The sequence below is a fragment of the Micromonospora sp. WMMD712 genome, assembly GCF_029581295.1.
Taxonomy (GTDB): Bacteria; Actinomycetota; Actinomycetes; order Mycobacteriales; family Micromonosporaceae; genus Micromonospora; species Micromonospora carbonacea.
Genome location: NZ_CP120743.1, coordinates 5,033,449 through 5,494,821, shown reverse-complemented (window position 1 = coordinate 5,494,821; position 461,373 = coordinate 5,033,449). Strand labels below are relative to the sequence as shown.

Annotated in this window: 396 protein-coding genes, 1 tRNA gene, 10 pseudogenes and 5 riboswitches (1 of these 412 only partly in view); of the genes and pseudogenes, 179 read left to right on the top strand and 228 right to left on the bottom strand. The window is 71.6% G+C overall.

Annotation, left to right across the window (positions count from 1 at the left end; genetic code table 11):
- A protein-coding gene (locus O7633_RS23965) for a 2-oxoacid:acceptor oxidoreductase subunit alpha (protein WP_282324002.1) crosses the window boundary here: on the top strand, nt 1-1,668 show its 3' portion. The gene continues 177 nt to the left of window position 1, outside the view; only the last 1,668 of its 1,845 coding nucleotides appear in the window; its start codon lies beyond the left edge, outside the window; the stop codon is at nt 1,666-1,668.
- A complete protein-coding gene (locus O7633_RS23960; protein ID WP_074477034.1) occupies nt 1,661-2,695 on the top strand; it encodes a 2-oxoacid:ferredoxin oxidoreductase subunit beta in 1,035 nt (344 codons plus the stop codon). Before O7633_RS23965 ends, O7633_RS23960 begins: the two co-directional genes overlap by 8 nt.
- A 90-nt stretch (nt 2,696-2,785) precedes the next feature.
- Here the strand turns inward: O7633_RS23960 and O7633_RS23955 are convergent, their stop codons facing one another.
- Nucleotides 2,786-3,802, bottom strand: coding sequence for a potassium channel family protein (locus tag O7633_RS23955; protein ID WP_074477033.1), 1,017 nt, complete (start codon nt 3,800-3,802; stop codon nt 2,786-2,788).
- A 50-nt stretch (nt 3,803-3,852) separates the two neighbouring features.
- Between O7633_RS23955 and O7633_RS23950 the strand changes: the two genes are divergently transcribed.
- The 4 genes from O7633_RS23950 to O7633_RS23935 all read left to right on the top strand — a co-directional run bounded on the left by O7633_RS23950 (nt 3,853) and on the right by O7633_RS23935 (nt 6,410).
- Nucleotides 3,853-3,981 carry a hypothetical protein gene (locus tag O7633_RS23950; protein ID WP_282324001.1) on the top strand — a complete coding sequence of 43 codons (129 nt, stop codon included), beginning with the start codon at nt 3,853-3,855 and terminating at the stop codon, nt 3,979-3,981.
- A gap of 34 nt (nt 3,982-4,015) precedes the next feature.
- Nucleotides 4,016-4,660 carry a helix-turn-helix transcriptional regulator gene (locus O7633_RS23945; protein ID WP_282324000.1) on the top strand — a complete coding sequence of 215 codons (645 nt, stop codon included), beginning with the start codon at nt 4,016-4,018 and terminating at the stop codon, nt 4,658-4,660.
- Between the two features lie 100 nt (nt 4,661-4,760).
- The gene (locus O7633_RS23940) at nt 4,761-5,675 is read left to right on the top strand and encodes an IS5 family transposase (protein ID WP_282323999.1); all 915 of its coding nucleotides are present in this window, start codon (nt 4,761-4,763) and stop codon (nt 5,673-5,675) included.
- A gap of 138 nt (nt 5,676-5,813) precedes the next feature.
- The gene (locus tag O7633_RS23935) at nt 5,814-6,410 is read left to right on the top strand and encodes an ATP-dependent Clp protease proteolytic subunit (protein ID WP_282323998.1); all 597 of its coding nucleotides are present in this window, start codon (nt 5,814-5,816) and stop codon (nt 6,408-6,410) included.
- A gap of 315 nt (nt 6,411-6,725) precedes the next feature.
- On the opposite strand, the gene O7633_RS23930 is transcribed toward O7633_RS23935, so the two are convergent.
- A complete protein-coding gene (locus O7633_RS23930) occupies nt 6,726-7,082 on the bottom strand; it encodes a helix-turn-helix domain-containing protein (protein ID WP_074477030.1) in 357 nt (118 codons plus the stop codon).
- Between the two features lie 157 nt (nt 7,083-7,239).
- Between O7633_RS23930 and O7633_RS23925 the strand changes: the two genes are divergently transcribed.
- The 7 genes from O7633_RS23925 (at nt 7,240) to O7633_RS23895 (ending at nt 14,490) form a co-directional block, all read left to right on the top strand.
- Complete coding sequence (locus O7633_RS23925; RefSeq protein ID WP_278136324.1) at nt 7,240-8,088, top strand: SDR family oxidoreductase; 849 nt, start codon at nt 7,240-7,242, stop codon at nt 8,086-8,088.
- A gap of 113 nt (nt 8,089-8,201) precedes the next feature.
- A complete protein-coding gene (locus tag O7633_RS23920) occupies nt 8,202-8,420 on the top strand; it encodes a hypothetical protein (RefSeq protein ID WP_074477028.1) in 219 nt (72 codons plus the stop codon).
- 122 nt (nt 8,421-8,542) lie between these two features.
- Nucleotides 8,543-9,814 (top strand): ROK family transcriptional regulator, encoded by a 1,272-nt coding sequence (locus tag O7633_RS23915; RefSeq protein WP_278131761.1) that lies wholly within the window; start codon nt 8,543-8,545, stop codon nt 9,812-9,814.
- 18 nt (nt 9,815-9,832) lie between these two features.
- Nucleotides 9,833-10,693, top strand: coding sequence for a substrate-binding domain-containing protein (locus O7633_RS23910; protein WP_282323997.1), 861 nt, complete (start codon nt 9,833-9,835; stop codon nt 10,691-10,693).
- Between the two features lie 74 nt (nt 10,694-10,767).
- Nucleotides 10,768-12,291 (top strand): cellulase family glycosylhydrolase, encoded by a 1,524-nt coding sequence (locus tag O7633_RS23905; RefSeq protein ID WP_282323996.1) that lies wholly within the window; start codon nt 10,768-10,770, stop codon nt 12,289-12,291.
- Nucleotides 12,292-12,463: 172 nt separating this feature from the next.
- On the top strand, nt 12,464-13,384 hold the full coding sequence (locus O7633_RS23900) for a putative sugar O-methyltransferase (RefSeq protein ID WP_282323995.1): 921 nt from the start codon (nt 12,464-12,466) through the stop codon (nt 13,382-13,384).
- On the top strand, nt 13,381-14,490 hold the full coding sequence (locus O7633_RS23895; protein WP_348776300.1) for an NAD-dependent epimerase/dehydratase family protein: 1,110 nt from the start codon (nt 13,381-13,383) through the stop codon (nt 14,488-14,490). The genes O7633_RS23900 and O7633_RS23895 overlap by 4 nt, the downstream gene beginning before the upstream one ends.
- Here the strand turns inward: O7633_RS23895 and O7633_RS23890 are convergent.
- From O7633_RS23890 to O7633_RS23875, 4 genes and pseudogenes are all read right to left on the bottom strand, one after another.
- Nucleotides 14,461-14,934: pseudogene (locus tag O7633_RS23890) on the bottom strand (dTDP-4-dehydrorhamnose 3,5-epimerase family protein); the annotation flags it as partial. The gene O7633_RS23895 and the pseudogene O7633_RS23890 sit on opposite strands and share 30 nt — an antisense overlap.
- A gap of 8 nt (nt 14,935-14,942) precedes the next feature.
- On the bottom strand, nt 14,943-16,193 hold the full coding sequence (locus O7633_RS23885; protein ID WP_282323993.1) for a class I SAM-dependent methyltransferase: 1,251 nt from the start codon (nt 16,191-16,193) through the stop codon (nt 14,943-14,945).
- 29 nt (nt 16,194-16,222) lie between these two features.
- A complete protein-coding gene (locus tag O7633_RS23880; RefSeq protein ID WP_282323992.1) occupies nt 16,223-17,344 on the bottom strand; it encodes a DegT/DnrJ/EryC1/StrS family aminotransferase in 1,122 nt (373 codons plus the stop codon).
- 2 nt (nt 17,345-17,346) lie between these two features.
- Nucleotides 17,347-18,618, bottom strand: coding sequence for an acyl-CoA dehydrogenase family protein (locus O7633_RS23875; RefSeq protein WP_278131749.1), 1,272 nt, complete (start codon nt 18,616-18,618; stop codon nt 17,347-17,349).
- Nucleotides 18,619-18,939: 321 nt separating this feature from the next.
- On the opposite strand from O7633_RS23875, the gene O7633_RS23870 reads away from it, so the two are divergent.
- The 7 genes from O7633_RS23870 to O7633_RS23840 all read left to right on the top strand — a co-directional run bounded on the left by O7633_RS23870 (nt 18,940) and on the right by O7633_RS23840 (nt 26,436).
- Nucleotides 18,940-19,878 carry an NAD-dependent epimerase/dehydratase family protein gene (locus O7633_RS23870; RefSeq protein ID WP_282323991.1) on the top strand — a complete coding sequence of 313 codons (939 nt, stop codon included), beginning with the start codon at nt 18,940-18,942 and terminating at the stop codon, nt 19,876-19,878.
- 77 nt (nt 19,879-19,955) lie between these two features.
- A complete protein-coding gene (locus tag O7633_RS23865) occupies nt 19,956-20,741 on the top strand; it encodes an rRNA methyltransferase (protein WP_348776299.1) in 786 nt (261 codons plus the stop codon).
- Nucleotides 20,742-20,893: 152 nt separating this feature from the next.
- Nucleotides 20,894-21,985 carry a GDP-mannose 4,6-dehydratase gene (locus O7633_RS23860; RefSeq protein ID WP_348776343.1) on the top strand — a complete coding sequence of 364 codons (1,092 nt, stop codon included), beginning with the start codon at nt 20,894-20,896 and terminating at the stop codon, nt 21,983-21,985.
- Nucleotides 21,982-23,394: an NDP-hexose 2,3-dehydratase family protein gene (locus tag O7633_RS23855; protein ID WP_282323990.1), complete on the top strand. Its 1,413-nt coding sequence runs from the start codon at nt 21,982-21,984 to the stop codon at nt 23,392-23,394. The genes O7633_RS23860 and O7633_RS23855 overlap by 4 nt, the downstream gene beginning before the upstream one ends.
- A gap of 23 nt (nt 23,395-23,417) precedes the next feature.
- Entirely contained in the window at nt 23,418-24,416 is a 999-nt protein-coding gene (locus tag O7633_RS23850; RefSeq protein ID WP_282323989.1) for a Gfo/Idh/MocA family oxidoreductase, read from the top strand.
- Between the two features lie 546 nt (nt 24,417-24,962).
- Complete coding sequence (locus O7633_RS23845) at nt 24,963-25,487, top strand: LuxR C-terminal-related transcriptional regulator (RefSeq protein ID WP_282323988.1); 525 nt, start codon at nt 24,963-24,965, stop codon at nt 25,485-25,487.
- A gap of 133 nt (nt 25,488-25,620) precedes the next feature.
- The gene (locus O7633_RS23840; protein ID WP_282323987.1) at nt 25,621-26,436 is read left to right on the top strand and encodes a glycosyl hydrolase; all 816 of its coding nucleotides are present in this window, start codon (nt 25,621-25,623) and stop codon (nt 26,434-26,436) included.
- Here the strand turns inward: O7633_RS23840 and O7633_RS23835 are convergent.
- Both O7633_RS23835 and O7633_RS23830 read right to left on the bottom strand, forming a co-directional pair.
- On the bottom strand, nt 26,415-27,323 hold the full coding sequence (locus O7633_RS23835) for an NAD-dependent epimerase/dehydratase family protein (RefSeq protein WP_282328625.1): 909 nt from the start codon (nt 27,321-27,323) through the stop codon (nt 26,415-26,417). The genes O7633_RS23840 and O7633_RS23835 overlap by 22 nt on opposite strands.
- 11 nt (nt 27,324-27,334) lie before the next feature.
- Entirely contained in the window at nt 27,335-28,114 is a 780-nt protein-coding gene (locus tag O7633_RS23830) for an HAD family hydrolase (RefSeq protein ID WP_278131736.1), read from the bottom strand.
- Between the two features lie 455 nt (nt 28,115-28,569).
- Between O7633_RS23830 and O7633_RS23825 the strand changes: the two genes are divergently transcribed.
- Nucleotides 28,570-32,367, top strand: coding sequence for an acyltransferase domain-containing protein (locus O7633_RS23825; protein WP_282323986.1), 3,798 nt, complete (start codon nt 28,570-28,572; stop codon nt 32,365-32,367).
- Between the two features lie 154 nt (nt 32,368-32,521).
- Here the strand turns inward: O7633_RS23825 and O7633_RS23820 are convergent, their stop codons facing one another.
- The 5 genes from O7633_RS23820 to O7633_RS23800 all read right to left on the bottom strand — a co-directional run bounded on the left by O7633_RS23820 (nt 32,522) and on the right by O7633_RS23800 (nt 38,195).
- Nucleotides 32,522-33,874 (bottom strand): phytanoyl-CoA dioxygenase family protein, encoded by a 1,353-nt coding sequence (locus O7633_RS23820; protein ID WP_282323985.1) that lies wholly within the window; start codon nt 33,872-33,874, stop codon nt 32,522-32,524.
- A 54-nt stretch (nt 33,875-33,928) separates the two neighbouring features.
- Nucleotides 33,929-34,957: an NAD-dependent epimerase/dehydratase family protein gene (locus O7633_RS23815; protein WP_282323984.1), complete on the bottom strand. Its 1,029-nt coding sequence runs from the start codon at nt 34,955-34,957 to the stop codon at nt 33,929-33,931.
- A gap of 54 nt (nt 34,958-35,011) precedes the next feature.
- Nucleotides 35,012-35,986 (bottom strand): dTDP-glucose 4,6-dehydratase, encoded by a 975-nt coding sequence (gene rfbB, locus O7633_RS23810; RefSeq protein ID WP_278131728.1) that lies wholly within the window; start codon nt 35,984-35,986, stop codon nt 35,012-35,014.
- Nucleotides 35,987-36,000: 14 nt separating this feature from the next.
- Nucleotides 36,001-37,068: a glucose-1-phosphate thymidylyltransferase gene (locus O7633_RS23805; RefSeq protein ID WP_278131726.1), complete on the bottom strand. Its 1,068-nt coding sequence runs from the start codon at nt 37,066-37,068 to the stop codon at nt 36,001-36,003.
- A gap of 197 nt (nt 37,069-37,265) precedes the next feature.
- On the bottom strand, nt 37,266-38,195 hold the full coding sequence (locus O7633_RS23800; RefSeq protein ID WP_282323983.1) for a GDP-mannose 4,6-dehydratase: 930 nt from the start codon (nt 38,193-38,195) through the stop codon (nt 37,266-37,268).
- A 354-nt stretch (nt 38,196-38,549) separates the two neighbouring features.
- Here O7633_RS23800 and O7633_RS23795 point away from each other — a divergent pair, with 354 nt between their 5' ends.
- The gene (locus O7633_RS23795) at nt 38,550-39,308 is read left to right on the top strand and encodes a phytanoyl-CoA dioxygenase family protein (RefSeq protein WP_282323982.1); all 759 of its coding nucleotides are present in this window, start codon (nt 38,550-38,552) and stop codon (nt 39,306-39,308) included.
- Between the two features lie 24 nt (nt 39,309-39,332).
- Here the strand turns inward: O7633_RS23795 and O7633_RS23790 are convergent, their stop codons facing one another.
- The 5 genes from O7633_RS23790 to O7633_RS23770 all read right to left on the bottom strand — a co-directional run bounded on the left by O7633_RS23790 (nt 39,333) and on the right by O7633_RS23770 (nt 44,607).
- Complete coding sequence (locus O7633_RS23790) at nt 39,333-40,385, bottom strand: hypothetical protein (RefSeq protein ID WP_282323981.1); 1,053 nt, start codon at nt 40,383-40,385, stop codon at nt 39,333-39,335.
- Nucleotides 40,382-41,395 carry a glycosyltransferase family 2 protein gene (locus O7633_RS23785; RefSeq protein ID WP_178063235.1) on the bottom strand — a complete coding sequence of 338 codons (1,014 nt, stop codon included), beginning with the start codon at nt 41,393-41,395 and terminating at the stop codon, nt 40,382-40,384. Before O7633_RS23785 ends, O7633_RS23790 begins: the two co-directional genes overlap by 4 nt.
- Nucleotides 41,396-41,442: 47 nt before the next feature.
- Nucleotides 41,443-42,405 carry a transketolase C-terminal domain-containing protein gene (locus tag O7633_RS23780; protein WP_282323980.1) on the bottom strand — a complete coding sequence of 321 codons (963 nt, stop codon included), beginning with the start codon at nt 42,403-42,405 and terminating at the stop codon, nt 41,443-41,445.
- Nucleotides 42,406-42,409: 4 nt separating this feature from the next.
- On the bottom strand, nt 42,410-43,345 hold the full coding sequence (locus O7633_RS23775; protein WP_278131716.1) for a thiamine pyrophosphate-dependent dehydrogenase E1 component subunit alpha: 936 nt from the start codon (nt 43,343-43,345) through the stop codon (nt 42,410-42,412).
- Between the two features lie 119 nt (nt 43,346-43,464).
- The gene (locus O7633_RS23770) at nt 43,465-44,607 is read right to left on the bottom strand and encodes a nucleotide disphospho-sugar-binding domain-containing protein (protein WP_282323979.1); all 1,143 of its coding nucleotides are present in this window, start codon (nt 44,605-44,607) and stop codon (nt 43,465-43,467) included.
- Nucleotides 44,608-44,922: 315 nt separating this feature from the next.
- Here O7633_RS23770 and O7633_RS23765 point away from each other — a divergent pair, with 315 nt between their 5' ends.
- From O7633_RS23765 to O7633_RS23740, 6 genes are all read left to right on the top strand, one after another.
- Nucleotides 44,923-46,368 carry an NAD(P)/FAD-dependent oxidoreductase gene (locus O7633_RS23765; protein WP_278131713.1) on the top strand — a complete coding sequence of 482 codons (1,446 nt, stop codon included), beginning with the start codon at nt 44,923-44,925 and terminating at the stop codon, nt 46,366-46,368.
- A complete protein-coding gene (locus tag O7633_RS23760) occupies nt 46,365-47,096 on the top strand; it encodes an FkbM family methyltransferase (RefSeq protein WP_278131711.1) in 732 nt (243 codons plus the stop codon). Before O7633_RS23765 ends, O7633_RS23760 begins: the two co-directional genes overlap by 4 nt.
- Nucleotides 47,096-48,037, top strand: a complete 942-nt coding sequence (locus O7633_RS23755) for a phytanoyl-CoA dioxygenase family protein (RefSeq protein WP_278131709.1) — start codon at nt 47,096-47,098, stop codon at nt 48,035-48,037. Before O7633_RS23760 ends, O7633_RS23755 begins: the two co-directional genes overlap by 1 nt.
- A 16-nt stretch (nt 48,038-48,053) precedes the next feature.
- The gene (locus O7633_RS23750; protein ID WP_178063231.1) at nt 48,054-49,271 is read left to right on the top strand and encodes a twitch domain-containing radical SAM protein; all 1,218 of its coding nucleotides are present in this window, start codon (nt 48,054-48,056) and stop codon (nt 49,269-49,271) included.
- A 315-nt stretch (nt 49,272-49,586) separates the two neighbouring features.
- Complete coding sequence (locus O7633_RS23745) at nt 49,587-50,855, top strand: nucleotide disphospho-sugar-binding domain-containing protein (protein WP_282323978.1); 1,269 nt, start codon at nt 49,587-49,589, stop codon at nt 50,853-50,855.
- The gene (locus tag O7633_RS23740) at nt 50,855-51,577 is read left to right on the top strand and encodes a class I SAM-dependent methyltransferase (RefSeq protein ID WP_282323977.1); all 723 of its coding nucleotides are present in this window, start codon (nt 50,855-50,857) and stop codon (nt 51,575-51,577) included. Before O7633_RS23745 ends, O7633_RS23740 begins: the two co-directional genes overlap by 1 nt.
- Before the next feature lie 79 nt (nt 51,578-51,656).
- On the opposite strand, the gene O7633_RS23735 is transcribed toward O7633_RS23740, so the two are convergent.
- Nucleotides 51,657-52,691, bottom strand: coding sequence for a ketoacyl-ACP synthase III family protein (locus O7633_RS23735; RefSeq protein WP_282323976.1), 1,035 nt, complete (start codon nt 52,689-52,691; stop codon nt 51,657-51,659).
- A gap of 328 nt (nt 52,692-53,019) precedes the next feature.
- On the opposite strand from O7633_RS23735, the gene O7633_RS23730 reads away from it, so the two are divergent.
- The 4 genes from O7633_RS23730 (at nt 53,020) to O7633_RS23715 (ending at nt 56,795) form a co-directional block, all read left to right on the top strand.
- Nucleotides 53,020-53,853, top strand: a complete 834-nt coding sequence (locus O7633_RS23730; RefSeq protein ID WP_282323975.1) for a TrmH family RNA methyltransferase — start codon at nt 53,020-53,022, stop codon at nt 53,851-53,853.
- Between the two features lie 102 nt (nt 53,854-53,955).
- On the top strand, nt 53,956-54,786 hold the full coding sequence (locus O7633_RS23725) for a phytanoyl-CoA dioxygenase (RefSeq protein WP_282323974.1): 831 nt from the start codon (nt 53,956-53,958) through the stop codon (nt 54,784-54,786).
- Entirely contained in the window at nt 54,779-55,807 is a 1,029-nt protein-coding gene (locus O7633_RS23720; RefSeq protein WP_282323973.1) for a methyltransferase, read from the top strand. The genes O7633_RS23725 and O7633_RS23720 overlap by 8 nt, the downstream gene beginning before the upstream one ends.
- Before the next feature lie 40 nt (nt 55,808-55,847).
- Nucleotides 55,848-56,795 (top strand): NAD(P)-dependent oxidoreductase, encoded by a 948-nt coding sequence (locus O7633_RS23715; RefSeq protein ID WP_282323972.1) that lies wholly within the window; start codon nt 55,848-55,850, stop codon nt 56,793-56,795.
- A gap of 55 nt (nt 56,796-56,850) precedes the next feature.
- Here O7633_RS23715 and O7633_RS23710 read toward each other — a convergent pair whose 3' ends face one another.
- Genes O7633_RS23710 through O7633_RS23690 form a run of 5 tightly spaced genes read right to left on the bottom strand, consistent with a single transcriptional unit; the run spans nt 56,851 to nt 61,613 of the window.
- Nucleotides 56,851-57,264: a hypothetical protein gene (locus O7633_RS23710; protein ID WP_282323971.1), complete on the bottom strand. Its 414-nt coding sequence runs from the start codon at nt 57,262-57,264 to the stop codon at nt 56,851-56,853.
- Between the two features lie 31 nt (nt 57,265-57,295).
- A complete protein-coding gene (locus tag O7633_RS23705) occupies nt 57,296-58,315 on the bottom strand; it encodes a glycosyltransferase (RefSeq protein ID WP_074476991.1) in 1,020 nt (339 codons plus the stop codon).
- A 6-nt stretch (nt 58,316-58,321) separates the two neighbouring features.
- Nucleotides 58,322-59,506, bottom strand: a complete 1,185-nt coding sequence (locus tag O7633_RS23700) for a class I SAM-dependent methyltransferase (RefSeq protein WP_282323970.1) — start codon at nt 59,504-59,506, stop codon at nt 58,322-58,324.
- Nucleotides 59,503-60,747, bottom strand: a complete 1,245-nt coding sequence (locus O7633_RS23695) for a class I SAM-dependent methyltransferase (protein ID WP_282323969.1) — start codon at nt 60,745-60,747, stop codon at nt 59,503-59,505. Before O7633_RS23695 ends, O7633_RS23700 begins: the two co-directional genes overlap by 4 nt.
- 41 nt (nt 60,748-60,788) lie before the next feature.
- Entirely contained in the window at nt 60,789-61,613 is an 825-nt protein-coding gene (locus O7633_RS23690; protein WP_178063222.1) for a class I SAM-dependent methyltransferase, read from the bottom strand.
- A gap of 643 nt (nt 61,614-62,256) precedes the next feature.
- On the opposite strand from O7633_RS23690, the gene O7633_RS23685 reads away from it, so the two are divergent.
- Nucleotides 62,257-63,726, top strand: coding sequence for a multicopper oxidase domain-containing protein (locus O7633_RS23685; protein ID WP_282323968.1), 1,470 nt, complete (start codon nt 62,257-62,259; stop codon nt 63,724-63,726).
- 4 nt (nt 63,727-63,730) lie between these two features.
- On the opposite strand, the gene O7633_RS23680 is transcribed toward O7633_RS23685, so the two are convergent.
- Together O7633_RS23680 and O7633_RS23675 are read right to left on the bottom strand one after the other, a co-directional pair.
- Entirely contained in the window at nt 63,731-64,822 is a 1,092-nt protein-coding gene (locus O7633_RS23680) for a methyltransferase domain-containing protein (RefSeq protein WP_282323967.1), read from the bottom strand.
- A 102-nt stretch (nt 64,823-64,924) separates the two neighbouring features.
- Entirely contained in the window at nt 64,925-66,202 is a 1,278-nt protein-coding gene (locus O7633_RS23675; protein WP_282323966.1) for a cation:proton antiporter, read from the bottom strand.
- Between the two features lie 831 nt (nt 66,203-67,033).
- Between O7633_RS23675 and O7633_RS23670 the strand changes: the two genes are divergently transcribed.
- Nucleotides 67,034-67,786 carry a TylF/MycF family methyltransferase gene (locus tag O7633_RS23670; protein WP_282323965.1) on the top strand — a complete coding sequence of 251 codons (753 nt, stop codon included), beginning with the start codon at nt 67,034-67,036 and terminating at the stop codon, nt 67,784-67,786.
- A 146-nt stretch (nt 67,787-67,932) separates the two neighbouring features.
- Here the strand turns inward: O7633_RS23670 and O7633_RS23665 are convergent, their stop codons facing one another.
- Together O7633_RS23665 and O7633_RS23660 are read right to left on the bottom strand one after the other, a co-directional pair.
- Entirely contained in the window at nt 67,933-68,193 is a 261-nt protein-coding gene (locus O7633_RS23665) for a hypothetical protein (RefSeq protein WP_282323964.1), read from the bottom strand.
- Nucleotides 68,194-68,204: 11 nt separating this feature from the next.
- Nucleotides 68,205-68,357 carry a hypothetical protein gene (locus O7633_RS23660; RefSeq protein WP_282323963.1) on the bottom strand — a complete coding sequence of 51 codons (153 nt, stop codon included), beginning with the start codon at nt 68,355-68,357 and terminating at the stop codon, nt 68,205-68,207.
- A gap of 502 nt (nt 68,358-68,859) precedes the next feature.
- On the opposite strand from O7633_RS23660, the gene O7633_RS23655 reads away from it, so the two are divergent.
- The 3 genes from O7633_RS23655 to O7633_RS23645 all read left to right on the top strand — a co-directional run bounded on the left by O7633_RS23655 (nt 68,860) and on the right by O7633_RS23645 (nt 73,088).
- Complete coding sequence (locus O7633_RS23655; RefSeq protein WP_278131673.1) at nt 68,860-69,414, top strand: hypothetical protein; 555 nt, start codon at nt 68,860-68,862, stop codon at nt 69,412-69,414.
- Between the two features lie 1,245 nt (nt 69,415-70,659).
- A complete protein-coding gene (locus O7633_RS23650) occupies nt 70,660-72,210 on the top strand; it encodes a hypothetical protein (RefSeq protein WP_282323961.1) in 1,551 nt (516 codons plus the stop codon).
- Nucleotides 72,207-73,088, top strand: a complete 882-nt coding sequence (locus tag O7633_RS23645; RefSeq protein WP_282323960.1) for a DNA adenine methylase — start codon at nt 72,207-72,209, stop codon at nt 73,086-73,088. Before O7633_RS23650 ends, O7633_RS23645 begins: the two co-directional genes overlap by 4 nt.
- A 429-nt stretch (nt 73,089-73,517) precedes the next feature.
- On the opposite strand, the gene O7633_RS23640 is transcribed toward O7633_RS23645, so the two are convergent.
- From O7633_RS23640 to O7633_RS23625, 4 genes are all read right to left on the bottom strand, one after another.
- Entirely contained in the window at nt 73,518-74,009 is a 492-nt protein-coding gene (locus O7633_RS23640; protein ID WP_282323959.1) for a hypothetical protein, read from the bottom strand.
- A gap of 434 nt (nt 74,010-74,443) precedes the next feature.
- A complete protein-coding gene (locus tag O7633_RS23635) occupies nt 74,444-74,812 on the bottom strand; it encodes a hypothetical protein (RefSeq protein ID WP_282323958.1) in 369 nt (122 codons plus the stop codon).
- 52 nt (nt 74,813-74,864) lie between these two features.
- Nucleotides 74,865-75,410 (bottom strand): GNAT family protein, encoded by a 546-nt coding sequence (locus O7633_RS23630; RefSeq protein WP_282323957.1) that lies wholly within the window; start codon nt 75,408-75,410, stop codon nt 74,865-74,867.
- Nucleotides 75,411-75,425: 15 nt separating this feature from the next.
- Complete coding sequence (locus tag O7633_RS23625) at nt 75,426-76,706, bottom strand: hypothetical protein (protein ID WP_282323956.1); 1,281 nt, start codon at nt 76,704-76,706, stop codon at nt 75,426-75,428.
- Between the two features lie 406 nt (nt 76,707-77,112).
- Here O7633_RS23625 and O7633_RS23620 point away from each other — a divergent pair, with 406 nt between their 5' ends.
- The 11 genes from O7633_RS23620 to O7633_RS23570 all read left to right on the top strand — a co-directional run bounded on the left by O7633_RS23620 (nt 77,113) and on the right by O7633_RS23570 (nt 85,135).
- Nucleotides 77,113-77,238 (top strand): hypothetical protein, encoded by a 126-nt coding sequence (locus O7633_RS23620; protein WP_255700280.1) that lies wholly within the window; start codon nt 77,113-77,115, stop codon nt 77,236-77,238.
- Nucleotides 77,239-77,393: 155 nt separating this feature from the next.
- Complete coding sequence (locus O7633_RS23615; RefSeq protein WP_282323955.1) at nt 77,394-77,687, top strand: hypothetical protein; 294 nt, start codon at nt 77,394-77,396, stop codon at nt 77,685-77,687.
- 30 nt (nt 77,688-77,717) lie between these two features.
- Entirely contained in the window at nt 77,718-78,014 is a 297-nt protein-coding gene (locus O7633_RS23610) for a DivIVA domain-containing protein (RefSeq protein WP_282323954.1), read from the top strand.
- A 37-nt stretch (nt 78,015-78,051) separates the two neighbouring features.
- Entirely contained in the window at nt 78,052-78,783 is a 732-nt protein-coding gene (locus O7633_RS23605; protein ID WP_282323953.1) for a GntR family transcriptional regulator, read from the top strand.
- Between the two features lie 114 nt (nt 78,784-78,897).
- Nucleotides 78,898-79,326, top strand: coding sequence for a hypothetical protein (locus O7633_RS23600; RefSeq protein WP_282323951.1), 429 nt, complete (start codon nt 78,898-78,900; stop codon nt 79,324-79,326).
- A 97-nt stretch (nt 79,327-79,423) separates the two neighbouring features.
- Nucleotides 79,424-79,723, top strand: coding sequence for a hypothetical protein (locus tag O7633_RS23595; RefSeq protein ID WP_282323950.1), 300 nt, complete (start codon nt 79,424-79,426; stop codon nt 79,721-79,723).
- The gene (locus O7633_RS23590; protein WP_282323948.1) at nt 79,714-81,144 is read left to right on the top strand and encodes an FtsK/SpoIIIE domain-containing protein; all 1,431 of its coding nucleotides are present in this window, start codon (nt 79,714-79,716) and stop codon (nt 81,142-81,144) included. Before O7633_RS23595 ends, O7633_RS23590 begins: the two co-directional genes overlap by 10 nt.
- Nucleotides 81,141-81,761, top strand: coding sequence for a DUF2637 domain-containing protein (locus tag O7633_RS23585; protein WP_282323947.1), 621 nt, complete (start codon nt 81,141-81,143; stop codon nt 81,759-81,761). Before O7633_RS23590 ends, O7633_RS23585 begins: the two co-directional genes overlap by 4 nt.
- Nucleotides 81,758-83,551, top strand: a complete 1,794-nt coding sequence (locus tag O7633_RS23580; protein WP_282323946.1) for a replication initiator — start codon at nt 81,758-81,760, stop codon at nt 83,549-83,551. Before O7633_RS23585 ends, O7633_RS23580 begins: the two co-directional genes overlap by 4 nt.
- A 22-nt stretch (nt 83,552-83,573) precedes the next feature.
- Nucleotides 83,574-83,759 carry a helix-turn-helix domain-containing protein gene (locus tag O7633_RS23575; RefSeq protein WP_282323944.1) on the top strand — a complete coding sequence of 62 codons (186 nt, stop codon included), beginning with the start codon at nt 83,574-83,576 and terminating at the stop codon, nt 83,757-83,759.
- Nucleotides 83,756-85,135 (top strand): site-specific integrase, encoded by a 1,380-nt coding sequence (locus O7633_RS23570; RefSeq protein WP_282323943.1) that lies wholly within the window; start codon nt 83,756-83,758, stop codon nt 85,133-85,135. The genes O7633_RS23575 and O7633_RS23570 overlap by 4 nt, the downstream gene beginning before the upstream one ends.
- A gap of 225 nt (nt 85,136-85,360) precedes the next feature.
- Here O7633_RS23570 and O7633_RS23565 read toward each other — a convergent pair.
- Nucleotides 85,361-85,433: transfer RNA gene (locus O7633_RS23565), tRNA-Arg, on the bottom strand.
- 481 nt (nt 85,434-85,914) lie between these two features.
- On the opposite strand from O7633_RS23565, the gene O7633_RS23560 reads away from it, so the two are divergent.
- On the top strand, nt 85,915-86,586 hold the full coding sequence (locus O7633_RS23560; RefSeq protein WP_229406952.1) for a hypothetical protein: 672 nt from the start codon (nt 85,915-85,917) through the stop codon (nt 86,584-86,586).
- 750 nt (nt 86,587-87,336) lie between these two features.
- On the opposite strand, the gene O7633_RS23555 is transcribed toward O7633_RS23560, so the two are convergent.
- The 5 genes and pseudogenes from O7633_RS23555 to O7633_RS23535 form a co-directional block, all read right to left on the bottom strand.
- Nucleotides 87,337-87,657, bottom strand: a complete 321-nt coding sequence (locus tag O7633_RS23555; RefSeq protein ID WP_229406953.1) for a hypothetical protein — start codon at nt 87,655-87,657, stop codon at nt 87,337-87,339.
- 60 nt (nt 87,658-87,717) lie between these two features.
- Nucleotides 87,718-87,837 (bottom strand): annotated as a pseudogene (locus O7633_RS23550) (hypothetical protein); the annotation flags it as partial.
- Nucleotides 87,838-87,849: 12 nt separating this feature from the next.
- Nucleotides 87,850-88,044, bottom strand: coding sequence for a hypothetical protein (locus O7633_RS23545; RefSeq protein ID WP_229406954.1), 195 nt, complete (start codon nt 88,042-88,044; stop codon nt 87,850-87,852).
- A 430-nt stretch (nt 88,045-88,474) separates the two neighbouring features.
- On the bottom strand, nt 88,475-88,741 hold the full coding sequence (locus tag O7633_RS23540) for a superoxide dismutase (RefSeq protein ID WP_229406955.1): 267 nt from the start codon (nt 88,739-88,741) through the stop codon (nt 88,475-88,477).
- Between the two features lie 4 nt (nt 88,742-88,745).
- Nucleotides 88,746-89,360 carry a superoxide dismutase gene (locus O7633_RS23535; protein ID WP_229406956.1) on the bottom strand — a complete coding sequence of 205 codons (615 nt, stop codon included), beginning with the start codon at nt 89,358-89,360 and terminating at the stop codon, nt 88,746-88,748.
- Nucleotides 89,361-89,447: 87 nt separating this feature from the next.
- Here O7633_RS23535 and O7633_RS23530 point away from each other — a divergent pair, with 87 nt between their 5' ends.
- Both O7633_RS23530 and O7633_RS23525 read left to right on the top strand, forming a co-directional pair.
- Nucleotides 89,448-89,900 (top strand): transcriptional repressor, encoded by a 453-nt coding sequence (locus O7633_RS23530; RefSeq protein ID WP_229406957.1) that lies wholly within the window; start codon nt 89,448-89,450, stop codon nt 89,898-89,900.
- Entirely contained in the window at nt 89,879-90,517 is a 639-nt protein-coding gene (locus tag O7633_RS23525) for a CGNR zinc finger domain-containing protein (RefSeq protein WP_229406958.1), read from the top strand. The genes O7633_RS23530 and O7633_RS23525 overlap by 22 nt, the downstream gene beginning before the upstream one ends.
- Here O7633_RS23525 and alaS read toward each other — a convergent pair whose 3' ends face one another.
- Nucleotides 90,518-93,184: an alanine--tRNA ligase gene (alaS, locus tag O7633_RS23520; RefSeq protein ID WP_229406959.1), complete on the bottom strand. Its 2,667-nt coding sequence runs from the start codon at nt 93,182-93,184 to the stop codon at nt 90,518-90,520.
- Between the two features lie 82 nt (nt 93,185-93,266).
- On the opposite strand from alaS, the gene def reads away from it, so the two are divergent.
- Together def and tsaD are read left to right on the top strand one after the other, a co-directional pair.
- Entirely contained in the window at nt 93,267-93,782 is a 516-nt protein-coding gene (gene def, locus O7633_RS23515; protein ID WP_308102620.1) for a peptide deformylase, read from the top strand.
- A gap of 3 nt (nt 93,783-93,785) precedes the next feature.
- A complete protein-coding gene (tsaD, locus tag O7633_RS23510) occupies nt 93,786-94,823 on the top strand; it encodes a tRNA (adenosine(37)-N6)-threonylcarbamoyltransferase complex transferase subunit TsaD (RefSeq protein ID WP_229406961.1) in 1,038 nt (345 codons plus the stop codon).
- A 182-nt stretch (nt 94,824-95,005) separates the two neighbouring features.
- On the opposite strand, the gene O7633_RS23505 is transcribed toward tsaD, so the two are convergent.
- From O7633_RS23505 to metE, 9 genes are all read right to left on the bottom strand, one after another.
- Nucleotides 95,006-95,518 carry an acyl-CoA thioesterase gene (locus O7633_RS23505; RefSeq protein WP_229406616.1) on the bottom strand — a complete coding sequence of 171 codons (513 nt, stop codon included), beginning with the start codon at nt 95,516-95,518 and terminating at the stop codon, nt 95,006-95,008.
- Between the two features lie 114 nt (nt 95,519-95,632).
- Nucleotides 95,633-95,853: riboswitch (cobalamin riboswitch) on the bottom strand.
- Entirely contained in the window at nt 95,852-96,838 is a 987-nt protein-coding gene (locus O7633_RS23500; RefSeq protein WP_229406615.1) for an ECF transporter S component, read from the bottom strand. It overlaps the preceding riboswitch by 2 nt.
- The gene (locus O7633_RS23495) at nt 96,835-98,466 is read right to left on the bottom strand and encodes an ATP-binding cassette domain-containing protein (RefSeq protein ID WP_229406614.1); all 1,632 of its coding nucleotides are present in this window, start codon (nt 98,464-98,466) and stop codon (nt 96,835-96,837) included. The genes O7633_RS23500 and O7633_RS23495 overlap by 4 nt, the downstream gene beginning before the upstream one ends.
- Complete coding sequence (locus O7633_RS23490) at nt 98,463-99,710, bottom strand: CbiQ family ECF transporter T component (RefSeq protein WP_229406613.1); 1,248 nt, start codon at nt 99,708-99,710, stop codon at nt 98,463-98,465. The genes O7633_RS23495 and O7633_RS23490 overlap by 4 nt, the downstream gene beginning before the upstream one ends.
- Nucleotides 99,703-100,506, bottom strand: a complete 804-nt coding sequence (locus tag O7633_RS23485) for a hypothetical protein (RefSeq protein WP_229406634.1) — start codon at nt 100,504-100,506, stop codon at nt 99,703-99,705. The genes O7633_RS23490 and O7633_RS23485 overlap by 8 nt, the downstream gene beginning before the upstream one ends.
- Before the next feature lie 77 nt (nt 100,507-100,583).
- Nucleotides 100,584-102,032 carry a cell wall anchor protein gene (locus O7633_RS23480; protein WP_229406612.1) on the bottom strand — a complete coding sequence of 483 codons (1,449 nt, stop codon included), beginning with the start codon at nt 102,030-102,032 and terminating at the stop codon, nt 100,584-100,586.
- A 134-nt stretch (nt 102,033-102,166) separates the two neighbouring features.
- Nucleotides 102,167-102,306, bottom strand: a riboswitch (cobalamin riboswitch).
- A gap of 69 nt (nt 102,307-102,375) precedes the next feature.
- Nucleotides 102,376-102,855: a hypothetical protein gene (locus tag O7633_RS23475; protein WP_278131627.1), complete on the bottom strand. Its 480-nt coding sequence runs from the start codon at nt 102,853-102,855 to the stop codon at nt 102,376-102,378.
- Nucleotides 102,856-102,906: 51 nt separating this feature from the next.
- Nucleotides 102,907-103,950 (bottom strand): peptidase, encoded by a 1,044-nt coding sequence (locus O7633_RS23470; protein ID WP_229406610.1) that lies wholly within the window; start codon nt 103,948-103,950, stop codon nt 102,907-102,909.
- Between the two features lie 98 nt (nt 103,951-104,048).
- A riboswitch (cobalamin riboswitch) is annotated at nt 104,049-104,183 on the bottom strand.
- 127 nt (nt 104,184-104,310) lie between these two features.
- Nucleotides 104,311-106,560, bottom strand: coding sequence for a 5-methyltetrahydropteroyltriglutamate--homocysteine S-methyltransferase (gene metE / locus O7633_RS23465; RefSeq protein WP_278131625.1), 2,250 nt, complete (start codon nt 106,558-106,560; stop codon nt 104,311-104,313).
- Nucleotides 106,561-106,673: 113 nt separating this feature from the next.
- Nucleotides 106,674-106,888: riboswitch (cobalamin riboswitch) on the bottom strand.
- Between the two features lie 115 nt (nt 106,889-107,003).
- Between metE and O7633_RS23460 the strand changes: the two genes are divergently transcribed.
- Nucleotides 107,004-107,270, top strand: coding sequence for a hypothetical protein (locus O7633_RS23460; RefSeq protein ID WP_178063172.1), 267 nt, complete (start codon nt 107,004-107,006; stop codon nt 107,268-107,270).
- 154 nt (nt 107,271-107,424) lie between these two features.
- Here O7633_RS23460 and O7633_RS23455 read toward each other — a convergent pair whose 3' ends face one another.
- From O7633_RS23455 to O7633_RS23440, 4 genes are all read right to left on the bottom strand, one after another.
- On the bottom strand, nt 107,425-108,582 hold the full coding sequence (locus tag O7633_RS23455; protein ID WP_278131622.1) for an acyl-CoA dehydrogenase family protein: 1,158 nt from the start codon (nt 108,580-108,582) through the stop codon (nt 107,425-107,427).
- Entirely contained in the window at nt 108,579-109,760 is a 1,182-nt protein-coding gene (locus O7633_RS23450) for an MFS transporter (RefSeq protein ID WP_229406608.1), read from the bottom strand. The genes O7633_RS23455 and O7633_RS23450 overlap by 4 nt, the downstream gene beginning before the upstream one ends.
- On the bottom strand, nt 109,757-110,494 hold the full coding sequence (locus O7633_RS23445) for a class I SAM-dependent methyltransferase (RefSeq protein ID WP_043961694.1): 738 nt from the start codon (nt 110,492-110,494) through the stop codon (nt 109,757-109,759). The genes O7633_RS23450 and O7633_RS23445 overlap by 4 nt, the downstream gene beginning before the upstream one ends.
- 67 nt (nt 110,495-110,561) lie before the next feature.
- Entirely contained in the window at nt 110,562-111,572 is a 1,011-nt protein-coding gene (locus O7633_RS23440) for an enolase C-terminal domain-like protein (protein WP_052503625.1), read from the bottom strand.
- 98 nt (nt 111,573-111,670) lie between these two features.
- On the opposite strand from O7633_RS23440, the gene O7633_RS23435 reads away from it, so the two are divergent.
- Entirely contained in the window at nt 111,671-112,408 is a 738-nt protein-coding gene (locus O7633_RS23435; protein ID WP_043963881.1) for a class I SAM-dependent methyltransferase, read from the top strand.
- Here O7633_RS23435 and O7633_RS23430 read toward each other — a convergent pair.
- The 5 genes from O7633_RS23430 to O7633_RS23410 are packed head-to-tail and all read right to left on the bottom strand — an operon-like array spanning nt 112,405 to nt 118,745.
- Nucleotides 112,405-113,628 (bottom strand): ATP-grasp domain-containing protein, encoded by a 1,224-nt coding sequence (locus O7633_RS23430; RefSeq protein ID WP_278131616.1) that lies wholly within the window; start codon nt 113,626-113,628, stop codon nt 112,405-112,407. The two genes, O7633_RS23435 and O7633_RS23430, sit on opposite strands and share 4 nt — an antisense overlap.
- Nucleotides 113,625-114,422, bottom strand: a complete 798-nt coding sequence (locus tag O7633_RS23425) for an ATP-binding cassette domain-containing protein (RefSeq protein ID WP_229406606.1) — start codon at nt 114,420-114,422, stop codon at nt 113,625-113,627. Before O7633_RS23425 ends, O7633_RS23430 begins: the two co-directional genes overlap by 4 nt.
- Complete coding sequence (locus O7633_RS23420) at nt 114,416-116,272, bottom strand: dipeptide/oligopeptide/nickel ABC transporter permease/ATP-binding protein (RefSeq protein ID WP_052503624.1); 1,857 nt, start codon at nt 116,270-116,272, stop codon at nt 114,416-114,418. Before O7633_RS23420 ends, O7633_RS23425 begins: the two co-directional genes overlap by 7 nt.
- A complete protein-coding gene (locus O7633_RS23415) occupies nt 116,269-117,234 on the bottom strand; it encodes an ABC transporter permease (RefSeq protein WP_052503623.1) in 966 nt (321 codons plus the stop codon). The genes O7633_RS23420 and O7633_RS23415 overlap by 4 nt, the downstream gene beginning before the upstream one ends.
- Nucleotides 117,231-118,745, bottom strand: a complete 1,515-nt coding sequence (locus O7633_RS23410; protein WP_043961692.1) for an ABC transporter substrate-binding protein — start codon at nt 118,743-118,745, stop codon at nt 117,231-117,233. The genes O7633_RS23415 and O7633_RS23410 overlap by 4 nt, the downstream gene beginning before the upstream one ends.
- A gap of 298 nt (nt 118,746-119,043) precedes the next feature.
- On the opposite strand from O7633_RS23410, the gene O7633_RS23405 reads away from it, so the two are divergent.
- On the top strand, nt 119,044-120,153 hold the full coding sequence (locus O7633_RS23405; protein WP_229406605.1) for a pyridoxal-phosphate dependent enzyme: 1,110 nt from the start codon (nt 119,044-119,046) through the stop codon (nt 120,151-120,153).
- Nucleotides 120,154-120,699: 546 nt separating this feature from the next.
- On the opposite strand, the gene O7633_RS23400 is transcribed toward O7633_RS23405, so the two are convergent.
- Together O7633_RS23400 and O7633_RS23395 are read right to left on the bottom strand one after the other, a co-directional pair.
- The gene (locus O7633_RS23400; protein ID WP_278131609.1) at nt 120,700-122,160 is read right to left on the bottom strand and encodes a site-specific integrase; all 1,461 of its coding nucleotides are present in this window, start codon (nt 122,158-122,160) and stop codon (nt 120,700-120,702) included.
- A 191-nt stretch (nt 122,161-122,351) separates the two neighbouring features.
- The gene (locus tag O7633_RS23395; protein ID WP_278131607.1) at nt 122,352-122,675 is read right to left on the bottom strand and encodes a helix-turn-helix domain-containing protein; all 324 of its coding nucleotides are present in this window, start codon (nt 122,673-122,675) and stop codon (nt 122,352-122,354) included.
- Between the two features lie 151 nt (nt 122,676-122,826).
- Between O7633_RS23395 and O7633_RS23390 the strand changes: the two genes are divergently transcribed.
- Complete coding sequence (locus O7633_RS23390; RefSeq protein ID WP_278131604.1) at nt 122,827-123,384, top strand: hypothetical protein; 558 nt, start codon at nt 122,827-122,829, stop codon at nt 123,382-123,384.
- Nucleotides 123,385-123,853: 469 nt separating this feature from the next.
- Here the strand turns inward: O7633_RS23390 and O7633_RS23385 are convergent, their stop codons facing one another.
- Nucleotides 123,854-124,261, bottom strand: coding sequence for an Imm1 family immunity protein (locus O7633_RS23385; RefSeq protein ID WP_278131602.1), 408 nt, complete (start codon nt 124,259-124,261; stop codon nt 123,854-123,856).
- Nucleotides 124,258-125,364, bottom strand: a complete 1,107-nt coding sequence (locus O7633_RS23380) for a DUF6244 family protein (protein WP_278131601.1) — start codon at nt 125,362-125,364, stop codon at nt 124,258-124,260. The genes O7633_RS23385 and O7633_RS23380 overlap by 4 nt, the downstream gene beginning before the upstream one ends.
- 471 nt (nt 125,365-125,835) lie before the next feature.
- On the opposite strand from O7633_RS23380, the gene O7633_RS23375 reads away from it, so the two are divergent.
- Nucleotides 125,836-126,351, top strand: coding sequence for a sigma-70 family RNA polymerase sigma factor (locus O7633_RS23375; protein ID WP_278131600.1), 516 nt, complete (start codon nt 125,836-125,838; stop codon nt 126,349-126,351).
- Nucleotides 126,348-127,322 carry a hypothetical protein gene (locus O7633_RS23370; protein WP_278131599.1) on the top strand — a complete coding sequence of 325 codons (975 nt, stop codon included), beginning with the start codon at nt 126,348-126,350 and terminating at the stop codon, nt 127,320-127,322. Before O7633_RS23375 ends, O7633_RS23370 begins: the two co-directional genes overlap by 4 nt.
- Before the next feature lie 287 nt (nt 127,323-127,609).
- Here the strand turns inward: O7633_RS23370 and O7633_RS23365 are convergent, their stop codons facing one another.
- From O7633_RS23365 to O7633_RS23355, 3 genes are all read right to left on the bottom strand, one after another.
- Nucleotides 127,610-128,287, bottom strand: a complete 678-nt coding sequence (locus tag O7633_RS23365; RefSeq protein WP_278131597.1) for a DUF1524 domain-containing protein — start codon at nt 128,285-128,287, stop codon at nt 127,610-127,612.
- Between the two features lie 195 nt (nt 128,288-128,482).
- The gene (locus tag O7633_RS23360) at nt 128,483-128,920 is read right to left on the bottom strand and encodes a hypothetical protein (protein ID WP_278131596.1); all 438 of its coding nucleotides are present in this window, start codon (nt 128,918-128,920) and stop codon (nt 128,483-128,485) included.
- 296 nt (nt 128,921-129,216) lie between these two features.
- Nucleotides 129,217-129,903 (bottom strand): AAA family ATPase, encoded by a 687-nt coding sequence (locus tag O7633_RS23355; RefSeq protein ID WP_278131594.1) that lies wholly within the window; start codon nt 129,901-129,903, stop codon nt 129,217-129,219.
- A gap of 487 nt (nt 129,904-130,390) precedes the next feature.
- Here O7633_RS23355 and O7633_RS23350 point away from each other — a divergent pair, with 487 nt between their 5' ends.
- The 9 genes from O7633_RS23350 to O7633_RS23310 all read left to right on the top strand — a co-directional run bounded on the left by O7633_RS23350 (nt 130,391) and on the right by O7633_RS23310 (nt 140,241).
- Nucleotides 130,391-130,591 (top strand): hypothetical protein, encoded by a 201-nt coding sequence (locus O7633_RS23350; protein ID WP_278131592.1) that lies wholly within the window; start codon nt 130,391-130,393, stop codon nt 130,589-130,591.
- A gap of 23 nt (nt 130,592-130,614) precedes the next feature.
- Complete coding sequence (gene fxlM / locus O7633_RS23345) at nt 130,615-131,850, top strand: methyltransferase, FxLD system (protein ID WP_278131589.1); 1,236 nt, start codon at nt 130,615-130,617, stop codon at nt 131,848-131,850.
- 12 nt (nt 131,851-131,862) lie between these two features.
- Nucleotides 131,863-132,006 carry an FxLD family lanthipeptide gene (locus O7633_RS23340; protein ID WP_074475007.1) on the top strand — a complete coding sequence of 48 codons (144 nt, stop codon included), beginning with the start codon at nt 131,863-131,865 and terminating at the stop codon, nt 132,004-132,006.
- A 63-nt stretch (nt 132,007-132,069) separates the two neighbouring features.
- Entirely contained in the window at nt 132,070-134,811 is a 2,742-nt protein-coding gene (locus tag O7633_RS23335) for a lantibiotic dehydratase (protein WP_278131585.1), read from the top strand.
- Nucleotides 134,808-135,884 carry a lanthionine synthetase C family protein gene (locus tag O7633_RS23330; protein ID WP_278131584.1) on the top strand — a complete coding sequence of 359 codons (1,077 nt, stop codon included), beginning with the start codon at nt 134,808-134,810 and terminating at the stop codon, nt 135,882-135,884. The genes O7633_RS23335 and O7633_RS23330 overlap by 4 nt, the downstream gene beginning before the upstream one ends.
- A 13-nt stretch (nt 135,885-135,897) precedes the next feature.
- Complete coding sequence (locus O7633_RS23325) at nt 135,898-136,668, top strand: thiopeptide-type bacteriocin biosynthesis protein (protein WP_278131582.1); 771 nt, start codon at nt 135,898-135,900, stop codon at nt 136,666-136,668.
- A 147-nt stretch (nt 136,669-136,815) separates the two neighbouring features.
- On the top strand, nt 136,816-138,270 hold the full coding sequence (locus O7633_RS23320; protein WP_278131580.1) for a helix-turn-helix transcriptional regulator: 1,455 nt from the start codon (nt 136,816-136,818) through the stop codon (nt 138,268-138,270).
- The gene (locus tag O7633_RS23315; RefSeq protein WP_278131578.1) at nt 138,270-138,842 is read left to right on the top strand and encodes a flavoprotein; all 573 of its coding nucleotides are present in this window, start codon (nt 138,270-138,272) and stop codon (nt 138,840-138,842) included. Before O7633_RS23320 ends, O7633_RS23315 begins: the two co-directional genes overlap by 1 nt.
- Before the next feature lie 193 nt (nt 138,843-139,035).
- Entirely contained in the window at nt 139,036-140,241 is a 1,206-nt protein-coding gene (locus O7633_RS23310; protein ID WP_278136322.1) for an IS256 family transposase, read from the top strand.
- Between the two features lie 69 nt (nt 140,242-140,310).
- On the opposite strand, the pseudogene O7633_RS23305 reads toward O7633_RS23310, so the two are convergent.
- The 8 genes and pseudogenes from O7633_RS23305 to O7633_RS23270 form a co-directional block, all read right to left on the bottom strand.
- Nucleotides 140,311-141,240, bottom strand: a pseudogene (locus O7633_RS23305) (ISL3 family transposase); the annotation flags it as partial.
- A gap of 33 nt (nt 141,241-141,273) precedes the next feature.
- Nucleotides 141,274-142,469, bottom strand: a protein-coding gene (locus tag O7633_RS23300) for an IS3 family transposase (protein WP_282323940.1) whose coding sequence is annotated in 2 segments (ribosomal slippage) — nt 141,274-142,184 and nt 142,184-142,469 — 1,197 coding nt in all. Because the reading frame shifts where the segments join, the coding sequence is not laid out codon by codon here.
- 81 nt (nt 142,470-142,550) lie between these two features.
- Nucleotides 142,551-143,120, bottom strand: a pseudogene (locus tag O7633_RS23295) (transposase family protein); the annotation flags it as partial.
- A gap of 114 nt (nt 143,121-143,234) precedes the next feature.
- A complete protein-coding gene (locus O7633_RS23290; RefSeq protein ID WP_278131576.1) occupies nt 143,235-143,696 on the bottom strand; it encodes a hypothetical protein in 462 nt (153 codons plus the stop codon).
- Nucleotides 143,697-144,261: 565 nt separating this feature from the next.
- Nucleotides 144,262-144,681: a hypothetical protein gene (locus O7633_RS23285; RefSeq protein ID WP_043960814.1), complete on the bottom strand. Its 420-nt coding sequence runs from the start codon at nt 144,679-144,681 to the stop codon at nt 144,262-144,264.
- Complete coding sequence (locus O7633_RS23280; protein ID WP_229406985.1) at nt 144,678-145,511, bottom strand: IS5 family transposase; 834 nt, start codon at nt 145,509-145,511, stop codon at nt 144,678-144,680. Before O7633_RS23280 ends, O7633_RS23285 begins: the two co-directional genes overlap by 4 nt.
- Nucleotides 145,512-145,561: 50 nt before the next feature.
- Nucleotides 145,562-147,445, bottom strand: coding sequence for a BTAD domain-containing putative transcriptional regulator (locus O7633_RS23275; RefSeq protein ID WP_282323939.1), 1,884 nt, complete (start codon nt 147,443-147,445; stop codon nt 145,562-145,564).
- Between the two features lie 70 nt (nt 147,446-147,515).
- Nucleotides 147,516-149,351 (bottom strand): Hsp70 family protein, encoded by a 1,836-nt coding sequence (locus O7633_RS23270; protein WP_278131573.1) that lies wholly within the window; start codon nt 149,349-149,351, stop codon nt 147,516-147,518.
- A 403-nt stretch (nt 149,352-149,754) separates the two neighbouring features.
- On the opposite strand from O7633_RS23270, the gene O7633_RS23265 reads away from it, so the two are divergent.
- The 3 genes from O7633_RS23265 (at nt 149,755) to O7633_RS23255 (ending at nt 155,181) form a co-directional block, all read left to right on the top strand.
- A complete protein-coding gene (locus O7633_RS23265; protein ID WP_278131570.1) occupies nt 149,755-152,598 on the top strand; it encodes a BTAD domain-containing putative transcriptional regulator in 2,844 nt (947 codons plus the stop codon).
- Nucleotides 152,599-152,786: 188 nt separating this feature from the next.
- Nucleotides 152,787-154,043, top strand: a complete 1,257-nt coding sequence (locus O7633_RS23260; protein WP_278131568.1) for a hypothetical protein — start codon at nt 152,787-152,789, stop codon at nt 154,041-154,043.
- Between the two features lie 316 nt (nt 154,044-154,359).
- Nucleotides 154,360-155,181 carry an SAM-dependent methyltransferase gene (locus O7633_RS23255; protein ID WP_278131566.1) on the top strand — a complete coding sequence of 274 codons (822 nt, stop codon included), beginning with the start codon at nt 154,360-154,362 and terminating at the stop codon, nt 155,179-155,181.
- Nucleotides 155,182-155,531: 350 nt separating this feature from the next.
- On the opposite strand, the gene O7633_RS23250 is transcribed toward O7633_RS23255, so the two are convergent.
- From O7633_RS23250 to O7633_RS23085, 34 genes are all read right to left on the bottom strand, one after another.
- Nucleotides 155,532-156,176: a TIGR02466 family protein gene (locus O7633_RS23250; RefSeq protein ID WP_278131563.1), complete on the bottom strand. Its 645-nt coding sequence runs from the start codon at nt 156,174-156,176 to the stop codon at nt 155,532-155,534.
- A 15-nt stretch (nt 156,177-156,191) separates the two neighbouring features.
- The gene (locus tag O7633_RS23245; RefSeq protein WP_278131561.1) at nt 156,192-157,427 is read right to left on the bottom strand and encodes an MFS transporter; all 1,236 of its coding nucleotides are present in this window, start codon (nt 157,425-157,427) and stop codon (nt 156,192-156,194) included.
- Nucleotides 157,424-158,530, bottom strand: a complete 1,107-nt coding sequence (locus tag O7633_RS23240; protein ID WP_278131558.1) for a crosslink repair DNA glycosylase YcaQ family protein — start codon at nt 158,528-158,530, stop codon at nt 157,424-157,426. Before O7633_RS23240 ends, O7633_RS23245 begins: the two co-directional genes overlap by 4 nt.
- Nucleotides 158,523-159,200 (bottom strand): hypothetical protein, encoded by a 678-nt coding sequence (locus O7633_RS23235; protein WP_278131556.1) that lies wholly within the window; start codon nt 159,198-159,200, stop codon nt 158,523-158,525. Before O7633_RS23235 ends, O7633_RS23240 begins: the two co-directional genes overlap by 8 nt.
- A 73-nt stretch (nt 159,201-159,273) precedes the next feature.
- Entirely contained in the window at nt 159,274-160,317 is a 1,044-nt protein-coding gene (locus tag O7633_RS23230) for a YncE family protein (RefSeq protein WP_278131554.1), read from the bottom strand.
- A gap of 325 nt (nt 160,318-160,642) precedes the next feature.
- Nucleotides 160,643-161,587 carry an HAD domain-containing protein gene (locus O7633_RS23225; protein ID WP_278131552.1) on the bottom strand — a complete coding sequence of 315 codons (945 nt, stop codon included), beginning with the start codon at nt 161,585-161,587 and terminating at the stop codon, nt 160,643-160,645.
- Nucleotides 161,584-161,757 (bottom strand): hypothetical protein, encoded by a 174-nt coding sequence (locus O7633_RS23220; RefSeq protein WP_278131551.1) that lies wholly within the window; start codon nt 161,755-161,757, stop codon nt 161,584-161,586. Before O7633_RS23220 ends, O7633_RS23225 begins: the two co-directional genes overlap by 4 nt.
- Before the next feature lie 103 nt (nt 161,758-161,860).
- On the bottom strand, nt 161,861-163,498 hold the full coding sequence (locus tag O7633_RS23215) for a VWA domain-containing protein (protein WP_282323938.1): 1,638 nt from the start codon (nt 163,496-163,498) through the stop codon (nt 161,861-161,863).
- Nucleotides 163,499-163,508: 10 nt separating this feature from the next.
- On the bottom strand, nt 163,509-164,615 hold the full coding sequence (locus O7633_RS23210) for an AAA family ATPase (protein WP_278136321.1): 1,107 nt from the start codon (nt 164,613-164,615) through the stop codon (nt 163,509-163,511).
- 458 nt (nt 164,616-165,073) lie between these two features.
- Entirely contained in the window at nt 165,074-166,165 is a 1,092-nt protein-coding gene (locus tag O7633_RS23205; RefSeq protein WP_278131548.1) for a DUF4314 domain-containing protein, read from the bottom strand.
- A gap of 68 nt (nt 166,166-166,233) precedes the next feature.
- Nucleotides 166,234-166,905, bottom strand: coding sequence for a hypothetical protein (locus O7633_RS23200; RefSeq protein ID WP_278131546.1), 672 nt, complete (start codon nt 166,903-166,905; stop codon nt 166,234-166,236).
- 101 nt (nt 166,906-167,006) lie between these two features.
- A complete protein-coding gene (locus O7633_RS23195) occupies nt 167,007-168,095 on the bottom strand; it encodes a M23 family metallopeptidase (protein WP_278131544.1) in 1,089 nt (362 codons plus the stop codon).
- Nucleotides 168,092-168,643 carry a hypothetical protein gene (locus tag O7633_RS23190; RefSeq protein ID WP_278131543.1) on the bottom strand — a complete coding sequence of 184 codons (552 nt, stop codon included), beginning with the start codon at nt 168,641-168,643 and terminating at the stop codon, nt 168,092-168,094. The genes O7633_RS23195 and O7633_RS23190 overlap by 4 nt, the downstream gene beginning before the upstream one ends.
- 99 nt (nt 168,644-168,742) lie before the next feature.
- Nucleotides 168,743-169,783, bottom strand: coding sequence for a hypothetical protein (locus tag O7633_RS23185; protein WP_282323937.1), 1,041 nt, complete (start codon nt 169,781-169,783; stop codon nt 168,743-168,745).
- Between the two features lie 45 nt (nt 169,784-169,828).
- Nucleotides 169,829-170,743: an IS5 family transposase gene (locus O7633_RS23180; RefSeq protein WP_282323936.1), complete on the bottom strand. Its 915-nt coding sequence runs from the start codon at nt 170,741-170,743 to the stop codon at nt 169,829-169,831.
- 102 nt (nt 170,744-170,845) lie between these two features.
- Nucleotides 170,846-171,247 carry a hypothetical protein gene (locus tag O7633_RS23175; RefSeq protein ID WP_282323935.1) on the bottom strand — a complete coding sequence of 134 codons (402 nt, stop codon included), beginning with the start codon at nt 171,245-171,247 and terminating at the stop codon, nt 170,846-170,848.
- Between the two features lie 215 nt (nt 171,248-171,462).
- Nucleotides 171,463-172,080: a hypothetical protein gene (locus O7633_RS23170; RefSeq protein ID WP_282323934.1), complete on the bottom strand. Its 618-nt coding sequence runs from the start codon at nt 172,078-172,080 to the stop codon at nt 171,463-171,465.
- 67 nt (nt 172,081-172,147) lie between these two features.
- Nucleotides 172,148-172,825, bottom strand: a complete 678-nt coding sequence (locus O7633_RS23165; protein WP_282323933.1) for a GGDEF domain-containing protein — start codon at nt 172,823-172,825, stop codon at nt 172,148-172,150.
- 94 nt (nt 172,826-172,919) lie between these two features.
- Complete coding sequence (locus tag O7633_RS23160) at nt 172,920-173,837, bottom strand: hypothetical protein (protein ID WP_282323932.1); 918 nt, start codon at nt 173,835-173,837, stop codon at nt 172,920-172,922.
- Nucleotides 173,838-173,979: 142 nt separating this feature from the next.
- Nucleotides 173,980-174,372 (bottom strand): hypothetical protein, encoded by a 393-nt coding sequence (locus O7633_RS23155; RefSeq protein WP_282323931.1) that lies wholly within the window; start codon nt 174,370-174,372, stop codon nt 173,980-173,982.
- Nucleotides 174,359-174,538, bottom strand: a complete 180-nt coding sequence (locus O7633_RS23150) for a hypothetical protein (RefSeq protein WP_282323930.1) — start codon at nt 174,536-174,538, stop codon at nt 174,359-174,361. Before O7633_RS23150 ends, O7633_RS23155 begins: the two co-directional genes overlap by 14 nt.
- A complete protein-coding gene (locus O7633_RS23145; RefSeq protein WP_282323929.1) occupies nt 174,538-174,939 on the bottom strand; it encodes a hypothetical protein in 402 nt (133 codons plus the stop codon). Before O7633_RS23145 ends, O7633_RS23150 begins: the two co-directional genes overlap by 1 nt.
- Before the next feature lie 35 nt (nt 174,940-174,974).
- On the bottom strand, nt 174,975-175,319 hold the full coding sequence (locus O7633_RS23140) for an Lsr2 family protein (RefSeq protein WP_282323928.1): 345 nt from the start codon (nt 175,317-175,319) through the stop codon (nt 174,975-174,977).
- 172 nt (nt 175,320-175,491) lie between these two features.
- A complete protein-coding gene (locus tag O7633_RS23135) occupies nt 175,492-175,959 on the bottom strand; it encodes a hypothetical protein (RefSeq protein ID WP_282323927.1) in 468 nt (155 codons plus the stop codon).
- A gap of 152 nt (nt 175,960-176,111) precedes the next feature.
- Nucleotides 176,112-176,456, bottom strand: a complete 345-nt coding sequence (locus O7633_RS23130) for a hypothetical protein (protein ID WP_282323926.1) — start codon at nt 176,454-176,456, stop codon at nt 176,112-176,114.
- Nucleotides 176,453-177,574, bottom strand: a complete 1,122-nt coding sequence (locus O7633_RS23125; protein WP_282323925.1) for a hypothetical protein — start codon at nt 177,572-177,574, stop codon at nt 176,453-176,455. The genes O7633_RS23130 and O7633_RS23125 overlap by 4 nt, the downstream gene beginning before the upstream one ends.
- A 335-nt stretch (nt 177,575-177,909) precedes the next feature.
- Nucleotides 177,910-178,335 (bottom strand): hypothetical protein, encoded by a 426-nt coding sequence (locus O7633_RS23120; RefSeq protein ID WP_282323924.1) that lies wholly within the window; start codon nt 178,333-178,335, stop codon nt 177,910-177,912.
- A gap of 29 nt (nt 178,336-178,364) precedes the next feature.
- Nucleotides 178,365-179,081, bottom strand: coding sequence for a hypothetical protein (locus O7633_RS23115; protein WP_282323923.1), 717 nt, complete (start codon nt 179,079-179,081; stop codon nt 178,365-178,367).
- 417 nt (nt 179,082-179,498) lie between these two features.
- Nucleotides 179,499-180,374, bottom strand: a complete 876-nt coding sequence (locus O7633_RS23110) for a replication-relaxation family protein (protein ID WP_282323922.1) — start codon at nt 180,372-180,374, stop codon at nt 179,499-179,501.
- A gap of 213 nt (nt 180,375-180,587) precedes the next feature.
- Complete coding sequence (locus O7633_RS23105) at nt 180,588-183,062, bottom strand: ATP-binding protein (protein WP_282328624.1); 2,475 nt, start codon at nt 183,060-183,062, stop codon at nt 180,588-180,590.
- Nucleotides 183,063-183,097: 35 nt separating this feature from the next.
- The gene (locus O7633_RS23100; protein WP_282323921.1) at nt 183,098-184,888 is read right to left on the bottom strand and encodes a DUF87 domain-containing protein; all 1,791 of its coding nucleotides are present in this window, start codon (nt 184,886-184,888) and stop codon (nt 183,098-183,100) included.
- Nucleotides 184,885-185,814: a PrgI family protein gene (locus O7633_RS23095; protein ID WP_282328623.1), complete on the bottom strand. Its 930-nt coding sequence runs from the start codon at nt 185,812-185,814 to the stop codon at nt 184,885-184,887. The genes O7633_RS23100 and O7633_RS23095 overlap by 4 nt, the downstream gene beginning before the upstream one ends.
- A 38-nt stretch (nt 185,815-185,852) precedes the next feature.
- Nucleotides 185,853-186,764 (bottom strand): type IV secretion system protein, encoded by a 912-nt coding sequence (locus O7633_RS23090; protein WP_282323920.1) that lies wholly within the window; start codon nt 186,762-186,764, stop codon nt 185,853-185,855.
- A 6-nt stretch (nt 186,765-186,770) separates the two neighbouring features.
- A complete protein-coding gene (locus O7633_RS23085) occupies nt 186,771-187,151 on the bottom strand; it encodes a pilin (RefSeq protein WP_282323919.1) in 381 nt (126 codons plus the stop codon).
- A 498-nt stretch (nt 187,152-187,649) separates the two neighbouring features.
- Here O7633_RS23085 and O7633_RS23080 point away from each other — a divergent pair, with 498 nt between their 5' ends.
- Nucleotides 187,650-191,951 carry an AAA family ATPase gene (locus O7633_RS23080; RefSeq protein WP_282323918.1) on the top strand — a complete coding sequence of 1,434 codons (4,302 nt, stop codon included), beginning with the start codon at nt 187,650-187,652 and terminating at the stop codon, nt 191,949-191,951.
- A gap of 447 nt (nt 191,952-192,398) precedes the next feature.
- Here the strand turns inward: O7633_RS23080 and O7633_RS23075 are convergent, their stop codons facing one another.
- Complete coding sequence (locus O7633_RS23075; protein WP_282323917.1) at nt 192,399-193,298, bottom strand: hypothetical protein; 900 nt, start codon at nt 193,296-193,298, stop codon at nt 192,399-192,401.
- Nucleotides 193,299-194,129: 831 nt separating this feature from the next.
- On the opposite strand from O7633_RS23075, the gene O7633_RS23070 reads away from it, so the two are divergent.
- From O7633_RS23070 to cyaB, 8 genes are all read left to right on the top strand, one after another.
- Nucleotides 194,130-195,053 (top strand): hypothetical protein, encoded by a 924-nt coding sequence (locus O7633_RS23070; RefSeq protein ID WP_282323916.1) that lies wholly within the window; start codon nt 194,130-194,132, stop codon nt 195,051-195,053.
- Complete coding sequence (locus tag O7633_RS23065; RefSeq protein WP_282323915.1) at nt 195,037-196,008, top strand: DNA methyltransferase; 972 nt, start codon at nt 195,037-195,039, stop codon at nt 196,006-196,008. The genes O7633_RS23070 and O7633_RS23065 overlap by 17 nt, the downstream gene beginning before the upstream one ends.
- Nucleotides 196,005-196,871 carry a hypothetical protein gene (locus tag O7633_RS23060; RefSeq protein WP_282323914.1) on the top strand — a complete coding sequence of 289 codons (867 nt, stop codon included), beginning with the start codon at nt 196,005-196,007 and terminating at the stop codon, nt 196,869-196,871. The genes O7633_RS23065 and O7633_RS23060 overlap by 4 nt, the downstream gene beginning before the upstream one ends.
- Entirely contained in the window at nt 196,868-197,419 is a 552-nt protein-coding gene (locus tag O7633_RS23055; protein WP_282323913.1) for a DNA cytosine methyltransferase, read from the top strand. Before O7633_RS23060 ends, O7633_RS23055 begins: the two co-directional genes overlap by 4 nt.
- Nucleotides 197,397-198,296 carry a hypothetical protein gene (locus O7633_RS23050; protein WP_282323912.1) on the top strand — a complete coding sequence of 300 codons (900 nt, stop codon included), beginning with the start codon at nt 197,397-197,399 and terminating at the stop codon, nt 198,294-198,296. Before O7633_RS23055 ends, O7633_RS23050 begins: the two co-directional genes overlap by 23 nt.
- Nucleotides 198,293-198,433, top strand: a complete 141-nt coding sequence (locus tag O7633_RS23045) for a hypothetical protein (protein ID WP_282323911.1) — start codon at nt 198,293-198,295, stop codon at nt 198,431-198,433. Before O7633_RS23050 ends, O7633_RS23045 begins: the two co-directional genes overlap by 4 nt.
- A 1,604-nt stretch (nt 198,434-200,037) precedes the next feature.
- Nucleotides 200,038-200,844 carry a helix-turn-helix transcriptional regulator gene (locus O7633_RS23040; protein ID WP_282323910.1) on the top strand — a complete coding sequence of 269 codons (807 nt, stop codon included), beginning with the start codon at nt 200,038-200,040 and terminating at the stop codon, nt 200,842-200,844.
- Between the two features lie 1,170 nt (nt 200,845-202,014).
- Nucleotides 202,015-202,605 carry a class IV adenylate cyclase gene (cyaB, locus tag O7633_RS23035; protein ID WP_282323909.1) on the top strand — a complete coding sequence of 197 codons (591 nt, stop codon included), beginning with the start codon at nt 202,015-202,017 and terminating at the stop codon, nt 202,603-202,605.
- Here cyaB and O7633_RS23030 read toward each other — a convergent pair.
- The 3 genes from O7633_RS23030 to O7633_RS23020 are packed head-to-tail and all read right to left on the bottom strand — an operon-like array spanning nt 202,602 to nt 205,136.
- Nucleotides 202,602-203,405, bottom strand: a complete 804-nt coding sequence (locus tag O7633_RS23030; protein WP_282323908.1) for an endonuclease/exonuclease/phosphatase family protein — start codon at nt 203,403-203,405, stop codon at nt 202,602-202,604. The genes cyaB and O7633_RS23030 overlap by 4 nt on opposite strands.
- Before the next feature lie 12 nt (nt 203,406-203,417).
- The gene (tmk, locus tag O7633_RS23025) at nt 203,418-204,026 is read right to left on the bottom strand and encodes a dTMP kinase (RefSeq protein ID WP_282323907.1); all 609 of its coding nucleotides are present in this window, start codon (nt 204,024-204,026) and stop codon (nt 203,418-203,420) included.
- 6 nt (nt 204,027-204,032) lie between these two features.
- Nucleotides 204,033-205,136, bottom strand: a complete 1,104-nt coding sequence (locus tag O7633_RS23020) for a radical SAM protein (RefSeq protein WP_282323906.1) — start codon at nt 205,134-205,136, stop codon at nt 204,033-204,035.
- An 84-nt stretch (nt 205,137-205,220) separates the two neighbouring features.
- Here O7633_RS23020 and O7633_RS23015 point away from each other — a divergent pair, with 84 nt between their 5' ends.
- The 10 genes from O7633_RS23015 (at nt 205,221) to O7633_RS22970 (ending at nt 215,497) form a co-directional block, all read left to right on the top strand.
- Nucleotides 205,221-205,448 carry a hypothetical protein gene (locus tag O7633_RS23015; RefSeq protein WP_282323905.1) on the top strand — a complete coding sequence of 76 codons (228 nt, stop codon included), beginning with the start codon at nt 205,221-205,223 and terminating at the stop codon, nt 205,446-205,448.
- A gap of 134 nt (nt 205,449-205,582) precedes the next feature.
- A complete protein-coding gene (locus O7633_RS23010; RefSeq protein WP_282323904.1) occupies nt 205,583-206,947 on the top strand; it encodes an ATP-binding protein in 1,365 nt (454 codons plus the stop codon).
- 14 nt (nt 206,948-206,961) lie between these two features.
- Nucleotides 206,962-207,384 (top strand): roadblock/LC7 domain-containing protein, encoded by a 423-nt coding sequence (locus O7633_RS23005; RefSeq protein WP_282323903.1) that lies wholly within the window; start codon nt 206,962-206,964, stop codon nt 207,382-207,384.
- Nucleotides 207,384-207,755, top strand: a complete 372-nt coding sequence (locus tag O7633_RS23000; protein ID WP_282323902.1) for a DUF742 domain-containing protein — start codon at nt 207,384-207,386, stop codon at nt 207,753-207,755. The genes O7633_RS23005 and O7633_RS23000 overlap by 1 nt, the downstream gene beginning before the upstream one ends.
- Entirely contained in the window at nt 207,730-208,347 is a 618-nt protein-coding gene (locus tag O7633_RS22995) for an ATP/GTP-binding protein (RefSeq protein ID WP_282323901.1), read from the top strand. The genes O7633_RS23000 and O7633_RS22995 overlap by 26 nt, the downstream gene beginning before the upstream one ends.
- The gene (locus tag O7633_RS22990) at nt 208,344-208,901 is read left to right on the top strand and encodes a GAF domain-containing protein (RefSeq protein ID WP_282323900.1); all 558 of its coding nucleotides are present in this window, start codon (nt 208,344-208,346) and stop codon (nt 208,899-208,901) included. The genes O7633_RS22995 and O7633_RS22990 overlap by 4 nt, the downstream gene beginning before the upstream one ends.
- A 133-nt stretch (nt 208,902-209,034) precedes the next feature.
- Entirely contained in the window at nt 209,035-210,297 is a 1,263-nt protein-coding gene (locus tag O7633_RS22985) for an acyl-CoA dehydrogenase family protein (protein WP_282323899.1), read from the top strand.
- Nucleotides 210,298-210,586: 289 nt separating this feature from the next.
- Nucleotides 210,587-213,085, top strand: coding sequence for a DEAD/DEAH box helicase (locus O7633_RS22980; protein WP_282323898.1), 2,499 nt, complete (start codon nt 210,587-210,589; stop codon nt 213,083-213,085).
- Nucleotides 213,085-213,999, top strand: coding sequence for an endonuclease/exonuclease/phosphatase family protein (locus tag O7633_RS22975; RefSeq protein WP_282323897.1), 915 nt, complete (start codon nt 213,085-213,087; stop codon nt 213,997-213,999). The genes O7633_RS22980 and O7633_RS22975 overlap by 1 nt, the downstream gene beginning before the upstream one ends.
- Nucleotides 214,000-214,339: 340 nt before the next feature.
- Entirely contained in the window at nt 214,340-215,497 is a 1,158-nt protein-coding gene (locus tag O7633_RS22970) for a hypothetical protein (RefSeq protein WP_282323896.1), read from the top strand.
- Between the two features lie 242 nt (nt 215,498-215,739).
- On the opposite strand, the gene O7633_RS22965 is transcribed toward O7633_RS22970, so the two are convergent.
- The gene (locus O7633_RS22965; protein ID WP_282323895.1) at nt 215,740-217,170 is read right to left on the bottom strand and encodes a Mur ligase domain-containing protein; all 1,431 of its coding nucleotides are present in this window, start codon (nt 217,168-217,170) and stop codon (nt 215,740-215,742) included.
- Nucleotides 217,171-217,875: 705 nt separating this feature from the next.
- Between O7633_RS22965 and O7633_RS22960 the strand changes: the two genes are divergently transcribed.
- Together O7633_RS22960 and O7633_RS22955 are read left to right on the top strand one after the other, a co-directional pair.
- Entirely contained in the window at nt 217,876-218,121 is a 246-nt protein-coding gene (locus tag O7633_RS22960; protein ID WP_282323894.1) for a transposase, read from the top strand.
- A 243-nt stretch (nt 218,122-218,364) separates the two neighbouring features.
- Nucleotides 218,365-218,523, top strand: a pseudogene (locus O7633_RS22955) (transposase); the annotation flags it as partial.
- A gap of 82 nt (nt 218,524-218,605) precedes the next feature.
- On the opposite strand, the gene O7633_RS22950 reads toward O7633_RS22955, so the two are convergent.
- The gene (locus O7633_RS22950; protein ID WP_282323893.1) at nt 218,606-220,165 is read right to left on the bottom strand and encodes an NUDIX domain-containing protein; all 1,560 of its coding nucleotides are present in this window, start codon (nt 220,163-220,165) and stop codon (nt 218,606-218,608) included.
- 594 nt (nt 220,166-220,759) lie between these two features.
- Between O7633_RS22950 and O7633_RS22945 the strand changes: the two genes are divergently transcribed.
- The 4 genes from O7633_RS22945 to O7633_RS22930 all read left to right on the top strand — a co-directional run bounded on the left by O7633_RS22945 (nt 220,760) and on the right by O7633_RS22930 (nt 228,388).
- The gene (locus O7633_RS22945; protein ID WP_282328622.1) at nt 220,760-222,346 is read left to right on the top strand and encodes an NERD domain-containing protein/DEAD/DEAH box helicase; all 1,587 of its coding nucleotides are present in this window, start codon (nt 220,760-220,762) and stop codon (nt 222,344-222,346) included.
- An 89-nt stretch (nt 222,347-222,435) separates the two neighbouring features.
- Nucleotides 222,436-225,498: a helicase-related protein gene (locus tag O7633_RS22940; protein WP_282323892.1), complete on the top strand. Its 3,063-nt coding sequence runs from the start codon at nt 222,436-222,438 to the stop codon at nt 225,496-225,498.
- 20 nt (nt 225,499-225,518) lie between these two features.
- Nucleotides 225,519-227,285, top strand: a complete 1,767-nt coding sequence (locus O7633_RS22935) for a DUF1998 domain-containing protein (RefSeq protein WP_282323891.1) — start codon at nt 225,519-225,521, stop codon at nt 227,283-227,285.
- Complete coding sequence (locus O7633_RS22930; RefSeq protein ID WP_282323890.1) at nt 227,282-228,388, top strand: AAA family ATPase; 1,107 nt, start codon at nt 227,282-227,284, stop codon at nt 228,386-228,388. Before O7633_RS22935 ends, O7633_RS22930 begins: the two co-directional genes overlap by 4 nt.
- Before the next feature lie 327 nt (nt 228,389-228,715).
- Here the strand turns inward: O7633_RS22930 and O7633_RS22925 are convergent, their stop codons facing one another.
- The 4 genes from O7633_RS22925 to O7633_RS22910 all read right to left on the bottom strand — a co-directional run bounded on the left by O7633_RS22925 (nt 228,716) and on the right by O7633_RS22910 (nt 236,124).
- Entirely contained in the window at nt 228,716-231,613 is a 2,898-nt protein-coding gene (locus O7633_RS22925; RefSeq protein ID WP_282323889.1) for a Z1 domain-containing protein, read from the bottom strand.
- Nucleotides 231,610-232,527, bottom strand: a complete 918-nt coding sequence (locus O7633_RS22920; protein ID WP_282323888.1) for a PD-(D/E)XK motif protein — start codon at nt 232,525-232,527, stop codon at nt 231,610-231,612. The genes O7633_RS22925 and O7633_RS22920 overlap by 4 nt, the downstream gene beginning before the upstream one ends.
- A gap of 65 nt (nt 232,528-232,592) precedes the next feature.
- Nucleotides 232,593-234,107, bottom strand: coding sequence for an ATP-binding protein (locus O7633_RS22915; RefSeq protein WP_282323887.1), 1,515 nt, complete (start codon nt 234,105-234,107; stop codon nt 232,593-232,595).
- Nucleotides 234,108-234,138: 31 nt separating this feature from the next.
- A complete protein-coding gene (locus O7633_RS22910; RefSeq protein ID WP_282323886.1) occupies nt 234,139-236,124 on the bottom strand; it encodes an AIPR family protein in 1,986 nt (661 codons plus the stop codon).
- Nucleotides 236,125-236,594: 470 nt separating this feature from the next.
- Between O7633_RS22910 and O7633_RS22905 the strand changes: the two genes are divergently transcribed.
- Entirely contained in the window at nt 236,595-237,053 is a 459-nt protein-coding gene (locus O7633_RS22905) for a very short patch repair endonuclease (protein ID WP_282323885.1), read from the top strand.
- Between the two features lie 44 nt (nt 237,054-237,097).
- Complete coding sequence (locus O7633_RS22900; RefSeq protein ID WP_282323884.1) at nt 237,098-238,408, top strand: ATP-binding protein; 1,311 nt, start codon at nt 237,098-237,100, stop codon at nt 238,406-238,408.
- A gap of 33 nt (nt 238,409-238,441) precedes the next feature.
- On the opposite strand, the gene dcm is transcribed toward O7633_RS22900, so the two are convergent.
- Nucleotides 238,442-240,397, bottom strand: coding sequence for a DNA cytosine methyltransferase (gene dcm / locus O7633_RS22895; protein WP_282323883.1), 1,956 nt, complete (start codon nt 240,395-240,397; stop codon nt 238,442-238,444).
- A gap of 1,143 nt (nt 240,398-241,540) precedes the next feature.
- Between dcm and O7633_RS22890 the strand changes: the two genes are divergently transcribed.
- Nucleotides 241,541-244,831, top strand: a complete 3,291-nt coding sequence (locus O7633_RS22890; protein ID WP_282323882.1) for a helicase-related protein — start codon at nt 241,541-241,543, stop codon at nt 244,829-244,831.
- On the top strand, nt 244,832-247,873 hold the full coding sequence (locus O7633_RS22885) for an AAA family ATPase (protein ID WP_282323881.1): 3,042 nt from the start codon (nt 244,832-244,834) through the stop codon (nt 247,871-247,873).
- Nucleotides 247,874-248,081: 208 nt separating this feature from the next.
- Here the strand turns inward: O7633_RS22885 and O7633_RS22880 are convergent, their stop codons facing one another.
- The 3 genes from O7633_RS22880 to O7633_RS22870 all read right to left on the bottom strand — a co-directional run bounded on the left by O7633_RS22880 (nt 248,082) and on the right by O7633_RS22870 (nt 250,707).
- Entirely contained in the window at nt 248,082-248,537 is a 456-nt protein-coding gene (locus O7633_RS22880) for a hypothetical protein (protein ID WP_282323880.1), read from the bottom strand.
- Nucleotides 248,494-249,156, bottom strand: a complete 663-nt coding sequence (locus tag O7633_RS22875; protein WP_348776297.1) for a DUF433 domain-containing protein — start codon at nt 249,154-249,156, stop codon at nt 248,494-248,496. Before O7633_RS22875 ends, O7633_RS22880 begins: the two co-directional genes overlap by 44 nt.
- A gap of 360 nt (nt 249,157-249,516) precedes the next feature.
- Nucleotides 249,517-250,707, bottom strand: coding sequence for an IS110 family transposase (locus O7633_RS22870; protein WP_282323878.1), 1,191 nt, complete (start codon nt 250,705-250,707; stop codon nt 249,517-249,519).
- 710 nt (nt 250,708-251,417) lie between these two features.
- Here O7633_RS22870 and O7633_RS22865 point away from each other — a divergent pair.
- On the top strand, nt 251,418-251,825 hold the full coding sequence (locus O7633_RS22865; RefSeq protein ID WP_282323877.1) for a hypothetical protein: 408 nt from the start codon (nt 251,418-251,420) through the stop codon (nt 251,823-251,825).
- Nucleotides 251,826-251,860: 35 nt separating this feature from the next.
- Here O7633_RS22865 and O7633_RS22860 read toward each other — a convergent pair whose 3' ends face one another.
- On the bottom strand, nt 251,861-252,190 hold the full coding sequence (locus O7633_RS22860) for a hypothetical protein (protein WP_282323876.1): 330 nt from the start codon (nt 252,188-252,190) through the stop codon (nt 251,861-251,863).
- A gap of 134 nt (nt 252,191-252,324) precedes the next feature.
- Here O7633_RS22860 and O7633_RS22855 point away from each other — a divergent pair, with 134 nt between their 5' ends.
- The gene (locus O7633_RS22855; protein WP_282323875.1) at nt 252,325-252,636 is read left to right on the top strand and encodes a hypothetical protein; all 312 of its coding nucleotides are present in this window, start codon (nt 252,325-252,327) and stop codon (nt 252,634-252,636) included.
- Nucleotides 252,637-252,938: 302 nt separating this feature from the next.
- Here the strand turns inward: O7633_RS22855 and aroF are convergent, their stop codons facing one another.
- The 16 genes from aroF to O7633_RS22775 all read right to left on the bottom strand — a co-directional run bounded on the left by aroF (nt 252,939) and on the right by O7633_RS22775 (nt 272,679).
- Nucleotides 252,939-253,955, bottom strand: a complete 1,017-nt coding sequence (gene aroF / locus O7633_RS22850) for a 3-deoxy-7-phosphoheptulonate synthase (protein WP_282323874.1) — start codon at nt 253,953-253,955, stop codon at nt 252,939-252,941.
- Nucleotides 253,952-255,118 (bottom strand): GNAT family N-acetyltransferase, encoded by a 1,167-nt coding sequence (locus O7633_RS22845; protein ID WP_282323873.1) that lies wholly within the window; start codon nt 255,116-255,118, stop codon nt 253,952-253,954. Before O7633_RS22845 ends, aroF begins: the two co-directional genes overlap by 4 nt.
- Nucleotides 255,108-256,559 carry an ATP-grasp domain-containing protein gene (locus tag O7633_RS22840; RefSeq protein WP_282323872.1) on the bottom strand — a complete coding sequence of 484 codons (1,452 nt, stop codon included), beginning with the start codon at nt 256,557-256,559 and terminating at the stop codon, nt 255,108-255,110. Before O7633_RS22840 ends, O7633_RS22845 begins: the two co-directional genes overlap by 11 nt.
- Nucleotides 256,517-257,845 carry a hypothetical protein gene (locus O7633_RS22835; RefSeq protein WP_282323871.1) on the bottom strand — a complete coding sequence of 443 codons (1,329 nt, stop codon included), beginning with the start codon at nt 257,843-257,845 and terminating at the stop codon, nt 256,517-256,519. The genes O7633_RS22840 and O7633_RS22835 overlap by 43 nt, the downstream gene beginning before the upstream one ends.
- The gene (locus O7633_RS22830; protein WP_282328621.1) at nt 257,842-259,212 is read right to left on the bottom strand and encodes an amidase; all 1,371 of its coding nucleotides are present in this window, start codon (nt 259,210-259,212) and stop codon (nt 257,842-257,844) included. Before O7633_RS22830 ends, O7633_RS22835 begins: the two co-directional genes overlap by 4 nt.
- A 39-nt stretch (nt 259,213-259,251) precedes the next feature.
- Nucleotides 259,252-260,019 carry an SDR family oxidoreductase gene (locus tag O7633_RS22825; protein WP_282323870.1) on the bottom strand — a complete coding sequence of 256 codons (768 nt, stop codon included), beginning with the start codon at nt 260,017-260,019 and terminating at the stop codon, nt 259,252-259,254.
- Between the two features lie 46 nt (nt 260,020-260,065).
- Entirely contained in the window at nt 260,066-261,280 is a 1,215-nt protein-coding gene (locus O7633_RS22820; protein ID WP_282323869.1) for an AMP-binding protein, read from the bottom strand.
- Nucleotides 261,281-261,320: 40 nt separating this feature from the next.
- Complete coding sequence (locus O7633_RS22815) at nt 261,321-262,844, bottom strand: aromatic amino acid ammonia-lyase (protein WP_282323868.1); 1,524 nt, start codon at nt 262,842-262,844, stop codon at nt 261,321-261,323.
- Nucleotides 262,838-263,776 (bottom strand): hypothetical protein, encoded by a 939-nt coding sequence (locus O7633_RS22810; RefSeq protein ID WP_282323867.1) that lies wholly within the window; start codon nt 263,774-263,776, stop codon nt 262,838-262,840. The genes O7633_RS22815 and O7633_RS22810 overlap by 7 nt, the downstream gene beginning before the upstream one ends.
- Nucleotides 263,776-264,078 carry a phosphopantetheine-binding protein gene (locus O7633_RS22805; RefSeq protein ID WP_282323866.1) on the bottom strand — a complete coding sequence of 101 codons (303 nt, stop codon included), beginning with the start codon at nt 264,076-264,078 and terminating at the stop codon, nt 263,776-263,778. The genes O7633_RS22810 and O7633_RS22805 overlap by 1 nt, the downstream gene beginning before the upstream one ends.
- Nucleotides 264,075-264,443 carry a hypothetical protein gene (locus tag O7633_RS22800; protein WP_282323865.1) on the bottom strand — a complete coding sequence of 123 codons (369 nt, stop codon included), beginning with the start codon at nt 264,441-264,443 and terminating at the stop codon, nt 264,075-264,077. The genes O7633_RS22805 and O7633_RS22800 overlap by 4 nt, the downstream gene beginning before the upstream one ends.
- An 8-nt stretch (nt 264,444-264,451) precedes the next feature.
- Nucleotides 264,452-266,155 carry a prenyltransferase/squalene oxidase repeat-containing protein gene (locus O7633_RS22795; protein WP_282323864.1) on the bottom strand — a complete coding sequence of 568 codons (1,704 nt, stop codon included), beginning with the start codon at nt 266,153-266,155 and terminating at the stop codon, nt 264,452-264,454.
- A complete protein-coding gene (locus tag O7633_RS22790; RefSeq protein WP_282323863.1) occupies nt 266,155-267,474 on the bottom strand; it encodes an AMP-binding protein in 1,320 nt (439 codons plus the stop codon). The genes O7633_RS22795 and O7633_RS22790 overlap by 1 nt, the downstream gene beginning before the upstream one ends.
- Before the next feature lie 15 nt (nt 267,475-267,489).
- The gene (gene sbnA / locus O7633_RS22785; protein WP_282323862.1) at nt 267,490-268,443 is read right to left on the bottom strand and encodes a 2,3-diaminopropionate biosynthesis protein SbnA; all 954 of its coding nucleotides are present in this window, start codon (nt 268,441-268,443) and stop codon (nt 267,490-267,492) included.
- Nucleotides 268,444-268,521: 78 nt separating this feature from the next.
- Nucleotides 268,522-269,574 carry a 2,3-diaminopropionate biosynthesis protein SbnB gene (sbnB, locus tag O7633_RS22780; protein WP_282323861.1) on the bottom strand — a complete coding sequence of 351 codons (1,053 nt, stop codon included), beginning with the start codon at nt 269,572-269,574 and terminating at the stop codon, nt 268,522-268,524.
- Nucleotides 269,575-269,865: 291 nt separating this feature from the next.
- Nucleotides 269,866-272,679 (bottom strand): BTAD domain-containing putative transcriptional regulator, encoded by a 2,814-nt coding sequence (locus O7633_RS22775; protein ID WP_282323860.1) that lies wholly within the window; start codon nt 272,677-272,679, stop codon nt 269,866-269,868.
- A 245-nt stretch (nt 272,680-272,924) separates the two neighbouring features.
- Here O7633_RS22775 and O7633_RS22770 point away from each other — a divergent pair, with 245 nt between their 5' ends.
- The 7 genes from O7633_RS22770 (at nt 272,925) to O7633_RS22740 (ending at nt 279,163) form a co-directional block, all read left to right on the top strand.
- A complete protein-coding gene (locus O7633_RS22770) occupies nt 272,925-273,056 on the top strand; it encodes a hypothetical protein (RefSeq protein ID WP_282323859.1) in 132 nt (43 codons plus the stop codon).
- Between the two features lie 61 nt (nt 273,057-273,117).
- Nucleotides 273,118-273,903 (top strand): hypothetical protein, encoded by a 786-nt coding sequence (locus tag O7633_RS22765; protein WP_282323858.1) that lies wholly within the window; start codon nt 273,118-273,120, stop codon nt 273,901-273,903.
- Nucleotides 273,900-274,631, top strand: coding sequence for a hypothetical protein (locus O7633_RS22760; protein WP_282323857.1), 732 nt, complete (start codon nt 273,900-273,902; stop codon nt 274,629-274,631). The genes O7633_RS22765 and O7633_RS22760 overlap by 4 nt, the downstream gene beginning before the upstream one ends.
- Complete coding sequence (locus O7633_RS22755; RefSeq protein ID WP_282323856.1) at nt 274,621-275,877, top strand: MFS transporter; 1,257 nt, start codon at nt 274,621-274,623, stop codon at nt 275,875-275,877. Before O7633_RS22760 ends, O7633_RS22755 begins: the two co-directional genes overlap by 11 nt.
- Nucleotides 275,871-277,013 (top strand): hypothetical protein, encoded by a 1,143-nt coding sequence (locus tag O7633_RS22750; protein WP_282323855.1) that lies wholly within the window; start codon nt 275,871-275,873, stop codon nt 277,011-277,013. Before O7633_RS22755 ends, O7633_RS22750 begins: the two co-directional genes overlap by 7 nt.
- Nucleotides 277,004-278,221, top strand: coding sequence for a hypothetical protein (locus O7633_RS22745; protein ID WP_278131533.1), 1,218 nt, complete (start codon nt 277,004-277,006; stop codon nt 278,219-278,221). The genes O7633_RS22750 and O7633_RS22745 overlap by 10 nt, the downstream gene beginning before the upstream one ends.
- On the top strand, nt 278,222-279,163 hold the full coding sequence (locus tag O7633_RS22740; RefSeq protein ID WP_278131531.1) for a hypothetical protein: 942 nt from the start codon (nt 278,222-278,224) through the stop codon (nt 279,161-279,163).
- Nucleotides 279,164-279,179: 16 nt separating this feature from the next.
- On the opposite strand, the gene O7633_RS22735 is transcribed toward O7633_RS22740, so the two are convergent.
- Nucleotides 279,180-279,824: an MBL fold metallo-hydrolase gene (locus O7633_RS22735; protein WP_278131530.1), complete on the bottom strand. Its 645-nt coding sequence runs from the start codon at nt 279,822-279,824 to the stop codon at nt 279,180-279,182.
- A 1,324-nt stretch (nt 279,825-281,148) separates the two neighbouring features.
- Here O7633_RS22735 and O7633_RS22730 point away from each other — a divergent pair.
- Nucleotides 281,149-281,991, top strand: a complete 843-nt coding sequence (locus tag O7633_RS22730; RefSeq protein WP_282323854.1) for a hypothetical protein — start codon at nt 281,149-281,151, stop codon at nt 281,989-281,991.
- A gap of 71 nt (nt 281,992-282,062) precedes the next feature.
- Here O7633_RS22730 and O7633_RS22725 read toward each other — a convergent pair whose 3' ends face one another.
- On the bottom strand, nt 282,063-282,983 hold the full coding sequence (locus O7633_RS22725) for an RNA polymerase subunit sigma-70 (protein ID WP_282323853.1): 921 nt from the start codon (nt 282,981-282,983) through the stop codon (nt 282,063-282,065).
- A gap of 137 nt (nt 282,984-283,120) precedes the next feature.
- On the opposite strand from O7633_RS22725, the gene O7633_RS22720 reads away from it, so the two are divergent.
- On the top strand, nt 283,121-283,828 hold the full coding sequence (locus O7633_RS22720) for a DUF899 family protein (protein WP_282323852.1): 708 nt from the start codon (nt 283,121-283,123) through the stop codon (nt 283,826-283,828).
- Nucleotides 283,829-284,498: 670 nt separating this feature from the next.
- On the opposite strand, the pseudogene O7633_RS22715 reads toward O7633_RS22720, so the two are convergent.
- Together O7633_RS22715 and O7633_RS22710 are read right to left on the bottom strand one after the other, a co-directional pair.
- A pseudogene (locus O7633_RS22715) lies at nt 284,499-285,032 on the bottom strand (hypothetical protein); the annotation flags it as partial.
- A 6-nt stretch (nt 285,033-285,038) separates the two neighbouring features.
- Nucleotides 285,039-285,350: a hypothetical protein gene (locus O7633_RS22710; RefSeq protein ID WP_282323850.1), complete on the bottom strand. Its 312-nt coding sequence runs from the start codon at nt 285,348-285,350 to the stop codon at nt 285,039-285,041.
- A 52-nt stretch (nt 285,351-285,402) separates the two neighbouring features.
- Between O7633_RS22710 and O7633_RS22705 the strand changes: the two genes are divergently transcribed.
- From O7633_RS22705 to O7633_RS33170, 3 genes and pseudogenes are all read left to right on the top strand, one after another.
- Complete coding sequence (locus tag O7633_RS22705; protein ID WP_282323849.1) at nt 285,403-285,708, top strand: hypothetical protein; 306 nt, start codon at nt 285,403-285,405, stop codon at nt 285,706-285,708.
- 95 nt (nt 285,709-285,803) lie between these two features.
- Nucleotides 285,804-286,370: a hypothetical protein gene (locus O7633_RS22700; RefSeq protein ID WP_282323848.1), complete on the top strand. Its 567-nt coding sequence runs from the start codon at nt 285,804-285,806 to the stop codon at nt 286,368-286,370.
- A gap of 2 nt (nt 286,371-286,372) precedes the next feature.
- Nucleotides 286,373-286,681 (top strand): annotated as a pseudogene (locus tag O7633_RS33170) (nucleotidyl transferase AbiEii/AbiGii toxin family protein); the annotation flags it as partial.
- A gap of 35 nt (nt 286,682-286,716) precedes the next feature.
- On the opposite strand, the gene O7633_RS22690 reads toward O7633_RS33170, so the two are convergent.
- Together O7633_RS22690 and O7633_RS22685 are read right to left on the bottom strand one after the other, a co-directional pair.
- Nucleotides 286,717-287,100: a VOC family protein gene (locus tag O7633_RS22690; RefSeq protein ID WP_282323847.1), complete on the bottom strand. Its 384-nt coding sequence runs from the start codon at nt 287,098-287,100 to the stop codon at nt 286,717-286,719.
- 449 nt (nt 287,101-287,549) lie between these two features.
- Entirely contained in the window at nt 287,550-288,932 is a 1,383-nt protein-coding gene (locus O7633_RS22685; protein ID WP_282323846.1) for a hypothetical protein, read from the bottom strand.
- Nucleotides 288,933-289,036: 104 nt separating this feature from the next.
- On the opposite strand from O7633_RS22685, the gene O7633_RS22680 reads away from it, so the two are divergent.
- From O7633_RS22680 to O7633_RS22660, 5 genes and pseudogenes are all read left to right on the top strand, one after another.
- Nucleotides 289,037-289,726 (top strand): response regulator transcription factor, encoded by a 690-nt coding sequence (locus O7633_RS22680; protein WP_282323845.1) that lies wholly within the window; start codon nt 289,037-289,039, stop codon nt 289,724-289,726.
- On the top strand, nt 289,719-291,599 hold the full coding sequence (locus tag O7633_RS22675) for an ATP-binding protein (protein WP_282323844.1): 1,881 nt from the start codon (nt 289,719-289,721) through the stop codon (nt 291,597-291,599). The genes O7633_RS22680 and O7633_RS22675 overlap by 8 nt, the downstream gene beginning before the upstream one ends.
- 96 nt (nt 291,600-291,695) lie before the next feature.
- Nucleotides 291,696-291,895, top strand: a pseudogene (locus O7633_RS22670) (IS701 family transposase); the annotation flags it as partial.
- A 59-nt stretch (nt 291,896-291,954) separates the two neighbouring features.
- A pseudogene (locus O7633_RS22665) lies at nt 291,955-292,047 on the top strand (transposase); the annotation flags it as partial.
- Nucleotides 292,048-292,456: 409 nt separating this feature from the next.
- Nucleotides 292,457-295,327: an AAA family ATPase gene (locus tag O7633_RS22660; RefSeq protein ID WP_282323843.1), complete on the top strand. Its 2,871-nt coding sequence runs from the start codon at nt 292,457-292,459 to the stop codon at nt 295,325-295,327.
- Nucleotides 295,328-295,436: 109 nt separating this feature from the next.
- Here O7633_RS22660 and O7633_RS22655 read toward each other — a convergent pair whose 3' ends face one another.
- A complete protein-coding gene (locus O7633_RS22655) occupies nt 295,437-296,042 on the bottom strand; it encodes a TetR/AcrR family transcriptional regulator (RefSeq protein ID WP_282323842.1) in 606 nt (201 codons plus the stop codon).
- Between the two features lie 158 nt (nt 296,043-296,200).
- On the bottom strand, nt 296,201-297,229 hold the full coding sequence (locus tag O7633_RS22650) for an NAD(P)-dependent oxidoreductase (protein WP_282323841.1): 1,029 nt from the start codon (nt 297,227-297,229) through the stop codon (nt 296,201-296,203).
- 408 nt (nt 297,230-297,637) lie between these two features.
- On the opposite strand from O7633_RS22650, the gene O7633_RS22645 reads away from it, so the two are divergent.
- Together O7633_RS22645 and O7633_RS22640 are read left to right on the top strand one after the other, a co-directional pair.
- Nucleotides 297,638-298,099, top strand: a complete 462-nt coding sequence (locus tag O7633_RS22645; RefSeq protein ID WP_282323840.1) for a hypothetical protein — start codon at nt 297,638-297,640, stop codon at nt 298,097-298,099.
- On the top strand, nt 298,096-300,876 hold the full coding sequence (locus O7633_RS22640) for a M48 family metalloprotease (protein ID WP_282323839.1): 2,781 nt from the start codon (nt 298,096-298,098) through the stop codon (nt 300,874-300,876). Before O7633_RS22645 ends, O7633_RS22640 begins: the two co-directional genes overlap by 4 nt.
- A 7-nt stretch (nt 300,877-300,883) precedes the next feature.
- Here the strand turns inward: O7633_RS22640 and O7633_RS22635 are convergent, their stop codons facing one another.
- From O7633_RS22635 to O7633_RS22625, 3 genes are all read right to left on the bottom strand, one after another.
- Nucleotides 300,884-301,309 (bottom strand): hypothetical protein, encoded by a 426-nt coding sequence (locus O7633_RS22635; RefSeq protein WP_282323838.1) that lies wholly within the window; start codon nt 301,307-301,309, stop codon nt 300,884-300,886.
- Nucleotides 301,310-301,531: 222 nt separating this feature from the next.
- Nucleotides 301,532-302,737: a glycosyltransferase gene (locus O7633_RS22630; protein WP_282323837.1), complete on the bottom strand. Its 1,206-nt coding sequence runs from the start codon at nt 302,735-302,737 to the stop codon at nt 301,532-301,534.
- 154 nt (nt 302,738-302,891) lie between these two features.
- Entirely contained in the window at nt 302,892-303,671 is a 780-nt protein-coding gene (locus O7633_RS22625; protein ID WP_278131497.1) for an NAD(P)H-dependent oxidoreductase, read from the bottom strand.
- 144 nt (nt 303,672-303,815) lie between these two features.
- On the opposite strand from O7633_RS22625, the gene O7633_RS22620 reads away from it, so the two are divergent.
- Nucleotides 303,816-304,664: a helix-turn-helix transcriptional regulator gene (locus O7633_RS22620; RefSeq protein WP_278131495.1), complete on the top strand. Its 849-nt coding sequence runs from the start codon at nt 303,816-303,818 to the stop codon at nt 304,662-304,664.
- Between the two features lie 158 nt (nt 304,665-304,822).
- Here the strand turns inward: O7633_RS22620 and O7633_RS22615 are convergent, their stop codons facing one another.
- A complete protein-coding gene (locus tag O7633_RS22615) occupies nt 304,823-305,731 on the bottom strand; it encodes a trypsin-like serine protease (RefSeq protein ID WP_282323836.1) in 909 nt (302 codons plus the stop codon).
- 183 nt (nt 305,732-305,914) lie between these two features.
- On the opposite strand from O7633_RS22615, the gene O7633_RS22610 reads away from it, so the two are divergent.
- Together O7633_RS22610 and O7633_RS22605 are read left to right on the top strand one after the other, a co-directional pair.
- Nucleotides 305,915-306,574: a response regulator transcription factor gene (locus tag O7633_RS22610; protein WP_278131491.1), complete on the top strand. Its 660-nt coding sequence runs from the start codon at nt 305,915-305,917 to the stop codon at nt 306,572-306,574.
- Nucleotides 306,571-307,683 (top strand): ATP-binding protein, encoded by a 1,113-nt coding sequence (locus O7633_RS22605; RefSeq protein ID WP_282323835.1) that lies wholly within the window; start codon nt 306,571-306,573, stop codon nt 307,681-307,683. Before O7633_RS22610 ends, O7633_RS22605 begins: the two co-directional genes overlap by 4 nt.
- Before the next feature lie 38 nt (nt 307,684-307,721).
- On the opposite strand, the gene O7633_RS22600 is transcribed toward O7633_RS22605, so the two are convergent.
- The 3 genes from O7633_RS22600 to O7633_RS22590 all read right to left on the bottom strand — a co-directional run bounded on the left by O7633_RS22600 (nt 307,722) and on the right by O7633_RS22590 (nt 312,302).
- Nucleotides 307,722-308,897, bottom strand: coding sequence for a metallophosphoesterase (locus O7633_RS22600; RefSeq protein ID WP_278131488.1), 1,176 nt, complete (start codon nt 308,895-308,897; stop codon nt 307,722-307,724).
- Between the two features lie 186 nt (nt 308,898-309,083).
- Nucleotides 309,084-310,679, bottom strand: coding sequence for a cellulase family glycosylhydrolase (locus tag O7633_RS22595; protein WP_282323834.1), 1,596 nt, complete (start codon nt 310,677-310,679; stop codon nt 309,084-309,086).
- 273 nt (nt 310,680-310,952) lie between these two features.
- Complete coding sequence (locus O7633_RS22590) at nt 310,953-312,302, bottom strand: hypothetical protein (protein ID WP_074475133.1); 1,350 nt, start codon at nt 312,300-312,302, stop codon at nt 310,953-310,955.
- Nucleotides 312,303-312,640: 338 nt separating this feature from the next.
- Here O7633_RS22590 and O7633_RS22585 point away from each other — a divergent pair, with 338 nt between their 5' ends.
- From O7633_RS22585 to O7633_RS22545, 9 genes are all read left to right on the top strand, one after another.
- Nucleotides 312,641-314,113, top strand: coding sequence for an amidase family protein (locus O7633_RS22585; RefSeq protein WP_282323833.1), 1,473 nt, complete (start codon nt 312,641-312,643; stop codon nt 314,111-314,113).
- A gap of 295 nt (nt 314,114-314,408) precedes the next feature.
- The gene (locus O7633_RS22580; RefSeq protein WP_282323832.1) at nt 314,409-315,149 is read left to right on the top strand and encodes a nucleotidyltransferase family protein; all 741 of its coding nucleotides are present in this window, start codon (nt 314,409-314,411) and stop codon (nt 315,147-315,149) included.
- Entirely contained in the window at nt 315,139-316,689 is a 1,551-nt protein-coding gene (locus tag O7633_RS22575) for a fatty acid--CoA ligase family protein (RefSeq protein ID WP_282323831.1), read from the top strand. The genes O7633_RS22580 and O7633_RS22575 overlap by 11 nt, the downstream gene beginning before the upstream one ends.
- Nucleotides 316,686-317,996, top strand: a complete 1,311-nt coding sequence (locus O7633_RS22570) for a nucleotide sugar dehydrogenase (RefSeq protein WP_282323830.1) — start codon at nt 316,686-316,688, stop codon at nt 317,994-317,996. Before O7633_RS22575 ends, O7633_RS22570 begins: the two co-directional genes overlap by 4 nt.
- Nucleotides 317,989-318,948 carry an NAD-dependent epimerase/dehydratase family protein gene (locus O7633_RS22565; RefSeq protein ID WP_282323829.1) on the top strand — a complete coding sequence of 320 codons (960 nt, stop codon included), beginning with the start codon at nt 317,989-317,991 and terminating at the stop codon, nt 318,946-318,948. Before O7633_RS22570 ends, O7633_RS22565 begins: the two co-directional genes overlap by 8 nt.
- Nucleotides 318,945-319,988 carry a glycosyltransferase family 4 protein gene (locus tag O7633_RS22560; protein WP_282323828.1) on the top strand — a complete coding sequence of 348 codons (1,044 nt, stop codon included), beginning with the start codon at nt 318,945-318,947 and terminating at the stop codon, nt 319,986-319,988. The genes O7633_RS22565 and O7633_RS22560 overlap by 4 nt, the downstream gene beginning before the upstream one ends.
- Nucleotides 319,985-321,151: a DegT/DnrJ/EryC1/StrS family aminotransferase gene (locus O7633_RS22555; RefSeq protein WP_282323827.1), complete on the top strand. Its 1,167-nt coding sequence runs from the start codon at nt 319,985-319,987 to the stop codon at nt 321,149-321,151. The genes O7633_RS22560 and O7633_RS22555 overlap by 4 nt, the downstream gene beginning before the upstream one ends.
- Nucleotides 321,152-321,155: 4 nt before the next feature.
- Complete coding sequence (locus O7633_RS22550; protein WP_282323826.1) at nt 321,156-323,012, top strand: cellulase family glycosylhydrolase; 1,857 nt, start codon at nt 321,156-321,158, stop codon at nt 323,010-323,012.
- On the top strand, nt 323,009-324,058 hold the full coding sequence (locus tag O7633_RS22545) for an alcohol dehydrogenase catalytic domain-containing protein (RefSeq protein WP_278131466.1): 1,050 nt from the start codon (nt 323,009-323,011) through the stop codon (nt 324,056-324,058). The genes O7633_RS22550 and O7633_RS22545 overlap by 4 nt, the downstream gene beginning before the upstream one ends.
- On the opposite strand, the gene O7633_RS22540 is transcribed toward O7633_RS22545, so the two are convergent.
- The 3 genes from O7633_RS22540 to O7633_RS22530 all read right to left on the bottom strand — a co-directional run bounded on the left by O7633_RS22540 (nt 324,059) and on the right by O7633_RS22530 (nt 327,206).
- Entirely contained in the window at nt 324,059-324,733 is a 675-nt protein-coding gene (locus tag O7633_RS22540) for a LuxR C-terminal-related transcriptional regulator (RefSeq protein WP_278131465.1), read from the bottom strand. It abuts the gene before it with no gap.
- A 142-nt stretch (nt 324,734-324,875) separates the two neighbouring features.
- Nucleotides 324,876-325,736 carry a transglutaminase domain-containing protein gene (locus O7633_RS22535; protein ID WP_282323825.1) on the bottom strand — a complete coding sequence of 287 codons (861 nt, stop codon included), beginning with the start codon at nt 325,734-325,736 and terminating at the stop codon, nt 324,876-324,878.
- Nucleotides 325,737-325,838: 102 nt separating this feature from the next.
- Entirely contained in the window at nt 325,839-327,206 is a 1,368-nt protein-coding gene (locus O7633_RS22530) for an aldehyde dehydrogenase family protein (protein WP_282323824.1), read from the bottom strand.
- 671 nt (nt 327,207-327,877) lie between these two features.
- On the opposite strand from O7633_RS22530, the gene O7633_RS22525 reads away from it, so the two are divergent.
- Nucleotides 327,878-330,583 (top strand): excinuclease ABC subunit UvrA, encoded by a 2,706-nt coding sequence (locus O7633_RS22525; RefSeq protein ID WP_282323823.1) that lies wholly within the window; start codon nt 327,878-327,880, stop codon nt 330,581-330,583.
- On the opposite strand, the gene O7633_RS22520 is transcribed toward O7633_RS22525, so the two are convergent.
- Genes O7633_RS22520 through O7633_RS22475 form a run of 10 tightly spaced genes read right to left on the bottom strand, consistent with a single transcriptional unit; the run spans nt 330,580 to nt 339,923 of the window.
- On the bottom strand, nt 330,580-331,545 hold the full coding sequence (locus tag O7633_RS22520) for a transglutaminase domain-containing protein (RefSeq protein ID WP_278131457.1): 966 nt from the start codon (nt 331,543-331,545) through the stop codon (nt 330,580-330,582). The two genes, O7633_RS22525 and O7633_RS22520, sit on opposite strands and share 4 nt — an antisense overlap.
- Nucleotides 331,542-331,826, bottom strand: a complete 285-nt coding sequence (locus O7633_RS22515) for a phosphopantetheine-binding protein (protein WP_074475146.1) — start codon at nt 331,824-331,826, stop codon at nt 331,542-331,544. The genes O7633_RS22520 and O7633_RS22515 overlap by 4 nt, the downstream gene beginning before the upstream one ends.
- A 37-nt stretch (nt 331,827-331,863) precedes the next feature.
- A complete protein-coding gene (locus O7633_RS22510; protein WP_282323822.1) occupies nt 331,864-333,054 on the bottom strand; it encodes an acyl-CoA dehydrogenase family protein in 1,191 nt (396 codons plus the stop codon).
- Nucleotides 333,051-333,740 (bottom strand): hypothetical protein, encoded by a 690-nt coding sequence (locus O7633_RS22505; protein ID WP_278131453.1) that lies wholly within the window; start codon nt 333,738-333,740, stop codon nt 333,051-333,053. The genes O7633_RS22510 and O7633_RS22505 overlap by 4 nt, the downstream gene beginning before the upstream one ends.
- A complete protein-coding gene (locus tag O7633_RS22500; RefSeq protein WP_278131452.1) occupies nt 333,737-334,654 on the bottom strand; it encodes a hypothetical protein in 918 nt (305 codons plus the stop codon). The genes O7633_RS22505 and O7633_RS22500 overlap by 4 nt, the downstream gene beginning before the upstream one ends.
- Before the next feature lie 52 nt (nt 334,655-334,706).
- Complete coding sequence (locus tag O7633_RS22495; RefSeq protein WP_074475150.1) at nt 334,707-335,642, bottom strand: 3-oxoacyl-[acyl-carrier-protein] synthase III C-terminal domain-containing protein; 936 nt, start codon at nt 335,640-335,642, stop codon at nt 334,707-334,709.
- Entirely contained in the window at nt 335,639-337,006 is a 1,368-nt protein-coding gene (locus O7633_RS22490; protein ID WP_278131450.1) for an MATE family efflux transporter, read from the bottom strand. Before O7633_RS22490 ends, O7633_RS22495 begins: the two co-directional genes overlap by 4 nt.
- 1 nt (nt 337,007) lies before the next feature.
- Nucleotides 337,008-337,280 (bottom strand): acyl carrier protein, encoded by a 273-nt coding sequence (locus O7633_RS22485; protein WP_074475152.1) that lies wholly within the window; start codon nt 337,278-337,280, stop codon nt 337,008-337,010.
- A 25-nt stretch (nt 337,281-337,305) separates the two neighbouring features.
- Nucleotides 337,306-338,595, bottom strand: a complete 1,290-nt coding sequence (locus O7633_RS22480) for a type III PLP-dependent enzyme (RefSeq protein WP_282323821.1) — start codon at nt 338,593-338,595, stop codon at nt 337,306-337,308.
- Nucleotides 338,592-339,923 (bottom strand): ATP-grasp domain-containing protein, encoded by a 1,332-nt coding sequence (locus O7633_RS22475; RefSeq protein ID WP_282323820.1) that lies wholly within the window; start codon nt 339,921-339,923, stop codon nt 338,592-338,594. The genes O7633_RS22480 and O7633_RS22475 overlap by 4 nt, the downstream gene beginning before the upstream one ends.
- A 561-nt stretch (nt 339,924-340,484) precedes the next feature.
- Between O7633_RS22475 and O7633_RS22470 the strand changes: the two genes are divergently transcribed.
- The 4 genes from O7633_RS22470 (at nt 340,485) to O7633_RS22455 (ending at nt 345,181) form a co-directional block, all read left to right on the top strand.
- Complete coding sequence (locus tag O7633_RS22470; protein WP_282323819.1) at nt 340,485-341,492, top strand: hypothetical protein; 1,008 nt, start codon at nt 340,485-340,487, stop codon at nt 341,490-341,492.
- A 706-nt stretch (nt 341,493-342,198) separates the two neighbouring features.
- On the top strand, nt 342,199-342,870 hold the full coding sequence (locus tag O7633_RS22465) for a response regulator transcription factor (RefSeq protein WP_278131441.1): 672 nt from the start codon (nt 342,199-342,201) through the stop codon (nt 342,868-342,870).
- A 522-nt stretch (nt 342,871-343,392) separates the two neighbouring features.
- Entirely contained in the window at nt 343,393-344,469 is a 1,077-nt protein-coding gene (locus O7633_RS22460) for a hypothetical protein (protein ID WP_282323818.1), read from the top strand.
- Between the two features lie 34 nt (nt 344,470-344,503).
- Entirely contained in the window at nt 344,504-345,181 is a 678-nt protein-coding gene (locus O7633_RS22455) for an NPCBM/NEW2 domain-containing protein (protein ID WP_282323817.1), read from the top strand.
- Between the two features lie 8 nt (nt 345,182-345,189).
- On the opposite strand, the gene O7633_RS22450 is transcribed toward O7633_RS22455, so the two are convergent.
- Genes O7633_RS22450 through O7633_RS22430 form a run of 5 tightly spaced genes read right to left on the bottom strand, consistent with a single transcriptional unit; the run spans nt 345,190 to nt 350,380 of the window.
- Nucleotides 345,190-345,885 (bottom strand): dipeptide/oligopeptide/nickel ABC transporter ATP-binding protein, encoded by a 696-nt coding sequence (locus O7633_RS22450; RefSeq protein ID WP_278131435.1) that lies wholly within the window; start codon nt 345,883-345,885, stop codon nt 345,190-345,192.
- Entirely contained in the window at nt 345,882-346,877 is a 996-nt protein-coding gene (locus O7633_RS22445) for an ABC transporter ATP-binding protein (protein ID WP_278131433.1), read from the bottom strand. The genes O7633_RS22450 and O7633_RS22445 overlap by 4 nt, the downstream gene beginning before the upstream one ends.
- On the bottom strand, nt 346,874-347,773 hold the full coding sequence (locus tag O7633_RS22440; RefSeq protein WP_278131431.1) for an ABC transporter permease: 900 nt from the start codon (nt 347,771-347,773) through the stop codon (nt 346,874-346,876). The genes O7633_RS22445 and O7633_RS22440 overlap by 4 nt, the downstream gene beginning before the upstream one ends.
- A gap of 10 nt (nt 347,774-347,783) precedes the next feature.
- Nucleotides 347,784-348,788 carry an ABC transporter permease gene (locus tag O7633_RS22435; RefSeq protein WP_278131429.1) on the bottom strand — a complete coding sequence of 335 codons (1,005 nt, stop codon included), beginning with the start codon at nt 348,786-348,788 and terminating at the stop codon, nt 347,784-347,786.
- Nucleotides 348,785-350,380, bottom strand: coding sequence for an ABC transporter substrate-binding protein (locus O7633_RS22430; RefSeq protein WP_282323816.1), 1,596 nt, complete (start codon nt 350,378-350,380; stop codon nt 348,785-348,787). Before O7633_RS22430 ends, O7633_RS22435 begins: the two co-directional genes overlap by 4 nt.
- A 270-nt stretch (nt 350,381-350,650) precedes the next feature.
- Between O7633_RS22430 and O7633_RS22425 the strand changes: the two genes are divergently transcribed.
- On the top strand, nt 350,651-351,880 hold the full coding sequence (locus tag O7633_RS22425) for a hypothetical protein (protein WP_282323815.1): 1,230 nt from the start codon (nt 350,651-350,653) through the stop codon (nt 351,878-351,880).
- Between the two features lie 136 nt (nt 351,881-352,016).
- On the opposite strand, the gene O7633_RS22420 is transcribed toward O7633_RS22425, so the two are convergent.
- From O7633_RS22420 to O7633_RS22410, 3 genes are all read right to left on the bottom strand, one after another.
- Nucleotides 352,017-353,357 (bottom strand): ricin-type beta-trefoil lectin domain protein, encoded by a 1,341-nt coding sequence (locus O7633_RS22420; protein WP_278131424.1) that lies wholly within the window; start codon nt 353,355-353,357, stop codon nt 352,017-352,019.
- A 370-nt stretch (nt 353,358-353,727) separates the two neighbouring features.
- On the bottom strand, nt 353,728-354,945 hold the full coding sequence (locus tag O7633_RS22415; RefSeq protein ID WP_282323814.1) for a hypothetical protein: 1,218 nt from the start codon (nt 354,943-354,945) through the stop codon (nt 353,728-353,730).
- Complete coding sequence (locus tag O7633_RS22410; RefSeq protein WP_278131420.1) at nt 354,932-355,465, bottom strand: SigE family RNA polymerase sigma factor; 534 nt, start codon at nt 355,463-355,465, stop codon at nt 354,932-354,934. The genes O7633_RS22415 and O7633_RS22410 overlap by 14 nt, the downstream gene beginning before the upstream one ends.
- Before the next feature lie 386 nt (nt 355,466-355,851).
- Between O7633_RS22410 and O7633_RS22405 the strand changes: the two genes are divergently transcribed.
- Nucleotides 355,852-357,162 carry a cellulose binding domain-containing protein gene (locus O7633_RS22405; RefSeq protein ID WP_278131418.1) on the top strand — a complete coding sequence of 437 codons (1,311 nt, stop codon included), beginning with the start codon at nt 355,852-355,854 and terminating at the stop codon, nt 357,160-357,162.
- A 50-nt stretch (nt 357,163-357,212) separates the two neighbouring features.
- Here the strand turns inward: O7633_RS22405 and O7633_RS22400 are convergent, their stop codons facing one another.
- Nucleotides 357,213-358,793, bottom strand: coding sequence for a glycoside hydrolase family 43 protein (locus tag O7633_RS22400; RefSeq protein WP_282323813.1), 1,581 nt, complete (start codon nt 358,791-358,793; stop codon nt 357,213-357,215).
- 486 nt (nt 358,794-359,279) lie between these two features.
- On the opposite strand from O7633_RS22400, the gene O7633_RS22395 reads away from it, so the two are divergent.
- The 6 genes from O7633_RS22395 (at nt 359,280) to O7633_RS22370 (ending at nt 368,068) form a co-directional block, all read left to right on the top strand.
- The gene (locus O7633_RS22395; protein ID WP_282323812.1) at nt 359,280-362,204 is read left to right on the top strand and encodes a family 43 glycosylhydrolase; all 2,925 of its coding nucleotides are present in this window, start codon (nt 359,280-359,282) and stop codon (nt 362,202-362,204) included.
- Nucleotides 362,205-362,271: 67 nt separating this feature from the next.
- Nucleotides 362,272-364,698 (top strand): family 43 glycosylhydrolase, encoded by a 2,427-nt coding sequence (locus O7633_RS22390; RefSeq protein WP_282323811.1) that lies wholly within the window; start codon nt 362,272-362,274, stop codon nt 364,696-364,698.
- A gap of 40 nt (nt 364,699-364,738) precedes the next feature.
- A complete protein-coding gene (locus O7633_RS22385) occupies nt 364,739-365,365 on the top strand; it encodes a hypothetical protein (protein ID WP_074475170.1) in 627 nt (208 codons plus the stop codon).
- A gap of 59 nt (nt 365,366-365,424) precedes the next feature.
- The gene (locus O7633_RS22380) at nt 365,425-366,468 is read left to right on the top strand and encodes a hypothetical protein (RefSeq protein ID WP_282323810.1); all 1,044 of its coding nucleotides are present in this window, start codon (nt 365,425-365,427) and stop codon (nt 366,466-366,468) included.
- 188 nt (nt 366,469-366,656) lie between these two features.
- Complete coding sequence (locus O7633_RS22375) at nt 366,657-366,851, top strand: hypothetical protein (RefSeq protein ID WP_282323809.1); 195 nt, start codon at nt 366,657-366,659, stop codon at nt 366,849-366,851.
- A gap of 89 nt (nt 366,852-366,940) precedes the next feature.
- Entirely contained in the window at nt 366,941-368,068 is a 1,128-nt protein-coding gene (locus tag O7633_RS22370; RefSeq protein ID WP_282323808.1) for a glycosyl hydrolase 53 family protein, read from the top strand.
- 36 nt (nt 368,069-368,104) lie between these two features.
- Here the strand turns inward: O7633_RS22370 and O7633_RS22365 are convergent, their stop codons facing one another.
- Together O7633_RS22365 and O7633_RS22360 are read right to left on the bottom strand one after the other, a co-directional pair.
- Nucleotides 368,105-369,475, bottom strand: coding sequence for a permease prefix domain 1-containing protein (locus O7633_RS22365; RefSeq protein ID WP_282323807.1), 1,371 nt, complete (start codon nt 369,473-369,475; stop codon nt 368,105-368,107).
- On the bottom strand, nt 369,472-369,846 hold the full coding sequence (locus O7633_RS22360; protein ID WP_282323806.1) for a PadR family transcriptional regulator: 375 nt from the start codon (nt 369,844-369,846) through the stop codon (nt 369,472-369,474). Before O7633_RS22360 ends, O7633_RS22365 begins: the two co-directional genes overlap by 4 nt.
- A 173-nt stretch (nt 369,847-370,019) precedes the next feature.
- On the opposite strand from O7633_RS22360, the gene O7633_RS22355 reads away from it, so the two are divergent.
- Nucleotides 370,020-371,600, top strand: coding sequence for a bifunctional NAD(P)/FAD-dependent oxidoreductase/class I SAM-dependent methyltransferase (locus O7633_RS22355; protein WP_282323805.1), 1,581 nt, complete (start codon nt 370,020-370,022; stop codon nt 371,598-371,600).
- Nucleotides 371,601-371,669: 69 nt separating this feature from the next.
- Here O7633_RS22355 and O7633_RS22350 read toward each other — a convergent pair whose 3' ends face one another.
- On the bottom strand, nt 371,670-373,316 hold the full coding sequence (locus O7633_RS22350; protein ID WP_282323804.1) for a cellulose binding domain-containing protein: 1,647 nt from the start codon (nt 373,314-373,316) through the stop codon (nt 371,670-371,672).
- Nucleotides 373,317-373,573: 257 nt separating this feature from the next.
- Here O7633_RS22350 and O7633_RS22345 point away from each other — a divergent pair, with 257 nt between their 5' ends.
- The 5 genes from O7633_RS22345 (at nt 373,574) to O7633_RS22325 (ending at nt 377,802) form a co-directional block, all read left to right on the top strand.
- Complete coding sequence (locus O7633_RS22345; protein WP_278131395.1) at nt 373,574-374,125, top strand: RNA polymerase sigma factor; 552 nt, start codon at nt 373,574-373,576, stop codon at nt 374,123-374,125.
- Nucleotides 374,122-374,916 carry a zf-HC2 domain-containing protein gene (locus tag O7633_RS22340; protein WP_282323803.1) on the top strand — a complete coding sequence of 265 codons (795 nt, stop codon included), beginning with the start codon at nt 374,122-374,124 and terminating at the stop codon, nt 374,914-374,916. The genes O7633_RS22345 and O7633_RS22340 overlap by 4 nt, the downstream gene beginning before the upstream one ends.
- A 95-nt stretch (nt 374,917-375,011) precedes the next feature.
- Nucleotides 375,012-375,815: an ABC transporter ATP-binding protein gene (locus O7633_RS22335; protein ID WP_282328620.1), complete on the top strand. Its 804-nt coding sequence runs from the start codon at nt 375,012-375,014 to the stop codon at nt 375,813-375,815.
- On the top strand, nt 375,812-377,191 hold the full coding sequence (locus O7633_RS22330) for a hypothetical protein (protein ID WP_282323802.1): 1,380 nt from the start codon (nt 375,812-375,814) through the stop codon (nt 377,189-377,191). Before O7633_RS22335 ends, O7633_RS22330 begins: the two co-directional genes overlap by 4 nt.
- Nucleotides 377,188-377,802 carry a hypothetical protein gene (locus tag O7633_RS22325; protein ID WP_282323801.1) on the top strand — a complete coding sequence of 205 codons (615 nt, stop codon included), beginning with the start codon at nt 377,188-377,190 and terminating at the stop codon, nt 377,800-377,802. The genes O7633_RS22330 and O7633_RS22325 overlap by 4 nt, the downstream gene beginning before the upstream one ends.
- A 93-nt stretch (nt 377,803-377,895) precedes the next feature.
- On the opposite strand, the gene O7633_RS22320 is transcribed toward O7633_RS22325, so the two are convergent.
- From O7633_RS22320 to O7633_RS22310, 3 genes are all read right to left on the bottom strand, one after another.
- The gene (locus tag O7633_RS22320) at nt 377,896-381,054 is read right to left on the bottom strand and encodes an Ig-like domain-containing protein (RefSeq protein WP_282323800.1); all 3,159 of its coding nucleotides are present in this window, start codon (nt 381,052-381,054) and stop codon (nt 377,896-377,898) included.
- Nucleotides 381,055-381,302: 248 nt separating this feature from the next.
- The gene (locus O7633_RS22315; RefSeq protein WP_282323799.1) at nt 381,303-382,088 is read right to left on the bottom strand and encodes an FkbM family methyltransferase; all 786 of its coding nucleotides are present in this window, start codon (nt 382,086-382,088) and stop codon (nt 381,303-381,305) included.
- Between the two features lie 210 nt (nt 382,089-382,298).
- Complete coding sequence (locus tag O7633_RS22310; RefSeq protein ID WP_282323798.1) at nt 382,299-383,840, bottom strand: glycosyltransferase family 2 protein; 1,542 nt, start codon at nt 383,838-383,840, stop codon at nt 382,299-382,301.
- Between the two features lie 315 nt (nt 383,841-384,155).
- Here O7633_RS22310 and O7633_RS22305 point away from each other — a divergent pair, with 315 nt between their 5' ends.
- On the top strand, nt 384,156-385,055 hold the full coding sequence (locus tag O7633_RS22305; RefSeq protein ID WP_282323797.1) for an SDR family oxidoreductase: 900 nt from the start codon (nt 384,156-384,158) through the stop codon (nt 385,053-385,055).
- Between the two features lie 52 nt (nt 385,056-385,107).
- Here O7633_RS22305 and O7633_RS22300 read toward each other — a convergent pair whose 3' ends face one another.
- Genes O7633_RS22300 through O7633_RS22265 form a run of 8 tightly spaced genes read right to left on the bottom strand, consistent with a single transcriptional unit; the run spans nt 385,108 to nt 395,341 of the window.
- Nucleotides 385,108-387,438: an ATP-binding cassette domain-containing protein gene (locus O7633_RS22300; RefSeq protein ID WP_282323796.1), complete on the bottom strand. Its 2,331-nt coding sequence runs from the start codon at nt 387,436-387,438 to the stop codon at nt 385,108-385,110.
- Between the two features lies 1 nt (nt 387,439).
- Entirely contained in the window at nt 387,440-388,549 is a 1,110-nt protein-coding gene (locus tag O7633_RS22295) for a hypothetical protein (RefSeq protein ID WP_282323795.1), read from the bottom strand.
- Nucleotides 388,539-389,771, bottom strand: coding sequence for a protein phosphatase 2C domain-containing protein (locus O7633_RS22290; RefSeq protein ID WP_282323794.1), 1,233 nt, complete (start codon nt 389,769-389,771; stop codon nt 388,539-388,541). Before O7633_RS22290 ends, O7633_RS22295 begins: the two co-directional genes overlap by 11 nt.
- On the bottom strand, nt 389,764-390,486 hold the full coding sequence (locus tag O7633_RS22285; RefSeq protein WP_282323793.1) for a VWA domain-containing protein: 723 nt from the start codon (nt 390,484-390,486) through the stop codon (nt 389,764-389,766). The genes O7633_RS22290 and O7633_RS22285 overlap by 8 nt, the downstream gene beginning before the upstream one ends.
- Complete coding sequence (locus O7633_RS22280; RefSeq protein WP_282323792.1) at nt 390,483-391,832, bottom strand: DUF4407 domain-containing protein; 1,350 nt, start codon at nt 391,830-391,832, stop codon at nt 390,483-390,485. Before O7633_RS22280 ends, O7633_RS22285 begins: the two co-directional genes overlap by 4 nt.
- Nucleotides 391,829-392,584, bottom strand: a complete 756-nt coding sequence (locus O7633_RS22275; protein ID WP_282323791.1) for a hypothetical protein — start codon at nt 392,582-392,584, stop codon at nt 391,829-391,831. The genes O7633_RS22280 and O7633_RS22275 overlap by 4 nt, the downstream gene beginning before the upstream one ends.
- Before the next feature lie 58 nt (nt 392,585-392,642).
- Nucleotides 392,643-394,658 carry a hypothetical protein gene (locus O7633_RS22270; RefSeq protein ID WP_282323790.1) on the bottom strand — a complete coding sequence of 672 codons (2,016 nt, stop codon included), beginning with the start codon at nt 394,656-394,658 and terminating at the stop codon, nt 392,643-392,645.
- Nucleotides 394,646-395,341, bottom strand: coding sequence for a PASTA domain-containing protein (locus O7633_RS22265; RefSeq protein WP_282323789.1), 696 nt, complete (start codon nt 395,339-395,341; stop codon nt 394,646-394,648). Before O7633_RS22265 ends, O7633_RS22270 begins: the two co-directional genes overlap by 13 nt.
- 404 nt (nt 395,342-395,745) lie before the next feature.
- Here O7633_RS22265 and O7633_RS22260 point away from each other — a divergent pair, with 404 nt between their 5' ends.
- From O7633_RS22260 to O7633_RS22250, 3 genes are all read left to right on the top strand, one after another.
- Nucleotides 395,746-396,495 (top strand): NUDIX domain-containing protein, encoded by a 750-nt coding sequence (locus tag O7633_RS22260; RefSeq protein WP_282323788.1) that lies wholly within the window; start codon nt 395,746-395,748, stop codon nt 396,493-396,495.
- A gap of 29 nt (nt 396,496-396,524) precedes the next feature.
- Nucleotides 396,525-396,980, top strand: coding sequence for an ATP-binding protein (locus tag O7633_RS22255; RefSeq protein ID WP_278131378.1), 456 nt, complete (start codon nt 396,525-396,527; stop codon nt 396,978-396,980).
- A gap of 108 nt (nt 396,981-397,088) precedes the next feature.
- Nucleotides 397,089-397,856 carry a GAF and ANTAR domain-containing protein gene (locus O7633_RS22250; protein ID WP_282323787.1) on the top strand — a complete coding sequence of 256 codons (768 nt, stop codon included), beginning with the start codon at nt 397,089-397,091 and terminating at the stop codon, nt 397,854-397,856.
- A 15-nt stretch (nt 397,857-397,871) separates the two neighbouring features.
- On the opposite strand, the gene O7633_RS22245 is transcribed toward O7633_RS22250, so the two are convergent.
- On the bottom strand, nt 397,872-398,243 hold the full coding sequence (locus tag O7633_RS22245; RefSeq protein ID WP_282323786.1) for an STAS domain-containing protein: 372 nt from the start codon (nt 398,241-398,243) through the stop codon (nt 397,872-397,874).
- Between the two features lie 250 nt (nt 398,244-398,493).
- Nucleotides 398,494-399,405 (bottom strand): DUF3152 domain-containing protein, encoded by a 912-nt coding sequence (locus O7633_RS22240; protein ID WP_278131373.1) that lies wholly within the window; start codon nt 399,403-399,405, stop codon nt 398,494-398,496.
- A 199-nt stretch (nt 399,406-399,604) separates the two neighbouring features.
- Here O7633_RS22240 and O7633_RS22235 point away from each other — a divergent pair, with 199 nt between their 5' ends.
- Complete coding sequence (locus tag O7633_RS22235; RefSeq protein ID WP_282323785.1) at nt 399,605-400,909, top strand: DUF2786 domain-containing protein; 1,305 nt, start codon at nt 399,605-399,607, stop codon at nt 400,907-400,909.
- A 66-nt stretch (nt 400,910-400,975) separates the two neighbouring features.
- On the opposite strand, the gene O7633_RS22230 is transcribed toward O7633_RS22235, so the two are convergent.
- The 7 genes from O7633_RS22230 to O7633_RS22200 form a co-directional block, all read right to left on the bottom strand.
- Nucleotides 400,976-401,395: a hypothetical protein gene (locus O7633_RS22230; RefSeq protein WP_278131369.1), complete on the bottom strand. Its 420-nt coding sequence runs from the start codon at nt 401,393-401,395 to the stop codon at nt 400,976-400,978.
- A 23-nt stretch (nt 401,396-401,418) separates the two neighbouring features.
- On the bottom strand, nt 401,419-401,748 hold the full coding sequence (locus O7633_RS22225; RefSeq protein ID WP_278131367.1) for a helix-turn-helix transcriptional regulator: 330 nt from the start codon (nt 401,746-401,748) through the stop codon (nt 401,419-401,421).
- Nucleotides 401,749-401,829: 81 nt separating this feature from the next.
- Nucleotides 401,830-402,345: a hypothetical protein gene (locus O7633_RS22220; protein WP_282323784.1), complete on the bottom strand. Its 516-nt coding sequence runs from the start codon at nt 402,343-402,345 to the stop codon at nt 401,830-401,832.
- 152 nt (nt 402,346-402,497) lie between these two features.
- On the bottom strand, nt 402,498-402,671 hold the full coding sequence (locus O7633_RS22215; RefSeq protein WP_043961622.1) for a CsbD family protein: 174 nt from the start codon (nt 402,669-402,671) through the stop codon (nt 402,498-402,500).
- A gap of 74 nt (nt 402,672-402,745) precedes the next feature.
- Nucleotides 402,746-405,004 carry a heavy metal translocating P-type ATPase gene (locus O7633_RS22210; RefSeq protein WP_278131363.1) on the bottom strand — a complete coding sequence of 753 codons (2,259 nt, stop codon included), beginning with the start codon at nt 405,002-405,004 and terminating at the stop codon, nt 402,746-402,748.
- Between the two features lie 12 nt (nt 405,005-405,016).
- Nucleotides 405,017-406,090: a hypothetical protein gene (locus O7633_RS22205; RefSeq protein ID WP_278131361.1), complete on the bottom strand. Its 1,074-nt coding sequence runs from the start codon at nt 406,088-406,090 to the stop codon at nt 405,017-405,019.
- Between the two features lie 31 nt (nt 406,091-406,121).
- Nucleotides 406,122-406,331 carry a heavy-metal-associated domain-containing protein gene (locus O7633_RS22200; RefSeq protein ID WP_178063103.1) on the bottom strand — a complete coding sequence of 70 codons (210 nt, stop codon included), beginning with the start codon at nt 406,329-406,331 and terminating at the stop codon, nt 406,122-406,124.
- Nucleotides 406,332-406,480: 149 nt separating this feature from the next.
- Here O7633_RS22200 and O7633_RS22195 point away from each other — a divergent pair, with 149 nt between their 5' ends.
- Entirely contained in the window at nt 406,481-406,783 is a 303-nt protein-coding gene (locus O7633_RS22195; RefSeq protein ID WP_278131358.1) for a metal-sensitive transcriptional regulator, read from the top strand.
- A gap of 227 nt (nt 406,784-407,010) precedes the next feature.
- On the opposite strand, the gene O7633_RS22190 is transcribed toward O7633_RS22195, so the two are convergent.
- From O7633_RS22190 to O7633_RS22180, 3 genes are all read right to left on the bottom strand, one after another.
- Nucleotides 407,011-407,700 (bottom strand): DUF305 domain-containing protein, encoded by a 690-nt coding sequence (locus O7633_RS22190; protein WP_278131356.1) that lies wholly within the window; start codon nt 407,698-407,700, stop codon nt 407,011-407,013.
- Between the two features lie 84 nt (nt 407,701-407,784).
- Nucleotides 407,785-408,393, bottom strand: coding sequence for a hypothetical protein (locus O7633_RS22185; RefSeq protein WP_282323783.1), 609 nt, complete (start codon nt 408,391-408,393; stop codon nt 407,785-407,787).
- 143 nt (nt 408,394-408,536) lie between these two features.
- Nucleotides 408,537-410,495 (bottom strand): heavy metal translocating P-type ATPase, encoded by a 1,959-nt coding sequence (locus O7633_RS22180; RefSeq protein WP_348776342.1) that lies wholly within the window; start codon nt 410,493-410,495, stop codon nt 408,537-408,539.
- Nucleotides 410,496-410,988: 493 nt separating this feature from the next.
- Between O7633_RS22180 and O7633_RS22175 the strand changes: the two genes are divergently transcribed.
- Both O7633_RS22175 and O7633_RS22170 read left to right on the top strand, forming a co-directional pair.
- Nucleotides 410,989-412,425 (top strand): YibE/F family protein, encoded by a 1,437-nt coding sequence (locus tag O7633_RS22175; RefSeq protein WP_278131349.1) that lies wholly within the window; start codon nt 410,989-410,991, stop codon nt 412,423-412,425.
- 166 nt (nt 412,426-412,591) lie between these two features.
- A riboswitch (cyclic di-AMP (ydaO/yuaA leader) is annotated at nt 412,592-412,722 on the top strand.
- 4 nt (nt 412,723-412,726) lie between these two features.
- Nucleotides 412,727-413,752, top strand: coding sequence for a hypothetical protein (locus O7633_RS22170; RefSeq protein ID WP_178063098.1), 1,026 nt, complete (start codon nt 412,727-412,729; stop codon nt 413,750-413,752).
- A 60-nt stretch (nt 413,753-413,812) separates the two neighbouring features.
- Here the strand turns inward: O7633_RS22170 and O7633_RS22165 are convergent, their stop codons facing one another.
- Nucleotides 413,813-414,553, bottom strand: a complete 741-nt coding sequence (locus O7633_RS22165) for a carbonic anhydrase (protein ID WP_282323781.1) — start codon at nt 414,551-414,553, stop codon at nt 413,813-413,815.
- A gap of 172 nt (nt 414,554-414,725) precedes the next feature.
- On the opposite strand from O7633_RS22165, the pseudogene O7633_RS22160 reads away from it, so the two are divergent.
- Nucleotides 414,726-415,034: pseudogene (locus tag O7633_RS22160) on the top strand (helix-turn-helix domain-containing protein); the annotation flags it as partial.
- 134 nt (nt 415,035-415,168) lie between these two features.
- Nucleotides 415,169-416,365 (top strand): type VII secretion-associated serine protease mycosin, encoded by a 1,197-nt coding sequence (gene mycP / locus O7633_RS22155; RefSeq protein WP_282323780.1) that lies wholly within the window; start codon nt 415,169-415,171, stop codon nt 416,363-416,365.
- A 19-nt stretch (nt 416,366-416,384) separates the two neighbouring features.
- Here the strand turns inward: mycP and O7633_RS22150 are convergent, their stop codons facing one another.
- The 10 genes from O7633_RS22150 to eccCa form a co-directional block, all read right to left on the bottom strand.
- Nucleotides 416,385-417,698: a hypothetical protein gene (locus O7633_RS22150; protein WP_282323779.1), complete on the bottom strand. Its 1,314-nt coding sequence runs from the start codon at nt 417,696-417,698 to the stop codon at nt 416,385-416,387.
- Nucleotides 417,699-417,715: 17 nt separating this feature from the next.
- On the bottom strand, nt 417,716-418,255 hold the full coding sequence (locus O7633_RS22145) for a hypothetical protein (RefSeq protein WP_282323778.1): 540 nt from the start codon (nt 418,253-418,255) through the stop codon (nt 417,716-417,718).
- 37 nt (nt 418,256-418,292) lie between these two features.
- A complete protein-coding gene (locus tag O7633_RS22140; protein WP_278131339.1) occupies nt 418,293-419,642 on the bottom strand; it encodes a S8 family serine peptidase in 1,350 nt (449 codons plus the stop codon).
- A gap of 81 nt (nt 419,643-419,723) precedes the next feature.
- Complete coding sequence (locus tag O7633_RS22135) at nt 419,724-420,005, bottom strand: WXG100 family type VII secretion target (RefSeq protein WP_074475200.1); 282 nt, start codon at nt 420,003-420,005, stop codon at nt 419,724-419,726.
- Nucleotides 420,006-420,033: 28 nt separating this feature from the next.
- Complete coding sequence (locus O7633_RS22130) at nt 420,034-420,342, bottom strand: WXG100 family type VII secretion target (protein WP_043961610.1); 309 nt, start codon at nt 420,340-420,342, stop codon at nt 420,034-420,036.
- Nucleotides 420,343-420,563: 221 nt separating this feature from the next.
- Nucleotides 420,564-420,821: a hypothetical protein gene (locus tag O7633_RS22125; protein ID WP_282323777.1), complete on the bottom strand. Its 258-nt coding sequence runs from the start codon at nt 420,819-420,821 to the stop codon at nt 420,564-420,566.
- Nucleotides 420,822-420,833: 12 nt separating this feature from the next.
- Nucleotides 420,834-421,559, bottom strand: a complete 726-nt coding sequence (locus O7633_RS22120; protein ID WP_074475202.1) for a hypothetical protein — start codon at nt 421,557-421,559, stop codon at nt 420,834-420,836.
- Between the two features lie 31 nt (nt 421,560-421,590).
- Nucleotides 421,591-421,884 (bottom strand): hypothetical protein, encoded by a 294-nt coding sequence (locus tag O7633_RS22115; protein ID WP_074475203.1) that lies wholly within the window; start codon nt 421,882-421,884, stop codon nt 421,591-421,593.
- A gap of 18 nt (nt 421,885-421,902) precedes the next feature.
- Complete coding sequence (locus O7633_RS22110) at nt 421,903-422,325, bottom strand: YbaB/EbfC family nucleoid-associated protein (RefSeq protein ID WP_282323776.1); 423 nt, start codon at nt 422,323-422,325, stop codon at nt 421,903-421,905.
- Between the two features lie 85 nt (nt 422,326-422,410).
- Entirely contained in the window at nt 422,411-426,373 is a 3,963-nt protein-coding gene (gene eccCa / locus O7633_RS22105; protein WP_282323775.1) for a type VII secretion protein EccCa, read from the bottom strand.
- Between the two features lie 202 nt (nt 426,374-426,575).
- On the opposite strand from eccCa, the gene eccD reads away from it, so the two are divergent.
- Nucleotides 426,576-427,973 carry a type VII secretion integral membrane protein EccD gene (gene eccD, locus O7633_RS22100; RefSeq protein WP_282323774.1) on the top strand — a complete coding sequence of 466 codons (1,398 nt, stop codon included), beginning with the start codon at nt 426,576-426,578 and terminating at the stop codon, nt 427,971-427,973.
- Between the two features lie 12 nt (nt 427,974-427,985).
- Here the strand turns inward: eccD and O7633_RS22095 are convergent, their stop codons facing one another.
- Nucleotides 427,986-429,179 (bottom strand): type VII secretion protein EccE, encoded by a 1,194-nt coding sequence (locus O7633_RS22095; RefSeq protein ID WP_282323773.1) that lies wholly within the window; start codon nt 429,177-429,179, stop codon nt 427,986-427,988.
- A 221-nt stretch (nt 429,180-429,400) separates the two neighbouring features.
- On the opposite strand from O7633_RS22095, the gene eccB reads away from it, so the two are divergent.
- From eccB to O7633_RS22065, 6 genes are all read left to right on the top strand, one after another.
- Complete coding sequence (eccB, locus tag O7633_RS22090) at nt 429,401-430,813, top strand: type VII secretion protein EccB (protein WP_282323772.1); 1,413 nt, start codon at nt 429,401-429,403, stop codon at nt 430,811-430,813.
- Nucleotides 430,814-430,973: 160 nt separating this feature from the next.
- Nucleotides 430,974-431,342: a hypothetical protein gene (locus O7633_RS22085; RefSeq protein WP_278131325.1), complete on the top strand. Its 369-nt coding sequence runs from the start codon at nt 430,974-430,976 to the stop codon at nt 431,340-431,342.
- Nucleotides 431,335-432,546, top strand: coding sequence for a WXG100 family type VII secretion target (locus O7633_RS22080; RefSeq protein WP_282323771.1), 1,212 nt, complete (start codon nt 431,335-431,337; stop codon nt 432,544-432,546). The genes O7633_RS22085 and O7633_RS22080 overlap by 8 nt, the downstream gene beginning before the upstream one ends.
- Before the next feature lie 115 nt (nt 432,547-432,661).
- Nucleotides 432,662-433,186: a PadR family transcriptional regulator gene (locus tag O7633_RS22075; RefSeq protein ID WP_074475210.1), complete on the top strand. Its 525-nt coding sequence runs from the start codon at nt 432,662-432,664 to the stop codon at nt 433,184-433,186.
- Nucleotides 433,183-433,977, top strand: coding sequence for an ABC transporter ATP-binding protein (locus O7633_RS22070; protein ID WP_282323770.1), 795 nt, complete (start codon nt 433,183-433,185; stop codon nt 433,975-433,977). The genes O7633_RS22075 and O7633_RS22070 overlap by 4 nt, the downstream gene beginning before the upstream one ends.
- A complete protein-coding gene (locus tag O7633_RS22065) occupies nt 433,974-436,280 on the top strand; it encodes an ABC transporter permease (protein WP_282323769.1) in 2,307 nt (768 codons plus the stop codon). Before O7633_RS22070 ends, O7633_RS22065 begins: the two co-directional genes overlap by 4 nt.
- Nucleotides 436,281-436,410: 130 nt before the next feature.
- On the opposite strand, the gene O7633_RS22060 is transcribed toward O7633_RS22065, so the two are convergent.
- Entirely contained in the window at nt 436,411-437,022 is a 612-nt protein-coding gene (locus O7633_RS22060) for a lipocalin family protein (RefSeq protein ID WP_282323768.1), read from the bottom strand.
- A gap of 259 nt (nt 437,023-437,281) precedes the next feature.
- On the opposite strand from O7633_RS22060, the gene O7633_RS22055 reads away from it, so the two are divergent.
- The 5 genes from O7633_RS22055 (at nt 437,282) to O7633_RS22035 (ending at nt 440,445) form a co-directional block, all read left to right on the top strand.
- Complete coding sequence (locus tag O7633_RS22055; protein WP_282323767.1) at nt 437,282-437,695, top strand: hypothetical protein; 414 nt, start codon at nt 437,282-437,284, stop codon at nt 437,693-437,695.
- 238 nt (nt 437,696-437,933) lie between these two features.
- Nucleotides 437,934-438,752 (top strand): hypothetical protein, encoded by an 819-nt coding sequence (locus O7633_RS22050; RefSeq protein WP_282323766.1) that lies wholly within the window; start codon nt 437,934-437,936, stop codon nt 438,750-438,752.
- A gap of 170 nt (nt 438,753-438,922) precedes the next feature.
- A complete protein-coding gene (locus O7633_RS22045) occupies nt 438,923-439,255 on the top strand; it encodes a YkvA family protein (protein ID WP_282323765.1) in 333 nt (110 codons plus the stop codon).
- Nucleotides 439,256-439,341: 86 nt separating this feature from the next.
- Nucleotides 439,342-439,749 (top strand): TIGR03618 family F420-dependent PPOX class oxidoreductase, encoded by a 408-nt coding sequence (locus O7633_RS22040; protein WP_074475215.1) that lies wholly within the window; start codon nt 439,342-439,344, stop codon nt 439,747-439,749.
- Nucleotides 439,750-439,821: 72 nt separating this feature from the next.
- The gene (locus O7633_RS22035) at nt 439,822-440,445 is read left to right on the top strand and encodes a hemerythrin domain-containing protein (protein WP_282323764.1); all 624 of its coding nucleotides are present in this window, start codon (nt 439,822-439,824) and stop codon (nt 440,443-440,445) included.
- Nucleotides 440,446-440,540: 95 nt separating this feature from the next.
- Here the strand turns inward: O7633_RS22035 and O7633_RS22030 are convergent, their stop codons facing one another.
- The 3 genes from O7633_RS22030 to O7633_RS22020 all read right to left on the bottom strand — a co-directional run bounded on the left by O7633_RS22030 (nt 440,541) and on the right by O7633_RS22020 (nt 442,398).
- Entirely contained in the window at nt 440,541-440,789 is a 249-nt protein-coding gene (locus O7633_RS22030) for a ferredoxin (protein ID WP_278131312.1), read from the bottom strand.
- A gap of 13 nt (nt 440,790-440,802) precedes the next feature.
- A complete protein-coding gene (locus tag O7633_RS22025; protein ID WP_282323763.1) occupies nt 440,803-442,005 on the bottom strand; it encodes a cytochrome P450 in 1,203 nt (400 codons plus the stop codon).
- Between the two features lie 207 nt (nt 442,006-442,212).
- Nucleotides 442,213-442,398 carry an antitoxin gene (locus O7633_RS22020; RefSeq protein ID WP_282323762.1) on the bottom strand — a complete coding sequence of 62 codons (186 nt, stop codon included), beginning with the start codon at nt 442,396-442,398 and terminating at the stop codon, nt 442,213-442,215.
- A gap of 234 nt (nt 442,399-442,632) precedes the next feature.
- On the opposite strand from O7633_RS22020, the gene O7633_RS22015 reads away from it, so the two are divergent.
- Nucleotides 442,633-443,859 carry an AI-2E family transporter gene (locus O7633_RS22015; RefSeq protein ID WP_282323761.1) on the top strand — a complete coding sequence of 409 codons (1,227 nt, stop codon included), beginning with the start codon at nt 442,633-442,635 and terminating at the stop codon, nt 443,857-443,859.
- Nucleotides 443,860-443,927: 68 nt separating this feature from the next.
- On the opposite strand, the gene O7633_RS22010 is transcribed toward O7633_RS22015, so the two are convergent.
- Nucleotides 443,928-444,611 (bottom strand): dienelactone hydrolase family protein, encoded by a 684-nt coding sequence (locus tag O7633_RS22010; protein WP_282323760.1) that lies wholly within the window; start codon nt 444,609-444,611, stop codon nt 443,928-443,930.
- Nucleotides 444,612-444,739: 128 nt separating this feature from the next.
- Here O7633_RS22010 and O7633_RS22005 point away from each other — a divergent pair, with 128 nt between their 5' ends.
- From O7633_RS22005 to O7633_RS21995, 3 genes are all read left to right on the top strand, one after another.
- Nucleotides 444,740-445,132: a MerR family transcriptional regulator gene (locus O7633_RS22005; RefSeq protein WP_282323759.1), complete on the top strand. Its 393-nt coding sequence runs from the start codon at nt 444,740-444,742 to the stop codon at nt 445,130-445,132.
- On the top strand, nt 445,102-445,458 hold the full coding sequence (locus O7633_RS22000; protein ID WP_282323758.1) for a thioredoxin domain-containing protein: 357 nt from the start codon (nt 445,102-445,104) through the stop codon (nt 445,456-445,458). Before O7633_RS22005 ends, O7633_RS22000 begins: the two co-directional genes overlap by 31 nt.
- A gap of 119 nt (nt 445,459-445,577) precedes the next feature.
- Entirely contained in the window at nt 445,578-445,760 is a 183-nt protein-coding gene (locus O7633_RS21995; protein ID WP_074475223.1) for a hypothetical protein, read from the top strand.
- Between the two features lie 63 nt (nt 445,761-445,823).
- On the opposite strand, the gene O7633_RS21990 is transcribed toward O7633_RS21995, so the two are convergent.
- The 10 genes from O7633_RS21990 to O7633_RS21945 form a co-directional block, all read right to left on the bottom strand.
- The gene (locus O7633_RS21990) at nt 445,824-448,196 is read right to left on the bottom strand and encodes a glycoside hydrolase family 65 protein (protein ID WP_282323757.1); all 2,373 of its coding nucleotides are present in this window, start codon (nt 448,194-448,196) and stop codon (nt 445,824-445,826) included.
- Nucleotides 448,193-448,945: a beta-phosphoglucomutase family hydrolase gene (locus O7633_RS21985; RefSeq protein WP_282323756.1), complete on the bottom strand. Its 753-nt coding sequence runs from the start codon at nt 448,943-448,945 to the stop codon at nt 448,193-448,195. The genes O7633_RS21990 and O7633_RS21985 overlap by 4 nt, the downstream gene beginning before the upstream one ends.
- A 151-nt stretch (nt 448,946-449,096) precedes the next feature.
- Entirely contained in the window at nt 449,097-449,564 is a 468-nt protein-coding gene (locus O7633_RS21980) for a DUF4442 domain-containing protein (RefSeq protein WP_282323755.1), read from the bottom strand.
- Nucleotides 449,565-449,837: 273 nt separating this feature from the next.
- Nucleotides 449,838-451,019: a hypothetical protein gene (locus O7633_RS21975; protein ID WP_282323754.1), complete on the bottom strand. Its 1,182-nt coding sequence runs from the start codon at nt 451,017-451,019 to the stop codon at nt 449,838-449,840.
- Between the two features lie 107 nt (nt 451,020-451,126).
- Nucleotides 451,127-452,440 (bottom strand): ABC transporter ATP-binding protein, encoded by a 1,314-nt coding sequence (locus O7633_RS21970; RefSeq protein ID WP_282323753.1) that lies wholly within the window; start codon nt 452,438-452,440, stop codon nt 451,127-451,129.
- 121 nt (nt 452,441-452,561) lie between these two features.
- On the bottom strand, nt 452,562-454,751 hold the full coding sequence (locus O7633_RS21965) for a bifunctional glycosyltransferase family 2 protein/CDP-glycerol:glycerophosphate glycerophosphotransferase (protein WP_278131293.1): 2,190 nt from the start codon (nt 454,749-454,751) through the stop codon (nt 452,562-452,564).
- Between the two features lie 16 nt (nt 454,752-454,767).
- On the bottom strand, nt 454,768-456,699 hold the full coding sequence (locus tag O7633_RS21960) for a DUF5941 domain-containing protein (RefSeq protein ID WP_282328619.1): 1,932 nt from the start codon (nt 456,697-456,699) through the stop codon (nt 454,768-454,770).
- Between the two features lie 134 nt (nt 456,700-456,833).
- Nucleotides 456,834-457,631 (bottom strand): ABC transporter ATP-binding protein, encoded by a 798-nt coding sequence (locus O7633_RS21955; protein WP_282323752.1) that lies wholly within the window; start codon nt 457,629-457,631, stop codon nt 456,834-456,836.
- On the bottom strand, nt 457,631-458,437 hold the full coding sequence (locus O7633_RS21950) for an ABC transporter permease (RefSeq protein ID WP_282328618.1): 807 nt from the start codon (nt 458,435-458,437) through the stop codon (nt 457,631-457,633). Before O7633_RS21950 ends, O7633_RS21955 begins: the two co-directional genes overlap by 1 nt.
- Nucleotides 458,438-458,504: 67 nt before the next feature.
- Nucleotides 458,505-459,875, bottom strand: a complete 1,371-nt coding sequence (locus O7633_RS21945) for an L-serine ammonia-lyase (RefSeq protein WP_282323751.1) — start codon at nt 459,873-459,875, stop codon at nt 458,505-458,507.
- 215 nt (nt 459,876-460,090) lie between these two features.
- On the opposite strand from O7633_RS21945, the gene O7633_RS21940 reads away from it, so the two are divergent.
- The gene (locus tag O7633_RS21940; RefSeq protein ID WP_074475233.1) at nt 460,091-460,297 is read left to right on the top strand and encodes a PspC domain-containing protein; all 207 of its coding nucleotides are present in this window, start codon (nt 460,091-460,093) and stop codon (nt 460,295-460,297) included.
- A gap of 67 nt (nt 460,298-460,364) precedes the next feature.
- On the opposite strand, the gene O7633_RS21935 is transcribed toward O7633_RS21940, so the two are convergent.
- The gene (locus O7633_RS21935) at nt 460,365-461,051 is read right to left on the bottom strand and encodes a DUF4230 domain-containing protein (protein WP_278131287.1); all 687 of its coding nucleotides are present in this window, start codon (nt 461,049-461,051) and stop codon (nt 460,365-460,367) included.
- Between the last annotated feature and the right edge of the window lie 322 nt (nt 461,052-461,373).

Genomic DNA, 461,373 nt, shown 5'->3' with positions numbered 1-461,373 from the left:
GGCGTGTCGAGCTTCCAGGTGCACTTCGCCGACTACGACATCCTCACCCCGGGCGACGCGCCGAACGTGCTGGTCGCGATGAACCCGGCCGCGCTCAAGGCCAACCTGGCCGACCTGCCGCGCGGCGCGGACATCATCGTGAACACCGACGAGTTCACCAAGCGCAACCTCGCCAAGGTGGGCTACCAGGCCAGCCCGCTCGACGACGACTCCCTCGACGGCTACGTGGTGCACCCCGTCGCGCTCACCTCGATGACCGTCCGGGCGCTCGCCGACCAGCAGGTGTCCAAGAAGGACGCCGAGCGGGCCAAGAACATGTTCGCTCTGGGCCTGCTCTCCTGGATGTACTCCCGCCCGTACGAGTCGACCCTGCGCTTCCTGGAGCGCAAGTTCGCCAAGCGCCCCGAGCTGGTCGCGGCGAACGTCGCGGCGTTCCGGGCCGGCTGGAACTTCGGCGAGACCACCGACTCCTTCTCGGTGCGATACGAGGTGAAGCCGGCGAAGATGGTGCCGGGCACCTACCGCAACATCACCGGCAACGCGGCGCTCTCCCTCGGCCTGGTGGCCGCGGGCGTCCGCTCCGGCCTGCCGGTGTTCCTCGGTGCCTACCCGATCACCCCGGCGTCGGACATCCTGCACGAGCTGAGCAAGCACAAGCGGTTCGGCGTGATCACGATGCAGGCCGAGGACGAGATCGCCGCGGTCGGGGCGGCGCTCGGCGCGTCGTACGGCGGGATGCTCGGCATCACCACCACCAGCGGCCCCGGCGTGGCGCTCAAGAGCGAGACGATCTCCCTCGCGGTGGCGCTGGAGCTGCCGCTGGTCATCGTGGACGTGCAGCGGGCCGGCCCGTCGACGGGCATGCCCACCAAGACCGAGCAGGCCGACCTCAACATGGCCCTGTATGGCCGGCACGGCGAGGCCCCCGTCGCGGTGATCGCCCCGAAGTCCCCGTCGGACTGCTTCCACGCGGCCATCGAGGCGGCCCGGATCGCGCTGACCTACCGCACCCCGGTGCTCCTGCTCTCCGACAACTACGTCGCCAACGGCTCCGAGCCGTGGCTGCTGCCCGACGTGGAGTCCCTGCCCGACCTGCGGGTCGAGTTCGCCACCGCGCCCAACGGCGACGACGGCACGTTCCTGCCCTACCTGCGCGACCCGCAGACCCTGGCCCGCCCGTGGGCCATCCCGGGCACGCCGGGGCTGGAGCACCGCATCGGCGGCCTGGAGAAGGCCGACAAGACCGGCGACATCTCCTACGACCCGGCGAACCACGACTTCATGGTGCGCACCCGGGCGGCCCGGATCGAGGCGATCCCGGTGCCGGACGTCGAGGTGGAGGACCCGGACGGCAACGCCCGGCTGCTGGTGCTGGGCTGGGGCTCGACCTACGGCCCGATCGGCGCCGCCTGCCGGCGGCTGCGCCAGCGCGGCCTGCCCGTCGCGCAGGCCCACCTGCGGCACCTGGCCCCGATGCCGGCCAACCTCGGCGAGGTGCTGCGCTCCTACGACCGGGTGGTCATCCCCGAGATGAACCTCGGCCAGCTCGCCCAGGTGATCCGGGGCAAGTACCTGGTCGACGCCATCGGCTACAACCAGGTCCGCGGCCTGCCGTTCACGGCCACCGAGCTGGAGACGATGCTGGAAGAGGTCCTGAAGAATGTCTGAGCCCGTCGCCCTCAAGCTCACCGCGAAGGACTTCAAGTCCGACCAGGAGGTGCGCTGGTGCCCCGGTTGCGGTGACTACGCGATCCTCGCCGCCGTGCAGCAGTTCATGCCGGAGCTGAACATTCCCCGGGAGCGGATCGTCTTCGTCTCCGGCATCGGGTGCTCGTCCCGGTTCCCGTACTACATGAACACCTACGGGCTGCACTCGATCCACGGCCGCGCCCCGGCGATCGCCACGGGCCTGTCGGTGTCCCGCCCGGACCTGTCCGTGTGGGTCGTCACCGGCGACGGCGACGCGCTGTCGATCGGCGGCAACCACCTCATCCACGCGCTGCGCCGCAACGTCAACCTGAAGATCCTGCTGTTCAACAACCGGATCTACGGCCTGACCAAGGGGCAGTATTCTCCGACGTCCGAGGTCGGCAAGGTCACCAAGTCGACGCCGGCCGGTTCGGCCGACGCCCCGTTCAACCCGATCTCGCTGGCCCTGGGCGCGGAGGCGAGCTTCGTCGGCCGCACCATCGACTCCGACCGCAAGCACCTCCAGTCGGTGCTGCGGGCCGCCGCCGAGCACCAGGGCTCGGCGTTCGTGGAGATCTACCAGAACTGCAACATCTTCAACGACGGGGCGTTCGACCAGCTCAAGGAGCCGGCCACCCGCGACGACTTCCTGATCCGGCTGGAGCACGGGCAGCCGATCACGTTCGGCGCCGACGGCCGGTTCTGCGTCGTCCACCCGCCGGGCGGCTTCGGCCTGGAGGTGCGGGAGACGGCGTCGGTCCGCCCGGAGGAGATCGTCGTGCACGACGCGACGGTCGCCGACCCGGCGTACGCGTTCGCGCTGTCCCGGTTGCCCGGGCTCGACCTGAGCAACACCCCGATCGGCGTGTTCCGCTCGGTCGACCGCCCGTCCTACGACAGCGTGGTCCAGGCCCAGGTCGAGGAGGCGAAGGCGAAGGTCACCGAGACCCCGGAGCAGCAGCTCGCCGGCCTGCTGGGCAGCGGCGACACCTGGACGATCCTCTGATCCGTCCCCGTGCGGGGGCGACCCGTCAGGCGAGCGAAGGGCCCGTCACCGAATGGTGGCGGGCCCTTCGTCGTGAAGCGCGGCGGGCGGTCAGCCCGGCGTGCCGGCGGGCTGGGGCCGGTCGTCGCGGACGTGCACGAGCATGTCGCCGGTCTCGATGACCGCGCCGGCCCGGTCGGAGAGCGTGACCACCTTGCCCCGGCGGACCAGCGCGATGACCAGGGCGTCCAGCTCGCGCGGGGAGCGGCCGACCTCGTCGCGCTCCGCCGAACGCATGGCCAGCGCCATGCCCTGACCCGGGGTCAGCAGGTCCTCCACCACGTCGATCAGCGGCGGCGCGGAGGTGGACAGGCCGAGCAGCCGGCCCGCCGTGGCGGAGGAGACGATCACATGGTGGGCGCCGCTCTGCTTGAGCAGCGGCGCGTTCTCGGCCTCGCGGGCCGCCGCGATGATCCGCACCTGCCCGGCGGTGAGCTGCCGGACGGTGAGCGCGACCAGCACCGACGCGTCGTCGCTGTCGGTCGCGATGATCACCGCCTTGGCGTTGCGCACGTGCGCCTCGTTGAGCACCGAGGAACGGGTGGCCGACCCCTCGATCGCGACGAGCCCCGCCGAGGTGGCCTGCCGCAGCGACGCCGGGCTGCGCTCGACCACCACGATCCGGGACTTGTCGAGGCCGTTCTCCAGCAGCGCCGAGACCGCGCTGCGGCCCTTGGTGCCGTAGCCGCAGATGATGACGTGGTCCTTCACGCTCTTCCTCCACCGCGTCAGACGACGGCCGGTCCGGTACTGCTCGGTCAGGACTTCCAGGGTGGTGCCGACCAGGATGATCAGGAAGAGCACCCGGGCCGGGGTGACGAACAGGACGTTGACCAGCCGGGCGGACGGTGCCGCCGGCGTGATGTCGCCGTACCCGGTGGTGGAGAGGGAGACCACCGCGTAGTAGAAGCAGTCGAGGAGGGTCAGGCCGTCCTCGTTGACGTCGCGGTAGCCGTCGCGGTCGAGGTAGACCGCGGTGACGACGGCGAAGACCAGGCCCAGGGCGGCGGCCAGGCGCAGGCTCAGCGCGCTCAGCGGGCCCCGCCGCTGCGCGGGAAAGTGGATCACCGCGGGACCTGCTCCGCCTCCGTCGCCTGCACGTGCACAACATAGCGGGTGTGCGCCCGACCGGCCCGGCAGCCCGGGACAACGCCGGTGGTCGGGAGCCGGTCGCCGCGCCGGTCGGCGTCAACACCGCCGCCGTCGGCGCGGGCGGGGTGGGTGTGCCGCCGGCCGAACCGGCATGATGGGGACAGGAGCGCCCACCCAGAGGAGGCCCGGATGTCGTTGCTGCGACGGGTGATCGGCGGCGTGCTGCGCCGGGTGCGGCAGCGTCAGGGCCGCACCCTGCGCGAGGTGGCCGAGGCGGCGGGGGTGTCCCTGCCCTACCTCTCCGAGGTCGAGCGCGGGCGCAAGGAGGCCAGCTCCGAGGTGCTGGCGGCGATCTGCCGCGCCCTCGGCATCGACCTGTCGGACCTGCTGGAGGAGGCCCGCGACGACCTGCGCCGGGTCGAACGGCGGGTGCCCGCCGCGCCCCGGGTGGCCCTGGCCCGGCTCGACGAGGTGGTCCCGGTGGGCGGCGAGCCCGGCCCGTGCCTGCGCGTCGGCTTCCACGCCGACCCGACCGCGCCCCCGCAGGGCGGGCCACGGGTGGAGTGCCGGGAGCCGGTGGCCGCCGGCCGGCTGCTCCGGCTCGGCGGGGTCACCCCGAGCGCGGGCGGCCGGCTGCTGCACGTCGGCGGGGCCCGCTTCGGCACGCCCGTGGCGTCCGTGGGCGGTGCGGTGGCGCACCTCGGCCCGGCCGTGCACGTTTCGCCGATCCGGCTGTTCGCGTCCGCGCCGACCGGGCGCCCCGCCGCGCGTACCGTGCGGGCGCTGGCCCGGCGGCGGGCCCGGGCGGGCCGGCGGCGGCTGACCGCCCGCTAGGCCGTCTTTCGTAGCGGTTGACGGCGTGGCGGTGGTCGCTAATCGAGGAGGTCTCCGAGTTGGTTCAGCGACCAAGCTAGAACTTCACACCGGAGACCTCGTGCCGAGCGTAGCGGCAGCGAGGCGACATGACCTGACCGACGTGCAGTGGGCGGTACTCGAGCCGTTGCTGCCTGCGGGAACGGGTCATGCTCGGCCGCGCAGATGGACCATGAGACTGATCATCGACGGGATCCGGTGGCGGGTCCGGACCGGGTCACCGTGGCGGGACGTCCCCTTGCCCTACCCGCCGTGGCAGACCCTGTACCGGTGGTTTCGGCGCTGGCAGCGTGACGGCGTCTGGGCCCGGATTCTCACCTTGTTGCAGGCCAGCGCGGACGCGGCGGGGTTGATCGGCTGGACGGTGAGCGTGGACTCGACCATCAGCCGCGCCCATCACCACGCCGCTGGGGCCCGCCGCGACGGTCAGGCGCAGAAAGAGCCCCCCGGTGGTGTGCAGGCCGAGCCGTCCGATCACGGGCTCGGCCGGTCGAGGGGCGGCTGGACCACCAAGACCCATCTGGCCTGTGAACAAGGCCGCAAACTGATGGCCGTGGTGGTGACCGCCGGACAACGCGGCGACAGCCCACAGTTCATCCCCGTGCTGGCCAGGCTCCGCGTCCCCCGCGCCGGTGGCGGCCGGCCACGGACCCGCCCCGACATGGTGCTGGCCGACAAGGCATACACGTCCAAGGCCAACCGCTCCCACCTGCGATCCCGCAGCATCCGGGCGTGCATCCCGAGCAAGACCGACCAGGACGCGCACCGCAAGGCCAAAGGCTCCAAAGGCGGACGTCCGCCCGCGTTCGACCCCGACCTCTACCGCCTGCGTCACGCCGTGGAGTGCGGCATCAACCAGCTCAAACAACACCGCGCCATGGCCACCAGGTACGACAAACTCGCCGTGCGCTACGAAGCCACCCTCACCATCGCCGCCATCAACCAATGGCTCCGCGCCCTACGAAACACGGCCTAGGCCCGGCCGGGTTCTGCCGTCGGCGGATCTGCCTCCGGCAGAAGCGCTGGGAACCGCGCGCCGGCAGGGCGGACGCTGGGGGGACCGGTTCCCCTGGGCGGAGTCCGTCGCCCGCCGGCAGCGTGGAGGTCGATCACGATGACCAGGTACGGCGTGTGGATGCGGGACGGCGGCCAGCCGTCCTTCGGCGACCAGGTGTTCCAGCGGTTGCTGCGGGAACGGATCATCTTCCTCGGCACGGAGGTCACCGACGAGTCGGCCAACCAGATCTGCGCGCAGCTCCTGCTGCTGGCGGCCGAGGACAGCGACCGGGACATCTACCTCTACATCAACTCGCCGGGCGGCTCGGTCAGCGCCGGGATGGCCGTCTACGACACGATGCGGTACATCCGCAACGACGTGGCCACCCTGGCGCTCGGCATGGCCGGCTCGATGGGCCAGTTCCTGCTCTGCGCGGGCACCGCGGGCAAGCGGTACGCCCTGCCCCACTCGCGGATCATGATGCACCAGCCGTCGGGCGGCTTCGGCGGCACGGTCGCCGACATCACCATCCAGGCGGAGAACATGCTGCACGTCAAGCGCACGATGCAGGAGCTGATCGCCCGGCACAGCGGGCGCTCCCTGGAGCAGATCCAGCGGGACTCGGACCGGGACCGCTGGTTCACCGCCGAGGAGGCCCGGGAGTACGGCCTGATCGACCGGGTGCTCAGCCGGGTCGACCAGCTGGCGGCCTGACCGCGCCGGGCGGACCCGCGGGACCGGTGCCGGGTGCGGCGGCGGCCCGGTGCCGGTGCCGGTGGGGCACGGCCTGGTGGTGCCGGTGGGGCACGGCCTGGTGGTGCCGGTGGGGCACGGCCTGGTGGTGCCGGTGGGGCGGCGGCGGCCGGACACGCCCCCTCGACCCCGTGTCCGACCTCCGACCCGGTGCAGCCTATGTCCGGAGTACGACCGGACGGGCGCTTCCGGAACGCAGCGCTTTGCAGCCGATTCCCGTTACATCGGATTCCCACTGGGCGCGCCGCCCAGCACCGGGCCGGCCCGGGTGGGCGCTCAGCCGGCGGCGTCGTAGCGGGCGCGGGCGGCCTCGACCTCGCCGAGGTGTGTCGTCGCCCACGCCTCCAGCCCGCCCACCAGGTCGAGCAGGCTGCGCCCGAGGCCGGTCAGCGCGTAGTCGACCCGGGGCGGGACGGTCGCGTACGCGGTGCGGGTGATCAGGCCGTCGCGTTCCAGGCCGCGCAGGGTCTGGGTGAGCATCTTCTGGCTCACCCCCTCGATGCGCCGGGCCAGCTCGCTGAAGCGCCTCCCGCCGTCGGCGAGGGTGAGGACGACGAGCACGCTCCACCGGTCGCCGATCCGGTCGAGGACCTGCCGGCTGCCGCAGTCGCGGGCGAAGGGAGTGGCTTCCATCCCAACACTCTCCATCAGTTAGTCCCTTACTTCAAGGTGCCTACTCTCCAACGGGAAGTGAAGGCGGTTGCTTCCCGTTGCACCGGACGACGGATCGTCCGACCCGGAGGACACCCCCGACCAGGGGATCGTCTCCGGCATCGAGAGGGAGCACACCATGTCCATCGTCGTCACCGGAGCCACCGGCCACCTCGGCGAGCTGATCGTCGCCGCGCTGCTGCGGCGGGGCGTGCCCGCCGGGGAGATCGTGGCGCTCGGCCGGGACGCCGGCAAGCTCGCCGACCTCGCCGGGCACGGGGTGGCCACCCGGCAGGTCGACTACACGGACCCCGGGTCGCTGCGCGCCGCGTTCGCCGGGGCCGACAAGCTGATGTTCGTCTCCGGCAGCGAGGTCGGGCAGCGCGTCGCCCAGCACCGCAACGTCGTCGCCGCCGCCCGCGAGGCCGGCGTCGGGCTGGTCGTCTACACCAGCATCGCCAACGCCGACCGCTCCGGCATGGTCCTCGCCGGGGAGCACCTCGCCACCGAGCGGGAGATCACCGCGTCGGGCCTGCCGTACGTGATCCTGCGCAACGGGTGGTACCTGGAGAACTACACCGACCAGCTCACGACGTACCTCCAGTTCGGGGTGACCGGCGCGGCGGGCGACGGGCGGGTCAGCGCCGCGACCCGCGCGGACTACGCCGAGGCCGCCGCCGCGGCGCTCACCGGCGCCGCCGAGGCCAACCGGGTGTACGAGCTGGGCGGCCCGGCGTTCACCCTGACCGAGCTGGCCGAGGAGGTGTCCCGGCAGACCGGCCAGGCCGTCGGCTACACCGACCTGCCGGCGGAGAAGCTCACCGAGGTGCTGGTCTCCGCCGGCCTGCCCGAGGGCTTCGCCGCCGTCCTGGCCGACAGCGACCTGGGCCTGGCCCGGGGCGAGCTGTACGTCGACGGCGACGACCTGGCGAAGCTGATCGGCCGCGAGCCGACCACCCTCGCCGAGGCGCTGCGCGCCGCGCGCTGAGCCGCCGCACGTGAGTCGCGCGCGCCGGCCGGTCCCGGGCCCGGCCGGCCCGTGCGAGATTCCCTCGCCGTCGCGGCTGCCGCCGCACCCGCGCCTGCTGGTACCGTCGCGAGGTGATCGTCGAGGAACACTGGTGGAACGGGGACGCGACCAAACGAGGGCGTCGCGACGTCTACATCCGCACCGATGGTCAGCGCTGGGAGGTCCAGGCGCAGATCGGTGGTGAGCACGGCCGCTCGAAGGTGCTGGAATGCTCCAGCCACAGCTCCGCGAGCATCCTCGCGGGGGCGTGGCGCGGAGGCAGCTCGGGCTGGCGCGAACTGCGACGCTGAGCGTCGCCCCCCGACGGGGGACGGGCGGCCGGCCCCGCGCGCCGGCCGCCGGTAGGCGTGCGCGGCGGCAGCGGCGAACGCCTATGCTCTGCTGGGGATTCGGACGGCGTGACCGGGGAGCAGTGAGCGGACCGAGGGCGGACAAGCTGCCGCACGCAAGCAGCAAGGCCGCGGTGCTGGACGCCATCCGGGCAGCCGGCACGATCAGCCGGGTGGGCCTGATCAGCGTGACCGGCTTCACCGCGCCCACCATCTCCAACCTCGTCCGCAAGCTCATCGACGAGGGCCTGGTCGTCGAGACCGGCCACGCCGAGTCGACCGGCGGGAAACGGCGGGTCCTGCTCCGGCTCAACCACACCTCCCGGTACGCGGTGGGCGTGTGCCTCGGCCAGGGCGTCATGACGTACGTCCTGACCGATCTGACCGGGATCGTGGTGGCCCGGATCTCCCGGCCCGGCGTCGGCGTCGAGGCGCCCGCGACGGTCGTCTCCCGGATCGCGGCCGAGATACCGACCCTCGTCGACAGCGTCGGCGTGGACCGGGCCCGGTTGGTCGGGGTGGGGCTGGTCTTCCCCGGCCCGCTCACCGGCCGGGGGGTCGCCGGCCTCAACCCCGAGCTGCGGCACTGGCGGGAGTTCCCGCTCGGCGCGGCGCTGGAGCAGGCGACCGACCTGCCGGTGGTGCTGGACAACGACGCCACAGCCGCCGCCCTGGGCGAACACTGGGCGGGCGGGTTCGGCACGGCGAGCGCCGCCGCCGCCCTCTACATGGGCAGCGGCCTCGGCGCAGGGCTGGTCATCGACGGGATCACCTATCGCGGACCGAGCGGCAACGCCGGCGAGCTGGGGCACGTCTGCGTGGCCGCGGACGGCCCGCCCTGCTGGTGCGGCGCGCGGGGGTGCGTGGAGGCCGTCGCCGGGCCCGCCGCCGTGGTCGCGGCGGGGCGGGCGGACGCCGGCCTGGCCCGGGCGCTCGGCCTCACGACCGGCGCCGGCCCGGCGGCGGTGGCCCGCGACTTCGCCGCGATCGGCCGCGCCGCCCGGCGCGGGGAGCAGCGGGCCCTGGCGCTGTGCGAGAGGTCCGCGCGGTACGTCGCGGCGGCCGCCCGCACCCTGGCCAACCTGATGGACCTGGAGGTCATCGTGCTGACCGGGCCGGGCTTCGCCGTCGCCGGCTCGGTCTACCTGCCCGTGCTCCGCCAGGAGCTGCACACGGTATTCTCCCGCTCCGCGCACCCCGTCGACGTACGGCTGTCCCGGTCCGCCGCCACCGCGTCCGCCGTCGGGGCCGCCGCCCTGGTCCTGGAGTCCGAGCTGGTCCCGTTCCACCGCGGGCTCCGGGTGTCGGAGAGCCTCGACGGGGAGTTCGCGCCGCTGCCCGGATCGGCCCGCTGACCTGTGATGGGGGGCGGAATGAGCACGACGAGCGCGGTCGGCCTGGTGCTCGCCCGGGCGCCCCGCCTGCTCGGCGCCGAGCCGTTCTTCATGGAGTTCATCTCCGGCATCGAGGAACGTCTCGCCGAACACGGCCGGTCGGTGCTGCTGCACATCGTCGCCGACCACGCCGCCGAGATCGCCGCCTACCGCCGGTGGGCACAGCTCCGGCTGGCCGAGGCCGTGGTGCTGGTGAACCCGACCGCCGCGGACCCCCGGCCGGCGGTCCTGCGCGACCTGGGCCTCCCCGTGGTCGTGGCCGGCGAGCCAGCCGGCGACACCCCGGCCGTGCGGCGCGACGACGTCGGCTCGGTACGGGCGGCGGTCGCGCACCTGGCCGGCCTCGGGCACCGCCGGATCGCGCGGATCAGCGGGCCGGACAGTCTGCGGCACACCCGCACCCGCACGGCCGCGTTGCTGGCCGCCGCCGCCCCGGCCGGCATCGACGCCGTGGTCCTGACCGGCGACTACTCGGAGGAGTCGGGCGCGGCGGCGACCGTCCGGCTGTTGCGCGACGGCGACCCGCCCAGCGCGATCATCTACGACAACGACCTGATGGCGGTCGGCGGCTTGGAGGTGGCCAGGGAGCTGGGCCTGGCGGTCCCCCGCGACCTGAGCATGCTCGCCTGGGACGACTCCAGCCTGTGCCGCCTGTCCTCCCCGCAGCTCACCACGATGAGCCTCGACGTGCACGAGTTCGGCGCGCTGGTGGCCGCCTCCGTGCTCGCCCTGCTCGACGGCGAGCCGGTCCGGGAACGGTGGTGCCCCACCGAGACGGTGATCGCCCGGCAGACCACCGGCCCCGCGCCGACCGGAAAGCAGGGCCGGACGTCAGCTTGACTTAGTGAGGTAAATAAACAAAGCTCTTCGATGCGCTCCCATCGACGATCCCCTCTCGACCACGAGGAGATCAGATGAGACATCGTCATGCCCTGCTGGCCGTCGGCACCACCGCGACCCTGGTCGCCGCCGGCCTGGCCGGGCTCACCTTCCCCGCCTCGGCCGCGGCCACCGGCTGCTCCGTGGCATACACCGTGCAGAGCCAGTGGACAGGCGGGTTCAGCGGGAACGTCGCCATCACCAACCTCGGCTCCGCCCTCACCGGCTGGACGCTGACCTTCGACTTCCCGACCAGCGGCCAGCAGGTCACCCAGGGCTGGAGCGCCGCCTGGTCGCAGTCCGGCACGAGCGTCTCGGCCGCCAGCCTGAGCTGGAACGGATCGCTGGGCACGGGCGGATCGACCACGATCGGCTTCAACGGCTCGTGGAGCGGCAGCAACCCCGTGCCGAAGTCGTTCGCGCTCAACGGCACGACCTGCACCGGCTCGGTGACCTCGCCGACCCCGGAGCCGACCACCACCCCGCCGCCGACGACCCCGCCGCCCACCACCCCGCCGCCCACGACCCCGCCGCCGACCGGGGCCGCGCCCGCGCTGAAGGTCTCCGGCAACCGGCTGGTGACGGCGAGCGGGGCGACCTACCGGCTGCTCGGAGTCAACCGGGCCAGCGGGGAGTTCGCCTGCGTGCAGGGCAAGGGCATGTGGGACAGCGGCCCCGTCGACCAGGCCTCGGTCAACGCCATGAAGGCGTGGAACATCCGCGCCGTGCGGATCCCGCTCAACGAGGACTGCTGGCTCGGCCTCTCCGGCTCGCCCAGCGGCGCGACGTACCAGCAGGCCGTCAAGGACTACGTGAACCTGCTCGTGGCCAACGGGATCAACCCGATCCTCGACCTGCACTGGACACACGGGCAGTACACCGGCAACATCTCCGCCTGCGCCGACGTCAACGCCACCTGCCAGAAGCCGATGCCCAGCATGCAGCACACTCCGCAGTTCTGGACCGGCGTCGCCAACGCCTTCAAGGGCAACGACGCCGTGGTGTTCGACCTGTTCAACGAGCCCTACCCGGACGCCGCCAACAACTGGTCGGACATGGCTGCCGCGTGGCGCTGCCTGCGCGACGGCGGCACCTGCACCGGCATCACCTACGAGGTCGCCGGCATGCAGGACCTAGTCGACGCCGTCCGGGCCACCGGTGCCGGCAACGTCCTGCTGGTCGCCGGCCTGACCTGGACCAACGACCTGAGCCAGTGGCTCACCTACAAGCCGAACGACCCGCTCGGCAACATCGTGGCGTCGTGGCACTCGTACAACTTCAACGCCTGCGTCACCGCCTCCTGCTGGGACAGCCAGATCGGTGCCGTCGCCGCGCAGGTGCCGGTGCACGCCGGCGAGATCGGCCAGGACACCTGCGCCCACGACTACATCGACCAGGTGATGACCTGGCTCGACGCCAAGCGGATCGGCTACACGGCGTGGACCTGGAACCCGTGGGGATGCAGCGGCGGCAACGTCCTCATCCAGGACTACAACGGCACCCCGACCAGCACCTACGGTGAGGGCTACAAGGCCCACCTGCTCTCCGTGACCCCGTAACGACGACAGCGTCGCCGGCCGGTGCGCCCCGCGAGCGGGGGCGTACGGCCGGCGACGCGCGGGGTGGGCGAGCCCCCCACCATCGTGATCTTGAACGATGGATCTAGGCGAACCGCTAGTAAATAGCCGGTACGGTCACCATCGAGTGATTCTTATCGGCGCGGGGGGGCACATGAGCCAGACGTACGGCCGCAGCCCGCTCTGGGAGCTCTACAACAACACCCAGGTCACCAGGGAGGCCGTCGGCGACCTGAGCAACTTCAAGTCCAGCGAGGTCAACTACAAGCTGGCGCTCTGGGACCCGCGGGTCAACGGTGTGCGCTATCTGAAAACGCTCGTCTTCACCCTCGCGGCGGGCCTGAGCCCGGGCAACTGGGCCCGGCTGCGCCGCATCGCCAACCGCGAGGTCGGCGATCCGTTCTCGATCACCTACGACGGCGAAGCGGTCTGCATGGACTACCTGCAGGCGGTGCTCGAGGTGGAGTTCATCGAGAGCCGGATGGCCCTCGACGGCGCGCGCATCCTGGAGATCGGCGCCGGCTACGGGCGGACCTGCCACGCGCTGCTGTCCAACCACGAGATCGCCGCGTACCACATCGTCGATCTGGAGAACTCGCTTGACCTGGCCAGCCGCTACCTCGGCGCGGTGCTGACCGACGAGCAGCTCGCCAAGGTGCACTTTCACGGCGTCGACCAGGCGGAGGCCGGCGGCGCCCTGCGGGAGCTCCGGTTCGACCTGGCCATCAACATCGACTCGTTCGCGGAGATGACCCCGGACACCGTCGGCGCCTACCTGGACCTCATCGCCACCCATGCCGACCACCTCTACGTCAACAACCCGGTCGGCAAGTACCTCGACAAGAGCCTGGACGGGCACTCGCAGGGCGACGCGGTCGTCCAGCTCGCGTTGCGGACCGGCCTGCTGAGGGACATCGTGGACATCTTCGACGACCGCGCCGTCGCGGCGCAGTCCCGCCGGTTCATCGACGCCTACCGGCCGGGCCGCGACTGGGCGCTGCTCGCAGATGCGAGAGCCGTCCCCTGGAGCTTCTACTGGCAGGCGCTGTACCGGTCCGGAGCTGCCGGGCGATGACGGACCGCCCGCTGATCGCGGTGCTCGGCGCCTCCGGTTTCGTGGGCTCGGCCGTCCTGACCGCGCTGGCCGACCGCCCGGTCACCGTCCGGGCGGTGTCCCGCCGATCCGCCGTGGCACCGGAGCCGGCCGCCGCGGATTTCGAGGTGGTCACCGCCGACCTCACCGAGACGGGCGCGGTCGCGGCGGCGGTCGAGGGCGCGGATGCCGTGATCAACCTGGTGCTCAACACCGCCGGGTGGCGCAGCGCCGACGGCGACGGCACCGCGGCTCGGGTGAACCTCGGCGTCGTCCATGACCTGGTCGAGGTCGCGCGGGCCGGGACCGGGCCACGGGTGGTCGTCTTCGCCGGCTCGGCGTCACAGGTGGGCCGGGCGCAGCGGATGCCCGTCGACGGGACCGAACCCGACCACCCGGAGACCGGATACGACCGGCAGAAGGCAGCCGCCGAAGCGCTGCTCGACCGGGCCTCCGCCGATGGCGTCCTCCGCGGGGTCACGCTGCGTCTGCCCACCGTCTTCGGGCCGGCCCGCCCGGGTGGCGGCGACGACCGCGGGGTCGTGTCGACGATGATCCGCCGCGCGCTCGCCGGCGAACCCCTGACCATGTGGCACGACGGCACCGTCCAGCGGGAGCTGCTCTACGTGGACGACGCGGCGAGCGCCTTCGTCGCCGCCCTCGACCATGCCGATGCGCTCGTCTGCCGGCACTGGCCGCTCGGCAGCCGCCGCGGCGAACCGGTCGGTGACCTCTTCCGGACGATCGCCGCGCTGGTCGCGGAGGAGACGGGGCGTCCGCCGGTGCCGGTCGTCTCCGTCGCGCCGCCCGCCAGTGCCCGGCAGACCGACTTCCACAGTCTGGTGGTCGACGCATCCGCTTTCACCGCCGTGACCGGATGGCGCGCCCGGGTGGATCTTCTGCACGGCCTACGCCGTACGGTGCGGTCCCTGAGCGAAACGCGCCTCGATCTCGGCGCAGGTCTCGTACCGGGGGAGCACCCCGGCCGCGTGGGCCTGGGCGAAGGTGATCGCGGTCCGGTCCCGATCCGACAGGATCGGCTCGATGTCGGCGGGAACGGGCAGGCCGAGCGCGTCGTCGAGCGGTGACAACGCCCGTTCGTTCTCGAAGACGTACTCCGTGGAGAGCAGGTACGACATCACCGTGTCGTCCATCAGGGCGACGAACATGTGCGCCACCCCCGTCGGCAGGTACAGCGACCTGAAGTCCTGGGAGTCGAGGACCACGCTGTCCCAGCGCCCGAAGGTCGGCGATCCGACCCGGACGTCGAGCACCACGTCGAGGACCCGGCCGTACGGGCACGAGACGAACTTGGCCGAGCCGGGCGGCGTCGTGGTGTAGTGCAGCCCGCGGACGACGCCGCGGCGGGAGACGCTGTAGCTGGTCTGCGCCACGGGGAACAACGGATGTCCGAGCGTCTCGGTGAAGACCGAGTCCAGGTACGGGGACACGAAGACCCCCCGCGGGTCGGGAAAGACCCGCGGGGTGAAGACGTACGCGCCCTCGACGGCGAGTTCGGTTGCTACCTGCACGGCCCCACTCAATCCCGCACGTGAACGTGCGGCACGTACAGGATCCAGGCCCCGCCGGCCTGCCGGAACGCCTGTTCCTTCGCCATGATCTCGTCGGCGTGGTTCCACGCGAAGAGCAGCGCGTAGTCCGGCGGGTCGGTCGGGAACTCGCTCGCCGGATGAACCGGGATGTGCGTGCCCGGGGTCAGGCGGCCCTGTTTGGCGGGCGTCGTGTCGTACACCCGCGACACCAGGTCCGGCCCGATGCCGCAGAAGTTCGCCACGGTCGCGCTCTTGGCGGTCGCCCCGTAGGCCACCACCCGTTTGCCCTCCGCCGTCAGCCGTTCGAGCAACGCCCGCAGGTCGTCGCGGATCCGGCCGACCTGGGCAGCGAACTGGTCCAGCCGGGCCAGCGTCGCGACGCCGCCCGCGTCCTCCTCGGCGATCAGCGCGGCCACCCGGTCCGCCGGGCGGCGTGCACCCGCACGGGCCAGCGTGTAGCGGACCTCGCCGCCGTGCACGGCCAGCCGGTCCACGTCGACCAGCTCGAACCCGAACGACGCGGCCAACGCCTGCACGGAGCGCGCCGAGAACAGGAAGAAGTGCTCGTCGTAGATCTGGTCGAACGACGTCTTCGCCAGGATGTCGCCCAGGTAAGGGTCCTCGAAGACGAAGACGCCGTCCGGCCCGAGCAGCGCGTCGACACCCCGCAGGATCGAGTCGAGGTACGGGATGTGGCAGATGGTGTTCGCCGCGAAGATCACATCTGCGGGGCCGTCGCTCGCGCGTACCTCACGGGCGGTGGACTCCTCGAAGAAGTCCCCGCGTACCCGAAGGCCCTTGGCCCTTGCCGCTTCGGCGACCTTGCCCGACGGCTCGAAGCCCAGGTGCCGGACGCCGGCCTCGTGCACGGTCCGCAGCATCACCCCGTCGTTGCAGCCGATCTCGACCACGAACGGGTCCGGGCCGCCTGCCTCCGTCTCCAACAGGTGCCGGGCGGTGTCGGCGAAGTGCTTCTGCATGACGGCGGAACCGGACGAGTAGTACGGGTAGTCCTCGTGGAACATCCGCTCCCGGGGGACCTCCTGCATGAGCTGCACCATCGTGCACGTCTCGCAGAGGCCGACGGCGAGTTGGAAGAAGTACTCCTGCGGGATCTCCGGTTCGGTCAGGAAGCGGTCGGACAGTGGCTGGCGGCCGAGGTCGAGGAACTGCACGACGGTTCCACCGCAGGCGCGGCAGGTGGCCTGTGGCCGTGCCCGGTCGGCTGGGCTGATCATGGGTGGCGTCCTCCAGTGCTACCGGCGGCTCAGAGCGTCGTGAGTACGTCGCGCAATGCACCTATCACCGTGTCCTGCACGTCGACCGGCAGGGACGGGTACATGGGCAGGGAGAAGATCTCGTCGGCGATCCGCTCGGTGACCGGCAGCGATCCGGCGGCATAGCCGAGCTTCGAGAAGCCGGTCATGGTGTGCACCGGCCACGGGTAACTGATGTTCAGCGTGATTCCACGCCGCTTCAGTTGCTCCAGGATCGCGTCCCGCTGCGGATGACGGACGACGTAGAGGTAGAAGACGTGTTCGTTGGCGTCGGCGAGGGCGGGCAGGACGAGCCCGGTCGCCTCGGCGATGTCGCCCAGCCCGGCGGCGTAGCGCTCGGCCACCGCGCGGCGGCCGGCGATGTACTCGTCGAGCCGGCGCAGCTTGCGCCGGAGAATCTCCGCCTGCACCTCGTCCAGCCGGCTGTTGTGGCCGGGCGTCTGCACGACGTAGTACACGCTCTCCATGCCGTAGTAGCGCAGTTGGCGCAGGTCACGGTCCACGGTCTCACTGCCGGTGAGCACGGCGCCGCCGTCACCGTAGGCGCCCAGCACCTTGGTCGGATAGAAGGAGAAGGCCGCCGCGTCGCCCATGGTCCCGGCGAGCTGCCCTGCGTGCCGTGCGCCGTGCGACTGCGCGCAGTCCTCCAGCACCAGCAGCCCGTGCTCGCGGGCCAGCCGCTGCAGCGGCGCCATCTCCACGCACTGGCCGTAGAGGTGGACGGGCAGCAGAGCCTTGGTCGCCGGGGTGATCACGTCGGCCACCTGGGTCGTGTCCATCAGGTAGTCGTCCGGCCGGATGTCCACGAAGACCGGGATCGCGCCGACGGCGTCGATCGCCAGCACGGTCGGCGCCGCCGTGTTGGCCACGGTGACCACCTCGTCGCCGGGCCCCACGCCCAACGCCTGCAGGGCCAGCTTGATCGCGTTGGTGCCGTTGTCCACCGTGACGCAGTGCGCCACGTCGTGGTACGCGGCGAACTCGCTCTCGAAGCCGAGCACGCTGCGGCCGAGCACGAGGTTGCCCGACTCGAAGACCGTCTCCACCGCGTCGAGCAGGTCGGCCCGTTCCTTCTCGTATTCCGGCAGGTAGTCCCACACTCGGATGGTCATGTTCACCTTTCTCCCGCCGGATCCGGGGAGCGGAGCGCCCGAACGCTCATGTAGTCGTTGTCCCGGTCCGCGCCCAGCGCCTGGCCGCTCAGGTAGTCGACGCCATCCACATAGCTGTAGGGCTGCATGAACCCACCGGCCCGGACGTCGCGGTAGAGCCGTGCCAACGGGTGCTGCCCGTCGTACGCCTGGCCGCCGAGCAGCGAGAGGCAGTCGTCGACGACCGCCGGGGCCAGTTCGTTGACGGTCATCTTCGCGTACTGGAACGGGGTCATCATCCCGCGCCCGCGCTCGTCGAGATCGCCGGTCAGGTCCGCGGATAGGAGGTCCGCGTTGAGCAGCGCGGCGCCGGCGACGGCCCGGAGCGTGTACAGCCGCGTGTCGATGCCGGCCACCAGGGCGAGGGCGGCCGCCGGCCGCGATCGACGGCGCGCGTACGTCTCGACGGCGAGGTCCCGCGCGGCCTGCGCGACACCGGCGTAGATCCCGAGCATGGTGATCGAGCTGACCGTCTGCCCGGCCAGGACGGCGTCCCGGCGCGCGCCGGCCGGCCCGCGGTCGAGAACGTGGTCGGCGGCGACCGGACAGTCGTGGAAGCTGACGTCGAGGGTGCCGGAGGCCCGCATGCCGAGGCCGTCCCAGTGCGTGCCGACGGTCAGCCCGGGCGCGTCGCGCCGCACCACCGGAACGGCCAGCACCACGTTGCCGTCGGCGTCCCGGCGCTGGGCGTGCACGAAGAAGTGGGTACCGATCGGCGCCATGCTGACCAGGATCTTGCGGCCGTTGAGCAGCCAGCCGCCGGAACCGTCGGCGGTCAGTTCGGTGAGGACGCCCGGCGCGTCCTTCAGGGCCCCGCAGACGGCGGCCTCCCCCGTCGCCATCGCCCGCAGCAGCCGCTCGGCCAGCGCCCGCACCGGCGGGGAGCCGTGCATCCATTCGTAGGTCAGGGTGAGCCCGCGGCTGAGCTGGACGTGCAGTGCCAGGGCGGTGGAGGCGTCCGCTTCGGCCAGGCGCATCAGGGCGACGGCGACGTCGTACAGGCGGTGGACGCCGAGCCCGCCGAGCGCGGTGGGCACGGTCGCGCCCATCAGGCCGAGCTTGGCCAACTGCCCGAACACCTCGACCGGGAACGTGCCGTCCCGGTCGTTGTCACCGGCCTCCGACCGGATCTGCGGGAGCACGCCGGTCAGCAGGTCGACCATGGTGCGGCCTTCCGGTGTGCTCGGTGCCCGCAGGTCTCCCACCACCGGCGAATTCGCCGTGTCTGTAGCCATCGCCCGCTTCCTTTTGCACTATTCCGACCCTGGTCGCCTACCCGCGACCGAAACCACCATTGCATGGCTGACGGCCGGGAACGACGCCAACGCACATGCGGCCCGCGAATGTGTGGACACCGGTTAGCGTAGGCCCTCCAGTAGCCGGTGGCGGTGAAGTCTAGGCGTATCACTCGAGCTTCAATGCGGGGCCGTTTCCGGCCTGTGCCGACGAGCCGTTCCCATATACATTCGGCGGACACACACGGAGGGCCTCGTGAAGATACTGTTTATCGCAGGGCCGACGAAGTCAATTCCTTCTTCCGCCACGGATCCCCGTCCATGCGCGTCCTCGTGACAGGTGGCGCCGGCTTCATCGGCTCACACCTGGTCGACGCCCTGCTGGAGCGCGGCGACACCGTCACCGTGGTCGACGACCTCTCCACCGGCCGGCGCGGCCGGTTGGCCGTCCGTGTCACCTTCCATCAGGAGTCCATCACCGACGGGAGGGCTCTCACCGCGATCGTGGCGGACGCCCGTCCGGACCTGATCTACCATCTCGCCGCGCAGGCCGACGTCCGCACCTCGGTCGCGGATGCCAGCGGCGACACCGGGGTCAACGTGCTCGGCACCGTCAACGTCCTGGAGGCGGCCCGAACCGTCGGGGCCCGGGTGGTGTTCGCCTCCACCGGCGGAGCCCTGTACGGGGCGATCAGCGCGATCCCGTCACCCGAGGACGCCCGCCCGGAGCCTGCGGCGCCGTACGGCGCCGCCAAGTACTGCGCGGAGCAGTACGTGGCCCTCTACAACCGGCTGTACGGCACCGCCCACGCGGTCCTGCGACTGGGCAACGTCTACGGCCCGCGCCAGGATCCCGCCGGCGAGGCGGGCGTGGTGTCCATATTCTGCGGGAACCTGCTCTCCGGCCGCCGGCCCACGATCTTCGGCGACGGCAAGCAGACCCGCGACTACGTCTACGTGGCCGACGTGGTCGAAGCGTTCCTGGCCGCGGCCGAGCACGGCGGCGCGGGCGTGTGGAACATCGGCACCGGCACCTCCACCAGCATCCTCGAGTTGCTGGAGGTGATCGCCGCGACGGCCGACCGGGCGGTCCAGCCGGTGTTCGCGGCCGCCCGTCTCGGCGAGCTCCAGCATTCCGCCCTCGATGTGACCCGGGCCGGCCGGGAGTTGAACTGGACCGCACGGACAGCGCTCGCCGAGGGAATCGCCAGGGCCTACCAGTGGATCAGGGACCAGGACGGTTGCGACGTCGAGGCATGAGCGGCCCGGCCCCAAGCTCGTTCCCGGCGGGTGCGTAGCGGCGCTGCGGCGCCCGCCACACCCATTGCTACCCTGGCGTGCGGAGAGATCGGAGCAGGGTGGGCTATCGGTACGAGACGACACGGGACGACTACGGCGATCTCGCGAGCGGGGCGGTTCTCCGGTCCGCCCCGGGCTTTCCCGCCTTCCCCGTGCGGCTCGCGTCCGAGGTGTTCCAGCACGCGCTCGACGTGCGCGGCGGCACCGACCCGGTGGTCCTGTGGGATCCGTGCTGCGGCAGCGGTTACCTGCTGACCGTGCTCGGGATTCTGCACCGGCGGTCGATCGCGAGACTGCTGGCCTCGGACATCGACGCCGACGCGGCCCTGACATTGGCGGCAGCCAATGTCGGTCTGCTCGCCGAGGGTGGCCTGGCGGCACGGGCTGCGGAGTTGACCGAGCGGGCTCGACGCTTCGACAAGCCCGGCTACGCCGAGGCCGCGGCGGCGGCCGGACGGCTGAGCCGCCGGCTCGAGGCTGCCGGCGGCCCCCTGCCGTACGCCGTCCGACAGGCCGACGTCTTCGACCCGACGGCGCTGGCCTCGGCGGTCGGGGGCAGCGAACCGGATCTCGTCGTGACGGACGTCCCGTACGGCGAACAGACGGAGTGGACCGGCGGTCATGCCGGTCGGGGCCTGCACGGAATGCTCACCGCCGTTGCTTCGGTGCTTCGACCGGCCGCGGTGATCGCGGTGATCGTGCGGGGCCGCCGGGTTCCGCCGATCGGGGCGGCACGCCCCCGGCGAAAACTGAGGGTGGGCACACGAGCGGCGGCCCTGTTCGTGGCGGCCGACCTCAACGACGCCGGGCCGGCCCACCCGTAAGCGTGACGGATTGCCGGTTCTTCGCGCACGGCTGCACCCTCTAGTGAGCTCCCTATATTGCATTCGAGAAGGGTGATCCCTGCTCCATTTTCCAGTACCGTGAGTCACGGCAACGGGACATGCCTTTCCTCGGGGCAACCCGGTAGTTCGCCATCCCTCGACGCGATCACATCGAGGGTTGGTCACAGGGGCTGGAGATTATCCTGACTAGGCGAGCGCTGATCACAGGGATTACCGGTCAGGACGGTACTTATCTTTCGCGGCACCTCCTGGCCGCTGGATATGACGTCTATGGAATGGTGCGCGGCCAGAATTCGCCGAGCGCCCGCTGCGGCCGGCAGGTGCACCCCGACGTCCGGCTTGTCAACGGCGACCTGATGGACCAGTCGAGCCTGATCTCGGCGGTGGACAGGGTTCGGCCGGACGAGATCTACAATCTCGGCGCACTGTCCTACGTCCCCACCTCGTGGCGGCAGCCCAACACCACGGCGGAGATCACCGGGACGGGCGTGGTGCGCATGCTCGAAGCCGTCCGGATCGTCGCAGGCATCACCAGCTCGCGTACCCCCGGCCCGGGTCGGCCACGCTTCTATCAGGCCTCGTCGTCCGAGATGTTCGGCAAGGTACGGGAGACCCCCCAGAATGAGCTGACGCCCTTCCACCCACGCAGTCCGTACGGCGTCGCCAAGGTGTTCGGCCACTACACCGTGCAGAACTACCGCGAGTCGTACGGCATGTACGCGGTATCCGGCATGCTCTTCAACCATGAATCACCCATCCGCGGACCGGAGTTCGTGACGCGAAAGGTGTCGCTGGGCGCGGCGGCGGTGAAACTGGGGCTCCGGGACTCGTTGCGACTGGGCAATCTGATGGCCGAGCGGGACTGGGGTTTCGCCGGCGACTACGTCCGCGGCATGTCGATGATGCTCGCCCAGGACGAGCCTGACGACTACGTCCTGGGCACCGGGATCGCGCACAGCGTGCGGGAGCTGGTCGAGCTGGCCTTCGCCCACGTCGACCTGGACTGGCGTGACCACGTCGTCCTCGACGAGGCGCTCCAGCGTCCGGCCGAGGTCGACCTGCTCTGCGCCGACGCGACGAAGGCCCAGCAGCGCCTCGGCTGGAAGCCGACGGTCTACTTCGAGGAGCTGGTCGGGATGATGGTCGACAGCGATCTCCGGCTGCTGTCGGGTCCGCAGTGCAGTGAGGGCGGCGTCATTCGCGAGCTGGCCGATCTGTGGTGAGCGAGCTTCCCGCGTTGTCCGAGGGCAAGCTCATGACGTCCGGGGACGACCCGATGGAGTGGTGGGAGCCGGCGGCGGGCGGGGTGAGCCCCGCCTTCCGGTCCTGGCTCGCCGAACGGTCGACGATGACCTCCTGCGAGGTCGAGCGGATCCGGCTGGACGAGCTGCGTGGTTGGGCGTTCGACGAGACCACCGGCAACCTGGCGCACGAGAGCGGCCGCTTCTTCGTGGTCGAGGGCGTGCACGTGCGAACGACGTACGGTGCGGTGGCGGAGTGGTACCAGCCGATCATCAACCAGCCGGAGATCGGGATTCTCGGCATGTTGATGAAGCTCGTCGACGGCGTCCCGCACTGCCTGTTGCAGGCGAAGGTCGAGCCGGGCAACATCAACATGATGCAGCTGTCGCCCACCGTGCAGGCGACCCGCAGCAACTACACGCGGGTCCACGGGGGCGGCGGCACGAGGTACCTCGAATACTTCACCCGGCCGGGCGCCGGACGGGTCCTGGTCGACGTGTTGCAGTCCGAGCAGGGCTCCTGGTTCCTGCACAAGCGGAACCGCAACATGGTCGTGCTGGTCGACGACGTGCCGCCCTCCGACTACCACTACTGGCTGCCGCTGCACGAGGTTCGGCGGCTCCTGCGCATCGACGTACTGGTCAACATGGACACCCGTTCCGTGCTGTCCTGCCTGCCGTCGACCTTCTTCGCCGGCTCGGGAGCGGTCCCCGCGAACTCCGCCATGGCCGCCGCGCTGGCCCGGTCCGCCAGCGGCGAGGGTCCGTCGCACCGCTCCACGGAGGCGGTGCTGAGCTGGTTCACCGAGGCCAAGAGCCGGCACGAGCTGGCGGTGAGCCGGATCTCGCTCCGCGACCTGCGCGGCTGGCGGCGCACGCCGTATGAGATCTCCCGCGAGGACGGTCGACACTTCAGCATCGTCGGGGTCACGGTACGCATCGACAACCGTGAGGTCACCGAGTGGAGTCAACCGTTGCTGCATCCGCGGCAGCGGGGGATCATCGCATTCGCGCTCAGGATCATCAATGGGGTGGCGCACGTGCTGGTGCACGCTCGGTTCCAGGTGGGGCTGCTGGATGCCATGGAGATGGGACCCACGGTCCAGTGCACGCCGAGTGCGGATGCCGAACAGCGGCCTCCCTTCCTCGACCTGATACTCAACGCCCCGAGCGAGCGGATCCTGTTCGACACCGTCCTCGCGGAGGAGGGCGGCCGGTTCTACCGCGCCGAGAACCGCTACATGCTGGTGGAGGTCGGCGACGACCTTCCGGTGGTGCCGGACACCTTCTGCTGGGTCGCCGTCCATCAGCTCGCCACGCTGTTGCGGCACGGCTACTACCTCAACGTCGAAGCACGCAGTCTGCTTGCCTGCCTGCACAGCCTGTGGTGAGTGAGGTGCCCCAGCGAGCGGTGGTGAACGATCCGATCCGGTTCGGCGTACTGGGATGTGCCGACATCGCACGGCGGCGGACCCTGCCGGCGATCCTGCGTGAGCCGACGACCGAACTCGTCGCCGTCGCGGCCCGGGAACAGGCGAAGGCCCGTGCGTTCGCCGGTCAGTTCGGCTGCGCGGCTGCCGCCGATTACCGCTCGCTGCTGAGCCGGCCGGACGTGGACGCGGTGTATATTCCCCTGCCCGCCGGGTTGCACCACGAATGGGTCGGCCGGGCGCTTGAGGCCGGTAAGCACGTCCTGGTGGAGAAGCCGTTGACCACACGCTACGCCCACACCGTGGCGATGGTGGAGAGCGCCCGGTCCCTCGGCCTCGCCCTGATGGAGAATCTGACCTTTCTCCGGCACGGTCTGCACAGCGCGGTCCTGGATCTGCTGGAGGGCGGCGAGATCGGCGAACTGCGCGAGGTCAACGCCGCGTTCGGATTCCCTCCCCTCGGCCCGGACGACATCCGCTACCGGCCGGATCTGGGCGGTGGGGCGTTGCTCGACACAAGCATGTATCCGCTGAGCGCCGCCCGCCTCTTCCTCGGTCCCGAGCTGGAGGTCGTCGGCGCGACGCTGAAACTGGACCCCGAACGCGGCGTCGACGTGTCCGGCAGCGCCCTGCTGTCCACTCCGGACGGCCGGACCGCCCAGTTGACCTTCGGCTTCGAGCACGCGTACCGGTCGGACTATGTGCTGTGGGGCAGCGAGGGGCGGATCGTCGTCGAACGCGCCTACACGCCCCCTGCCACGCGACGGCCCGTCATCAGGCTGGAACACGAGGAGGTCAGGCGGGAACTGACCCTTCCGTCGGAGGATCAGTTCGCCAACACGCTGCGTGCCTTCGTCGGAGCCGTCGCAGTCGCGGGTCAGCGTGCCGCCGAGACGGTGGAGATCTGCGCCCGGGCTCGCCTGATCGATGAAATTCGGGTCAAAGCAGGGCAACCGCGCGTGCGGCTGCCCCACGAGGTCTGAGGCACGGCGAGACCACGGCCGCACCGGAGAGGCGCGCGCCGGCCCCCTTGCGGGCCCCGCAGAACGGGCGAAGCGTTCGGACGACTCGAAAGCCGCCTTAGCCCCCTAGAGGTCATCGATGGCGAAAACGCCCAGCTCAACGGCCGATCCAGGCCCCGGAGACTAGGTGTTCCACTAAGCCTCGGCATGAGCCGAGAGTGCCCATTCCGCGACTCAGCGTAGCGTTCGATCCATTGGTGGCCCCTACGGCCAAGCCGCTGGACCACCCCGCACGCGGCCCGGAGCAGGGCGTACCCCGGAACGCAGGCATCGATGGACCCGCATGGGTTAATTCCGATCAGAGAGCGACAACGGTCGATCATCTACACGATCAGGACGGGCAATACGTGCAACTTTCGGTTACACTACTGCCACGTTAGGTCAGTTCTGGGAGTGGCCACACGGGTGACCTACGTATCGATCGCAGGCAAAGCGGGGGTGCGACTGCTACGGGATGTTTACTGTCAGCTAGGTTTTCCGACACCTTCAGCTCAACTCCGATGGCGGGTGAACCGGCTGCGCCAGCTTGCCGCACCCGGCAACCAATCGTCTCGGAATCCGCTGGTCGCGCGACGCTTTCTGCCGAATGTCCGGACCCAGCACCGCGTTACGTCGGCCGGCCGCCGGTTCGGTGGCCTCCATCGGGTTGAGCACGCCTGCGTCCGGCTGATTCACGGCCGGTTCGGCCTGGCCCAAGCGTTGGAAGACGACACCGTGACGCAGTGCGCCGTTCCATCGACCCGTCTTGCGAATCAAGCCATGGTAGGGATTGGAGATGAAACTGTGGGTCTGAAGCTTCCCCTCTCCGAGTTGGATGCCCGCATCATCGAAAGCATCGCAGCGGGTGAGCGCACCGTGCATATCGCGAACAAGGTCTACCTGAGCCGCCAGGGCGTCGAATACCACGTCAGCAAGTTGTTGCAGCGGCTACGTGTGCCCAATCGGCCCGCACTCATCGCCAAGGTGTATTCGATGGGCATCCTTTCGGTGGGGACCTGGCCCCCGGAGGTTTGCCGGGAAAGGCTCGACTGAGCGGAACGGAAACCAGCCCGTGCAACCCCATGACCCATCGGCAGGGACGATTCGAGGTCTCATGGAAACGAAGAAAAAAGGGCCCTCCGATTATCCGATGGTAGTGGCTATATGCGCATTCAGTGTCGAGAATGTGCGTAAGCACCTACACCACAACCTGGCCCAACTGTCCGGTGACGAGTACTTCGTGCAGTTGGACCGGCCGAGCACTCCGGAGGCGGAGTCGGTCGCGGCCGAGGTGGATGCCGCCGGCGGAACGATGCGCGTTCTCGGCGCCACCGGCGGCCTGTCCGCCTCGCGGAATCTCATGTTGGCCCGGTGGCCGAATCACCACGTGATGTTCGTCGACGACGACGTCCGGCTGGACGCCAAGGCCGTCACGGCGGTCCGCGAGAGCCTGCGCGCGGGCACCCACGTCGTCGGCACTCGGCTCGCCCGCCCACCACGCCCCCTGCCCTGGTACGTGACGTCCGGTCAGTTCCACCTGCTCGGCTGGCACCGGGACGACCGCGAGATCAAGATCTGGGGTGCCTGTATGGCGGTGGACACCGCCTTCGCCCATGCCAACGGCCTCGACTTCGATCTCGCGTTGAGCCGGACGGGTGGCAACCTCCAGTCCGGCGAGGACACCACGTTCGTCAAGCTCATGAAGGAGGCGGGGGCCCGGGAGCAGCTCCTGCCGGACTGCTCCGTGACGCACGACGTGGATCCCGCCCGGCTGACCCTGCGCTACCTGCTGCGGCGGGCGTACTGGCAGGGTCGGTGCGAGTCACGGCGTGGCCAGGCGTGGGCGGGGTTCCGGAAGGAGTGGGACCGGCATCGCAGCGCGCCGGAGTCCCGCCTGCGCCTGCCGCTGGCGTGTCTCTACGGTGCCGTGACCGCGTGGGGCGTCCTTCATGATCAGCTCCTGCTGAGGTGGGGGCGTGATCATCGCTCGGCGGCGGTCTGATGCGCGAGCACGTGTTCCCAGCATCCACGTACGCCGTCCGTCAGACCGATCCTGGCCCGCCAGCCGAGGGTCTCGTGTGCCAGCGAGGAGTCCAGCCAGTTGCCACCTCTGTCGAACTGGCGACCGCCTTCCCAGATCACCTCGATCCGCTGGTCGACCACGGTCGACACCACCGCGAGCAGATCGGCCAGGGAGGTGGGCGCCCCTGAGCCGACGTTCAACACGGTCGGGATTCCCTCCGGACCGGTGGTGGCCGTACGGCGGTGCACGGCCTTGAGGATCTCGGCGACGTCGTCCACGTGCACGTAGTCGCGGACCACCTCCGGATCACCGAAGACCCGGATCGGCTGCCGCCTGGCCGCGGCGTCCAGCCAGTGCGACAGCACGCCGTAGCCGTGCGCCGGGCGCTGACCGGGCCCATAGACGTTGCTGAGCCGCAGGATCACGGGACGGACATGGTCGGCGTGACCCAACAGCTCGCGTTCCAGCCCGAGCTTGGCGCGCCCGTACGCCGACGTGGGCCTGGTCAACGCCGATTCGTCGTACGGCGGGCACGCGTCCGGCGAATACACCGTGCCGCCTGAGCTGGCCAGTACGAACACCGGGAAGGGGGCGGAGTGCCGCAGGGCCGTCAGGACGTCGACGAGCAGCCTGCGCTCGGCGACGATCAGTTCCGGATGGCGCTCGGCGAGCGCCGGGCTCAACCGTGCGGCGAGGAACAGTACGATCTCGGCGTCGCACAGGCCGGCAGCCGGGCGCCCGTCGACCACCGGCGGGTGCGCCTGGTTGAAGCGGGCGACCGGGTGCCCCGCGCGGGTCAGTTGGGCCACGAGCCGGGACCCGATGAACCCGGTGGCGCCGATGACGGCCGTCGGGCATCTCCTCACCTGGGCTGCCGTCACGACGACTCGGCGCGAGTGACCGGGCGCAGGCCCGTGGCCGAGAAACGAGCCAGGGCCGCCAGCGTGGCGACGACGGACACCCGTTCGTCGTCACCGGCCGGCGGCGCGGTCCGGACGGCGCGGAGCGACGTGTACGCCCGGATCAGGTCGGGGTGGACGCCGGACGGCGGCCGGTAGCCGGGGTCCGCGCGGACGAAGGCGACCGGGCAGCCGAGCGCCCGCGCCGGTAGGACGTCGTGGTCGTGCCGGTTGCCGACGACCAGCAGGTCGGCGGGGGCGACACCGAGGTGCTCCAGGGCGATTCCCAGCAGCGCCGGATCGGGCTTGGCGACGCCCACGAGCGAATCGAGGAAGACCCCCGCGCAGGCCGCTGTCAGTCCCCAGGCATCCAGCACCCGCGCGCACTCCGGGGGCTGGTTGGCGACGATCACCGTCGGGACCTCGCGGGCCAGCGTCACCGCCGCCCGGACCGCGCCCGGCATCTCCTGGGCGAGTTCGTGCCAGGCCCGGCGAATCTGCGCCCAGGCTCGGGCGGCGGCCGGCGAATGCAGCAGCGTCCGGCCTGCGGCTCCGTCGTCCGGGGATTGGTAGAAACGCTCGACATGCTCGATGAAAACGGACCGGGTGATCGCCGGGTCGTCAGATCGGAGCAGATCGTACGTCGCTTGCAGCCACGCCAGCTCGAACGGCTCATCGTAATAGATGACCCCACCGACATCCAGCGCGATGGCACCGTATTCGGTCATCGTCAATGACTCCCGTGCCTTCGACAACATCCGCGTGATCCTCGCACGGTCCATCGTGACCGATCGAGCCCTCGGCTGCCGATCCGACATCTCGCCGGCGGATTCTAGGTCTTTCCCTATTCGCCGATGGTCGTCGGATCGGCGGCCACGCCCGCCGCCCATGCCCGGTGCGCGTCCACACCAACCACCGCAAGCCGGGCACCCGCACGACCGGGCGGGGGTCCGGTTCCGGATCGCCTCGCGGGAGGCCCTGCCGGGGGCGCGTCAGAAAATGTCTAGGAGAAGTTCTATATCACTGTCATATAGACCGTTTGTAGAGTTCGTTGGATCGCCGTATGGGATATGGAGTCTGACGCGCGGTACGCCGCCCGGAGTCGCGGCGACCGGCCCGGTCGCGGCAGTCCTCGATCCGCCGCGGGGCGCAACCCGCCCGAGGCGATGCCCACCCGACCGTCCGTTCAGGCAATCGACAACAGGGGATATTCGTGGAACCGAAAGCAATCAAGCCGCTCGCGGGTGCCTCTCCATCGGTCGCGGTCATCGGCATCGGTTGCCGGTTCCCCGGCGACGTCAATTCCCCGGACGGCTTCTGGGACCTGCTCGCCGGCGGGCACAACACCACCGGCGAAGTGCCGGCCAGCCGATGGGAGCCGTACCGGGACCTGGGGCCCGAGTTCGAGAACGCCGTACGCCGGGCTAACCGTTCGGGCAGCTTCCTGAACGAGATCGACGGCTTCGACGCCGACTTCTTCGGCATCTCGCCACGCGAGGCCGAGCTGATGGATCCCCAGCAGCGACTGCTGCTGGAGGTGGCCTGGCAGGCCCTGGAACACGCGGGCATCGCACCGCGCGAGCTGGCCGGCACGGACACCGGTGTCTTCGCCGGTGCCTGCACCTACGACTACGGTGCCCACCAGCTCGAGAACCTCCCGTACATCGACGCCTGGACCGGGATCGGCGCCGCCGCCTGCGCGCTCTCCAACCGCGTCTCCCACGTGCTGGACCTACGGGGGCCGAGTCTCACCGTGGACACCGCGTGTTCGGCCTCGCTGGTGGCCCTGCACCTCGCCGCGCAGAGCCTGCGGCTGGGCGAGAGCACGGTGGCTCTGGTCGGCGGCGTCAATCTCATCGTCTCCCCGGGCCAGTCCATCACTCTCGGCGCCGCGGGTGCGCTGGCCCCGGACGGGCGGAGCAAGTCCTTCGACGCCACCGCCGACGGGTACGGCCGCGGCGAGGGCTGCGGCGTCGTCGTGCTGAAGCTTCTCGCCGATGCCGAGCGCGACGGAGACCGGGTGTTGGCGGTGCTGCACGGCAGCGCCGTGAACCAGGACGGTCGCACCAACGGGATCATGGCCCCGTGCGGGCAGGCCCAGGAGCACGTGATGGAACGGGCCCTGCGCAGCGGCGGGATAGCGCCCGGCTCGGTCGACTACGTCGAGGCGCACGGCACGGGCACTCCGCTCGGCGACCCGATGGAGGCCGCCGCGATCGGTGCCGTGTACGGGCACGCTCGCGCCGACGGCGAGCCCTGCCTGATCGGTTCGGTCAAGGCCAACATCGGCCATCTGGAAGGCGCTGCGGGCATCGCCGGAGTGATCAAGGCGGTGCTCGCCCTGGACCGCGCCGAGATACCGGCCACCCCGGTCGTCACCGACGTCGATCCGGCCATCGCCTGGGACGCGCTGAACGTCCGCGTGGTGACCCGTCACCGGTCCTGGCCCGATCGCGGGAGACCGCGCCGGGCCGGCGTGTCCGGCTTCGGGTACGGCGGGACGGTGGCCCACGTCGTGCTCGGGCAGGCCCCACCGCGCACGCGACGGGAGCGCAGCCCGCTGACCGGTGAGTCCCTGTTCCCGATCTCCGCGTCCTCGGCGGCGTCGTTGGCCGAGCAGGCGTCGGCGCTCGCCGGCTGGCTCTCCCGGGACGCCGACCTGGCCTCCGTGGGACACACCCTGGCGATGCGGCGTTCGCATCTCGCGTACCGGGCGGTCGCCGTGGCCGCCGACGCGGACGGTCTCGGTGCCGCGCTACACGGCCTGGCCGCGGGCGAACCGGTCGACGGCGTGGTCACGGGATCGCCGCTCGGGGACCCTCCGAAGCTGCTCTGGGTCTTTTCCGGCCACGGTTCCCAGTGGGCGGGGATGGGCCGGGAACTACTCGTCACCGAACCGGCGTTCGCAGGGGTGGTCGACTCCCTGGAGGCCGTCTTCCTGGAGGAGATCGGCTTCTCGCCGCGGCAGGCGTTGCTGGAGGGTGAGTTCGACGCGGTCGACCGGATCCAGACGATGATCTTCGTCATGCAGCTGGGACTGGCCGCGATGTGGCGGTCGCGGGGCGTGACCCCGGACGCCGTCATCGGCCACTCCGTCGGCGAGATCGCCGCCGCGGTCACCGCCGGCCTGCTGACGGTGGAGGACGGCGGCCGGTTGATCTGCCGGCGATCGGCGCTCCTGCGACGCGTCGCGGGCCAGGGCGCGATGGCCATGGTGTCGTTGCCGTTCGAGGAGGTCGCCGAGCGGTTGGCCGGTCGCAGCGACGTGGTGGCGGCCATCGCGTCGTCGCCGTCGTCGACGGTGGTCTCCGGCGACCCCTCGGCCCTGGATGCGCTGATCGCCCAGTGGGATGCCGAGCGGCTGGTGACCCGCAGGGTGGCCTCCGACGTGGCGTTCCACAGCCCGCACATGGATCCGCTGCTCGACGAGCTGACCGCCGCCGTCGACTTCACGCCGCACAGCCCGCGGATCCGGGTCTACTCCACCGCCCTGGACGACCCGCGTGCGGCGATGACGGCCGACGGGGCCTACTGGGCCGGGAACCTGCGCCAGCCCGTGCGGCTCGCCGCCGCGGTCACCGCGGCGTTCGCCGATGGCTTCCGCGCCTTCGTGGAGGTTTCGCCGCATCCGGTGGTCACCCACTCGATCCACGAGACGTTGGCCGGTTCCGACGACGAGGCGTACGTCGGCGTCACGCTGCGCCGCGATCAGTCCGAGGTACGCGGCTTCCTGACCGCACTCGCCGGGATGCACTGCATCGGGGTGCCCGTCGACTGGACGGCCCTGCACCCGTCGGGGGAACTGGTCACCCTGCCGGTCTACCGGTGGCGGCACCGCAGCCACTGGCACTATCCCGCCCCGGTCTCCCGGAGCGGGGGGCGCGGCCACGACCCTGATTCGCACACCCTGCTCGGTGCGCGGCGCAGCCTGGCGGGGAGCGCGGTGCGGGTGTGGGAGACCAGCCTGGACGACGCCAACCGGCCCTACCCGGGCAGCCACAGCCTCAACGGCGTCGAGATCGTGCCCGCCGCCGTGCTGGTGGTGACGTTCCTGGCGGCGGCCGAGCGGGACGGCGTGCCACCGGTCCTGGCCGACGTGGCGATGCGGCACCCGCTGATGACGGCGGACCTGCGGGAGATCCAGGTCATCCAGGAGGCCGACGCCGTCCGGCTCGCCTCCCGGGCCACCGGCGGGGATGCCGGCGAGGATCCGCCGTGGCTGGTCCACGCCGACGCGACCGTGGCCGACGGTGCTGCGGCGGCGCTCACGGGACGGACCCTCGTGGACCCCGAGCAGTACCGACTGGAGCCGGCCGACCCCGGGTCGATCCATCGCCGGCTCGCCGAGGTGGGCGTCCCGTCGACCGGTTTCGGTTGGTCGGTGGATCAGCTGCTCTCCGGGTACGGCGTCCTCCGGGCCCACGTCCACACCGCCGAGACGTCCACCTGGGCGTCGGTGCTGGACGCGGTGATGTCGATCGCGCCGGCGGCGTTTCCCGGCATCCCGCAGTTGCGGATGGTGGTGCAGATCGACGAGGTGGCCACGAGTGGCCCGCCGCCCGAGACCGTCCTCGTCGAGGTGCGGCTCGACGAGGACCGCCCCGACACGGTGGACGCCCTCGTGGCCACCGCGGACGGCCGGGTCCTGGCCGCGCTGCCCGGCCTGCGCTACCCGGTGATCGACGAGCCGCCCGCCCCGGCCGGCACCGAGGAGGCGAGCCCCGCGGAGCCGGCGATGTCCTTTGCCGACCTGCCGCCGGCCGAGCTGCGGGAACGGGTGCTGGAGGAGGTTCGTCTCCAGATCGCGACCGAGATGCGGCTCGCGGTGGACGACCTGCATCCGAGGCGCCCGCTCGCGGATCAGGGCCTGGACTCCGTGATGACGGTGGTGATCCGGCGTCGGCTGGAGAAACGACTCGGGCTGGGCCTACCCACCACCGTCTTCTGGCAGCAACCCACCGTGACGGCCATCGCCGACCACGTGACCGGGCTGCTCTCGTCGAAGAGCTAGCCGACGAGCCGGGGCACCGGACGGATCGGCCGGGACATCGGCCGCGGCAGAGCCGATCTGCCGCGGCCGATGTGGGCACGTGCGCGGCGCGGGCCGCACAGGTTCGCGGAGGCACCCGGTGGGGTCGCCGCAGGCGGCATCCGCGTCCGGCCGGTCAGGACGGGAGGCTCGGCAGTGAGATCGCGGGATTCGCGAACTCGATGACGATGGTTCGGCGCCACTGGTCGCTGGGGTTGGGGCCCGAGCCGTGCACGAGCCGGACATCGTGCACGATCACGTCGCCCGCCTTCGACGGGACGGGCACTCGGGGCCCGCCGTCGCGGATCTCCGGGACGTCGATGTCGTCGGGCAGCAGGTGGGAGCCCGGAACACCTTCCAGACAGCCGTTCTCCGGGCCTGCGGTGTCCAGGCAGATGCTCAGGTTGCACACGGTGTGCGGCGCGACGTTGGCCCGGTCGCGGTGCCACGGGACGCCGGCCGCCCGCTTCGGCTCCTTCAGGACCAGGGCGAAGGCGGTGGGCACGACCGGTGACCCGACGAACGCGGCGGCCAGCTCCGCCAGTTCCGGGCGGAACAGCAGCTCGCGTTCGGCCCAGTCCTGCTTCTCCAGGTTGTGGATCCGGTAGAGCACCGGAGCCTCGTTCTCGACGTCGTAGTTCCAGTAGTCGTCCGAGACGTGGCCGTGCTCGGTGAAGCGGGAGATCAGGTCGATGGCACCGGCCTTGAGCCGCGCGATCGTGTCGTCGGCGAAGACCGGACCGGCGTTGACGAAGCCGTCCTCCCGGAATCGACGGATCTGCGCACCCAGCCGGGTACGGCCGACCACGACGATGTCGCAGACCTCCGCCGACGTGCGCTCGTGCAGCACCTCGATCTCGACGAAGCCGGCATTCTCCAGGGCCGCGAACAGCGAGGCCCGGTCCAACCAGCGCACGTCCACGCTCAGCCCGCGGGCCTGGGGCTCCGGGTGCTCCTCACGGACGTGCTTGACGGAATACCCGTCCAGCGTCTCCAGCCCGTCGGAACTGCCCCAGTAGTGGGTCGACAGGTAGATCCCGTTGGAAACCCGGGCGGCGTCCTTGAGCAGCGCCCAGGGCTCCCGGACGTGATACAGCAGGCCGGCGCAGAGGACGGCGTCGAACCGCCCCAGGGTGGCGAAGTCGAGCGTCTCCACGTCGGCGATCCGCAGTTCCACATTGGTGGCGCCGTGCACCTCCATCACGAACTCGGCGCGGCGCAGATTCTCCTCGCGGCCCTCGAGCCCGAGAATGCTGGTGCCGGGCTGTCGGGCCAGTGCGAGGGTGTCCGCACCCTCGAGCGCACCGAGCTCCAGGATCCGGGTCGCACCGGGAAACGCCTCGTAGAACGCCCGGGCCCGATCGGCTGGATCCTGGCTGAGGAGATATCCGTGGTCGGAGCCCTCCACATAACGAATTCCCTCGAACTCGAATCCGTTCACCCACGGCTCGAGTTCCTTCGCGCGACGCTGAATCTCCCTACGGTCCATGGATTCCAAGCCTAGTGTTCGGGTGCGCGCGGGAAACTGGTGTTTTCACCACTGTCAGCGAGGCGCCGATCCCAGGCGCTTTTCGACAAGCCGCGCCCACTCCGGAACCTGATGGCCGCCGATCTCGATGTCGAACGACGATCGCAGTTCCGTCGGTCCCACACCGGCCGCCCACGTGGCGGTCCGGGCCAGTCCGTCCGCCAGCCGGGTGTCCGCCCAGTCGCCGAAGACCTTCCGGGCGCTGTCGGTCGCGGTGTACGCCACCCGGACCTCGTCGCGCGCGGGCAGGTGCACGATCGGATGATCCGGAACGCCGGCCGCCACCCGGACCGCCTCCGCGAGCTCCAGCACGGTGTTGGTGCTGGCCGCGCCCACGTTGAAGCTCCGGCCCCAGGCCTCCTCGACGTCGGGCGCCTGGCACACCACGTCCACGACGTCGCCCACGTACGTGAACGCCCGCACCTGACCGCCGTCGCCGTAGACCGTGATCGGCTCGCCACGCAGGATCTGGTTGAAGAAGATCGCGACCGCGTTCCGGTACGGGTCGCGCATGTTCTGCCACTCGCCGTAGACGTTGTGCATGCGGAAGGCGGTGAACGGAAGGCCCTGCGTCCGCGCCGTCACCTCGAGTTCGCGCTCGATGACGAGCTTGGCGTTGCCGTAGCTGTCCGCCGGCACCGGGATGGAGGTTTCCCGCATCGGCGTTTCACCGTGACCGTAGACGGCGACCGAGGAGGCGAAGCAGAAGAACGACACCCCGGTCTGCAACGACGCGTTGATGAGGTTGATGCTGCCCATCACGTTGGTGCCGTAGTTGAGCTTCTTGACCGAGTGGCTGATCGCTTCGGCTGCGAAGGCCGCGAAGTGGAAGACCCGGTCGAAGCGGTGCTCGGCGAAGGCCTGTTCCACCAGGTCGGCGTCGGTCACCGAGCCGACGATCAGATCGGCGCCCGCGGGCACGCGGGAGGCGCTGCCGCCGCTGAGATCGTCGAGCACGGTGACCCGGTGCCCGTCACTGGTCAACCGTCCCGCCAGGTGCGAACCGATGAAACCGGCGCCACCCGTGACCAGGCAGTGAGCCATACCGGGCTCCTTCGAAGGTTGGCTGAGAACATGGACAATCGCGGTGCCGCACCGTCAGTCGTGCGGGACGGCGTCGAGTTGCTTCCGCAGCGGCTCCCACCAGTGCCGGTTCGCGCGGTACCACGCGACCGTCTCGGCCAGGCCGTCGGCGAAGGGGACGCGCGGGGCGTAGCCCAGGGCCCGGAGCTTCGCGTCGGAAAGCGAGTAGCGGCGGTCGTGGCCCTTACGGTCGGGCACCCGCTCGACGGCGTCCCAGCTTCCGCCGACCGCGTCCAGCAGGTGCTGGGTGAGTTCCAGGTTGGTCAGCTCGGCCGTCCCGGCGATGTGGTAGACCTCGCCGGGCGCACCGCGTTCGACCACCGTCTGGATGCCACGGCAGTGGTCGGCCACGTGGATCCAGTCGCGGACGTTGCGCCCGTCGCCGTAGAGCGGGACCGACCGACCGTCCATCAGACGGGTGAGGAAGAGGGGGATCACCTTCTCCGGGAACTGGTACGGACCGTAGTTGTTGCCGCACCTGGTGATGCGGACCGGCAGTCCGTACGTCCGCGCGTACGCCAGGGCGATCAGGTCACCGCCCGCCTTGGCCGCGGCGTACGGCGAGTTCGGCGCCAGCGGCGCGTCCTCGCTCCACGATCCGGCCTCGATGCTGCCGTACACCTCGTCGGTGGAGACCTGGACGATGGTCGGCACTCCGGCGGTCAGGCACGCCTGCATGAGCGACTGGACGCCCTGGACGTTGGTCCGCAGGAACTCGGCCGAGTCGGCGATCGACCGGTCGACGTGGGTCTCGGCCGCGAAGTTCAGCACCACGTCGTGCCCGGGCAGAACCTCGGCGAGCAGTCGACCGTCGCAGATGTCACCGCGGACGAAGGTGACGGCGTCCCGCACCCCGGCGAGATTCGCGAGGTTTCCCGCATAGGTGAGGCTGTCGAGCACCGTGACCTCGCAGCCCTGCCACCCGGCGTACGCCCCGGCGACGAGCTCCCGCACGTAGTGCGAGCCGATGAAGCCGGCGCCACCGGCCACGAAGACCCTCGGCACTACACGCCTACCCGTACTTCACTGTGGTCGCCGAGGACGAAGCGGTACGTCTTCGGCGCGCGCGGGCCCGGGGTCAGGCGCGCCTCACGGCCGATCATCGACCACTCGATCCGGCCGATGCCGTCGATGAAGGCGCCGCGGAGCACGATGGACTGCTCGATCTCGCTGTCGATGACGGTGCAGTCGCAGTCGATCGACGTGAACGGGCCGAGCTGCGAGTTGCGGATGATCGAGCCGGCCCCGACCACGACGGGCCCGACGATCCGCGACCCGGTGATGACCGCCCCGGGCCCGATCACGACCCGACCGGTGATCTCGGTGTCCGCACTGACCTCGCCACTCACCTCGGAGTCGAGGCTTTCCAGGATGAACCGGTTCATCTCCAGCATGTCCGCGAGGCTGCCGGTGTCCTTCCAGAATCCGGTGATGATGGTGGATTCGATACGCCTGTCGTGGTCGATCAGCCATTGGATGGCGTCGGTGATCTCCAGTTCGTTGCGCCACGAGGGCTTCAGTTCGGCTATCGCCTCGTGCACGACAGGGCTGAAGACGTACACGCCCACCAGAGCGAGGTCGCTCTTGGGATACCGGGGCTTCTCCTCGACATCGACGACCCGGCCGTCCGGGCCCATCGTCGCGATGCCGAAGGCGTGCGGATCCTTGACCTTGGTCAGCATCAGCTGGGCGTGCGGGCGTTCCCGGCGGAACCGCTCGACCGCGTCGTTGATGCCACCGAGGACGAAGTTGTCGCCCAGGTACATCACGAAGTCGTCGTCGCCGAGGAAGTCCCGGGCGATCAGGACCGCATGCCCCAGACCGCGCGGGGCGTCCTGCGGCAGGTAGGTCACCTTCAAGCCGAACTGCGAGCCGTCACCGACTGCCCGCTCGATCTCCGGCGCGGTGCTGCCGACGATGATGCCGACTTCCCGGATCCCGGCGTCGCGAATTGCTTCCAGGCCGTAGAAGAGGACCGGTTTGTTCGCGACCGGAATGAGCTGCTTCGCTGACGTGTGGGTGATCGGGCGCATTCGCGAGCCGATTCCACCCGCCAATACCAGCGCTTTCACGAGTCGATCCTGGATGTTCGGACCGCGACAGGAACGTGGTTCACGATGGACTCCGGCAGTGGAGGCGACTGGTTCTTCGACCGTACCGAAGTCTGTCCCGTGATTTCCCTACTAAAGGGTCCGTTATCGATCGACGGCGACGCAGGGAGTCGGACCAGCCGACCAGGCCCGACAAGCAGCGCGCACGGACCGGTCGGCTATCCGTCCTGGCCCGTCCCGACCAGGTCGGCGCCCGCCGCCCGCAGCAGGGCCCGCACCATGCCGGTGAAGTCGACGCTCGGGCGCCAGCCGGTCGCGGCCCGCAACCGGCTCGCGTCCCCGACCAGCGGCACGCTCGGCCGGGTGAGCACCGCGGCGTTCTCCTCGACGTGGTCGCGCCAGTCCAGCCCGGCCGCGGCGAAGGCGGTCTCCGCGAACTCGCGGACGGTGCGCCGCACCCCCGAGGCGACCACGTAGTCGTCCGCTGTCGCCAGGCCGAGGATCCGCCTCATCGCATCCACGTAGTCCGGCGCGTAGCCCCAGTCCGCCTCGGCCGCCAGGCCGCCGAGCACCAGCCGGTACGCCTCGCCGCGCTGGATGCGGACCACGGCGTCCACGATCTTGCGGGACACGAAGCCGGGGCGGCGGAGCGGGGACTCGTGGCTGTAGAGGATGCCGACCGAGGCGAACACCCCCCGTGACCGGTAGGAACGACAATGCAGCAGACCGGCCGCCTTGCTGATGCCGTAGACGGAGGTCGGTCGAAGCGGCGTGGTCTCGTCCTGTACCGGCGTGTCCGGCCTGCCGAAGACGTGTGAGGAGGCGGCGTAGAACACCCTGGTCGCCGGGCTGTGCCGCTCGACGGCCTCCAGGAAGTGCACCACGGCCAACGTGTTGACGGCGTACGACCGGTGGGCCAGCTCCACCGGATCGGCGACCGGGTCCTGCGCGGAGTTCTGCACCGCTGCCAGCAGGTAGATCTCGTCCGGTCGCAGCTCGGCCACCAGTTCGGCCACGTCGTCGGGCCGGACGATGTCGACCGGGCCGTGCCGGCCCACCGGCACCACCCGGTAGTCGTGGGCCCGCAACAGCCGGCTCAACAACACCCCGTCCTGGCCCTCGGCACCCACCACGATCGCCGTCGGCACGGTCAGCCCTGGCGCTCGGCCGGCAGCGGGAACACCACTCGAACGCCGGTGACAGCACGTCGACCGCGTGACGTCACGTGCCGGAGCGCGCCGCCGCCGGGGGCCGTCCGCGCGGTGGGCCGCGCCCACGCGGGAAGGGCGCGCGAGGTGCCGCCGCCCGGGAGGACGGCGTGGTGTCGGGTCATGAATGGCTGCTTCCGCTCGAAAAGGGACACGGCGAGTCTGACACAACGGGTGGCGACATTCGACTTGTCCGCAGACTCTAGGCCGTTCCCTAATCCTGACCTGGGGTGATGACTGTCGGGTGCCGCACCCATATCGTGACTGTCGAGGTCATCCCTTGAAGGAGACGGCATGGACGCGATGGAAGTGGTGGGCACCATAGACCACCGTGACCGGGAGGAGTTCCGCAGTCGTGGGTTCGCGATACTCCCGCAGGTCGCGAGCGAGTCGGAGGTGGCGTGGCTGCGCCAGGCCTACGACCGGCTTTTCGTCCGACGCGCGACCCCGGGCGCGGAGGACTTCTACGATATCGCCGGCCAACGCGACCGCGAAGGGCCGCCACTGCTGCCGCAGATCATCAAGCCGGAGAAATACGTACCGGAGTTGCTGGACAGCCCGCACTTCGCGCGGTGCCGGTCAATTGCCGCAGCCTTTCTCGATATGGCCGAGGAAGAGCTCGAGTTCTACGGGCACGCCATCCTGAAGCCGCCGCGATACGGCGCTCCGACGCCGTGGCACCAGGACGAGGCCTACATGGATCCCCGGTGGAGGCGGCGCGGGTTGAGCATCTGGACGACCCTGGACGAGGCCACCGTCGAGAGCGGCTGCCTGCACTACCTGCCGGGGGGCCACCGCGGTCCGGTGCTCCCGCACCACCACATCGACAACGACGACCGCATCCGTGGCCTGATGACCGACGACGTCGACCCGGCCAGCGCGGTCGCCTGCCCGCTGGCGCCCGGGGGCGCGGTGGTGCACGACTTCCGAACCCCGCACTACGCCGGCCCGAACCTGACCGACCAGCCTCGGCGTGCGTACGTGCTGGTGTTCATGAGCGCGCCGGCCGAGGTCGCCGACCCCGAGCCCCGCCCGTGGATGGACTGGGGATAGCCGGCCGACCACGCCCCAAACCCCCTACCCGAAGAAGGCCAGCAGGTTCCGCAGGACGCGGGGGTAGCCGTACACCTCCCGCACCCGGTCCTGGATCCGACCGACGATCCGGGCATGCCGCTCGAAGTCCGTGGTGAGGCGGGCGAGCGTCGTGGCCGGATCGTCGCCGAGCAGCAGGGGCGCGCACTCGTCGCCGTAGACCTCGGCGAGGAACTCCGCGTCGGCGGAGAGAGCCGGCAGGGCGCCCGACGCCAGGGTCTCGAACATGCGCGGCGTCAGCAGGCCCGTGCCCGCCACCAGGGGACGGACCAGCACTGGTGAGATCAGCGACCGGCCCATCTCCGGGATCACCTGCCCGAAGGCCACCGGCGGGCAGAGCTCGACGCCGCGTTCCGCCAGCCAGCCCGGGACGCTCGTGGTCGCGTCCTCGAACCCGGGAGAGGTGGCGCCGTCCCAGAATCGGCCGCAGACCCGCATGCGCGGCACGGGACGCAGCGTCACTGCCGCCTCCACCAGGGCCGTCAGCGGCTCCCAACGCCACCAGTTGCTGCCGATGTACTGCAGGTCGTAGTCCCGCTGCCGGCCGAGGGTCAACGGGTGGCACACGGTCTCGGGCATGCCGATGCACGAGAAGAACTCCGCTCCCGGGGCCATCTTCCCGGTGAGCTTCGGCTGTAGCATCACGTCGCTCAGCTCGCTGTAGAGCGAGCGCCAGCTCTCGGCGGTGTACTTGCCCGCCGTGCCGTCCACGCCCAGCTCCGGATGCTCGTCGGCCCAGTGCAGGTCGAAGTCCACGACCAGGCGGCGCGACCGGGGGAACGTGCGGGTCGCCAGTTCGATCTGCTCGGGAGTCAGGAACTGCCGGGCCTCGAACATCACCACCAGGTGGGTGCCCCAGCCGAGGTCCGGCTCGACGGGCAGGAGCCCGGGCACCTGGTCGTCCATCCGCGACAGCGGGCCGCTGACCCGGACTTCGCAGCCCGCCGCGCCGGCGGCCCGGACGTAGCCCTCCACGGTGTGACTGAACCCGGCCTGCCAGTGGAAGTTGCCGGAGATGAGGATGCGGGGCCCGGTCACGACGCCACCTCACGCCGTGCCGGCGTACGGCCCGCGCGCAACGCCCGGTGACTGCGTCGACGTTCCGCTATGGTCGGCGCGTGGCCCGCCAGCCAGCGCACCGCCGCCAGGGTTTCCCGGGCCCCGGTCATCGGGTCCACCCTGCCGACCACGGTCCGGCCGACCAGGTCCGCCACCAGCCACCGGGCGGCCAGCCGGGTCGCCTTGGTCGGGTGCCAGTCCACGTCCGTGAGCAGGTAGTAGTAGCGGTTGCGCCGCATGTGCACCCGGGTGTACGCGCTGCGCGTGGCCGCACCGCCGCCGCCGTGGTGTTGCAGGCCCTCGTCGAGCAGGAGGGCCACCCGCCAGCCCGCCCATCTGGCCCGCCGGCACAGGTCCACCTCCTCGTAGTACGTGTGGAACACCTCGTCGAACACGCCCACCTCGCGCAGCATCGCCACCCGCGCGAACAGCGCCGCGCCCTGGACGTACGCGTGCTCCAAGGTCCTCGGCGCGCGGCCTTGCGGACTGCCGGCCGGGGACGGATGAGCCATCCCGTCGCCCGCGAACGCGTGCTGCTCGCCCAGCCAGAGCGCCGTGTTGGTCCAGTCGTTGAACTCGACGAGCTCGGTCGACTCGGCGTCGTAGCGGTATTGCAGCGGGCCGACGATGCCGTACTCCGGCCAGCGCTCGGCGAACTCGACCATCGCCCGGACGAGCCGTGGCGGGGTCCAGGTGTCCGGGTTGACCAGGAACACGTAGTCGGCGCCGGCGGCGAGCGCGGCCCGGATGCCGACGTTGTTGGCGCCGGCGAACCCGAGGTTGGTGGGATTTCGGGTGATCTTCACGCTCGGGAACTCCCGCGCGACCAGCTCCGCGCTGCCGTCGGTGGAGGCGTTGTCGATCAGGTGCACGTCAAGATCGAATCCTTCGGTGTCACTGTCGACAAGCGCCCCCAGGCAGCGACGCAGCCACTTGCTCTCGTTGGTGGTCACCGTGACGGTCGCCACCCGCGGGCGTCCCGATGTCATGTGCCGACCTCTCTCCTTCAACACCGCGTCCGATACCCTTACAGCAGCTACCGACGCAGCACGGCCCGGATGGCCTTGGTGAGTTCGAGGGCGTCGGGCAGCAGCGCGTGGTCCAGGTTCAGGGCGTACGGGATCACTGCGCCGTCGGGCCGGGACACCCGCTTCGGCGGTACCGCCAGGCCGAACTCCTCCGCCGCGGTCGCCGCGATCTCGGCGCCGAAACCACACATCCGGTTCGAGTCGTCGATCACCACCAACCGACCGGTCCGGCTGATCGACTTGCCCAGGGTCTCCCAGTCGACCGGGTAGACCGTGCGCGGGTCGATGACCTCGACCGACGCCTCGCCGGCCAGGTCGGCGGCCACCTGGAGGGCGACCGGGACCAGATGGCCCACGGCGACCACCGTGACATCCGTGCCCTCCCGGTGCGTACGGGCACTGCCCAGCGGCACGGCGTCGAGGTCACCGTCGATCTCCTCGGACGTGCCCATCAGCAGGGTCGGCGCGAACACGGCGACCGGATCCGGCTCCCGGATCGCCGACAGCAGCAGGCCGTACGCGTCGCTGGGCGTCGCCGGCACCGCGGTCTTGACCCCCACGTGCGCGAGCAGGCTGTACGGGTGGTCGGAGTGCTGCCCGGCCATGCCCGACCGGGACCCGGAGCCGGGCACCAGATAGGTGACCGGGACGCTGGCCTGGCCGCCGGTCATCAGCGAGAACTTGTGCGCCTGGTTGGCGATCTGCTCGAACACCAGGTACAGCAGGGACGGGATCTGGAACTCGACGACGGGACGCTGGCCGGCGATGGCGGCCCCGGTGGCCAGGCTGGTGAACGCCTGCTCGGACAGCGGCGTGTCCACCACCCGGCCCTCGTGCGCCTCGGCCAGCCCCTTGGTGATGCCGGTGAGGCCCAGGCAGACGTCCTCGCCGAAGATGCACACCCGTTCGTCACGGGCCATCTCGTCGCGCAGGGCCTGGTTCAGCGCTGCGATGTAGGACAGAGTCGGCATCGGATCACGCTCCCGGCCGCGTCGGCGCCGTGCCGGCGTACAGGTAGTCCAGAGCGTCGCGCGGGTCGGACCCGGGACTCGATCCGGCGAACGCGACGGCTTCGGCGATCAGCGCGGCGATCTCCGCGTCGACCTCGTCGGCGACCGCCGGCGCGAGCCGCGCCCGCTGGCGCGCCAGCGGGTCACGTTCCGTCCAGCTGGCCACCTCGGCCTCGTCGCGGTAGTTGATGCCCATCAGGTGTTCCACCGTGTGGTGACCACGGAACCGGTAGGTGGCGCACTCGAGGAAGTGCGGTCCCCCACCGGCCCGGCAGGCGGCCACCGCCCGCCCCGCGGCCTCGGTGACCGCCTCCACGTCCATCCCGTCCACCGCTTCGGCGGTCAGGCCGAACCCGGCCGCCCGGCGCACCGGGTCGCCCGCCAGGCCCCGGTCGACCGGCAGGCTGATGGCGTACCCGTTGTTCTCGCAGACGAACAGCACCGGCAGCGACCACAGCGCCGCCAGGTTGAAGGCCTCGAGCACCACGCCCTGGCTGAGTGCGCCATCGCCGAAGTACGCCACGGCCACCTGCTGGTCACGGCCCTGACGCCGGGCTGCCCAGGCCGCGCCCACCGCGATGGGTGCGCCCGCGCCCACGATCCCGTTCGCGCCGTAGACGCCCAGCCCCACGTCGGCGGCGTGCATCGACCCGCCACGCCCCCGGTTGAGGCCCGTGCTCGCGCCGTACAGCTCGGCCAGGGTCCGCTTCGGATCGGCGCCCTTCGCGAGCACGTGGCCGTGCCCACGGTGGGTGCTGGTGATGACGTCGTCCTCTCGCAGGTGGGCGCTCACGCCCACCGCGACGGCCTCCTGACCGATGTAGGGGTGGATACCACCGACGATCGTCCCGGCGACGGCCATTTCGAGGCAGTGCTCCTCGAACTCCCGGATGAGACGCATCTGTCGGTAGAGGTATCGAGATCGATCCGGCTCGGTCGTCACATGAACTCCCCTTTCGCCAGAGCGGACGGGATTCGGCACCGACTGTAGGGCGGGACGGTCCAAGAAATCCCCAGAGATCACCGCGCCTTCCCGGCCAGGTCCCGCAGCACGTCGAGGACGGTGACCGGCAGGGGCAGCTCGGCGATCTCGTCGGCCAGGGCACGCGCGGCCGTGGCGTAGGCCGGCTCGGTCAGCAGCCTGCGGGCCGCGTCCGCGAGGGCGTCCTCGGTGTCCGCACCGGGCGGCAGGCTGATCGCGATGCCCTTGGTCGCCAGCATCCCGGCCCAGTCCACGAACCGGCGCTCCTGCGGGATGATCAGCTGCGGGACACCGGCCTGCATGGCGGTGAGCGCGGTCATCGTGCCGGAGTGATGCACGATCAGGGCGCAGGTGGGCAGGACCATGTCCAGCGGAACCCAGCCCGCGTGCGCCACCCCGGGCATCTTCCGGACCAGCGCGCCGACCTCCTCCGGGGCGGCGACGACCAGTTCGACGTCCAGGTCCGCGAGCGCGGTCACGAGGTTCCACAACAGGTCCATGCCGTGCGTCGGCGTGACCAGGCTGCCCGCGGTCAGCAGCACCCGGCGCCGGTCCCCCGGCGTGACCATCCACGGTTCCACGGGCCGCTGCTCGCTGGTGGGCGTCCACCGCATCGGCTGCACCGGTCCGCCCGCGGGCCGGATGCTGGCCGGGAAGATGTCGATCGCCAGGTCGAAGTCGGGCACCCGGTCGAGGCCGAGCGCGCTCAGCTCGGGCTTGAGCTCGTCCTCGACACCGGGGTGCGTGCCGTCGCGGTCGATCGGGGTCCCGGTGAGCAGGTGCCGCGCGCACGGCAGGCCGAACTCGGCGGCCAGCAGCGGGCCGGCGTAGGCGTGCGGCCCGCTCACCAGGACGTCCGGCCGCCAGCCGGTGACGAGGTCGCGCGTCGGGCCGAGGTTGACGGCGGCCAGGCGGCCGAACATGTGGCCGACGAAGGTCGGCAACTCGGCGGGGTCGGTGGGAAACTCCAGCGCGTTGCCGGCGCGGTCGGTGGTCAGCAGCTGGGTCAGCGTCAGCTCACTCGTCGTCACGGCGGGCAGGCCGATGCCCGTCGCCGCGGCGGCGCCCTCCACGGTGGACGCGACGATGACCTCGTGGCCGCACACCCGTGCGGCGACGGCCAGGGCGCCCACCCCGAATACGTTCGATTTCACCGGCCCCGGCAGAAAGAGTATCTTCACGAACCCTCCATGCGCATTAATGTCTGGAAGACAGTGCCCGGCGCGGCGCACACCAAGCCCCCCGACAGCCGACAGCCGACCAATTCGAGGGTTTCGCCCAGCAATTCGGCGAGCACCCTATTCCGGGCCGAGCAGGCTGGGATCGGGTTGACGCCAGACGGTCAACCAGCCCCATCGTAGATCACTTCGGGCGCATCACACTAGCGCTCCCACTAGACCTTCCCGGTGATCGTAGAACGCCAATCTGGACACGTCGTACGGTGATGTTCTCAATAGAAGGATCACGTCCCGTCCTCCTCATCGATTGGGAGCCTCATGGTCAGCACGGTCTTGGTTATCGGTGGCGGTCCGGCCGGATCGACCGCCGCGGCACTGCTCGCGCGCGCGGGACTGTCGGTGACCCTGCTGGAGAAGGAGACCTTCCCGCGCTACCACATCGGCGAGTCGATCGCGTCCTCGTGCCGGACCATCGTCGACTTCGTCGGCGCGCTGAGCGACGTCGACGCCCGCGGCTACACCCAGAAGAACGGTGTGCTGCTGCGGTGGGGCAAGGAGGACTGGGCCATCGACTGGACCGAGATCTTCGGTCCCGGAGTCAGGTCCTGGCAGGTGGACCGCGACGACTTCGACCACGTGCTGCTGAACAACGCCGCCAAACAGGGCGCCACGGTCATCCAGAACGCCGAGGTCAAGCGGGTGATCTTCGACGGCGACCGCGCGGTGGCCGCGGAGTGGACCGAGCCGGACAGCGGCGAGCGGCGCACCACCGAGTTCGACTTCGTCGTGGACGCCTCCGGCCGGGCCGGCATGATCCCCGCCCGCCACTTCAAGCACCGACGGGCGAACGACACGTTCAAGAACGTCGCCATCTGGGGCTACTGGGACGGCGGATCACTGCTGCCCAACTCGCCGCAGGGCGGCATCAACGTGGTCGGCGCGCCGGACGGCTGGTACTGGGTCATCCCGCTGCGGGGCAACCGCTACAGCGTCGGGTTCGTGTGTCACCAGAAGCGCTTCCTCGAACGACGCAGCGAACACGACTCACTCGAGGACATGCTCGCCGCGCTCGTCGAGGAGTCGCCGACGGTGCGCAGCCTGGTGGCGACCGGGACGTACCAGCCGGGTGTCCGGGTCGAGCAGGACTTCTCGTACGTGTCCGACAGCTTCTGCGGCCCCGGCTACTTCGCCGCGGGCGACAGCGCCTGCTTCCTGGACCCGCTGCTGTCGACCGGCGTGCACCTCGCGCTCTACAGCGGCATGCTCGCGTCGGCGTCGATCCTGGGCATCGTCAACGGCGACGTCGAGGAGGAGCAGGCCTACGGGTTCTACGAGACGCTCTACCGCAACGCCTTCGAGCGCCTGTTCACCCTGGTCGCGGCCGTCTACCAGCAGCAGGCCGGCAAGGCGAACTACTTCGCCCTCGCCGACCGGCTGATCGGCGAGCACGACGAGGACGAGTTCGAACGGGTCGACGGCGCCAAGGCGTTCGCCCAGCTGATCGCCGGGCTCGCCGACGTGAGCGACGCCATGGCCGGTCGCTCGGTTCCGCCGCAGCTACCGGCGGCCGACGCCGGCAACTCGGTCGGCCAGCTCTTCCTCGCCGCCGAGCAGGCCCGCCGGATGGCGGAGGCCGGTGTTCCCAAGGCGCCGGTCAGCGAGGGGCTGAACAAGATCGACGGGCTCGAGCTGTTCGACCCGGAGACCGGCCTGTACCTGATGACGAGCCCGCGACTGGGCATCGGACGGACCCGGCCGGCGTGAGCGGCTCCCTGGCGGCCGACCCCGCCCAACGCAACGAGGACTACGACCGACTCACCGTCGAGATCATCGAGCGGGTCTGCGGCCGGACGGCCGTGTCGGTGGACCTCGGTGCCGGCGTCGGCGAGATCACCCAGCACCTGGTCCGGGTGGCGCCGGAGGGCAACCACTTCGCCGTCGAACCGTTGCCCGCACTCGCCGACGAGTTGGCAGACCGGCTGCCGTCGGTCACGGTCGTCAGGGCGGCAGCCGCCGACGCCGCGGGCCGGCACAGCTTCGTGCACGTGGTGTCCAACCCCGGCTACAGCGGCCTGCGCCGGCGTCCCTACGACCGGCCGGCGGAGACGCTGCACGAGATCACCGTGGACACGGTGCGCCTGGACGACGTCATTCCCGCGGACGTACGTGTCGACCTGATCAAGATCGACATCGAGGGGGGCGAGGTGCTGGCCCTGCGGGGGGCGCGCGACACGTTGCGGCGTGGTCGGCCGGTGATCGTCTTCGAGCACGGCGGCGACGCCGTCATGCGGGAGTACGGCACGACGACGGACGACCTGTGGTCACTGCTGGTGGAGGAGCTGGGTTACCAGGTGTTCACCCTGCCGGCGTGGCTCGCGGGCGGGCGGGCGCTGAGCCGCGCCGCGCTCACCACGGCCCTGGAGCAGGACTGGTACTTCGTCGCGGACCGCGCCGCCGGGCCCGCGACCGCTGATCAGAAGGGTGTGGACTGATGGATTCCGTCGGAGACCTGCGTGTCGTCAACCGGATCGCGGAATGCGACATCCGGCGGACGGGGCTGCTGCCCGAGCACGTCACGGCCTTTCGCCGGCAGGGTGTCCTGGTCGTCCGCGGGTTGCTCACGCCGCAGGAGCTGGCCGACGTCCAGGAGGCCGGCCGGGCCCTGATCGACCGGGCGTGGTCGACCCGGTCCATGGAGGACACCGTCTGGACGTTGGAGCCCGACCAGCCGGGCGCCGCGCCGGTGCGGATCGAGTACGTCGTCGACAAGGCCCGACCCATCGCCATGCTGGCCGGTCATCCGTTGCTGCTGCGGATCATGGAGCAGTTGGTCGGACCGAATCTGATCCCGACCTGGGACAGCATGGTCTTCAAGACACCCGCCGGAGCGCCCAGGCTGGCCTGGCACCGCGACGCCGGGCTCTACGACAACGCGGTCGGCGTCACCGGTGCGGGCCGGGTCATCGACGCCGGGATCTACCTCGACCCCGCCCCCGAGGACAACTGCGTCTGGTGCATCCCGGAGTCGAACTACTGGGGCGACGACCGGTTGACCGCCACCGCGGACCAGCTCAACGCGAGCGAATGGGACACCACGGGGGCGGTGCCAGCCGTGATGCAGCCGGGGGACCTCCTGCTGCACAACATTCTCACGCTGCACGGGGCGCCCGCGGTGGTCGGGAAGCAGCGCCGGGTCATCTACTTCGAGTACCGGCCGGCCGAGGTGGAATGGCAGTTGGGCCCGCACAGCGCGGAGTACATCGGGCTCAAACAGCAGGTCCTGCGCTCCTGCATCCAGATGCGGGCGAACGAGCCGCAGTTCGGCGACGAGGAGCCGTTCGACTATCAGCCGGCCGAGTCGCTCCGGCACTGGGTGGACCGGCCGGAGATCGACACGCTGCGCTTCGCGCACGAGGAGCACTGGCGATGGTGAGCTCGGGGGGCATCCGATGAGCGTTCCTGGCGACAGCCACGCCACCCCGTCCCCGACGGCCGATCAGACCGCGTGCGTGCTGCCGTGGATCCACCTCTGCGCCTCCATCGACGGCGTCTACGGCCGGTGCTGCGTCGACGACTCGATGTACCACACGGAGCTGTACGACGAGCAGGAGGAGCCGGCGTTCGCGCTGAACGACGACGCGATCGGTTGCTCCCCGGGTTCGCGATACGCCAAGGACAACCCGGACCGCGTGATGGGCATCCGGGAGGCCTTCAACAGCCCCAACATGAAGCGGACCCGGCTGGCGATGCTCGGTGGCGAGCGCGTGGAGGCGTGCAAGTACTGCTACTTCCGGGAGGACCACGGCGCCCAGTCCTACCGGCAGAACGTCAACCGCCGGTTCCACCAGGAGTACGACCTCGATGCGCTCGCCGCCCGTACCGCCGCGGACGGCACGGTCGAGGAGTTCCCGTTCTTTCTCGACATCAGGTTCGGCAACCTCTGCAACCTGCGGTGCGTCATGTGCACCTACCCGGTGAGTTCCTCCTGGGGCGCCAAGCAACGCCCGTCGTGGTCGTCCGCGGTCATCGACCCGTACCGCGACGACGACGAGTTGTGGGCGACGCTGCGGGAGAATGCGCACCTGATCCGCAAGCTGTACTTCGCGGGCGGCGAACCCTTCCTGCAACCGGGTCATTTCGCCATGCTCGAGCTGCTCGTGGAAACCGGGAACGCGCACAACGTCGACATCCAGTACAACTCGAACCTGACCGTCTCCCCGGACAACGCGATAAAGCTCCTACGGCACTTCAAGAGCGTGGGCATCGGGGCTTCCTGCGACGGCGTCGGCGAGGTGTTCGAATACATCCGGGCCGGCGGGAAGTGGGCGGACTTCGTGGCCAACCTGCGCCTGCTCCGGTCCGACTTCGACGTCTGGCTCCAGGTGTCCCCGCAGCGGCACAACCTGTGGGACCTGCGCAACGTGCTCGAGTTCGCGCGTACCGAGGGGCTGGAGGTGGACCTGGCCAACGTCGTGCAGTGGCCGCAGGATCTCTCGGTCGCCAGCCTGTCGGCCGAGGAGAAGGCGCGCGCCACCCAGGAGCTGACGGACCTGATCGCCTGGTGCGCCGAGCTCGGCTGGGACAAGCCCGCGACCCACCTCGACGCCCTGCGTTCGTTCATGAACTCGCTCGATCCGACCCGCCTGGTGGACGACGGGGTGTCCTGAACGACGGCCTCCGCAACGATTTCGTACGGTGCCGCGACAGTTCCTGACCCAGAGCGAAGAATGGTTGATGCATATGCGAGGCGTTTCCTTGCCGCCGAAGATCAGGTGTGGGGAAAACGCTAGTCCAGGTCCGCTACTCTCGGTCGGGCAGCCGCCGACCGCAGCGGAGCCTGTCGCGCCGGGCCGGTCGATTCGCGCTCGTGTGGTGATCGGGCTCGGCACGTGAACAAGCGACCCGTGCAGGTACGGCGCTAGGGAAAGGTTCCGATGCGGATTCTGTTTACCGTGTCCAACTGGGCTGGACACTACATGTGCATGGTTCCGCTCGCATGGGCGTTCCGGGCGGCCGGGCACGAGGTCCGGGTCGCCTGCCCGCCCCAGCAGGTCTCGGGGGTCCAGGCGACCGGCCTGATGCCGGTGTCGATGCTCGACTCCGCCGACATGATGGAAAGCGCCCGGCTGGCCTACTGGTCGTTGGCGATCAACACCCCGCCGCAGAGCGGGGAGATGCCGCTGCCGCTGCATCCCTTCACCGGTGAGGCGCTCGGCTCCGTGCGCGATTTCGACACCGGCATGCTGAGCGACTTCTGGAAGAGGTCCATCGCCGCGGTCCAGCGCAGCTTCGACAACGCCGTGGACTACGCCGCGTCCTGGCGTCCCGACCTGGTGGTGTACGACATCATGGCGGTCGAGGGGGCGCTGGTCGGCATATTGAACGACGTACCCAGCGTCTTCTTCGGGCCGGGCTTCATCGGCACCGTGGAGACCGAGCCGGGGCTCAACATGATGGCGGGGGATCCCCTGTCCTGCTTCGAGAAGTACGGCGTGCAGTGGACCCGGCGCGACATCAAGTACGCCGTCGACCCGTCGCCGGACGTGACCATTCCGCCCATGGGCGACGCGCTGCGGATACCCATCCGATACCACCCCTTCAACGGATCCCAGGACGTCGACCCCTGGCTGTTGGGCCCGGTCAAGGGCAAGCGGGTGTGCGTGGTGTGGGGAAACTCCGCGACGGGGGTGTTCGGCGAGCGGCTGCCGGCCCTTCGGCAGGCGGTCGAGACCGCGGCGCAACTGGCCAGCGAGGTGGTGCTCACGGCGGCGCTGTCCGAGGTGGACGCGATGGGCACGCTGCCACCGAACGTCCGGGTCCTGCGCAACTGCCCACTCGAACTGATCCTGCCCGACTGCGACCTGCTCATCCACCACGGCAGCGCGAACTGCCTGATGAACGGCATCGCCATGGGGGTGCCGCAGCTGTCACTCGCGCTGAACTTCGACGGGCAGATCTACGGTCGGCGGCTGGACCCGCAGGGGGCGACCAAGACGTTGCCCGGGCTGCTGATCGACCGCGACGCGATCGACAAGGCCATCGGTGAGGTGCTGTTCGACCACCGGTACCGGCGTCGGGCGATCGAGCTCAGCGAGTCCGTCGGCGCCGCGCCGACCGCCGTGCAGGTCGCCGACCTGCTCGTCACCCTGGCCCGCGAGGGTGAGCTGACCGCCTCCGACGTCGCCGGGTTGGTGGCCGGCCGAGGGCCGCAACGTAAGGAAATCACCCAGGACACCGTGAGCGAGGTCTGATGAGCAACGCGCAAGGAACACCCGCCACCGGCCCCAAGCCGCCGCTGCGGAGCATGGGCGACCTCAACATGGTCTGGGAGTGGCAGACGCCGGACGAGATGCAGATCCAGCTCGCCGGCACCCAGCCCCGCGACGAGTACCTGCAGGACCGCGTCGACCGGGCGAAGTGGATCGCCGAGCGCCTCGGGATCACCCCGGAGTCGTCGATCTTCGAGATCGGCAGCGGCGAGGGGATCATGGCCAACGTCCTCGCGCCTTCGGTGCGACGGATGCTGTGCACCGACGTCAGCCGATCCTTCCTGGACAAGGCACGGATCACCTGCCAGGACCATGCCAACGTCGACTACCACCACATCGACAACGACTACCTGGCGGCGTTGCCGTCGGCGGAGTTCGACGCGGGCTTCTCGCTGAACGTGTTCATCCACCTCAACGTCTTCGAGTTCTTCCACTACTTCCGTCAGATCGCCCGGATCCTGCGGCCCGGCGGCAGGTTCGGGGTCAACTTCCTCGACATCGGCGCCTCGACGCGCAGCTTCTTCCACTTCTACGCGGAGCGGTACCTGACGGCGAACCCGGTCGAGTTCAAGGGTTTCCTCTCCTTCCACGGCGTCGACGTGATCTCCTCGTTGGCCGTCGAGGCCGGCCTGACGCCGCTGCTGGACGAGTTCGTCAACGAGGACGGGGTCTGCTACCTGATCCTGCGCCGCGACCAGAAGTAGGCGACGTGCACCACCCGCCCTCGGGGTGAGCGTCCAGGTGCCGGCGGGCACCTGGACGCTCCGGCCCGGCTTCCCGGCGTCACTTCGTCCAGGCTGGCGATTCGAGGACCTGGACGATGACACAGGACAGCACGACGCCGGGTGCGGTGCCCAGCATCAACATGTGGTCGCCGGGCCGGAGCTCCCCCGTGCGCACCAGATGATCGAAGGACAGGATGGTGTCGCTGGCGCCGCAGTGCCCGATCCCGCGACCGTACTCCCAGGTCGAGCGCGACATCGGCAGGTCCCACATCGTCATCACCCGCTGCTCGACCACCTCGCGGGAGTAGTTCATGAACCCGACCCGGGCGATGTCGCCGATCCCGATCTCGGCCTCCGCCAGCGCCTGGTCGACCAATTCGACGACCCGCTGCGGTACGTCGGCCATGGCTGCGGCCGCCGGGCTGCGGCTGGCGAACTGCTGGCCGATCCGGGCGCTGAAGTCCGTGGTGCGGCCGACCGTGATGCTGGGCGGGAACAGCGGCTCGTCGCCGCGGTGCAGGGCTTCGGCGGTCGTCATCGTCCGCGTGCACACCGAACGCAGCCGGGCGAACCCCGGTTGTCTGGTCAGCACGATGGCCGAGGCGGCGTCGCCACCGATGAAGCCGGGTCCCATCGACCAGCGGTCGATCAGCGGCGTGCCGTAGTTGTCCGCCGCGACGAGCAGGGCGCTCGTGCGTTCCGGTACGGCGGTGAGGTAGCTGGCGGCGAGCTCCATCGCGCTGAACAGACCGTTGCAGCCCTGCCGGATCTCCAGGGCGAGCAGGTCGCCGCCCACCAGATGCCGTTGCAGGTACGACTGCGGCGGCCAGCCGTCCGGTCCCTGGTGCCAGGTGCTGGCGTACAGCAGCAGGTCGAACTCCTTCGGCGACCCGCCCCACCGCTTGACCGCCTGCTGTGCGGCCCGGAGCGCCATCTCGGGGGGAGGCATGTCGCCCGCGACCGCGACGCCGACGAGTTCGTGCGCCTCGGCGTCCTCGGCCGAATAGAGGCCCCGGGCGACCGCCCAGTCGACGCTCACCCGCGGCGGAATGAACGTCCCGACACCGCCGATGAACATGTCCGGTGTCCGCATGAATTCTCCTCCTCGCAATTCATGTTGATCATCACCGCAGCTCGGAGCCGCCCCGGCCTTCGTCCACCGGACCACGACTCTATGATGGCCGGATCGCAACTAGTCTGGAATTCCACCTAGATGTGGAACGGATCTTCGTGTGGTATTTCCCGCCGACGGGGCACGATGCGTTCGCCGGCATCGGGCTCGGGGCCGCCGCCGAGGAGACGGCGGGTGCCACCCCGGCCGACGCCGACACTTGTCCCCGGCCCGCCGGCCCGTGCGGACGACCGGCATGATTGTCCCGCCGCAGGGCACGCAAGCCGGGTTCGTGGGAAGGGTCTCAGCCATGTCCAAGATCGGAGAAGGGCCGCAGAGGCGTGGCGGGGAGGCCCGGCTGGAGCGGCGCAACGCCAGATTCCAGCAGTGGGAGGCGCTGCTGACCAACCGGAACACGCGGCACCGGCTGGGTGAGTTCCTGGTGCAGGGCGTACGCCCGATCAACGAGGCGATCGCGCACCACTGGCGGATCCGGGCGCTGCTGCACGCGGGGAACCTGAGATCGCAGTGGGCGCGTGACCTGGTCAGGGGGCAGGTCGCCGACGAGGTGATCCGGCTGTCCCCGGAGCTGCTGCACGAGCTCGCGGGAAAGGACGAGGACACCACCGAGCTGATCGCCGTCGTCGCGATCCCTCCGGACGACCTCACCCGGATCCGCGTACGCCCGAACGGCGTTCTGGTGGTGCTCGACCGCCCGATCAGTCCGGGCAACGTGGGCTCGCTCCTGCGCTCGGCCGACGCGCTGGGCATCGACGGGGTGATCGTCGCGGGCCGGGCGGCCGACCTCTACGACCCGAAGACGGTTCGGGGCAGCCGCGGCTCGCTGTTCGCCGTTCCGGCGGTGCGGGCCGAGACGCCGACCGCCGTGCTGGAATGGCTGCGCACGATCGACGCGATGACGATCGTCGGCACGAGTGAGGACGCGGTCACCGACATCTGGAATCACGACTTCACCGGGCCGACCGCGGTCGTCGTCGGCAACGAGACAAGCGGAATGAGCAGTTTCTGGGCCAACAACTGCGACGTGGTGCTCCGGATCCCCATGGTCGGGTCGGCGAGTTCGCTGAACGCGACGGTCGCCGCCTCGATCACGCTGTACGAGATCACCCGACAACGGGCCTGACCGCACCTCTGGTGGAATCGCTAGTCTTCCGCGGGAACTGCCTACCGTCGGCGCCGTCAGGATATAACCGGTCCGGCAGGGGAGTTTCATGAGGAGGGGCGCATGCTGACAGCCGAGCAGATCGAGAGCTTCGTCGCCGACGGCTTCGTCCGGGTGCCGAACGCTTTCCCCGCCGCGCTCGCCGCCGAGTGCCGCAATCTGCTCTGGAAGCAACTCGACGTGGATCCCGACGACAGCTCGACCTGGACCAGGGAGGTCGTCCGGCTCGGTCTGCGGGGTGACGACGCGTTCGTGCGGAGCGCCAACACCCCGGCGTTGGTCGAGGCGTACGACCAGCTCGTCGGTGCGGGCCGGTGGCGACCGCTGGACATGGTCGGGACGTTCCCGATCCGTTTCCCGGTGGACCGCGATCCGGAACAGGCCGAGGACTACGGCTGGCACATCGACGCCAGCTTCCTCAGTCCCGAGGGCGTGGCCGCCATGAGCAGCGGTCAGGACTGGGAGGGCGAGCTCCCGCTCGTGCCGCCGGACTACGACCGGATCTTCCGTAGCAACCTGGTGTCGCGCGGCCGGGCCCTGCTGGTGCTGCTCCTCTACTCCGACACCGGCGAGCGTGACGCGCCCACGCTGATCCGGGTCGGTTCTCACCTGGACGTGCCGCCCCTGCTGGCGCCCTACGGCGCCGAGGGGACCTACCTCGCCTGCCGCGACGTGGGCGCGGACCGCCCCCTCGCGATGGCCACCGGGCGGGCGGGCGACGCCTACCTCTGCCACCCGTTCCTGGTGCACACGCCGATCACCAACACCGGCACCAGCCCCCGGTTCATGGCCCAGCCCTCGCTGCAACCGACCGGCGAGTTCGACCTGGACCGCGCCGACGGGCAGTACGTCCCGGTCGAGCGGGCGATCCGGGCGGGACTCGGCCGTGGATAGCGCTGCGAGCCCCCCGTGGCCGGCCGTGCTGCGGCTGGTCTTCGGCGGGATGGCGACGCACGTGGTCGCGCTCGCGGTCCGGCTGCGGCTGCCCGACGCGATCGGCGACGGGGAACGGGACGCGGCCGGTGTCGCCGCGGAGTACGGCTTCCAGGAGGGTCCGATGCTGCGGCTGCTGCGTGCGCTCGCCGCGCTCGACCTGCTCGCCGAACCCCGCCCCGGCCGGTTCACCGTCACCCCCGTGGGCGCGCTGTTCCGCAGCGACCGGCCGGGATCGATGTACCCGCTGGCCCGGATGCTGACCGACCCGACGATGACGAGCGCGTGGCAGAACCTCGAGTTCAGCCTGCGCACCGGCGGCCCGGCCTTCGACGAGGCGTTCGGGATCGACTTCTTCGGCTACCTGTCGTCCCATCCGGAGCTGTCCGAGCTGTACAACGCCGCGATGAGTCAGGGCACCCGGGGAGTCGCCAGGGTGCTGGCCGGCGCGTACGACTTCGGCCGGTTCCGGACGGTCGTCGACGTCGGCGGTGGCGACGGGACGTCGCTCGTCGAGATCCTGGCCGGGCACCCCCGGCTGGGCGGGGTGCTCTTCGACAGCCCGTCCGGTGTCGACGCGGCCGAGCAGAACCTGGAAGCGGCAGGTCTGACGGCCCGCTGCCGGATCGAGACGGGTGACTTCTTCTCGGAGGTGCCGCGCGGTGGCGACCTGTACCTGCTCAAGAGCGTGATCCACGGCTGGGACGACGAGCATGCCGCGGTGATCCTGCGCAACTGCGCCCGCGCCGCCACGGAACAGGGACGCATCCTGCTCGTCGACCACCTGATGCCGGACACCGTGCAGCCCGGGCAGAGCCCCACCACCTACCTCACCGACCTGGGCCTGCTCGTCAACGGTCAGGGGATGGAGCGGACGAGGGACGACTTCGCCGGCCTCGGCGCCAAGGCGGGTCTGCGGATCGCCGAGGTCGGGTCGCTGCCGGCCACGGGCTTCCACTGGATCGAGCTCTGTCCCGATTGACCGTCCGCCGACCGGTCGGGTCGTCGTCCAGGAGGTACGAGTGAGCGACAACAGCGTCATCGTGTTCGGAGGCACCGGCTTCCTGGGGCGCCAGGTCGCGAAGAACCTCGTGGCCGCGGGGCACGACGTGCTCGTCGTGGCGAGAAACCCGCCCAGGGCCACGACCGGGTACCGGTTCCGGGCGATCGACGTCTCGGGGGTACGGCCCGGGGAGCTGGCCGCGATGCTGGCCGCCGAGCGCCCGGCGACGATCGTCAACGCCACGGGCGGCAAGTGGGGTCTGACCGGACGGGGCCTCGAGGCGAGTTGCGTCGGGGCGACCGAGGCCATCCTGACGGCGCTGGCGATGACCTCGTTGGTGCCACGGTTCGTCCACCTCGGATCGGTGCTCGAGTATGGCCTCGCCGCGCCGGACGCGCCCGGGGCCGCCGCCCAGCGGTCGGCCCGACCCGCCAGCGAGTACGACCGGTTCAAGCTCGCCGCGACCGAGGCCGTGCTGGAGGCCGCGGCGCAGGGGACCGTGGACCCGGTGGTGCTGCGCCTGGCCAACGTCACCGGCCCCGGTGTGCCGCCGGCCAGCCTGCTCGGCCTGGTGGCCGGCAGCCTGGTCGAGGCGGCACGTCGTGGCGGCCACGCGAACATCGAGCTGACCGCGCTGGACGCCCGCCGCGACTACGTGGACGTGCGCGACGTCGCCGAGGCGATCCGGGCCGCGATCCGGGTGCCCGGCACGACCGTGCCCATCGCCATCGGCCGGGGCGAGTCGGTGTCCGTGCGCACGCTGGTCGCCATGCTCGTCGACGTCAGCCAGGTGCCGGCCACCGTGGTCGAACTGCCGGCCCCGGCCGCAGGCGCCGAGGACTGGACCCGGGTCGACCTGCGGCCGGCGCGTGAGCTGCTCGGCTGGACGCCGCGGCGGACGCTGTCCGAGGCGATCGGGGCGCTCTGGCGCCACGCGCTGGAAGGCGACCCGGTGGAAACCCGGTGACCTGCGCCTCCGGCCATCGTCAACGGTTCACCAGCGGGTCGCCCCGCCCGGTCGCTCAGCCGTTCGCCGCGAGGGTGTGCGGCAGCGGCTGCACCTGGACGATGGGCGGATCACACTCGTCCCACGGTCGGGTCAACATGGCCACGAAGGACAGCGACGTGATCGAGTAGACCGCGTGCATCACCCCGGAGGGCGTGCGCGTACACGTCCCCCGGGCGACGTGGATGAACTCCTCCGGGCAGTCGGGGTCGTCCGGATCGTCCTTGGTCACCAGCACCCCCTCCCCGTCGACGAAGAGCAGGTATTCGACGAAGTGCGGGTGGTAGTGCAGCCCGCGGACCTTGCCGGGGTGCATGGTGATGAGGTTGAACTCCAGGATCGGCTCTGGTGGCACCCAGGTGAAGATGCCGCCCCGGCCGTCCCGGACGGTGTCCAGGTTGCAGCTCGGGTGCAGGACCTCGATCTTCACGAAGAACTCCATTCGTCAGTGGGCCCGGATGTCACGTCCAGGTACGACCGGCGAGCACGTCGTGGTAGATGGCCTCGAACTCCTTGGCCACCACGACGTGGTCCCACCGCTCCAGCGCCGCCGCCCGGACCGCGTCCGGCCCGGGCAGCGCCGCCACGACGCTCCGGGCCTGTTCGACGGTGAAGTCCGCGCCCTCGGGCACGACCGTGCCGACCGCGGGCACGATCTCGGCCAGGCATCCGTTCGGCGTGCCGATGACGGGCGTCCCGCACGCCGCAGCCTCCGACACCACGGTCGATCCTGGCTCACACCACACCACGCCCCACGGCCCCATGGTGCTCTGCGACAGGACCATCATCGCGGTCGCGCGGGAGATCAGGTCGAGCCGCCGGTCGCCACCCACCTCGCCGACGAGGTCGACGCTGTCCCCGAAGTCGCGCATGATCCTGGCCAGGTAGTCCTCTTCCCAGGACGGGCCCGCAACGACGAGGCGACGCCCGGCGGCGCTGGCGAAGGCGGCCGCCTCGTAGGTGCCCTTCCATTCCGAGATCCGACCGAGGTAGAGCAGGTAGTCGTCCTTGTCGGCCCGGAACGGGTAGCGCGCCTGGTTCACCGAGATGCGGACCACCGGCGCGACATCGTTCTCCGCCTGGGCCCGTTGGGCATACGACGCGTACACGCAGTTGCGCGGATACTTCGGCTTGCCGGTCAGGTGGTGGGTGGACAGGTACGCCATGCCCCGGGGCAGCCGGTCGGGATCGATCTGCCCGCAGGAGAAGTCGTGGACGACGTCGATCGTGGCCGCCTCAGGGCTGTTCAGCCAGGCGTGCATGTCCTCGATCTCGCCCGCGTCCACCACGGTGACCGCCGGTGCGACCGGCGTCGTGCCCGGCGCGCCGAGCAGGAACACCTCGTGGCCGAGTTCGAGCAGGCCGTCCATGTGGTTCGCCACGATCCAGTGGATGCCGGCATAGCCCTGCGGCGGGACCGTGATCCAGTGGCTCGGATCCGTCGGCACCCGCAGTGCCATCGTCACCAACACGACACGCATGAGTCCTCACTCCCCCGCTGACCGCTGCGGTTTCGGCAGATCGCGCATCGGGTCGTTCCGCGGCCGCCACGTGGCGTTGGCCTGTTCGGTGTTGCGGCCCTTCTCGACGAACGCGAGATTGTGGTAGAGATGCAGCCCGGTCACGGTCAGGTCCGGGTACGTCGGCTGGTACGGACCGTCGTGGAGGCGATCGCGGTGGTGCAGACCGTCGACGAGTGTCTTGAGGAAGCCGACCGACGTGGCGGGGTCGGACAGGTCGCTGCCGTTTCCACCCCACTCCGGCCAGTACGAGGTGTGCAGGTCCTCGATCACGTACACGCCGCCGGGACGCACGTGGGGGAAGAGCGCCTGGAACGCGGTGATGACGTGGCTGCTGACGTGGCTGCCGTCGTCGATCACGATGTCGAAGGGGCCGTGCCGCCGCGCGAGGTCGGCGAGCATCGCCGGGTCGGCCTGGTCACCACGGAGCGTGGTGAGCCGTGGCTCGTCCAGCAGCGACTTGTCGTACACGTCGAGCCCGTACACGCTGCCGCGGTGGAAGTAGTGCTTCCACATCCGCAACGAGGCCCCGCCGGCGTCCGGCTCGTGGTAGCCGCCGATGCCGATCTCCAGCAGGTTCAGCCGGTGGTCCCGGAACCCGCCGAGGTGCCGCTCGTAGTGGGAGGTGTACCAGTGCCCGCCCCACTTGTCCGAGCCGAACCGCAGTGCCAGCGCGGCCAGGTCGCCACGGTACGGCTCGCACGCGCGGAGAGTCTGGTAGGCCGCGCGGGTCGCCTCCTCCCGCCGTACCAGCCACGGGTCGTCGGGCTTGTATTCCACCGGGCCGGGCTCGTCCTTCATCACCACGTCCCGGCCGGTACCGGTCCACGGGCCGGCCGGCCCGAACACGTCGCGCACCAGCGCCGCCAGGTCGTACCGGACACGCACCCACGGGTCGTCGGTCCGGCCCGGCCGCGCCTGGCCCCCGTCCGGACCGGCCGCCAGGAGGTAGGAGATCTGCCGCGCGTCAGCGACGTCCACGTCGATCTGCACGGTCAGCGGCGTCGCCGGGCCCGGGTAGAGGACGGTCCGGCCGGCCACCTCCGCCATGGCCACGGCCACCACTGCTTCCGGATCCTCGGCCGCGAGGTGCACGCCCGGGTCGGGAGCGTCCGCCGCCGCGAGCAGCCGCTGGACGAGCGAGCCGGTCACGACCCCACCCGCGAGTCGGTCCTCGACGCCTGCACGACCCGCAGGCTGGGCAGCGGGAAGATCAGCTTGGTTCCGGCCGCCACGGTGGCCGCCTCGCGCGCCACGATCTCGTCGTGGAAGTGCCACGGCAGCACCAGGTAGTGGTCCGGGCGGCGGGCCCGCGAGTCGGCCTCGCTGATGATCTCGATGTCCGTACCGAGGGTCCGCGCGCCGACCTTGTCCGGGTTGCGCTCGGCGGCGTACGGGATCAGCGTGCGGTCGATCCCGCAGTACTGCAGGAGGGTGTTGCCCTTGGTGGAGGCGCCGTAGACGTGCACGGTGCTTCCGCTGTCGCGCAGACCATGCAGCATCTTGACGAGTTCGTCGCGGTGCGCCCGCACGTTGTCGGCGAACCGCTCGTACGGCCCGCTCTGGTCCAGTCCCAGCTCGCGCTCCTGCGCGGCGAGTTCCGCCACCGACCCGTCGGCGTGGTCGGCGCCCTCGGTGGACCGGGTGACGACGCAGCAGATCGAGCCGCCGTTCATCCCGTTGACGCTTGCCCGCCTGATCTCGAGCCCGGCCTGACGCAGGATGAAGGTCAGGGTGGAGAGCGAGTAGTACGACAGGTGTTCGTGGCAGATGCTGTCGTACCCGGTGGTCGCCAGCATCTCGCGCAGATAGGCGACCTCGACCACCCAGACGCCACCGGGAGCGAGCATCCGCTCCACCGCGCGGGCGAACGCCACCGGGTCCTCGACGTCGTAGAACATCGCGATCGACGTGACGACGTCGAACGTCCCGGCGTGCTCGTCCAGCGCCGGGCTGGGGAAGAAGTCCCGGACCAGGGTGATTCCCTCGGGCGCGTCGTCCGTCGCGTTCGACGGGTCGATCCCCCACAGCTCGGCCCCGCGCAGGTTCTGCAGCAGGGTGCCGTCGTTGCAGCCGATGTCCAGGGCCCGCCGGAGCGGCCGGCCGAGTGCCGCCACCCCGGATTCGGCGATCTCCCTGAGGTGCGTCCGCATGGTGTCGTTGATGCGCGAGCGGTACCAGTAGGTGTCGTACAGCAGACCGGCGGGCAGGGTGTGCCGCAGCTGCACGAGGCCGCAGTCGCCGACGCAGCGGGTGAGTTCGAGCGGGAACTTGACCGCCGGCGGCTCGGGTGTCCCGGGCTTGACGAAGGACCCCTGCAGATACTGGTCGCCGAGGTCGAGGATCGTACGGAGCGTGCCGCCGCAGACCCGGCAGTCCGTCCGCGCGTTCACCTGTCGTACCACGCTCTCGTCATACGCTGATGCGGTCCGACTCACGTAGCGGTCTCCTTCGTGTGGGGTTTCCGGGCGACGAGCAGAAGGTCCAGATAGAACGGCGCGTCCGGGCCCTCGCGTCTCCCGAGATCGCCGAATGCGCGATCCAGATACGTGTCCAGGGAACTGGGCAGCAGGTGGTCCACCAACCACAGGGAGCGCAGCACCAACCCGACCGGGCCGATCGCGGGCCAGCCGTTCTCGCGTCCGTACCAGCGCAGCAGGAGCAGCAGTCCTCGCGGCCCGCAGGTCAGCTTCAGCACCCGGTCGACGGCGAACCCGGCCAGCTCGGCCTGCCGGGCCAGGCCGTCCGCCGTCCACCGCCAGAGGTCCTGGCCGCCGTGCTCCTCCCACACGCCGTGGGTGGACAGCACCAGCCGGCCCCCGGGCCGCAACAGCCGCAGCGCCTCACGCAGGTAGGCGTCCGCGTCGGTCACGTGTTCGAGGACCTGGGTGGACAGCACGCCGTCGAACGTCGCGTCGGGTGCCGGACAGCGTCCGTCGTGGTCGAGCGCGTAGTCGGCCGGGTAGGACTCGCCGCCGGGGATGTCGGCCGTCTTCAGATCGGCCGCGGTGAACAGGTTCCGGTACGGCGACGTGCCCGCACCGTAGTCGAGCCAGTTGCCGGAAGCGTCGCCCAGCACCTCGGCGAGCGCGTCGCGCAGATCGATGAAGTGCGCGTAGGCCCAGTCGCCCCGGCGCGGATCCGTCCGTTCGCGGAAACGTTCGGCCATCACCTCGTCGAGGGTCGGCTCGGCCTGCTGCTTCGAGACGGCCCCGAGCACGGCGTTCACCCCCGGGAGCCGGCCCAGCAGGCCGATCACCGCCGGGGCTCCTGCCCACGGTGGACCGGCGGTGTCCGGTCGGACCGCAGACGCGCAGCGCTCGGGGCGAGCGGGACCGGCGTCACGCCAGCGGCGTCGCGCCGGGGGGCGATCGGGCTGCACTCGACCCGCTCGGCCGGGTGCCGTACCACCATGGTCATGGCTGAGCCTGCCCCTTCGGGTTGCGGCGAAATCGCGGACTTCCGCGCTGTCAGCGTCGGCAGGTTCGCCTTTCGGCCGAGAATGTCAAGCCTCGCCACGTCTGCGGCGCACGACCTGACCCCGGGCCCGCCGAAGGCACGGACATTGACCTTGGGCTCGCCTGATCAGACCCTATCGAGCCGTGCCTGACAACTGACTAGGGATTCCCCCACAACCTCGGTTGCGCCAGGAAACCGTCCCGAGGATCGCGGATGTCGACGCCGCCGCAGCCCACGAAGAGTACGAAATCGACTAGAGTTTGGCGGACCCGGTACGACTTCCCGCTGACGGTTCGATCAGCGGGATGTTTCGTGCCAGACTCACCCCGCCGCCTCGAAAGGCCGCCATGGCAGGTGGGCCGCGTGCATAGACCGCGTGCGGTGCGCCTTTCCAGATCCGGCACGCGTCCCCTGCCCCGTCACATTGACTAAGGTGCCCAGCCATGTTCAATCGACGACAGCTACTCGCCCTCGGAACCGCCACCGCCACCGGCGTGGCGGCCCGCCTGGTGTTCAAGGGTTCACCGACCGCTGAGGCAGCGCCGGCGAGCCCGCACGCGAATCACCTGCTGCCGGCAGTCAGCGAGGTCGGCGCGACCACGGTGACGGTCACCCCGTTCACCGAGCCGATGCCGGTGCCACCGCAGCTGAGCCCGGTCTCCCAGGCCGGCGGCGTCGACGTCTACGAGATCCCGATCGAACCGGCCCAGGTCCAGATCCTGCCGGGACTGTCCACCCCGGCCTACACCTACGGCGGCTCGTTCGTCGGCCCGACGATCCGGGCGCGGACCAACCGCCCCGTCCGGATCACCTACACCAACGGGCTGGACAGCCACACGAACGTGCACCTGCACGGCGGCCGCGTGCCGGCCAGCAGTGACGGGCACCCGATGGACATGATCGAGCCGGGCGGCTCGCGGGTCTACGACTACCCGAACGTCCAACGCGGGGCCACGCTGTGGTACCACGACCACACCCACGACTACGAGGCCGACCACGTCTACCGCGGCCTGCACGGCTTCTACCTGATCGAGGACCCCGCCGAGCGGCACCTGCACCTGCCCAAGGGGCGCTACGACGTCCCGATCCTGCTGCGCAACGCGCAGTTCGACGAATCCGGCGCGTTCGTCTTCGGCAACCCCGACGACCGCACGACGATCCTGGCCAACGGCAAGGTTCAGCCGTACTTCCAGGTGGCTCCCCGCCGCTACCGGTTCCGGCTGCTCAATGCGGCCCTCAAGCACGTCTTCCGGCTCAACCTCGGCGGCCAGCCGATGGTCCGGATCGCCTCGGACAGCGGCCTGCTTCCCGCTCCCACCACCCACACCGAGCTGGCGGTCTCCTCCGGTGAACGGGTCGAGATCGTGATCGACTTCGCCGAACACCGCGGGCGCGGCCCCGTCTACCTGTTCGACGGCGACAACCCGATCCTGCGCTTCGACGTGGGGTCCACCCGGGTCGTCGACACCAGTCGCGTGCCGGACCGCCTGCGCGAACTGCCGCCGCTGGGCACGCCGACGGTAGAGCGGACCGTGGAAATGAAGTTCGACATGTCCGGCCGGCCGCCGACGGCCTTCATCGACGGCAAGGTGTTCGACCCCAACCGGGTCGACATCCAGGTCAAGCGGGGCACCACGGAGATCTGGAACATCGTCAACGGCGACACCGATCCGTACCCCTTCGACCATCCCTTCCACCTGCACCTGGTGCATTTCCAGGTGCTCGGGCGCAACGGCGGGCCGCCGGCTCCGGAGGACACCGGTCTCAAGGACACGGTGTACGTGTCGCCCAAGGGCTCCGTCCGCTTCCAGGTCACCTTCGACGCGCCCTTCGTCGGCCGGTACATGTACCACTGCCACTACCCCGAGCACTCGTACCTCGGGATGATGGCCCAGCTGGAGGTCGTGCCCTGACGCCTCAGCCGGACAGGGTCACCATCGCCGGATGGGTGCCGAACAGGCTGACCACCCGCACGTCGTCGACGCCCAGCCCGGCGGCGGCGACCGCCCCGGTCAGTTCCTCGAACTCGTGCAGCAGCAACACGGCCAGGCCGTCGGCAGCGAGCACCCGGCGGATCTCCCGGAAGAGCCGCGCCGGATCGTCCGCGAGGGCGCCGCGGGCCAGCACCTGACGGTCCCACGGTGGATTGCTGACCACGCGGTCCACCGTCCCGGCGCCCAGTGGCAGGCGCCCGGCGTCACCGACCGCCCAGGTGACGCCGGGCGTCCCACTTGCCGAACCATGGCCGACCCCGTCGAGTGCCGCCGCGTTGGCCACCGCCGCGCCTACCGCGGCCGGATCGTGATCCAGACCGAGCAGGACGGCTCCCGGACTCAGCCCGCCGGACTCGAGCAGGATCGTGCCCGTGCCGCAGCACGGGTCGACCACCCGCATCCCGGCGCGGATCCCGGCCTGCCACGCCAGCGCGGCGGCCAACGGCGGGTGCAGCGTGCCCGGCGTGGAGGATGTCTTGTAGGAGCGCCGGTGCAGCGGCCGGTCGGCGATCCGCACCGCCAGGGCCGCCTGGGTGCCCTCGACGGTGACCCGCAGCGAGAGGCTGCCCTCGGGCGGCGCCTCGCCGTTGCGGCGGGAGTGGAAGCGCAGGCCCAACCGGGCCGCCGCGGTGCGGCCGACGGCCTCCTCGACGTCGTACCGGTTGTAGTTGCGGCGGCCGAGGAACGATGCCGCCACATCGAGTGTCCCGGCCCGGGCGGAGTAGCCGTAGGTCTTCCGCACCTCGAGCAGTTGCCGCAGCGGAGCGTCGCGCGCCAGGCGGGTGAAGGCAGCCAGGGCCGCCTTCGTGTGGTCCGCGTCCTCGGTCACCCCCGCGAGCAGGAACAGGTCGTCCACGGTACGCAGGTCGAGCAGGCTCGGCTCCGGACGGCTCGCGCGGAACCACACCTCACGGTGCCGCTGGTGCTCGACCCGGCAGCCGCGCCCGGCCACCTCGCGGGCCGCGACCTCCTCCAGGCCGCGCAGGGTCCGCGCCAAGAACCGCACCGTCACCATTCTCTCCCTCGGGCCCGCGTCGTCGCGTGCCCGAACGTACCAGCGCGGTCCCTCCGGGCGATGCACGCTGCACGGGGCAGCATGGCGTCCCGGGCAGCGGCCTCACCGCACCACCGGGCGGGTGATCAACTGCGCCTGGTTCTCCTCCCGCAGCGCCTCCTCGGCGTTGTGCTCGATCCGGCGCATCGCCCGCAGGAGCATCGGCGGCGCCATGACGGAGGTGAGGACGGCGACGAGCACCACGATCGTGTAGGTGGCGGTGTTGAGGATGCCCAGGCGCAGCCCGACCATCGCGATGACGATCTCCACGACGCCCCGTGAGTTGAGTCCCGCCCCGAGGGCGACCGCCTCCCAGTGGCTCTGGCGCGTCAGCCGGCCTGCCAGGTACGCGCCGCAGAACTTGCCCAGGACGGCGAGCACCAGGATCACCAGACCGGCCACGAGCACCACCGGGTCGGCGAGGGCGCGCAGGTCGACCCGGAGCCCGGCGGTGGCCAGGAAGAGCGGCGCCAGCACGGAGAGCACCACGGTACGCAACGGCGCCATCCGGGCCGGCTCGACGCCTCCGGGCAGCCCGAGCAGGACTCCCGCCACCAATGCGCCAAAGATCGCCTCAAGGCCGAGCGCGTGCCCGGCCGCCGAGAACAGCAGGACGGTGACGACCGCGATGGCGACGGCTGGCCCCACGTCGCTCTGGGCGTTCGCCCACCGCATCGCACGCCTGACCACCGGGCGGCCGATCAGCGCCGCCGCGACGATGAACAGGACGAGGTTGAGCAGCGAGGCCAGCACGTTCCCCACGGTGAGGGCGCTGACCGCCATGGATGAGATCAGCGACAGCATGAACCAGGCCATCGCGTCGTCCAGGGACGCTGCGGCGAGGATGAGCTGACCGACGTCACGGTGCATCAGCCGCATGTCGGTGAGCGTCTTGGCGATCACCGGCACGGCGCTGACGGCCATCGCCACCCCGAGGAAGAAGGCGAACATCACGCGCTGGTCCGTCGCCGCCAACAGCGCCGCCGGCACCAGCAGGCCGGTGGCCACGCCCAACCCGAGGGGAAGCAGGAGGCCACCCATGGTCACCGTGGCGACCGTGCCGGCCCGGCGTCGGATCAGTCGCAGGTCGACGTGCAGCCCGGCCACGCCGACCAGCAGCACGACGCTGAACTGCCCGAGCGCGTCCAGCAGGTGCATCTGCGACGGCTCACCGGGCAGCAGCCAATGCCCGACGGAAGGCGCCAGCTGGCCCAGCAACGACGGCCCGAGCAGGATCCCGGTCAGCAACTCGCCGACGACCGCCGGCAGGCCGAAACGCTGCGCCAACCGGCCCAGAATGACGGCCAGCAGCAACAGGACCCCGACTTCGAGAAGAAACAACAACAATTGATGTGAAGCCAGGGGAGCCACGGGTGCGGCGCTCGCGATCATCAATCCTCCATCGCGCATGATCGGTGAACGGGCCCATCGTCGTGCGGCGTCCGCCAGACCGGTCAGTTCGTTCGGCGCGGCTCGGGCATCCGGCGACGGGTCCCGGTCGGCACTGGCGGAATCCTAGCCTCTTTTACTTAGATGAACCTCGATTGGTCGAGGGCAGGAAAACAAGGGGGCAGCGGATTCGCCAGGCGGCGGGCGTCGAGACCGTGCCCCACAGCAGAACAGGGTGCACCTTCCTGGCGGGTAAGGGCAGCGGGCGGCGGTCCGACCGACGGATCGACCGAGGTCCTGCCGCGCGGCGAGGGCCCTGGCCGGCGGGTTCGGGGCGGGGCTCCGGTGTCCCTGGCCGCCGCGACCGCGCTCGACGCCACGCCGGCCCACCCGGCGTCGGGAATCACTTGTCTAGTGTTTTCCATGACATCGGCGAGCCCGCAACCGCGCCGAACACTAGGGAATTCCCTGACGAAGGGCGTGCGATCATATGCCAGATGAGTACAGACGTTCACTCGATCTGCGGCCGGGACCACCGCCCCGCACATCGATTCGTCTGGCGGTGCACGATTCCGGCCCCGAGTCGTGCGCCCGCGTCACTCCGGTCCGGGGATCCGAGCGAGAACGAAGGTCCGGAACCGGATCCGCGCAAGCGGGTGGTTCCGTGAACTCCTCGGTGGACCGAGAATGCGGGGAAATGCCGACGGCCCCCCGCAGGCCGCCCGCCTCCCCGCTGAGCCCTCCGCCGTGGCCGCAGCCAATCCCAATGCGCGAAGGACCGTCATGGAGCATCCCCGAAGTCTCTATCTTGATCTCCTCGAAAAGGTCGTCACGAACCTGATCTACGAGGACCCGCCGGTGCCCAACCAGTGGCTGCACGAGCGGGAGTTCAAGGCGACCAACCGGGAGAACGGCAAGGACTGGCCGAGCATGGCGCACACCATGGTCGGGTTGAAGCGCATCAGGAACATCCGCGCCCTGTTGGAGCAGGTCATCGCGGACGGCGTCCCCGGCGACTTCATCGAGACGGGCGTGTGGCGCGGCGGCGTGTGCATCATGGCCCGCGGGGTGTTCGAGGCCTACGGGATCCGGGACCGGACGGTGTGGGTGGCGGATTCGTTCGAAGGGATCCCCGACACCGGGGCCGACGGTCACCCGATGGACCAGGCCCTGGGGCTGCACCACTGCAATGACGTGCTGGGCATCCCGGTGGAGGTCGTGCAAGCCAACTTCGCCCGCTACGGGCTTCTGGACGACCAGGTGCGGTTCCTGCCGGGGTGGTTCTCGGACACGCTGCCACACGCGCCCATCAGCCAACTCGCCGTGCTGCGACTCGACGGCGACCTCTACGAGTCGACCAGGGACGCCCTGACCAACCTGTATGCGAAGGTCAGCCCGGGCGGATACGTCGTGATCGACGACTACGTCATTCCGGCCTGTCGCAAGGCGGTCCAGGAGTTCCGCGCGGCCCAGGGCGTCACCGAACCACTCCAGGTGATCGACGAGTACAGCGTCTACTGGCGGCGGGCGGCCTGAGCCTCGATCCACCGACGGGATCCGGACCGGCGGCACCTGGAGTCGCAGCCGGCGACGTCCATCGCCGTTCCCGGAGGCGCTGCGGGTGCAGGCCAGACGGCGGTCGAGGACCGCCACCCGGTCACCCACCAGCTCGCAGTCCACGATCATCGCCAGCGGCACGGCCCTGACGCCTCGTCGTCGACGCCCCCGCTGGCGGGCGGCGACCAGGTCGGGCACGCGTCCTCGATGACCTCCAGCCCGACGAAGCGGGCCCAGCCGCTGACGTCACCGACGTGGTCCTCGGCACATACCCGCAGGTCGCCGTTGCCGGTCGTGGTGGCCGGCCGCCCCGAGACGCTCGGCACCAGCGACGGGGCGGCGGCCCCACCGGTGTCGGTGGCGCTGGCGAGACTGAGCACCGACATCGAGGGGCCGATCACCTGGGGGTGGCGGTGAGGGCGGCGGCCGCGGTCCACGGACAGTCACCGGCGTTGGCACGGGTCACCGTCCGGGTCGACGAGGGCACGCCGAGAGGGGCCTCCCCGAGGTCGAGGTCGAGCGCGGCGGCGTCGGAGCGCAGCACGGGCACGTCCGGAGCCGGCGGCCGCCGCCTCCCTGGCCCGGGCCCGCCGCCGGCGCTCCCCCGGCGACGGCATGGTGCACGGCGTGCGCCGCCCCGCTGACGGCCACGATCAGCAGCTCCGGCCCGCCCAGGGCGATGCCGTCCACGGAGACTCCGAGCCGGCAGACCTACCCGCCGTCGCAGGCTGCCGGTAGTTGTGCGGCTGAACCTCCTGAACGAGGTCGAGGCGACGTCCGGACGCCGGTGGAACCTGGTCCGCCAAGGCACCCTGCGGGACAACCGCCACGCCGACCACCCGGACGCGCCGGCGACCTCGGTCGCCGTCCACCGTGCGGCCCCTGGCGCCACACCTCGCAGTGCCGGGGAGGTCCCGGTAATGGAGCGCCCGTCCCCGACGCTGCGGTTATGGATCTCGGCCGCGACAGCGGGAAAGGCTTGACGCGCCCGCATCCATCGCGCATGGTCGATAATAATAGATGGGCTTAAATATTTCCTCATGGGAGGACCGATGAAGGCCTTCATCACCACCGCCTGGGCTGCGGCCCTGCTGCTCGCCACCACGGGCGGCGCGTCCCACGACCGGACGGCGGCCGACGCGCCCTGCACCGGGCAGATCCACGCGAACCCGGGGTTCGAGCTGGGCTCCACCGGCTGGACCGTCGGTCCCCGCATGGTCGTACTCGGCGACACGGCCCGGCCCGCACACGCCGGCCTCGCGTACGCCGCCTTCGCCGGGCTGGACGTGACACACACCGACCTGCTGCGCACCACCGTCACGGTGCCGGCCGGCTGCGACCTGACGGTCCGCTTCTGGGTCCGGACCACCACCACGGAGACCAGCCGCAGCGACTACCTGAACGTCGGCCTCGCAGTCACCGGGATACCCCCGAAGACGAGGTTCTCGCTGGCCTTCGACGGCGGGTCGCAGTGGCGGCAGTACAGCATGTCGACCGGAACTGCGACGACCGACCGCACCGCGACCGCCAGCTTCCTCGCCAGCGAAACCGCCGGCAACGGCGTCACGGCCTTCGATGTCGACGACGTGACCTTCACCTTGAGCTAAGGGACTGCAAGGGCCGCCATCACGGCCGCAGGGACGCCCTCGGACAACGCGGACCACCGCAGCGCCGCGCACGGCGCCGAACGCGGCGGTGGCCGCCGCGCCGAGGGCCCGGTCGGCCCGGTCGGACTCCACCGGCGACCGCGCCTGCTGCACGCCACCACCACCCTGGCATTGTCCTGGTGACGCCACCCCCATGACCAGACCCGCCAGGCTCACCGCCACAGGCACCAGCAAAGCCCACCGCCCACCACGGCTGGCGTGCGCATCCGACGGCATCGAGGACTGGCACTCCAGAGCAGGACGCACTTAGAAGTCCTTAACCGGATGGAGCACCCAGACGAGTGCAACCTGCACCGAACCGCTCGTTCGCGCTGCCAAGATCGTTGCAGACGCTCTGCGGGGTCGGCTGCGAACAGGAATTCCGGGTGATGTCCGACCGCGCAGGACGATCAATCGATGTGAGGGCACATCCGCTGCTCAGGTGGCGTTTCTGCTGATCTTCGAGGTGCCCCCGGCAGGATTCGAACCTGCGACACACGGTTTAGGAAGGCGACAGTGGCAGATCGCTACTGACTGTGTGAGCTGGGCATACAAGGCACCCACTGGCACTGCCAGTCAAGATCATTGCACGCCCTCTGCACGAGGACCCAGTGGCCCACGAAACTCGATATGAGGCATGTGTTGCAAGCTCTGCTTGACATCTCACTTACAGGCTCTCTACGTACTTCGTCCGGCAGGGGCCAGCCGCACCCGCGACCTTGGACCCACTGCCTGGGCCGATCCGTCAACGGATGTTCTCCTTCCGGCCCGGTGACTGTCAGCACCGCTGTCGACAGCGACCTCGCGCCTCGCACGGGGAACATCGCTTCATTCGCCTCCCCCAACAACGCCCCGGGCCCAGGAGCGGAACGCGACTAGGGGAACCGCCGCCCGCAGCGTTCGGCTATCGCAGGGCCCGGCCCCACTCTGTCCGGTCGACGCCGACGCATAGGGGTTGACCTGCCGTTCCATCGGCTACTGCTGGTCCTCGACGATCATGGCTGGTTGGCGTTCAACGGCCGGGGGCGGCCCGAATGCGGGCCAGCCTTCAGGCCGTCCAATCCCCTGGCAGGTAGCACCTTTGGCCGACTTGCCCCGGGAACTACCACAACGACGGTTGTCCAACCCTGTCCAGATCTACTACGGTGTCGATCAAGTCACATCTAGTATGCACTGGTACCAGTCGACACCGCCCGAGGAGACCTCATGATCGACATGTCCGCCTGGGAGGTGCTGAAGGTCGACGTGCTGGAGCTCAAGTTGGATCCTCGCAACGTTCGGCTTGAGCTGGCCCAAGACGCCCCCGAGTCGGATATCATCAACGATCTATTCGTGAACGAAAAGGCCTTCACTCTCGTCGACAGCATCGTGAAGATTGGCCTGCTTACGCACGAAGTGCCGATCGTTTTGAAGCGCGGCGACGACCTATTCGTAGTCGAGGGCAATCGCCGAATCGCTGCTCTCAAGGCAATCCAGAACCCGTTTCTCGCACCGAGCCATCAGGCTCGAATAAACAAGGCGCTTGAGGGGTTTACGCTCAGAGATTCGCTCCGCCATGTCGAGGCAAAGAGGGCCCCTTCTCAGGCCGATGCGGATCAGTTAATCGCAGCCCTGCATACGGGGAGCCAGCGGGTCGCTTGGTCGCCAGCACGACAAGCTGCATTCTTTCAGGCTCAGATCGATAACGGCAAGTCGGCCGAGGATCTCTTCAGACTGTACCCGACAGTCGATGTCAAGAAGTTCATCTCGCGAAGCCAGATCCTCAATCTCTTCAGGGCGACTAACTATGAAAGCCCCACCCTGAAAGATTTCGTTCGTTCTCGCCGCTTCCCTGTTTCGACCCTCGCCCGCCTCTATGACAATGACAAGTTCTTGGACCTGGTTGGCATTAGGGTCAACAGCGCCGATGGAACGGTTAAGCTTGAAACGGGGCGGAAGCGATTCGCTCTGGTCGCGGAAAGGGTTGTGGGCGGGATCCACAGCAAGGAACTCGACACTCGGTCCCTCAACTCGAAGACAAGTGACACATATAAGCGGCTCATGGATGAAATCAGGGACATCATGAATGATGATGTCGTTGAAGACGAGGAATTGAGACCTGAGCCTGCCGCTGACACGAAGCCCTCCCACTCAGGAAGAGGCGGGAAGTCGGCGAATGAGGGGTCGAGCTCCTCGGATAATCCGGCGACCGGTGCGGGTCAGAGAAACCAGCAGAACGCCGGGCCCGTGCCTGACGAGGATGATCAGCCAGCCACAGATAAGACGGCAAAGAAGCAGCGGCCCTATCTGGACACGGATGATTTCACCGTTCCAGCGAGCTACCCTCTCGCCATTCATCAGATCATGAAGGAGCTATCAAACCTTCGGATTGACAAGTTTCCGAATGCTGTTCTCGACCTTATCCGCACGTTCCTTGAGAAATCTATCAAGGCATACGCAGAATCAAAGGGAGAGGATATTAGGGCAAGCCTTAATGCCGCCGCAGTCAAGGCAAACCCTAACGCAAAGCCTTCTGTGAAGTTCGTGCAGCTGGGGGAATGCTTAATCTGGCTCGAAAAGCACTTTCAGGAAAATGGCCCAACCTCTTTACGGCAGGTGGTGGCCAAGATCAGGGCAGGTAAGGTGGCAACGGACTATATCGCCTCCGCTGATCACATGAATGCAATTAACCACAATCATCAGGTCTTCGCCACGACGACTGATGTGCGCGAGTGCTGGGATACGATGCGGGGCCTACTGAAGGCGATCCTGACATGACCGTCGACGCGTTCAAGACGAAACCGAGCCGCTTGAAACGGCCTGCCATCTCGCCACTGCGCTATCCAGGCGGCAAAGCATCTCTTTACACTCGTCTGCGAGCGCTCCTCCGATACAACGGGCTCACTTCGGGGACGTATGTCGAACCCTATGCGGGTGGCGCCGGCGCAGCCTTGGGGTTGCTGGTGACTGGTCAGGTTAAGGACATCGTCATTAATGACCTCGACCCGGCAATCTTCGCCTTCTGGAAATTCCTCATCGATTCGCCCTCGGATTTCTCCCAGATGATTCGCGAAGCTCGACTCAGCGTAGCCGAATGGGAAAAGCAGCGTGACGCATATCTTCACACCCCTCACGACGACTACCATCGCCTAGGGTTCGCAACGTTCTACCTGAACAGAACGAACCGTTCAGGCGTATTGAACGGCGGACCAATTGGTGGCATGGATCAAACGGGTAACTACAAGATCGACGCCCGCTTTAACAAGAACGGGTTAATCGAGCGCGTACGACTAATCGGAATGTATAGCAAACGTATTGCTGTCCACAACATGGATGGCATTGCTTTGATAAAGCAGTATATCGATAATCCTAGCACTTTGGTGTACGCCGACCCGCCTTATTTCGAGAAGGCCGGATCACTGTACCTTAATTCCTTCACGAGCGATGACCACCAAGCACTCGCCGCCTGTTTGAACGGGCTGAAAGATCGGCGCTGGCTGCTAACTTACGACAACGTTCCTCAAGTGTCGCACCTCTACGGCGAGCGTCGGTCAGAAGAGTTCTCGCTGAACTATTCAGCACATCGAGTCATGAAAGCCAAAGAAATTATGGTCTACTCCGACGCGCTGGTGATTGGCGAAGAACGTCTACTGTAGGTATGCCATACCGATGTTTCCCGGACCGCGCAGATAGGCGGGCCCCAGCCCTCCAACCCGGGTGGACCTAGAGGATCGTGCCCATGCCCGGCCCGGGACTTACCTTCCTCGCTGGCATGCTGCGATCGTTGCAGGTGCGAGTGCCGCTGCGCCCCGATGCTGCCCTAGAACGGACATCGCGGCCGACGCGTGCTGAGTCAAGACAGTCCGCCGGCGTTCGCCCAGATCCCCTCCCAAGCAGTCACCCCACTTCACGAGAGCCAGAGTTGCGTTCGTCCTCTTGGCCGGCCTTACCCAGCACTACATGACGGGCCACATCCCGGAAATCTTTCCTAGCAAGTTGGGCCGAACGCGCTGCCCTGCGAGCCGCAAGAGCTGAAGCCAGACCAGAGACGAGCGCCGAAACAGAGCCCGCCATGCTGGCAATCGCTATCCAATCCATCGGGCCACCTCCTTAGCTACGTCTCGGCCGACACCGATCATGATATTAGCGACTGTAGCCATTGCAGTTATGACCGTCGCAACTACAGCACATAACCATTCCTCGAAGAACTTGCTTCCGGCAGGATCAACTGCCGTCATCACCCATGCCAGCACCAGGAAAATTATGGCAGCTAGATTTGCACCAATTGACACATGCATCTTTCGATGGTGGCCGTCACCTGAGGCCAACGCCTCGCCAATTCCGGACAGAAGTATGCCGACATTCAGAACGTAGAGGTTCTGCACCTTGATGGCTTCGACACCAAAGAGGCCACCAAGCACGAGGAGGACAACAGGAAGCCCCAGTGTCCAGATTGAGAATACGGTGAGCTTGTCCCCCAACTTGTCTTTGTATATGTCTTTTTGGACACCCGCTTCAGGTTGTGCCGTAGCTCCAAGGCTGGGCTTAGGCCCTACAGCGCCGCCAGCAGAACTCATGCCGGTCATTCTAGTTGCGGTTCCAGCGACTTCATCGCTTCACCCGATCAGGCGATTGTCGCCATCCCGTCTAAATCGATCCTGTCTCCCAGGTAGCGGGCCGCTGCCCGGCCCGCTATGTCAAGAGAGCCTTGACGCCCGCACGGACGTTGGCGGGTCGTTCCCAGCTGCTCCGTTCAATGAGCTGGGCCATTCAGTGGCAAGCCGCGAAGCGGCGCGGCAGCGATCGCCCTGCCCTCGGCGGCGGCCACGTCCCTCGCGATCGTCACGGCCTCGCTGTCCTTCAACGGATCGAAGTAACCGCCCGGCGCGCCGGCCGATGCCGGCCGGAGGCCGCCAGCAGGCCGAGTGCGCCGGGCTGGCCGTGCCTGCGCGGCCCTTGATCCCTACTGAGATTGTTTCGGCAACGTGCTGCCCAGCAGGGCGACCCGCTCCTACGTGCTGGCGTCAATCGCCTGGCGGAGGCGTTCCACTGCTGCGTAGATCGCCTGCTCGGGACCTGGCCGGCTGGGGCGCCATTCCACGATGACCGGGCGGACGGCATCCGCCAGGCTGGCTGCGGCTTCCTCGGTGTCCGGGTCGGGTAGCTGGCCGAGGGCGTCGATCGCGCCGATGGTCGTTTCGTAGCGGTGGCTGTTGGCCGGGGTGTTGCGCCAGTTCGGGTTGTCGCGCCACGTCTGCACGCGGTCGCGCACCTCGGCGGCTGCTGCGCGGATCAGGTCGGCGCGTCGCTGAGGTGTGAGTGCTGCGGGGTGCGGTCGGTCGTTGGTGGGTTCTTGCGGCGGCGTGTCGGCGTCGCGCATGGCGGCGATCGTACCGGCGCTCGTCGGACAACTCCGCGCCCCGGACCTCACGTCAGCCGGCGGCTGGAGTCCATTCCTGGGCGAGGATGGAGTAGAGCAGGGAGTCGCGCCATGCGCCGTTGGTGAAGACGTGATCGCGTAGCCGGCCCTCGTACTGCATGCCGAGCCTTTCGGCAACGGTGATGGAGGCGGCGTTGTCGGGGCCGATGGCGGCGGTGATGCGGTGGAGCTTCAGCGTCTGGAAGCCGTAGTCGACGATGGTCCGGGCGGCGTCGGTGGCGTAGCCGTGGCTCCAGTGATCGGCGCTGATGGCGTACCCGAGCTTGGCGGCCTGGTGGCCGGTGAGGCCGAGTCGTGCGAAGCCGATCATGCGGTCTGTGGTGTCGGTGACGGCTAGGTAGTACTCGGTGCGGGGGGTGTGCTGGGCGCGTTGGATGGTGCCTTCGACCATGGCGACGGCGGCGGCCTGGTCCCGGCTGTCGAAGGACAGCCACTGGGTGACGCGGTCGTCTCCGACGATTGCCCACGCGTCGGCCGCGTCATCGGAGCGCATATCGCGCAGGGTGATGACGCGGCCGGGGATGGTGATCGGGTCCATGCTCCCGATCGTGCCCTATCGAGGCAGGGCGTTGGCCGGGGTGTGGGTGAAGTGCTCGATGCCGTCGATGAGGTCGCGGGCGTCGGCTGCGTGGCCGGCGCGGGTGATGGCCTGATGGACGCGGCGCACGGAGTGGATGATGCCGTTGATGCGCTGGTCGGCGGGCAGGTCGAGCACGGGAGCCAGGGCGTCGGCGGCGGCGTCCAGGTCGCCGCTGGCCACGCGGGCTATGGCCAGGTTGGCGTGTGATCCGGCCTGGTCGCCGAACGCCCATGCGGGGTCGTTGGGGTCGGCGTACGCCTGGGTGGCGCGCAGGGCGTATCGCTCGGTGGCGGTGGCTTCGCCGGGGAGCCAGGCGAGCGCGTCGCTGGCGTAGTAGAGGGTGCGGGGCTGGTTGAAGGTGCAGATGCCGCCCATCTCGTCCATCTCGTCGGGGCGTACGCGGGACCAGGCGTCCTCGGCCTCGGTGATAGCGGCCTTGGCCTGCTCGGCGTTGCCGAGGGCGGCGTAGGCGCGGGCGGCGCTGGCGGGCAGCCACACGGCGGAGGTGCCGCCGGCCTGGGTGGCGTGCTCGCGGCCGGCTTCGGCGTAGCGGACCGCCTCGGCGTAGCGGCCGGCCCAGTAGGCCACGAGGGATTGCAGGCCGCGCAGCCACGCCTGTAGCCCGGGGTGGCCGGACTGCTCGGCGCAGAGCACGGCGGTGCGGGCCTGGAGCATGGCCGAGTGGGGGTCGGCCATGTCGTGGGAGACCTTGGCGAGCAGGCCGCTGGTGATGCCGGCGAGGAAGTGCAGGTCTCTGGACTGGTTCGGGGCCTGGCGGCGCTCCAGGAGGGTGAACAGGGTGTCCTGTGTCTCGACCAGGTCGGGCAGCACGTGGCTGACGGGTCGTTGCGGGTAGGCCAGGGCGAGGCGCTGCACGTCCTCGGCGAGCTGTTCGATGGCGGCGGGGCTGGTGGACTCGGCGGCGAGCATGGCGTATTGGCGGGCGCGTTGTGCGGCCATGGCGAGGAGGTTCCTTTCCGGGCCGGCGCCGGTGGGGTCGACAACGAGGTGTCGCTCCGGCGCAGGGGTCATCTGGTGGGGAGCCCAGGGGCGCTGTAGTTCGTCGATGGACTTGTTGAACATGGCCTGTAGTGCCCGCCGGGTGGCGGGGGTCGATGAGGCCAGGTCGCGTTCGCCGCGTGCCAGTCGCCCGAGGTGCCGGGCGCTGATCGCCGCCCGGGGGTCCATCCGGGAGAACTCGTCGGCCAGTTCCTCGTACGTGCGGTCGCTCTGCTGGATCAGGTGCTCCAGCATCGTGCGAGGTTCGCGGCGTTCTCGTGCCATCCGTCTACGCCTTCCTGATGGGCTGTCTCCACGCTCGCCCGGGTGAGGTCCTTGCGGCAATGCAGGTCCTCGTGGTGTCCGCTCGATGTCCGCCAGAGGTGTACGTACGGGTCCTCGATCGGTCCCGTAGGTCCCGGGCACTCTCTCCTACATGGACGGCTCACCCACCGCAATTGTGCATGTGCATCCCGCTGATGCCCATGGGCAGCCGCGTCGGCGCGCACACCGGGAGGTGAGCTCAGCGAGGAGGGGCGCTGAGCAAACCGGGGTTCGCGTCGTGCGGTGCGTGGAGGGGTCGCGCCCACAGCGGGGAACGCATCGGTCCTCGCCGTCCGCGCCGGCTGCGTGTCCCGCGTGCGAGGGGCGGGGCTGGAAGATGGCCAGCCCTCGGCGCTCGCTGCGGGCTCCGGGTGACCCGAACCGGTTGCAGCGGCGCGACTGCCTCGACTGCGCAGGCACCGGCGCACAGGGGCAGTGGGCGGGGCTGGCGGTCGTCGCCTGACCGGTGACGGCCGCCGGCCCTCCGATGATCACGCGGCGTTGCGCCGTGTCCTGAGTTGGCCCGGGGCGGGTGCTGGTGGAGGCGCGGTGTCGGCCGTAGCGGAAGCCCGCCCGCCTCGGTGCCCCGACCAATCCGAGACGGGAAGGCGGGCGGTCGTGGTTCCGAAGCCGGGAGACGTGCTGTACGTCAACCGGCAGGCGTCGGTGCAGTTCGGCGGCGACCGGGCGTTAATCTTCCGGGTCATCAAGGTTCCCGACCAGCCCACCTACTACGGCTGGATCTGGCTGACCGGGTACATCCTCGATCCCAAGGGCAACGCCCTGGACCGCCGGGAGATCTACGTCCAGAAGGCGGGCCTCCAACGGGCCACCCCGCCGGCCGCTGCGGTCCGCCAACCCGACCGAAAACCAGCGGCACGTACGACGGCCAGGAACGCCGTGCGGAAGTGAGCACGGGCGGCGGCCCGATGGGAGGGTTCGATGGCGGTGGGAGTCTTTCGAGCAGCCTCGCGGCTGGCTCCGATGGTCCCCGAGCAGGTGCGCCGGCTGCGGTTCCGGCGTACCGGGTTCGGGCGGCGCGGCCTGGCCGAGGAACACGTCTACGCTTTCCTGCGGCGCGTCGTCGACGAGTTGATCGCCAGGGACGCCGCCGAGGCCAGCCTTCGGGAGGAGAACGTCCGACTGAAGAACGCGCTTCGAGACTGGCAAAGCCAGTTCACGCCGAGGCCGGGTCGGGACGGCGACAGCGCATGGACAGGAGATCAGCAGCGCAGATAGCCTGTTGACAAGCCAAGTTGCCGTCTGGGGTGAAACGGTGCCGATCGAGGTTGCGCCGCCGAAGTACGTGGTGATCGTCAACGCGGTGCAACAGCGCATCGAGGACGGCACCTACCCGCTAGGTGCCATGCTGCCCAGCGAAACCGAACTCATCCGCGAGTTCCGCGCGTCCCGGCCCGTCGTGGTCCGGGCGCTGGACCTGCTGCGGCAGGGCGGCTGGATCGAGAGTCGCCAGGGCAAGGGCCGCTTCGTCCTCGGCCCCCCGGGCGGGACCGAGCAACGCTCACAAGGACGCCGGTACGGCCTGCTCGACGACGACGAACGGGCCGGATCAACGCTGCTGGCGGCCGGCACCGTACCCGCCCCGCCGCGAGCGGCCGTCGCCCTGGGCGTGGAACCGGGGACCCCGGTCGTGGCGCGTCGACGGCTCATCACGGTTGACGGAGTCGGCCCGGTGGAGCTGGGCACGGCCTTCCTGTCCGTCGAGCTGGCCGAAGGAACTGGCGTGGGCGTCCAGGACACGATGCCGGAAGGGCTGCTTCGGCATGTGGCCTCCCGCAAACGGCTCAAGTTCGACCACGTGACCGAACGCATCTCAGCGCGGTTGCCCAGCGCGGAAGAGGCCAAGCTGTTGCAGGTCCGCCAAAGCGATCCGGTGCTGACGGTGCTCCTGGCCATCTGCGACCGCAGCGCCACGCCCCTGCTCGCGGTGGACGCGCTCCTTCCCGCCTCGCGGCACGACCTGGAAGACGTCTACCCGCTCGACTGACCAAAGTGGATTAGCCACTTGACAAGTCAAGTTGGCAGTCTCTACCTTCGATGTAACTTAACAAGTCAACTAGTCGAGTTGCCTTGTGGAACTGGAGGTCTCGTCGTGGTTCCGATGACGTTGAAGGTGCCGGTCCCGTCCGAGTACGTGTTCCCCGCCGGGGCGCTCTGCCTGGGTGTGTCGCCGCAGATCGACTTCGACCGGCGGGGTGAGGCGGACAACCAGGCGCGGGACAAGGACACCGGTGAGCGGGTCTGGGTGGTGCGGGTGATGGACCTGGACCCGGAGGCGGGCAAATTCGGCCGGTCGACCGAGGTGAAGGTCAAGGTGGTCGCCGGACAGCAGCCGGTGCCGCCGCCGTCGATGGTGCCGGGGTATCCGCCGGCGGTGGAGTTCGAGGGTCTGACCCTCACTCCCTACGTGGATTCGCAGCGGTGCAAGCCGGGCCGCTCGTCGGGTGACTGCCGCTCCCGGATGGCGTATTCGCTGCGGGCGACCGCGATCCGTCCGGCGTCGGCGGTTCCCGGCGCGGTGGCGGCCTGACCGCACCTGATCGTGCGCGCGGGGCGGGTCGTTTCCCCGCCAAGAGTCCCGACCCGTCCCGCGCTCTCCCATCCCTCATCTGGTGAAGGAGGGCGTGATGCCCACCGTAGTTCCCCCTGCCCTGATCATCGCCGTGCCCCTGCTGGTTGGCGCGGCCCTCATCCTGATCCGCGCCGGCTTCGGGCTGGCGGGTCTGCGGCACGCCTACCGGGAGACGGAAGCCGTGCTGCGGTCGGTGTTGCGGTTGCCGCCGGCTTGCGGGCGGGTGTGCGCGATCCGCTGCCCGTATTGCTGCCGGTGGGTGAAGCCGCGCCGGTTCGACCTGCCCCGCATGTCGTGCCGCTCGTGCATCTCGACGCTGGCGCGTCCGGGTCGGGGTGGTGACCTGTGCCTCTGATCAACGTCATCCCCGGGGACAAGATCCCCATGGCGCCGATGAACGTGCGCCTTCCGGCGTGGCGGGTTCCGGGCTGGCTGCTGGTGTTCTGGTGGCTCGCCCGGGGCCTGTTCCGCCTCACCGTCCTCGCCGTCCGGTACTGGTGGCTCACTGGCCCGGCCGCGCTCGCGCTGTGGGTGCGGGCGGAGTTCGGGGGCCTGGTCCTGGCCGGCGTCGCCCTGGCGGTTGCCGCCGGCTGTGTGGGTTGGTGGCGGTGGCATCCGTCGTCGTGGCTGCGGTTCGGCTGGTATCCGCTGGTCGCCCGGGTTCGGGCGCTGGTGGTCTACCGGCGGCGGTGGGCGTCGGTGATGGCCACCTGTGGGCTGGCGACCGCGTTCGCCGGTGACCGGTACGTGCCGCAGCTCCTGCGGGTGCGCTGTGACCGGTACGGCGACGAACTGACGGTCCGGTTGTTGCCGGGGCAGATCCCGGATGACTGGGGCCAGGCCGCGGAACGCCTCGCCTACGCCTTCCGCCTGCGCACCGGCCAAGCCCGCTCCACCGATCGGCCGGATCGGGTGGTGCTGCGGCTCGTGCGCCGTGACCCCCTCGCCGAGGTCGTGGGGCCGTTGCCGGTGGCTGAGGTGCCGGACTTCGACGGGCTCGCCCTCGGCGTCGACGAGAACGGCCGCACCTATCGGCTGCGCCTGTCCGGGTCGCATGTGTTGATCGCGGGGGCGACGGGGTCGGGCAAGGGGTCGGTGTTGTGGTCGCTGATCCGCTCCGTGGCCGCCGGTATCCGGTCGGGCCTCGTCGAGGTGTGGGCGTTCGACCCGAAGGGCGGCATGGAGCTGGCGACCGGGGTGCCGCTGTTCGCCCGGTTCGCCTACGACGACCCCGACAGCATGGCCGGCGTCCTGGAAGAAGCCGTGAAACGCATGCGGGTGCGGGCGGCCCGGCTGCGCGGGGTGACCCGCCAGCACGTGCCGACGCCGGAGGACCCGTTGCTCGTGCTGGTCGTCGACGAGCTGGCGGCGTTGACGGCGTACATCACTGACCGGAAGGTCCGCGACCGGATCAAGGAAGCCCTCGGCCTCCTCCTCTCCCAAGGCCGGGCAGTCGGCGTGCATGTCGTCGCCGCGTTGCAGGACCCGCGTAAGGACGTGCTGCCGTTCCGGGACCTGTTCCCCACCCGCATCGGCCTGCGGCTGACCGAACCCGAGCAGGTGGACATGGTCCTCGGCGACAGCGCCCGCGACCGGGGCGCCCTGTGCGACCGCATCCCCGAATCGTCGCCCGGGGTGGGGTTCGTGGTCCTCGACGGCGTCCGCGAACCGGTCCGGGTCCGCTTCGCCTACCTCACCGATGACGACATCCGGCAACTCGGCCGCGACTACCGCCGCTCCAGCGACACCGACAACAGCGAGGGGGTGACCTCGTGAAGACCACCGCAGACCGGGTGGAGGGCGTGGTCCTGGTGCTCATCGTCCTCACCGTGGGTGGGCTGGCCGGCGCGGCGTCGTTCACCCACGTCCACGACTGGACCATGGCCAACTCCCCCACCGGTACCGGCGACTGGTTCGGCTGGGCGAATGCCGCCATCTCCGAACTCCTGCCCCTGGCGGCGCTGTTGACCATTCGGCGGCGACGCCGCACCGGCGGGCCGGTCGGGTACCCGCTGTTCCTGCTCGTCTGCGCCGTCGCGCTGTCCCTCGCGGCGCAGCTCGCGGTGGCGAAGCCGAGTCTGTCGGGCTGGCTGCTGTCGGCCGTTCCCGCGCTGGCGTTCCTCGGCCTGTCCAAGCTCGTCTTCTCGGTAGCTCCGGCGGTGCCCCTCGTCGATCAGCCGACCGACGTCCCCGACTGGGGCCAGTGGTCACCCGATGACGCCGGAACTCAGGACCGGCCGTCCCTGCGCCTCGTCGACGGCGACCAGGCGGCGGCCGTCGAACCGGTCCCACCGCCGCCGGTGGCGGTGCAGCGGCCGGGGCTGGTGCCCGTTCCTGCGGCGGCGTTCGCGCCTCGTAATGGCATGCCGTACGGCTCGGAGCGTGACCAGTGAGCCAACAGGAACTCCTGCCCACCGCGACGCCGGCCGAGGTGCAGCAGCCTCGGCCGGGGTCACGGGCCGACCGGATGCGCAAGCCCCTCGCGAAGGACGCGCTCAAGCAGCTCGCCGAGCAACACGGCGTCTGCGTCCGCCCCCTCGCCCTACGCCGCACCGACACCACCACCGGACTCACCGAAATCGTCGAAGTCCCCTGCGGAGCCACCCTCGCCGCGAAGTGCAAGCCATGCGCCGAGAAGGGGCGACGGCTGCGGATCCAACAGATCCGGGAGGGCTGGCACCTCGCCGACGAACCCACCATCCGCCCCGACAAGCCCGGTGAGGACGTGCTCGCCCTCGTCCGGGTCCGGGCGCATCTGGAGTTCGAACGCGAAGCACTCCAGTACCAGCCGATGACCCCCGACGAGCGGGCCGCCCAGGTGGCCGAGATCGATGCCGCCATCGCGGAACTGGACGAAGCGCTCGGCGAAACCAGCCTGCGCGGCCACCTAACCCCGAAGGAACGCGACGAGCGGCCCCGCCGCAAGCGGTCCACCCGGCGGCGGCAGGACACCCCCGACCTGCCCCGGCTGCCCGTCGACCCGCGCACCGTCGGCCGCGCCTACCCGGGCAAGGCGGGCAAGACCTACCGGCCGTCGATGCTGATCACGCTGACCCTCGGCTCGCACGGCCCCGTCCACTCCCACCTGCGCCGGGGCGCCTACGTCGCGCCGTGTGAGTGCGGGCAGCGACACGGCCCCCATGACGACGTCCTCGGCACCCCCGTCGACCCCACCGGCTACGACTACCGGCGGGCCGCCCTGGACGCGATCCACTTCGCCCGGGTCCTCGACCGGTGGTGGCAGAACGTCCGCCGCGCCGCCGGCTGGAACGTCCAATACGCAGGCGCGGTCGAGCTGCAACGACGGCTCGCCCCACACGCGCACTTCGCCATCCGGGGCACCCTCCCGCGCCGGCTGCTCAAGCAGATCGCCGCCGCCACCTACCACCAAGTGTGGTGGCCACCCTTCGACGAGCTGGCCTACCCGGTCGACAAGCCGCCGGTGTGGGACGTCCACCGACAGGCGTACGTCGACCCCAAGACGCGCGAACCGCTACCCACCTGGGGCGAAGCCCTCGACGCCCTCGAAGAACCCGACAGCCGACCCGCGTACGTGGCGCGGCTGGGGCGCATCGACGCTCGGGGCATCGAGCAGGGCACTCGCGACGCGGAACGCTCCATCCGCTACGTGACGAAGTACGTCACCAAAGACCTGACCGACCAGGCCAAGCCCCGATCCGACGCGCAGAAGGCACACTTCGACCGGCTCCACGCCGAACTGTCGATCCTGCCGTGCTCACCAACCTGTGCCAACTGGCTGCTCTACGGGGTTCAGCCCGACGGCGTCAAGGCCGGCTTGACCCCCGGCCGGTGTACCGGGAAGGTCCACCAACGCTCCACCCTCGGCTTCACCGGCCGCCGCGTCCTCGTCTCCCGCCAATGGTCCGGCAAAACCCTCGCCGACCACCGCGCAGACAACCGCGCCTGGGTCCGCGCCATCCTCGCCGGAGGCATGGCCGACACCGAGGAACACGACCAGGCCGCCGCCGACGACGCGGACGGATCGAAGCGCTACCGATTCGAACTCGCCCGACCAGAAGACCCCGACGTGCCACCGCTGGAACACCGGCTCCTACGGGCGATATCAGCACGCATCCGCTGGCGCGCAGACCTCGACACCGCGCGCCTGCGAACAGGCTCCGTCGCGCCGGCAACGGCAGTCCCCCTCCCCCTTGCTGCTTGATCATCTGGAGGAGAAACCCCTCGTGGAAAGCGAGTTGTTGACCGTTCCTGAAGTCCTCGCCTTGCTCAACGGCGTGTCGCGGCGGACCTTCTACCGCTGGCGTGAACTGGGCATTGCTCCGGAGTGCATCAAGCTCCCCAACGGGGAACTGCGGATCGAGCGGCGGGACCTACGGGCCTGGCTGGAACAGCACCGGGAGGCGGCGTGAAGTCGCGTGAGGTGCGGATCCGAGGCATTCAGGTCAACGCGCTGGCGGGTCGCAAGAAGTCGTACACCGTTCGGTGGGTGGTGGGGACGGGGCCGAAGTCGCGGACGTTCGCCACCCGGGCGCTGGCGGACAACTTCCGGTCTGACCTGATGCAGGCGGCGAACCGGGGCGAGGCATTCGACGGCGACTCCGGTTTGCCAGAGTCGATGATGGCGCCGAAGGAATCGGTGAGCTGGCTCGGGTTCGTCCGCCGCTACGTCGACATGAAGTGGCCGGGCGCGGCGGCCAAGTCCCGGGAGAGCACGACGGACGCGCTGGCGACCGTGACGGCCGCGCTGGTCGGCGAGGTGGCCGGGCGTCCTGATCAGCGAGTGCTGCGGCGGGCGTTGCGGGAGTGGGAGTTCCCGCCCGCCTCTCGGCAACTCGACCGGCCGGCGGATGTCGCTGCGGCGCTGCGGTGGTTGGACCGGGCCTCGCTGCCGCTGTCAGCGTTGGTGGAAGCTGCGATCGTGCGCCCCGCGTTGGACGCGCTCGGGCTGACGTTGGACGGGCGGCCGGCGGCGGCGTCGACGACCAGGCGGCGGCGCTCGGTCTTCTACAACGTCCTTCAGTACGCGGTAGAGCTGGAGCTGTTGGAGTTCAACCCGGTCGACAAGCTGCGGGTGCGGTCGAGCCGGCGGAAGGTGGCCGGCGAGGTGGACCGGCGCGTCGTGGTAAACATCCGCCAGGCGCGGGAGCTGCTGATCGGGGTGACGTACGTCGGCCAGCGGGGGAAGAACGGCCGGCGTGGTGAGCGCCTGGTCGCCTTCTACGCCTGCCTGTACTTCGCGGCGCTGCGGCCGAGTGAGGCGCTGGGCCTACGGGAGCGGGACTGCCATCTTCCGGCAACGGGCTGGGGGCTGCTGACGGTGGAGAAGTCTCGTCCGGCGGCGGGGAAGCGGTACACCGACAGCGGCGAGGTCCACGACGACCGGGGGTTGAAGCACCGGGGCGAGACGGAGGCGCGGGAGGTGCCGATCCCGCCGGAACTGGTGGCGATCCTGCGGGCGCACGTCGACCGGTTCGGGGTGGGCGTCGACGGGCGGCTGTTCCGCAGTGACCGGGGCAACGTGGTGGCGTCCTCGACGTACTCGCGGGTCTGGGAGGAAGCGCGGCGGTTGAGCCTGCCGCCGGAACGGGTGGCTTCTCCCCTGGCCGGTCGCCCGTACGACCTGCGGCACGCAGGGGTGTCGCTCTGGCTCAACGCCGGGCTGCCTGCACCCGAGGTGGCGCAGCGGGCCGGTCACTCGGTGGACGTGCTGCTCAAGGTGTACGCCAAGTGCCTCGACGGGGACCGTAGCCGGATGAACGAGCGGATCGAAGCGGCGTTGCGCTGATGATCACCGGTAGCGTGGGAGAGGCCGTGGCGGACGCTGCGGCCTCTCTGCCGTTCACGGCTGTGACCTGCGGAAACTGGCACTTCCCGGCCGTCAAGACCATTGCACGTATTCTGCACGGACGGCTGCAAACGGCGGCTCCGGGTGACATCCGGCTGCACAGGCCAACCGATCGATGCGGGAACGTATCCGCTGCTCAGGTGGCGTTTTGGCTGATCTTCGAGGTGCCCCCGGCAGGATTCGAACCTGCGACACACGGTTTAGGAAACCGATGCTCTATCCCCTGAGCTACGGGGGCGCGAGGGCCTAGTCTAGCGACCTGCGGGTTCACCTGGGGTGGCAGGGAGTGGCCCACGTTCACCCACAGCACCCGGACCCCCGTTTGCCCAGCCCAGGACCACAGCTCGAGCACACGACCCCCCGTTTGCGACCACGATCGGCTGCGGTGACCCGTGTTGGCACCGGTTGACCCTGGCTGGCATCCGCTGGCGAGCACACGTCGCGCACATCATCGAAGATCATCTAGAGGGCTCCCGCTGCAGCGGGCCGGCCGGAGGTGGTCGGATCTCGCTCGACGCTCTGCCCATCGGTCGGGAGACTGGCGGTCGTGACAGCCCGCAATGGTGTTCCCAAACGGTGCGTGGCAGGAGGTCAGGTTCAGCCTGTTCGTGCCGACCCTCGATTACGGCGGCAGCGCGTGGGGCCAGGATGTCCTCGATCCGTGGGTTGCTTCCCACTCGTCGGTCTTGGCCGCGTTGCGGCAGGTCGGGGAGGCGAGGATGTCCGCCGTCGCGTTGGCTCGTGAGGATCTGTGGGCGTTGTACGCGTTGAGCAGGGTGATGGAGTTGCTGATCCTGCCCGGCCAGCCGCCGGCTACCGATCCCGGCGAGCCTGCGGACTGGCTTGCGTCCTCGGCGTACGGGCGGTTCGTCGCGGCGATCGGCGGCACGTTCCCGGAGGGGGAAGGGTTCCATCCGTTCCTGCACGAGATCGTCGAGGTCGAGCCGGCGGACGATCCGCAGGCGCCGCCGGTGCTGGTCGGGCAGTGGTGGCCGGGCTGTCTGGTCGGGTCGCTGCTACTCATGCGCGGCGGCGTGAGCGTCCGCGCCGGTGCCCGCCACCTGGATCCCGCGCTGGCCTCGACCTCGACGTTGTACTGGGCGTGGCGGCGGCGCTACCGGCAGGTGGTCGACCTGTCGCACGGCTGGGGCGGCAACTCGCAGTGGCGCACCGCCTTCCGCCGTGACTACCGGCTGGCCGACCGGCTCGTCTACAACGCAGACGCCGCCATGGACCCGACGCCTCCGCATCCCGGCGGTCCGGACCCGTGCACGGACGTGGACCTGCTGCGTTACCGGTGCAGCACCCTGGCCGACCACGGCGACGACCAGTGGGTGTGGGACAGCCACCACGTCGAACCGATGGCACCCACCGCTGTACCACCTGAGTAAGCGATGGCCCGCCAGCCCGGCGACTTGTTCGCGTCGCAGAGTCGAGCGTCGTTCGTTGCGGTTGCCATCAGGCGGACCGAACGACGGTAGGACGGCTCCCAGGGCCGAGCCGCTCGGCACGCTCGGTGGCGACCACCGACTCCGCTCCGTGAGAGGCCCCACTGTGATGCTGCCTTCTACTCCCGCCGACGTGCCTGAGTACATCACCGACACGCTCCAGCCCTCAGGTGCTTGAAGAAGACCGGGGCGCCCCGGAAGGAGAACACGATGTGCGGGACCTGCGCAGCATCAGGGCATCACCGAGCGCAGGGCGGGCGTACGGCATGGTGCCCAGGCCGGCTGGTCGCCGGCCGCCGTTTCGCGACCGGGCCTGATTCCACGCGTACCGGGCTCGCGGCGACCGATCAGTACGGCTTCGCGTGGTATCACCGGGGCCGGCAAGGCGACCACGATATGGGGCTCTGGTCTGGGGCGGTGGCCGCGCGTGTCAGGTGCACCGTCACTCTGTGGCCGTGGGGGCCAGGTTGGCCGACCAGCGTTCCCCGATCCGGGCGCGCGCCAGACCGCGATGGCGACGAGCCAGGCGACGACGAACAGGCCCGTGATGCCGTAGCCGGCGTAGTCGAGGGGATGTCGGCGATCGCCGCCGGCGGACCGGAGGTGATGTTGGCCTGGCCGGCGAGGACGCCGATCAGTTCGATGGTGCCGATGATCAGGGCGACGGCGATCGAGGGAGGCGAGGGCGCCGGCTCAGGGCTGTCGGTCAGCGGCCTGCTTGAGCGTCTGTCGCAGCCCGGCGAGCGGTGGCACGCCGGAGGTCGCCGCGGCGTCGCGGTACAGCCGGCACGCCAGCGCCGGGCGCTGGCCGGGCTGCGCAAACGAATCGCGCCCGTCGGTGAAGACGCTGGACGAGCCGGTGAAGCCGAGCTGCTCGGCCTCGGCCTGGTCGCTGACGATGCGGGTGGTGAACCGCACCGTGGACAAGCCGACGTCGTCGAGCGCCCGGCGTAGCAGCACGGCGGCGGGCCCTTCGTTCGGACAGTCGGCGACTACCAGCAGTTGCACGTCCACGTACCATCATGCGCCGCCGCGAGGCTTCGGGTACGCGGCGGCCCCGCCGGAGGATCGGCGTCAGCCGGTCGGGCGGGGCGCGTACATGATGACCGCGACGCCGGCCAGGCAGATCAGCGCACCGATGACGTCCCACCGGTCCGGACGGAACTTGTCTACGACCATGCCAGCAGCACACGCCCTCCCGCCCGGTCAGGTCCGTGCGGTGGCCTCGGCTGCCGGGGGCGAGCTGCACCGCAGCCGCGTCGGCGCCGGCCGCTGCTGCCCGACAAGCGCGGTGGCGAACAGGTCATCGAACTCGGCCAGCCGCGGCGGCCGCTGCGCGGTGGGCAGGGTGCATGCCTCGGGCACCCATGACGGACCGGTTACATCGTCGTTCGTGGTCATGCCACGACGGTAAGCCTGTACCCAGGTACAGGATGCAAGCCCTTCAGGCCGACTTCGACGCCGCGCCTTCCCACCGCCCGGTGAACCGTGGCCCGGGCCACCCAAACAGCTCGGCCAGGTCCGGCACCCATCCGGGGCGAGCCAAGCAGACCGCCTCTGGGCCGCCAGCGTTGGTCGTGGCGGCCCCAGCGCGGGTCAGTTCCCCGTTGGGCGGGTCGGACAGGGCGTGGCGTCGAACACCTCGACTGGTACGCCGACCGACGCGCCGGAGGCATGTGGGCGGTGGTCACCCCCGGCGGTGTTACGGATCATCGCGTGCCGGGGGGACCGCCTGCGAGGTACGCCCACTCGCGGGCACTACCTGTGACCATACTTCGGCAATTGCCAAGTGTTTGCAACAAGGCTGTCTCGGTGGGGTGCGGGGGTACGGTCACGGGGTGACCGGGGGACTCCCCGCCGTCGTGGCCACGAGCAGGGACAGCTCACGGACCAGTTCGTCCATGCTCTGGCCGCTCTGGGCCCGGACCAGGCCCAGCGCGAGGTCGGCGAGCAGGTAGAAGCCAAGGGTGCGGGCCTGCTCGCTGGGGAACGCGGCGAGCAGTTCCTCGGCGCCGGCGGGGTCACCGCGGTGTTTGGCGGCGATGACCCCGGCGGCGCGTTGGAGCAGCTCCGCAGCGGCGGGAGTGGCTGCGCTCACCCGGTCAGATCTTCGGGCTCGTGGCGCGGGCGGCGTCGAAGCGGGCGATCACGTCGGACCAGTTGACGAGGTTCCACAGCCGGTCGACGTAGTCGGGGCGGACGTTCTTGTACTGCAGGTAGTAGGCGTGCTCCCAGGCGTCAAAGACCAGCAGCGGGGTGGTGCCCTGGCCGACGTTGCCATGGTGGTCGTAGACCTGTTCCACGATCAGCCGCTTCGACAGCGGCTCCCACGCCAGCACGCCCCAGCCGGAGCCCTGCACGCTCTTGGTGGCGGCGGACAGCTGGCCGGCGAAGGCGTCGAAGGAGCCGAAGTGCTCGTCGATGGCGGCGGCCAGTTCGCCGTCCGGTCGGTCGCCGCCGTCCGGGGACAGGTTGTTCCAGAAGATGGTGTGCAGGACGTGCCCGGACAGGTTGAACGCGTACGTCTTCTCCAGGCCGACGAGCTTGCTGAAGTCGCCCTTGTCGCGGGCCTCGGCAAGCTGCTCCAGGCCGTCGTTGGCGCCCTTGACGTACGCGGCGTGGTGCTTGTCGTGGTGCAGCTCGAGGATCTGCCCCGACATCGCCGGCTCCAGCGCGCCGTAGTCGTAGGTCAGGTCGGGCAGGGTGTAGACCGCCATCAGGATCCCTCTTTCGGTGATGCTGCCGCAGTTTCGTTGTTGCCAGTATCTTGCAACAAGACGGCGGGTGGTGGGAGGAGCCAGAGATTGATCACATCGCGGGCCGATCGGGTGGACGCGGCGCTGGAGCGGCTGCGCCGCGCCGGCCTGCGCACGACCCTGGCCCGGCGTGCGGTGCTGGACGCGCTCGGCGACGCCGCGGTCGAGCGGCGACACCTCAACGCCGGCGAGGTGCACCGGCGGCTCACCGGCCGAGGGCTGGCGGTGGAGCTGTCGACGGTGCACCGCGTCCTGGGGCAGTTGGTCGACCTCGGCGTGGCGCATGCCGTGCCGGTGGGTGGGGCGGCCACGTTCGGGTTGGCCGACCACCCGCACCATCACGCGGTGTGCGAGGGCTGCGGCGGCATGCGTCAGCTGCCGGTGCCGGCGGTGGCGGCCAGTGTCGCGGCGGCCCGGGAGGTCGGCGTCGAGATGGACGGCGGCAGCGGCGGGGTCGTCGTGTACGGGCGGTGCCCGGCGTGCCGCGCCACGACCACCTGAGCGCGCCGGCCGCGCGTACCCGACCGGCGGCCGATCCGAACGCGGAGCCGGAGCCGGTCCCCCGTGCGGCGGCGCGGCGCCCGCAGGCCTTCACCGACAGCCCCGAGTTGGTGGCGCTGGCGGTGCAGCTGGCCAACGCGCCGCCGGGGAACACCCCCGCGAAGGCAGCCGTCACGGTCGGGTGGCCGCGCCCGCGCGAGGTCGCGACGCCGGCTGATCTGCCGCTGCTGCACCAGGCGGGCCGGCAGCTCCGCGAGGTCTTCGCCCACGCCGGCGCACGCCGTGACCGCGAGGCGGTGCACGTGCTCAACCGGCTCCTGGCCCGGCACCGGCTACGGCCCGTCATCGCCGGCACCGGCCCGGCGGACCGCCACCTGCACGTCGCCGCGCCCGGCGCCACACCGGCGGCCGAGCACGTGGCCGCAGCGGTGTGGGCACTCGCGGTGTTCCTGTGCGAACAGGGCATCGACCGGTTCAAGACCTGCGCGGAACCCGGTTGCGGCACCGTGTTCCTGGACGGGACCACCAACCGCCGCCGCCGGTTCTGCTCCCCGCGCTGCGCCACCCGCGCCCACGTGCGGGCACACCGCAGCCGGCGACGGACGGTCACCCGCTGATCAGCCGGCCCGGACCAGGCCGGCGACGGTGGCCAGCGCGGCATCGGCGGTAAGACCCGGGGCGCCGCCCTGCGCGAGGCGGGCGGTGCCGCCGCCACGTCCGCCGAGCGCGGACCTCACCAGGTGTACGGCGCCGAACGCGTCCGACGTCGTCGCCGTGGTGGCGACGACCAGGCGGGTGCCGCGCTCGGCCGGTGCGGCGACGGCGACCACGCCCGGCCGGTCCTGCGGTAGCGCGGCCCGCACCAGTTCGGCGAGTTGCCGGGGGTCCTCCTCGCCGTCGGCGACGACCCCGACATAGCGGGTGACACCGACGGCCGGCGCCTCGGCGGCGAGGCGGCGGGCCCGCTGCGCGGTGAGCTCCCGGGCGAGTTGGTCGGCGCGGCGCTCGGCGGCCTTGGCGCGGCCGAGGAGCGCGACGATGCGTTCGGGTAGGTCCTCGCGCGGGGCCTGCAGCCGCGCGGCGAGTTGGGTGACGAGGTCGCGTTCCCGGGCGAGGTAGCGCAGCCCGTCGAGGCCGACAACGGCCTCGACGCGGCGGTGACCGGCGCCGACGGACGACTCGCCGGTCAGCGCGAGCAGGCCGATCTGGCTGGAGTGGGTTACGTGGGTGCCGCCGCACAGTTCCCGGGACCAGGCCCCGCCGATCTCGACGACCCGGACCTGCTCGTCGTAGGTCTCCCCGAACAGGGCCAGGGCGCCGAGTTCCCGGGCCCGGGTCAGCGGCATGACCTGCGCGGTGACCGGGAGGTCGTCACGCAGCGCCTGGTTGGCGACGTCTTCGATCTCGCTGCGGGTGGCCGGGGATAGGCCGCCGGGCCAGGCGAAGTCCAGCCGCAGGTAGCCGGGCCGGTTGTAGGAGCCGGACTGCAACGCGGTCGGGCCGAGGACCTGCCGCAGCGCGGCGTGCAGCACGTGGGTGCCGGAGTGGGCCTGTCGGGCGCCGAGGCGCCAGCTCGCGTCGACGTTCGCGGTGAGGCGGGCGCCGACCGTCAGGTGTCCGGCGGTGACGCGGACCTGGTGGGCGACGAGGCCCTTGACGGGGCGCTGCACGTCGATCACCTCGCCCGCGCCGTCGGTGCCGGTGAGGTGCCCGGCGTCGGCGGCCTGCCCGCCGGACTCGGCGTAGAACGGGGTGACGTCGAGGACCACGGTGACGATCTGCCCCTCGGTCGCGGCGGGCACCGGTTCGCCGTCGGTCAGGATCGCCACGATCGTCGATTCGGTCGTCAGGTCGGTGTAGGCACGCCAGTCCGTCAGGCCCGTCGTGTCGACGATCCGTCGGTACGCCGACACGTCGGTGTGCCCGGTCTTGCGGGCTTGCGCGTCGGCCTTGGCCCGGCTGCGCTGGTCGGCCATCAGCCGGCGGAAGCCGTCCGCGTCGACCTGCAGGCCCTGCTCGGCGGCGATCTCCAGGGTCAGGTCGATCGGGAAGCCGTACGTGTCGTGCAGCTGGAACGCCTTGTCACCGGGCAGCGCCGCCTTGCCGGCCGACTTCGTCTCGGCGATGGCGGTGTCCAGGATCGTGGTGCCGGCGCGCAGCGTGGCCAGGAACGCGTCCTCCTCGGCGTACGCGTACTGCGAGATGCGGCCGAAGTCCTCGGCCAGCTCCGGGTACGACGGCGCCATGCAGTCGCGGGCCACCGGCAGCAGCTCCGGCAGCGCCCGGTCGGCGTAGCCGAGCAGCCGCACCGCCCGGATCGCCCGGCGCATGATCCGCCGCAGGACGTAGCCGCGGCCCTCGTTCGACGGGGTCACGCCGTCGCCGATGAGCATCAGCGCAGTGCGCACGTGGTCGGCGACGACCCGCAGCCGCACGTCGTCCGGGTGCGACTCGTTGGCCGCGTGACCGGAGTGCACGCCGTAGCGCTTGCCGGTCAGCTCGGCGGCCCTGTCGAGGATCGGCTTGACCTCGTCGATCTCGTAGAGGTTGTCCACGCCCTGCAGCAGCGAGGCCATCCGCTCCAGGCCCATGCCGGTGTCGATGTTCTTCGCCGGCAGGTCACCGAGGATCGGGAAGTCCTCCTTACCGGTGCCCGGGCCGCGCTCGGACTGCATGAAGACGAGGTTCCAGAACTCCAGGTAGCGGTCCTCGTCGACCTCCGGGCCGCCCTCGCGGCCGTAGGCCGGGCCGCGGTCGTAGTACAGCTCCGAGCAGGGGCCGCACGGGCCGGGGATGCCCATCGACCAGAAGTTGTCGGCCTTGCCCCGACGCACGATCCGCTCGGCCGGCACGCCGGTGGCCCGCCAGATGTCGTACGCCTCGTCGTCGTCCAGGTAGACGGTGGCCCAGATCCGCTCCGGGTCCAGCCCGAAGCCGCCCGCCTCCACCGACTTGGTGGCCAGGTCCCAGGCCAGCGGGATCGCCCCGGACTTGAGGTAGTCACCGAAGGAGAAGTTTCCGTTCATCTGGAAGAACGTGCCGTGCCGGCTGGTCTTGCCGACCTCGTCGATGTCCGGCGTACGGATGCACTTCTGCACACTCGTCGCCCGCGCGTACGGCGGGGTCTGCTGCCCCAGGAAGTAGGGCACGAACTGCACCATGCCCGCGTTGACGAACAGCAGGTTCGGGTCGCTGATGGCGGGCAGCGGAGCCGACGGCACCACGACGTGACCGTTCGCCTCGAAGTGGGCGAGGAACCGCCACTTGATCTCCGCCGTCCGCATACCGCCCCACCCCTTACTGCAAGTCTTTGGCAATTGCATAGTATGGGCGACTGTGCAGACACCGACCGGCAGCCCACGACCCATCACCCGCTACGGCACCCCGGTGCTGCACCACCGCTGCGCCGAGGTGACCGTCTTCGACGACGCTCTCGCCCACCTCGTGGCGGACATGTTCGCCAGCATGTACACGGCGCACGGCGTCGGCCTCGCCGCCAACCAGATCGGCGTCGACGCCCGGATCTTCGTCCTCGACTGCCCCGACGCCACCGGCGCCCACACGATCGCCCACGTGATCAACCCGGTCCTGCAGCTACCCGACCAGCGGAATCTCGTCACCGACAGCGAGGGCTGCCTGTCCGTGCCCGGCCAGTACGCCGAGGTCACCCGCCCGGCCACCGCCACCGTCACCGGCGTCGACCTGCACGGCCGGCCCGTGCGCATCGACGGCACCGGCACCCTCGCCCGCTGCCTGCAACACGAGGTCGACCACCTCGACGGCCTCGCCTACGTCGACCGGCTACCCGCCAAGCTCCGCAAACAACTGCTCGCCGCCGCCGCCGAACACCCCGGCGTCGGCGTCGGCACCGGACAGAACTGAAACATGCCGGTCGTCCTCGGCATCGAAACGTCCTGCGACGAGACCGGCGTCGGCATCGTCGCCGACGGCGTCCTGCTCGGCGACGCCCTCGCCACCAGCATGGACGAACACGCCCGCTTCGGCGGCGTCGTCCCCGAGATCGCCGCCCGCGCCCACCTGCACGCCATCACCCCCATGGTCGAACACGCCCTGCAGCAGGCCGGAATCGGCTTCGCCGACATCGACGCCGTCGCCGCCACCGCCGGCCCCGGCCTCGCCACCGCCGTTCAGGTGGGCCTCGCCGCCGGCAAGGCCTACGCCCTCACCCTCGGCGTCCCCCTCTACGGCGTGCACCACCTCGCCGGCCACGCCGCCGTCGACATCCTCGACCACGGCCCCCTCCCCCAGCGCAGCATCGCCCTCATCGTCTCCGGCGGGCACACCTCGCTCCTGATCCTCGGTGACCTCGCCCGCGACCCCGTCATCCACCTCGGCGACACCGCCGACGACGCCGCCGGCGAAGCCTTCGACAAGGTCGCCCGCCTGCTCGGCCTGCCCTACCCCGGTGGCCCCGCCATCGACCGGGCCGCCCGCGAAGGTGACCCCACGGCAATCGCCTTTCCGCGCCCGATGACCGGACCGCAGGACCCGCCGTACCGATTCTCGTTCTCCGGCCTGAAGACCGCCGTCGCCCGCTGGACCGAACGCCACTGCGGGCCGCTACCTGTGGCCGACATCGCCGCGTCGTTCCAGGAAGCCGTCGCCGACATACTTACCCGCAAGGCCGTCGCCGCGTGCCGCGACCACCACGTCGACACGCTTCTGCTCGTCGGCGGCGTCGCCGCCAACAGTCGCGTACGCGCCCTCGCCGAACAGCGCTGCGCTGCCGTCGGTATCACCCTGCGCGTCCCCGCGCCGCGACTCTGCACCGACAACGGCGCCATGATCGCCGCCATCGGCGGTCTTCTCGTGCGCGCCGGCATCCCCCCGTCACCGCTGACCCTGGGCGCCGACCCCAGCGCCCGGCTGACTCATGCCACCATCGGCAAGGACCTGCGCTGACTGTCCACACGGGCCCTCCGGACACGCGAGACACCGCTCACCAGGCTACAGAACGAACGAAGACTCCTTCAGAGGAGCAGTCGCACAACCGCAATCCACGCCGATGACGACCAACGCAACAACGATCCTGAGCGGTGGTGGCGAGGTGATCGGCGGGCGTCGCGGCGACAATGCGACAGGTCTCAGCCGTCCTCGGCACCGTCGAGTAGCGCCCGACGCAAGGCGAGACGGTGCTCGCGGCGGATCTGCGCCTCACGGTAGCGTCGCCGGTCGCCGTCGGTCTCGGCCAGCAGCGGCGGCACCGGCCGTGGTTGCCCGTCGTCGTCGACGGCGACCATGACCAGATGCGCGGTGGCCACGTCGACCGGCGGCACCGCCCGATCCCACCGATCCGCGCTGACCTTGACGGCGACCTCCATCGAGCTGCGGCCGGCCCAGGTGATCCGGGCGTCGACGTGGACGACGTCGCCGACCCGCACGGCGCGCAGGAAGGCGGTCTCGTCGATGGCGGCGGTGACTGCGGGCCCGTCGGAATGCCGAGCGGCCACCACTCCGGCGACGGAGTCGATGAGGTTGAGAATCCGGCCGCCGTGGACGGTGCCCATCAGGTTGGTGTGATGCTGGTCCATGATCTGTGACAGGGTCAGATGCGACGCCGACGGGGGCCGGCCGGCGAGAATGGCGCTCTCGTGCATGGTTCATCCGTCCTCGGGAAGCATGCCGTCGACCAGCCGGCACGCACGTCGAGGACCCGCCGCAGCGCGTCACCCGCCCGACCCGCCCGCGAGGTCGACGGCTGCGCACACACCTCTTGTGTGCGCAGCGCGGGCAGGTCTTCGGACTCGCGGGCATGACCGGGTACGCCGGTGTCTCCTACTGGCCGTCGCTTCCCGGGCCCTACGGGCCCAGTGCCGGTGACGGCGGTCGTTCCCACTCACCGCTGCGGGGCAGTCCCGGATTCCCACCGGGTTCCCTCTTACGACGCCCGAGCGTGACAACGCCTGGGCGAACCAGCGCCGGTAACCAGCCTAGCGTTCTTGGTCAGCTGACGGCCGGCTCGGACCTGGATGTGACCTACCTCCCCCATCGCCCTTGCCGATGGATCCGGGTGGCCTGGCGGGTGACGCAGAGGCCGGCCCGGCGGCGGGATCGGTCACGTCGGTGCCGGCCGGGCCTGCGACCTCGGCGCTGTCGGCGACCGGGTCCGGCGGCTGCGGTTCGGCTGCGACGAAGGTGACCGGAGCGTCGAACGCGGCTCGGCGCGCGGCGCGGCGCAGCGCGGCGAGCACCGCCGGGCCGGCCAGGACGATCGCCACCGCGGTGGTGATCGCGCGGCCGGTGTCCCAGCCGAAGGTGGAGGTGACTGCGGTGAACAGGGCGAGGCGGTGCAGGTTCTCCAGCACCGGCGCGCCCGCGACGTAGGACAGTTGGGTGTCCGCTCCGACGCTGAACGGCCAGAACCACAGGTTCATCAGCAGGCCGTAGCCGTAGGCGGCGAGCGCGCCGTAGGCCGCCAGGACGGCGGTCTCGGCCCGTCCGCGCAGCCTCGCCGGAAGCAGGCCGGCGCCCAGGCCGATCCAGGACGCGCACAGCATCTGGAACGGCAGCCACGGTCCGACACCGGCGGTGAGCAGGGCGGAGGCGAACAGGGACGTCGAACCGAGCAGGAAACCGAATCCGGGGCCGAAGACCCGGCCGGCTAGGACGAGGAGGAAGAACACGGTCTCGATGCCGGCGGTGCCCGCGCCCAGGGGGCGCAGCGCGGCGTTGACGGCGGCGAGCACACCGAGCATCGCCAGGGCTTTGCTGTCCATGCCACCGGAGGTGAGTTCGGCCAGCACGAGCGCCACGAGCACCGGCAGCATCAGGAAGAAGACCACCGGTGCCTCGCCGGTGCGGGCGGTGGATTCCGGCTGCGCGGGGACGAAGAACGGCCAGGTGAAGGTCGCCAGGGCGGCGGCCGAGGCCAGGGCCAGCACCACGGCGGTACGCGGGGCGACCCGCAACACGGTCACGCCGGTGCCTGGGTCTGGGTCAACGCGGTGGCGACCTGTTCCACAGTGAGCCACGGCGCGGGGGCGAGGACCTTGGCCACCTGCGGGGCGAACGCCGGTGACGCGAGCATGACCTCCGCCGTGCTGCCGTCGGAGACGATGTCCCCCTCGGCCATGACGATCACCCGATCGGCGAGGGCCGCGACGAGTTCGACATCGTGGGTGGCGACCACCACGGCGCGGCCGGCGGCGGCCAACGCGCGGACGACCTCGGTGAACTGCCGCTTGGCGTGGTAGTCCAGGCCACGGGTCGGCTCGTCGAGCAGCACCACCGGCGGAGCGGCGGTGAGCTGGACGGCGAGCGCGAGGGCCAGCCGCTGCCCCTCGGACAGGTCACGGGGATGCCGGTCGGCGGGCAGGCCGGGGGTGAGCTGGTCCAGCAGCGCCCGGCAGGTGCCGGTCGGCGCCGCGGTCTCCCGGTCGGCCTGGGCGCATTCGGCGTCCACGGTCTCCAGGTAGAGCAGATCGCCGGAGTTCTGCGGGACAAGGCCGACGTGCCGGCGGGCCCGGCCCGCCGGCAGCCTCTTCGGGTCGACGGTCCCCTGCGGTCCGGCCACGTCGACGGTGCCGCCGTGGCGGGGGCCGCTACCCTGCACCGCCCACAGCAGACTCGACTTGCCGGACCCATTGCGGCCCATCAACGCGACGACCTCGCCGGAACGCAGGTCGACGTCGACGCCGGCCACCGCGACCGTGCCCGGATACCGTACGACGATCTTCCGCGCGGTCAGCGCCGCCGCCCTCTCCGTCATCGTCTCGGGCGGCGGCGGGTCCACGTCAGCGAGCCGACGCCGCAGGCCGGACGCCTGCCGACGAGCGTCGCGCACCGACAGCGGCAGGGGTGTCCAGCCGGCGAGGCGACCCAGCTCGATCAGCGGCGGCGCGATGTCGATGTGCGCCAGCACCGTTGCCGGTGTCCCGTCGATCACGCTCCCGTCGCCGGGCAGGTAGAGCAGCCGGTCGGCGTACTGCACCACCCGCTCCAGCCGGTGCTCGGCCAACACCACGGTCACGCCGAGGTCGTGTACCAGCCGGGTGACGGTGGCGAGCACGTCCTCCGCGGCGGTGGGGTCCAACGCGGAGGTGGGCTCGTCGAGCACCAGCACCCGGGGATGGGCCGTGAGCACCGCGCCGATGGCGACCCGCTGCTGCTGGCCGCCGGAAAGCGTCCGCAGCGGCCGGTCGCGCAGGTCCGCGATGCCGAGCAGGTCGAGGGTCTCCTCCACCCGCTTGCGCATGACCGTCGGTGGCAGGGCCAACTGCTCCATCCCGTACGCCAGTTCCTCCTCGACGGTGTCGGTGACGAACCCGGCCATGGGGTCCTGACCGACCACGCCGACGACGTCGGCGAGGTCGCGTGGCGGGTGCCGGCGGGTGTCCCGGCCGTCCACGGTGACGGTGCCGTGCAGGGTGCCGCCGGTGAAGTGCGGCACCAGTCCGTTGATCGCCCGCAACAGGGTCGACTTGCCGGCGCCGGTCCGGCCGGCGACCAGGCAGAGCTCGCCCTCCTCGACCCGGAGCGTCACGTCCCGCAGCGGCGGCGACCCGCCCTCGACGTAGCGGACGGTGACCCGGTCAAAAATGATCATAAGGGGCCTTCCGTCACCGGCGACGACGTGGTGGCGGGGCGTGCCGTGTCCACCCGCGGGCCTGGGGCGGGGAGCGCCGGGACCGCCGCCGGTGGGCGGGCGACCCGCGCCGCGGGCGGTGGCGGCGCCAGCCAGGCGGGGGCCGCCGCGACCGCGACGGCGAGCAGCATCAACGGCGTCAGCTGGGGCCAGGTGAGCGGGCTGACCGGAGGGTAGAGCAGCTCCGGGGCGACCGCGCCGGCCAGCGTGGTCAGCGCGGCGGCGGCCACGCCGCAGCCGGCGACGAGCAGCTCGGCCGGGTGCCAGCGATCCGGCCGGTAGCGGCTGCGGCGGACCCTGCGGCCGGCCAGCAGCATCCCGGCCACGGCGGTGGCCAGGCCACCGAGGAGCAGTGGCAGGCCGAGGTAGCCGGCCCCGGTGTCGAGCAGCCCGTACGTGCCGGCACACACGCCGATCAGCCCGCCGAGCACCAGCGCGCCGGTGGTGGCGCGCTGGCCCGGGGGCACGGCCGCGGTCCGGCCGTAGCCCCGGGAGTCCATCGCCGCCGCGAGGGCCAGGGACCGGTCCAGCGCGTCGGCCAGCACCGGCAGGGCGATGCCCTGCAACGCCCGCATCCCGCGCCCGGACGCGCCACGCAACCGTCGTGCCCGGCGGACCCGTAGCACGCTCTCCACCAGCTGCGGGGCGACCGACAACGCGACCACGACGGCCGTGCCGACCGCGTACAACGCGCCGGGCACCGCCTTGAGTAGCCGTTTCGGGTTGGCCAGCGCGTTCGCCGCGCCGAGGCAGATCAGCATCGCGGCCAGCCGCAGCCCGTCGTAGAACCCGCCGAGGACCTGCTCGACGGCGACGGGCCCGAACAACCGGATGCCGGCCGCCCAGGCTGGCAGCGGGACCTCCGGCAACCGGATCAGCACGTGGTCGCCCTGCCCGCCGCCGAACACGATGCGAAACACCACCCGCATCACCACGATCACCGCGCCGAGCACCAGGTACATCCGGAACGCCAGCGCCCAGGGCGCGTCGCCGCGCCGCCGGACGACCACCAGCGCGGCGACGGCGATCAGCAGTGCCAGCGGCAACGGATTGGTGGTGTGACTGGCCGCCGTGGCCAAGCCCAGCGCCCAGAGCCACCACGCGCCCGGGTGCAGCCCTCGGGGCAGCGGCGCCGACGGCCACCACGACGCCGCCCGGCCGGTCCGGGCGGTCGCGCCCGGGTGGCGTCTGGCCCGGTCAGTCATCCTGGTCGGCGGTCCGCCGCCGCCTGGCGGCGATCACGCCACCGGCGGCGAGTGCCGCCAGCAGCAACACCCCCGCCGCCGTGCCCAGCGGGACGCCACCGTCGCCACGGGGTGCGGCGACACCGGTCAGCACCGGTTCCTCGGAGTCGCTCGGCGATGGGCCGCCGGACCCGCCGGTCGGCGGCGCGGTGGCCGGCGCGCCAGGTGTCTCCGGCGATCCACTGACCGGTGTCCTAGCGGAGGGCGCCGCAGACCCGGACGCGCGTGTCGTCGGCGCTGCCGAACCGGGGCCACCGCCGGCCGCCGACGAAGGCGCGACCGGCCCGCCGCCTGCCGGTGGCGTGACCGGTGCGCCACCGGTGGTGGGCGGTGGTGGTGGCGACGGTCGTTTCGGTGCGATGCCGGGACGGGGCGCGTCGTTGGCGGTGCGGTTGAGGGAGAACGACCAGCCCTCGAAGGTGCCGGCCGGCGGCTTGCGGTTGAGCACACCCTTGTCGCTGTACGTCCAACTGCCACCGTCGGCCGCGTGCCAGTACGACCAGTAGGCGCTGGCCGGAGGCGTGTCGACGCACTTCTCGGCCGCCGCCGACGGTTTGCCCTCGATCCGGCAGACGAACCCCTCGCCCCAGCGCAGCGTGCCGGTGACCTGGAAACCGGCGCTCTTCAGCGCCGTCAGGCCGGTCGGCTGCTCGCCCCGGGCGCACCGCACCACCGTTCCGCCGCCGAGTTCGTTGAAGTCGACCACCACGGTGACGCCGGAGGCGTCCGGGCAGTAGCCGGCCGCACCGGCGGCCATCGCCGGGCTGCCCGGTTCGCCCACCACGCCGACGGCGGCCAGGACGACGGCCAGCCCGGCGCGGACGATCCGGACGATCACGTCGCCCTCCGTCGGCTGAGGAGCAGCAGCAGCGACCCACCACCGACCATCAGGAGCGCGATCAGCACGTACGTGGTGATCGCCGCGCCGGTCGTCGGTAGGCCACCCGCACCCCCCGGGGCGGTCGGCGCGGCAGTCGGGGCGGCGGTCGCCGACACGGTGGGTGACGGGGCCGGTGCCGTGGTGCTGGCGGACGCACTCGGGGTCGGGCTGGCCGGTGCGGTCGGCGTCGGCGACCCGGTGGGTGTGGGGGACGCCGTTCCGGTCGGTGAGGCCGTGCCCGTTGGAGTCGGCCCGGGCGACGACGGCGGAAGGTCGAGGCCGATGCGGCCGAGCGGCACCTGGGCGAGACCGAGCAGTGCCTGCGCGGTGGCCCGACGCCACTGGTCCCGGGAGACGTCGTCGATCCCGGACCCGACAGCGGCGGCCAGGCCTTCGGCGTTGTAGGCGATGGCTCCCGCGTCGGCGGCTGCGCCGCCGTGCGACGTGGTCAGCTGGAGCACGCGGAGCGCGCCCGCTGCGCGGGCGGCCTCGGCATGGCGTCCGGAGGCGGCGAGCGCCTGCCCGGCCAGGCCGGTGCTGTTGGAGTTCGCGCCGGTCGTCGGCCCCGAGCCGCCGAACGACCCGTCGGAATGCTGCTGGGCGACCAACCAGTCCACGCCCCGATCCGCCGCGGCCGCGGCACCCGTGGCCCCTTCGTCTGCGGCGGCCAGCAGCGCCTGCACGGCCATCGCGGTCGAGTCGACGTCGAGGGTGGCGCCGGCCTGCTCGTCGCACGACGGCGACGGGCCGTCCCCCGTGTCGGGGTAGAGCCGGAAGCCACCGGCCGCGCACTGCTGCCGGACGAGGAAGTCGACGGTGTCCTGCGGGACGTCGCCGCTGCGGGCCAGGCCCAGCACCGTGAAGGACTGGTCGAAGGTGTTGCTGGCGTCCGGACCGCTGTCGGCGGTGGTGCGGCTGGTGATCCGCCCCCGCTGATGCCCGGCGTCCGCCCCGGCGACCAGCGACAGGGCCTCGGCCCGCAGGTCGAAACCGCCGAAGTCGGTGGGATCAGCTCCGGCGGCGGCGGCCGCGTAGAGCAGCTTCGCGGTGGCCCCGCCGTCGGTGAAGCCCTCGATGCCCCAGTCGTCGTAGCTGTTGTAGGAGCGCACGTGCGCCGCGACCTGCGCGGTCGCCGCCTGCCGGGTCGGCACGGCCACCCCGGTCGCGGACAACGCGATGATTCCGTCGATGGTCAGGCCCCAGTCAGGGCTCCCGAACGGCCCGGGAAGTGCCCCGTCGGCGACCTCACCGGCCAACCAGGACGCTGCCTCGCGTGCCGCGGCGGCGTCGGCCGGTGCCGGTGCGGCAACCACGGTCAGGGGCAGGGCGGCGATCGCGGCGAGGGTCGCCGCTGTGCTGGCGGCGAGACCGGTGCCGATCCGCCGGTGCCGGGACAGGGACATGGGGTGCCTTTCGCAGAGCGGTCGGTGAAGGCGCCGGAACGCAGCCGAGGAGTCGGCACCCGCTCGCATGACGACGCGTTGCGCGGGGTGGACGGACCTCGGCGGCCCGGACTTCACCCTGTAGACCTCGACAGTGGAAGCCGCTCGTCCCGGGCGAGGCATTCCGGCTCGCGGGGTCGATGCCTCGCTCACGGTTGCGGGTCAGCGCCGGCTTCAACCGACTTTCCCCCACACGGGACGTATGCAGTTGTGTGCCCGGCGTGAACCGGGTGCCGACACGGTACCGCCCGCACGTCGAGTGACGCCAGAGCGGTGGCCGGCACCCGGCACGTCGGTCGACGGGTCAGGGAGCGGCGATGCTCGGTGGGGCGCCCGCGCCGAAGGACCAGCCCTCGACGCTGCCCGGCGCGGGGTTGTAGCTGGTCGCGCCGGACGTGCTGTAGGACCAGGCGCCGCCGCTCGGCGCGTGCCAGTACGACCAGTACGCGGTGACGGGTGGAGTGTTGACGCACGGCTCGGTCGCGGCGGTGGGCTTGCCGTTGATCCGGCACACGAACGCCAGTCCCCAGCGCGAGGTTCCGGTCACGGTGAAGCCCGCGCCCTGGAGGGCGGCCAGCCCAGTCGCCGGGTCGCCGAGGGCGCAGGCCACCTGGACCCCGCCGCCGAGGGCGGCGAAGTCGACCACCACGGTGACCCCCGACGTGCCGGTACACGCGGCGGCGTGCGCGGCCTGCGGCGCAGGCTCGACGGCGGTCAGCGCGACGGCGGCGACGGCGGCGGCCAACAGTCCGGCAAGCCGCCTACGAATGACGATTCGAAACATGGGTCCTCCCCGAGAGCAGACGAATGAGAATCAGGCGAGCGACGGAACGGCTCACGGGCAGTCGGGGGTCGGTGCGCCGGTCGTCGCGCCGGCGGCGGACAGGTGGGCGTACCCAGCGCCGGTCAGACCGAGGACGGCCTGCGCGGTGGCGCGGGCGGCGGTGGCCGGGTCGAAGGCGCCGCCGTCGAAGTCGACCGCCCCCCGGTCGGCTGACGCGCCGGCGCAGTCGACCTGGAGTCCGGCGAGGAACGTGCGGGCCCGCGCCCAGGCCAGCGGCCGGTGACCATCGCGCAGCGCCTGCGCGGCGAGCCCGGTGCTGTTCGCGTTCGGTGTTCCCCCTACGTTGGCGAACCCGCCGTTCGCGCCCTGCACCGAGAGCAGCCAGCGCAGCCCCGGGGCGGCGTCGGCCCTGCGGCCGGCCGCCCGCAACGCCTGCACCGCGAGCGCGGTGGCGTCCACGTCGGAGGTGCAGACCGGCTGGGCGGGCAGCAGCGGGTAGCCACCGTCGGCGCAGCGGGTGCCGGCCAGCCAGGACGCGGCCGCTGCCGGCACGCCCTGTGCGGTCCGGTCCAGCGCGAGGATCGCGAAGGACTGACTGAAGGCGTTGCTGTAGTCGCCGAACGCCGACCGGTCGGTGAACCGGCCGGTCGGCGACTGGAGCGAGCGCAGGCGGGCGACCAGGTCCACCCCGCCCACATCCGTCGGGTCACCGCCGCGCACCGCGACGGCGAGGGCGAGTTTGGCGGTGGCGCCGACGTACGCCTCGGTCGTGCCGTCGCCCACGTAGGCGTCGCGGACGTCCGGCCGGCTGACCCAGGCCAGCGCCCGCGTGCCGGAGTCGTCGGCGACGCCGGCAGCGGCGAAGGCGAACACCGCGTCGAGGGTGAGCCCCTGGTCCGGGTAGGCGACCCCGTCGTAGACCACCTCGAAGCGTTCCCCGTCGATTAGTTGCCGGGCCAGCCACCCGGCGGCGGCCTCCGCCCGGGTCGGGCCGGCGGGCGCGGGAGCGGCGAGCGCGGGCGTGGTGACTGTGAGGGCGGCGAGCACACCGCAGAACAGCGCGAGCAGGCGGTGCCGGCTCAGGCGAACGACCATCGGAAGCGCCTTTCCGGCCCGGCGGTCGTCAGAACCCGAACGACCACCGTGGCACGGGGTCGACCGGGACTCCGACCCGTGGGCCACGACGGGTGGGGGAGCGAAATCGCGGGCACGTCGGGTATTCGGGCTTGTCATCGGAGCACACCCCGATGGCCTACCGTTGCGGGCCAGCGCCGGACTTCGACCGGACTTCCCCCTACGCGCACGCTGATGAAGTTGTCGCGTCAGTCTGGCCGGGCGGGGCAGCACGTGTCAATGCGTTGCCCGACATCAACACACGGTGACCATCGCGACAGGGTGACACGGTCGCTCGGCCGTGCCGGGCGGGACGGTGTCGGCGTCCCGCCCGGCCTGCGCTCACCTGCCGCGAAGCTCGACGGCGGCGGCGGCGAGGTGCGCCAGAGACGCCTCGACCTCGGGATAGCTGCGGGTCTTCAGGCCGCAGTCGGGGTTGACCCACAGCCGCTCGGCCGGCACCACCGCCAAGGCCCGGCGAAGCGCCTCGACGACCTCGTCACGTGGCGGGACCCGGGGCGAGTGAATGTCCCACACGCCTGGCCCGACTCCGCGGTGGTAGCCGGCCGCGGCTAGGTCGCCGAGGACCTCCATCCTCGAGCGGGACGCCTCGATGCTGGTGACGTCGGCGTCGAGGGCGTCGATGGCGGCGATGATCTCACCGAACTCGGAGTAGCACAGATGGGTGTGGATCTGGATGTCGTCGGCGACACCGCTGGTGGCCAGGCGGAACGCGCCTACCGCCCAGTCCAGGTAGGCATCCTGGTCCGCCGCGCGCAGGGGCAGGGTTTCCCGCAGGGCCGGCTCGTCGACCTGAATCACCCGGATGCCGGCCGCCTGAAGGTCGCGGCACTCGTCACGCAGGGCGAGGGCGATCTGGTCGGCGGTGACGTTGATCGGCTGGTCGTCGCGCACGAACGACCAGGCGAGGATCGTCACCGGTCCGGTGAGCATGCCCTTGACCGGCCGGTCGGTCAGCGATTGCGCGTAGGAGGACCAGGCGACCGTCATGGGAGCCCTGCGGGCCACATCGCCGTAGATGACCGGCGGGCGGACGCAGCGGGAGCCGTACGACTGCACCCAGCCGTGCTCGGTCGTGGCGAAACCGGTCAACTGCTCACCGAAGTATTGGACCATGTCGTTGCGCTCCGGCTCGCCGTGCACGAGTACGTCGAGGCCCAGCCGCTCCTGGAGCCGGATGACATGCTCGACCTCGGCGCGCATCCGCTGGACGTAGCCGGAGTCGTCGAGCCGGCCGGACCGGTGTGCGGCGCGGGCCGCACGCAGCTCGGCGGTCTGCGGGAACGAGCCGATGGTCGTGGTGGGCAGCGGCGGCAGGTGCAACCGGGCCTGCTGGACCGCCGCCCGCCGCCGGTGGTCGCCCCGTTGCCTGTCGCCTGGGCGCAGCGCGGCGAGCCTGCCCCGCACGGTGTCGTCGCGCCACGCTTTCGGGGCGGGTGGTAGCGGTTCAGGCAGCGGCGTCGTGCCGTCGCGCAGGGCGCGGCCGAGCAGGACGACCTCGTCGACCTTCTGCCGGGCGAAGGCCAACCGCCGTCGCAGCTGCGGATCGAGCGTGGTCTCGGCGGCGAGGTCCACCGGCGTGTGCAGCAGGGAGCAGGAGGTGGACACGGCGACGTGGTCGGCGAGCCCGGTGACCGCGGCACCGGTCGTTATCGCCGCCCGAAGGTCGGTGCGCCAGACGTTGCGACCGTCGACGAGCCCGGCGACGATCGTCTTGCCGTGCAGTGGGCCGGCTCCGGCGAGACGTCGCAGGTTGCCGGGCCCGGCAACGAGGTCCAGGCCGAGCGCCTCGACCGGCGTGTCCAGCAGCGCGGGCAGCGCGTCACCGAGTTCCCCGAAGTAGGTGGCGACGAAGATCCTCGGCCGCTGCCGCACGGAGCACAACCGCATGTAGGCATCGTGTAGCGCCTCGATCTCGGCCGTGGTGCGGTCGGCCACGTAGGCGGGTTCGTCCAGCTGAACCCACGTGACACCGGCGGCGGCGAGGGCACGGAGAACGTCGGCGTACACGTCGACGAGTTCGGCCATCCGATCGAATGACTCGACGCCTGGTGTGGAGGTCTTGGCCAGCAGCAGGAACGTGGCGGGCCCGACCAGCACCGGTCGGCTCTCGATACCCAGTGCGCGGGCTTCTCCGTACTCACGCAACGCCTTGTCGGGGTTCGCGGCGAAGACGGTGTCGGGTCCGATCTCCGGGACCAGGTAGTGATAGTTCGTGTCGAACCACTTCGTCAGTTCCAGCGCCGGTTCGGCGTCGACGCCGCGGGCCATGGCGAAGTAGGTGTCGAGCCCTGACAGGCCGAGTCGGGCGAAGCGTCGTGGGACCGCGCCGACGGCCACCGCCGTGTCGAGGACGTGATCGTAGTAGGAGAACGTGTTCGACGGGATCGCGTCCAGGCGGGCGTCGCGCAGCGTCCGCCAGACCCCGGCGCGCAGCGCGACCGAGGTGCTCTCCAACTCCGCGGCGTCGATGCGGCCCGCCCAGTAGGCCTCCACGGCCTTCTTCAGTTCACGGTTACCACCGATACGTGGATAACCGAGCACGGTGCTCTGACCGAATGTGGTGCTCATGGGTCCTTCCCTCGAAGCGTCCGAGGACTCACGCGAGGGCGGGAGGGAAGAGGCGCAGGGGCGCACCGGCTTCCGCCCCGGCCTTCCCGAGAGACCGTCAGCGGCGCACGCCGGCCGGCGTACGCGGTGCGGGCAGGTCTTCGGACTCGTGGGCATGACCTGTCCGGTCGCCTAATGGCCGTCGCTTCCCAGACCTCGCGGTCCAGTGCTTGATGACGGCGGTCGTTCCCACTCACCGCTGCGGGGCAGTCCCGGTCTCGCACCGGGTTCCCTCTTACGACGCCGCGACGCTTGAGCGTCACAGCGAACCAGCACTGCTGTCTATCCTAGGTGTCCAGAAGCGATCGGCGTTGGCGCGTCCCCCTTCGAGACACAGAGACATCGCGGCAGCAGCCTCGAGCTGTCCGACGGGAAGGTGACGAATGGGCAGTAGGATCGACAGGGTGGCCGTGCTCGTGGACGGCAGCGAATGGGTGGCGATTCGCCCGGAGGACTTCGAACGCCTCGACGCCTGCCGACGGCAGGTAGGCGCGACGGCTGCCCGCGCCACCCGGCTGGAGCACGAGGTGCGTCAGGCCCGGGCCCGGCTGGCGCGGATCGAGGCGATCGTCGCCGAAGGCGACTCCACCGACAGCATGTGTGAGCGTCTCACCCGGGTACTGGCCGGCTCGGATACGGCCCGGCCAGCTGTCAGGGGTCGAGAGGCGTGACGGAGTCACCCCTCAGCCGCTCGCGGTCGTGGTCGACTCCCCTGCCTTGAGTGCCCACGCGGACCACACCGGTGACCGGATCTGAACGACCCGCGTCGACAGGCTCCTCACCGCGGTCTTCTCTGTCGGACCACCGCCGGATGCCGGGGGTCGGTCAGCTGTGTGCCGTCATGCGTGGATACCGCCCGGTGAGAAGGTGGTCGCCGAGTTCCCGGGCCTTGTATGCGACAGGATCGTGCAGGGTGAGCGTGCGGGCGTCGCGCCAGAACCGGTCGAGGCCGGTGGCGCGGGCGGTCGCGCGCGCGCCGGTGAACTCGAAGATCCTGCTCGTCGCCTCCGTGGCCAGTCGGCTGGACGCGACCTTCGCGGCGGAGACGGTCAGTGCCGTCCGGCCGCGTTCGGTCGGGGTCAGGGCGGGGCCGCGGGCGTCGGCCTCGGTGAGGGCGCGGGTCGCGTGGTCGGCCAGGAGGTGCGCCGCGTCCAGGGCTGCGGTGAGCTCCCCGTAGCCCGTCAGCACGTGGGGATCGTCGACGGCTTGCCCGAGTCCGCTCGCGGGCCAGGGGCGCGAACGCTCGCGGGTGTATCTGGCGGCCTCGTTGATCGCGCCGGCAGTGATGCCGACGAGGACCTGCGTGAGGACTGCCTGGAAGGCCAGCGACACCAGGGACAGGCGTAGGTGGCGGGGGCTGGACTCGTCTTCGTCGGCCGGGAAGGTGCCCAGCACGTCGCCCTGGCTGACCCGGACGTCGTCGAAGGCGACGCTTCCACTCGCCGTCAGGCGTTGGCCCAGATTGTCCCAGTCCGGAGGGTGCGAGACTCCACTGCAGCTGCCGTGCATGACGACGACGAGACGTGCCGTGTGATCGTCGCGGATCGCGCTGACGAGCAGGCGGTCGGCGACGGCGCAGCCGGTGGCGAACGCGCCGCGGCCCGAGACGCGGAGTCCGTCGCTGGTCGTGGTGGCCGTGATGGTGTCGCGTGGGTTGCTGACCGCGGCTACGAACACCCGGCCGGTGGCGGCCTCCTGGCGTAGCGAGGTCGCCAGCTCGGCGTTGTCGTAGAGCGTGGCCCGCCACAGGTGCAGGTAGTGGTAACCGAGGAGGTGACCGATCGACGGGTCGGTGGCCGCCACGATCCGGGTCACGGCGTGTGTGGTGGGGTGGTCGTCGGGGTCGAGGGCGAGCAGGCCGCTGTCACGCAGCAGTTCGATCTCGGCGTGCGGGGGTTGGTTGGCGTGGTCCCGCTCGACGGCGTCCGCGCGGAGCCGCTCGGCGACGGTGTGGGCGGTGGTGATCGCTTCTGCCGGGTTCATGACACCCCTGTCGGTTCGGGTGTGGGGCGGCGGAGCATCCGGTCCGCGAGGATCACGACCGGTGGCAGCAGCAGGCACTGGGCGGCGATGGCCAGCCAGAAGCCGGCGAGGTTCCCGGCGGACTCGAACAGCTGGTAGAGGCCCCCGCCCGCGACGCCGCTGAGGAACGCGCCGGCGCCTTCGGCGAGCCGCTGCTGGCCGAAGACGACCGTGGGGGATCTGTCGGTGCGGGCGAGCGCTTCGAGGGTGTTCTTGAGGAAGATCACAGAGTTGCCCGCGCCGATGGCGAGGACGCCGGCGGCGACCGCGATCTCGTTGCCTCCGGTGAAGGCGAGCATGCCGACGGCCAGGCCGCCGAAGCCGAGGGCCATCGCGTGCGGGTACCGCATCCGCTCGACCCGCTGGGAGATCAGCGGCTGGATCACGGCCAGGAGCAGCGAGTACGCCATCATGGCCGACCCGTAGAACACGGCCGGCACCCGGCCCTCGGCGTACGACGACAGATACTGGTAGAAGTGCATGTGCAGGTAGAGGGTCAGGGCGGTCACGGCGAACGGCAGCACCGCGATCCCGTGCAGGGCGCGGCGCAGCGGCTCGACCACCTCGTGGTCGGCTCGTCGTTCCCGGGGCAGGAATGCGTGCCCGATCGTCATCGCCAGGTGCAGCACGGTGGCGACGGCGAACATCACGGTCGGGTCGTGGATGAACAGCGCGCCCGCCACCGGCCCGAGCGCGATGCCGACGTTGCCCGTGGCGTAGCTCGCGGAGACCAGCCGTGGCCGCTCGTCCGGGGTCGCGCCGAGCACCGTGTAGCCCCGCACGCTGGGCGAGTAGACCGCCGAGGCCGCCGAGCGCAGGAACAGCGCGGCGATCGTCAGCGCCGGCCAGGCGCCGCCGGCGAGGAAGCCCAGCGAGCCGAGCGTCTGCAGCACCATCGCGGCGAGCAGGCACCGTTGGAGGCCGAGCCGCTCGGCGAGGGCCGCGCCCGGCAGCCCGCCGGCGAACTGCACGAACGTGGCTAGCCCGAGGATGACACCCACCTGGTCCATGCCCAGGTTCATCCGGTCGCGGAGCAGGACCGCCAGGTACGGGTACACCGAGAAGTTGATCAGGTTGACGAGGAAGCCGCTGCCGAGCAGCGCGAGTTGCACCCGGGTGAACCGGCGGATGCCGGTCACGCCTTGGTTCCCCGGACGATCAGCCGGGTGGCCCCGCCGTCGTACGGCCCGCCATCGAAGTCGCCGAAGCACTCGACCTTTTCGAACCCGGCCTGCGCGACCATGTCCGTCAGCTCCGCGGCGCTGTAGACCCAGCAGGTGAGCGAGGTGTGCTCGGCGCGGTCGCCGCGGACCAGCGTCCAGTCGGTGCGGTACCGGGTCCAGTCGTCGAGGATCGTGTCGCGCATGACCACCATGCCGCCGGGCACGTCGACGATCTTCGGGGGCCCCACCCAGGAGGCGTAGACCTCCTTGCTCAACAGGTCGACGATCAGCGTTCCCCCGGGCACCAGGCAGCGGTACGCGTTGCGCAGGACTTGGAGGTTGTCGTCGTGCTCGTCGAAGTACCCGAAGGACGTGTACATGTTCACCACGACGTCGAACGCGTCCGGCGACACGTACTCGCGTACGTCCGCGCGGACGAACGACGCCCCGGGCCCGGTCCCGGCCGCCTCGGCTTCGGCCCGGTCGAGCAGCTCGCGGTGGAGGTCCACGCCGGTCACCCGGTGGCCCTGACGCGCCAGCGGCACCGCGAAGAAGCCGACGCCACAGCCCTGATCGAGCACGCGGCTTTCCGGCGGGAACGCCAACAGCGGCGAGGTGGTCACCAGGTCGGCGGCGTGCCGGGCCCGCTCGGCGGAGAAGAGCACGTCCGAGAAGCCGGACCACAGGGACAGATCCTCGTACCAGCTCACCGTGGCCTCCCATCGCGCGGCGCCCCGCGTCCTGTCGACATGTCGTATCGATGACCGGGAAAGTTCCTCACGACGGCACGACGCCCAGTCCGGGTGCGTCGCCCAGGACGATCCGACCGTTCTCCAGACCGAGGCCCCGGAAGGGTGGCTCCCGCAGGTACAGGTGGCCGTCTAGGTCGATGTGGTCGGCCAGCGGTGCGAGCTGCGCGGCCTGGCTGATGGCCAGCTCCGACTCGCACATGCAGCTGATCATGGTGCCGAGCCCGGCCCGCCGGCCGGCCTGCATCACCCGCCGGGCGCCGCGGATCCCGCCGGCCTTGCACAGCTTCACGACGAAACCGTCGGCGTACGACCGGGCGGCATGGACGCTCGCCTCGTCGGTGCATCCCTCGTCGAGGAAGACCGGCAGCCGGTCGGGCACCTCCCGGTAGCGGTGGTAGTCGTCGATCGCGGTCACCGGGAACGGCTGCTCGATCAACTGGATGCCGAGCCGCCGCAGGTGGGGGGTGAGCGCGCGGGCGGTGTCGAGGTCCCACGCCTCGTTGGCGTCGATGCGGACCGGCAGCGGGGTGACCGCCCGGATAGCTTCGAGGGCTGCGATGTCGCCGGGGCCGCCGACCTTCACCTTGAAGGCGCCCACCGCCGGAGCGTTGCGGACCGCGTTCGCCGCCTCCTCGGGTCCCGCCATGGAGATCGTGTAGACGGTCGGTCCGAGCGTTCGGGCCGCGCCGGACAGCTTCCAGGTCGGCTGCCCGGCGGCTTTGCCGATCCAGTCGTGCACGGCGCCGTCGAGTGCCATCCGGGCACCTGCGGGCGCGTCCCACCGACCGATCCGGTCGAGGACGTCCTCCGGGTCCCGCAGGTCCCGTCCGAGCACCGCCGCCGCGTCGGCGTCGATGGCCGCTACGACGTCGTCGGCGGTGACGCCGTCGTAGCCGGCCGGTGTGCCTTCGCCGAAGGCGGTGATCCCGTCGTGCGTCAGGGTGACCATGCAGGTCCCGACGGAGTCGATCTCGCCCCGGGAGCTGCGCACCACCTCGATGAGCCGCAGTGTCTCGCGGCGGACGGACAGTTCCATGGGCGAGTCCTCCCGATTGTGCGGCTTGCCGGAACCAGAGCAGGCCCGGCGACGACTATCAGACGCGGCGGACATCAACGGTGGCGGATGGAGTGGTGATGGAGTGGTTCGAGGACGAGACGTTGTGGACCGGGTTCGGGGAGGTGATGTTCTCCGCCGAGCGTGCCGCCGAGGCCGAGGCGCGGGTGTCGATGTCTCCGCTGCTGCGCGTGCCGGCCGGGGCCGCCGTGCTGGATCTGGGGTGCGGGCCGGGGACGTACACGATTCCGCTGGCCCGCCGGGGCGCGGCGGTCACCGGCGTGGACCTCAGCGCGGCGCTGCTCGACCGGGCCGTGACGGCCGCGTCCGCCGCGGGTGTCGGCATCCGGCTCGTCCGGGCCGACATGCGTGAGTTCGTCGAGCCGGACCGGTACGACCTCGCGATCAGCATGTACACGTCGTTCGGGTTGTTCGCCGACCACGACCAGAACATGCGGGTGCTGCGCAACGTCCTGGCCAGCCTCAAGCCCGGCGGTCGGGCGCTCATCGACCTGTACGGCAAGGAGATCGCGGCCCGCGACGGCCTCGCCCCGAAGATCGTCGACGTCGATGGTGGCACGCTCGTCGTGCGCGGCACGGTCCTCGCCGGCTGGACCCGGTTCCGGGACGACTTCCTCCTGGTCCGGGACGGTCAGGCGCGCACGGCCGTCGTCGAGCACGCGCTCTACAGCGCCGCCGAGCTCAAGGGGATGCTCCGCGAGGCGGGCTTCACCGACGTCGACTGCTTCGGCGGCTTCGACGGGGAGCCGTTCGACAACCACGCCCGGCGGCTGATCGTCCGCGGCCGACGCGGCTAGCACGACTGGCGGGTGCGGACGTGGACCGCGCCCGCCGCGGCGACGGCACGGTGGGTGGCGATCTCCGCCGTCGGTCCTTCGGCGAGCACGATGCCGGCGTAGCCACGCCCGTCGGCGACGTGCGCGATGCGGGTGCCGATGGCCTTGGTCGGATACCAGCGCGGCCGACCCGGATAGCGGTGCAGGTCATCGATCCCCTGCACGGCGACGAGCTCACCGGCCCGCTGCGGGTAGGCCAGGACGAACGCCACCGCCGGACCGCCGGGCAGGGCCGCGTCGAGCAGGCGGGGGCGACGGCCGAGCGCGAGGTCGACGAGGCCGGCGTAGACGTTGACCCCGAGCGCGCGGCACATCGCCTCGCCGACCAGCGCGCCGCCGATGCGGGGGTTCACCTCGATCAGCTGCGGACCGTCGGTGGTCATGGCGATCTCGATGTGCGCGAACCGGTCGGTGTAGCCGAGGGCCGCCAGCACCGCGCCGGCCCACGCCTCGATCTCGCGGAGCTCGTCGGGTGGCAGCGCCACGGGGAACGCCGTCACGTCCTCCCGGAACCACGGCTGGGCCGACATGAGCCGGCTCGACAGTCCCAGCAGCCTGGTCTGCCCGGCCCAGGTCACGGTCTCGGCGCTGTAGACGGGCCCGGGTAGGAACGGCTCGGCGAACAGGCTCCCGAACAGCGCCGCGTCCGTGGCCTCGCCGCGGAGGCGGGCGAGGTCGTCGGCGTCGCGGACGAGCCACACGTTCGCGCTGCTGGTGCCGGCGGTGTCCTTGACCACGGCGGGCAGCCCGACCGCCGACGCGAGCCGGTCGAGGCTCACCGTGGCCGCGTCGTCCACCGGGAAGGGCACGACCCGGCTCAGGTTCCTGCGGTGCAGCAGGTCGCGGACGCGGGCCTTGTCGCGGACCAGCCGGATCGTCGCCGGGTCGATGCCGGGCAGGCCGAGCTCGGCGGCGAGTTCGGCGCCGGTCACTCCCCAGGTGTCCGTCGAGCTGATCAGCCCCCGCAGGTCGCCGATCGCGCGCAGGGCCTTGCCGACCGCTTGGCGGTCGTGCGTGTCGACCGGGATGACGTCGATGGTGCCGGGCGGCAGCGTGGCCAGCTCGTGGAGGTAGAGCGGCTCGACGCCGGTCAGCAGCGCCAGCCGCTCACCGCAGGAGTGGGCGGCCCTGGCGAGGTGGGCGAGGCCGAAGGAGAGCATCTCGATGCACGCGATGGTCACGATGGATAGGTCGGGCGGGTGGGGCGAAGGGTTCCCATGGATCGACATCCATCGTTGATGCCGAGGGCGAGCAGGGTCTGCGTGTAGGGGTGGGCGGGCTGGTCGGTGACCTGGTCGGTCGGGCCATGCTCGACGATCCGACCGCCCCTCATGACCGCGATCCGGTCGGCGAGCTGCGCGACGACCGCGAGGTCGTGGGTGATGAACAGGCAACCGAACTCAAGCTGGTCCCGCAGGTCGCAGAGCAGGTTGAGAACCTTCGCCTGCACCGACACGTCGAGCGCGGTGACCGGCTCGTCGCAGATCAGCAGCCGCGGTCGCAACGCCAACGCGCGGGCGATCGCCACCCGCTGCTGCTGCCCTCCGGAGAGTCGCGCGGGGCGGCGGTCGCCCAGCGCGGGGTCGAGCCCGACGAGGTCCAGCAGCTCGTCAACCCGCGCGGACCGGGACCGGGTGTCACCGATCCGGTGGATCTGCAGCGGCTCGGCGATCGCCTGCCGGATCGTGTGCCGCGGGCTGAGCGTCAGGAAGGGATCCTGGAACACCATCTGGATCTGACGACGGTGTGCCCGCAACGCCCGGCCCCGCAACGCGTGCACGTCGACGCCCGCGAGGTGCACCGTCCCAGTGCGGGGGCGGTGCAGGCCGGTGACGACCCGCGCCAGTGTCGTCTTGCCGCAGCCGGACTCGCCGACCAGCCCGACGATCTCACCGGCCGCCACCCGCAACGTGACGTCCTCGACGACCGTCCGGGTGGCACCGTAGCCGGCGGTCACCCGATCGACTGCTAGCACGAGTCCTCCCTGGTCGGCGGGTGCAGGCACGCCGACCGGTGCGCGGTCGCCGGAAGCAGCGGTTGCAGGGCCGGGGGCTCGTGCTCGCAGCTGTCCTGGCGTGATGAGCACCGGGGCGCGAAGCCGCAGCCGGCGAGGTCGTCCGGGCCGCCTCCGGCGAGGCCCGGCATGGTGCGGAACCGGGTGCCCGGCGCCGTCCTGGGACGCGGCACGGCGTCCAGCAGCCCGCGCGTGTAGGGATGGTCCGGCTTGTCGATCACGTTGGCGGCCGGGCCCGATTCCACGATCCGGCCGCCGTACACGACGGCCACGGTGTCGGCGACCCGCGACACCACCACCAGGTCGTGACTGACGATGATCATCGCCATGCCCAGCTCGTCGCGCAGCCGCGCCAGCAGGTCGAGCAGCTGCGCCTGCACCGTCGCGTCGAGGGCGGACGTCGGCTCGTCGGCGACCAGCAGCTCCGGCTCACCGGCGAGCGCGATGGCGATCTGCGCCCGCTGACGCATGCCGCCGGACAGCTGGTGCGGGAACTGACGGGCGACCGCCACCGGATCCGGCAGGCCGGCCAGCCGCAGCAGCTCCCCGCTGACCCGGCGGGTCGCGGCCCGCCGTCCGCCCCGGCCGGCGTTGCGGACGGCCTCGTCGACGTGCGCACCGATGGTCCGCAACGGGTTGAGGAACGCGCCGCTGTCCTGGAAGACCACGCCGACCCTGCGGCCGTTGATCCGGCGCCGCTCGCCCGGGGGGAGACCGATCAGCTCGTGGGTACCCAGCAGTGCGGAGCCGGTCACCGTCGCGCTCGGGTCGAGCAGCCCGAACGGCGCGAGCGCGGCCGTGGTCTTGCCGCTGCCGGTCTCGCCGACGAACGCGAGCACCTGCCCGCGCCGCACCTCGTAGGACATGCCGGCGACGATGCGCCGGGAAGCGCTGCCGTCGGGGTACGTGACGGACAGGTCCCGCACCCGCAGCACGGTGCCCGGATCGGGGGACGCGGCCGACCGGGTGGCGCGGCGGATCCGTCCCGGGCGGACCAGACGGATGATCGACGGTCGTTCCGCACCGGCCGCGAGCCGTTCGCCGAGCAGGTTGCTGGCGAACACCACGGCCGTGATCGCGACACCGGGCGGGTAGGCCAGCCACCACGCGGAGGCCAGGAACGGCCGCCCCTCGATGAGCATCTGGCCCCACTCCGCGTACGGCGGGGCGACCCCGAGGCCGAGAAAGCTCAGCGTGGCGACGGCGAGCACGACGGTGCCGACGTCCGTACTGGCGTAGACCAGGCAGGGCCCCAGCGCCAACGGCAGCAGGTGCCGGCCGATGATCCGGCCGTGACCGGCGCCGAGCAGGCGCAGGGCGTCCAGGTGCGGGCTGCCGCGCATGCCGGCGACGCGAGCCCGCGCGATCCGGGCGTACGGCGCCCACGACCACAGCGCGAGCGCGAGGATCAGGTTGTCCACGCCCGGGCCGCGCACCCCGATCACCGCGAGCGCCACCAGCATCCCCGGCAGTGACACGACCACGTCGATCACCCGGGAGACCACGCGGTCGACCCAACCGCCCGCGTAGCCGGCCACGGTGCCGACGACCGCACCGGCGGTCAGGGAGATAGCCAGCACCGCCGCCGTGATCGCCAGGGAGATCTGCGCGCCGTAGAGCAGCCGGCTGAGCTGGTCGCGGCCGAGCTGGTCGGTGCCGAGAAGGTGCTCGGCAGACGGCGACGCCAGACCGGCCGCGAGGTCGTTGGCGGTGGGGTCCGCCGGGGCGATCAGCGGCGCCAGCAGTCCCGCCACCGCGAACACGACCAGCGGCACCGCGACCAGCGTCGTCCGCACCCTGCCGCGGTTCACGACGAGCTCCGGCGGGCGCGCGGGTCGATGAGGCCGTGCAGGACGTCGGCGCACCGGTTGGCCAGGATGAACCCCCCGCCCATGACGAGCACGGCGGCCTGCAGCGCCGGTACGTCCCGCGCCCCGGCCGCCTGCACGAAGTAGGCCCCGAGGCCGGGCCAGCCGAAGATCTTCTCCACCACGACGGTGGCCACCAGGAGGCTGCCGATGCCGAACCCCGCCACCGACAGGATCGGCCCCGCCGCGTTGGGCAGGCCGTCCCGGAGCACGATCGACAGCGGGCTGCTCCCCCGCGCCTGCGCCGCGCGCACGTACGGCCGGTCCAACGCCTCGCGCAGCGTGACCGCGACGACCCGGCTGAGCACTCCGGCCGCCGGCAGGCCGAGCACCGCCATCGGCATGATCCACGTCCGCGGGCCCGCCATCCCCGACGTCGGCACCAGGTGCAGACGCAGCGCCAGGAACAACACCAACAGGTAGCTCAGCCAGAACGCCGGCACCGACGTGACCAACAGCGCGCCGACCCGCAGGCCACCGCGCAGCGCGCCACGCCCCAGCACCGCCCCGGCGACGCCGACCGCCACCCCGACCACGAGCGCCACCGTCGCGGAGCCGGCGACCAGCCCGAACGTGACCCCCAGCCGGTCGGCGACCTCGGGTCCCACGGGCGTGTTCGTCCTCAGCGACAGCCCGAAGTCGCCGGTGCTGGCATGGGCGAGCCACCTCAGGTACCGCACCGGGGCGGGATCGTCGAGGCCGAGCTCGACGCGGACCGCCTCGATCTGCTCGGGCGTGGCCGGTCGTCCGGCCCGGGTCGCCGCGAGCACCGCCGCCGGGTCGCCACGGGCGAGCAGCACCAGGGCGAACGTGCCGACCGACATGGCCAGCAGCACCCCGACGGTGTCGGCGGCCCAGCGTGTGACGTATCCACCGGCGGCGACCAGGCGATCGGGGACCCTCACTCGACGGTGACTCCGGTCAGCTCCAGGTCGACGTCGGTGGGCGGCACCGCGAAGCCCTTGACGGCGTCCCGGGCGGCCCACAGGCGCGGCCGGTAGACCAGCGGCACGAAGCCCGCGTCGGCGGCCACCGCATCGTAGAGCGCCTGGTATGCCGCGCTGCGGGTGGCCGGGGCGGTGGCGTAGAGCGCCTTGTCGACCAGGTCCTCGGTGGCCGGGGTCGCCCACAGCGGGGCCCGGGCACCGGAGGTGAACAGCGAGACGATCGACCCGGACGGGTCGTACGGCGCGCCGAGCCCCTCGAAGAACGTGATGTCGTACGCGCCCTCGGCCCGCTCGTCGTAGTAGGTGGCGGAGTCGACCGGGGCGATCTCGACCGTGATACCGACCTCATTGAGGGACGCGGCGATCGCGGCGGCCATGGCGCGCGGGTCGAGCTGCCCCTCGGCCGGGGCGGCGGGGATGAGCATCTTGAGAGAGAGCTTCTTGCCGTCCTTGACGCGGGCGTCGCCGCTGGGCGTGTAGCCGGCCGCGTCGAGCGTGCGGCGGGCGGCGTCCTGGTCGACGACGACCGGCAGGTCGGTGCCGGAGTCGGGGACGCCCGGCGGGAACACCCGCCGGGCCGGCTCGCCGTAGCCCAGCAGCAGCGCCTTCGCCAGGGCGGCGGTGTCGACCGCCTGCCGGACCGCCTCGCGGACGGCACGGTCACCGGCCGGGCCCTTCGCGTTGAACCCGAGGATGATCGAAACGTCCGGCGCGCCGGTGAGCAGTGCGACGTCGGCGCGGTCGGCCAGCGACCGGGCCTCCACCGGCGTGATCGGGGCCAGGTACGAGCCGCCGATGAGATCGAGCTCGCCGTTGCCGAGCGCGTCGATGCGGGCCTGCGAGTCGGGGATGACCTTGAACTCGAGCTTCTCCAGCTTCGGCTTCGCCCCCCAGTAGGCGTCGTTGCGGGCCAGTGTGACACCGGTGGCTGACTGAGATTCCACCTTCCAGGGCCCGGTGCCGACCGGGTTGTGGAACTCGCCGCTCGCGGTCGCGGACTTCGGGCTGAGCAGCCGCACCGGCCGCACGATCGACATCTCCTGCAGCAGCGGCTCGTACGGCTCGGACAGCGTCAGCCGCACGGTGTCCGCGTCCGGGGTGTCCACGGCCGAGATGATCTGCGAGGCGCGGAAGAACGTGAACTTCTTGTTGCCGATCCACCGGTCGAAGTTCCACTTCACGGCGGCGGAGTCCAGTGGCGTCCCGTCGCTGAAGGCGACCCCGTCGCGCAGGTCGAACGTGACCTGCTTGCCGCCCTCGGCGACGGTCCACGACTGCGCGAGCCCCGGCTCCAGCTTGCCGCCCTCCGCGTAGGTGACCAGCGGCTCGTAGATCGCGTCGAGCAGCAGGAAGTTGCCGGTAAACGCGTGCGGATCCAGCGCGCCGGACTCCCCGCTCAGGCCGATGCGCAGCACCGTGGAGCTGGCGTCGTCGGCACCGGCGTCGACGGTGCACGCACTGACCAACATGATCGACGCTACGAGGGGGGCGAGCAGGCGTAGTCGTGACACGGGCTCTCCTGGGCGGACGCTGACCAGACGGCTCGGCGGCGATTCGTCGGCCACCGCTGAAGTAGTCGGCGGCACAATGCCCCTGGTTCCCCCGAGATCGGTCAATTCGTCATTCGCGAAGATTCCCTGTGCACCGGAACCGGCACGGCCGTGGACGCGACCTGAACGAAGCGCTAGACATCGACCTAGATGACTGGCCTTGGATGCCCGCGCTCCGCCGCCCCCACCAGCGGCACAACACGAGGGACGACCACCCATGCCATTCACGGTCCCGCCCGAAGCCGTCACGACCGTCCACAGCCATGTCACCGACGCCCTCAGGACGCCACGCCTCATCCGCCTGTCGGACAACACCATGCTCGTCCGGTTCGAGACGCTGAAGATCTACGCCGCCCTCGGCGCCGTCCGGGCCCTGCTCGCCGACGGCACCGTGCGGCCGGGAGACACCGTCGTCGACAGTTCGAGCGGCATCTACGCCCTGGCCCTGGCGATGGTCTGCCACCGCTACGACCTCCGCTGCCACATCGTCGCCTCGACCACCGTGACACCGACGATCCGGTCGCAGTTGGAAATCCTCGGCGCGACAGTGGACCAGATGCCAGCCGAATCCGATCTGCGCCTCGATCAGGACCGCAGGGTCGCGCGGGTACGCCAACTGCTGCACGACCACCCCGAGATGCACTGGATGCGCCAGTACCACGACCCCAACCACTACCTGGGATACGCAGAACTGGCCGGCCTCGTACGCATCGCGCTTGCCGGAAGGCCCCTGACGGTAGTGGCCAGCGTCGGCACCGGCGCGTCGAGCGCCGGCCTGATCCAGCCGCTACGCCAGCACGACCCGTCGACCAAACTCGTCGGAGTCCAGCCGTTCGGCAGCGTCAGCTTCGGCAGCGAGCGCTTCCAGGACCCCGAGGCCATCATCGCCGGCATCGGCAGCGCCATCCCCTTCGACAACGTCCGCCCCGACCTCTACGACCGGTTGCACTGGCTGACGTTCCACTACGCCATGGCCGGCACGGTCGACCTGATGCGGACACACGCCGTCTTCGCTGGCCTGTCCACCGGAGCGGCCTTCCTGGCAGCAGCGTGGGAGGCACAGCGTCACCCCGAACGCGAGCACCTCGTCATCGGCGCCGACACCGGGCACCGATACGTGGACCGGGTATTCGCCCGGCACGAGGAGGCCCTAGACCCGGCCCCGCTCAAACCCACCGAGATCGACGCCCTCACAGACCTGGCATTCCCATGGTCAACCATGGACTGGGACCGGCGCGCCCACCCGGACCATGCACTACCCACCCGCACCGTTTCACGTCCCTACCCGGAGATGTACCGAGCACCCGATCATGAACAGGGATGCTGAGGAGTCATCAGCCCGGTTGGCACGGACAGGTCGCCGTCGTGCAGGACCTCGACAGTGGAGATCTGACGGATCCCTGGAACCCGTGGCCTGGAAGGTGAGAGCGGTGATGGGAGGACGCTGCAGCAGCTTGCCGTCGGCGGTGCCGGCCCGTCGACGCGACCCGCCGCAAGGACTTCCTGCCGACGCCGTCCGGGCGGGTCTGCAGCGGTAGGAGCGGTGCTCTCACCGGGCCATCTCTTGCCATAGACAGCTCGCGGCGACGATGAGGATCACCAACAGCACCTCGATCCAGGCGAGAGGGCCGTTGGCAACGATCAGCCGAGCAGGCGCACCACCAGCCCCTCCACGGCGAGGATGATGGACCACAGGATCAACGCCCTGTCCAACGGACCACACCCAGGCCAACACGGAGAACTACGCAGTCCTAGGGCACGGAAAGAACTGTCGCCCAGACGCAGTCGCTCGAAGGTCGCCTCGCCGCCGAGGGTCAGATTCCCACGGCCAGTCCGGCGACGCCGGCAGTTTGTCGGCTCCGATAACGGACGGCTACGCGGTTCTGGGCCGGTTCTGTTGGATCTTCTCGGCGACGGCGTCGGCGGCGTCGTGGCGCATCTTCCTGGTGACGCTCTGGTAGGTGTCGCGGGTGAGGGTGGTGGTGGAGTGGCCGAGTTGTTCGGAGACGACCTTGATGTCCACTCCGGCGTCGAGGGCGATGGTGGCCGCGCTGTGCCTCAGGTCGTGCAGGCGGATCGGTGGGAACCCGGCCTGGCGGACGAGCCTGCGGAAGCGTTGGGTGACCCCGCTGGGATGCCACGGCCGGCCGTCGGGGCGGACGAAGAACAGGCCGGTGTCGGGCCACGCCTCGCCGGCGGCGAGGCGCCACTGGGCGCGGCGGGCCCGGTAGGCGGCGAGGACCCTGACCGTTTCGGCGTCGAGGGCGAGGTCGCGGTTGCCCGCCCTGCTCTTGGGCTTCTTGCGTACCGGCGTGTAGCCGTGGCTGGCGATCTGGTGGTTGATCGTCATCTCGCGCCTGTCGAGGCGGACCTCGGCGTCGAGCAGCCCACACGCCTCCCCACGGCGGGGGCCCCGGTAGGCCATGAGGTGCCACATCGGGTACAGGTCGGGCATGTGCTCGCGGGCGTGGTCGAGGAACGCGACGACCTGTTCGTCGGTCCACACCATGACCGGTCCGGGAACCTTCCCGGTGTCCTTCCACCGGTGTACGCGTTCGGCCTCCCACACGATCGGCACAGGCCGGTCGGCGGGGACCTTGACCAGCGCGGCGGGGTTGGAACCGACGATCACCTCCTCGGCGAGGGCGTCGTTGATGGCCTTGCGCAGGCAGGCGCGGATACGCTGCCGGGTCGACGCGCCGGTGGGCCGCACACCCACGACCGAGGCGCGCACGTCAGGGTCCGCGCTGGACTTCGCCGCAAGGATCTCCTGGTTGCGGCGTTCGATCGCGGCGAACATGGCCCTGATGTGGCCGGTGCGCAGCCGGTCCAGCGGGATCTCCCCGAGGTGCGGGATCAGGTGCACCCGGGTGAGCGACTCGTAGCCGACCGCGGTGTTGTCATCGACGGTGAGGTGGGTGAGCCACTCGGTGAGGTACTCGCCGACGGTGACCATGTCGGCCAGCGAACCGTCACCGCGCAGCCGTTGCCGGATCCGGTCCACCTCGGGCAGCGGCCGGCCCGCGCGCACGCAGGTCTGCAGCAGGTCGGCGATCTCGGTGCGGCGGCGCCGGTCCCCGACGGCGAGGGCGAGCAGCGCCCGCGCGTGGTCCAGCTCGGCGGCGGCGTCGCGGCGGGTCGACAGCCCGGACCGGCGCAACTGCCGACGGCGGCCGTCGCTGGTGGCCGGCAGTTCCAGCTGGTAGGCCCAGTGGCCGTGCTCGAAGCTCCAGGCCTTGTTGGGACGACGCAGCTTCGGGCAGTCGTTGCCCAGCGGCCTGCCGGTATCGGGATGGCGGCAGCCGCAGCGCTTGAAGATGCTCCCGTCTGGCATAGCGTGTGGTGCTCCTCGGGTTGGGGGTGCGGCATCGGTTTGTCGATCGACATCCACGCGTGACACGCCGCGACGATCAAGTCATCGACGGACCGGCCGCCGACAGGGTCGACGCTGCGGCCGGCGGGGCCGCCCTCCGGCCCCGGCGAGGCCGAAGGGCACCGTGGGACGTGGCTGACACGGTGAGGCGGTCAGGGCGGGTCACCGCAGTCGTCAGCGGCCCGTTCGCCGGGCCCGGTGTCGGTCGGATGCGGTAGGTGCAGCATGGCCAGGATCGGCGCGGTCGGTACCCGGTAGTGGGCACCGACCCGGTACAGCGGCGTGGGGAACGCGTCGCGGCGCGCCAGCTTGTAGGCGGCCGACCGGGACATGCCCAGGATCGCGGCGGCCGTCGCGAGGTCGGTGCTCGGACCCAGCGCGCGGATCCGCTCGACGGTCCAGGGTTGCCGCTCCTCACAGCGGGACGCCTCACCGGCGGCGGGCGTAGCGGTTCGGGTTCGTCGTGGCGATCGCATGATCGATCTCCCTGCTGAAGAAACTCGCGGTGACGTGGTGACAGCACCCGGCGGCGCGGCACGCCGGGTGCGAGCGGTGCGAGGCGTGTCCTGGCGTACGGGCCGTGACACGGCGGTAGCGTGGTCGGCCAGCGGCAGCGGGAGGTCAACGGTGGCCAGGACGTGGTTGTCGATCCGGGTCGAACTCGTCTCCGGGCGGGGCGAGGACTACTGGCCCCGGCCGGGCCGGATCCTCGCCGCCGCCAGATCGCACACGTTCGAGCAACTGGGCGCCGCCATCGACCTGGCCTTCGCCCGCTGGGACCTCGCGCACCTACGTCTGTTCACCCTCGCCGACCAGACCCCCGTCTGCTCCTTCCGCACCTGGGAAGACATGCCGGACGGCGCGATGGACAGCGACAGGACCACACTGAGCCGACTCGCACCGGGCGACCAGTTCGCCTACGTGTTCGACATGGGCGACGACTGGACCCACCTCTGCAGCGTCGCCGACCACCGCATCGACCCACTCGACGAACTCGGCCTCGTGGCCACCCAGCCCACCCCGTACCAGGGCTGGGGCGACCTACCGGACCAGTACGGCCGCCGCTGGGACGGCGACAACGGATCCCCCGCGCCAAGACGACCCAGCAACCCCCTGGCCGACCTGCCACCCATCCTGCCCGGGTGGGGACCCGACCGTGGTAGCCACAGCCGGCAACCGTCATGACCGAACACCACACATCCGCCCAGCGCCACAGCTAGAGGTGATGTCGACAAACACGGCGACCGGGTCGGACACTTTCTGCCCGCGACCGCAGAGCCATGAGACCCCGGCGCGGGGGCGAGGACACTCGCTGCGGCAACTGACCAGGCAAGCTGAGGTGATCCACATCGGCCCGCCAACTGCCGGCCAGCTCGCCGACCACGATGCGCTCACACCCCCAAACCGGGCTCTGTCAGCTCCGGCGAACACTTCCCAGCCTCACAGCCCACTCACAAAGCCTGACAAGGCCATCACTGACAGCGCAGAACATGCGGGGTAGCGGCTGCGGCGGTCAAGTCCCGTGACGTGCGGATCCGTCAGATCAACGAAGCGCTCTTAGGTGCCCCGCCCTTGACCCATACTGTGCTCGTCGGGGACGTGCAGGCACAGCATCGATACAGACGTCAGCGAAGCTCAACGCTGGGACCACGCGCTACGTGGCGGGCAGCTCTTCGTGGACCCAGGTCACGCTGGTGGGTCGTTGGCCTGAGGTGACGTACTCGATGACGGCGTTGCGGGCGGTTGCGGTGTTTACCCGGGCCAGCTCGGCGGGGATGTCGCGTAGGCCGGTGTCGGGCGACTCGTACACGGTGATCGGCCTGTCGGCATCGAGGCCGGTGGCGTGGCTGCCGTCGGGGAGCCACCGCAGTGCGGCCCGGTCGGCGTCCACGTCGATGTCGATGCGCAACACCGGCCCGTTGGCGGTGCCGATGGTGAGTGTCTGCCCGCATTCTCCGTGGGGCATGATCGCCGTGACCTGTTCGTCGAAGCGGCGTCCCGCCTCGTCCGGGCTGGTCAGGTCGTAGGGGTGCCCGTGGTAGTCGCGTAGCAGCGGGGTCATCGGCTGATCCTTTCTCCGGTGCCGGTGTAGACACGGTGCCACCAGGTGGTGCCGCCGTCGCGGGTGACCCACACCCGTAGGCGGCTTCCTGCGGGCAGGATGGCCGGCAGGATCTTGTCACACGTCCAGGGGTAGGCCTGGTCTCGGTCGTTGGTGCCGCAGACGGTGTTGTCGATGGCAAGGTCCGCCTCGCCGCCGCCAACGCGGCGCAGGTGCGCGGCGGCCTTTGACTCGACGTGGTCGTAGAAGGTGACCGGGGGTCCACGTAGCGGGTCGTGGACGAGGTCAGCGGCCAAGGACCGGTCGCCTCCTCCGGACGTGACCGGCATTCCGTCGAGGAATCCTTGGGTGGGACGGGTGCTGCCCGCCGGCCGAGGAGGCAGAGAGCCAGCGGTGGCACGGACGGTGTCGGGTAGTGCGCCAGGATCGACCTGCCGCCAGGCGGGGTCGACTGGTGCCGGGAAGGTGTTCTGCCCACCATCAGATGCCGATCCCTGACCAGGGGGCGGACCCGTGGGGTGGACGGGTGACACGGGCGCGGGCTGGACGGCGGACGCGTTATCGCCGCCTGTAGCCGAGGCGGCGAGCACACCGACGTGGTGGGCTTGCGTCAGTGCGGCGTTGACGGCGTGACGCGCGGCCTCCCCACGGGTTCGAAGGACGTGGAGAAGGTCGTTCACTCTCTGCAGGCCCGCCAGCGTCGGGCCGGGCTGACCTCCCCGCAAGGCGCCCACAACGTGCTGCTGCGCTTGCCCGATCTGCGCCGCCGACGCGGCGATGCCGTTGTCGACAACCGTGAGGGCCGCAGCCACCGACGCCAGCACGGCGGTGACCTCTTGCGGGGAGGACTGCTGCGGAACCGCCGCGACCACACGCGCCGTCTCGCCGAGGACACCACCTATCGAGGTCAGCTGCGCCTGCACCTGCCCGAGAACGCCCCGCACCGGTGTAAGCCCTGCCGCGACCGCCGTGAAGCCGGCGGCCGCGGCCCGGACGGCGATCTGCTCCACTGCGTCGTTCATCGCCCGCACGTGCTGCTCAGTACTGGCGACACCGGCGGCCATCGCCTTCAGGTCACCGATGATGTCGTCGATCAGCGACATCACCCGTCCTCACCCGCCGGCCCTCATGCCCCACTGCTTCGAGGCTATAGATCAGCATGGAGACAAGACAACGCCAGGCCAAGCGGACGACCCTGGCATCGTGTCGCCACGACCAGGGCGCGGAGCCTTTGCAGGCTCCGGTCAGGAGCCCTCCGGATTCTGCCAGTGGGCACCAGTGGCTCTGGATCGCAGCCCATGATCATCGCGCTCTGTCACAGCGAGATCACGATTTGTCGGGCGGTGTAGACCTTGCCACTGATTGTGAGCCTCTTCTGGGTAGCGACGATTCACGTCGTTCACGTCCCCGAGGAGGATGTCCGTGCGTGGTACACCGTGGTGCGGCGGCATGCACAGTTCGAAGCAGTGCGCCCGTCTCGTTGCCCGCCACGACTGGCGCAGGTCATGCCAAGGGCTTCGGCGTCCGGATCAGATCCGTCTGGCTGCTGGGGGCGCGGGCGTGGGATGCGGACGGTGACCAGCGATGAAGCGAACGAGCAGTTCATCTCCTTCTACACAGCGTGGCGAGGAAAGCTGTTCAAGGCGGTAGCGGCCTGGACCGGCGACCGGCATGCCGCGGAAGACGTCGTGCAGGAAGTCATGATCTTGGTGCGCCACTACTGGGGCCGCTACACCCGACCGGAGATCCTCATGTACCGGCTGGCCCGCCAACAACTTGCCCGCCGAGTCGCTATACCAGTACAGATGGACTCGCTGGAACAGCGCCAGGAGGCAGACGACCTGCCCGCTGGCCCCGCTCGCGACCTGGACCAGCAGCTGGATCTCCTCGCCGCGCTACGTCGGCTGCCCACGCGACAACGGGAGGTCGTGGTGCTGACCGAACTATGTGATCTCGACCAGTCCGCCGCTGCGGAGATCCTCGGCATCAGCGTGTCGGCACTCAAGACCCACAAGGCCCGCGGGCTACGCACCCTGCAGGAGCGGCTGGCTGGCGCCAGGGCCGACACCGAAGGAGGGAAAAGCGCGTGAGCATCGCAGACGACCTGAAACATGCGGTAGACACCTGCCTCGGCCCCCGATCGACCCGCAACACCTCGGTGGAGGCCCGTCGGGTCCTGCACCTGCACGCGCAGCGCGCGGCCGACCCGCTTCAGCGCCGACAGATGGACGACACCATCGCGGACGCCGAACTCGGCACCGCGGCCTACCTACTCGGCGTGCACTACCAGATTCACGGACGGCGGGACCAAGCCGAGCACTGGCTACACATCGCCGCCGTCCACGACGTCGCAGACGCCGCGGTACGCCTGGCGATGCTGCTCGAGTACCGCTCCGTCGTCACTGCCAATACCAGCATCGACACCCCGTCGACACCCGACGACGACCTGGCGCGGGCACGACGGTGGTACCAGGCCGGCGCGAAGGCCGGCTATCGCACCCACGACGCCGGTGACCCGGCGCCTCTTACCCCGCTGGCATTCGACTGCTGCCCAGCCGTGGCGCAGGCCGCCGGCACAGAGGAAGCCGACGAGATCATCAGCGGCGCCCGCCGTCAGGCAGCCGCTTTGCTGCGCCAGGCCCGCGCCGATGTGAAGGTGATCATCGACGCCGCCCGCCACGAGGTCAACGACCTCGCGCGACAACGCGCCGAGGTCGAGAAGCAGATGCGGCTCCTGCAACACGTCGTCACGGACATCGCCGCCACCGAGACCCAACCCCGACGACGCTGGCGACGACTCCTGGCCAGAGGAAGAACCCTCGCCCCCCGCAGCGTGGAACCCGACGCGTGGCAACAGATGCGCGATCACCTACGCGCACACGACAGCACCCCGCAACGACGCGCCGTACGCCGGTCGGTGATCACCCGGATCATGACCCTCCTGAAACTCGGAGACGCCGCAGAGCTGGACATCCTCGACCTCGACGTCGAGACCAAGGAAGCGATCTCACGCCACAACTGGGCACGACCAGACGTGCCGATACGAGCCCGCGCGGGGTGAAGGCGCACAAGCCGGCGGCGCTGGCCGGCGGGGCAGCATCGAGCAAGGCTAGGTGATCCACTCGACGATCACCGGGCCGAGCGTGCGGGGCCACCGCGTCAGCAGCGTTGCCGTTCCGTCCCGCCGTGCCCTCTCCGCCTCGATCGGCGGGCACACCCCTCCGGGTCTGGTCCGAGTTCCCTTTACGAGCTCGAACGCTCTACAGCCGTGACTGGGCGCGGGGCCGTGCGCATTCTGGCGTCGGCAGCCCCGCTCCCGGGGCTGCCGACGCCGAGATGTAGGGCGGTTCAGGACGAGCAGGTGTTGAGCATGCTTTGCAGGGCAGACTTCTCCGACGATTGCAGCCGCAGGCCCCAGGCGTACTTCACGGTGATCCACATCTTGCTGTAGGTGCAGCGGTACGACGACAGCGATGGTTGCCATGTCGACGGGTCCTGATCGCCTTTGGACTGGTTGACGTTGTCGGTCACCGCGATCAGTTGCGGGTGTGACAGGTCATTGGCGAAGCTCTGCCGGCGGCTGGTCGTCCAGGAGTTCGCGCCGGAGCGCCACGCCTCGGCAAGGGGGACCACATGGTCGATGTCGACGTCCGACGCGGCAGTCCAAGTCACCCCGTCATAAGGGCTGTACCAGCGGCCTGATGTGGCCTGACATGAGGTGTTGACGACGACTGAGGTGCCGTCGCGCTTGAGAACCTGCTCGCGCGTGTCACAGCTGCCGCTGATGGTGATCCAGTGGGGAAACAGGTCGCGGGAGTAGCCACTGGTGGAACCCTCGTTGGCGACGGCGAGGGCATTGAGCTGCGACTGCGCGGTCGCCTTGGAGGGGATCCCCGGTGGCGTCGCCTCCGCTGTGCCCACGCTGGTGGTCGAGAGGAACGCACCGACGAGCGTGGCGAGTGTCAGCGTCACGGCGCGCACACGGGGTCGTGTGAGCCCGGGCGTCTTCGTAGTCGGTCGTGTCATCTCATGCCTCCAGATCAACGACAACAGGCGGACTGATCATCATCGATCTACGTGGCGGTGGGATGGCGTTGCTGTGAAGAATCGGGAAGGCCGACCGCGCCGCGTGAGCCCGACGGCCATACCGAGGCGTCGCCCAGCATCCACCCAGCGCGGTGACAACCCGGGCCTTGGAGTGCCGGGTCTCCCCGGCCACGGTCAGGTCGGGGCCGATGGCCAGGACGTCGGGGCGGCGGCGCGCTCGCGGCCGTCACACCTCGACCTCGACGGTGCCGCCGACGGACTCCCAGGTGCGGGCCTTGCGTTCCTTGAGCGCTTGTGGGTATCGGTTTCGGGTTCGTGCTCCGGGCACGGTGAGCGGCCGTCCTCGTGCCGGAACATCGGGCCGTGGCGTCCTTCGACGAAGGTCAGCCAGACCGGGATGCGGGGGAGGTTGTTCTGGATCCGGTGGCGCACGCAGAGCAGACGGAGCAACTTCTTGCCGCCGATGCCATGGGGCCTGTCGTTGGCGAGCCGTTCGCGCAGGTCGGGCTGCTCAGGATGGCCCCAGAGGTTGAGCCGTGGCTGCATCTCGATCTCGACGGATACGCAGAACACTCCGTCGCTGAGGGCGAGCGAGTCGAGCTGCTCCCACACTGGTCGGGACACGAATCCCCCTGCCGAAGATCGGCAAAGCCGTTGCCATCGTTGAGTTACGCATCACCCACTCACCGCATCGGACGTCGACAGCCTTCGAAGTGGTCAGGTTTCACGAAGGCCCGTTCTTGGCTTGCGCTGCGCGTGGCCTCTGTGTGACTTGAGCTCTGCAACGGGCTGGGCCAGGCGGCGAACGCTGTCACTTCCCGTGGAGTCGTAGCTGCGTGGATCGTCGACGCGTCGCTGCAGGTAGATCCCGCTATCGCGAGCGGTCGGGTGCCAGAACTGGGCGGAGTTCAAGGAAGCGTGACCCGTGCCGGGTCGGTTGCTGGTGGTCGAGCCTCCGTAGGCGGGGGTGCGCCCGTGGGGCTACGGAGGGGGCGGTGGCTGTTGTCGGCTTCGCGGGAGCAGTGTTGGCAGCGTTGTGGGCAGGGTGTGCGGGGTACGGCGGTGGTGAGGCCGCTGTCGCGCAGGATGGTGGCGACGGTCTGGTCGAGGGTGCTGGTTTCGGGGATGACGGTTTCGGTGGGGGTGTGGAGTAGGTCGCGGTGGGTGTACCAGTGGCGCATCTCGTCGGGGGTGACGGGGATGGGTTCGGCGCGGGTGAGGTGGCGGCGGACGGTTTCGTCGTAGGACACGTCGAGGTAGAACACGGCGGTTGGTCCGGGGTGGTGGTCGATGAGGTGGTGCAGGGCGTCGGCGTAGCGTTCGGTGTGCAGGATGCCTTCAAGGATGACGTGGTAGCCCAGGTCGAGGGCGGTGCGGGCGGTCGCGGTGATGAACGCCGGCGCGACCGGGTTGATGTGCGCGGTGTCGTGCTCGCGTAGCAGGGTTCGGCGTAGGTAGTCCTGTTCCAAGAGCGCGGCACCGCGGCCGTAGCGGCGCCGCGCCTCCCGCGCCGCCGACGTCTTCCCGCTGCCGGAGTTGCCGCGGATGATCACGAGCGTGGGTGGGACAAGGTCCCCGGGGCGAGACGTGGGCATCAGGTACCCCTTCATGCGACGGTGCTACGGCGTCGGCGTGCGCATATTCGATCAGGCCGGTGTGACAGGGTTGGGTGCCTTACTGGCTGGTTCCGGCGGTGATGCAGGTCCCAGCCAGAGAGGTTCTCCTCGTGGTTGGGGACGAGGTTGGTGTTGAACCATGCGGCGTCGGGCCGTCGCGACTGTTCCCATTGGCGCAGCCCAGGTCCGTGGCGTGGTCAGGGACAGGGAGTGGGCGCTGTCGGTGAGGTTCGCGGCAGCGGTGGTCGCGGTGGTGTGTCCGACGCCGTGCTTGCCGTCACCCAGGACGGTGAAGGCGCGTTGTGGTCTGCCGGAGATGACGGAGTAGGCCGTCCATGACAGCCAGCCCAGGGGCGCGGTGGTAGGTCGCGATTCTGTGGCATTTCGCAGCGTGGCCAGACGCCTCACGTTCGCGGGAGACGGGTGTACCGGCACCTGGACGCGGTGTCGAAGTTCCATGTCGAGGATGGTCGACATCGTTGAGTTGGCGTTGAGTGATGGACATGACCCGGGCCTCAACCGTCGGCACCACTTCTCGATGAAGGGGCGCTTCGGCGCGGTGGCCTGGTTCCGCGAGGGCCGTGCGCCTTCGGGCTGGTGTAGGTGTCCCGAGGTCGTGTTCATCCTCGGGTGGATGAGCAAGAGCGTCCCGGCGGTGTGGTTGTGAGTGATGGGGAGAGTGGCGCGTACATGAGTGTCGACACGGTGAGCGGTAAGGGCCTTCGTGCCGCGATGGTTGATCAGCTGATCGCTGATCACGCGGCGAAGGGGCTGACGATGCGGCCGGAGGTGGAGGCGGCGCTGAGGGCGGTTCCCCGCGAGCTGTTCACGCCGGGGGTGGCGGTGGAGGAGGCGTACCGCGGCGACACCGCAGTGATCACCAAGCGGCGCGGCGACGAGACCGTCAGTTCCGTGTCGGCTCCGTGGCTGATCGCGGAGATGCTCGGTCAGGCCGCTGACGCCCTCGGCGGGTTGCAGGGGCGGCATGTGCTGGAGGTCGGATCGGGTGGCTACAACGCGTCGCTGTTGCGGGAGTTGGTAGGCCCGTCGGGTTCGGTGCGGACCGTGGACATCGACCCAGACGTGACCGCGCGGGCCGTGGCGTGCCTCGCGGCAGCGGGCTACGGCGATGTCACGGTTGTGTGCGCGGACGCGGAGCAGCCGATCGGGCCGGTCCGCCGCTACGACCTGATCATCGTGACGGCCGGTGCGTGGGACATTCCTCCGGCGTGGATGGCGCAGCTGGCGGAGGATGGTGTGCTCGTCGCGCCGCTGCGGACGTTCGGGATGACCCGGTCGTGGGCGCTGCGACGGGTTGGTGACCGGCTGGTCAGCCACAGCCAGCGGCTGTGTGGGTTCGTGGCGATGCAGGGCGCCGGCGCCCACGAGATGCGGTACGTCGACATCGCCGACGGCGTCCATCTGCGGCTGGACGAGGGTCAGCGGGTCGATCCGGAATCCGTCGGCGGCCTGCTGACGCAGCGGCGGGAGCAGGCGTGGGCCGGGGTGAGCCTGCCGCCTCGCACCGTTCTGGCCGACCTGGACCTGTGGCTGGCGGCCCGGCTCGCCGACGAGGCGGGTCAGTTCGTGGTGCTCTCCGCGCAGCAGGAGGCGGTCGATGCCGGAGTCGTCGCTCCCGCGTGGCGTTTCGGTACGCCCGCCGTCCTGCGTGAGGGCACGTTCACCTACCGGTCGGCGTTGCGCTGGACCGAGGACATGTTCGACTTGGGCGCATGCGCGCACGGGCCCGACGCTCCTGCTGAGGCGGGGTGCCTCGTCGGGCACATGCGCGCGTGGGTGGATGCTGGCCAGCCCTCGCCGGTGCTGCACGTCCTGGCCGCAGGTACTCCCGACGGCGACCTGCCGGCCGGGACGGTGCTGGACAAGCGGCACAGCCGTGTCGTCCTCACCTTCACCCCCGCATAGGAAGGACAGCGAGTGGACACCAAGGAACTCGAGGAGTACGACCTAGACGTCACCCTGGTGGACGCCGGACCCGCCGCGAGCGGGTACGCCACCAACACCGACGACAACTGCGGCTCGGGCAACACGGGCTCCAACGCCTGCTCCGGCGGCAGGTAACAGGCTTTCACCTTCCGGGCCCGGCGTTGGTCAACGCCGGGCCCCCGGTTTCGAGGGTGCGTCATGTTCTCCATGGCTGGTGCGGCGCTGATCAGAGCCGCCGCCTACCCGAGCGGTATGGCCCTTCCCGCATGGCCCGACCTGACGTCCGACCAGCCCGAGCGGTGGCGCGAGTGGCTGACGACGGCATGGGCGCTACCCGGGTTCGCCGTCGCCGTCGCTGGGGCCACACCGCAGCTGGCCGAGCAGATCACCCAGGCCGTGGCCGGCGAACCGGTCTCCCTGTGCCGACTGCGACGGGTGGTCGAGTCGGCTGTTCGGTACCTGCTGAGATGGACCACCCGCGCGACCCCGTTCGGAACCTTCGCCGGCGTCGCTCCGGTCGAGTGCGGTGCCCGCGCGTCGGTCCGCTGGGGCGAGGCGCATCACGAAGTTCCTCGACCTGACGGGCAGTTCGTCGCCGGCCACACCGCGCGGGCCGAGCAGGACCTGGCCCTGCTGCGCGACGTCGCGGTGGTGACGAACTCGTTGGGCTACCGCCGCGGCGACAGGTGGGTGCTGCCCTGCGCCCGCGCCGACGGCGACCGCCGGTGGGATGTGGAGATTCGCCTGACCGGGCCAATCCAGGCGGCGCTCGAAGCGGCGACGTCCCCGCTGCGGTTCGCCGAGCTCGCCACCCGGATCGCCGGGGCGACTCTCACCGAGGTCGGCGTGACCGAACGCCTGCTGGCCTCGCTGGTACGGGCGGGTGTCCTTCTGTCCGCGCTGCGGCCGGCGATGACCGTCACCGACCCGGCCACGTACCTGGCCCGCCACCTCGCGCTACCCGACCCCGGCGATCGCGTCGCGGTCGATCTGCGGATCGACGCCTCGGTGACGCTGCCCCCGGCGGTGCTGCGTGAGGCGGGCCGGGCCGCGTCGACGCTAGCGGCGATGGCACCACCCCATGCCGGATGGGCGGAGTACCACGCAGCGTTCATCGAACGGTGGGGTCCGGGCGCGGCCGTTCCGGTACGCGACGTGCTGAACGTCCTGGGCTTTCCCGCCGGATACCGGGGTTCGACCCGACGCGTACCCGCGGTGTTCACCACCCGAGACCGCCTGCTCACGCAGCTCGCCCAGCAGTCCGCGCTGAACGACTGCGCGGAGATCGTCCTCGACGACGAGCTGATCGGCCGCCTTCGCAGCGACGACCGACCGCTGATGCCGCACACCGAGCTACGGTTCACCCTCGCCGCCGATACCCCACGCGACTTGGACCGAGGCGCGTTCACCTTGACCGTGGTCAGCGGATCCCGCCACGCCGGTGCCGCCTCCGGCCGTTTCCTCCACCTGCTCACCAACGCCGAGCTGGCATCGTGGCAGCAGGTCTACCAGCGCCTACCGACCGTCCTGCCCGGCGCGCACGTGACACAGCTGTCCGGCCCGCCACTGGACGCTCGCCTGACCCCGCTAGCCCGGACCCCGAAACTGCTGCCGGTCCTGCCGGTCGGGGACTTCCACCCCGATCCGCCCTACATCGTCGCGGACCTCGCCGTGACCGGCGACGGCCAACGACTCTGGTTGGTGTCGCGCACGACCGGCCGACCGATCGAGCCGTTGCTGCTCAACAGCGTGCTGTTACCCGGTCTCCAACAGCCCTTGCTGCGGTTCCTGACCGAGATCTGGACGGCGTGGTCGGCTCCGTGCAGCAGATTCGACTGGGGCCACGCCCACGGCCTGCCGTTCCTGCCACGCGTTCGCCACGGACGCAGCGTCCTGCACCCCGCCCGCTGGGCCATCGACCGATCAGCTCTTGCCCGTACTGCGCCGTGGCCGGAGTGGCGCGACACATGGCTGCGACACCGTGACCGGCACCGCATCCCCGGCGAGGTCCTAGTGGGAGACGACGACGTGCGGCTGCGTCTAGACCTGGACGACGACGCCCACCTGGCAGTACTACGCACGCACCTCGCCCGACATGCCCGCACCATCCTCACCGAGGCCCCGGGCCCGGCGGGCTGGATCGGTGGCAGGCCCGCCGAACTCCTACTCACCCTCACCGCCGCGCCGCCGGCCGCCCCGCCGCCCCGGCCGGTCCGTGCCGTATCGGCCCTGCGGCACCGACCCGGCCAGTCACCGTGGCTGGAAGCCAGGGTGTACGGGCAGCCAGACGACATCCTCGCCGATCTCGCCCGCCAGCCCACCAACATCCTGCCAGCCGGCTGGTGGTTTCTGCGGTACCCCGACCCCGAACCCCACCTGCGGCTGCGCATCCCCCAACACCGGGTGGGGCGGTTCGCCGACACCGCCAGAGACCTCGCCCGGTGGGCACAGCGCCTGGAACACGACGGCGTCCTGCACGACTACACCCTGCACACATACCGGCCGGAAACCCGCCACGGCACCGGCCCAGCCCTCGCCGCCGCCGAAGCGGTGTTCGCCGCTGACTCCCGCGCGGCCCTACGACGGCTAACCGGCGACCGGCAAGCCGCCACCGCCGCCACGATGATCACCATCGCCGACGGATTCACCGGCGGCGACGGACCCCGCTGGCTCACCGAGCACGTCCCCCACCGCAGCGGCCCCCGCCTGAACCCCGCCCAACTCGACCGCGCCCGCATCCCCCACCGAGACAACGACCTCACCACGGCGTTGGCTACCTACCGGAGGCTGGCCCACACCGACGGCCTCGATCTCGACCACGTGCTGGCCGACCTGCTGCACCTGCACCACGCCCGGATGATCGGCGTCGACACCGCCTCCGAGCGGCACTGCCTGCGCCTGGCCCGCGCCGTCGCCCGCACCCACCGGGAAACGACATGACAACCGGCCAGTCACTCGCCGACGGCGCAGCCGGCGTCGCCCTCCTGCACCTGGAAACCGGCAACTGGCCAGCCGCGCACGCAGCCCTGCGAGACGCCACCGCCAACGGCGTCAGCATCGCCGACGGCGCCAGCCTCTACTACGGTGCCCCCGCGCTCGCCTTCGTTCTCGCCTCGACCAGCCACCCAGGCCTTGCCCGCGCACGAGCGGTCGCAGCGTCCGGGACCGCCACGGTGACCCGACGGCGGCTGCACGCAGCCCACCGCCGCCTAGACTCCCGCCTGCGGCCGCACTACGCCGAGTACGACCTCATCCGCGGCCTGACCGGACTCGGTGTCGCCCTGCGCCGCCTCGGCGACCACGACCTGCTCCGCCAGGTGTTGGACTACCTGGTCCGACTCACCGAACCCCTCAAGGGACTTCCCGGCTGGTGGTGCGCCAACAGCCCCGACCGCGACCAGCCGCCACCACCCGGAGGCCACGCTAACCACGGTATGGCCCACGGCATCACCGGCCCGCTCGCGCTCCTCGCCCTGACCCTGAGCGACCGCGTCACCGTAACCGGCCATACTGACGCGATTCACCGCATCTGCCGATGGCTCGACAGTTGGCAGCAACACAGCACCGACGCCGCCTGGTGGCCGCAAACACTCACCCTCGCCGACCTACACCACGGCACACCAGCACAGCGGCAACCGCTGCGCCCCTCCTGGTGCTACGGCACCCCCGGCATCGCCCGAGCACAGCAACTGGCCGCCCTCGCCCTGCGCGACACCATCCGCCAACGCCGCGCCGAAGCCGCCTTCACCGCCTGCGTCAACGACCCCGTCCAGACCCGCCGGCTCCACGACCGCAGTCTCTGTCACGGCACGGCCGGGCTGCTCGCCACCGGCCGTCGCATCACCGCAGACGCCCTCATACCGACATCCCTCACCCCACTGGCACGTCTGCACCAGAACGCCGATCCCACCAAGGAAGAAGGCACCGGGCTCCTCGACGGGACCACCGGCTCCGCCCTCGCCACAGCCGCAGCCACCTCCACCTCCTGGGACGCCTGCCTCCTACTCACCTGACGAAAGGCCAACCGTGGAAGAAGGCACCTGGAAGCAGGTCACCATCACCTATCCCGGACAGGACCGCCAGGAACGCGAGCGACACGCCGTGCCGCACCTACGCCACATCCTGCCCGCCGCCGAAACATCCGGGCTCATCACCTCCTGGTGGTTCATACGCAAAGGCGCCTGGCGCATCCGCTACCTGCCAACCCCACCGCATGACGGCCACGATCCAGTACACCGCCTACTCACCGACGCGGTCACCTGGACCACCGACATCTACGAACCTGAGATCCACGCCTTCGGCGGCCCCGACGCGATGAACGCCGCCCACACACTGTTCCACCACGACAGCCACCACCTCCTCACCTACCTCCACACCCCGCCGGTCGACCGTCGGGAACGCTCACTGACCCTGTGCACCGCGCTCATGCGCGCCGCAGGACTGGACCTCAACGAACAAGGCGACGTCTGGGCCCACGTCGCCCAGCACCGCGCCGAACACCTCAACCGGCCAACCACCCCCCACACCTGGGAGGCCTTCACCGGCAAGGTCCGCCACCTCCTACTCGGCTCAACCCGCGACACCCACGACTGGCAGGCCGGGTTCGACAACGCCGGAACCGCCCTCCAACACCTACGCGAGACAGGCAGGCTCACCCGCGGCCTACGCGCAGTCATCGCAGAACACGTGATCTTCCACTGGAACCGACTCGGCCTCCCCGCCACCACCCAAGCCACACTCGCCCAAGCGGCCACGGAGGCCATCTTCGGCAGCGCTCCCTCGTTGCCCAGGAGATAGAAGTGGAGTCCTACCCGCCACGCCAGCGAGCCATACGATTCAGCTCCACGCCCAGCTCGCCCGCCTTCCGATAGTGTCGAATCGCTGTGTACCAAGCACCGCAACAATCGGCTCGACGCGGGCCGATGCAAGCGGAAGGCCGAGCCCATGATCGATCGTCAGGACCTCCAGCACGCAAGAAACGATCTCGGTCGCAGACTCGCCGCCCTGCGTACGTCGCGAGGCCTCATCCAGCAAGCCCTCGCACGCCAGGTACACACGACACGCAGCACCCTGGCCATGGTCGAACGCGGCAGGCAAGTCGTCGACCGGATCTTCTGGCTCCGCTGCGATGCGCTGCTGGAAGCAGACGGCCAGCTACTGGCCGCCTACGACGCCTACCGACATCTCCACACCGAGTTCAACACGCAAAGAGCCGAGGCCGCCCAGCGAGCACGGTGGGGAGCAATACCCGAGGCGGTCATGACAGCCAACGACGCCACAGCCCGCGAACACCGCGAACTCGGCAACAAGCAACACCACAACGAGCGGCCAGAGACCGACCTCACGACCACACGACACCGGCAGCCGTCAGCCGTTGACACGGAGGCTGGCCGCCGCGAGGAAGGCGACAATGGCACTGCCGCCCGCCTGCTGGCCCACCTTCGCCACCACCTGCTCGCACCCCACCAACCGAAACAGGCGATCGACCCGACCATGCTCCCGGAGGTCCGTCAACGGGTCGCGCACATCCACAGCCTCTACCAACGTGGCAACTACGCCGAGACGATCCGGGAGCTACCCGACACGATCGAGCAGGCGAACGTCCTGACCCGCGTCTGCGCCGACAACCATCGCATCCGAGCCGCTGCCGTCCTCTCGGCGGCGAACCTCGCCGCCTCCAAGGTCGCCGTCAAACTCGGCGACCCCAGCCTCGCCTGGATAGCTGCCGACCGAGCCGCTCGCATCGCCACCGACCAAGCCGAGGACACCGCCCTCGTCGCCGCAGCGGCATTCTCCGTGGGAACCGCACTGCTGGCCATGCCAAACCGCACCGACAGCGCAGAGGCAGTGGTGCTGTCGGCCCTTGACCGCGTCGCAGCGACCCCACATCCACACGGGCCCCGGACGCTATCGACTCAGGGAGCACTGACCCTGCTCGCAGCCTTGGTCGCCGCCCGCCAAGCCCAGCCCGCCACCGCCGAACGGCATCTCAACGACGCGTACGCCCTAGCCCAATGGATCGGCACTGACCGCAACGACCTCTGGACCGGCTTCGGACCAACGAACGTCATGATCCACCGCATCAACATCGCCGCCCGAACAGACCGACCACAGCTCGCTATCCATCTCGGCGAACAACTCGACACCTCATCGCTGCCGAAAGCGCTGATGAGCCGCCGCGCCCAGGTCCACCTCGACCTCGCAGCGGCCAACGCCACCTCACCCGACAACGATCCCGCAGCCGTGCTGCACCTGCTCGAAGCCGAACGCATCGCCCCCCAGACGGTGCATGTGCACGCCAGAACACGCCACCTGATCGGTGACCTACTCGCCCGTGAACGCCGCGCCGTCACCCCCGGCCTGCGAGCACTCGCCGAACGAGCGGAGATCACCGCGTAATGCCCGAACCTACGAACACGCGGCTGCTCTACCTGGTGACCTGCGCCGCTCCGCCAGCCCGGCACATCACCGAACTTGTGGAAGCGGCACAACGCGACGGCTGGGACGTGCACATCATCGCGACCGAAACCGCCTACACCTGGCTCCCCACCGAACAGTTGGCCGCCACAACAGGGCATCCCGTCAGATACCGACAGCGCCACCCCGACGAACCCAGCACCCTGCCACGCGCCGACGCCATCGCCGTCGTCCCGGCAACCTTCAACACCATCAACAAGTGGGCCACCGGCATCAACGACAGCCTGGCCCTCGGCATCCTCAACGAATCCCTCGGCACGGGCCTACCGATCATCGCCTCTCCCTACGTCAAACCCACCCTGGCCCGCCACCCCGCGTTTGACGCCCACCTGCGACTACTCGCCGACCACGGCGTACGACTCACCCCCACCCAAGTCCTACGCCCACCCCAGGACGATGAGCCCTTCCGCTGGCAAGTCATCCTCGACGTACTTCACGGACTACCTGCCTCCGGCAGAGCCGTCGGGACTGCAGCGAACGCCTGCGATTTCTGACCAAGCGGCACCCGGGCGATCGTCACGTCCCGCTGGTCACGGCCTTGATCGTGAAATTGCGCCCGAAGGGGGACTGTACAAATAGCGGCTGATCGACCGATCAAGGGAGAGACGCCAGATGGCGACCGAGACCACCGTGGGAGAGCCGGCCGCAGGGCCGGTGGGTGCGGTCACGGATGAGCAGTTGATTGCGATGCTGGTCGATCGGGCTCGTGGTGACGGGTTGAAGCTGACCGGTGAGGGCGGGCTGTTGCAGCAGTTGACCAAGCGGGTCCTCGAGTCCGCCGTCGATGGAGAGATCACCGACCATGTCGGCTACGACAGGCACGACCCGGCCGGTCGGGGCAGTGGGAACACCCGTAACGGCAGCCGGTCCAAGACGGTGCTCACCGACGTCGGCCCGGTCGAGGTCCGGGTTCCACGCGATGCGGCCGGGACGTTCGAGCCGCAGATCGTGCGCAAGCGCCAGCGGCGCCTGACCGGGGTCGACGACATGGTGCTGTCGCTGTCGGCCAAGGGCCTCACTCATGGGGAGATCGCCGCGCATCTGGCCGAGGTGTACGGCGCCGAGGTGTCGAAGCAGACCATCTCCACCATCACCGACAAGGTCATGGACGGGATGGCGGAGTGGCAGAACCGGCCCCTCGACAGGGTGTATCCGGTCGTGTTCATCGACGCCATCAACGTGAAGATCCGCGATGGTCAGGTCGCTAACCGGCCGATCTACGTCGTTATGGCGGTCACGGTCGACGGGCATCGCGACATCCTCGGGATCTGGGCTGGTGACGGCGGTGAGGGCGCGAAGCACTGGCTGCATGTGCTCACCGAGCTGAAGAACCGCGGCGTCGCCGACGTGTTGATGCTGGTCTGTGACGGGCTCAAGGGCCTGCCGGACGCTGTCGCGACGGTGTGGCCGCGCACGATCGTGCAGACGTGTGTGGTGCATCTGCTGCGCAACTCGTTCCGTTACGCGGCTCGCCAGGACTGGGACAAGATCGCGAAAGCGCTCAAGCCGGTCTACACCGCGGCGACCGAGGACGCCGCGACCGAACGGTTCCTCGAGTTCGCCGAGACCTGGGGACGCAAGTACCCGGCGATCGTGAAGCTGTGGGAGAACGCCTGGGCCGAGTTCGTGCCCTTCCTCGCCTTCGACGTGGAGATCCGCAAGGTCATCTGCTCCACCAACGCGATCGAGAGCGTGAACGCTCGCATCCGCAAGGCCGTCCGCGCCCGCGGCCACTTTCCGAACGAGCAGGCCGCGCTCAAGTGCGTCTACATGGCGTTGATGAGCCTCGACCCCACCGGCACCGGACGCCGGCGGTGGACCATGCGCTGGAAGGCACCCTTGAACGCCTTCCAGATCGCCTTCGAAGGCCGGCTCACCCCAGCCAACAACTGACCACCTCAACAACCAAGATCAGCCGTTAACTTGGCCCTGTCTCACATTCGGTGGTGACGGAGGGTGCTGTTATCCGAGGAGGATGCGGTGGCGGAGCAGGGTGAAGCTTGCTCGTCCGTGCATCTGGCGTGCGATCCGTTTGGTCTTGGTGTTGACGCCTTCGGTGGGGCCGTTGCTGTAGGGGAGCGTGAGTGCGGCGTTCACGGCGTCGCGGTCACGTTCCATTCCTCTGGTGAAGGCGTGCAGGTGAGGTAGATCGACGGCGCGGGCCTGGGTGATCCAGAGCGTGAGCTGGTCGGCGTTTCCCGGCTGAGGCGTCAGGAGTTCGGCGAAGCCCCCAACGGCGGCGGCCAGTTGGGTCATCTCGGGGCAGGCTGCGGTGAGCCGTGCCAGTAGATCCTGGTGCTCGGGTTTGAGGTTGGCGGGCCTGGTGAGGATCATCCGGGCGAGGCGGCGCGGGGAGATGTGGCTGCGGTCGGCGTCCGCGCGGCCTTGGTTGATGTACTTGTGCAGGAGGTTGAGGCAGCCGGTGAAGCCGAGGGCCTTGATCTCCTCGAAGAGGTGCTTGACGCCGACGGCGGGGTCCTCGGATCGACGTTTGCGTAGGTGTTCGCGGTAAGGGTCCACGAGGCCGGCCCGGTATTTGGGGACGCGGAGCATCCGCTCGGGCTGGTCGGCTCGTGCGTAGCGTTTGACGGTGTTCAGAGCCAGCTGCAGACGGCGGGCGCACTCCAGCAGGCCGACGCCCTGGTCGAGCAGGTCATGGACCTGATGCCAGCGTTCCAGGGTCGTCTGTGCGCGGGGCCCGTTGTAGATGGGTGCGTCCAGTACGGGGGCCCAGCAGGTGCTGTGTGCCTTTACTTCGCTGAGAGCTGCTTCGCACAAGTTGTGCCATAGGTGCCACCTGTCCGCGACCTGCACCGCGTCGGGCAGGGCACGGCGGATGGCCTCGGCGTAGGTGGCGGAGCCGTCGCGGCACACGACCTCGACGCCTGGATGCGGGGGCTTGACCCCTGATCCTGGACACGGGGTTTATGCGGCTGGGGCGAGCGTAGCTGGCGTCGGCCGGGTGTTCTTCTCGTAGGTGATCGGTGGTTGTTGTCCGAGGCGGGAGTGGCGTCGGACGGTGTTGTAGCGGTGCATCCAGCGGAACGTGGTCAGGCGTGCTTCGCGTTCGTCGGTGAAGGCGCGGCGGCCTTGCAGGGTCTCGCGTTTGAAGGTGGCGTTGAACGACTCCGCGGCGGCGTTGTCGGCGGAGCTGCCGACAGCGCTCATCGACTGTCGGACCCCTGCCGCCGTGCAGGCTGCGGCAAAGGCCCGGGAGGTGTACTGGGCTCCGTGGTCGGTGTGCATGATCGCCCCGTGCAGGCTGCCCCGGGTGCGCCGGGCGGCGTGCAGGGCGTTGATGACCAGGTCGGTGCGCATGTGATCGGCGATGGCCCAGCCCGCGAGGCGCCGGGAGTGCAGGTCCAGGACGGTGGCCAGGTAGAGGAAGCCACGGTCACCGACTGGTAGGTAGGTGATGTCGCCGACGTAGCGCTGGTTCGGTTGCCCGGCGGTGAAGTCCCGGCCGATCAGGTCCGGCGCCTTCGCCGCGGCCGGGTCCGGCACCGTCGTACGAGTTCGTCGGCGCAGTCGCAGTCCCTGCACGCCGAAGCGGCGCATCACCCGGGCGACCCGTTTACGGTTGATCGCCAGACCGGCGTCGCGGAGTTCGGCGGTGACCCGTGGTGCTCCGTAGGTGCCGTCGTGTTCGGCGTGCACCGCCCGGATCCGGCCCACGAGAGCGACGTCCGCGGCATGGCGGGCGGCCCGCGCTTCGGCGGTCGAGCGCCAGTAGTAGAAGCTCGAACGGGACACCCCGATAGCCGTGCACAACCGCTTCACGCCGTAGCGCGCCTGGTGGTCGGCGACGAACTGGAAGCGGTTCACCAGCGCGTCTCCCCGGCGAAATACCGGGCCGCCTTCCGCAGGATGTCCCGTTCCTCCTCCAACTCCCGGACCCTGCGTCGCAACGCCGCGTTCTCGTCCTCCACCGACCCGGCCGCCGGTGCCGCCGGCCCCGCCGTCACGCCCCGACGCTGATCGTCGGCGCGGACCCAACTGCGCAACGTCTCCCGATTGACCCCGAGATCATCAGCGACCTGCGCGATCGTCGCCCCCGGCCGAGACCGGTACAACGCGACCGCGTCGGCCTTGAACTCGGCGGGGTAGTGCTTCATCACCATCTGTCAGGGACTCCTGATCTCCCCGGACCACCACGATCCAAGGCTCAAGTGTCCAGGACCAGGGGGAAACTCCCGCGCGCGCAGCCACGCTTCGAGGGTGTCGGCGGTGCGATCGGGTAGTACGTCGATCCGCTCATGGGTCTCGGCGTCGATCACCAAAGTGGCGTAGCGGTGCCGCCGGCGCAGAGCGAAATCGTCCACGCCGATAACCCGGGGCGTCCGCCCGGTGGGCAACGGGATGCGCAGCAGGGCGCGCAGGGCCGTGTGACGGGACAGGCCCATGGTCAGTATCGCCAGCAAACGTGCCCCTGCCCGGCCCGCTAACTCCTTGACCACGGCTTTGATCTGCCTGCTCAGACGGGCCGTGCGGCGTTGGTAACGCTCTAGCACCCCGGGAACCTGTTCGCGGAAGGTGTGGCGGCAGCCGCGCGTGGGGCACACCAGACGCCGTACCCGCACGCGGACCACCACCCGCCGCCCGTCGACCGGAACGTCGGCTACCGTCCGCCAGTGATAGCCGTGGACCCGTCCCGACGAGGCCCCGCACAGCGGGCAGACCGCGGTGTCCTGCGGCGTCCGGGCCCGAACCACGATCCGCTCACCCTCATCAGCCACATCCTCGATGACCAGCGGAGACAGCCCCGAGAACACCGTCTGCACAAGTATGTTGAGCTCATCCACGGAGGAGCAACGACACCTGCCACCCTCCGTTACCACCGAATGTGAGACAGGGCCGTTAACTTGACAGACCCGGCGTGACCGTCGTCAGTCGTCGTGTACGGCGGGCGGCAGCATAGACGATCCGCCGTCTTCCAGGTTGGTATTGGTCGTTGCGGGTAGGCGGTCGCGTAGGTCGGCGAGGGATGTTCCGTCTGTGGTGTGCCACAGTGGCCAGGCTTGGGTGGGGTAGCCGGCGATGACTCGGGCGGCTACGTTCGGCGTCTCGCATTCGACGCCGTCGTCGGTCACCAGGTGGCCCTGCTCGTTGACGGTCACGGTGAAGACCTCGCGGCGGCGGGGTCGGTCCCAGGTCAGTTTCTGTCCTGGTTCCAGCAGTCCTGCCTGAATCAGGGGTAGCAGAGGCGGCCACGAGGGAGGTGGCGGGGCTGGCCGTGGGAGCGGGGGTAGCCCGAGTTCGTCGCGGATGACGTCGTTGTACGTGTGGTCGGGGTCGCGTCTTTGCTCTAGCCAGACCAGTAGCTGAACGTCGACTTTGATTTTGGGCATGGGTGGGCTCCAACGGGTGAGGTACGTGGCGTCGTGCCACGCTCGGCGACAGTGAGGGCAGCCTTCGCTCTCTCGTATGGCGTGGGGTTAGACGACCGGCTCCAACCGGTCAGCCAGGCACAACTGGGCAACCGGGTATAGGGCCGCGTGCTGGGCACGGTGGAAGTCGCGGGCTGCCAGTGGGCGACGTTGGTGGCGAGCGGTCACTGCAGGGCGTCGTGGACGCTGCCGGGTGTCGTGCGGCGGTGCGGCATCCTCATCTCCCTTCGGGTCGGGAAGGCTCACGGCCGGGCTGACGATGGCGTGGATGTGCCGCTGCCGGGTTCGCTGGCCGCCGGCCGGGGATGTCAGTGACGCTCGGCGGCACGGATCGGTCAAGTCGCCGCTACGCCCGCGACTTGAGTGGGGCGCACCGTAGGTGCTCTCGCCGGGGCGGTCACGGCGTGCGCCAAAGGGGTTCGCGAGTTCAGTCAGGGCCGCGTGAGGCCGGTGTCCGTGAGAGGGTGGTTTGGGAGCCTTTGTCTGGTGTGGGCTTGGCGGTTCGTTGGAGGCCCTGCTGGTGGGGTTACGCCGAGGTCGTCGGCGGGGCCAGGGTGAACAGTCCGGCCTCGGGTTCGGTGAGGATCTGGCGGGCGACGAGGCGTTTGAGCTTGGCGCGGAGATTCTCGGTGTCCTTGGCGGTGGCGCCGGTGCCGAGGGCCTGGCAGATGTCCTTGGCGCGCATCGGCGCGGTCCCGGCGTGGAATACGGCAAGGATCTGTTGGTAGGCGGGGCTGGCGACGGTCGGATCAGCAGGTGCCGTCGTGTCGAGTGGGCCGCCCAGGCTCAGGAGCGTCTTGCGGGTGATGGCGAGTTCGGCGACCTCGGTCTCGGCTGCGGTGAGTTGCTCGTCGAGGGAGGCGATCTGGGTGCGGAGCCGCTCAACGGCAAGGACGGCGGCGGTTTCGCGTTCGGTGAGCAGGGTCAGCAGCGTCGGCTGGGTCACCGTTGGTAACGCCAAGACGTGGTGGCGGTGCCGGTCAACCGACGCACCAGGTTCGCCGTCGAGGCCCACCAGGTGCGGGACACCGCCGAGGCCGGTCGGCTTTCGTACTCGCGGACCAGGCGGCGGTGCAGCATCAGCGTGCCGTGGGTCTGCTCGACCACCCACCGGCGCTTCACCGGCACGAACCCGGCGGTCGTGTCGGACCGAAGGACCTGCTCGACGTCGATACCGTTAATCGCGCCGTGGATCTGCACGTCGTCCTTGAACCCGGCGTCGACCCACGCCTTGGTCACCGTCGGGGTGTGCGCGAGGACGTTGTCCAGCAGCCGGATGCCGATCGCGTTGTCGGTGACCGACGCCGCCGTGACCACCACGGCGATGATCAACCCGAGGGCGTCGACCGCGAGGCCCCGCTTCCGGCCTGGGACCTTCTTCGCGGCGTCCTTGCCGGTCGTCGCGGCCGGGACGTGGTTCGCCGCCCGGATCGACTGGGTATCCAACACCACCGCGGTCGGATCCTCCCGACGGCCGGCCTTCTCCCGCGCCTGACACCGCAGCAGATCATGAATCACCTGGTCGGTGCCGTCATCACGCCACAGGGCAAAGTAGTAGTAGGTGGCCGACTTCGGCGGCAGGTCGTGCGGCAGGTACGCCCACTGACACCCGGTCCGGTTCTGGTAGAAGATCGCGTTCACGATCTCCCGCAACTCGTACCGACCCTGATGCCCCGACACCGACGGGTGCCGGTCCTTCCACGCCTGCAGGAACGGCCCGACCACCGCCCACTGATCATCGTTCAGGTCGCTCGGATACGCCGCACGCTCACCCATGATCGGCCCAACGCGGCCGGAGCCCTACCGGTTACGACCACGCCTCACATTCACATGCCGGCCCAAACCCACAATGGACGGAAGCTACCGAACCACCCTCTGAGCCTTTGGTGGTAGCGGGAGAGGAGGGCGTGGGCGTCCTGGGCTCGGCCGAGTCTGGTGAGGGTATCGGCGGCTTGGTGGTGGAGGTGTTCGTTGTACGGGTCGAGGCGGAGGGCGTCTTGAAGCTGGTGTAGACGAGTGTTCGGGTCGGGTGTGTGGTCGGCGAGGACGGTGTGGGCGTCGATGACGTGTCGTCGGGTCTTCTCGCGGATGGGGTCGAGCCATGGCCAGGTGTGGTGGGCGGCGATGTCGCCGGTGTAGTGGTCGATGATCGTTTGGTAGGCGCGGGTGGGGTCGGTGAGGGCGGTGGCGGCTTGGTCGATGGCGGCGTTCAGCTGCCAGAGGTCGACGTCGATGTGCTGCTGGTTGAGGTGGTATCGGTCGTTGGTGTGTTCGACGGGGCTCGGGTGGCCAATGGCGGTGATGTCTTTGCGGAGGTCGCTGAGGGTGGTGTAGAGGCGGCGGGTGACGGTGTGGGGGGCCAGGCCGGGCCAGATGGTGGTGGCGAGTTCGCGGGTGGTGCGGCCGTCGGGGTGGGCGGCGAGGGCGACGAGGATCTGCAGGGCAGCGCTGCGGCGGATGGGCACTGGCGTGCCGTCTGCTCGCAGGGTGGGGTTGCCGAGGACTTGCAGGTTGAGGGGTTTCGGCGGGGACGACGCGGGTGGCGGGGCGGGTGTGGGTGGTCGTGGTCGGGGCACGGCTGTCGCGGGCGGGGTGGTCGAAGCGGGGGCGAGGACGGTGAGCAGGTCGCGGGCGGCGGTGTCCGTGAGTACGCACAGTCGGGTCGGGTCGCTGCTGGTGTCGGGGCGGGTATGTCCGTCGGCGTTGACGTGCCAGGTAGGCCCGTGGGTCCAGGTGCCGATGACAACGCCGACGGTGTGGGTCAGGGCAGTGGCGAGCCGGGCGGCGATGGTGGGGTCGGTGGGTGTGTGGGTGAGCAGCGTCGGCAATGTGCCGGACGGGTTGTTCGGCTGGGTGAGGGTGGTGATGGCCTCTTCGAGGGTGTCGGCAACCGTCAGGCCTGGTAGGGGGTGCAGGGTCGGGGTGTGGGGGCCGAGGAGCCTGTGGAGGTCATCTCTGCTGGTGACGAGGGTGGTGGGGTGGCCGGTGGGGCGTAGGGCTTGGAGCAGGGTGGTGAGGAGGATGCCGCGTGCGGCATCGGCGGCTCCGGGGCCGGTCAGGCCGATGCCTCCAGCAGGAAACACCAGCGTGGTCGTGGGTGGTGTGGTGGGTGGTGTGGCGGCTTGGACGACGGTGACGGTGGACGGTAGTGGGGTCAGGTCGCTGTCGTCGCGGGGTTGTCCGGGGGGTTGGGGTTGGTAGGCGCGGCGGCGGCGTAGCCAGACCAGCGCGCTGGCGGTGGCGATCTGTTGGGCGGTGTCGGCGGGGAGCCATCCGCCGGGGATGTCCACGCCCGGAACGGCTGCCTGCTCGTGGTTGGTGGTGGTCGGGGTGGGGGTGGGTGCGTCGATGGTCGCGGTGGAGGTGGTGGTGGGTGTCCAGAGGGCGGCGGCGCCGGCCATGCCGGTGGCGGTGGCCTGCATGGGGGTGGGCAGCGGTACCCGCCGCAGCCGCTGGACCGTCTTGATCAGTCGTGTCGCGGTGGCGCGGAGGGTGATGCCGGCGAGGAGGGCCCAGAGCATCCAGGCGAGCAAAACCAGGCCGGCGATCAGGGTGTTCTCGGTCAGTGGGTCGCTGATCCACTGGTGGAGCTGCTCCTGTGTGGGGCGGGTGGGTAGGGGCCATCCGACGGTGTGGGCGAGCACGATCGGTGGGCAGGTCAGGACGGTGGTGAGTGCTGCCGCGGTGGCGACCTGTCGGGGCCACCTCACCCTGCCCGCCCTCTCCTGCCGGGCCGCCTAGGCGAGCGGGGTCGGCTTGTGGCGGTGGGGTGATCACCGGTCATGGGTGGGCTGCCGGGGTGCGGACGAGGCGGGTCCACAGCCGGTACACCCACCACATGGCCACGGCGGTGGCGTAGATGCCGGCGAGGACGCCGAGCATGCGGTACGACGTGATGGCGGCGGTGATGACGGCCAGCGGCGCGCCGATGACCAGCCGCAGCAGCCAGGGGCGGATCAGGGCTATGACCGCGCCGACGCCGATCAGTAGGCCGCCGACGCGGCCGGCGACTTCGATGAAGAGCACCATGTCGGGCCACCGGTCGGCGGTCATGGAGTACTGGACGAGGCCCATCCCGATCGCGGCGGCGAGGACGGAGCCGGTGGGGAACGACAGCAGGGCCGACCATCCGCCGGGTGGGGTGCGCCATTGGAGGGCGGCCATGACCGCGGCGACGAGGGCGAGGCCGACGATCGGGGTGACGGGCAGCAGCGCCCACCGTAGGAACGGGCCGGCCGGCATGCCGAGGTACTGGGCGGCGACCACGGCGTAGAGGCTGGCCAGGCCCATTCCCAGCGAGACCGCCGACAGGATGCCGAGGCTGACCGTTCCTGCGGGTGACCGGTTGGTGTGTTCTGGGCTGTGGGCGGCGGCCAGTGCGCCGAGGAGCGTGCCGGCGGACAGGCAGGCGATGACCGCGAACACCGACGCCATGGCCAGCTGTCCCCAGGAGGGGGTCGCCCACTCGTTCGGGTAGACCCCGCGCCAGTCGATGGTGAGCAGCATCTGGCTGATCATCGCCAGTGACGCGAACCCGGCCACCGCGACGGGCAGCACCCGCCGTGCCGGCGGTACCTGCGGCTCCGGCCCTCCCCCGCTGCCTGCGGTAGGCGCGTTGGTGTTCGCGTCGGCCGCCCCACGGGCCGCGGCGAGCATCGGATCCTCGACGGCCTGCGGGGTGAGGCCGGTGCGCTCGGCGATCACGGCGGCGGTCGCGGGTAGGCGTGCGGTGCCGCCGACCAGGTAGATCCCGGCCAGGTCCGCCGGGGTGAGCTCGGCGGCGGTGATCGCGTCGACGGTGAGCTGCCCGACCCGCTGCAGGATCGGCCGCGCCGCCTGCTCCAGCATCACGCTGGTCGCGACCACCGCCGTTCCGGCGGGTTGGGGAACGGTGATGGCGGCGTGCTGGGCGAGGGCTTCCTTCGCGGTCCGCACGCTCGCCGCCCACGCCCACCCGCCGCCGTCGCCCTGCCCGGCCAGGGCTGCGGCGAGGGCGTGGTCGATGGCGTCGCCGCCGGCCGCGGGGTCGGCCAGGGTGGAGAGGACCTCGAACCCGGCGGGGCCGCGACGCAGGACCGTGACCTCCGCCCCGCCGCCGACATCGACGACCACCAGGTACGCGCCGACCGGCATCTGGATGCCGGTGGCGACCAGGTGTTCGGCTACCGCGACCGGCGCCTCGACCAGGCGGGGCTGTCCCAGGCCGGCGCGGTGCGCCGCCTGCCGCATCCACGTCCGCCGCCTCGGCCCCCAACCGGCCGGCACCACGAGCCGCACGTCCTCGATCGGCCCGCCGACCAGCTGCCCGGCGTGCTCGGCGATCCGCCGCAGGGTGGCCGCCACCAGGTCGGTCGCCTCGACCTGCCGGCCGTCGATGTCGATGCTCTGTTCGGCGAGGCGTTGCGGGGCCGGGACGAACCGGTGTGGCTGGTGCGCGGCGGCCTGCCACGCCTGCTGTCCGGTCCACACGCTGGTGTCCTCGGCGACCCACACGGCGCTGGGCATCGCTGGTACGCCGTCGACGGTCACCGGGGTCCACCGGCCGTCAGGCCCCGCCAGCACCGCCACCGTGTTGGCGGAGCCGTAGTCGATCGCGAGCCGCGCCTGCACCGACATGCGAGTCAGTCAAACATGAAGAAGATCCTCACGTCACCCGTGAAAAGCACTTTCACGTGCCTGACGCGGGCGTAACGACGTCGATGGGCGGGGCGGCCCTCGAGTAAGAGGACCCCGCGCGTCGATCCTGTCGGTTGCCGTTGCGGCACCAGCCTTACGTGGCGATGCCAGGGCGAAGCAGCCGACAGCACGACGGCGGAAGAGGCTCTGTCCGCGTTCGGCCCGCCTTCCCGTGCACGGGCAGTCGGCAGAGGCCCACGGGCGCGCCGGGGTCGTGACCTGCGGCTGTGAGGTCGTGTAAGGCGCTGTGAGCTTGTGTGATCCGCCGGAGGCGTCCCTACCGGCCTGTCCGGACCTAGCGTTGCGTTGCCGCACATCCCACCGGTCGGCAGGAAGGGACGTCATGAGCATCCGGACTATCGCTCGCATCGGCAGGACCCTGACCGCCGGTGTCGTCATCGGCGCTCCCGCACTGGTTCTGTATGGCCTCGGCCGTCCCTATCTGCGGTGGCCGGACGGCGACGAGGTCCAGGTGTGGCTCGGGCAGCCGTTGACCCCGGGATTCCTCACCGTCCTGACGCTCGCCGCCGGGTGGGCACTCTGGGCGCTGCTGGCCACCACCGTGCTCACCCACTTGCACCACCGGGCGGGTCACCGCCTGCGCCGGCTCGGCCAGCTGCGCCTCCCCGGACCGATGCAGGGCCTGACCGCGGCGCTGCTCGGCGCCACCGCCGTGACGGCCGGCGCCAGCGGCACCACCCCCGCCCTCGCCGTCACGGCCACGGATCTCGCGGACAACCCCATACCGTCGGCGGCCAACGCCGACAGCAGCCCCCGCACCATCGGGGCTTCGGCCGACCGAGACGACACCGGGACGACAGCGAAGCAGCACACCGTCACGGTGCGCCGGGGCGACACCCTGTCCGGGATCGCCGCCCGCCGCCTCGATGACGCCGACCGGTGGCGGGACATCTACTCCCTCAACCGCGGCACCCGCTTCGCCACCGGCAGCCTGACCGACCCCGACCTGATCCGGCCCGGCTGGAGGCTGCGCCTGCCCGCCGACGCGGACACGCCCGCCTCACCCGCGCCCTCCACAACCCCACCGGCCGCCCCCGACACCACCCCTGCCAGCACGCCATCACGGCCACCGGACAGGGACACCAGCCCGCCGACCTCACCTGATACCACCCGCGTCACGCCTGCCACCCCCGGGCCCGACAGGTCGGACTGCGACCAGCCCGGCGTGTCCCTCGACGACCGGGGCTGGATCGAGGCGACGCTCGCCGCCGCGCTGCTGGCCGCCGCCGCTCTCGCGTGGAGCCGCCGGAGACACCACTACACCCCGCCTCGTAACGCGTCCCCGAACGCCCAGGAGCACGGTCGGCAGCCACCGCGCCTGCCCGCCGTTCTAACCCTCATCCGCCGCGCGCTGCCCGACCTTTTGCCTGCTTATGGCCCTCCCACCAGCAGCGATTCTGGCAACGCCTCACATGCGGGCGAGACTGCGGCCGCCCTGGCGGTGGACCCAGCTACGACCACCGCAGCCCTCTCCCCCGACGATCCCGATCTAACCCTGACCACACCGTCGCAGAGCGGACCGATCGACCTGCCCGAAACAGGCCCGGCCACCGTCGCGCTGACTGGCCAACCGGCCGCGGCCTGGCCGGCGTCGGGCCTCGGACTGACCGGACCGGCCGCGCCGGCAGCGGCGCGCGGGCTCCTGGTATCCGCACTCGCCGCCACACCGGAGCAGCCGCACCGCAGCCAGGTAATCGTTCCGGCCAGGGTCCTGGCCAGCCTGTTGGATGACAAAGCCGGCCTCGTCGCGGACACGCCCGGCCTGGTCGTCACCGACACCCTCGCCAACGCCCTCACCGCGGTGGAGGAGCAGATCCTGCACCGCACCCGGGTCTGCGTCACGCACGAGGCCGACACCGTCACCGCGCTGCGCGACGCCCACCCGTCGGCCGAAGCTCTGCCGCCCCTGCTGCTCATCGCCGACGCCGCCGCGGCACACGAACACGCTCGCACCGCCGCAGTGCTCTCCCAAGGGCAACGACTCGACATCCACGGCGTCCTGCTCGGCACCTGGCCCTACGGAGACACCATCAGCGTCGCTGACAACGGGTTCACCGCCGACGACAACGGGCAGCGGAGCACCCGCCCGGCAGGTACCGGCCGATTGACCGTCCTGACCGCCACCGACACGCTCGACCTGCTCTCCACGCTCACCGCCACACAACCCCACCCACACCAACGCCCGACCGCGAACGGCGAAAGCACAGACAGCGCCCAAGACACGCAGCCTCGCCCGACCGCAAGCGACCCCGCCGCAGCCGACGCTGACCTCGCGCCCGATGTCGACGCCGCACCGATGTTCACCGCCTACCACCGCGCGACGATGACCACCGAGACCTCCCACCGCCCGAGCACCCCATCAACCGCCCTCGACGGTCAGCCCGGTGATCGCGGTGGGCGGGTGCAGGTGCAGGTTCTCGGTGGGGCACACATCCTGGGCAGAGACACCAGCCTGCCGCTGCGGGCGAAGGCCCTCGAACTGCTGGTCTACCTCACCGTCCACGACGGCGAAGCGACCCAGGACGCCATCCTCGACGACCTGCTACCCGACGCCCCCGCGTCGAAGGCACCCCACCGGCTGCACACCTACGTGTCCGCGCTCCGCAAGGCCCTCGCCCACACTGGCGGCCCCGCCACCTACCTCACCCACACCACCCACCGATACGCCCTCAACCGGCAAACCGTCGACACGGACCTGTGGCAGATGCGCGCCGCGCTGCGCGCCGCCGACCGAGCCACCGACACCGACCGGCTCACCGCGCTACGCCGCGCCGTCGACGCCTACCGCGGCAACCTCGCCGACGGCTTCGACTACGAATGGATCGAAGCCCACCGCGAAGGCATCCGCCGCCAAGCCCTCGACGCCCACCTCACCCTGGCCACCACCACACCAGACCCGAACGAAGCCCTCACCGTCATCCAGGCCGCCATCAGCCACGACCCCTACGCCGAACCGCTGTACCAGCAGGCGATGCGCATCCACGCCGCACTCGGACACGCCGACGACATCCACGCCCTCCGCCAGGACCTCACCCGCCGCCTCGCCGACATCGACGCCCAACCGAGCGAGGCCACCCTCGCCCTCGCCGACCAGCTCGTCGCCGCCCCGCGACCCCACCGACCCGCCGGACACCCGCGCCGCCGCGACCACGGACCCCGATCATGACGGCGCACTCCGTTCCTTCGCCCGTGACGGCACCAACCGGTCAGGCCATCGACACCACCTCGACCGAGACCGCCGCGCCCGTCACCAGCGACAGCGCCGCCTCACGACCCACCTCGTCCCTCGGCCAGCCTCCGTCGCGGGATACGAATCACCGGCCGGAGCGCGTACGAACACCCACCGGCGTCCCGGTGACCCGCGACGACCTCGACGCCGACGTCCTCAAAGCGGTCAGGCGCGCCGCCTGGACCCGGCAGGCCTTCTACGCCCTCGTCCTAGCCGTAGCCCTCATCGGGCAGGTCACCGGCGCCGCCCAAACCCTCGACGTCCCGCTGATCATCGCGATCCCCGCCGTCGCCACCCTGGAACTCGGCGGCGTCGTGGTCATGGCCGACGCCAACGTCAGACGCCGCCTCGGCGAACGGGCCCTCGCCTCCCGCCTACTCTCCGCCGCGATCGCCGCCAGCGCGGTGACCTTCAACTGGGCCGCCCACCCCGACCACCTCCTCGGCGGCTTCTACGCCGCCATGTCCGCCCTCGGATACCTCGTCTGGCTCCTCCACGCCGGCAACCAACGCCGCGACCGACTCCGCGCCACCGGCAACCTCCCACCCACACCACCCGCATACGAAGTGATCGGGCACTGGCTCCGCCACCCCGCCATCACCCTCCGAGCCCGCACGATCGCCAAAGCAGACGGCCTCGACCTCTACGACTCCCTACGCCACGCCCGCGCCACCATCGAACGGGAACACCGCAACGCCGCGATCGCCAAGGTGCTACACCGCAAGATCCGCGCCGCGCTGGACACCACCACGGCCGACATCGCCGTCCGGGTGTACGACCTCGACGAAGTCGCCGACCGCCTCACCGCCACCGCCGACTACAACGAAATCACCAACCTCCTCGCCGCAGACCTCACCCCGAAACGGATCATCACAGCCGACAACGCCAGAGGCCGTCGCTGGTTGAGCCGAGAAGGTCACGTCCCAGCGCCTCGGGCACCTGAGCCCCGCTCGTTTCCGCCGTCACCGTCCAGCTGGCTCACGGCGGCAACGTCAGCTGATGAGCAGCAGGTCTCGGAACCAGAGCCGGACCGAAGCCCAGTCCCCGATCCCAAGGACGAGCAGCCCCTGCAAGCCGAGAGTCGCAGCAGCGTCCCACCGCAGGCCGTGCCCGCAGCGGACGAAGCGATTGGCGCGGACGGCAGAGATGTTGCTGGCGACGATGAGGTCCCGGACGTCCCCAGGGAGACTAGGGAAGCGGTGGCCTACTGGCTGCGCCGAGAACCGGACATCGAGCCTGAACGAATCGCCGAGAGAATCGGAAAGTCTCTACGATCGGTCTACCGCTACCTGCCACCGGACTACCCCAGACGGCCGGGAATCGCCAGGCAACGGACACGGCGACACCTCGGCCCCGCGCGACAGAACAGCCAGCGCGAGTGACCTCAACGGCTGCCCGCGACCGACCCGACAAACGCGAAAGGGACCGGTCTCTTACTCAAGGCCCGCAGGTGAGCTGAGCGCCCACTCGCTCAGCCCACCTTGGTCGCCGCCGAATTGCCTCGAAAGGCCGGGCGTCTCCGCGCGAGCGTGGAGGCGGGGCGCGGATCGCGGCAGATCCGGGCACCAGGCGATTCCGCCGCGCGGTGACGCGTCGACCGAACTCACTGTGGGACCGATCCATAGAGGATCTGGCTGTGGCGCATGGCCGGTGTAGGGTCGCCTGCACGAGTGGCGGCATCGTTGTACGGAGGCAGTGGTGGAACGTCGTGGCGACGATGCCCGCAGGATCGATCTGCGAACGGACCGGGCGCACGGCGCACGAATCTACGACTACATCCTGGGTGGCAAGGACAACTTCGCCGCCGACCGCGAGGCCGGCGAGAGTTCGTTGCGGATCTGGCCCGCGTTGCGGGTCCACATGCAGGCGAACCGGTCCTTCATGCACCGGGTGGCGCGTTTCCTGGCCGCCGAGTGCGGGATCCGGCAGTTCCTCGACATCGGCACCGGGCTGCCGACATCACCGAACCTCCACGAGATCGTGCAGGCGGTCGATCCGGCCGCACGGGTGGTCTATACCGACAACGACCCGCTCGTGCTCGCGCACGCCCGTGCGCTGATGGTCGGGACGGCGCAGGGACGCACGGCATACGTGGCGGCGGACATGCGCGATCCCCAGACGATCATCTCCGCGCCGGAGTTCCTGCGGACCCTCGACCCGAGCCAGCCGGTGGGGCTGCTGCTGATCGCGATCGTGCACTTCATCGAGGACGACGCGGAAGCACTACAGGTCGTACGGCAGGTCTTGGACGTGCTGCCGGCGGGCAGCTACCTGGCGATGTCCATCGCGACCGACGAGTTCGACCCGATCCCGCTGGCCGAGGTCCAACGGCAGTACAACAGGCTCGGTGAGACCCTCGTCTTCCGCGACCGTGCCACGGCGCTGCGGTTCTTCGACGGCTTGGACATCGTCGAGCCGGGGCTGGTCCAGGTCCACAAGTGGCGTCCGGACGGATCCGAGGCCCCAGGGATTGCGGACAAGGACATCGCCATGTACGGGGCGGTCGCGCGCAAGGCATAGGCCTGCCTACCCGGCCTTTAGTCCGCCTGCGGGCGGACTGAAGGCCCGATCATGAGGAGGGGAGAGTCAGGCCGCCACAGTCTCCTGCGTGTGTTCACCGCGAGCTGAGCGCGACGGAGGTCAAGGCCTTCCGAGGGCGACAGTTCCCTGGCTACTGGCCTGCGTGCGATCGTGGAGTTCGGGCGAGCTTGATGGCAATCCATGCGCAGGGCCGGGGTCCTTCTTGACGGCGCTACCGCCGTCCGGACCGCCTGCGATCGAGGACGAGTAGATGCGAGGACTTGACTGGCTGCCCAACTCACTACTGGCTCCGCCGGTATGTTCACTGTCCGTGATACACGAAGGTCGAGCTACTTTATCTTGTAGCCGAGGTTCCAGGAGATCGAGATGCGCAGGCCGTCTCCGGTGAATTCGGGTACCGCGTGCTTGACCCAGCCGGGAAACAGCAGTAGCTCGCCGGGCCTGCACCGTAGCCGGACACGGCTGCCTTCGCCGGCGATGGTGATGCCGGGGTCATAGTAGTCGACGTGTGCGCGTGGGTCGATCAGGTCCAGCTCGCACGCGTCGGGTGCTTGGACGTAGTAGATGGCGGTGAGTGCGGTGTTGGGGTGGAAGTGGGCCTCGTGCTGGTCGCCCGTGCGGTAGATGCTGGCCCAACTGCTGCCCACGACGACTTCGAAGTCGGGCAGGTCGGGTCGTTGCTGGCGGCCGAGCGTCTGAACGAACTGTTTGGCTATCTGCAGCACCCAGGCGCTGAGGGCTTCAACGGTTGGGTTGTCCCACTGCATGAGGTCGGACAGGGTCTCGGTCTTGTAGGTGTACTGGTTGCCGGTGGTGTCGGCCTTGGCCAGTACCAGTTCGGCGAGTTGTCCGTTGATGATCTCTGCGTAGGGGCGGGGGATCCGAGCTACTGGGGTGGCGAAGGTCTGGGCGATCACCGCCGGTGAAGTCGGGATGGCGTCGGCGAGGTCGTCGTGCTGGTGGGTTGCCGTCACGGGTGTCCTCCTGGTTCATGCGGCGGGTTGTGCCGTTGCTGGTTGCGGTGAGGAGGTGTGGGGTGGGGTGGGCTGTCGGGTGATGCGGAGGGTGCCGAGGGTGCCGAGGGCAGCGATGAGGGCGAAGACGGCGGCGACGGCGGTCGGGGTGAGAGTGGTGACGAGCAGGCCGCACAGGGCGGCACCGGCGGCGGATCCGATGTTGTAGCCGGAGCCGAGCCAGGCGTTGGCTTCGGTGAGTTGACCGGGGTGGATGCGTTCGTCGACTAGGAGATAGCCCACGACGAACATGGGTGTCATGGCCGCGCCGGCAAGGAAGATGGCGGGCAGGGTCAGCACCGTCGAGGCAGTGGGAATGAGTAGTGCTACTCCGAGTGTGTAGCAGGCGGTGATGACGCCGTACTTGCGGCGCAGCGGCAGGTTCCATCGCAGCCGCCCGTAGACGAGGCCCGCGATGACGCCGCCGAGGGAGTAGGCGGCGAATCCGTATCCGGAGGTGGCTATGTCGCCGGAGGCCTTGGCGAGTGCGGGAAGGAGCACGCCGAGACCGCCGCCGACGGCGCCGAGGGCGAGGATGGGAATGACGATGCCCTGTCCGTCGGCCAGACGCATCACCGACCGGCGGGACCTGGCGCGGCCGTCGCTGGCTTCGGCGGCTGCGGTCGGGGTTGTGCTAGTGCCGGCGAACAGGGCAATGCCGAGTGTGGCGGGAATCAGCAGAAGAGCACCGAGTGGCAGCACCCACCGTGGTGAGATCGCGCCGAGCGCGAGCGCGGTAACCAGGGGCGCCACGACGAAGGTCATCTCCTCGACGATGGAGTCGAGCGCGTGGATCTGCTGAAGTTGGTCCTTGTCCTTGACCAGTCGGGACCAGCAGGTGCGTACCGTGGCGCCGATCGGTGGGGCGGTGGCACCGGCGAGGGTGATCGTTGCGATCGCAGCGGGCCACGCAGCGGTGTCGATCATCAGCACTGTCGTGACCACTAGGAGCACGTGCACGGCAGCCATGAGGGGCAGGACGCGCGGACCGTGGCGGTCGGTGAGTCTGCCGCGCAGGGGGGCTAGGAACGCGATGGCGGACATCAGCCCGGCTGAGGCGATGCCTGCGGCGAGGAATCCGTGGGCGGTGGAGAACGCTACGACGGTGGAGAACGGCACGATGCCGTAGGCGAGCCGGCCGAGGGTGCCTGCGGCCAGGACGGGAGGAATGCCGGGCAGCCGTAGCGTGGCGAGGTATCCGGGGCGGGTCATCGGCTGCTGCCTGCGGTCGCTGGTTCGCTGAGGCGGGCGCTGGCCCATGCGGCGGCGGTGTGGGCGGCGTGCCGCAGCCGGTCGGGATCGTGGCCGTCTATGAGCTGCTGCCCTTCCAAGTGGGCGGTGCCTTTGCTGGCGCGTAGGGCGATCCGGCCGATGATGTCGGTGCCGGCAAGTACGGGCATGCCGAAGTAGCCGCACTCTCGCTGTGCTGCGGGCTTGTATGCCTCGAGGACGTAGTCCACGCCGAAGAGGCGACGGGCTCGGGGTCGGTGCCAGATCAGGGAGTCGAACGGCGACAGCGGCGTGCACGCGTCGTCGTCCAGCGGTATCTGCTGCCGGGCTGCGGAGGTGATCCACGCCGGTTCGGTCCAACCCTGCACAGCTACCGGCTCGGCGTCGGGTATGTCGCGCAGGGCGGCGGTGACGGCGGATTTGGGCAGCCGGAAGTAATCGGCGATGTCGTCGGCGGTGCCGATGCCGAGGGCCCGTAGCGCGAGACCGGTGAGGTAGTGGAGGCAGGTGGCGTCGTCGGGGTCGTGCTGTAGTGACGCGGGCAGCACATCGGCGACGGGTTGGTAGAGGCGGCTGAATCGGCGTCGGGCGACGCACACGAATTCGCCGGTGGCCAGCAGCCATTCGGCGGCCCACTTGGCCGGGGCGCTGCGGTACCAGCCGCTTCCCTTCGCGCCGCCGAGATCGGTGACGGTCATGCCGCCGCTGGCGGTGACGGCGGCGCGGACGGCGTCGCAGGCGGCCGGGTCAACGGCAGGTCCGCTCCATCCGCCGGCCTGGAATCGGCGACGGCGTAGGGCGAAGTACGGCCACAGTTCCAACGGCAGCACACTGGCGGCGTGCCCCCAGTACTCGAACTGCGTTGGTGTGGCCCGCTCGTCGAGGAAGCTTTGTGCAGCTTGGTCGGCGACGCCGCGGGCGAGCAGCACCAGTTCATGGGAGCGCCGGACCACCTGGATGGTGTCCAGTTGGATCGTCGCACGGGCCCTCAACACCGCCGTAGCGTCAGTGTGCGGATGCGCGAGGTGCAGCCCTTGCGCCGCGACGGCGACGACGCGGGCCTCGGCCTGGCTGATCTCAAGCATCCGATGCCTCCGGTGCGGCGACGGCCGCTTGTAGTGAGTCGGGGTGCAGCAGCACCAGCCGGGCGATCGGATCGCCGCGGCGGATGCTGACCGGGTGCCGCGGGGCAACGGCGATGGAGAACCCGCCCTGGCTGGTCATGGCGTTGACAGTCTTCGCCGGTATCACCCCGACCGGCACCTCCAGTTCCGCTATCGGCCCGCCGATGACCAGTACGAAGTAGCGGTCCGGCACGCGCACGCTCCAGCCCAGCCGCCATTCGACTGTGCCGTACCCGTTGGGTAGAAACATGCTCTCCCAGCCGGCGGACGTTTGGAAATCATGGAAGCGCAGCCAATCCGTGTCGCGGGTGGCGATCCAGTCGGTGCCGCGTCGCCACAACTCGCTGCGGCCGATCTTGGAGGCGACGGGGCGAAGGTCCTCTTCCTCGGGCATGCTGAAGTCGATGTCTTCTACCGGCGTCATCCGCATGGTGACCGGCGAGCGGATCATCCAGCCGAGTTCCTGGCCGAGAACCCACGGGGGGCACTCCACTGGCAGCCGGGTGATTCGTTTGTAGCGGAAGTGGTCCTGGTAGAGGTCACGCTCGTCGCGGGCGGCTTTGCGGTCCACCCGGTGCGGCTGCGGAACCAGCGCCCATGGTTGGACCTGTGTGAACGCGACTTCGACCATGTTCTCTTCCTCTTGTGCGGGCAGCGTCGCGCCCGCCCCGATGCAGGTGGCATCGAAGCGGGCGCGGGGTGGATCAGGCTTCGACGTAGTCCAGCCGTCGCTGCCGTTCCTGCTCGGAGATCGTGTCGAGGTCGAACATCGTGACGCTGCACGGCCCGTACCCGACGTGGATCTCCTCGTAGGCGAACTCGCCCTCCTGCCGGTCCAGCGGGGCGGTCTTGAGGTCCACCATCGTCAGCGTGTTCGGCCCGTAGTCCGGCCCCTCGGGGTCGCGGTGGTACGCCCTCGCGAAGTTGCTGCAGTAGACGGTGAAGTCCTGGTGGTCCACGACCACGCCACGAGGGCCGGGGCCGACGGGGATGTGGCGGGTCACCTGCAGCGTCTCCACGTCGATGACGTAGATGCGGCTCACCGTCTCCACGGTGACCAGCGCGTACTTGCCGTCGGTGCTGAACGCCACCGCCCGGCCGCCGATGTGCCCGAGGTCGACGCGGTGCACTTCGTCGGTGGTTACGTCGATCACGGTGCAGTAGGTCGCCTGCGTGTTCGCCACGAACACCCGCGAGCCGCTTGGGTCGATGTTGAGGCTGTAGGGGTGCGCCTCCACGTCCACCGGAATCTGCTCGACCTCGCGCACCGACTCGACGGCTCCCTGGGACAGACCGCTGATGTCGATCTTGCTGACGTAGCCGTCGCCCCAGACGCACACGTACGCGTAGGCGCCATCCTTGGTGATCATCATGTGGCGCGGGTCGCGACCCATCGGAATCTGGGTTAGCTCGACGTTGAGCTCCAGGTCCACGATCGACAGGCTGTTCGATCCGGAGTTGCTCACCAGCGCGTACTTTTCACCAGGCACGATGCCCAGGCCCCGCGGCGCGAAGCCGACCTCGATGCGACGCACCTCGCGCAGCGCGACCGCGTCAATCTCGGAAATGGTGTTCTGGCTGGTGTTGCAGACGAAGCCACGCCCGCTAGCCGTGAACTTCACGCCCCCACGCGGCGCGTTGCCGACCCGGATCTGCTTGACCGTCCGGTGCTCGCCCGGTCCGGTCTTCGCGACGACCGAGACGACACCGTCGTCGGTGTCGGTCGAGAAGAACTGCACATTTCGCACCACTAAACCTCCAAGTGTCTAGCGTCGACATGTTGAACCGACCCTAGGAGAGGCCACGAGAGTAATCAAGGGGTCACGAAGAGTTCTCAGGTCGCGTATCCTGGGTGTCTGCTCATGCCACGGTGAGACCCCGGCCGACACGAACGGGGGTCTGTCGTTGTCGGTCAAGACCGACCGCTTCTGCTCTGTCTCAAGCTTTCGATAAACCCGTCTCCTACTCGAAGCGCCGTGCATGGCCTGAGCGTCTCTCCGCTCAGCCCATGCACGGACGCCGCCGGTATACCTTGCCGATCGGATCAGCGCTCGGTGACGCAGTCCGGTGTTCTCAGCCGTTCGTCGGGTCCTCGCCGGGCGGGTCGACCTCGATGAATCCGAAGAGCCGTTCGATTACCTGGAGGGCCTGGGTGGAATAGCGGTCGGCGAATCCCCGGCAGATAGCGGGCTTGACATCTGCATCCCGGTGGTAGGGCAGGGTGTCGTGGCAGACGACGAACGACTCGTTCTGCCGCGCCTCGGCCACCAGATCGCGCAGGCGCCCTTCGGTCAGGTGCATCGGGTTGCCGGGGCGGAAGATGCACGTAGCGCACTGGCGGGACAGCAGTCGGGACTTGCGCAGCACCGGGTCGCCGACGCTGAGGTTCCAGCCCTCGTCTGGTGAGGCATCGTCTTCATCAGGTGCTGTCGGGCAGGGCAGGGCGCCGCCTGGAACCTGGGGCAGTCCACCGTCGGTGGTCGTCTGGTCGAGCCAGCGGGTGATCTGGTCGATGTGCTCGCGTTGCAGGCCGGTGATGCTGTTGACGGGGACCAGCAGCGTGTTGGTGCCTCGGGCGGTGCGGTCGTCGGCCTCGGCGTGGTCCCGGCCGCCGAATTCGTCGTCGAGCACGGCCACGGGGCGTTCGCCGATGGCGTGGTACAGGGCGGCGAGTTTGAGTTGGCGGCCGAAGCGTATGCCGCCCGGTCCGGTGTCGATGACGGGCAGGTCGGTGGGGAGGCCGAGGCGGGGTGCGATCCAGGTGGCGGCGATCGTGCCCCAACTGGTGCACCAGACGAGGTCTGTGCGGCGGGCGAGTTCGGTGAGCCAGGTGCCGTGGTCGGGGTGCAGCCACACCTCGCCGCAGACGTGCCGGCCGGTGGGGTCGGGGCCGTCGTAGTGGTGCCGGTGGTAGCCGAGGTGGCGTGCGGTGGGCGGGTGGTCGGGGTTGAGGACGCCGTCGACGTCGATGGCGACCACCGGCCGCGCCTGGTCGGCTGCGGTGCGCGTCGGGTTCATCGGGCCTCGATTCCGCCAGCTCGGTCCATCGGCAGGACCGCCCGCCGGGTGTGGTGTCCCGACGGGGATAGGCGCCACATCGCAGCGGCCTGTCGGTCGGTGAAGAAGCCGACGAGGTTGTCGCGGTTGCGAGGATCCACATCGGGAAGGGTCGTCGTGCTGTCGGGCATGCTGCTCTCCGTTTCGAAGCGTGCGGGGGGATCCAGCGGCGGACCTTGTGGGCCGGCGGGGATCGGCTCCCGGCGCGTGGGCGGGAGCCGATTCCCGCCGGATTCAGGCCCCGTTCAGGGCGTCGATGGCGGCGTGGCCAATGAGGTTGACGCAGGTGGTGGGGTCGTCGACGGTGATGGTGGTGGTGTGGTCGTACACCCGGGGTGGCCAGCTTTCGTTGGCTGGTGCGAGCCACAGGACGGCGCAGCCGGTGTGGTGGAGTCGGGTGATGGTGGCCTGGGCTTCGTCGGGGTTGACGTAGTGGCCGTCGGAGACGACGACGAGTAGCCGTGCGGTGCCGGGGGCGGACAGGTGTAGGAGCCGGTCGGCTTCGGCGCAGGCTTCGACGAACCGTTCGGTGCCGGCGTCGGCTCGCATGTCGCGGACCTTCACGGGACGGCGGCCGGGTGGGATGAGCACGGTGATCCGGTCGCCGTAGGCGAGGGTGGCGGTGGTGGCTCCGGCGCGGGTGGCGGCTTGGGCGACGATCCACGCCGCCGAGGACATGGGTTTCGCGAAGTCGGTCATCGACCCGGACGCGTCGATGAGGATGCCGACGGTCAGTTCGGGGTCGGGGACCGGGCGGCGGACGGTGCGTTGCCAGGGCTGGGCGGTGGGGATGGCGCCGGCTGCGCGTTGGGCGGCGAGGGTGACCGCGGCGCGGGTGCGCAGTCGTCCGGGCGGTGCGGTGCTGGGTTCGCGGGTGCGGGCGGGTTCGCGGTGGCGGGCGCGGCGTAGCAGGGTGGTGAGTCGGTTGGCGGCGTGGCGTTCGGCGTCTGCGGGGTCGCGTTCGGTCCAGGTGATCGGCACGTCGGTGTCGACGTGGATGCCGGGCACGTCGGTCCGGGGCCCGCCGCGCCGGGGGTCGGGCGTGTCGGCGGGGTTGTGCAGGATGGCGTCGAGGGCGGCGGCGATGGCCGCCGCGATCGTGCTGGTGGCCGCGTCGTCGGCGGGTAGGCCAGGGCTGGTGGTGGGGTCGATGCCGAGTAGGCGGCACCATCGTTCGCCGAGGTCGATCATCCGTGTGGTGTCGGTGTCGACGACGGTCTGGGCTTCCCGCCAGATGTCGCGTAACCCCTTGAGGAGCTTGCGGCCGAGAACCTTGGTGATCAGGCGTCGCGGTGTGCGGACGTCGGCGGGGTAGAGGATCTTCGCGTCGACGCGGGCGAGGAGCAGTCCGGCGGCGTAGGCGGCGCTCCACGTGGTGTCGGTGGGGGTGTCGGTGGGGTCGATGATGCTGGTGATGGCGCGGCGTAGCCACCGTCGGTCGCGGGGTCGGGTGTCGCGATAGCGCCGTTCGACGCGGGATTCCTCCAGTAGGAGCGCGGCCTCCCGAACGACGGGGGGCACGCCGGGCGGCGGATTCCACGTGGAGTGGATGACGTGGGCGCACTCGTGCAGCAGAACCCCGTAGGCGACAGGGGCCTTCGACCGGTGGGCGGGTCGGCGGGGGTCGGCGATCGTCGGGTCAGCGACAAGGTCGGCGTCAATGTGGATCTGCGCGGTGGCGGGGTAGCTGAAGCCGGGTGGGCCGCCGGCGGCCGGGGTGACGGTGACGTGGGCGTCGGCCCGTCCGGTGATCCGGGCGGCCTGCTTCGTCCAAGCTGCCGACCACGGATCCCAGGGTGACGCCGCCGGGGGTGGAGTCGTAGTGGCTGGACTGGGCCCGGAGGTGCTCAGGTGCGCGGAGACGCTGGTCATGACGGTTTCCTCACTTCTGCTTGCCGAGGGTGAGGGGCGTGATGGTGGTGCCGCGATAGGCCCGTTGGAGGGCTTCGACGACGGCTGGGCGATCGGGTTCGGGTGCGACCGCCGCGAGGTTGGCCACGGCGGCGGGCAGCCCGAGGCTCGCGGCGACGCGCTTGAACGCGAGCAGTTCACGCAGCTGCGGTGCCCAGTCGATCTCGTGCTTGCGCATCCGCTGGTTGAGGGCGATCGCCGCGTCGATGGCGCCGTTCGGGACGCCGAGGGACCGGGCGAGGTCGAAGTCGGTGGTGACCTCGATGTGCACGGCGAAGCGGGAAGCGAGGGCCTCGGTGAGGATCGCGCCGTGGACGCCGGGGTTGTGGCCGGCGCAGACGAAGAACCCGGCGGCGGCGGTCACGATCTCGTTGTGGTGCGCGGCGATGGTGACCGTCCCCCGGCCGTCCATGGCCGGGTAGAGGGCGGCCAGGACGCGGGGTGGGATGAGGGTGGCGTCGTCGATGAACAGGGCGCGTCCTTGACGCATGGCGGTGATGAGGGGGCCGTAGGTGAACTCGAAGCCGCCGTCGGGTAGTGGCACGTAGTTGCCGACGAGGTCTTCGACGGTGGTGTCGCCGTGGCCGGCGACGGTGATCGCGTCGGTGTAGGCGGCCTCGATGAGGCTGGTCTTCCCGGTGCCGGGCGGTCCGTAGAGCAGGACCGGGATGTTGTCGCGTCGCAGCCGGCGCAGCACCCGTACGTCGGTGTCTTCGCCGAGTTGCCGGGGCAGGTACCAGACCCCGTTGGGCCGTAGGACGGCGCCGGGACGCGGCGGGACCGGGCCGGTCGGGGCAGGCACCGGGGTGGCAGGTGCCGGAGGCGTGCCGGTGGTGGCGGTGGTCGAGGGGGCGCGGCTGGCACCGGCTCCGGCGGCGAACGCGTCGATGCCCTCGGCGGTAATGGTGTAGCGGCGTGGCGACCCGCCGGACATCGTCGCCCAGCCACGGTCGACGAGGCGGTTCAGCACGGAGCCGATCGCCCCCGAGGACCGGCCGGGCAGGTGCCTGCCGAGGTCGCTGATGGAGAAGGCGCGGTGTGGTTCGGCCGCGAGCAGGGCCAAGACCGGCCCGAACATGGGGCGGGGCTTGGCCTTGGGCTTGGCGGGTCGAGCGGGCGAGGTCACCGGGCACCTCCGACGATGGCTACGGTCGGGGTGCAACCGATACCCGCGGTCCGGCAGGTGATCAAGTCGTCTGCGGGTAGTTGCGGTGCCGGCTGGTGGCCGGTCAGCGACCGGCGGGCGGGCGTGCTCGGGTGTGGCATGAGGTGCTCCTTGGCGATTGACGCCGCCGCGCGCCCCTTCCCGGGGTGCGCGGCGGCGTTGGTGGGCCACTGCGGGCGGGAAGAGCGCGCGTAGCCGTGCTCGGCTACGCGGAGCGGTGTTCAGGTCAAGCACCTACCGGGCGGGAAGGCGCGTCCGGAATCGGAACTCGCAAGCCGGCGTCCGACCCGAGCGAGGTGGCTCGGTTCCTTGCCGGTGGCCTGTCTGCGGTGGTCGTGCCGGTGTCGGTGCGGCGTGGTCGGGTCCGCGTCCTACGCCTGGTCGGGGCAGGGCAGGTCGCCGACGACCTGGTCGCATGCGTACGGGTCGACGGCCTCCCAGCACCAGATGTAGCCCATCATCACGTACCGGCCGTCGTCGTCCGGGGTGATGCGGTCGATGGCTTGCGGGTCGTTGGACAGGACACGCTGGTCGGCGACGATGACGTCGCCGTCGAAGGCCAGGTCGGCCAGGGCCTCGTCGACCCGCCGGTCCAGGTCGTTCTCCGGTACGCCTTGCTCGCGCAGGCTGTGGCGGTGCTGGTCGCGGTGCCGCCGCTGGTCGGCGACGATCGCCTCGGCCACCGGGCGGGTGCAGGAGAACACGGCCCACCCGTTCCAGTGGTCGATCAGGGTGCCCACGAACCCCACCGCGATACGGTCGTCGCCGTCCGGGCCGACGGTGCGCGCCCACTCGCCGGAGAACACGCCGACGCCGCCGATACGGACCCGGTCGGGGTGCAGGTGCGAGAGGTCGCGGCCGGTGGGGCTGGCCGCGAGACGGCACAGTTCGGCGACGCGGTCGGTAGCGGCGGTGTCGAACCCGTCGCGGTAGACGCCCATCGCCTCGTCACGCTCCTGGACGCGCAGCCCGAACCAGCCGGAGACGTCGCCGGTGGCGTCGGCGAACAGCTCCCATCCGCTGGTGTCGACCGACTCCCCCGCCCAGGTGACGTGGGGTAGGGCGTCGAGGACGGCGGGATCGCCGTCGCCGATGCCGGCCAGGATCCGACGGGCGGCCAGGCGGGTGTCGCCGCCGGCCCGGGGGCCGATGGTGTGCTGGGCCCACCGGTCGGCGGCGGTGCGGCCGGCCTCGGCACCGGCGGCGCGCATCCGCCGCAGCGCGGTGGCCCATCCGGTGGCCTCGCCGACCAGCCCGCCGGTCGGCTCCGGGGTGGTGGTGTGCTCGATGCGGTCGCCGGTGTCGAGGCACATCGACAGGGTCGAGCCGCTGTCCCAGATGACCTCGACGGTGTTGTGCCGCTGGTCGTGGCGGCGGACGGTGCCGGTGTCGCCGGGCCGCAACAGGGTGTGCGGGTCGCTGGTGTGCACCAGGGTGACGCGCTGGCCGGGCTGGTAGATCATGGTGTTCTCCGATCGGTGCAGGGACGGGCCGTAGCCGGGTCGGTGTGGGCCGCGTCGGGCGAGTGGGTTTATCGGGTGCGGTCCGTCGCGTCGCCCGTCGTGGGGGTGTGGGGTGGCCAGGGCTTGCGGACGAGGTGGTCGCCGAACATCGGGTCGGTGGCGAGCGAGGAGCCGCAGCGGGTGCAGCTGGTGGAGGTGTCGTGGCCGTAGCCGGCCATGGACGGCACTTCGACGTGGTCGATCTCGTCGACCGCGCCGCACACGGTGCACACCGTCATCTCCGGTCCGCCGTCGTCGAGGGCGGGTGTAGTGACGAACAGGTCCTCGACCGGGTCGAGGTGGTGGGCGCTGTGCCGCAGCCAGCGGCCGTGGACCGTCGCCTCGTACACCACCAGCCGCCGTTGGTCGAGGTGCAGCAGGTACAGCCACTCGCAGTCCCCGTCGAGGTCCTCCCGCAGCGAGCCCCGGCGAGTCCTGCCGTCCTCGGTGACGGCCGGGTAGCCCAGTCCCGGTACGGGCGGATGCCGGTCCCATCGCCGCGGCTTGGGGTTGACGGCGAGGCTCCACCAGTCGTGGGCCAGCAGCGCGGCGGCCATGGCGTCGGTGCTGCGGCCGAACGTGTCGGTCCAGATCCGTCGCAGCAGCGGCACCAGGACCTGCGGCTCCTCGCCGAACTGGATGCGGCGGGCGGTGTACCTGCCGCGGAACGCGGCAACGCCGATCAGTACGGGTGTACTCACGTGCCTTTCCTCCTCAGGGGTGTGTGGATAGGGGGTTGTGGCGGTCGCCCCTGCCGGGGATGGCCGCCGAGCTGGGTGGCCATGGGCCGGTGGGCGTCGCGTCAGGGCCTGGTGCGGAGCGGGGCGTTCTGCGCGGCCATGAAGGGCACCGGGTCGATCGCGCCGTTCGGGCCGGCATCGGCGTGGTGGTGCACCTCGTAGTGCAGGTGCGGGCCGGAGCTGTGGCCGGTGGAGCCGACCAGGCCGATGGGCTGGCCGGCGGCGACCGGCTGCCCGAGCGTCACCATCGGGGGTTGGTCCATGTGGCAGTAGCGGGTGAGCAGGCCGCCTGGGTGGTCGATGTCGACGTACCAGCCGCAGCCGCGCGTGAGGACGGGGTCGCCGTCGCGGTCGCAGCCCCATTCGGCGCCGGTGTCGGCGTGGACGGCGTCGCAGCGCACGGTGCGGACGGTCCCGGCGGACGCGGCGCGGATGAGGGTGCCGCGCGGGGCGCTGAGGTCGACGCCGTCATGGCCGGGCCGGTCTGCGCTGCGGAACCCCGACCCGACAGGGGCGAGGACCGGCTGCGTCCACGGGCCTGCGGCCCCGCACCCGGCCAGGCCGTCGGTGGGTAGGCCGGTGGTGTCGGCGATCGCGGTGACCAGCCGGGTGGCCGGTCCCTCCCATTTCGCGTAGGCGTCGGGGTAGGCGCTGACCTGCACGGCCTGGGCGGCCTCGGTGAGCGGCATCGCCTGCCAGCCGCCGACCGCGACCAGCTTGCGGTAAAACTTGTCCGACGCGTAGACGGGGTCCTGCAGCTGTGCGGGGGTGCCCCAGCCTTGGCTGGGGCGCTGCTGGAACAGGCCCACCGAGTCGCGGTCGCCGCCGGACAGGTTCCGCAGGGTGCTCTCCTGCATCGCGGTCGCCACCGCGACCACCCACCCGCGAGCCGGTAGGGCGAGGCGGGCGCCGGTGGTGACGATCGTGGCGGCGTTGCCGACCTGGTCGCTGTCCCAGTCGCCGCTCGCCGGCCACGCCGTCGGCGGCGCCGACGCAGGCGGCAAGGTAGACGGCGCGGCGGCGGGTGAGACAGACACGGGGATGCAGCCGGCGGCGCTGCCGCCGCCGAGGACTCCGCCGAGACCACCGGCGCAGAGGATGACCACCGCGACCACCGCCACGGCGAGCGACACCAGGGCTCGAAGCGTCATCCCGTCCTCCGGCAGCCCATGCCGAGCCGATGCCTGGGGCGGACCCGCGTGGCGGTGTGGCCGCCAGACGCGGCGTGCCACGAGAAGAGGCAAGCCGCGTGCGGGCGTCGGGCGGGTCTCTCCTCCCGCTCTGCCGGGTCCTGGAGGCGGTGGATGCCGACCGGGTCGCCGTCCCCGCTGTGCACGGTGACGGTGCCGTCGGCGGGGTTGATCAGGTAGATCCACGAGGCGCCGAGGTCGACGGCGCGATGGAGGGGGAAGACGGTGGCCGGCTCCGGATCGGTGTCGTCGAGCGTCATCCCGACGCCCGCGACGGAGTGCTGGCCAGGCAACGATTGCGTGTCCGGGGTGATGTCGGAGCGGAGGTAGGCCCAGTCGTGGGCGAGGACCGCCTCGATGAGGGCGTTGGTGTCGCGGCGTGTGGCGGTGGCCCAGATGCCGCGCAGCTGCGGGATGAGCGACGAGGGACAGCCGTCGTGGACGTAGCGGGCGCGGACGATGGCCGGGCCGGCGGGGGCGCTGACTCCGACGTAGCAGGGTGTTCCCACGGTCTTCTCCTCGTGTCGGTAAGGGTGCGGATACGGCGACGACCGCGCTGGCCGTCGAGGGCCGCGCGGTCGTCGGGTCGGTGAGATGCGGGTGTTGGGCTACCGGGCGAGGACGGCGACCTTCTCGCCGTGCAGCAGCGGCGCGTCGTCGGGGCCCTTGAGGTGGGCGTGTATCCAGATCCGGTAGGCCCGCCCGTGCTTGTCGATCAGGCGGCGCCAGTGGCCGCGCACGACGAACCGGACCCGGTAGTGCCATCGGGTGTGGCCGTCGGCGGGTTCGGTCAGGGTGGAGGTGCGGCGCAGCATCACGACGCGGGTGTCGTGCACGACGTGTGCACGGGCGGCGCGGCGGCGCGCGGGCCGGTCGAGCGGCGCTGGGGCGGCGACGCTGATGGGTTGGGCCTGGATGCGCCAGAACGCGTAGGCGATCGCCGCGCAGACACTGGTGCGGGCGGTGGCGTCGGCGATGACGTATCGCCCGTCGGGGGCGGACTCCCAGTCGCGGTCGGGCTCGTCGATGTCCGGTTGCGCGACGGCGGGCACGGGTCTCGCGATCGGCAGCAGGTCGAGGTTCGTCAGCACGTACGGGCCGAGTCGTGACAGCAGGGTGGGGTCCTGGCGGGCGTAGTCCTGGATGCGGGCGGCGTGGGGGTCGTCGGGGTCGTCGCGGTGGGCCCAGCCGCAGATCAGCCAGGACCGTCCACGGGGGGAGGTGATGGTGGCCCAGGTGATCGCGGCGATGCCGCTGACCTGGCCGGTCAGGGCGCGGTGGTAGATCGGTTCGGGCAGGTAGAGCACACCCGTGTCGGTGGGGGCCGCGTCGGCGGTGAGCAGGTCGCCGGTGAGGTCGAGGGCTTCGGCCGCCGCGGCGACGATGGCGGTCATGGCGGGGGCGAGCACGTAGGCCTCGCCCTGCGCCCATACCGTGCTGCTGGCGCGGTTGATCACGTCGGTGAGCCTGTGGTGGGCGGCGGCCTCGTCGTCGCCGTGGGTTGGCGCGAGGCCCGCCCAGTTGGTCTCGACAAAGGCTCGGGTGTACTCGCTGCCGTCGATGCTGGCGCAGTACTCGTGCATACGGGTCTTCATGTCGACGGCGGCCCCCGCGTAGCCGGCGAGGGTGGTCTCGGCGCGGAAGGTCACGGAGTCCTCCTGATGGGGTTGGGTGGTGTTCGGCGGCTGCCGGGGCTAGGCCGTGTTTCGTAGGGCGCGAAGCCATTGGTTGATGGCGGCGATGGTGAGGGTGGCTTCGTAGCGCACGGCGAGTTTGTCGTATCTGGTGGCCATGGCGCGGTGTTGTTTGAGCTGGTTGATGCCGCACTCCACGGCGTGACGCAGGCGGTAGACCTCGGGGTCGAAGGCGGGCGGGCGTCCGCCTTTGGACCCCTTGGCCTTGCGGTGTGCATCCTGGTCGGTCTTGCTCGGGATGCATGCTCGGATGCCGCGGGATCGGAGGTGGGCTCGGTTGGCTTTGGACGTGTACGCCTTGTCGGCCAGCACGGTGTCCGGGCGGGTCCGGGGCCGGCCGCCACCGGCACGCATTACGCGGATCTTGGCCAGCACGGGGATGAACTGTGGGCTGTCGCCGCGCTGTCCGGCGGTCACCACCATGGCCATCAGTTTGCGGCCTTGCTCGCAGGCCAGATGGGTCTTCGTGGTCCAGCCGCCCCTCGATCGACCGAGCCCGTGATCGGACGGTTCGGCCTGCACACCACCGGGCGGCTCCTTCTGCGCCTGCCCGTCACGGCGGGCCCCAGCGGCGTGCTGATGGACGCGGCTGATGGTCGAGTCCACGCTCACCGTCCAGCCGATCAACCCCGCCGCGTCCGCCAGGGCCTGCAACGAAGTGAGGATCTGCGCCCAGACGCCGTCGCGCTGCCAGCGCCGAAACCACCGGTACAGGGTCTGCCACGGCGGGTAGTACGCGGGCACGTCCCGCCATGGTGATCCGGTCCGGACCCGCCACCGGATCCCGTCGATGATCAGTCTCATGGTCCATCTGCGCGGCCGAGCATGACCCGTTCCCGCAGGCAGCAGCGGCTCGAGTACCGCCCACTGCACGTCGGTCAGGTCATGTCGCCTCGCTGCCGCTACGCTCGGCACGAGGTCTCCGGTGTGAAGTTCTAGCTTGGTCGCTGAACCAACTACCGGAGACCTCTCCCATTAGCGACCACCGCCACGCCATCAACCGCTACGAAACACGGCCTAGGCGACGGCCAGGGTCGCGCCGGGGACCCGGCGTGGTAGTCGCTGTGGGATCCGCGCGCGCAGGTGGGTGGTCGTGGCGGCGAGGCCGGTGGTGAACCAGCCGACGAACCCGCCGCGGTCGCGCGCGGGCCGCTGCGGGCCTGGTGCGTGGGCGATGGCCGGCTGCGGCAGGGGCGGCTTCGTCATCCGGGTTCGCGCGGCGCGCATCGCCTGTTGTGCCTGCCTGGCGGCCGGGCACGGGCCGACCTGGTTGGCGCACTGCAGGTTGGCGCAGCGGTTGTCGGGTCCGGGTTGGTGGGCGGTGAGGACGTCGACGGCCAGCCGCCACAGCAGGGGGTCGGTGACGTCGCTGGGCACGAGGGCCCGCTGGGAGGGGCGGGACCGGCTCCGGTCGAACATGCGGGTGACCTTCCGTCGGGTTCTCGGGCAGGGGGGCATCGCCGGGTCGGGTCGGTGGTGTTGTGCCTGATGACCGGCTCGGCGATGACCACGACGATCGACGCTTATCTCTCGGGCAAGGTCAAGTCGCCTGCCTGTGGTGATGCGGTCTGCACGGTGGGAGCAGGGCCTACCGGGGTGCTCTTCCGGGTGGGCGTCGTGTCGGCGCTCCGTGCTCAGGCCATTCCTTGCGGCGGCGAGGGCGGGTCGGGACGGCTGGTGGCTTCGACGAGGCGTGCCAGCCCGGACTGGGCGGCTGCCGCGTTGTCGAGGCGTTCGTCGATGAACACGATCGGGTGCTGTTCGCCGCGCAGCCGGGTGACCTGGTAGCCGCGGTGGTCGGCGTCGACCGCGTCGACACGCCGGATCTCGTGGGGTTCGGCGGACTCGACGAGCACGTCCTCGTAGCAGACGGCCCAGGCCAGGAGCCGGAGTCCAAGGGTGGGTTCCGCGAGCAACTCCGTGATCAGGTCGATGTCGACGCAGGCGGCCAGGGTGGGCCGCCTGATGTGTGTGCCGGCGGCGAGTGTGGCGGCGAGGTCCGGGAGGAAGTCGGTGAGGCCGGCGCGGTAACGGCTCATGCGGACGTCGTTGAGCGGGAGGTGCGCGGCGCGTAGCTCGCGTCGGGTGCCGCTGGTGGCGGAGGGTGCGGGTCGGTCCTGGATGAGCAGCAGCAGCGGTGGGCGGCCCCAGCCGAGCTGGTCGGCGCGTGCCTCGACGTCCAGGAGGCATCCGGTCAGGGTGTGCACGGCGTTGAAGGACAGCACGGTGATGAGCTCCTTGAGCGACGGCAAGCCCCGCAGGCCGGGCGGCCTGCGGGGCTTGAGGAGGGAACGCTTGCGTTAAGAGCGGCGCTGGGTGCTACCGCAGGTCGCGGTAGCGGGTGATGAGGCCCGGGGGTGTGTCGTGGTTCGGGTCGTGGCCGTGGGTGCCGCTGCGGGTGCGTTTGGCCAGGTACATGGCCTGGTCCGCGGCCTGCATAAGGTCGCGGGGCAGCATGTCCGGCTCGGCGAGGGCGTGGCCGACGCTGGCGGTGACCGTCACCTGTTGACCCGCGATGTCGAACGGGGCGCCGCTGATGCGGTGGTGGGCCGCGTGGGCGGCGGCCTCGACGTCCGCCCGGTCCCCGTCGACGAGGAGGGCGAACTCGTCGCCGGACAGGTGCGCGGCCAGGACCACCGGCGGCCCGAGAGTTTCGAGGCGGCGACCGACCTCGTACAGCAGGTCGTTGCCGTACTCGTGGCCGTAGGTGTCGTTGACCTCCTTGAACCGGTCGAGGTCGATCAGCACGAACCCGAGCGGTTCCCCGAGGGAGAAGATGGCTTCGAGGTGGGCGAGCAGGGCGCGCCGGTTCGGCAGGTCGGTGGTCTCGTGGTGCGTAGCCAGGTGGCGCCAGTGGGACCGGTCGCGTTCGACGGCGGCCAGCATGTACCGCTGCCGGTGGAGGATCCGCCGCTGCCAGGCGAGTAGGGCCGCCGCGGCGGCGAGACCGGCGAGGACTCCGCCGGCCGCGGTGAGGTAGGAGTGCAGGTGAGACAATTGACATCGCTCCTTGTCACTGAAGGAGCACCGGGGTGGGCGTGAGCCGCCAAGTTCGACGCCCACCCCGGGCTACCAGGGATGTGGGCGCCGGCTAGTCGCTGGTGGGCGCGAGTTGGAAGGTCGCCGGCCGGTCGGCGACCTGAACTGCGATGCCGGCGGCGACGAGCTTGTGCACGGCGTTGACGACCGCGCCCGCGCTGGCCTTGGCCGAGCCGCTGCCCTCGTTGGCGGCGTCGATGGCCTTGCACAGCTGGCTGGTCTTGAACGTCTGGTCGGGGTGAGCTTCGAGGACGTCGCGGATGGCCCCGCGCAGGCTCCCCTTCGACCGGCGCGCCTGTGCCCCCGCCGTCGGGTCCGGGTCCTCGGCCTGACCACCCGCCGGTAAGTGGTCACGGGCGCTCGCCGGGTCGAGGTCGCGTCCGGGCTTCACCTCACCTGCCTCGACAGCGGCCGAGTGCTCGACGCTGACCGTCGTCACAGACTCGCCGCCCTCGCCGGCAAGGTCGGGCGCGCGCGCCTCGCTCAGGCCGCCGCCCGGCGGAGGGGACATGTCCTGCGGGGCCGGTGGATCCGCGGCGACCTCCGGCGCCGGCCGGCGTACCTCGTCTGGCGGGTTGCCGGTTGACTCGTCCCCCGGTTCCGCCGCGACCATGGTGTCCGTGTCCGTGTCCGCTGCCGGTGCGGGGGTACCGCCCGACTGCTCGGGGTTCCCGTGCGGGGCGCGGTCTGGTTCGAGGGTGTGGGGCGGGTCGTCGGTCGCGGTGGCCGGCGTGTCGACGCTGCCGGCCGTGCTCGCCGGCTGCCGCCAGAGGGTGCGGCCGTCGTCGGCGCGGAACGTTTCGGCTTGGCCGGCTTCCTCCAGCACGCGCAGCCGCTTGGTGGCCGTCGAGTACCCCACGCCGGCTCGCTGCGCGATCGCGGCGGCCGTGTCCTGTCCGAGTGCCGCCAGAGCGGCGGTCACCTTGTCGAGCGCGGTCGGGTTCGTGTTCTGCTCCGGTTCGTTGTCCATCCGTCCTCCTAGTGGTCGACCTGGTTGGGGTGGCGTGCGTTGATGCACGCTTCGACGGCGCCTCGTGATCAAGTGCGGTGACCGGATCTCGGGACGCCGTCGACGCATGGCGGGCCACGGACCCGCGCGGGCGGGCGGCGGTCTATGGCTGGCCGAAGATCCGGTCGCAGCGGCTGGGGTCGACGGGCCGCCACGGCAGGCCCCAGCCGATCCGGTAGCGGCCATCGACGGGACGCGCGAGATGGACGCCGCCGCCGAGGGACACCGGCCGGGCGATGGTGAGGACGTGCCCGTCGAAGTCGACGGTGCGCCAGTCACCGCCCACGTAGTTGGCCATCGCGGCGAACGTCTGGACGAGCGCGGTCACGGCCTCGTGGTCGAGGGTGAACTCGCAGGTTCCGTTCCACCAGCCGACAACGGTGCCGCGATAACCCTCGTAGTAGCGGTGAAAGCCGGGGACCGGCTCGTAGCGCAGCCACCGGCCGGAGAACACGGCCGTGCTGCCCCGTGGCGGCTCGTAGTCAACAGCGGGCATCAATCGCCGCCCCTGACCCGTTCGCCAGCTTGGCCACCGAGTGGCAGTCGGATTCGCCGGTCACCTGCCGGCCGAGGCGGTAGCCGGCGATGGTGGCGCGCGGCAGGGGCCGTGCCAGGCGGGTTCCGGCGCAAGCGCGGACGAGGATCGCGTCCCGGCGGCCCATCAGCGCCTCCCCGGATCGCCGTTGGCGAGGATGGCCTGCCAGGCGGCGTGGGCGATGACGGCTGCGGGCCGGGCCGTGCTCGTCGCATCCAGGGGCACCGGCTGGCCGTCGACGGCAAGGCCGAATCCGGGCTCGCGCCACAGGTCGTCCCACAACACCCAGACGGCCAACGTATGGCCGGCGACGAGGAAGGAGCAGTACAGCGAGTGGGGTGCGTAGCCGTGCGGGTGTAGCCGCAGCAGGTACTCGGCGCTGTCGACGGTGGCACCGACGGAGGCGGCGATGTCGGTGGCGATCTCCCGGCACCAGGTGACGACCACCGACTCGCCGGCGGTGCTCTCGGCTACGGGGATGGTGAGGAACTCGCCGGCCGGTCGCGGCGACGCAGTGATGACTCGCATGTGCTTTGGGTCTCCCGTGCGGTAGAAGGGGTGGGTCAGTGGTTGTCGCGGTGGGCGTCGCGGACCGTTTGGGGAATCGGGCCGTGCCTGCGGTACGGAGGCAGCCCCAGCCGCTGCTGGTGGGCGGCCCAGAACTCGCGGACCTCCGCGTCGGCGCTACGTCCGTCGCGGGCTCCGGGGTTGCGGCGGGCCGCGGGGCGCTTCGGCAGCCGGCGTCCGGCCGCCACGTACGGGGCGAGTGCCTCCCGCAGGCGCGCCAGGTTGTGCGCGGCGAGGTCGATCTCGTACTCCACGCCGTCGAGGGCGAAGCGGTAGGTGCCGACGTTGTCGGTGCTGTGGTCCAAGTCGTCGGTGACGACGACGGTCGTCCTGGTTGCCATCTCAGGGTTCTCCTTGCGGTGGGTATGGCGATGGCCCCGACGCCGGGCACGGCGTCGGGGCAGCGGTCATCAGGTAGGTAGGGCGTCTCAGGCGACGGCGCTGGCGGGTGTCGGTGCTGTCCCCGCACCGTCGATGAGGACGTGGTGAGTTCGCCGCGTTGTCAGAGCGGGATCAGTGCGCTGCGGGCAGGTAGGGGAAGAGGCGTCCGGTGACGCGGCAGGCCCACCCGTCGGGGCTGACCCACATCGGGGACCCGCAGCAGAACGGCGGCCGCCGGGCAGGTGAGGCGGTCAGTGTCGTCACCGGGTGGTGGTAGTGCCACCACGGGGTGAGGCCGAGGTTCTCGGCGGCGGTCACGGTGCTGTAGAGCTGGGTGGCGCGCATGTCACCATCGGCCATGCGGCGGCGCAGCTCCCGCCACCACCGGGCGGGGTCGTCACGTAGCAGCTGCGGCCGGTCGTCGCGGTAGCGCTGCCCGGACAGGGTCTCGTAGATCCAGTCGTTGATCCTCGGGCCCATCCGGGCCGCCCGGAGTTCCTCGCCGCAGTCGCAGGCGTACCGCTGCTCTGGCCAGGCGGTGAGGTCACCATCCGGATGGCATGCCGGCTGCGGCGATGACCGGGAACGGGCTTCGGACATCGGTGCGGGGTCCTCTCTTCGGAGACGTCCCCGGGCACGGCCGTGCGGCCGTGCCCGGGCGCGGATCGCGCGTGTTCGGCCGGGCGTCGGCCGTTGCATTGGTGCGGACAGGGCCCCCAGCGGCGGCTGTGGGCGATGCACCCTGTGAGCTGTTACTGGGCGCGGAGGATCGCGTCGGCCCGCGCGAAGAGCCGGTCGGCGAGGCTTTCCAACGGCACCGGGCCGCTGCTGCGGTACGGCGTCGCGGCGTGCCACCCCGATGCCGGTTCGCTCGTCAGCGCGGTCCAGCTCATCGCGGGGGTGAAGACCTCGACGAGCGCGTAGCTCTGGTGTTGGTAGGCGTCGCGGTGGATCCGGACCCGCAGGAGGGCGCCGGCACTGCTTCGGCGGATCTCGGTGAGGTCGTAGCCCTGCCGGTGCTCGCCGAAGGTGCGCTCGATCCGCCGTCCGTTGGGCGGGGGCGTGGTGGCGTTGTCTTCCCCGCGCTGGTCGGTCACGGCTGGTCCTGCGGCAGGTCGAGGCCGACGGCGTGGTACGAGGCCTTGCCGAGGTTCTGCGCGGCGTGGCGCAGCGCGTCGCTGGCCTGGGTCAGCGCCGCGTGCAGCGCCGCGAGGTGTGTGGTGTCGCCTCCCGTGGTGTCGTGGGGTGCGGCGTGCTCGGCGGCCTGTCGCAGGCTGGTGTGGAAGCTGTGGGTCAGGTGGGTCAGTGAGGTGGTCAGGTCGGCGAGGTCCTGGGGCGTCGCGATGGCGGCGGGCCGGGCGGGGCCGAGGCAGTTCGACAGGTAGATGGTGAGGGTGCCGAGGATCCTGGTCGCGGTGCGGGTCAGCTCCGGGCCGAAGCTGGCCTCGTCTCCGAAGGCCGCACCGATCAGCGCGGCCAGGTGCGCGGGCGAGGCCTCCGTGTCAGACGGCTCGGGTGCGACGTGCGCGGTCGTCGGCTCGTGATCGGTGTCCGTGGCGGGGACGTCGTGGTCCGCCTGCCCGCCGGGGGTAGCCGTGGTCAGGGCGGTGAGCTTGCGGGTGCCGGACCAGGCGACACCGGCCGTGCGCGCCGCCTGGGCGCAGGCGTCGGCGGCGTCCTGGAGCCACGCGTGGATGTCGTCGGCCGTGTCGATGACCTCGCCGTGAAGGTCGCTGTCATCGGTGAGGCCGGTGAACTGCGGCTCGCGGACCTGACCGAGGATGTAGGAGCCGACCTGCGCGTGGATTCGGGCGAGCAGCCGGTTGGTGCGGTGCAGGTGCCCGACCAGGAACGCGACGGCGGAGGGCGCGGGCAGGGCCATCAGGGCGCTGAACGGTCCGGTGGCGGTGTGCAGCCAGCGGTACAGGTACTCGGCGGCGGTGACGGCGCTGCCCAGGCGGGCGGGGTCGTAGGGGCCGCCGATCGTGAACAACTCGCTCGTCGCCTCGAGCCAGACACTGGCCTGGCTGTCGGCAGGGAAGCCGTCCTCGACGAACACCGCCTGCGAGCGCCTGCCGTCGGTGCCGTGGCAGATGGGGGTGTTGTCGGTGAGGTGCCACCACCAGTTGCGGCTGCGGTAGGCGCTGGTCCAGCCCTGGGCGGGCTGGTCTGCCACCGGCTCGGCGCAGACGGGGCAGATCGGAATTCGGATCATGGCGTTTCGTCCTTTCGGACACGATGATGACGGCGAACCGGGATGGCTCGCCGTGGGCTCTGTGGGCGCGATCGAGGTACTGGTGGCCTGCCGGGCGATGTCGTCGCGGTCGTGGAAGAGGGATAAGCGGCCGTGTCGCCAGCCGGTGGCGCGGCCGGTGCCCCTGCCGTGGGCGGCCGGCGGGTTTAATCAGGTGGTGCCTCAGGTGTGGGCATCGGGAGTGCCAACGGGCTGGCCTTGCCGTCGAGGTGGTGATGGGGCCAGGGTGATGCGGCCGCTTGACCGACGGCGTGTGTGCGGGATGGCGGCTGCTTGACCGCTGGTTCCAGGAAGTGTCAGTGAGGGGTGTGGAAGCGGCCTCGGCCGACACCGGGGATGACGGTGTCGTCGACGTAGTCGATGACGAAGGTGTGCCAGCCGGCGTCGACGCCGCACTGGATGAGGTGGAGCAGGTCGCGGTCCGGCTGGTGCAGGGGGATGTCCCCGAGGCGGCCCGGGCGCGGCCGCCGGTGGTGCTCGCCGGTGAGTTCGCCGGCCAGCACAGGGGTGTCCTGCCAGCCCAGCAGGCTGTAGGTGACGGGGCGTAGGCGGTGCTGCTCTTCGGTGTGGATGCTGTTGCCGGTCAGGTAGATCCGGCTGAACTCGTCGTGGGACAGCCGCAGCGCCGGTGGCGCCGCAGGGGGTGCCTCGCGGCGCTGGGCGCGGACGCATGCGTCGGCGAGTTGCTCGACCTCGTCGAGCAGTAACATGACGCGACCCATCAGGAGGGCTCCTTCCTGTCGGTTTCGGGTCAGAGCGCGACTGCGAGCAGTCGCTGGTCGGGGTCGATGGTGGTGAGCAGGCGGTTGGCCTGTTCGAGGTAGGTCACCCGGTCGGCCATGGCGTCGCTGGCCGGGGCCACCTTCGCGCCGTCGGCGGTGATGAACGCGTCGCCGGTGACTGCGGTCAGGGCGCTGTGGTGCTGGTAGGCCACGCAGCTGGCCTGGTACATCTCCAGCTCGTCGAGGGCGATCCGTCCGGCGCCGTGGGTGGCGGCGTTGTGCATGCGGATCGCGTTGACCCGGGGCTGGTGGTGGAAGTCCGCCACGGCCGTCTTCCACGGGTACGCGTGCGGGTCGGCCAGGTGGCGGGCCTCGTAGACGTGCCAGGGGGTGGCGTTGCGGGTGCCGTGCACGGCCTGGCTGAACACCTGGTGGCGGATGGCCGCGCCGATGCCGGCGGCCTGGCGCATGCCGTCGAGGTCGAGCAGCCGCACCGGCCCGCCGGCGCAGCAGGTCGGGCGGCCCTTGCGGAGGCTGATGATCTGCCGGTGGTGCCACAGTCGCAGGTCGGGGTTGGCCCAGAACCGGGGCGACAGGGTGCCCCGGACGCCGAAGTTGCGGTCGAGCTGGTGCGCGGTCAGCGCCTCGCGGGGCAGCTCGTCCGGGATGCAGAGGATCATGGTGCGGATCGTGGCTGTCGGCGTGACAGCCGGCGTGGGGGTGCCCTTGCGGGGGGTCTTACCCATGGATGTCCTCCTTGGAGTGGGCGCGTCAGGGCGCGCGGAGATGACCGGCCCGCTGGGTACGCGGGTCGGCGGGGAAAGTGGTGTGGTGCGGGGTGGTGGGTGCGACCTGGGGGTCGCCGCGCGGCGCGGCGCCGACCGGCCCGGACAGGGCGGGTGAGCGGAGCGCACCGGTGGGTGCGGCGGTGGTTCCGAGGTGGGACCGAACCGGGGTGGAGATGTAGGGGTGCTGTTGTGCCGTGAACGGTAGCGGGCTGTTCTGTCAGGCCGGTCCGGCTAGGTGATCAGCCGGTAGCGGGGCTGACCTGCGCTGTGATCGGTTCCGGCCCGTTGCGGGCCCTCGTCGGCATGCCCGGTGTGAGTCTCCGTGCCCCTCACAGATGATCTTGTTCTCGGGCAGGGTCTGACAGCCGGATGGGGTCAGTGGTCGTCGAAGCGCTGGGGGTTGGTGGCGGTGTCGGGGCCGTGGTCGCAGGGCAGTTCGTGCAGGTATCTGCGGTGGGTGGGGTTCGAGGCGAGGGTCCAGACACGGCCGGCGGGGTCGGGGCCGTGGACGGCGGTGGCGATCGGGCTGGTGGTGTGCAGTCCGGCGAGCACGTTGAGGAGGCTGGTTTCGCGGCGTCGGCTGGGTACCCAGAACAGGACGGGGTAGCGGGGGCCGAAGGTGGTGAGGCGTTCGTAGCCGCGCAGCTTGGCCACGACCCGGGCGAGGTTCTCGGTGTCGTTGTCATGTTCGAGGAAGAAGCCGGTGGAGGTGTCGCCGACGGTCCAGACGCCGTGGCCGTCGGGGCGGATGCCGGCTTGGGCGTAGACGGTGGTGGCGTGCTGTTCGGACCACCACCGCGACAGCCGGACGTTGTCGGTGTGGCGGGCGGTGGCGATCAGGTCGGTGAAGAACTGGTTGACGCCGAGGAGGTGGTTGACCTGGCCGCTGGCGGCGATGCGCTTGGCGCGTTCCAGGGAGCTGCGTGGTGCCTTGCCGCCGTGGCCGTTCGGGTCGTGGTAGCTGGTCGGGTGTAGTTGCAGGCCGACGGGTCCGAGGGTGTAGAGCAGGGATCCGTAGCGGCCGTGGGTGCCGCTGCGGGCGAAGCGGTGCAGCACGTCGAGGCGGTGCAGGATCGTGAGTCGGCGTTGGGCGGTGCGGCGGTTGTCGAAGAAGGCGTGGGTGATCTGGTCGGTGGACAGCAGGTAGTGCTCGGCGAGCAGCGCGAGGAGGGCGTGGTCGCGGGGGACGATGCGGCCGAAGACCGCGAGGGGGTCGGGTTTGCTGGAGGCGGAGGGAACGCGGGAGTACATGATGTTTGCTCCTGGGCAGGATGGGGTGCCCCTCCCGATCGGGAGGGGTGTCTGGCGGGAGGCAGGCGGGTGCGCGGGGTCTGTCAGGGGCCGTGTGCGGCACTGACAGCGCAGGTCAGCACTGTGCTGTCAGTGTCGGGCGGTCACCGGCCGCGAGCCGGATGGCGAGCCGCCCGGCGAGCCGGGTGCCGCCACCTGCGTGGCGGGGGCGGGTCAGGGGTGTTCGCTTCTCGGGCGGGTCCGTCGCTTGTCGTCGGGTTTGCGGCTGAGTCGTTCGACGAGGTCGTCGATGGCGCTGGTGTCCTGGGCCGGTACCGCCGCGGCGGCGGCCTGCCGGATGGCGGTGGCCTCGCCGACGATCGGTTTCGGCGCTCGGGTGCGCATGGTGAACGCGGGGGTCTGTCGTCCATCAACGATTAGGCGTGCGGCGGCGGTGTAGGCGTCGAGGTGGGTGAGGTCGTGTTCGCCGAGTTCGGGCAGGGTGTGCCGGGACAGGACCTTCGCGTCCTCGGGCGCGCACGTGAAGTAGACCTTGTTGCGGGCGTTGGCGGAGGCGGCGGCGAGCAGGTCGCGGGGGAACTGGGCCAGATCTTGGTGGGCGAGGACGAGTGACAGCCGGTACTTGCGGGCTTCGGCGAGCATCGTGTCGAGGCTGTTGGCCAGGGTGAGGAAGTTCTGCGCCTCGTCGATGATGAGGGTGGTGTCGCGGCGGCGTTCGGGTGCGGTGGCGGCGCGGGCGGTGGCGGCCTGCCACACCTGGGCGAGGATCAGGGAGCCGAGCAGCCGGCTGGTGTCCTCGCCGAGGATGCCTTTGGGGATCCGGACGAGCAGCACGCCGCCGTCGAGGACCTTGCCCATGTCGAAGCTGGATTTCGGGTACCGCATGGTGCGTTTGACGAAGTCGCGCAGCAGGAAGGACCGCAGCCGGGCGAGGACGGGGCCGATGACCTGGGAGCGGAGGCTGTCGTTGAGGCTGTCGTACCACTGCCAGAAGCCGCTGAGCCCGGCCGGGTCGTCGAGGTCCACGGTCATCGCGGAGCGGAACTGGGGGCTGTTGAGCAGCGGGGGGATGTGCTGCAGGGTCACGTTGTTGTGGCGTAGCAGGGTCAGGCAGGCGACCCGCATGACGTCGTCCATCCGCGGGCCCCACGCCTTGGCGAAGATGGTGCCGAAGATCGACACGAGGTTGTCGACGACGAGGTCGGGGTCGTCGCCTTCGAGGGGGTTCAGCGTCGGCGGGTTGTCCTGGTCGGGGTCGAACAGGACGACGCGGTCGGCGATGGTGGCGGGGAGCCGGTCGAGGATGTCCAGGACGAGGTCGCCGTGCGGGTCGATGACGACGGTGCCCCGGCCGGCTTTGATGTCATCGAGGGCCAGGTTGACCAGCAGGGTGGTCTTCCCGGAGCCCGTCGAACCGATCACATGCATGTGATACCTCGCGTCCGGCACCGACAGGCCGACGCTGTGGCCGCCGATCTCGGCGTCGCCGAGCATCTTCACCCCCCGCCCACCTGCGGGGACCGCGACCGGCGCCGGCATGGACGCGGCCCGCGCCCGGTCGAGGCCGGGCACGGCGAGATCCTGCGGCAGGGCGGCGAGGGCGGCGAGTTCCGGGGTGGAGGTGAGGAATCCGGGTCCGAGGCGGCGGCCGGCGAGGACAGCCGCCGGAGCGCGCATCCGAGTCCGGTGGGTGAGCCGGTTGCGGCCGGTGTGGATGGCGAACGCGGAGGCGAGGGTGTCGGCGATGCCCCGCAGCCGACCACGCGGGTCGGCTGCGGGCCGCTTGTTGGTGGTGGCGACGGCGTAGCGGATGCCGGTCTGCCACAGCGGGTGCGCTGTCTTGTCCAGGATCGCGCGGACGTCCCGTTCGACGGCGGGGTCCCGCCGGGCGGCGGGCACCGTGGTTCGGCCGGTGCCGCCGGCGGGTAGGAACGCGTCGAGCAGCCACAGCAGCGGCGCGACCGGGTTGATCGCCGGGACGGCGGTCTTGCCGGACCGTAGCCGCCCGACCGCGCGGCGGGCCCGTGCCGCCCGGCGTGGGGTGGCCGGTCGGGCGAGAACCTGCACGCACGCGTGCTCGCCGGGTTTCAGTTGGGAGCCGGCGGACATCAGCGGGCGCAGCGGGTCGGTGTCGTGGTCGGTGGACAGCGGCAGCCACTCCGCGTAGACCGGCAGCACGTGCCCGCCGACCGTCGGGTGCGCGTTCAGGGGGATCGGCGGTGGCGGGTTGGTGTCGGTGGTGGTGGCCGAGCCGGGCCACGCGGCCCGCACCGCCGCCTCGACCGCCCCGGGTGGGACGGTGCCGGGCACCCAGATCGAGATGAGCAGCTGCCGGCCGGACCAGGTGTACTGCCACACGACGTGCGGGGCGCCGTAGAGCAGGCGCCGCCGCCGTGATGGGGTGAGCACGCCGGCGAGGTTCGCCCACCACGCGCCCGCGCCGCGGGGGTCCACGTCGGGCGGCGGCGCGATCGTCACCAGACGCGCCCCGTGGGTGTGGTGGCGGTGCCGCCAGGCATCGACCAGGTTACGGGCGGCGATCCAGGCGGCCAGCACGGCGGCGGCGACAGCGGCCAGCCAGGGCCGCTGTGTGGCCCACACGACGGCGTCGACCAGGGCGGCCCCGGGTTCGGTAGGGGGCGCGATGACGTCGGCGCCCGGCCCGAACGTCGGGCCGGGCGCCGACATCGACACGATGGCTGCCGGGTGAGCGCCGGTCGGTGTCACAGGTCCTCCTCATCGGCGTCGGCCAGATCGCTCGGGTCAGTGGTGCACAGCGCGTGTTCGGTGTCGGAGGAGACCGACTCGAAGCTCGTCCTGGTCACCCCGCAGATGAGCAGGCCCTGGCCGCGGCGGGCCGACAGCAGCAGCCGCCGTTCGCCGCCGGTGAGTCCGAACGCCTCGCCGACGGCGTCGATGGCCTGCGGCGCCTGCCGTAGCAGGATCTGGGTGGCGGCGTTGGACACCACGGCCTGGCCGAGGTCGGTGCCGAGAACGTCGGCGGCGTCCTGGGTGATGACGGTCAGCCCGGCGTTGCGCTTGCGTGCCGCCTTTGACATGCGGAACAGGAACCGGGCGCCTTCGCCGTCGCGCATCAGCAGCCACGCCTCGTCGACGACCACGAGCCGCCGCCGCGACCGGTGCTGTGGGGCGTCGACGGTGCGCCAGATCGAGTCGAGGGCGAGCAGGGTGCCGACGGTGCGCAGCTCGTCGGGCAGGTGCCGCAGCGACCACACGACCAGGTGCCCGTCCGGGGTGTGGGTGGTGGGGGCGTCGAACAGGTCGGCGAAGCTGCCCCGCACCCACGGCGCGAGCCGCGCGGCCAGCGTCGCGGCGGCCGGGTCGTCGTCGGCGTGCAGCGTCTGGGCGAGGTCGCGCAGCAGCGGTGCGGGCCGGTGGTGGGTGGCCGGGTCGGCGGTGATCCCGGCGGACCGGTAGACGGCGAGGATGGCCCGGTCCAGCGCGGCCCGCTCCGCCGGTGGCGGCTGCTGGCCGAGCAGGACGCTGATCAGGGTGTGCAGGAACAGCGCGCGGCGGGTCAGCGTGTCGGGGCGGCGGTCGCCGACGGGCAGGTCGAGGGGGTTGATCTTCACGCCGGGCAGACCGAGGCGGACGATGGTGCCGCCGACCGCGTCGGCCAGCCGCAGGTACTCGTCCTCGGGGTCCACGACCGCGACCCGCACGCCCTGGTAGAGGCTGCGCAGGATCTCCAGCTTCACGAAGTACGACTTCCCCGCCCCGCTTCTGGCGAGGACGATGGAGTTGTGGTTCTCCTGCGCCCAGCGGTCCCACCAGACGATGCCGGCGCTGGCCGGGTTGACCCCGTAGAGGACCCCACCCGTGGTGGGTGGGTCTCCGGGGAGCGGGGCGGGCAGGTCCGGGCTGGCCAGCGGGAACGCGGCGGCCAGCGCTTGGGTGTCCATGGTGCGTGGCATGCGTAGCCCGTCGGTGGCCAGGGGCAGGGTGGTGCTCCAGCCGGCGAGTTGCCGCCACGTGGCCGGTTGCACGTCGAGGAGGGTGGACGCGGCGGCGGCCCGCACCTGCGCGCACGCCTGCGTCAGCTCGGCCTCGGAGCGGGCGTGGACTGTCAGGTAGAGGCCGACGCGGAACAGCTTCGCCGCGCCGCGGGCGAGCCTTTCGGCCAGGTCACCGGCGTCCTCGGCGGCGGCGTCGACGTAGGGGTCGGCCAGTCTGCCGCGCTCGGAGTCGGCCCGCCTCGATGACTCCAGGCGGGCCCGCTGCTGACGCAGCCGGGACGCGGCGACCGGCGCCGGCAGGGGTTCGATGTGCACCGCGAGGTCGAGGCGGCCCGGCCAGGACAGCAGCGGCTCCAGCCACGCCGGACCGACCTCGGCCGGGTAGCCGGTCACGACCAGCGTCGCCGCGTACCCGTCGCCGACGCGCAGCCACCGGGGCGTGACCTCGACGGTGGCGGGCGCGACGGTCGACTCCACCGCACCCGTCCGACCCGGCCCGCCCGCGTCGCCTTCCCCGCGTCGTCTTCTACTAGTCATGATCGTGTCCTCTGCTTCCGGGTGGTGGGTACGGGTGCGGCGGTGATGACGGCGTCGGGGGCGGCCAGGCCGCCGGGGCGCGGCGGCCGGTAGGGGTCGGCCGCGCTGGTGAGGGCGGCGGTGACCGCCGGGCCGTCCAGGACACGGGGTGTGACGCCAAGACCGGACAACGCGCGGACGGTGTCGTCGGCGCGTCGCCGCGCCGCGTGCGGGCCGCGTTCGCCTGCGGCGGTGCGGGTGACGATGAGGACCTGCCGGCGCAGCGGGTCGCGGCCGTCGGCGAGGTCGGCGAGGAAACCGGCGTGGTCGGCGCACGCCGCCCGCAGCCGCGGGTGCGGCTGGGTGTCCGCGGCGGCGGCGAGGGCCCGGCTGTGGGAGGCGAGGTCGACCGGCTGCGCGGACACGACGATCTGGACCGGGGCCGAGAGGCTGTTGAGCCACCGTCCCCAGCCGTCGACCAACGCCGCCTGCTCCGCCGGGGTGCGCAGCGCCAGGTTCACGGTGGTGGCGCCGACAACCGCCGCCCGGACGTCGCCGAGGCTGACCTGCCCGTCGTCGTCGATGGCGTCGGCGGGCAGCCGCAACGGCGCCGGCATCGACTGCCGGCCGGCCGCGGGGGCCTCGACCCAGTCCGGCACGCCGCCGCCGACCGTGGGGGCGGTGGACAGGCAGCGGGGGGCGCGGGTGTGGCGCACGGCGTGCAGCAGCCACACGTCCAGCGACAGGCCGTCGCGGCGGCCGAGCGCCACCCCGATGGCCAGCCCGCCGATCACCACACCGGCGCCGGCCAGCACCGGCGCCGCCACGAGGGTGTGCAGCGCCTGCCAGAGTCCGTAGACGACGAGCGCGCCCGCGGCGACGATCGCCAGCTGGTGGAACGTCAGGCCGTAGGCGACCTTGTCGGGGGCGTCGACGTCGGCGGGCATCCGCGCCGTGGTCGGCGCCTCGTCGGATTCGGGTCTGGTCATCTGAGGGTCCTCCGGAGGGTGTTCAGGCCGGGAACGGCGCGGGTGAGTTGCTGGACCACGACGACGCGCACGGCCGCGCCGAGCACGTTGGCGCCTCGTGCGGGCTGGCCCGCCCAGCGGGCCATCAGCCCGGGGATCTTGACGGTGGTCCACAGCAGGACCACGACTACCAGGAGGTTCAGTGTGCCGCCGGGGTCGACGGGCAGACCGAACACGGGCAGCATGACCGCCGGGTCGAGCAGCATCCGCTCGCCCGCGGTGAGGAAGAACGCCTGCGCGACGGGGACCGCCAGGCATCCGGTGTAGGCGCGCCACCACAGCCGGGCGAGCCCGTCGGTGGCCGGCAGCGCGTGACACGCCAACGCCAGCGGCGCGATCCCGGTCATCACCAGCAGCGTCACGACCCTGCCGATCACCTGGACCGCGCACGTCACGACCAGCCCGGTGATGATCACGGCCAGGACCAGGAACAACAGCGGGACCATGTGGTCCTGCGCCGCGGTGAGGTGGTTCTGGATCGCGGTGAACGCGCCGCCGTCGTCGTAGTGGTCGCCGCTGATCGCCCCGGTCAGGGCGTTGGCGAGGTCGATGAGCTGGGCGCAGGCCAGCTGGGAGAAGTGGGAGGCGGTGAACCCGACGACCAGCCGAGGCAGCAGTTCCTTGACCGTGTACCGGGACTGTTCGTCGCCGCCGGCGGCCATGACCATGACCCCGGCGGCGACGAACGCGAGGACGAAGACGGTGTCCACGATCCAGACCGACCGGCCGGTGAGCGCCTGCACCTGCGGAAGCACGGTGACCTTCGGCGTAGTGAGCAGAACGCCGACGATCAGGTCGAAGACGGTGGTGAGGCAGGCCAGGATCGCCTCGGTCAGCCAACCGACCGCCTGGTCGAGGAACCATCCCATGACGGATCAGGCCCCGACGATGCCCTGGACGACCTGCAGCAGGATCGGCGCGAGCACGGCCAGCCCGTAGCCGATCAACGCGTTACGCAGGGCCAGCTTCGCTTTCTCCACCTGCGACGGATCACCACCAGCGGTGGCCCAGTACACGCCGGCCAGAACCAGGAACAGGGTCGCGACCGCGCCCAAGAGACCCATGAGCCAGGTGCGCAGGTTGGCGATCACCACCGGCAGCGAGTTCGCCGCCACACGGACGGCCTCACCGGGATCGGCGGAGGCGGCGGACGCCACCGCGAGAGCGACGCCGACACCGGCCAACGGCACGGTCACGCGCAGGGCGATACGGACGGCTCGCTCGGCGCGAGCGGTGTGGTGCGGGGTGCGGGACATTGCGATTCACCTCCCGCCGCGCCCCGCGACGCCGAACGGCGCGGCGCGGGACGCGGCGATTACTCGAAGCGGTCCAGAAGGGCCGCCGCCGGGTGTCGGTGAAGACGCGAACGAACCGCGTGAGCCCCGGGAGGAGCTCGTCCTCCCTCTTGGGTGGGTTGCGGTCATTCGATGTGGTGTCAGCGCATCAACTGGCGCGGCACCCGAGGTACACGGTCGTCGGTTCCTCGTGTCGCCCGGCGGCGGACGGAACCAGCGAGCGGTACAGCTCGCAGGTCCCGCACCCCCAAACCGGGTCCTGTGAGCTGTGGCGAACACAGGCCGCGCTCACAGAACGCTCACAGTGCGGGAACAGCGCATTCGACTACTTCTACGAATAGCTCACCAGCTTCTGCAACCGCAGAGCAGTACCGAAGCTTGCTTGCTGCGCAACTGTGGGTGTCTATGTGGAAAGTGGCGGCGATGGCCGATAGTGGACGGGTGGCATTCCAAGAGGCCGTGAGCGAGCAGACCAGTCAGATGCGGGCGGGTGTGCGCGCGATGGTGACCGGTGCCGGCAGGTTACGGGGCGCGTCACACGGCGTCTTGATGGCGATCCTGTGCGCGAACGCACTGGCTCCCGTGGTCGCCGCCTCAGCTAGCGCCGGCGCTGTGGTCACCGCCGGCGTCGGTGCTCTCGGTGCCGTCGGTGGCAATGTACTGACAAACGTGGTCACCGCAGCGGTCGACAGTCTGCGGCGCACCCGCCCAGCCGGCGACATCCCCCTTCCCGCTGCCGTCGACGAGTTGTTCGCCCGGATACAGGCTGGACTGGCCGCCGACCAAGCCGATGCGGACCAGCTGCGGGTGGAGATCGCGGCCGTCCTGCGGGAAATCGGTGCGGCCCGTGAGGCGATCGAGGCAGCGATCCAGACCGGCGACGAGGAACTACAGCGGACAGTGGTTGCGGCGTTGGGTGGTATGGCGACCCAGTTCAGTGAGTTCGGGTTCGTGCTCAACGAGGTCCGCGACACCGTCAGCCGGCTACAGCTAAACTCTCTCACGCTCGAGGCCGAACGCCGGCACGAGGGTGAACTCATCCGCCAGCAAGCCACCCAGCTTCGGCTGATCCGCGAACAGCTCAGCGTCATCGAACGGGTTGCGCGCACCCACCCGGCCGGCGATACCAGTAGCGAAACGTCATCCGGCCTACCACGGTGGGACCAGCCTCCGTATCTCGGCCTGTGGCCGTTTCAGGAAGGTCAGGCCGAAGTCTTCTACGGACGTGAACGGGTAGCAGCCGAGCTCACCGGTCGGGTGGAGCAGTGCTTGACCGAGGTGTCGTGCGTAGTGGTGACCGGGGCATCCGGCGTAGGCAAGTCGTCTCTGGTACGGGCAGGGCTGCTACCCGCCATCGCCAAGGGGCAACTGGCCGTAACAGGTTCGTCCGACTGGCCCCGGATCGTAATCACCCCGACCGCCAAGCCGCTGACGGAACTGGCCACGCACCTGGCAATGCTGGTCGGCACCGACGCTGTCTCGGTACGCACTCGATTGGAGCAGCAACCACACGAAACCTATCTGCTGGCACGCCAGGCAGTACTCGCCCACAGCACAGGCCTGCCCTCGCAGGCACAAGAGGATGTTCGTTCGCATGGCCGACTGATCGTGGTCGTCGACCAGTTCGAGGAACTGTTCACCCTCACCCAAAGCGAGGTTGAAGCAGAGCATGGCCCCCATGCGTTCATCACCGCGCTGTTGTCCATCGCAACCGCACCCGCCGGTGCCCCCACGCCAGCCGGGGTAGTCGTCATCGTGCTCCGGGGAGACTTCCTGGACCGCTGCGCCGCAAACCCGGCGCTGGTACCCGTGTTACAGAACGGGGGATTCATCGTTGGCCCCATGGCCGAGGCCGAGCTGCGGCAGGCCATCACCGGGCCGGCCGAGGCCGCCGGGCTAACGCTGGACAACGGCCTCGCCGACGACATCCTCGCTGACCTGCGCGCCGCCACCACCACCAAGGAGTTCAGCGTTGGAGCGTTGCCGTGGCTGTCGCAGGTCATGCTGCTGACCTGGCAGAACCGGCAGGACCAGCGGCTGACCCGGCGTGGTTACCTCGCCACCGGCGGCGTGGCCCACGCCGTACAGACCAGCGCCGAAGCCGTCTACCAGGCTCTCACCCCGGCCCAACAACACCTCGCTCGTGACGTCTTCGTGCGTATGACGCTCACGGCCCGCGACGGCCATGTCGCACGCCGCCAGGTCAGCCTTGTCGAGCTGCATACGTATCCGGGCAGCCCGCCAGACCGTCAAGGGGAGGTCGAAGCGGTACTGGAAGGGTTTGCTGCACGACGTCTGGTGGTGCTGGCCGAGGACACCGTCGAGATCGCCCACGACACCCTGCTACAGGCGTGGCCGAGGCTCCGCTCCTGGCTAGAAGACGACCAAGCCGGGCGCGTCCTCTACAGCCAGCTCATCAACGACGCCACCGACTGGGACACACACAAGCGTGACCCGTCCTTCCTGTATCGCGGCACCCGCCTCGCCACCGTGCAATCCGCCCGCGCTGCATGGCGGACCGATCCTGCCCGCTACCCTGCGGTGACCGACGCCGCCGAGCAATTCCTCCAACACGCGCACCGTAGCCACACCAGGGCAACGCGGCGTCGCCGCGGCACCGTCTCCATCCTCGTCCTTATGCTCATCGCCGCCACCGTAGCCGCCGGCTTCGCTGTCGAGGCCAGCCGCCAGGCGACCCAGCAGCGCACCATCGCCGTCTCTCGGCAACTCGCCGCCCAGAGCCAGACCATCGGCACCAGTGACCCCGTTCGGGCGCAACTGCTCGCCGCAGCGGCCTGGCGCATCAACACAAACCCGGAGAGCCGGGCCAGCATGTATGCGGCTCTGGTCAACCCGGCCCTGCGCCTCTTCACCGACACCGATGCCGTGAATTCGGTGGCTTTCAACCCCGACGGCAGGACCATCGCCACCGGTAGCGCCGCCGGGACCGCACGACTGTGGGACGTGACCACCGGACGGGCCATCGCCACCCTCACCGGCCACACCGATTCCGTGCTCTCGGTAGCGCTTAGCCCGGACGGCAGGACCCTCGCCACCACCAGCATCGACGGGACGGCCCGGCTGTGGGACGTAACCACCGCACGGGCCCTCACCACTCTTACCGGCCACACCAGCTACGTGGACTCGGTGACGTTCAGCCCGGACGGGAAGTCCCTGGCTACTGGCAGCGGTGACGGAACGGCCCGACTGTGGGACGTAACCACCGGCCAGGCCGTCACCACCCTCACCGGCGACACCGACGTGGTGGCTTCGGTAGCCTTCAGCCCCGACGGCAGGACCCTGGCCAGCGGCACCAGAGAAGGGCCAGTCCGGCTGTGGGAGGTGGCCACCGGCAAACCCATCACCACCCTTACCGGCCACACCAACATGGTGGCCTCGGTAGCGTTCAGCCCCGACGGCAGGACCGTCGCCACAGGCAGCGACGACGGGACGGCCCGACTGTGGAAGGCGGCCACCGGCAAACCCATCACCACCTTCACCGGCCACATCGGCAGCGTAAGGTCAGTCGCGTTCAGCCCCGACGGCAGAACCCTCGCCACCGGCAGCGGCAGCGGCATGGGCGACGATGGGACGGCCCGACTGTGGGACGTGACCACCAGACAGCTTCTCTCCACCCTCACCGGCCACACCCGCTCGGTTGCTTCGGTGGCGTTCAGCCCCGACGGTAGGTCTCTCGCCACCGGCAGCGGCGATGGCACGGCCCGACTGTGGGACCTAGCCACCGGTCAGGCCGTCACCACCCTCACCGGCCCCAACCTCGTGCGTTCGGTCGCGTTCAGCCCCGATGGCCGGACCCTCGCCACTGCCACCGGCGACCGCTATTTCAGGGACATCAACGGGACAGCCGTATTGTGGGAGGTGGCCACCGGCAAGCCTGTCGCCACGCTTTCCGGCCACACCCGACCGGTGAATGCGGTCGCGTTCAGCCCAGACGGCCGAACCCTCGCCACAGGCAGCAACGACGGGACAGCACGACTGTGGGACGTAGCCACCGGCAAGCCTGTCGCCACGCTTCCCGGCCACACCCGACCGGTGAATGCGGTCGCGTTCAGCCCAAACGGCCGAACCCTCGCCACAGGCAGCAACGACGGGACAGCACGACTGTGGGACGTAGCCACCGGCCGGGTCCTCACCACCCTCACCGGCCGCACCAGCTCAGTTGCTTCGGTGGCGTTCAGCCCAGACGGCAGGATCCTCGCCACAGGCAGCAGCGACGGGACAGCACGACTGTGGGACGTGGCCACCGGCAAGCCTGTCGCCACGCTTCCCGGCCACACCCGACCGGTGAATGCGGTCGCGTTCAGCCCAAACGGCCGAACCCTCGCCACAGGCAGCAACGACGGGACAGCACGACTGTGGGACGTAGCCACCGGCCGGGTCCTCACCACCCTCACCGGCCGCACCAGCTCAGTTGCTTCGGTGGCGTTCAGCCCAGACGGCAGGATCCTCGCCACAGGCAGCGGTATCGACGACAACGGGATGGCCGTGCTGTGGGACGTGGCCACCGGCAAGCCTGTCATCACCTTCACCGGCCACAGCGGTGACGTGACTTCGGTCGCGTTCAGCCCAGACGGCCGAACCCTCGCCACAGGCAGCAGCGAGCGGACGGCCCGACTATGGCCAACGGAATGGATACCGGACCCTTACGGTTTGCTGTGCTCCCGAGCTGGTAGGCCCCTCAGCACCCAGGAGTGGAAGGCATACATTCCGGACCTCCCCTATGAAAAAGTATGTGGTTAGCACCTGGACCGCCTGCAACTTCTCCTGATGACGAAGACAGTCCATGCCTGCGGACCGCCCAGCTGTTCCGCAGGCGGTGAATGGTGGCGTATGGGGCGGCGATGGAGCAGTCTCGTGTGCATGTGGATTTGATCGACCAATCGGTCAGTCAAGGGATAGCGATGTCGACGACAGTGGCGAGATGCAGTCAGCCGGCGCCGACGCGCAGGTAGGTGACATCGCCGCACTAGCGCCGGTTCCGGTGTTATTGCCGTCAAGTCCTGGCCGATCAGATCCGATACCGGCGGGGCGACCAGGTTCGCGATGGTGTGCGTTCACGGCGGCGTAGACGCTGGCTCACGACGGTGCGCTGCCGCGTGATCCGCGCTACCCGGGTGCGGTTGCCCCTCACACCCCGAGCGCAGCTCGACGGTTACCTGACTGGACGTCCACGTCAAGCCATAGCCGCTACTGAACAGATGGGGCGGCAACCGTCAGGGCAGCCGCCGGCGTCGAGGTGGTGTCGCGGCGGTCGGCTGCGGCGCACCCCGTCCGCCGCCGACCGCGCCGCTGTGCCTGCGTCCGAAGGTGCGCCAGGGTTTGCGGCGACGCGACTCCGGTCAGCAGCCCGTCGGCGAGGGCTTCGGCGATGCGGACGTCGATGCGCGACAGCCGCATGCGTAGCGCGTCGACGCTGACGCCGTTGGCGTCCGCGATGGGTTCGATTGAGCGGCGACCGAGCCGCACGTCGATGTAGGCCTGCTCGTCCTCAGGGTCGAGGACTCCCAGGATGACCGCACGGCGGACCAGCAGGTCCGGGTGTCCGTAGGGTGCTTTCGGGGTGCGGGGGCCGGCGGCGACGTGTTCGATGTCCTCCACCGGGCAGTAGGCGCGCTGGCGCAGCCGCAGGTCGTGGCCGGCCCGCCACGCGGCCCTGCACAGGCCCGCGTAGGGGGCGTCCGTGGCCAGGTCGACCCGGTCGCGTAACGCGGTCAGGAACCCGGTCAGGATCTCGGCGTCCACGTCCGCCGGGTCACCGTCGTAGCCCTCACACAGGCGGGCCGCGTACTGCCGCAGCGCCGGCAACGCCATGCCGACCGCGCCCACCACCCAGTGCGGTCCGTCGAGCCGTGCGCGGCGGATCACCTCCCGCCACACCTCGTCACGCGCCGTGTAGGCGCGGGGGTGGCGCAGCAGCCAGTCCCGCAAGGCGGGCAGCGGTATCACCTTTCGGGGCAGGCCCGTGTCGGTGTCGAAGGCCGCGCAGTCGAGCACCAGCGGCGGATCGGGTTCACACGTCAACGCGGCGAAGGCGGTCGCCGCCGCGTCAAGCGCGGACGTCGGCCAGCCCGTGTCGGACACGCTCATGTCAAAGCTCCTATGACAATGAGAAGGGGTTCGGTGCCGTCGCCGGTGTCGTCACGGCGAGCGGTGCCATTGATTTCGCCACGGGTGCCTCACAGTGCTCTGACAGCGGGGCTTGAACCCCGACCAACGCCGGCCAACCGCCCCTCGCGTAGAGGCCGGCGAAGGAACTGTCGTCGACAGGGCTGATTGGCCGAGGAAGTGGCATGGGTGACTTGACCTGCCCTGTGACACCCTGACAGAGGCCTGTGACCGATCGCTTCGACAGTGATGCGACGGGCATCCACCCGCGACCTGTGACAAGGCGTCGGCGACGCTCACAGCGGTCGCGTTTGCGAGCCGGTGACAGTCGCGGCCGGCTCGCGCCGCTGTCACCGCTTTCCGCTGACAGCCTCCGCTTCCCCGTCATGCGCCCTGTGACAGCCGGGAAGCTCTGTCATCGATGACACCCCCACGCCAGTGGCGGAAGCCCGTTGCGCTGGCCACGCCGATGACAGCGGCCCGGCCCTACGCCAGCCGGAGGATCCCTCACAGCGCTGGTCATCGCCATGGTCCATGGCGGTACCCAGAGCCCTCGGTCCGGCGCCATGGAATGGACCGCACCCCCGCACATCACCACTGGCAGTGACTCGATGTGACTGACAGGAACCGCCGATCAGAGTTCCTCACGGAGCAATCGTCGGCACCTGGCGAGAGCTGCGGAAGCGGAACCCTCGATGGTGGGCCCCGTGGGCTGTGTGGGCGGTTGTGAGGTCGGCAAGTGTTCGCCGGGACTCACACGGCCCGGTTTGGGGGTGTCAGCGCTTCATGGCGCGGCGCGGAGCCGACATCCATATGAGCGAGCACACGCCGCACCCGCACCACCCGGCCGAGCCTGTCGAGCCGGCCGATGCCGCACTCGTCGACCTGATCGCCGGCGATCCGCCGGTGCCGATCACGGTCTGGCGCACGGCCCGTACCAGCATCGCGACCGACACCAGCCTGCCCGCCCGTCTGGCCTACCGCCTCGTCGCCGCCTACAGCCGGCCTGGGGAGGCGGTCGTCGACCTCACCACCGACCACGCCTTGGCCGCCACCTGCGCCCGGGGTGACCGCCGGCACCACCGCGCCTGGTTCACCGACAGCTCCACCCTGATCATCGGACCCGCCACCACCGGCCTCCCCGCCGCCGACACCCACCCGCCCGCCACCTCGGGCGAGCCCGAGACCAACGACGGACAGGACCCGCCCGAGCTGGCCGAGTGGTTCGGCGACGACCTCACCGACCCCGACCTGCCCGACACCGACACGCTCCCCCATCTGCCGCAGGACGGCCTATGGGACGCGACCACCAGCCTGGTGGTCGCCTGCTGGCCGCTGCACGAGGCCGACACGCCCGCCCGGGTCCGGCTCGCCTGGCTCCTCGCGGCCTGCGCGCGGCTGCTGCGCCCGGGGGGCTGCCTCGTCCTCGTCGTCGGCGTCCCCGCCGGCGTACAGACCGCGCCGGAGGACTTCGGGCCGCTCGTGGCGGCGGCCTCCCGCGCGGGTCTCGGCTACCTGCAGCACGTCGTCGCCGTCGAGGCCGACACCGACGGGGACCAGTTCGTCTACCACGTCACCGACGAGGAACTGCTCACCCTCGCCCACGCCAATCCGGAGCGGTGGCGGGTCGCCCATCTGAGGGTGCACGCGGACCTGCTGGTGTTCACCCCGCGCCCTTCCCCGACGGCCGAGCCGGGGCGGCACCGCAGGCGCGAGGGCGGTGAGCGCCGTGCCTGAGCAGCACCCCGCCCCCGGACAGCCCCACCCGAACACGCCCCACACCCCCAGCCCCGAAGCCGAGGACTACCAGGGCACGCACCCGGCCGACCCTGAGGTCCTGTCCGTGTGGGCGACCGCCCAATCCACCGGCCCGGTGCAGCGGCGAGGCCGGTACGTGCCGGAATCGGTCAAGCACCCGGCCCGGATGCTGCCGGCGATCGCCGCCCACGCGGTACGCGCCTACACCCGGCCCGGGGACCTGGTCCTGGACCCGATGTGCGGCATCGGCACCACCCTGGTCGAGGCGGTCCACGCCGGCCGCGACGCGTTCGGCATCGAGTACGAGCCGCAGTGGTCGAACATCGCCGATGCCAACATCCGCCACGCCCACGACCAGGGCGCCACCGGACGGGCGTCGGTGATCCGCGGCGACTCCACCCGCCTGATGTCCCTCGTGCCCGCGGCGCTCACCGGGCAGGTGGCGCTCGTGGTCACCTCCCCGCCGTACGGGCCGACCGTCCACGGCCTCGTCCGCCCGGGCGCGGACGGCGTCGTCAAGCACGACGACCGGTACAACGACGGCGAGGACCGGGGCAACCTCGCCTACCGCGACCTGACCGGCCTTGCCGACGGATTCGCCCAGATCCTGGCCGGCTGCGCCACCCTGCTGCGCCCCGGCGGCGTCGTCGTGGTCACCGCCCGGCCGTGGCGCAAGCGCGGCGAGCTGGTCGACCTGCCCAGCGCCGTCATCGCCGCCGGCCTGCGCGCCGGCCTCGTCCCGATCGAACGGTGCGTCGCGCTCCTCGCCGCCGTCCGCGACGGGCACCTCGTCGCCCGCCCCAGCTTCTTCCAACTCCAGCAGGTGCGTAAGGCGAGGGCCGGTGGGGTGCCGATGCACCTCATCGCCCACGAGGACGTCCTGATCCTCGCCAAGCGGACACCGACCGACGGCGGGACCGGGGTGGTCACGTGAACGCGCCCGGCCACCGCTACCTGTCGCTGGGCGCGGGGGTGCAGAGCACCACGCTCCTGCTGCTCGCCGCCCAGGGCACGATCCCCGGGTTCGACGCGGCGATCTTCGCCGACACGTCCTGGGAACCGGCGGCGGTCTACCGCCATCTGGACCGTCTGACCGGCATCGCCCGCAGTGCCGGCGTCGAGGTCGTGCGGGTCAGCACTGGAGACATCCGAGCCGACGCCCTCGACCCGAAGCACCGCTTCGCGTCCATGCCCCTGTTCACCCTGGGGCCCAACGGTGAGCGGGGCATGGCCCGGCGGCAGTGCACGGGCGAGTACAAGATCAAACCCATCAAGGCGGAGGTGCGGCGCCGGCTCGGCTACCCGCATCCGACGCGGGTGCCGGCCGACGTGTGGGCGCAGATGGCAATCGGGATCAGCGTGGACGAGATCGGCCGGGCACGGGACTCCGACGTCGGCTACATGCGCAATGTCCATCCGCTGCTCGACCTGGGGTGGCGGCGGACCGACTGTCTCCGGTTCCTGGCCGAGCAGGGCCTCGGGGACACCCCGAAGTCGTCGTGCGTGGGCTGCCCGTTCCACGACGACAGCTTCTGGGCCGACCTGAAGGCCCACAGCCCGGCGGAGTGGGCGGCGGCGGTCGCCTTCGACCGGGCGATTCGCAACGGTTCCGCGAAGGCCAACGCCGACGGGCACCCACTACGGGGACAGTTTTTCCTGCACAGGGCCCGGGTGCCGCTCGACGAGGTGGTGCTGCGTCCGCGCCCCCGGCCGGCGGACGCGCCCGGCTGTGGGCCGTGGACCTGCCCGCACAACGCGACGACACCCGTCGCCGCAGGCCGTGGGGAGGTGGCGTGAACGTTGCACACGCCACTTCCCCACGAGTCGGCTCGGTCTGCACCGGCTACGGAGGCCTCGACCTGGCCGTCGAGCTGGTGCTCGGCGGCCGGCTCACCTGGTACGCCGAAACCGACCGACACGCCAGCGCCGTCCTCGCCCACCACTGGCCCGGCATCCCGAACCTCGGCGACATCAGCATCGTCGACTGGACCCAGGCAGACCCCGTCGACATCCTCACCGCCGGATTCCCCTGCCAGGACATCAGCAACGCCGGCAAACGCGTCGGAATCACCGGGCAGCACTCCAGCGTCTGGAACCACGTCGCCGCAGCCGTTCGCGTACTACGACCGCAGCTGCTGTTCGTGGAGAACGTCGCCGCCCTCCTGCGACGAGGACTCGACGTCGTCCACGCCGACCTGGCCGCGATCGGGTACGACACGAGCTGGACGTGCCTACGCGCATCCGACATCGGCGCAGCCCACCAACGCGACAGGCTGTTCCTGCTGGCCACCCCCACTCACCGCCGGGGAGGGGGTGCGGACGTTGCCGACACCCTGCGCCCGTGACGGCAAGGGCCCCGGCCACCAGTACGGGCTACCGGACCTGGTCGAGCCGACCGGCACCCGCCACCACCTGCTGCCGACACCGACCGCGGAGACATACGGGTCGAACAAGTCCCCCTCGCCCGGGGCGACCCGCCGGCCCAGCCTCGCCGGTATCGCCGGGCAGTTGCTGCCCACACCCACCGCAGGAGGCAGCACCGGCTCCATGAGCGGCACCAACCGTGACACCGGGCAACCGATCCTGGAACCGGCGGTCTGCGGCAACCTGCCTCAGCGTGGCAAGAAGCCAGCCCCTCCGCCACTCCTACCAACCCCGCGCGCGAGCGACACCGGCACCTCCGGCCGCCGCGCCGGTGCCGGATGGCGGCCGCCGCTGTCGCAGGTGCTGCTCCCCACCCCGAGAGCAACCGACGGCACCAAGGGCTGCCCCGGGCAACGCGGCTCACACGGGGACCTCACCCTGCCGTCGGCAGCGGCGCGAGTGCCGGCCCGGAACCTGCCCACCCCGCGCGCCTCCGACGCGCGAGGACCCGGCCGGCACGGCGACGGCGGCGCGGACCTGCGCACCACCGTCGCCGGACTGGGCCGGCCCGATGCCGACCGGTGGGGCGTCTACGCCGAAGCGGTAGCTCGGTGGGAGGTGTCGCTCGGCCGACCCGTTCCAGAGCCGACCCAACCCGGACAGCACGGCAGACCGGTCCTGGCCCCACCGTTCGTGGAATGGCTCATGGGCCTCGACCCGCAGTGGGTCACCGACCCGGCGCTCGCGTTGCCACGCACCGGCGCACTGCGGGTCCTCGGCAACGGCGTCGTCCCGCAACAAGCAGCCGCCGCGTTGCGGCTGCTGCTATGCCCACACCGGTGGGCGGTGCCGGCATGACCGATCGCACCTCGCTGGACACGTACCGGTACTCGAAGGCCGGCCCGGTCGAGCCGTATCTCGGCGACGTCCGCCAGGTGCTCGCCGCGATGCCCGATGGCAGCGTCGACGCCATCGCGACCAGCCCGCCGTTCTGATCATCGCGGGACTACGGCACCGGTGCGTGGCACGGCGGCATCCCCGCCTGCCCACACCCGCTACCTGCCGGGCAACGCCGACGGGACCCGGATCATCGGCAGGGCACGCAAGGGCCGTACCGGCGGGATCGGCGCGACCGCCCGCCGGTGCGGCACCACCGCTTCCGCGCCGGTGAGTACAGTGCCGAGGAGGTCCGGGTCGAGCCTCGGGCCGGGAGGGGCAGCTTCGTCCCGCTCGGGAACGCTCACAGCGCCGCCCATCGGAAGGAACGCAACCCGGGGGATGTGTGGCGGATTGCGACCCGCCCCTACCGTAGGTCGCACATGGCCCCTTCCGATCGGCCGGCCGCTACAGGCGATCGGCCGCCGCTATACGGACGTCGACATCAGCGCCGCGTTCCACGACGAGATACTGAACCGGCTCGCCCCGCACCTGCCCGAAGGCCTGTCGCGCGAGGAGAGCGGGTGAGCCTGCGGACGGTTACGTTCGCCGAGGTGCCGCACCCACATGCGACACCCGCCTGAGTCCGGCAAGGCGTAGCCCGACTGTCCGGGGTGGAGTGGTGGGGCGCTGTCCGGGTGGCATCCGACGTCGCGGGGCGGAGGGTAGCGCCTCGGTCCGCTTCCGTCCGCTCAAGTACCCACTATATGCGCAAAGGCCGGTTTCTTGGTCGGCCTGTCGGCGTCGATCCTCCCACCCAATGGACGTAGGGTAGTCGTAGCATTTGAGTTCCGTAACGCCGCTTGGGGGTGATGTCGCGCATGTCGCTCGGATGAGCCACCCTTTGAGGGGGCGGTTTGCGGGCGGCGGATGGTCGACCGGGCGGATCTGTGGACCGTTCGTATTGATGTGCGCCAGGTCCGTATCCTGGCCGCGATATCGACGTTGGTCTCACGATGTCGTCACGTGTGCCTCCGGGGTCTACTTCCCGCGACGAGGGTGCCCGGGCACCGCCATCGACCCGTGGGCTAGTGGGCCCTCCGCGTGGCCCCGTTGGCTGGCGGCCCGAAGTCGCCCGACCGCAGCCCTCCGACGAAAGCTGCCCACGCTCCCAGCGAAACCGTGATCACGTCACCCTCAGCCTTGCTGTCGCTGAGGTCAACAGCATCGGCGCGGGCGGTCACGATTACGCAGTTATCTTGCCGACATCGGGAGCTACGACGGGTCCAAGAGGGCTGTTTCGCGCATGCAGCACCCACATTTCCTCCATTAATGCATAATTGTGATGGGAGTTCTATCGCATGCCTACGACGACTGAGCATGATGCTGCTCGGACCCATGTATTGATCGGTGAAGGCGGAGCATGCACGCGAGTGGCACTTCGCAATCCCGCCATTCCATCGCACGGTAATCCGATAACTGCGCTCTGTGCCCACGCTGAGGATATCAGGGCGCTGGGCCGGAGACCATCAGTCGACAGGCACCCGGGACGGGAAGATCCACTCTCTGGTAGCTTGTGGGGTGCCGCCGCCCGCAATTGGCTACCCGCCGGATGCGATCGGCAATTTTCCTTACCTGATTCGCCGAACGCAAGTTGCTTGAGGAGGGTGTAGAGGTAATGACGTTTGGTCAAGGCCCAGCGACCAACCGTAGGCGCCTCCGCGTGGCACTGCGCCGCATCAGGGAGGACCACAAGCTCACGCTTGACGAGGTCCGCCGGAAGATGGAGTGGTCTCTGTCCAAACTGGTCCGGATCGAAGCCGGCGCGGTCAGTATCTCCCCGAACGACCTGAAGGCGCTGCTGCAACTGTACGGCGTCACCGACCCCGCCGAGCGGGAGAACTTGCTCGACCTGGCGCGACGATCCCGGCAACACCACTGGGCTGGTGAGTACCGGGACATCACCACCTCCTCCTACATGGAGTTCCTCGGCTACGAGGACGACGCTGTGCGGATAACCCAGTACAGCCCCATGGTCATTCCTGGACTTCTGCAAACCGAGGAATACTCCAGGGAGATCATAAGGAAGACCGCCGTGGACGACGACGATGCCACCATCAACAGACTCGTTTTACTCCGGAACGCGCGCCAGGAACGCTTCTTCGGCGACAGCCGCGACCGTCACGCAAGATTTATCATCCCGGATACGGTTCTCACCGAACTAACAGGAACCGAATCCGCCGCCCGCCAGCGCGCCCACCTCGTGAAACTGGCCGCCAATCCGCGTGTACACCTGTTCGTCCTCAAGAGCGCCGAAGCTCCCAAAAGGATACTTGGATCCCTGTCCCTGCATGAGTTCCAGTCAGAAGCGGACCCGGACGTCGTATACATCAGTGGCCTGCCGGACCTTGATGGCGCACTGGTGGAAGGCAGCCGGGTCAACAGGTATAAGTCGATCATCGACAAACTGTTGGCCCACTGCCACGACGAGGATGCCTCCGTTTCCATCCTGCGGGCCACGGACTCCTGAACCCGTTTCCGCCGAGCCGTCCATGAGCCCGATGCCGACCCCGTGACCGACGGTGGCCACGGCAGAGGCGGCAGCCCATTGTCCGGAACGCCCCGTCGAGGGGCGGCGGATTCGTGGTCGACCGACTCCCCATCACCCACTCATACGCGATGAACAACACCAATCCCCCGATCACGACCGCCCACGCGGCACGTGACACCGCGTCGCCGGCAGCCGCCACGACGAGCAACTGCACCATCGCGACCGGCGGTAGGGCCTGCGCACACCGCGCGCCGACCGCCGGCCGCAGCCTCGTCCGAATATCCTGGCCCTCTCCACGGCACCTGCGCACTTCCGTCTCGGCCCCGCCCTCCTCTGCGGCGGAACCACTTCTACCCGTCCCTGACCAGAGGAACTTCTGTGGACCTGGGCCACCTGTCCCAAGACGGCGCCCCCGCGCCTTGCACACGCCTGCCATCGTGAATGAACGCTCCTCCGCTAAAAAGCCTTCAGCAATCGGCTCAGGTAGCCCTGCACTTGGCTGCTTTTGACTCTCAACGACGCGAGCGGCACTGCGGTTACGCATCGAACCCTGGACGTAACCGCCTGTACCCAGCCGTCCAAGACGTCAGTGCACCCCCGCCGGACGGGGCATCGGCAAGGAAGAGCCGCCAGCCAATAGACAGGAATCGCCTTCACGTGTGCTGGGCCTGCCAGGGTCGGACGTCCACGGGAAGCGTCGGAGAGGGCGAGAGTGCTCTGTCGCATTGCCGGACCGGTGGCGTGCCGAGTCGTGTCAGCGGTACTGGGCAGCTCGCTCTTGACTGTACGGTGAATGCGACAGCCACCTGCAGCGCGGGCGGGAGGTCATTGGCGAGTGCGCGGTGTTCACGTCTGAGGTCGAGCGTGTCGTCGAGGTCGATCACCTCATGGTCTACCGGCTGTGCAGCGATTCATCCCGCTGCCGGCCGACGCCGCCAGAGGCAAGTGCGCCGTATTCGAGAACGTCCATTCTGTCGGGCGGCATCGTTGCGCTACGGCCCTGCCGCCGCACTGAATGCCCTTCGTGAACGCGCATCGCGATTGACCGATCGTCGCGGAGTGCAACTGATCTGGTTGCGGAACATGAGTCAGTGCATGTGGGCGCGGCGGGACACCGACTAGGGCGATCGAGCCGTAGGGTGCGACGACGTGACGGGCATTGACGCGCTCCAGATGACAGGTTCGACCGGGTTGTCCGCGTATGAGGTGGAGGTCAAGTACCGGGTCGGTGATCTCGCCGCGTTGGAGGCGGCCCTCGCCGCGCGTGGTGTCGTTCTGTCGGTGCCGGTTGTTCAGGATGATCAGGCGTATGCGCGGGTCGGTTGGGAGTACGGCCAGTCGAAGATCGATGTGCCGTTCGCCCGGCTGCGCACCGAACGGGGACGGCATCTACTGACGGTGAAGACGCCGGTGGCCAACGAGCTGTCGTGCGTCGAGCACGAGACCGAGGTGGTCGACCGGGAGCAGATGCACGCCGCGATCCAGCAGCTCGGCTTCTACCCCACGGTGCGCATCCGCAAGACCCGCCGCACGGCCATGCTCGGGCTGTTGTCGCTGTGCGTCGACGAGGTGGATGGCATCGGCGTGTTCCTGGAGATCGAACGCATCGTCGACGCCGGCGAGGCTGGTGAGGGGATCCAGGTTGAGCTGGACCGGTTCGCCGGTGAGCTGGGTGTGTCGCTCACGCGGATCACCGACACCTACGACTCGCTGATCCGGGCGGCGCACGCCGGGGTCTAGAAGAGGGTGGCGGGCTCGATCACCGGCGGTGCGGGGCGTACGTCGAGCGCGTCGACCCGCAGGTCGAGGTCGAGGGTGACGGCGGCGTGGTCGGTGAGGCGTTGTTCCCGGGGTTCCTGCAGGTAGTCGCCGCCGTGGAGGTGGTCGCGGAGTGCGGTGCCGACGTGTAGGTAGTCGAAGCGGTAGCCGTTGCCGGCGCGGCCGAACCAGCTGTGCCGCTGCACGCCGGGGGTGAGGTGGGTGTGCGCGTCGGTGAGCCCTGCGGCGGTCAGCGTGTCGAACAGGGCGTACTCGAATGGCAGCCACACGCCGGGGTACGCCGGTTGGTGGTCGCGGGCGACGACGTTGTAGTCCCCGCCGAGCACGAGGTGTGCCCGCTCGTCGACTGGTAGCTGGTCGAGGGTGTCGGCGAGGGAGGTGAGGAACGCCCGTTTGCGTTCGACCTTGGCGGGGGCGCGGTCGCTGGAGGGCACGTAGACGCCGAGGACGGTGACCGGTGGGTCGGTGTGGACGGTGGCGGCGACGGCCCGGCCGGGGATGCTGAGTCCGGCGGTGATGTCCGGGCGGGCGGTGGTGGGGATCCGGCTGATCATCGCGGTGCCCCGGTCGCCGGGCAGCGGCGGGTGGTGAACCTGGCAGCCGGCGCGGCGGAAGTGGTCGAGCAGGTGGGCGGTGCCGTCGCCGCCGCTGGTCTCGGTGAGCAGGAGGATCTGCTCGGGGCGGCCGGTGAGCCATCGCAGCAGCGCGTCGGCGCGGCGCCGGGAGGTGGCCTGGATGTTCAGCGTCAGGATCGATAGCACGGTGTCGAGTCTTCACGCCGCGGGGCGTTGGGCGAGCATGGGGGCCAGCGTGTCGAGGATGGCGGAGACGACCTGGTCCGGGTCCCGCCCTTCGCAGTCGATCTTCACCTGGTGCCAGGACTGGCGGGCGAGGAAGTCGAACGCCTGCTGGTAGAGCCGCAGCTCGCGTTCGGGTGTGCCGGTAGCCTCCAGGCGGGTCAGCCGGCGGCGCGCGGCGAGGCGGGCGGCGATGACCTGCGGGTCGTCGACGAGGTAGAGGGAGATGGCGGGTTGTAGGACGTACCGGTTGTAGCTCCAGATCTCGCGGAGGTCGACCGCGTCGACGCGTTGCAGCACCAGCGAGGACTGGACGTACCGGTCGGTGACGACGATGCCGCCGGCGTCGAGGGCGGGGATGATCTCGTCTTCGATGTGCGTGGTGCGGTCGGCGGCGATCGCGAGGGCGAGGGCTCGGCCGTGCAGGACGGCCTCGGCCTCCCGTAGGAGGTCTCCCAGGCGGGTGCGGGTGGGCTCGGTCGTCAGGTGCACGGGCTGGCCGGTGCGGTGGCGTAGCTGCTGGGCCAGGAGTCCGGCGATGGTGGTTTTGCCGACGCCGTTGGGTCCCTCGACCGCGATCAGCATGGCGGTTCAGGCTCCGGTGGGTGCGGTCGGGATCAGCGGGAGCCGGATCGCCTCGGGTGGGCACTGCTCGGTGTCCGGCGCGCCGATGCGCTGCCCGGCGGCGATCACCGCGGCGGGGCAGCCCTTGCCGCAGGAGGCGTTGACCGCGCACGCCCCGCAGGTCGGGTTGGCCCCGACCTGGTATCGGTCGTGGAAGCGGTACCGGTCGAGGGCGTCGGCGATCTCCCCGTCGAGGATGTTGCCGATCAGGAACTCGCGGTCGGCGTGCCGGGACTGGGGTGTGCGGGCGGCGAAGACGAGGTAGGGGCAGACGGCGGTGTCGCCGTCGGCGAAGACGTAGATCAGGGTGCCGGCGTCGCAGCCGGACAACGGCAGGGTGTCGTTGGGGAACCGGATCGGCACCAGCTCGACGCGGTCGGCCAGGGCGGCGGTGGCGGCGGCGATCGCCCGCATCGTCTCCTCGGGCGCGGCGAGCCGGCCGTGGGACCTCACGCCCCGGCCGAAGCTCGACAGCGGGTTCATCAGCACGTACGGCGCGCCGAGGTCGGCGGCGAACGCGCACAGCTCGGTGAACTCCTGCGGGCGGGTGAGCACGTTCGGCGTGGACAGGATCCCGTGCAGCAGGCCCGCGTCGGCGAACCGTCGCGTGGTCTGCCGGGTGACGGCGAAGGAGTCGCGGCTGCCCCGGAACCGGCCGTGCGAGGCGGGTCGGAAACCGTCGAAGCTGACGTTGACCCGCACGTTGCCCAGCTCGGCGAGGGCGGTGATCTGTTCGTCGCTGGTCAGGGTGGCGTTCGTGCAGATCTTGACGGGTAGGTCCATCCGCGCCGCCGCGGCGCAGATCTCCAGTAGGTGGGGGTGCGCGAACGGCTCGCCGCCGGTCAACGTCAACCGGGTCACCCGGGCCCGCCGCAGCCGGGGCAGCACGGTGTCGACCATGTCGTCGAGCGTGATGTCGGCGCCGACGTGGGTGGAGGACACGAAGCAGTGGGCGCAGTGCAGATTGCACCGCTGCGTGATCTGCACCAGAGCCTTACGTTCGCCGTCGTCGACCGAGGTCCGGAAATAGCAGGAGCTGGCGTGGGTCTCAACGACCAACCGCTTACTCATGAACCCTCCCAGCAGCCGACCGCTCGCAGGAGGCGTCGGAACCGCCTCGCGGGACTTCCCCGTCCAGTAACCCGGCATCTACTCGTGTCGACCACCCTCGACGCCGATATCCGACACGGCCACATGTCCGGTCGTACCGTCGTGGCCACGATCCCGATCCGCCGCGCCACCAAGATCGAGTCAGCCATGGTCACCGGCGGGAACGACGAGCTCGGGGGCGGCCCACTCTTCCCGGCTCGCCCGAGCCGGATGGAATCGGTGTCGATTCCTCATGTCGACAATGGTCGACACCCCGCCGCAGACCAACACTGAGTTCCGGCGTCGCCGTTCAGCCGCGACGCCACGACCCGTCGGGTCCGGTGCTGGCCAGCCGCTGCCAGAGCCGGCCGGGTCCCCGCCGGCGGTGCAACCGCTGGCGCATCTCATCTGCGACTCAGGGAGGCAGGGTGCGACTCGACGCGTCGGCGGCAGGCCCGCCGGTGGCTGGCCTGCCCGCCCGCCTCGTGCGGGTGTGCGTGGCGCTGGCCGCCGGGGTGGCGGCGGCCGGCCTGGGGGCGGCGACATGGGTGCTCGCGCTGTCGCCGGGTCCTGTTCCCCCGACGGCCGGCGTGGCGCTGGTGTGCGCGGCCGCGGCCAGCACGGCGGCCACCGCAGGCGCGGCCGTGTGCGTTCATCGACTCGCCCGAACGCACGCCTCCACCATGGCGGGCGCCTCGCCTCCTGCCGCCGGGCAGCCGGTGGCCGGTCAGCAGGTGGAGGTGTACGTCGGCCTCGCCCGTCGGCTGCAGGGCCTGGTGCACCGGGAGATCCAGCTGCTGGATGTCCTGGAGGCGCAGGTCGAGGACCCCGACCTGCTCAAGGGCCTGTTCCAGGTCGACCACCTCGCGACCCGCATCCGCCGCTACGCGGAGAACCTCGCCGTGGTCGGAGGGGCGGTGCCCCGGCGGCAGTGGAGCCGGCCGCTGCCGCTGGTCGAGGTACTCCGCTCGGCGATCGCCGAGGTGGAGCAGTACGCGCGGGTGCGGGTCGTGCCACCGGTCGAGGGAACCCTGCAAGGCCACGCCGGCGCCGACGTGGTGCACCTGCTGGCCGAGCTGATCGAGAACGCGACCACGTTCGCGCCCCCGCACACCGAGGTGACGGTGCGGGCCCGGCGGGTCGCCGTCGGCGTGGCGGTCGAGGTGGACGACCGCGGCCTGGGCATGCCGCACACGGAGCAGGACCGGGTGAACGCCCTGCTGGCCGACCCCCACCGGGTGGAGGTCGGCGACCTGCTGCGCGACGGCCGTATCGGGGCGTGGGTGGTCTCGGCGCTGGCCCGCCGCCACGGCATCACCACCAAGGTGCAGAACAACGTCTACGGCGGGGTGCAGGCCGTGGTGATCCTCCCGGCGACCCTGCTCGGGGACCAGCAGACCGACCCTCCGCCCGCCACGGACGCGGCCCTCGCACCCACCCGGGGCGGACCTACACCTGCCGGCGGTAACCCGCCGGCAGGTGTCGCGCCCGCGCCAACCGGTCCGCGGCGCCCCGCGCCCGCACCGCCACCGGCGGGGACACACAGCCGGCACCGCGACGTGCCACCACCGGCCGGCGACGGCACCTGCGGGCAGACCGGCGGGGCGCGGCCCGCGCTGCCGCGCCGTACCCGCCAGGCACACCTGGCGGCGCCGCTCCGTCAGGCCCGCCCGACGACGGCGAACCAGCCCTCCGGGGACCACTCCCCCACCCTGATGGCCGACTTCCTGCGCGGCGCCGCCTGCGCCGCGGCGCCCACCCCGGGCGCGGGCGACGCCCACCGACCTGTGTGACAAGGAGCCTGTCCGTGACGACCACGAAGCCGTCCTCCCCGGAACTGGCCTGGCTGCTGGCCGGCCTGGTGCAGCGGGTGCCGCACACCCGCAGCGCGTTGCTGCTGTCCTCCGACGGGCTGCCCCGGGCCGCCCACGGCCTCGCCGACGACGGCGCGGACCACCTGGCGGCGATCGCCTCCGGGCTGTTCTCCCTGACCCGCAGCGCCGGGGAGATGTTCGACGCGGGCGGCGGCGTGCGGCAGGTGGTGGCCGAACTCGACGCCACGCTGCTGTTCGTCACCGCCGCCGGCGACGGCGCCGTGCTGGCGGTGCTGGCCGACCGGCAGGCCGATGTCAGCGTCCTCGGCTACGAGATGTCCCAGATGGTCAAGAGCGTCCGCCCGTACCTGGCGACACCCGTGCGCGGCGTCGTCGCGTCCGCCGTCGCGCCGTGATGTCCGACGCGCATCAGGAGACGTGGGTCGACGACGCGGCGGGACGCCTGGTGCGCCCATACACCGTCAGCGCGGGACGGACACGGCCCACCACGGCGATGGACCTGCTGTCGTGGGTCGTCGCCACCGGCGTACGTCCGAGGGCGCGGCTGGAACCGGACCACGACGTGGCGCTGCGGCTGTGTGGGGCGGCGACCACAGTCGCGGAGATCGCCGCCCGGATGAGGCTGCCGGCGGCGGTCACGAAGGTCGTCCTGTCGGACCTGGTGGCCGTCGGCGCGGTCCGCACCCGCCCACCCAGCCCGGCCGCCGACCCGACCGACCGATCGATCCTGGAGAGGCTCCTTGCCGGCCTACAGCAACGACTCTGACCGGACACCGCACGCCCTCAAGATCCTCATCGCGGGTGGGTTCGGGGTCGGGAAGACCACCTTCATCACCGCCACCAGCGAGATCCCGCCGCTGTGCACCGAGGAGCTGATCACCGCCGCCAGCGTCGGCACCGGCGACCTCGCCGGGGTGGAGACGAAGACGACCACCACGGTGGCCCTGGACTTCGGCCGCATCACCATCGACCCCGACACCGTGCTCTACCTGTTCGGCACGCCCGGGCAGGACCGGTTCTGGTTCCTGTGGGACGAACTGTGCCACGGCGCGCTCGGCGCGGTGGTCCTGGTCGACACCCGCCGCCTGCCGGACTGCTTCGCCGCCGTGGACTTCTTCGAGTCCCGCCGCACCCGGTTCCTGGTCGCCGTCAACGAGTTCGACGGCGCCTACCGGCACGACCCCGCAGAGGTCCGTGCCGCCCTGGGCCTGCGCCCCGAGGTGCCGGTCGTGACATGCGACGCCCGCCATCCCCGGTCCGCGACCGCCGTCCTGGTGACGCTGGTGCGCACTCTGCTCACCCCACAGCCCTCCACAGCCACCAGCCCTCATCTCACCCCGGCAGGCAGCCCGACATGACCAACGACGGTTTCGTACCCGCACCCCTCACCCCGCCCGACCCGCAGGCGCCGCAGCGAATCCAACGCCTGCGCGCGCTCGGGCTCGGCCAGCCGGAGCGGGAGTTCGACGACTTCGCCCGCAACCTCGCCGACATCACCGGCACGCCCTGGGCGATGGTGAACTTCCTCGACGACGGCGGCCAGTTCTTCGCCGGCCTCTACACCGGCAGCACCACCCAACCCGGGGTGTCGACACCGGTCAGCGCCCGGGAGCCGGGCCGGTGGATGCCCCGGGACCAGGGTTTCTGCCCGCACGTCGTCCATCGGCGCCGCGCGCTGGTCCTCGACGACGTCTGCGCCTACCCGCGGTTCGCCGGCAACCCCGTCGTCGACCAGCTCGGCATCCGCACCTACATGGGCGCCCCGCTGATCGACGACACCGGCGTCACCCTGGGCACCGTCTGCGTCGTCGGCCCCGAGCCCCGCAGCTGGGGCCAGGAAGGGCTCACCACCATCAAGACGTGGGCCGCCAACCTGGCCGCCCGGATCAACCAGCGACAACCCGGCAGGTAGTCAGGCGCGGCTCCCGGCCCACCTGCGGACGCCGGCGAACCTCGCCGCCACCGGTCGACAACCCACCCCCAACCCGCACTGCGACCCCCGACCGGCGGGGGTGCCCGTGGGCGACTCCCGAGGAGAGCGGCAGATGGTCGACGGCTACCCCCTCACCCCCCGCCACACCCGCCTGCGGGACACGGTCCGCGCGTTCGCCGAGGCCGAGGTCCGACCCCGCATCACCGAGCTGGAGGCGGACCGGAACGTGGCGCGGGACCTGTCCCGGCAGATCGCCCGCCAAGGATGGCTCGGCGTCACGATCGACCCCACCCATGGAGGACTCGGGCTGGGCCACCTCGCCAAGACGATCATCATCGAGGAACTGTCCCGGGTCTCGGCCGCCATGGGCGCCATGCTCCAAGCGTCCCACCTCGGCACCGCGAAGATCATCCACTTCGGCGACGACACACAGAAGCGGACCTGGCTGCCCGCCATCGCCGCCGGCGCCTGCCTGCCGACCATCGCCGTCACCGAACCCGGCTCCGGCAGCCACGTCCTCGGCATCACCACCACCGCCGTACGCGACGGCGACGACTACCTCATCACCGGCACCAAGACCTTCGTCGGCAACAGCCACATCGGCGACCTGCACGGCGTCGTCGCCCGCACCCGGCCCGGCACCCGCGGACTGTCCGCCTTCCTGATCGAAGCCGACCGGCCCGGCGTACGGCTCACCCCGCACCAGCCCAGCATGGGACTGCACGGCTTCAGCTTCGGCGAGATCACCTTCGACAACTGCCGCGTCCCGGCGGCCAACCGGCTCGGCGCCGAAGGCGACGGCCTCGACGTCGCCTACTCCTCCAGCGTCCTGTACGGCAGACCCAACCTCGCCGCCGTCGCCCTCGGCATCCACCAGGCCGTCCTCGACACCACCACCGCCTACGCCACCAGCCAGCACCGCTACGGCAAACCCCTGGCCGACCTGCCCACGGTGAAACAGCGCATCGGCGCCATCCAGTCCCGGCTGATGGGCGCCCGCCTGGCCGCCTACCACGCCGTACACCTGCTCGACAGCGGGCGACCCTGCGACGCGGAACTCGTCAACGCCAAACTGATCAACGCCGAACACGCGATCGACTCCGCCCGCACCGCGATGGAGATCCACGCCGCGCACGGCCTCCACCCCGCCCAGTCACCCATCGAGCGCTACCTCCGCGACGCCCTGCACATCGTCGCCCCCGCCGGCACCTCGGACATCCAACTCCTCCGACTGGCCGAACACGCCCTCGGCACCACGAAACAACCCTGGTCAACCCGGTTCCGCTCCTCCGCCGCCCGGCCGAACCGACAACGCGGCGCGGTGACGCCGGCACCGCGGGCAGAAACGAGCGGAGCGGGTTCCCCCGCGTGCTGACCTCCCGCACCCTCGCCAGCGACCAGCCCACCCTCACCTCCCGCACCGGCCCAGACGCACTGACCGACGCTTCGATGCGACGTCCCGTCACCGCCGCCCGGGTCGGCGGCAGGGCCACCGTCCACCCCGCGGGGCAACGCCGCGCATCGGCCAACGGTGGAAACGCTCATCCGGATCCTCGACAACCCGGCGGCCTGCCGCCCCGAAGGCGGGGCGTCGACCCGGCCGCGCCAGGGCTGCGCGGTCCACGCACGCCATCACCCGGGTCGCACCGCAGGAAGGCAGGAAAGTGAGGGACTCACGACCGGTCGAGAAGCTGCCACCCTTGCGGGACTACCAGCAGGAGGCCGTCGAAGCGATCGTGAAGGGCCAGGCCGATGGCGGTCGTGGCCAGTTCCGGGCCGCCTGCGGCAGCGGCAAGTCCCTCGTCGCGGTGCACGCCGCCGCCCGGCTCTGCCCGACCGGGCTGGTGGTCGTGGCCTGCCCGTCGCTGCCCCTGCTCGCGCAGACCCTGACGGTGTGGGCCGCCGCCGGCATGGCGGCGCAGGTACTCGCGGTGTGCAGCGACGACACCGTCGCCGACACCGCGGCGCGCACGACGGACCTCCGCTGTCCGGTCACCACCCGGCCGGACGAGATCGCCGACTGGGTCCGACGGACCCCTACCGGCCGGATGCGGCTCATCCTGGTCACCCACGCCTCCATCGCTGTGGTCGGCGAAGGGCTGCACGCCGCGGACACCACCGCCAGCCTGTTCGTCATCGACGAGGCGCACCACACCGCCGGATGGCCCGGCAAACACGTCGCCCTCGCGCACCGCGACGAACACCTGCCGGCCCGCCGGCGGCTGTACATGACCGCCACACCACGAATCCTCAGCAGGCGACGCCGCGCAGGCGGTGAGGACGTGTTGTCGATGGACGACGTGGACGTGTTCGGCCCGGTCCACTACAGCTACCCGTTCGCGAGCGCGATCGCCGACGGCTGGCTCGACGACTACCGCATCGTGGTCATCGGCGTCGCCTCCACGGACGCGCTGTCGACCCTGCGCCGCCTCGACCCCCACGCCGTCGCCCATGCCGGCGCGGCACCGCTGCGCACCGCGGTGGTGCAGACCGCGCTCGCCCGCGCCGCCGCCGAGTTCGGCCTTCGCCGCGTGCTGGTGTTCACCCCACGGGTGGCCCAGTCCCAGGAGTTCACCCGCACCCTGCCGGCCACCCTGGCCGCGCTGCCCGAGCAGGACCGTCCCAAGGGCCGCCTCACGGTCGGGCACGTCGACGGCACCCAGACCATGGCCCAGCGGCAGATCCATCTGGCCAACCTCGCCCACCCGCCCGAGGACGGCTGGACGGTGATCTCCAACTCGCGGTGCCTGGGCGAGGGTGTCGATGTGCCCGCCGTCGACGCCGTGGTCTTCACCGCCCCGAAGGAGTCCGAGCCCGACGTCATCCAGGCCGTCGGCCGGGCACTGCGCCGCAACCCCGCCGGGTCCGGCATCGCCACCATCCTCCTGCCGGTCCTGCTACCCGACGACCCAGCCGAGACCGCCCGCGATCTCACCGCGGACCTGACCGAATGGACCACGCTCCTGCAGGTGCTGCGCGCGCTGCGCGCCCACGACAACGGCCTGGCCGCCGACCTCGACACCCAACGGACCAGGGTGTCCACGGGCGCCGCGACGCTGCCGCCGCGGCTGCTGGTCCGTCTCCCCGACGGTCACGACTGCGAGGACCTGCTGCGGGCACTCACCGTGCGGGTGCTGGAGGAAACCACCTCGGAGTGGATCGTCGGGTACGCCGCCCTGCGGGCGTTCCACGCCGACCACGGACACCTGCGGGTGCCCGTTGGACACGTACGCCACGGCGTGCGCCTGGAACGCTGGGTCGCGCGGCAACGCGCCGAGTACGAGGCACGCCGGCTCCCCCAGGACCGGGTCCAGCACCTCAACGACATCGGCTTCGACTGGACACCCATGACGCGGGCCTGGCAGCGGGGCATCGCCGCCGCCACCGCGTTCCGCACCGAACACGGCCACCTCGACGTGCCCACCGGCCATATCATCGACGGACTCGACCTCGCCCTGTGGCTAGGACAACAACGCGGCTACCACCGCAAGAACACCCTTCCCGACAGCCGGGTCGCCGCCCTCACCGCCCTCGGGATCGACTGGACCGTCAAACGCCCCTCCTACCACGACGGCTTCACGGCCCTGCAGCACTTCCACGCCACCCACGGCCACATCCAGGTCCCGTACGGCACGACCGTCAACGGCGTCAACCTCTACGACTGGCTCGCCGCCCGACGCACCGACCACCGACTCGGACGCCTTGACGACGACCGCATCCGTAGCCTGGAAAGACTCGGCATGCAATGGTCGATCCGAACCGCCGCCTGGGAACGCAACCTGGCCACCGCCACCGCGTTCTTCCAGCGCGAAGGACACCTGCACCCGCGCAGAGGCCACCGCGAAGGCGGCATCGACCTCTCCCGGTGGATCCACGCCCAGCGCATCGCGCGACGCGACGGCAAACTCCCCCAGGACCGCATCGCCGCGCTCGACGTGATCGGGATGCGCTGGGAGATCGCCAGCGGCTGGACCGGAGTGCACCAGGTCACCGCGAGCCGGAATGGCCGCACCAGCGGCGACAGCGACCCCGCCCAACCCAGCCCCGTGCCCCGCGATCCGAGCGGGTCGGCTGCGCGGCTGGGGCCCGGCGTCTCGCCCCGAACCGCAGGACAGCGGCACCAGTCCTCACCACCATCCACCACGTCTGAAGGGACCCGCTGATGACGCGCCTGGGGATCGCGACCTACAACTACGAGGCGGGCGGCTACCGCGACGGCACCTTCGACATGCGGCCCCTGCGACAGACGTTCGCCGCCCTCGACGTCCCGCCCGCGATCATCCTGTTCTGTGAAGCCAAGTACTACCGGCGACACCAGCACGAAGGGCTACGCCTGGCCGAGAGAGCCCTCACCGAGGCCCTCCATACCCCCTACACCGGGCTCCTCGGCGTCAGCCAGCACGGGCCCATCCCACCTGCCATCTTCTACAACGCCAGCTTCGTGACCCACCTGGTCTGGCCCGGCGACGACCCGCACGATCCCGACGTCTTCGCCGACAAACGCAACGTCGGCCGGTTCCGGGTCAACACCACCGGCGCCGAGTTCGGCGCCTGGGTCGCCCACTTCACCTCCCACAGCGGTGCCGCCCGTTTGGAAGAGGCGAAACTGATCGACCGCTACGGCAACGACCCGCTCCCGTTCATCGGCGGCGGCGACCTCAACTCCACCGCCAGCGGCCCGCATCTCCCCCAACGAAACTGGCAGGCCGCGAACCACCACACCCGCACCCACAAAGGCAAACGGATCGACGACGGCACCCCCGACGGGCACTGGGAAGCCGACACCGACGCCCTCGACCACCTCATCGGCCGATGGGACCCCACCACCAACCGCCGACTCGACGGCGCCGGCTACCACGCCGCCGCCGAACTAGCCTGGCTCGCCAACCCCGACTTCGCCATCGCGCCCACCATCATCGACAAGCCCGGTGAAGGCGGCCCCGACCTCATCGACTACCTCCTGGTCAACAACGCCATGCGCCCACACGTCATCCCCAGCAGCTACCACGTCCACATCCCCGACGGGCCACCCTTCCCGTCAGACCACCACCTCGTAACCGCCACCATCGACCTGTAACGGCACCGGCAACCCTTCGAGCTGGACCCGAAGCCCTGCATCGCCTTCGCTATCCCATGGAGGACTGCGACCACACGAGTCGTGTCAGGCTTCCAACGCACTGGCACCGCATGTGGTCCACACGACGAGGCTCCAGCCGCCCGAACCGGTCGGCGAAAGATCCGAGCAATCCGGGTAGCACGTGCTTCCGCCCGGCAACGGCTACGCTATAGCACGCGATGGCCGCCGCAGAACCAGACGTCGTGCCCACAACACGCAGACAACACACGGCGGCCATCTCGCGCCCCCCAGTGTTTCGGTCCGACCCTGCAGCCCCCTCGCCTTGCTCAAGGGAGTGCCCGTGCCCAACTATCTGCAGTCGCTCATGACCCCGCTGGTCACGATCCACGCGGACGCTATGTGCAGCGACGAATCGGGCCCCGGGCAGGGAGGCTGGGCGGCCGTATTGCGATATGGAGATCGCACCCGTGAGATATATGGAGTGGAGTCGGGCCTGCCCATCGGCGACCTACATATCCTAGCGGTGGTAAACGGACTAGAGGCGTTGACTCGGCCAGTCCAGGTATGCGTACACTCGCCGGGTGCCTGCCAGGCGATCGAGGAACCGCCGACGGCGACCCCCGAGCTGCTTAGCAGACTCGCTGAACAGCACGAACGCCACGACGTGGCATGGATTCCGGACGCCGCGCCATCAAACCACAGCGATCACGACCGAGCCCGCCAGTTGGCACGGCGAGACAAGAGGGTCACAGCGGATCAGATCAAGCCTCTGCTTCGGCACACTATCGAGGAGGCGCTGGACAATTTTCTCGCCGAGCAGCGAAAGTTTCTTTCTGAGGACACCTTGGAGAACTACGAGTCCGTCCTCGGCTTCTTTCGATACAGCTTGAACGAGTACGGCCAGATGGACCTTTTCGAAGAGGACGAAAAGCGCCTCTTCGAGGATAATTATGCCCGCCCCGGCGGCAAGACCTTCTGTCAGATTTTCGGGCCAGAAAGGATCCCGGGCGCTATGGGTATTTTTCTCAGCTTCTACTCTACTCGAAAGTGCATTATGCCTCAGGGGAATCTGAATGCGGCCGGACCCGCCGCACGCAGGCTCGCGAACTGGCTGGGCATTCAGAGCTATGGTATCCCGGCAGTGGACGTACGGCGAATGCTGGAGGACGCCGAAGAATTCGCGTCTGCCCAGAGATTCCGAAGGAAGTGGAACGATCTCTGCGAGGCCGGCCTTGAGTTCGACGAACCGGAAGTCGAGGAAAATTTCGCCGGTTCATTACGCATCGGGGCCGTCGAACCCGGCGTGATCCACTTCGAGGAGCGTTACGAGGACCGCGAACAGGAAGATCTCAGTTCCGCCCTTAGCCTGAGTGTCAGTGTTCCCCGGGAGATTAGCGACCTGGCAAGACCTGGTTGGGGAATCTACCTAGAGGCGATCTTGGTCGAAGACAGGTGGCTTGCATCGGAGATCGGCAATATTCATCTAGACGGCGGCTGAGTGGCTGAGGTCCAACCCGGTCGATCACCCGCGACAAGCCACTATGGACGCATAGTCGGCGTCGATCCACGCCTGGGGTGAGCCAGACACGACCCCGGGTGAAGTACTTCGATTTCGGTTAGGGCCATGCGGGAATGGATGCCCCATTTCGAGCAGGTCGGCCATTTCGCCACACGGACTGGAACGTGAAACCGTCGGTACTGATTCGAACGCGAAGCAAGCGTCCAGTCAGGCGGACAGGGTCACTCCGATTGGCAGGCCAGTCTGTTCAGGATCGCCGCGCCGTAGCTGGTCACGTCACCGGTGCCCATCGTCAGCACCAGGTCGCCGCGCCCGGCCATCCGCCCGATCACCCGGGCGGCGTGGTCGGGCCCGAGGGGCAGGCAGTAGGTGCCGTCGCGGAGTCGGGTCATGATGGCGGTAGGGTCCACCCCCGGCCGGGCCTGCGGCGCGGTGTCATGTACGTCGAGCAGCAGGACGTAGTCGGCGTTGTCCGCCAGTGCCCGCCCGATCCGCTCCCCGAAGGCGAGGACGCGGGCGTGTCCGGAGGGCTGGAACACCACGAACACCCGGCCTCGGGTCAGGGTGCGTGCGGCTTGCAGGTCGGCGGTGATCTCGTGCGGATGGGCGGCGTAGGAGTCGACCACCGTCACCCCGGCCCGGGTGTCGACGTGTTCGAACCTGCGGCGTACCCCGGCGAACGTGCACAACGCTCCGCTCACCTCGGCGGGGTCGAGTCCGAGGGTGACCGCGCAGGCCATGGCCGCCGCCGCGTTGGCCAGGTGATGTCCCGCCGGGGTCGACAGGGTCAGCCGGACCTGCGTGCCATCCGGCATCCGTACCGTGGCCGACGCGCTCCACCCCTCTGCGTGCATGTCGAGGAGCCGGACGTCCGCCGTCCGGTCCCGGCCGAAGCGCAGCACCGTCAGGTCGGGTCGCTCGGCGGCGATGACGTGAGCGGCCACCGTCGAGCCCACACAGTCGGCGTTGACGACCAGGAAGCCGTTCACAGCGGTCCGGCAGCCGAACGTGACGTAGGCGCGCAGCAGATCAGCGTGGCTGGAGAAGTGCTCCGGGTGGCTGGTCACGTTGGTGATGACCGCGGTCGACGGGGTCAGGAAGTGGAACGACAGGTCCGACCCGTCGGCCTCGGCGACCAGCAGCTTCGATCGGCCGAGCTGCGCTCCGGAGCCCGGGCCGGTCAGGTCGGCGCCGATCAGGTAGGTCGGGTCCTGCCCGCAGGTCCGCAGGATGTGAGCCAGAGCGCCGGCGGTGGTGGACTTGCCGTGCGACCCGGCCACCGCTACCAGCTGCCGCCCAGCGGCCAGCCTGTCGAGGACCTGCGCCGGGTGCACCACCGGGATGCCGGCGGCACGCGCCGCACGAACCTGCGGCATGTTGCGTGCGCTCGCCGGGCAGACCATGCAGCTCGTGCCCTCGACATGCGCCACGTCATGGTCCGGGTACACCCGTACACCGGCCGTCCGCAGCCCTTCGAGGATGGCCGAGTCGCGTACGTCGCTGCCGCTGACCTGGTGGCCCGACTCGGCCAGCAGCCGGGCCAGGCCGGACATGACCGGCCCGCCCACGCCCACGATGTGCGGGCGGGCCAGATCTATCGGACCGGTGTGGACCGCCCCGATGCTCGGGTTGCCAGGGATCGTGTCGGTCATGGTGCCGTGTCTCCTTCGACAAGCCGACGGGCCGGTGACACGAACGGAGGTGCGAGGAGCCGCCATCCGTCCGCTCCTTGCGTGGCCGAGATGGCGTCGGGTCGCCATCTCGGCCACGCGGGTCCAATCGATCCGCGTCGTCGATCCGCTGGCCTCACCGACACAGCCGCCCTTGGCCGCCGGTGCGCCATCCCGCCTGCCGTCGCGGTACTGACTGCCCCGGCGCCCATCGCCGAGCGGTTCGATACCGAACCCGGGCACCTGCCGACTCTGACGCGGTGGGGTCGCGACGGAGAGGCAGCTGCCTCCTCCCAGTGCAATCCTCCGAGGCGATGTCGAACAGAGCCGACAACCGATCTCGACATCCCACCGGACACATCGATCTTGCTCCGGTACTCCAGTCGGCGGTGCTTGAACGAGGCGGTCACGCATCCGCGGCCTGCCTACGCGCCGGCGCGGCCGCGGCCCTGTGATCGCACCGGACCGAGAGCGTCATGGGATGCGCGCCTTCCGGGCGCGGGTAGTTCATATCGACTTAGTTCTATCAGGTGCCGGAATTTATCGAAGCGCGGAAGCCGACAGGGTGACAGGGTGAAGGGCGGGACCATGTCGCTGACCGACAGCATCGGTGATGACCTGCTGATGTGACCCCCTGAGACCGGGCACCTCCTGACTTGGCACCCTGCCGAGGAGGAGGAAACCGCTGTGGCTCGACAGAGCAAGCACCCCGAGGAGTTCCGCTGCCAGGCTGCGGCGCTGGTGCCCGACTCCGGTCGCACTATTCGGGATGTGGGCCGGGAGTTGGGCGTTAACCACGAGACGCTGCGCAACTGGGTCGACCGGCTGCGGCAGGAACGCGACGGCGGCCGGGCCAGCGACCCGGCCGCTGACGAGCGGGCCGAACTGATTCGCTTGCGGCGGCAGATCGCCCAGCTGGAAACGGAGCGGTGAGCCGGACCGACGCGTACGGTTCACCGACGCGGAGAAGACCGCCCACCCGGTCCGTCTGCCCTGCCGGCTCCTCGGCGTCCCCACAGCGCCTTCTACGACTGGCTGCGACAGGGACGCCGTCGTGCCCACGAGCGGGAACGCCACGACCGCCAGCGCGTCGAAATCACCCAGCAAGCATGGTCAGAGCACCGCGGCGTCTACGGAGCCCGACGGCTCACGGCCGTACGTACGCATGGCGTCCGGCTCGACATCGACGTCGAGCGCGTATCCCGCCATGCCGGGAAGGGCTTCCACGTCCAGCCCCGGCGGTGGGTCGTGGAACGGACCTTCGGCTGGCTGTTGCAGCACCGACGGCTCGTCCGTGAATACGAGACCCTTCCTCAACGAACCCAGGCAGTGATTCATTGGGCTAGGACTAACACAAGAGCCTCTACCTCACCGGAGAATCCACCCCGACCTGGCGGAACGAAACCACCTAATCGGACTAACCTCGCCAGGCTGGATCAGACGCCCTCTTGGGGAGCAGCCGGTCACCGTTGTGCACCCGGACGGCGGCTTGGCCGGCGAGTGCGTCGCGGACGTTGACCGCGATGACCTGGCCCAGCTCGGTAGCGACCCGGTCAGCCGGCCACCAGCCGACCTCCGAGCTGGTCTCGGTCGACGCCGGCTCACCATCCACGATGTGTGCCCGGAACACGAGCGCCACCGTGCCGGACCCTACGTCCTGATACACCCCAGTCAGTCGTTCTGGCTCCACCACCACGCCGGTCTCCTCTTCTACCAAGCGGCGTATGCCGGTCGGGATCGGCTCATCGACGCCCAGGACGCCGCCGGGCACTTTCCAGAGACCGGTGTCCCGGCGCCGCGCGACGAGGACCCAGCCGCGATCGTTCGTAACGACAGCGGTGACGGCGATCGTGTGACGGCCCGGCTTGAGCGGTGCCGGGACTCGGATCGGGCGTTCCCTTGTCCGCAGCTGTTCGACGAGCGTGCGGAACTCGTCCCGTGCGGCATCGCGGTCGCCACCTTCAAGCAAGATGTCGGCTAGCTCGTCCACCGGCCAGGTGACGAGTGCGCCCTGCCGGGCGAAGTACAGCCCCACGGAGCGGAGCTGGTATGAGTCGGCTTTGTCGAGCCAGGCCGAGGTGAGCAGCTTCCACACCCAGAGACGGGACGTTGCAGTTTTGTTGGTGGCGATGGCGGTGTGGACGTCGATCAGGGTCCCTCCGGCGGGGCCGGTGATGACCAAGTCGTTGCCGGTCCAGTGGTGGAGGAAGGTGGGGCCGGCATATCCGAGAGGCTGACCCGGTGGCGGGTCGCCGGCCAGCCGACGCAGCTCGGCGAGCGCTCCGGACTCGTCAAGCCGCCGGGTCAGCGCGACCAGTTCGTCGGTCGTCGCGTCGTCTATGGCTGCGGTGTGCAGCTGCTCCACGGTGGGTACGCCGTTCCGGAAGAGCCGGAACAACGGCTCGTCGAGGTAATCGTTTCGGTAGGCATAAGCGAATGCAGCCAGCAAGGAGCACAGGCGGGACAGTCCCTTTTCCGAGCCGAGCCGACCGGGTGACGCGTGTGCGGCGAAGTATGCGCGCATCCGGTCGAAGAGATCGGCCAGCATCGGCTCGGCCTGATAGTTCTCATGGTAGTACGGGTCTGGTACGAATGCCGAGCCGGGGCCAACGTCCGTCCAGCCGTCCGTGACGGGACGGAGATCCAATGCCCTGCGCCGCTCGGTCGGTGACAATTCGGCGTGGGTCGGGTATCGGGCAGCCTGGCAGTGCGCCCAGTCCCTGCTCACCAGACCGGTGCTCACCAGGCCGAGCAATGCAGCGTAGGGCGGTGCCGCTTGGACCAGCACGGCCATTCGAATACTGAATGCCCGGTTGACGTGTGACCAGTGACGTTTCTCGACCCCGTCCGCCGGCCGTACGGCGTCCCGGTTACGGGTCTCCGCAGAGATCCGGCCAGCAACTTCCTTCGAACCGGTGAACCGTTCGACGCACCACGCGCCCAACTCGCCGCGGTACAGGTGCGATATCAGCGACACCCGCCAACCTTATCGACGGGTGATCCGAGTAAACAACCGGACGAACGCTCCTGCCACCAACGTTCACGTGTTTGGATCAGGTTGCCCTTGGAGCAGCGGGTTGGCCCAGCAGTGTCTGTGTGCGCCGACGATGAGGGAGCGTTCACGGCCTTGGGCAGCGAAGGCCTCGGGGCCGGCGACTGTCGGCGTTGCCCACTCAGACATAGGCTGACCCATTCTTCGTAAGCAGAAACAAGATCATCAGGGGCGTCGAGGGGGTCAGCCGGAGTCGATCATTCGAGGACTCCCATGATCCTGGCCCTACGTGCCGTGCAATCCCGCTGAGACCCGCCTGCCGCCGGAAGGCTGGACGCCCAGCACCAGCCCGACAGGGCAAGGGTGCCGCCATAGCATCCAAAACCGATTCAATATGCCCGATATGACTTAATATTCACTATTTTTCTCTAGCGCGTCAAGAGTTATGTGAAATGAGAGTTGACGGACCGCCGAAGACAACGCTCCCAGTGCGGTTACACGCCGGCCCTGATCGACAGAAGAGCCGGAAGCCCCGAAGGGTGACAGCAATCCCGCGTGGTGCAGAATCGGCGGGTGCTGATGGTGCCCGAACCGATCTCTCCCTCCACCAAGAGCGCTGCCGAGGTCGCCCTCTACCGGGGGTTGAAGCTGCTCGATGCCGGTTGGAGCGTGGCCCTGCACAGCCTCAACCTGCCCGAACATTCCTGGAAGCGGGTCAGCGAGGTTGACTTCGTGGTGATCGGTCCACGGGGCGTCTATGCACTTGAGGTGAAGGGCGGTCATATCGGCTGCACGAACGGGGTCTGGACCCACCGCGACCGATTCGGAGCTGAACGGCGCCGCCGCGAGAGCCCCTTTGCGCAGGCCAACGATGCGATGTTCGTCCTGCAGCGGCGGTTGGAAGACATCGTGGGTCATCAGACCATGCGGCATGTGCCGATCGGCTACGCCGTCGTCGCGCCCGATTGCAACCTGTCGTCCCAGGTCTCGGTCGAATGGGACGAGGAGATGCTGATCGATCGCAGGCAGCTCGATCGTCCGGACGGGCTGCAGCGCGGCCTCGGGCGGCTGGCTGCATACTGGCGCGCGAAACCCGGGGCGCGCGACAGGACACTCGACGAGTCGTTGATCAATACGATTGTGCAGGCCCTGCGTCCTACCTTCGATACGGTGCCGACCCTGCGACAGATCGCGTCGGCTGCGGAGGCCGACCTGGTGGCACTCACCACCAACCAGTACCGAACACTGGACGCCTATGCGCGCAACCCGCGCACTCTGGTCGAGGGGGGCGCCGGAACCGGCAAGACGATGCTGGCCGCCGAACTCTGCCGTCGTGCGGCCGCGGCCGGGCTACGTGTGCTGTTCACCTGCCGCAGTCAGGTGGTGGCCGGATTTGTCCGCCATCAGGCGGGAATGCAGGCGGTGCAGGTGGCGGCTATCGCCAACCTGCCAGAAACCGGTGCCAAGCTTGTTGACGTGATCGTCGTCGATGAAGCGCAGGACATCGTCAACTTCACCGACCTGTCCCGGCTGGAGAAACTTCTGGTCGGCGGTCTGGCTGACGGCTCATGGCATCTGTTCCTCGACAGCAACAACCAGCGAGGGCTTGTCGGTTCCTGTGACGACGAAGCTCTCTCCTACCTGCGCTCCCTGCGGCCCACCGAACTCGTGCTGCGGGACAACTGCCGCAACACCCGGCAGATCGTGGCCGCGACCCGCCGCGCCACCGGAGCGGACACAGGCGTCTCATCAGCCGGCGACGGCCCCCAGGTGACCGTGGTCGTGGACCCGGATCCAACCCGGCAGGTCGCTGCGGTCGTCGCCGAGCTCGACCGGCTGGACGAAAACGGGATCCCGGCCACGGACATCACCTTGCTGTCCCCGCTTCCATTGCAGGATTCGCTGTTCTCGCGACTGCCGGCGCGGTGGCGGAGTCGTATCGACGTCCTCGATCTCAGCAACCTCCGACGCCCGTCCCGGGGGCGGGTTGCCTTCGCCAGAGTCGGGGACTTCAAGGGACTGGAGAGCCGGTTCGTCCTTCTAGGTGATGTCGACAGGGCAGTACCGGAGCGCACTCGCAGTCTCTACGTCGGCATGACCAGGGCCAGGGTCGGGCTGTGGATTGTGATCGGCGAACAGCCCGGCGGATCGGAGATCGACCTGTGAGTTCCAGGCCATCGACCAGGGACAGGGCGCAGGTCCTCGCCTACCTGCACCAACAACTCATCGGCCCTTGGGGCGGTGAGGGTGAGGTCTTGGGTGAACGCCCCGACCGCCGTTACCTCAGCGGTATTCTCTTCCCCCGGGAGGCTCCCCTGGATGCTGACACGGGCGACGACATCGTGGACGACGTGCCCGTCTCCGGGTCGGTCGACGAGCCGGACGAGGACCCCGTCGCGCTCGCCGGTCAGCTACTACCGGCCTCCGTCGGACTCAGTTTCGTCACGTCCGCTTGGGCGCCACTACGCATCGAGATGGAGGCCGCCCGCTACGAACGCGAGGGCCGGCACCAGTGGCGGCGCCGGCCCTGCACCGTCAACGGCGAGCAGGCGATCGTGGCACCACCGCCCGGCACTGCCGGTCGTACGTGTCACGAGGTCCCCGGCGGCGACGCCCACATCATCATCGTCTGGCGCTTGTTCGGTGAAGGCGCGCTCGTGACGGTGTCACTTGTCAACAGCCGCACGCTATCGCCGGGTGGGCGGGTAGAGCCCTCCGACTGCCTGTTGCAGGTGAAGTTGCGCTGTAGCCCGGTTGACGGAGCCATCACGCCGTACCCTTCGGCCCTGCGACTGCACGTCGATCCTGAGGAAGAGGAACTCGCCCTCCTCTACCGCGATGTCCCCGTTTTCGCGCTGGGCCACGGGGCCGCCGCGACCTGGCAGGCCTGCGGTGCCCGGGCAACCGTCGTCGAGACCACCTACCTGCCCCACCATGTCGTACCCGAGGTCTCCTTCGACCTACCCCGTCAAGGGCGTCACACCGATGCAGCCAGGGAAAATGTGCTGCGCCTCTCCCGGCTGGCCGACATCGAGACGGCCACCGACGACATCATCGCCCAGCTCGATGGCTTCGTCGACGGCTACGACGACTGGGCCGGGAACCTGTGGAAGGTGCGGGACTCCATTGAACCGGCACGCCGGGACGCCGCGGACCGGCTCTGCAGCCGTGTCGACGAAGCACGGGAACGGCTACGCGACGGCGTACGGCTGCTCGAAAAAGATGCCACCGCCCGCCGGGCCTTCGCCCTGGCGAACTCCGCGATGCTCATGCAGATGATCCATATCGGGCCGCCGTTCGCCGCCACCGCCCGGGCCTGGAACGAACCGGTTCCGCCGCGACCCGACTACACAGACTCCGACCGACGCTGGCGCCCGTTCCAACTGGCCTTCCTTCTGCTCACACTGCGGTCGGTCGTTGAGCCCGACCACGAGCATCGCGACCTCGTCGACCTGATCTGGTTCCCGACCGGCGGCGGGAAGACCGAGGCGTACCTCGGACTCGTCGCCTTCACCGTCATGCACCGTCGACTCACCCGGGGCGACGCCGGCGCAGGCACCACGGTGATCACCCGCTACACCCTGCGGCTACTGACCGCCCAGCAGTTCCAACGCGCCGCGACCTTGATCTGCGCGTGTGAGCTAATCCGCCAGAGCCGACCGGACGAACTGGGCTCCCGCCCGGTCTCCATCGGTATCTGGGTCGGAGGCAGCAACAGCCCCAACACCTTCGCAGACGCAGCCGAACTGCTTGACAGAATCCAGAACGGGGAGCAGACGACCGTCAGCTTCCAGGTGGACCGGTGCCCGTGGTGCGGCACCGCTGTCATGCCCTCCGGCGACGCACCCCCCCAGGCGTGGGGCATCCGGGCAGACAACAACAGCTTCCGCATCCACTGCCCCAACGCCGGATGTGACTTCCACACATCGCTGCCGGTCTCCTCCGTCGATGAGGCGCTCTACGCCGATCCGCCCACCCTGCTCGTCGCCACTGTCGACAAGTTCGCACAATTCACCCGTGCACCCCGCGCCGGCGTGTTCCTCGGCGCCGGTGCCGATCCGGGCCCGTCCCTGATCATCCAAGACGAGTTCCACCTCATCTCCGGACCGCTCGGCACAATTGTCGGTCTCTACGAGGCCGCGTTCGACGTCACCATGTCCGCCCACGGCGCGCGGCCGAAGATCGTCGCATCGACCGCCACGATCCGGCGGGCCGACGCCCAGTCACGCGGCGTCTTCGGCCGCCCCATCGCATTGTTTCCGCCGTCCGGACTCGACGCAAAGGACTCGTATTTTGTCAGAACGGACGACAGGAAACCGGGGCGCCTCTACGCCGGCATCATGCCCCAAGGCCACACCCCACTCACCGGGATGGTCCACCTGTCCGCAGCCATGCTCAATGCACCGGTCCAGCTCCCACTCGGACCCGATGCGGCGGATGCCTACTGGACGTTGATCGCATACCACAACAGTCTGCGTGAACTCGGTAAAACCGTCACCCTGGCCCACGATGACATCCCCGCCCGGCTGGGTGTCATCGCCCCAGCCGAGGACGACAGGCGCACGCTTGACGACGCCAGCATCATGGAGCTGACCAGCAACGTCCCGGCCGCGGAGATACCGCGGTACCTGCAGCGACTGTTCATTCCCCGCGGCAGGGCCGGCGCCGTGTCGTTCGTACCCAGCACCAACATGATCTCGGTCGGTGTCGACGTTCCACGCCTCGGCCTGATGCTCGTCGTCGGTCAGCCCAAGAGCACCGCCGAGTACATCCAGGCCACCAGTCGGGTCGGCCGCCGCCAGCCAGGGCTGGTCTTGACTCTCTACTCCCCGTCGAAGCCCCGTGACCGCTCCCACTACGAGTCCTTCGTGCCCTACCACACCTCTCTCTACCGGGCCGTCGAGCCGACCTCGGTCACCCCGTTCTCTGTCCCGGCCCGCAGCAGGGCGCTGCATGCAGGCCTGGTGATCCTCGCGCGTCACGCACACACATGGCGTCACGACAACGATGCCGCCCAGTTCAACCCTGACGATGACGCCTGGCGCTCCCTGGTCGACGCCTTCATGACCCGGGCCGGTGTCGCCGACAACGACGAGCGGGACGATGTCGTCCGACACCTCCAGCAGTTGCAGGACGAGTGGGCCGGCCTCGTCGACCGCAGCCACCCCCAAGGGGGACTCACCTACAGCAGCGGAGGACGTGAACGTGTCCAACTGCTGCGGAAGTTCGGCAAGCCCGGTCCCGGCTGGCCGGTTCTCGATTCCATGCGCAACGTCGACACCGAGATCAGGCTACGCGTACGGGGGGAGAACCGGTGACCGGACGCAGATTACGGCGGATGCAGACGCTCACCCCGTTCGGGGTCGGTGCCATCGTCGACATGCTCGGCGAATCCTTCGTCGCCGAGGACATCACACGCTGGCAGGGCCGTGTGGAAACCATTCCGGCTGCCCTGATCGCCGCCCACTTCGGTGTCGAGGAGCTGCGGCTCCCACCCGACAGCCTGCCCTACTACCGCTTCCCCCAGTGGCTCTTCTGCGGCACGTGCCGGTCCATGATCCGGTGGAGCTTCCGCCTTGAACGGCCGGGTAAGGCCCCCCGCTGCAGCAACTGCAAGCGCGCGCCCCAGCTTGTCCCGATGCGGTTCGTGGCCGTCTGCGGCAACGGCCACCTCGACGACGTGCCTTGGGCATCGTGGGCCCATTCCGGAGCGCGGAGGGGGCGGGAGCAGCGTCAGTGCGGCAGACCGGAGCTGAGGTTCATCCATGTCAACACCGTCGGCGGAGGCCTCGAGTCACTGAGTGTGGAGTGCACCACCTGCCGCGCGGGGAGGGACCTTGCCCACCTCACCTCCCCGCTGGCACTGACCCAAATCAACGTCTCGTGCCGTGGCCGGCAACCCTGGCAGAGCGACAAGGAGTCCGTGACCTGCGATCAACCACCGGTGGTCCTGCAACGGGGGGCATCCAGCGTCTACTTCCCGGACACCGGATCAGCTATCGACCTGCCCCCGGAGTCCGATTGGGCCACCTGGAGTGACGACGCCGCCCGCGTCGAACAGAACCCCTACTTCCGCCTCCTGCTCAACAAGCCAGACAGCGACCTGTTCGAAGCAATGATCGAAACCATCGCGAAGGAGGCCGAGGTTACCAAGGCGCAGGTACGTGCCATCCTCGACGACCGTCTCGGAGTAACAAGCACACAGGCCGATTCCCCCGATGAACTCGCCGAGAGGGAATGGCTTGCACTGACAAATCCGCGTACCGGCCACGATCACCGCGACCGGTTCATCACCCGCCGCGCACCCTTTCCCGCAGAATCGGGACACGGAGGTCTCCAACCGGTTGTCGACCAACTCGCCCGTCGGATCACCGACGTCATCATGGTGGACCGACTCCGAGAAATCCGCGTACTGCGAGGCTTCCGCCGGCATACCCTGGACAACCGCATCCCATCTGACCTAGGCAGACGCAGCGGAAGACTCCCCGCTGTCGAGATCTTCGGCGAAGGGGTGTTCCTCCGCTTCGACGAGGACACCCTGCATCGATGGGAGTACAGGAAACCGGTACTTCACCGCGCCGCGGAACTGCGCCGACGATTGGCCGGCAGCATGCATGCTCGATGGATCGAAGTCGAACCGACGCCCAGATTCGTACTGCTGCACACCATCGGTCATCTGCTACTGCGCCAGCTCGCCTTCGATGCCGGCTACCCGTCCTCCTCACTGCGCGAACGGATCTACGCCAGCCTCCCCGACGCCAAGATACCCATGGCCGGAGTCCTTATCTACACCGCAGCAGGCGACATCGAAGGCACACTCGGCGGCCTCGCCCGTTCCGGACAGGCCGACCGGATGGCCCTCACCCTCACCTCCGCCCTCGCCGCCGCCCAGTGGTGCTCACTGGATCCGGTGTGCTCTGAGTCCACCGCTCAGGGCCCCGACGGGCTGTCCATGGCAGCCTGCCACGCCTGCACCCTCGCGGCCGAAACCAGCTGCACAACGGGGAACCTCCTGCTTGACCGTAACCTCGTCGTACACGAGGAGTACGGCTACATGCGCGATCCCCTTGCCGAACTGATTGCCGTCAGGGCAGGCACAACGTGATTCTCCAGGTGCCCGGCCTGCCGGAGCTGAGCGCCTGCCAGCGGAAGGCGGTATCGCTGCCGTTCGAGGGCTCGTCTCTCGTCACCGGCGGACCCGGCACCGGCAAGACGATCACCGCCATCCGCCGTACGGCCGTACTGCACCGGTCCGGCAGACCAACCACCATGCTCATGTACAGCCGGGTCCTCTCCGCCTACACGCATACTGCTGTCGCGCGCCTCGGTGCCGCCAACATCGTCACCACGTATCACAAGTGGTTCCACGAATTCTGGCGGGCCTGCTACCACAAGAACCCGCCAGCCGTCGACCGCTGGCAGATCGACTGGATGGCATGCCTCGCTCAGGTCCTCGAACACCCACCAGCAAGGCAGGAGCCGCGCTACGTCGTTATCGACGAGGGGCAGGATCTGCCAAGTGAGTTTTATCTGGTCCTGCGCGCAGCCCCGACGTACCTGACCGTCTTCGCCGATGACAACCAGCGCATTACCACCAACCAGAGCACCATCCAGGAGATCATCAACCGGGCCGGCATCACGTCGGTGGTCGCACTTCCGACGAACAACCGCAACACCCGACCGATCGCCGAACTCGCCATGCACCTCCGACCGACCGCAGCCACCGACACGAACGCCCTCACCGACGGCCCTTCGCCGCGACTTGTCCATCATGGGCAGTGCACGGATGCCGCCGAGTACATCGCCCGCCACGAGCGGGACCACCCAGACGAGACGATCGGCGTGATCCTCCACCTGTCCCACGACCTCAAACGCTTCCACCGTCTACTCGACGGCCGAACCGTCAACCCCGTCCAGGGCTACCTCAGCATCCACCGGAACGGTCCACTCGCCGACCCTTCCTTCAGCGGACCGGGCATTAAACTAATCACTGCCAAGAGCGCTAAGGGACTGGAGTTCGACTCCGTCTTCCTGCCCGAACTGCAGTCCGTTTCTGCCGATCCGACAACTGATGACACACGAATGCAGATGTATGTCCTGGTCACCAGGGCCCGCCGCAACCTGACGCTCATGTACACCGGAAACGGGGAGCCCGCAGTCGTTTCAGCGATACCCAGGCATCTGCTGAACATCTCGCCTCCGACCTGATAGCCCGGTCGGCCACAACAAACTGAGCCTGGGCGCGTCCTGCGATTCCGCCAGGGTCAACCCGACCGGTAACGGGACAGTTGGGATCTCTGCCTCTTGACCCTCGTGGGAGGTGGCGCTTCTTGATCGGGACGGGGCCCAGTGCCGTGGCACCAGCGCCGGCTCGGCGAGGGCATTCACAAAGAAGGCCAGCGCCGCCAACTCGGTGATGGACCGGCAAAACCGCGCCCATTGGGCAGACGGGCGTGCCTGGCCCGGACGCTGCGGGGCAAGCTGAGAGGCGCGTCCAGGAAGCGACATCGCGGCAAGCAGGTGGATCTGGGGAGGTCAGACCGCCGGTGCAGCATCAATGACGACGTGGTTCGGCCTGCCGCTGTCCTTCGTTGTCCAGATCAAACGCTTGCTGCCTAGACCGGTGCTCAGTGGAGTGACGGCGCGGAACGCCATCGTGACCAGGCCGGGATCGATCCGGTCGCCGCGCGCTCCCGCTAATGTCTTCGGTTTCACCGAGGGGTACAGGGTAAGTACCGCTGTGCACGGTGCCGCCAGTGTGTCGGCGACCGGATCGGGCTGTGCGGTTTCAAGGCCTGCAATCCGTGCTGCGGCGTTGCGGTGGCGGCTTTCGCTGATGGCGCTGAGTGTCCCGGTGTCGCTACGCTTCCGTTCGAAGATGCTGAACGGCCCGTGTCCGAGGATCATGCGGCAGGTCGTGGGGTCCACCTGTTGGGGGAGCAGGACGACCCACTGTCGGAGCTGCGTAGGGGCCAGCGAGTTCAGCCAGGTGCGTTCCGGGACGAAGATCTCCTCGCGGAGCCACTGCAGGCCGTTGAGGATCGTCATCATCTCGTGGTGGGGCATCGTCACGTGGTGCGCCGGGTAGGAGGTTCTGCCCTTGCTCACTCTGAGAGTGACCGGGTCGGCTGCTGCGGCGGCGGCCAGGACCGGCTCCCAGAGCCTGAGGTTGTGCAGGGCCTGCTTTCCTTTCTCCGGGTGTGCGACCGGTTCCATGGGCTCTCCCGGCGTGCTCCGTGAGACAAGGCGTGCGTTCCACATCTTGTTTCGGCCGGTCGGTCGCAGGTCAGGGCGGTGCTGTTCGACCAGCGGAGGGACGCGGCTGGGTGTCAGACGCGACTCGGGATCGGTCTCAGTGGAGTACTTGCGGAGGTCATCCCGCAGGGATTGCTCGTCCTCGCAGGCGGCACCGAACAACGCGTGCAGGTCCTGGGTGGTGTAAAGGCGCACCAGGTCCCGGTAGCCGGTACGGAAGCCGAACCAGCGGCCCATCTGCATGAGCGTGTCGACCTGCTTCGTCGTTCGGCGGTAGTAGGTGACGGTGAGCCCTTCGACAGTGAAGCCACGTGCGAGCTTGTTGCCGCCGACGAGAATCCGCCAGACCCCGCGTTTGTCGAAGTCCAGATCCTCCTGGTGCTTCTCCAGGTCCGGGTCGCTGTTGACAATGATGACCGGAGTTCCATGGCGGTCGTTCGGCTGGATCAGTCCGACCGCGCCGGCGATGTCGTCGTGCAGTTCGTCGAAGCTGCCCGGCATAGCCGCCCCGGGTGCCTGTGCTGTGGTGACGGGAAGGACGTCGGTCTCGTACAGTTTCCTGATCCGCAGAAGACCTGTGGGGGTGTGGTAACCCGCGCGTGTCCAGAGCCTCTCGATGAGTTGCGCGGTCTCACGGTGGGACTCCTGGCCCATCGCCTCGTGTACGAGCATGGTGTGGTGGCGGTAGGTACCGGCACCGGTCCGTTTGCGGTACAGCTTGAGCGCGCCGGTGAGCACGTACATGTCCAGGGCGGCGAGCAGCTCGGGTTCCGTGGACTCGTCGCTGAGCCAGCGAACGTGGGCCCGTTCCTTCGACGTCTCCAGCGGCCGCTGTCCGACCGGGCGGTCGTCGTCGAAGTCGTGGAAGTCGTCGGCACCCATGTAGCCGAGGGGACGGGGCAGCGAGACGATGAAGTCCTTGGGGAAGATGTCCTCGACGTCGGACGGATCGATGAAGACGTTGGCGTACGGGGTGGCGGTGTAGCCGACGTACTGGGCGCGGGGCAGCATCGTCAGGAGCTGGGCGATGAGCCGGTTGATCGCCGTGCGTTTCTTGCTGTCCTCCTTCCACTTGGCCGGGCTGGTGGTGTTGACGGACGCCTGGTCGGACTCGTCGTCGATGATGAGTACGGGGATCTCGCCGAGCCGCGCGCTGACCTTCTTCAGGTCGGCGACGAGGTTGGTGAGGACGGAGGCGTTCTTCTTCGCCACGACCAGGCGGGCGTCGCTGGTGTAGAGGTTGGCGGGGTGGAAGAACTCCTTGGTGGAATCGTGCCTTTTGAACCGTAGCGCCGAGATGCCCTGTTTGAGGCGCTGGTAGTCGCCCGCGTAGTTGCTGAGCCGTTCGATGTCGGGGTGCCCGGAGTCGGACGGTCTGCCACCGTGGTTGATGAACTTGTGGCGTTTCCAGTCGTCGTCGTAGCGGTACTCGTGTGCGGTGGGATCGTGGTCCGGTTCGATGTTCTCGCGACCGCACAGTTCCATGTCGAGTCGTCGCTGGGTCTGGGCTCTGAGCATGTTGGTGGTGCCGGTCAGGACGATGACCATCCGGTAGCCGGCGTCGATGGCCTTGGCGATCACGCCGGTGAAGTTGGCGGTCTTCCCGCTCTGCACGTATCCGACGACGAGGCCCTTGGCCTGGTAGGCGACTTTGCGGGTGGGGTCGGAGATGCGCCGGACGACTTCTTCCGTGGCTTCGTCGATGCCGGCGACGGCGGTCGGGTCCCAGCCGTTGGCCAGCAGGTTGGCGCTGTAGTGGGCCCAGTAGAAGTCACGTTCGGTGCGCCGCTGCGGGGTGCGCCATTCCTCGAAGTGTTCGGCGATGACGATGGGGGCGTCGGTCGCGGCCCAGGGGATGATCTCGGAGAGGAGCTCCTCGGTGGCCCGGTCGAGGCCGAGTGCGCGGCAGGCGGCGGCCCGCCGCTCGGCCGTGTGGGGCGCGGTACCGGCGGCCCACGGTCCGTCGTCCGTGTGGTCCCAGGACGACAGCTGGTAGGCGAGGCGTTGGCGTAGGGCGTCGTCCGGACCGGCGTTCTGCAGATGCGCGAGTAGTGCGGCTCCGTCGGCCAGCGAGGTGTCCCTGGCGAAGAGCGCCGCGAACTGGTGCAACGGGCCGGGGCCGGCGGTCTTCATGCCGTCGAGGGCGGAGCTGTAGCCGGTGGTGACGGTGTCGCTCATCGCAGCTCCTGTTGTCCGGCGGTGAGGGCGGTGCGCAGCAGGTCCGGCGGGTTGTCCTCGGTCCGGCCGGTGAGGTCGGTGCGGTAGCGGACGTCGGTGACCCGGGCGAGGTCTGTCTGGGGTTGCAGCATGGCCGGTGTGATGCGGGGGAAACCGGCGTCGACGATGAAGGTCGCCGGTGGTGTCCTGAGCCGCCATCGGGTGCCGCAGGAGGTGGTGTGGCGGTCCGCCCAGCCTGCGGCGTGGAGCAGGTCGTCGAACCGGATCCGGTCGGCTCCGGCGTTCAGCAGGGCGCGGCTCCGACCGATGAGTTCCGGCAGGGTGGCACCGTCGTGGCCCGCGACGGTGACCTGGACGGAGACCAGCCACAGTGGCCGTGCGCCGGTCGGTACGAGTTGGGTGAGTGATTCGATGGTGTGCCGGCGCTGTTCGTAGGTGGTGGTCTTGACCTCCACGTCGTAGCCGGGGAAGCCGAAGTCGTGTTCCTCCGACAGGGCCCCGCGCCACGCCTGCAGTGCCACTGCCGGTCCCGCGGTCAGGGCGACGCCGTTGAACAGGCAGAGCTCGCCGAGCATGCCGGTCTCGGTGGAACGCCGGAGGGTGGCTTCGGGCTGGAGGAGGTGGCCCAGCTGGCGGAGGGTGTCGCGGACCGCGGAGGTCATCGGCTGGTGGCCGAGCTGGATCCGGTCGGCGACGGCCCGCAGCAGGGGGTAGGCGTCGAGGAAGACCCGGGGGTCCGTGATGACCAGCTCGATCATCCGTCGTCCACCATGGTGGACGGTGCGGACGGTGACATGTTCCAGACCGGTGGGTGCCGGTCGCTCCCCCGGGCGGGCCGGTCCGCGCAGGCCGACCCGGTCACCTGGAACGGTGAACAGCACCAGCCGGGGCTCACCGGGTACCGGGTGGTCCATCGGCGCCGTGTGACGCAGATGTCCGGCGAAGGTCTCGGTACTGAGATGGCGCTCGCCGGACGTGCTCACCTGCGCTCCTCGTAGGCGGCGCGTTCTGCGCGGGCGGCGGTGGTGAGCAGGTCCTGCCAGAGTTCGATGTTGTCCTTGTCCCTGGGGCCGAGGTGGGCTCCCTGGAACGTGTTCTCGGCGAGCAGGTACAGCAGCGTCTTGAGCACCGGCAGGTCGTTGAGGCCTCCGCGTCGGCCGCCGAGCAGCGCGGCCCGGTAGTTCCTGTTCAGCCAGAGGGTGTTCGCCTCCCGGTCGACCTCGATGAACTGGTTGTCCGGCAGTGCCTTCCACAGGATGTTGACGGGTTCATCGGTGAGTTGCGGCAGCTCGTCGCGGATTTCGCGGGTGACCTTCGGGTGCAGGCCGCGGCCGGGCGGGACGACCGGCCGACGTCGGGCGGTGGTGCGCTGGTTCGTGCTCGTCCAGACGGCTTCGGCGGCCTGCAGGTAGGTGGTGATGTCGGTGCCGTCGTCGGCGCGGGCGCGGGCGACGGTGCCGGCGAACCGTGGGCCGGCTGTCACCCGGGTCTTCTCCGGGTTCATGGTGAACAGTCCGGGGGTGTCGCCGTCGATGTCGATCTCCACGCGGGCGAGCTGGAGCCTGCGGTCCGCGGCGTGCACGCCCTCCCATCCGCCGGCGTGCAGGAGCCGGTCGTGGCGGTACACGTAGAGGCCCTGGCGCTGCTCCGCACCGCCGGGGAGCCGGTACTGCGGCAGGCTCGACCGGCCGGGCCAGATGTGGCAGCGCAGGACGACGGGGTTGCCGTCGAGGTCGGCCCGCAGCTCCTTGGGCCAGCCGGGTGGTGTCCCGGGGTAGGCGAAGGGGTCCAGGGCGTTGACGGTGCTGGCGATGCCGGCACCGAGTCGGGTGTCCTCGACGTCGATGCTGATGCGGATGTTCCTCCGCGTGATGATGCGGTGGAAGGTGAGGCCGAGGTGTCCCTGCAGGTGGGAGATAGTCCGGGTGAGGAACTCCTCGATCTGGGCCGGGTCGTCGGTCGAGGGGAATCCGGCCACGTCGTCCCAGCGCACGACGGTTCCGCTGGGCGTGGTGGGCACCGGCCAGTTGCGGTCGAGTTCCGCGGCGGCGAAGTCGCTGGTGACGATGTCGCACCGGTAGTCGCGGCGGCTGCCGCTCAGCAACCACCGACGTCCGACGGGTGGGTGGCCCGCGGCGCGGGACATGACGGTGAGGCTGGCGGCCTGGCTGAAGGACGCGGCCTTGAGGCCGACGCCGAACCGTCCGAGGTCGGTGCCGGAGTAGTCCCGCCGTCCACCTACCGTCATCGCGGCGTCGATGATGTCGGGTCTGATGCCGGTGCCGTTGTCGACGACGTAGAGACCGACGAGCCCGGTGCGGTGCCGGATGAAGCGGATCCGGATGCGGTCGGCGTCAGCGTCGATGGAGTTGTCGACGAGGTCGGCGAGAGCGGTCTCGAGGGAGTGGTTGCGGCCGAGGGCGTCGAGGGCACGCGGGTCCGGTGGGAGTTCGGTCGTTCCCACGACGGGTACGTCCCGGGTCCACACGGACATGGTGGCGTCCCCTCTCGGTTGTCGTCGTGGATCAGAATCCGGCGACGGGCCGGAAGCCACGCCGGCGCGCGCGGCGCATGAGCGGTACCGCGGCGAGGACGTCCCTGCCGGCGGGTGTCCACCGCTCGCGCAGCGCCTCGGCGACGTTGGCGGCGGTGCGCTGCCCGGCTCCGTCGAGTGTGCCGGTGGAGCGCCCCCAGTCGACCAGGTCCGACCAGTCCTGCGCGGTGGTCCCCTGGATGAGCTGCAGGTCCTCGGCGTAGGTGTCGACGTCGGCCAGCTCCGCCTCGAGCGCCGGTGAGGGTTGCCAGTCCAGGTCACGGACCGCGTCCCAGCACTCCGGCCGCTTCGCCCACTCCCCGACGTGGACGCGCCCGTCGGGTGGGGAGGTGATCACCTTCTGGGTGAGCACCGACACTTCGCCGATGGCCTCCCTCAGCGCCGGCGAAAGTTCCTGGTCGCGCCAGATCCTGTCGAGGTCGATACGGCCCCGGGTGGCGTGGACGAGGAACGCGATGGTGTACGCCACAATATTGATCTTGTATCCGCCGAAGTTCTGATCACGCACGATCCGGTCGGTGCGGCGGAACAGGATCGCCTTGGCGACGAGCCTGCGGCAGTAGGCCTTGTCCACGGTGACCGGCTCGTCCTTGAGGCGCCCCTGGAAGAGCACGAAGTTCTTCTCACCGCCGCGGCTGACCAGGTGCGGGTAGCGTGCCCACGCCTGCTCGAACCTCGCCAGGTCTGCCTTGTCGAACTTCTGGTCGGGCGGGTTCGACGCGCGGAAGGTGGCCCGTCGCGCCGGTGTCGTCTCCCTGGCGATGGCGTCGGCGTACTGGCCGCGGGCCCGTTCGTAGTACCAGTGGGTGTCCACGCGGTGCACCGGCCCGGGCGGAGCGAGGAGCGTCCGCATGATCCGCTCCACCTCGATGTGGAAGCCGCTGTTGGCGCGGAGATCGGATGCGGTGACCTTGTTCTGGGTGTTCGAGTACTGGGAGATGCGGGGAACGATCTCCTCGAGCCGGTCCGGGGAAACGACGGTGAGTTTCATCTGTACGTGCACGTCGTCGACCGGGATCCCGTTGCGGCGCGCGTGGTGGATCGAGGCGGTGGTCTGGCCGCCGTTGACGATCTGCAGGCCGTGGATCCGCCGGATGACGCTCTGGCCGCTGGTCCCCCGGTCCAGGTCCACCCGGGACGCCGTGGCCGCGATGCCGTTGTTGTAGGCGAGGAACCGGTCCGGTGTGGTCCGCAGCGTCTCCTGGATGCCCCGGTTGACCGCACCCTTCGTCTGCAGGAAGGACCGCACGTTGAGCTCGAGCAGCCGGCCGCCGTGCTCGGCGTACAACGCGGCCAGGTCCGCGCCGGGCACGATGGCCAGGAACACCGAGTAGTCCCCGGCCGTCGACGGGGCGGTCAGACACGGCAGGCCGTCAGGGAACTCGGCGATGATCGGTTCCGCCTGGGTCCCAGACACCGACCACGCGGCCAGGCGACGCAGGTCCCACAGTTCCCGGACGACCTTGCGGCCTTCGATCTCCGTCGTCATCGCGGGTTCCCGCACGACGCTCCGGGCGTTGGTGACGATGATGAAGCGGATCCGGTCAACCTGGTGGAACTTCTCCGCGACCGCCCGTTCCATACCGAGCACCTCGGAGGAGGGGTTCCTGCGTCGTGGGGTGCCCGGCACGGCCCTCAGCAGAAAGTTCTGCAGCCGCCGGGTCACCGCCTCCAGCTCAGGACGGTTGATCTTGTGTGCCTCGTCCGCCCGGGGGCTGTACACCGTCGCGAACAGATCCAGGCACCGGTCATCGGAGGAGAGCCCGTAACCGCTGATCTCCACCCCGTGGTCGCGGTACATGACCACAGTCGCGTCCTCGGTGTAGCCGTCCAGGCTGAACCGGTCCAGCATCATCCGCGCGAACGCCTCCGCCAGGTCGCAGCCGTCGGCGTCCGCCTGCGCCCGGACGTCCTCGATGAGGGTGTGCGCGAATGCGCTCACGTCCGCGTCAGGCATGATTCGACTCCAGCAGGGCGCACGCGACCGCCGTCACGGATAGGACCGCCAGGGGTGAAGATTCAGACATCGTGCAGTCTTCCGGGACGAGGGGCGGTTGCCGGGCGGGGCATGGGGGTGGTCGACACGAGTGGTAGGGCTCTTCAGCATATTCGTCCGACGGCTGAATCCGAGAAGCTCCGGATGCCGGTGTTACGGCGGCTTTCAACGTACCGGATCGTCCCTTACTACATAGGCCGGTGGTCGCCGCGCCGGTACCGGCACCGGTCCGACCCTGGTCGGGGCCGCGTCACCAGTGAATCCGCCGGTTGCGCCGCCGTGCCCGGATCCGGACCTTTGGCCCGTTCGGCTGACATCGATGTGCACGCAGATGCCACCGCCCACTGGGCGGTCGGCCGGTCACGACCGGCGCGGTGCCACCGGATCCGTCCGGACGGCCGGAAGGCACCTCACCCACGACGGAGGCCGCTTTGACAGCCACCGGTCGCCGACCGGCACCCCTCAACGCGCTGGTGTCGGCGCAGATGAGCCGGATGCCACGCTCCTCCACGCGCCCGGAACTCCTCATCCGTCGTGAACTGCACCGTCGCGGGATGCGCTACAGGGTCAACCACAAACCGCTGCCCGGCCGGCCCGACATCGCCTTCACCAGAGCGAAGATCGCCGTATTTATCGACGGATGCTTCTGGCATCTGTGCCCGTTGCACGGCACGGTCCCCAAGAACAACTCCGATTGGTGGACCGCCAAACTGCAGCGCAACGTTCAACGTGACCGCGAGAAGGACGACCAGCTCTCCGCGCTCGGCTGGACGGTGGCGCACTTCTGGGAACACGAGGACCCCGCGGAGGTCGCGGACAGCATCGAAGCACTCTGGCACCGGAGACGGGAGGCGCCGGAACGCGGTACAAGATCACCACGTGATGTGTGACATCCTGGTCCTGAAGCTGTCGTCGTACACCGGGGAGGAAACCGATGCCGGCCGGATCATGGTTCCAGGTGCCACCCTCGGCCGCGCGACTGACCGGTTCACTGCGCGACATCGGCTACGAGTTCCCCACCGCGGTGGCCGACATCGTCGACAACAGCATCGCCGCAGGAGCGACCCACGTCGACATCAGCGTCGAGTTCGACGGCCCCAACTCACGGGTCTTCATCACCGACGACGGTTCGGGCATGACGCCCAAAGGGCTCCTCGAAGCCCTCCGCTTCGGGTCACGGCGCGACTACTCGGATGGAGACCTCGGTCGGTACGGGCTCGGACTGAAGACCGCGTCGCTGTCGCAGTGCCGGTCCGTCACCGTGATCACCCGGAGCACGCCGAAGGTCTTCCGTACCCACGCCCGCGCCCTCGACCTCGACCTCGTAGAAGAATGGGACGAATGGGTCATCGCCGACCCGGGTTCCGAGCCCGACGTCGTCCGTGCCAGGAAGTGGCTCGCCGAGGGCACCGGCACGGTGGTGCTCTGGCGCAGTCTCGACAGGGTTCTCCCTGAGCGCCGGCCCGAAGGCGGCTGGGCGAAACGCCGCATCGAGACGCTCGCCACCCGCACCGCCGAACACCTCGGAATGGTGTTCCACCGCTTCATCGAAGGCACCGCCGGGGACCGGCAGGTCGTGATCTCCGTCAACGGGCAGAAGGTCCGCGCCTGGAACCCGTTCGCACCGGACGAAGCGGCCCGGCAGGAACTACCGCCCCAACGCTTCGAGGTCACACTCGGCAACGCCGGGGGCCACGTGACCCTGCGCCGCTACATCCTGCCCTCACGCGACGGCTTCAGCAGCCCGGGCGAGTTCGAACGGCACTCCGGACCTCTCAACTGGAACCGACAGCAGGGCCTGTACATCTACCGGGCGGACCGCCTCGTCCAGTGGGGCGGTTGGGGCGGCATCCGCGGCATCGATGAACATACGAAGCTCGCCCGAGCCTCCGTCGACTTCGGCACCGGCCTCGACTCCGCGTTCAACATCAACGTCGCCAAGATGCGGGTCGCGATCCCCGCCCAGCTCCGCCAGATGCTCGAAGCACCGATCAACGAGCTGTGCATCTACGCCAACGACGCCTACCGCAAGGCCCCCCGCACCACCGCGACGCGGCGGCCGGTCCCCGCCGGCCTCGGCGCCCCGCCCGAGGTCCGCGCCGCCACGCATGCCACCGCCACCGCCGGCCTCGCCCTGCGGGCCGCAGCTATGCAGGCCGGGGAATGGGCCGCCTGGCAACGCATCACCGCCGTACTGAGGGAACAGTCGCCGGACGCGCTGAAGGCCCTCGGTCTGGACACCTGAAGCCGTCCCGCAAAAGGACCGGACGACTGCCGGTCAGAAGAGCCGGAGGCTTCCGGCCTGGCTGCTGCGGCACACCTTCTGCAACGGACACGCGTCACACGTCGGCTCGACCGGCCGGCACAGTGTGTTGGCCAGCTCGATGAGACCTAGATGCGCCCTGCGGGCGTCGCTGTCATCACCGATCATGCGGGCCACCGCCAGCCGGCCGTCCGTGAGCCGGTTCCTCCGGTCGACCGGCTCACCGAGGTAACGGGCAGCCACCCGCAGCACACCCTTGGTGGAAAGCACCGGCTCCTCCGAATCGTCCTCGCCTGCACTGGGCACGACCAGGATCGCCAGGTCCGCCAACGCCTCGTGCACCCCGGGGATGTTGCGTACCACGGCGTCGTCATCGAGGACCGCCGGGTCGTCGGCCAGCCGCCCGGCCAGCTCGACGATCCGCCCCGCACGGACCTCCTTGCCCGTCCACCGCCCGATCTCGCTCAGCTCCGACTCCGCGAGCACCGTCGCCTGCGGGGACGTCCACCTCGCGATCAGCGGCCAGAGCGGACGTACGACGTCCACGGAGGCGCGGTCCAGCAGCATCTCCGCCTGGATAACCTGCCACCTCGTGGTCGCCCGCAGCCAGGGCAGGCCACGAACCTCAGCGCTGTCGAACCATCCGGCGAGCAACGCCGCGACCTCCCGCGTGGAGGTCTCCGCCGGCCGCGCGGCGGCGACGCTCCGGCGCACCGCGCCCGCCAGGTGCTCGGCGAACAGCGGTGGCACCGCGTTGCCGATCTGACGGAAGGCCGCCGACGGTGGTCCGGCGAACCTGAACCAGTCAGGGAAGGTCTGCAACCGGGCCGCCTCCCGCACGGTCAGCGTCCGTCCCTGCCGCGGATGGATGTACCAGTAGCCGTCCTTCGCGATGTGCGCGGTGATCGTCCGGGACAGGCCGTCCTCGTCAAGGCGCTTGTACTTGTCGTCGAAGATGTCGTCGCGGTACCGCCTCATCTCCTCAGGAAGGTCCGAGTAACGGGTGGTGGCGTCCATCAACTCGAACGCTCGGGCGTCGTCCTCACGGACAGGCCGGGTGATGTGATCGAACACCTTACGCCTGTCAGCGTCCGTCACATCGGCCCGCATGCTGCGCTGATACTCCGTCACCGGCTCCGCGTAATCGGTCCATCCCTCCGCACCGCCGTCAGGACGCCAGCCACCCTCCACCGGCGGAAGATCCCCGATCGCGTTCCACACGGTCACCCGCTCGAGCGCATGCGGCGGCCACTCGAACAGCGCCCCGTCGGCCAGGGCGACCACGATCAGGCGCTGCCGGAACTGCGGGACCCCGTACCGCCACGTGTCGACCACCTGAGCCTGAACGGCGTAGCCCATCGACTCCAGCTCATGGACCATCGTCCGGAAGATGAACATCTCCTTGTCCAAGGCCATGTCCGGAACGTTCTCCATCAGCACCGCCGGCGGCCTGGCGAGCCGGATCACCTCGATGAAAGACCGCCACAGGTCCCGACGCTCGTCGTACGGGTCACGCTCCGCATAGCGGACCCGGTGCCGGATCATCGACCGACCGGCCTTGGAGAACGGCTGGCAAGGAGGCCCACCGGCGAGCAGTTCGATCCGGCAGTCCCGCACGAGATCAGCAACCGTGCGGATCACCGCGGGATCGCCCAGGTCCCAGTTGACGCTAAGGCCCCCATGGTGGTGCCGGTGCGTCTCGACCGCCTCCGCATCGTGATCAACACTGAGCACGACCTCGTAGCCGGCCTTCTGCAGACCGAGACTCAACCCACCCGCACCGCTGAAGAGGTCAGCGGCCAGAGGTCTCCCTGCACGACGGACACCAGCGGCATAGGCAGGTAGATCGGCAGCGTCCTCGCAGCTGTCCGGATGCGGGGCCAGCCGCACGAACGGGCCCCTGACCAACTTCACGCCGTACCCTTCGCGCTTTCTGGGCTTGCGGCTGGGGGCATGGTCAACGGCGGTCACGGTCACGCACGCTACCGCCGCCGGGGTGCGCAAAGCCAGCGACGACACCGAGCCTGCCGGTCACTTGAGGTTCCGCACCGACCCTGCCGGCCGTTCGCAGGAGCGGCGTCAAGAGGCAGGCGGACAGCAAGGGCTCAATTGCCCCAGCGGCGTCGGGTGGGGATCTTCCCCCGCGCGCCGGGGACGTCCAATCGCTGGTTCTCCGTCTCCGCCGCGGGAAGACGTTCGTGTTGTCACGGCCCAGTGCCCGCACAACTGGCGCAGAGGTTCGTGACGGGGCCGGTCGAACCGCCGGCAAAGGTGGTACTCCCACTCGGGTGTTGTCGGCTCCCGCCTTCGGGTTCTCAGACTGGGCCGCTCGCCTCCGTACTTGCATTTGTGGCGTGTCTTTGCCTCTTCCTCGATGACTTCGTCGAGGACGGCTGTGGGGTTGGCCCGGCAGGCAGCTTCGGCGATGAGGAGTGTGCCGGCAGGAAAGATCATGGTGTCGCCGTCAACGTCGAACCGCTCGGCGCCGGCGAGGAGTTCCTCGGTCGGAACGCGGATCAGGGTGCACAGCTGGCCCATTCGGCCGGTCAACCGGAGTGGTGCCGGAGTCAGGCGGAGTCGGGCTACGGCTCGCAGGCCGGCCACGTGACCACCAGATCGATCTGCACCATGGTCCCCTTCTTCACCGGATCGGTCAGTCACTCACACCTGAACGTCCTCCGACCCTCGTCGATCGAGCCCTTCCCTACTGTCTGTAGTGGACCTAAATTGGTGCGGTGTCGGCCGATGCCTCAATCTCCAACGGCTACAGGCATACACACGGCGTCGAACTGGTGGACCGCGTGACGACGAACCCACCCGCCAGCGGCAGCGTCGGGGCCGGCCCGAGGAGCGCCAACCGCAAGTCGTGGGTGTATCCCCCTGAGCCGCCGATCGCCACGTGCGCTCGGTCCGGCCCGACAACGGCTGTTGGGAAGCTGGGTTGGGGCTTCCAGGCCCGGAGATGCCACATAGGTGCGTCGTGGCAGGACAGCCGGGCTACGAACCAGTTCGAGTCGACCACGGAGGATGACATTGCGTGCGCTCGGCGGAGCAGGCCGGCAGATCTTTCCCGACCCAGGAGTCCTCGCGGTCACACATGGATACCACCCCCTGGTGACGGACGCGACCGCCATGCTCGCAACCGGACTATTCACTGACGTTCTGGCCCTGGGCGCGGATCTGCCCGATCCTGCGGGAGCGGTGGAGCGGGTGAGGCAGATCGTCGTCCCGACGGTCAGCCTGCCTGAAGGGGTCTACTGGTTCGGGGGCCTGGACCCCGCTCCGCTGCTGGTGGTCACCTCTGGTGCGATGCCCGGTGCGGGAACCCACGAGCCGGCTGCCGAGGTGGCCGAGGACTCGCCGTTGGCCTCTACGCTGGGCTGGTTCGACCACTTTTGGGATAGCGCCGACGACGTGCCGCTGCCCCGGTTCGATGTCACCGACGAGGTGATCACCCAAGCCGGGCAGGACGGCATGGTCAAGTCGCGCCAGTTCGCGCACGGTCGTTGGGTCTACCAGGTCTTCGTCGGCAGCCGCACCCAGCGGATCGAGGAGGATGCCCTGCTGCCGATACCGACGGTCGACTCGCCCGAAGCATGGGTACGCACCGAGTCCGCTCCCGCCGAGCGACTTGCCGCCACCCTGACCAGGGCGAAGCTGGAGAAGCAGTTCACCGACACGGTCTTCTCGTTCCGGGCGACACGCACCATCTTCCGGCCGTACCAGTTCAAGCCGGTGATGAAGTTGCTGAGCACGGGGTCGTTGCGGTTGCTCATCGCGGACGAGGTCGGTCTCGGCAAGACCATCGAAGCTGGGCTGTTGTGGACTGAGCTTGACGCCCGTAGGCACGCGAACCGGGTACTCGTCGTGTGTCCCTCCGCGCTGCTGGCCAAGTGGCAGCTTGAGATGCGCGAGAGGTTCGGATTCGAGCTGACCGAGCTCACCGGCACGGGGCTGGCCGACCTCAAGGGCCGGCTCGAATCGGATCGGCTGCCCAGGAGGATGGCCTGGATCTGCTCGGTGGAGCGGCTGCGGGCGTGGAAGGGGCTCGCCGACGTTGAAGAGTTGGGGCTCCAGTTGGACCTGGTGATCGTCGACGAGGCCCATGTCTTCCGCAACTCGAACACCAAGAGCCATGCGTTGGGTGAGCTGCTGTCCCGCTGGGCGGATGCGTACGTCTTCCTCTCCGCCACCCCGGTGAACCTGCGCAACAACGACCTGTACAACCTCCTTGAGCTGTTGGTGCCCGGCGAGTTCCAGGACTTGGCGGACCTGCAGGAACGGATCGAACCGAACAGGGTCCTCAACCGGGTCACGGGTTCGCTGCTGAACACCTCGGTCAGCAACTCCACACGTCGGCGGTGGCTGTCGGACCTGTCCGACAGTACGTTCGGTCGCATCATCGCCATGCGGCCTGACTTCGTTCTGCTATGCGAAATCCTGGAACGCCCGCACCTCTCGCCGGCCGATGTGGTCCAGGTGAAACGAATCTGCAGCGAGCTGGGCGGGCTCTCGGCCCAGGTCACGCGTACCCGCAAGATTGAGGTTCAGGAGAACAAGGCGGTCCGGGAGCCGCGGCCTGTGAAGGTGCGCTGGACCCGACGTGAGCATGACTTCTATCAGGCATACCTGCAGTGGTGCATCGAGCGGGCGAGGGCCAGGGACACACCGCTGCACTTCGGCATGCAGATGCCGCTCCGCCTCGCGGGCAGCTGCCTGCCCGAGGCGGCGGCGCTCGTCCTGGCCTGGGGGCAGGCACCGGGAGTGCAGAACGAGGTGAACGCCAGGGCCGAGACGTCGGTAGATGTGAGCGGTCAGGATGTGCCGCCGTCGCCGCGGTTGCGGGAGCTGGCAGGCGCTATCGATGTGGATACGAAGCTCGATCAGTTCCTTCGCGTCGTCGACGATCTGATCAACCAGGGCAGGCAGGGACTCGTCTTCACATTCTCCCGTAGAACCTTGTCGTACCTTGAACAGCATCTGCGAGGACGATGCAGGACCGCGGTGCTGCACGGTGGCGTGGGCCGAGACGACCGGGCCAGGGTCATGGCTGACTTCCGGGCAGGCGGCTACGACATTGTCGTGGCCACCAAGGTCGCGAGCGAGGGCTTGGACTTCGAGTTCTGCTCCGTCCTGGTCAACTATGACCTGCCATGGAATCCCATGGAGATCGAGCAACGTATCGGCCGGATCGACCGGATCGGCCAGACCGAACAGAAGATCCTGATCATCAACTTCACGACTCCCGGGACGATCGAATCGGACATCCTCGAGCGGGTACTCACCCGGATCGGCATCTTCGAACACGCCATCGGAGCGCTGGAACCGATCATCGAGAGCATGTGGCCCGATGTCGAATCCTCCCTCCTCGACTTCACCTTGACCCCCGCCCAACGGGCGCAGCGCACCCAGGAGTTCCTGGCAGCGGTCGCCGAGCAGGAACGGGCCGCCGACGAGATCGAGTCGGCCGCACCCCACCTCATATCGAGTGACGGCGTCGACATCGAGGGTCTCGAGCCCGACCTGCTCGCATCCGGCCGGTACGTCGGGCAACAGGAACTGGCTTTGCTGGTGAGCGACTGGGTGGGCAGCTACGAGGGACGCTGCCGGATCAGTGGCGACCACGTGACCGTGATCGGCAACAGCGAGCTCGCCGGTCATGTCCGTGACCTCGCACAGCGGGGTGAGAAGACGAGGTCCGAGGTGGACCGGATCCTGAGCGATCTGACACATCAACTGCCGATTCAGTTGTCCCTGGACCAGGAGACGTCCCGAACCACCGGAGTGCCGCTCCTGACGGCGAACCACCCGTTGGTACGGGCCGCGCTGGACGTACCGGGACACCGGCAGACCAGATTCTCCGCGATCACGATGCCGGCGCACGACGCCGCAGTGGCCCCGGGCACGTATCTCGTCCATCTGCGCGTGGCCAACTGGAACGGTGTCAGACCGTTGCACGAGGTATGGACCGTCACCGTTGACGCCCGGACCCTTCAGCCCGCCCCCGACCTTGGTGACCGGTTGATGGCGGCGGTGGCGGCCGGAAGCCTACGACCGGCGTGGTTCGACGGGGTCATCGACCTTCGCCCAGCGCTCAGCGTGAGCAATAGCCTCCTGCTCCAGAGGCAGATACGGAGCAGGGACACGTTGACCGCTGAGAACAAGGCGTTCCTCGCCTCGCGACGGCTCAGCGTCGAGCAGGTCCATCAACGGCGGACACAGGCTCTGGAGTCCCGCATCGCCACCCTGCGTGCCCGCGGCAGGGAGCGCATGGTACGGCTCTTCGAAGCCCAACAGCAGCGTGAGGACAACCGCTTCGCGGGCCTCCTGCAGGACATATCGGCACGATCGACGGCCATGCTCAGTACCGAGGACCTGGCCGTCTGCGTAGTGGAGGTGCGGTAGGTGGCCAGGATCAGCGACGAGGAACTCGCCTACGAGATCGCCACCAACCGAAGCTACCTGCGGGCGCTGGAGCGACGGCTCAACCGGAAGAACCCCGAAATCTCCATTACCGCGAACGAGCGCTACGTCGACAACGTCCCTCGGGGTGAACGGGCGAGCATCGGGCCCCTCTGCGGCCGGGTGGGCCTTGCCGGTCCGGACAGGGATCTCGGGGTCGCCTTCTACATCGGTACGCGGTACCTCAACAGCGCGGACTGGGACTATCCGGTCATCAACTGGGCCGCACGGGCAGCGAAGGCGTTCTTCGATCCGCACACCACCCATGAATTGGACACGGACGTGGTGGTGCGCCGGACACTCACGGTGCGTGGCGCAGAGGTGGTGCACGCCTCCGACGACTGGGCGATCGCGATACCGGCCGACCAGTCGCCCTTCAAGACAGAAGAGTTACAGGTCCCGCCGGCACCGCCACGCCGGCAGGTCGGACGGCCCACCGGCTCGACATCGTCACCTGCCCGCACCGCCGCGTCGGCGGACCACCCCGCAGGGCAGGTGCGCAGAACCCGGCGGGCAACTCCACCCCCTCCGGTGCCCGGACCCCGCAAACCAAGGAATGAGCCGCCACCGGCTGCCCCGGCAGCGCGCCGGGACCCCGTGACGGAGAAGCACACCACGGACCGGCCGCCGCTGCCGGGCAAGCCGGCGGACCTGGCAACCTGGCAACCGCACACGCCGCTCATCGTCGCCTTCTCCGAGGACTCACTGGCGGATCCCGAAGGTATCGCAGCCGTACGCGCGGTCGACATGGTGCGACACCTGGCGCGCGAGCGACGACGCGTACTCGTCGTCTCAGCATGGACCAACCAGATCCCGAAGATCGTCAACAGGGTCCATACCGCAGCAGCACTCGTCGGAATTCCCACTACCGATATACCGAAGATCATAACCATCGTGCAGGACACCGAGTGGCTTGTCGGAATCGCCGGCTACCCCCGCTTCACGGACACCCGACAGCCATCTGCCCTTGACGTAGGTCTGTACGTCAAGAACATCGTGGAACAGGCCGTCCAGATCTGTCACCGACGCCTGGGGTGGGCGCAGCGCCACGTACCCCTGCCGAAGAAGCTCGAGGTCGCCTACGAGGTGATTCGCATGGGCGGAGTATCCGCCGAACCACTGAAGCTGGGTAGGTACTCCGCAGAATGGATCGCCACCCTACCGTCGTACAGAATCGCATGGGGACAACTGCGCTACCTCGCACTGTTCGCCCAACTGGTGACCCTACTCAGAACCCGTGACAGCCGGAAACCCTACGGCCACGTCATCGTCCACGGCGAACATGAGCTCTCCAGCCTGTCCTGCGCCGTCCTTCGAACCAATAACCCCACCGCCCAGTGGACCGTCCTCACCAATCTGACCGGCCCCGGGGCGCAGGACCTCGACAGACGCCGGACCATAGAGATGGTTGAACGCCTCAGCATCCCGGGCAGCCTCAGAGGAGTCGAGGTGATCGCCGTACGCGGTGCCAGGCTGATCAGACACAGGGTCGCCCTGCCCACGCCTAAGGTCGCTCCCCCCACACCACCCAGACTCCTGGACCGGGCAGCTGACCGGCAGCCCGAACCGAACGGACACGTACAGCGTTCCGCCTCGGCGGCAGGCCTCGAGAACGGAATGCGTGCCGTCGATGCGGTGCGTTACGCCCTGCGCGCGCCTCGGACGGAGGCGATGACCTCCGTGCTCGCCACCCTCCAACCCGACCAGTACCGCCTCGTGACCCAACCACCGACGATGCCCCTGGTCATCCAGGGGCACCCGGGCACCGGAAAAACGATTATCGCCGTGCACCGTGCGGGCTATCTGGTCAACGAAGAGACAGCAGCGCGAAAGGGCCGAATCCCGCGGGTACTCCTGCTCGGGCCTACTGAACAGTATGTCCGTCATGTGTCACAGACGGTCCGGGAACTCGACCCGAATGGAGCCATAACGGTCAAGTCACTCCCCGAGTGGTTAGCCGAACTCGCCGGCCTGGGAACCACCGCCGTACAGCCGGGCGAGGGCACACCACAGGACGTCGGCGGCTTCATCGTGGCCCTAGCGAAACACGCGGTGGCGGAGTGCCGGAACCGACAAGGATGGCAGGCGAGCCGGCCGACCGACAAGGTCAAGATGGCCTACGAGGCAATCCGCAGCAACGACCCACACGGACGACCACCGGCCAGCCAGACGGAGCAGCGGTGGATCGAGACCCTCCCACCTTTCCCGAAGGTCTGGGGCAAACGTCGCCACCTTCCTCTCCTCGCGCAACTGGGCCTGCTGATCAGCGACAAGCGACCCAGGTACGACCACATCGTCGTTGACGAAGCCCAAGACGTCTCGGAACTCGAATGGGAGATCATTCATGCCCACAACGCCGACGGACGATGGACGATCGTCGGCGACCTGAACCAACGCCGCCGGCTGGACATCGGCCACCTCGACTGGCACGAACTGGCAGGGCGGCTTCACATACTTCCCGATGCCCGGCTGTTCCAACCTGAAATAGTTGAACGGGGCTACCGCTCCACTCAGCCGATTCTCGACTTTGCCAACCGACTCCTGCCCTCCGATAAAAACCAACCCTGTTCACTCCAGACAGAAGGGCCGGCCCCTTCCATCATCCGAACCAGCACACCCGGCAAGCGCGATCTCAGGGCCGTCGTTGAGGCGAGCAGACTGCTGGACTCTTACCCGGGCGGAACCGCAGCGATCATCACCACCGATCCGGATGCCATCGACAAGCTGCTTCTCAGCAACGGGTGGCGACGAGCGGACACGGCAGCAGGCACGGGCGACTGGGCCGTGGAGGGGCGCCGACTGGCCGTCCGCACACCCGACTCGGCGAGGGGCGTGGAGTTCGACGGGGTCGTGGTCGTTGAGCCGCGTTACTTCGTACGACAGGAGGAGTTCGCCGGGACCCTGTACACGAGCCTGACCCGCGCGAACCGGGAACTTGTCGTGGTGCACAGCAAGCCGCTGCCTGGACCCCTCACGCGATGCTGACCTTATCCGGCAAGCCGGGGAGGGGATTTCATTGAGAGTCGACCCGGCCTAGAAAAGGAAGTGCGCCGATTTTGCTGATCTTTGGCAAGCGAGCACACCAACACGCTTCTGCGACCCGCCTACCTGAGCACAGAACCTATATCAGCAGGCTGCGGGCTTCAGATGTAGATAGACAACCGTCTTAGAAGATCAGTCCGGGTCGCAATGTCTATGAGCGGCGGCGGTGGATCTCGGCTCGACGTTCCTCGTAGCTGATCACGCTGTCACGCCGAAGCCAGTAGACGTTTGGCCGACGGGCCGACGCGAGCGCACAGATCTGGGCCAGGTTCAGCCGCACCAGCTCGATGATGTGCTCGCGGGTCGCGTCGCCGGGAAACAGGAACATGTGCACCTTGGCCTTGAGGAAGGCTTGCAGCTCCAGCTCCCGTTTGAGGATGTTCTGGTCGCGGCCGAACACGACCCAGCCCTTCTCGCCAATCACGGGCAGCCAGTCCTCGTCCGTCAGACCCTGTTCCAGACGCTCCCGGGTGAACACGGAGGCGGGGCTATGGACCTGGTAGCCGAGCTCGACGATGCACCGGCGCAGAGACCGGCCGTGCATGTTCTCGTCGATGTAGAACTCAGGCGGCGCGGCCCAGGAGGATGCGTGCGGCAGCTCGGGCATCGTGGATGTCAATCCCGAACTCATCCGCGACTGCTTCAGCGCTCTCACCCGCCTTCATCATGCCGGCGACGTCCGCCACTCGAGTTCCCGTCGCAGCGAAGATCGGCTGCCCGAACGATCGCCGCATGTTGACGATCACCTTGGCCGGTTGCCAGTTGGACAGCGTCAGCTGCTCGGGGATCCCCTCGCTGTCGAAGGCGATGTATTCCATGTGATCGGCCACGATTTCCTTGATCACATGCTGGTTGGTGCCGCCGACGATCAGTCCTTCCCCGGAGCGGGTTTTGCTGAAGTCCCACAGCACGTCGATGCCGTCGGTGGCCAGCTCGGGGGCGACCAGGACGTACTCACGGCCGAACTCCCGCTGGAGTTCCGTCAGGGCCGGCCGGATCTTCTGCGGGCGCACCCCGGCGGTGCGCAGCGCCTCCAACACGTGCGCTTCAGCCAAAGCGATGAACGTGACCGGCAGTACGTCCGGACGGCCGTCGGCGATGTGCAGCAGAGGGCCACCGCGCTGGTAGCCGCGCGCCCACCGGTGGAAGGTCTGCTGCGGCACGCGGAGATGACGTCCGGCTTGAGCTAGATTGAGGATTCCTTCCGTAAAGCGGACATCGCCCACTTCTTCCCCCTCTCCGCACGCCGCAGGAACACCTTGTCAGCAGCATTGCACAGGCGACGTGCTGAGTGCACCACCGCTGGAGTGTCGCGCTCTTGCTGCGAGGTCCCGAAGCATGTGGTGAACACGAGAAGTGCCACTGAGCAGCACTTATGCAGCTCGGCTGATCTTCAGCAGGCGATCGCAGCGGTGTGCATGAGCGACCGGGGCAAGTAGCCCGAGTACAGAGAATCCGCAGGTCATCGGCCTGCGGATACCGGCGGAGCGTCCGGTTAGGAGTCTCCATGTGGCTCCGGTTGATCTTGGTGGGCAGGGTGGATCGGCCGGCGGGAGCGGGGTCTCGTCGGCGGGGAGCGGTCTGGTTCAGGCTGCGGCGCGGATCACCAGTGCCGGTCGGATAAAGGTCTTGCGGTCACGGACAAGGGCCCAGAGAACGTCGACGCGTCGTCGGGCGAGGGCGAGTATGGCTTGCCGGTGATTCTTTCCTTCGGCACGCTTCTTCTCGTAGTAGGCACGCGATGCAGGGCATTCCCGGGCGGCGGTGAAAGCGGCCATCCACAGAATGTGCCGCAGTCTTCGGTGGTATCGGCGGGGCTGCCGATGGTTCCCGGAGACCGTTCCGGAGTCGCGGGAGACGGGTGCCAGGCCCGCATGGGCGGCCAGTTTGGTGGGGCTGTCGTACTCGGTCATGCCGGCGGTGTGCACCAGCAGTTCGGCGGTCAGCAGGGGGCCCATGCCGGGCATGCTCCCGATGATCGGCGCGAGGGGGTGCTGGTCGAGTTGGTCGGCGATGAGGTCGTCGACGGCGGCGATGCGTTGTTCGAGGGCGAGGATTTCGGTGGCCATCTGCCCGATGACCACGGCAGCAGCACGCTGGCCGGGCAGGGTGACAGTCTGCTGCCGGGCGGCGGCGACCATCGCCTCGGCGACCTGGACGGCGTTCTTGACGTGGCCGCGGCGGAGCAGGGCGGTGATACGGTCGACGCCGGCGTGCCGGATCGCGGCCGGGGTCTGCCAGCACGCCAGGACCATCATCGGGGCCTTGCGGTTCAGGTCCACAGCCCGCTCCAGGGCAGGGCTGATCCCGGTGAGGAGTTCCTGCAAGCGGAACAGGGTCGCGACGCGCTGGCCGACGAGGTCGGCCCGGTAGCCGGTCAGGACGGTCAGTTCGGCAAGGAGCCGGTCGGAGGGTTCCAGGACGGGGATGTCGGGGCGCATGCGGATGGTCTGGGCGATGACGACCGCGTCGCGGGCATCGGTCTTGTTCTCCCCGGCGAACGCGGCGGCCATGTGGAACGCGACGGTGCCGGAGACATAGCGGACCTGCGCCTGCCGCCGCCACAGCAGGGTCAGCAGCAGCGCGGACAGGCCGGTGGTGACGTCGACCGCCCAGCAGACCGCACGGCCATGTGTCGACACCTCGGCCATGACGGTGAGCAGGGTGGTCTCGTCGTTGGCAACCCGGCGGGAGTAGACGAGCCGGCCGCCGCCGTCGACGGCGGCGACGTGGTGGTGGGTTTTGCCGATGTCCACGCCGATCCACAACTTCGCCACCGTCGTGCTCCCCTTCGTTGATCGATTCTGTCGGATGCCCTTTGTCTGTGGGTTCGGGTTTGCCGGCACCTTCTACGAATGCGATCGCAGGTCGCGGGTCTCCATCAGCGGTCTACCGAATCTCGCAGACGACGAAGCGGCGGGTGGCATCTCCTACCGTCAGCCAAGCGATCTCGGCGAAACACACGCAGCCATACCCGCCACTTCCGGGGCATCACGGTCTACGGCCACCAAGGCCGCGCCCGTTCAACCAAGCCCACCCGCGAGGCGAGAGTTGGTGGCACCTCGAAGCTCAGCCACGATCACGGCGGAACACACACAGCCATCCCCACTCCCGGCCCCGCGGGCACGGCGAACTCAGCCTGCCGCCATCGTCGGCCGGCACCACGGACACGATGTGCGAGCCCGCGTGTCAACGCCGGCCGAAGGTTCCACGCGGCGTCGACTGGCTGCCCGCTCCCGAGCGTGGAGGCGTGCAGCCGGGCAGGAGACGGGCCTCACGGAAAACGTCCTCCGCGGACTTCGGAGGCTGGATCAGCACGAGGCCGACGCGTGCCGGCGTTCGGCGGAGCGGGTGAGCCATTGCCCGACGATCTCCTCATGCGTTCTGGGCTTGCCGGCCAGGGTTGAACTTTTCCTGGCCGGTCTGCGGGTGGGCGAGTCGGGATCGGCGTGTCGGGAGGCTCGTTCTCGCATGGGAAACTCTCGCCGTGAGCTCAGGTGTTCCCCGGACGATCAAGGCAGTCGACACGTCAGAGTTGATCCGGCTCGACACCGAGGCGATTCATTGCGGACTGAACCGCAATCACGGGGCAGGGTGGTTGGCGGAGTTCGCCGATCCAGCAGCGGTGCACTATCTGTGGCCGGTACTGGTGCACCGGTTGGGGCACCGGCCTGAGTCTTCGCCGCACTGGCGGTGCATGCTGCTTCTGACGGTGCGAGACGGCCAGCAGATCTTTTCCTTGCTGGATGTCTTGCCCGCCTCGTTCGAGGATCTATCCGAGACGCTGGATGCGGCCACGAAGGCCAAGGTCGCCCACCGGCTGGAGCATGAGGGCCTGCTGACGCAGGCGCAGTGGGCCGGCCTCAACCCTGATCCGGGTACTGCTTGGCGGTGATACACGGCGGCTGATATCGGGCGGCGAACGGTGCGTCAGGTGTCGAGGCCTGCGAGGTTGAGGCGTTCGAGCAGGCTGGGCTTGCGGGCGTGCACCGCCCGGAGCTCGGCCAGCCGGTGTCGGAACGACGAGCTGTCCCCGTCGCGATCGCTGAGTTCGCGCAGGTCGACGAGGAGTTGTACGGCGGTGTCGTACTCGCGGGGTCTCTTTGTGGCGATGGGTTCGTCGACCCGCTGCCATGCGGCGGGTTGGTCGACTGCGAGGGTGTCGAGGTGCCGTTGCCGGGCTGCTGCGGCGGACCGTTCCCGGCGGACCCGGTCGCGTTCGCGTTGCTCGGCGTCCCGCCGTTCCCGCTGGGCGCGCAACTCCGCGGCGGTGGCGAGCAGTTCCCCGGCGGTGCGGGCGGCTGCCGGGGTGGGGGCATCGGTGTGGTGTGCGTCGCGGTAGCGGCGCAGCAGTTGGCTGCGCAGGCGGGTTCTCCAGCCGCTTCATGGGTGCGGTGCCCACGGACGCGGCCACGCTGCGCGGGTGGCTGACCGCCGGGGCGTCCGCGCACGAGGCGCCGGTGCAGTACCTGGAGGATGTCACCGAACTCGCTGGGGTGCGGCTGCTGAACCCGGCACAGCGGGCGGCGGTGCTCAGACTGCTGGCCGACCTGCTGGGCATAACGGTGACCGGGATCGTCATGGACCGAGCCGGCCGCGCCGGGCAGGCGTTCTCAATCGCGTCGAGCGCGCACGGTCTGCCTGCCCAGTACACGGTGATCGTCGATCCGCGCCTCGGCGCGCTGTTGGGTACGAGGAGGTGCTGACCACTACGGCGGGAAAGTTGAACGTGGCGATTCCCGCGGTGATCTCTTACCGGTCGTACCTGGTCGCCGAGTATGGACCGATGCCCGGATGACGCGCGTCGGGTAGGTGACGTCGTGGAGATGCCACCTCGGACTCTTGATCGTCATCTGGGTCTTGGCCCGTGTCTGGCTGGATAGGCGGGCGGCACACCGCCCGCCCCTACTACACGCGTGATACACACTGCTCGGCCTCCACAACATTCCCTCCAGAAATCATCGACTGGAGGTGTCACCAGCGCTGGTTGAGCTCAAGGGATCATCGGTCAAGCTGCCAGATCACGCCCACCCACCCGCGCCAGTTCGCTGATCGACCGCCGCAGCTCGCCCATGTCTTCCCGCGTCAGGGCCTGCCCCCCGTCGCACAACGCGGCCTCGGGGTCGGTGTGCACGTCGACGATGACCCCGTCGGCGCCGGCCGCGATCGCTGCCCGGGTCAGCGGCAGGACGAGGTCCCGCCGCCCGCCGGAGTGCGACGGGTCGACGATTACCGGCAGGTGGGAGAGCTGCTGGATGACGGGGACCGCCGAGATGTCGAGGGTGTTCCGGGTGGACCTCTCGAACGTCCGGATCCCGCGCTCGCACAGGACTATGTCGAGGTTACCGCTCATCGCCACGTACTCGGCGGCGAGCAGCCATTCCTCCACAGTCGCACTCATCCCGCGCTTGAGCAGGACCGGCATCCCGGTCCGGCCGATCGCCTTGAGCAGTTCGAAGTTCTGCATGTTCCGCGCGCCGACCTGAAGCATGTCGGCGTGCGCGCAGACCACGTCCAGGTCGCGGGGATCGACGATCTCCGTGACGACGGGGAGGCGCGTCTCTTGCCCGACCGAGGCTAGGACCTTGAGGCCCGACTCACCGAGCCCTTGGAAGGCATACGGGGAGGAGCGGGGCTTGTAGGCCCCGCCGCGCAGCAGCGTCGCGCCTGCGGCCTTGGCTATCAGCGCGCAGTCCAACATCTGGTCGGGGCTCTCGACGGCGCATGGTCCGGCGACGAGGGTCACGGTGTCCGGGCCGATGGCGACGTTGCCTACCCGCACGGTCGACCGCACCGGTTGGTGCTCGCGGCTCACCAGCTTGTGGGAACTGCTGATCGCGACCACGTCCCGGACGGCGGCCAGGGTTCGCAGGTCCGTGCTCACATGGCCGGCGGCGTCGGTTGCCACGACGAGCGTCCGGCCGCCGCCGCTGCTCGTGCTGGCACGGCCGCCCCCGCTCTCGATGATGGTGACGACGTCGGTGACGTCAGGAGGCGTGGCGGTTGCGTCGAGTACGACGATCACGGTTCCTGTCCTTCCGGTGATGCTTGCGTCGGTGGGGTGGTCGCGAAGGCCTCGGCGATCGGGCGGAGCGTCTCCGCGAACCGGTGCGCCTCGCTGTCGGGCAACTGCCCGGTGAGCGTGTCCAGCCGGCGGTTGAGGACGTCGGCCGGCCCGGCCGGCCCGGTCAGGCAGGGGCAGTGGGTGAGGGACCACAGGGGGCGGACGCGCGCACCGCGCAGCGCCTTCGCGCCCAGGCTGGAGGTGCCCAGCTGGATGCCGGTCAGGCCCTCCTCGTAGCAGAACTCCAGCGGGCTGTAGAACACGAGCTGCGGATACTCGTAGGCGTCCCGAAGGCGGTCGTAGTCGAACCCGACGAGCCGGATGACCAGCTCCGAGCGCCAGCGGTACGCCAGAGAGAAGCCGACCATCCGCGCCCCGTCGTAACAGCCGAAGACGACCGACCGGTGGTCCAGCCGTTCCGCCTGCCGGCGCAGCACGTCCGCCATGAGGGCGGGCGAGTGGTCGTGCCCGTAGCGGCGCTGGAGGTTGGACGCGAGCACGCCGCCCTGTTCCCAGCACTCGGACAGGCGCAGCCGGCGTACGGTGAGCCCGGAGGCGGCGAAGGCTCGGGCCTCCTGCCGCACGTTGTACCGGCGTCGTTTGTTCGGCAGCGCGGCGAGGTAGTCGTCGAACCCGTCGCCGGGCACGTCCAGCACGCAGTCGGCGTTGAGCAGGCTCACCGCCGGCCGCTGATCCCCGGGTGCCTTTATGACGGCGTGGACCTCCTCGCTCAGCAGGTAGGGCCACCACCAGCCGTCGACGGGCTCGCCCTGGGCGGCCACCGCCGTCTCCCGCAGGGCCGGCAGTGTCTCCGCCGGGGGCGGGGGCACGGAGCGGTATCCGCGTCGTCCCCCGAGGACAGCCAACCGGTGGGGGCAGTCGGCCAGCGTCCGCACCTCGCGCCCGGGCCGGTAGCGGCCGTTCGTCTCGGTGCGGGCGAGGTGCACCGGCAGCATGCCCTGGGGTGCCTGCGTGTTGCCGGCGACGGCGTACCGTGCCCGCGCCTCCCCGTCGGAGTCGGAGAAGGTGAGCCAGTCGCGGCTGGCGTAGAAGGTGTCCCGGTCGCCCAGCGCAGCGTCCCACCCCGGTACGGCAGCCGGGCTGTCCACCACCTCAACGGTCACCGGGCACCGTCCCCAGGGCCCGCTCGAGCCCGTTGGTCACGGCGTAGAGGTCGGTGATGAGCGTCTCGGGGTCGACGGCGGTGACGAAGAACCGCCCGAAGCAGTTGCGGGCCCCGGCGGCGGGGTCGTAGCGGGGGACGGTGCTGCCGGCGGGGGCGGTGAGTTCCGGGACCGTCTCGATGGTGCTGCCGGGGCTCAGCAGCGCCTCGAGCCGGGTGGCCTCGGGACGCCACACCGGTTCGCTGGTCCAGGGACGCCCGGACGCGTCCGCCGGCAGCCAGGCGAGCGTGGCCGCCGCGCCGCGCCCCCGGGTCAGCATCCGCTCGGGGTAGTCGACCGGCTCACCGAGCAGCTGCCGGACCAGCATGTCGACCATGTCGAGGCCGAAGACGTGCTCGACGACCCGGGCGATGACCGAGCCGCCGAACCGGGCGGCGGTCTCGACCACCGCCAGGCTGCCGTCCGCGCACAGCTTGATCTCGGTATGGGTGCCGCAGTTCTCCAGGCCCAGCGCGTCGACGGCCGCGCGGGCCACCTCCTCGATCCGTCGTTGCAGCGGCTCCGGCAACACGCACGGCGCATTGCTGCTCAGTTCCGTGAACGGCGGAATGGTGGGCATCCGGGCGGTGACGCACAGGGGGTGGTAGGTGCCGTCGGAGACGATGCCCTCTATGCTGACGTAGTCGCCGTACCGGCGGCGTGCATCCTCGTCGCCGTACCAGCCCTCGGTGGTGCCGGAGATGATCTCCTCGACGAGCAGGTTCCGGGCCGCGTCCGGCTCGTACCACTCGACGAGCCCGAAGTCGTCGTTGCGTCGCAGAGACGCGGTGAGCGCGGCGAAGGCGGCCGGGGCGTCGGCCTCCGACCGGACGACCATCTGTCCGATCGACCCCGAGCCCCAGGCCGGCTTGAGCAGCAGCGGGGGGGTGAGTTCCCGCACCGCCCACCGCACGTCCGCCTCGTCCTCCACCGGCAGGAAGCGGGGGATCGGCACGCCGTCGCGTCGCCAACTGGCGCGCATCAGCCGCTTGTCGCGGGCCCGCCGGGCGGCACCGGAGCCGGGCCCGCGCAGCCCGAGCCGCTCGGCGGCCACCGCCCCGGCCAGCACCAGGTACTCGGAGAGGCAGAGCACCGCGTCGGCCCCGACGTGCTTCGCGTGCCGCATGATGAGTTCGACCAGGTCCTCGCCACGCGGCCGGTCCTGCCACGCCTCGACGATCGACGCGCAGGCCGGGCGCCACGCCTCGGCGCCGCCGGTGGGCAACGGCGAGATCGCCAGCACATGCAGTTCAGCGCGGGCGGCGACGCGGGGCAGCGCGTACTGCAGGGGCGTGCCGGCCCGGCCGTGCACGAAGAGGATGCGTTTCACGTGCTCCCTTTCCTTCTGGACGGTCACGTTCACGCTGTCGCCGCACGCCTCGTGGCCCAGACGAAGCGCCACCAGATGACGGCCAGCGTCACGAGGACGAGGATCAACAACAGTCGGATGAAGAGGCGGTAGCCGACGACGAAGCCCCCGACGCCCATCAGGACGTTGCCCAGCGGGATGCTGGAAAAGACCACGAGCCGACGGAGGCTGAACACGCGCATGCGTACCGGAGCCGGGGTGTGGGCAAGCCATGCCGCCCCGCCGACGGCGACCAGGACGGAGAAGAGCGCCCCGCTGAGGACCATGGCGGGCACGATGACCCAGTCCTGCCCGGCGATCGTGACGGTGAGCAGCAGCCCACAGATCGCGGCGAAGGCGAGGGCCGCCGCGCCGAGCCGCCGTTGCCGGTAGCGCATCAGCGCCAGCGAGCCGAGCAGCAGACCGATGCCGTAGGCGCTCGCGGCGTCGCGGAACAGTACCGCCTGGGCCTGCTCCGGGAGGCCGTACTCCTTGATGAAGGCCGGCAGCACGGCGTAGAACGGCGCCACCACCAGGTTGGCCAGGATGCCGAACCAGACGAGGAAGACCAGCTCGCGGTGGCTACGGATGATCACCAGCGAGGCCTTGGCGTCACGGAGGGTGCGGCGCAGGAGCCCTACCCGGGGTGCGGTCGGCGCGTCGCCGGCCAGTCCCGGCCCGGCGGCCGAGCGGTGGCGGGCGGTCACCACGTCGAACGGCCGGGCGAACAGCAGCGCCATGACGAGCGCGGCCAGCACCAGGGCGAGCGAGACGGCGGAGACCCCTCGCAGCGCGCCGGCGGCGACGAGCCCACCCGCCACCATCGGCGCCGCGACGCGGCTGATCTGGGTGTGCAACTGCGTCAGCAGCGCCACGCGCGGCCCGGGCCAGTCCGCCGGAGCCAGGTCGGCGCCGATGCTCTCCATCGTGCCGATGTAGACGGTCTGCACCGTGAGCACGGCCGCGTAGCAGCCGCCGGCGGCCAGTACCGTCCAGGCGTTCTGGCCCGTGCCGAAGATGGCCAGGAGCGCGATCAGCGGGGCCGCCATCAGGGCCAGTTGCAGCAGCACCGCCCGGCGGCGGTCGGCATGGTCCAGGATGCCGGAGACCACCATCATCGTGGTGAGCGACAGCACGCTGGAGAGGCCGACGATGAGGCCGAGGTGGGCCCCGCCGCTCGGCGAGCGGGTAATCCACCAGCTTAGCGCGAACATGGCGACGCCGGACGCCACCACCGCGCCGAGGCTGGGCACCCACACGGCGAGGAAGGGCAGAGTGCCCCGCCCGGCCTCGGGCTCCTCCAGCCTCGCGTTCGGCTGGGACGCCCGGGCGGCGGTCATCGGCCGGCCTCCGATTCGGCTACGGGTCCAGACGGCATCCGGTCGATCCGGAAGCTCGGCCCGTTGAGCAACTCGGACATCGTCTCGGCGAAGGCGATCAGTGTCGGTTCGCTGCCCGGCGGTCCGACCGCCTGCATCTCGATCGGCGCGTCGAGGGCCTCGTCGTGGGCGACCGGGAAAGTGACCGCCGGCAGCCCGGCGAGGCTCGCGATCGAGGCGTACCCCACCAGGCGAGGGTCGTCCTGGTCGTTCGGGTCCGGGATGGTGGAGACCGGCGCGGGGGTGAGAGCGAGGTTGCGGGGCGGCCGGGGGCCCGCCGGCAGCAGCCAGACGTCGACGCCCCCGTCCTCGAAGAGCGCCGGGGCGGCGGCGCGGGCGCGTCGGGCTGCCACGACGATGTCGGCGAGCCGCTCGTCGGTCACCGCGGCACCGGACTCCAGCGCCAGCCGGGTGGGCGTGCCGAAGGACTCGGTCACCCGCTCCGGCCAGGTACGGCAGGTCTCCCAGGCATGCCGGGCGCACAGTTCGAAGACCGCGCCCCGCCACCGCCAGATCTCGCCCAGGCGGACCCGCCGCACCGGGTGCCCCGCCGCATCGAGGGCCCGCACGGCCATATCCTGCGCCCGGACCACCTCCGGCGCGCGCCAGTGCTCCAGGACCTCGGCGACGACGCCCACCCGGAAGGCGGCCCGCTGCTCGGGTACGGGCGGGCCAGACCCGAACCAGCCCTCGCCCCAGGCCCAGGCCAGGTCCCGCGCGGTGCGGGTGACCAGCCCTGGCGCGTCCAGCAGCGGTGAGCTGCGGAAGCCCGTGCCGAAGTGGCGCGGATCGTGGGTGAGCCGAAGCCCCACCACGCCGCAGGCCGCCGCGGGCAGGCGCACCGATCCGACGCTGTCCGTGCCGACGGCCACGTCGCAGATGCCGGCCGCGACGGCGACCGCGCATCCGGTGCTCGACCCGGCCGGGTCGAGGTGGGGGAAGTACGGGTTGACGCAGCCGTGCCCACGCCCGATGTTGATCTCGGTGGTGACCAGTTTCGCGACGACCGCCGAGCGGGGCAGCCCGCTCAGCGCGGCGGACGTGCTCCGGGGGTGGTGCCGGTAGTGCCGCAGTCCGAGCCGCGTGGCGAAACCCGCTACGTCGAGCGTGTCCTTCACGCCGATCCGGACCCCGCCCGCGCCGCGCCCGGTCGGGCGCAGCTCCACGCATGCCTGGTAGCGGCCGTCGGCGTACGCGGCCCACTCGTCCGCCTCGGCCCGCCACCGGTCGCCGTCGAGCCGCCCCCGCCGGAGGCGGTCGACGCGCTCCGACAGCGGGCCGGTCAGCGACTCCGGCACCGCCCGGACGGGCTCCTGGATGTTGGTCACGATCAACCCGTGCTCCTCGTCGTGTTCAGGCCGGGGCCGTCAGCGCCCGCGCTCCGCGCCGCCGTTGACCTGGATGATCTGGCCGGTGACGTGACCGGCCAGGGGGGAGGCCAGCCACCGCACCGCCTCGGCGACGTCCTGGGGGGTGCCCGCCCGACCGTTGAGCGTCTGCTGGATCAGCCCGGCCCGACGCTGCTCGGTCAACCGGTCCCGGAAGAACTCGGTGTCCGCCACGAAACCGGGGGCGACCACGTTGACGGTGGTGCCCATCGGCCCCAGCGCGGCGGCGAGGTCGTAGCAGTAGGGGTGCAGCGCGGCCTTGCTCGCCGCGTACGAGCCGGAACCCGAGCCCCGGTACGCCGCAATCGAGCTGATGAAGATGATCCGGCCGTGCTCGCCGGTCAGCAGATCCCGTACGGCCTCGGTCAACAGCACGGCGGTCAGGACGTTGGCCCGCAGGTTGCCGTTCCAGTGGTCGGCCGCCGCCGCCACCGGGCTGTCGAACGACGGGCGGCCCTGCATGGTGACGTTCCCGCCCGCGCAGTGCACCAGCACGTCGACCCGCCCATACTGCTGCCGGATCGCCGCCGCAGCCGCCTCGGCCTGCTCCGGCTCGGCCAGGTCGGCGACAACCGGATCGACGGCGAGGGCCTGCGGGTTCGCCGCGCCGATCTCCGAGGCCGCCGCCTCCAGCACCTCGGCCCGCCGTCCGATGATCACCACCTGCTCACCGTCTGCGGCGAACTGCCCGGCGACGGCGCGCCCGATCCCGGTTCCCCCGCCACTCACCACGACCACCAGGCTCATTGCACTTTCCACCCTTCAATTCGGTACGACGGATTCACGGCCGCCATTATTGGTCCTCGCTGAGATACAGCGGGGTCTTGCCCGTGCGGGAATTGACGGCGAGCCGGTCCACGACGGTCACCTCCAACGCCCGGGGGGCGCGGTCGACGACCGCCCGCAGGCGGTACACCTCGGTGAGCAGTTCGTGCCGGACCAGCCCGGCCACCGCCGCCGGGTCCGCGCCCGGCTGCACCAGCAGCCGCACCTGGAGCGCCTCGTCGGGCCTGGCGTGGTTACGGAAGGCGAGCTGGACGTCCTGCACGCCGGTGATCCGCCGGGCGATCTCCCCCAGTTCGGCCGGTGCCACCAGCACGCTGACGAACTTCACCTGCGTGTCGGCCCGCCCGAGCACCCGCAGCCCCGGCTCGGCCCGGCCGCACGGGCAGGCCACGAACTCGCCACGGTCACCGACCTGGTACCGCAGGATCGGATTGAGGCAGTCGGGGTCGGTGTTGGTGACCAGCACGACGCCGTCGATCAGCTCCACGTGCTGGTACGGCAGGACGTGGAACACGTCCAGAGCGCAGTCCGGCCCGTTGCCGCCGATCACCCACGTCTCGGTGGAGCCGTAGACGCCGTACGTCTTGACGCCCGGCAGCATCGACCGGGTCAGCGCCGCCGCCCGATCCCCGTACTTCTCGCCCGTCCACAGCAGTTTGTCGATGGCCGGCGGCTTCCGGCCGGTGTTGTCGCAGTACTCCAGGAGCTGGGCAATCTGACTGGGGGTGGCGTTCAGCGCGGTGACCCCGAGCCGCTCCATGACCTCCAGCCACTCGCCGAGTTCGTCGCCCTCCACGGAGCCGAGCGGCAGGACCACCGAGCCCGACTCGTGCGCCAGCATGTTGAAGAAGTTGTGCGAGGACCACAACTGGCCGGTGCTGTAGAAGTTGACCAGCATGTCGTCGGGGGCCAGCGGGTTCCACTCCCGGCGGACCGCGGAGACGAACATGCCAGTGGGCACGACGCTCAGCTTCGGCTTCGAGGTGGTTCCACCGCTTCCGTAGAGGTAAGCGCCGATCGACCGGGCGCGCGCCGCGGCCACGAGGTCGTCCAGGGCACCGGCCAGTTCGTCCTTGGTGAGCACCGGCATGTCGCCCAGGGACAGCTCGCCCCCGTCGTCGGGCACGCCCGCGTACTTGTCGCGGAGCGTCGGCAGGCTCGACGCGTGCGCGTACATCCGGCGCAGCGCCCCGGCGTCGAAATCCGTGCGGTCGTGTTTCATCCCGTCTTGCCTCCTGTCAGTTGGCCGGCCGGTCGCGGTGTCACTCCGCGTCCGTCGGATCCGGATCGAGATCGCCTGGCACGAGTGAGAGAACCTCCCCGCCCCAGCACCGCCGGACGATCCCGGCGGCGGCGCGGACGTCCTCGGCGAGGGGCCGGTCCCGGTCGAGGGGGACAACCCGGTCGTGCAGGCGGTGCCACCCGGAGCCGGGGGGCGGTGTGGCGTCGAGCAACCGGGCCAGTTGCGCGACGGCCACCGCGAGCGAGCCGATGACCAGCCAGCCGAGGCGGACGATCTCGGTACCGGCAACAGCACCGTTCAACGCCATCGGCACGTGGTCCTGGTTGCCGAGATTGGTGGGCAACGCGGTCAACGTCGCGGGATGAGCGAGCTGGCGAATCTTGGCGACCATGCCCGACGCGGCGATCTGCACGCCGGCGAACCCGCTGTTCCGGCCCGGGTCCGCCGCCAGCAGCGGCGACTGCCCGCCGTTGTGCCCCGGGTCCAGCACCAGCGCGAGCTGCCGCTCAGCCAGGTACGCGAGCTGATGGGCGCAGAGCGACAACAGGTCGGAGGCGAGCCCCCCGGGCGCGGCGTGGAAGTTGCCCCCGTGCCACACCGCCCCGTCGATGGTCACCGGATTGTCGGTGCACCCGGTCGCCTCCCGCAGCAGGGGCTGCTCCTGGAGGGCGAGCTGGTCGAGGACCGCGCCGACGACCTGCGGGGCGCACCGCAGCGAGTATGGCTCCTGTAACGGCCGAGAGGCCGCCGTCCGGGGCGAACCGGTCAGCTCCCCCTCGATCCAGCGTGCCGCCCGCAGTTGACCCGGATGCCCGCGTACCCGGTGCACCGGCTTGGCGTACGGCTCGCGGCTGCACCCGAGCAGCCCGACGATCCGGGCCGTCAGCGCGGCACAGGCCCGGGCCTGCCCGGCCAGCTCCGCGTGGTTGAGCATGGTCACCGCCAACGAGGCGCCGCATCCGTTGACGAAGGCCAACGCGGCCCGCCCGGGCCACCGGAGGGGACGGCCCTCCAGCCGGCCGATGACCTCCGCCGCCGCCGTCGGCCGCCCTCGCCACCAGGCCAGCCCCTGCCCGGCGAACGCCTGCGCCGCGTGCGCCAGCGGGATCAGGTCGCCGCTCGCGCTGACGCTGCCCTCACCCGGCACAACGGGCACCAACCCCCGGCGCACGAGATCGGCGAGGGCCTCCCAGGTCTCCGGGGCCACGGCGGAGTGGCCGAGGCGCATCCCCTGAAGGCGCAGCCACACCAGGAGCCGGCTCGCCGCGACGCCCAGCGGGCGTCCCTGTCCGGCGCAGAGGTGGTGGATGAGATTGAGCCCTTGCTCGTGCCCGTCGCCGGCCGCCGGGTAGCGCACCAGCGGGCCGAAGCCCCGGGTCACGCCGTAGGCATCGCGGCCGGACGCGACCCAGCGGTCCAGGTCACGCACGCCGCGTGCCATCCGGTCCCGATCCTCGCCGGTGAGCGTGAGCCGCTCTGACCGCAGGGCACCGACGATCAGCTTCCCGAGGCCCTCGGCGGCGGGCACGACGGTGTTCAGCACGGCCCCAACTCCCGGGCTGGCTGCAGCGACGAGTGCGACGACCGGACCGCACGTGGCCGGTGGGCTGCGGGCAGCAGATACGACACCGCCCGCAGCACGTGACGACGCCGGTGCTCTCCGCCCGGCACGAGGATCTCGTACCACTCGCCGCGCAGCTCGTCCCGGAAGATCCGGCAGGCCACCGGCACGCCGACGAGGTCCTCCAGCTCGCGCTCCACCCGGGAGACGTCCAGCCGGTGGCCGTCGACCTTCACCAGGCGGTTGCGCCGGCCGGTGAGCCGGTACGTGCGGGGGCCGGTGACGATCACGGTGTCGTCCAAGGTGTGCTCGTCGGGTTGAGCGGTACCGGCCCGACGGGCCAGCCTGGGACTGCGAACCCGCAGCGGGCGCGGGCCGTCGTGCCGGTCCTCGTCGGCAATCGTCACGTCCTCGGCCAGCGTCCAGTCGTCGTCCGGTGCGCGGCGCACCCCCACGAGCCCTGTCTCGGTAGAGCCGTGCAGCTCACACAGGCGCAGGCCGGGCAGCCGGGTCAGCACCTCGCCGGCCCGCCGGGGCAGCGCGGCGGTGCTGTGCACGACAGTGACCGGGTCGTGGCGAAACCGCGGCAGCGAGCGTTCGATCTGCCACCAGGCCGAGGGCACCGCCACCACCAGCAGCCCGCTCGTCGGATCGCTCAGCGGGTCGATGACGCTGGCCGAGCGCAACGGCACGCCCAGGATCTGTGGCACCAGCCGGTTGAGGAGGTAGCCGTACAGGTGATGGTCCGGGGCGTAGGTGGTCACCGCCCGGACTCCGTCGGGCAGCAGGCCGGCGAGGAGCTCGGCCTCCGCCACCAACTGGTGTCGGGTGCGCCGCCATGCGACCGGTGGCCCGGTCGTGCCGGAGGTGGTGAAATCCACCTCCGCAGGCAACGTGCCCAGCAGGGCGGCCATCAGAACGACACGTCCAGGACCGTCCGGTCGGCGAGCTTGCGCCGCACCAGGTCGTCGATGCTGGCCACGCTCGCGAACGAGGTGCGCAGGTCGTCGTCGACCAGGTCGATCGAGACGCCGAAGCGCTGCTCGACCGAACCGACGCAGTCGATCACGGCGAGGCTGTCGTACTGCGCGTACAGCATGCTCAGAGGTGTCTCGTCGTGCGCGGGATCGAGTTCCTCCCGCACCAGCTCGGCGACGGCAGCGCGGACTTCCGCACGCACCTGGTCGTTCGGTGCGGTCGCTGTCGGGTCACTCACGATCGTGCCTCCTGTAGGACTTCCGCGCCGGTGAGGTGCAGCTCCGGCGGAGCGTGCTCGAACTGGACGAAGACCCGCTCGGGCGGTACGGCCGGGCGCAGCGCCTCGACGATCTGCTGGCACAGCTCGCGCCGGAACCGCTCCGGGCGGCTCGGGTCGATCCGGCAACCGACCAGGGCGAAGGGGCCGCCGGTCGCCAGCGGGAACGGCCCGCTGAACACCGACTCCGGGCCGACCTCGCGAAACGAGCTGATGACGTGGTTGAGGTCGACCCCCTGGCCGCGCAGCCAGCGACTGACCGTCTTGGCGAAGTTTCGGCGTACCGCAGTGGGGAGCGGGCCGCTCTCGACGGTGATGGTGGGCATCACGGCTCCTAGAGGTTGAGTCGGGGCAGCCGCGCGCCGGTCGCGAGCCGGGTGCCCATCGCCGTGGCCAGGACACCCCCGGACCGGCGGCTGAGGGGCCCCCAGGCGTAGCCCGCCGAGCCGACCCGGGTCTTGTCGAGGAACCGGTCCAGCCCTACGACGTCGACCGGCTGGCCGAGGACCTGGTGGGTGAGCACGGCCTGGTACGTCGACACCAGATCCGGGACGCCGCGCTCGGCGGCGGCGAAGCCGCCGAGCCGGGACGCGAAGCCGGCGAGCTGCCCGGCGGCCCGCGCGGCCGCCTCACGCTCGCCGATCAGGTCGAGTACGCGCGCGGCCTGCGCGGTGGCAGCGCAGCTCACCGGGCCCTGCGGGGTGTGCCGGTAGCCCTGCGGGGTCGCGCAGGACGCGACGAACGCCCCCAGCATCCGGGTGTTCAGCACGTCGACGGCGGCGCCGAGTTCCGTGACGACCTCCGCTGCCGAGGCGGTGGCCGCCATGTCCGAGGCCCTGCCCTCCCAGTAGCCGAAGCCGCCGTCGGAGTTCTGGATGCGCCGGCACCAGTCCACGACCCGATCCGCCTCCGGCAGGCCCCGGCCGGCTGCCTTCAGCCCGGCGACGGCCCAGAGCGTGCACCGGACCTCCGCGCCGCGCCCCGGCATGTACATCACGCCGCCCTCGTAGGGCAGGTGGGCGCGCACCAGCCAGTCGGCGTAGCCGGTGACCGCTTCGGCGTCGGGACGGGCTCGGGCGGTCTCCAGCAGCAGCGCAGCCGCCGTGGCGAGGCTGTCGCCGGCCATCGCCGAGTGGCGGTAGGTGAAGCCGCCCTCCGGCAGCTCGCAGGAGGCGAGGAACTCGGGGATCGAGGCCGCGAGCGGCACCGGGACGTCGAGCGTCTGCAGTGCGCCGACCGCGCTGAACCCGGCCCACACGTCGGCGGTGCGGTATCCGTCCCACCGCAGGTAGCCGGCGGGCGTCGCTCGGGCGGCGATCCACGCGCGGCAGTCCGCCGCCCGCTCCGGTCGCCCCCCGAGCGCGTCCAGGGCGCGGACCGCGCGGAAGGTCGCCCACAGACAGGGGGCGGAGTCCGGGTCGGCGAAGGCGTACCCGCCGGCCGGCGTCTGACGCTGGTTGATCCAGGTCAGGAGGGCGGGCGTCCAGGGCGGCGCGGCCGTGCCGGAGGCGGCCCGCCAGGCCATCGCCCCGTAGTAGCAGGCCCGGACGTCGGCACCGGTGGCACCCGGGTACCACCCGAGGCCACCGTCGGCGTGCTGGAGGCGGCCCAGCCAGTCCCGCAGCGCCCCCACATCCGCCGGTTCGACGCTGAGAACCTCCCGGGCCGTGCGCAGAGCGTAGTAGGTGGCCCAGACATCGGGGTGCTGCCCTGGCATCATCGCGAAGCCGCCGCTGTCGTGCTGGAGGGTCGGCAGCCAGCGCGTCAGCTCCGCCACGCGGGGCACCTCGGCACCGAGGTCGCGCAGCGCCTGCGTGCAGTAGTAGGTCGCCCATACGTCCGACGGCAGCCCTCGCTGCCAGGCGAATCCGCCGTCGTGGTTCTGGCAGGACCGCAGGTACTCCACGCAGGCGTCAACGTCGACGGGGCGGCGGCCGAGCCACGCCAGCGTCCGCACCGCCGCGTACGTGCACCAGAGGTCGGCACCGCCCTGGCGGACCCCTCCGTCACCGGTTCTGACGATCGTTGTCCGGTCCATCAGTCCAACCACTCGACGTTCGTGCGCTTCCAGTTCTTCTGGCTCGCTCCGGCCTTGGTGAGCGCCGGGAGCTGGTTGACGAGCACCACGCTGTTCCAGGTCACGCCCAGTTCGGCGAAGCGGGCTCGGATGCGCTCCGCGACCGGCTCCGGCGGCCCGGTGAAGTCCACGTCGCGCTCCAGGACCAGGCGCGCGGCCGGCTGGTCGCCGCCGCGAAGCTGGATCAGGTAGCCGGTCACCTCGGGCACGGCGTAGACGACCGACTCGACGTTCTCGACCGAGATCGGCCGACCGGCGACGCTCACCGCGTCGGACGCCCGTCCGTGGATCGTCAGCACCGGCAGGCCGAGACCGCAGGGGCAGCCGTCGCCCGGCAGGACGCCGGCGATGTCACCCGTGGCGTACCGCAGCAGCGGCCGGGTGTGGTTGTTCAGCGTCGTGGTCACCAGTTCGCCGGTGTCGCCCGGCCTGGCGGGGCGGATCGCGCCATCCTCGCCCCGCAGCTCGGCGATATGGGCTGGCAGCAGGAGGTGCATCCGGTCGTGCTCGCAGCCTGCGCCGATCGTGCCGGTCTCGGTGCTGCCGTACGAGGCGTCGATGACCCGGCAGTCCCACAGCGCCGCAAGCCGCGCCCGCATCGGGGCCGTGCTCACCTCGCCGAGAAGCAGGGCCGTGCGAAGGCTTTCCCGGACGGCGTCGAGCCGTCCGCGCTGCTTGAGCAGCCGGGTCCACTGGAGCATCACGCCGGGGGCGACGAAGACGTGGTCGGGCCGGAAGCGGCTGAACAACTCCTCCAGCCGGTCCCAGTCGCACATGCCCTGGGCGAACGGATAGCAGCGCAGGAGCATGCAGTCCAGGTGCTCCGCGACGGAGGCGACCAGGTCGCCGACGGGGACGACGTCCGACGGCAGCAGCGACGCCACCCGGTCGCCGGGACGCAGCGTACGGCTCCAGACGGTGGCGACCGACGCCGTGTTCCACACCACGTCCTCGACGGCGCGGGGCGTGGGAGTGGGAGAACCGGTCGAGCCCGAGGTCTCGTAGTAGCGCACATGGCTGCCGTCGTCCCGGACGAACCCGAACGGATCCGCCTTCACCTCCTGCTTCTCGGTGACCGGGGCGCCGGCGAAGTCCCGGGCACGCACGTGCGGGAGGTCCCGGTAGCGGGGCGAGCCGTCGAGCCGCTCCCAGAGCTGGGCGAGCTTCTCCCCCTGGATACGGGTGACGACGTCCGGCTTGAAACCGGCGGCTGCCAGAGTCTGCCGCTCCCGCTCGGCGGCGGCGCACGCCGCCGCCGAGCGGCGGTGGAAGTTGGACATGCTGACTCCTTCGACTCAGACGACGATCGCGGGCGAGGCCAGGCACAGGTCGGACTCGCCGTCCCGCAGGACATCGCCGTACGTCTCGCGCACCCAGACGTCGTCGTAGACCGAGGCGAGGTACCGCTCGCCGAGGTCGGGTGAGATGGCCACCGCGCGGAGCGACCGATCGGCGAGCCAGGACAGTGCACCGCTGATCACCGTGCCGGTCGAACCGCCCAGCAGGAAACCGTGGCCGAGCAGTTGACGGCAGGTTCGGACGGTCTCGGGTTCCTCGACGTACACGACGTCGTCGACGAACGATTCGGCCAGGATGGCCGGGCGGACGCTCGTGCCGAGACCGGGGATCATCCGGCGCCCCGCCGGGCCGCCGAAGTTCACCGAGCCGACGCTGTCCACAGCGACCACCCGCACACCCGGGTGGTACGCCTTGAAGTAGCGGGCGCAGCCCATCAGGGTCCCGGTCGTGCCCGCGCCGATGAAGAGCACGTCCAGGTCCGGGAACTGGGCGGCGATGGCCGGAGCGGTGGTGCGGTAGTGCGCCTGCCAGTTGGCGCGGTTGACGTATTGGTTCAGCCAGACGTGGTTGTCGTCCGCCGCGCAGAGCTGTTGGACGTAGCGGATCCGGGCGCCGAGCAGCCCCTCGTCGGCGGCCGGCTCGCCCACGACCCGCACGTCCGCACCGAGGGTGGTCATCAGCCGGCGGGTGAGCGGGTTGCACCGGACGTCCGTGACGCAGATGAACCGATATCCCCGGTGGGCTGCGATGATGCCGAGCGCGACCCCCAGGTTGCCGGAGGACGACTCGACGAGGGTCATGCCGGGCCTCAGCCGCCCCGAACGTTCCGCGATAGTCACCATCTCGGCCGCAGCCTTGATCTTGATGGAGCCGGCGAAGTTGAACCCTTCACACTTGAGGAACAAGTCGCGGCCGAAGATCGGACGCAGGTCAACGAAGAGATCATCCACATTGAACTCGTGCGGAGCGGAGATCACTGGCACGACGCGCCCCCGTCCCCCGTGCGGCACCGCCGCGCCGCTGCGCCGCTACGCATAGCGGCTCAGCTCCGAGAAGAAGCCGTCCACGGTTCCGAGACCGTCCGTCGCGGCCAGTCGGTCGTACACCCACCGTCCGACCGCGATGTCCAGCACCCCGAGTCCGAAGGGTGAGAAGACCACGGGGCGGTCCCGGGGCAGGACGACGTCCCCCGCCATCACCTCGGCCAGGGTGCCGGCCAGGAATTCCCGGTTACCGATCCGCTGCTCCGTCAGGTGCACCGACGTCGAGGCCTTGAGGCAGTGTTCGACATCGTCGACCACGTTCACGGCAGAGAGCACCACCTCCGGCGACAGGTCTCGCAGCGACAGGTGCAACACCACCGGCCGGTGCGAGAACCAGGCAGGGTCGGTGACGTGCGGCTCGGCCGCGACGGTCGCGAAGACCACTACGTCGCTGTCGCGCACCAGGCTGCGCAGGTCGTCGTGGACGCGCACCTCCTGATCGGGCACCCACCCGCGGATCGAGTCGCGGAACCGGCCCGCGTACTCGGGTGACAGGTCGTAGACGCCGACGGCGTCCCAGTCCCAGCCGGTGCCGGCCAGGTAGGAATGGACGTACCGAGCGATGAGCCCGCCGCCGACGAAGCCGATCCGGCGCGGTCGCTCCCGGTCCCGGGTGAGCCGGTCCAGCGCCAGCGCCGCCGACGCAGCCGTACGGACCGCGCTGATGACCGAGCCTTCGAGGCAGGCGTATGGGAAGCCGGTGCGGGGATCGTTGAGCACCAGTACCGCCGACGCCCGGGGGATCCCATGCTCGATGTTCGCCGGAACGCTGGAGATCCACTTGATGCCGTCCGTACGCACCTCGCCGCCGACCGAGGCCGGCAGGGCGATGATCCGCGCCGACGGCCGGTCCGGGAAGCGGAGGAAGTACGACGGGGGGTTGACCGTGTCACCACGGCCGTGGAGGGCGTACACCTTCCCCACCAGGTCCACGATCTGCCGCTCCCGGCCCCGCAACACCTGCTGCACCTGGGCCCCGGTGACCACGGAGAACGCCGGTGGCGCCGGCCGGTCGGCCACGGCGCTGCCAGGCCCCACGGCCTGTGGATGACGGCTGTCGCCCGGGCGGCCGGCTGGTCCGCTGTTTGTCACTGAACCTACCCCTCGTCACGCGAATGCCCCCGTCTCCGCCGAGGCCGCAGGGCTTCGGCAGCACTGACTGAGGAGGCGTGGACCTGTGGCCCTGACGGCCATCTACAGCATTCGGGACATCTGCATCGCGTTGTCATCCGCGACTCATCCGGCCGGCACCGCATCGGCGGGGAGCAGGGGGGACGTGGTCCCCGGTGTCGTACCCGACCGGCCCGGCGACCGGGGCGACGGACCCGGTCAGGCGGTGTCGCCCGCCGGGGCCGCCATCAGTTCCAGCACGGCCGACTCGCCGACGGCGTCGTTGCTGTCCCGGTAGAGGCTGAGCGCCTGGCGGAGCCAGGACCGAGCCTCCTCCGGCTCGCCGCAGCCGCGCATGGCCATCCCAATCCGCATGAGCGTCTCGGCCTCCGCTGTCCGGAAGCCGAACCGTCGCAGCCTGTCGAGCGCCTGGTGCAGGTACTCCAGGGCGGTCCGGTATTCCCCCCTGCGGATGGACACCTCGCCCATGCTGCTCAGGATCAGCGCCTCGTGCTGGTCCTCCCCGGCCTCCCGGGCGATCTTGAGGGCCGTCTCCAGCCGGTCCAGGCCGGCATCCGTCTCACCGAGCGCCACCAGCGTGTCGGCGGAGTTGTTGAGCGCGTGCACCGTGAGCGTGACGTTGTCCGCTTCCTGGGCCAGGGCGAGGGCCCGCTGGTCCTGCTCCAGCGCCTCCTCCAGCCGGCCGGCCACCCCGAGCGCCCATCCGATGCCGAGGAGCGCTCCGGCCGCACCATCCAGGTACCCCTCCGACTCGTACAACTCGGCGGACCGATGCAGGTGCTCGATCGCCGGCGTCAGTTCCTGGCTCACTGCCAGGGCACCGCCCAGGGCGTGGCACAGGTGCCCGAGCATCAGGGAATCGTCGATGTCCTGCGCCTTCTCCAGGCAGAGCTTCCATGCCTCGACGTCGGCCCCGGGGAAGCCGGAGCGGACGAAGTAGCTGTGCAGGTGGTAGATCAGCTGAACCGCGCGGCGGATGTCGTGGCCAACCGCCCGGGACGTGACGGCGGCCAGGTTCTCGCGCTCCCCGTTGAGGAACTCGATGGCGTCTATCTTGCCCCGAAAGGGCGCGAGATGGTTGTCGATCGTGGGCCTGGCGTCCGCGTAGCCGTCCCGGTCGGGCCGCAGGAGCCCTGCGACGTCCCCGGCCACCGACAGGTACCAGGACAGAAGGCGGTCCAGCGCCTCGTCGGGTCGATCCTCCTTCGCCGACTGCTGCAGGCGCTCCTCGGCGAAGGACCGGACGAGGTCGTGCATCGCGAACTGCCCGCCGAGATCGTTGACCAGGTGGGTGGTCACCAGGCTCGCGATGATGCGGCGGGCGGCCGGAAGCGGCACACCGGCCAGCGTCGCCACCAGTTCGGGTCGGAACCGGCCGCCCGGATGCACCGCCAGCAGCCGGAAGACCCGTGCTTCCTCCGGCGGAAGCACGGCGTAGGCGCTGGCCAGGACAGACCGGACGCTCCGCGTGTCGCCGTCGACGACGAAGCCGTCAAGGGGCGCACCGGCGCGCGTGAGCTCGGCGACCAGGTCGCCGAGGGTGAGGAAGCGCTCCGCGATCAGGCGCGCGGCCAGGATGCGCAGGGCCAGCGGCATACCACCGCAGAGATCGACCAGGCGCTGCGCCGCCGGGTCCTCGCGGCTGACCGGCGACCGCCCGGTGACGCCTTCGGCGAGGAGGGAGAAGCTCTCTTCGCGGTTGAGCGGGCTGATGGTCACCCGGCTGACGGCCACGTGGGTGTTCAGGGCGGCGAGGCTGCGCCGGCTCGTGACCACGAGCTGGGAGCCGCCGCCGACAGGCAGTACCGGCAGCACCTGGTCGATGCTCCCCACGTTATCCAGGATGATGAGGACGCTACGGTCGCTGATCACCGACCGGTACAGGGGTATCTGCTTCTCCAGCGCACCGGGTATCCGCTGCGGCGGGAGTTGCAGGCTCTCCAGCACGTGCTGCAGCACGCTGCTCGGGGAACGGCTCGATCCGGGCAGGTGTCCCCGCAGGTCGAGGAAGATCTGCCCGTCCGGGAAGCGGTCCCGGACGCGATGGGCCCACTCCACCACGAGGGAGGTCTTGCCCATCCCCGCCGCGCCGGTCACGGCGATGACGGGCCCCTCTCCCACCTCTCGGTCGAGGTACCCCAGCTCACCGCCGCGGCCGGTGAAGTAGCCGACCCGGGGCGGGATCTGTATGGGCGGCGGCGGGCCGCTCGACATCGCCGGGACGGCGGGGACCTGTCCCGGGTCGTCCCTCACCGGCGCGTCCAGCGCAGGGTCGTTGCGCAGGACCCGCTGATGCAGTTCACGCAGGTCGGGACCCGGGTCGATGCCGAGTTCCTCACCGAGACGGGTCCGGATCTCCTGATACGCCCGCAGCGCGTCCTTCTGCCGACCCGCCCGGTAGAGCGCGAGCATCAACAGCCCGGTGAGCTGCTCCCGGAAAGGAAACTCGGCGACGAGGCCGACGAGCTCGGTGAGGACGCGGCCGTGCCGCCCCAGGCGGAGCTCCAGCCGTACGCACTCCTCCCAGGCGACGTGGCGCTCCTCGTTGATGCGGGCCGCATCCGCCTCGATGACACCGCTCCTGACCCCCGCGAACGCCGGCCCGCGCCAGAGCGCCAGCGCCTCCCGCAGGGTGCGTACCGCGCCGGCCACGTCACCGGCTTCCTCCAGCGCGGTGGCCCGCGAGACCTGGTCGCGGAACCGGTACAGGTCCAACTGGTCCGGCGCGACCTCCAAACGGTATCCGCCGCGCGTGGTGCGGATCACCCGCTTCGCGTCCGGCACGCCGGCCTGCTGCCATGCCTGGCGCAACTGCGACGCCGCGTTCTGCACCTGACGCTCGGCCGAGTCCGGTGGCTCCTCCTCCCACAGCGCCTCGGCGAGCGCGCCGATCGACACGAACGTGTTCGGCGTCAGCAACAGGCGGGCGAGGAACCTCTCCTGGCGGGGCCGCAATGGTGGAAGCACTCGCCCTGCCCATGTCTCCAGGTTGCCGAGGACACGGAACTCCATGCGTCGCTCCCCCCAAGCGGAACTCCCCCGAAACGCCAGCTGCCGGCGAGCGGCGGCGCAACGCCGATTGTATAGACTTCGGACATTGGCATCGAAGTGGCGCGATTCACAGCCGGAGCAGCGTGGGCAGAGGCCCACCCACCTTTCCGTCAGCGATCCGCATGCAGATCTGCGATGAAATTCGGATGAAGATCGATGGCATGCTTTCCCAGCCAACGGATCACTACTGGGACTGAGGAGATCGGATGGAGCACGTGGACGACCCGATGGAGCAGATCGACGTACTCGTCTCGACGCTGCAGGAGCTCGACGTCACGGACGACGGCCGCGAGGCGCTCGTGGCGGTCGAGGCAGGGATGAGTGGCAGCGTCGTCTGACGTCGTCGGCCGGGGCAGGGGCTGCGGTCCATGCCCCGGCGACGCTCCGAGCGAGAGGGGTGTGCAGGACGTCGGGGGGCAGAGCCTGAACGAGTGCCCGGAGCTCACCGCCCGGTACGACGCCCTGAAACGGGTGACGGCCCTCCGTTACGGAGCAGACAGTCAGGCCATGGTGTTCGTGCTCTACGAGGAGCTGCTCGCCCTGCGCACCGCCCTCCTGAGGCATCCCGGCTCGATCGTCCTCACCGCGCGGATCGCGGCGCTCCGTCGGCACATCCAGGGGCTGTACGACAGGTCCGCCTTCCCCCGGCTCGCGGAGACGCCCGTGGTGACGGTACAGACCGCGCCCCTACTGCTGGAATACAGCCGGAGCGTGTTCCAGCGCAGGTACGCGGCGGCGGCCCGGTCGATCCGCCCGCAGCTCGTCGCCGTGACCGAGCCACGCGTCGAGCCGCTGCGGCCCGGCCGCCCGTACATGTTCGTCGTGGACGACACCCGCACCCTGAAGGTCTGGAACCGACCGTTCCACTTCGGGGACCTGGTGTTCGGGCGCAACCGGGCGACGGTGGACGGCACGCCGGTCGCCCACCCCATGCTCGTGCCGGACCGGCTCCGGGTGCTGGCCGCCGGCGAGATCATCCTCGTCGGGCGGGGCAAGCCGGCCGCCGTCATCGTCAACACCAAATCGGGCCACTTCCGCCCACCACCCGCAACGGCCGAGGCGATCCGCGACGTGTGCCGCGAGGTGCTGCGGTTACAGGATCACGACATCGACATCTTCACGCTCGCACTGCCCGACCGTGTGGAAACCGCGGCGGCGGGCACTCTGAACGGAAGGACACCATGAGCAGTGAGCCTCGGCTGTTCGAGGGGGCACTGCCCCGCGTCGTCAGCGGCGTCGAGCACGAGTACAAGTGGCTCGTCACGGGCCTCGACCTCCCCGACTCAGTCGTCGGTACGGACGGCGTGCTCACCCACCTCGGAGGGCCGGAGGGCTTCGCGCCGGTACTCAAAGGGACCTCGAAGCAGTCCAGCATCTACCTCGACACCGTCGACTGCGATCTGGCGGCGGCCTTGACCTCACTCGCGGTCATCGTCAACTACGGCAGGCGCCGCGACGTCCGGTGGCTGACACTCAAGGAGACACTGCTCTGGGCCGAGGGCCGCCGGGACTCGCTGGAGATCGGCGAGCTGATCGGCTGCACCCCGGTCTCCCAGGTGCTCCAGGCCTGGGCCGCCCAGCCTCTGACTTGGTTAACACGGGGGTTCGGCCGGCAGCTCGACCTGCGACCGTACGGGGCCACTACCCAGCGGCGTCAACAGGTGCTGGTCAGCTCGACCGACGGTTCGAGCCTGGGGCTGAGCCTCGACGAGACCACGACGCGCGACGGCAACGGCGTCGAGCGGGCTGTCGACCGATGGCTCGAGGTGGAGACCAGCCAGAGCGACCTGCGCAGCCTCTCGAGGCTGGCGGCGTGGGCCCGCACGATCAGCGACCGGCTCGGCGTCGGCCCGTACGAGGGATCGAAGCCCGAGCGGACCGCCGAGCTCGTGGGGCGAGCCAGTGTCGGTTGACGCCGCCGTCGACGAGGCCGTTGAGGATGCCGAACGGTCCAGCATCCCGGCGGACATCTGGGTCCTCTACGCTGCCCGGATCCTCTCGCTGCTCGGCAACTACCTCCAGTACGTCGCGCTGCCGCTCTGGGTGCTATCCGTCACGGGGTCGGCCGTCGCGACGGGCTTGACCTTCGCCATCGAGGTCATGCCGGTGGTCTTCCTGGCCCCGTGGGTCGGCTACCTCGTCGACAAATACGACCGCCGTAACCTGCTCGTAGCGGCCGAGGCGCTCTCCGCCGTCGCGGTGGGCGGCCTGCTGCTCGCCGTCGGCAACGGCTTCCTCCCGCTGGTCTACCTGGCCGTACTCGTGATCCGCGTGTTCGACACTTTTGCCATGCCGGCGTCGACCGCGATCCTCAACAGCCGCGTGCCGAAGGCGGCCCGACCGCGCGCCATCGCCACATTGGAGGCCATGTTCGGCGGCATGATGACCCTGGGACCGATCGCGGGCAGTCTCGTCTACGGCGCGGCCGGCATCAAGGTCCTGCTGATCGTCAACCTCGCGTCCTTCGTGGTCAGCAGCGTGCTGACGGCCTTCCTGCCGTCCTGCCCCGCGGTCGGAGTCCTAGCGGGAGTCCGGGCTGCGCTGGTCGACGCGGTCAGATCCGTGGCGGCGGACCGCCGCCTCCGACTGGCGTCCCTGGTCGAGATCAGCTATTTCCTCTGCTGCGGTGGCCTCACCACGCTGGCCGTCGTCATCGCGGAAGGCAGCATCGGGGCCGACCTCAGCGGGCTTTACGTCGGCGGGCTGGGGTTCGGCTGGCTCGTCTGTTCGCTGTTCGTGGTACGGCGGTTCGGCGGGCATCCCCGCGCACTCCTCTTGGCCGGGGCGATCGGCTGCTGCGGCGTCGGCGTGGTGCTCTGGCAGGTGGTCGCCCTGCATCCCGTGGCCTGCGTGCTCGGCGGGATGCTCGCCGGCGCGGTCAACGTCCTAATCGTCACGGCGACAACCGTGGTCTACTCCGACCGGGTCCGCGTCGACGCGATGGGTCGGGTCTTCGCCGCACGGCGCGCATGGATGAACCTCGCCCTGGCTCTGTCGCACGGCACCCTGGCCGCGCTCTCCACGGCACTGGGGCCCGGCGCCACGGCGGTGGTCGCGGGTACGGCCGCTACCCTGGCTGGTGTCGTCCTGCTGTCGCCGGCCTTGGCCCGCGGCGCGTGGCGCCCCGGTCCCGGGAACCAACCGGAGGCAGCGTGCTGAGCACGCCGGACGTGATCGTGGTGCCTCGCGCGCGGGTCGTCGGCTGGGATTTACCGTTCCCCGACGCACCGGCCCTGCCCTCGGGCCTGGCGGCCGTGGCCGCCCGGTACCTCGCGGACCCCAGGTCGGATTCGGTCGGACAGTACGCCGCGACTCGCTACTGGAAGCTCAGGCACGCCCTTCTCGGCCCGTGGTCCTGTTTCTCCTTCTGGGCCCCGGGGCTCACGGCCGACGCCGCCGCCCGGCTCGCCGATGTGGCGCGACCCGCCCCGCAACCGGAGCTGCTCCGAGCGGTGACGGCGGCGCACCTGGCCGGCGTCGCCCGCCAGCAGGCCGATCCGACGACGGCCATCCGACGGGCCCTGCACGCGGCAGCCTGGGGCGAGCCGGAGCCGTGCGGCGGGGAAGCCGGAGCGGACGGTGTCGCGGCGATCGACTGTTCCACCCTGGCCGACTACCTCACGGAGGTCGTACCGCGCGCTGAGCTGACGGTCCTCGACGCCGCGGCAGGCCCGGTGCCGCTGAGGCCGCGCACAGCCCAGGCGGAGCGCGCGGACGACCGCCGGGTGCGGGGCGGACCGTGCACACTCGTCGACCGGCCCTGGTCCCAGTTCGTCGTCGGGGTACTCGTCGGCTTCGACCCGGTCGAGGTCGACGAGGTTGCTCTGGCCGTGATAAGGGAGTTGCTGGGCAGCGGCACCGACGGGCTGCTCGGGGCGGAGCTTCGCGCCGCCCGCGGCCTCGTCTACGCCGCCGGGGCTGCGGGCGGGCTGGAGCACGGTAACGCCGTGTTGTGGGCCTGCGCGAACACCGACCGCGACCACGCCCTGGACTGCGCCCGGCTGTTGGGCGAGGTGGTGGACCGCCTGCCAGCGTCGAGCGCCGACCAGTGGCAGGCCGCCGCCCGACGGGCGAAGCAGCGCGTCGTGACCGCGCTGGACCAGCCCTTCGCCCGCCTGGACGAGCACCGGCGTGCCTCGCTGGGCCAGCTCACGCTGGCGGAGGTGCACTCCTCGGCCGACGCCCGGGCCGAGGAACTCGCGTCCCGGCCGCCGGTACCGACGGGTGGGCGGGCCCGCGCCATCGTCGGCGGCCTCGACGACGCCATCCGCGCGGGGGCCGAGGCGTGGAACTGACCGGTACGCAGGTCCGGGTCGAGGAGGAGCGGCTCGGACTGACGGAACTCGCATCGTCCGGCCTGCGCGTCCTCCTGGTGCGCGTGCCCTGGCAGCGCAGCGTGGCGGTGCACTTGCGGGTTCTGCGCGGCTCGGGCGACGACCCCTACGATCGGGCGGGCCTGGCCCACCTGGTGGAGCACGAGCGGGTCGCCCATGCTGCCACGCGTGCGCCGTCGCTTCCACCGCTCGCCGGCCGGACGGAGGTCGCCTGGACCGACTACCGGCTATGTGTACCGGCCGAACACTGGCGCGACGCCCTCGGACAGGCGTTGGCGGTTCTGCACCACGGTCGGCTGACCGACACGCGGCTCGCCCATGAGCGGCAGGCCGTCGTGGTCGAGCTGGCGCGCGCCGTGGGGCGGCCTGCGCTGCGCCTAGGTCCGCTCCTCGCCTCCGTCGCCGCCGCAGGCTCGGACCTAGCTGCGGTCGGCGCTGCCACGCCGGACTCGATACGCTCACTGACCTCAAAGGACGTCGACAATTTCCTGCGGGACGCGTACCAGCCGCAGCACTGCCTGCTGGCTGTCACCTCTCCGATCCCCGGAGCCGAGGTCGGGCGCTTCCTCAAGGCTCATCCGCCGGAACCGCCGTACCACCTGACGCTGGCGAAGCGGTCGGTGGTCGACCGCCCTCCGGCGGGTCCCGAGGCCGCCCTCTCCGGGACACTGGCCATGACCATGCTGGCCGCGCGCCCGACGGACCCTCACGATCATCTCGCCGAACGGTTGGCCCACCTGTACCTGACCGAGCCGCACGGGCACCTCGACCGGCTCTCGTCGCCGTCGGGCGGGCGGATCGTCGGGTCCGCCATGCTCGTCGGCCGGCAGGCTCGGCTAACCATGCTGAGTTGGGGCCAGGTGACCTCGGCAGCGCGGCTCGGTGCCGCCCTGCACGGCGGCCTGCGGGCTGGCGGCCCGATGGCACCGGCGGAGCTCAGCCGGCTCCGCGAGCGGTTGTACCTTGACCGGAGCTTCGAGTCGCAGACTCCCCTCGGCCTGGCGGGGCAGGTCCTCCGTGCAGCGGCCGGCGAGGACGCCCCGCCGGCACCAAGGGCCGAGCTGGAACGGGTGTCCGCCCGGCAGGTCGACCAAGCCATCGGGAGACTGAGCGAAGCGGCCGTCTTGTGGCGGATCGCCGATGGTTTACCCCAACCTTTGGAGTCGTAGATGGAAGTCCTCGCGTGGGGCCGGGGCTACTCCGGGCTCGCCCTGCTCTCCGCTCTGTGCCAACTTCCGGGAGGCCCGAGGGTGGTGGGCGCCGTCGTTGACGCTGAGGCCGCCCGCGCGGCGCGGGCCGTGTCGGCGCTACGCGGGTTGGACGTCCGCGGACACCGGGACGACGTCGAGGAGCCGGCCTTCCCAGACGCGCCGGGTCATCGCCTGCTGTCGCTCGGCCCGCCGGCCGGCTCCGGGGACCGTCCGGCGGTGCCGTCCGTCGTCGTCAGTGTGATAGGCAGCAGCATTGACCGTGGCGCGGATCCGCTGCCCTGGGCCCTGGCCGCAGGCATGGACGTGGTCACGCTCGTCGTCGATCGCGTGCCCGGGACCCGCTGCGTACACCAGCTCCGCCTGCTGCCCGAGGGGGGCCTGCGCGACGCCGGGGAGGCAGCCATCCGGTTGCTCGCTCCGTGCCTCGGCGGACCATGCGGATCGCCAGTGGAGGCTGTCCGCCTTTCAGACGGCGCGAGGCGGGAACAGCCTGCCCTTCCTTGCCTCGCGCTGCCGACCCGGCTGGACTGGTCAATGCCCACCGACCGGATTATCCGCCTTGTCCGCGCCTGGGGTCCGCCCGCGCCCGGTGCGTGGACGACGTGGCGTGAAGTCCAGCTGTTCGTGTCGTCAGCGTTCCGCGATCCGGCCCCGGGCTGGCCGGTGGCGCCCGGGACTGTCGTCGAGGCCGCCGCGACGGGCATCGTCGTGGCGGCCGTCGACGGCGCCGTCCGCATGACCGGGCTGCGGGACGTCATTGGGTCGGTCGACGGCGGCAGTATCGCTGTCGGCGACCTCCTCGGCGGAGATCCGGTTGCGGAACTGGCGCGGCTGGAGCAGCGTGTACGTGACCTGGAGTGCATCGTCCGGCGGCTTGCGGACGGCGTGGCGTTCCTCTAGCCGGCCCGACGCTGATTCACCAGCCTCGGGTGCGCCACTCCTCCAGCGCCGGCCGTTCCGCGCCCAGCGTGGTGTCGCGGCCGTGGCCCGGGTAGACCCACGTGTCGTCCGGCAGCCGGTCGAAGACCTTCGTCTTGACGTCGGTGAACAGCGACGCGAAGTCGTCGGCGTTGCCGAAGGTGTTGCCGACTCCTCCGGGGAAGAGCGAGTCGCCGGTGAACAGGTGCGGGTGGCCTCCCGGGTCGTCGTACAGCAGGGCGACGCCGCCGGGCGTGTGGCCCGTCAGCCGGATGACCTTGAGGGCGATCTCGCCGCAGCGGATGACGTCGCCGTCGGCCAGGGGCACGTCGGTCGGGACGGTGATGCCGTCCACGTCGGGTGCGCCGGCGTAGGTGCGCGCCCCGGTGGCCGAGACGACGTCGGGCAGGCCGTGCTCCCAGTGGTCCCAGTGGTGGTGGGTGGTGACCACCGCGTCGAGCCGCCCGCCGCACAGCTCCAGCAGCCGCTCCGGCTCGTTCGCCGCGTCCACCATCAACTGGGCACCCGTCGCGCGGCAGCGCAGCAGGTAGCAGTTGTTGTCGCCCGGCCCGACCGAGATCTTGTTGAGGGTCAGCGCCGTCAGCTCGCGTACCCCGGGGGCTGATCCGTCGTATTCCGCCATGGTTGGAATATAGCCCGATCACACTAAGCGACGGCGCCCTGGACCGACCTGCCCCCACCCATGCGAATCGCCGAATTGCGCTCCACCCGTGAGTACCCCCGCTCTCAAAGCCTAAGGGCTTGGAGGTGCCACCGTCACGGTGATCATCGGCGCGCTGATGGCCGTCACCCTCCTGCTGTGCCCCGCGATGCACTGCTCCCACGCCAAGATTTCCAGGTCGAGCTGCAAGAGACGTCCGAGGCCCCAGCCGTTCTCATTGGTCGCATTCTTGAGGTTGTCCTCGACCTAGGCGTGCAGGTCCAACAAGTGCTGGTCGATCACAGGCCGGCTGGTCAAAGACGATCCCCCCAGGCGTTCGATGAGTGCCTTTAGTAGATGGACTCGATCTTTATCAGCCGTGACTGCCTCGTAGACCCGGTCGGCGGGCTGGGCGTTTTCCCGGGCCTTGTCCTGGATCTTCTTGCGGAGTGCGCCGGGTGGCGATGAGGACCCAAGCTGGCGGTGGCGGTGGAGCCGTGCCGGTGCAGCTGGGGCGGAAACCTGATGTAGGGGTGTCTGCGGTGATCATGATGCTTGAATGGTCGAGCAGGATCTCAGGTCGGGCCGGACTCGTGTGCGAGCGACGCGGCCACGTTCCGCAGTCATGCACCCGCACCAGTGGCAGCCTGGCGCCTTGGCCGAGCTTGCGGAAGCGGGTGGTGGCGTAGTTCGGGTTGATCGACGGGCCGTCGGCGCGGGTGAACACGTACCCGAAGTCGTGCTGACTTGTGCCGGCTGCGGCGTGCTGGTCCCGCCGCACCTCACGACGAGCACGCCCGGCTCCGCGCCATACGCCACAACGCAGCCCGCACCGGCCTCGCACGTTCCAGCTGATCTTCGGCAAGCGATCGCAGCAAGCCCGCGAAGCGACCGGCACGCACCGGCAGAAAACAGAAAGCCGCGGGTCATCGGCCTGCGGATACCGGCGGAGCGTCCGGTTAGGAAACCGATGCTCTATCCCCTGAGCTACGGGGGCGCGAGGGCCTAGTCTAGCGACCTGGGGGTTCACCTGGGGTGGCAGGGAGTGGCCCACGTTCACCCACGTCACCCGGACCCCCGTTTGCCCAGCCCAGGAGCACCGCTCGAGCACACGAACCCCCGTTTGCGACCACGATCGGCTGTGGTGACCCGTATTGGCTCCGGTTGACCCGGGCTGGCATCCGCTGGCGAGCACACGTCGCGCACATCATCGAAGATCATCTAGAGGGCTCCCGCTGCAGCGGGCCGGCCGGAGGTGGTCGGATCTCGCTCGACGTGCTGCCCATCGGTCGGGAGACTGGCGGTCGTGAGAGCCGGAATGGTGTTCCCGGACGGCGCGTGGCAGAAGGTCAGGTTCGGCCTGTTCGAGCCGACCCTCGACTACGGCGGCAGCGCGTGGAGCCGGGACGTCCTCGACCCGTGGGTGTCCGCCCACTCGTCGGTCTTGGCGGCGTTGCGGCAGGTCGGGGAGGCGAGGATGGCCGCCGTCGCGTTGGCGCGTGAGGATCTGTGGGCGTTGTACGCGTTGAGCAGGGTGATGGAGTTGCTGATCCTGCCCGGCCAGCCGCCCGCCACCAACCCCGGCGACCCTGCGGACTGGCTTGCGTCCTCGGCGTACGGGCGGTTCGTCGCGGCGATCGGTGGCACGTTCCCGGAGGGGGAAGGGTTCCATCCGTTTCTGCACGAGATTGTCGAGGTTGAGCCGGCGGACGATCCGCAGGCGCCGCCGGTGCTGGTCGGGCAGTGGTGGCCGGGTTGTCTGGTCGGGTCGCTGGTGCTCATGCGTGGCGGCGTGAGCGTCCGCGCCGGTGCCCGCCATCTGGATCCCGTGCTCGCCTCGACCTCGACGTTGTACTGGGCGTGGCGGCGGCGGTATCGGCAGGTGGCTGACCTGTCGCACGGCTGGGGTGGCAACTCGCAGTGGCGCACCGGCTTCCGCCGTGACTACCGGCTGGCCGACCGGCTCGTCTACAACGCGGACGCGGCGCTGGATCCGACGCCGCCCCATCCTGGAGGCCAGGACCCGTGCACGGACGTGGACCTGCTGCGTTACCGGTGCAGCACCCTGGTCGACCACGGCGACGACCAGTGGATGTGTAACAGCCACCACGTCGAACCGACAGCACACACCGTCACACCGCCTGAGTAAGCGATGCACCCCGAGCGGGAACCCCGCCGCCCGACCCGCCCCCAGCGACACGCCGACCTAACAAAGCACTACTAGGGCTCGAGCGTGGCGGGCATGCTGAAGGCGGCGACGTGACGGGCACCGATGAAGGCGTTGCTCTCTACGATCTTCCCGTTCTCGATCCGGAGTACGTCGACGACCAACGCCTCGTAGTGCGGGCTGCCGGGCCGGCGGAGATAGTTGATCAGTGCCGGGCGCCCGTTGGCCGAGGTGGGGAACGTACGCCAGTCGAGCGGTCGGCCGAGGAACTCCGCGACCGCGTCGATCCCGACTACCGGCGGCTCGGGCGGCATCGTGATCCGTACGTCCTCGGCGAGCAGTGCCCGGATCGCCTCCGGGCCCTTCGCGTTGGCGTAGCGGCGCAGGATCTCTTCGTCCTCACTGGTGAGCTGCGGGCGGCGCCAGTCCTTCGGGTCCGACGGAGCGCGCCGCCGCAGGGTGCGGCGGGCCCGCTGGAGGAGGCTGTTGACGGCCGCCACGGCGGTGTCGAGCGCGGCGGCGATCTCCTGCGGCGTCCAGCCGTAGACGTCGCGCAGCACGAAGGCCGCCCGCTGCCGCGGCGGCAGGTACATGAGCGCTGCGATCACGGCCAGCTCGACGGTCTCCCGGGCGGCGAGACCGGTCTGCGGATCGTCGGCCAGCAGGGCGTCGGGATAGGGACCGAGCTCGGTGGACCACTCCAGCGGATCACCGTACGGTACCGTCCGGTTGCCAGCCGCCTTGCGGCTGTCGAGGAAAACGTTCGTGGCGATCCGGTAGAACCAGGTGCGCGCCGACGCCCGACCCTCGAAGCGGCTGCGAGCCCGCCAAGCACGCAGGAAGGTCTCCTGCACTAGGTCGTCCGCGTCGGTGACGTTCCCGGCGAGGCGGTAGCAGTGGACGTGTAGCTCACGCCGGTGCTCGTCGAAGGCGTGCTGCAGCCAGACCGTCTGCTCATCGGGCGAGTTGGACATGTGGTTTCCCCGGGGCTGAGTGGTCCTCACAACCGTAATGACGACCGCGGACTCCATCCGTCATCGGTCACCGATGACGTTTGCTGACTCGGTCGTCTGTACCTGTGACCGATCCCCACTCCACGAAGGAGATAGCCATGACGGCAACCCCCGTGTCCAGCGCCGCCGCGCCCCCGGTCGTTGACCGGGAGACCTGGCTACGCGAGCGCGACGAACTGCTGGTCCGGGAAAAGGCCCATACCCGCGAAGGAGACGCGATCGCAGCCGCTCGCCGTCAGCTGCCGATGACCTTGATGCCGACGGTGACGGTGCGGGGCCCTAGCGGGGACACCCCGCTGGTGGAGGTGTTCGAGGGCCGTCGGATGCTCATCGCCTACTTCCACATGTGGCACGACGGCAAACCGTACGAGCGTCAGTGTGAGGGGTGCACCTTTTCGACCTGTCACATGCACATGCTGGACTACCTGCACGCTCGGGATATCACCTACGCCGTGTTCTGCCAGGGCCCCTACGACGAAAGTGCCCCGTTCGCGGAGTTCATGGGCTATAGGTTCCCCTGGTATTCGGCGAAAGACTCCGACCCGGCTCTGGCCGACGGTCGCGGCTTCGGGTTCATCGCGTGCTACCTGCGCGACGGCGACAAGGTCTACGAGACCTACTGGACCACAGGGCGGGGCGTGGAAGCGTTGATGACCACCTACCACGCCCTGGACCTCACGGTGTACGGCCGGCAGGAGAATTGGGAAAACTCGCCTGAAGGCTGGCCGCGGGTCGCCGGGCACCCGTGGCGTCTCAACGGCCGCCCCACCGCGCAATGGTCACGCCCCGGCGTCACACCGCGATGACGTCCTGATGATCGAGGTGATCATGCTCGGGTCGGCCGCTGGTGTCAGCCTGCTGCTGCGTCGGGCCACGGGCGGGCGCTTCCCGCAGAGCCCGAATGTTTGCGGGTGCGACGGTGGCTGTCATGGTCGCGGTGACCCTCGACGCCGCACCGGTTGTGCAGCACGCGGGCACGCTGCTGCTCCTGGCCTTGGCGGTGGCAACCGTCGTCGGCGGTCCGACCGAGCGCGGCCTGGGCTTGACCCGTTTCGACGGACAGGGTCGATGTGTTGATCTTAGTCAGGCTGCCTGGACCGCTGGTGGCAGGTATGAACCGTTGGCTTCGAAAGTGGCGGGGTTGCGCCGCTGGGCGGCGGACTTCCGCCGTCGGGGGGCCGCCCGGATCGAGTACCTGCCCACCAGCGCGGGCGCGCCGGACGGCTGGCACGTGCCGAAGGGATGTGCCCGACGACCACGGCGGCGGCACGTTGGCCGGGCAGGTTCACGGTCTGCTGCCGAGCGGCGGCGACCATCGCCTCGGCGACCTGGACCGCGTTCTTGACGTGACCGCGGCGGAGCAGGGGCGGTGATCCGGTCGACGCCGGCGTGCCGGATCGCCGCCGGTGTCTGCCAGCAGGCGAGGACCATCATCGGGGCCTTGCGGGTTCAGGTCCACGGCCCACTCCAGGGCGGGGCTGCATCGAGGGTGTCCAGCCCGGCGGGGACGGGCGGTTCGGGCTCGTCGTCGGCGATCTCGGCGGACTGTACGCAGCGCAGCCAGGCCAAGTAGAGCAGGCGCAGGTCTCCGGCGGCGAGACCGGCCCGGACCGGGATGATGGAGGTGAGTAGACCCTGGCCGTCGAGGTCCCCCTCGTCGGCGCCGTCCTCGTCCTCGTCGTGCAGGTCGATGATGACGTGCTTGCCGGCGGTCCACGCGGCCGCGCTGTCACCCTGGCAGTACTGGGCGACGATGGCGGGGTCGAGCACGTGTTTCGGTAACCGCAGCATGAGCTGGCGGGTGCCCCAGTTCGCCAGGTACAGGTGCGCGTCGAAGTACCGTTCCATCAGCGTGCGCGGGTCGCCCTTGAAGTCGCCCCACTCGTAGGTGTTCACAAAGCTGGTGGCGGTGATGTCGGCGCGGGTCGACAGCGACCGCAGCTCTGCCCGCTCCCGGACTGTCAGGGGTCGGTCGACGGCGGTGAACTCGTAGTACTGGTACTCGCTCATCGCTGCCTACCTTCCGGCCCAGTGCCGGTAGGCGTCGATCCACGCGGCGCCGTCCGGCATAGGGGTGGGTAGCGGCAGGTCGAGAAGGCCGACTCGCTGCCGGTGGCGGCCCCGGGCGCAGACCGCGACGATGCTGTCCGCTGCCAGCTCGACCTTGCCTACGGTGACCTCGACGCCGAGGACGGTGGTGGTGAACGGCACCGCCAGATGCTCCTCGATCATGGCGAACAGGCCGGCACGCTCGTCCTCGTGACCGTCCGTGTCGACGGTGGCTTCCTCGATCATCGCCTCGAGCGCGGTACTCCGCTTCGATGCCATCGGCGCAGGATAGCGGACCGGTGCCGGGGTGTTCGGAGCCAGATGCGCGAGGATGGTCGGCATTGGTTCGGTGGCCCAGTTCGTCGATCTTCGGCGGGAGGTGGAGCGGCTACGGACGGAGAACGCCCGGCTGGGACGTCTGCTGGAGTTGCGCGGTCAGGACACGTCTGCGGCGCCGGAGCAGTTGTCCGCTCCGGTGGAGTTGCCGGGGCTGGTCACCATGGCTTCGCCCACGCATGACAAGCTGGCGCTGTTCGCCGACCGGTTCCGAGCCCGGACCGACGTATACGCCATGCGGTGGAACAACGTCCGTACCGGCGCTGCCGGGTACCGGACACTCGGCTTCACCAGAACATGAGTGCATCCCATCGCGACCACCAATGACTGGTCCTCCGGCTATGGGATATGTCTAGACCGCCAAGCGCGCTTGGCCTAGCGTAGTAGGCTACGGGCATGGGCCGGTTCTCCGAGGATGAGCTACACGCGGTTGTCTCCCGGTACGAGGCGACGCGCGCGGCTGCGTTGACCGAACGCGACGAGCAGCTACGGGCGTTCCACGCCGCCGGCTGGCGGCCGGTGGACCTGCAGCGGGCCACCGGATACAGCCGGGAGACGATCCGTCAGGCGCTCCGACCCGAAGTCCGGCGGGCGACCAACCTCAGCCGGCGCAGACCGTCACCCCAGCCGCCAGCGGACTACCAGCCCTACGGCGACCGGAAGCCCTACATCGTGGCCGAGACCCTGGCCGCACTGCGCGGCCCGACCGCGGGCACGGTGACGCTTCCGCGTCACCTCGACTGGTCCGGGCACGCCGAATACGACCTGAACCGGCCCACACGCCTGGCCAGCATGTACAAGGTGGTACTCACCGAAGCCAGCACCGTCGAGGACCTGAACACCTGGCTCGACGCCGACCTCCTCCGGCGACTCTGGCCCACCCTCTGGCTGCCACCCCAGCTCCGCCAGCGCTGGGAGGAATGCTTCCCCGAACTCGCCGCCACCCGCAGCGACGCGGCATAGCGGTGGACCCCTTCCACGAACGACTCGCCCGTACCGGGCTCGGCGCGGCCGATCGATACGGCTTCGCGCTGGCCGGCGGTTACGCGGTCCAGGCCGCCGGGCTGCTTGAGCGGCCCAGCGAGGACATCGACCTGTTCACCGCCTGGGACCGCCGCGACGAGTTCACCGCCGCCGTCACCGCCGTCGTGCACGCCTACCGAGATGACGGCCTGACCGTCGAGACTGAGCGCCAGTACGACACCTTCGCCCGGCTGGCCGTCACCGACGGCGTGCGGGTCTCCAAGGTCGAACTCGGCGTGGACTGGCGCGCCAGGAACCGATCCTCATCCCGACGCTGGCCGTGGCGTCAAGCTACGCAGAACTCGTTGCCCTCGGGGTCCTGCATGACGACATGCCCGAGGACGTCGCCGTACCACTCCTCGCGGACCACCGTCGCGCCGGCGGCGACCAGGTCGGGCACTTTCTGCCGGATTAGTCGGGCGCGCTCGACCATGTCCCAGGGGCCTGGACCGGCCACCCGGATATCGATATGCATACGGTTCTTGCCGGACTTTCCCTCGGGCACCTTCAGGAAGCCGATGGCAGGGCCCCGGCCATCGGGATCGACGATGGAGGCGTTGTCCGGCTCGTCGAAACCGGGTTCCTTGACATAGCCGAGGGCTAGTGCCCAGAAGGCGGCGATCCGGTGAGGATCGTCGGCATCGCATCCCAGGGTCCACAAAGTCGCCACGGCGTCAACGTACGCGGGCCACGACGCGCTGTCATCGACAGATCCGCACGTCGAGGAGCAGACGGCTCAGCAACACCCGTCACGCAACGTCCCCGATCTTGATCGCCGCGAAGTCGAGCGGCCATTCGCCGTGCGTAGGTCGAGATCGGCGCGTGTGCGCTGGCAGCCGTACCTAACTCTGCAATCGGACCTGTACGCCGCCAGGCCCAGCCGCGCGGTAGCCGCGGTGGTCGGGGTCGATCGCGTTCTGGCAGACCCTGTCCCGACGCAAACAACAGACCGGCCGATGTGACCACGCCCCAGATGGGTTGCGGTCACATCGGCCGGGCAGGACCCGTCGGGTCGCGGCGGTTGGTCGTGAAAGCGATGACCCCTCGCATGCGCGGGGAGCTAGCTCCTCCCCGACTCGACGAGTCGGGCTTCACCGGCCGTGCCGGCTACCTCGATCCTCAGCGACGCTGGGGGACGATTTTCTCTGCGTCGACCACCGTGAAAGAGGCGTACGGGTCGACGCGACCGCTGATGACCTTGTCGGCCTGCCGGTCGCCCAGCAGCGCGGAACGGAAGAACGCGGTGACGTACCCGGTGCTGACCTGGCGCTGTTCGGTCTCGGTCAGTTTGCGGGTCACGTGCGTCCACTCGATCGGCGGCTCCGGGGTGCCGCTGTCCGGATCCCAGTCCGGGATGATCGGGGTGCCGCACCAGCCCGGCGCCGGGGCGAAGCCCTGGTCGTCGACCGCGCCGACCTGCCCGCTCTCGGGAGACCACTGGGTGTTGAGGAAGTTGTGGTTGGCGCCGCGGACGTGCCAGGTGTAGATCGGCTTGCGGGTGTGCCCGGTTGCCAGTTTCGCGTAGTCGAGGCCCTGCTCGCTGTCGCAGCCGCCCACCCAGACCGCGAGGGGCGCCGAGGTCACCCGGTAGAACTTGGCATCCGGGGAACCCGGGTTGGTGGCCGCGCCCGGATTGGCAGCGGCGAGGGCGAGGACGCCGGCCACCCGCACGCCCGCCGGAAGGTCGGCGCGGTGGACGTCGGCGGCGTGCCAGGCGACCGCCCGGCCGCCCCGTGAGTGGCCGAGCGTCCCGGTGCGGGAAAAGTCGATCTTGCCGGTGAGCTTCGGGGTCGGGCCGCTGAAGTGGCCGGCCAGGGCGCCCCGGCCCGTACGGGCCAGTTCGGTCCAGAGCGCGAGGTGCTTGTTGATGAGCTTCGCGCGCGCGTTGTCGGACTCGGTGCCGATCTGGCCGGCGTTGATTCCGTTCGCGCTGATCGAGATGACGACCATGCCCTGGGCGGCGAGCTCCCGGGCGAGGTAGTCGTAGCCCCGGTAGCTGGGCAGCGCCGCGACGCCGGGCGCGCAGGGCCACTGCGAGAGCCGGCCGGTGGCAGCCACCCAGCGCGGATCCTCGTAGTAGTCGTCCGGCGACTCCGCCTCGATGCGCTTCGCCTCGTCCTCGGCGGCCTGGTCCGCGCACGTGGACCAGTAGCCGTGGGAGAGCACCACCAGCGGGAACGGTCCCCTGCCGGTGACCGGGTAGTGCACGTTGCCGGTCAACTCGATCGGTGCCAGGGGCGAGTCCGGGCCGTCGGTGTGGAAACCGGGGACCGTGAAGGCGGTGTCGCCGAGGGTGTAGTCCAGCGACCTGACCGGATAGTTGCGGTCCTTCGCCTGGGCGGGTGACGCGGGCACGAGGCCGGCCGCGACCAGAGCCACCGCGACCAGACCCTTCAACAGTGCCGACTTCTTCTCCTTGACAGGGACCGGGATTCCGCCGCCCCGGTCCGGCGGCGGGCCGGCGGGGGCGGGGTTCGGAAGCGAGACGAGTGTTCGTGCCATGGCCGCAGAGCCTGACGGTCACTTGTCAGAGACCTGTTGTGATCCGGTGGCGGTCCCGTTTTCGACCTGTTTTCGCTGCTCGGGTGCCTCGTAGACTCTCCACCGTGAGTGCGAACGTGCTGGTCGCCGAGGACGACCCCAAGCAGGCCGAGCTGCTCCGGCGATACCTGGAGCACGAGGGCCACCGGGTGTCGGTGGTCCATGACGGTCGGGCCGCGCTGGACGAGATCCGCCACTGCCCGCCGGACCTGCTGGTGCTGGACGTCATGATGCCGCGCGTCGACGGGCTCGACGTGTGCCGCATCCTGCGTCGCGACTCGGAGGTGCCGGTGCTGATGGTCACCGCCCGGGGCGCCGAGGACGACCTGCTGCTGGGCCTGGACCTGGGCGCCGACGACTACCTGACGAAGCCGTACAGCCCGCGGGAACTCGCGGCAAGGGTGCGCACCCTGCTCCGCCGGACCCGGTCCGTGGCCGCGCGGCCCGTCGCGACGGCGCTGCGGGTGGGCGACCTCCTCCTCGACCCGGTACGCCACGAGGTCACCGTCGCGGGTGCCCCGGTGTCGTGCACGCCGGGCGAGTTCGCCCTGTTGAGCGCGTTCACGGCGGAACCGGGCAGGGTGTTCAGCCGCGACCAGCTGCTCCGCCGGCTGCACGGGCTCGACTCGTACATCACGGCCCGCACGGTCGACGTGCACGTGATGAACCTGCGCCGGAAGATCGAGGCGAATCCCCGCCGCCCGGAACGGCTGCTCACCGTGTACGGCATTGGATACAAGCTCGCCGATGGCTGAGCGGCCTGGGCGCGGCAGCCTCCTGGTCCGGCTGCTCGCCCTCAGCGTGGTGATCTCCGTACTCTCGATCTCGGCGACCGCCTGGCTCGCCGTGCGTGACACGACCAGGGCGCTTCAACAGGAACGCGGCCGGGCGCTCGCCGACGACGCGCGGATCTACGACGCCCTGCTCGGGCACGCCGCGACCCACCGGGACTGGGCGGACGTGCTGCCCCTGGTGCGGTCCCTCGCGGCGGCCACCGAGCGACGGGTCGTCCTGACCGGCCGTGACCGCACCCCGATCGCCGCCTCCGGCGAGGGGACCCTGCCGCAGCGGGCCTCCGCCACCGTCGACCCGCTCGATGTCGACACCGACCTGGCCGCGACGGCGGGACGCGACGGCATCGACATCCGGGCCACCGGCCCGTACCTGCTGCCGGACGCCGAACGAGCCGCGCTGCGCAGGCTGGCCGAGCGGGCCCGGGACTGTCTGCGCGGCCCGGTCGGGCTCACCACCCCGGTCCCGATGATCGTGGCGGAGACGTCTCCGCCGGCGTACGGCGACGCGGAGCTCGTCGTCGACCCCGGCGGTCGGCCCCGCATCGAGTCCCGAGGCGTCGCCGTCACCGGCGACACCGGGTGCGCGGAGGAGCTCGACGCGCTGGCCGCGCCCACCGCCACCGAGCGGAGAGCGCTGGATCAGCTCGACGACCTGGTCGACACCTGCCTGGGCCGCCAGCGGGCGCCGGCGGTGCGGATCGGCCTCGGTGGGCGGTGGACCCCGGTCGGGGCCGGCGCGGTCACCTCCGAACAGCGCGCCGACGTCGACGGCTGCGTCCTCGACGCCCGGCGCGCCCAGCTCGCCGCGCACGTCGCGCCGCCCGTGCTGCTGTTCGTCACCGACCCGGGCGCGCCGACGCCGGTCGGGGCCTTCGACCTCACCCCGGCCAACCGGCTGCGGATCTTCGGGGTGGCCGGGCTGGTGCTGCTCGTCGCGGTCGGCGTCACCGTGCTGGTGGGACTGCGCCTGGTCCGGCCGCTGCACGCGTTGACCGCCGCGGCCGGGCGGATGCGCAACGGCGACACCACGGCACGGGTCCGGGTCGTCGGGCGCGACGAGATCGCCCGGCTCGGCACCGCGTTCAACGAGATGGCCGAGCAGCGGAGCCGGGTCGAGCAGCTGCGCCGTGACATGGTCGGCGACATCGCCCACGAGATGCGCACGCCGGTGACGAACATCCGCGGCTGGTTGGAGGCGGCCGAGGACGGGGTGGTCGAGCTGGACGTGGACCTGGTCAGCTCGCTGCTGGACGAGGCGCTGCTGCTCCAGCACGTCATCGACGACCTTCAGGACCTCGCCGCAGCTGACGCGGGCGAGCTGAAGCTGCGCCGGAGACCGGTCGAGGTGGCCGAACTGCTCCGGGAGGTCGCGGACGCCTTCGCCCCCGCCGCCGAGGCCGCCGGGGTCGCGCTGACCGTCGAGGCCGCGCCCGGCACGCTCGACGCCGACCCGATCCGGCTCCGGCAGGCCGTCGGCAACCTGGTCACCAACGCGATCCGGCACACCCCCGCCGACGGCAGGGTCACCCTCTCCGCCCGTCGCCAGGCGGCGTACGCCGAGATCGCCGTGGCCGACACCGGGCCGGGCATCCCGGTGGAACACCGTGACCTGGTCTTCGAACGGTTCTGGCGGGCCGAGAAGTCCCGCAGCCGGCGGACGGGCGGCAGCGGCCTCGGGCTCGCCATCGTCCGCAAGATCGCCGAAGCGCACGGCGGCACCGCGGAGGTCTCCGGCACCACCGGGACGGGAGCCGTGTTCACCCTTCGCCTTCCCGCCCCGTCCGGTCAGGCCGATCCGCCTCGCGGACCTGTCCCATCCGCCCGCCGACCCTGACCGCGCGCCCGCGCGGAGGAGTTGATTGCTGCTCCGCCTGCTCCGCCTGCTCGGCGTGGTGCCGGCGCCGAAGCGCACGGGCCACGGCTGGTCACCCTCGCCCGTGTCGCCGGGGCGAGGTGGGCGATCGAGGAGTGCTTCCAGCGGGCCAAGAACGAAGCCGGCCTCGACGAGTACCAGGTACGTGACTGGCGGGCCTGGTACGCCCACGTCACCTCGCGATGGCCACCCACGCCTGGCTGTCCGTGGCCAGGTCCCTTGCGACAAGAGGGGATCCGGCGCTGGGGACGGCATGATGATCGGATACCCGGTACCGCGCTGCCGTCGCCGCAGTGGATGGGCAGACCGGAAGGCACCTCGTCGGGCGATCGTCGACGGCATCCTGTACGTGGCGCGTACCGGCTGCGCGTGGCGGTACCTACCGAGCGACTTCCCGCCCTGGCAGACCCGCGCTGGACCGGTGGTGACCGGCGGCACCGCCGGCACGGTGCTGATGCAGGGCGACCCTGGCATCGGCAAGACCCGTGTCCTGTCCGAGTGGCTGGGAGGGGCCGGCAACGCATCTTCCGCACGGCTGAGGTGATCGCCCGCCTCGGGCTGCTCGACGACGCTACGCAACCACCTGGGTGCCTCGCTGCCCGCCCTCATCACGCCGGTTGTCCGCTTCTCCAGCGGCGATGGCGTGCGGATCCGGCGGCGCTGCGTTCGCTGGCTGGCCTGCGACGCTCGCATCCGCTGACAGGCACCCACCCCGCACCTGTCGAAGATCATCTACTGCTTTCCGCTCCAGCGGGCCGGCCTGAGGTGGTCGGATCCGGACCCGGAAAAGTGTCGGTGGTCAGACCTAGAGTTCAGGCATGACCACCAGGCCCCCGGGCAGTGCCGCCCCGGTCGCCGCGCGGCCCGCCAGTGGCCGGATCGATCTGCCTGACCACCTGGTGCCCCTGCTGACCGGATCGCCGCACCTCAACGTGTTCGGGCCGACCAGGCCATGGGTGCCGCCCGCGGGGTGGCTCGAGGACACCCGTGCCCGGCTGATGGCCGTCGCCGCCCGGGAAGGGCTCACCGATCTGCCCGCCCGGGCGGCACGACTCAGGCCCGGCACGTCGATGGCGGTCGAGGAGGTGAAGTGGCTGGCGCAGGGCGCGCTCGGCGCGTCCACCAGCGTGTCGGGCCCGCTGTGGCGGCTCGGTGACCTCCTGGTGGCCGACCACCTGACGGCGCCCCTGTCTCCGACGACGGATCCGGAGGCGACCTGGCAGACCCAGGTCATGCCGGTCCCACCGGGGCGCCTCTTCGCGGACTCCGACAGCCCGGCGCGCCGGGACCGCATCATCCGCTACTACCGCGACTGTCTCGAAATACTCGTCGAGGCGCCACCGTTCGCCGAGCGTGGACACACCCTGGCCACATTGTACGCCCGGACAGCCGAGGACCCGGCGCTGCTGGAACAGCACCGGACGGGGTCGCGGCGGCAGCTCGCCGCCCAGTGGGGATCGGCCCTGCTCGGTGACGCGGAGCGGGCCGCCCTACCCGACTACGCCGGACCGGCCGACTACCTGTCCTGGACCATGACCGGCCTCCGGGCCGCCCACCAGCGCCTGGTGGACACGGTGGGTGCCGAGGTCGGCAGTTTCGACGAGTTGGTCGCCGCCATGCTGCTGAAGCTCGGCAAACCGGTGCCCGCCGTCATCGCCACGACCGGGCTGGGCCAGGACGGTTTCCACGCCGTCGTCCGCGCGTACGACATGCTCAAGCCCAGCTTCGACTACGACGTCTGGTACAGGACGGTGTTCGCGTGGCTGGACCACGCGATCATCGCGGGCGAGGCGGAGACCGCACGCATCTGGGTGGGCCTGGAGTGGAGCTGTGCCACCGCGCTGAACGGCTGGCCGGGCCCGCACCGGGACGTGCAGAGCGGGCTCTTCTTCTGCCTGAGATACCTGCGTAGCCTGCGCATGCTCGGCCAGCCACGGCCCGCCGTCATCAACCCGCTGGTGTCCGCCCTCGCCGACACTCCGGGACCGGCGCAGCCCACGACCGCCCCGCCCCGACCGGCCCGGCCCGGAGGCGCCCCGAGCGGGCACTCCGCGCAGGACGCCATGGGCGTCCTCGACGACATGATCGGGATGTCCCCGGTCAAGCAACGCGTCGTCCGGCTCCGGGCGGAGGCCAGGGTCGAGGCGCTACGCCGCGAGTCCGGTCTGCCACCGGCCCGCAACCGACGGCACATGGTGTTCGCCGGCAACCCGGGCACCGGGAAGACCACCATCGCCACGATCATCGGCCGGGTCTATGCCGCGTACGGCGTGCTGGCCTCCGGCCACCTGGTCGAGGTGGCCAGGGCGGAACTGCTCAACGGCGCCAAGGTGACCGCGGCTGTCCGCAACGCGCTCGGCGGCATCCTGATGATCAACGTCGGCCGGGCGGTCCAGGAGAACCCAGCCGTGCGCGAGGCCACCGCGACGCTGACCAGGTTGATCGAGGAGCACCGCGAGGACCTGGTGGTCGTCATCGCCGGGCAGCCCAAGGACGTCGCGGAGTTCCTGTCCAGTGAAGTCGGCCTGGCGGCGCGGTTTCCGAACACCTTCAACTTCGTCGACTTCACCGACGACGAGTTGGTGCGACTCTTCGAGCGGGAGGCCAGGGCGTCCGGGTTCGTGCCCGCCGACGGCGTGCTCGACCGGGTCCGGAGTCTCGTCACGCGGATGCCGCGCGCCGCCGGCTTCGACAACGCCTGGATGGTCCGTAACCTCGTCGACGAGTCCGCGTCGCACCAGGCGATGCGGGTCAGCCGGTCGGCCGCACCCACGGTCGGGCAGTTGGCAGAGCTGTTGGTGGAGGACATCACGGCACCGGCGTCCCTCGTGCTCGCGCCCGCCCACAAGGGCGACCCGATGGCGGAGCTGGACAGGCTCATCGGGCTACCCGACGTCAAGGCGCAGGTACGCCTGCTGGTCGCGGAGGCCCGGGCGGAGAGCCTGCGGACCCGGGCCGGGCTCGCGGTGAGCCGAGGATCCCGGCACATGGTGTTCGTCGGAAATCCGGGCACCGCGAAGACCACGGTGGCCCGGTTGATCGCCCGGATCTACGCCGACCTCGGGCTGCTCGGTTCCGGTCATCTGGTCGAGGTGACCAGGGCGGACCTGATCGGCCAGTACATCGGGCAGACCGGCCCGCGCGTCCACGCGGCGTTCGAACGGGCACTCGGTGGCGTGCTCTTCATCGACGAGGCGTACTCGCTGTCGATGTCCGACTCGCCGCGGGACTACGGTCACGAGGCCATCGCCACGCTGCTCAAGCTGATGGAGGACCATCGGGACGACCTGGTGGTGATCGCAGCCGGCTACGAGGTCGAGATGCGGCGGTTCCTCGAGGCGAACAGTGGTCTGGCATCCCGGTTCCCTAAGGTCCTTGAGTTCCCCGACTACGACCTCGACGCGCTGGTGCAGATCTTCACCGTCCTCGCCCACGACGCCGGCTACCAACTCGCCGACGGCGTACCGGACCGGGTCCGTATGACGCTCGCCCGTCTTTCCCCGGGGTCGTCGTTCGGCAACGGCCGCACGGTGCGCAACCTGCTGGAGGCGACCGTCGCCAAGCAGGCGGCACGGATCATCGAGCTGGCCGACGCGCCGGCGGAGGTCGTTCGGAAGCTGGTGGTGGAGGACCTGCCGACGAACTTCGGCAGCCAGGACCAACCGTCCGCGATCGGCCAGTATCTGTGATCGGCAGGAGTTCGGTGCCATGCCGCGGGGGCCGGCCGGCCATCGGTCTCCGGGCCCGCCGCGCCCCTTCCGACCTGCAAGGTCAGCTTGGAGAAGGCTCGGGAACGTGTCAGGAGCTGCCCGCCGCTTCCGTGGCGTTCTCGTGGGTTTGAGCGGCGACCATGGTGACGAGGGTGTCGATCAGCTCTTCGGCGGTGGTGTGCCATTTGTCGCCTTCGAGCTGGCCGGTGAGTTCCATGCCGGCGATGCCGGCGGCACTGGCGAGGAGCAGGGCGGCGTATCGGCGGGCGTGGCGTTCGCCGGTCACGGCGGCGACCACTTGCAGGGATTCGTCCTGCGTGGGCTGGGCAGCCCGGGCGAGCGCGGTGGGATCGCTGGCGGGGCTACTGAACATCAGGCGGTAGAGATGGGGTTGTCGGCGGGCGAGGTCGATGAAGGCGGCGAGGAGGGCCCGCAGCTTTGCGGCCGGTGTGCGGCCGGGGTCTCGGTGGATGGCACCGATTCGTTGACCGAGTTCGTCCCAGGCATGGCTGCCGACCGCGATCATGAGGTGTTCCTTGTCCGGGAAGTGCCGGTAGGGTGCTCCACGGGTGACCCCTGCCCGCGCTCCGACGGCACGGAGGGTCACGGCTTCGAGGCCGCCGTGGTCGAGCAGCTCGGCCGCCGCCTCGAGCAGGGCCTGGCGTGTCGCGGCGGCGGTTTCAGCCCGGATCATCCGCTCATCCTATGGCCAGGTGGGGACGCCTTTGCCGACCGTGGGCGAAGGGCTGTGGCTACCCGCCCCTCGGGTCGCTACAGCTGTTCGGCCAGCGACTCGATGTGGTGGCCCAGGTTTCGTTCACACTGTGAACTGCTTCATGAAGGTTCCTTCCGCTAACCGGGTGGTGAGGGCGCGGGGTTCAGCGGCCCAGCGTTGGAGGATTGCGTCATCTGCCGGAGTCCTTCTTCCACGGTGATCGCCGGCTGGTAGCCCAGTCGAAGTCGTGCGCGGCTGATGTCGTAGACGCGGTCGCGGCCCATGAACGAGATGATCCAGGGGGTCAGCGGTGGCGCGGTGGCGCTGCGACGCGCTTTGGCGGCGGTCTGCATGAGCGTGGCCAGGGGTGAGGCGACTGCCCGGGGAACGCTGTTGGCCGCGCTGACGTCGATCCCGCGGGTGGCCAGCAGCGGGGTGAAGAAGTCGCGGGCGGGGCGAGGACTGCCGTCGGTGACGTAGCAGATCAAGCCGTGATCTCCACGGTCGAGTGCCAGCGTGATGATGTGGGCGAGGTTGTCGACGTGGCAGAAGTCGACCAGGTGCCGCCCTCCGTCGATCCAGGAGAATCGGCCGGCTTCGACGGAGTCGATGAATCCCTGCAAGGTGTGGGTCATGCCCTGGCCCCACAGGAACGGCGGCCGGATGACGACCAGGGACGTGTTCCCGTGCGGCAGCGCAAGCAGTTCCTGCTCGGTGCGGAGCTTCACGCGGCTGTAGGCGATGTTCGCCTTGCCCGTGTCGGAGTCCTCGTCGACGGTGTGGTCGCGATTGGTGCCGGTGGAGACACTGGCCGCGGACACCAGGACGAATCGCTTGACCCGTGCGGCCACGGCGGCCCGGTAGAGGGCGCGGGTCGGCAGCAGGTTGCGGTCGACGAAGACCTGGTCGGGTCCCCAGAAGACCATGAAGGCTGCCGAGTGCACCACGGCGTCGACCTCGCCGAGAATCTGTAGCCAGGCAGGCCCGCCGCCGGACCTGGCCAGGTCCGACAGGTCACCGCTGACCGGGAGCCCGCCGGCCGATGTGATCGCGTCCGCGGCGGCCGCGGACCGCGCGAGCGCGTGCACCGTGTGCCCGTCGTTGACCAGCCGCCGGAGGATTGCTCCTCCGGCGAAGCCCGATCCACCCGTGAGAAAGACTTTCATCGATACTCCTCGACGATTGCATGACACCCATGGCGTACGTGCGGCTGTCGACCGTCGCAGACCGAGGTCCTCGGCACCGCGAGATGACAGCGTCAACACAGTTAGCGTAAGCAGTTGAGATGACGTCGTCAACGATTCGGGATGACTTTGTCATCAGCAGGATGACTCGTCGCCGGCCCGAGCGCCCCTCGGACGCCGACACCCTTGCCTCCGCACGTGAACAGCCACGTCGCACGCCGGTGCCTGTCCGTTGCGGCCGGGCGCCAGGCACGGCCGGGCGGCTAGCATCGACGGATTACGGTGAATGCGCATGTGGGGTCCGTGACCGCTCCACACTGTCGGGCCGGGGGACGCATGAACACTGCAGGAACGCCGGAACGGGCATCCTCGGACGTCACCGTGCGGGACGTGGTCCGCGCGGTCATCGCCGACGTCGCGCCCGAGGAGTTGCCGGTCGTCGACGCGCTCCGGCAGTTCGACGACGAGACCGCAGTCAGCCGTCTTGGCCGGGGTGGCGCGCGCCGCGAGCCGCTCGGCTTCGGGTTGGAGGACGCGGTCTACCTCGTCACGCCGGTGCTGTGGATCGCGTTGGATCAGAGCGTCCGCAAGACCGCCGACCGCGCGGTCGACGGGTTCCCGCACAGCGTGCGGAAGCTGTTCCGCCGGGCGTCGCGCAGGCGGCCGGAGCCGCTGGCCGTGCCCGAGCTGACAGTGCATCAGGTGGCCGACATCCGACAGCGGGTGCTGGAGCTGGCCGCGACGTCTGGATTGTCGCCGGAACGAGCTGAGGCGCTCGCCGACCAGCTGGCGGTGCGTCTGCTGATCCCTGTCACCCCGGTCGAGGACGAGCGGCCCGCCGCTGCGGAATGACGACGCCCACGATCCCCGCCGCCGGTCGGGGGTTCGGCGCGGGCACGACCCCGCGGTTCCTGCTGCTGTCCGCCCTGGTGCTCGTCACGGCGGTGCGGCTCTTCGAGCGGGTCAATGCGGTGCTGTTCTACGCGCCCTCCCACGACCTGCTCGGCGGGATCGGGTGCTATCTCGCTGCGGGGGAGGACCCGGCCGGCGATCCCGTGGCCAACCAGCAGGCGCTGCAGCGCCCAGGCGTCAGGGAGGCCCTGGAGACCTGCCTCGACCTTCCCGGGCAGCGTGATCCCGGGTGGCCGTTGGTCGTCGAGATGGGTCTGCTGGTCGTCGCGGCGGCCGTTCTGCACTTCGTGCTTCCGCTGTGGCGATCACGACCGGGCCGGGTCGTGGAGCTGGACGAACGGATCGACCCGTCCGGTGAGCTGCGGGAGCTCGTACACGGGCTGGTGGGTGTGGCCGGCCTGACCCGTCCGCCGCGGTTCGTCGTCGATCCGGCGGCCCGCACCCCGGGCGCGGTGGTGTTCGGTCGATGGGGCCGGTACACGGTGTGTCTCCACGGCGGTCTCCTCGTGCGCCGGGTCGAGGATCCGCTCGGGTTCCGTGCCGTCGTGCTGCACGAACTCGCCCATCTGCGCAACCGCGACGTCGACATCACCTACGCCACCGTGGCCCTGTGGCGCGTCTTTCTCGTCGTCCTGCCGGCCGGGGTGCTGCTGTCGATCGCCTACCTGCGGCCAGCCGCGCCGTCGCTCTTCGCCGCGCAGAACCACCGGAGCAGCCTTCAGGATCTGTTCGCGACCGGCTTCCTCGTCGTGCTCGTGTACCTGGCCCGCGCCGAGGTGTTGCGCGTCCGGGAGCTGCACGCTGATCTCGGTGCCGTGCAGTCGGGCGCCGACCCGCAGGCGTGGCACCGTGACGCGCGCCCGCCCCGGCAGCCCGCCGCCCGCCTGCTGCGCTGGATCAGCGGGCCGTGGCGTACGCATCCCGACGGGACACAGCGGCAGCTGGCCCTGAGCGATCCCACGCGGGTGTTCGCCGTGCCGCGCCTGCCGGTGTTCCTTACCGGAGTGACCGTGCTGATCGTCGTCGGCACCGCGCGATCGTCGCAGGCCATCACCCAGCGGGTGGGCATCGAGCCGGTCACCACCGCTGCCAGCGCGCTCGGCGCCGCACTGGCCACCGCGGTCGTCGGGGCGATGCTGTGGCAGTCTGCAGTCCACACGCCGGCCGCCTCTCGTCCCCGCGCGCCGGCGGTCCGTACCGGATTCTGGTTCGGCGCCGGGCTGGTGACAGGTGAGCTGGCGCTGGATCGTGTCACCGACGGGTGGCTGCCCGAGCGCCCGCAGTTCCTGCTGGTGCTGCTGCTCATCGGTGTCGTGATCATGTGGTGGACGGCCGAACACGTCGACCTGTGGGCACACACGCGACGCGGTCGCCGCAGCCGCCCGGCCGTGCTGCTCACCCTGACCGCGACCGGACTCGTGTTCGGGACGTGGTTCGCGTGGTGGCAGTCAGAAGGGCAGTGGTGGGTCCAGGGACGGCCGATCGTCGACCCCCAGGGTGTGCTCCGGCTGTACGACACGCAGTTGCCCGGGCTGCTCGACGCGAACTCCGGCCCGCTGGCTCTCACCGCTGCGACCAACTGGGTGCTCGGCCGGCTCGGCACCGACCAGAGCGTGCTGCCGGGTGCCCACGGCCTGCTGCTGGCGGGCGCGCTGCTCTGGCTGCTGCCCCTGACGACCGCTCTGTCCCGTACCGGTAAAGGGTTGCCTCTGCGCCGGATCGTCACCTGCGCGGCCTGTGGAGGGCTGCTGGCCGTGGCGGCGCTGGCCGTGGTGCGGCTGCTCCTGCACGACGCGGTCGCACCGGGCCCTGGCCGGCCGGCGGCCCTCCTTCTGCACGACTCCACGTGGACGGTGGCCGTCCTCACCGCCGCCGCAGCCGTGGCGGGCGGAACGGCGGGTGCCCGCAGCAGCCGGTATCGACTGCCGACTGGGCTGGCGACCGCCGGCATCACCATGCTGTCAGGTCAGCTGGCGTCGTTCGTCCTGGAATCCGCGGACGGCTGCTGGGGGCCCTTCGACGTGCTGACCGACTCGTGCGGCTGGCGACCGGGGGGCGGGTGGTCGTACGTCACCGGCAACACCCCGGAGCTCCTCGGGCCGGGAATCTTCCTGGTCGCCGCAGCCTTGCTCGTCCTTGCGGGCCGTCGCGAACGACCGGAGCCGCCCGCCCAGTCCACCATGCCTCGCCCGCGCCTCGTGGTGTCTGTCGTCGCGGTCACGGTCGTCGTCCTCGGCGCGGCCTCCTGGAAACCGGCGGTGCGGGTGTCCTCGCCGACCGCCGGGGGCATCGCACTCACCGCGGCGGACCTCCCGGTCGCCTCCTCGCCGACGATTCACCGACTGCGGGTGCTGGCGTGGCTGAAGTACGGAGGTCAGCGGCTCCTCGACGACATCTCCGGCAAGCAGAACACCTTCACCGTCCTGGTGACCACGCCACCGCTGACCTACCGGGACGTCGTCGACCGAGTGCGCCCGCTGTGCCTGGACATCGAACGCGACGTGGCGGCAGCACGCGCCTACTTCCCCGTCCCCGACGGCGAGGCATGGCGGGACTGGACCGCATACCTCGACGACTCGGCGAGAGCGGCCGTGACGTGCCGGCAGGCGGTCGACGCCAACGACGTGGCCCTGTTCCGCTCAGCGGGCCAGCAGATGCAGCAGACGTTCTTCTCCCACCGGAAGATCTACGACCGGCTCCAGCCGTTCCTGCGCTGATCCGCCCCTAGCGGCGAAGGTAGCCGAACGTGCGGCAGTCCTCGACCAGCCCGTCGAGGTAACCGCGTATCCTGGCGCGGATCTGGTCGGCCGGGTCTCCCGACCTGAGGGCCAGGTCCGCCGCGGTGGTGAAGTCACCGACCACCCGCGCCTCCCGGGCGAACTCGGTGTTCGTCGAGCGGGCACCGAGGTACGCCGCGTCGATGATGTCGCCGACATCGAAGCGGCCCGGATCGGCTTTGATCTTCAACGCGGCTTCGCACGCCGGATAGCCGGCATCCGCGACCGCCGTTGCCGCCGTAGTCGGGGGCGCTGTCGACGTGGCGGGGGACGCTGTCGGGTCGCCCGCCGGAGTGGTGGACGGCCTGCCGTCAGTGCACCCGGCGACCACCGCAACCGTCACCAGACCCGCCAGCCGCGCTGCGTGCTGCATTCGCCCCATAGGGTGATGGTCGCACCGGGAGTCGTCACATGCACATCCGTCAGTTCTCGCGGTCCAGAAACTCCGCACTATTCCTCGGCCGGCCCGCGAGTGACACTCCCCCGGGCTGGCGACGGTTGGGGCAGCCGGAACCACGGGGGCGTTGTCCAGGCGGAGCCGACAGAGCCGGGTGCGCGCTCTCCTGGGAAGAAGCGGTGTGGACCGGCGCGGGCGTCAGAGGCCGAGGATGAGGTTTGCGGCCACCTCGGCGCCGTCCGGGCGGATGGTGGCGGCCGTCGCGGCGGCGCGGGACCGGGTCTCGGGCGACAGGGCCTGCCCGAGCGCGGCTGCCAGGGACTCGACCGTCGGAGACGGGCCGGAGTGGGCGGCGCCGATGCCGAGGGCAGCGACGCGGGCGGCGAAGTACGGCTGATCGGCCATCTGCGGAACCAGCACCTGGGGTACGCCCGCCAACGCGGCCGTCGTCGTGGTGCCGGCGCCGCCATGGTGCACGACGGCGGCGCAGCGCCGGAACAGCGCCCGGTGGTTGACTTCGGCGACCACGCGGACATCGTCCGCGCCGGCGGACGGGGTCAGGCCAGCCCAGCCCCGGGAGATGACGGCGCGACGGCCATCGGCCCGGATCGCGGCCACGGCGACCTCCGCGGCGTGCCGCGGTGCGGGCATGCTGCCGAAGCCGACGTACACGGGCGGGTCGCCGGCGTCGAGGAATGCCCTCAGACCGGGGTCGAGCGGACGCGCGTCGGGGACCATCCAGGCACCGGTCTGCACCACGTCGACGGGGTTCGCGGCGTCGGCTGGCCACGGTGCCAGGGTCGGGTCCGCGGCCAGCCACGGGCCCGCGGTGAAGACGTGGTCGCGGACGTTGTCGACCGGAGGCAGGCCGATCGCCGCCCGTTCACGGTTGAGGGCGGTGCCGAAGACCGCGTGGTAGCCCTCGATCGCCAGCGCGTCGAGCTCCTTCCAGTCCGTGACATCCGGCGGCAGCGGCCGGGTCGGCGCCGACTGCGGGCGGTGGGCCGGCGACGGCAGGAAGATCGGACAGTACGCGGCGTAGACATAGCGGATGCCCAGCCGCTCCGCCACCGACTGCACGCTCGCCGTGACCGGGAACAGGCCCGTCGCCACCATGACGTCGCAGCCCTCAGCGGCCGCTGGGAGCTCGGCGAACTGCTCGGCCATCAGCTCGGCGGCCTTACGCGGCACGTCCGGCACCGTGGTCGGGGCCGGCCCGTGCACCATCTCGCGAACCGACTGGCCGATCGGCACCAACTCCACCCCGAACTGGTCCAGCCGCTCGGCGCAGTCCGGCGGGGCGCACACCCGCACGCCCGCGCCCGCCCCCCGCAGCGCGATCGCCAGCCCGACCAGCGGCTCGACGTCGCCACGGCCACCGAACGTCGACAGCAATACCCGCATGTCGCAAACCCCCATCTCCACGCGGATTCCCGTTACGGACAGCGATTCTGCGCGCACCCCCGGGCCTTGCGGCAAGCCCCCCGGTGCGGTATATGTTAGTTATGGCAGGGGGGATGCGGCTCCTTGCCCTTTTTGTTGCGCCGTGGCTGGAGCACTAATCTCGCACGTGCAGGCTGAAGCCCCTGCGGCCACGAGCCTCCAGGCCCTCCTTCAGCCGCAGTGACGGGATCTCGTAGTCACCGGAGTTCTGCCGCCGGAACGCGATGGGCGCGGTTGTCTCCAGCGTCAGCAGCCGTTCCTTCCACCTTTTCGCGGCGTCCGCGAATGCGCCTTCGGACATCCCTTCGGCGCCGTACAACACGAATGGCGGCAGCACCTCCAGGCCCGGGTAGTAGAGGATCCCGTGGTGGATCGGGAACAGCAGATCCTCGATGGGGCCGTTGATCCCGCGATCGGTGTAGTGCGACTGCGGGCCGCCAACGGTCACCGAGAGGACCGCCCGCCGCCCGCGCAGCGTTCCCTCGCCGAAACGCTCGCCGTAGCGGGTCTCGTCGTGCACCCCCACGCCGTACGCGAAGTGGAAGGAGAACACCCGGTCCACCCAGCCCTTGAGGATGGCGGGCATCGTGTACCACCACATGGGGAACTGGAAGATCACCGTGTCGGCCCAGAGCAGCTTCTCCTGCTCGCCCGTCACGTCGGGGGTGAGTGCCCCGGCGTCGTACGCCCCGCCCGAACTCGGTATCACCCGCAGCGGGCTCGTGGCGTAACCGCCGAAGTCGGCTGCGTCCACGACGGCTTTCCAGTTCATCGCGTACAGGTCACTCACCCGCACCTCGTGACCGGCGTCCCTGAGCGTGGACACCGCGAGATCCTTCAGCGAGCCGTTCAGCGAACGCGGCTCCGGATGGGCGTACACGATGAGCGTCTTCATGGCTGGTCCCTTCGACGACGTGTGTCGCCACCGATGCTCGACGGCCGGGACTCCGCCGTTCAGGGGCCCGAGTTCCGTCGGTCGGGACTTCCTGGTAATGGCAGGACCACCCGCACCCGTGTCGCCGGAGCGATACTGGAGGCCATGGACGATCTCGCGGGCTTCCTGCGCACCCGGCGCTCCCGGGTCGACCCGTCCGCCGCCGGCATCCCGACCGACAGCCGACGCCGCGTCGAGGGGCTGCGGCGCGAAGAGGTCGCCCATCTGTCCGGGGTCAGCGTCGACTACTACGTACGCCTGGAACAGGGCCGCGCCACCCAACCATCGGAACAGGTCCTCGACGCGCTCGCCCGCGTCCTCGGACTCGACGAGACCGCACGCGGTCACCTGCACCGGCTCGCCCGGCAACCCCGCCGTCGCACCAGGTCGCCCAGCAGCCGCCCACGGGCGGAGCTGCTGCGCGTACTCGATCTGATCATCGACGCCCCTGCCCTGATCTTGGACCATCGGATGGACGTGGTCGCCGGCAACCGCCTCGCCGGACTCCTCTACGGGCGAAGCACCACGGGCTTGAACACCGCCCGGCACATCTTCCTGGAGGAAGCCGAGCGTGGCCTCTACGCGGACTGGGAGACATGCACCCTCGACGTGGTCGGGCACCTTCGCCTGGCCGCCGGAAAACACCCCGATGATCCCCACCTGGCCTCGCTCATCGGCGAACTGTCCATGGGCAGCGAGCGCTTCCGCCGGCTCTGGGCCCGGGCGGACGTGCGCGCCCGCACACACGGACGCAAGGCCTACCGGCATCCGCTGGTCGGACTGCTGGAACTGCACCAGGAGAACTTCGCCCTGCCGGACGGGTCGGGCCTGGAACTGATAGTCCTGTCGGCGCCGTCGGCGAGCCCCGCCGAGGACGGCCTGCGCCTGCTGGCCTCGCTCAACGACGACGGAAGCCGCCCGGGTAAGGGCCTGCGGGTCACGAACTCGTCATGAGCCGGGCGCTGCCGAGCTCCGGCAGTCGGTCACCGCGACCTGCCCGGGCGACCAGGGCAGGGGGCCGCGACGCCGGTCGGGCCGGCCCCTGCCCCCGGGCTCCCGGCGTCGGGCTCAGCTCGGCGGCACGTCGCCTCCGGCAGGTGTCGGAGCCGCCGTCATGTTCGCCGGCCAGCGCAGGTCGACCCCGCGTCGGCCCCGACCTGCGCGATCGACGGTCGGCGGCGGCCACCCGCGCGGCGGCGACGCCACACCAGGGCCACCGCCAGCAGCGCCACCCCCGCGCCGACGCCGGCCGGCAGCCACCGGGCCGGCCCCGGGGACGGGGCGACCGTGTCGGCGATCCACTCCCCGAGAACGTCGATGCGGGCGCTGAAGTCGGGACCCGGGTGCGGGCATCCCGGGCCGGTGCTGACCACGGCGACCAGGACGGGCGTTCCGTGCGCAGGCTCCCGGAAGTAGGGACCGCCGGAGTCGTGCGGACACGGACTGGTGTCCGCCCGGGGCCGCCGGCCGGACGTCTCGATGACGTCGGCACCTACCCGGCCGACGATGAACTCGCCGGTCCGGAGCCGCTGCGGCGGCGCGGCGGCGTCGGCGGCGGTCAGGCCGTACCCGGTCAACCGGAGGACCTCGCCGGCCACCGGCGGCACGTCGGCGAGGCGCAGCGGCACCACACCGGTGACCGCGGTGTCGAGTTCGACGAGGGCCACGTCGACGCCGTCCGCCTGACGGACCGCGACGACGTCGGCCTCGTGACCGTCCCGGCCATCGAGGTCCACCCGCCCGACCGTGACGCTGGTCCGCTCCGCCACCACCCGGCTGACCCGCCGGCCGTCCGGGGTACGGAAGCAGTGGCCGGCGGTGATCACCCAACGCGGGGCGATCAGCGCGCCGGAGCACCAACTGTCCCGGGTGCCGCCACCGGCCACCGGCAGACCCGTCATGGTCAGCCGGGCCGAGAACCGGTACGCGCCCTCCGCCGCGTCCTCACCGTGGGCGATCGCCGACGCCGGCCGGGCCCCGAGGGGAACGACGGCAACCGCCGTGGCCGTCAGGGCGGCCATGACACACTGTGTGGCGAGTCGGAGCACGGGTTCACCAGCCTGAACGCAGGGGAGCAGGAACGCACCGATGCTGAGGTACCGGCCGTCCGGGCAGCGTCAGCGGCATCCTTATCGGTTCTTTATGCAGCGGGTGCCAGCCTCGCGGGCGGCCCCGGGCACGGGGAACGACGGAGAGGGGACGGCGTGCGGGTGCTGATGGCCGACGACGAGCGGGTGCTGGCCGACATGGTGGCCGAGGGGCTGCGCCGGTTGTCCATGGCCGTCGACGTGGTCTACGACGGCGACAGCGCCCTGGAACGACTCGCCGTCAACCGATACGACGTGGCCGTCCTCGACCGGGACATGCCCGGTCAGACCGGCGACGACGTGTGCCGGTGGATCGCCCGCTCCGACACCGGCACCCGGGTGCTGCTGTTGACCGCCGCCGCCGGTATCCGGCAACGCGTCGAGGGCCTGGGCCTGGGCGCGGACGACTACCTGACCAAGCCGTTCGCCTTCGCCGAGCTCGTCGCCCGGTTGCAGGCGCTGTCCCGGCGCTCGGCCCCGGCGCTGCCCCCGGTGCTGGAGCAGGACGGCATCGTGCTGGACGTCACCCGGCACACGGCCACCCGCGACGGCATGCCGCTGTCGCTGTCCCCCAAGGAATACGCCGTCCTGCACGTGCTGATGCGCGCCAGCGGCCGGGTGGTCAGCGCCGAGGACCTCCTGGAACAGGCATGGGACGAACACGCCGACCCGTTCACCAACACGGTACGGACCACCGTGATGACGCTGCGCCGCAAGCTCGGGGACCCGCCGGTGATCCACACCGTGCCCCGCGTCGGCTACCGGCTCGGGGCATGAACCTGCCCTCACCGGCCCGGCGGATGCTCCTGGTCGTCGCGGCGCTCCTGCTCGTCGCCCCGTTCGTGCCGACGGCCGCCGACCTGCTGCTCGGGCTGTGGCGGGAGTTCGGCCCGTCCTGGTGCGCCACCCCCGCGTTGCGGGCCCCGGCCGACGACGCCCCGTTCCTCTGCGTCCAGGTGTTCCGGCGGCCGAGCATCCCCCTGGTGATCGCCGTGACGGTCGTGCTGCTGGCCCTGCTGGCCGCCGCCTACCCGGCCGTACGCTGGTGCCTGCGTCCGCTGCGGGACCTCGTCCCGGTGATCGCCGACGTCGGGCCGCAGAACCTGGGCCACCGGCTCAGGCCCGGCCTCGGCCGCGACGAGCTGGCCGTGCTGGGCCGCACCATCGACGAGATGATGGACCGGATCGCGGTCGGGTACGAGGCCCAGCGCCGGTTCGCCGCCGACGCATCCCACGAACTGCGGACCCCGCTCGCCGTGCAGCGCACCCTGATCGAGGTCGGCCTGGCCCGCACCCTCAACGAGGACCAGCTCACGCTGCTCACCGCGCAACTGCTGGAGACCAACGAACGCAACGAGCGCCTGATCGAGGGGCTGCTGGTGCTCAGCGAGAGCGACCGTGGCCTGCTGACCCGCACCCCGCTGCGGCTCGACCGGACAGTCGCCACGGTGCTCGACGCGTACCGCGGCCGGGCCGGGGAAGCCGGCGTCACGATCGTCAGCCGGCTGAGCCCTCGGCTGGTCCTCGGTGAGCAGGTGCTGCTGGAACGGCTGGTCGTCAACCTGGTGCAGAACGGCCTGAAGTACAACCGGCGGGGCGGCACCCTCACGGTGCGGGTGGGCACCGATCCGGCGCTCGTCGTCGAGAACACCGGTGACGACGTCCCCCCGGACGAGGTCGCCGCCCTGTTCGAGCCGTTCCGACGCCGGACCGGCAGACGCATCGACCACAGCGGCGGCGCGGGGCTCGGGCTGGCGATCGTCCGCTCGATCACCCGGGCGCACGAGGGCATCGTCACCGCCTCCTCCACCGGGAAGGACGGGCTGCGGGTGCAGGTCACGTTCCCGACCGTGAACGTCGGCGTGACCGGGACGGACGACGGCTGAACCGGCGGGCCGGCCCCGTGGTTGACGGCCCGTCCGCGCTAACCCGCCCGGAGGGTGAGCAGGGTGATCTCGCTCGGCGCGAAGATCCGGAACGGCGGACCCCAGAACCCGGTCCCCCGGCTCGTGTAGAGCTGGGTCCTGCCGTGCCGGCTCAGCCCCTGCACGACCGGCTGGTCGAGTCGGACCAGGTAGTGGAACGGCCACATCTGGCCACCGTGGGTGTGCCCGGACAGTTGCAGGTCCGCGCCGGCCGCCACCGCGTCGTCGATCTGCTTCGGCTGGTGCGCCAGCAGCAGCACGGGCAGCTGCGGGTCGGCGCCGGCCAGCGCCGCCGCGTGGTCGGCGCGGTGACCGGCGACGCCGGACGAGGCGGCGGTCACGTCGTCCACCCCGGCGACGACGAGCCGGTCGCCACCCCGCTCCACCACGAGATGCCGGTTGTGCAGGGGCTCCCAGCCGAGGGTCCGCATGTGGTCGACCCAGCCCTGTGCCTGGCCGTAGTACTCGTGGTTGCCCGTCACGTACACCCGGGCCAGCCGCGCCTGCACAGCACCCAGCGGCGCCGCCTGCGCCCGACGCTGGTCGACCGTGCCGTCAGCGATGTCGCCCGTGTGGCAGACGATGTCCGGGTCCAAGCCGTTGACCACCTCGACCGTGCGGGCCGACCAGCGGGCCCGGTCGATCGGGCCGTAGTGGGTGTCGGTCAGCAACACCACCCGGACGCCGTCGAGACCCGCTCCCAGCCGGTCGATGGTGACGTCCACCCGCCGGACCCGGGGCACCCGCATCGCCTCGACGTAGCCCCAGACGGCCAGGACGACCGAGACGACCGCCGCGCCGGCCGCCACGTATCGCGACCGCACCGGGTCGGCGACCCCCGCCGCGGCCAGCGGGAGCCGGGCCACATTGCCGATCAGCGCCCAGACGAACAGGATCCACACCAGGCCGAGCAGGGTGTCCCCCGCGCGGGCCGCCGCGTCCAGCCGCCGGCGGCCGTGCCCGAGATACATCAGAACGGGCAACGCGACCAGCGCGACGACGAACACGCTCGTGCCGGCCGCCACCACCGGCGCCGGCCACCGCGCCGCCACCGTCAACGTCCACCACGGCAGGCCGAACAGCAACACCAGGACCGCGACCAGCGTCGCCCCGGACACCAGCGGTCGCAGCGACCGTCGCGCCGGCCTGACCTGTACGGCATCGCCAGCAGTCATCGCCGTCCTCCCGTCGGGTCCGTGCAGCATGACACGATCCGGGCCGGATCGACCACGCCCGGGAACCGGGACCCACGCCGGGCGCTGGGTGCGACTGGGACGAAGCGCGCCGGCTGGCAGCGGTCGGCCGCCGTGGGGGCCGGGGCCGGGCGTCCGTGACGCCCGGCCCGCTGGCTCACGCCCTGCTCAGCTCGCCGTGCAGGACAACGACGGCACGGCGTTGGTGCCGCCCGACGAGCCCAGGAAGCCGAAGGTCGTGCTGCCGCCGGCACCGAGCGAACCGTTGTAGCTGACGTTGCGGGCGGTGACCGTGGCGCCGCTGGTGGTCAGCGTCGCGCTCCACGCCTGCGACACCTGCTGTCCGTTCGCGAACGTCCAGGTCACCGTCCAACCGCTGATCGCCGAGCCGCCGGCGGTCACCCGCACCTCGGCCTGGAAGCCGCCCTGCCACTGACCGGTGACCGTGTACGACGCCGCGCAGGACCGGCTGCCCGTCGGCGGCGGGGTCGTCGGCGGGGCGGTGGTCGGCGGAGCGGTGGTCGGGGGCGGCGTGGTGGTCGGCGGCGTGGTCGGGGTGGTGCTGCCGATGGCGCTCATGATGGCGTCGATGATGCCCTGCTGGGTGACCGTGGCGCTGCTGCGGTTGAACAGCCCGAACCCGTACGCCCCGTTGTAGCCGTTGTCCCAGTAGGCGGTGGCCGCCCCGTACTTCTTGGCGGTGGACACCAGGGTGCGCGCGTAGTCCGCGCGGTACCTGTTGTTCGTCGAGTCGGCCGACGTCTTGTCGACCGAACCGTACTCACCGACGAACACCGGGTATCCGCGCGAGACGAAGGTGTCGCGCACCTTCTTCAGTTGCCCGTCCATGAAGTCCTGCTGTCCCCAGGTCGACTTCCGGGCCGGGTTGGTGGCGGCCGGCCCCCACTGCGTGATGGTGCCGTTCTCCTCGCCGGCGAAGTCCCAGGGGTCGTAGTAGTGCACGGAGATCATGAGTCGCTGCTCGTTGGCGGGGATGGACGACGACCGGTACTGGTCGGTCGGCAGCACGAAGCCGTAGTTGCCCACGGTGTAGTCGATGTTGGTGTTCCAGCCGGGGACGAGCAGCCAGCGCGAGGCGTTGTTCCCGCCGGTCCGCCGGACGGTGTCCACGAAGATCTGGTTGTAGGCGTTGATGTTCGAGTAGCACGGCTGGGTGGGATTGCCGTACTGGCCGTCGAACTCCTCGTTCATGGATTCGAGGATGAGGCGCTCGCCGTAGCTCTGGAACCTGGTCGCGATCTGCTGCCAGACCTTCTGGTACTTGTCCCTGATCGTCGTCTGGTTCGACGAGTCGCAGATCAACCACGAACCGGTGATGGTCTTGTAACCGTCGCCGTGCATGTTGATCAGCACGTACAGGCCGCGCCCGTAGGCGTAGTCCACGATCTCCTGGATCCGGTTCAGCCAGGCGGAGTTGATCGTGTAGTTCGGGGCGGACCCGATGTTTCCCAGATAGGAGACCGGGATGCGGATCGTCTTGAATCCGGCCGCCTTCACCCGGTCGATGAAGGCCTGGGTCACGACCGGGTTGCCCCATGCCGTCTCGCTGGGGATCCCGTTGGCGTTGGCCTCCAGGGCGTTCCCCAGATTCCAGCCCGCCCCCAGGTCGGCGACGAGCTGGGTGGCGTTGAGCTGGGCCATGCTGTCGGCCGACGCGGAACTCGGCAGCACGGCTGCGGTTCCGGCCAGCGCCAGCACGCCGGAGAGCATGGCGAACTGGACCTTCCTGAGGGTGGATCTCACGAGCATCTCCCGTCTTCGAGCCAACCATCACGCTGGGTTGTCGAAGCGATTCGACGACATTCGATTGCCGGCACTGGCAGCCGATGGGCCGCCAAAGGATAGATGCACATTCATCGATGGGGCAAGGTCGCCACCAGCGCTCCCCCGCCGAGGGCCCGGGGGCCCACGGCGGCGACCGGTCGCGGCGACCGCCACCGGCCCGCCGCGGAGTCCCGATCGGGGACGCTCCGCCGGCCTCGGGGCGGCGCGGTGGGCCGCCCCGGGTGCTCGCGCTCAGGTCAGGTCGAGGTCGCGCAGCCGCGCCACCGGCACGTCGAGATCGTCGACGGCCAGGTCGAGCATCCGCTCGACGTGCGCGATGTAGTCGCGCATGCGGGCGTCGGCGTAACGCCGCCGGTCCCACTTCACCTTCAGCAGCGCCTGATCCATCAGGGTGGACGTGTTGACCTCCATGCCGGCCCCGCCCGCTCCGGCCGGCATGCTGGCCCACTCGTAGTGGTCCGACTGCACCGCGTGCTCCTCGACGGGCTTGCGGGCGGTGTCCCAGTCCGTCGTCGGCGACTCCCAGTGGCTGAAGGTGAAGACCGGACGTCCGCCGATGCCGGCGCGGTCGAACTCCTCCTCGACCCGGCGCGGGTCGAACCGGCCGTGCCGCAGGCTCTGCGCGAGGCGCAGCGTGAGCCGGTCGCGCACGGTGCGCAGGGAGTCCTCGGGCCGCAGGGTCTCGCTGAGCGCGCCCCACTGCATGGCCAGGCCGACGAAGGACTCCGCCTCGGGGGTGGCCCGGTTGCCGACGACGATGGTGACCCACGCGCCGTCGGTCCCCCGGACCCGGCAGAACGCGATCAGCGCCAGGGCCAGGACGAGCGCGGCACGGGCCAGGCGGGAGTCCGGTCGGCTGCGGGCCAGGGCCCGCAGGAGCTTGCGGCTGCGCAGCCGACAGCCGTCCACGGTGGGCTCCGGGGCCGTCCCGCGCGGGTCGCTCAGGCCCCGCTCCTCGGCGCGGCGTGCGGTGGAGACGAGGTAGCGGACGTTACGCGCGGACAGCTCCGCGCCGCGCTCGCCGCGCTCGAACTCGAGGATGTCGTAGCAGGTCCGCTGGATCGGCGCGCCCTGCTGACCGCGCAGGACGGCCAGGAAGGCGGCGACCAGTGCGCCGGCCCCGCTGGCGTCGACGAAGGCGTGCGCGACCGAGATCTCGACGTCGCCACCGGTGTCCACGGGCGGCACCACGATCATCAGGTTCCCCGCGTCGGGGTCGGTCACGAACTGGCCGATCCGCCGGCCGGCGTCGAACAGCGCGTCGGTCACGAAGTCGAAGCACCACACCCCGAGCCGCTGCACCCCGTCCAGCACCACCGGGTCGTCGGGCGCCAACACCTCCTGCCGTAGCTGCCCGTCGACGCCGCGGCGCAGCCGCGACCGCAGCGGCGGGTAGCGGCGCACCAGTTCGCCTGCCACCGCCACCGTGTCGGGCACCGTGAGGCCGGGCCCGACGGGCACCGGGAGGCTGAGCTCGTAGCGCCAGGCGTCGTTCTCGTCCAGCGGCGGCGGACCGGCCATCCACTGCTGCTGGGCCCAGGTCAGCGGGAACTCCCCCGTGCCGGCGTCCGATGGCGACATGTCTGACGACCTCCTGTGTGGGTCGGTGGACCAGGGCGGGGGAAGCGGCCGGCGACCTGTGGCTGGCGCCCGAGCAGCACCCGCACCCGGCTCACCGCCCGCGCCCGCCGGTGGGGCGGCCCGGCCGCAGTCGTCGCGCCATCTCCCGGACAGTAATCGGCGGTCAGGGCTCAGGTCAGTGCGCAAACGGCCATGCCCGTTCTTCCGGCTCATCTGTCGTGGGACTCCGGCGCAGAACGGTGCACAATTCGCCGGGACCAATGTCGACGGGCGGGTGAAACGGCCGGGAATGCGTCGGGCGTCGCGCACCGACTCGCCGCGGACCGAGCCGAGGTGTGATGGACGACGAGCTGTGCTGGTGGCCGGCCCGACAGGTGGCGCGGGCGATCGCCGACGGGCAGCTCTCCGCCCGGGAGTACCTGCGCGCGCTGCTGGCCCGGATCGACCGCTACGACGGCGCGCTCGGGCTCGTGGTGACCCGCAACGAACGTGCCGAGGCCGAGGCGGCCGCGGCCGACGAGGCGGTGGTGCGCGGCGACCCGCTGCCGCCGCTGCACGGCGTGGCGATGACGGTCAAGGACAGCTTCGCCACCGCCGGGCTGCGTACCACCGGCGGCCTGCTGCCCGACTTCGTCCCCGACGAGGACGCGGCCGCGGTGGCCGGGGCCCGGCGCGCGGGCGCGATCATCCTCGGCAAGACCAACCTCCCCCGCGCCTCGCGCGACCTGCAGGCCTACAACGAGCTGTTCGGCACCGCCCGCAACCCGTGGGACCCGACGCTGACCACCAGCGGCTCCTCCGGTGGGGCCGCGGGCGCGCTGGCGGCCGGGTTCACGCCGCTGGAGATCGGCTCGGACGTCGCCGGGTCCATCCGGATCCCGGCCGGGTTCTGCGGCGTCACCGGTCTCAAGCCGACCTTCGGCACGGTCTCGATGTACGGCCACGTGCCGCCGATGCCGTTCAACCGGGCCCTGCCCGACATCGCCATGGTCGGGCCGCTGGCCAGGGACGTCGACGACCTGGAGATCCTGTTCGACGCGATCAGCGGCCCGGACCCCTGGGACCGGCCCGCCTGGCGGCTGAGCCTGCCCCCGGCCAGCCGGCCGCGCCGGGTGGCGGCCTGGTTCGACGACCCCTACTGCCCGGTGGACGGCGAGGTGCGGGCGGCGGTGGAACAGGCCGCCGACGCCCTCGCCGGGACCGGGGTCGCCGTGCGGGCCACCAGCCCGCTGGGGATCCGGCTCGAGCAGAGCGACCAGATCTTCCGCAAGCTCATCGCGGGCACCGCGATCGACGACATCTCCGGCGAGGAGGCCGAGCTGATCGCCGCCGGCATGCGGCCGCCCACCGGCGTGCTCGGCGGCGAGCACGTCCACCAGAGCCACCGCGACTGGGTCGTCGCCAACGAGCTGCGCACCCGGATGGGCCTGCGCTGGCGGGCGTTCTTCAGCCGCTACGACGCCCTGCTGCTGCCGGTCGCGCCGAACACCGCGCCGGCCCACGACCACCGCCCGTTCGCCCAGCGCACCATCACCGTCGACGGCCAGCCGCGGCCGTACTGGGACCAGCTGGTGTGGGCCGGCGTGACCGGCATGTGCTATCTGCCGTCGGTCGTCGTCCCGGTCCGCCTGGACGCGCGCGGCGTGCCGATCGGGGTCGCGGTGGCCGGCCCCCGCCTGGGGGACCGGACGGTGCTGGAGACCGCCCGGGTGCTGGCCCGGACGCTGGGCCCGATCGGCCGTCCGGCGCTGGGGTCGGGACCGTCCGCGACGCCACCGGACGGTGCGCGCCGCGAGTTGGCGGCCGGCTGAGCCGCCGTACCATCGCCTGTTCTCCGCCCGCCGACGGGCCGGTCCACCGTGCCCGTCGCGCGGCGCGCCCGGCCGCGTCGACCGTGGCCGTGTCCTGTCAAGCCCGGTCGGCCGGATCGCCGGCGCACCTTCGGCTATGGCTGGGATGTGCGGTTGTTGGCGCGCCCGGACGAGCATTTCGGGCCGACCGTAACCGATCGAAAATTGCGTTCGTGCCGAGGTTCGGAAGAACTGCCGACGATCGCTTGCGCTGATCGTCGCCGATTCCCGGCCGACCCGATGAGTGGGAGTTGATGTGCGCGCAATCATCTTCGCCGGGGGCAAGGCGCGGCGCCTGCTGCCGCTCACCGCGGAGCGACCGAAGATCCTGATGGACATCGGGGGCCGGCCGCTGCTCGACATCCTCCTGCGGCAGCTGCGCGGTTACGGGGTCGAGCGGGTCACGCTCTGTGTGTCGCACCTGCAGACGGCCATCCGCGAGCACCTGTTCGGGGCGATCCCGGCGGGCATGGTGGTCGACTTCTCGGTGGACGCCCAACCCCGGGGCACCGCCGGCCCGTTGCTGCTGGTCGCGGACTGGGACGAGCCGGCCCTGGTGCTCAACGGCGACGTGCTCACCACCCTGGACTTCGCCGACGTGCACCGGGTGCACCGGAGCAGCGGCTGCGCGATGACGATCGCCTGTCGGCAGACCGAGGTGACGATCGACTCCGGTGCCCTCGAGATCGCCGACGACCGGGTGTGCCGGGTGACCGAGAAGCCCCGGGTCCGGGTCGACGTCAGCATGGGTGTCTACGTCGTCGACCCGTCCGTGCGCTCGTTCATCGCCGCGGAGTCGGTGGTCGACATGCCCGACCTGATCACCTCGCTGATCGGCGCGGGCCGGCCGGTCGGGGCCTACCGGTTCACCGGCAGCTGGCACGACATCGGCACCCCGGGCCGCTACGAGCGGGCGGTGGCCGAGTTCACCGACACCCCCGAGGTCTACCTGCCCGGCGTCGACCGGGACGAGTTCCGGGTCTCGCATGCCAACTGACCGCCGCCCGGCGTACGCGCCGCACGCCGACCACGACGCCGTCGCCGCGCTGCGGGAGCGGCTGACGGCCCACGCCGACGAGCGCCCGGACGCCCCGGCCGTCCGCTGGCGTACCGCCGCCGGCTGGTCCGGGACGACCTGGCGGGAGCTGGCCGCGACCGCGCGGCGGGTGGCCGCCCGCGCGACCGCCGAGCTGCCCGCCGGCCGCGCGGTCGTGGTGGCGACGGTCAACACCGGCGCGCACGCGGCCGTGCTGCTCGGCCTGCTGGCCGCCGGGTTCGACGTCGTCCTGGTCGAGCACGACAGCTCCTACCTGGCCGACCCGTTGTCCGCGGTGTACGCGGCCCGACCGGGCGCGGTGGTGGCGGCGGTGGACGGCCCGCGGCCCGCGGCGACGGGGGAACTGCGCCGGCTGGCCGTCGAGGACCTGGTCGCCGGCGCGCCGCAGGCGGAGTGGCCGGACCGGACGTCCGGTGCGGCGACCGTGCTGCAACTGACCTCCGGATCGACCGGCGAACCCCGGATGGCCGCGGTCCCGCTGGGAGCGGCGCTGCGCGGGGGCGCGCTCTACCGGGACCTGTTCGACCTGGACGAGCGGGACACGATCCTGGCCGCCGTGCCGCTCGCGCACTCGTTCGGGTTCGTCGGGGCGCTGTGCGCCGCGGTGCTGTCCGGCGGCACGCTCGCGCTGCTGGTGCGGTTCACCGGGCGCGGCCTGGTCGAGGGGCTCGACGCGGGCGCGACCGCGCTGCTGGCCACGCCGTTCGTGTACGGCCTGGTCCCGGACCTCCTGCACGGGCGGGTCCGGCCGGACCGGCTGCGGGTCGCCCTCTGCTCGGGCGGGCCGCTCACCCCGGCGGCGGCCGGGGCGGCCGGCGGTCGCCTCGGCTGCCCGGTCCGCCAGATCTACGGCTCGACCGAGACCGGGCTGATCGCCTGCCAGTCCGGCCGGTCCCGGCCGTGGCCGGCCGAGGGGGTCGGCGGCTTCGTCCCCGGCGTGCGGTGGCGGGTCGAGCCGGTCCGGGGTGCCGACGCCGGGCGTCTGCTGGTGCGGACCTCGACGATGTTCACCGGCTACGTCGGCCGGGGCGGGGCCGAGGCGCTGCGCCCGGACGGCTACTACGACACCGGCGACCTGGTCGACGTCGACGACGCCGGGGACGTGACGATCGTCGGCCGCAAGGCGACCTTCATCAACGTCGGCGGCCGCAAGGTCAACCCGCGCAGGCTGGAGCGGCTGATCGGTGAGCTGCCCGGCGTGCGCGCGGTGCACGTCTGCGGGCTGCCGGACGCCCGCGGCAACGAGGAGATCCACGCCGTCGTCGAGCTGACGCCCGGCACCGACCCGGCGGCGGTGGTCGCCGGCTGCCGGCAGCGGCTGACCGCCTACGAGGTCCCGCACCACGTCCATGCCGTCGACCGGCTGCCGCGCACCGCGCTCGGCAAGGTCGCCGCCCCCGCGCTGCGGGACCTGATCGCCGGTCGGGGCGCCGGTGCGCCGGGCGGCACCACCGCCACGAGGAGGAGTACCCGAACATGACCACACCCCCGCCAGAGGTCGCCGTCGTCGGACTCGGCTACGTCGGCCTGCCGCTCGCGGTCGCCCTGGCCCGCGCCGGAGTCCGCGTCGTCGGAGTGGACGTCAACCCCGACGTCCGGGACGCGGTGACGCGCGCCCGGCCGCCGTTCTTCGAACCGGGGCTGGCCGAGGCGCTGGCCGCGCTGGACGACGGCGCGCTCACCGTGGCCGACCGGCTGCCCGACGCGACGCCCGACGCGGTGATCATCTGCGTGGGCACCGCGGTCGACCCGGCCACCGGCCGCTGCGACCTGGGCCCGCTGCGGGCCGCCGTCACCGCCGCGGCCGCGCGGATCACCCCGGACACACTGCTCGTGGTACGCAGCACCGTGCCCGTCGGCACCTGCCGCGATCTCGTCGAGCCGGCCATGCGACGGGTCACTGCCTCCCCGCTGCTGGCCTTCTGCCCCGAACGGATCATCCAGGGCTCGGCGATGGCCGAGCTCGCCTCGCTCCCGCAGATCATCGGGGGCCTGGACGACGCCTCGGCCAAGCGCGCCGAGGCCCTGTTCGCGGCGGTCTGCCCGGACCGGGTGCTGGTGTCCTCGCTGGAGGCCGCCGAGATGATCAAACTGATCTGCAACGCGCACACCGACCTGATCTACGGGTTCGGCAACGAGGTGGCGCTGGCCGCCACGGCCTTCGGCCTGGACGCCACCGAGCTGATCGCCTCCGCCAACCTCCGTTACCCCCGGCCCGACCTGTCCCGACCCGGCTTCGTCGGCGGAAGCTGCCTGACGAAGGACCCGTACCTGCTGATGCACAGCGCGGCCACGGCCGGCCACACCGAGATGCCGATGGTCGCCGCGGCCCGGCGGACCAACGAGCGCGTGCCCGGCCACGCGGTCGAGCGGGTGGTCGCGGCCCTGACCGACCCGGACCCCGGCCGGCTCGCCGACGCCAAGGTCCTGGTGTGCGGCATCGCCTACAAGGGCCGCCCGGAGACCGACGACGTGCGCGGCAGCGCCGCCACCGACGTCGCCGCCCTGCTGCGCGGCCGGGTACGCACGCTGGCCGGCCACGACCCGATCGTCCGCCCGGAGCGGATCGCCGAGCTCGGCTACCGACCGGTCGGGCTGGACGAGGGGGTGGCCGACGCCGACGCGGTCGTGCTGCTGTCCGACCACCCCGGCTACGCCACGCTCACCGCGGACAGGCTGCTGGGCCGGATGCGCGGCCGCGGCGTCGTGTTCGACATGTGGGGCCTGCTCGACGCCGAGCTCACCGGCGTCGAGGGCCTCACCTACCTGCGGCTCGGCCGTGGCTGACCGGGCCCTGGTCACCGGCGGGGCCGGGTTCATCGGCCTGCACCTGGTGCGACGACTGCTCGACGAGGGCGTGCAGGTCACCGTCCTGGACGACTTCTCCCGTGGCACCGACGACCCCGAGCTGCACGCCCTCGCCGGCGACGTGCAGCTGGTCCGCCACGACCTGACCACACCGCTGCCCGCGGACCTCGACCGGTGCGACGCCGTCTACCACCTGGCCGGGGTGGTCGGCGTGCAGCGGGTCACCGACCGGCCGGTGCACACCATGCGCACCAACGTGCTGGCCACCGTCTCGCTGCTCGACTGGTGCGCCCGGACCCAGCCGAGCGTGCTGTTCCTCAGCTCCACCAGCGAGGTCGGCGACGGCGCCGCGACCGCGGGGCTGGCCGAGCTGCCGGTCCCGGAGGACGCGCCGTTCGTGCTGGGCGAGCCGCGATCGCCGCGCACGTCCTACGCGTTGAGCAAGCTCGTCGCCGAGTACCTGTTCCTGCACGCCGGCCCGCCGGGCCGGGTGCGGGTGGCCCGCTTCTACAACGTCTACGGCCCGCGGATGGGCAACGAGCACGTGGTGCCGCAGCTGATCGAGCGGGCCCTGGCCGGCACCGACCCGTTCCCGCTCTACGGCGGGCAGCAGACCAGGGCGTTCTGCCACGTCGACGACGCGGTCGAGGCGGTGCTGCGGCTGTGCGCGTTGCCTGAGCCGGACCCGCTGGTCGTCAACATCGGCAACGACCGGGAGGAGGTCGAGATCCTCGACCTCGCCCGACGGATCTGCGCCCTCGCCGGGCTGCGCCCCGAGTTCGCCGTGCGGCCGGTCCCCGGCGGCCCGCGCCGCCGGCTGCCCGACCTGACCCGGCTGCGTGGGCTGACCGGCTACGAGCCGGCCGTCACCCTCGACGCCGGGCTGCGGGCGACGTTCGACTGGTACGCGGCGCACCGGAGCGCGTCGTGAGCCGGGTCCTGATCGCCTTCGGCGGCTACGGCGGCGAGTGGAGCGGGGCCGAGCGGATGGCCTGGAAGACCGCCGAGCACCTCGCGGTGCACGGGCACACGGGCGCCGTGCTGACCGACTCGCTGCCACCGCAGCCGCCGGACGCCGGCCCGTGGCCGCGCATCACCGACCCGCGCGAGTTCGGCCGCCCGGACGTGGTCCACGCCTTCGACCTCGCCCGCCCGAAGCAGGTGGCGGTGGCGCTGAGCACCGCCACCGACCTCGGGTGCCCGTTCGTGCTCACCCCGGCGACCGCCGTCGAGCTCTGGCCCGATCCCGAGCTGGGGCGGGCGGCCTGCCGGGCGGCCGCCGCGGTCTACGTGCTGACCAGGGCCGAGGCCGACAACGTCGTCGCCGCCGGAGCGGACCCGGCGGCGATCCGGTACGTCCCGCAGGCCCCGCACCTGGACGGGGCGGTGGACCCGAGCGGGCTGCGGGCCCGCTTCGCGGGGGCCACCGGAACCGTGCTGTTCCTGAGCCGCCGGACCGCGTTCAAGGGCTACCCGGTGCTGCTCGCGGCCGCGCCGCTGGTCCGGCGCAGCCGCCCGGGGACGGCGTTCTGGCTGGCCGGGCCTGGTGCGGACGGCCCGGCCACCTCGGCCGCCGACGGGCTGCACGACTTCGGCGTCGTCGACGCCACGGTCAAGCACGAGCTGCTGGCCGCCGCGGACGTGCTCTGCCTGCCCTCGACCTCCGACGTGTACCCGCTGGTCTTCGTCGAGGCCTGGGCCTGCGGCACGCCGGTGGTCAGCGGCCCGTTCCAGGGCGCGCGCGAGGTGGTCCGGCACGGCGTGGACGGCCTGGTGGTCGACGCCGAACCCGGCGCGCTGGCGGAGGCGCTGGCCGGCCTGCTGGCCGACGAGCCGAGACGCCGCGCGATGGGCGCGGCAGGCCGCCGGCGCGTCGGACGGGAGAACACCTGGGCGCAGGTGGCGGCCGCGGTGGCGGCGGGCTACCCGACGGAGTCCGCGCGGCTCCCGGTCGCCGGCGGTGAGCGGTGACGGCGGCGGGCACCACGACGGATGCCGCGGTGCGGCTGGCCGACCCGGTGATCGGCCAGGAGGAGATCGACGCCGTGGTCGCCGTGCTGCGCTCCGGCTGGCTGTCGGCCGGGCCGGTGACCGAGGCGTTCGAGCAGGAGTTCGCCGCGGCCCACGACGCCCCACAGGCGGTGGCGGTGAGCAGCGGGACCGCCGCGCTGCACCTGGCCGTCGCCGCGCTCGACCTGGGCCCGGGCGACGAGGTGATCATCCCTGCGCTGGGCTTCGTCGCCGCCGCCGAGGTCGTCGCCCTGCACCGGGCCACGCCGGTGTTCGCCGACGTGCGCGCGGCCGGGGACCCGGTGCTGACCGCGGCCGAGGTGGAACGGCTGATCACCCCCCGGACCCGGGCGGTGATCACCGTGCACTACGCCGGCTACCAGGCCGACATCGCCGCGCTGGCGCGGCTGTGCCGGGCCGGTCGACTGCGGTTGATCGAGGACAGCGCGCACGCGCCGGGCGTGTGCGTGGCCGGCCGGATGCTGGGCACCTGGGGCGACGTCGGCTGCTTCAGCTTCCACGCCACCAAGAACGTCACCGCGGGCGAGGGCGGCATGGTGCTGGCCCGCGACCCCGCGCTGCTCGACCGGATCCGCCGGATGCGCTCGCACTCCATCGGCACCTCGCCGCAGCAGCGGATGACCGGCGGGTCCGGCGGCTACGACGTCGCCGACCTCGGGCTGAACTACCGGCCGACGGACCTGACCTCGGCGATCGGCCGGGTCCAGCTGGGCCGGCTCGGCGTCGACCGCCGGATCCGACGGGCGCTCACCGCCGGCTACCGCGACCTGCTCGGCGCGCTGCCGGGGCTGGTCGTGCCGTTCGCCGACCGGGGGGCCGAGGATTCCGCACACCACCTGATGCCGGTCGTGCTGCCCGCCGGGACCGACCGCGGGCCGGTACGCGCCGCGCTGCTCGCCGCGGGCGTGCAGACCTCGGTGCACTACCCGCCGATGCACCGGCTCAGCTACTACGCCGCCGCGGCCGGCCCGTTGCCGGTCACCGACGCCATCGCCGACCGGCTGCTGTCGCTGCCGTTGCATCGCGGGATGGGTGAGGACGACGTGCGGCGGGTCGTGCACACCCTGGCGGCCGCGCTGCGCACCCCCGCGCGGGAGGGCTGACGCGATGACGTTCCGCCTGCACGAGGGCCGCCTGCTGCGTGACGGCGAGCCGTTCACCGCCCTCGGGGTCACCTACTTCCCGGTGCGTGCCGGCTGCCGGCTGTGGGTCGACTGGGATCCCGACGTCGTCGCGGCCGACCTGCGCCGGATCGCCGACGCCGGCCTCAACACCGTCCGGGTGTTCGTCTTCTGGCGCGACTTCCACCCGGAGCCCGGGCACGTCGACGCGCAGGCGCTGGCCCGGCTGCGCCGACTGGTCGAGCTGGCCGACGCCGCCGGGCTGAGCTGCGTGCTGTCGGTGTTGACCCTGTTCATGAACGGCCAACTGCTGGACCTGCCGTGGCGGGGCGGGCGCAGCCTGTGGCGCGACCCGGAGATGCTGGCGGCCCAGGAGACGTTCGTGCGGGCGGTGGCCGCCACGGTCGCCGACCGCGCGAACGTCCTCGCGCTCGACCTGGGCGACGAGATCTCCAACGTGGACCCAAACGAGGCCGCGACGCTGACGTCGGCCGAGGTCGCCCACTGGTACGGACGGCTGGTCGGCGCGATCCGGCAGGTGGCCCCCGAGGTGCTGGTCTGCCAGGCCAACAACGCGCTGACCGTGCTCGGCGGGTCGGCCTTCGGGCCGGCCACCGGCCGGGTCCTCGACCTGCTGGCGGTGCACGGGTTCCCGCTCTGGTCACCCGGGCACATCGAGTCCACGCTGTCGCCGAAGGCCACCCAGCTGCCGGCGTTCCTGGCCCGGCTGGCCGGCGCGTACGGGGTGGCCCTGGTCGACGAGCTCGGGACCTACGGCGCGGGCGACGAGGTCGCCGCGGCGTACCTGCGCGCCTCGGCCGCCTCGGTGCTGGCCAACGGCGCGGCCGGGGTGATCGTGTGGTGCTGGCAGGACAGCACCTCCACCGCCGAGCCCTACGACCGACGCCCGGCCGAGCGCATGGTCGGGCTGCACCGCGCCGACGGGACGCCCAAGCCGGCCATGGCGGCCTACCGGCAGGTCGTCGACGCCGCGCCGGCGCTGGTCCGCACGGCCGGACCGGCCAGGGTCGCGGTGTGGCCGGTGACCGGGCGGCCCGCCGGCGGCGGGTCCTACCTGGACCCCCACCGCGACGCCGTCTCGCCGTTCTTCGCCTACCTGTTGCTCAACCGCCTGCACGTGGACGCGGACGTGGTGGCGGCTCCGGCCGCCGGGCACCGCCTGCTGGTCTGCCCCTCGGTCGACCAGGTGACGCTTGCCGACCTGGAGCACCTGCGGGCCGCCCTGCACCGGGGCGCCACCGTGTACTACTCGCTGGGTGACCACCTGCACGGCTTCCCGGGGGCGGAGCTGGTCGGCGCCGAGATCGTCGACTACGACCTGACCGGCCGGGACCGGCAGGAGATCCGCTGGGACGGCGAGGTGCTGCCGGTGAACTGGGCCGTCGCGGGCGCGGTGCCCACCACGCTCCGGGCGACCTCCGGCCGGGTGCTGGCCGCGTACCCGGACGGCACGCCCGCCGTCGTGGTCAACGCCGTCGGCGCGGGCCGGCTGGTGTTCACCAACGTCCCGTTCGAACGCCAGCTCGACGCGGCCGGGCGGTTCGCGCTCGCCCCGTGGGAACGGTTCTACCGGCGGCTCACCGAGCTGGCCGGGGTCGGTCCCGTCGTGCGCTGCTCGGACCCGGAGGTCGAGGTCGTGCCGGTCGACGGCGGCGTCGCCCTGGTCAACCACCGCGACCGCGCGGTGACCGTGCGGGTCGGCCGCGACGGCGACGACCCCGACGCGGATCTGGTCGTCGACCTCATCGAGAAGGGCTGGACCGTGGCACGACTCCCGATGACCCCCCGCAGGGCGGCCTCGACCACGGTGGGCATGGCGTGAGGGGGGTCGTCTACCGCGGCCCACGGCACGTCGAGGTCGTCGACGACCTGCCGATGCCCCGGCTGGAGTCCGAACGCGACGCCGTCGTGCGGGTCACCCGCGCCGCGATCTGCGGCAGCGACCTGCACCCCTACCGCGGCGAGATGCCCGGCTTCGCCCCGGGCACCGTGCTCGGGCACGAATTCGCCGGGGTGGTCACCGAGCGTGGGTCGCAGGTGCCGTTCGCGGTCGGCGAGCGGGTCGTCGCCTCGTACCTCATCGGCTGCGGCCGGTGTCCGCGGTGCGCGCGCGGCTGGCACTACCACTGCCCGTCGGCGACGCTGTTCGGCTACTCCACAGTCGTCGGCGCCGCCGTCGCCGGCGGGCAGGCCGAATACGTCCGGGTGCCGTTCGCCGACGTCGTGCTGGGGCCGGTGCCGGCGGCGGTCACCGACGAGCAGGCGCTGTTCGCCGGGGACGTCCTGGCCACCGCCCACGCCGCGGTCACCGACGCGCACGTCGGGCCGGGCCGCCTCGTCGGGGTCGTCGGGGCCGGGCCGGTCGGGCTGATGGCCGCCCTGTGCGCCGCCGAACTGGGCGCCACGGTCGTGGTCTGCGACGTCGACCCGGCCCGGCGGGAGCGGGCCGGCGCGCTGGTGCCGGCGGTGGTGGAGCCCGAACGGCTCGCCGCGACGATGCAGCGGATGCGCGGCCGGGACGAGGCTGCGGTCGTCATCGAGGCGGTCGGTTCCGGGGCGGCGCTGGCCTGCGCGGTCGACGCGGCGGGGCCGCACGGCACGGTGCTGGTCGTCGGCGCGCACGGCGCCGACGACGTCGCCTTCCCGGCCGGCCGGGCGTTCGTCCAGGAGCTCACCCTGCGGTTCGCGGTGGGGAACCCGATCCGCTCCCGCGACCCGGTGATGGCGCTGCTGCGCGCCGGTCGGGTCGACCCGAGCGCCCTGGTCTCGCACCGGCTGCCGCTGGCCGAGGCGGCCCTCGGCTACGAGCTGTTCGACACGCGGGTCGCCGACAAGGTCATCCTGCTGCCGTCGGCGGACCCGTTCTGATCACCGGACCAGCCCGGACTTGATCGCGTTGACCACGGCCGCGGTGCGGTTCGGCGAGCCGAGCTTGAGCATCAGGCTGGCCACCAGCCGCTTGGCCCCGTGGCTGGAGATGCCCAGGCGTCCGGCGATCTGCTTGTTGCTCATGCCCTCGGCCATCAGCCCCATCGCCTCGCTCTCCCGGGCGGTGAGCCGCGCCGGGTGCGTCGGCGTCGACAGCTCCACCCGGGCCTGGTCCATCAGCTCGCGGGCCAGCCGGTCGGGCACGTGGGTCTGCCCGGTCGCGGTCCGGTGCAGCGCCTCGCCCAGCCCGTCCGGCGTCAGGTCGGCCAGCAGCACGATGCCGTCGGGCGGGCGCGCCGCGACGCCGAACAGCTCCTGGACGCCGCTGCCGTCGTCGACCAGGACCAGGACCCTGGCCCCGCCCCCGGCCACCGACAGCGCCGCCCTGCCGGCCGAGCTGGTGACCAGCAGGACGTCGACCCGTCCGGTCGCGAGCGCAGCCTGGGCCTCGGCCACACCCAGGTGGTAGGAGACCTCGGCGACCCCCGGCAGGTCGGTCAGGATCGACTCGAGACCCCGTCGGGTGACCTCGTTGCCGACCAGCACGGCCACCCCGATCGGGGCCGGGACGTCGGCGGGCCGTACCGTTTGATTGATCGAGTCCGCATTCGCCATGTGACCGTCTCCCGAATCGTGTCGCTCCGGCTTCGACTCATGATCCCGTGACCAGGGTCGCTCTCCGGGCGGCCAACCGGAAGATCCGGACGAGCGCACGGATGACCCTGCGCGAACGGCTATGGCGTCGACCGTCGACGGTTCAGCGCAGCCGGACCACGCGGGGCGGCTGGCCGTAGGGGGAGTACTGGGTGACGGCGTCGCCGGGGTGCAGGCGCGGGTCGTCGCGGTAGCGCCGGGCCAGCTCGCGCTCGGCGGTGTCGTCGCCGGCGTCGGCCCGCACGAGCAGCTCGGCCAGCTCGTCGACCAGCGGGTCGTCGACCTGGTGCGCCGCGTCGCCCCAGGCGTCCCAGAGCAGCAGCTCGTCCTTCTGCCGGTGGGCGAGCTCGGTGACCACGCAGTCGCGGATGAACCCTGGCCCACCCAGCTCCGACTCCGGGGACACCCGGTACAGCTCGGCGTCGGTCTCCCCCGACCGGTGGGCCAGCCAGACCTGGGCCGCCGTCCGGAACGGTGCGGACGGCCCGGTGGGCATGTCCTCGACGTCGAACTCGACCGAGCCGGGGGCGAACTCGGGGTCGACGCGACGCCACCGGTCGCCGGCCCGGTACTCCGCGACGACGTGGTCCAGGAAGTAGCCTTCGGCCAGGTAGGAGGCGAACCCGACGCGGCTGCGCGCCGCCACGCCACGGTCGCGCAGCGCGCCGACGACGAACAGCACGTGGTCGCGGCAGCAGCCGGCGACCTTCTCCGCGGTCGCCCTCGGCGTCGTCAGCGGCCCCGGATGGCGCTCCTGGTCGAGCTCCAGGATGGCCTCCAACCAGCGGCTGTGAATCTCGTCGTGCCGCGCCGGGGGCAGCTCGGGCAGCTCGATGCGATAGTGCGCGATGACGTTGCGCGCGGCCGCGCAGATGCGCGGCACCTCGCCGCGCAGCTCCGCGAACAGCGCCCGGTGGCGGCCGGGATCGGAGTAGACGCTGTGCACGGACCAGCTGCTTGACATGCACGTCCTCGGTCGGCGCGGGTGTTCGGGCGGGCGGGAGCCGCCCCGCCAGGGTAGCGGCCCCACCGCAGCCGAGCCGCCGGTGTCGGATGCGGAGGGGAGTCACCCTCCCGGATGAAGCTCGTGGACGACCTTGATCCGCGTGTATTCGAGCAGCCCCCACCAGCCGTACTCGACACCGGCCCCGGAGCTGCGCACCCCACCGAACGGGGTGTCGTGGCGCAGCGCCCCGTGCGTGTTGATCCAGACGGTGCCGCAGGTCAGCCGGCCCGCCAGCGCACGGGCACGCCCGGCGTCACCCCAGAGCGACGCGCCGAGCCCGTAGCGCGTGCCGTTGGCCCGGGCGATCGCCTCGTCGAGGTCGTCGTAGGCGATCACCGGGATCACCGGGCCGAACTGCTCCTCCAGCTCCAGGTCGGTGCCGGGCGGGAGGTCGGTGACGATGGTCGGCGGATAGAACCAGCCGGGCCGGGGCAGCCGGGCGCCGCCGGTCACCACCCGCGCGCCGGCAGCGGCGGCCTCGTCCACCAGCGCGCTGACGCGGTCGAGCTGGGCCCGGCTCACCAGCGGGCCGTACTCGGTGGCCGGGTCGCCGCCGTCGCCGACGACCGCCGCCGCGGCCAGCTTCGCCAACGCGGTGACCAGCTCGCCGGCCTGCGCGCCGCTGACGTAGATCCGCTTGACGGCCGCGCAGAACTGGCCGCTGTTGACCATCGCACCGGCGAACAGCGCCGGGGCCAGCGCCGTCACGTCGGCGTCGGGCAGCACCACCGCGGCGTCGTTGCCCCCCAGCTCGAGCACCACCGGCAGGAAGCGGCCCGCGGCCTGCTCGGCGATCGCCTGCCCGGTGCCCACCGAGCCGGTGAACGACACCATGTCGATGCCCGGGTGCGCGGTCAGCGCCTTTCCGAGCGCGTGGTCGCCGGAGACGACCGACAGCACGCCGGGGGGCAGGTGCGGCGCGAGCAGCTCGCCCGTCCGCAGCGTGGCGAGCGGCGTCTCCGGCGACGGCTTGAGCACCACCGCGTTGCCCGCCAGCAGCGCCGGTGCGACCTTGCACACCGCCAGGATGATCGGGAAGTTCGAGGGGGCGATCGCGGCCACCACACCGTGCGGCACCCGGCCGATCATGATCGACGCGGCGGGGCCCGCGGCCACCACCTCGTCGGTGCCGGGCAGATCGGCGGTGTGCCCGAACCAGCCGGCGGACAGGTCCACCTCGGCGCGCGCGGCGGCCAGCGGCTTGCCCTGCTCGCGGCTGAGCAGCGCGGCGACCTCCTCGGCGGCGTCGGCGAGCGCCGCCCCGCAGGCACGCAGCCGGGCGCGGCGCTCATCGAGCGGGAGCGCGGCCCACCCGGGAGCGGCCGCCGCAGCGGCGGCGACCGCGGCGTCGAGCTCGGCCGTGGTGCAGGCCGGCGCGGAGGCGAACACGGCACCGGTGGCCGGGTCCACCACGTCGAGCGCGCTCACGCCGGGCCGTCCCCGGTCACGCCCGCCGCCACGGGACGCCCCGGGCTCAGCCGGCCCTGCTCCCCGGCATCCGCCGCGACGCGTCGCGCCTCGGCCGCATCTCGGTCGTCCATTGCGAGACCTCCCCGCTTTCCGGAGCAGTGGTGAAGTGGGCCGCCGCGCCGGACGCGACGCGCGATTTCGAGATCGTCGGGCCCGGCGCCGCGGTCGGCTCGCTGCTCGTGCGGAGCAGCACGGCGTCGCCGTCGGCACCGGCACGTCGTGCTCATCGCGCGGAGTGATCGCACGGGACCCCGGAGCTCGCAGAGCTCCTGCGGTGGCCGGCGCAGGGCGTCCGGAGCAGTGCCCGGCAACCGTATCAGGCGTGTCGGGGCGGCACGAGGTCGTCAGACCGGCCGGCCCGGGCCCCGATGTGGCAGGCCGGAGGGCATCCCCGAATAGGCACTCGCCAATCGGATCGGCCTCACCTAGGGTTTCCGATGAGCGCTCAAAGCTCCTTTGTGGACCGTCGGCGGTGACCTCCACGCGCGACGGTGTCGACGGCGGCGGCGACCTCCGCGGCCGTTGCGTGCCCGCCGCCCGGGTGGCGGCAGGGTGACCGTCGCCCGCCCCCGCCCCGCGATGTGCCGGGTGGCCGAGAACGCCCCGCGCAGCACCGGAAAGGACAGGCGATGGGTGAACACGTGCGGGACCCTGGGCGCATCGTGCTCCGCGGCGTCCGCCAGCACAACCTGCGGATCGGGGAGCTGTCGCTGCCCCGGGGCGGCCTGACCGTCCTCACCGGAGTCTCCGGCAGCGGCAAGTCGTCGCTGGCGTTCGACACGATCTACGCCGAGGGACATCGGCAGTACCTCGACAGCCTCTCCGCGCACGTGCGGCGCAGGCTGCCGAAGGTCGCCAGACCCACGGTCGACTGGGTCAGCGGCCTGAGCCCGACCGTGGCGATCGAGCAGCGGACGATCAGCCGCAACCCGCGGTCGAACGTCGGCACGATCACCGAGATATCCGACCGCCTGCGCCTGCTCTTCGCCCGTGCCGGACGGCACGACTGCCGCAAGTGCGGCACCGGGGTCGCGCCGCTGGACACCGCCGCGCACCTCGCCGCGCTGGCCGAGGCGGCGGCCGAGGAGCCGGTACGGCTGGTGGCCACCGAGCCGGACGGCGGCGAGACCGAGGTGCTGCGGCTGGCGGCCACCCCCGACGCCGACACGCTGGCCGACGCCGGGCTCCTCGTCGAACGGGAGCTGCGGGCCGAGCGGCGGCTGACCGTGCTGCGGGACCGGACGCCGGTGCGGCACCTCGCGGCCGGCTGGGTCTGCCCGCACTGCGGCACCGAGGTGCACGCGACGTCGTCGGACTGGTTCACGCCGAACTCGCCGGCCGGGATGTGCGACCACTGCCAGGGGCTCGGCTTCACCTACCGGGTCGACACCGCGCGGCTCGTCGGCGACGCCCGCGAGTCGGTCCGCTCCGGAGCGCTCACCTTCTACGGCGACCGCCGCCGGGGCAAAAAGACCTGGTGGCCGCAGCGGGACCTGCCGGACCTGCTGGCCGAGGCGGGGGCGGGCCTGGACACCCCCTGGGAGGACCTGCCCGCCGCGGCCGCCGACCGGATCCTGGGCGATCTGACCGAGCACATCGAGCGGCTGTTCAAGGACGCCGACTCGCCCGAGCGCAAGGCGTTCTACCAGGGCTTCATGGCCCAGCGGCAGTGCGGCTCCTGCGGCGGCACCCGGCACTGCGCGGAGGCGCTCGCGGTGCGCCTGGCCGGCCGCAACATCGCGGAGGTCAACGGGCTGGCGATCTCGCGGCTGCGGGACTGGGTCGGCGAGGTCCGCGCCGAACTGGCCGGCAACTACCTGGCCGCGCTCTCCGCCGAACTGCTCGACCAGGTCGACGCCCGGGTCGAGTTCCTCCTCGAGGTGGGCCTGCACTATCTCTCGCTCGACCGCGCCGCGCCCACGCTCTCGGCCGGCGAGGGCCAGCGGCTCCGGCTGGCCCGGCAACTCGGCTCGGGTCTGGTCGGCGTCGTCTACGTGTTGGACGAGCCGTCGATCGGCCTGCACGCGCGGGACAACGGGCGGCTGATCGGGATGCTGCGCCGGCTGGCCGACGCGGGCAACACGGTGCTCGTCGTCGAGCACGACAGGGAGACGATGGAGGCGGCCGACCACCTGGTCGACATGGGGCCGGGCGCCGGGACGCGCGGCGGCCTGGTCGTCGCGTCCGGTCCGACCGCCGAGGTCGTCGCCCACGGCACGTCGGCCACCAGCGCGTACCTTCGCAACGAACGTGCGGTGGTTTCGCCCCGGCCGGAGCGCCGCCGCCCGGACGACCGCAGGCTGGAACTGACCGGCGCCCGGCTGAACAACCTGCGCGGCGTCGATCTCACCATCCCGATCGGGGTGCTGACCTGCGTCACCGGCGTGAGCGGGAGCGGCAAGAGCTCCCTGATCACCCGGACGCTCCAGCCGGCCGTCGACGCCGCGGTGCGGTGGCGGCGCACCCCCGTCGGCCCGTTCGACCGGCTCCGCGGCGCGGAGCACGTCCGCCGGGTGACGACCGTGACGCAGGACTCGATCGGCGGCTCGTCCCGGTCGACGCCCGCGACCTACCTGGGGGTGTTCGACGAGATCCGCAAGTTGTTCGCCGGCACCGACGAGGCCGTGCGGCGCGGGTACTCCACGGCGATGTTCAGCTTCAACACCGAGGCGGGCGGGCGCTGCGACCGCTGCGCGGGCAAGGGCGCGGTGCGGATCGAGATGCTGTTCCTCGCCGACGTCTCGGTGCGCTGCCCGTCCTGCGACGGCCTGCGGTACTCGGCGCGCGTCCTGGAGATCACCCACCGGGGACGCACGATCGCCGAGACCCTCGCCCTGGAGGTCGGAGAGGCGATCGAGCTCTACGCCGACGCACCGGCGATCTCCGGTCCGCTCCGCACGCTGTCCCAGGTGGGGCTCGGCTATCTGCGGCTCGGGCAGGACACCGGCACCCTCAGCGGCGGGGAGGCGCAACGGCTGAAGCTCGCCCGCGAGCTGCTCCGGCGCGACGAGGGCGGGACCCTCTACCTGATCGACGAGCCCACCACCGGCCTGCACTTCTCCGACGTCCAGGTGCTGCTCGACGTCCTGCACGACCTGGTCGACCGGGACAACACGGTGGTCGTCATCGAGCACAGCGTGGAGTTCGCCGCCGCGAGCGACTGGCTCGTCGATCTCGGACCGGGCGGCGGCGAGGACGGGGGCCGGCTGGTCGCGGCCGGCCCGCCGGAGCTGCTCGCCACCCATCCGGACAGCGCGATCGCGCCCTACCTGGCCCGTCAGCTCGCGCTGACCGCGGCCCGCCGGCCCGCCCCGGAGACGCCGGGGCGTCGCTAGCCGCCCAGTCCGCCGACCAGCTCCACCTCGACGGGGGTCGGCGCGGACGGGCTGTAGCTGAGCACCCGCCGGGGCACGGTGAGCAGCTCGGGCTCCCCCGCGTACAGCCGTCTGGCCTCGTCGAAGGGGACCTCCGGGGTGGTCACCGCGGCCACCCGGTCGAGCAGCGCGGCGTCCGCGGCGCTGATCTCGCCGCGGCGGGTCATGCCCCAGTAGTCCCAGCGCAGCATCTCCACCTTGTTCAGCCCGGCCAGGTCGTCGACCAGGTTGTGCCGCAGGAACGGCCAGCCCTTCGTGAGCCCGTCCTCGAAGTCGGGGTCGACGACGAACGACATCGGGTCGGCCAGGCCGCTGCGGCAGCGCCGCCAGGCGTCGCCGGCGACGATGAAGCGGTCGGGCGGGACATCCGACGAGCTGAAGCTCACCCCGTCGGTCTCGTCGACGTGCACGTCGGGCAGCTCGACGTCGACCCGACGCCAGCGGCGCTGCCCGGCGTCCCACACCTCGACGAGCTCGTGGTCGATGGTGCAGCCCGGGATGATGTACGAGGCGAAGCCGGCCCGCGCCCTGGCCGGCACACCGGCGTGGCGCAGCAGGGTCAGGTAGAGCACCGCGTAGTCGCGGCAGCTGCCGACCATCCGCCGGTTGGGCGGGCGCTCCTCGACGATCGGCCGGTCGTCGAGCTCGACGATGCGCCGCAGCATCGCCTCGGAGTAGCGCAGGTCGACCTCGGCCAGCCGGCCGGCCGGGATGCCGAGGGCGGCCAGGTCGGTGGAGCGGAAGTGGGTGAACAGCCCGCGTACCACGGCGCGCACGGCCAGCGGGTCGGCCGGCAGGTCGACCAGGCGGGCGGCCTGCGGTCCCGGGTCGGTGACCGGGCTCTGCGCGGCGTAGTAGGCGAGCTCGTCGATCGCGGCGGGTCCGGCCCCGGCCGCCACGTCGTCGCGCGGGGCCGCCGTCACGTCTCCACCTCGACGCCACGGTGGTCGACGATGACCGAGGCCAGCGCGGCGGGGCTGGCGTCGTCGAAGATCGCCGTGAGGAGCTCGGAGCGGAGCCGCTCGACGGCGTCCTCGCCCACCGGCTCATAGCGCTCGATCAGCCGGGAGAGCACCTCGACGGCCCGCATCGAGTCGCCGCCGCAGTCGAAGAAGTCCTCGGTCGGCGCCAGCGGCGCACGCAGCAGCACGTCGCCCATCGTGTGCGCGACGACCGACATCAGCTCGCCGATGTCGTCGGTCATTGTCCCCACCTGTCCTCCGCGGTCGGCATGGGTCGGATCAGCTCTCGGTCGGCAGCCGGGCGGCCTGCAACGGCGGGAAGGCGCCACGCAGCAGGCCGCCGAAGACGCCCAGCCGCTGGATGTTGCTGGTGCCCTCCATGTACTCCACCGAGCCGGCGTCGCGGACCAGCTTGTCCAGCAGCGGGTGTTCCAGCCGGGCCCCGGGGCCGAAGAAGTCGAGGGCCGCCAGCGTCACGCGTTCGGCCAGCCGCGCCGAGGTGGCCTTCGCCGCCGACGCGAGATGCCCGGCGGACGGGTCGTGGTCGACCGCGGCGGCCGCGGCGCGCAGCATCCGCCGGGTGGTGGCGATGGCCCGCTCCATCCGCTCCAGGCGCAGCCGCTCGGCGACCCGCAACGAGCTGCGCTCGGCCAGCACGTACTCGTAGGCGGCGCGGGCGACGCCGACCCCCATGACCGCCACCGCGGGGCGCAGCAGGTTGAACGTGCGCAGCCAGGCGGCCATCCCGCGCCGGCTGGGCCGCAGGTGGGCGCCGAGCACCCGGTCGGGCGTCAGCTCGACGTCGTCGAGGGTGATCTCGCCGAGCCCGGCGCCGCGTACGCCGATGGTCCGCACCGGGGTGGTGGCGAACCCCGGTGCGGTCGCGTCGACGAGCACGGCCGCGAACCCCAGCGGACCGGGCCCGGTCCGGGCGAAGACGACGCCGAACTCGGCCCGGCCCGCGTTGCCCACGTAACGCTTGACGCCGTTGAGCCGGGCCGGGCCGTCCGGGTCGGCGGACGGCGTCAGCCTGGTCGCCATGTTCGCGGCGTCCGAGCCGTGCTCGGGCTCGGAGAGGGCGAAGAACGTCCAGGTCGGACGCAGCAGCAGCCGACCGTAGAACCACTCCTTCTGCTCCTGGCTGCCCAGCGCGTCCACCACGACGCCGCTCATGGGACCGCCCGGCGAGCCGAGCATCGTGCCCAGGTCGGCGCACGCCCCCTCCTCGAAGAAGACGACCCGCTCGGACGCGCTCATGAGGTAGTAGGTCTGGTCGCCGAGCACCAGCGGCTCCGGGTTGAACTCCGGCGGGATCTGGAGGGCGGCCACCCGGGCCAGCGCCGGCAGGTGCGCCACCCGGGTGACCGCGTCCGGGTCCCGGTCCACCTCGAGGGCGTACGGACGCATCTCCGCGGCCCATTCCCGGGCCTGGGCCTGCAACCGGCGGAGCCGCGGTTCGAGCTCGGTCATTCGTCGAACCCCCCTGGCATCGACCCGGTCCCGGCGCGGTAGGCGTCGGCGAGCAGCTCGGACACGTACACCGTGCTGCCCGGACCGCCCTCGACGTAGCCGTGCGCGCCGAGCAGCCGGACCCCGGCCCGGTCGACGGCGGTGATCTGCGCGTGCAGGTCGGCGACGGCCGGGGCGTCGAGGCCCTCGGGCCCGGCGCCGTCGAGCGCGCAGCGCACCTGCAACTGCTCCATGACGACGTCGGCGACGGCGCTCTTCACCACGCTGTGCTGCAACAGCACCACGTCCCCGGTGTACCGCCGGTCGAGGTAGCGCAGCGCGCCTTCGAGCAGCCGGTAGGACAGGCCGAGGCGCAGCCCGGCCAGCGCGGTGGTCCACGAGCGCGCCTCCGGCACCCGGACGGCGGTCACCGGCCGGCGGGCCCGCAACCCGGTCAGGCCGGGCACGCCGGTGTCCAGGCGCTCGACGGTGTCGGCCGCGGCCCACTCCCACTCGCCCTGGCGCAGCCGGTCCGCGGTCGCGGCCAGCTCGTCGGGCGCCAGCCCGTGACCGGCCGGGCCGAGGACCACGACCCCCGGATCGACGGCGGCGTGCAGCGCCGTGAGCGCCGCCGACCAGCCGCTCGCGTGCGCGACGGCGAGCATCGACGGCCACGCCGCGCCGAGGGCCGTGCCTGTCCTGGTCATCGCAGCTTCTCCTGCTCCTCGGGGTCGACGACGTGCCCGTCGGCACCGGGCTCGACGGGGCCGGCCTCGACGGTGATCGCGCAGTGGGCGAACTGACCCAGCCCGGGGTCGTAGTCGGCGAGCAGCACCCGGCGGCCCGTGCGACGCCAGCCGTCCCACTCGGCGGCGAGCACGGACCAGATGCCGCTGGCCGGGCGTCCGGCGGGCACCGCGACGGTGCCCGCCGGGAGCCGGTCGCCGCAGGCGGCAACCAGGCCGGGCCCGGCCAGCGCGGTGACCGCTGCGGGTCGCTCCCCGGCCAGCAGCGCCGACCAGCGGGCCGCCACCTCGTCGGGCGGCACGGGATACGGTTGCGCCGTCTCGACCCGGTGCGCCGCGTCGGCGTCCAGGACCAGCACGGTCACCGCGTCCTCGGCGACCCGCAGGTGCGCCGGCACCGGTTCGGAGTGCAGCACGCTGGCCTGGTCCAGGGCGAACACCAGGATCCGGCGGGCGTCCAGCCGGCTGCGGTTCTCGGCCAGCCACAGCGCGGTGAACACCCCGAGCAGGCCCAGGTCGGCGACGCCGAAGACCAGCCCGACGTCCGGGACGGCCGAGTCGAGGAAGCACATCGGGAAGCCGGGCTCGGCGTCCGGCGCCGCGCTGGCCATGACGGCGAGGTCGAACCGGTCGCCGTGGCCCTTCAGGTCGGGCAGCACGGCCTCGACCAGGTCGGTGAACGACACCCGCCCGGCCGCCAGCCCCTCCTGGTCGGCCGCCAGCCCGAAGGTGCCGTACAGGTCGCGGAAGTAGTCGTGGTCCTGCGGGCGGAACTCGCGCCGGTCGATCCCGGTGCGCTGGGCGACCGCGGCCAGGCGCAGATCCCGCGGCCCGGCCCGGCCGTTGTCGGCCGGTCGGGAAACCGTGATGTACATGCCGGTGGCTCCTCCTGCGGGCTCGATCGGGTCGGTGCGGCGGCAACCGGGCTCAGTGCTCGAGGACCATGGCCGAGAAGGTCGCTCCCAGCCCCACCGAGGTCATCAGGTAGCGGTCGCCGGGCCGCAGCCGTCCGGCGTCGACCGCGGTCCGGTAGTTGATGAAGCTGTCGGCCCCGAAGCAGTGCCCGCAGCCGGCCAGGTTGTCCATGAACAGCCGATCGGCGCCGCGCACGCCGAGCAGCCGCAGCACCCGCAGCCACGACATCCGGTTGACGTTGTGCGGCAGGATCAGCGCGATGTCGTCGAGGTCGAGCCCGGCGCTGCGCACCGCGGCGTCGATCACCTCGGCAAGCAGCGCCGGGTACTCGTCGTGGAAGGCCGCGGTCAGTTCCTCGTCGAGCCAGGCGCCGCGGTGGAACTTCCCGCAGGTGCGGGTCGCGTAGGCCAGCATCCGGTCCCGGTCACCACCGGCGGCGACCAGGACGGCGGCGGCGCCCTCGCCCATGACGCCGGTGTCGGCCAACACCTTGCCCGCCGTGGTGAACGCCTTCTCCCCGGCCACCAGCAGGGCCAGCGCCTGCGGATCGGGGTCGGCGGCCAGCAGCTCGCCGGCCACCTCGACGGCCAGCAGTCCGGAGGCGCAGGCGTGCTGGGTGAGGCAGATCGCGGTGGCGCCCTCCAGCCCCAGCCGCCGGCACGCCTCGGCGAGCGGGTTGACCGGGTGCGGGGCGACCACCGGCATGGTTCGCGCCTGGATCACGTAGCGGATCCGCGGCCGGTACGCGGCGAAGTCGGGCAGCCCGTTCGCCGCCGCGACCAGCAGGTCGGCCGGACCGGCCGCCGGGTCGAGCGGGATCCGGTCGAACCCGAAGAACCGCTCGTACATCCGTACCCGCGGCTCGGGGATGCCGTGCTCGCGCAGGAACGCGGCCACCGGCACCGTCGCCTCCGGGATGTGGCTCGCCACCGCGACCAGCGACGTCATCGCGTACCGCCGGCGAGCGGGGCCTCGACCATGGCCACCGGGCGCATCCGGCGCACCCGTCGTACGGCGATCACCACCACGACCAGGCCGACCACGTTGCCCACGGCGGCGGTCGCGTAGAGCGCCGTCGGGTCGTCGAGGGCCCGCGCCAGCACCCCGCCGACGACGACGATCTCGGCGAAGTAGACGACGTTGAGCAGCAGGGCGAGCGTGCCGTTGCCGATGTGCTCCAGGAAGGTCAGCGAGGCCAGCACCGGGCCCTGCGCCAGGTAGGTCAGGGCGACCACGCCGATGTAGAGCCCGACCGCGGCGACCACCCGCGGGTCGTCGGAGACGATCCGCCCGACCGTGTCGCGCAGCAGCCAGATGACCGCCGCCACCACCGCGTAGAAGACGAAGGTAAGCTCCAGGCCGGCGCGCAGGATCTCCCCCGCCCCGTCCACCGAGCCCGCACCGCGCCGTTGGTTGATCACGATCGCGGTCGCCCCGCCGAGCTGGATGCCCGGGATGATGATCAGCGCCTGGAGTGTGGACGCCGCGGCGTAGCCCGAGATCGTGTCCGGGCCGAAGGGCGTCAGCACCCACAGCATGCCCACGTTGAACAGCGAGATCAGCACGTAGGACAGGGCGACCGGCAGCCCGACGCCCCGCAGGAAGCCGGCGACCTCGCCGCGCACCGGCACTCCGGTGAGGCGACCCCACAGCCGGTGGCGACGCATGAACCACATGCCGGGGACCGCCGCGGCCGCGCTCGCCACCGCGGTCGCGATCGGCACGCTGAACAGCCCCAGCCCGGCGCCGAAGCCGAGCAGGCCGACGAGCGCGAACTCGACCGCCGCGCTGGTGAGGGTGACCACCGCGGCCGCCCGGGCGTGCCCGAAGCCGCGCAGCGCCGCCGAGCACAGCGCCGGCAGCACCACGGTCAGGCTGGCCAGTGACGTCCAGCGCAGGAACCGGACGAACTCGGCCCGCTCGGCCGCCGGCACGTCCAGCAGCGCGCCCAGCGCGGGGCCACCGAGGTAGAGCACCAGGCACAGCACGACCCCGGTGACCACGAACACCCGCAACAGCGCCACCGCGGTCGGCACCAGGTCCTCCGGTCGTTCGCGGCCCCTGCTGATCGACGCCATGACCTGGTACGTGATGGCGAACGCCGTGCTCATGGCGACGAACAGCAGCAGGATCGGCATCGTCAACGACCGGATGTAGAGCGCCTCGTTGCTGACCCGGCCGAGGAGCGCCACCACGCCGATGATCTCGACGAAGAGCACGACGTCGGCGATCGTCATCGGCAGCGCCAGCCCGGCGATGGCGCGTCGGGTCCCGGACCGGTCGGCCGCGACCGAGCCGCTGCGGTCGGCCATGCTACTCCTGCTCCTCGGCCTGACCGGCCACGTACTCGGTGAGCGTCCCGATCGTCTCGAAGTGACGGGGCTCGAAGGTGTCCGGGTCGAACTCGACCCCGAACTCGTCCTCCAGCTTCATCAGCAGCTCGAGGATGCTCGTCGAGTCCAGACCGAGGTCGTCGACGATGCGCTTGTCGGCGCTCAGCGCGCCGACGTCGCGCCGGATCATCTCCGCGAGCGTGTCGACCACACGGCTGTGCGCCTGCGTCAGGGCGGCTTCGGTGTTCGTCATGCCTGTGCCTTTCCGGAAGGAGGGTTCAGGGGATGGAGGCGGAGGGCACCTCGGGTGCCCGCTCGTACAGGCGCTGGCGGTCGACGATGTCGGCGGGCCGGTCCCGATCCCTGATCAGGTACGGCCGACCGGCGTCGACCAGCACCTCGGCCGGATGGCCGTGGCTGAGGAACAGCACCGGTGAGGCACTGGGCCCGTAGGCGCCCGAGCGCAGCACCCCGAGCAGGTCGCCGGGGCGCAGCGGCGGCAGCGGGGTGTGCGTGGACAGGGTGTCGTTCGGGGTGCACAACAAGCCGGTGACCCGCCAGTTCGGGGCCGGTTCGGTCGCCTCCCGGCCGAGCAGCCGGATCGGGAAGTCCCGCTTGACGAACGAGCCGACGCCGACCGCCGCCATGTGGTGGTGGGTCCCGCCGTCGGTCACCGCGAACCACTCGCCCATGGACTCCTTGACCTGGCGGACGCGCACCACATAGGTGCCCGACTCGGCGGTGAGGAAGCGGCCGAGCTCGGTGAACAGCCGGGTCCGCGGGTGCCGGGCCCGGAAGGCCGCGAACGCGGGGTTGACCAGGTCGGCGAGCCGGCGCAGGTCCAGGTCGCGTTCGCCGTCGAAGTAGGCGACCCCGAGACCGCCGCCCACGTCCACCGTCTCCAGCTCGAAGCCCAGCCGCTCGGCGACCCGTTCGGCCAGGTCGAGGATGCGGGTGGTGTTCTCGGCGGCCACCTCCTCGGCCAGGATGCGGGTCCCCATGTAGACGTGCACGCCGATCAGTCGGACGTTCCGCAGCCCGGCCACCCGGGGCGCAGCCTCCAGCGCCTGTTCCTCGTCGATGCCGAACTGGCGTGGCTTGCCGCTCATCGTGAGCCGCGAACCCTTGACGGTGAAGGACGGGTTGATCCGCAGCACGACCCGGGCGACGGTGTCGCGTCGGGCCGCGAGCGCGTCGATCTCGGCCAGCTCGCCCCACGACTCGCAGACGATGGCGTGCACCCCGGTGGCCAGGCAGGCGTCGATCTCCTGGGCGGACTTGCCCGGTCCCAGGAAGATGGTGTCCTCCGCAGCGACCCCGGCCCGCCCGGCGATCAGCAGCTCGGCCAGTGACGACACCTCGGCTCCGGCCCCGAGCGACCGCAGCACCGCGCAGATCGACACGTTCGGGTTCGCCTTCAGGGAGAACAGGATCCCCACCTCGGGGTGCAGCACCTCGCGCAGTTGCCGGTAGCGCTCGCGCAGCACGTCGGCGTCGTAGACGTACAGCGGCGTGCCGAACTCGCGGGCCAGGTCGGTGACGGCCAGGCCGCCGATGGTGTCGGTCATGCCGCACCGCCGACCAGCTCGGCGACGCGCTCGCCCACCCGCCGGTCCAGGTCGGCGACCTCGTCGGCCGAGCGGCCGATGACCATGCCGTAGAGCCGGCCGTCGAACGTCGGGTGCGCCGCGGCGTCGCGGCCGTCGCCGGGTGCCGGGGCGGCCGCGTTCACGGTGGCGAAGTTGTTCACCAGGAAGCCGACGCCGCTGCGGCGCTCGAACTGTAGTTCGCCCAGCACCGACCGCAGCCGGTGGAAGGCCACCGGCTGGCGCAGCCGCAGCGGATAGTGCCGGGCCAGCGCGATCGCGTCCGGCGGGATCAGCCGCTCCTGGATGCCCACCTGGTAGGTCGACATGTTGTTCCGGGCGTTGATCTCCACCAACGGGTAGAGCCGGCCGTCGGGATCGATCATGGCGTCGATCCCGGCCACGCCGAAGTATCCGTCGCGGTGCAGCCGCGCGCCGACCGCGGCGGCGACCTCGGCCAGCTCGGCGGCCTGCGCCCGGGACAACCGGGCCGGGATGCGGTGGCCCTTGTGGATCCCGCCCTCGGTGATCGCCTCCTTGACGAAGTCGAGGTGGACGGCGCCGTCGCGGCCGACCGTCACCTGGTAGTTGAGGTCGGTCTCCTTGGCCACCCACTCCTCGACGACGACGTCGGCCCGGCTGCAACCGGCCCGTCGTTCCCGGGCCAGGATCATCCGGCACAGCCGCTCGAACCGACGGACGTCGTCCACCAGGGTGATGCCCCGCCCGGACACCCCGAGGGCGTCCTTCACGGCGAACCGGTGGCCGGCGGCGAGCATCTCGGCGACCGGACCGGCGACCTTCTCCAGCTCGTCGAGCGTTTCACAGGCCCAGCCCGTCGGCTGGCGCAGGCCCAGCTCGTCGCCGACGCGCCGGCTGTAGATCTTGCTGTTCACCCGGATGCACAGCCGGGCGTCCGGCGCCCCCAGGGGCAGGCCGGCGGCCTCGGCCAGCTTCTCCTCCACCGCGGAGACGCCGTGCGGCCACAGCCGCGCGCCACCGGCGGCGAGCCGGCGCAGCTCGTCGACCAGCCGGGAGTCGGCCAGCACGTCCTCGGTGACGGTCTGCTGGGCATCCTGGGAGCCGCAGGCCAGCACCCGCGGCACCGGGAGTTCGAGCTCGTGCAGGTAGGCCAGGTAGTCCGGATCCGGGGCCGCCTTGACGACCACGGTGTCGCCCGCGTCGCCGAGCAGCAGCGCGAACTCGTCCATCCGGTTCACCACGGCGCGGCTGCCCGCCGAGGACAGCCGCGGCAGGCCCGGCTGTTCCCGGGCCCACTGGTCCTCGACCTCGAAGTTGCCGAGCAGCACCAGTGGCCCCGGCGCACCGAGCGCGGACCGAATCCGTCCGAGGAAATCTGGTGGAGTCTCCGCCACGTGTCCCGTCCCGTCTGCGTGCAAGCTGCCGGATGACGCCGATCAACATAGGCACCCGGTGTGATCCGGGGTAAGGACGGGAAGCGCGCGCTTCCGAACCCGGCTGATCGGGTATGGCCGCCGGTCGCGCCGGACCATCGCCCGAATGTGTGCCCCGCACGACCGGGGGTGGTGTCGCCAGCGCTGCGTAGCATGGCCGGGGAAGAGTCGAGCCAATTGGTTCGAGGCTTGCCCAGGATGCCCGAAAGGGCGTCCTCACCGGCCACGGGTGCCTAAAGGCGATACCGATTCCTCGTATCCGGGCGGTCGGCGCACAACCACCAACCGGACGCGGGAGCAATTTCTGTGAATGATTCGGAGAAACGTCGCCTTCGACACGCGCTGGTCCGCGCGAACATTGCCATTCGCGCTGGACGCCCGCTCTACCCCGAATACAACAATGTATTCCTGCGCACCTATCCGGTGACCTTCGGCGCCCCCCGGATCGAATACCAGATGTATCAGTTCTGGTTCCGCACCCGAGGCTGCACGTACGACCGGGCCGGCCAGTGCAGCATGTGCAACTACGGCATCGGCCCCGAAATCCGCCCGGAGGTCGTCGCCCATTCGGTCGAGCGCAAACTGGCCACCGTTCCCGAGGGCGCCTGCCTGTATCTTTCGCCGTCCGGGAGCCTGCTCGACGACCGGGAGGTGCCTGCGGAGATGCGCGACCGGCTGCTACACGCAGCGGCCGCGCGACGCCCGGCCACGTTCGCGTTCGAGAGCCGCCCCGAGGTCTGCGACCGCGACAAGCTCGACCGGCTGCGGCGGCACTTCGCCCCCGGCACGCGGCTGGTGTGCCAGATCGGCGTCGAGTCGTGGGATCCGCAGGTGCGCTCGATGTGCCACCTCAAGCCGACCCGCCAGCAGGCCTACCTGGACACCGCGCGCACACTGCTCGACCTGGGATTCGACCCGATCGCCAACATCACCCTCGGCGGTCTGGGCCTGTCGCCCCGGGAAGCCTACCTGGACACGCTGGCCGGGGTACGCGGTGCGCGGGCGGCCGGGTACCGCACCCAGATGGTCTTCCCGCTGAGCGCGAAGGCCGGCACGCTGCTGGGTTGGGCGCACGACCAGGGGCTGTGGGAACCGCCGACGCTGTGGATGCTGGTCCGGCTGCTCGCCGCGTGCGCCGACGACGCCATCGGCCCCGACGGCTACGGCGACCTCGACATCTCCTGGTTCAACCCGCAGCTGGACGACGTCGTGCAGTCCCGGCCGGACAGCTGCGAGCTGTGCCGTCCGGTGCTGGTCGAGTCGCTGTCGGCGTTCCGGTTGCACCCCCGGGCCGACGCGCTGGCCCCGGCGATGGCGTGGGACGACTGCCCGTGCCCGACCCGGACCGACCGGCTGCTGGCCGACCCCGACCCGCTGGGCCACCTCGATCGACTGGTCGCGGTCGCCGACCGCTGGGCCGGCCAGGGCGACGCGCCGGACCGGCACGGGCTCGGCGTCGGCTGACCGCGCGGGAGCCGCACCGCACCACCGACAGGCGCGGGCGGCCGCCCCGTCGCCGCGCCTGAGACGCGTGTGGCAACCCGCGCCGCGGCGGCCTCGGACGCGGTCGTGAACCGGACCCTTGCCGCCGCCACGCCACCGCGCCCGTCCTCGGACCGTGCGCCGCGGCACCCCCTGCGCGGCACCGCCCGGACGATCATGGATCCCGACCGTCGGCCGACCTGGATAAGGCACTGCGCCAACCAGTCTGAACGCCTCGAAACTCCCCGCAGGGGACACCACGGACGCGCCCGGTCAGCCCACCAGAGTCCTCATCACGCTCGAAACCCGAAACGTTACCCAAAACAGTGACAACAGTCAATTAATATCCCACGTTGTCAAGATCGATACGGCCACTCAGCCGTTTCACATGAGCCAACTGTTGACCAACGGCTCCAAGGGGGGTTGTCTATATAGGACAGAAGCTCGCCGACCGCCGCACGCCACAGCGGGGATAACCGTGGTCGGCTGGTGACGAAGGGGGATCCATAGTGGATTTCGGAAGTCTGCCTTCCTTCGGAAGGCTCAGCAGCGAAGACTCGGGATACCGATCAGGGTTCGGCAACGCCGAATGCGGTCTGGTAACCGCGCTGCCGCTCCCGCTGTTCTCTGCGCACCCGGTCGGCAACCGACTCCGGCCGAACCGCGGCCTGAAGGGAATTCGCAAGCGATGACCCAGATCGGATCGCGGGAAGTGCCGGTCGACCTCCGCCTCACCGTCGCCGTCTGCACCAGCAATGAGCTCGTGCGCCGCGGCCTGAACTCCATACTGGACGACCTCGCCATCGTCGGAGACGATTTCTACTGCGAGAGCTGGGAACATGCCTGCCAGCTCATGTCGGCCACCCCGGTCGACATCCTGATCATCGCGGAGGCCGGCTACGGCGGCTGCCAGCTACCGGACGGCGTCCAGACCAAGGTCCTCGTCCTGGTCGACGCGACCGACCTGCGCACCGCGCTCAAGGACGCGCCCCCGTGGGCCCACGGATTCCTGGCCCGCCAGGACCTGACTCCCACCAGCATCGACGAGGCGGTCCGCCGGGTGGCCCTCGGCAAGAGCCAGATCCCGGCCCGACTCGCGAGCGAACTGATCCGCCGCGCGGCGGCCCCGCTGCCCGCGCGCGCAGCCCGACCGGCCAAGCTGACCAGCCGGGAGAGCGAGACCCTGGCGCTGCTCGCCGACGGGCTCAGCAACAAGCAGATCGCCCGTCGCCTGAGCATCTCCGATCACGGGGCGAAACGACTGGTGGCAAGCCTGCTGCTCAAGCTCGGCTCGCCCAATCGGACGATGGCCGTGGTCACCGCGATCAAGTCGGGGCTGATCGAACCGTCCCTGCTGTAACGCCTCGGTCGCACCGCGTCCACCATGTGAGCGCTCACCTCGCTGGGTTTGCACGGAGCTCCCGACGACGTGCAAACACCAGCGAGGCCACGTGAGCCCCGGCGAACGAGAGCTCCCGCTGGCGCACATGTGCCGTGGTGATACCCGCGCTAGAGGCTGACATGGTCGAGAAGCCACGAGGTCAGCGCTCGCGCGACACCGGACGCGGCGCCAGCGGTCACCACCGGGAACACCTTGTTCCGGAGCACTCGGTCGCGGCCGCTCTCGGCCTCCGCAGGCGCTTTCTGCTGACAGGACTCTGGCGCGAACGACTTGTTGGTGGGCATGAAACCAGCAGGCATCTCGGACCACCCGTCCGACAAGAGTCTCCTTGAGGCTCAGACACCACCGCCGTCCGGTGGCACACCAGCGGTTCAGCCGAGCGACAAAGGCTCGATGTGTCCGACCGGACGCCCGAGCGGGTGCCGGACACACCGAAGGTCGCCAATACTCGGTCGCATCCAGCTTTCCCGGGGAGGGACCATGGCCGACCGCAGCATGGCGTCCGAACTCCAGTCGGTGCAGACGACGGAGGCACTGGCCGGGTGCATCCGGAACCTGTTGTCCTGCAACGGCAATCTGTCCCTTCGGGAGTTGGAGTCGTGGGGGATCGCGCACAACCGCCCGATGCCCCGGGCTTCGCTCGGAGAGGCCCGCGCCGGAGTCCGGCCACCTGGCAGGCAACTTCTGCTCAATCTCCTCGTCGCCTGCGACGTCCGCGACGACCAGGAGGTGTCGGCGTGGCTCGACGCGCTCAACCGCATCCACAAGTCGAAGTCGATCCAGACCAGGCACCGCAGCTTCGGCGATCTGCAGCAGCCCGCCTCCGCCAACCGGTTCTTCGTGGAACAGGACGACCTGATCGAGATCTCCCGCCTGATCCAGGGCGCCCAGGACGAGGTGTGGCTGTGGGGCACGACCCTGTCGATGCACATCCCCTTCCTCGACAATTATCTCGGGCAGGCGCTGGCCCGCGACGTCCGCGTCAAGGTGCTGCTGATCCGCCCCGGCGGAGCGGCAATGTCCATGCTGGCCTTCCGCGCGGGGCCGGCTTGGGGCCTGACGAGGCTGGAGGAACACCTCGCCATCAACCTCGGCCTGCTCGACCGGCGGCTCGATCAGGGCAACGCCCTCGAGGTGCGCCTGGTCGACTACCTGCCCCCGTACACCCTCTACGCCTACGATCCCGGACTGGACGACGGCTCCATGGACGTTCGCCTCGGCTCCTTCGGCGGCCAACACGAACTGCGGCCCACGTTCAGACTGAACCGCAGACGCGAGGGCGAGTGGTTCGACTATTTCTACGAGCAGTTCACCGGCGTCTGGAACGCCGCCAGCCCGTACCGCCAAGGTCAGGCACCCGACGCGCCCACCGCCGGCTCCGCGGCCGCCCGGCGGGCGGCCCCCGATGGCCACACCGACGGACGCCAGGTCGGCAGCGCGCGCTCCGCGGCGGCCCGGCCCGCCGGAGCGCGCCCTCACCCGCACCCTACGGGCGTCGCTGGCACACTTGGCCGGGAGGGTGATGACGATGCCGAGCGACACCCCAACGGGGACTGAACGACCACCGTCCTGGTTGCACCGTGTCCTCGCCATGATCGGCGTGGTGGCGGTCCTCACCGTCATCGGGCTGATCGCCGACCTGATGGGTATCGTCAGCTTCGTCACCGGAAAGAACGGCCCTGAGCTCGTCGCGCCGGCGTCCCCGTCGGCGGGGGTCACCACCCCTCCAGCCCTGGGCGTCACCAGCACTGCGCCGCCCACGGCGTCTCCCCAACCGGAGGCCACCCCGGGGCAGTCCGCCAGCCCCACGGTGGAGGCCGTGTACGCCACTGATCTGGACCTGCTCAACCGTGCGACGGACATCGATGTCGGGTCAGCGGAGATCCGGGGAGCGCACTACGGCCACAGTGTCGTCTACCGCTGCTCCGTGTTCTGCAACAGCCCTCGCGGCAGCGTGGAGTTCAACCTCGGCGGCCGATACCGCACCTTCGAGGCCACCGTCGGCGTCCTCGACGACGCCCAGGACGCCGACCAGGTCGGATACTTCGAGGTGTTCGTCGACGGCTCCCCGGTGAAGAAGGTCAGCGCGACCCTCGGGAAGCCCAGGTCGATGAAGATCGACCTTCCTCCTGACGCGGTGCGGCTGAAACTGCTGGCCTACCGGACCGACACCGTCGACAACCCGCTGCAAGCGGGCGCCAACGTCGCGGGCGGCCGGTCCAACGGTCTTCCCGAGTTGGCCTGGGGTGACCCCCGGTTGACCGCGTAGCGCTCCGGTCACGGCGTCGGGAGGTCCACCGCCCGCGTCGCCCAGCGGCGCAGCAGCGCCGGGTCGTGGGTGATGAGCAGGACCCCCGCGCCGGTGCGGCGCTGGTAGTCGCCGACGACGGCGGCGACGTGGGCCTGGGTGGAGGCGTCGAGCATGGCGGTGGCCTCGTCGCAGAGCAGGTAGTCGGGCCGGTGCACGAGGGCGCGGGCGAGGCAGGCGCGTTGCAGTTGCCCGTCGCTGACCGCGTGCGGGCGGCGGGCGAGCAGGTCGGGGGTGAGGCCGACCAGGTCGGCCAGTTCGGCGGTACGAGCGGCCGCCTGGTCGCGGCGGACGCCGGTGGCGCGGAGCGGTTCGGCGACGAGGTCGGCGAGGCTCAGCCGGGGGTCGGTGGCGGCGCGGGGGCTCTGGAACAGGATCGCGACGCGGGTCCGCAGGGCGGCGGGCACCCGGTGCCGGACGCCGGCGACGGGCCGCCCGCCGATGGCGACGTGCCCGCTGTCGGGGGCGTGCAGGAGGGCGAGGACGCGGGCGAGGGTGGACTTGCCGCTGCCGGAGGGCCCGCGCAGTCCGACCGTCTCGCCGGGGGCGACGTGCAGGTCGACCCGGTCGAGGACGCGCTGCCGGCCGTAGCGGACGGTGACCCGGTGCGCGGCGAGCCCGCCGGCTGCGGCCCCGTGCGCGGTGTCGTCGGTCGTCGCGGTCATCCGGGCGCTCCGGGGGTGGGCCGGTGGTGGCAGGCGACCCGCCCCGGGCCGTCGGGCACGAGGCGGGGTGGCGTGCGGCAGGCGTCGCTGGCGTGGGGGCAGCGTGGGGCGAAGGCGCAGCCGTCGGGCAGGTCGGTGAGCATGGGCGGATGACCGGGCACGGGCGTGAAGGCCCGGTCCGGCAGGGCGTCGAGCAGCCCGGCGGTGTAGGGGTGGGCGGGGGCGTCGAACAGGGCGGCGGTGGGGCGGTGTTCGACGATGCGGCTGGCGTACATGACGGCGACGGTGTCGGCGACGCGGCGGGCGGCGGCGAGGTCGTGGGTGATGAGCAGGACGGCCGCGCCGCTGTCGCAGCGGCGGCGCAGCAGGTCGAGGGTGTGGTCGACCAGGGGCCGGTCGAGGCCGGTGGTGGGTTCGTCGGCGAGCAGCAGCGGCGGGTCGGGCGCGAGGGCCAGGGCGGTGGCCAGCCGCTGGGCCGTGCCGCCGGACAGCTCGTGGGGGTAGCGGTCCAGGTCACCGGGGTCGAGTCCGACGGCGGCGGCGATCCGGTCGGCGGCGGCGGGGGCGGCGCGGCGGGCATGCCCGTGGGCGCGCAGCGTCTCCTCCAGCAGCCGCCGGCCGCTGCGCACCGGAGTGAGCGCGGTGGCGGGGCTCTGCGGGACGAGGCCGACGACGCGGCCACGCACGTGGCGGGCGAGGTGTCGTTCACCGGCGTCGACCAGGTCGACGGGACGGCCGCCCGGCGGGTGCAGGTGGGCGCGGCCGGTGACGGTGGCGTTGCGCGGCAGCAGGCCGAGCAGGGCGTGGGCGAGGACGGACTTTCCGCAGCCGGACTCGCCGACGACGGCCAGCAGCTCGCCCGGGTGCAGGGCGAGGCTCAGGTCGGTGACGGCGTGCACGGTGCCGGCCGGGAGGCGGAAGCGGACGGTGAGCCCGTCGACGCCCAGCAGGGCCGGCGCGCGGCGGGTGTCGGTGCGGACGGCGGCGGTCACAGGTGCAGCTCCGCCCGGACGCGGGGGTCGAGGCGGTCGCGCCAGCGGCCGGTGAGCACGGCGAGGGCGAGGGTGACCGCCACGAGGAGGAGGCCGGGGACGATGCTGGCCCACCAGGCGCCGGTGAGCAGGGACCGCTGCCCGTCGTTGATCATGTTGCCGATGGAGGCGAGGTGCGGGGGCAGCCCGAGGCCGAGGAAGGACAGGGCGGTCTCGTGCCAGACGGCGTGCGGCACCATCAGGGTGGTGGCCAGGGCCAGCCGCGGCAGGACGTGCGGCAGCAGGTGCCGGGTGAGCACCCGGGCGCGGGAGGCCCCGCCGGAGATGGCGGCGTCGACGAACGGGCGGGTGCGCAGGCTGAGCAGCTCGGAGCGGACGATGCGGGCGGTGGACAGCCAGTGCGTCAGCCCGATCGAGGCGACGACGGCGCCGAGGCTGGGGCGCAGCATCGCGACGACGAAGATGCCCAGCAGCAGGTGCGGCAGGGCGGCGACGGTGTCGACGACGCGCATGAGGGCTCGGTCGACCCGGCCGCCGAGGGTGCCGGCGACCGCGCCGACGAGGCCGCCGACGACGGTGGCCACCAGGGCGGCGACCGCGCCGACCAGCAGCGACACCCGCAGGCCGTAGAGGCTGCGCAGCGCCACGTCGCGGCCGAGGTCGTCGGTGCCGGCCAGGTGGTCGGGCGAGGGCGCGAGGCGGGTACGGGCGAGGTCCACCGCGCTCTGGTCGAGTGGCCACAGCAGCGGCGCGAGCAGGCACGCGGCCACCGCGGCGGCGAGGACGCCGACGGCCGCGCCCGCGCCGAGGCGGCCACGGCGGGACCGGGCCGACGGGCGGCGGGCCGGGCGGGTGCGGGCCGGGGTGGCGGCCGGCGGCGGGGCGAGGTCAGTCATCGAGCCGTGGTCAGTCATCGAGGCGTACCCGGGGGTCGGCGGCGGCGTAGGCGAGGTCGGTGGCGAGGTTCGCGGCCAGCACCACGACGGTGGTGGCCAGGGTGGTGGCCGCCAGCAGCGGGAAGTCCGCGCCCAGCGCGGCCGCGACGGTGACCGCGCCGAGGCCGGGCAGGGAGAACACCGTCTCCACCAGGACCGCGCCGCCGACGAGCTCGGGCAGGTGCGTGCCGACCAGGGTGAGGAACGGCAGCAGCGCGGTGCGCAGCGCGTGGCCGAACAGGACGGTGCGGCCCGGCAGGCCACGGGCGCGGGCGGCCAGCACGTGATCGTCGCGCAGGCTCTCGGCGACGGCGTCGCGGACGAACAGCACGAACCACGGGGCCTGGGAGACCGCCAGCACCGTCACGGGCAGCACGAGGTGCCGGGCCACGTCGGCGGGGTCGGTGCCGGTGGCGGTGATGTCGGTGAGCCCGCCGGCGGGCAGCCAGCCGAGGGCGAGGGCGAACACGGCGATCGCCGCGAGGCCGATCCAGAACACCGGCATCGACTGCACGGCGTACGCGGCGGCGCGCAGCGCCCGGTCGAACCAGCCGCCGCGCCGGTACGCGGCGAGGGTGCCCAGCAGCACGCTGGCCACCAGGACCAGGGCGAGGGCGGTGCCGACGAGCAGCAGGGTCCAGCCGGCGCGGGCGGCCAGCACGGAGGTGACCGGCTCGTGGCGGCTGGTCGACCAGCCCAGGTCGCCGCGCAGCAGGTTGCCGATCCAGCGGGCGTACTGCACGGGCAGCGGGTCGTCGACTCCCCAGTTCGCGCGGAGCTGGGCGAGGTTCTCCTCGCTGGTGGTGAACGCCGCCGCGCCCGCGTACTGCTGGGCGGGGTCGATCGGGGAGGCCGCGCCGAGGGCGAACATGCCCATGCTGGTCGCGGCCAGCACGGGCACGGCGACCAGCAGCCGCCGCCGGACCACCGCCCCGGCCCCGGCCAGCCGCCGACGCCCGGCCGTCGCCGCGGTCACGGCCGCTTCGTCCAGGTGTGCACGTTCCACCAGAGGCTGTTGGCGACGTCGTGCTCGTGCGGCTCCACCCGCGGCGTCACGCCCGTCACGGTGTCCTTCACGACGTAGGTGTGCTGCAGGTAGGTGAGGAACACCCACGGCACGTCGGCGGCGAGCTGCTGCTGGAAGGTGGCGTAGGCGGCCCTGCGGACGGCCGGGTCGGCGCTGTCGCGGCCCTGCTGCAACGCGCGGTCGGTGACGGCGGACCGGTAGGAGCCGGGGTTGAAGAAGCCCTGCCCGGCGAAGGCCGAGCCGAACAGCTTGTAGGAGACGAAATCCGGGTCGTACGGGGTGCCGTAGCCCATCACCAGCGCGTCGGTCTTCATCCGTGGGGTGATCGCGTCCCAGGTCAGCCCCTCCGGGGTGACCCTGATGCCGACCTTCTTCGCGTCGGCGGTGACGGCGAGGGCGAGCTCCTTGCGCAGGCTGTCGGTGGCCGGGTACATCAGCGTGAACGCGGCCTGCCGGCCGTCCCTGACCCGGATGCCGTCCGGGCCGGGCCGCCAGCCGGCGGCGTCCAGGGTGGCGGTCGCGGTGGCCGGGTCGGCGGCGGGCCTGCCGGCGATCGACGGCGCGGCGAACTCCGAGGAGGGCGGCACCGGCCCGAACGCCGGCTCCCCCGCGCCGCCGAGCACGCCGGTCACCATGGCCTGCCGGTCCACCGCCGCGGTCAGGGCCCGCCGGATCGCCAGGTCGCCGGTGACCGGGCCGCCCATGGGCAGCATCACGCCCCGGTAGTCGGCGGTCGGGACCCGGTGCACCCGGTAGCCGCCCTGCCCGTCGAAGCCGGTGGCGAGCCTGGGCGGCAGCTCCGCCGCGTCGAACTCCCCGGCCCGCATCCGCTGGGCGCGCACGTTGTCGTCGGCGACGAACGCCACCACGACACCCGGGTTCTTCGGCCTGCCGCCCCAGTGTTCGTCGTTGGCCGCCAGCACGAGCCGGTCGCCCGGCGTCCACGACGTCACCCGGTACGGGCCGGTGCCGACCGGCTTGCGGTTGAACTCCGCCTTGTTGACGTCCTGCCCGGCGAACGCCTTCGCCGGGACGATGCCCAGCGCCAGCCGTTGCAGGAACGGCGCGTACGGGTGTTTCAGGGTGAACACCACGGTGGCCGGGTCGGGTGCGGCCACGGAGGCGAGCATGTCCAGGTCCGAGCGGAGGGTGGAGTCGACCTTCGGGTCCAGCACCGCCCGGTAGGTGAAGACGACGTCCTCGGCGGTGAGCGGGGTGCCGTCGTGGAACAGCACACCCTCGCGCAGCCTGGCCGTCACGGTCCGGCCGTCCGCCGACACGGTCGGCAGCTCGCGGGCCAGGGCCGGCACCAGCCGGTTGCCGGCGTCCCGGGCGACCAGCCCGTCGAAGATCAACGACGCGCCGTCGACGCCGTAGTTCAGCACCGGGTTGAGGGTGTCCGGCTCACCGGCGGTGGCCACCACCAGCGTGCCGGCGTCGCCCGTCCCGCCGGACGACGTCGCCCCCGACGAGCAACCGGCGACGGCGAGCAGTGCGGCGACGGCCGTCGCCGTCACGCGCGCGGGCAGGGGCCTGACCATGCGGGGCAGCTCCTCGGATCCTCGTCGTGGCACGAACCGGGCGGGCCTCCGGCGATGGTTCGATCATCGCGTCGCCGGAGCACCCGCCCACTGATGCCACTATGGCGCAGTTGCCAACTCTTGGCAACAACCTCATCGAGGCGTCACGCGGGACGGAGACGGCACGACTCGCGGACGGCCCGAACGGACGCGACGGCCGATCGACGAAAGTGAGGCGATTGCCGATAGTGTTCTCAGCCCCACTGCCCGCGCGTCCCGAAGGGTCCTGTCATGAGCCTTGGTCGTCGGCGGCCGCCGCGAACCGTCGCCGCCGCGTTGCTCCTCCTCGCCGGGGCGGCCGTCCCCGCCGCTCCCGCCGAGGCGGCCGGGCGGGGGCCGGACCTCGCGGTCGACGCCTCCGGGACGACGATCCCGCTGGGGGTCGAACGGAAGGTCGCCCACCTGAAGATCAGCAACCTGGGTGACGAGACCCCGGGCGACGTCGTCGTCAGGGTCCGCCAGCCGCAGGAGGGCCCCGACCCCCTGCCGGTCACCCTGATCTGGCACTCGGGAGGGGGCGTGGGCGAGTGCGACGGCGACTTCGGCGGGTTCTACTGCCAGCTGTCGCCGGAGCTGATCCCGGGGCCGGGCGAGACCGTCGACGTCCCCATCGACGCCACCGCCGCCGGGGCCACGGAGCCCTACGCGGGCAGGTTCGAGGTTTCGGTCACCAGCGGGCCGGGCGAGGACGCGAATCCGGCCGACAACACCCGGTGGTTCCCGCTGGAGCTGGTCGACCGGTCCGCCGCCGACCTCTCGGTGGTCGCCCGGGACGTGAAGCAGTCGGTGCGGACCGGGGCTGACGGCACGCCCGAGCCCACCGGGACGCTGCGCCCGGGTGAGCCGGGCGCGGTGCGGCACACGGTCGCCAACCAGGGCCGGAAGGCGGTCAGCGGAGTGCGGGTCACCCTGCGCCTGCCGGAAGGGGTGACCTTCATTAGCCCGCCGACCGAGTGCGTGCTCTCCGACGCCGGGCGGTCGGCGATCTGCACCTACGACAGCCTCACCCTCGTCCCGGCCACCGAGGACACCGACCCGAACGACACGAGCTACTCGGCGGTCGAGCTGTTCAACCTGGTGACGACTGCGGCATCCGCCACCGCCCCGGCGACGTTGCGGGGTGGGACCGTGCAGGTGGAGGGCCTCGCCGAGCGCTCGACGGACGACCGCGCCAAGGCTGCGCGGGCCGAGCTGCCCGCGAACGCCGTCGCCGCGCGGGTGGCCGACACGGACGACAGCGACAACGAGGACGGGTTCGCCGTGGTGCTGGCCGCGAAGAGCGGCGACGGCGACGGCGGCGAAGGTGGCGGCGACGGTGGGTTGCCGGTCACCGGGCCGCAGGCCGGGCTGATCGGCGGCATCGGCGTCGCGGCGCTGGCGGCCGGTGGCGTGTTGTTCCTCGCCGCCCGGCGTCGCCGGACGATCCTGGTGGCCCCCGGGGACGAGGGGCCGGCAGCCTGATTGCTCACCGGTGAGCCGGCCGGCCCCGCTCGTCCGACGAGCGGGGCCGGCCGGCGATCGCCACCGCGTCAGACGGTGCGGCCGGGCCCGGCGGCGACAGCCGCCCGGCCCGGCCGGAGCCCGTCGACGACGATCGTCACGCGAGGGGCGTGAGGCTGAACCGCTGGTTGGTCTGCCCGTGGCAGTCGTAGAGCTGGATCTGCGCCCCGTTCGCCGTGCTCCAGACGTCCAGGCAGCGCCCGGACTGCACGCTGCTGATGGTGCCGTTGGAGTTGACGTTCCACTGCTGGTTGGTCTGGCTGTGGCAGCCGTAGATCTGGACCGCCGCGCCGTTGCCCGAACCCGCCGCGTCCAGGCACATGTCGCCGTACACCCGCAGTTGCTTGGTCGAGGTGTACGTCCACGACTGGTTGGACTGCCGGTTGCAGTCGTAGAGCTGCACCCGGGTGCCGTTGGCACGGGAGGCGTTGGGCACGTCGACGCACCGGCCCGACTGCGCGCCGACGATCTGGCTGGCGGCGCCGGGCGGGCTGGTGGGCGGGGGCGTGGTCGGGGTGGTGGTGGGCGTCGCCGTCGGGCTGGTCGGCGGGGTGGGCAGCAGCGGGCACGTGCTGCGGTAGGTGACCACGCCGCTGGAGTCCAGCAGCGGGCAGAGGAACTGGCTGTACCGGGCGTCGTTGTCGATGAAGATCTTGAGGAACGGCAGCATGGTCCGGATCAGCACCGGGTTCGACCGGCCGACCATGAACCCGTGGTCGGCGCCCGCGACCTCCAGGTAGGCGCTCTCCGTCGTGGTCGGGAGGCTGTTGTAGAGGCCGGTGGCGTAGGACGGGGTGACCACCGTGTCCGCCTGCCCGGAGAAGACCATCGTGGGCACCCGGTCGGTGGCCAGGTTCGACGACGGCGAGTACGGCGCGATGCCGACCGCCGCCTTCAGCGACGAGCGCCGCATGGCCGCGCTCAGCGCCCCGCCGCCGCCCATGGAGTGACCGGCGACGGCCAGCCGGCTGGCGTCGACGCGGTCGCGTACCGGGCTCTGCTGGGTCAGGTAGTCCAGCGCGGCGAGGAGCTGGGTGCCCCGGGCCGTGTCGAAGTCGTTGCGGCTGTTGGTCTCGATGCCGATGACGACGAAGCCGTGGGAGGCCAGCCACGGCCCCATCCAGGCCAGCTCGACCGAGAACAGCGCGGTGTAACCGGGCGAGATCGCGATGGCGCCGAAGGTGCCCTGGCTGGTGTCGGTCGGGTAGTAGATGCGGCCGCCGTTGAAGCCGTAGCCGGTCGGGACGGCGACCGACGTGTTGGCGAAGGGGCCGTTCTCGGACGCGACGCTGGCCCGGGTGGGGTCCGGGCCCCGCTGGTACGGGTTGTCGGCGGCCGACGCCGAGCCGGTCGCCACCGCGATGGTGAACAGCCCGACGGCGGCGGCGATCCCGGCCGCGGCCAGCTTGGCCAGCCGGCCCCGGAGGCCGGGGGGCACCCGGTCGGTCCTGGTGTTCCCCGGGGGCGGGGGGTGCGCGTGTCCTCGCACTGTCGGTACCTCCTGGTGGTGGGTGGTGTGGTGGGTCCAGCCGGGCCGGGACGGGGCCTGGTCAACGTTCACATCGATCGATGGTTACCTAGGCTGACAGACAACCCCGGGCGTTTCAACCGGTAGTTTCGAACGAGGTGCCCGAAAGTTTCGACCACCGGCCGGACGTCGGCCCGCAACCCGAAACGGCGACAACGGCACTGCCGGTGACGCGCAGTGCCGTTGTCGCCGTGGCGCTCGGGCCAGCTCCAGCTCCCCACCCACACCCCCGGGGGTCTGCCGTGCCGGGCGGCCGTCGCGGCCCTCAGGTGCCGACCCGCTACGGGCGCAGAGCCTTCGCCGCCGGGGTCCAGGTCGACTCGTCCGTGACGTCGGCGACCGTGATCCCCCGCGCGACCTTCTCCACCTCGGCCAGGGGCAGCCTGTTGCCGAGGCCCTGGCTGCTGACCTGGAGGACGACGGTGCCGTCGGCGCTCCAGACGTTGCAGAAGCCACCGCGCGCGGGGCCGTCGGTGCTGCGGTGGCACTTCGTCGTGCCGGGTTCCGGCGACTGGTTCGAGCTGGTGCTCGGCGTGACGAAGATGTGGAACCCGTCCTTGATGGCGCCCTCGGCCTGGTCGTACGGCGCGGTGAGGCCCGTGGTGGGCATGGCCGGCCTGGTGTAGGTCGCGCCGCCGTAGTCACCGGCGCGGGCCGCGGCGATGCCGCTGAGGCCGGGCATGGCGTGCGTGCCGCTCTGCAACGGCACGTAGCCCGCCGGCACGTAGCCCACCGTGAACGGCACCGGGGCCGGCTCCGGCTTGCTGGGCCTGAGGCCCTCGACCAGGCCCCCGAGGTCCTGGAAGCTCGGCGTGGCCTCGTCGCCGGAGACCGACGTGACGGCCGCCCAGGCGTCGTGGGCGTACTCCCAGGCGAAGAGCTTGTTGCCCGCGACCGCCGGGCCCTGCGGGTCGAGGCCGACCGGCAGCGTCGCCTCGACGGCCCGGTGCCCGGCCACGGTGACCTTCCTGCCGTTCCTGATCCCGGCGGGGTCGAAGGCGCCCGGCCGGTAGACGGTCAGGTACGCCCACAGGCTCGGCTTCCCCCGGGCGGCCCGCTTCTTCTGCTCGACGCTGTCGCCCTGCGCCTCGGCCTCCTCCGCCGTGACGGGCTTGTCGTTCGAGGTGTGGAGGTCGGAGTAGACGGAGGCGATCTGGTAGGTGGTGGACGCCACGATCGGGTCCTGCACGTGCAGGATGCCGGCGTCGTACCCCCGGAAGGTGAAGGTGAACGGCGCGGCGGCGGGCCACTTCGCCTCGCCCGGCCGGGCCGCCGCCGGGCCGGCCGGCGCGGTGGCGGTGTTCCGCCCGGCGCCGAAGGCAGGCAGCAGGAACGCGCCGGCGACCGCGACCACGACGAGACCGGCCGCGCCCGCCGAGGCGAAACCGGCCCGACGCCGCCGCTCCGCCCGCCGCCCGGCCGCGACGATGTCGTCGACGGTACGGACCATCGGCGGCTCCTCACCCGTCACGGCGTCCACGAAATCACGCAACTGCACTGGTCCACTCCTCCATCTGCTTCCCGGTGAGACTGATGTGCTCGCTGGCGAGGGCCTCGCGCAGCTTCGCCAGGCCACGGGAGACCTGGCTCTTGGCCGTGCCGACCGTGCAGTCGAGGACGCCGGCCGTGTCCTCCAGGCTCAGGCCCAGGTAGTGCCGGAGCACGACCGCGGCCCGCTGCCGGGCCGGCACGGCGTCGAGCGCCGCCCGCAGGCGCATCCGCTCGTCGGTCGCGGCGGCCGGGTCCCGCAGCGCGACGTCCGGCATGGCGTCGCCGACCGACCGCTCGCGTCGCCAGGGCCGGCGGGTCTCGTCGATCGCGGCCCGGTAGACCATGGTCTTGACGTAGAGATCGGGCCGTTCCAGCCTCCGCCAGCGGGGATAGAGCTTGATCAGCGCATTGGCCACGGCGTCCTCCGCCGTGTGCCAGTCGCCGCAGGTCATGTACGCCAGCTTGCGCAGCGACGCCATCTGTGACGTCACGAACTCGCGGAACGCTTGTTCGTCATCGGCTTTCAAGTCGCCTGCCTCCTCGTGACGGAGGTAGAACGGAGCCGACCGCCCGGGGAGTTGCACCGCCGGGAGAAGTAGTCGATCGGTCACGCTGCGCGTACGCGCCGCGCCGCGCGTGCGCGCCGCCGACCCAAGATCGAAACTATCGCTTGATGAATCCGCAACTTTCTGAAAACATACGACCATCGATGCGTGAGCGTTAACACGGCTGCACCACTTCCGGCACGCGCGGCACGGTCGCCCCAGGGCAGGGCGACGGGCGGCACGGTCGCCCCCCAGGGCAGGGCGACGCGCGGCAGCGTCACGGCCATGTCGTCCCACGCCACCCCGGCCCCGGCCGGCGATCCGACCCCACCCCACCCGCACAGGACGACCGATGAAAGGAGCCAGGCATGGTGAGGCACTGGAGACACAGATACGTTCTCTCCTCCGTCGCGGCCGCGGCGGCGCTCGTCGTGGCCACCGCCGGCGGCGTGCTGACCGGCGGCCTCGGCGAGGCGGCGGAGGCCGCCACCAACGGCACGCTCGCGGCGACCGCCGGCTGTGGGAAGGCCCCCACGCTGACCAGCGGCACGCGCACGATCTCCAGCAGCGGACAGAACCGCAGCTACATCCTGCGGATCCCCGACGGGTACGACAGGAACCGCCCCTACCGGCTGATCTTCGGCTTCCACTGGCTGAACGGCTCGGCCAACAACGTCGCCTCGGCCGGCTACTACGGGCTGCTGCCGCTGTCGAACAACAGCACGATCTTCGTCGCGCCGCAGGGCATCGACAACGGCTGGGCCAACACCAACGGCCGTGACCTGACCCTGTTCGACGACATCTCCCGGGTGGTCGAGAACGACCTCTGCGTCGACACGACGCAGCGCTTCGCGCTCGGCTGGAGCTACGGCGGGGCCATGAGCTACGCGGTGGCCTGCGCCCGGCCGAACGTCATCCGGGCGGTCAGCGTCCTGTCCGGGGCCAACCTCAGCGGCTGCAACCCCGGCACCCAGCCGGTGGCGTACTTCGGCATCCACGGCATCTACGACAGCGTGCTGAACATCTCGGCGGGCCGGTCGCTGCGCGACACGTTCGTCAGGAACAACGGCTGCACCGCGCAGAGCCCGCGCGAGCCGAGCCGGGGCAGCCTCACCCACATCACGACCCTCTACTCCGGCTGCCGCGCCGGCTACCCCGTGCAGTGGGCCGCCTTCGACGGCGACCACACCCCCAGCCCGGTGGACGGCTCCTCCAGCCCCAACGACTCCCGGACCTGGACCTCGGGCGAGATCTGGAAGTTCTTCAGCCAGTTCGCGTCGACCACGCCCCCGACCACCCCGCCGCCCACCACCGCGCCGCCGACCACGCCCCCGCCCACCACGCCGCCGCCGACCACCCCGCCGCCCACCGGCGAGCCCGGCGCCTGCACCGCCACCTACCGCGCGGTCAACAGCTGGCCCGGTGGCTTCCAGGGCGAGGTCACCGTGGCCAACGGCACCTCCGCCACGCTGAACGGCTGGACCGTGCGCCTGACGCTGGGCAGCGGCCAGGCCATCAGCAGCGTCTGGAACGGCGTCAACACCGGCACCACCGGCAGCGTCACCGTCAAGAACGCCCCCTACAACGGCACGTTGGCCCCGAACGGCTCGACCACGTTCGGGTTCACCGCCACCGGTGACGGACCCGCGCCCAGCGGCGTCTCCTGCACCAGCCCCTGAGCACGGCACGACGCGGGCCCGGAGCCACCCGGCTCCGGGCCCGCCCGCTGTCAGCGCGCCGGTCCGGCCCCGGCCGGCGGCGGCCCGTCCGCGTCGCCGGGGGCGTAGTCGAACCAGTCGAAGCGGACGCTGCCGGCCCCGGCGTACATGCCGACGACCCGGCCGGTGAAGCCGCCGGCGACCTCCGTGGACAGGTACCGGCCGTCGAGCTCGCCCAGCACGTCGTACGCGCCGTCGGCCGCCTCGATGCCGAACCGGAGCACGTCGGGCTCCTTGGCCGGGTGCCAGTCGCCGGGCGACGGGGAGACCACGTCGACGCGCAGCCGCACCGGGCCGGGCGCGACCGGCCGGGTGGCCACCGTGGACAGCACCGAGCCGATCCGCGCCAGCAGCCGCACCTCGCCGTCGCCCGCCTCGATCCCGTAGTGGTGCCGCTCGTCGAGGCGTACGGCGAGGCCACCGCACCCCCCGGTCGCGTCGACAAGCGTCCGCACCCGGCACGACAGGTGCTGCTGGCGACGGCCGACGAACGTGACGTCGGGCTCGTCCAGCGACGCGCCGCGCGCCCGCAGCGTGAGCCAGCCCGGCTGTTCCGTGAGCGACCAGCTCCCGGCGGGCCGGGACCGCACCGACACCCAGCGCGGGTGCAGCCCGTCGGCGTCGAAGTCGTCCCGCACGGGCGGGGGCGGCACCGGGCGCGCGGGCCACGACGGGGCCGGCATGACGGGCTCGACCGCGCCCACCACCGGCCAGTCGTCGACCCAGGTCACCGGGGCCAGGAACGTCTCCCGCCCGAGCACGTGCCAGCCGGGGGTGCCGCCGCCGGGGCGTACGCCGAGCAGCACCATCCACCACGTTCCGTCGGCCGCCTCGACGAGGTCGGCGTGGCCGGTGTTCTGGATCGGGCGGTTGGTGCCCCGGTGGGTGAGGACGGGGTTGGCGGGGCAGGGCTCGTAGGGCCCGTCGGGCGCGGTCGAGCGGGCGATCGAGACGGCGTGCCCGCGTTCGGTGCCGCCCTCGGCGATCAGCAGGTACCAGTAGCCGCCGATCCGGTACAGGTGCGGGGCCTCCGGGGCCTGGGCCCCGGGCGCGCCGGACCACAGGCGGCGGGGCGCGCCGAGCGTCCGCCCGGTGTGCGGGTCGATGGGCACCTGCTCGATGCCGGCGTAGGTGCACCAGCAGGTGCCGTCGTCGTCCCAGGCGAGGTCCGGGTCGATGCCGGCGACGCCGGGCAGCCGGACGGGATCCGACCAGTCGCCGGCGGGGTCGGTGGCGGTGCAGAGCAGGTTGCCGCCGCCCTCGGCGCAGTTGGTGACGACGAGCCAGAAGCGGCCGGCGTGGTGGCGCAGCGTCGGCGCGTAGATGCCGGCGGACGACGGCATCGTCGCGGGCAGCACCAGTTGGCTGGGCCGGTCCAGCACGTTGCCGATCTGTTCCCAGTGCACGAGGTCGCGGCTGTGGAAGATGGGCACCCCGGGGAAGTACTCGAAGCTGGAGCAGGCCAGGTAGTAGTCGTCGCCGACCCGGCAGACGCTCGGGTCCGGGTGCAGGCCGGCGAGCACCGGGTTGCTGAACGCGCCGTCGCTCCAGCCGGCGGCGCCGGGGGTCGGGTGGGCCTGGGCCGGAGTCATCTGCTGCCTCCCGGGGTCGAGGTGGCCCGCGCGGTGCGGGCCGTCTCGCAGTCTGCCCGGCGGCCGGCTGCCGGGTCAGCCCTCCCCGGTGGCGTCCGACGGGCGGCCCGATGCCCCGGAAAACGCAACAGCACATCGACATGACTCATTCTTAATTGCGCCGGTCGGGCGTTTGCGAGGGGACGACACCGCCATTTCGTGACGCCCTGTGGACCGGATCGTGTTAGCGCAAACATGCGCGCCCGATATTCGGCACTCGATAGTTCTTGCCGGATAGGTCGCGCTCAGGCGACTCGTCAGGAAGTGGGCGGCTTGCACCTGATCGCCGCGCGCCTGATCTGCCGCTTCGGGAGCGCTTCCACGCTGCATCACGCCTGTTTCACGAAGATTTCCGGCAAGTCTCGGGAACGTCTTGACAGCGCATGTGAGCGATAACACTATGAGCTTCCCGTTACGTTGGCGGCAGGAGTTCGCATGAAGGTAACCGTGAGTCGTGGTGCCTCCGGAGGGCTACGACGGGTCTCGCTGGCGGCGGTGGGGGCGCTCCTGCTGTGCGCCGCCCTCGTGACCACCGGCACGGCGGCGCAGGCGGCGGACGACTGGTCGCCGGAGTCGTCCCACACCTCGACCGACCGGGGCGACGGCAGATACTCCGTGCCGCTGCTGCGCTCCGACGTGCCGGACATCAGCGTCGAGCGGGTCCCGGCCGCCGAGAACGACGAGGGCCGGGACATCTACTACATGATCAGCACGACGATGCACCTGAGCCCCGGTGCGCCGATCATGAAGTCGTACGACCTCGTCAACTGGGAGACGGTCAACTACGTCTTCGACCGGGCCAGCATCGGCGACTCGTTCTCCCTGCGCAACGGCCAGAACTCGTACGGGCAGGGCCAGTGGGCGTCGTCCCTGCGCTACCACGACGGCATGTACTACGTCGCGTTCAACACCAACAACCTCAACGGCGCGTACATCTACCGCACCGACGACATCGAGAACGGCGCGTGGCAGCGCACCGCCCTCGGCCGTGGCCTGCACGACCCGTCGCTCTTCTTCGACGTCGACGGCACGCCCTACATCTTCTACGGCTCGGGCGGCACCAGCGCCGTGCGCCTCAACGCCGGCCTGACCGCGATCGAGCAGGACTACCCGAACATCTTCACAGCGGCCGACTACGCCGGCCAGCCGTTCATCGGCGGCCTGTTCGAGGGCGCGCAGTTCTACCACATCGACGGCTGGTACTACGCCGTCATCATCACCTGGCCCTCCGGCCAGGGGCGTCAGGTCGTCATGTTCCGCTCGAAGGACCTGCTCGGGCGGTACACCTCGGCCGGCGGGGGCAACACCTACGAGGCGCGCGGCGTGCTCAACTCCAACGGCTTCGCCCAGGGCAGCCTCGTGCCGGTCGCGCGCGCCGGCGGCGGGACCGACTGGCACGGGATGTTCTTCCGCGACACGTTCCCGATCGGCCGCATCCCCGCGCTCATCCCGGCCACCTGGTCCGACGGGTGGCCGACGTTCGGCAACAACGGGGTCGTGCCGGTCGACGGCCTGTTCGACAAGCCGATCCGGCTCAGCCCGGCCGAGGAGACCCTCGAACGGCAGAAGAGCATCGTCGCCTCGGACGACTTCGCCAACGACGCGCCGCACAAGGCGTACCAGGACGAGGAGTGGACGATCCCGACGCCGCCCGACCTCGACGAGTCGCTCCTCGGCGTCGAGCTGCTCGGCAACGCCGGCTTCGAGTCCGGCAGCGTCTCGCCGTGGGCCGCGCAGTTCGGGGCCACCCTCGCCCTCGACCCGGCCGACGCCGCCTCGGGCGCGGCGGCGCTGCGGGTCGGCAACCGCACGCTCAACGGCTCCGGCCCCCACCAGAATCTCGCCGGCAAGCTCCAGCACGGGGTGACCTACACCGTGTCGGCGAAGATCAAGTACGCCTCGGGCCCGGCCAGCGTCCGGTTCAACCTGGCCGCCGACTGGGGCTCCGGCGTGCAGGTGATGGCCTTCGGCACCGTCCCGGCCGGACAGTGGACGACGGTCACCGGCCGGTACACGTTCCCGGCGACGGCGAACCTCGCCAACGTCAAGTTCGCGGTGGAGACGCCGTGGGGCAACCCGCAGCCGGCGTCGTCCAGCGTGGAATACCTGATCGACGACGTCTCGGTCGTCGGGCAGCCGGTGACCACCGAGTACCCGACCGAGGCGGAGATCGCCCCGAACGGCTCGCGGCTCGACCTGGCCTGGGAGTGGAACCACGCCCCCGACAACCGGTACTGGTCGCTCACCGACCGGGAGGGCTGGCTGCGGCTGACCACCGGCAAGGTCGTCACCGGCGAGTACGTCTACACGAAGCTGTCGAACCGGGCCGAGCTCGCCTGGTTCGAGGAGGCCCGCAACACCCTGTCGCAGCGCACCTTCGGCCCGCGCCAGTCGGCCGAGACCCGGATGGACATCTCCGGCATGCGCGACGGCGACGTCGCCGGTCTCGCCGCCTACAACCGGGGCTTCTCGTACGTGGCGGTCAAGCGCGTCGACGGCCGGAACACCCTCGGCGTGGTCAACCGGGGGCAGCCGTTCGCGGTCGACCTCGACCAGGCCGCGCTGGAGAGCTTCCTGCCGGGCACGACGGTGCCGCTGGGCGACGCGACAGTGGTGCACGTGAAGGCCGACCTGGACTTCGCCGCGCCGGTCGGGCAGCTCTGGACCACCTTCTACTACAGCCTCGACGGGCTCACCTGGACGCAGCTCGGCAGCCGGGTCGGCCCGCAGACGCTCGACGGCAGCCTCGCGCACTTCATGGGCCACCGGGTCGGGCTGTTCAACTACGCGACGCAGACCACGGGCGGGCGGGTCGACTTCGACCACTACCTGCTCAGCGACGCGCTGACCGCGCAGGGCCTGCCGCTGGACACCGACGCGCTCGACGCGGCCGTCGCGCACGCCGAGACGCTCGACAGCCGTCACTACCCGGCGGACGCCTGGGCGGCGATGCGGGCCGCCCTCGCCACCGCCAAGGCCGCCCGGGCCGGCCGGTTCGGCACCCAGAACCAGATCGACGCGCCGGAGCGGTCGCTCAGCTTCCAGCTGGCGCGGCTCGGCGTGCTCCGGGTCGCGCCCGAGCTGCCGGTGACGGCGAGCGCGCAGACCCGCTGCGTCGGCGGCCGCGCCTACGTCGCCGTCCAGGCCACCAACGGCCACACCACACCCGTCGACATCACCCTCGAAACCGCGTACGGCACCCGCACCGTCACCAACGTCGCACCCGGCGCCAACGCCTACCAGTCCTTCACCACCCGCGCCACCTCCGTCGCCGCCGGCACCGCCACCATCCGCGCCACCGGCACCATCGACGGCACCACCGTCACCACCGAAGTCACCGCCACCCACCCCGCCCAGAGCTGCGGCGCATAGCCGACCGGTCCGAGACGGGACCGGCGTACCACCACCACGTGCACGGCCGAACGAAGGAGCACACCGAGTGAGACAACGCGTGCGAGGGGCCGCCCGGCGACGGGTGACCGCGATCGCGGCGGTCGGCGTCATGCTGGCCGCGGGACTGGCCGCCGCGTCGGCGCCGGCCCAGGCCGCCGAGGAGAACCTCATCGTCAACGGCGGGTTCGAGGCCGGCGTCGCCAACTGGTTCGTGAACAACGGCAACTCGACCGACGGCGCGACGCTGTCGGCGACGTCGGACGCCTACGCCGGGTCGGGCGCGGCGCTCGTCACCGGCCGGGCGACGACCGGCTCCGGGCCGATGCAGGACCTCAGCGGCAAGGTGCAGGCGGGGCAGACCTACGCCCTGACGGCCCGGATCAAGTACGAGAACGCCGCCGGGCCGGCGACGAAGCAGTTCTTCGCCACCATGCACTACGGCGGGTCCACCTACACCAACCTGGTGAGCGTGACCGCGACGAAGGGGCAGTGGGCGCAGTTCAACGGGACGTTCACCATCCCCGCGTCGCAGAACGTGTCGACGGCCCGGATCTTCTTCGAGACGCCGTGGACGAGCACCCCGTCCAGCGACCCGGCCCTGCACCTCATGGACTTCACGCTCGACGACGTGTCGGTGATCGGCGCCCCGCCGCCCCCGCCGCCGTCGAGGACCATCGAGGTCGTCGGCAAGCTGCCCGGCGAGCACAACCCGTTGATCGGGCACAAGTTCGGCGCCGACGGCTTCGGCTTCGTGCACGGCGGCCGGGTCTACCTGTACCTGACCAACGACACCCAGGGCTACGCGCCCGACCCGGTCACGGGCATCTCGCCGAGCATCAACTACGGCAACATCAACCAGATCACGCTGATCTCCTCCGAGGACCTCGTGAACTGGACGGACCACGGCGAGATCCAGGTCGCCGGCCCGAACGGCGTCGCGCCGTTCACCGGCAACTCGTGGGCGCCCGGCATGGCCAAGAAGATGGTGAACGGGAAGGAGAAGTTCTTCCTCTACTACGCCAACGGCGGCGGCTCCAGCAACGTGATCACGGGTGAGTCGCCGCTCGGCCCGTGGACCAGCGAGCGGACGAGCACGCTGATCAACGGCAGCACCCCCGGCGCCGAGGACGTCGCGTGGAAGTTCGACCCGGCCCCGCTGGTGGACGACGACGGCCAGGCCTACCTCTACTTCGGTGGCGGCCCCGCGTCGACGAGCATGCCGGCCGCCGAGCGCTTCAACAACCCGAAGAACATCCGGGCGATCAGGCTCGGCGACGACATGGTCTCGACCCAGGGTTCGGCCGTGGTGGTCGACACCCCGGTCTCGTTCGAGGCGGCCCAGGTCTTCAAGCGCCAGGGCAAGTACTACCTGTCGTACTCGTCGCACTTCGGCGGGGCGGACTTCGGCGGCAACCAGACCCCGCTGCCCGGCTACCCCGGCGGCGGGCAGATCGGCTACCTGATCTCGGACGACCCGATGTCCTGGCCGAAGGAGACCTACGCGGGCGTGCTGTTCCCGAACCAGTCGCAGTTCTTCGGCGCCGGCACCGGTGGCAACAACCACCAGTCGGTGTTCGAGTTCGGCGGCAGGTACTACTTCACCTACCACGCCCCGACGCTCAACAAGCGCATCAACGGCAACACCACGCAGGGCTACCGCAGCCCGCACATCCAGGAGCTGACGTTCAACCCGGACGGCACGATCCAGCAGGTCGTGGGCACCTACGCGGGCGTGGACCAGGTCCGGGACTTCGACCCGTACCGGGTGTTCGAGGCGGAGACCTTCGGCTGGAGCAAGGGCATCGCGACCGCGAAGGTCGACGGCGGCTCCGCCCAGTTCGGCACCTCCGCGCCGAACCTGGCGGTGCGTGACATCGACAACGGCGACTGGACGGCGCTGTCGTCCGTCGACTTCGGCACGGCCGGCGCGGCGAGCGTGACGGCCAAGGTGCGGGCGCTGGCCGCCGGCGGCCGGATCCAGGTGCGCCTGGACGACGTGGCGGGCCCCGTGGTCGGCACGGTCGAGGTCGACTCCCCCGTCGGCGAGTGGGCCGAGGTGACCGCCGCGCTCCAGGGCGTCAGCGGCGTGCACGACGTCTACTTCACCTACGCGGGCCCCACCGGCACGGACCTCTTCGAGCTCGACTCCTGGAAGTTCGCGGCCGCGACCGCCCAGCCCGAGCTGCCGGTGACGGCGAGCGCGCAGACCCGCTGCGTCGGCGGCCGCGCCTACGTCGCCGTCCAGGCCACCAACGGCCACACCACACCCGTCGACATCACCCTCGAAACCGCGTACGGCACCCGCACCGTCACCAACGTCGCACCCGGCGCCAACGCCTACCAGTCCTTCACCACCCGCGCCACCTCCGTCGCCGCCGGCACCGCCACCATCCGCGCCACCGGCACCATCGACGGCACCACCGTCACCACCGAAGTCACCGCCAACCATTCCGCCCAGAGCTGCGGCGGATGACCACCAACCTCCACCCACCACGGACGTCAACGGAGATCGCATGAACACATGGAAGCGTAAGCGGCTGTACGCGGCGGGCGCCGCGGCCGCCATCCTGGCCGGAGCGGCGGCACTGCCGGCACCGGCCCTGGCGGAGGACGGCGCCGACGTGCGGGTGACGGTCGACATCGAGGAGATCCGGGAACCGGGCGTGCTCGCCCTCTCGGTCGCGGGCGACTCGGTGGCGCTGTCCGAGGACGGCTCGACCCTGCTGGTGCGCCAGTTCGTCGGCACCCTGCCGACGGTGACGGTCACCGACACCCGCACCGCCGACGAGGTGCCGGCCGGCGCGGCCTGGGCCGTGGTCGGCAGCGCGAGCGACTTCGTCGGCAGCTCCGGGCAGGCCCCGATCAGCGCCGGTCACCTCGGCTGGAAGCCGCGGCTGATCGACGGCGGCGCCACCGGCTCGGTGACCGAGGGCGAGGAGGTCGTGACCGTCCTGGACGAGCCGACCCAGCCCGGCAACAATGTCGGCCTGGCCGACCAGGAGCTGCTGATGTCGACGTACGACTCGGGGGCGGTCGCCGGTGACTCCTACTCGGTCAACGCCGACCTGTACCTGCGCACCCCGGCGGACGTCGCCGCGGGCGCGTACACCTCGACGTTGACCCTGTCCCTGTTCGAATGACCGCGGCGGGGGCGGGGCCGGCACCGGTCCCGCCCCCGCACCCCGCCGGAGGACGCCCGATGATCCGTTCCGTGCCGCAGGCGCTGCCGAGGCTGCTCGCCGTGCTGGCGGCGGTGCTCGTCACCGTGCCGGTCGCGCCCGCCGACGCCGGCGCGGAACCCGCCGCGCCGAAGCTGACCTGGGCGGTGCAGCCGGCCGCCCCGGACGGCCCGGACGGCCGGCGGTGGATCGAGCGCACCCTCGACCCCGGCCAGGTGGTGACGGAACACCTGGCCGTGCGCAACTTCAGCGCCGCCGCCGCGGTCTTCCGCCTCCAGGCCGCCGACGGCTACCTCACCGACAAGGGCCGCTTCAACATGCTGCCCTCGACCGAGACGTCGAAGGACGGCGGCACCTGGATCTCGGTGCGCGACACGGTCACCGTCGGCGCGAACGAGACGAAGGTGGTGCCCTTCACCATCACCGTGCCCGCCGACGCCACGCCGGGCGACCACCCGGCGGGCATCGCGGCGTCGGTCACCAGCACCGGCGGCACGGTCGCCGTCGAGAGCCGGGTCGGCTTCCGGGTCATGCTGCGCGCCAGCGGCACGGCCACGGCAGCCCTGGCCGTCGACGACCTCACCGCCACGTACTCCCGGTCCTGGAACCCCTTCGCGGCGGGCACGCTGCGCCTGCGGTACGCGGTGACCAACGGCGGCAACGTGTGGGCCGCCGGCACGGGCCGGGTGACCGTCTCGGAGGCGTTCGGCCTCGCCGGGCGGGACGACACGGTCGAGGTGGCGGAGCTGCTGCCCGGCGGCAGCCGCGTGGCCGAGGCCAGCGTCGGCGGCGTCTGGGGGCTGGGCCCGCTGCGCACGACCGTGGCGGTGACCCCGGCGGCACTCGGCGACGGGACCGTCGCCGACGCCCGGCAGGCCACGGCCACCGTGACGGCCTGGGCGGTGCCGTGGCCGCAGCTCGCCCTGCTGGCCGTTCTCGTCGCGGCCGCCCTGGCGCTGCGGGTCGTCCGTCGGCGGCGGCAGCGGCGGCTCGCCCTGCTGCTCGACCGGGCCCGGCAGGAGGGCCGGGCGTCCGCGACGACGGTGGGAGCCTCGACGGATTGAGGCCGGCGACGTCCGGCCGCCATGGCTCGGGGCGTCGCCGGGTATGGTGCGGGGTGACGGTGTCGGCAGGAGGTCCCTCCGCAGCCGGGCACCGTGATCGGGCGCCGATGTGAGCGCCGGCTGGGGCGCACGCGGCAGCACCATCCGCAGCCGCCCAGGTTCTCCCTCTCCAGAAACGGGACTCCCGCATGACTTTCCACGACGACGACCGCTCGGCCCTGTTCCTCGTCACGCCGACCGCCGACGACCTCGACGACCGGGGCGTGACCTTCGACGGCAGCGAGGAGGCGATGCGGCGGCTGCGGCACCCGTTCGCGGTGGGCCCGGTCGACCAGGCTGCCGCCCCGACGGCGGCGGGCGACCACCCGGAGCGGAACGCCTGACGGGCCCGCCACCTGTGGTATAAATTGACATCAATTGATGTCCGGCGGTGCCGCGCCCCGGCCCCGCGCCCGCCACCGAGGAGGTCGGGATGACCCGACGCCGCTCCCGCCCGCACGCCTGGATCGCCGCGTTCCTCGCGCTGGTCGCCCTGCCGGCCGCCCTCCTCGTGCCGCCCGCGCCGGCGTCGGCCGCGAACACGCTCACCATGCTGGGCGCGGACGTCTCCAGCGTGCAGCGCAGCCTGGACCTCGGCGCGCGCTACTACGACGCCGCCGGCACGGCGCGGGACCCGCTGGACATCCTCAAGGGCCTCGGCGTCAACTACGTCCGGCTCCGGGTCTGGAACAACCCCGCCAGCGGCTGGAACAACAAGGCCCGGGTGCTGGCGTACGCGCGGACGGTCAAGGCCAAGGGCCTCAAGCTGATGATCGACTTCCACTACTCGGACACCTGGGCCGACCCGGGCAAGCAGTACAAGCCCGCCGCCTGGGCCAGCCACGGCATCGGCCAGTTGCAGACCGACGTCTACAACTACACCTACGACGTCTGCGCGAGCCTCAAGGCGCAGGGCACCACGCCGGACAGCGTACAGATCGGCAACGAGATCAACGTCGGCATGCTGTGGAACGACGGCAAGGTCGTCAACAACGACTTCACCAACCTCAGCCTGCTGCTCAAGGCCGGCTACCAGGCCACGAAGCAGTGCAACGGCGGCACCCAGGTGATCGTCCACACCGCCAACGCGGACAGCATGGCCAACGCGCGCTGGTTCTACGACGGCATCCGGGCCAAGGGCGTCCAGTGGGACCTGACCGCCCTGTCCTACTACTGCATGTGGCACGGCAGCCTGGCCAACCTCTACAACGTCATCACCGACGTGCGGACCCGCTACGGCAGGCCCGTCGTGCTCACCGAGACGGCGTACCCGTTCACCGCCGCGAACGCCGACGGCGAGGCGAACTCGGTCAACGGCGGCGAGCCCTGCGCCGGCCACCCCGCGAGCTGGAGCGGGCAGGCCACCGAGTTCTCCTGGGTGCAGAACACCGCCCGCGACGCCGGCGCCGTCGGCGTCTTCTACTGGGAGCCGACCTGGTACGCCGTCCCCGGCAACGGGTGGGACCCGGCGAACATCAACGGCACCGGCAACCAGTGGGACAACATGGCCGTCTTCAACTGGACCGGCCAGGTGAACCCCGGCATCCGCTGGACCCCGTGACCCGCCCCGCCGCAGTGGGCGGGGCGGCGCACGGGCTCAGGCGAAGTCGAACACGAGCGGGAAGGCCAGGACGACGACCCAGGCCCAGCCGGCGTACACGGCGAGGTAGCGGGTCTGCCAGCGTTCCAGGCGGGCGAAGGGGGTGCGGCCCCGGACGAAGCCGAGGAACAGCCACGCCGACCAGGCCAGGTTGGTCAGCAGCACGATGTTCTCGCCCAGCGCCGCCGTCTTGTTGGGGCTGAAGCCCCACTCGGTGATCCGGCCGGTGATCGCCACCAGCACCAGGACGTCGATGACCAGGGCGCTGACGACGAGCGCCAGTTGCAGGCGGTCGAACAGGCCGGGCCGGGCCACGGCGTCGCGGGCGGAGATGGCGTACAGCAGCAGGCCCAGCACGACGACGAGCAGCAGGTCGAACAGGATGAGCACGTCGCGCTCGACGTCGATGCCGCTGGTCGTCCACGCGACGGCGACCAGGAACGCCACCAGGGTGGCGGCGAACAGCGGGGTGAAGACCCGGGTCAGCACCGGGGCCATGTTCTCGATGACGCTCTGCTTCGCCTCCACCAGCCACGCCGACACGACGACCGCCGCCATCCCGCCGCACGGCAGCAGCCACGAGCTGATGAAGCCCTCGGCGTCGATGCCGATGGCCCGGAAGGTGCCGGCGGTGAAGGCCGTGAGCACGCCACCGCCCAGGGCGAGGAGGCTGAAGTAGATCACCCACTCGCCGGTGAACCGGATGAAGTCCATCCGACGCCGCTCGGAGCGCCAGTCACCGCCCACGTAGGCGACGCCGACGACCAGCCACAGCGCGAGCGGCAGGTGGATCGCCGTGAGCCCGAAGGACTGCGAGTCCGCGGCGAGCGGGTACGCGTTGGCGGCGACCGCGCCGAGGGCGAACAGCGCCGCGAGCGCCCCGACGACGCGGACGCCGACCCGGCGCTGCCAGGCGAAGTACGCGGCCAGCGCCGGCAGCGCGAAGAGGCTCAGGTTGCGGGCGTAGAAGGCGGTGTCGTCGTCGGCCAGGTCGAGCCCGAACCAGCTCGGCACCTTGATCGCGAGCGCCGCGAGGGCCGCGCAGAGCACCATGACGGGCAGTTCGCGCCGGGTGCGGGCGGCGGCGGGCGCGTCCGGCTCCCCGGGCAGCACGAGTTGCTTCCACAACCGCTCGGAGTGCTCGCGGGCGAACTCCCGCGACAGCTCGTCAAGGCTGCCCATGCGCTTGACGGCGATGAGGAACGCCTCGTCGGTGCGCAGGCCCGCCTCGGTCAGCTCGGTGATCCGGCTGCGCAGGTGGTCCTCCAGCTCCTCGGTGTCGGCGTGGTGCAGCTCCCGGCGGCGGCGCGTGTAGGCCCGCCACTGCGCGATCTGGCTCTCCAGGTCGCTGTCGCTGTCGAGGGTCATCGTCCCGCCTCCCAGGCCGGCGCCACGATCGGGTTGATGGAGCGGGTCGTGTTCCAGACGCCGCGCAGGGCGTCGACGACCGCGGCCCACTGGCGGTGCTGCTCGACCAGCTCGGCCCGGCCCTGGTCGGTGATGCGGTAGTACTTGCGGCGACGCCCCCCGGGCGGGGTCTGCCAGTACGACTCGACGTGCCCGAGCCGCTCCAGGCGGTGCAGCAGCGGGTAGAGCAGCCCTTCGGTCCATTCGAGCTGCCCGCCCGACAGGTCGTTGACCTGCTTGAGGATCGCGTAGCCGTAGCTCTCGCCCTCGGCGAGGATCCCCAGCACGAGCGGCGTCGCCGAGGCGGCGACGAGGTCCTTGGTGATGTGCATCCGACCCCCTATCCCTAGAACTGCAATGCATAGTAGTTCTAGGTAAAGCGGCCCCGCAATCCCCTCGGCGGGGCCGCCCCGCCCGGTCGGAGTTTGCCGTTCCGGCAACTTCTCTTGTCGACTCGGCCGGGTGCGCGGCACGGTGGGCGCACGACGAGCGGAGGAGGCGCGCGGTGGACGAGGCGTACGACGTGGTGGTGGTCGGCGGGGGCGCGGCCGGGCTGAGCGGGGCCCTGGCCCTCGCCCGGGCACGGCGGTCGGTGCTGGTGGTGGACGCCGGGCAGCCGCGCAACGCCCCGGCCGGGCACGTGCACAACTACCTGGGCCGGGAGGGCACCCCGCCGGCCGAGCTGGTGGCGGCCGGGCGCGACGAGGTGACCCGCTACGGCGGCGAGATCGTCGCCGGCCGGGTCGAGGCGGCGGCCCGGGAGGGCACCGGCTTCGTGGTCACGCTGGACGGCGGGCGGGAGGTGCGGGCGCGGCGGCTGCTGGTGGCGACCGGGCTCGTCGACGAGCTGCCCGACGTGCCGGGGCTGGCCGAGCGGTGGGGGCGCGACGTGCTGCACTGCCCGTACTGCCACGGCTGGGAGGTCCGGGACCGGCGCATCGGCGTCCTGGCCACCGGGCCGACGGCCGTGCACCAGGCGGAGCTGTGGCGGCAGTGGAGCCCGCACGTGCTGCTCCTGCTGCACGACGCGACGCTCGCCGCCGAGGACGCCGAGCGGCTCGCCGCCCGGGAGATCACCGTCGTGGCGGGCCCGGTCGCGGCGGTCGAGGTCACCGACGACACCCTGACCGGCGTACGGCTGGCCTCCGGCGAGGTCGTCGCGCTCGACGCGGTGGTCGTCGCGCCCCGGTTCACCGCCCGCGCCGCGGTGCTGGAGTCGCTGGGGTGCAAGCCGGTCGACGTCGAGTTCGGCGGGCAGGTGATCGGCAGCCAGGTGCCGGCCGACCCGACCGGGGCCACCGCCGTGCCCGGGGTGTGGGTCGCGGGCAACGTGGCCGACGTGCGCGCCCAGGTCGTCTCCTCCGCCGCGGCGGGCCTGACCGCCGGCGCGGCGGTCAACGCCGACCTCGTCGCCGAGGAGGGCCGGGCCGCCGTCGACGCCTACCGGGAGCGGCTGCGGACGATGTTCGAGGAGGCCGCCTGGGAGGAGCGCTACCGCGCCCGGCCGACGGTGTGGAGCGGGCGACCGAACCCCCAGCTCGTCGCGGAGGTGACCGGGCTGCCGGCGGGCCGGGCGCTCGACGTCGGCTGCGGCGAGGGCGCCGACGCCGGCTGGCTCGCCGGGCGGGGCTGGCGGGTCACGGCGGTCGACATCTCCGCCACCGCCCTGGAGCGGGCCGCCGCCCACGCCGCGGCGGCGGGCCCCGAGGTCGCCGACCGCATCGAGTGGCTGCGCGCCGACCTGCGCGTCCGGCCGCCGGCCGAAGGCGCGTACGACCTGGTGTCGGCGCAGTTCATGCACCTGCCGGGCGCGGCGCGGCGGGAGCTGTTCGGGCGGCTCGCCGCGGCGGTCGCCCCGGGCGGGACGCTGCTGATCGTCGGGCACCACCCGCGCGACCTGCGCACCACCGCCCACCGGATGCACTTCCCGGACGCGATGTACACCGCCGAGGAGGTCGCCTCGGCCCTCGACCCCGCCGCCTGGCAGGTGCTGACCACCGAGACCCGGGCCCGGAACACGGTCGACCCGGAGGGCCGCGAGGTCACCATCCACGACGCCGTCCTCGTCGCCCGCCGCCGGGGGTGACCGGCCCCGCCCGGTGCGCCGTACGCGCACCGGGCAGGGCCCGGCGTCAGGCTCGGGCCGTCAGCCCCCTCAGGCGCGGGAGCAGGGGCTGCCGTTGAGGGTGAAGGCCGCCGGCGCGGCCGAGTCGCCGGTGTGGTTGGCCTGGAAGCCGATGGACACCGACCCGCCGGGCGGGATCGCCGCGTTGTAGCTGACGTTGGTGGCGCTGACCTGCCCGCTGGTCGGGGCGTAGGTGGCGTTCCAGCCGCCGGTGATGCTCTGCCCGGCCGGCAGGGTGAACGCCAGGGACCACCCGTTGATCGCCGAGCTGCCCGTGTTGGTGATCGTGATGTCCTCGGTCAGGCCCGTGCTCCACGCGTTGACGGTCGCGCCGACCCGGCACCCGGCCGCCGGCGGGCCCGTCGTGGGCGGCGGGGTGGGCGAGGGCGGGGTGGGCGGCGGGGTCGTGGTGGGGGGCGGGGTGCTGCCCGGGCCGCTGACCCGGTAGACGACCGTGCCGTGGCTCGGGACGCTGGCCGAGATCGTCCCGTTGGTGGTGGTGCTGGTGCCGTTGGTCCACGCGTCGCGCAGGGTGAGGGTGCCGGGGCTCATGCCGATCGCGGAGGCCGTGATCGAGACCGTCGTGGTCGCGCTGCCCTGGTTGAACAGCGCCACCGCCACGTCGCCGTCGGCCAGCTTCTTCGCCAGCACCCGACGGGTGCCGTCGTTGGACACCTGCACCCCCTGGAGACCGAGGGGGTCCTGGTTGATCGCGATCAGGTTCTGGTTCTTGAGGATCGTCTGCGTCGCCGCGTTCATCGACCGGATGTCGTTGCCCGCGATCAGCGGCGACGCCATCATCGCCCACATCGCGAAGTGGCTGCGCATCTCCGTGTCGGTCATCCCGCCCCGGCCGACCTCCATCATGTCCGGGTCGTTGAACGCCCCCGGCCGGGCGTACGACGCCAGCGGCACGGTCACGTTGATGATGTTCTGGATCCCCATCGGGTAGCCGTTGGTCTGCCCGGTGTTCCACGCGTTGGTGATGTCCTCCGTGGTCCGCCACATGTTCGCCACGTCGCCCCAGTTGCGCTGGGGACCCGTCTTCGCGTGGATGCTGTTCGGGTTGATGCTGTAGACGATCGGCCGGCCGGTCGCCGCCAGCGCGTCGCGCATCTTCGCGAACGTCGCGACCTGGTCGTTGATCGAGCCCTCCGGGGAGCACCAGTCGTACTTCAGGAAGTCGACCCCCCAGGCGGCGAACTGCCGCGCGTCCTGGGCCTCGTGCCCGCGGCTGCCGGTCGCCCCCGGGTAGCCGCCGAAGTACTGCGCGCAGGTCTTGTCCACCGGCACCTGGTAGATGCCGAACTTGAGGCCCTTGCCGTGGATGTAGTCCCCCAGCGCCTTCATCCCGCTGGGGAAGCGCCCCGGATCGCCCTGGAGGTTGCCGGCGGAGTCCCGGTTGGGGTTGAACCAGCAGTCGTCCACCACCACGTACTGGTAGCCCAGGTCCCGCATGCCGGTGCTGACGATCGCGTCCGCCATCTGCCGGATCAACGTCTCGTTGATGTTGCAACCGAACGTGTTCCAGCTGTTCCAGCCCATCGGCGGGGTGCGGGCCACCCCGTTCTCCAACGCCTGGCCCGCCGGGGCGTACAGACCCACGGCGGCGCCGACCAGCAGGGACCCGGCCGCCAGGGCGGTCACCCACCGGCGGCGGGAAGTGGCACGTCTCATCGTTGTCTCCTCTTCGGCGGCGGAGCCGACCGCCGCGGACGCCGGACCGGGCACCCCGGGCCGGATAACTATCGGCGTCTATGTTATCGATAACAGCACCGCCACCGGGGCACCCGCTCCCCGACCCCGCCGACCCGGACCGCCCCGCCACAACCCGGCGACTGACCGGCGGCGGACCGGCGGCGGCGCCCGGTGGGTGTGACGTGCCTCACTGCGTTTGGGAAACCGGGGCGGCACCGGGGATCGTCTTGCCTGTTGTGAGACAGAGCTTGGAGACCCTCGACGAGGGTGCGCTGCTGCGCCGCGTCGCCCGGGGCGACCGGCGGGCCTTCGACGAGCTGTACCGCCGCACGTCGCCCTGGTTGACCGCCCGGCTGCGGCGACGCTGCTCAGACGACGACGTGGTTGCCGAGGTGCTCCAGGACACCTACCTCGCGGTGTGGCGGTCGGCCGCCAGCCAGGCCCAGCACTCGGGCGGCGGCAGCGCCGTCGGCTGGCTCTGGACGATCGCCGCGCACCGGCTGGTCGACGCGTTCCGCGCCCGCGCCCGCGCCGCCCGGGTCCCGGCGGTGCAGACCTTCGCCACCGTCGCGCCGGCCGCCGAGGAGGAGGCGCTGGCCGGCGGGATGGACGCCGACCTGGAGCAGGCCCTGCTGGCGCTGCCGCCCAACCTGCGCCGGGTGCTGCGCGCCATGGTGCTCGACGGGCTGACCACGCGGGAGACCTCGGTGCTGCTCGGCATGCCGGAGGGCACCGTGAAGACGTACGCGCGGCGGGCCCGCATCGCGCTCCGGGAGGCGCTGTCATGACCGACCACCCCACCCCCGCCCTCCTCTCGCGGTACGCCACCGGCGACGACGGCGTCGACGACGTCACCGTCTGGGCCGTCGAGGCGCACCTGGAGTCCTGCGCCGGATGCCGGGCGCTGCTGGCCGGCGCGGTCGACCCGGCCGCCCGGCAACTGCTGGACCGGGTGGCCGTCGGGATCGCCGCCGGCCTCGACGCCGGGCCCGGACCGGTGCGTCGTCGGCGGCTGCGGCGCACCGGTGTCGCCGCGCGGCTCCTGCCCTGGCTGGCCACGGCCACCGCGCTGGTGCTCGTCGCGGTCCTGCTGGAGATGGTGTCGGACCGGATGCCGTCCCCGGTGCTGCTGGTCGCGCCGCTGGCGCCGCTGCTGATGGTGGCCGCCGCGTGGAGCCGACGCACCGATCCGGCCTGGGAACTGATCGCCACCACGCCCCGCGCCGGGCTGTCGCTGCTGCTGCGCCGGGCCCTGGCGATCCTGACGGCGGTCGTCCCGGTGCTGGCCGTGGCGGGCTGGTGGACCGGGCACGCGCCGGCGGTGTGGCTGCTGCCGTGCCTGGCCTTCACCGCGGGCGCCCTGGCGCTGGGCGGGCTGGTCGGGGTGGACCGGGCGGCGCTCGGCCTGGCGGTCGCCTGGTCCGCCGGCGTGATCACCCCGAGCCTGGTCGGCCAGGAGCTGCCGATCCTCCTCGAGAACCGTAGCTGGCCCGGCTGGGCGCTGGCCACCGTCGCGCTGAGCGCGGCGGTGCTCCTGCGGGCCACCGACCACAGCCGGCTGCGCGCCGACCGGAGCTGACCGGCCCGGGCGGCACCGGCGACCCCGGCCGCCCGGGCCGGCGCCACCCTTCTCCGTCGGCGGACACCGCCGACGACACGACGAACGGAGAGATGATGATGCGTGCCGTCAGCGCGGCGGAGACCGCACCGACCACGTACGCGTGGACCGTACACGCCGACAACCTGGCGGTCCGCGCCGGCCGACGCCTCGCGGTCAACGGGCTCGACCTGGCGCTGGGCACCGGTGTGCACGGGCTGCTCGGCCCGAACGGCGCCGGCAAGACCACCCTGATGCGGGCGCTCGCCACCGTGGTGAAGCCCGCCGGCGGGCGGCTCGACCTGCTGGGCGAGGACGTCAGCGGCCGCGCCGACCTGCGTCGGGTCCGCCGCAGGCTGGGCTACCTGCCGCAACACTTCGGCTTCTACCCGCGCTTCACCGTCCGGGAGTTCGTCGAGTACATGGCCTGGCTCAAGGAGATGCCGAAGGCCGACATCCCCGGCGCGGTCCAGCGGGCCGTCGACCGGGTGGGCCTGACCGACCGGGCCGACGCCCGGATGAAGACGCTCTCCGGCGGCATGGTGCGCCGCGCCGGGATCGCCCAGGCGATCGTCAACGACCCGGAGCTGCTGCTGCTCGACGAGCCGACCGTCGGCCTCGACCCCGAGCAGCGGCTCGACTTCCGCGAGTTGCTCCGCGACATCGGGTCGGACAGCTGCGTGCTGGTCTCCACCCACCTGGTCGAGGACGTCGCCGTGGCCTGTAGCGACGTGGTGCTGGTCCACGAGGGCCGGCTGGTGTGGCAGGGCACCACGGCGCAGCTCGCCGCGCAGGGCGGCACCGGCGACGCCGGGGACAGCGCGGCCGAACGCGGCTACTCGGCGCTGCTGCGCACCCACCGGGAGCAGGTGGCGGCATGACCGGGCGGATCATGCGGATCGAGGTACGCCGCTCGGCGGTCCCCGGCATCGCCCTGCTGCTGGTGATCGTCGGCGCCGCGCTCATGCTGACCGTCACCGGCGGGTACGCGGGGCGGTGGACGCAGTTGGCGGTGTACGCCCGGTCCACGCTGATGATGCTGATGCCACTGGCGCTGGCCGGCGGCGCCTGGCTGGGACGCCGCGACCGGCGGCACCGGGTCGACGAGCTGTTCGGCACCACCGTCCGGCCCCGGTGGCGGCGCAGCCTCCCGCTCGCCGCCGGATACGCGCTCGCGCTGGTCGCCGTCTACCTGCTGACGTTCCTCCTCGGGATCCCCTGGGTGGCGCCGAGCGCCGGATACTTCCCCGTCTCGACGATCCCGATCACCGCGGTCGGCGCGCTCGCGCTGGTCGCCGCCGGCTGGCTGGGCATGGCCGCCGGCCGGGCGGTGCCCCGGGTGGCCACCGCCCCCGTCCTCGCGGTGGTCGCGTTCGCCGTGCTGACCTTCGTGCCCGACTACGTCTCGATGTCCGGCTACGACGAGAACTTCACGAAGGTCCGGCCCGACCCGGCGGCGCTGCTGCTGGCCCCCGGCATCAATTCGTTGAACGACTTCATGACGATCCCGTCGTCGGTCAGCCTGCTCCAGGCGCTGTGGCTGGCGGCCCTCGCCGCGACCGGGCTGCTGCTGCTCGGCGCGGTCGGCCGCCGCGCCGTCGCGCTGGCCGTGCTGCCGGCCGTGGTCGGTGCCGCCGTCGCCGTGCCGTTGCTGCCCACCGGCGGATACTCCGGGTCGGCCGTGCTCGATCCGGCCGCCGTCGAGCTGGTCTGCGACGACGACGGCCCGCAGGTCTGTGTGACCCGGGCGCACGCCGCGCTGCTGCCCGAGGTCGTCGGCCCGGCCCGGGAGGCGCTGGCCCTCATCGACGCGAAGCTGCCCGGCACCGCACCCACCCGCGTGGAGGAGGGCCGGCAGCTGGTCGACAACACGGTCCGGGCGGACGCGAGCCACGTCCGCGACGACGGAACCCTGGTCTTCGACGCCCTCTCGATCGGCTGGACCGGCTTCTCCGACGTCTCGCCCGAGGAACTGTCGGCAGCGCTGCTCGACGCCGCCTGGTGGCGGGAGTGCGAGACCGAGCACCCGACCTTCCTGGCCCGTGCGGTCGCCGTCGCCTGGCTCACCGGCGGGCAGCCGGACCTCGGTCGGGGGTCGACGGCCCCCGAGGAGCGGGAGAAGGCGGACACCGCCCTGCGGGAGCTGCGGAAGCTGCCCTCCGACGAGCAGCGCAAGCGGGTGCAGGCGGCCCGGGCCGCCGCGCTCGGCTGCGAGATCGACCGGTTCCACTCGCTGCTGTTCCTGGCGCAACCGTGAGGTGGCTCCGGCTGTACCTGCGGGCCCGCCGGGTCCCCCTGGCGCTGGCCGGCACGATCTGCGCGATCGGGTCGCTCTGGGCGAGCTGGCCGCACTTCTCCGACGGGCAGACCGTCAACGCCCGGGTGGTCAGCGTCGCCGCGCTGATCGCGGCGGTCGCCGTCGGCACCACGCTCGGCGGCGCCGACGACGCGCTCGACCACACCGCGTCGGTCAACTGGCCCGCCCGCCGCGCCGGGCACGTGCTGGCGGCCGCCGCCGCGGTCGTCGCGCTGCTCCTGGTCAGCACGCTCACCGACGTGCGGTTCGAGCCGCTGGGCGTGGTGGCGCGCAACACCGCCGGGCTGCTCGGGCTCACCGCGCTCGGCGCCGCGCTGCTGGGCGCCGCGCTGTCCTGGATCGCCCCGCTGATCTGGACCCTCGTCGCGCTCCTGCCGTGGCTGGGCCCGAGCGACCAGGTGCGGTTGCAGATCGCCGCCTGGCTGGTCCAGCCGGCCGGCACCACCGCCGCGACGGCCTGCGCGACGCTCCTCGCGGTGGTCGGGCTCGTCGCGTACGCCCTGCGGGGGTGCCCCCGTCGCCCGGCCGCGGAGACGGCCCCCGACCGGTGACGTGGCCCGCTCCCGGTCGGGCGGCCGGATGCGGGCCGGGCCGCGTCGGGGCGGAGATCGCCCCGACGCGGCCCGGGTGGAACCGACGTCAGCTCAGCTGACGGTCACCGAGATGGTGGTGGGCGGCTGCTGGAGCTGCCCGTAGTTGTCGACCGCCCGCACCGAGATGGTGTAACTGCCCGCCGGCACCACCGGCGACGTGTAGGCGAAGTTCGACCCCGGCGAGCCCGGGCTGGTGAGGAACGTGGCGATCCACGGGGCGGAGCCGCCACCGAACGTGCCGGAGGAGCTCATCCCCTGGCCCGCGCCGTTGACGATCTGCACCTCCACCTTCGACATGCCGACGTCGTCCACCGCGCGCCCGGTCACCACGATCCGCGAGTCGCCGAAGACCGCGCCGTTGGTCGGGCTGAGGCTCGGCTCCAGGCGCGGGTCGAGGTCGCCCGGGTAGACGAGGTACTTGGCGGTGGCCCCGGAGGTCGAACTGTCCTGCTGGCCCGACGTGTCGACGGCCCACGCCTCGACGCTGTACTCGCCCTTGGTCGGCAGGTCGATCGACAGGGTGAAGGCGGTGCTCTTCGCGCCGGGCGCGGCGAGCGTGGCGTTCACCGTGGCGAAGCTCGCCGCCATCGTGCCGTTGGGCTGCACGTAGCGGCCGGTGTCCAGGTCGCGCAGCGCCACCCGGACGGCCTGCACGCCCTTGTCGTCGGTCGCGGTGCCGGCCAGGTCGAGGTGCAGCTGCTCGACGTTCTGGTCGGTGCCGGTGAAGTTCAGCTTGCCGTTCGGGAAGGCGTCGCCCGGCACCTGGGCGGTGACGCTCAGCTTGCCCAGGTTGGCGTTCGTCGTGACCAGGCCCAGGTTGTCGGTGGCGCGCACCCGGAAGTCGTAGATGCCCGGGGTGAGCGACGCCGTGGTGAACGACCAGTTGTACGACGCGGCGTTGAGGTTCGTCGGCGACACCCGGTGGTACGCCGCGACCGCGTCCGCGCCCCACGTGCCGTCGGCGGCCAGCGACTCGCGGGTGGTGGTGTTGCGCAGGTAGACCTCGACCGACTTCAGGGTGCCGTCGTCGCTGGCGGTGCCGGAGAAGGTGACCGGGCTGCCGGGGGCGACCGTGATCGGCGCGGCGGCGGTGGGCGGGTTCATCGCGGCGGGCGCGGTGATGGCCACCGTCGGCGCCACCCCGTCCTCCGCGATGATCCAGTCGCGGACCTCGCCCTTGAGGTCGGCCTGGCCGGCGGTGTCGATGGCGGTGGCGGTCATCCGCCACTCGCCCTCGGTCGGCAGGGTCACCTCGACCTGCCAGGTGGTCGACACCGCGCCGATCACGTCCGGCTCGGTGCGGAACGTGTTGTAGACCGGCGCGACCGTGCCGTCGTCCTGGAGGTAGTGGTTGTCCGGGGTGCGGAACGAGTAGGTCAGCGCCTCGACGCCCTTGTCGTCGGTGGCGGTGCCGGTGGCCACGAAGGTCTTCGTGGCGAGCAGGCCGGCGGCCGGCGCGCTGATCTTCGTCGTCGGGGGCAGGTCGTCGAAGCTGAACGTCTCGATCTTCTTGACGGCCTTCGTCGCGTCGGTCTCGCTGCTGGTGCGACCGAACGTCTTCGCCTGGATCTGGTATTCGCCGACGGGCAGCGAGACGGCCAGCGACCACATGGTCGAGGTGGCGTTCGGGCTGGCCAGGGTCGACACGATGACGGCGGACGAGCCCCACGTCTTCAGGTCCGGCTGGAGGTACTTCTTGGAGCCGCGGTTCTGGATCTCGACCTGCACCTTCTTGACGCCGGACGGCGCGGTCGCCTGGCCCTCGATGGTGAACGAGCCGTTGGCGGGCTTCACCCGGCCCTCGATGGGCGTGTCGATCGTCGTCTCCACCGCCGAGGGCGCCGGCACCCGGCCCAGGTCGAAGAAGCCGACCCGGCCCACCGTCTGGCCGCCCTTGGTGTTGCCGTCGCCGCCGACGAAGAGGCCGCGCGGGGTGGCCAGCATCGCCTTCTCGCCCTCGTAGGAGCTGGAACCCGGGTTCCACTCCAGGGCGGTGCCCGTCGCCGGGTCGAGCGCGCCGAGGTGGTCGCGGCGGACCACCTGGTCGCCGAGGCCGTAGCCGCTGAGGCCCTGGCCCGTGCCGTACCCGACGTTGTCCAGGCCCGGCCACGGGACGTTGGCGGTCGGCGACTCCTGCCAGCTGAAGTGGCCGCCGACGTACACGGCCGCCTCGGTGACGGCGACCGAGTAGATGCTGTCGAAGTGCCGGGAGATCCAGATCGGCTCGACGTTGTCGCCGCCGGCCACCGGGAACGCCATGGCGGTGTCGTTGATCGGCGGGCGGTCGCCGCCCGAGCCGCTGGTGACCACGAAGTACGAGTCGTCCGGCGCGATGTCGCCGCCGAAGGCCCGCTGGATGCCGCCGACGAACGAGAGGTTGTCCTCCCACAGCCGGGTGCGCCACGGCAGCAGGGTCTTGGCGGCGGTGTCGATCAGGCCGACGCCGTAACGGTCCTGGCCGGCGATCTGCCGGCCGGTGTGGACGACCATCAGCTTCGCGCCGTCGTGGGTCAGCTTGAGCTGCTGCACGGTGAGCATGCCGCCGACGCCGATGCCGCCGGACAGTTGCAGGTCGAAGCCGGTGTCCACCGCTCCCGTGGTCGGGTTGAGCGCCGCCAGGCCGGTGCGGTTCGTGCTGTTGATCTTGGTGAACTGGCCGCCCACGTACACCGCGTCGTTGGTCACGGCCAGGGCGGTCCCGCGGCCGTTGCCCTGCGCGGTGAAGCCGGCGACCGGGGCGCCGGTCACCGGGTCGAGCCGGGCGACCTTGCGCTTGGTGAGCCCGCCGACCGTGTTGAACGTGCCGGCCACGTAGAGCGCCGAGCCGTCGGGCGACGCCTCGACCGACTCGACGGCCCCGTCGAACGTCGGCCGGAAGGCGGTGTCCACCTTGCCCGTGTCGATGTTGTACGACGCCAGCCACCGCTGCGCCAGCGCGGTCTGCCCGACGTTGGCGATCCCGGTGAACGAGCCGGCGATGAAGACCCGGTTCCCGATCACCTCGATGTCGGTGACCTCACCGTCGGTGATCCTCGGGACGTCGTTGCGCGGTGCGCTGGGCACCAGCCCGGTGTGCCCCGGCCTTTCCACGACGAGCGCCTTGGCGGCGAGGCCCGCCTGCCAGGCAGACACCGCCGCGATGACCGGTTGGCCGATCAACACGACAGTCCCGGCCACCAGACCCGCGATGACGCGGCTCCGAACACGCATCGAGACAACCCCCTGTAAGCGCCCGCATCGCGCCACCGGGTCGGCCCCGGCAGCGTCCACCCGCCGGCATGCCGAGAACACCGTAGGAGGCGAAAACGCCTCACCACCCCGTGCCTCGCCGGAATCCGGCCGATCGCTATCAGACATGATCCCGGCGGCGGAACCCACCACCATCGGAGCGAATCTCACTCCACCGAACGGATCGGCCGGCGGTTACGTTCCGTGCTGACCCCGCTCCGGGACCGGCCTCAGGCCCTGCTCAGCCGGGCGTAGACGTCGCCGGAGCGGCCCGCCGGGCGGAACCGCTCCAGCAGCCGCACCAGCCCGGCCGCGTCGAGCCACTCCTCGCTGGCGTAGCGCATCGTCTCCACCGGCGAGTAGTTGTAGCGGTACCCGCCGGCCATGCCGCCCAGCCGGTCCACGATCTCCAGCGCGGCGAGGGCCGCGTCGTGGGCCGGGGGAAGGTACTCGAAGGACAGCGCGGGCAGGGGCCGGCTGAGCCCCGACAGCACGTCCACCTCGAAGCCCTCGACGTCGATCTTGCAGAACGCGGGCACGCCGTGCGCCGCGACGAGGTCGTCGAGGGTCACCACGTCGACCTCGACGGACCGGTCCCAGCGGACCCGGGAGAAGCTGTCGTCCGCCGTGACCGACTCGATCCAGTCGGTCGACATGGTCGAAACCGTCGGGGTGGCGGTGGACAGGGCGAGCCGCGCCCGGCCGGCGTCCGCGCCGACGGCCTCGGGCACGATCGTCACGTCCGGGTCCCGGCCGAAGAACAGGCGCAGGGCCCGCAGACAGTCGGGTTGCGGCTCCACCGCCACCACCCGCGCGCCCAGCCGCCGCCAGGTGCGCACCCGGCCGCCGACGTGGGCGCCGATGTCGAAGCCGACGTCCCCGGGCCCGAGGAACTCCCGGTAGAGCTCCAACGCCCGGCGGTGCTTGTGCGGTTGGCCGTGGTAGATGGCCAGTGAGCGGGTGAGCCCCCAGGCCCGGCGCAACGTCCGCCGTCCGGGCCGCGGGTCGCTGGTCATGGTGGTCCTCCCGTCGCCCCGCCACCGGGACACCTCGGATCGTCGACGCCGCGCCCGTCGCCCCGCCGCCCGGCCGGACGCCGCACGGCGCTGACGATGACTACGCGGGCAGCGGCGAAACGGTTCATCCACCCACGGGATGCCCGCCGGTCCACGAAGAGGTGAGAGGGGAACCCTGCTATGCCGAATGCGTTAACAGGGGGCCCTTCCTTACCGGCCCAGCAGCCGCCTGGCCACCCGGCGCAGGCGGTTGCGTACGCGCTGGTGCAGGGCGGGCTTCTTCTTCGCGGCGGGGACGACCCGTGCCGGCGGGGCCCCGTCGGCGGCGCACCGGAAGGTCAGCGGGAGCCGCGTGTCCTCGGTCCACCCGTTCTCGGTGAGGCGGGCCTTGAGCAGCCAGGTGCCCTCGGTCCGGCCCCCGTTGAGGGTGGCGAAGTCGACCGTGGCGGTGGCGTGGTGCACGAGATGCACCCGCCCCGGCCCCGCGTCGGGGACCGGTTCGTCCTCGACCCGGAACTCGACCGGCAGGAAGCACTCCTCGCCGCCCTCCTTGCGCCGGGCCACCACGTCGAGCCGGGTCATGGCCCGGCGGGCGGTGACGTCGAGGACCTCCGGGTCGAGGTCGACGGGCAGGACGATCTCGTAACGCCCGTCGGAGGCGGTGAGGGTCACCGGCTGGTCGCCGGACGCGAGGTGCGCGGTGACGTCGACGGTGAGGACCGTCCCGTCCACCCGGTGCCCGTCGACCCGGGCCCGGACCCGGACGCCCGCCTCCCACTCGGCGAGCTCGCGCAGCCCGGCGAGGTCGTCGGCCGCGGCGAGGGCCGTGATCGCCCGTTGCAGCGGCGGGAGCCCGGCGGCGACACCCGGCGCGAAGCGCTCCCGGATGATCTTGCCGCACTCCAGCGCCACCTGCTCCACCCAGTCGGCCGGCTCGCCGAGGAACCGCTTGCCGCGCAGCCGGCTGACCATCTCGTTGCGCAGCCAGCGCCGGTGCAGCCTGTCGCGCAGCGGCCCCGGCTCCGTGTGCGCGTCGACGACGTCCAGCACGTCGCGCAGGTTGGCGTAGTAGCCCGCCGGGTCCAGCCCCTGCGCCGTCACGTTGCCGGCGTCCTGCCGGCGGATGTGGTGGTAGCAGACGTAGTTCGACAGCACGGAGGTGCGCTTGGACAGCAGGAAGGCCCGCACCACGAAGAGGTGGTCCTCCAGCCGGCGCTTCTCCTCCACGAAGCGGATCTCGTGCCCGTCGAGGAAGGACCGGCGGAACAGCTTGTGCGCCGTCAGGCTGTCGATCAGCGGCGCGTTGTCCAGCGTGGCGTCGGGGCGGTCCCGGCGGAACAGCTCACGCGGCACCGAGCGCCCGTGGCCGGCCATCTTGCCGATCACGATGTCCGCGTCGTTCTCGACGGCGTACGCGTAGAGACGCTCCAGCGCCTCGTCGCCGAACCAGTCGTCGTCGTCGGAGAAGAAGACGTACTCGCCGCGGGCGTTGGCCACGCCGACGTTGCGCGGCCGCGACGGCCAACCGGAGTTCTCGATGTGCACCACCCGGATGTGCGGGTGCTCGGCGGCCAGCTCGTCCAGCCGGGCCCCGGTCGAGTCGGTGGAGCCGTCGTCGACGAAGACCGCCTCGAACTCCCCCGGCGGCAGCGACTGGCGCAGCAGCGAGGCGATCAGCCTCTCGATGTGCGGGCCCGAGTTGTAGGCCGGCACCACCACGCTGACTTTCGGAGCATTCGTACTGGCGGTCATCGTCTTCTTCCCCGTCGGGTCCGTGAACCGGTGTCTGCACAACCGACGAACATCATGGACCCGGAGGCGCACCCTGCGGTGCCCCACGTGTGTCCACGCCGTTACGCCGGTCGACCCGTCCCGCTGCCCCTGGACTTGCCTCGCCCCGGCCGGAACACGGAACACGGTAGCGGTCCGGACGACGGCGGGTGAGCGCCCCCCTGCCGCCCGGGCCGCCCGGCCGGACCGCGATTGTCATCAGGTGAGGTGATTGGGCGTGTCCGACCGGGGAAGTCCAGTGGTGTACCACCGGCCCCGGAGGAAAGGGATGCGGCCGTGACCCACGACCAGTACGACAGGCAGGACCCCCAGGAGCAGTTTCCCGCCCCCGACGAGCAGACCGGCGGACAGCAGTCGGCCCCCGGGCGGACCGGACGGATGCCCGACACCCCCGACCACGGCGAGGACAGCTACCGGGGCACCGGCCGGCTGACCGGCAAGCGGGCCGTGATCACCGGCGGGGACTCCGGCATCGGCCGCGCGGTGGCCATCGCCTTCGCCCGGGAGGGCGCGGACGTGCTGATCACCTACCTGCCGGAGGAGAAGGACGACGCCGAGGAGACCGCCCGCCTCGTCCGTGCCGCCGACCGCACCGTGGTCACCGTGCCCGGCGACATCCGCGAGGAGGAGCACTGCGCGGAGATCGTCCGGCGGGCCGTCGACGAGCTGGGCGGGCTGGACATCCTGGTGAACAACGCCGCACACCAGATGGCGCAGGAGGGCGGCATCACCGACATCACCACCGAGCAGTTCGACCGGGTCCTCAAGACCAACCTGTACGCGCTGTTCTGGCTCTGCAAGGCCGCCGTGCCGCACCTCGCGCCCGGCTCCACGATCATCAACACCGCGTCGATCCAGGCGTACCAGCCCTCCCCGCAGCTGCTCGACTACGCCACCACCAAGGCCGGCATCGTCAACTTCACCAAGGGGCTGGCGCAGAACCTGGCCGACCGGGGCATCCGGGTCAACTGCGTGGCGCCGGGGCCGGTCTGGACGCCGCTCATCCCCGCCACCATGCCGGAGGAGGCCGTCGAGTCGTTCGGCCAGGACGTCCCGCTGGGCCGGGCCGGCCAGCCGGCCGAGCTGGCCCCCGCGTACGTCTTCTTCGCCTCGCAGGAGTCCAGCTACGTCACCGGCGAGGTGCTCGGGGTGACCGGCGGCAAGCCGCTGGCCTGACCGCACCGACGCCGGGCCGGGCTGCCCGCCCGGCCCGGCGTGGGGCGGACGGTCACCGGGTCCAGCGCCGGTGCAGCGCCCGCACGGACCCGAGGACCGCGAGCAGGAACACCCCGGTGATCGCCACGGTGAGCAGCCAGAACCGCCCGCCGCCCGCCGTCCAGAACGGGTCGGTGAACAGCGCCGGCCGGCGGTACCGGTTGAAGTCGACGTACGAGGCGACCGCCGCCAGCCCGAGCCGCGCCGGGAGCACCCCGGTCACCAGCCCGAAGAATCCCTTGAGCTCGAACAGCGTACCGTTGAGCGCCACCTGGAGGACGGCGAGCAATGTGCTCCAGGTGACCGCCCGCTCCAGGGTCGGCGAACGGGCCGAGATGAGCATGCCGAGCCCCATCGACGCCAGCATGGTGAGCAGGACGATCCCGTAGAGCATCGCGAACGGCGGGATTCCGTACCCGGCGGGCGGCAGCTCCCGCAGCTCGGCGAAGACCACGCTCACCACGGCGGCGAGGACGGCGCAGACGCCGCTGTACACGATCGCCTTCGACAGGACGATGGGCAGCGCCTCCACCCCGACCCGCCAGTCCCGCCGCAGCTTCTCCGAGTCGGCGACGATGTCCGGGTAGGTCAGCGAAGCCCCGGTCAGTGCCGCCACGGTGACCAGGATGGCCAGCACCGGCCCCAGCTCCGCGCCGGGTCGCAGCCCGGTGCCGGAGGCGGCGACGGCGAGCAGGGTGCACAGGAGCGGCACCCCCACCAGCACCGCCTGGGACACCCAGCCGCGCCGCCGGGTCAGGGTGAGCTGCCGGTGCAGCAGCGTGGGCAGCCCCGCCAGCCGCCACCGGGCGGGCGAGCCGGCACGGGCGGGGCTCGGCGCGCTCCTGCCACCGGGGCGTCCGGATCCGGCCGGCGGCTCGCGGTCCAGCTCCACCATCAGGTCGGCCCAGCTCTGGTGGCCGAGGGTGGCCAGCACCCGGTCGGGGGATCCGGCGTCCCGGATCCGGCCGCCCCGGGCGACGACCAGCACCCGGTCGACGAAGCCCAGGTGCTCGGTCGCGTGCGTCACGATCACCACCGTGCAGTGGTAGGTGGTGGCCACCGCCCGCAGGTCGGCCATGATCGCCCGGTCCTTGCCGGGGTCGAGACCGCTCGTCGGCTCGTCCAACAACAGGAGCTGGGGGCGGCCGACGAGTTCGAGGCCGATCGAGACGCGGCGGCGCTGGCCACCGGAGAGCTTCCGCACCGGCAGGTCCGCGAGGGCAGCCGGCTGGTCCAGCCCGAGCCGGCCGAGCACGTCGCCGACCCGGTCGGTCACCTCACGGGCGGAGGTGTCGGGCGCCGAGCGCAGCCGGGCCGCATAGGTCAGCGTCTCCCGGGCGGTGAGCGCCGGGAAGAGGTCCTCGTCGCCCTGCGGCACGTACCGCACCTGCCGACGGCGCAGCTCCGGATGGGTCCGACCGCCGCCGTCCGGGCCGAGCCGGACCGTGCCCTCGTCCTCGGCCAGCTCACCCATCAGCACCTTGATCAGCGAGGACTTGCCCGCGCCGGACGGCCCCACCACTGCCACGACCTGCCCGGGCGCGATGTCCAGGCTGACGTCGTCGAGGCGCTTGCGGCCCTGGTCGCCGTGCACGGTCACCCGGTCGAGCCGGATCGCGAGCCCGGTCTCGGTGGTCGGCCGACGCCGTGCCCCGGCATCCACCGGTCGCACGGCCCGCGGCGGGGTCGGCACCCGCGCCGGGTCCGGCAGCAGGTCCCGGCTCACCGTCACGACGGTCTGCCCGATGACGAAGACGTCGCCCTCGGACAGGGTCGCCGAGAGCTGCCGGACCCCGCCGACGGACAGCTCGCCGGAGATCCACCAGCGGCCCCGGCCGTCGATGCGGACCGTGGCGTGCCGGGCCCGCACGAGCGGATCGTCCACGGGGATGTCCGCGCCGGTGCCGGCCCGACCGATCACGTAGCGGCGCGCGCCGCGCGGCGGGGCCTCCTTCCGGCCGGGCCGCTGCGGGCGGGCGGCCGCACCGCCGGGGCCGGCCGGGCCGGGCGGATGGGACCTAGCCGCCGGGACGCGCGGCCGACGGGGGCCGGCGGGCACGTCCGAGGCGAGCCCGAGCACGGTGGGCCGGCCGTCGTGCAGCTCCTGCCGCACGTTCGTCACCGGCCCCCCGTCGATCCGCAGCACCCGGGCGGCGGGGACGTTGTCGGCGTGGAAGAACCACCGGCCCAGGATGGTGACGAAGTAGCCGAGCTGTCGGGACGGCTCGTCGTCAGCCGGGACCGGACTGATCTCCAGCCGGTCCTGGTCGCGCATCAGATAGTGCACCCGGTCCTCGGGAAGTTCCACGTCCCGCCCGTCGAGGGTGACGATCAGAGATCCCATCTCAGCGGCTCCCCACCGATAGCAGCAGCACCAGCACCACGAGCAGCGCCCCGAGGCCGAGCACGGGCAGCAGGGTCGGCCCGCGCCGCCCGGCGGGGCGCGCCGCCCCGGCCAGGGGCAGCCGGTGAACGCGCAGCCGTTGCGGCAGCACGGGCGGGCCGAGGGCCGGCCGGTACGCGTACCCGGGAGGCAGCCACCCCCGACGGCGCGCCGGGGATGGCAGCCGCGCCGGGGGCGGTGGCAGCAGGCCCGGCAGCTCGCCCCACCGCGCGCCGAGCGCGTCCCACGGCCCCGGGTCCGCCGGGTCGACCAGCAGCCTGCGCACCTGCGGCCGGCTCTCCGGCGGCACGGCGGCCAGCAGCGCGTCCCGGTCGGCCGTGCCCAGGTTCGTCACGTTCGGCACGTCCAACAGGACCCGGGCCACCACCGCCATCAGCTTCGTCAGGTCCGTGGCGACCGTCGGCTCGACGTCCGCCGGCACCACCTCGGCCATCAGGTCCGGGGCGGTCACCGGCGCGACCCGGCCCCAGTGCCGCGCCGACGTCATCGAGTCGCAGTCGACGAGGTGCACGGCGGGCCCGGGCCCGTCGAGGGTGAACAGCACGTTCTCCGGTTGCAGGTCGTTGACCACCACGTCCCGGGCGTGCAGCCAGCGGACCGCCCGGATCAGCCGGCCCAGCACGGCCAGCCGCACCCCCGTCGGCGCCCCGGGGCGGCCGGCCGTCCCGAGCAGCCCGTGCAGGGGGCGCGGGGTGCGCCGGCCGTCCCTGCGGCGCGTGAAGAAGCGGTCGGCGGCGGGCGGGACGAGCACCCCGGTGAGCCGGCCGCCGGCCCGCACCGCGTACCGGGGCCAGGCGGCGAGCCGGTCCAGCCGATCGCGTTCCGACGCGGGCAGCTCCCACCGCCAGCGGACCAGCAGCAGCAACGCCCGCTCGTCGATCAGCTCCCGGTGCTCCGGGCGGAAGCGCTTGTAGAGCTGGTCCTCCCCCTGGTGGCGATGCCAGTCGAGAACGGCGTTGCCGCCGCTGAGCAGGACGACGTCCGGGGCGTCGTGGCGCTGGAGCAGCTCCTCCTCCACCACGATCCCGGCCGGTGGCCGTTCACTGCTCATCGCCGGCCCCCTCGCCGATCCACACCGCAGCAGCCGACCGGTCGTCGGCCCAGTAGTCGTCGACGAAGCCGACGTGGTTGACGAAGTCCAGCCAGGACGGCGGGGTCCGCCATTCCCGGGCGAGCTGCCGCGCGAGCGGGGAGACGGTGGTGTCCAGGGCACCTGCGAATCCGTCGCTGCCCAGCAGCAGCACGGCTCCGGGCGGCAGGTCGTACGTGTGGGTCAGTGGCCGGACGTGGGTCGGCACGTCCCGGGTGGCGTTGTCCGCGCCGCCCCGCTCGTGGTGGATCGGCTCCCACCGGTCCGCGTACAGCGCCCACGCCTCGGAGTCGCCGACGCCGTGCACGGTGACCTGAGCCCCGTCGAACCGGGGCAGCACCTCGGCCACGACGAGGGTGCACGCCCCGTCGAGCCGGACCCCCTCGGGCAGGGCCCGCACCATGCCGTCGGCGATCGCCCCGAACAGCCGTTCGCCGTTGCCGGCGAACGTGATCCCCTCGGGACGGCTCGCGCACAGGTGCAGGGCGGCGTTCACCGCCTCGGCGGCCACCCGGCCCGAACGCGGCAGCGAGCCGAGCCCGTCGGCCACCGCGAGGTAGAGCGCCGAGCGGCCCTCGTCCCAGGCCGCACCGACGGCGTCCTGCCCTTCGGTGCCGAGGCCGGCGTGGGTCGCGCCGCGCAGGGTGGCGGCGCGGACGACCAACCGCACCGTCGGTCGGGGGCCTTCGGCCGTGCCGCACCAGCCGTGGAACAGCGAGCTGTGCCAGCCGCCGCCGGCGACCACCCGGGCGGGCAGCCGGGGTTCGGCCTCCCGCCCGCTCCGGGGCGGCGCCACGAGCAGCCGGTGCACGGCCGGCCGCTCGTCGACCGGCCGGGGCGGGGCGACCGTGCCGCCGGCCGACCAGGGCACGGGGTCACCGCCACCCGGCGGGTACGCGTCGTCGGCTTCCGCCAGCACGGCCAGGCGGACGCCGGAGGCCCGGAAGACGCCGTCGTCGTGGGGCGGGGGCGGGCCCGGCGGTGGCGCCTCGGAGCCACCACGGGACGGCGAAGCGGCGCGGGCGGAGCGGATCCCGGCGAGCCGGTCGGCGACCCACCACCACAGGCGGCTGCCGAGGTGGGCCGGGCCGACACCGAAGCGGTGCCGCAGGAGCACGGCGGCCAGCAACGCGGAGCCCGCCAGGACAAGCAGGGCCGTCGTCACGACCACGAGGTCAGCCATCGACCCGTCGCATCCCGTGCGGCACATCCATGATCATCTCGCCGGCCCGGACCGAGAGCGTGATGCTGCGCTCGACGACCTCAACAACGCTGCGGGCCAGGCCGTCTCCCGCCGCGCCGGGCTGGGCCAGGAACGCGTTGCGCCGTCCATCGGGCCGGCCGGTGGCGATCTGCCACAGCGTCCTCGGGTGGGCGTCGGGCAACCCGACGGTGGCGATGCGGGCCTCGACCGGCGGCGCGACGAGCCGGTCGCGGTGCGGCATCCACTCGGCCGGAAGCTGGTATCGGTCCTGCGCGTACGGTGCGCCGTCGGTGATGAAGAAGACCAGCGGCCGGGCCACCTTCACCCGGTGCCCCGCCCGCGCCCCGCCCTGCTCGATCGTCCGGTTGTCCTCGGCGATCCGGTCGCCGAGGAACCGCAGCGCCGCCACGTAGTCGGTCTGCCTGCCGTCCTGCGGCCTCCGGACCAGCACCGGACCGTCCAGCGACGTCATCGGACAGAGCAGCTCCGGCCGGTCGCCGAAGGCAATCACGCTGATCCAGACCGCCTTCGACAGGGCTGGGGAGTCCGACAGCGACATGATCAGGTCGGGGATCATCTCGGTGAACGCCGCCTGCGGCGACCGGGAGCCCGGGGCACTCCGGCGCATCGAGCCGGACACGTCGAGCAGGATGTAGACGGGGTACGTCTTACGCTCGGAGACGGTGACGCTCATCGGGGTCCGCCGGTGGGGCCGGCGTCGCCCGACGGCATGGCCAGCGGCATCGTCGGGTCGTCGCGCAGCAGATACTCGGCCCGCGCGTTGACCACCTCCTCGCGGAGCATCTCCACGTCCACGTTGCGCATCCGAGCGTCGAACTCGACCCGCGTGACGGCCGAGGCGTGTTCCGCGTTCATCTGGTAGCGGGCCAGCTCCTCCTGGATGACCAGGCGGCGGCGTTCGGTCTCGGCGACCACGCGCTGGGCGCGGCGCTGCCCGGAGAGCCGGTCGGCGACGACCCGGTCGTACGCAGTGACGCCGGTGAGGAACTTGACCACCACCGGCAGCGAGTCCACCGCCACGAAGAACAGCCGCAACGCCCACTCCGCGGCCCGCATGTAGCCGTTGCGCTCCACCAGGGTGCCGAGCGCGCCGAGGCGTTCGAGCAGGCCGATCTCCTTCTGGTTGGCCCGGAACTCGGCCGTCTTCGCCGCGATGCCCTCGTTGATTAGCCGGGCCGTGTCGCCCCGGCGGTCGGCGACCTCGCGGGTCAGCTTCTGGATGTCGGCGTTGAGCGTGGTGAGCCGGCGGTGGTTGGCGTCCAACCGCTGGTCGCGCCGATACTGCGCGGCCTGTTTGCGCAGCCGCTCGCAGTTGGGCCCCTCACCGACCCTGCCGGTGGTCTCGTCGCTGTCGGTGCCGTTGCACTCCATGCGGGCGAGCCGCTCCAGCCGGGCGAGCTCCTTGTCGTCCGCGTCGGTGTCCGCCTTGAGGGTCTTCGCCTGTTCCTGCAGGTCGGCCAGTTCGCGCTGCCGGGCCTCCGAGTCGGTGGTGACCCCGAGGCGCAGGTCGGCGCAGCGCTCCTCCTTGGCCTGCGGGCCGTCGAACTCGGGGGTGCCCGGGACGGGGTTGCACTGCTTCAGCTCGCTCTCGTGGGCCGTGACCTCGGCGGCCCGCTGATCGTTGATCTCCCTTTCGATGGCGGTGTGGAACACCCCGAGCAGCAGCGGCTCGGCGATGATCACGCCGAAGACGGCGGCGAGCACCAGCCGGGGCAGCAACTTGCGCAACCGCCGGCCCGCCCGGGGCTCCGCCGCCCCGGCCATCAGCCAGCGGTCCAGGCAGAGGATGAACGCCCCCCACACCGGGACGAACACCAGGACCGTGGGGTGGAAGCCGTCGAAGACGAAGAACAGTGCCGCCGTCATCGAGAACATGGCCATGAGGGCGGTGCCGAGCACCACCCCGCCCATCGCGGTGTACCGGGACCGCTCCGTCGGCACGGTGTCGAGCAGGTCCTCGTCGACACCGGTGAGGGTGCGCAGCACCCGTCCGGCGCCACGGCGCAGAGATGCGCTCACTTGTCCCCCCAGGTGTAGTTGTCGGGCATGAAGGCCGGGCTGCCGTCGTCGGCCGGCGGGGTGTCGAACGCGCCGCCGTCCGGCATGCCGTCCACGCCGCCGTCGCCGTCCACGGGCGCGGCGGTCGGGGCGGTCGCGGTGCGGGCCCGGGGCACCGTCGCCAGGCGCTGCGGTTCGAGCGCCACGTCGACGAGCCGGGTGCGCAGGCCGGGCACGATCAGTGGGCACACGTCGTGGTACGCGAAGATCCGCGCCGTCGCGTTGCGGTGGAAGTTCTCCCACCCGGTGTGCGGGTCCATGCCCTGGGCCAGGAACCGCAGTCCCCGGTCGGCGACCAGGTGATCGGTCAGCAGCGGATCGACGTCCCAGCAGCCCGCGTCCAGCACCAGTTGCGGGTCGGTGACCCAGCAGTGGAACCTGGCCCGCAACAGCACGCAGGTGCGGGGGTCGGCGGTGGGCAGGTAGGCGACCGCCTCGCGCAGGGTGTGCCGGGTGGAGACGATGGCCACGGCGACGGCGTCGACCACGACCTCGTCGTCCAGCCGCAGTCCCCCTTCGGGCAGCGTCTCGTACGCGTCCGCGTGCTGGAACACCAGCACGGTCCCCGGCGGCTGCTTGGGGATGTCACGCAACTCCCGACGGGTCCGCCGGAACAGGCGGCGCTCCACCGGGTTCAGCTCCGCCGAGTCGACGACGGGATACCCCGTGCCGGGCCACGCCGGGAACGGGACGTCGTCGTGGTGCTCGCTCATCGGCCTCTGGCCTTTCGTTCCGGAATGGTCGGCGCGGTCCGCACGGCCGACGCCGCGGTCAGAGCTGGCCCCGTCGGGGCGCCTGGTCGAGGCCGCCCAGCTCAGCGGCGGTCACGACGAGGCCGGCGGCGTTGCGGGCCGCGATCTCGTGGAACTCGTCGGTCTTGTCGAAGCCCCAGTCGCAGATCGCCTTCACGACGATCCAGTCGACCTTCGCGTGGGCGGCAGCGGCGTAGACTCCCGCGCCCTCCATCTCCCCGCCGACCGCGTCGGGATGCCGGGCGGCCAGCTCGTCGCGCAGCGAACGGGCGCTGACCAGCGTGCCGGCCGACAGCATCGGCCCGAAGTGGACCTTCGACCCGGTCCAGTTCCGCTGCGCGTCGCGGAACCGGCCGAGCAGCATGGGCGACGGGGTGACGTGGTCGCCCCGGTCGATGATCCGGCGGGCCCCCTCGGGCGCTGCGGTGTGGGCCAGCTTGGCGGCGGCCTCTGCGCCGCTGCGCACCGGCTCGCCGGGCTGGTGGCCCAGCGGCTCGGCCTCCTTGCGCAGGTCGATCGCCCTGAGCTGGGTGCAGACCAGGACGTCGCCGAACTCGTGCTCGCCGGGGCGCAGCCCGTAGCAGATGCCGGCGAGGATCAGGAAGTCCGGATCGATCTGGCTGATCAGGGCGGCGGCGGCGATGGCGGCCGAGCCGGGCGCGACCGCGCCGGGCTCGACCTGAGCCAGCAGGATCTCGGTGCGGCTCACCTCGCCGAGCCGCAGTACCACCTGGTTGGGCAGGAACCTGCGCTCCGGTTGCGCGCCGTTGACCTCGTGCACCGCCGCCTGCACGGCCTCCCGCTCCGCGTCGGTGGCCACCATGACCAGGGTGCGGGTCCGGTCGTTGAGCACGGCCAGTCTCCTCTCGGTGCGGGCGATCTGGTGGTTGCGGTAGCGGACGTACCGCTGGACGGCGGCGATGACGACGAAGAGGCTCATCAGCGACATGAGGCTGGTCAGCCAGCCGATGGTCCAGGCCTGCTGGGTGGCCGGGCCGAGACCGTAGGGGTCGGTGAACAGCAGCCGCTGGGACAGCCATTTCAGCGCGGAGGGGTAGTCGACCGGGTGCTGCCCGCACCCACCGGAGCAGGCGGCACTCTCCCAGTCCGCCACGAAGAAGGCCATGATCAAGACGTACGTGGCCTCGACGAGCAGGTACAGGAAGAGGAACCCGCCCCGGTCGAAGATCCGGTTCGGCTGCCGGGGCGCCTGGTAGGCGGACATCCGCAGGCTGAGCACGCCGCTCTCGCCGAAGATCCGGCCCTGCCCCGACCAGATGGCGACCGCCGCCCGCATCGCCTCGGTGGTCACGCCGTACCGCAGGCAGACCAGCGCCTCGGTCACCTCGATCACCGGAAGCCGGACGCCGGTGCGCTCGGCGTGCGCCTCGGCCTCGTCCCGCAGCAGGGCCGTCAACTGCTGCTGGACGCGACGCAGCAGCCGCTCCGGGGGCTGCCCGTCGTCGTGGTGGCAGAACACCATCGTCCAGTGCCGCCCGGGCAGCAGCTCGGCGGCCACCCGGTCCTCCGGCGGATCCGGCCGGAGAAGCTCCCGGACGATCCAGCCGAGCATCCACACCACGAGGCAGCACATCAGGGCCGACACGTGCAGCACGACGAGCAGGACGCAGAGCAGCGCGACCGCGGCGAACGCCGCACGGCCGGTGCGGACCAGCAGCAGGGTGGCCAGGCCCGCCACGGCCAACAGCAGCGCCGCCGGGCCGGCGAACAGCACGGTGTCCCAGTGCCGGACCAGCCGCCGGAGCAGGGCGAGCCGGAGCCCGCCGGCCACCGGCAGGGCGGTGTCGCCGGGCGGTTGCAGCAGCGCGAACGACTCGGGGTCGCGCCAGACCAGCCGTCCCTCGCGCGCCGCGACGTACAGCAGCAGGGAAAGGGGGCCCCGGGAACGGATGAGGCCGAACGGCCCGCGCGGCCGGACCACGGCGAGGGCCTCCCGGGCGTGCTCGGCGGCACGGGCCGTGCCGGCCGCAGCGCGGCACTGGGCCCAGGTCGGAATCCGGGTCAGCTCGGGCATCCGGAGTTCCCGGTCGGCTCGCCGAACTTGACCACCGTCAGCTCGATCTTCTCGCTGGACTCGGGGCGGGTGCCGGGGGCGGCGGACTGGCCGACGACGATCCAGTTCCGGTCGATCAGCGGAATGCGGCCCTGGCCGAGCCCGTCCTTCGGCAGGAGCAGGTAGAACCCGGCCTCGCGCAGGGCATCCTGGGCGTCTTGGAGGTCGCGGCACACCACGGCCGGCACGACGCCGCTGGTCACCTCGGCGCCGGGCTGGCGGTCGGTCGGCCGGGCGACCGACAGGGTGACGGCCTCGCCGAGGGCTGCCGGAGCGCCGGCTGCGGGCTGCTGCCGGGTGACCAGCCAGTTGTTCTTCTCCAGGATGGCGCGCCCGGCCCCGCTGGCGTCGACGGCGTGCACGGAGAGGAACCCGGCGGCGCGCAGCTGCGCCTCGGCGTCGCTGAGCCGCGCGCCGGTCACGTCGGGCAGGACGGCCGACGCCGCGGTGGGCGTCGCCGGGCCGCCGCCAGGGGTGGTCGGGCCGGTGGGGGCGGCCTCCGGGGTGGTGGCGGGAGCCGCCGGGGCGTCGGTGGCCGCGAGGGGCGTGGGCGCCTCGTCGGCGCACGCGGCAAGCGGACCAAAGAGCAGGACGAGCAGCGCGGCGAGCAGGGCCGGGCTGCGGCGGATTGTCCGACGGGACACGAAGATCACCTCGATCGCGACGCGCGGGTGCGGACGCGTCCGGAGTTTCAGGGGAGGGATACCGGCGGATGGCCGGGGATGGTGCGGGTCCACGGTCGCGGAGCGCAGGCCGAACGGTAACGGTGGGAGAGCGGCGGTACGACCGCCTTTCGTACGTTTGCGGTGCCGGTTGGGCGCGGGCGGCACGGCGGTCGTGCCGTGGGGGAACGCCGTCGTGCCGAACGACGGAGCCGACCGCCGAGCCGGTGGCGCGTTCGGGCCAGGCTCCATCGTCCTATGTGGTCGGACACCGTTCGGATCGGCTCCACCACCGCCCGACGTCGGTACGACGCCAGGAATACTGTCCCTCAGACATTAAGTAACGGGACCTGTTTGTGTCAAGCAGACAGTATTAGCCTGTCGGTATGGCACGACGATCGCACGAGCAACTACGACTCACCGCCGACCTGGCGATCCTCACCGTCCGGGAGGGCAGCCTCCAGGTGCTCACCGTCGAGCGCGGCAACGAGCCGTTCCGCGGACACCGGGCGCTGCCCGGCGGCTTCGTCCGGCCCCGCGAGACGGTCGACGACACCGCCGCCCGAGAGCTGCGGGAGGAGACCGGGCTCGCTGGCGTACACCTGGAACAGCTCGCGGTGTTCAGCGACCCCGACCGCGACCCGAGCGGCCGGGTGGTGACGATCGCCTACCTGGCCGTCGCCCCCGACCTGCCGGTGCCCGAGGCCGGGTCGGACGCCGCCGCCGCCTCCTGGGAGCCGGTCGACCGGATGCTGGACCCGGCGGCCGACCTGGCCTTCGACCATGGGCAGATCCTCGCCGCCGCCGTGGAGCGGGTCCGCCGGAAGCTCGAATACACCACCCTGGCCGCCGCCTTCTGCGGCCCGGCGTTCACCATCTCCGAGCTGCGCACCGTCTACGAGGCCCTCTGGGGCACCCGGCTCGACCACCGGAACTTCAGCCGCAAGGTGCTCGGCACCGACGGCTTCGTCATCCCGACCGGGCAGCGCACCTCCGCAGGAGTCGGCCGTCCGGCGATGCTCTACGAGCGGGGCCCGGCGGTCACCCTCCACCCGCCGATGCTGCGCCACTGGCTGGACGTCCCCGTCCCGCCCGCAGCGCCACCGGCCACGCAGGCCGCCGGGACCGCCGTGTGAACGGCGAACAACCCGGGTATTGGCAGGTCATGGGATCGCTGCGGACGTCGCCGCCACCGCCCCGGGCCGTCGAGATGCGGACCTGGGCCCTGGCCAGTGGGGCGGAGCTACGCGGCCTGCGCGCCTCGCTGCACGAGGCGTTGACCGGCCACGCGCTCGCCGAGGGTGAGGAGCTCGACGACATCCCCGAACGGATCGTGCTCGTCGCCACGGAACTGGCCACCAACGCCCTGCTGCACGGGCTGCCGCCCACCACCGTCCGGCTGCTCCGCGACGACGACCTGTTCATCCTCGACGTCGCCGACCACGACCTGACCACCGTGCCCGAGCTGGCCGACACCCGCCCGCTGGGGGCCGGCGGCCGCGGCCTCCAGCTCGCCCGGGCCTTCTCCCTGGACGTCGGCTGGTACGCCACCCACGACACGAAGCACATCTGGGCGTCCTTCCCCCGGCGGGAGGCCGGGGAGGCGGGCGGCGCCCGCTGACGCCGACGGGCGTCCGCGGCGGTGGTCGCCGGGGATTGGCCGGACGGCCGCCCGGGTATCGGTCCGGGGCCGTCGGCGCGGAAGGAAACGGCGGCGGAAGGGGTCGTCGTGAACGTCGAGAGCCGCCCGGACCCGGTCCGGCCACGCCGGATCAGGGCCACGTCGAGCCGTCGACCCCGCGCCACCGGCCCGGACGACGCCCTCGCCGCCCGCCTCGCCGAGACCGCCCGCGTCCTCCAGGACGAACCCGGCCTCGACGCCACCCTCGACGGGATCGTCCGGTGCGCCGTCGGGACCGTGCCGGGCGCCTGGCACGCCGCGATCACCGAGGTCGAGGGCCGGCACCGGGTGGTGACCAGCGCGGCGACGGGCGATCTGGTACGCCGGGTCGACCAGGCGCAGTACGACACGGGTCAGGGGCCCTGCCTGACGGCTCTCTTCGAGCACCGCACCGTGCGGATGCCCGACGTCGCCGCGGAGACCCGCTGGCCGGAGTTCGTCCGCCGGATCGACGGGCTGGGCGTGCGCAGCATGCTGTCGTTCCAGCTCTACCTGGCCCGGGACAGCCTCGGCGCACTGAACCTCTACGCGCGTGAGCCGGGGGCGTTCACCGACGAGTCGGAGCGGGTCGGGGTGCTCTTCGCCGCGCACGCGGCGGTGGCGATGGGGAACGCCCGGAAGCTGGCGCAGCTCTCCCAAGCGCTGGACGTGCGGGACCTGATCGGCCAGGCGAAGGGGATCCTGATGGAACGGCACCGGCTCACCGGGGAACAGGCGTTCGCGCTGCTCGTGCGGGCCAGCCAACGGCTCAACGTGAAACTGCTCGACGTCGCCCGCGACCTCATCGAGACCGGCGAGCTGGTGGACGTGCCCTGACCGGGCGTCGCGTCGTCAGCGGGCCGGCGTCGGATCGTCGGCGCGGGCCGGCGTCAGGTCATCGGCGCGGTTCGGCGTCAGGTCGCCGGCGCGGGCCGGCGTCGGATCGTCAGCGGCCTCGGCGGAGACGCCCAGGCCGAGCAGCTCCAGCACCCCGGTGATCTCCAGCACCCGGTGGACGGTGGGCCGCACGTCGGCGAGGGTGAGCCGGCAGCCCAGGTCGGCGGCCCGGCCCTGGGCCCGCAGCAGCACCAGGATGCCGGAGGAGTCGAGGAACCGGACGCCGCCGAAGTCGAGCTCCAGGGCGGCCGGCGGCGCGCCGTCGAGCAGCGCGGCGAGGACCACGGCCAGCTCGCCCGAGGTGGCGATGTCGATCTCCCCGGTCACGACGAGTCGTCCCCGGCCGTCGGCGACCGTGAGCGGGCCGATCGACAGGCCACCGGGGGGCGGTGGCGAAACGGGCAGTGGTGTGGCGGGGCCCAACGGGAACTCCCCTGATCGGCCGCCGGCAGCGATCCCTCGTAGCAGAAGGCAGGTGCCGGTCGTCCCCCAGCGTAACGGGCATCCCCGCCGATCGCACTCACCCACCGTGGCGGCGGTACGCCCGCCCGGCGGACGGCCGCCGGGGCGGACGCCGTCACCAGCCGGCCGGCACCGGGTCGTCGTACTGGCCGGGCGGGCCGGTGAAGACGGCACCGTCCACCTCGGGCCAGGGGTTGGGGAGGCAGCCGTGCAGGCCCAGGGTCTGCTGCTGCATCACCGGGGCGGGACCCCCGGCGCCCGGGCACAGCTCGTGCCCCCGGCCGAGCCGGTGGCCCACCTCGTGATTGAGCAGATACCGGCGGTAGGAGGCCAGGTCGCCGTCGAACTGCGGCACGCCGCCCGCCCAGCGCGCCACGTTGATCACCACCCGGTCGCCGTTGCGGCAGGACGTGTAGTGGTCGGTGACGTCCCCGCAGAGGACGCCCCGGGTCACCGGGGTGGTGAGCGCGACGGTGAAGTCGGCCGGGTCGCCCGGGCCGACGCGTTGCAGCCGCCACCGGCCCGCCCCGGTCCACCCCCGGGGGTCGGCGAGGATCGCGCCCACCTCCCGGCCGAACCGTTCCACGTCGACGCCGTCGATGCCCTCCTCCACGGTCACCCGGTACCGCAGCAGCTCACCGGAGCGCCCGGCGACGGCCCCCCGCAGGGTGGCGGCGCGGAAGTCGCCCGTACCCCGGGGTGGGAAGGTGATGTCGGCCGGCGCCTGCGCGGTCGGGGTCGCGGACCGGCCCGGGGCCCGGGTGGTCGGCGCGGCGAGGGTGGGCGCGGCGACCCCCGCGGCGGCGACCGGCCGGCCCGCCTGGTCCGGCCCGCCCCGGCGGACGGCCCCGGCGCCGGCCGTCGCCAGCGCCACCACGGCCAGGGCGACGCACGCGACCAGCGGCCCGTTCCGGGTGGCGGCGCGCCGCCGGCGGTGCCCGCCCGGGCCGGACCTGCCATGGGTACGACTCGACAACTCGCGCTCCGTCCCGTCGATCCGCTGTCGGCGCACGGGCGGATTCCGCACCCGTGCACGGATGGATACGGACGGCGACCCGCTGCGGATGAGGCGTCCGGCGGTCATTTCACCGGCGGTGGGGCGCTCCCGCCCGGCCGGCGCTGCTGCGGCGGTACGGTTTCCCGGCGGACCGGTTCCCGGCCGAACCTGTCGACCGGCTCCGCCCCGGCCAGCGGACGTTGCGCCACCCGACCCTGAGGAGCAGCTCGTGCCGGACGCCAACGCCCTGGACGCCGAGGCCCTGATCGCCGACGCCCTCGCGGCGGCGCGCGGCACCGACGTGCGCGCCGCCGAACGGCAGTTGGACCGCCTGGTGGTCGGCGGCGGCGTGCCGGACGGGCCGGCGGCCGTCGACGCGGCCCTGACCGCGCGCCTGGTGCGCGGCGTGGGCCGGCTCTGGCCCCGGGGCTGGCAGCCCGTCGACCTGGTCCGCATCGCGACCCGCCGGCTCGGCCCGGCGGCCGGGCGGCTCGTGGCCGACCTGGCCGCCGCCCAGCGCAGGGTCCAGCCCGAGCCGGTGCCGCTCTGGTGGGACGACCAGCTCGCCGGCCTCGACGCGGCCGTGTGGTGGGACGACGACCGGCGACACCTGACGGCCTGGGCGGCCCGGGAGGGCACCGACCGGATCGCCGCCCTGCGCGACGCCGTCGACGTGCTGGCGCTGGTGGAGGGGCTGCCGCCGATCGCGGTGCTGCGCCCGCCGCCAGGTGTGACCGCCCCGGCCACGGCCGTCGGGCGCGGCGGCAGCGGGTCGCGGATGCTCGACCGGGTGCGGGCGCTGCTGGCCAAGGCCGAGTCGACGACCTTCCCGGCGGAGGCGGAGGCGCTGACCGGCAAGGCGCAGGAGCTGATGGCCCGGCACAGCATCGACGCGGCCCTGGTCGAGGCGACGGCCGAGCGGGGCGACGCGCCCGGCGGCGTGCGGCTGGGCACCGAGCCGCCGTACCCGGGGGCGAAGGCGCTGCTGGTGCAGGAGGTGGCGGCCGCGAACCGGTGCGAGTCGGTGTGGTCCGACGACCTGGGCTTCGCCACGGTGCTCGGTTTCCCCGCCGACCTGGCCGCCGTCGAGCTGCTCTACACGTCGCTGCTGGTGCAGGCCACCGCCGCCATGCTGCGGGGCCGCACCGAGCGCCGGACGCGCGGCGGCAGCCGGCGCACGAAGGCGTACGACGAGTCGTTCCTCAACGCGTTCGCGCTGCGCATCGGCGAGCGGCTGCGGGCCGCCGCCGACGAGGCGGGCCGGGAGGCCGCCCGGGAACAGGGTGGGGAGCGGCTGCTGCCGGTGCTCGCCTCCCGCGCGACCGCCGTGCGGGAGCGGCTGGACGACCTCTTCCCCGGGGTGACCAGCAAGCGGCTCACCGTCGCCGACGAGGAGGGCTGGGCCTCCGGCACCTCCGCCGCCGACCGGGCGACGCTGCACCCGGGCGGATCCGCCCCGGCCCGGGTGTCGGGCGCGGCGCACCGGCCCCGGCCCCCCGCCGGGACGCGCCGGCGGGGCCCGGCCGACAGGTGAGGCGCACACCGGGCAACACCTACTGCTGGAGTCGGCCGGGGACCGGGCCGCAACCGAGCGGCGGCACTACATCTCAGACATGTACACCCGCACCATCTCAGCCAACAGGTGAAGCACGGGAGGCCAATCTGGCCAAGGGGATAGCGCGGTTATCGCCGACCCCGGGCTACCAAGAACGAACCCGATGCCGCAGGCACCGGCGGCGATCAACGCCGATGAGGCAAGACGGACAGCAAAGCTCGGAGCTGCCAACCGCTTGACAAGACCAAGGGACGAGCGCAGAGCACCCACAGCCAGAAAATGGAATGCCGTCACAAGCTTGAGAAACCCGCCAGGCTGGCTTTCAACGATCGACTGCCATTCCTCGACGTATACGGCGCGACTCTCGGCATCGCAGGTCCACAAGCGCGCGGCGAACGGAACGAGTCGCCACGCCAACCAGGCTGACAGAGAAGATGCTCCGTTCACAATCAGGCTGAGAACCATTGCACTTACGATCTCCCGAAGGCTCACGCTTGACACCCGAAGGCAGGGCGGGGGTATGCGTTGGAGGGCCGCGGCCGACGGGATGCCAGAAGGCTGCGCGCCTCGACGACTCCCAAGGGGGTCAACCGATAGAAGCGCCGTCGAGGCCTGCTCTCGTCGGACCGGAGCACCTCCCACCGGCCCTCGACCCACTCGGAGGCCGCTAGACGCTCCAGAATCTTGTAGATGGTTGGTCCAGACCTTCGCGTAGCCTTCATGATCGCCCAGCCGTGGAGATCATGATCCTCGGCGACAAGCAGGACTTCGAGAACGTCCAACAGCGGCTGGGTCACCCTGGTCGGTCCATGTGACATGGCTTAACGATACTAGGTGAAATAAGCCCGCGTACAGAGAAGCCTAGCGGCCACCCAACGTTCTTCCTCCCTAGGCCGACGTCAGGCGTGGCACTCCCGGGCCAGCTTCGGCGGGATGTCGACGAACGTCTCCCCCAGCCACTTCGCCGGGCTGGCGGCCTTCGCGCCCCCGTCGAGCTGCTTCGCGACGTCCCCGATCAGCTTCTCGATCTCCGGGTCCTCGGCGCGCGCCGCCTGCCTGCGGACGTCGCCGGCCAGCCCCGCGATGGTCCGCTTGAGCCGGTCGTTGAGCTCGTCGGGGGTGGTCTCCTTGTCCTTGGTGGCGGCGGCCGAGTCCATGGCGAGCTTCTTGCTGCCGGCGAGGATCAGCCGGTCGACCTCCCCGCACACCTCGGCGGTGTTGGCGGCGGTCACGGCGGGCGTGGACGCGGACGGCGTCGAGGTGGCGGCGAACGGCTCGACGGAACCGGTCGGGGCGTCGGCGGTGGGCGCGGCGGTGGCGGGACCGGCCGCCGGATCGTCTGCGGTGTCGTCGGACTGGCAGCCGGCGGCCAGCGCGAGCAGGGCCACCAGGGCGGCGGCGCGGAGCGTGGTCACGGCAGGACGAGACATGTTCTCCCCGTTCGGTGGTGGGACCGTCCCAGCATGCCGGTCGCCGTCCACCCCGGGCGCACCGGCTCGCCGCAGCACAGACGCGCGCCGGGCCGGCAGGAGGGGCCGGTCCGGCGCGCGCGACGGGACGTACGGAATCAGCTCTTGAAAGCGTCCTTGATCTTCTCGCCGGCCTGCTTGAGGCTGGCCTTGGCCTGGTCGTTGCGGCCCTCGGCCTCCAGGCGCTCGTCGTCGGTGGCCCGCCCGGCGCCCTCCTTCAGCTTGCCGGCGGCGTCCTCGGACGCGTTGGCGATCTTGTCGTCGAAACCCATCATGAACCTCCAACGTCCTGGTCACTGGGGTGGTGCAACACCCATCCAGTACCCCGACGTGGCCCGCCAAACCCTCAACCGACGCGGGCCGGCCGGAAGCGGCGCAGGCGGAGGCTGTTGGCGACGACGAAGACCGAGGAGAACGCCATCGCCGCCCCCGCGATCATCGGGTTGAGCAGGCCGGCGACGGCCAGCGGGAGGGCGGCCAGGTTGTAGGCGAACGCCCAGAACAGGTTGCCCTTGATGATCGCCAGGGTGCGGCGGGACAGCCGGATCGCGTCCACGGCGGCGGTCAGGTCGCCCCGGACGAGGGTCAGGTCGCTGGCCTCGATCGCCACGTCGGTGCCGGTGCCCATCGCCAGGCCCAGATCGGCCTGGGCGAGGGCGGCGGCGTCGTTGATCCCGTCGCCGATCATCGCCACCGTCCGGCCGGCGGCCTGGAGCTGCTTCACCACGTCGACCTTGTCGGCGGGCAGCACCTCGGCGGTCACCTCGGCGATGCCGACCTCGGCGGCCACCGCCCGCGCCACCGTGGCGTTGTCGCCGGTGAGCAGGATCGGCGTGAGGCCGAGGGCGCGCAGTCCGGCGACGGCCGCCGCGCTTGTCGGCTTCACCACGTCGGCCACCGCGAGCATCCCCCGGGCCCGGCCGTCCCAGCCGGCCAGCACGGCCGTCCGGCCGGCGGCCTCCGCGCCGGTCACCGCCCGTTCGATCTCCTCCGGTACGTCGAGTCCGCGCTCCCGCAGCAGCCGGGGCCGCCCGACGGTCAGCTCGCGGCCGTCGACCGCGCCGGTGACGCCGAGCCCCTCCACGGTGGCGAAGCCGGTCACCGGGGCGAGCGGGCCGGCGTCGGCGGCCCCGGCTGCCACGGCGCGGGCGACGGGGTGCTCGCTCGCGGCCTCCAGCGAGCCGGCGAGCCGGAGCAGCGCGGCCCGGTCCTCGCCGTCGGCGGCAACCACGTCGACCAGGGCCATCCGGCCGGTGGTGACGGTGCCCGTCTTGTCCAGCACCACCGTGTCGACCTGCCGGGTGGATTCCAGCATCTCCGGGCCCTTGATCAGGATGCCGAGCTGCGCACCGCGCCCGGTGCCGACCAGCAGGGCGGTCGGGGTGGCCAGGCCGAGGGCGCACGGGCAGGCGATGATCAGCACCGCCACGGCGGCGGTGAACGCGGCCGCCGGGCCGGCCCCCGCGCCGAGCCACCCGCCGAGGGTGCCGGCGGCGAGCGCGATCACGATCGGCACGAACACCCCGGAGATCCGGTCGGCCAGCCGCTGCACGGCCGCCTTGCCGGTCTGGGCCTGCTCGACGAGCCGCGCCATCTGGGCGAGCTGGGTGTCGCCGCCGACCCGGGTCGCGGTGACCACCAGTCGGCCCCCGGCGTTCACGGTCGCGCCGACGACGGTGTCGCCGGGACCGACCTCGACCGGCACGGACTCGCCGGTGAGCATGCTGGCGTCGACGGCCGAGGTGCCCTCGTCGACCACCCCGTCGGTGGCGATCTTCTCGCCGGGGCGGACCACGAACCGGTCCCCCACGGCGAGCCGGTCCACCGGGACCCGGGTCTCCACGCCGTCGCGCAGCACGGCGACGTCCCGCGCGCCCAGCTCCAGCAGGGCGCGCAGCGCGGCGCCGGCGGTCCGCTTGGCGCGGGCCTCGAAGTAGCGGCCGGCGAGGATGAACACCGTCACCCCGGCCGCCGCCTCCAGGTAGATGTTGCCGGCCCCGTCGGTGCGGGTGATGTCGAGCCGGAACGGGTGGGTCATCCCCGGCTGGCCGGCGTCGCCGAGGAACAGCGCCCACAGCGACCAGCCGAACGCGGCCAGGGTGCCCAGCGACACGAGGGTGTCCATGGTTGCCGCGCCGTGGCGCAGGTTGACCAGCGCGGCCCGGTGGAACGGCAGTCCGCCGTAGACCACGACCGGGGCGGCCAGGGTCAGCGACAGCCACTGCCAGTAGTCGAACTGCCAGGCCGGGATCATGGCGAGCACGACCACCGGCACGGCCAGGGCCACGGACACCCAGAGCCGGGTACGCAGCCCGCGCAGCTCGTCGACCGGCTCGGCGACGGTGGTGGCGGGCGGCTCGGGCGGGGGCGGCAGGGCGGCCGTGTAGCCGGTCTTGGTGACGGTCGCGATCAGGTCGTCGGGGGTGACGTTGCCGGGGTACGAGATGGTGGCCTTCTCGGTGGCGTAGTTGACCGTGGCGGTCACGCCGTCCATCCGGTTGAGCTTCTTCTCGATCCTCGCGGCGCAGGACGCGCAGGTCATGCCGCCGATCGCCAGCTCGATGCGGTTCGGTGCGACCGGTAGCGGTCGCGTGGGCGAGCTCATCGCTGCCTCCCGTCAGTCGTGCCCGTGCCCGGGGACGCCGTGGCCGGCGTCGGCGGTCGGGGTGCTGGTGGCGGCCGGTGTGCCGGTCGCCGTCGGTGTGCCGGTCAGCGTCGGCGCGCCGGTCGCCCTCGGTTCACCGGTCGTGGCCGGTGCGCTGGACGCCGTCGGTGCGCCGGTCGCCGTCGGTCCGCCCGACGCGCCGGGGCCGGCGGGGGTGTCGGCGACGACGGTGAACTCGGCGGTGCGCACCGCGTCGCCGTGCCGGAAGTCGAGGTAGAGCCGGTAGGTCCCGGCCGAGGGGAACTCGGCGGAGAACGTGACCGCCGGCCCGGCCGCGGTCACCCCGTCGCCGGGCGCGCCTGCCGGATGCACGTGCAGGTACGCCAGGTCGCCCTGGCGCAGGGCCACCAGGTGCCCGTACGCGCCGAGGTACGGCTGGAGGTCGGTGACCGGCGTGCCGTCCCGGCTGACGGTCAGGGTGAGCCGGCTGGCCCGGCCGGGCTGGGCCGTGCCGGCCAGGGTGACGGTGTAGCCGTCGACGGTCGTGGCGGTCGTCGGCGGCGGCAGCGGCCGGGCGGCGAGCGCGCCGGGGACGGCGACGTCGACGCCGAGGGTCAGCGCCGGCCCGCCGGCCGGGGTGAAGTCGGCGAACGCCCGCCAGACGCCGGGGCCGGCGAGCGGGGACGTCACCCGCCAGGTGCCGTCCGGCCCCGCCTCGGGGTGGACGTGCCGGAAGCCGGAGAGGTCCCGCCGGGCGACGATCAGGTGCATCCGCTTGTCGTGCGCGACCTCGTAGCGGGTGACCGGCCGCCCGTCGGGGCCGGTGATCCGGAAGGCGAACTCGCCAGCCGGCGCGGCCAGCGGGGCGAGGGTGTAGCCGCGGTCGGAGACGAGCAGCCCGCCGGGCAGGTGGGCGGTGGGGGCGTCCCCGGTGTCGGCCCCGGTGGTGCCGCTGGCGTGGTCGGCGTCGTGGCTTGTGTCGGCAGCGGGGGTGACGGGGCCGACCACCTGGCCGACCCCGTACGCCGCGCCGAACACCGCGGCCAGGCCGAGGGCGAAACCGCTCAGCTTCGTCGCCGTGTTCATCGGGTGCCTCGTTCTCTCCGCAGGGGCGGCGTCACGCGCCGACGAGGGTGTATCCGGCCTCGTCGACGGCGGCGCGCACGGTTTCGGTGTCCAGCGGGTTGTCGCTGGTGACGGTGACCCGGCCGCCCTCCAGGTCGACCTTGACGTTGGTGACGCCCTCGATCGCGCCGACCTCGGTGACGACCGAGCCGGCGCAGTGCCCGCAGCTCATCCCCCGCACCTCGTACGTCGTGCTGACCATCGCTCTCTCCTTCCGCTGCACCTCACGTTACCCCCGGGGGGTAATCGGGAGGCGGGCCGGTCGCCTTCGAAACGCCGGCGATACCGGGTGGGGGTATCTGGCGCAGGGAACCGTACCATACCCCCAAGGGGTATGGTAACCTCGGCCGCATGACCGGACCCGCGCCCACCCCGACCCGGGGGTACACCGCCAGCAAGGACCAGTTGCTCGCGCGGCTCCGCCGCGTGGAGGGTCAGGTCCGTGGCATCGAGAAGATGGTCGACGAGGACCGCTACTGCATCGACGTGCTCACCCAGATCTCCGCGATCCAGGCGGCCCTGGACAAGGTCGCCCTCGGCCTGCTCGACGGGCACGCCCGGCACTGCATGCACGAGGGCGCCGTCGAGGGCCGGGCCGACGCGATGGCCACCGAGATGATGGCCGCCGTCGGCCGCCTCATGAAGCGCGGCTGAACCCGCCCGGCCCGACTGACTGACGCCCCCGGCCCTGCTGGCCCCGCACGCCCCACTGACCCCGCACGCCCCACTGACCCCGCCCGGCCTGATTGACCCCGCCCAGCCCGGCTCGGGGCTCGCCCCGCGCGCCGGCAGGCGCTTGATCGACTTCATGTCGGCGACATGGGGGCATCCCGAGCTGCGGATACCCCCACCTCGCCGGCATGACGCGTGGTGCCCGGCCGTCAGAGCCCGGCGAGGATCTTCCTCATCTGGTCGATCTCGCCCTGCTGGCTGGTGGCGATCTGCTGGGCCAGCGCCTTGGCAGCAGGGTTCGTCCCCGCAGCCAGTTCCTCCCTCGCCATGGCGATCGCGCCCTCGTGGTGGGCGATCATCATGGTCAGGAACTGCCGGTCGAAGTCGACGCCACGCGCGCCGGCCAGCTTCGTCATGGCCGCCTCGGACATCATCCCCGGCATCTCGTGGTCCATCTCCGGCATGCCGTGCCCGTGCCCCGGGGCGGGCGACGGGACCGGCCGGCCCCACCCGGTCAGCCAGCCGGTCATGGTGGCGATCTCCGGTGCCTGGGCGGCCTTGATCGCGGCGGCGAGCCGCTTGACCTCCGGGTGGGCGGCGCGGGTCTCGGCCAACTCGGCCATCTCCACGGCCTGCCGGTGGTGCGGGATCATCATCTGGGCGAACATCACGTCGGCGTCGCCGAACGCAGCCGCCCCGCGCGTCGGAGTCCCGGCGGCAGTGGCACCAGCCGTGGTGGTGCCGGCCGTGGTCGTGCCGGCGGTGGTCGTGCCGGCGGCGGCCGGCTCGTCGTGGCTGGGCGAGCCGTGCTCGGTGGAGCCGCAGGCGGCCAGGCCGAGGACGGCGGTCAGGGCCACGCCGGCAAGGGCGACGCGGCGCGCGAACATACGAGTAGTCATGGTGGATCCTTCGGTCTCGGTCACGTACGTGGGCAGGACGGAGACACGGGTCACCGGCGGAGCCGGGCACCGCGCCGGGGCGTCCTACGTACGCGACACCGAGACCTCGGCAAGCCGAAGGCCGAGCGGGCGGGGTGGCGGGGCGCGCGGTCCGGCGGGCCCGCCATCGGGCCGCCTGCCGGGCGGACCGGCCGCCCGGGCCCCGGTCAGCAGGAGCACGGCGACGAGCAGGGCCGCCCCGAGCGCGCCGAGCACCGCCAGGCAGGCGCTCCACCCGGACGGCCCGTCGGCGCGACCACCGTCCGGCAGCAGCCGGGCGGACGCGCACCCACCAGCCGGACAGCCGGCGCGGGCACCCAGGGCGACGACGGCGGCCACTCCACCGACGCGGACGGCCACTCCACCGACGGGGACGGCCACTCCATCGGCGAACGCCCGGAGCGCGTCCGCGCCCCCGGCAAGCGCCACGGGAACAGCCGCGCCGCCGGCGAGCGCCACGGCCCCACCCGCGCCGTCGGCGAGCGCCGCCGGGGCCGGGTGGGCGTTGCGCGGGGTGGCCCCGTCGTGGCCGGAGTGGGTGCCGCCGGAGTGCGCGCCGTGGCCGAGGGTGTGCATGGCGGCGAGGCCGATCAGGGTGCAGAGCAGCAGCGCCAGGCGGCCCCACCGCCCGCCCGCCACCGCCCTCGTCCGCACACCACCACGCTAGAGCCTCGGCTGAGGTCGACCCACGCCGCCTCGCGGATGCGGGCGCGGAAGGTGACCCGGCACCACGAGCCGGGCCTGTGCCCGGCACTCCACTCAGCAACACTCGTTGAGGCCCTCACCCCTGCCCGGCATCAGCCGGGGGTGAGGCGGACCCGGCGGAGCAGTTGGGCGTTCAGCGCCACCACGATCGTGGAGGCCGACATCAGGATCGCCCCGACCGCCGGGCTCAGCGCCACCCCCGCCCAGGCCAGCACCCCGGCGGCCAGCGGCAGGGCCACCACGTTGTAGCCGGCCGCCCAGGCCAGGTTCTGCACCATCTTGCGGTAGGAGGCCCGGGAGAGCCGGGCGACCGCCGCCACCCCGCGCGGGTCGGACGAGGCGAGCACCATCCCGGCGGACTCGATCGCCACGTCCGTGCCGGCCCCGATGGCGATGCCCACGTCGGCGCGGGCCAGCGCCGGGGCGTCGTTGACCCCGTCGCCGACCATCGCCACCGTCAGCCCGCGTCGTTGCAGCTCGGTCACCTTTCCGTCCTTGTCGGCCGGCAGCACCTCCGCGAAGACCTCGTCGACCCCGGGACGGAAGCCGAGGTCGGCGGCGACCGTATCGGCCACCGCCCGGGCATCCCCGGTGATCATCGCGATGGTCCGGATGCCCTGGGCGCGTAGCTCATCGATCGCCTCGCGGGCCTCGGGGCGTACTTCGTCGGCGAGGGCAAGCACGCCCAGCACCGTGCCGGGGAGGCGGACGAGGTGCAGCACGGCGGCCCCCCGCCCCGCCCAGCCGGCGGTGGCCTGCTCCAGCTCGGCGGGGAGGCCCGCGCCCAACTCGCGCAGCAGCGCAGGCCCGCCCACCGCGTATTCCGTGCCGTCGATCGTGGCCCGCACCCCACGGCCCGGCAGGGCGCGGAAGCCGGTGGCGTCCGGGTGCCCGCCGCGCTGCTCGGCGGCGGCGACGATCGCGCGGGCCAGCGGGTGCTCGCTGTCCGCCTCGACGCCGGCGGCCAGCCGCAGCAGCTCGTCCTCGCTGGTGCCCTCGGCGGCCGCGACGCCGGTCACGGCGTGTTCGCCCCGGGTCAGGGTGCCGGTCTTGTCGAACAGCACCGCGTCGACGGTGCGCATCCGCTCCAGCACGAGACGGTCCTTCACCAGGATGCCGGAGCGTGCCGCCACCGCCGTGGACAGCGCGATTACCAGCGGGATCGCGAGCCCCAGCGCGTGCGGGCAGGCGATGACCAGCACCGTGACGGTCCGCACGACGGCCTCGTCGGGGTCGCCCAGGGCGGACCAGACCACGACCGTCAGCACGGCGGTGGCGGTCGCGACGTAGAACAGCCAGGCCGCGAAGCGGTCGGCGAGCACCTGGGCCCGGCCGCTGGAGCGCTGGGCCTCGGCGACCATGCGCTGGATGCCGGCGAGGGTGGTCTCCTCTCCGGTGGCCTGCACCTCGACCCGGATCGCCGAGTCCGTGGCCACCGTGCCCGCCACCACCCGGTCGCCGGCCGACCGGGCGACCGGGCGGGACTCGCCCGTGATCATGGATTCGTCCAGCTCGGCGGCCCCGCCGACGACCCGGCCGTCGGCCGGCACCCGACCGCCGGGCCGGACCAGCAGCACGTCGCCGACGCGCAGCGCGGCCACGGGGACCCGCTCGGTGCCGCCGTCGGGCCCGACCCGCTCCGCGTCGTCGGGCAGCAGCGCGGCCAGCGCCGCGAGGGCGCCCCGGGCCTGGCCGATCGCCTTCATCTCCTGCCAGTGCCCGAGCAGCATGATGGTGACCAGCGCCGCCAGCTCCCACCAGAAGTCCAGGTCGAACGCGCCGGCGCTGGTGGCCAGCGACGCGGCGTACGCCACGCTGATCGCCATCGCGATGAGCAGCATCATGCCCGGTGCCCGGTCGCGCAGCTCCCGGACCGCGCCGACCAGGAACGGCCACCCGCCCCACCAGAAGACCGCCGAGCCGAGCACCGGGCCGACCAGGGCCCGGCCGGGGAACTCCAGCGAGTAGCCGAACCAGTCCATCACCATGTGGCTGGTGACGACGATCGGCAGGGTCAACGCGAGGCAGACCCAGAACCGGCGGCGGAACATCTCCGGGTCGTGCCCGGCGTGCTTGTCGTGCCCGCCGTGCCCGGCGTGGTGGTCGCGCTCGGCATGGATGGCGTGCCCGACCTGGGTGGGGTGCCCGGTGCGATCGGCGTGCGCGTCGTGGGCCATGTCTCCAACATGCCCTGCCGCCCGTCGATCCGGCGGCATGTCGGCCATGTGGCGGTATCACGGCGGCCGGAACACCGCCATGTCGCCGACATGGTGTCGGTCGACCTGCGTTCGCAGGTGAGGGTGGCTACGATTCCGGGCGGTGGGACGCGGGATGCCGCTCCGGACGGCCGGCGGAGCGGTAGACCGGGGCCGACGGAGAGGGAGACCGGGGCCGGCGGAACGGGAGACCGGGCGGCCGGAGGAACGGAAGGCCGGGCGGCCGGGCGGCGGGAGCCGGGCGTCCGGCGCCGACCGATCGCCCGCCACGCTGAACCGTCCGGGCCGCCGGGCCGTATCCCGCGCTGACACCGTTTGGAGATCGTCGATGGGCGCCGACCACAACCGACCCGCCCCGCCCACCCCGCCGGGGGTGCGGCGGGTCCTCGTCGCGACCGTTGTGCCCCTCTTCGTGATCACCGTGATCGCGGCGGTCGTCCTGTGGCCCCGCGCCGGCGGCCCGGAGGTCGACGGCGGTTCGCCGGTGCCCCGCTACCACGGCACGGTGACCCGGGTGGTCACCGAGGAGTGCCCGCCGCAGCCCGAGACGCCGGAGGGCGGCGGGCCGGGCGTCGCGGACGGCCCGTGCGGCACCGTGACCGTCCGGGTGGAGCAGGGGCCGGACGCCGGGCGGCAGGTCGAGACGCCGGTCCCGACCGGCCCGGGCGCGCCCACCGTCGCCGTCGACGACCGGATCGTGCTGGTGAAACTCACCGATCCGGCGGACCCGACCGCGAGCGCCTACAACATCGCCGAGCACCAGCGTGGCGCCCCGCTGATCTGGCTGGCGGTGGTGTTCGCGCTGGCGATCGTCGCGTTCGGCCGCTGGCGGGGGGTGGCCGCCCTCGCCGGGCTCGCCGCCACCTTCGCCATCCTGCTGACCTTCGTGCTGCCCGGCATCGGCGCGGGCGGGTCGCCGCTGCCGATCGCCGTCGTCGGCTCCGCGCTGATCATGTTCGTGGTGCTGTACCTCACCCACGGGGTCACCGCGCAGACGTCGGTGGCCGTCCTCGGCACCCTCGGCAGCCTGGTGCTCACCGGCCTGCTGGGCACGCTGGCCACGGCCGCCACCCACCTCACCGGGTACGGCAGCGAGGACGCGACCACCCTGTCGATGTTCCGGGGCGACGTGGACCTGCACGGCCTGCTCCTGGCCGGCATCATCATCGGGTCGCTCGGGGTGCTCGACGACGTCACCGTGACCCAGGCGGCCACCGTCACCGAGCTGGCGCACGCCAACCCGGGGCTGTCCCGGTTGCAGCTCTACCGGGCGGCCACCCGCGTCGGCCGGGCGCACATCGCCTCCACGGTCAACACGATCGTGCTGGCGTACGCGGGCGCGTCGCTGCCGCTGCTGCTCCTGCTCACCGCCGACTCCCGCCCCGTGACCGAGATCCTGACCAGCGAGTTCCTCGCCCAGGAGATCGTCCGCAGCGCGGTCGCCACGCTGGGTCTGATCGCCGCCGTGCCGCTCACCACCGGGCTGGCCGCCGTGGTCACGGCGGCAGGGCGCACGGCAGCGGGTCCCACGACGGCGGGACCCACGGCGGGGCACGGGGCCGCGCCCCGGACCCGCCAGGCGGGCGGCGGGGACGTGCCGGCGGCGCGTACCCACGGGGGCGGGCGGCGGACCGCGGACCGCGATCTCGCGCTGGAGGCGCTCGGCGGCGGCCGGGCGGCCGAGGGATTCCCCGACGACCACGCCCCCACCCACCCCCCGGCCGGACGGCCGCACCGAGAAGGAGGCACGGAGACCGCATGGTGACACTGCGCAGCGTGACCGGCGGCGGCATCCGCCCTGAGAAGCGCATCACTGATTACCGACGGCGATTACGAAATGACGCTTTTAGTCGGCATCCGGACGTAGCTCCCCGCATGTGCTCTCGGGTAACCTCGCTGCCGGTCACCGCCGAAGGCGCGAAGCGGCGCCTGCGGTGCCGCCGCCCAATCGCCGCGAGGCGAGCCGGGGAACCAGGTGCCCGGGGTGAATCCGCGCGAGCGGTAGGGGCCGCTTCCGCCCCGAACCCGTCAGCTAACCCGGTCGGCGGTCGATGGAAGGGAACACTGTGACGGCACCCCTGCACCGCTGGTTGACACCCGTGGTGGCCGTGCTCGCTGCCCTGGCGGTCGTCGCCGGGCCGGCCGCCCCGGCGCTCGCCCTGCCCGCCGCCGCCCCCCAGCCCTCGGGGCACGAGGAGGACGACGAGCCCCAGCTCATCACCGACGTGATCGAGGCGACGAACCGGGACTACGTCCAGGCCAAGTCGAAGCTCGAAAAGTCCAAGAAGCGCCAGGCCCAGCTCGCCGACGAGGTGCGGAAGGCCCAGGAGGAGCTGGACGCGCTCGCGCCGCAGGTCGGCGAGATGGCCGCGCAGTCGTACCGGACCGGGCGGGTCGGTGCGATGGCGATGCTGCTGGAGAGCAACAGCCCGGACTCGTTCGTCAAGCGCGCCTCCGCCCTCGACGAGCTGAACATGGTCAACGCCAACAAGCTGGCTGAGGTCAGCGCGGCGAAGAACCGCGCCGAGCAGGCCAAGCTCGCGCTCGACGCCGAGGTGCGCGAGCAGCAGAAGCAGGCGTCGGTCATGGCGAAGAAGAAGCACGACGCCGAGAAGGCGCTCGCGCTGGTCGGCGGCAAGGGCTTCACCGGCGGCCTGGTCAACGCCACGTCCCCGGTCGCGCGGATCGCGCCGGGCCGGACGTCGGACGGCACCTGGCGGCCGGAGTCGTGCAGCGAGAACGACCCCACCACCTCCGGCTGCGTGACGCCCCGCACGCTGCACGCCTACAAGGAGGTCAAGCGGGCCGGCTTCAACCGGTTCGTGGGCTGCTACCGGCCGGGCGGGCCGTGGGAGCACCCCAAGGGCCGGGCCTGCGACTGGTCGCTCCAGAACAGCGGCTTCTCCCCCTGGCACAACAACGACACCCGGATGTACGGCAACAACCTCGCCGCGTTCCTCATCCGCAACGCCGACCGGCTCGGCATCTACTACGTCATCTGGAACCGGCAGATCTGGTTCCCGGCGAACGGCTGGAGTTCCTACAGCGGACCGTCCAACCACACCGACCACGTGCACATGTCGCTGCTCTGACGCGGCGCGCCGCGCACGACGAGAGGGGCCGTCCCGCTACGGGGCGGCCCCTCTCGCGTCTCAGGCGGCGGCGGCCGCCGGGGTGGGGTCCGTGGCCATGGCGGCCGGCACGGCGGCCACCGTCCGCACCCCGCCGGCACTGAGCCGGTACGACATCCCGACTACCGCGCACCGGCCCGCGTCGACCTCGGCGGCCAGCACGGGCGACCGGTCGAGCATCGCCTCGACCGTGCACGCGATGTGGATGTCGACGATCTCGTCGATGCTCTCGACGCCCCGCTCGGCGGCCCGGTGCAGGCTGGGCACCACGGCGTCGACCACGGCCCGCAGGTTTCCGGCGGGCTCGCTGCCGGTGCCGGCCGCCGCCTTGGCCGCCTGCACCGCCCCGCAGGAGTCGTGGCCGAGCACCACCACCAGGGGGGTGCCCAGCACGGTCACGGCGTACTCGACGCTGCCCAGCACCTCGGGGCCGACGGTGTGCCCGGCGGTGCGCACCACGAAGAGGTCACCCAGGCCGCGGTCGAAGATGATCTCGGCGGCGAGGCGGGAGTCGGAGCAGCCGACGATCACCGCGAACGGGTTCTGGCCGTCGGCGACGGCCGCCCGGTGACCGGCGTCCTGGTTGGGGTGGCGCGGCGTCCCGGTGACGAAGCGGTGGTTGCCGGCGTGCAGCTCGGCGAGGGCCCGGGCCGGGGTGCAGCGAGCACCCGGGGTGCCCGGTTCGCCCGGTCGCCCGACGGACGTGCGGGGATCGAGCTGCCCGGAGCCCGCCTGAGCCATCGACATGCTGGACTGCTCCATGCCCCATCACCTCGTCATTCACGCGCACGACCAGTTCCCCCACGGTCACACGCAGCAAAAGGCACGTCAAGCGTTACGTGATACACATTTCCTGCGTTGGGAAGGGGTTGCGCAGGCCCGCGCCTCGGTCCGCGCAGGCCCAGGAGCGTGGGCGTCGTCGCCGAGCCCTAACATGTCGGACATGGCGACGACAGCAGGCGGGAACGGGAGCACCCGGAACTGGACGTTCCTCACCAACCACGGTCACGTCCTGCTCGCCATCGCCCGCAACCCGACCGCCCGGCTGCGGGACGTCGCGGACGAGGTGGGCGTGACCGAGCGTGCGGCCCAGGCGATCGTGGCCGACCTGGAGGCCGGCGGCTACCTGCGGCGGACCCGGGTCGGCCGGCGCAACGAATACACGGTCAACCCCAGCGGCCACTTCCGCCACCCGGCCGAGGCGGACCGCCAGGTCGGCGACCTGCTCGCCCTCTTCACCACCGAGCAGGGCGAACGGCGCACCCCGGACGAGGCCGGACGACAGGCCCCGGACCAGGCCGAACGGCGCACCCCGGACCAAGCCGGGCGGCAGGCCCCAGGCGGGCACGCCCCGGGCCAGGCCGGGCGGGACGCCGGGTGACCGGGCGGGCCGGGCTGCGGCGGGTCGCGCCGCCCGCGCTGGCGGCGCTGCTCGCCGCCGCCGTCGTGCCGCCCGCCCCGGCGTCGGCCGCCCCGACCTGCGGGCCGATCGGGAACCCCGCGCCCACCGAGGCGCCCTGGGCGCTGACCCGGCTCGACCCGGCCTCGGCCTGGCGGGTCACCCGGGGCGAGGGCGTCACCGTGGCGGTCGTCGACTCCGGCGTGTCGGCCACCCACCCGCTGCTACGCGGCCAGGTGCGCCCCGGCCGGGACTTCAACGCGCTGCCCAGCAACGCGGGGCAGTGCGACGCGGCCGGGCACGGCACGATCGTCGCCGGCATCATCGCCGGCCGGGAGGGCACCGGCTCGCCGTTCACCGGCATCGCGCCGGCCGCCCGGATCCTGCCCGTACGCGTGCTGCCGGACACCCGGCGCACCAACGACGAGGGCCTGCCGGCACAGATCGGCCTGGCCATCCGCTGGGCCGTCGACCAGGGCGCCGACGTGATCAACCTGTCCCTGGTCACCCTGCCCCGCCCGGAGCTGGCCGCCGCCGTCGAGTACGCCCTCGCCAAGGGCGTCGTCGTGGTGGCCGCCGCCGGCAACCGTCAGGAGCAGCAGCAGGACCTGCCGGCCTACCCGGCGGCGTATCCCGGGGTCATCGCCGTGGCCGGCGTCGACGCGCAGGGCGGCCACGTCGGCAGCTCGGTCAGCGGGGACTACGTGGACATCGCCGCCCCGGGGCTGGACATCGTCGGCCCCGCGCCCCGGGGGCAGGGTTACCTCGCCGAGCCGCAGGGCGGCACGAGCTTCGCCGCCGCGTACGTCTCGGGGGTGGCCGCGCTGGTCCGCGCCGCGCATCCGGATCTCACGCCGGACGGGGTGGCCTACCGGCTCACCCGCACGGCGGACAACCCGCCGGACGGGCACAACGCCGAGGTCGGGTACGGGGTGGTGAACCCCTACCGGGCGGTGACCAGCGTGCTCGGCACGCGCAGCGACCCGCCGCCCGGGGCGCTGGCCGCGCCCGCCCCGCCGCGCGACCCGCTGGGCTGGCAGCGGGCCGTGGCGGTCTGGGTGGCGGCGGTCGGCGCGGTCCTGGCCGGCGCGCTGCTGGCCGTCAGGCCGATCCTGGCCCGGGGACGGCGTCGGGGCTGGCGGCCGGGCCGCCGCCCCACCACCGTCGAAAGCTGACCCCGGCCGCGCCGCAGCGTCAGCGCAGGATGCCGGGGGTGGCGTCGCCGCCCGCGCCCCAGACGTCCTCGTCCTCCTCCAGCCAGGTGTTGCGCACCTGCTCCTCCTCGCCGTAGCCGGCCCCGCCCGCCGCACCGGCCAGGCCGCCCCGCCCGGCCGTCGCGCCGCCCGGCCGGCCGGCGCCCGCCGCGCCCCGGCCGCCCGCGCCCCGGGCACCGGCGCCGCCGGCCGCGCCGGGGGCCACCATGCCGCCCATGCCCGGCTTGCCCGCGCCCAGCCGACCGCCCGCGCCCCGGCCCGCGGCCCGGCCCGCGCCGGCCGCGCCGCCGCCGAGCATCGGCGGCAGCCCCGGGCTGACCGTCTTGCCGAGCGCACCGCCGCCGGGAATGCCGCCGCCCGCGCCGCCGGTCGACAGGCCCGCGCCGCTGCCGCCGCCCAGCCCGCCCCCGCCGAGGCCGGTGGTGGCCGGCCCGCCGGCACCGGCCAGGCCCGTCCCGTAGTCGTCGTCCAGCCCGCCCGGGTCCACGGACCCGGTGTCGGGAAGGTCGGCGACGGGGGTGAGGTCCGGGTGGGTCGTCGACCCGAAGTCGGGCTTGCCGTCGCCGACCTCCGGCAGGGTGCCGATGCCGCCCGGGGAACCGCCGCCGACGCCGCCGGTCGACGGCATGCCGCCCACCGACGGGACCCCACCGACGCCACCGGCGCCCGGGCCGCCGCCGAGGTCCGGCACCTCCGTGGGGCCCGTGCTCAGGCTGCTGGGGGTCACCGAGCCCGGCGCCTCCATCGTGCGGTCCCTGAAGTTGCCGTTGACCTCGTCGTAGACCTTGCGGGCGTCGCCCTCCTGGTCGGAGAACCAGCCCGTGACCCAGTCGCCCACCTTGCCGAGCTGCTCGACGGGCCAGCTGCCCATGACCTCCGCCGTGACCCGGGTCTCGAACAGCCCCACCCCGAGGGTGATCTCGCCGTTGCGGGCCGCCAGGACGTCACCGACGCAGGCCGCCGGGATCGGCATCTTGTTCTGGGCGTCCTCCAGCTGGCTGGCGGCCGTCTCCAGGGTGGTCACGATGCTGACCTTGCCCCGCCCCGGGTTGTCGATGTCGTCGACCATCGACTTGGCGTTCTTGGCGAGCCCCTCGATGTGCGTCTTGAACGCCTCGTAGGCCGGGCCCTTCCAGAGCACGCCGAGGTCCTTGACGTTCTTCTCCAGGCTCTCGCGGACCTGATCGACGTTCTTGATCAGCTCCTTCCAGCCCAGCGCGGCGCTCTGCACGTCGGCCGGGCGGCCGTCGACGAGCACCTCCCGGGCCATGTCCTCCCAGCTCTTGTCGCCCACGTTCCGCTCCCGTCGATCTAGCTGCCGCCGCGGGCGGCGTCGGTGAAGGCCTGCTGCATCTCCTGCGCGGTCATCTTGTTGGCCCCCTCGGCGGTCTCGTAGTTGCGCTTCACGGTGCGCAGCGCCTCGGCCGCCGAGTAGAGGTTCTCCGAGAGGGTGCGCAGCCCGCTCTCGGTGCCGCTGTAGACCTGCTGGTGCCGCTGGGCGAGTTGCAGGGCGTACGGGAAGCCACCGAGCGGCCCCTTGCCGGCGACGGCCTCGCCGCCGCCGAGCTTGTCGGAGATGTCGGCCATGTCGTAGGAGAGCCGGTTGAGGTAGCTGGCGTGCGTCTCCAGCCAGGTGATCGCGGAGTCGAGGCTGCCGGCGTCCCACTCCGTCTCGACGCCCTTCTCGCCCTCGCCGGCGACCAGCCCGCTCGGCGTCTCGGCCTGGTCGACGCCGGTGCGGTCGAAGCTGATCCCCCGGATGTCGACCATCCCCGGGTAGGCCGCGTTGACCGGCAGCGGCACGGGCAGGTCGATCTCCACCCGGTCCGGATCGTGCTGTTCGTCGCTCATGATGCCCCTCCCTGGCCCCGTTCCTCAGGTGTCGGTGTCAGCGCGGCTGCGGCCCCGCCGGGCCGGGCGGCCGTGCCTGCGGCGGCGGCCCCGGCGGGTACGGCCCGGGCGGGTGCGGCGGTGGGACGCCGAGCGGTGGCCCCGGCGGATACGGCCCGGACGCGTAGGGCCCCGGCGGGTGCGGGCCGGGCGGGACACGGCGGCGCGCCGCCCGGCGGTTGACCACGACCAGCCCCACCACCAGCGCGCCGGCCAGGAGCACCACGAGCAGGCAGAGCGCCAGCCGGAACGGGGCGTTGTCGCCCAGGCTCACGGAGACCGCCGGCCGCCCGTCGGCGGGGTCGTCGCCGTCGTCGGTCGCGGCGGGGCCGCCCGGCTTCGCGGACGCGCTGGTCAGCAGCGGGTTGCCGGTCACCTCGGGCACGGCGGCGGTCAGCGCGGCCAGCACGTCGACGCCGCCGAAGCCGTACTCCGGGTCGCGGCCCGGGGCGCCCCGGTCCCGCGCGGTGCGGATCAGCCGGTTGACCACGTTGGCGGCGTCGAGCCGCGGATAGCGGGACCGCACCAGCGCGGCGACCCCGGAGACGATCGCCGACGCGTTGCTGCTGCCGTCGCCCACGCCGTAGCCGTTCGGCGACACCGGCGGCGGCACCGTGCTGATGATCCGTTCCCCGGGCGCGGCGATCCCCACCTCCGGGCCGGTGACCGACCCGCTCCACCGCGAGCCGTTCTTCCCGGTGCCCGCGACCGCGAGCACGCCGGGGACGTTGGCCGGCGTCGGCACGCCCTGGCTGGCGGCGCGGTTGCCGGCGGCGGCCACCAGCACCGCGCCCTTGCCGAGAGCGTATTCGACGGCCTCGGTGACCTGGGGGTCGTCGCCGGGGGTGCCGACGGACAGGTTGATCACGCCTGCTCCGGCGTCGGCCGCCCAGCGGATGCCGCCCGCGATGTCCCACTCGCGCGGCTCGCCGAGGGCTACCGGCAGGATCTTCGCCTCCGGGGCGATGCCGAGCAGCCGCATGGACCCGCCGCCCCGGCCGGCGATGATGCCGGCCATCGCGGTGCCGTGGCCCTTCTCGCGGTCCGGGTCGGCCTGGCCGTCGGCCCGCACCCCGCTGGACCGCGAGGTGCCCCTCAGGACCTGCCCCCGCAGGTCGGGGTGGGCGGCGTAGACCCCGCCGTCGATCACCGCGACCGTGACGCCCGCGCCCCTGGTCAGCTTGTGCGCCTCGGGGATGCGCAGCGTGTCGAGGTGCCACTGGAGGCCGCGCACCGTGTCGGCCGCGCGCGCCGGGGCGGGCGCGGTCAGCAGGCCGCCGGCGACGGCGGCCAGCGCCAGCATGGCGGCGGACCGCCGCAGCGGTCGCCGGTGTCCCCCCGTGTGCATCTTCTCCCCCGGCCCTCGTCGACCGTCACGCAGAACGGCTCCGGGCCGGTCGAGCCGGACCGGAGCCGCGTCGGCGTCAGCTCAGCTGTTCCACACCCGGGAGTTGCTCATCTCCGTGGTGACGTAGTTCTCGCGGGCGATGCCGACCGCGCCACCGATGTCGTTCAGGATCTTGTTGATGTCCCGGACGGCGGCGTCCCACTGCGCCTGGTGCTGCTCGTAGGCGGTGCGGTCCTCGCCTTCCCAGTGCAGCTTGCTCAGCATGGAGCGCAGCGTGTCGAGCTTCTCGTCGATGGTCCGCGAGATCGCGGTCATCTGCTGGTGGCTGCTTTCGAGGACCGCGTAGTCAACCTTGATGCTCATGATTTCCTCCCCTACGCCTGGCTGCCGGTCACGGGTTCAGCGCAGCGTGGAACTTGTCCAGCATCTGCTGCTGCTCCTCGTCGTTGACCTGGTGGGTCGTGCCGGACTTGTCGAGCAGGTCGGCGATGTTGTCCATCGCGGTCAGCAGCTTGGCGGTGTCCTCGTTCCACCGCAGCATGAGCTGCTGGAAGCCGGAGGAAGCCTGCCCCTTCCAGGCCATCGCCAGGTCGTCGACCACGTTCCACAGCTTCTTCAGCTCACCGTCGACATCGCCGCGCGTGGACCGCACGTCATTCGCCGCGGTATGCAGAGTCGATGCGTCGACCTCGAACGCCATGCTTCACACCCTTCCGTCATCGTTGTGGCGGCGGAACTCTGCCGCGCCCCTCCCCCGTGGCAAGGCGACCAACCCCACCGACGGACATTCAGGATGCACCGTAACCGACCTCGTCCAACCCGCGCAGCCCTGCCGCGGCGTCGTGGCCGCCCGAACAGGGTCTCCCCGGAGGGATCGCCCCAGCGTGGACCGTCCCCAGCGGACCCGGGTCGCGCCCCGGCTCAGGAGGGCCGACGGTACGACCGCACGTGCAGCGCCACGCCGAACACCAGCAGCGCGGCCAGCAGCACCACGGCCGCCCAGAGCACCGGCTTCTCCAGGGCCCGGTCCAGCACCACCGGCAGCAGCGCGGCGATGCCGACGAGGACCGTCGCCTCGCTGGCCCGCTTCGCCCAGGTCGCCCGCGTGAGCTGCGCGACCAGCCCCAACACGAGGAAGACCGGGATGGTGACCAGGGCCAACACGAAGAGCGTCACCATGTCGCCCGCCTCTCACTGGTAGAACTTGGAATCCTTGACCCAGTCGATCTTGATGTCCTTGATGTCGGGGTCGGTGCCGGTGGCCGCCCAGCCCGGGCGGGAGTCCGACACGAAGGCGAATCGGTTGTTGTGCTGGAACCCCGCCATCACGGTGGTGAACAGCGCGCTGATGTCGCCGAAGACCAGGGCGAGGATCGCCACGCTCACGGTCAGCCCGGCCACCCCGATGGCCTCGGCGATGGGGGCGGTCGGCGGGAACGCCTGGAGGGCGACCGACGCGATCACCGCGATCAGGATCGGGATCAGCGCCTCGACCAGCGCGTCGACGGCGTCGTTGAAGGCGTCCCGGGCGGCGGTGAGGCTCTCCTTGTTGGCGTTGAACGCCTCGGCCAGCGAGTTGATCTCCGCGCCCAACTTCCGGAGGAACAGCTCGAACGCGTCCCGGTCGTCGAAGTCCCACTCCTCCGCGGACGGCGGCACCTCGCCCAGGGCCGCGCCGAACTGGTCCGCGCCGAGCAGACGGGCGGCGTCGCCCCACTCCTTGATGGACTTGTTGACCTCGTCGTTGTCGAACGTCTCCAGATAGGCGATCATCACGCCCAGGAAGCCCGCGCCGACCAGCCACATCCAGTTGGCCCGGGCCGCCGGGAGCAGGCCCCGCACCGGGGCCGTCGTCGCGGCGACCGTGTGCGTGCCGGTCACCGCGCCGGACGCGTTGGCGATCAGGATCTCCGTCATCGGTGCTGCCCCCCGTCGCGCCCCCGGCCGGTCACTTGACCACCCAGGGCTGATCCGACTTCTCCCAGTTGTTGGCGGTCTGTTCGAGCTGCTGGGCCGCCCGGTGCAGGTGCTCGATGCCGGTCTTCACGTTTTCCAGGTGGCCGTCGACCGAGGCGTTGTGCGCCTCGACGGTCGCGCCGCCGAAGAGGGTCAGCGACCCACCCGGCAGCTTCACGCTCTCCAGCAGCGACTGCACGTTGCGCAGGTACTGGATCGGGCCGTCCGGGGCGTCGAGCTTCTGGCCCGCCCTGCGGATCGCGTCGACGTCGACCGTGTTCGCCATCGTGTCTCCCTGCCGGACTCAGCGGCGCAGGCCGCGGAACGGGTCGCCCAGGTCCACCCCGAACCGGCGGAACCAGTCCTCGGGCGTCAGCGTGCCGGCCTGGGCCTGCCGGACCAGCTCGGAGCCGCCGAGCATCTCGGTGAGCAGCTCCTGCTGGTGCTCGCCGAAGGCCGCGTACGCCGCGTCGATCGCCGCCTGGAGCGACTCCGCGAGGGAGAAGCTGTCCAGCCGCATCGCCCGCGCGTTGATCTCGATGTCGCCGACCTTCATCTCGCCGTCGACCGTGACGCTGACCAGGCCGTCCGGGCTCTCCCCGGTCACCCGCAGCTCGGCGCGCTGCCGCTGGAACTCGGCCAGCCGACGCTGCTGCTCCTGCGCCTGACGCAGCATGCTCTCGACGGCGCCGTTGAGGCCGCCGTATCCCCCCGAGGTGCTCACCACGGTCCCTTCTGCACAACCGACGATCGGCCCGACGCTACCGGACCGGGGCACCCGGCGTCCGTCCCCGGCCGTGCCGGACCGTGGCCTAGGCCGGTTCGGACCAGGCCGTCTGGACGAGTTGCTGGCCGTCGCGCCGCCGCACCAGCGTCCCCCGGCCGGGCGGCTGCGGGCTCGGGCGCAGCGTGCCGAAGACCGGCCCCTCCTCCCGCGCGCCGGACATCAGCAGGCCGGGCGAGTCCAGCTCGCGCAGGCGTTGCAGCACCGGCTCGTACAACGCCCGCGCCACGCCGCCGACCCGGCGGGCGACGATCAGGTGCAGGCCGATGTCGCGGGCCTGCGGCAGCAGCTCGTGCAGCGCGCTGAGCGGGTTGTTGCCGCCGGAGGCCACCAGGTCGTAGTCGTCGACCAGGAGGTAGAGGTCCGGCCCCTTCCACCAGCTCCGGTCGCGCAACTGGGCGGTGGTGACGTCCGGGCCGGGCAGCCGGTTGGACAGCGCGCTGCGGATCGACGCGAGGCCCTGGGCGAAGACCTGGTTGGACGGGGCGTAGTCGAGCAGGTGCTCGCCCTCGACCGCGCCGAGCAGGCCGCGCCGGTAGTCGGCGATGACCAGGCGGGCCTGCGCCGGGGTGTAGCGCTCGACGATCCCCCGGGCGATCACCCGCAGCAGGTTGGTCTTGCCGCACTCGGCGTCGCCGAACACGGTCAGGTGCGGCTCGCTGGCCAGGTCCAGGTAGACCGGCGCGAGCGTCGACTCGTCGACCCCGATCGGCAGGCCCGGCGCGGTGCGGTCGGCCACCCGGGCCAGCTCGGCCAGCGGCAGCCGGCGCGGCAGCAGCCGTACCTTCGGGGCGGGGGTGCCCGGCCACGCCCGCGCCACGTGCCCGGCCAGGGCGACCGACGCCTCGGTCAGGTCGTCGACGTCGCGGCGGCCGTCGATCCGCGACACCGCCGCCAGGAAGTGCAGCTTGTCGCGGGTCAGGCCGCGGCCGGGGGTCTTCTCCGGCACGTTCTGCGCGGCCCGCCGGTCGATCTCCGACTCGGCCGCGTCGCCGAGGCGCAGCTCCAGCTTCGTGCCGAGCAGGTCGCGCAGGTTGATCCGGATCTCCGCCCAGCGCACCGCCGTGATCACCACGTGGATGCCGAAGCCCAGCCCCCGGTTGGCCAGGTTGGTGATGGTCTGCTCCAGCTCCTCGTACTCCTGGCGCAGCGTGTTCCAGCCGTCCACCACGAGGAACACGTCGCCGAACGGGTCGTCGGCGAACTCGCCGGCCGCCCGCCGACGCCGGTACGCGGCCACCGAGTCGATGCCGTGCCGGGCGAACCGCTGCTCCCGCTCGTCGATGATCCCGACCACCTCGGCGACCGTGCGGCGGACCGCCTCGGTGTCCCGCCGACCGGCCACCCCCGCCGTGTGCGGCAGCCCCTCCAGGCTGCGCAGCGCCCCGCCGCCGAAGTCGAGGCAGAAGAACTGCGCCTCGCGCGGGGTGTGGGTGAGCGCCAGCGAGGCGAGCAGCGACCGCAGCAGGGTGCTCTTGCCGGACAGCGACGCGCCGACGATCACCACGTTGCCGCCCGCCCCGGCCAGCTCCACCATCATCGGGTCGCGGCGCTGCTCGTACGGGCGGTCGACCACCCCGACCGGGACGGTGAGCCGGCCCCGGCCCGCCCAGCCGACGGTGGTCAGCCCGTACGTCGGGTCGACGGCGAGCGGGCCGAGCAGGTCCGCAAGGCTCGGCGGCTCCGACAGCGGCGGCAGCCACACCTGGTGGGCGGGGCGGCCCTGGCCGGCGAGCCGCCCGGTCAGCACGTCGAGCATGGACACGGCCTTGCCCTCGGCCGGCTGCTCCGGCTCGGCCACCGGCTCCGCCGCCAGGTCCGGGGCGGGCGCCGGCACGAACTCCGTGCCGTACGGCACGATGCGGCGGCGCACCGACGCCTGCGCCGAGCGCGCCTGCTCGCCGGGGGCCCGGTACGGGCCGGACACGTACGCGGCGCGGAACCGCAGCATGGTCGCGGTGTCGGTCTTGAGGTAGCCGTGGCCGGGGGCGCTGGGCAGCTCGTAGGCGTCGGGCACGCCGAGCACGATCCGGCTCTCCACCGCCGAGAAGGTGCGCAGGCCGATCCGGTACGACAGGTGCGTGTCGAGGCCGCGCAGCTTGCCCTCCTCCAGCCGCTGGCTGGCGAGCAGCAGGTGCACGCCCAGCGACCGGCCCAGCCGGCCGATCATCACGAACAGGTCGATGAAGTCGGGCTTCGCGGCGAGCAGCTCGCTGAACTCGTCGCAGATGATGAGCAGGCTCGGCATCGGCTCCAGCGCCTCGCCGGCGGCCCGCGCCTTCTCGTACTCGTAGCGGGAGACGTAGTTGCCGGCGGCCCGCAGCACCTCCTGGCGGCGGTTCATCTCGCCGGCCAGGGCGTCACGCATCCGGTCGACCAGCGGCAGCTCGTCGGAGAGGTTGGTGATCACCGCGCTGGTGTGCGGCAGCGCGTCCAGGGAGGCGAACGTCGCGCCGCCCTTGAAGTCGACCAGGACGAAGTTCAGCTCCTCCGAGGAGTGGGTGACGGCGAGGGCGGCGACCACCGTACGCAGCAACTCGCTCTTGCCGGAGCCGGTCGCGCCGATGACCAGGCCGTGCGGGCCCATGCCCTCGTGGGCGGACTCCTTGAAGTCCAGCTCGACGACGGTGCCGTCGGGGCCGACGCCGAGGGGGATGCGCAGCCGGTCGCGGTGGCTGCGCGGCCGCCACGTCTGCCGCACGTCGACGGTGGCGGCGTCGCCGACGCCGAGCAGGTCCGGCAGCTCGGTGCTGCGGGCCAGCGGCTCCTCCGCGCCGGCCTGCTGCTGGGAGAGGCGGTAGGGGGCGAGCTGCCGGGCCAGCCCCTCGGCCGCGGCGGCGGTGAGCCGGTCGGGGCGGCCCAGCCGGGTGCTGGTCGCGCCCCGGACCAGGTCGACGGCGGTGCCGTCGCCGACGTCGAGGCAGAGCAGCCAGCGGCCGGCGTCGCGGGGCACGGCCCCGGAGAGGTCCACGACGGTGGTGCCGAGCAGGCTCGGGCCGGTGAGCTGGCAGGTGGCGGCGACCTCGCCGCCGTCGACGACCACCAGCAGGTGCGGCGCGGTGGTCAGCGGCTTGGCGTCGGGGCTGAACCGGGCCCGGCCGGCCAGCTCGTCGACGAGGGACTCCTCGGCCTCGGCGAGGGTGGCGAAGACGAGGCGGCGGGCCCCGGCGGCGTCGGTGCGGCCGGGGTGCTGGGCGTGCGGCAGCCACTTCACCCAGTCCCAGGCCGGCTGCCGGTCGTCGGCGGCGACCACGACGACGACCAGGTCGTCCGGGGCGTGGAAGGTGGCGAGCTGGCCGATCGTCGCCCGGGCCAGGTCGAGGACCGGTTCCCGCTCGCCGCGCAGCACCACCCGGGAGAACGCCCGCACCGACAGCGCGGTGGGCAGGTCCGGCACCGTGGAGTGGGCGCGGACGAACCGGCGCAGCGCGATCGCGCTCATCGGCTCCAGGTCCTCCACCGGCTTCGTCTCCGGCGGCACGATCTCCACCGCCAGCCGCTGCGGGCCGACCGCGATCCGCGCCTCGCCGAAGTCGTCCTCGGTGACCCGGCGTTCCCACAGCCGGCGGGACGCGGCGATCGACCAGAGCGCGTCGGGCTCCGGGTGCCGCCACGTCATCGCGGCCCGCTGCTGCTCGGCCGCGCGCCGGGTGCGCTTGCGCATCTGGGCCAGGTAGCGCATGTAGTCGCGGCGCTCGGCGTTCAGCTCGGCCTTGTCGTTGCCGCCGTTGCTCAGCGAGCCGATCGCCATGCCGAGCATGGAGACCCCGAAGAGCCCACCCGCGACGTACGTCATCATGCCGCCGCCCCGGCCGGCGTAGAGGAACGCCATCGCGCCGACGCCGCAGACCATCGGCAGGATCATCAGCAGCTGGCCCATGCCCCGGGGGGTCGGCTCGGGCAGCTCCGGCGGGGACTCCAGCAGCACCTCGCCGCGCGGCAGGGCGGGGCCCGGTTGACGCGGAAGCCGACGGAACACGACGGTGCTCACGGCGTTCTCCTCCCCCAGAAGCGGCCCGGACGCCGGCCGGCGCGGCGTGACGTGCGGCCGGGGTGGCGCGACGACCGGGCGCGGGCCGTCGGGTGGGCATCGTACGTGGGGGTCATCGTAGGTAATCTCCCGTGGGCGTCGGGGACCCGCTTCGGTGGCGGCCCGGGCCGGGTGGAGCGCAGGCGAACGCGAGGAGGCCACAGTGGCGACGAGGACGGCGACCGGCGGCCTGAGCCGGGTCACCATCGTGGCGCCCCGGACCAGGATGGACCTCGCGCTCCCCGCCGACGTGCCGCTGGCGGACCTGCTGCCGACCCTGCTGCGGTACGCCGGCGAGGACCTCGCCGACGAGGGGGTGCGGCACGGCGGCTGGAGCCTGACCCGGCTCGGCGGGCAGCCCCTCGACGGTGGGCGTACGGCCGCGCAGCTCGGCGTCCGCGACGGCGAGGTGCTCTACTTCAACCCCCGCGCGGCGGCGGCCCCGGAGATCGTCTTCGACGACGTGGTGGACGCCGTGGCGACCGCGACGAACCAGCGCCCGGGAAGCTGGCAGGTGAGCACGAGCCGGGCGTTCGCGGTGCTGTTCGCGGCGGCGGCGCTGTCGGCCGGCGCGCTGACGGCGCTGTTCGCGGGCCCGCCGCAGCTGCCCGGGGCGATCGCCGCCCTGCTGGTGGCGGTCGCCCTGCTGGTCGGCGCGGCCGTGCTGTCCCGGGCGGCCGGCGACAGCCGCACCGGCGCGGTGCTGGCCCTGGTCGGCCTCGGGTACGCCGCCGTCGGCGGCCTGCTGGTGCTGGCCGGCGACCGGGGCCTGGGCGAACTGGCCGCCCCGCACGTGCTGCTCGCCGCGACCGCCGTGGTGGTGTTCGGCGCGGTCGCCGCGCTGGCCGTCGGCGACCGGCTGCCGCTGTTCTTCGCCGCGGTCGCCGTCGGCGGGGCGGTCGGCTTCGGCGCGGTGGTGGGCCTGGCGTTCTCGGTGGGCGCGCCGGCCGCCGCCGCGGTGGTCGCCACGGTCGCGTTCGCCACCCTGCCGGCCCTGCCGATGGCGGCGTACCGGCTGGCCCGGCTGCCCGTGCCGTCCATCCCGACCGGCCCGGACGACCTGAAGACCGACACCGAGACCGTTGACGGCCGCAGCGTGCTGCGGCGCAGCGAACGGGCCGACGAGTTCCTCACCGGCCTGCTGTGGACGGTCGCCCTGCTGGTGCTGGGCGGGGAGGTCGTGCTCGCCCTCGACGGCCGGCTGCCGGCGGTGCTGCTCTGCCTGGTGCTGGCCCTGCTGTCGCTGCTGCGCGCCCGGCCGTTCCTCGGTCGCGCCCAGCGCGTGCCGGTGCTGCTGGCCGGCGGCCTCGGGCTGGGCCTCACGGCGGCGGCCACCTTCGCCGCGGGCGGCGCGGCCGTCCGGCTCGGCGTGGTCCTCGGCGGGCTGGTGGTGGCGGCCGTGGTCAGCCTGGTCTACGGGCTGACCGTGGCGGGCAAGCGGATCTCGCCGGTGTGGGGGCGGCTGCTGGACATCGTCGAGGTGCTGCTCATCATCTCGCTGGTGCCCCTGGCGGTCTGGGTCTGCGGCCTCTACGGCTGGATCGTCAACCTCCGCCCCTGACCCCGTCGCGGCTCAGTCGGGGCGGTGGTCGAGGACGCGGCGGGCCGTCGGGGCGGTGGCCCAGGCGGCGGGGCCGTGCTCGCCGTCCAGCGGCCGGGCCGGGGCGCCCGCCCGGCGGGCGACGTCCCGGACCACCTCGACCAGCGCCTCGACGTGGTCGGCCGGGGCGGCGACGCGCAGCAGCGGCGGGCCGGGCCGGTCGCCGGGGCGGACCACCGCCGCGAAGGTGTGTGACGGGGCGGCGGTGGCGGTGACGGCGTCCACCAGGGGCCCCCAGGTGGCGCCGGCGCGGGGGCGCAGGGCCAGGCAGCGCTGGGTCCAGCCGCCGCCGCGCAGCCCGGTCCAGGTCTCCGCCTGCGGCTCGGGCGTCAGGTCCAGCCCGGCCGCCGAGAGCAGCGCGGCGCGCAGCTCGTCCCGGCCCAGGACCCGGTGGCCCAGGCCGGCGGCGTGCAGCGCCTTGCCGAGCCGGCCGACCGCCGCCGCGACGGTGCGGTGCACGCCGAGCGTCCCGCCGCCCCGGGTCACCGCCTCGGTGCGGGCGTCGCGCACCGCCAGCCGCAGGGCCACCCAGACGGTGCGGTGGGCGGCCGGGGGCGCGCCCGGGGCCGGGTACCAGACGAGGGTGTGCGAGACGACCTGGGCCAGCGACACCGGCGCGGTGAAGTCGGCGAGCACGGCCAGGGCCCGGTCCACCGTCGCCGCGTCGACCGAGCCGGCGGGCGCTCCGGGGGGCGGGTCCAGCGCCACGGCGGCGAACCAGCCCCGGACGTCCTGGCCGACGCCGAGGCGGGTGCCGCGCTCGGTCAGCTCGACCATGGTCAGCTCGGGGGCGACGACGGCCAGCCGGGTGTCGCCCGGGTCGCCGCCGGCCGCCGCCCGCGCCTCCTCCCGGCGCAGCCGCAGCCGGCGGCGCAGCAGCAGGTCCTCGTACCACCAGCGGCCGCCCCGGCGGGCGAAGGCGGCGGCGACGGCCGCCACCGCGACGACCCCGACGACGGCGGCCAGCCACGTGGGTCCGCCGAGCGCGGCGTAGCCGGCCACGGCGGCCAGCTCCGCCACGACGAGCTGGCCGACGACGACCGGGCCGAGCCGGCCCCGGCTGCGCCGGTCGGCGGGGACCACCGCGCGGTCGGGCGGCGCGGGCCGGGCGGGCGGATCGGCCGGGCCGGCGGCCGGGCGACCGGGTGGCGCCTGCACCTGCGTCATCGGCGGCGTCCCTTCTCGACAGCGGGTCTGCTGGCAGCCGGCGCGGGCGGTGGCTCCCGTCCCGGACGGGCGGTGAGGCCGTCCCCGGGCGGTGGCCCCGGTGACCGGCCGGCGGCCCCTTATCGTAGGGAAGCCCGTGGCGACGCTCGGACCTGATCGCCACGGCCCACCCCGTCGTCGGGCTCGATCGTCGCGGCCCGACCCGCCGCCGGAGGTAGCCCATGCGGACCCGCCGCGACCAGGTGCAGGCGTACCGCTTCGTCACCCGCCGGATCGTCTCCGCGCTGCTCTCCGGCGACCCCGAGACGACGAACCTGCCGATGCGGCGGCTCGGGCTGGCGGTGGTCGGCAGCGTGGTCGCCGCGGCGGTGGTGCTCGGCGGCGTCGGCGCGTACGGCCAGCTCACCGGCAACGCCGCGCCGCTGGAGGCGAACACGCTGGTGATCGAGCGGGAGACCGGGGCGACGTACGTCTACGTGGACGGCCTGCTGCACCCGACCCTGAACTACGCCTCGGCCCGGCTCGTCCTCGACGCGGCGGACCCGACGGTGCGGACCATGTCGCGGGCGTCCATCGCGGACCGGCCGCGCGGGCGCACCATCGGGATCGTCGGCGCGCCGGACGCGCTGCCCGACCGGAAGGCGCTGGTCGGTCTGCCCTGGTCGGTCTGCGACGTGCCGGACCCGGCCGCCCCCGACCGGTCGACCACCCACCTGGTGATCGACCGGCCGCTCGCCGGAGGCACGCCGCTGGGCGACCGCGCGGTGCTGGCCACCGTGGACGACCGGCGCTACCTGCTCACCGGCGACGCCCGGCTGCGGATCGCCGGCGGGGACCCGGCGACCGCCGCGCTGCGGATGGCCGGGGCCACCACGCTCACGGTCGGCGAGCAGCTGCTCAACGCCGTGCCGGCGGGGCCGGTGCTGCGCGAGCCGGAGCTGCCCGGCGACGGCGAGACCAGCCGGCAGGCCGTGGGCGACGGGCCGGCCCGGGTCGGCGACGTGTTCCGGGCCGCCGGCCAGCACTACGTGCTGACCCGGGAGGGGCTGGCGTCGATCGGCGAGGTCAGCGCCCTGCTGCTGTTGCGAGACGGCGGCCGGATCACCGACATCACCCCGGACGAGGCCGGCCGGCTGCTGACCCGGCAGCGGGTGGAGGCGGAGGGCACGCCGCGCGCCCTGCCGGCGCTGCACCCGGTGCAGGCGGGCCGGACGGTGCTCTGCGCCACCTACCGCCGGTCGGCGGCCGACGCGCCGCCCACCACCACGCTGGAGGTCTTCGACCGGGTGCCGACCGAGCTGACCGGCCCGGCCGGGACCCCGGTCCGGCAGGGGGCCGGCGACGCGGTCCGCACCGCCGAGCAGGTGCTGCTGCCGGGCGGCCGGGGCGTGCTCGTCCAGGCCGCGCCGGGTGCCGGGGAGGGCGGCGCGGGCGCGCCGGGCTCGACGGTCTACCTGGTCACCGCCCAGGGGGTACGTCACCCGCTGGGCACCCGGTCGGGCGACGCGCTGACCGCCCTCGGCTACGGCGGGGTGCAGCCGCTGGCGGTGCCCGCGTCGCTGCTGGCCCTCATCCCGACGGGTCCCGCCCTGGAACGCCAGGACGCGCTGGCCTACTTCGCCCCGGGCACGTAGCCGCCGCCGGCGGGCGCGTAGCCGCTGCTGGCGGGCACGGCGACGCTGCCGCCCGGGCGCGCAGGGGCTGCCGTGGGGCGTCGTCACGGGTCGCCCGGTCTGGTCGCCGTCCACTAACCTGATCCTCGCCAACGGTTATCGACGACGTACGGGGAATGCCATGACCGGGCGCACGACAGTCGACGTACTGTCCCTGGAGGACTTCCAGCGACGGTTGGCCGCGCGGCTCAGCGAGGCCGAGGCCGTGCTCAGGAAGCTGACCACCGAGTTGCAGTGCCGGCCGCCGGATCTGGGCACGTTCGCCGACGCGACCAGCAACGCCCGCCGCTACTCGGCCCTCCAGACGAGCTACGCGCAGCGGGTCGAGCGGCTGCGCGACGCGGTGCGGGCGGCGCAGAGCGCGACCGGCACGATCCTGACCAACTACCGGACCACGGAGGCGCGCAACGCGGCCAACGCCGCCGACATCGCCGCCGCGCTCACCGGGGTCGACGACGCGCTGAACGGGAGGGACGACCCTCGTGTCTGAGTACACCGCGCGCTACGAGGACGTCAGCCACCAGCGGCTCTACGACGCGGTGCGGGCCGGCGACCCCGAGCAGATCGACGGCCTCGCCAGCAGCTGGAGCTCCATGAAGGGCACCCTCGACGACCTCGCCCGCGACCTGCGGGCCGACCTGGCGAAACTGGCCAACGGCTGGACGGGCGACGCCGGCCGGGAATTCCAGCGGCGGGTGTCGCTGATCGTCGACTACTCGACGTCCCTCTCCGAGGGGATGGCCGACGTGCGCCAGGGGCTGACGCTGATGGCCACCGACCTGCGGGCCGCGCAGAAGGAGGCGGAGAGCCCGGCCGAGACCGACGACCACGACAAGACGGTCTCCGGGGCGATCACGGGCGGCCTCACCGGGGGCCTGCCGGGCGCGATCGTCGGCGGCTTCCTGGGGCACGAGCAGGACAAGGCCGAGCAGGAGAAGGCGCACCGGCGGATGGTCCAGGTGGTCGCCGAGCTGGCGGCCGGCTACGACCTGTCGGCGTACGGCCGGCTGGTCGATCCGCCGCCGCCGGACGGCGACCTGCCGTACGACCCGAGCACCAGCACGTCGACGCCGTCGGCCGGACCCGGGGCCCACGCCCCGCGGAGCGCGCCGGGCGGCGGCTTCGGCACCCCGACCACGGGCCAGGCATGGCTGGACGCCCCGGGCGGCCTGTCGGACGGGCCGGACACGCAGCAGCCGGGCGGGGGCCACGGCGGCTCGGTGTCGCCGGGCGGCACGGCCGGGGCCGGCGACACCGGCCTCGACACGGGCACGTCCCTCGCCGGCGCCGTGCCGCTCGACGGCGGCCTGCCGGCCGGCCCGGTGGGCGCGGCGGGCGGCGTGACGGCCGCCGCCTCGGCCGGGGCCGGGGCGGGGCTGCTCTTCGGCGCGCCCGCCGGGGCGTCGGTCGGCGTGCTCGGCGGCGGCACCGGCTCCCTGGCCGGGTCGGCCCGCACCGGCGCGACGGTGGCGGCCCGGCCGGCGGGTGGCCTGGCGGGGGCGGAACACCGGGCCGCCACGGGCGTGGGCCGGGCGGGCGCGAACGGCACCGGCGGCGGGCGCACGGGCGTGCTGGGCGGGCGCGGGCGGGCCGACGACGACGAGTCCGACGAGCGGCTGACCTGGCTGACGGAGGACGACATGGTCTGGCGGGACGGCGACCCGGGGGTCCCGCCGGTGCTCGACGCCGGCTGACGCTTCCGCCGCGCACGGCTGCCGCTCACGGCTGCGGGGCCCTCTCCGACGGGGAGGGCCCCTTTTCCGACCTGCCTATCCACCCCGTGTATACGTGGTGTGTATAGTCGCGGCCATGTCGATCGGTCAGACCTTCCTCGGGCTCCTGGAGTCCACCCCCCGCCACGGCTACGACCTGAAACGCGCCTACGACGAGCGCTTCGGCCAGGCCCGCCCGGTGCACTTCGGCCAGGTCTACGCCACCCTGTCCCGGCTGCTGCGCAACGGCCTCGTCGAGGTGGACTCGGTCGAGGCCGGCGAGGGCCCCGACCGCAAGCGGTACGCGATCACCGAGGCCGGGGTCACCGACGTGCGGCGCTGGCTGTCCCAGCCGGAGAAGCCCGAGCCGTACCTGCACAGCGTCCTCTACACCAAGGTGGTGCTGGCGCTGCTCACCGGCCGCTCCGCCGCCGACCTGCTCGACACGCAGCGCGCCGAGCACCTGCGGCTGATGCGCGAGCTGACCCGGCGGCGCGACTCCGGCGACCTGGCCGAGCGGCTCATCTGCGACCACGCCCTGTTCCACCTGGAGGCCGACCTGCGCTGGCTGGAGCTGACGGCGGCCCGGCTGGACGAGCTGGCCGAGGCGGTGCGGCGATGACGGGCCCGCGCGTGGACGGCAGTGCGGCGATGACGGGCCCGCGCGGCGGGGCGGCGACGACGGGCCCGCGCGCCGACGGCGGGGCGACGGCGGCGGCCGACCGGGGGACCCCGGGGGAGGCGCTGCTCGTCGCCGAGGACCTGCACCGGGCCTTCGGCCCCACCCCGGCGCTGGCCGGGGCGTCGCTGACCGTCCGGGCCGGCGAGGTGCTGGCGGTGCTGGGCCCGTCCGGCTCCGGCAAGTCGACCCTGCTGCACTGCCTCGCCGGCATCGTCCGCCCCGACTCGGGGCGGGTGCGCTACCGGGGCGCGGACCTGACCACCCTGTCGGACCGGGAGCTCAGCGCGCTGCGGCGGGGGCAGTTCGGCTTCGTGTTCCAGTTCGGGCAGCTCGTGCCCGAGTTGACCTGCCTGGAGAACGTCGCCCTGCCGCTGCGGCTGGAGCGGGTCGGCCGGCGGGAGGCGGAGCGGCGCGCCGCCGAGTGGCTCGACCGGCTGGAGGTCACCGACGTGGCCGGCAAGCGCCCCGGCGAGGTGTCCGGTGGGCAGGGCCAGCGGGTCGCCGTGGCCCGGGCGCTGGTCACCGGCCCCCGGGTCATCTTCGCCGACGAGCCGACCGGCGCGCTCGACTCGCTGCACGGCGAGCGGGTGATGCGGCTGCTGACCGGGGCGGCCCGGGACACGGGTGCCGCAGTGGTCCTGGTGACCCACGAGGCGCGGGTCGCCGCGTACTCGGATCGGGAGGTCGTGGTGCGGGACGGCCGCACCCGCAGCCTGGAGGCGGCGGCGTGACCGGGGTCCAACCGTCGGGCCGGCGCGGCCGGGTCCTGGCCGACCTGTGGCTGGGCGCCCGGATGGCCGTCACCGGCGGCCGGGACGGGTGGACGCGGGCGGCGCTTACCGCCCTCGGCGTCGGCATCGGGGTGGCCATGCTGCTGTTGGCCGCCGCCGTGCCGGGCGCGCTCGACGCCCGGACGGTCCGCACCGAGGCCCGCAACGACACCGGGTGGCGACCCGAGCAGGCCGCGGCCGCCAACACGGTGCTGCTGGCGTTCGCCGACACCGAGTTCCGGGACCATCCGGTGCGCGGCCGGATCGTGCGCGCCGAGGGGCCGGCCGCGCCGGTCCCGCCGGGGTTGACCCGGCTGCCCGGGGCCGGCGAGGTGGTCGTCTCCCCGGCGCTGCGGGACCTGCTCGACTCGCCCGACGGCCCGCTGTTCGCGCCCCGGCTCCGCGGCGCGCAGGTCACCGGCACGATCGGCGCGCAGGGCCTCTCCGGCCCGGGTGAGCTGGCCTTCTATCTCGGCAGCGCGGACCTGACCGACCAGGGGGCCGTGCGGCGCGACAGCTTCGGCGGCGGGGAGCCCGGCGAGGAGTTCTCGCCCGTGCTGATGGTCCTCGTCGTGGTCGTCGTCGTGGTGCTGCTGCTGCCGATCGTCGTCTTCGTCGGCGCGGCGGTCCGCTTCGGCGGGGACCGCCGGGACCGCCGGCTCGCCGCCCTGCGCCTGCTCGGCGCGGACACCGCGATGATCCGGCGGATCGCCGCGGGAGAGGCGGCGGCCGGCGCGGTGTTCGGCCTCGCCGTCGGCGGCGTCCTGTTCGCCGCCGGCCGCCAGCTCGCCCCGCTGGTCACCCTCCGCGACATCAGCGTGTACGCGGCGGACCTGCGCCCCGCCCCGGCCCTGGTGGCGGCGGTCGCGGTCGCGGTGCCGGTGCTCGCCGTGCTGGTGGCGCTCGTCGCGCTGCGCCGGGTCGTCGTCGAGCCCCTCGGGGTGAGCCGCCAGGGCGCGACCGTGCGTCGCCGCCTGTGGTGGCGGCTGCTGCTGCCGGCCGCCGGGCTGGCCCTGCTCTACCCGCTGACCGGCGTCGGCGAGGGCGGCACCGGCTCCGCCGACTACCAGGTGGCGGCCGGGGCGGTGCTGCTGCTGGTCGGCACGGTCACCCTGCTGCCCTGGCTGATCGACCTCGCCGTACGCCGGCTGCGCGGCGGCCCGGTCCCGTGGCAGCTCGCGGTACGCCGGCTGCAACTGGACAGCGCCACCTCCGCGCGTCTGGTCAGCGGCGTGGCGGTGGCGGTGGCGGGCAGCATCGGCCTCCAGATGCTCGTCGCCGGGGTGGAGGCGCGGTTCACCACCCGCACCGGCCAGGACACCTCCCGGGCGCAGGTGTTCGTCAACCTCGCCGAGCTGCCCGACCCCGGCGCGGCGCTGGCCCGGCTGGCCGCCGTCCCCGGCGTGGTGCGCAGCGCGGGCACGTCGGGCACCTTCGCGCTCGGCAGGGGCGCGGCCGACCGCACCGCCGAGGTACGCATCGGCGACTGCGCCACCCTGGCCGAGTACGCGCGGCTCGGCTCCTGCGCCGACGGTGACGTCTTCCTCGTCCAGCCGCCGGCCGGCGAACCGCAGCTCGTCGGCTTCGGCCCCGGCGACCGGGTGACCGTGGGCCCGCAGAACACCGCCTGGACCCTGCCGCGGCGACTGCCCACCGTGCCGGCGATCCCGGACCCCGTCGGCTGGACCGGCACGGGCCTGCTGGTCACCCCCGGCGCGGCCGACGCCGGCTGGACGGGGCTGCGCGCGCAGGCGCTGATCAGCCTCGACCCGGCCGACCCCGACGCGCTGGAGCGGGTCCGCAACACCGCCGCCGAGGTGGACCTGCGCGCCCAGGTCCTCGCGCTGGAGGACGAACGCCAGGCCACGCAGTTCGTCAACGTCAAGCGGGGCCTCGTCGCCGGCGTCGCGGTGACCCTGCTGCTGCTCGGCGCGAGCATGCTCGTCGGCGTGCTGGAGCAGTTGCGGGAGCGCCGCCGCCTGCTGGCGATGCTGACCGCCGTCGGCACCCCGCGCCGCACGCTGGGGCTGTCGGTGCTGTGGCAGGCGGCCGTGCCGGTGCTCGTCGGGCTCGGCCTCGCCGTCGCCTTCGGCCTGGGCCTCGGTGCGGTGCTGCTGCGCATGGTCGGCGCGCCGGTCTCGGTGAGCTGGCCGGTGGTCGGCCTCGGCGCGGCCCTCGGCGGCGGCGTGGTGCTGCTGGTCACCGGCGCGAGCCTGCCCGTGCTGTGGCGGCTGACCCGGCCGGAGGGCCTGCGGACCGAGTGACACCGGCCGGGAGCCGGCGGGCACTGTGCCGGTCGCTCCCCGCGCCGGCCGACGCGCGCCCGCCCGGGGCGGGCAGCCGGCCCGTCGAGTCCCGACCTGCGGGCCGGGCGTCGACGGGCCGGCCGGGCGGTCAGCAGAAGCCGCCGGCGTCGGCCCCGCCGTCCTGCCGGGTGGTGCGGAAGTCGCAGAGGTCGTAGCCGTTGGCGGTCAGCACCGCCTTCGCCTCGGCCAGGTCGGCCCCGCCCAGCGCCGGCCCGCGCGACAGCACGAAGCCCGTGCGGCGCTCCGGGTCGCCGACGACGGCCCAGCCGTAGTCGGTGTCGAGGCCCATGACCACGTAGTTCGGCCCGCCGAAGTAGAGCCAGCGCCCGCCGACCTCCAGGAACGAGACGGTCAGGACCGAGTTGGCCAGCGGGTTCTCGCTGCGGGCCCGGCCGGTGACCGCGCTGGTGGTGCCGAGGATCGTCCGGCAGGTGTTGCGCACCCCGACGGTGCCGTCGGGCTGGACGTCGTACCGGGCCTGCACGTTCTTGAAGCACTGGAGCTCGAAGATCGCCGGGATCGCGGCGATCTGGTACCAGTCCCCGGCGTAGCGCTGGAGGTCGACCGCAGCCACCGGGGTCACCGCTGCGGTGTCCACCGAGGGCGCGGCGCTCGCGGGCGCGCCGGTGGCCGCCACCGTCGCGGCCACGAGCAGGGCGGTGGCGGCGACAACGTGCGCCACCTGTCGACGTACTCCCATGGGGTCTCCTCCGGTCTTGCGCTCCACCGTGGGGTGCGGCACCCCACGGGCGACGGCGGGGCCGCGCTGCCCGTCAGGTGCCCGGGGGCGCCGCCGGGAAACTGTCGGCCTTCTCATGGCCGTCGATGCATCCGGCGGCGGCGCGACCGTCGTATCCCGACGGGACGGGTCTGTCCACTGCGCCGGGTCGTGGCCCGGGTCACCAGCCGGGGCGGCCGGCGAGGCTGCGGACGGGCCGCAACGGCGATAGGTTGGTGTCGTGCAGTCCGTAGCGTTCGCCAGGCCGTCCCTGCCGGCGACGCTGCGCGGGTCGCGCCGCTCGTGGCGCTCGACGCTGCGCCGCATCGGGGAGTTGGGTCGCCTCGCGCTGACCACCCTGGTCCTCGCCGTCGGCCTCGGCGGGGTCGCCGCCCTGGGGCCCGGCGCTCCCGCCGTGGCGGCCGCACCGGCCCACCCCGTCGTGGTGGCCAGCCGGGTCGACTCGCTGGGCCCCGACGCGCCGGCCGGGCCGCGCGCCGATTCGGCCGCCCCGCAGGCCCGCCCGGTCGTCGGCGACGCGCGGCGGCCGGTCCCCGCCCCGGCGGGCGGGCCCGTGACGGCCGCCCCGGCCGACCGGCCCGCCGTCGACCCGACCGGCGGCGGCGTCGTCCGGCGCGGGCCGCCCCGGCACTGACCCGGGCCGCCACCAGCCGCCGATCCGGTCCGCCCCGGCGTCGTAGCGCCGCACCGGCACCGCACCGGCCCGCCGCGAGCCCACCGCCGGCCGCGCCCCGCGCCGCCGACGACCCCGCCCGCCGTCCCGCCCCGGTGACGACCGCGGCGGCGACCGTCCGGCACCGGTCGACGCGCGGCCCCGCCCGCACCGCGGGCCCCAACCGTCAGTCCACTTCGTCCCCTCCGAGGTGCCCCTCATGCAGACCGCGTTCTCCTCCGTCCTGCTCGACGTGCCCCGGGCCGCCGCGATCTGGCTGGCCCTGCTCGTCCTCGCCGTCGTCGCCGTGGCGGGCCTGGTCGCCCGGCCCGACCTGTTCCGCTCCGTGATCGGCGGGCGGATCCGCGAGGCCGCCATGCCCAGCCTCCTGGAGGAGGCCGCCGAGGAACGCGCCCACCGCCGGTACGCCGACGAGGTGGCGACCGCGGCGGAACGGGCCGCGGCGACCGCCGGCCGGATGCGGGCCGAGTGGCTGTCCGCCCAGGACGAGGCCGAGGCCGCGTGGCAGGCGTACGAGGCGGCGGAGGACGACGTCCGCCGGCTGTCCGCCGCCACGGCCCTGCCCCGCCCGCACACCGGGCGCACCCCCGCCGAGTACGCCGACCGCGAGCGCTACCTGCACCGGGCCGCGCTGGCCGCGTACTGGCGTCGGGAGCTGTCGGAGGAGCAGCTCAGCGACGTGTTCGCGCACCGCAACGGGTGGGACCCCCGGCTGCACCCGGTCGACCAGGAGCTGGTGCTGCGCCGGGCCGTGCGCGACCACCTGCGCGCCCGGCAGGAGGCCGCCCGGGAGCGGGAGCAGGCCGCCTGGCGGGCCGCCGAGCAGGCCGCCGTCGCCGCGCGCAGCCTGCGGGACGAGGCGCTCGCCGCGACCGTGCCCGCCCCGCAGGAGCAGGCGTCGCTGCTGCCCGGGGTCGCCGACGAGCCGTCGCCGGCCGCCGAGCAGACCCGGGAGATGCCGGTGGTCGCCCGGCAGAAGCCGACAGTGGCGCGGGGCCGGGCCGCCGTCCCGGCCTGAGCCGCCCCGGGCGAGCCGCCTCCGCCGGCGCCGCCTCCGGCAGCGCGGCCCCGGCGGCCGGCGCGCCGCCCCGGCCGCCGCAGTGGCCGCCGCGGTGAGAAGGGGACCCTTCTCGACCGGAGGCGTTAACAGGGGGCCCTTCCTTACCCGGCGTCGGCTAGCGTGGGCGCATGACGGAGCGCACCTGGCTGCTGGTCGTCGTCGGCCTCTTCGCGGCGGCGACGCTCGTCGGGGCCGTCGTGCTCGCCGTACGGGTGGTCCGCACCCGCAAGCTGCTCGGCACGCTGGGCGTCGGCGGCAAGGTCGCCTTCTGGGGCGCGCTGGCCTACACGGTCTTCCCGATCGACGTGCTCCCCGACCCGATCTACCTCGACGACATCGGGGTGCTCGCCGCCGCCCTGCTCTACCTGGGCCGACTGGTCCGGCAGCACCGTGCCGCCCAGCGGCAGCTCCCCGGCCAACCCGGGCCGCAGGAGGGCAGGACCCGCCGCCCGGTCGGCTGAACCCGTGCCATGATCGGGGCCGGGCCCCGGGTGCGGGGACCGCACAGGGCCCGCGCGGGGCGGCCGGATCGGACGGGGGCGGGACAATGCCGGGCGACCATCGGTTGGGCATCGACGACGAACGGGTCCTCGCGTTCTGCCGGGAACGGCACCTGGCCACCCTGACGACGCTGCGCGCGGACGGCACCCCGCACGTCGTACCGGTCGGGATGACCCTCGACCCGGCGGCCGGGCTCGCCCGGGTGATCACGTCGGGCACGTCGGCCAAGGCCCGGCACGTCGCGGCGGCCGGCGCGGCGGGCGCCCCGGTGGCGGTCTGCCACGTCGACGGGAGACGCTGGCTGACCGTGGAGGGCCGGGCGGTGCTGCGGGCCGACCCGGCGTCGGTCGCCGAGGCCGAGCGCCGCTACGCCGAGCGCTACCGCGTCCCGCGCCCCAACCCGCAGCGGGTCGTCATCGAGATCGCCGTGACCCGGGTGCTGGGCGGTCTCTGACCGGTTCGGACGGTCCGCTCGGGGTACCAGCCTCAGCACCGACCGATCCCGCAACCGGTAAGGGGCACCGACATGACCGACGCAAATGGCACGACCGGCCAGCCGCAGGGCGTGGCCGACCAGGACGTCGTGGACGTGCTGGTCGCCGACCACCGCGAGGTGGAGGCGATCTTCGTGGAGTTGGAGGGCCGGCAGGGCACCCCGGAGCACCGCCGGCAGCTCGCCGACGTGGTGATCGCCGAGTTGGTCCGCCACTCGGTCGCCGAGGAGCAGTACGTCTACCCGGCGGCCCGCCGCGCGCTGCCCGACGGCGACCAGCTCGCCGAGCACGAGATCGCCGAGCACGCCGAGGCCGAGCGGACCATGAAGGAGCTGGAGTCGGTCGACCCGTCGGAGGCCCGCTTCGAGCCGCTGTTGGCCCACCTGACCAAGGCGATCCGCCACCACGTGCAGGAGGAGGAGTCCGACCTGTTCCCCCGACTGCGCGCCGCGATGGCCCGGGAGGAACTGGTGGAGCTGGCCGGCAAGGTGCAGGCCGCCAAGCGCACGGCCCCGACCCGGCCGCACCCGGGCGCGCCGGACCACCCGCCGGCGAACCGGCTGCTCGCCCCCGGCACCGGCCTGGTGGACCGGCTCCGGGACGCCCTCAGCGGCCGCCCCACCTCCATGGAGGAGCTGCGCGACAGGCAGCTCTGACGACGCTCCGCGCTGCCGCCGGCCGGGTCGTCCCCCGGGCGACCCGTCCGACGGCGAAGGCTGTCGTCTTCAATGGACGGTGGGCGCGTCGCCGGTCAGGGCTCCGGGGCGATCTGCCGGCGGCTGTCCGCCTCGGAGACGAGGATCGCCTCCATCGGGCAGGAGTCGGCCGCGTCGAGCACCGCCTGCGCCGGGGCCACCCGCTCGGCCAGCGGGCGGGACAACCCGTCGACCAGTTCGAAGTGCTTGGGTGCCGTGCCGGCGCAGATGCCCGAGCCGATGCACCGGGTCGGGTCGACGTGCAGCTGCCAGCCCGGGCCGGGCTGTCCTTCCTCCGTGCTCACCTGTTCCTCCCCCTCACCAGGCCACCGGCATCGCGGTGAGGCCGCGTACCAGCAGGCCGCTCTTCCAGGTCAGCTCCGGCTCGGGCACCGCCAGGCGCAACTGCGGGGTGCGGTCGAGCAGGGTGTCCAGCACCACCTGGAGCTCCATCCGGGCGAGCTGGGCGCCGACGCAGTGGTGCACCCCGTGCCCGAAGCCCAGGTGCGGGTTGACCTCCCGGCCCAGGTCGAGCCGGTCGGCGTCGGCGAAGACCGTCTCGTCCCGGTTGGCCGACGGGATCGACACGACCACCGGCTCGCCCGCGCGCACGAGCACGCCGCCGATCTCGACGTCCTCCTTCGCGTAGCGGGCGAAGGCGGCGGTCGCGCCGAGCGGGACGAAGCGCATCAGCTCCTCGACCGCGCGGGGGACCAGCGTCCGGTCCGCCCGCAGCCGGGCCCACTCGTCGGGGTGGTGCAGCAGGACGTACACGAAGTTGGGGATCTGGGTGACGGTGGTCTCGTGGCCGGCGGCGAGCAGCCCCGCGGCGAGCTGGACCACCTCCCCCTCGCTGAGCCGGTCGTCGGCGTCGCGGGCCCGGACCATCGCGCCGATCAGGTCGTCGGTCGGCTCGTCGCGTCGCAGCGCGATCAGCTCGCCCATGTACGCGAACAGGTTGTCGATGTACTGCTGGATCCGCTCCTGGCTCAGCGAGGTGGTCGAGACGATCGCCTCCGACCAGGTGTGGAACTTGTCCTGGTCGGTGACCGGCACGCCGAGCAGGTCGCAGATGACCCGGATCGGCAGCGGGGTGGCCAGGTGCTCCACCAGGTCGGCCGGCGGGCCGGCGGCGAGCAGGTTGTCGACCAGCTCGTCGGCGATCTGCCGGGTGCGGGGCCGCAGCTCCTCGACCCGGCGCGCGGTGAACGCGCGGGCCACGAGCCGGCGCAGGCGGGTGTGGTCGGGCGGGTCCATGGACAGGATGCCGCCCTGGATCTGCCGGGCGGTGTTGCGCGGCTCGTCGCGCCCCACGGCGGCGGCCCGGCTGAACCGGGCGTCACCGAGCACCGTGCGCACGTCGGCGTGCCGGGTGGCCAGCCACGCGGGCTCGCCGTACGGCAGGCGGACGCGGATCAGCGGCTCGTCCCGGCGCAACCGGGCGTAGCGCGGATCGAGGTCGAGCCGGTCGGGATCGCCGAACGGGTAGCGCTGGATCGTCGCCTCGGATGTGTCGGTCACCGGATGACCCCTCTCGTCCGCGGCCCCGCCGTCGGGCCGCCCGGTCCGCCGGGGGCGACCCACCTGGAGTCATGCCCCGAATACGGATCGTAGCGAGAGAGCTCGATGGTCGGCCAGTGAGCGGGACCGGTTTTCCGGTCCCGGACCGCCCTGGCACGACGGTCCCGGGCCGCCGCAGGGCGACGGCCCGGGACCGGGCTGGCCGGGTCAGCGCGGCGAGGTGTCGCCCCCGCCGGTGCGCCGCTGGGCCATGTCGACGCCCTTGTCGATCTGCTTGTCGTACTTGCCGCCGCTGCGCCGGTCGGCCATGTCGCCGGCCTTCTCGATGCCCTGGTCGACCTGCTTGTCGTGCTTGTCGGCGAGGTCCTTGGCCTTGTCCATGAAGTCACCCACGCGCGTCCCCTCCTCCGCTGGTTCCCTCCGCCGCCTGCCCGGCGGAGGCGCCTGGTGGCGGCGTTCCCTGCCCCATCCCCCACAAACCGCCGCCGGGCCGGTCGCCCGCCGGGCGGCCTTGGACAGTTCGCGTTCCGTCCGGACGACAACTGTCCAAGATTGGTACGGGGAGCACGGGGTGTCGGGGGAGCGGTGTCCGGGTAACGGGGAGCTCGCCGAGAGTGGGAGGCTGACGTGGTCGACGACGGTGGCGGGGACACGACGGACGGTGGGCGACGCGCCCGGCCCGCGACGGACGGCGGGGACGTCCGGGCGGCGACGGCGGGTGGGCGCGTCCAGCCGGCGACGGACGAGGGGCGGGGCGGCCCGCCCGTGACCGGCGCGGGGCAGGGGGCGGGGCCGCGCCAGGCGTGGGCCGGACTGCCGTGGCTGGTCCGCTCGGCCGTGCTGTGGAGCGCCTGCCTGGTGGTGGTCGTCGCCGGGCTCTACCTGGTCGGGAAGATCGCCGTGCTGCTGGCCCCGCTGGCGATCGCGCTGGCCGCGACGCTCTTCCTCACCGCCCTGCTCGACCCGGTGCTGCTCCTGCTGCGCCGGCTCCGGCTGCCGGCGGCGCTGGCCGCCGGACTCACCGTGCTGTTCCTGCTCGGCATCCTGGTCGGCGTCGGGGTGGTGGTGTGGAACCTGACCGCCAGCCAGTTCAGCGAGCTGAGCCAGGAACTCGACCAGGGGCTCCAGCGGACGCGGGACTTCGTCACCTCCACCCTCCCCGTGACCGACGACCAGCTCGACAAGCTGATCCGGCAGACCCGGGACGGGCTGGGCGGCGCTCCCGACCCGGTCGGCGGAGCGCGGACGGCCGCCGAGGTCGCCGGTTCCGTCCTGCTCTCCCTGGTGCTGCTCTTCTTCCTGCTCAAGGACGGCCGGTCCATGTGGCACTGGGTGCTGCGCCGCACGACCGGCCCCAACCGGGACGTCGCCGCCGAGGCCGGCCGGGTGGGCTGGCGGACGCTCGGCGCGTACAGCCGGGGGACGATGATCATCGCGGCGATCGACGCGCTCGGGATCGGCTTGGCCCTGGTGCTGCTCCGGGTGCCGCTCGCCCTGCCGCTGGCCCTGATCACCTTCCTCGGCGGGTTCGTCCCCATCATCGGGGCCACCGTGGCCGGGGCGGTGGCGGTGCTGGTGGCGCTCGCCGCCAAGGGGCCGACCGTCGCCCTGCTCACCCTGGCCGCCGTGGTCGCCGTACAGCAGGTCGAGGGCAACCTGCTGGAGCCGCTGGTGATGAAGCGGCAGGTCCAGCTGCACCCGGCGGTGGTCCTGGTGGCGGTGACCGCCGGCACGCTGATCGCCGGCATCGCCGGGGCGTTCGTCTCGGTGCCGATCACGGCGGTCGCGTACCGGGTGATCGACACCGTGCAGCGGCACCGGCAGGCCGCCGCCCGGCCGCCCGCGCCGGCCTGACCCGCCGTCGGCCGCCCGCCCGGCCCGGCGTCAGGCGGGCGGGCCGGGGTCAGGCGGGCGGGCCGGGGTCAGGCGGGCGGGCGCAGGTGGGTGGCGAACCAGTCGGCCGCCGCGTCGGCGACCTGCTTCAGCGCGCCCGGCTCCTCGAACAGGTGGGTCGCGCCGGGCACCACCCGCAGCTCGCCCGTCTCCCCCAACTCCGCCACCGCCTGTTCGTTCAGCGTGATCACCTGCTCGTCCAGGCCGCCCACCAGCAGCAACGTCGGGACGGTCACCCGCGACAGGGCGACGCCGGCCAGGTCCGGCCGGCCGCCCCGGGAGACCACGGCCCGCACCCGCTCGGGGCGGGCCGCCGCGGCGACCAGCGCGGCGGCGGCGCCGGTGCTCGCGCCGAACAGGCCCACCGGCAGCCGGGCCAGGGCCGGCTCGACGCCCGTCCAGTCCACGATCGCGGCCAGCCGGTCGGCGAGCAGCCCGATGTCGAACCGGAGCTCGGCTGTACGGGCGTCGACCCGGTCCTCCTCCGGCGTGAGCAGGTCCACCAGCACCGTGCCGAGCGCCCGCTCGTTCAGCACCCCCGCCACGGCCGTGTTCCGGGGGCTGTGCCGGGAACTGCCGCTGCCGTGCGCGAAGACCACGACCCCCGTGGCCCCGGCCGGGACCAGCACATCGGCCGACAGCCCTGCGTCACCCGCCGGGATGGTGACCTCGCCGCCCCGGGTCGTCGTGCCCACCTGTCCACGTGCCGCCATCGCACACCCTCCCCACGGACTCCGCCTCGTCCGGTGCCGCTTACCCGCCCCGGCGGCCGGGATTCGCCGTTGCCTTGACATCGGCGGCAAGGTCTAGCGTGACGGTCGGTGGCGGCGAAGGAGGTCGGATGCTGATCGGTGAGCTGGCGGAACGCGCCGGCACGAGCACCCGGACCCTGCGGTACTACGAGGCGCAGGGGCTGGTCCGGCCCCGACGCTCCGCCAACGGCTACCGCGTCTACGACGAGGCGGAGCTGCGGGTCGTACACGAGATCCGGGCCCTGCTCGCGGTGGGCTTCGGCCTGGACGACATCCGGCCGTTCGTGGCCTGCCTCCGGGCCGGGCACGCCTCCGGGGACGTCTGCCCCGACTCGGTGGCCGTGCTGCGCCGCAAGCTGGCCGAGGTGGACGCCTACCTCGACCGGCTCGGCGCGGTACGGCGACAACTGCACGACCAACTCGCCCAGGCCATCGCGTACCGGGAGGAAACATGCCTCAGGAAACGGGAACATCCCCGCTGACCGCCGTCACCGACGCCTCGTTCGCCGCGACGGTGCTCGCCGCCGACCGGCCGGTGGTCGTCGACTTCTGGGCCGAATGGTGCCCGCCGTGCGTCGCGGTCTCCCGGAGCCTCGCCGAGCTGGCCGAGGAGTTCGGCGACCGGCTGCGCATCGTCACGCTGAACACCGACGAGAACCCGGCGACGACCCGGGCGTACCGGGTGATGTCGATGCCGACCCTGCTGGTGTTCCGCGGTGGGGATGTGGTCGGCTCGACCGTCGGGGCCCGCCCCAAGAGCAACCTGCGGCTGAGCTTCGCCCGGCACCTGGAGCCCTGGCGGCCCTGACCCGCCCGCCGCGCGCCGCTACCCCCATGCCGCCGCTGTTTGCCGCCGGGCCGGGCGGGAAGGCCCGGGGTGACCGCAGCACCGGCGCAGCCGCGCCCCGACGGATCGCGAGGATCGTCATGGCCCGACGACAGGACAGGTCCAGGCAGCAGACCGCCGAGCGGGACGAGCAGCGGGAACGGGACGCCGAGCGCAGCCGGGACTGGGCGGACGAGGCGGCGCAGGCCCGCACCGCCGACGACCCGCGCGCCGTCGCCCCGCACGACGCGGCCGGTCGGCCCTCCAACGGGCCGCAGTTCTGACCCCTCCCCGGTCGGTCGGGGGCCCACCCCGGCCGACCGGGAGAGCCCGCCGGGGCGGCGGGCTCAGCCGAGGTGCTCCGGCAGGTGCAGCAGCGGGGCCCGGCCGGGCGGCTGCTCCGGCTCGGTGTCCGGCGGCGTGAGCGGCGGCACCGGCACGGTGACCGGCTCCGCGTACGTCACCCGCACCTTCTCGCCGTGGTGCCGCAGCTCCAGCACGTCGTCGGGGCCGCCGTGGCGCAGCGCGTACGTCGTCTGGTGCGCCCGGACGTCGACCCGCAGCCGCAGCCCCCGCCACTGCAACGAGAACTCCAGCCGGTCGAGCCGGCTCGGCAGCCGGGGGGCGAACGTCAGCAGGCCGTCGTGGTCGCGCAGCCCGCCGAACCCGGCGACCAGGGCGATCCACGCCCCGGCGAGGGACGCCATGTGCACCCCGTCGCGGGTGTTCTCGTTGAGGTCGTGCAGGTCCATCAGCGCGGCCTCGCGCAGGTACCGGTGGGCCAGCTCCAGATAGCCGACCTCGGCGGCGATCACCGCCTGCGTGCAGGCCGACAGCGACGAGTCCCGCACGGTGCGCCGCTCGCAGTAGAGGAAGTTGCGCCGCTTCTGCTCCTCGGTGAACGCGTCGCCCCGCCAGTGCATCGCGAGCACCAGGTCGGCCTGCTTGATGACCTGCTTGCGATACAGGTCGAAGTACGGGTAGTGCAGCAGCAGCGGGTACTTCTCGGTCGGCGTGTGCTCGAAGTCCCACTCCTGGAGCCGGGTGAACCCCTCCACCTGCTCGTGCACGTCGACGCCCTCGTCGTACGGGACGCACATCGCGTTCGCCGCGTCCCGCCAGGCCGCCGCCTCCTCCTCGGTGACCCCCAGGTCGATCGCCTGGTCCCGGAAGCGCATCGCGCACTCGGCAGCGGTGAGCAGGTTCCGCTGCGCCATCAGGTTGGTGTAGACGTTGTCGTTCTTCACGGCCGTGTACTCGTCGGGGCCGGTCACGCCGTCGATGTGGAACCGGCCGTGCCGGTCGTGGTGGCCGAGGGAGCGCCACAGCCGGGCCGTCTCGATCAGCAGCTCCAGGCCGATCTCCCGCTCCAGCGCCTCGTCGCCGGTGACCAGCACGTACCGGCGCAGCGCGTCGGCCACGTCGGCGGCGATGTGGAACGCCGCCGTCCCCGCCGGCCAGTACGCCGACGACTCCGGCCCCTCGATCGTGCGCCACGGGAACGCCGCCCCGGTCAGGTTCAGCGTGCGGGCCCGCTCCTGCGCCTGGGCGAGGGTGGAGTACCGCCAGTACAGGGCGTCGCGCACCGCGCCGGGCTGGGTGTAGGTGAGCACCGGCAGCACGAACATCTCGGTGTCCCAGAACGCGTGCCCGTCGTACCCCGGGCCGGTGAGGCCCTTCGCGGAGATCGGCCGGCGCTCGGCCCGCGCCCCGGCCTGGAGCACGTGGAACAGCCCGAACCGCACCGCCTGCTGCACCTCCGGGTCGCCCTCGACCCGGACGTCGGCGGCGTCCCAGAACTCGTCGAGGTATTCCCGCTGCTCCCGGCGCAGCCCGTCCCAGCTGTCGAGGCGGGCCGCGGCGAGGGCCGCGCCGACCTGGTCGCGCAGCGCCGGCAGCGACCGGCGGCTCGACCAGCCGTACGCCAGGTACTTGACCACCCGCAGCTTCTCGCCGGGCTTCAGCACGCAGCCGACGGTGGTGCGCACCCAGTCCTCGTACCCCTCGGTGGTGACGGTGGTGTGCTCCGGCGCGTGCACGTCGTGGTCCATGGCGGCGGCCACCCGCAGCCCGCTGACCTTGGTGCGGTGGATGAGCAGCCCGCCGTCGTTGGTGGTCAGTTCCTCCTCGGCCTGCAACGGCGACTCCAGCACCGCCGCCACCCGGGGGTCGCGGCTCTGCGCCGGCAGGGACTCGTTGGCCACCAGCTCCGACTGGAGGATCAGCCGCAGCGGCCCGTCGACCGCCTCCACCTCGTAGTTGATGGCGGCGACGGAGCGCTGGGTGAACGACACCAGCCGGGTGCTGCGCACCTTGACCTCGCGCCCGGCCGGGGTACGCCAGTGCAGCTCCCGGTGCAGGGTGCCGGCGCGCAGGTCGAGGACCCGCTCGTGGGCGAGGAGTTCGCCGTACCGGACGTCGAGGGGCTCGTCGTCGACGAGCAGCCGGATCAGCTTGCCGTTGGTGACGTTGACGATGGTCTGGCCGGACTCGGGGAAGCCGAAGCCGGCCTCCGCGTACGGCAGGGGGCGCAGCTCGTAGAAGCTGTTCAGGTACGTCCCGGGCAGGCCGTGCGGCTCGCCCTCGTCGAGGTTGCCGCGCAGGCCGATGTGCCCGTTGGAGAGCGCGAAGACCGACTCGGACTGAGCCAGGACGTCCATGTCGAGCCGGGTCTCCCGGATGTGCCAGGGCTCCACCGGATAGGCGCGTTCCCGGATCATGCGTCGGGCCTCCTGTCCACCAGGTCCGCGAGGTCGGTCACCACGACGTCCGCCCCGTGCGCGCGCAACTCGTCGGCCTGGCCCACCCGGTCGACGCCCACGACGTACCCGAATCCGCCGGCCCGGCCGGCGGCGACCCCGGCGAGGGCGTCCTCGAAGACGGCGGCCTGCGCGGGGTCGACGCCGAGCAGCTTCGCGCCGGCCAGGAACGTGTCGGGGTGCGGCTTGCCGCGCAGCCCCTGCTCGCGGGCGACCACCCCGTCGACCCGGGCCTCCAGCAGCGGTTCCAGCCCGGCGGAGGCGACGACGTCGCGGCAGTTGGCGCTGGCCGAGACGACGGCGCGGCGCAGGCCGCCGGCGGCCGCCGCCCGCAGGTACGTCACGGAGCCCGGATAGACCTCGACCCCGTCGGTGTGAATGCGCTTGAGCAGGACGGCGTTCTTCCGGTTGCCGATGCCGTGGACGGTGTCCGCGTCGGGCGGGTCGTCGAGCGAGCCCTCCGGCAGCACGATGCCCCGGGAGGCGAGGAACGACCGCACGCCGTCGGCGCGGGGCTTGCCGTCGACGTACCGGTTGTAGTCGGGCCCCGGGTCGAACGGCCGGTACGGCTCGCCGGTGGCCGCCGCCCGGCGCTGGAGGAACGCGTCGAACGTCTCGGTCCACGCAGCGTTGTGCACCCGGGCGGTCTGCGTCAGCACACCGTCCAGGTCGAAGAGACACGCGGTCACGTGAGCAGGCAGGCCCAGCACCCTACGAATCTATCCACCCCCGGAACCCCCGAAACCCCTCTGAGAAGGAAGGGCCCCCTGTTAACGCCTACGGTATAGAAGGGTCCCCTTCTCACCGCGCGCGCCGCGCGGGGGCGCGAAGTGCGGCGGGCGCGGGGATCGGGGCGCGGGGTCAGCGGTGGGGGCGCAGCGTCCACACGACGGTCATCGCCGAGGTCGGGGTGCCGTCCTCGGTGCCGATCTCGACGTCGACGGGGAACTCGGGCCGCTGCCCGGCCTCCAGCTCCGCGAGCACCTCGGGCACCGGCCGACCGAGCCGCGCGGTCGCCAGCACCGGCCCCGTCGCCACCTTCCGGTACGCGATCTCGGCCCGCACCGCCAGCGGCACCACCCGGTCGAGGAGCTGCCCGAACGCGGCGAGCACCACCGCCCCGGAGGCGGTCTCGCCGAGGGCGAACAGCGCCCCGGCGTGCGGGCCGCCGACGTGGTTGTGGTTGGCCGGCGAGTCGGGCAGCCGGACCACGGCGCGCACGCCGCCCTCGGCCTCCGGGGCCACCTCGACGAATTCGACGCCGAGGGTACGGGCGAACGGCACCGCCTCCAGCATGCCGGCGGCGACCTGGCGCGAGTCGATGGTCATATCCGCACGCTACTCCGCAGTAACTTGTGGCTCAAGCATCCGGCGGGGCCAGCGGGGCGGGAACGCAGGACCGCGCCCGATCAGGGATCGAGTGGCCACGTCGCGCCCGAATGACAACTCTTTCCGCGATCGAGCACGATCATGCGGGGTCGAGCGACGCCATCACGCAGGACCGAGCGCCATCACGCGGGAACGAACGCGACCACGCGGGGTCGAGCGCGGTCAGGCGTGCCGAGCCGACCCGCGAGGGGCCCGGGAATCCCCGGGCCGGCGTCAGAAGAGGTTGCCGATGGTACGGATGATCTCGGCGTAGAAGTTGCCCTCGATGCTGCGGAACAGCGCGAACCCCTCCCCGGGGCTGCCGAAGAACGGGCGCAGCGTCCAGGCGAGCTGGGTGCCGACGAAGCCGAACAGCAGGATCCACACGTACAGCAGGGGCATGCTGGCCGGACGCTGCGCGTCGGGCACGGGGCGGCGGGCCGCCGGGTCCGGCCACTGCCGGTACTGCGGTGCCGGGTAGCCGGGCGGGAGCAGGCCCGGCCCGGCCGGCACCAGGTGTTGCCCGGCCACCACCTGCTGCGGCGGGACGCCGACCGCGACGGGTACGGGCGCGGCGGTGGGCTCCCCGGCCGCGGCTACGGCCGCGGGGGCGGCGGGGGTGGCCGGAGCCGCCGTTACCGCAGGAGCAGCAGGAGCGGTCGGGACCGCCGGAGCAGCCGGAACCGCCGGAGGGGTCGGGACCGCCGAGGTCGCGGCGCCCGCGCCGTTCGCGCCGACCGCCACCGGCTCGGCGGCGGGCTGGTCGACGGCCTGCGGCGTCACCTGAGCAGCCGGCACCGCCAAAGCCGGCGCGCCCGGAGCAGCCGGAACCGGAGCAGCCGGAACCAGGGCAGCGAGAGCCGGAGCAGCCGGGGCTACGGCCGGCGCGGCGACGGGGGGAGCCGCCGCCGGGGTGAGTAGGCCGTGGGCGTTGAGCACCTGCATCCCGCCGGTCAGGAAGCGCAGCCCGACCACCGCGCTCAGCGTCAGGATCGCAACGTTGAGCAGCTTGAAGAAGCCGTAGTCCGGGGCGGTGATCAGGAAGAACAGGCTGATCGGCGCGAACGCCACGGCGAGCATCGAGGTGACGGTGATCGCCACCATCACCAGCGCCAGCGACTGCCGCACCGACAGTCGGGCCCCGAACACGAGGTTGAACAGGTAGAGGGTGGGCAGGCAGATGGCGAGGGTGACCAGGAACAGCAGGGGCAGCTTGACCGCCGACGTCAGCGCCATCAGCACGCTGTGGAACGCGCCCAGCACCGCGCCGTAGCAGGCCAGGGCGACGCCGGAGCTGGCCAGCATGCGCAGGGTGAGGCCGTTGAGCTCACGGTCGGCCACGATCTGCTGCCAGACGCCCTGCCGGTCGCGCAGGATGCGCTCGATGACGAGCGGGCTCGGACGGTCACCCGACACGGGCTGACCCCTTTCTGACACCGTGCTCAGTGGACGAGGTCCGCTGACCGTAGGGCACCGCCCACCCCGCCCGCCACCCCGCGCCGCACCGGACCGAGACGGGTCGCTCAGCGCCAGCCCACGTCGATCCGGTCGCCGCGCTCGTCGAAGAAGTGCAGGGCGTCCATGCGTACGGAGATGGCCAGCGGGTGCCCGGGGCTGACCGCCGGGTACGGGGCGAGCCGTACCGCCAGTTCGGCGGGGCGGCGGTGGTGCCGGCCCGGGTCGTTGAGCACGCTGGTGCGGTTGCCGCCGTCCCGGTTCTGCTCGGCGGGGGCCGCCTCGGCGTCACCGGAGCGCCCGGTGAGCCGCTGGATGACCTGCCCGAACCGGCGCAGCCCGCGCTGGCCGCCGCTGGCCTCCTCGGCCCGGTTGCCCATCTCGTCGACCACGATCGCGGTGGCCCCGATGTCGAGGAAGGCCAGCGACTCGTGGCCGTGGTGCTCCAGGTAACGGATCCGGCCCTGGAGGACGTGCCCGGGGGTGTCGGGCGCGACCGGGGTGAGCGCCTCGGCCCGCATCCCGACCACGATCCGCTCGCCGTGGTAGTGCGCGACGGCCCGGCTGCGGATGTCGTCCCAGGGCAGGTAGAGCGACTGCTCGCCGAGGTTCAGCGCGACGTACCGGTCGAGGTGGACGTAGACCGACGCCTCCAGCAGGTTCATCCTCGGGCTGCCGAGGAACGCGGCGACGTAGAGGGTGGCCGGCCGCCCGTACACCTGGGTGGGGGTGCCGACGTCCTGGAGGACGCCCTTGCGCATGATCGCCACCCGGTCGGCCATGGTCAGCGCCTCGGCCTGGTCGTGGGTGACGTAGATGGTGGTGACGCCCAGCTCGCGGGTGAGGGCGGAGATCTCCGCGCGCAGCTCCGCCCGCAGGCCGCTGTCGAGGTTCGACAGGGGCTCGTCCATCAGGAACAGGCCGGGCCGGCGGACGATGGCCCGGCCCATCGCGACCCGCTGGCGCTGCCCGCCCGAGAGCTGGCTGGGCTTGCGGCCCAGCACGTCGCCGATGCCCAGCGCGCTGGCCACGTCGGCGACCCGCTCCCCGCGCGGCGACGGGTCGACCCCGGCCAGCCGCAGGGGGAAGCCGATGTTGTCGCCCACCGTCATGTGCGGGTAGAGGGCGAAGTCCTGGAAGACCATGGCGATCTTCCGGTCCCGGGGCGGCAGGTCGTTGGCCAGCTCGCCGTCGAGCAGCACCGCGCCGGCGCTCGGGTCCTCCAGCCCCGCGATCATCCGCAGCACCGTCGACTTCCCACAACCCGACGGGCCGAGCAGGACCATGAACTCCCCGTCGTTCACGTCCAGATTTATCTTGTCGACGGCCACCGTGCCGTCCTGAAATACCTTGGTCACATCCTTGAGCGCGACGGTTGTCACCGTCTCCTCCCCCAGCCCCTCGGTTGAACCCCGAATGAATGTGACCAGGATCATGGACGCCGCACATCGGGTAAACGTGCCATGTTCGGCTCGTGACAGACCTATTACATGAACCTGCGGTTCAGCCACCTTCCCCCAGGAACACCCGCCGGACGACCCGCTCGGCGGCGTGCCCGTCCTCCAGCGCGCAGAACCGCTCGCGGAACCGGCGGCGGGCCGCCGTGGCCGCCTCGGCGTCGACCGCGCCGGAGCGGAACAGGTCCAGCAGGCCGGGGAAGCTGGTGGTCACCGCGCCGGGCGGCTCGGCGAGCAGGTCGAGGTAGACGCCCCGGGCCAGCCGGTACGCCTCCCAGTCCGGGGCGTAGACCACGATCGGCCGGTCCAGCACGGCGTAGTCGAACATCGCCGACGAGTAGTCGGTGACCAGCACGTCGGCGGCCAGGTAGAGGTCCTCCACCCGGTCGTGCCCGCTGACGTCGCGCACCCGCGCGGGACCGGGCGACGGGCTGGCGGCCGCCGACCGTCGGTCCCGGTCGGCGAAGTAGTGGCTGCGCATCAGCAGCACGCCGGCCGGGCCGAGCGCGTCGCACAGCAGCTCCGGGTCGAACGGCGGCCGGTAGCCGGGCAGGTGCTCGCGGTGCGTCGGCGCGTACAGCACGACCCGGTCGCCGGCGGCGAGGCCGAGCCGGGCGCGCACCTCGCGCGCGTCGCTGTCGGTGGCGGTGACCAGCCGGTCGTTGCGCGGGTAGCCCACCTCCAGGGTGGTGTACGCGGCCGGGTACGCCCGCTCCCACATCTGGGTGGAGAAGCTGTTCGCCGAGACGCTGTAGTCCCAGCGGTCCACCCGGCGCAGCAGCTTCGCGAAGTCCATCCCGACCGCGCCGACCGGGTACCGCTGCTGGTCCAGCCCCATCACCTTCACCGGGGTGCCGTGGTGGGTCTGCACGTGCACCGACCCGGGACGCTTGCGCACGAAGTCGGGGAAGTTGACGTTGTTGACCAGCCACGTCGCCCGCGCCAGCACGCGGTGGTACTCGCGGGTGCCGGCGACCACGTACTCCACGCCGGGCGGCAGGGACGCGACCCGGTCCCGCCGGACGATCCACACGCCGCGCACGTGCGGGGCCAGCCGGCGGGCCGCCTCGTAGATCGCGGCCGGGTTGCAGGCGTACCCCCGGAACCAGTAGGCGGCGTAGACGGCGAGCTGCGGGTCGAGCGGCCGGCGCAGCTCGGCCAGGTAGTACTCGCGCAGCACCGCGTCCCGGCCCAGCCGGGCGGCCCGGCGGGCAACGGGCCTGCCCCGGCGGACCTGCCGCCCGGCGGCCTCCCGGGCCTGGTTGGCGGCCCGCAGCGCGCTGAACGTCCGCCATCGGCCGGCGGCGACCAGCCGGTGCTTGAGCCCCTCGACCCCCGGCGGGGACGGGTAGCCGCCGGGCGGCAGCCAGCGGGCGTGGTCGGCGGTGATCCGGTCGAAGAAGGCCGGCCGCAGCTCGGGGGCGATCCGCTCGCCGTTGCCGAGCACCGTCAGGTAGTGCCAGATCATCCGCTCGAAGACCGCCGGCCGCAGGCCGTCGACCGGCGGGGTCCGCCCGTCCATCCACCGGAACACCCGGTGCCACTGGACGAAGACCTCGAAGTGCCGGTCGCCCCGGGTGCGGGTGATCGCGCCGGCCCGCCGCTGCCGGTAGTTGAGGCAGACCCGGTCGAGCACCCCGATCCGCTCGGCGGCCAGCAGCAGCGGGTAGCTGAACGCGACGTCCTCGTACCAGCCGGGCTCGAAGCGCAGCCCGAGGTCGACCAGGAACTCCCGCCGCACCAGCTTGTTCCAGGCGGTGTGCAGCAGCCGCAGCGCCTCCGGCCGCTCGGCCAGCCGGAACGGCTCCTCGCCGGGCGGGGTGGGGAAGACGTCGGCCATCGCGCTGCGGGTGGCCCGCCCGTCCCAGCGCACCCGCACGTGGTCGACGAGCAGCACGTCGGGGCGGGCCCGGCGCAGCCGGGCGGCCACCTCGGCGAGGCAGTCCGGGGCGAGCCAGTCGTCGCCGTCGACGAACCAGACGTACTCGCCGCCGGCCCGGTCCAGCCCGACGTTGCGGGCCGGACCGAGGCCGACGTTGTCGTCGAGCCGGACGGCGTGCACCCGGTGGTCCCGGGCCGCGTACTCGGCGAGGATGTCGCCGCTGCCGTCCGGCGAGTGGTCGTCGACGCCGATGACCTCGACGTCGTCGAACGGTTGGCCGAGGATCGAGTCGAGGCACTCGCTCAGGTAGGCCTGCACCCGGTAGGCCGGTACGACGAAGCTGATCAGCGTCATCGGCCGGCCCCTCACGTCAGCCCGGCTGGCGGACCTCACCGCCCGCCGGGACCCCCACGCCCCGCCGGGCGCGGGCGGGCAGGACGACCCAGGCCAGGACCACGCTCCCGACGAAAACCACGAGCAGGTACGCACCGAGTGTAGCCATGGCAATCCCCGCGAAACCGGCGAAAGCCGCTACCGCGAGCACCGCCGAGCGCCCCTCCCAGCCCAGCGTGGCGCCGTGCAGCGGCGGGGCCGCCTGCCGCTTCTCCAGCCGGGCGGTCAGGTCGTAGTGGTGCAGGGTGAGCACGAAGACGTAGCCGAAGACCACCCAGGCGGGGGCCCCGCCGACCACGCCGGCTCCGATCGCGAACAGGTATTCGCCGGCCCGCAGCGCCGCCGGCACCAGCCAGTCCAGCGGCCCGTTGTGCGCCGCCCCCGCCCCGAGCGCGGCGACCAGCAGCACCAGCAGCGCCACCGGCGTCGCCCAGGCCAGCCCGCCCGCGTCGTCGCCGGCACGCACCCGCAGCCCGGCCGCGACCAGCAGCGCCGCCGGGCCGAGCGCCCCCAGCACGGCGAGGGTCAGCGGGCCCATCGGCCGCAGCGCCGGGAACCGGGCCGCGATCGGCCCGTCGTCGCGGTGCAGCGTCGCGTCGACCGTGTCCAGCACCGGCACCCACATCCAGCGGGCCCGCAGGGTGCGCAGCGCACCCGTGTACGCGAACGCCAGCACCCCCCAGGTCAGCACGGCGACGAGGCTGACCAGCGGCCCGAACAGCGCCACCGTCAGCGCGATCAGCGCCCACCGCTCCCCGATCGGGAACACCACCGTGCGCTTGAGCCAGTAGGACAGCGAGCCCGTGTCGGCCTGCACCCGGGTCGACGCGGCGTTCAGCCGGTCGCCGATCCCGCCGCCGCCTCCACCAACCGCCTTGGGTCGGCGGGCCGCCTCGTCGTGCAGCACCCCGTACCACGTGTCGGTCATGTGCCGGACGGTCTGCAACGTCATCGCGGCCACGGCCAGCGCCCAGCCGTAGCGGAACCCGGCGGCCGTCGCGCCGTAGCCGAGGCCGGCGTAGACCAGGTATTCCTTGGCCCGGTCGGCCATCGTGTCCAGCCAGCCGCCCCACGCGCTGAAGTGCCGGGTGTAGCGGGCGAGCTGCCCGTCGACGCAGTCCAGCACGAAGCCGAGGTAGAGCAGCACCGCGCCGGCCACCAGCGCCGGCCGGCCGCCGACGCCGAACAGCACCGCCGCGACGGCCGCGAACAGCACCGAGATCGCGGTGACCCCGGTCGGCGTCAGGCCGAGCTTCGCCGACGCCTTCGTCACGTACGGCGACCAGGTGCTGACGAAGAACGTGGTGAAGAAGTCGTCCTTCTCCTTCACCGACAGCCGCAGCTCGGCCCGGTCCTCGTCGACGGCGGCGACGGCGGCCTCGGCGGCGGCCAGTCCGGCCGGGTCGGCGACCCGGTGGGCGACGAGCAGGCGTACCCGGTGGGCGAACGTCAGCGTGCCCAGCGCGGTGAGGCCGGTGAACAGCCGGTCCACGGCGGACCCGGCCGCCTCGGGCCCGGCGGCCGGCGGCGTCGCGGCGACGGCGGCCGGGTCCGTGCCGGAGATCGGCGTGCCCGCGACGGCCGCGCGGGCGGCGGCGGCCAGCGCCGGCAGGTCGTCGCGGCCCACCCGCAGCGCGCCGCCGAACACCCCGGTCTGCCCGCCGTCGAGCCGCCCGTCCGGGCCGGCGTCGACGACCTGGCCGCGCTCCTCGCGCACCACGGCCTGCCCGGGGACCGGCGGGTCGGTCAGCACCAGGGCCACCGTCGGGCCCACCGGGCTGGTGGCCAGGTGCCGCAACACGGCGGTGTGCGCCACCAGGTCCGTCCCGCTGACGATCACCGGGCCGGTGGCGGCGTCGACAAGCGTCGCCAGCTCGGTCAGGTTCGCGGCCCGCCGCACGTGGGTCACCCCGGCCCGGTGCCACTGCTCGGCGAGCCGGTCGGCGAGGGTGGCCCCGAGCGTGTCCCCGCCTCCCGCCTGCGCGCCGGCGGCTGTCGGCTGGCCCGCGGCCGGCGTCCCGGCGGCGAGCACGATCGCGACGGTCACCGCGCGACCGCGGCGTGGTACGCGTCGAGCGCCTCGGCGATCGTCCCGTCGACGGTCAGCCGCCCGGCGTCGAGGTAGAGCCCCCGACGGCAGAACCGGGTCAGATCCTTTTCGTTGTGTGACACGAGCACGAGTGTGCGTCCCTCCCGAAGCAATCTCTCGATCGTCGCATAGCACTTCTCGCGGAACTCCGCGTCCCCGACCGCCGTCACCTCGTCCATCAGCAGGATCGGGTGCGGAAGGTGGGAGATGATCGCGAAGCCGAGGCGGACCTTCATCCCCGACGAGTAGTGCCGCACCGCCGTGTCGATGGCCCGTTCCACCTGCTCGCCGGCGAAGGAGACGATCTCATGAAAGTGTTTCCGCAGGTAACGCGCCGACAGGCCGTGCAGCCCGCCGACGAGGTAGAGGTTCTCCCGCCCGGTGAGGTCGTTGGAGAAGCCGGCCGACAGCTCCAGCAGCGGGGCCACGTCGCCGCGCACCCGGATGCTCCCCTCGTCGGGGATGAGCACCCCGGCGATCAGCCGCAGCAGGGTGCTCTTGCCGGTGCCGTTGCGGCCCACCACCCCGACCGTCTCGCCCGGCGCGACACGGAACGACACGTCCCGCAGCGGCCAGAACCGCCCGTCGTCGTCGACGGACCGGCTCTTGTCGGCACCGGATCCGGCGGTGGATCCGGCGGCGCCCCGGCCGCCGGGGCGGATGAAGAACTCGCGCAGCCGAAGCTGCCGCCGCCGGTTGCGGACGAACCGGATGCCCAGCCCGTCCGCCTCGATGATCGGGTCGGCCGCCATCACAGCTCCTTGAGCACGGCGGGTTCGAGCCGCCGGAACGCCCACCAGCCGGCCGCCAGCACCAGCACGCTCACCGCGACCGTGGTGGCGAGCAGCCGGGCGTCGGGGAACTGGTCCGGGTACCAGACGGCGTGGTGCAGCTGGAAGATGCCGACCAGCGGGTTCAGCTCGTACGCGGCCTTCACCCAGCCCGGCAGCGTCGACTCGCGCACCAGGCTCAGGGGATAGATGATCGGGGTGGCGTAGAACAGCACCCGGATCACCAGCCGCATGAACCGCTCGATGTCGCGCATCAGCACGTTCAGCGCCGACAGCAGCAGCGCCAGCCCGACCAGCAGCACCGCCTGCACGGCCACGGCCAGCGGCAGGGCGAGCACCGACCAGCCCGGGTGCACCTCGCCGCGCACCGCGTACGCGACGGCGATGGCGGCCAGGATCGGCAGGCCGGCGGCGTACTCGGCGAACCGGCCGGTGATCCGGCCGATGGGGAACACCTGGCGCGGCACGTTCATCGTGGTGATCAGCCGGGCCTGGCCGGTGAGCGCGTTGGTCGCCTCGCTCAGCGCCGAGCTGGTCCACATCCAGGCGAAGATGCCGGTGATCAGGAACAGCGGGTACGACCCGGCGGCCTGCCCCAGGTGCCGGCTCGTGTCGCCGGAATAGAGCACCCCGAAGACGAACCAGTAGATCGCGCCCATGCCCAGCGGCTCGATCAGCGACCAGAGGTAGCCCAGCACCGACTGCTGGTATTTCACCGCCAGGTCGCGGCGGACGAGGATGCGGAGCGAGCCGCGGTGCGCCCACAGGCGGGCCGCCGGCCCCTGCGGGCCGGCCGCCCGGACGCCAGACGTCACCGCCCGCCTCCTCGCCCGCTCAACACTCGATCACGTTGACGGCCAGGCCGCCCCGCGCCGTCTCCTTGTACTTGACCTTCATGTCGGCGCCCGTCTCGCGCATCGTCTTGATCACCTTGTCCAGCGAGACGTGGTGCACCCCGTCGCCGCGCAGCGCCAGCCGGGCCGCAGTGATCGCCTTGATGCTAGCCACCGCGTTCCGCTCGATGCAGGGGATCTGCACCAGGCCCCCGACCGGGTCACAGGTCAGCCCCAGGTTGTGCTCCATGCCGATCTCGGCCGCGTTCTCCACCTGCTCGGGGGTGCCGCCGAGCGCCTCGGCGAGCCCGGCGGCGGCCATCGAGCAGGCCGAGCCGACCTCGCCCTGGCAGCCCACCTCCGCGCCGGAGATCGACGCGTTCTCCTTGAACAGCACGCCGATCGCCCCGGCCGCCAGCAGGAACCGGACCACGCCCGCCTCGTCCGCCCCCGGCACGAACCGGGTGTAGTAGTGCAGCACCGCCGGGATGATCCCGGCCGCGCCGTTGGTCGGCGCGGTCACCACCCGTCCGCCGGCCGCGTTCTCCTCGTTGACCGCGAGCGCGAACAGGGTCACCCAGTCCATCACCCGCAGCGGGTCGCCGCTCCCGGCGTCCGCCTCCAGGCCGCGCCGCAGCTCGGCGGCCCGCCGTCGCACCTTCAACCCCCCGGGGAGCACGCCGTCGCGGGCGCACCCGTTCTCGACGCACTCCCGCATCACCCGCCAGATGTCCAGCAGCCCGGCCCGCACCTCGCCCTCGGTGCGGCGGGCCAGCTCGTTGGCGAGCATCACCTCGCTGATCGACAGCCCGTTGCCGGCGCTGGCCGCCAGCAGCTCCGCCCCGGTGCCGAACGGATGCGGCACGCGGGTGGTGTCGGGGACGATCCGGTCCGCGCCGGCCGCCGCCTCGTCGACCACGAACCCGCCGCCGACCGAGTAGTACGTGCGCTCGCGCAGGAGCGCCCCGCCCCCGTCGTACGCGGCGAAGGTCATCCCGTTCGGGTGGTACGGCAGCGACCGGCGGCGGTGCAGCACCAGGTCCCGGTCCGGGTCGAAGTCGACCTCCTGCGCGCCGAGCAGGGTCAGCCGCCGCGCGGCGCGGATCGCGGCCACCCGGGGGGCGACGGTGTCGGTGTCGACGGTCTCCGGGGCCTCGCCCTCCAGCCCGAGCAGCACGGCGGGGCCGCTGCCGTGGCCGTGGCCCGTGGCGCCCAGCGAGCCGAACAGCTCGGCGCGCACCCGGGCGACGTCGGCGAGCAGGCCGTCGGCCTTGAGCCCGGCCACGAAGGTGCGGGCCGCCCGCATCGGTCCCACCGTGTGCGAGCTGGACGGCCCGATGCCCACGCTGAAGAGGTCGAAAACGCTGATCATCTGCACTTCCTCGCCGTCGTACGCCCTTGTACGGACCCGACGGGCGAGCCTACCCGCAGCCCGCTTCCCTCCCCGGCGCGTCGGGGCGGGCCCGCCCGGGTAAGCACCTACGGGTCAGGGGTCCCGGGATCCCCCTCGCGACGGAGGGCGGGCGCGACGGCGGTTCCTACCGTTGAGTCAGAGGCGGCGGCACGCCGCAGAGTGGGAGGACGACGATGAGTCGCAAACTGGTCCGGCCCCGCGAGGGGCGCATGCTCGCCGGCGTCTGCGTCGGCCTGGCCCGCCGGTTCAACACCTCCGCCAACCTGGTCCGCCTGCTGTTCCTGCTGTCGCTGCTGCTGCCCGGCACCCAGGTGATCGTCTATCTGGTGCTGTGGGTGCTCATGCCGAACGAGGACCGCTACGCCACCGCCCGCTACTGACCCTGCCGCACAGAGACGCCCGCCCCGGCTCCCCCCGGGGCGGGCGTCTCGCCGTTCGCGTCGGCGGTCAGGGCGCGACGTAGGTGACGGTCACCTTCTCGTATCCCAGGGAACGCAGCAGTCCCTCCAGCATCTTGTTGGTGTTCTCCTGCGCGCGGTCGGTCAGGCCGCTGTCGCGGGCGGCTGCCGTGATCCGGTCCTCGGCCAGCTTGTAGACCTGCTGCTGGCGGTTCGGGTCGCCCTTGACCAGGTCGTTGATCCGGTTGAGCAGGCCGCGCTGCTCCGCCACGACGTAGCTCTTCTCCATGTCGAGGTTGGTCTGGCCGAGCTGCGGCGCGGGCAGCTTCACCTCGACGGACTTGCCGTCGGGCGACACGACCACCGCCCCCTCACCGATCTTGGTGAAGTCGACGTAGGCCTCCACGCTGCCCGCCCCGACGAAGAGGGTGCGCTGGTTGAGCAGGAACTCCGGCACGTTGTCGCGGTCGTTCTGGAGATCGACGACGACCTGGAAGTTGCCCTCGGCCGCGACGTAGCGGCTGAGGTCCTGGATCGACTTGAGCAACGGCGGCTGGCTGCGGTCGGTCTGCTCCTTGGCGAAGGGGTTGCGGAAGTCGGGGAACACGTTGGTGGCCTGCGCGCCGAGCAGCACGACCACGGCCACCGCCGCCGCGCCGAGCACCACGAGCAACCCCCGAGCTGGCCCGGAGGGGCCCTTGGGGGCGGGCCGGTCGACCTCACCGTCGTGGGACATCGCTCACCATCCTCGATCGAACATCGTCTGAGGATGACGTTACGGCCATCGTGCGACACCCGCCCGCCAACTCACCCCACCCGCCCCACCGCCACCGCCCCGGGTTGGGCCGGGCCGCCGTTGTTTGGAGGCGTGTTGGCAGGGCTTTGGCGGCACCCGACACCGTGGACCGAGCCAGCTTCGAGTCACCGGGAGGAGGTACACCGATGGAGAAGAAGGAGCTCAAGAAGATCAAGATCCGCAAGGCGGGTCCGGTCCGACTGACCACCGCCGCCTGCACCACGTACCCCAGCAAGCTCTGACGGGTACGACGTCGGGCGTG

Coding starts and splice junctions, on each gene's coding strand:
- O7633_RS23045 (WP_282323911.1), top strand. CDS start 198,293: ATGACCGATCGCACCTCGCTGGACACGTACCGGTACTCGAAGGCCGGC.
- O7633_RS22655 (WP_282323842.1), bottom strand. CDS start 296,042: ATGATCCGGGCTGAAACCGCCGCCGCGACACGCCAGGCCCTGCTCGAG.
- O7633_RS23350 (WP_278131592.1), top strand. CDS start 130,391: ATGGTCGACATCGTTGAGTTGGCGTTGAGTGATGGACATGACCCGGGC.
- O7633_RS23090 (WP_282323920.1), bottom strand. CDS start 186,764: ATGGGATGGTTCCTCGACCAGGCGGTCGGTTGGCTGACCGAGGCGATC.
- O7633_RS22705 (WP_282323849.1), top strand. CDS start 285,403: ATGGTCGGCATTGGTTCGGTGGCCCAGTTCGTCGATCTTCGGCGGGAG.
- O7633_RS23270 (WP_278131573.1), bottom strand. CDS start 149,351: ATGTCGGTGCAGGCGCGGCTCGCGATCGACTACGGCTCCGCCAACACG.
- O7633_RS22880 (WP_282323880.1), bottom strand. CDS start 248,537: ATGCCCGAGCTGCCGCACGCATCCTCCTGGGCCGCGCCGCCTGAGTTC.
- O7633_RS23160 (WP_282323932.1), bottom strand. CDS start 173,837: ATGGACAACGAACCGGAGCAGAACACGAACCCGACCGCGCTCGACAAG.
- O7633_RS23095 (WP_282328623.1), bottom strand. CDS start 185,814: ATGCCCGCCGACGTCGACGCCCCCGACAAGGTCGCCTACGGCCTGACG.
- O7633_RS23115 (WP_282323923.1), bottom strand. CDS start 179,081: ATGGGTAAGACCCCCCGCAAGGGCACCCCCACGCCGGCTGTCACGCCG.
- O7633_RS21945 (WP_282323751.1), bottom strand. CDS start 459,875: ATGATCAGCGTTTTCGACCTCTTCAGCGTGGGCATCGGGCCGTCCAGC.
- O7633_RS22190 (WP_278131356.1), bottom strand. CDS start 407,700: ATGACTACTCGTATGTTCGCGCGCCGCGTCGCCCTTGCCGGCGTGGCC.
- O7633_RS23265 (WP_278131570.1), top strand. CDS start 149,755: ATGAGCATCCGGACTATCGCTCGCATCGGCAGGACCCTGACCGCCGGT.
- O7633_RS23140 (WP_282323928.1), bottom strand. CDS start 175,319: ATGGCAACCAGGACGACCGTCGTCGTCACCGACGACTTGGACCACAGC.
- O7633_RS22430 (WP_282323816.1), bottom strand. CDS start 350,380: ATGGTCAGGCCCCTGCCCGCGCGCGTGACGGCGACGGCCGTCGCCGCA.
- O7633_RS23665 (WP_282323964.1), bottom strand. CDS start 68,193: ATGTCGGTGCTCAGTCTCGCCAGCGCCACCGACACCGGTGGGGCCGCC.
- O7633_RS22615 (WP_282323836.1), bottom strand. CDS start 305,731: ATGGCCGCCCTGACGGCCACGGCGGTTGCCGTCGTTCCCCTCGGGGCC.
- O7633_RS23635 (WP_282323958.1), bottom strand. CDS start 74,812: ATGCGCGACGCCGACACGCCGCCGCAAGAACCCACCAACGACCGACCG.
- O7633_RS22490 (WP_278131450.1), bottom strand. CDS start 337,006: ATGGCCGACCGCAGCGGCTCGGTCGCGGCCGACCGGTCCGGGACCCGA.
- O7633_RS21995 (WP_074475223.1), top strand. CDS start 445,578: ATGGCCCGACGACAGGACAGGTCCAGGCAGCAGACCGCCGAGCGGGAC.
- O7633_RS21935 (WP_278131287.1), bottom strand. CDS start 461,051: ATGTCCCACGACGGTGAGGTCGACCGGCCCGCCCCCAAGGGCCCCTCC.
- O7633_RS23290 (WP_278131576.1), bottom strand. CDS start 143,696: ATGCCCAAAATCAAAGTCGACGTTCAGCTACTGGTCTGGCTAGAGCAA.
- O7633_RS23545 (WP_229406954.1), bottom strand. CDS start 88,044: ATGACCACGAACGACGATGTAACCGGTCCGTCATGGGTGCCCGAGGCA.
- O7633_RS22350 (WP_282323804.1), bottom strand. CDS start 373,316: ATGAGACGTGCCACTTCCCGCCGCCGGTGGGTGACCGCCCTGGCGGCC.
- O7633_RS23495 (WP_229406614.1), bottom strand. CDS start 98,466: ATGATCATTTTTGACCGGGTCACCGTCCGCTACGTCGAGGGCGGGTCG.
- O7633_RS23620 (WP_255700280.1), top strand. CDS start 77,113: ATGGCCAGCCCTCGGCGCTCGCTGCGGGCTCCGGGTGACCCGAACCGG.
- O7633_RS22085 (WP_278131325.1), top strand. CDS start 430,974: ATGACCGGGCGCACGACAGTCGACGTACTGTCCCTGGAGGACTTCCAG.
- O7633_RS22790 (WP_282323863.1), bottom strand. CDS start 267,474: ATGTCCAACTTCCACCGCCGCTCGGCGGCGGCGTGCGCCGCCGCCGAG.
- O7633_RS23215 (WP_282323938.1), bottom strand. CDS start 163,498: ATGACCAGCGTCTCCGCGCACCTGAGCACCTCCGGGCCCAGTCCAGCC.
- O7633_RS22450 (WP_278131435.1), bottom strand. CDS start 345,885: ATGACCGCGACGACCGACGACACCGCGCACGGGGCCGCAGCCGGCGGG.
- O7633_RS23560 (WP_229406952.1), top strand. CDS start 85,915: ATGTCCGCCGTCGCGTTGGCTCGTGAGGATCTGTGGGCGTTGTACGCG.
- O7633_RS22050 (WP_282323766.1), top strand. CDS start 437,934: ATGCAGACCGCGTTCTCCTCCGTCCTGCTCGACGTGCCCCGGGCCGCC.
- O7633_RS22040 (WP_074475215.1), top strand. CDS start 439,342: ATGCCGGGCGACCATCGGTTGGGCATCGACGACGAACGGGTCCTCGCG.
- O7633_RS22825 (WP_282323870.1), bottom strand. CDS start 260,019: ATGAGCCTGGTGGTCGTGGTGAGTGGCGGGGGAACCGGGATCGGGCGC.
- O7633_RS23815 (WP_282323984.1), bottom strand. CDS start 34,957: ATGGCTCACTGCCTGGTCACGGGTGGCGCCGGTTTCATCGGTTCGCAC.
- O7633_RS22485 (WP_074475152.1), bottom strand. CDS start 337,280: ATGACGAACACCGAAGCCGCCCTGACGCAGGCGCACAGCCGTGTGGTC.
- O7633_RS22425 (WP_282323815.1), top strand. CDS start 350,651: ATGAGCCTTGGTCGTCGGCGGCCGCCGCGAACCGTCGCCGCCGCGTTG.
- O7633_RS22985 (WP_282323899.1), top strand. CDS start 209,035: ATGGTCGACGGCTACCCCCTCACCCCCCGCCACACCCGCCTGCGGGAC.
- O7633_RS23870 (WP_282323991.1), top strand. CDS start 18,940: ATGCGCGTCCTCGTGACAGGTGGCGCCGGCTTCATCGGCTCACACCTG.
- O7633_RS23685 (WP_282323968.1), top strand. CDS start 62,257: ATGTTCAATCGACGACAGCTACTCGCCCTCGGAACCGCCACCGCCACC.
- O7633_RS22120 (WP_074475202.1), bottom strand. CDS start 421,559: ATGACGGAGATCCTGATCGCCAACGCGTCCGGCGCGGTGACCGGCACG.
- O7633_RS23900 (WP_282323995.1), top strand. CDS start 12,464: ATGAGCCAGACGTACGGCCGCAGCCCGCTCTGGGAGCTCTACAACAAC.
- O7633_RS22135 (WP_074475200.1), bottom strand. CDS start 420,005: ATGAGCATCAAGGTTGACTACGCGGTCCTCGAAAGCAGCCACCAGCAG.
- O7633_RS22070 (WP_282323770.1), top strand. CDS start 433,183: ATGACGGGCCCGCGCGTGGACGGCAGTGCGGCGATGACGGGCCCGCGC.
- O7633_RS22685 (WP_282323846.1), bottom strand. CDS start 288,932: ATGGCACGAACACTCGTCTCGCTTCCGAACCCCGCCCCCGCCGGCCCG.
- O7633_RS23020 (WP_282323906.1), bottom strand. CDS start 205,136: ATGAGTAAGCGGTTGGTCGTTGAGACCCACGCCAGCTCCTGCTATTTC.
- O7633_RS22605 (WP_282323835.1), top strand. CDS start 306,571: ATGAACCTGCCCTCACCGGCCCGGCGGATGCTCCTGGTCGTCGCGGCG.
- O7633_RS23235 (WP_278131556.1), bottom strand. CDS start 159,200: ATGGTCGAAGTCGCGTTCACACAGGTCCAACCATGGGCGCTGGTTCCG.
- O7633_RS23485 (WP_229406634.1), bottom strand. CDS start 100,506: ATGGCCGCCGGTGCGGCCGGCTACTGCCCGGACGCCTCCGGCGTCACC.
- O7633_RS22455 (WP_282323817.1), top strand. CDS start 344,504: ATGATCGGCGTGGTGGCGGTCCTCACCGTCATCGGGCTGATCGCCGAC.
- O7633_RS22365 (WP_282323807.1), bottom strand. CDS start 369,475: ATGACCCTCGACAGCGACAGCGACCTGGAGAGCCAGATCGCGCAGTGG.
- O7633_RS22075 (WP_074475210.1), top strand. CDS start 432,662: ATGTCGATCGGTCAGACCTTCCTCGGGCTCCTGGAGTCCACCCCCCGC.
- O7633_RS23075 (WP_282323917.1), bottom strand. CDS start 193,298: ATGAGCGTGTCCGACACGGGCTGGCCGACGTCCGCGCTTGACGCGGCG.
- O7633_RS22205 (WP_278131361.1), bottom strand. CDS start 406,090: ATGAACACGGCGACGAAGCTGAGCGGTTTCGCCCTCGGCCTGGCCGCG.
- O7633_RS23670 (WP_282323965.1), top strand. CDS start 67,034: ATGGAGCATCCCCGAAGTCTCTATCTTGATCTCCTCGAAAAGGTCGTC.
- O7633_RS22400 (WP_282323813.1), bottom strand. CDS start 358,793: ATGACTCCGGCCCAGGCCCACCCGACCCCCGGCGCCGCCGGCTGGAGC.
- O7633_RS22630 (WP_282323837.1), bottom strand. CDS start 302,737: ATGCGGGTATTGCTGTCGACGTTCGGTGGCCGTGGCGACGTCGAGCCG.
- O7633_RS22380 (WP_282323810.1), top strand. CDS start 365,425: ATGATCCGTTCCGTGCCGCAGGCGCTGCCGAGGCTGCTCGCCGTGCTG.
- O7633_RS22330 (WP_282323802.1), top strand. CDS start 375,812: ATGACCGGGCGGATCATGCGGATCGAGGTACGCCGCTCGGCGGTCCCC.
- tmk (WP_282323907.1), bottom strand. CDS start 204,026: ATGCTGATCGCGGTCGAGGGACCCAACGGCGTCGGCAAAACCACCATC.
- O7633_RS23240 (WP_278131558.1), bottom strand. CDS start 158,530: ATGCTTGAGATCAGCCAGGCCGAGGCCCGCGTCGTCGCCGTCGCGGCG.
- O7633_RS23830 (WP_278131736.1), bottom strand. CDS start 28,114: ATGTTGTCGAAGGCACGGGAGTCATTGACGATGACCGAATACGGTGCC.
- O7633_RS23225 (WP_278131552.1), bottom strand. CDS start 161,587: ATGAACCCGACGCGCACCGCAGCCGACCAGGCGCGGCCGGTGGTCGCC.
- O7633_RS22200 (WP_178063103.1), bottom strand. CDS start 406,331: ATGGTCAGCACGACGTACGAGGTGCGGGGGATGAGCTGCGGGCACTGC.
- O7633_RS23630 (WP_282323957.1), bottom strand. CDS start 75,410: ATGGACCCGATCACCATCCCCGGCCGCGTCATCACCCTGCGCGATATG.
- O7633_RS22920 (WP_282323888.1), bottom strand. CDS start 232,527: ATGGACCACCCGGTACCCGGTGAGCCCCGGCTGGTGCTGTTCACCGTT.
- O7633_RS23070 (WP_282323916.1), top strand. CDS start 194,130: ATGAGCGAGCACACGCCGCACCCGCACCACCCGGCCGAGCCTGTCGAG.
- O7633_RS23535 (WP_229406956.1), bottom strand. CDS start 89,360: ATGGCGGTCTACACCCTGCCCGACCTGACCTACGACTACGGCGCGCTG.
- O7633_RS22460 (WP_282323818.1), top strand. CDS start 343,393: ATGGCCGACCGCAGCATGGCGTCCGAACTCCAGTCGGTGCAGACGACG.
- O7633_RS22130 (WP_043961610.1), bottom strand. CDS start 420,342: ATGGCGTTCGAGGTCGACGCATCGACTCTGCATACCGCGGCGAATGAC.
- O7633_RS23455 (WP_278131622.1), bottom strand. CDS start 108,582: ATGAACCCGGCAGAAGCGATCACCACCGCCCACACCGTCGCCGAGCGG.
- O7633_RS23175 (WP_282323935.1), bottom strand. CDS start 171,247: ATGTTCGACCGGAGCCGGTCCCGCCCCTCCCAGCGGGCCCTCGTGCCC.
- O7633_RS22800 (WP_282323865.1), bottom strand. CDS start 264,443: ATGCCCACCATCACCGTCGAGAGCGGCCCGCTCCCCACTGCGGTACGC.
- O7633_RS22035 (WP_282323764.1), top strand. CDS start 439,822: ATGACCGACGCAAATGGCACGACCGGCCAGCCGCAGGGCGTGGCCGAC.
- O7633_RS23395 (WP_278131607.1), bottom strand. CDS start 122,675: ATGCGATCGCCACGACGAACCCGAACCGCTACGCCCGCCGCCGGTGAG.
- O7633_RS22600 (WP_278131488.1), bottom strand. CDS start 308,897: ATGACTGCTGGCGATGCCGTACAGGTCAGGCCGGCGCGACGGTCGCTG.
- O7633_RS22990 (WP_282323900.1), top strand. CDS start 208,344: ATGACCAACGACGGTTTCGTACCCGCACCCCTCACCCCGCCCGACCCG.
- O7633_RS23880 (WP_282323992.1), bottom strand. CDS start 17,344: ATGACCATCCGAGTGTGGGACTACCTGCCGGAATACGAGAAGGAACGG.
- O7633_RS22710 (WP_282323850.1), bottom strand. CDS start 285,350: ATGGCATCGAAGCGGAGTACCGCGCTCGAGGCGATGATCGAGGAAGCC.
- O7633_RS23220 (WP_278131551.1), bottom strand. CDS start 161,757: ATGCCCGACAGCACGACGACCCTTCCCGATGTGGATCCTCGCAACCGC.
- O7633_RS22760 (WP_282323857.1), top strand. CDS start 273,900: ATGAGCAGTGAGCCTCGGCTGTTCGAGGGGGCACTGCCCCGCGTCGTC.
- O7633_RS23610 (WP_282323954.1), top strand. CDS start 77,718: ATGGCGGTGGGAGTCTTTCGAGCAGCCTCGCGGCTGGCTCCGATGGTC.
- O7633_RS23765 (WP_278131713.1), top strand. CDS start 44,923: ATGGTCAGCACGGTCTTGGTTATCGGTGGCGGTCCGGCCGGATCGACC.
- O7633_RS23740 (WP_282323977.1), top strand. CDS start 50,855: ATGAGCAACGCGCAAGGAACACCCGCCACCGGCCCCAAGCCGCCGCTG.
- O7633_RS22570 (WP_282323830.1), top strand. CDS start 316,686: ATGACCACACCCCCGCCAGAGGTCGCCGTCGTCGGACTCGGCTACGTC.
- O7633_RS22725 (WP_282323853.1), bottom strand. CDS start 282,983: ATGTCCAACTCGCCCGATGAGCAGACGGTCTGGCTGCAGCACGCCTTC.
- metE (WP_278131625.1), bottom strand. CDS start 106,560: ATGAGCACCACATTCGGTCAGAGCACCGTGCTCGGTTATCCACGTATC.
- O7633_RS23085 (WP_282323919.1), bottom strand. CDS start 187,151: ATGTCCCGCACCCCGCACCACACCGCTCGCGCCGAGCGAGCCGTCCGT.
- O7633_RS23480 (WP_229406612.1), bottom strand. CDS start 102,032: ATGTCCCTGTCCCGGCACCGGCGGATCGGCACCGGTCTCGCCGCCAGC.
- alaS (WP_229406959.1), bottom strand. CDS start 93,184: ATGCGGACGGCGGAGATCAAGTGGCGGTTCCTCGCCCACTTCGAGGCG.
- O7633_RS22660 (WP_282323843.1), top strand. CDS start 292,457: ATGACCACCAGGCCCCCGGGCAGTGCCGCCCCGGTCGCCGCGCGGCCC.
- O7633_RS23205 (WP_278131548.1), bottom strand. CDS start 166,165: ATGATCTACCAGCCCGGCCAGCGCGTCACCCTGGTGCACACCAGCGAC.
- O7633_RS22625 (WP_278131497.1), bottom strand. CDS start 303,671: ATGAAGACGCTCATCGTGTACGCCCATCCGGAGCCGCGTTCGCTGAAC.
- O7633_RS22360 (WP_282323806.1), bottom strand. CDS start 369,846: ATGCACATCACCAAGGACCTCGTCGCCGCCTCGGCGACGCCGCTCGTG.
- O7633_RS23320 (WP_278131580.1), top strand. CDS start 136,816: ATGATCGATCGTCAGGACCTCCAGCACGCAAGAAACGATCTCGGTCGC.
- O7633_RS22340 (WP_282323803.1), top strand. CDS start 374,122: ATGACCGACCACCCCACCCCCGCCCTCCTCTCGCGGTACGCCACCGGC.
- O7633_RS22640 (WP_282323839.1), top strand. CDS start 298,096: ATGACGACGCCCACGATCCCCGCCGCCGGTCGGGGGTTCGGCGCGGGC.
- O7633_RS23245 (WP_278131561.1), bottom strand. CDS start 157,427: ATGACCCGCCCCGGATACCTCGCCACGCTACGGCTGCCCGGCATTCCT.
- O7633_RS22125 (WP_282323777.1), bottom strand. CDS start 420,821: ATGGTGACGCTCTTCGTGTTGGCCCTGGTCACCATCCCGGTCTTCCTC.
- O7633_RS22480 (WP_282323821.1), bottom strand. CDS start 338,595: ATGACCGACACCATCGGCGGCCTGGCCGTCACCGACCTGGCCCGCGAG.
- O7633_RS23935 (WP_282323998.1), top strand. CDS start 5,814: ATGACCAGGTACGGCGTGTGGATGCGGGACGGCGGCCAGCCGTCCTTC.
- O7633_RS23195 (WP_278131544.1), bottom strand. CDS start 168,095: ATGACGCTTCGAGCCCTGGTGTCGCTCGCCGTGGCGGTGGTCGCGGTG.
- O7633_RS21940 (WP_074475233.1), top strand. CDS start 460,091: ATGAGTCGCAAACTGGTCCGGCCCCGCGAGGGGCGCATGCTCGCCGGC.
- O7633_RS22975 (WP_282323897.1), top strand. CDS start 213,085: ATGACGCGCCTGGGGATCGCGACCTACAACTACGAGGCGGGCGGCTAC.
- O7633_RS22000 (WP_282323758.1), top strand. CDS start 445,102: ATGCCTCAGGAAACGGGAACATCCCCGCTGACCGCCGTCACCGACGCC.
- O7633_RS23145 (WP_282323929.1), bottom strand. CDS start 174,939: ATGCGAGTCATCACTGCGTCGCCGCGACCGGCCGGCGAGTTCCTCACC.
- O7633_RS23885 (WP_282323993.1), bottom strand. CDS start 16,193: ATGATCAGCCCAGCCGACCGGGCACGGCCACAGGCCACCTGCCGCGCC.
- O7633_RS21955 (WP_282323752.1), bottom strand. CDS start 457,631: ATGGCGGCCGACCCGATCATCGAGGCGGACGGGCTGGGCATCCGGTTC.
- O7633_RS23365 (WP_278131597.1), bottom strand. CDS start 128,287: ATGACACGACCGACTACGAAGACGCCCGGGCTCACACGACCCCGTGTG.
- O7633_RS22300 (WP_282323796.1), bottom strand. CDS start 387,438: ATGGGATCTCTGATCGTCACCCTCGACGGGCGGGACGTGGAACTTCCC.
- O7633_RS23125 (WP_282323925.1), bottom strand. CDS start 177,574: ATGATCCGAATTCCGATCTGCCCCGTCTGCGCCGAGCCGGTGGCAGAC.
- O7633_RS22210 (WP_278131363.1), bottom strand. CDS start 405,004: ATGAGCTCGCCCACGCGACCGCTACCGGTCGCACCGAACCGCATCGAG.
- O7633_RS23750 (WP_178063231.1), top strand. CDS start 48,054: ATGAGCGTTCCTGGCGACAGCCACGCCACCCCGTCCCCGACGGCCGAT.
- O7633_RS23315 (WP_278131578.1), top strand. CDS start 138,270: ATGCCCGAACCTACGAACACGCGGCTGCTCTACCTGGTGACCTGCGCC.
- O7633_RS22965 (WP_282323895.1), bottom strand. CDS start 217,170: ATGACCGACACGATCCCTGGCAACCCGAGCATCGGGGCGGTCCACACC.
- O7633_RS22010 (WP_282323760.1), bottom strand. CDS start 444,611: ATGGCGGCACGTGGACAGGTGGGCACGACGACCCGGGGCGGCGAGGTC.
- O7633_RS23895 (WP_348776300.1), top strand. CDS start 13,381: ATGACGGACCGCCCGCTGATCGCGGTGCTCGGCGCCTCCGGTTTCGTG.
- O7633_RS22735 (WP_278131530.1), bottom strand. CDS start 279,824: ATGGCGGAATACGACGGATCAGCCCCCGGGGTACGCGAGCTGACGGCG.
- O7633_RS23410 (WP_043961692.1), bottom strand. CDS start 118,745: ATGTTGGTCAGTGCGTGCACCGTCGACGCCGGTGCCGACGACGCCAGC.
- O7633_RS22590 (WP_074475133.1), bottom strand. CDS start 312,302: ATGTCGCCATCGGACGCCGGCACGGGGGAGTTCCCGCTGACCTGGGCC.
- O7633_RS23600 (WP_282323951.1), top strand. CDS start 78,898: ATGACGTTGAAGGTGCCGGTCCCGTCCGAGTACGTGTTCCCCGCCGGG.
- O7633_RS23310 (WP_278136322.1), top strand. CDS start 139,036: ATGCTGGTCGATCGGGCTCGTGGTGACGGGTTGAAGCTGACCGGTGAG.
- O7633_RS22375 (WP_282323809.1), top strand. CDS start 366,657: ATGACTTTCCACGACGACGACCGCTCGGCCCTGTTCCTCGTCACGCCG.
- O7633_RS22165 (WP_282323781.1), bottom strand. CDS start 414,553: ATGGAGCAGTCCAGCATGTCGATGGCTCAGGCGGGCTCCGGGCAGCTC.
- O7633_RS22575 (WP_282323831.1), top strand. CDS start 315,139: ATGCCAACTGACCGCCGCCCGGCGTACGCGCCGCACGCCGACCACGAC.
- O7633_RS23400 (WP_278131609.1), bottom strand. CDS start 122,160: ATGCCAGACGGGAGCATCTTCAAGCGCTGCGGCTGCCGCCATCCCGAT.
- O7633_RS22495 (WP_074475150.1), bottom strand. CDS start 335,642: ATGACGTCGCTGGTCGCGGTGGCGAGCCACATCCCGGAGGCGACGGTG.
- O7633_RS22370 (WP_282323808.1), top strand. CDS start 366,941: ATGACCCGACGCCGCTCCCGCCCGCACGCCTGGATCGCCGCGTTCCTC.
- O7633_RS23795 (WP_282323982.1), top strand. CDS start 38,550: ATGGACGCGATGGAAGTGGTGGGCACCATAGACCACCGTGACCGGGAG.
- O7633_RS22225 (WP_278131367.1), bottom strand. CDS start 401,748: ATGTCACATGGACCGACCAGGGTGACCCAGCCGCTGTTGGACGTTCTC.
- O7633_RS22820 (WP_282323869.1), bottom strand. CDS start 261,280: ATGAAACACGACCGCACGGATTTCGACGCCGGGGCGCTGCGCCGGATG.
- O7633_RS23110 (WP_282323922.1), bottom strand. CDS start 180,374: ATGTACTCCCGCGTTCCCTCCGCCTCCAGCAAACCCGACCCCCTCGCG.
- O7633_RS22335 (WP_282328620.1), top strand. CDS start 375,012: ATGATGCGTGCCGTCAGCGCGGCGGAGACCGCACCGACCACGTACGCG.
- O7633_RS23655 (WP_278131673.1), top strand. CDS start 68,860: ATGAAGGCCTTCATCACCACCGCCTGGGCTGCGGCCCTGCTGCTCGCC.
- O7633_RS22900 (WP_282323884.1), top strand. CDS start 237,098: ATGCCGGCCGGATCATGGTTCCAGGTGCCACCCTCGGCCGCGCGACTG.
- O7633_RS23820 (WP_282323985.1), bottom strand. CDS start 33,874: ATGGACCGTAGGGAGATTCAGCGTCGCGCGAAGGAACTCGAGCCGTGG.
- O7633_RS23505 (WP_229406616.1), bottom strand. CDS start 95,518: ATGCACGAGAGCGCCATTCTCGCCGGCCGGCCCCCGTCGGCGTCGCAT.
- O7633_RS23755 (WP_278131709.1), top strand. CDS start 47,096: ATGGATTCCGTCGGAGACCTGCGTGTCGTCAACCGGATCGCGGAATGC.
- O7633_RS23100 (WP_282323921.1), bottom strand. CDS start 184,888: ATGACTAGTAGAAGACGACGCGGGGAAGGCGACGCGGGCGGGCCGGGT.
- O7633_RS23490 (WP_229406613.1), bottom strand. CDS start 99,710: ATGACTGACCGGGCCAGACGCCACCCGGGCGCGACCGCCCGGACCGGC.
- O7633_RS22440 (WP_278131431.1), bottom strand. CDS start 347,773: ATGACTGACCTCGCCCCGCCGCCGGCCGCCACCCCGGCCCGCACCCGC.
- O7633_RS22650 (WP_282323841.1), bottom strand. CDS start 297,229: ATGAAAGTCTTTCTCACGGGTGGATCGGGCTTCGCCGGAGGAGCAATC.
- O7633_RS22925 (WP_282323889.1), bottom strand. CDS start 231,613: ATGAGCGACACCGTCACCACCGGCTACAGCTCCGCCCTCGACGGCATG.
- O7633_RS23680 (WP_282323967.1), bottom strand. CDS start 64,822: ATGGTGACGGTGCGGTTCTTGGCGCGGACCCTGCGCGGCCTGGAGGAG.
- O7633_RS22285 (WP_282323793.1), bottom strand. CDS start 390,486: ATGAGCGTCACCGTCTCCGAGCGTAAGACGTACCCCGTCTACATCCTG.
- tsaD (WP_229406961.1), top strand. CDS start 93,786: ATGCCGGTCGTCCTCGGCATCGAAACGTCCTGCGACGAGACCGGCGTC.
- O7633_RS23785 (WP_178063235.1), bottom strand. CDS start 41,395: ATGACATCGGGACGCCCGCGGGTGGCGACCGTCACGGTGACCACCAAC.
- O7633_RS23595 (WP_282323950.1), top strand. CDS start 79,424: ATGCCCACCGTAGTTCCCCCTGCCCTGATCATCGCCGTGCCCCTGCTG.
- O7633_RS22740 (WP_278131531.1), top strand. CDS start 278,222: ATGGAAGTCCTCGCGTGGGGCCGGGGCTACTCCGGGCTCGCCCTGCTC.
- O7633_RS22720 (WP_282323852.1), top strand. CDS start 283,121: ATGACGGCAACCCCCGTGTCCAGCGCCGCCGCGCCCCCGGTCGTTGAC.
- O7633_RS22115 (WP_074475203.1), bottom strand. CDS start 421,884: ATGGCGAACACGGTCGACGTCGACGCGATCCGCAGGGCGGGCCAGAAG.
- O7633_RS23150 (WP_282323930.1), bottom strand. CDS start 174,538: ATGGGCCGCCGGGACGCGATCCTCGTCCGCGCTTGCGCCGGAACCCGC.
- O7633_RS22140 (WP_278131339.1), bottom strand. CDS start 419,642: ATGCACACGGGGGGACACCGGCGACCGCTGCGGCGGTCCGCCGCCATG.
- O7633_RS22505 (WP_278131453.1), bottom strand. CDS start 333,740: ATGACCAGGACAGGCACGGCCCTCGGCGCGGCGTGGCCGTCGATGCTC.
- fxlM (WP_278131589.1), top strand. CDS start 130,615: ATGAGTGTCGACACGGTGAGCGGTAAGGGCCTTCGTGCCGCGATGGTT.
- O7633_RS22550 (WP_282323826.1), top strand. CDS start 321,156: ATGACGTTCCGCCTGCACGAGGGCCGCCTGCTGCGTGACGGCGAGCCG.
- O7633_RS23775 (WP_278131716.1), bottom strand. CDS start 43,345: ATGCGTCTCATCCGGGAGTTCGAGGAGCACTGCCTCGAAATGGCCGTC.
- O7633_RS22535 (WP_282323825.1), bottom strand. CDS start 325,736: ATGTCAAGCAGCTGGTCCGTGCACAGCGTCTACTCCGATCCCGGCCGC.
- O7633_RS22310 (WP_282323798.1), bottom strand. CDS start 383,840: ATGACCGCCAGTACGAATGCTCCGAAAGTCAGCGTGGTGGTGCCGGCC.
- O7633_RS23925 (WP_278136324.1), top strand. CDS start 7,240: ATGTCCATCGTCGTCACCGGAGCCACCGGCCACCTCGGCGAGCTGATC.
- O7633_RS22045 (WP_282323765.1), top strand. CDS start 438,923: ATGACGGAGCGCACCTGGCTGCTGGTCGTCGTCGGCCTCTTCGCGGCG.
- O7633_RS22915 (WP_282323887.1), bottom strand. CDS start 234,107: ATGTCCGTGTGGACCCGGGACGTACCCGTCGTGGGAACGACCGAACTC.
- O7633_RS23380 (WP_278131601.1), bottom strand. CDS start 125,364: ATGTCGCTGATCGACGACATCATCGGTGACCTGAAGGCGATGGCCGCC.
- O7633_RS22515 (WP_074475146.1), bottom strand. CDS start 331,826: ATGACCGACGACATCGGCGAGCTGATGTCGGTCGTCGCGCACACGATG.
- O7633_RS22005 (WP_282323759.1), top strand. CDS start 444,740: ATGCTGATCGGTGAGCTGGCGGAACGCGCCGGCACGAGCACCCGGACC.
- O7633_RS22470 (WP_282323819.1), top strand. CDS start 340,485: ATGTATCAGTTCTGGTTCCGCACCCGAGGCTGCACGTACGACCGGGCC.
- O7633_RS22525 (WP_282323823.1), top strand. CDS start 327,878: ATGGGTGAACACGTGCGGGACCCTGGGCGCATCGTGCTCCGCGGCGTC.
- O7633_RS23355 (WP_278131594.1), bottom strand. CDS start 129,903: ATGCCCACGTCTCGCCCCGGGGACCTTGTCCCACCCACGCTCGTGATC.
- O7633_RS22095 (WP_282323773.1), bottom strand. CDS start 429,179: ATGACGCAGGTGCAGGCGCCACCCGGTCGCCCGGCCGCCGGCCCGGCC.
- O7633_RS22195 (WP_278131358.1), top strand. CDS start 406,481: ATGACCGGACCCGCGCCCACCCCGACCCGGGGGTACACCGCCAGCAAG.
- O7633_RS22270 (WP_282323790.1), bottom strand. CDS start 394,658: ATGCCCGAGCTGACCCGGATTCCGACCTGGGCCCAGTGCCGCGCTGCG.
- O7633_RS23440 (WP_052503625.1), bottom strand. CDS start 111,572: ATGGAACTGTCCGTCCGCCGCGAGACACTGCGGCTCATCGAGGTGGTG.
- O7633_RS23105 (WP_282328624.1), bottom strand. CDS start 183,062: ATGTCGGCGCCCGGCCCGACGTTCGGGCCGGGCGCCGACGTCATCGCG.
- O7633_RS22835 (WP_282323871.1), bottom strand. CDS start 257,845: ATGACCGCCGCCCGGGCGTCCCAGCCGAACGCGAGGCTGGAGGAGCCC.
- O7633_RS23645 (WP_282323960.1), top strand. CDS start 72,207: ATGACCGTCGACGCGTTCAAGACGAAACCGAGCCGCTTGAAACGGCCT.
- O7633_RS23960 (WP_074477034.1), top strand. CDS start 1,661: ATGTCTGAGCCCGTCGCCCTCAAGCTCACCGCGAAGGACTTCAAGTCC.
- O7633_RS23210 (WP_278136321.1), bottom strand. CDS start 164,615: ATGTTCGGGCCGGTCTTGGCCCTGCTCGCGGCCGAACCACACCGCGCC.
- O7633_RS23930 (WP_074477030.1), bottom strand. CDS start 7,082: ATGGAAGCCACTCCCTTCGCCCGCGACTGCGGCAGCCGGCAGGTCCTC.
- O7633_RS22255 (WP_278131378.1), top strand. CDS start 396,525: ATGGGATCGCTGCGGACGTCGCCGCCACCGCCCCGGGCCGTCGAGATG.
- O7633_RS23000 (WP_282323902.1), top strand. CDS start 207,384: ATGTCCGACGCGCATCAGGAGACGTGGGTCGACGACGCGGCGGGACGC.
- O7633_RS22700 (WP_282323848.1), top strand. CDS start 285,804: ATGGGCCGGTTCTCCGAGGATGAGCTACACGCGGTTGTCTCCCGGTAC.
- O7633_RS23385 (WP_278131602.1), bottom strand. CDS start 124,261: ATGACCCCGCTGCTACGCGACTACCACGGGCACCCCTACGACCTGACC.
- O7633_RS22320 (WP_282323800.1), bottom strand. CDS start 381,054: ATGCGTGTTCGGAGCCGCGTCATCGCGGGTCTGGTGGCCGGGACTGTC.
- O7633_RS23875 (WP_278131749.1), bottom strand. CDS start 18,618: ATGGCTACAGACACGGCGAATTCGCCGGTGGTGGGAGACCTGCGGGCA.
- O7633_RS23475 (WP_278131627.1), bottom strand. CDS start 102,855: ATGTTTCGAATCGTCATTCGTAGGCGGCTTGCCGGACTGTTGGCCGCC.
- O7633_RS22290 (WP_282323794.1), bottom strand. CDS start 389,771: ATGGCTGACCTCGTGGTCGTGACGACGGCCCTGCTTGTCCTGGCGGGC.
- O7633_RS23650 (WP_282323961.1), top strand. CDS start 70,660: ATGATCGACATGTCCGCCTGGGAGGTGCTGAAGGTCGACGTGCTGGAG.
- O7633_RS23470 (WP_229406610.1), bottom strand. CDS start 103,950: ATGGTCGTTCGCCTGAGCCGGCACCGCCTGCTCGCGCTGTTCTGCGGT.
- O7633_RS22315 (WP_282323799.1), bottom strand. CDS start 382,088: ATGACCAGCGACCCGCGGCCCGGACGGCGGACGTTGCGCCGGGCCTGG.
- O7633_RS23155 (WP_282323931.1), bottom strand. CDS start 174,372: ATGCCCGCTGTTGACTACGAGCCGCCACGGGGCAGCACGGCCGTGTTC.
- eccB (WP_282323772.1), top strand. CDS start 429,401: ATGCGGACCCGCCGCGACCAGGTGCAGGCGTACCGCTTCGTCACCCGC.
- O7633_RS23905 (WP_282323996.1), top strand. CDS start 10,768: ATGAGACATCGTCATGCCCTGCTGGCCGTCGGCACCACCGCGACCCTG.
- O7633_RS22935 (WP_282323891.1), top strand. CDS start 225,519: ATGCAGACGCTCACCCCGTTCGGGGTCGGTGCCATCGTCGACATGCTC.
- O7633_RS23705 (WP_074476991.1), bottom strand. CDS start 58,315: ATGCGTGTCGTGTTGGTGACGATGGCACTGCGGGTGCCGACGGATCCG.
- O7633_RS23135 (WP_282323927.1), bottom strand. CDS start 175,959: ATGTCCGAAGCCCGTTCCCGGTCATCGCCGCAGCCGGCATGCCATCCG.
- O7633_RS22620 (WP_278131495.1), top strand. CDS start 303,816: ATGGACGATCTCGCGGGCTTCCTGCGCACCCGGCGCTCCCGGGTCGAC.
- O7633_RS22215 (WP_043961622.1), bottom strand. CDS start 402,671: ATGGGTTTCGACGACAAGATCGCCAACGCGTCCGAGGACGCCGCCGGC.
- O7633_RS22635 (WP_282323838.1), bottom strand. CDS start 301,309: ATGCAGCACGCAGCGCGGCTGGCGGGTCTGGTGACGGTTGCGGTGGTC.
- O7633_RS22275 (WP_282323791.1), bottom strand. CDS start 392,584: ATGAGCGAGCACCACGACGACGTCCCGTTCCCGGCGTGGCCCGGCACG.
- O7633_RS21980 (WP_282323755.1), bottom strand. CDS start 449,564: ATGACCATCGACTCGCGCCAGGTCGCCGCCGGCATGCTGGAGGCGGTG.
- O7633_RS22795 (WP_282323864.1), bottom strand. CDS start 266,155: ATGGACCGGACAACGATCGTCAGAACCGGTGACGGAGGGGTCCGCCAG.
- O7633_RS21990 (WP_282323757.1), bottom strand. CDS start 448,196: ATGATCCGGGAACGCGCCTATCCGGTGGAGCCCTGGCACATCCGGGAG.
- O7633_RS22180 (WP_348776342.1), bottom strand. CDS start 410,495: ATGTTCCGCCGCCGGTTCTGGGTCTGCCTCGCGTTGACCCTGCCGATC.
- O7633_RS23745 (WP_282323978.1), top strand. CDS start 49,587: ATGGTTCCGCTCGCATGGGCGTTCCGGGCGGCCGGGCACGAGGTCCGG.
- O7633_RS23435 (WP_043963881.1), top strand. CDS start 111,671: ATGGAGTGGTTCGAGGACGAGACGTTGTGGACCGGGTTCGGGGAGGTG.
- O7633_RS23640 (WP_282323959.1), bottom strand. CDS start 74,009: ATGAGTTCTGCTGGCGGCGCTGTAGGGCCTAAGCCCAGCCTTGGAGCT.
- O7633_RS23120 (WP_282323924.1), bottom strand. CDS start 178,335: ATGGGTCGCGTCATGTTACTGCTCGACGAGGTCGAGCAACTCGCCGAC.
- O7633_RS22060 (WP_282323768.1), bottom strand. CDS start 437,022: ATGGGAGTACGTCGACAGGTGGCGCACGTTGTCGCCGCCACCGCCCTG.
- O7633_RS23735 (WP_282323976.1), bottom strand. CDS start 52,691: ATGCGGACACCGGACATGTTCATCGGCGGTGTCGGGACGTTCATTCCG.
- O7633_RS22145 (WP_282323778.1), bottom strand. CDS start 418,255: ATGAGCGACGAACAGCACGATCCGGACCGGGTGGAGATCGACCTGCCC.
- O7633_RS22540 (WP_278131465.1), bottom strand. CDS start 324,733: ATGGCGAATGCGGACTCGATCAATCAAACGGTACGGCCCGCCGACGTC.
- O7633_RS23330 (WP_278131584.1), top strand. CDS start 134,808: ATGACAACCGGCCAGTCACTCGCCGACGGCGCAGCCGGCGTCGCCCTC.
- O7633_RS23280 (WP_229406985.1), bottom strand. CDS start 145,511: ATGGGTGAGCGTGCGGCGTATCCGAGCGACCTGAACGATGATCAGTGG.
- O7633_RS22910 (WP_282323886.1), bottom strand. CDS start 236,124: ATGCCTGACGCGGACGTGAGCGCATTCGCGCACACCCTCATCGAGGAC.
- O7633_RS22230 (WP_278131369.1), bottom strand. CDS start 401,395: ATGGTTCTCAGCCTGATTGTGAACGGAGCATCTTCTCTGTCAGCCTGG.
- O7633_RS23725 (WP_282323974.1), top strand. CDS start 53,956: ATGCTGACAGCCGAGCAGATCGAGAGCTTCGTCGCCGACGGCTTCGTC.
- O7633_RS22770 (WP_282323859.1), top strand. CDS start 272,925: ATGGAGCACGTGGACGACCCGATGGAGCAGATCGACGTACTCGTCTCG.
- O7633_RS23405 (WP_229406605.1), top strand. CDS start 119,044: ATGCCATTCACGGTCCCGCCCGAAGCCGTCACGACCGTCCACAGCCAT.
- O7633_RS22810 (WP_282323867.1), bottom strand. CDS start 263,776: ATGGCCGCCCTGCTGGGCACGTTGCCTGCGGAGGTGGATTTCACCACC.
- O7633_RS23335 (WP_278131585.1), top strand. CDS start 132,070: ATGTTCTCCATGGCTGGTGCGGCGCTGATCAGAGCCGCCGCCTACCCG.
- O7633_RS22675 (WP_282323844.1), top strand. CDS start 289,719: ATGGCTGAGCGGCCTGGGCGCGGCAGCCTCCTGGTCCGGCTGCTCGCC.
- O7633_RS22500 (WP_278131452.1), bottom strand. CDS start 334,654: ATGTACATCACGGTTTCCCGACCGGCCGACAACGGCCGGGCCGGGCCG.
- O7633_RS22775 (WP_282323860.1), bottom strand. CDS start 272,679: ATGGAGTTCCGTGTCCTCGGCAACCTGGAGACATGGGCAGGGCGAGTG.
- O7633_RS23780 (WP_282323980.1), bottom strand. CDS start 42,405: ATGCCGACTCTGTCCTACATCGCAGCGCTGAACCAGGCCCTGCGCGAC.
- O7633_RS23910 (WP_282323997.1), top strand. CDS start 9,833: ATGAGCACGACGAGCGCGGTCGGCCTGGTGCTCGCCCGGGCGCCCCGC.
- O7633_RS22465 (WP_278131441.1), top strand. CDS start 342,199: ATGACCCAGATCGGATCGCGGGAAGTGCCGGTCGACCTCCGCCTCACC.
- O7633_RS22385 (WP_074475170.1), top strand. CDS start 364,739: ATGAACACATGGAAGCGTAAGCGGCTGTACGCGGCGGGCGCCGCGGCC.
- O7633_RS22175 (WP_278131349.1), top strand. CDS start 410,989: ATGGGCGCCGACCACAACCGACCCGCCCCGCCCACCCCGCCGGGGGTG.
- O7633_RS22260 (WP_282323788.1), top strand. CDS start 395,746: ATGGCACGACGATCGCACGAGCAACTACGACTCACCGCCGACCTGGCG.
- O7633_RS23945 (WP_282324000.1), top strand. CDS start 4,016: ATGTCGTTGCTGCGACGGGTGATCGGCGGCGTGCTGCGCCGGGTGCGG.
- O7633_RS23625 (WP_282323956.1), bottom strand. CDS start 76,706: ATGCTGGAGCACCTGATCCAGCAGAGCGACCGCACGTACGAGGAACTG.
- O7633_RS23730 (WP_282323975.1), top strand. CDS start 53,020: ATGTCCAAGATCGGAGAAGGGCCGCAGAGGCGTGGCGGGGAGGCCCGG.
- O7633_RS22295 (WP_282323795.1), bottom strand. CDS start 388,549: ATGAGCAGTGAACGGCCACCGGCCGGGATCGTGGTGGAGGAGGAGCTG.
- O7633_RS21965 (WP_278131293.1), bottom strand. CDS start 454,751: ATGACGCTGATCAGCTTCGTCGTACCGGCCTACCGGGTGCAGGCCTAC.
- O7633_RS22585 (WP_282323833.1), top strand. CDS start 312,641: ATGGACGACGAGCTGTGCTGGTGGCCGGCCCGACAGGTGGCGCGGGCG.
- O7633_RS22405 (WP_278131418.1), top strand. CDS start 355,852: ATGGTGAGGCACTGGAGACACAGATACGTTCTCTCCTCCGTCGCGGCC.
- O7633_RS22945 (WP_282328622.1), top strand. CDS start 220,760: ATGGTGCCCGAACCGATCTCTCCCTCCACCAAGAGCGCTGCCGAGGTC.
- O7633_RS22510 (WP_282323822.1), bottom strand. CDS start 333,054: ATGACCGAGCTCGAACCGCGGCTCCGCCGGTTGCAGGCCCAGGCCCGG.